Origin of the sequence: Chromobacterium haemolyticum (genome assembly GCF_009936155.1) — a bacterium.
Taxonomy (GTDB): Bacteria; Pseudomonadota; Gammaproteobacteria; order Burkholderiales; family Chromobacteriaceae; genus Chromobacterium; species Chromobacterium haemolyticum.
Map to the genome: position 1 here is coordinate 4,865,583 of NZ_AP019312.1, position 442,412 is coordinate 5,307,994.

The 442,412-nt window shown below is 63.3% G+C and carries 414 protein-coding genes, 1 tRNA gene, 3 rRNA genes, 1 pseudogene and 1 riboswitch (1 of these 420 only partly in view); of the genes and pseudogenes, 200 read left to right on the plus strand and 219 right to left on the minus strand.

Going from position 1 to position 442,412, the window contains the following annotated elements; genetic code table 11:
- The 10 genes from GYH29_RS22450 to GYH29_RS22495 form a co-directional block, all read right to left on the minus strand.
- Positions 1–1,102, minus strand: the beginning of a protein-coding gene (locus GYH29_RS22450) for a translocation/assembly module TamB domain-containing protein (RefSeq protein ID WP_161524421.1). 2,711 nt of this gene lie to the left of the window's left edge; the window shows 1,102 of its 3,813 coding nt (coding positions 1–1,102); it begins with the start codon at positions 1,100–1,102; the stop codon falls past the left edge of the window.
- A 13-nt stretch (positions 1,103–1,115) separates the two neighbouring features.
- Entirely contained in the window at positions 1,116–2,858 is a 1,743-nt protein-coding gene (locus GYH29_RS22455; RefSeq protein WP_039754324.1) for an autotransporter assembly complex protein TamA, read from the minus strand.
- Between the two features lie 333 nt (positions 2,859–3,191).
- Positions 3,192–4,991 carry a dihydrolipoyl dehydrogenase gene (gene lpdA / locus GYH29_RS22460; protein WP_081544961.1) on the minus strand — a complete coding sequence of 600 codons (1,800 nt, stop codon included), beginning with the start codon at positions 4,989–4,991 and terminating at the stop codon, positions 3,192–3,194.
- Positions 4,992–5,105: 114 nt separating this feature from the next.
- Positions 5,106–6,749, minus strand: a complete 1,644-nt coding sequence (aceF, locus tag GYH29_RS22465) for a dihydrolipoyllysine-residue acetyltransferase (RefSeq protein ID WP_043636764.1) — start codon at positions 6,747–6,749, stop codon at positions 5,106–5,108.
- Between the two features lie 120 nt (positions 6,750–6,869).
- Positions 6,870–9,533 (minus strand): pyruvate dehydrogenase (acetyl-transferring), homodimeric type, encoded by a 2,664-nt coding sequence (gene aceE / locus GYH29_RS22470; protein WP_043589451.1) that lies wholly within the window; start codon positions 9,531–9,533, stop codon positions 6,870–6,872.
- A 312-nt stretch (positions 9,534–9,845) separates the two neighbouring features.
- On the minus strand, positions 9,846–11,282 hold the full coding sequence (locus tag GYH29_RS22475) for a M48 family metalloprotease (protein ID WP_161524422.1): 1,437 nt from the start codon (positions 11,280–11,282) through the stop codon (positions 9,846–9,848).
- 57 nt (positions 11,283–11,339) lie between these two features.
- Positions 11,340–13,064, minus strand: coding sequence for a SulP family inorganic anion transporter (locus tag GYH29_RS22480; RefSeq protein ID WP_019101324.1), 1,725 nt, complete (start codon positions 13,062–13,064; stop codon positions 11,340–11,342).
- On the minus strand, positions 13,061–13,495 hold the full coding sequence (locus tag GYH29_RS22485) for a DUF6691 family protein (protein ID WP_232060448.1): 435 nt from the start codon (positions 13,493–13,495) through the stop codon (positions 13,061–13,063). The genes GYH29_RS22480 and GYH29_RS22485 overlap by 4 nt, the downstream gene beginning before the upstream one ends.
- On the minus strand, positions 13,492–13,923 hold the full coding sequence (locus GYH29_RS22490; RefSeq protein WP_107732102.1) for a YeeE/YedE family protein: 432 nt from the start codon (positions 13,921–13,923) through the stop codon (positions 13,492–13,494). The genes GYH29_RS22485 and GYH29_RS22490 overlap by 4 nt, the downstream gene beginning before the upstream one ends.
- Entirely contained in the window at positions 13,920–14,237 is a 318-nt protein-coding gene (locus tag GYH29_RS22495) for an ArsR/SmtB family transcription factor (RefSeq protein WP_043636749.1), read from the minus strand. The genes GYH29_RS22490 and GYH29_RS22495 overlap by 4 nt, the downstream gene beginning before the upstream one ends.
- 159 nt (positions 14,238–14,396) lie before the next feature.
- On the opposite strand from GYH29_RS22495, the gene GYH29_RS22500 reads away from it, so the two are divergent.
- The 5 genes from GYH29_RS22500 (at position 14,397) to rlmH (ending at position 18,148) form a co-directional block, all read left to right on the plus strand.
- Positions 14,397–15,434, plus strand: a complete 1,038-nt coding sequence (locus GYH29_RS22500; RefSeq protein ID WP_198001614.1) for a DUF2804 domain-containing protein — start codon at positions 14,397–14,399, stop codon at positions 15,432–15,434.
- A 261-nt stretch (positions 15,435–15,695) separates the two neighbouring features.
- A complete protein-coding gene (locus GYH29_RS22505; protein WP_039754719.1) occupies positions 15,696–16,274 on the plus strand; it encodes a beta-class carbonic anhydrase in 579 nt (192 codons plus the stop codon).
- A 4-nt stretch (positions 16,275–16,278) separates the two neighbouring features.
- Positions 16,279–16,917 (plus strand): nicotinate-nucleotide adenylyltransferase, encoded by a 639-nt coding sequence (gene nadD / locus GYH29_RS22510; protein ID WP_019101318.1) that lies wholly within the window; start codon positions 16,279–16,281, stop codon positions 16,915–16,917.
- 173 nt (positions 16,918–17,090) lie between these two features.
- Positions 17,091–17,459, plus strand: a complete 369-nt coding sequence (rsfS, locus tag GYH29_RS22515) for a ribosome silencing factor (protein WP_019101317.1) — start codon at positions 17,091–17,093, stop codon at positions 17,457–17,459.
- A 218-nt stretch (positions 17,460–17,677) separates the two neighbouring features.
- Positions 17,678–18,148: a 23S rRNA (pseudouridine(1915)-N(3))-methyltransferase RlmH gene (gene rlmH / locus GYH29_RS22520; protein ID WP_019101316.1), complete on the plus strand. Its 471-nt coding sequence runs from the start codon at positions 17,678–17,680 to the stop codon at positions 18,146–18,148.
- A gap of 19 nt (positions 18,149–18,167) precedes the next feature.
- Here the strand turns inward: rlmH and GYH29_RS22525 are convergent, their stop codons facing one another.
- Entirely contained in the window at positions 18,168–18,323 is a 156-nt protein-coding gene (locus GYH29_RS22525; protein ID WP_019101315.1) for a hypothetical protein, read from the minus strand.
- A complete protein-coding gene (locus tag GYH29_RS22530; protein WP_019101314.1) occupies positions 18,320–18,616 on the minus strand; it encodes a DUF2325 domain-containing protein in 297 nt (98 codons plus the stop codon). Before GYH29_RS22530 ends, GYH29_RS22525 begins: the two co-directional genes overlap by 4 nt.
- Before the next feature lie 333 nt (positions 18,617–18,949).
- On the opposite strand from GYH29_RS22530, the gene GYH29_RS22535 reads away from it, so the two are divergent.
- Together GYH29_RS22535 and GYH29_RS22540 are read left to right on the plus strand one after the other, a co-directional pair.
- Entirely contained in the window at positions 18,950–20,263 is a 1,314-nt protein-coding gene (locus tag GYH29_RS22535; protein WP_019101313.1) for a Na+/H+ antiporter family protein, read from the plus strand.
- A 10-nt stretch (positions 20,264–20,273) separates the two neighbouring features.
- Entirely contained in the window at positions 20,274–20,495 is a 222-nt protein-coding gene (locus tag GYH29_RS22540; protein ID WP_039754724.1) for a SlyX family protein, read from the plus strand.
- Positions 20,496–20,507: 12 nt separating this feature from the next.
- On the opposite strand, the gene GYH29_RS22545 is transcribed toward GYH29_RS22540, so the two are convergent.
- Together GYH29_RS22545 and GYH29_RS22550 are read right to left on the minus strand one after the other, a co-directional pair.
- Positions 20,508–21,080 (minus strand): GNAT family N-acetyltransferase, encoded by a 573-nt coding sequence (locus tag GYH29_RS22545; RefSeq protein WP_039754717.1) that lies wholly within the window; start codon positions 21,078–21,080, stop codon positions 20,508–20,510.
- On the minus strand, positions 21,077–21,991 hold the full coding sequence (locus GYH29_RS22550) for a DMT family transporter (protein ID WP_019101310.1): 915 nt from the start codon (positions 21,989–21,991) through the stop codon (positions 21,077–21,079). The genes GYH29_RS22545 and GYH29_RS22550 overlap by 4 nt, the downstream gene beginning before the upstream one ends.
- A gap of 58 nt (positions 21,992–22,049) precedes the next feature.
- Between GYH29_RS22550 and dapC the strand changes: the two genes are divergently transcribed.
- The 9 genes from dapC to GYH29_RS22595 all read left to right on the plus strand — a co-directional run bounded on the left by dapC (position 22,050) and on the right by GYH29_RS22595 (position 28,825).
- The gene (dapC, locus tag GYH29_RS22555; RefSeq protein ID WP_161524423.1) at positions 22,050–23,252 is read left to right on the plus strand and encodes a succinyldiaminopimelate transaminase; all 1,203 of its coding nucleotides are present in this window, start codon (positions 22,050–22,052) and stop codon (positions 23,250–23,252) included.
- 84 nt (positions 23,253–23,336) lie between these two features.
- Positions 23,337–24,158, plus strand: coding sequence for a 2,3,4,5-tetrahydropyridine-2,6-dicarboxylate N-succinyltransferase (dapD, locus tag GYH29_RS22560; protein WP_039754722.1), 822 nt, complete (start codon positions 23,337–23,339; stop codon positions 24,156–24,158).
- Positions 24,159–24,491: 333 nt separating this feature from the next.
- A complete protein-coding gene (locus GYH29_RS22565) occupies positions 24,492–25,310 on the plus strand; it encodes an ABC transporter ATP-binding protein (protein ID WP_019101307.1) in 819 nt (272 codons plus the stop codon).
- On the plus strand, positions 25,303–26,088 hold the full coding sequence (gene mlaE, locus GYH29_RS22570; protein ID WP_107732104.1) for a lipid asymmetry maintenance ABC transporter permease subunit MlaE: 786 nt from the start codon (positions 25,303–25,305) through the stop codon (positions 26,086–26,088). The genes GYH29_RS22565 and mlaE overlap by 8 nt, the downstream gene beginning before the upstream one ends.
- Positions 26,089–26,099: 11 nt before the next feature.
- Entirely contained in the window at positions 26,100–26,573 is a 474-nt protein-coding gene (mlaD, locus tag GYH29_RS22575; RefSeq protein ID WP_019103827.1) for an outer membrane lipid asymmetry maintenance protein MlaD, read from the plus strand.
- An 89-nt stretch (positions 26,574–26,662) separates the two neighbouring features.
- Positions 26,663–27,292 (plus strand): MlaC/ttg2D family ABC transporter substrate-binding protein, encoded by a 630-nt coding sequence (locus tag GYH29_RS22580; RefSeq protein WP_019103826.1) that lies wholly within the window; start codon positions 26,663–26,665, stop codon positions 27,290–27,292.
- Positions 27,292–27,591 (plus strand): STAS domain-containing protein, encoded by a 300-nt coding sequence (locus GYH29_RS22585; RefSeq protein ID WP_019103825.1) that lies wholly within the window; start codon positions 27,292–27,294, stop codon positions 27,589–27,591. Before GYH29_RS22580 ends, GYH29_RS22585 begins: the two co-directional genes overlap by 1 nt.
- Positions 27,592–27,607: 16 nt before the next feature.
- A complete protein-coding gene (locus GYH29_RS22590) occupies positions 27,608–28,417 on the plus strand; it encodes an MlaA family lipoprotein (protein WP_118268442.1) in 810 nt (269 codons plus the stop codon).
- A 72-nt stretch (positions 28,418–28,489) separates the two neighbouring features.
- Positions 28,490–28,825, plus strand: a complete 336-nt coding sequence (locus GYH29_RS22595; protein WP_043589429.1) for a zinc ribbon domain-containing protein YjdM — start codon at positions 28,490–28,492, stop codon at positions 28,823–28,825.
- Between the two features lie 71 nt (positions 28,826–28,896).
- On the opposite strand, the gene murA is transcribed toward GYH29_RS22595, so the two are convergent.
- The 5 genes from murA to GYH29_RS22620 form a co-directional block, all read right to left on the minus strand.
- Positions 28,897–30,150 (minus strand): UDP-N-acetylglucosamine 1-carboxyvinyltransferase, encoded by a 1,254-nt coding sequence (murA, locus tag GYH29_RS22600; protein WP_019103822.1) that lies wholly within the window; start codon positions 30,148–30,150, stop codon positions 28,897–28,899.
- 6 nt (positions 30,151–30,156) lie between these two features.
- On the minus strand, positions 30,157–30,405 hold the full coding sequence (locus GYH29_RS22605) for a BolA family protein (RefSeq protein ID WP_081574739.1): 249 nt from the start codon (positions 30,403–30,405) through the stop codon (positions 30,157–30,159).
- 21 nt (positions 30,406–30,426) lie between these two features.
- Positions 30,427–31,182 (minus strand): ABC transporter permease, encoded by a 756-nt coding sequence (locus tag GYH29_RS22610; protein WP_019103820.1) that lies wholly within the window; start codon positions 31,180–31,182, stop codon positions 30,427–30,429.
- Positions 31,179–32,084 carry an ABC transporter ATP-binding protein gene (locus GYH29_RS22615; RefSeq protein WP_161524424.1) on the minus strand — a complete coding sequence of 302 codons (906 nt, stop codon included), beginning with the start codon at positions 32,082–32,084 and terminating at the stop codon, positions 31,179–31,181. The genes GYH29_RS22610 and GYH29_RS22615 overlap by 4 nt, the downstream gene beginning before the upstream one ends.
- 86 nt (positions 32,085–32,170) lie before the next feature.
- Positions 32,171–32,818, minus strand: a complete 648-nt coding sequence (locus GYH29_RS22620; protein WP_039754261.1) for a TetR family transcriptional regulator — start codon at positions 32,816–32,818, stop codon at positions 32,171–32,173.
- A 196-nt stretch (positions 32,819–33,014) separates the two neighbouring features.
- On the opposite strand from GYH29_RS22620, the gene GYH29_RS22625 reads away from it, so the two are divergent.
- The 3 genes from GYH29_RS22625 to GYH29_RS22635 are packed head-to-tail and all read left to right on the plus strand — an operon-like array spanning position 33,015 to position 38,764.
- Positions 33,015–34,205, plus strand: a complete 1,191-nt coding sequence (locus GYH29_RS22625) for an efflux RND transporter periplasmic adaptor subunit (protein WP_232060449.1) — start codon at positions 33,015–33,017, stop codon at positions 34,203–34,205.
- Between the two features lie 19 nt (positions 34,206–34,224).
- Positions 34,225–37,371 (plus strand): efflux RND transporter permease subunit, encoded by a 3,147-nt coding sequence (locus GYH29_RS22630; RefSeq protein ID WP_043589423.1) that lies wholly within the window; start codon positions 34,225–34,227, stop codon positions 37,369–37,371.
- Positions 37,364–38,764: an efflux transporter outer membrane subunit gene (locus GYH29_RS22635; protein WP_161524425.1), complete on the plus strand. Its 1,401-nt coding sequence runs from the start codon at positions 37,364–37,366 to the stop codon at positions 38,762–38,764. Before GYH29_RS22630 ends, GYH29_RS22635 begins: the two co-directional genes overlap by 8 nt.
- Positions 38,765–38,828: 64 nt before the next feature.
- Here GYH29_RS22635 and GYH29_RS22640 read toward each other — a convergent pair whose 3' ends face one another.
- The 11 genes from GYH29_RS22640 to GYH29_RS22690 form a co-directional block, all read right to left on the minus strand.
- Positions 38,829–39,122, minus strand: coding sequence for a tail fiber assembly protein (locus GYH29_RS22640; RefSeq protein ID WP_161524426.1), 294 nt, complete (start codon positions 39,120–39,122; stop codon positions 38,829–38,831).
- 15 nt (positions 39,123–39,137) lie between these two features.
- Complete coding sequence (locus GYH29_RS22645; RefSeq protein ID WP_043589418.1) at positions 39,138–39,881, minus strand: hypothetical protein; 744 nt, start codon at positions 39,879–39,881, stop codon at positions 39,138–39,140.
- A gap of 254 nt (positions 39,882–40,135) precedes the next feature.
- Positions 40,136–40,456, minus strand: a complete 321-nt coding sequence (locus GYH29_RS22650) for a hypothetical protein (protein WP_196783823.1) — start codon at positions 40,454–40,456, stop codon at positions 40,136–40,138.
- A 10-nt stretch (positions 40,457–40,466) separates the two neighbouring features.
- The gene (locus GYH29_RS22655) at positions 40,467–41,156 is read right to left on the minus strand and encodes a hypothetical protein (RefSeq protein WP_161524427.1); all 690 of its coding nucleotides are present in this window, start codon (positions 41,154–41,156) and stop codon (positions 40,467–40,469) included.
- 194 nt (positions 41,157–41,350) lie between these two features.
- Positions 41,351–42,037, minus strand: a complete 687-nt coding sequence (locus GYH29_RS22660) for a phage tail-collar fiber domain-containing protein (protein WP_161524428.1) — start codon at positions 42,035–42,037, stop codon at positions 41,351–41,353.
- On the minus strand, positions 42,034–42,690 hold the full coding sequence (locus tag GYH29_RS22665) for a phage tail protein I (RefSeq protein WP_052051867.1): 657 nt from the start codon (positions 42,688–42,690) through the stop codon (positions 42,034–42,036). The genes GYH29_RS22660 and GYH29_RS22665 overlap by 4 nt, the downstream gene beginning before the upstream one ends.
- Complete coding sequence (locus GYH29_RS22670) at positions 42,683–43,828, minus strand: baseplate assembly protein (protein WP_161524429.1); 1,146 nt, start codon at positions 43,826–43,828, stop codon at positions 42,683–42,685. Before GYH29_RS22670 ends, GYH29_RS22665 begins: the two co-directional genes overlap by 8 nt.
- Positions 43,829–43,934: 106 nt before the next feature.
- Positions 43,935–44,522 carry a phage tail protein gene (locus GYH29_RS22675; RefSeq protein ID WP_161524430.1) on the minus strand — a complete coding sequence of 196 codons (588 nt, stop codon included), beginning with the start codon at positions 44,520–44,522 and terminating at the stop codon, positions 43,935–43,937.
- Positions 44,523–44,552: 30 nt separating this feature from the next.
- Positions 44,553–46,109, minus strand: a complete 1,557-nt coding sequence (locus GYH29_RS22680) for a phage tail protein (protein WP_052370664.1) — start codon at positions 46,107–46,109, stop codon at positions 44,553–44,555.
- A gap of 30 nt (positions 46,110–46,139) precedes the next feature.
- Positions 46,140–46,769 (minus strand): phage tail protein I, encoded by a 630-nt coding sequence (locus tag GYH29_RS22685; protein ID WP_161524431.1) that lies wholly within the window; start codon positions 46,767–46,769, stop codon positions 46,140–46,142.
- Positions 46,766–47,149 (minus strand): GPW/gp25 family protein, encoded by a 384-nt coding sequence (locus GYH29_RS22690; protein ID WP_043589406.1) that lies wholly within the window; start codon positions 47,147–47,149, stop codon positions 46,766–46,768. Before GYH29_RS22690 ends, GYH29_RS22685 begins: the two co-directional genes overlap by 4 nt.
- Positions 47,150–47,531: 382 nt before the next feature.
- Here GYH29_RS22690 and GYH29_RS22695 point away from each other — a divergent pair, with 382 nt between their 5' ends.
- On the plus strand, positions 47,532–47,981 hold the full coding sequence (locus tag GYH29_RS22695) for a hypothetical protein (RefSeq protein WP_118268450.1): 450 nt from the start codon (positions 47,532–47,534) through the stop codon (positions 47,979–47,981).
- 104 nt (positions 47,982–48,085) lie between these two features.
- On the opposite strand, the gene GYH29_RS22700 is transcribed toward GYH29_RS22695, so the two are convergent.
- On the minus strand, positions 48,086–48,889 hold the full coding sequence (locus GYH29_RS22700; RefSeq protein ID WP_081950238.1) for a nucleotidyltransferase domain-containing protein: 804 nt from the start codon (positions 48,887–48,889) through the stop codon (positions 48,086–48,088).
- A gap of 215 nt (positions 48,890–49,104) precedes the next feature.
- Here GYH29_RS22700 and GYH29_RS22705 point away from each other — a divergent pair, with 215 nt between their 5' ends.
- Positions 49,105–51,087, plus strand: a complete 1,983-nt coding sequence (locus GYH29_RS22705; RefSeq protein WP_019102774.1) for a methyl-accepting chemotaxis protein — start codon at positions 49,105–49,107, stop codon at positions 51,085–51,087.
- A gap of 148 nt (positions 51,088–51,235) precedes the next feature.
- Positions 51,236–51,613 (plus strand): DoxX family protein, encoded by a 378-nt coding sequence (locus GYH29_RS22710; protein WP_019102775.1) that lies wholly within the window; start codon positions 51,236–51,238, stop codon positions 51,611–51,613.
- A gap of 210 nt (positions 51,614–51,823) precedes the next feature.
- On the opposite strand, the gene GYH29_RS22715 is transcribed toward GYH29_RS22710, so the two are convergent.
- Positions 51,824–52,622 (minus strand): IS5 family transposase gene (locus tag GYH29_RS22715; protein ID WP_161523837.1). Its coding sequence is split into 2 segments (ribosomal slippage): positions 51,824–52,357 and positions 52,359–52,622, totalling 798 coding nucleotides; the frame shifts between segments, so codons are not numbered across the junction.
- A 50-nt stretch (positions 52,623–52,672) separates the two neighbouring features.
- Between GYH29_RS22715 and GYH29_RS22720 the strand changes: the two genes are divergently transcribed.
- From GYH29_RS22720 to GYH29_RS22760, 9 genes are all read left to right on the plus strand, one after another.
- Entirely contained in the window at positions 52,673–53,092 is a 420-nt protein-coding gene (locus GYH29_RS22720; protein ID WP_198001615.1) for a nuclear transport factor 2 family protein, read from the plus strand.
- A 96-nt stretch (positions 53,093–53,188) separates the two neighbouring features.
- Complete coding sequence (locus GYH29_RS22725; protein ID WP_161524432.1) at positions 53,189–53,839, plus strand: MBL fold metallo-hydrolase; 651 nt, start codon at positions 53,189–53,191, stop codon at positions 53,837–53,839.
- 6 nt (positions 53,840–53,845) lie between these two features.
- The gene (locus tag GYH29_RS22730; RefSeq protein WP_161524433.1) at positions 53,846–54,178 is read left to right on the plus strand and encodes an MGMT family protein; all 333 of its coding nucleotides are present in this window, start codon (positions 53,846–53,848) and stop codon (positions 54,176–54,178) included.
- Between the two features lie 193 nt (positions 54,179–54,371).
- Positions 54,372–55,124, plus strand: coding sequence for an outer membrane protein OmpK (locus GYH29_RS22735; RefSeq protein ID WP_081575455.1), 753 nt, complete (start codon positions 54,372–54,374; stop codon positions 55,122–55,124).
- A 236-nt stretch (positions 55,125–55,360) separates the two neighbouring features.
- Positions 55,361–57,382: an NADPH-dependent 2,4-dienoyl-CoA reductase gene (locus GYH29_RS22740; RefSeq protein ID WP_019100278.1), complete on the plus strand. Its 2,022-nt coding sequence runs from the start codon at positions 55,361–55,363 to the stop codon at positions 57,380–57,382.
- A 240-nt stretch (positions 57,383–57,622) separates the two neighbouring features.
- Positions 57,623–58,357, plus strand: coding sequence for a GntR family transcriptional regulator (locus GYH29_RS22745; RefSeq protein WP_198001616.1), 735 nt, complete (start codon positions 57,623–57,625; stop codon positions 58,355–58,357).
- A gap of 76 nt (positions 58,358–58,433) precedes the next feature.
- Positions 58,434–59,702 (plus strand): MFS transporter, encoded by a 1,269-nt coding sequence (locus GYH29_RS22750; RefSeq protein ID WP_081575453.1) that lies wholly within the window; start codon positions 58,434–58,436, stop codon positions 59,700–59,702.
- A 39-nt stretch (positions 59,703–59,741) separates the two neighbouring features.
- The gene (locus GYH29_RS22755; RefSeq protein WP_081575452.1) at positions 59,742–60,005 is read left to right on the plus strand and encodes a hypothetical protein; all 264 of its coding nucleotides are present in this window, start codon (positions 59,742–59,744) and stop codon (positions 60,003–60,005) included.
- An 11-nt stretch (positions 60,006–60,016) separates the two neighbouring features.
- Entirely contained in the window at positions 60,017–60,871 is an 855-nt protein-coding gene (locus GYH29_RS22760; protein ID WP_081575451.1) for an amidohydrolase family protein, read from the plus strand.
- Here the strand turns inward: GYH29_RS22760 and GYH29_RS22765 are convergent.
- Positions 60,825–61,196 carry a cupin domain-containing protein gene (locus GYH29_RS22765; protein ID WP_019103088.1) on the minus strand — a complete coding sequence of 124 codons (372 nt, stop codon included), beginning with the start codon at positions 61,194–61,196 and terminating at the stop codon, positions 60,825–60,827. The two genes, GYH29_RS22760 and GYH29_RS22765, sit on opposite strands and share 47 nt — an antisense overlap.
- A gap of 243 nt (positions 61,197–61,439) precedes the next feature.
- Here GYH29_RS22765 and GYH29_RS22770 point away from each other — a divergent pair, with 243 nt between their 5' ends.
- Both GYH29_RS22770 and GYH29_RS22775 read left to right on the plus strand, forming a co-directional pair.
- The gene (locus GYH29_RS22770; RefSeq protein ID WP_141113210.1) at positions 61,440–62,387 is read left to right on the plus strand and encodes a hypothetical protein; all 948 of its coding nucleotides are present in this window, start codon (positions 61,440–61,442) and stop codon (positions 62,385–62,387) included.
- A 385-nt stretch (positions 62,388–62,772) separates the two neighbouring features.
- Complete coding sequence (locus tag GYH29_RS22775; protein WP_141113209.1) at positions 62,773–63,057, plus strand: hypothetical protein; 285 nt, start codon at positions 62,773–62,775, stop codon at positions 63,055–63,057.
- Positions 63,058–63,109: 52 nt separating this feature from the next.
- Here GYH29_RS22775 and thiE read toward each other — a convergent pair whose 3' ends face one another.
- Both thiE and thiD read right to left on the minus strand, forming a co-directional pair.
- Complete coding sequence (gene thiE / locus GYH29_RS22780) at positions 63,110–63,736, minus strand: thiamine phosphate synthase (protein ID WP_161524435.1); 627 nt, start codon at positions 63,734–63,736, stop codon at positions 63,110–63,112.
- Entirely contained in the window at positions 63,720–64,562 is an 843-nt protein-coding gene (thiD, locus tag GYH29_RS22785) for a bifunctional hydroxymethylpyrimidine kinase/phosphomethylpyrimidine kinase (RefSeq protein WP_039756173.1), read from the minus strand. The genes thiE and thiD overlap by 17 nt, the downstream gene beginning before the upstream one ends.
- A 108-nt stretch (positions 64,563–64,670) precedes the next feature.
- On the opposite strand from thiD, the gene GYH29_RS22790 reads away from it, so the two are divergent.
- The 10 genes from GYH29_RS22790 to GYH29_RS22835 all read left to right on the plus strand — a co-directional run bounded on the left by GYH29_RS22790 (position 64,671) and on the right by GYH29_RS22835 (position 73,125).
- The gene (locus tag GYH29_RS22790) at positions 64,671–64,835 is read left to right on the plus strand and encodes a rubredoxin (RefSeq protein ID WP_039756174.1); all 165 of its coding nucleotides are present in this window, start codon (positions 64,671–64,673) and stop codon (positions 64,833–64,835) included.
- Positions 64,836–64,923: 88 nt separating this feature from the next.
- Positions 64,924–65,742, plus strand: coding sequence for a M48 family metallopeptidase (locus GYH29_RS22795; RefSeq protein WP_118268454.1), 819 nt, complete (start codon positions 64,924–64,926; stop codon positions 65,740–65,742).
- Between the two features lie 2 nt (positions 65,743–65,744).
- A complete protein-coding gene (locus GYH29_RS22800; protein ID WP_043589382.1) occupies positions 65,745–66,101 on the plus strand; it encodes an MmcQ/YjbR family DNA-binding protein in 357 nt (118 codons plus the stop codon).
- A gap of 73 nt (positions 66,102–66,174) precedes the next feature.
- Entirely contained in the window at positions 66,175–66,591 is a 417-nt protein-coding gene (locus tag GYH29_RS22805; protein WP_043589367.1) for a CopD family protein, read from the plus strand.
- Between the two features lie 13 nt (positions 66,592–66,604).
- On the plus strand, positions 66,605–67,075 hold the full coding sequence (locus GYH29_RS22810) for a hypothetical protein (RefSeq protein WP_043589366.1): 471 nt from the start codon (positions 66,605–66,607) through the stop codon (positions 67,073–67,075).
- A gap of 67 nt (positions 67,076–67,142) precedes the next feature.
- On the plus strand, positions 67,143–67,604 hold the full coding sequence (locus tag GYH29_RS22815) for a CYTH domain-containing protein (RefSeq protein ID WP_019103557.1): 462 nt from the start codon (positions 67,143–67,145) through the stop codon (positions 67,602–67,604).
- A gap of 157 nt (positions 67,605–67,761) precedes the next feature.
- Positions 67,762–69,039 (plus strand): glutamate-1-semialdehyde 2,1-aminomutase, encoded by a 1,278-nt coding sequence (gene hemL / locus GYH29_RS22820; protein WP_043589359.1) that lies wholly within the window; start codon positions 67,762–67,764, stop codon positions 69,037–69,039.
- Between the two features lie 40 nt (positions 69,040–69,079).
- A complete protein-coding gene (locus GYH29_RS22825) occupies positions 69,080–71,806 on the plus strand; it encodes a DEAD/DEAH box helicase (RefSeq protein ID WP_161524436.1) in 2,727 nt (908 codons plus the stop codon).
- Positions 71,807–71,867: 61 nt separating this feature from the next.
- Positions 71,868–72,326: a hypothetical protein gene (locus GYH29_RS22830; RefSeq protein WP_161524437.1), complete on the plus strand. Its 459-nt coding sequence runs from the start codon at positions 71,868–71,870 to the stop codon at positions 72,324–72,326.
- On the plus strand, positions 72,313–73,125 hold the full coding sequence (locus GYH29_RS22835; protein ID WP_232060454.1) for a DUF2145 domain-containing protein: 813 nt from the start codon (positions 72,313–72,315) through the stop codon (positions 73,123–73,125). Before GYH29_RS22830 ends, GYH29_RS22835 begins: the two co-directional genes overlap by 14 nt.
- A 7-nt stretch (positions 73,126–73,132) precedes the next feature.
- On the opposite strand, the gene GYH29_RS22840 is transcribed toward GYH29_RS22835, so the two are convergent.
- Entirely contained in the window at positions 73,133–74,041 is a 909-nt protein-coding gene (locus GYH29_RS22840) for a DMT family transporter (protein ID WP_161524438.1), read from the minus strand.
- A 97-nt stretch (positions 74,042–74,138) separates the two neighbouring features.
- On the opposite strand from GYH29_RS22840, the gene GYH29_RS22845 reads away from it, so the two are divergent.
- The gene (locus GYH29_RS22845; RefSeq protein WP_161524439.1) at positions 74,139–75,002 is read left to right on the plus strand and encodes a LysR family transcriptional regulator; all 864 of its coding nucleotides are present in this window, start codon (positions 74,139–74,141) and stop codon (positions 75,000–75,002) included.
- A gap of 31 nt (positions 75,003–75,033) precedes the next feature.
- Here GYH29_RS22845 and ppc read toward each other — a convergent pair whose 3' ends face one another.
- Entirely contained in the window at positions 75,034–77,733 is a 2,700-nt protein-coding gene (ppc, locus tag GYH29_RS22850; RefSeq protein ID WP_107732133.1) for a phosphoenolpyruvate carboxylase, read from the minus strand.
- Between the two features lie 303 nt (positions 77,734–78,036).
- Between ppc and hemC the strand changes: the two genes are divergently transcribed.
- Genes hemC through GYH29_RS22870 form a run of 4 tightly spaced genes read left to right on the plus strand, consistent with a single transcriptional unit; the run spans position 78,037 to position 81,942 of the window.
- Complete coding sequence (gene hemC / locus GYH29_RS22855) at positions 78,037–78,966, plus strand: hydroxymethylbilane synthase (RefSeq protein ID WP_043589357.1); 930 nt, start codon at positions 78,037–78,039, stop codon at positions 78,964–78,966.
- Positions 78,967–78,973: 7 nt separating this feature from the next.
- Positions 78,974–79,705 carry a uroporphyrinogen-III synthase gene (locus GYH29_RS22860; protein ID WP_161524440.1) on the plus strand — a complete coding sequence of 244 codons (732 nt, stop codon included), beginning with the start codon at positions 78,974–78,976 and terminating at the stop codon, positions 79,703–79,705.
- Positions 79,702–80,730 (plus strand): uroporphyrinogen-III C-methyltransferase, encoded by a 1,029-nt coding sequence (locus GYH29_RS22865; protein ID WP_019103563.1) that lies wholly within the window; start codon positions 79,702–79,704, stop codon positions 80,728–80,730. The genes GYH29_RS22860 and GYH29_RS22865 overlap by 4 nt, the downstream gene beginning before the upstream one ends.
- Before the next feature lie 3 nt (positions 80,731–80,733).
- Positions 80,734–81,942 carry a heme biosynthesis protein HemY gene (locus GYH29_RS22870; RefSeq protein ID WP_019103564.1) on the plus strand — a complete coding sequence of 403 codons (1,209 nt, stop codon included), beginning with the start codon at positions 80,734–80,736 and terminating at the stop codon, positions 81,940–81,942.
- A gap of 69 nt (positions 81,943–82,011) precedes the next feature.
- Here the strand turns inward: GYH29_RS22870 and GYH29_RS22875 are convergent, their stop codons facing one another.
- Both GYH29_RS22875 and cyaY read right to left on the minus strand, forming a co-directional pair.
- Positions 82,012–82,428: a YqaA family protein gene (locus tag GYH29_RS22875; RefSeq protein WP_019103565.1), complete on the minus strand. Its 417-nt coding sequence runs from the start codon at positions 82,426–82,428 to the stop codon at positions 82,012–82,014.
- Complete coding sequence (cyaY, locus tag GYH29_RS22880) at positions 82,425–82,742, minus strand: iron donor protein CyaY (protein WP_019103566.1); 318 nt, start codon at positions 82,740–82,742, stop codon at positions 82,425–82,427. Before cyaY ends, GYH29_RS22875 begins: the two co-directional genes overlap by 4 nt.
- A gap of 135 nt (positions 82,743–82,877) precedes the next feature.
- Here cyaY and lptM point away from each other — a divergent pair, with 135 nt between their 5' ends.
- Complete coding sequence (gene lptM, locus GYH29_RS22885; RefSeq protein ID WP_081575442.1) at positions 82,878–83,066, plus strand: LPS translocon maturation chaperone LptM; 189 nt, start codon at positions 82,878–82,880, stop codon at positions 83,064–83,066.
- 137 nt (positions 83,067–83,203) lie between these two features.
- On the plus strand, positions 83,204–84,298 hold the full coding sequence (locus tag GYH29_RS22890) for a pyridoxal phosphate-dependent aminotransferase (RefSeq protein ID WP_081575441.1): 1,095 nt from the start codon (positions 83,204–83,206) through the stop codon (positions 84,296–84,298).
- A 204-nt stretch (positions 84,299–84,502) separates the two neighbouring features.
- Here GYH29_RS22890 and GYH29_RS22895 read toward each other — a convergent pair whose 3' ends face one another.
- Positions 84,503–85,228, minus strand: a complete 726-nt coding sequence (locus GYH29_RS22895; protein ID WP_019103569.1) for an MgtC/SapB family protein — start codon at positions 85,226–85,228, stop codon at positions 84,503–84,505.
- A gap of 255 nt (positions 85,229–85,483) precedes the next feature.
- On the opposite strand from GYH29_RS22895, the gene GYH29_RS22900 reads away from it, so the two are divergent.
- The 4 genes from GYH29_RS22900 to GYH29_RS22915 are packed head-to-tail and all read left to right on the plus strand — an operon-like array spanning position 85,484 to position 87,364.
- Positions 85,484–85,804, plus strand: coding sequence for a hypothetical protein (locus tag GYH29_RS22900; RefSeq protein ID WP_019103570.1), 321 nt, complete (start codon positions 85,484–85,486; stop codon positions 85,802–85,804).
- A 26-nt stretch (positions 85,805–85,830) separates the two neighbouring features.
- Positions 85,831–86,199 (plus strand): VOC family protein, encoded by a 369-nt coding sequence (locus GYH29_RS22905; protein WP_161524441.1) that lies wholly within the window; start codon positions 85,831–85,833, stop codon positions 86,197–86,199.
- Positions 86,196–86,648 carry an EVE domain-containing protein gene (locus GYH29_RS22910; RefSeq protein WP_081575440.1) on the plus strand — a complete coding sequence of 151 codons (453 nt, stop codon included), beginning with the start codon at positions 86,196–86,198 and terminating at the stop codon, positions 86,646–86,648. The genes GYH29_RS22905 and GYH29_RS22910 overlap by 4 nt, the downstream gene beginning before the upstream one ends.
- Before the next feature lie 2 nt (positions 86,649–86,650).
- Entirely contained in the window at positions 86,651–87,364 is a 714-nt protein-coding gene (locus GYH29_RS22915) for a helix-turn-helix transcriptional regulator (RefSeq protein WP_161524442.1), read from the plus strand.
- Between the two features lie 28 nt (positions 87,365–87,392).
- Here the strand turns inward: GYH29_RS22915 and GYH29_RS22920 are convergent, their stop codons facing one another.
- Positions 87,393–88,367, minus strand: a complete 975-nt coding sequence (locus GYH29_RS22920; RefSeq protein ID WP_019103573.1) for a quinone oxidoreductase family protein — start codon at positions 88,365–88,367, stop codon at positions 87,393–87,395.
- An 86-nt stretch (positions 88,368–88,453) separates the two neighbouring features.
- Positions 88,454–89,029 carry a YqiA/YcfP family alpha/beta fold hydrolase gene (locus GYH29_RS22925; protein ID WP_081575437.1) on the minus strand — a complete coding sequence of 192 codons (576 nt, stop codon included), beginning with the start codon at positions 89,027–89,029 and terminating at the stop codon, positions 88,454–88,456.
- Positions 89,030–89,233: 204 nt separating this feature from the next.
- Between GYH29_RS22925 and GYH29_RS22930 the strand changes: the two genes are divergently transcribed.
- Entirely contained in the window at positions 89,234–89,653 is a 420-nt protein-coding gene (locus GYH29_RS22930; RefSeq protein ID WP_019102140.1) for a hypothetical protein, read from the plus strand.
- Positions 89,654–89,668: 15 nt separating this feature from the next.
- On the opposite strand, the gene GYH29_RS22935 is transcribed toward GYH29_RS22930, so the two are convergent.
- Together GYH29_RS22935 and GYH29_RS22940 are read right to left on the minus strand one after the other, a co-directional pair.
- Positions 89,669–90,295 carry a tetratricopeptide repeat protein gene (locus GYH29_RS22935; protein WP_161524443.1) on the minus strand — a complete coding sequence of 209 codons (627 nt, stop codon included), beginning with the start codon at positions 90,293–90,295 and terminating at the stop codon, positions 89,669–89,671.
- Between the two features lie 251 nt (positions 90,296–90,546).
- Positions 90,547–91,467, minus strand: a complete 921-nt coding sequence (locus GYH29_RS22940; protein ID WP_161524444.1) for an alpha/beta hydrolase — start codon at positions 91,465–91,467, stop codon at positions 90,547–90,549.
- A 65-nt stretch (positions 91,468–91,532) separates the two neighbouring features.
- Between GYH29_RS22940 and GYH29_RS22945 the strand changes: the two genes are divergently transcribed.
- Positions 91,533–92,084, plus strand: coding sequence for a helix-turn-helix transcriptional regulator (locus GYH29_RS22945; protein ID WP_161524445.1), 552 nt, complete (start codon positions 91,533–91,535; stop codon positions 92,082–92,084).
- Here GYH29_RS22945 and GYH29_RS22950 read toward each other — a convergent pair.
- The 4 genes from GYH29_RS22950 to GYH29_RS22960 all read right to left on the minus strand — a co-directional run bounded on the left by GYH29_RS22950 (position 92,073) and on the right by GYH29_RS22960 (position 96,388).
- Entirely contained in the window at positions 92,073–93,617 is a 1,545-nt protein-coding gene (locus GYH29_RS22950; protein WP_161524446.1) for a class I adenylate-forming enzyme family protein, read from the minus strand. The two genes, GYH29_RS22945 and GYH29_RS22950, sit on opposite strands and share 12 nt — an antisense overlap.
- Before the next feature lie 51 nt (positions 93,618–93,668).
- Positions 93,669–94,250, minus strand: coding sequence for an acyl-homoserine-lactone synthase (locus GYH29_RS22955; protein ID WP_161524447.1), 582 nt, complete (start codon positions 94,248–94,250; stop codon positions 93,669–93,671).
- Between the two features lie 411 nt (positions 94,251–94,661).
- A complete protein-coding gene (locus tag GYH29_RS25065) occupies positions 94,662–94,793 on the minus strand; it encodes a hypothetical protein (protein WP_269473793.1) in 132 nt (43 codons plus the stop codon).
- 236 nt (positions 94,794–95,029) lie between these two features.
- Complete coding sequence (locus GYH29_RS22960; RefSeq protein WP_161524448.1) at positions 95,030–96,388, minus strand: MFS transporter; 1,359 nt, start codon at positions 96,386–96,388, stop codon at positions 95,030–95,032.
- Between the two features lie 245 nt (positions 96,389–96,633).
- Between GYH29_RS22960 and GYH29_RS22965 the strand changes: the two genes are divergently transcribed.
- Positions 96,634–97,413, plus strand: a complete 780-nt coding sequence (locus GYH29_RS22965; protein ID WP_019102131.1) for an EAL domain-containing protein — start codon at positions 96,634–96,636, stop codon at positions 97,411–97,413.
- Here the strand turns inward: GYH29_RS22965 and GYH29_RS22970 are convergent.
- Positions 97,368–98,567 carry an MFS transporter gene (locus GYH29_RS22970; protein ID WP_232060456.1) on the minus strand — a complete coding sequence of 400 codons (1,200 nt, stop codon included), beginning with the start codon at positions 98,565–98,567 and terminating at the stop codon, positions 97,368–97,370. The genes GYH29_RS22965 and GYH29_RS22970 overlap by 46 nt on opposite strands.
- A gap of 118 nt (positions 98,568–98,685) precedes the next feature.
- Between GYH29_RS22970 and GYH29_RS22975 the strand changes: the two genes are divergently transcribed.
- Positions 98,686–99,573 carry a LysR family transcriptional regulator gene (locus GYH29_RS22975; RefSeq protein WP_161524449.1) on the plus strand — a complete coding sequence of 296 codons (888 nt, stop codon included), beginning with the start codon at positions 98,686–98,688 and terminating at the stop codon, positions 99,571–99,573.
- A gap of 18 nt (positions 99,574–99,591) precedes the next feature.
- Here GYH29_RS22975 and GYH29_RS22980 read toward each other — a convergent pair whose 3' ends face one another.
- Complete coding sequence (locus tag GYH29_RS22980) at positions 99,592–100,596, minus strand: extracellular catalytic domain type 2 short-chain-length polyhydroxyalkanoate depolymerase (RefSeq protein ID WP_081575427.1); 1,005 nt, start codon at positions 100,594–100,596, stop codon at positions 99,592–99,594.
- A gap of 346 nt (positions 100,597–100,942) precedes the next feature.
- Here GYH29_RS22980 and GYH29_RS22985 point away from each other — a divergent pair, with 346 nt between their 5' ends.
- Together GYH29_RS22985 and GYH29_RS22990 are read left to right on the plus strand one after the other, a co-directional pair.
- A complete protein-coding gene (locus GYH29_RS22985; protein WP_161524450.1) occupies positions 100,943–101,761 on the plus strand; it encodes a M949_RS01915 family surface polysaccharide biosynthesis protein in 819 nt (272 codons plus the stop codon).
- A 299-nt stretch (positions 101,762–102,060) separates the two neighbouring features.
- Entirely contained in the window at positions 102,061–102,243 is a 183-nt protein-coding gene (locus GYH29_RS22990; protein ID WP_161524451.1) for a hypothetical protein, read from the plus strand.
- 563 nt (positions 102,244–102,806) lie between these two features.
- Here the strand turns inward: GYH29_RS22990 and GYH29_RS22995 are convergent.
- The 3 genes from GYH29_RS22995 to GYH29_RS23005 form a co-directional block, all read right to left on the minus strand.
- The gene (locus GYH29_RS22995; protein ID WP_043589328.1) at positions 102,807–103,196 is read right to left on the minus strand and encodes a VOC family protein; all 390 of its coding nucleotides are present in this window, start codon (positions 103,194–103,196) and stop codon (positions 102,807–102,809) included.
- Between the two features lie 158 nt (positions 103,197–103,354).
- Positions 103,355–104,062, minus strand: a complete 708-nt coding sequence (locus GYH29_RS23000) for a pseudouridine synthase (protein ID WP_019100948.1) — start codon at positions 104,060–104,062, stop codon at positions 103,355–103,357.
- A gap of 41 nt (positions 104,063–104,103) precedes the next feature.
- Complete coding sequence (locus tag GYH29_RS23005) at positions 104,104–106,020, minus strand: sensor domain-containing diguanylate cyclase (RefSeq protein ID WP_161524452.1); 1,917 nt, start codon at positions 106,018–106,020, stop codon at positions 104,104–104,106.
- Positions 106,021–106,349: 329 nt separating this feature from the next.
- Here GYH29_RS23005 and GYH29_RS23010 point away from each other — a divergent pair, with 329 nt between their 5' ends.
- Positions 106,350–106,937, plus strand: a complete 588-nt coding sequence (locus GYH29_RS23010) for a TetR/AcrR family transcriptional regulator (protein WP_043589326.1) — start codon at positions 106,350–106,352, stop codon at positions 106,935–106,937.
- A 131-nt stretch (positions 106,938–107,068) separates the two neighbouring features.
- Here GYH29_RS23010 and GYH29_RS23015 read toward each other — a convergent pair whose 3' ends face one another.
- Positions 107,069–108,205 (minus strand): PilT/PilU family type 4a pilus ATPase, encoded by a 1,137-nt coding sequence (locus GYH29_RS23015; protein WP_043589323.1) that lies wholly within the window; start codon positions 108,203–108,205, stop codon positions 107,069–107,071.
- Positions 108,206–108,250: 45 nt separating this feature from the next.
- On the minus strand, positions 108,251–109,288 hold the full coding sequence (locus GYH29_RS23020) for a type IV pilus twitching motility protein PilT (protein WP_043589321.1): 1,038 nt from the start codon (positions 109,286–109,288) through the stop codon (positions 108,251–108,253).
- 275 nt (positions 109,289–109,563) lie between these two features.
- On the opposite strand from GYH29_RS23020, the gene GYH29_RS23025 reads away from it, so the two are divergent.
- The 6 genes from GYH29_RS23025 (at position 109,564) to aroG (ending at position 114,087) form a co-directional block, all read left to right on the plus strand.
- Positions 109,564–110,256, plus strand: a complete 693-nt coding sequence (locus GYH29_RS23025) for a YggS family pyridoxal phosphate-dependent enzyme (RefSeq protein WP_039755535.1) — start codon at positions 109,564–109,566, stop codon at positions 110,254–110,256.
- Between the two features lie 53 nt (positions 110,257–110,309).
- On the plus strand, positions 110,310–111,113 hold the full coding sequence (proC, locus tag GYH29_RS23030) for a pyrroline-5-carboxylate reductase (protein WP_019102523.1): 804 nt from the start codon (positions 110,310–110,312) through the stop codon (positions 111,111–111,113).
- An 8-nt stretch (positions 111,114–111,121) separates the two neighbouring features.
- Positions 111,122–111,703 (plus strand): YggT family protein, encoded by a 582-nt coding sequence (locus GYH29_RS23035; protein ID WP_019102524.1) that lies wholly within the window; start codon positions 111,122–111,124, stop codon positions 111,701–111,703.
- A 90-nt stretch (positions 111,704–111,793) separates the two neighbouring features.
- Complete coding sequence (locus GYH29_RS23040) at positions 111,794–112,099, plus strand: c-type cytochrome (protein WP_019102525.1); 306 nt, start codon at positions 111,794–111,796, stop codon at positions 112,097–112,099.
- A gap of 284 nt (positions 112,100–112,383) precedes the next feature.
- On the plus strand, positions 112,384–112,794 hold the full coding sequence (dksA, locus tag GYH29_RS23045) for an RNA polymerase-binding protein DksA (RefSeq protein ID WP_019102526.1): 411 nt from the start codon (positions 112,384–112,386) through the stop codon (positions 112,792–112,794).
- A gap of 231 nt (positions 112,795–113,025) precedes the next feature.
- Positions 113,026–114,087, plus strand: coding sequence for a 3-deoxy-7-phosphoheptulonate synthase AroG (gene aroG / locus GYH29_RS23050; protein ID WP_019102527.1), 1,062 nt, complete (start codon positions 113,026–113,028; stop codon positions 114,085–114,087).
- Positions 114,088–114,136: 49 nt separating this feature from the next.
- Here aroG and GYH29_RS23055 read toward each other — a convergent pair whose 3' ends face one another.
- The gene (locus GYH29_RS23055; RefSeq protein ID WP_039755536.1) at positions 114,137–115,564 is read right to left on the minus strand and encodes an aminotransferase-like domain-containing protein; all 1,428 of its coding nucleotides are present in this window, start codon (positions 115,562–115,564) and stop codon (positions 114,137–114,139) included.
- Between the two features lie 116 nt (positions 115,565–115,680).
- Between GYH29_RS23055 and GYH29_RS23060 the strand changes: the two genes are divergently transcribed.
- The 4 genes from GYH29_RS23060 to GYH29_RS23075 all read left to right on the plus strand — a co-directional run bounded on the left by GYH29_RS23060 (position 115,681) and on the right by GYH29_RS23075 (position 120,405).
- Positions 115,681–116,889: a benzoate/H(+) symporter BenE family transporter gene (locus tag GYH29_RS23060; protein ID WP_161524453.1), complete on the plus strand. Its 1,209-nt coding sequence runs from the start codon at positions 115,681–115,683 to the stop codon at positions 116,887–116,889.
- 103 nt (positions 116,890–116,992) lie between these two features.
- Positions 116,993–118,381, plus strand: coding sequence for an aminopeptidase P family protein (locus tag GYH29_RS23065; RefSeq protein ID WP_019102530.1), 1,389 nt, complete (start codon positions 116,993–116,995; stop codon positions 118,379–118,381).
- A gap of 49 nt (positions 118,382–118,430) precedes the next feature.
- On the plus strand, positions 118,431–119,582 hold the full coding sequence (locus GYH29_RS23070; protein ID WP_141113207.1) for an NAD(P)/FAD-dependent oxidoreductase: 1,152 nt from the start codon (positions 118,431–118,433) through the stop codon (positions 119,580–119,582).
- Positions 119,583–119,640: 58 nt separating this feature from the next.
- Positions 119,641–120,405: a DeoR/GlpR family DNA-binding transcription regulator gene (locus GYH29_RS23075; protein ID WP_081575420.1), complete on the plus strand. Its 765-nt coding sequence runs from the start codon at positions 119,641–119,643 to the stop codon at positions 120,403–120,405.
- Between the two features lie 150 nt (positions 120,406–120,555).
- On the opposite strand, the gene GYH29_RS23080 is transcribed toward GYH29_RS23075, so the two are convergent.
- Positions 120,556–121,278 (minus strand): SDR family oxidoreductase, encoded by a 723-nt coding sequence (locus tag GYH29_RS23080; RefSeq protein ID WP_081575419.1) that lies wholly within the window; start codon positions 121,276–121,278, stop codon positions 120,556–120,558.
- A 115-nt stretch (positions 121,279–121,393) separates the two neighbouring features.
- Between GYH29_RS23080 and GYH29_RS23085 the strand changes: the two genes are divergently transcribed.
- Positions 121,394–122,221, plus strand: coding sequence for a LysR family transcriptional regulator (locus tag GYH29_RS23085; RefSeq protein ID WP_081575418.1), 828 nt, complete (start codon positions 121,394–121,396; stop codon positions 122,219–122,221).
- Positions 122,222–122,346: 125 nt separating this feature from the next.
- On the opposite strand, the gene GYH29_RS23090 is transcribed toward GYH29_RS23085, so the two are convergent.
- Both GYH29_RS23090 and GYH29_RS23095 read right to left on the minus strand, forming a co-directional pair.
- Entirely contained in the window at positions 122,347–123,540 is a 1,194-nt protein-coding gene (locus GYH29_RS23090; protein ID WP_161524454.1) for an amino acid aminotransferase, read from the minus strand.
- A 137-nt stretch (positions 123,541–123,677) separates the two neighbouring features.
- A complete protein-coding gene (locus GYH29_RS23095; RefSeq protein ID WP_157222248.1) occupies positions 123,678–123,977 on the minus strand; it encodes a superinfection immunity protein in 300 nt (99 codons plus the stop codon).
- A gap of 294 nt (positions 123,978–124,271) precedes the next feature.
- Here GYH29_RS23095 and GYH29_RS23100 point away from each other — a divergent pair, with 294 nt between their 5' ends.
- From GYH29_RS23100 to GYH29_RS23110, 3 genes are all read left to right on the plus strand, one after another.
- Complete coding sequence (locus GYH29_RS23100; protein WP_161524455.1) at positions 124,272–125,756, plus strand: C69 family dipeptidase; 1,485 nt, start codon at positions 124,272–124,274, stop codon at positions 125,754–125,756.
- A 244-nt stretch (positions 125,757–126,000) separates the two neighbouring features.
- Positions 126,001–126,453: a GNAT family N-acetyltransferase gene (locus GYH29_RS23105; protein ID WP_161524456.1), complete on the plus strand. Its 453-nt coding sequence runs from the start codon at positions 126,001–126,003 to the stop codon at positions 126,451–126,453.
- Complete coding sequence (locus GYH29_RS23110) at positions 126,450–127,097, plus strand: alanyl-tRNA editing protein (RefSeq protein WP_161524457.1); 648 nt, start codon at positions 126,450–126,452, stop codon at positions 127,095–127,097. Before GYH29_RS23105 ends, GYH29_RS23110 begins: the two co-directional genes overlap by 4 nt.
- A gap of 209 nt (positions 127,098–127,306) precedes the next feature.
- Here the strand turns inward: GYH29_RS23110 and GYH29_RS23115 are convergent, their stop codons facing one another.
- The 25 genes from GYH29_RS23115 to GYH29_RS23235 all read right to left on the minus strand — a co-directional run bounded on the left by GYH29_RS23115 (position 127,307) and on the right by GYH29_RS23235 (position 148,119).
- Entirely contained in the window at positions 127,307–127,891 is a 585-nt protein-coding gene (locus GYH29_RS23115) for a tail fiber assembly protein (protein ID WP_161524458.1), read from the minus strand.
- Between the two features lie 10 nt (positions 127,892–127,901).
- The gene (locus tag GYH29_RS23120) at positions 127,902–128,933 is read right to left on the minus strand and encodes a phage tail protein (protein WP_161524459.1); all 1,032 of its coding nucleotides are present in this window, start codon (positions 128,931–128,933) and stop codon (positions 127,902–127,904) included.
- A 239-nt stretch (positions 128,934–129,172) separates the two neighbouring features.
- Entirely contained in the window at positions 129,173–129,757 is a 585-nt protein-coding gene (locus tag GYH29_RS23125; RefSeq protein ID WP_161524460.1) for a tail fiber assembly protein, read from the minus strand.
- 10 nt (positions 129,758–129,767) lie between these two features.
- On the minus strand, positions 129,768–130,607 hold the full coding sequence (locus tag GYH29_RS24700; protein WP_161524461.1) for a phage tail protein: 840 nt from the start codon (positions 130,605–130,607) through the stop codon (positions 129,768–129,770).
- Between the two features lie 228 nt (positions 130,608–130,835).
- A complete protein-coding gene (locus tag GYH29_RS23135) occupies positions 130,836–131,843 on the minus strand; it encodes a hypothetical protein (protein ID WP_161524462.1) in 1,008 nt (335 codons plus the stop codon).
- A gap of 163 nt (positions 131,844–132,006) precedes the next feature.
- Entirely contained in the window at positions 132,007–132,333 is a 327-nt protein-coding gene (locus GYH29_RS23140; protein WP_019100230.1) for a hypothetical protein, read from the minus strand.
- A gap of 456 nt (positions 132,334–132,789) precedes the next feature.
- Positions 132,790–134,196 carry a hypothetical protein gene (locus GYH29_RS23145; protein WP_161524463.1) on the minus strand — a complete coding sequence of 469 codons (1,407 nt, stop codon included), beginning with the start codon at positions 134,194–134,196 and terminating at the stop codon, positions 132,790–132,792.
- A 27-nt stretch (positions 134,197–134,223) separates the two neighbouring features.
- Positions 134,224–134,376, minus strand: a complete 153-nt coding sequence (locus tag GYH29_RS23150; protein ID WP_019102046.1) for a hypothetical protein — start codon at positions 134,374–134,376, stop codon at positions 134,224–134,226.
- 102 nt (positions 134,377–134,478) lie between these two features.
- Positions 134,479–135,057, minus strand: a complete 579-nt coding sequence (locus GYH29_RS23155) for a YmfQ family protein (RefSeq protein WP_161524464.1) — start codon at positions 135,055–135,057, stop codon at positions 134,479–134,481.
- A complete protein-coding gene (locus GYH29_RS23160; RefSeq protein WP_161524465.1) occupies positions 135,054–136,118 on the minus strand; it encodes a baseplate J/gp47 family protein in 1,065 nt (354 codons plus the stop codon). The genes GYH29_RS23155 and GYH29_RS23160 overlap by 4 nt, the downstream gene beginning before the upstream one ends.
- Positions 136,118–136,468, minus strand: a complete 351-nt coding sequence (locus tag GYH29_RS23165; protein ID WP_019102042.1) for a phage GP46 family protein — start codon at positions 136,466–136,468, stop codon at positions 136,118–136,120. Before GYH29_RS23165 ends, GYH29_RS23160 begins: the two co-directional genes overlap by 1 nt.
- Before the next feature lie 109 nt (positions 136,469–136,577).
- Entirely contained in the window at positions 136,578–137,201 is a 624-nt protein-coding gene (locus GYH29_RS23170; protein WP_081575098.1) for a phage baseplate assembly protein V, read from the minus strand.
- A 20-nt stretch (positions 137,202–137,221) separates the two neighbouring features.
- On the minus strand, positions 137,222–138,280 hold the full coding sequence (locus tag GYH29_RS23175) for a phage baseplate assembly protein (RefSeq protein WP_019102040.1): 1,059 nt from the start codon (positions 138,278–138,280) through the stop codon (positions 137,222–137,224).
- Positions 138,264–139,571 (minus strand): DNA circularization protein, encoded by a 1,308-nt coding sequence (locus GYH29_RS23180; RefSeq protein WP_019102039.1) that lies wholly within the window; start codon positions 139,569–139,571, stop codon positions 138,264–138,266. The genes GYH29_RS23175 and GYH29_RS23180 overlap by 17 nt, the downstream gene beginning before the upstream one ends.
- Positions 139,571–141,439, minus strand: a complete 1,869-nt coding sequence (locus tag GYH29_RS23185; protein ID WP_161524466.1) for a hypothetical protein — start codon at positions 141,437–141,439, stop codon at positions 139,571–139,573. Before GYH29_RS23185 ends, GYH29_RS23180 begins: the two co-directional genes overlap by 1 nt.
- 236 nt (positions 141,440–141,675) lie before the next feature.
- On the minus strand, positions 141,676–142,050 hold the full coding sequence (locus GYH29_RS23190) for a hypothetical protein (protein WP_019104097.1): 375 nt from the start codon (positions 142,048–142,050) through the stop codon (positions 141,676–141,678).
- A gap of 153 nt (positions 142,051–142,203) precedes the next feature.
- Positions 142,204–143,625 carry a phage tail sheath C-terminal domain-containing protein gene (locus tag GYH29_RS23195; protein WP_161524467.1) on the minus strand — a complete coding sequence of 474 codons (1,422 nt, stop codon included), beginning with the start codon at positions 143,623–143,625 and terminating at the stop codon, positions 142,204–142,206.
- A gap of 75 nt (positions 143,626–143,700) precedes the next feature.
- Positions 143,701–144,399, minus strand: coding sequence for a DUF1834 family protein (locus tag GYH29_RS23200; RefSeq protein WP_161524468.1), 699 nt, complete (start codon positions 144,397–144,399; stop codon positions 143,701–143,703).
- Positions 144,400–144,515: 116 nt separating this feature from the next.
- Complete coding sequence (locus GYH29_RS23205) at positions 144,516–145,763, minus strand: tail fiber protein (RefSeq protein ID WP_019102037.1); 1,248 nt, start codon at positions 145,761–145,763, stop codon at positions 144,516–144,518.
- A gap of 157 nt (positions 145,764–145,920) precedes the next feature.
- Complete coding sequence (locus GYH29_RS23210) at positions 145,921–146,136, minus strand: hypothetical protein (protein WP_019102036.1); 216 nt, start codon at positions 146,134–146,136, stop codon at positions 145,921–145,923.
- Positions 146,137–146,150: 14 nt separating this feature from the next.
- Positions 146,151–146,348 (minus strand): TraR/DksA family transcriptional regulator, encoded by a 198-nt coding sequence (locus GYH29_RS23215; protein WP_043589247.1) that lies wholly within the window; start codon positions 146,346–146,348, stop codon positions 146,151–146,153.
- Positions 146,345–146,923 carry a hypothetical protein gene (locus GYH29_RS23220; protein ID WP_052051851.1) on the minus strand — a complete coding sequence of 193 codons (579 nt, stop codon included), beginning with the start codon at positions 146,921–146,923 and terminating at the stop codon, positions 146,345–146,347. Before GYH29_RS23220 ends, GYH29_RS23215 begins: the two co-directional genes overlap by 4 nt.
- Positions 146,923–147,147 carry a hypothetical protein gene (locus tag GYH29_RS23225; protein WP_227105798.1) on the minus strand — a complete coding sequence of 75 codons (225 nt, stop codon included), beginning with the start codon at positions 147,145–147,147 and terminating at the stop codon, positions 146,923–146,925. Before GYH29_RS23225 ends, GYH29_RS23220 begins: the two co-directional genes overlap by 1 nt.
- Positions 147,144–147,566: a M15 family metallopeptidase gene (locus tag GYH29_RS23230; protein ID WP_019102032.1), complete on the minus strand. Its 423-nt coding sequence runs from the start codon at positions 147,564–147,566 to the stop codon at positions 147,144–147,146. Before GYH29_RS23230 ends, GYH29_RS23225 begins: the two co-directional genes overlap by 4 nt.
- Positions 147,567–147,705: 139 nt before the next feature.
- Positions 147,706–148,119, minus strand: coding sequence for a Mor transcription activator family protein (locus GYH29_RS23235; protein WP_019102031.1), 414 nt, complete (start codon positions 148,117–148,119; stop codon positions 147,706–147,708).
- 329 nt (positions 148,120–148,448) lie between these two features.
- On the opposite strand from GYH29_RS23235, the gene GYH29_RS23240 reads away from it, so the two are divergent.
- Both GYH29_RS23240 and GYH29_RS23245 read left to right on the plus strand, forming a co-directional pair.
- Positions 148,449–149,168 carry a S24 family peptidase gene (locus GYH29_RS23240; protein WP_043589245.1) on the plus strand — a complete coding sequence of 240 codons (720 nt, stop codon included), beginning with the start codon at positions 148,449–148,451 and terminating at the stop codon, positions 149,166–149,168.
- A gap of 193 nt (positions 149,169–149,361) precedes the next feature.
- Entirely contained in the window at positions 149,362–149,946 is a 585-nt protein-coding gene (locus GYH29_RS23245) for an SIS domain-containing protein (RefSeq protein WP_043589243.1), read from the plus strand.
- A 162-nt stretch (positions 149,947–150,108) separates the two neighbouring features.
- Here the strand turns inward: GYH29_RS23245 and GYH29_RS23250 are convergent, their stop codons facing one another.
- Together GYH29_RS23250 and GYH29_RS23255 are read right to left on the minus strand one after the other, a co-directional pair.
- The gene (locus GYH29_RS23250) at positions 150,109–151,044 is read right to left on the minus strand and encodes an alpha/beta hydrolase (RefSeq protein ID WP_043589241.1); all 936 of its coding nucleotides are present in this window, start codon (positions 151,042–151,044) and stop codon (positions 150,109–150,111) included.
- 207 nt (positions 151,045–151,251) lie between these two features.
- Complete coding sequence (locus GYH29_RS23255) at positions 151,252–152,127, minus strand: HD domain-containing phosphohydrolase (RefSeq protein ID WP_019101572.1); 876 nt, start codon at positions 152,125–152,127, stop codon at positions 151,252–151,254.
- A 283-nt stretch (positions 152,128–152,410) separates the two neighbouring features.
- Between GYH29_RS23255 and GYH29_RS23260 the strand changes: the two genes are divergently transcribed.
- The 5 genes from GYH29_RS23260 to GYH29_RS23280 all read left to right on the plus strand — a co-directional run bounded on the left by GYH29_RS23260 (position 152,411) and on the right by GYH29_RS23280 (position 157,210).
- Positions 152,411–153,775, plus strand: a complete 1,365-nt coding sequence (locus GYH29_RS23260; RefSeq protein WP_019101573.1) for an SGNH/GDSL hydrolase family protein — start codon at positions 152,411–152,413, stop codon at positions 153,773–153,775.
- A gap of 201 nt (positions 153,776–153,976) precedes the next feature.
- Complete coding sequence (locus GYH29_RS23265; protein ID WP_081549161.1) at positions 153,977–154,990, plus strand: class I SAM-dependent rRNA methyltransferase; 1,014 nt, start codon at positions 153,977–153,979, stop codon at positions 154,988–154,990.
- Positions 154,991–155,251: 261 nt separating this feature from the next.
- Positions 155,252–156,586: an SGNH/GDSL hydrolase family protein gene (locus GYH29_RS23270; protein WP_081549133.1), complete on the plus strand. Its 1,335-nt coding sequence runs from the start codon at positions 155,252–155,254 to the stop codon at positions 156,584–156,586.
- Between the two features lie 75 nt (positions 156,587–156,661).
- Complete coding sequence (locus tag GYH29_RS23275) at positions 156,662–156,853, plus strand: Lar family restriction alleviation protein (RefSeq protein ID WP_019101576.1); 192 nt, start codon at positions 156,662–156,664, stop codon at positions 156,851–156,853.
- A 9-nt stretch (positions 156,854–156,862) separates the two neighbouring features.
- The gene (locus tag GYH29_RS23280) at positions 156,863–157,210 is read left to right on the plus strand and encodes a DMT family protein (protein ID WP_019101577.1); all 348 of its coding nucleotides are present in this window, start codon (positions 156,863–156,865) and stop codon (positions 157,208–157,210) included.
- A gap of 7 nt (positions 157,211–157,217) precedes the next feature.
- On the opposite strand, the gene GYH29_RS23285 is transcribed toward GYH29_RS23280, so the two are convergent.
- Entirely contained in the window at positions 157,218–158,003 is a 786-nt protein-coding gene (locus tag GYH29_RS23285) for an inositol monophosphatase family protein (RefSeq protein ID WP_198001721.1), read from the minus strand.
- A 97-nt stretch (positions 158,004–158,100) separates the two neighbouring features.
- On the opposite strand from GYH29_RS23285, the gene GYH29_RS23290 reads away from it, so the two are divergent.
- Positions 158,101–158,826 (plus strand): 16S rRNA (uracil(1498)-N(3))-methyltransferase, encoded by a 726-nt coding sequence (locus tag GYH29_RS23290; RefSeq protein ID WP_043589927.1) that lies wholly within the window; start codon positions 158,101–158,103, stop codon positions 158,824–158,826.
- Between the two features lie 27 nt (positions 158,827–158,853).
- Here the strand turns inward: GYH29_RS23290 and GYH29_RS23295 are convergent, their stop codons facing one another.
- A complete protein-coding gene (locus GYH29_RS23295; RefSeq protein WP_043589926.1) occupies positions 158,854–160,068 on the minus strand; it encodes an HD-GYP domain-containing protein in 1,215 nt (404 codons plus the stop codon).
- 493 nt (positions 160,069–160,561) lie between these two features.
- Here GYH29_RS23295 and GYH29_RS23300 point away from each other — a divergent pair, with 493 nt between their 5' ends.
- The 4 genes from GYH29_RS23300 (at position 160,562) to pyrI (ending at position 164,988) form a co-directional block, all read left to right on the plus strand.
- Complete coding sequence (locus GYH29_RS23300; RefSeq protein ID WP_081575090.1) at positions 160,562–162,637, plus strand: methyl-accepting chemotaxis protein; 2,076 nt, start codon at positions 160,562–160,564, stop codon at positions 162,635–162,637.
- Positions 162,638–162,665: 28 nt separating this feature from the next.
- Positions 162,666–163,280, plus strand: coding sequence for a LysE family translocator (locus tag GYH29_RS23305; RefSeq protein ID WP_161524469.1), 615 nt, complete (start codon positions 162,666–162,668; stop codon positions 163,278–163,280).
- A gap of 308 nt (positions 163,281–163,588) precedes the next feature.
- On the plus strand, positions 163,589–164,509 hold the full coding sequence (gene pyrB / locus GYH29_RS23310) for an aspartate carbamoyltransferase (protein WP_043589230.1): 921 nt from the start codon (positions 163,589–163,591) through the stop codon (positions 164,507–164,509).
- A 20-nt stretch (positions 164,510–164,529) separates the two neighbouring features.
- Positions 164,530–164,988, plus strand: coding sequence for an aspartate carbamoyltransferase regulatory subunit (gene pyrI / locus GYH29_RS23315; protein ID WP_043589228.1), 459 nt, complete (start codon positions 164,530–164,532; stop codon positions 164,986–164,988).
- A gap of 105 nt (positions 164,989–165,093) precedes the next feature.
- On the opposite strand, the gene GYH29_RS23320 is transcribed toward pyrI, so the two are convergent.
- From GYH29_RS23320 to GYH29_RS23345, 6 genes are all read right to left on the minus strand, one after another.
- Positions 165,094–165,612 (minus strand): GNAT family N-acetyltransferase, encoded by a 519-nt coding sequence (locus GYH29_RS23320; RefSeq protein WP_019102489.1) that lies wholly within the window; start codon positions 165,610–165,612, stop codon positions 165,094–165,096.
- Positions 165,613–165,706: 94 nt separating this feature from the next.
- Positions 165,707–166,567, minus strand: a complete 861-nt coding sequence (locus GYH29_RS23325; protein WP_043589221.1) for an NYN domain-containing protein — start codon at positions 166,565–166,567, stop codon at positions 165,707–165,709.
- Positions 166,568–166,642: 75 nt separating this feature from the next.
- On the minus strand, positions 166,643–167,446 hold the full coding sequence (locus GYH29_RS23330; RefSeq protein WP_161524470.1) for a substrate-binding periplasmic protein: 804 nt from the start codon (positions 167,444–167,446) through the stop codon (positions 166,643–166,645).
- A 146-nt stretch (positions 167,447–167,592) separates the two neighbouring features.
- A complete protein-coding gene (locus tag GYH29_RS23335) occupies positions 167,593–168,135 on the minus strand; it encodes a DUF2059 domain-containing protein (protein WP_019103452.1) in 543 nt (180 codons plus the stop codon).
- Between the two features lie 113 nt (positions 168,136–168,248).
- The gene (locus GYH29_RS23340) at positions 168,249–169,199 is read right to left on the minus strand and encodes a substrate-binding domain-containing protein (protein ID WP_043589220.1); all 951 of its coding nucleotides are present in this window, start codon (positions 169,197–169,199) and stop codon (positions 168,249–168,251) included.
- Between the two features lie 174 nt (positions 169,200–169,373).
- Complete coding sequence (locus GYH29_RS23345; RefSeq protein WP_161524471.1) at positions 169,374–169,946, minus strand: RBBP9/YdeN family alpha/beta hydrolase; 573 nt, start codon at positions 169,944–169,946, stop codon at positions 169,374–169,376.
- A gap of 211 nt (positions 169,947–170,157) precedes the next feature.
- Here GYH29_RS23345 and GYH29_RS23350 point away from each other — a divergent pair, with 211 nt between their 5' ends.
- Positions 170,158–171,156, plus strand: a complete 999-nt coding sequence (locus GYH29_RS23350; RefSeq protein ID WP_043589214.1) for a sulfate ABC transporter substrate-binding protein — start codon at positions 170,158–170,160, stop codon at positions 171,154–171,156.
- Positions 171,157–171,365: 209 nt separating this feature from the next.
- Here GYH29_RS23350 and GYH29_RS23355 read toward each other — a convergent pair whose 3' ends face one another.
- Positions 171,366–171,863 carry a M48 metallopeptidase family protein gene (locus GYH29_RS23355; protein WP_043640245.1) on the minus strand — a complete coding sequence of 166 codons (498 nt, stop codon included), beginning with the start codon at positions 171,861–171,863 and terminating at the stop codon, positions 171,366–171,368.
- Between the two features lie 51 nt (positions 171,864–171,914).
- Complete coding sequence (locus GYH29_RS23360) at positions 171,915–172,445, minus strand: GNAT family N-acetyltransferase (RefSeq protein WP_161524472.1); 531 nt, start codon at positions 172,443–172,445, stop codon at positions 171,915–171,917.
- Positions 172,446–172,559: 114 nt separating this feature from the next.
- On the opposite strand from GYH29_RS23360, the gene GYH29_RS23365 reads away from it, so the two are divergent.
- From GYH29_RS23365 to GYH29_RS23380, 4 genes are all read left to right on the plus strand, one after another.
- Positions 172,560–172,859, plus strand: a complete 300-nt coding sequence (locus tag GYH29_RS23365; RefSeq protein WP_019103620.1) for an antibiotic biosynthesis monooxygenase family protein — start codon at positions 172,560–172,562, stop codon at positions 172,857–172,859.
- Positions 172,856–173,464: an FMN-binding negative transcriptional regulator gene (locus tag GYH29_RS23370; RefSeq protein WP_157222181.1), complete on the plus strand. Its 609-nt coding sequence runs from the start codon at positions 172,856–172,858 to the stop codon at positions 173,462–173,464. Before GYH29_RS23365 ends, GYH29_RS23370 begins: the two co-directional genes overlap by 4 nt.
- Positions 173,465–173,557: 93 nt before the next feature.
- Positions 173,558–173,761, plus strand: coding sequence for a hypothetical protein (locus tag GYH29_RS23375; RefSeq protein WP_019103622.1), 204 nt, complete (start codon positions 173,558–173,560; stop codon positions 173,759–173,761).
- Entirely contained in the window at positions 173,758–173,913 is a 156-nt protein-coding gene (locus GYH29_RS23380) for a hypothetical protein (protein WP_019103623.1), read from the plus strand. Before GYH29_RS23375 ends, GYH29_RS23380 begins: the two co-directional genes overlap by 4 nt.
- Positions 173,914–173,918: 5 nt before the next feature.
- Here GYH29_RS23380 and GYH29_RS23385 read toward each other — a convergent pair whose 3' ends face one another.
- Together GYH29_RS23385 and GYH29_RS23390 are read right to left on the minus strand one after the other, a co-directional pair.
- Complete coding sequence (locus GYH29_RS23385) at positions 173,919–174,455, minus strand: YaeQ family protein (protein ID WP_161524473.1); 537 nt, start codon at positions 174,453–174,455, stop codon at positions 173,919–173,921.
- Between the two features lie 179 nt (positions 174,456–174,634).
- Positions 174,635–175,321: an MliC family protein gene (locus GYH29_RS23390; RefSeq protein ID WP_019103625.1), complete on the minus strand. Its 687-nt coding sequence runs from the start codon at positions 175,319–175,321 to the stop codon at positions 174,635–174,637.
- A gap of 380 nt (positions 175,322–175,701) precedes the next feature.
- Here GYH29_RS23390 and GYH29_RS23395 point away from each other — a divergent pair, with 380 nt between their 5' ends.
- The gene (locus GYH29_RS23395) at positions 175,702–177,135 is read left to right on the plus strand and encodes a DEAD/DEAH box helicase (protein WP_081575082.1); all 1,434 of its coding nucleotides are present in this window, start codon (positions 175,702–175,704) and stop codon (positions 177,133–177,135) included.
- A 362-nt stretch (positions 177,136–177,497) separates the two neighbouring features.
- Complete coding sequence (locus tag GYH29_RS23400) at positions 177,498–178,298, plus strand: substrate-binding periplasmic protein (protein WP_198001617.1); 801 nt, start codon at positions 177,498–177,500, stop codon at positions 178,296–178,298.
- Between the two features lie 26 nt (positions 178,299–178,324).
- Here GYH29_RS23400 and GYH29_RS23405 read toward each other — a convergent pair whose 3' ends face one another.
- On the minus strand, positions 178,325–178,936 hold the full coding sequence (locus GYH29_RS23405) for an EAL and HDOD domain-containing protein (RefSeq protein WP_019103628.1): 612 nt from the start codon (positions 178,934–178,936) through the stop codon (positions 178,325–178,327).
- A gap of 138 nt (positions 178,937–179,074) precedes the next feature.
- On the opposite strand from GYH29_RS23405, the gene GYH29_RS23410 reads away from it, so the two are divergent.
- Complete coding sequence (locus GYH29_RS23410; protein WP_161524474.1) at positions 179,075–179,707, plus strand: 3'-5' exonuclease; 633 nt, start codon at positions 179,075–179,077, stop codon at positions 179,705–179,707.
- Here GYH29_RS23410 and GYH29_RS23415 read toward each other — a convergent pair.
- The 10 genes from GYH29_RS23415 to tkt form a co-directional block, all read right to left on the minus strand.
- Complete coding sequence (locus GYH29_RS23415) at positions 179,691–181,382, minus strand: bifunctional metallophosphatase/5'-nucleotidase (protein WP_198001618.1); 1,692 nt, start codon at positions 181,380–181,382, stop codon at positions 179,691–179,693. The genes GYH29_RS23410 and GYH29_RS23415 overlap by 17 nt on opposite strands.
- A gap of 180 nt (positions 181,383–181,562) precedes the next feature.
- Positions 181,563–182,147: a molybdenum cofactor guanylyltransferase MobA gene (gene mobA, locus GYH29_RS23420; protein ID WP_161524475.1), complete on the minus strand. Its 585-nt coding sequence runs from the start codon at positions 182,145–182,147 to the stop codon at positions 181,563–181,565.
- On the minus strand, positions 182,144–182,602 hold the full coding sequence (gene moaE, locus GYH29_RS23425; protein ID WP_043640338.1) for a molybdopterin synthase catalytic subunit MoaE: 459 nt from the start codon (positions 182,600–182,602) through the stop codon (positions 182,144–182,146). The genes mobA and moaE overlap by 4 nt, the downstream gene beginning before the upstream one ends.
- Positions 182,603–182,604: 2 nt before the next feature.
- Positions 182,605–182,856 carry a molybdopterin converting factor subunit 1 gene (moaD, locus tag GYH29_RS23430; protein WP_019103633.1) on the minus strand — a complete coding sequence of 84 codons (252 nt, stop codon included), beginning with the start codon at positions 182,854–182,856 and terminating at the stop codon, positions 182,605–182,607.
- A gap of 138 nt (positions 182,857–182,994) precedes the next feature.
- Positions 182,995–184,059, minus strand: a complete 1,065-nt coding sequence (gene fba / locus GYH29_RS23435; RefSeq protein WP_043640341.1) for a class II fructose-bisphosphate aldolase — start codon at positions 184,057–184,059, stop codon at positions 182,995–182,997.
- 86 nt (positions 184,060–184,145) lie between these two features.
- Positions 184,146–184,775 carry a LysE family translocator gene (locus GYH29_RS23440; protein WP_043589187.1) on the minus strand — a complete coding sequence of 210 codons (630 nt, stop codon included), beginning with the start codon at positions 184,773–184,775 and terminating at the stop codon, positions 184,146–184,148.
- A gap of 94 nt (positions 184,776–184,869) precedes the next feature.
- Positions 184,870–186,045, minus strand: a complete 1,176-nt coding sequence (locus GYH29_RS23445) for a phosphoglycerate kinase (protein ID WP_161524476.1) — start codon at positions 186,043–186,045, stop codon at positions 184,870–184,872.
- A complete protein-coding gene (locus GYH29_RS23450) occupies positions 186,032–187,147 on the minus strand; it encodes a zinc ribbon domain-containing protein (protein ID WP_019103021.1) in 1,116 nt (371 codons plus the stop codon). The genes GYH29_RS23445 and GYH29_RS23450 overlap by 14 nt, the downstream gene beginning before the upstream one ends.
- Positions 187,148–187,334: 187 nt before the next feature.
- Positions 187,335–188,345 (minus strand): type I glyceraldehyde-3-phosphate dehydrogenase, encoded by a 1,011-nt coding sequence (gene gap / locus GYH29_RS23455; protein ID WP_043589182.1) that lies wholly within the window; start codon positions 188,343–188,345, stop codon positions 187,335–187,337.
- A gap of 131 nt (positions 188,346–188,476) precedes the next feature.
- A complete protein-coding gene (gene tkt, locus GYH29_RS23460) occupies positions 188,477–190,462 on the minus strand; it encodes a transketolase (RefSeq protein ID WP_161524477.1) in 1,986 nt (661 codons plus the stop codon).
- A 439-nt stretch (positions 190,463–190,901) separates the two neighbouring features.
- Here tkt and GYH29_RS23465 point away from each other — a divergent pair, with 439 nt between their 5' ends.
- Positions 190,902–191,657, plus strand: a complete 756-nt coding sequence (locus tag GYH29_RS23465; RefSeq protein WP_161524478.1) for a BPSS1780 family membrane protein — start codon at positions 190,902–190,904, stop codon at positions 191,655–191,657.
- Positions 191,658–191,852: 195 nt separating this feature from the next.
- Here the strand turns inward: GYH29_RS23465 and GYH29_RS23470 are convergent, their stop codons facing one another.
- From GYH29_RS23470 to hutC, 8 genes are all read right to left on the minus strand, one after another.
- Positions 191,853–193,190, minus strand: a complete 1,338-nt coding sequence (locus GYH29_RS23470) for a Na+/H+ antiporter family protein (RefSeq protein ID WP_161524479.1) — start codon at positions 193,188–193,190, stop codon at positions 191,853–191,855.
- A 193-nt stretch (positions 193,191–193,383) separates the two neighbouring features.
- Positions 193,384–194,913 carry a histidine ammonia-lyase gene (gene hutH / locus GYH29_RS23475; RefSeq protein ID WP_019104158.1) on the minus strand — a complete coding sequence of 510 codons (1,530 nt, stop codon included), beginning with the start codon at positions 194,911–194,913 and terminating at the stop codon, positions 193,384–193,386.
- 141 nt (positions 194,914–195,054) lie between these two features.
- Positions 195,055–196,440: an amino acid permease gene (locus GYH29_RS23480; protein ID WP_019104159.1), complete on the minus strand. Its 1,386-nt coding sequence runs from the start codon at positions 196,438–196,440 to the stop codon at positions 195,055–195,057.
- A 118-nt stretch (positions 196,441–196,558) separates the two neighbouring features.
- Positions 196,559–197,887: a YjiH family protein gene (locus GYH29_RS23485; RefSeq protein WP_019104160.1), complete on the minus strand. Its 1,329-nt coding sequence runs from the start codon at positions 197,885–197,887 to the stop codon at positions 196,559–196,561.
- 142 nt (positions 197,888–198,029) lie between these two features.
- Positions 198,030–199,703 (minus strand): urocanate hydratase, encoded by a 1,674-nt coding sequence (gene hutU, locus GYH29_RS23490; protein WP_019104161.1) that lies wholly within the window; start codon positions 199,701–199,703, stop codon positions 198,030–198,032.
- Positions 199,704–199,778: 75 nt separating this feature from the next.
- Complete coding sequence (hutG, locus tag GYH29_RS23495; RefSeq protein ID WP_152596845.1) at positions 199,779–200,702, minus strand: formimidoylglutamase; 924 nt, start codon at positions 200,700–200,702, stop codon at positions 199,779–199,781.
- A gap of 15 nt (positions 200,703–200,717) precedes the next feature.
- Complete coding sequence (gene hutI / locus GYH29_RS23500) at positions 200,718–201,965, minus strand: imidazolonepropionase (protein WP_161524480.1); 1,248 nt, start codon at positions 201,963–201,965, stop codon at positions 200,718–200,720.
- A 241-nt stretch (positions 201,966–202,206) separates the two neighbouring features.
- Positions 202,207–202,923: a histidine utilization repressor gene (gene hutC / locus GYH29_RS23505; protein ID WP_019104164.1), complete on the minus strand. Its 717-nt coding sequence runs from the start codon at positions 202,921–202,923 to the stop codon at positions 202,207–202,209.
- A gap of 156 nt (positions 202,924–203,079) precedes the next feature.
- On the opposite strand from hutC, the gene GYH29_RS23510 reads away from it, so the two are divergent.
- From GYH29_RS23510 to GYH29_RS23520, 3 genes are all read left to right on the plus strand, one after another.
- Complete coding sequence (locus GYH29_RS23510) at positions 203,080–203,496, plus strand: Mpo1 family 2-hydroxy fatty acid dioxygenase (RefSeq protein WP_043589163.1); 417 nt, start codon at positions 203,080–203,082, stop codon at positions 203,494–203,496.
- Positions 203,497–203,530: 34 nt separating this feature from the next.
- Positions 203,531–204,400, plus strand: a complete 870-nt coding sequence (locus tag GYH29_RS23515) for a D-hexose-6-phosphate mutarotase (RefSeq protein ID WP_043589157.1) — start codon at positions 203,531–203,533, stop codon at positions 204,398–204,400.
- A 67-nt stretch (positions 204,401–204,467) separates the two neighbouring features.
- Positions 204,468–205,028, plus strand: coding sequence for a hypothetical protein (locus tag GYH29_RS23520; protein WP_161524481.1), 561 nt, complete (start codon positions 204,468–204,470; stop codon positions 205,026–205,028).
- A 311-nt stretch (positions 205,029–205,339) separates the two neighbouring features.
- Here the strand turns inward: GYH29_RS23520 and GYH29_RS23525 are convergent, their stop codons facing one another.
- The 5 genes from GYH29_RS23525 to rarD form a co-directional block, all read right to left on the minus strand.
- Positions 205,340–207,214, minus strand: a complete 1,875-nt coding sequence (locus GYH29_RS23525) for a M3 family metallopeptidase (protein WP_161524482.1) — start codon at positions 207,212–207,214, stop codon at positions 205,340–205,342.
- A 254-nt stretch (positions 207,215–207,468) separates the two neighbouring features.
- Entirely contained in the window at positions 207,469–208,029 is a 561-nt protein-coding gene (locus GYH29_RS23530; RefSeq protein WP_052051843.1) for a GNAT family N-acetyltransferase, read from the minus strand.
- Positions 208,023–208,214, minus strand: a complete 192-nt coding sequence (locus GYH29_RS23535; RefSeq protein WP_019100418.1) for a hypothetical protein — start codon at positions 208,212–208,214, stop codon at positions 208,023–208,025. Before GYH29_RS23535 ends, GYH29_RS23530 begins: the two co-directional genes overlap by 7 nt.
- Before the next feature lie 223 nt (positions 208,215–208,437).
- A complete protein-coding gene (locus tag GYH29_RS23540; protein WP_019100417.1) occupies positions 208,438–208,713 on the minus strand; it encodes a hypothetical protein in 276 nt (91 codons plus the stop codon).
- 301 nt (positions 208,714–209,014) lie between these two features.
- Entirely contained in the window at positions 209,015–209,929 is a 915-nt protein-coding gene (rarD, locus tag GYH29_RS23545) for an EamA family transporter RarD (RefSeq protein WP_043589155.1), read from the minus strand.
- A 589-nt stretch (positions 209,930–210,518) separates the two neighbouring features.
- On the opposite strand from rarD, the gene GYH29_RS23550 reads away from it, so the two are divergent.
- The 3 genes from GYH29_RS23550 (at position 210,519) to GYH29_RS23560 (ending at position 215,363) form a co-directional block, all read left to right on the plus strand.
- A complete protein-coding gene (locus tag GYH29_RS23550; protein WP_019100415.1) occupies positions 210,519–213,995 on the plus strand; it encodes an indolepyruvate ferredoxin oxidoreductase family protein in 3,477 nt (1,158 codons plus the stop codon).
- Between the two features lie 208 nt (positions 213,996–214,203).
- Entirely contained in the window at positions 214,204–214,755 is a 552-nt protein-coding gene (locus tag GYH29_RS23555) for a hypothetical protein (RefSeq protein WP_019100414.1), read from the plus strand.
- 74 nt (positions 214,756–214,829) lie between these two features.
- Complete coding sequence (locus GYH29_RS23560; RefSeq protein WP_019100413.1) at positions 214,830–215,363, plus strand: DUF2059 domain-containing protein; 534 nt, start codon at positions 214,830–214,832, stop codon at positions 215,361–215,363.
- 61 nt (positions 215,364–215,424) lie between these two features.
- Here the strand turns inward: GYH29_RS23560 and GYH29_RS23565 are convergent, their stop codons facing one another.
- From GYH29_RS23565 to GYH29_RS23585, 5 genes are all read right to left on the minus strand, one after another.
- Entirely contained in the window at positions 215,425–216,228 is an 804-nt protein-coding gene (locus GYH29_RS23565) for a mechanosensitive ion channel family protein (protein ID WP_043589154.1), read from the minus strand.
- Between the two features lie 263 nt (positions 216,229–216,491).
- Positions 216,492–217,220 carry an NAD-dependent protein deacylase gene (locus tag GYH29_RS23570; protein WP_019100646.1) on the minus strand — a complete coding sequence of 243 codons (729 nt, stop codon included), beginning with the start codon at positions 217,218–217,220 and terminating at the stop codon, positions 216,492–216,494.
- Between the two features lie 98 nt (positions 217,221–217,318).
- The gene (locus GYH29_RS23575; RefSeq protein WP_019100647.1) at positions 217,319–217,657 is read right to left on the minus strand and encodes a nucleotide pyrophosphohydrolase; all 339 of its coding nucleotides are present in this window, start codon (positions 217,655–217,657) and stop codon (positions 217,319–217,321) included.
- A gap of 196 nt (positions 217,658–217,853) precedes the next feature.
- Positions 217,854–219,761, minus strand: a complete 1,908-nt coding sequence (locus tag GYH29_RS23580; RefSeq protein WP_081575069.1) for a bifunctional 2',3'-cyclic-nucleotide 2'-phosphodiesterase/3'-nucleotidase — start codon at positions 219,759–219,761, stop codon at positions 217,854–217,856.
- A 34-nt stretch (positions 219,762–219,795) separates the two neighbouring features.
- Entirely contained in the window at positions 219,796–220,119 is a 324-nt protein-coding gene (locus GYH29_RS23585) for a winged helix-turn-helix transcriptional regulator (protein WP_039756238.1), read from the minus strand.
- A 103-nt stretch (positions 220,120–220,222) separates the two neighbouring features.
- Here GYH29_RS23585 and GYH29_RS23590 point away from each other — a divergent pair, with 103 nt between their 5' ends.
- On the plus strand, positions 220,223–220,777 hold the full coding sequence (locus GYH29_RS23590) for an NAD(P)H-dependent oxidoreductase (protein WP_043589148.1): 555 nt from the start codon (positions 220,223–220,225) through the stop codon (positions 220,775–220,777).
- A gap of 68 nt (positions 220,778–220,845) precedes the next feature.
- Here GYH29_RS23590 and gstA read toward each other — a convergent pair whose 3' ends face one another.
- The 3 genes from gstA to GYH29_RS23605 all read right to left on the minus strand — a co-directional run bounded on the left by gstA (position 220,846) and on the right by GYH29_RS23605 (position 224,200).
- Complete coding sequence (gstA, locus tag GYH29_RS23595; RefSeq protein ID WP_019102731.1) at positions 220,846–221,457, minus strand: glutathione transferase GstA; 612 nt, start codon at positions 221,455–221,457, stop codon at positions 220,846–220,848.
- Between the two features lie 123 nt (positions 221,458–221,580).
- Positions 221,581–221,865: a VF530 family protein gene (locus GYH29_RS23600; protein WP_019102730.1), complete on the minus strand. Its 285-nt coding sequence runs from the start codon at positions 221,863–221,865 to the stop codon at positions 221,581–221,583.
- A gap of 64 nt (positions 221,866–221,929) precedes the next feature.
- Complete coding sequence (locus GYH29_RS23605) at positions 221,930–224,200, minus strand: TerB family tellurite resistance protein (RefSeq protein ID WP_019102729.1); 2,271 nt, start codon at positions 224,198–224,200, stop codon at positions 221,930–221,932.
- A 229-nt stretch (positions 224,201–224,429) separates the two neighbouring features.
- Between GYH29_RS23605 and GYH29_RS23610 the strand changes: the two genes are divergently transcribed.
- On the plus strand, positions 224,430–224,909 hold the full coding sequence (locus GYH29_RS23610) for a Spy/CpxP family protein refolding chaperone (RefSeq protein WP_019102727.1): 480 nt from the start codon (positions 224,430–224,432) through the stop codon (positions 224,907–224,909).
- Between the two features lie 183 nt (positions 224,910–225,092).
- Positions 225,093–225,566 (plus strand): Spy/CpxP family protein refolding chaperone, encoded by a 474-nt coding sequence (locus GYH29_RS23615; protein WP_161524483.1) that lies wholly within the window; start codon positions 225,093–225,095, stop codon positions 225,564–225,566.
- Positions 225,567–225,639: 73 nt separating this feature from the next.
- On the opposite strand, the gene GYH29_RS23620 is transcribed toward GYH29_RS23615, so the two are convergent.
- The 3 genes from GYH29_RS23620 to GYH29_RS23630 form a co-directional block, all read right to left on the minus strand.
- Positions 225,640–226,107 (minus strand): DMT family transporter, encoded by a 468-nt coding sequence (locus GYH29_RS23620; RefSeq protein WP_019102725.1) that lies wholly within the window; start codon positions 226,105–226,107, stop codon positions 225,640–225,642.
- A 138-nt stretch (positions 226,108–226,245) separates the two neighbouring features.
- A complete protein-coding gene (locus tag GYH29_RS23625; RefSeq protein ID WP_019102724.1) occupies positions 226,246–226,653 on the minus strand; it encodes a YkgJ family cysteine cluster protein in 408 nt (135 codons plus the stop codon).
- A gap of 148 nt (positions 226,654–226,801) precedes the next feature.
- Positions 226,802–228,781: a peptidase U32 family protein gene (locus GYH29_RS23630; protein WP_161524484.1), complete on the minus strand. Its 1,980-nt coding sequence runs from the start codon at positions 228,779–228,781 to the stop codon at positions 226,802–226,804.
- 224 nt (positions 228,782–229,005) lie between these two features.
- Between GYH29_RS23630 and GYH29_RS23635 the strand changes: the two genes are divergently transcribed.
- The 7 genes from GYH29_RS23635 to GYH29_RS23665 all read left to right on the plus strand — a co-directional run bounded on the left by GYH29_RS23635 (position 229,006) and on the right by GYH29_RS23665 (position 238,442).
- Entirely contained in the window at positions 229,006–230,703 is a 1,698-nt protein-coding gene (locus GYH29_RS23635) for a methyl-accepting chemotaxis protein (RefSeq protein WP_043589133.1), read from the plus strand.
- Positions 230,704–231,149: 446 nt separating this feature from the next.
- Positions 231,150–232,532, plus strand: coding sequence for an OprD family outer membrane porin (locus GYH29_RS23640; protein ID WP_161524485.1), 1,383 nt, complete (start codon positions 231,150–231,152; stop codon positions 232,530–232,532).
- Positions 232,533–232,716: 184 nt separating this feature from the next.
- Positions 232,717–233,976 carry an extracellular solute-binding protein gene (locus GYH29_RS23645; protein WP_043589132.1) on the plus strand — a complete coding sequence of 420 codons (1,260 nt, stop codon included), beginning with the start codon at positions 232,717–232,719 and terminating at the stop codon, positions 233,974–233,976.
- A 103-nt stretch (positions 233,977–234,079) separates the two neighbouring features.
- A complete protein-coding gene (locus GYH29_RS23650) occupies positions 234,080–234,943 on the plus strand; it encodes a carbohydrate ABC transporter permease (RefSeq protein ID WP_043589131.1) in 864 nt (287 codons plus the stop codon).
- Positions 234,944–234,952: 9 nt separating this feature from the next.
- Positions 234,953–235,822 (plus strand): carbohydrate ABC transporter permease, encoded by an 870-nt coding sequence (locus tag GYH29_RS23655; protein ID WP_019102572.1) that lies wholly within the window; start codon positions 234,953–234,955, stop codon positions 235,820–235,822.
- A complete protein-coding gene (nagZ, locus tag GYH29_RS23660; RefSeq protein ID WP_161524486.1) occupies positions 235,819–237,318 on the plus strand; it encodes a beta-N-acetylhexosaminidase in 1,500 nt (499 codons plus the stop codon). The genes GYH29_RS23655 and nagZ overlap by 4 nt, the downstream gene beginning before the upstream one ends.
- A gap of 11 nt (positions 237,319–237,329) precedes the next feature.
- Positions 237,330–238,442: an ABC transporter ATP-binding protein gene (locus GYH29_RS23665; RefSeq protein ID WP_019101044.1), complete on the plus strand. Its 1,113-nt coding sequence runs from the start codon at positions 237,330–237,332 to the stop codon at positions 238,440–238,442.
- A 157-nt stretch (positions 238,443–238,599) separates the two neighbouring features.
- Here GYH29_RS23665 and GYH29_RS23670 read toward each other — a convergent pair whose 3' ends face one another.
- From GYH29_RS23670 to glpK, 7 genes are all read right to left on the minus strand, one after another.
- Positions 238,600–239,280 (minus strand): B3/B4 domain-containing protein, encoded by a 681-nt coding sequence (locus tag GYH29_RS23670; RefSeq protein ID WP_107732192.1) that lies wholly within the window; start codon positions 239,278–239,280, stop codon positions 238,600–238,602.
- A 156-nt stretch (positions 239,281–239,436) separates the two neighbouring features.
- Entirely contained in the window at positions 239,437–239,811 is a 375-nt protein-coding gene (locus tag GYH29_RS23675; RefSeq protein ID WP_043589121.1) for a hypothetical protein, read from the minus strand.
- Positions 239,812–240,139: 328 nt separating this feature from the next.
- Positions 240,140–241,516 carry a CitMHS family transporter gene (locus GYH29_RS23680; RefSeq protein ID WP_324606824.1) on the minus strand — a complete coding sequence of 459 codons (1,377 nt, stop codon included), beginning with the start codon at positions 241,514–241,516 and terminating at the stop codon, positions 240,140–240,142.
- 320 nt (positions 241,517–241,836) lie between these two features.
- Entirely contained in the window at positions 241,837–243,354 is a 1,518-nt protein-coding gene (gene glpD / locus GYH29_RS23685) for a glycerol-3-phosphate dehydrogenase (RefSeq protein WP_081575057.1), read from the minus strand.
- A 254-nt stretch (positions 243,355–243,608) separates the two neighbouring features.
- Positions 243,609–244,955, minus strand: a complete 1,347-nt coding sequence (glpT, locus tag GYH29_RS23690; protein WP_019100342.1) for a glycerol-3-phosphate transporter — start codon at positions 244,953–244,955, stop codon at positions 243,609–243,611.
- 124 nt (positions 244,956–245,079) lie between these two features.
- The gene (locus tag GYH29_RS23695) at positions 245,080–245,781 is read right to left on the minus strand and encodes an MIP/aquaporin family protein (protein ID WP_039753674.1); all 702 of its coding nucleotides are present in this window, start codon (positions 245,779–245,781) and stop codon (positions 245,080–245,082) included.
- 86 nt (positions 245,782–245,867) lie between these two features.
- Positions 245,868–247,373, minus strand: a complete 1,506-nt coding sequence (gene glpK, locus GYH29_RS23700) for a glycerol kinase GlpK (protein WP_161524487.1) — start codon at positions 247,371–247,373, stop codon at positions 245,868–245,870.
- A 731-nt stretch (positions 247,374–248,104) separates the two neighbouring features.
- Here glpK and pyk point away from each other — a divergent pair.
- The 3 genes from pyk to GYH29_RS23715 all read left to right on the plus strand — a co-directional run bounded on the left by pyk (position 248,105) and on the right by GYH29_RS23715 (position 251,670).
- Complete coding sequence (gene pyk, locus GYH29_RS23705; protein ID WP_161524488.1) at positions 248,105–249,511, plus strand: pyruvate kinase; 1,407 nt, start codon at positions 248,105–248,107, stop codon at positions 249,509–249,511.
- A 113-nt stretch (positions 249,512–249,624) separates the two neighbouring features.
- Positions 249,625–250,401 carry a substrate-binding periplasmic protein gene (locus GYH29_RS23710; protein ID WP_019104643.1) on the plus strand — a complete coding sequence of 259 codons (777 nt, stop codon included), beginning with the start codon at positions 249,625–249,627 and terminating at the stop codon, positions 250,399–250,401.
- 69 nt (positions 250,402–250,470) lie between these two features.
- The gene (locus tag GYH29_RS23715; RefSeq protein ID WP_161524489.1) at positions 250,471–251,670 is read left to right on the plus strand and encodes a winged helix-turn-helix domain-containing protein; all 1,200 of its coding nucleotides are present in this window, start codon (positions 250,471–250,473) and stop codon (positions 251,668–251,670) included.
- A 5-nt stretch (positions 251,671–251,675) separates the two neighbouring features.
- Here GYH29_RS23715 and GYH29_RS23720 read toward each other — a convergent pair whose 3' ends face one another.
- The gene (locus tag GYH29_RS23720; protein ID WP_161524490.1) at positions 251,676–252,134 is read right to left on the minus strand and encodes a GNAT family N-acetyltransferase; all 459 of its coding nucleotides are present in this window, start codon (positions 252,132–252,134) and stop codon (positions 251,676–251,678) included.
- Here GYH29_RS23720 and GYH29_RS23725 point away from each other — a divergent pair.
- Both GYH29_RS23725 and GYH29_RS23730 read left to right on the plus strand, forming a co-directional pair.
- A complete protein-coding gene (locus GYH29_RS23725; protein WP_232060458.1) occupies positions 252,133–252,624 on the plus strand; it encodes a hypothetical protein in 492 nt (163 codons plus the stop codon). The two genes, GYH29_RS23720 and GYH29_RS23725, sit on opposite strands and share 2 nt — an antisense overlap.
- 109 nt (positions 252,625–252,733) lie before the next feature.
- Entirely contained in the window at positions 252,734–253,303 is a 570-nt protein-coding gene (locus tag GYH29_RS23730; RefSeq protein ID WP_118268505.1) for a PTS sugar transporter subunit IIA, read from the plus strand.
- Positions 253,304–253,476: 173 nt separating this feature from the next.
- Here GYH29_RS23730 and GYH29_RS23735 read toward each other — a convergent pair whose 3' ends face one another.
- The 4 genes from GYH29_RS23735 to thiC form a co-directional block, all read right to left on the minus strand.
- A complete protein-coding gene (locus tag GYH29_RS23735) occupies positions 253,477–254,001 on the minus strand; it encodes a hypothetical protein (protein WP_152596969.1) in 525 nt (174 codons plus the stop codon).
- 466 nt (positions 254,002–254,467) lie between these two features.
- Positions 254,468–255,229 (minus strand): SDR family oxidoreductase, encoded by a 762-nt coding sequence (locus GYH29_RS23740; protein WP_161524491.1) that lies wholly within the window; start codon positions 255,227–255,229, stop codon positions 254,468–254,470.
- 213 nt (positions 255,230–255,442) lie between these two features.
- Positions 255,443–255,676, minus strand: a complete 234-nt coding sequence (locus tag GYH29_RS23745; RefSeq protein ID WP_043593490.1) for a DUF2789 domain-containing protein — start codon at positions 255,674–255,676, stop codon at positions 255,443–255,445.
- A 115-nt stretch (positions 255,677–255,791) separates the two neighbouring features.
- Complete coding sequence (gene thiC, locus GYH29_RS23750) at positions 255,792–257,672, minus strand: phosphomethylpyrimidine synthase ThiC (protein WP_408610199.1); 1,881 nt, start codon at positions 257,670–257,672, stop codon at positions 255,792–255,794.
- A gap of 113 nt (positions 257,673–257,785) precedes the next feature.
- Positions 257,786–257,936: riboswitch (TPP riboswitch) on the minus strand.
- 92 nt (positions 257,937–258,028) lie between these two features.
- On the opposite strand from thiC, the gene GYH29_RS23755 reads away from it, so the two are divergent.
- The 4 genes from GYH29_RS23755 (at position 258,029) to GYH29_RS23770 (ending at position 261,275) form a co-directional block, all read left to right on the plus strand.
- Positions 258,029–258,688: a protein-L-isoaspartate O-methyltransferase family protein gene (locus GYH29_RS23755; protein ID WP_118268507.1), complete on the plus strand. Its 660-nt coding sequence runs from the start codon at positions 258,029–258,031 to the stop codon at positions 258,686–258,688.
- A complete protein-coding gene (locus GYH29_RS23760) occupies positions 258,688–259,011 on the plus strand; it encodes a rhodanese-like domain-containing protein (protein WP_019103398.1) in 324 nt (107 codons plus the stop codon). Before GYH29_RS23755 ends, GYH29_RS23760 begins: the two co-directional genes overlap by 1 nt.
- A 116-nt stretch (positions 259,012–259,127) precedes the next feature.
- Positions 259,128–259,850, plus strand: a complete 723-nt coding sequence (locus GYH29_RS23765) for a uracil-DNA glycosylase (protein WP_019103397.1) — start codon at positions 259,128–259,130, stop codon at positions 259,848–259,850.
- 105 nt (positions 259,851–259,955) lie between these two features.
- Positions 259,956–261,275 carry a hemolysin family protein gene (locus tag GYH29_RS23770; RefSeq protein ID WP_161524493.1) on the plus strand — a complete coding sequence of 440 codons (1,320 nt, stop codon included), beginning with the start codon at positions 259,956–259,958 and terminating at the stop codon, positions 261,273–261,275.
- A 149-nt stretch (positions 261,276–261,424) separates the two neighbouring features.
- Here the strand turns inward: GYH29_RS23770 and GYH29_RS23775 are convergent, their stop codons facing one another.
- The 4 genes from GYH29_RS23775 to GYH29_RS23790 form a co-directional block, all read right to left on the minus strand.
- Positions 261,425–261,937: a GNAT family N-acetyltransferase gene (locus GYH29_RS23775; protein ID WP_081575104.1), complete on the minus strand. Its 513-nt coding sequence runs from the start codon at positions 261,935–261,937 to the stop codon at positions 261,425–261,427.
- Complete coding sequence (locus GYH29_RS23780) at positions 261,934–262,926, minus strand: S66 family peptidase (protein ID WP_161524494.1); 993 nt, start codon at positions 262,924–262,926, stop codon at positions 261,934–261,936. Before GYH29_RS23780 ends, GYH29_RS23775 begins: the two co-directional genes overlap by 4 nt.
- Positions 262,927–262,965: 39 nt before the next feature.
- Positions 262,966–263,388: a GNAT family N-acetyltransferase gene (locus tag GYH29_RS23785; RefSeq protein ID WP_052052225.1), complete on the minus strand. Its 423-nt coding sequence runs from the start codon at positions 263,386–263,388 to the stop codon at positions 262,966–262,968.
- A gap of 84 nt (positions 263,389–263,472) precedes the next feature.
- Positions 263,473–264,228: a glycosyltransferase family 2 protein gene (locus GYH29_RS23790; protein ID WP_081556401.1), complete on the minus strand. Its 756-nt coding sequence runs from the start codon at positions 264,226–264,228 to the stop codon at positions 263,473–263,475.
- A 499-nt stretch (positions 264,229–264,727) separates the two neighbouring features.
- Between GYH29_RS23790 and waaC the strand changes: the two genes are divergently transcribed.
- The 4 genes from waaC (at position 264,728) to GYH29_RS25070 (ending at position 268,781) form a co-directional block, all read left to right on the plus strand.
- Entirely contained in the window at positions 264,728–265,699 is a 972-nt protein-coding gene (waaC, locus tag GYH29_RS23795; RefSeq protein ID WP_232060459.1) for a lipopolysaccharide heptosyltransferase I, read from the plus strand.
- The gene (gene waaA / locus GYH29_RS23800; protein ID WP_043593474.1) at positions 265,696–266,958 is read left to right on the plus strand and encodes a lipid IV(A) 3-deoxy-D-manno-octulosonic acid transferase; all 1,263 of its coding nucleotides are present in this window, start codon (positions 265,696–265,698) and stop codon (positions 266,956–266,958) included. The genes waaC and waaA overlap by 4 nt, the downstream gene beginning before the upstream one ends.
- Positions 266,959–267,228: 270 nt before the next feature.
- On the plus strand, positions 267,229–267,831 hold the full coding sequence (locus GYH29_RS23805; RefSeq protein ID WP_019103771.1) for a CBS domain-containing protein: 603 nt from the start codon (positions 267,229–267,231) through the stop codon (positions 267,829–267,831).
- 89 nt (positions 267,832–267,920) lie between these two features.
- A complete protein-coding gene (locus tag GYH29_RS25070; protein ID WP_161524495.1) occupies positions 267,921–268,781 on the plus strand; it encodes a methylated-DNA--[protein]-cysteine S-methyltransferase in 861 nt (286 codons plus the stop codon).
- Positions 268,782–268,794: 13 nt separating this feature from the next.
- Here GYH29_RS25070 and GYH29_RS23815 read toward each other — a convergent pair whose 3' ends face one another.
- Complete coding sequence (locus GYH29_RS23815) at positions 268,795–269,658, minus strand: LysR family transcriptional regulator (RefSeq protein WP_161524496.1); 864 nt, start codon at positions 269,656–269,658, stop codon at positions 268,795–268,797.
- Between the two features lie 97 nt (positions 269,659–269,755).
- On the opposite strand from GYH29_RS23815, the gene GYH29_RS23820 reads away from it, so the two are divergent.
- On the plus strand, positions 269,756–270,175 hold the full coding sequence (locus GYH29_RS23820; RefSeq protein ID WP_019103774.1) for an EamA family transporter: 420 nt from the start codon (positions 269,756–269,758) through the stop codon (positions 270,173–270,175).
- Between the two features lie 37 nt (positions 270,176–270,212).
- On the opposite strand, the gene GYH29_RS23825 is transcribed toward GYH29_RS23820, so the two are convergent.
- Both GYH29_RS23825 and ompR read right to left on the minus strand, forming a co-directional pair.
- A complete protein-coding gene (locus GYH29_RS23825) occupies positions 270,213–271,517 on the minus strand; it encodes an ATP-binding protein (protein ID WP_161524497.1) in 1,305 nt (434 codons plus the stop codon).
- A gap of 3 nt (positions 271,518–271,520) precedes the next feature.
- Positions 271,521–272,246 carry an osmolarity response regulator transcription factor OmpR gene (gene ompR, locus GYH29_RS23830; protein WP_043593470.1) on the minus strand — a complete coding sequence of 242 codons (726 nt, stop codon included), beginning with the start codon at positions 272,244–272,246 and terminating at the stop codon, positions 271,521–271,523.
- Between the two features lie 384 nt (positions 272,247–272,630).
- Between ompR and GYH29_RS23835 the strand changes: the two genes are divergently transcribed.
- Together GYH29_RS23835 and GYH29_RS23840 are read left to right on the plus strand one after the other, a co-directional pair.
- Positions 272,631–272,885: a hypothetical protein gene (locus tag GYH29_RS23835; RefSeq protein WP_152596968.1), complete on the plus strand. Its 255-nt coding sequence runs from the start codon at positions 272,631–272,633 to the stop codon at positions 272,883–272,885.
- 323 nt (positions 272,886–273,208) lie between these two features.
- A complete protein-coding gene (locus tag GYH29_RS23840; protein ID WP_019103779.1) occupies positions 273,209–273,679 on the plus strand; it encodes a hypothetical protein in 471 nt (156 codons plus the stop codon).
- Positions 273,680–273,906: 227 nt separating this feature from the next.
- Here the strand turns inward: GYH29_RS23840 and GYH29_RS23845 are convergent, their stop codons facing one another.
- The gene (locus GYH29_RS23845) at positions 273,907–274,932 is read right to left on the minus strand and encodes an ABC transporter substrate-binding protein (protein WP_161524498.1); all 1,026 of its coding nucleotides are present in this window, start codon (positions 274,930–274,932) and stop codon (positions 273,907–273,909) included.
- Between the two features lie 126 nt (positions 274,933–275,058).
- Here GYH29_RS23845 and alr point away from each other — a divergent pair, with 126 nt between their 5' ends.
- Positions 275,059–276,288, plus strand: a complete 1,230-nt coding sequence (gene alr / locus GYH29_RS23850; RefSeq protein ID WP_161524499.1) for an alanine racemase — start codon at positions 275,059–275,061, stop codon at positions 276,286–276,288.
- Positions 276,289–276,405: 117 nt separating this feature from the next.
- Complete coding sequence (locus GYH29_RS23855) at positions 276,406–276,699, plus strand: hypothetical protein (protein WP_019102311.1); 294 nt, start codon at positions 276,406–276,408, stop codon at positions 276,697–276,699.
- A gap of 79 nt (positions 276,700–276,778) precedes the next feature.
- On the opposite strand, the gene GYH29_RS23860 is transcribed toward GYH29_RS23855, so the two are convergent.
- The 6 genes from GYH29_RS23860 to parC form a co-directional block, all read right to left on the minus strand.
- Positions 276,779–277,571, minus strand: a protein-coding gene (locus GYH29_RS23860; RefSeq protein WP_118268077.1) for an IS5 family transposase whose coding sequence is annotated in 2 segments (ribosomal slippage) — positions 276,779–277,313 and positions 277,312–277,571 — 795 coding nt in all. Because the reading frame shifts where the segments join, the coding sequence is not laid out codon by codon here.
- 186 nt (positions 277,572–277,757) lie between these two features.
- Positions 277,758–277,973: a YdcH family protein gene (locus GYH29_RS23865; protein WP_043593468.1), complete on the minus strand. Its 216-nt coding sequence runs from the start codon at positions 277,971–277,973 to the stop codon at positions 277,758–277,760.
- 332 nt (positions 277,974–278,305) lie between these two features.
- On the minus strand, positions 278,306–279,064 hold the full coding sequence (locus tag GYH29_RS23870) for a substrate-binding periplasmic protein (RefSeq protein ID WP_019103406.1): 759 nt from the start codon (positions 279,062–279,064) through the stop codon (positions 278,306–278,308).
- A 388-nt stretch (positions 279,065–279,452) separates the two neighbouring features.
- A complete protein-coding gene (locus GYH29_RS23875) occupies positions 279,453–280,784 on the minus strand; it encodes a sigma-54-dependent transcriptional regulator (RefSeq protein WP_019103405.1) in 1,332 nt (443 codons plus the stop codon).
- Positions 280,777–282,330 (minus strand): two-component system sensor histidine kinase NtrB, encoded by a 1,554-nt coding sequence (locus GYH29_RS23880; RefSeq protein ID WP_161524500.1) that lies wholly within the window; start codon positions 282,328–282,330, stop codon positions 280,777–280,779. The genes GYH29_RS23875 and GYH29_RS23880 overlap by 8 nt, the downstream gene beginning before the upstream one ends.
- A complete protein-coding gene (gene parC, locus GYH29_RS23885) occupies positions 282,327–284,696 on the minus strand; it encodes a DNA topoisomerase IV subunit A (RefSeq protein ID WP_043593464.1) in 2,370 nt (789 codons plus the stop codon). Before parC ends, GYH29_RS23880 begins: the two co-directional genes overlap by 4 nt.
- 166 nt (positions 284,697–284,862) lie before the next feature.
- Here parC and GYH29_RS23890 point away from each other — a divergent pair, with 166 nt between their 5' ends.
- Positions 284,863–285,330 carry a GNAT family N-acetyltransferase gene (locus GYH29_RS23890; protein ID WP_019101209.1) on the plus strand — a complete coding sequence of 156 codons (468 nt, stop codon included), beginning with the start codon at positions 284,863–284,865 and terminating at the stop codon, positions 285,328–285,330.
- A 75-nt stretch (positions 285,331–285,405) separates the two neighbouring features.
- On the opposite strand, the gene GYH29_RS23895 is transcribed toward GYH29_RS23890, so the two are convergent.
- The 3 genes from GYH29_RS23895 to pdxH all read right to left on the minus strand — a co-directional run bounded on the left by GYH29_RS23895 (position 285,406) and on the right by pdxH (position 289,467).
- On the minus strand, positions 285,406–286,659 hold the full coding sequence (locus tag GYH29_RS23895) for a M28 family metallopeptidase (RefSeq protein ID WP_081575041.1): 1,254 nt from the start codon (positions 286,657–286,659) through the stop codon (positions 285,406–285,408).
- Between the two features lie 95 nt (positions 286,660–286,754).
- Positions 286,755–288,245: a M4 family metallopeptidase gene (locus GYH29_RS23900; RefSeq protein ID WP_161524501.1), complete on the minus strand. Its 1,491-nt coding sequence runs from the start codon at positions 288,243–288,245 to the stop codon at positions 286,755–286,757.
- A gap of 580 nt (positions 288,246–288,825) precedes the next feature.
- Positions 288,826–289,467 carry a pyridoxamine 5'-phosphate oxidase gene (gene pdxH, locus GYH29_RS23905; protein ID WP_043636452.1) on the minus strand — a complete coding sequence of 214 codons (642 nt, stop codon included), beginning with the start codon at positions 289,465–289,467 and terminating at the stop codon, positions 288,826–288,828.
- A gap of 218 nt (positions 289,468–289,685) precedes the next feature.
- Here pdxH and hemA point away from each other — a divergent pair, with 218 nt between their 5' ends.
- The 5 genes from hemA to GYH29_RS23930 all read left to right on the plus strand — a co-directional run bounded on the left by hemA (position 289,686) and on the right by GYH29_RS23930 (position 295,706).
- On the plus strand, positions 289,686–290,939 hold the full coding sequence (gene hemA / locus GYH29_RS23910) for a glutamyl-tRNA reductase (RefSeq protein ID WP_019102442.1): 1,254 nt from the start codon (positions 289,686–289,688) through the stop codon (positions 290,937–290,939).
- The gene (gene prfA, locus GYH29_RS23915) at positions 290,939–292,015 is read left to right on the plus strand and encodes a peptide chain release factor 1 (RefSeq protein WP_107732206.1); all 1,077 of its coding nucleotides are present in this window, start codon (positions 290,939–290,941) and stop codon (positions 292,013–292,015) included. Before hemA ends, prfA begins: the two co-directional genes overlap by 1 nt.
- Before the next feature lie 633 nt (positions 292,016–292,648).
- A complete protein-coding gene (gene gcvA, locus GYH29_RS23920; protein WP_019102440.1) occupies positions 292,649–293,569 on the plus strand; it encodes a transcriptional regulator GcvA in 921 nt (306 codons plus the stop codon).
- 141 nt (positions 293,570–293,710) lie between these two features.
- Positions 293,711–295,291, plus strand: a complete 1,581-nt coding sequence (locus tag GYH29_RS23925) for an MFS transporter (protein ID WP_019102439.1) — start codon at positions 293,711–293,713, stop codon at positions 295,289–295,291.
- The gene (locus tag GYH29_RS23930) at positions 295,284–295,706 is read left to right on the plus strand and encodes a MarR family winged helix-turn-helix transcriptional regulator (RefSeq protein ID WP_019102438.1); all 423 of its coding nucleotides are present in this window, start codon (positions 295,284–295,286) and stop codon (positions 295,704–295,706) included. Before GYH29_RS23925 ends, GYH29_RS23930 begins: the two co-directional genes overlap by 8 nt.
- A gap of 24 nt (positions 295,707–295,730) precedes the next feature.
- Here the strand turns inward: GYH29_RS23930 and GYH29_RS23935 are convergent, their stop codons facing one another.
- Positions 295,731–296,498, minus strand: a complete 768-nt coding sequence (locus GYH29_RS23935) for a substrate-binding periplasmic protein (protein WP_118268516.1) — start codon at positions 296,496–296,498, stop codon at positions 295,731–295,733.
- Positions 296,499–296,615: 117 nt separating this feature from the next.
- On the opposite strand from GYH29_RS23935, the gene metH reads away from it, so the two are divergent.
- Positions 296,616–300,329, plus strand: coding sequence for a methionine synthase (gene metH / locus GYH29_RS23940; protein WP_019102436.1), 3,714 nt, complete (start codon positions 296,616–296,618; stop codon positions 300,327–300,329).
- Positions 300,319–300,837 carry a DUF2878 family protein gene (locus tag GYH29_RS23945; RefSeq protein WP_118268517.1) on the plus strand — a complete coding sequence of 173 codons (519 nt, stop codon included), beginning with the start codon at positions 300,319–300,321 and terminating at the stop codon, positions 300,835–300,837. The genes metH and GYH29_RS23945 overlap by 11 nt, the downstream gene beginning before the upstream one ends.
- A 110-nt stretch (positions 300,838–300,947) precedes the next feature.
- Here GYH29_RS23945 and GYH29_RS23950 read toward each other — a convergent pair whose 3' ends face one another.
- Both GYH29_RS23950 and GYH29_RS23955 read right to left on the minus strand, forming a co-directional pair.
- Complete coding sequence (locus tag GYH29_RS23950) at positions 300,948–301,136, minus strand: hypothetical protein (RefSeq protein ID WP_107732207.1); 189 nt, start codon at positions 301,134–301,136, stop codon at positions 300,948–300,950.
- Positions 301,108–301,323: a hypothetical protein gene (locus tag GYH29_RS23955; protein ID WP_161524502.1), complete on the minus strand. Its 216-nt coding sequence runs from the start codon at positions 301,321–301,323 to the stop codon at positions 301,108–301,110. Before GYH29_RS23955 ends, GYH29_RS23950 begins: the two co-directional genes overlap by 29 nt.
- Before the next feature lie 254 nt (positions 301,324–301,577).
- Here GYH29_RS23955 and GYH29_RS23960 point away from each other — a divergent pair, with 254 nt between their 5' ends.
- The 3 genes from GYH29_RS23960 (at position 301,578) to GYH29_RS23970 (ending at position 305,977) form a co-directional block, all read left to right on the plus strand.
- Positions 301,578–304,241, plus strand: coding sequence for a cytochrome c peroxidase (locus GYH29_RS23960; RefSeq protein ID WP_107732209.1), 2,664 nt, complete (start codon positions 301,578–301,580; stop codon positions 304,239–304,241).
- A 160-nt stretch (positions 304,242–304,401) separates the two neighbouring features.
- Positions 304,402–305,025, plus strand: coding sequence for a hypothetical protein (locus GYH29_RS23965; protein WP_161524503.1), 624 nt, complete (start codon positions 304,402–304,404; stop codon positions 305,023–305,025).
- Between the two features lie 523 nt (positions 305,026–305,548).
- Positions 305,549–305,977 carry a hypothetical protein gene (locus GYH29_RS23970; RefSeq protein WP_118268519.1) on the plus strand — a complete coding sequence of 143 codons (429 nt, stop codon included), beginning with the start codon at positions 305,549–305,551 and terminating at the stop codon, positions 305,975–305,977.
- A 66-nt stretch (positions 305,978–306,043) separates the two neighbouring features.
- On the opposite strand, the gene GYH29_RS23975 is transcribed toward GYH29_RS23970, so the two are convergent.
- Positions 306,044–306,457 (minus strand): DUF6979 family protein, encoded by a 414-nt coding sequence (locus tag GYH29_RS23975; RefSeq protein WP_152596966.1) that lies wholly within the window; start codon positions 306,455–306,457, stop codon positions 306,044–306,046.
- Positions 306,458–306,460: 3 nt separating this feature from the next.
- Complete coding sequence (locus GYH29_RS23980) at positions 306,461–307,087, minus strand: glutathione S-transferase family protein (RefSeq protein WP_118268520.1); 627 nt, start codon at positions 307,085–307,087, stop codon at positions 306,461–306,463.
- A 168-nt stretch (positions 307,088–307,255) separates the two neighbouring features.
- Between GYH29_RS23980 and GYH29_RS23985 the strand changes: the two genes are divergently transcribed.
- Positions 307,256–307,331: transfer RNA gene (locus GYH29_RS23985), tRNA-Ala, on the plus strand.
- Between the two features lie 150 nt (positions 307,332–307,481).
- Here GYH29_RS23985 and GYH29_RS23990 read toward each other — a convergent pair.
- Positions 307,482–308,408 (minus strand): LysR family transcriptional regulator, encoded by a 927-nt coding sequence (locus GYH29_RS23990; RefSeq protein WP_043593368.1) that lies wholly within the window; start codon positions 308,406–308,408, stop codon positions 307,482–307,484.
- Between the two features lie 100 nt (positions 308,409–308,508).
- On the opposite strand from GYH29_RS23990, the gene GYH29_RS23995 reads away from it, so the two are divergent.
- The 3 genes from GYH29_RS23995 to GYH29_RS24005 all read left to right on the plus strand — a co-directional run bounded on the left by GYH29_RS23995 (position 308,509) and on the right by GYH29_RS24005 (position 311,843).
- Positions 308,509–309,711, plus strand: coding sequence for an MFS transporter (locus GYH29_RS23995; protein ID WP_043593366.1), 1,203 nt, complete (start codon positions 308,509–308,511; stop codon positions 309,709–309,711).
- Between the two features lie 140 nt (positions 309,712–309,851).
- Positions 309,852–310,658, plus strand: coding sequence for a 2,5-didehydrogluconate reductase DkgB (gene dkgB, locus GYH29_RS24000; protein WP_043593364.1), 807 nt, complete (start codon positions 309,852–309,854; stop codon positions 310,656–310,658).
- A 69-nt stretch (positions 310,659–310,727) separates the two neighbouring features.
- Positions 310,728–311,843, plus strand: coding sequence for an alkene reductase (locus GYH29_RS24005; RefSeq protein ID WP_019103802.1), 1,116 nt, complete (start codon positions 310,728–310,730; stop codon positions 311,841–311,843).
- Between the two features lie 56 nt (positions 311,844–311,899).
- Here GYH29_RS24005 and GYH29_RS24010 read toward each other — a convergent pair whose 3' ends face one another.
- From GYH29_RS24010 to GYH29_RS24035, 6 genes are all read right to left on the minus strand, one after another.
- On the minus strand, positions 311,900–313,018 hold the full coding sequence (locus GYH29_RS24010; protein WP_043593359.1) for a fimbrial protein: 1,119 nt from the start codon (positions 313,016–313,018) through the stop codon (positions 311,900–311,902).
- A gap of 108 nt (positions 313,019–313,126) precedes the next feature.
- Positions 313,127–316,189 carry a two-partner secretion domain-containing protein gene (locus GYH29_RS24015; protein WP_161524504.1) on the minus strand — a complete coding sequence of 1,021 codons (3,063 nt, stop codon included), beginning with the start codon at positions 316,187–316,189 and terminating at the stop codon, positions 313,127–313,129.
- Positions 316,190–316,260: 71 nt separating this feature from the next.
- A complete protein-coding gene (locus GYH29_RS24020; protein ID WP_161524505.1) occupies positions 316,261–317,958 on the minus strand; it encodes a ShlB/FhaC/HecB family hemolysin secretion/activation protein in 1,698 nt (565 codons plus the stop codon).
- A 10-nt stretch (positions 317,959–317,968) separates the two neighbouring features.
- On the minus strand, positions 317,969–320,689 hold the full coding sequence (locus GYH29_RS24025; RefSeq protein ID WP_052052214.1) for a fimbria/pilus outer membrane usher protein: 2,721 nt from the start codon (positions 320,687–320,689) through the stop codon (positions 317,969–317,971).
- Between the two features lie 91 nt (positions 320,690–320,780).
- Complete coding sequence (locus GYH29_RS24030) at positions 320,781–321,521, minus strand: fimbria/pilus periplasmic chaperone (RefSeq protein WP_081576239.1); 741 nt, start codon at positions 321,519–321,521, stop codon at positions 320,781–320,783.
- A gap of 40 nt (positions 321,522–321,561) precedes the next feature.
- A complete protein-coding gene (locus GYH29_RS24035) occupies positions 321,562–322,149 on the minus strand; it encodes a fimbrial protein (protein ID WP_081576238.1) in 588 nt (195 codons plus the stop codon).
- 333 nt (positions 322,150–322,482) lie between these two features.
- Between GYH29_RS24035 and GYH29_RS24040 the strand changes: the two are divergent.
- From GYH29_RS24040 to GYH29_RS24065, 6 genes and pseudogenes are all read left to right on the plus strand, one after another.
- Positions 322,483–323,066, plus strand: a pseudogene (locus tag GYH29_RS24040) (IS5 family transposase); the annotation flags it as partial.
- A gap of 657 nt (positions 323,067–323,723) precedes the next feature.
- The gene (locus GYH29_RS24045) at positions 323,724–324,455 is read left to right on the plus strand and encodes a DUF1120 domain-containing protein (RefSeq protein WP_161524508.1); all 732 of its coding nucleotides are present in this window, start codon (positions 323,724–323,726) and stop codon (positions 324,453–324,455) included.
- 135 nt (positions 324,456–324,590) lie between these two features.
- Complete coding sequence (locus tag GYH29_RS24050; protein WP_198001620.1) at positions 324,591–325,319, plus strand: fimbria/pilus chaperone family protein; 729 nt, start codon at positions 324,591–324,593, stop codon at positions 325,317–325,319.
- A gap of 16 nt (positions 325,320–325,335) precedes the next feature.
- A complete protein-coding gene (locus GYH29_RS24055; RefSeq protein ID WP_161524509.1) occupies positions 325,336–326,028 on the plus strand; it encodes a DUF1120 domain-containing protein in 693 nt (230 codons plus the stop codon).
- Positions 326,029–326,063: 35 nt separating this feature from the next.
- Positions 326,064–328,532 (plus strand): fimbria/pilus outer membrane usher protein, encoded by a 2,469-nt coding sequence (locus GYH29_RS24060; RefSeq protein WP_161524510.1) that lies wholly within the window; start codon positions 326,064–326,066, stop codon positions 328,530–328,532.
- Positions 328,533–328,702: 170 nt separating this feature from the next.
- Positions 328,703–329,257, plus strand: coding sequence for a DUF1120 domain-containing protein (locus tag GYH29_RS24065; RefSeq protein ID WP_019099931.1), 555 nt, complete (start codon positions 328,703–328,705; stop codon positions 329,255–329,257).
- Positions 329,258–329,399: 142 nt separating this feature from the next.
- On the opposite strand, the gene GYH29_RS24070 is transcribed toward GYH29_RS24065, so the two are convergent.
- The 4 genes from GYH29_RS24070 to GYH29_RS24085 all read right to left on the minus strand — a co-directional run bounded on the left by GYH29_RS24070 (position 329,400) and on the right by GYH29_RS24085 (position 337,761).
- On the minus strand, positions 329,400–330,053 hold the full coding sequence (locus GYH29_RS24070; RefSeq protein ID WP_043593345.1) for a response regulator: 654 nt from the start codon (positions 330,051–330,053) through the stop codon (positions 329,400–329,402).
- A 74-nt stretch (positions 330,054–330,127) separates the two neighbouring features.
- On the minus strand, positions 330,128–333,355 hold the full coding sequence (locus tag GYH29_RS24075) for a hybrid sensor histidine kinase/response regulator (protein ID WP_161524511.1): 3,228 nt from the start codon (positions 333,353–333,355) through the stop codon (positions 330,128–330,130).
- A gap of 133 nt (positions 333,356–333,488) precedes the next feature.
- Complete coding sequence (locus tag GYH29_RS24080) at positions 333,489–336,299, minus strand: ATP-binding protein (RefSeq protein WP_161524512.1); 2,811 nt, start codon at positions 336,297–336,299, stop codon at positions 333,489–333,491.
- 670 nt (positions 336,300–336,969) lie between these two features.
- Complete coding sequence (locus GYH29_RS24085; protein ID WP_232060460.1) at positions 336,970–337,761, minus strand: AraC family transcriptional regulator; 792 nt, start codon at positions 337,759–337,761, stop codon at positions 336,970–336,972.
- A gap of 169 nt (positions 337,762–337,930) precedes the next feature.
- Here GYH29_RS24085 and GYH29_RS24090 point away from each other — a divergent pair, with 169 nt between their 5' ends.
- On the plus strand, positions 337,931–339,133 hold the full coding sequence (locus GYH29_RS24090; protein ID WP_161524513.1) for an FAD-dependent oxidoreductase: 1,203 nt from the start codon (positions 337,931–337,933) through the stop codon (positions 339,131–339,133).
- Between the two features lie 36 nt (positions 339,134–339,169).
- Here GYH29_RS24090 and GYH29_RS24095 read toward each other — a convergent pair whose 3' ends face one another.
- The 4 genes from GYH29_RS24095 to GYH29_RS24110 all read right to left on the minus strand — a co-directional run bounded on the left by GYH29_RS24095 (position 339,170) and on the right by GYH29_RS24110 (position 342,800).
- Positions 339,170–340,843, minus strand: coding sequence for a GMC oxidoreductase (locus tag GYH29_RS24095; protein ID WP_019099906.1), 1,674 nt, complete (start codon positions 340,841–340,843; stop codon positions 339,170–339,172).
- A 351-nt stretch (positions 340,844–341,194) separates the two neighbouring features.
- Positions 341,195–341,701, minus strand: coding sequence for a GNAT family N-acetyltransferase (locus GYH29_RS24100; protein ID WP_043593401.1), 507 nt, complete (start codon positions 341,699–341,701; stop codon positions 341,195–341,197).
- A 68-nt stretch (positions 341,702–341,769) separates the two neighbouring features.
- On the minus strand, positions 341,770–342,027 hold the full coding sequence (locus tag GYH29_RS24105) for a YjhX family toxin (protein WP_019099904.1): 258 nt from the start codon (positions 342,025–342,027) through the stop codon (positions 341,770–341,772).
- A 203-nt stretch (positions 342,028–342,230) separates the two neighbouring features.
- Positions 342,231–342,800 carry a GNAT family N-acetyltransferase gene (locus tag GYH29_RS24110; protein ID WP_043593337.1) on the minus strand — a complete coding sequence of 190 codons (570 nt, stop codon included), beginning with the start codon at positions 342,798–342,800 and terminating at the stop codon, positions 342,231–342,233.
- 632 nt (positions 342,801–343,432) lie between these two features.
- Here GYH29_RS24110 and GYH29_RS24115 point away from each other — a divergent pair.
- Both GYH29_RS24115 and GYH29_RS24120 read left to right on the plus strand, forming a co-directional pair.
- A complete protein-coding gene (locus tag GYH29_RS24115; RefSeq protein WP_019103120.1) occupies positions 343,433–345,049 on the plus strand; it encodes a YadA family autotransporter adhesin in 1,617 nt (538 codons plus the stop codon).
- Positions 345,050–345,092: 43 nt separating this feature from the next.
- The gene (locus GYH29_RS24120; protein WP_019103121.1) at positions 345,093–345,527 is read left to right on the plus strand and encodes an outer membrane protein assembly factor BamE; all 435 of its coding nucleotides are present in this window, start codon (positions 345,093–345,095) and stop codon (positions 345,525–345,527) included.
- Between the two features lie 147 nt (positions 345,528–345,674).
- On the opposite strand, the gene katG is transcribed toward GYH29_RS24120, so the two are convergent.
- The 4 genes from katG to GYH29_RS24140 form a co-directional block, all read right to left on the minus strand.
- A complete protein-coding gene (gene katG / locus GYH29_RS24125; protein WP_161524514.1) occupies positions 345,675–347,885 on the minus strand; it encodes a catalase/peroxidase HPI in 2,211 nt (736 codons plus the stop codon).
- Positions 347,886–348,227: 342 nt separating this feature from the next.
- On the minus strand, positions 348,228–348,461 hold the full coding sequence (locus tag GYH29_RS24130) for a helix-turn-helix domain-containing protein (RefSeq protein ID WP_043641048.1): 234 nt from the start codon (positions 348,459–348,461) through the stop codon (positions 348,228–348,230).
- A 9-nt stretch (positions 348,462–348,470) separates the two neighbouring features.
- A complete protein-coding gene (locus GYH29_RS24135; RefSeq protein ID WP_043593326.1) occupies positions 348,471–349,031 on the minus strand; it encodes a DUF2975 domain-containing protein in 561 nt (186 codons plus the stop codon).
- 599 nt (positions 349,032–349,630) lie between these two features.
- Positions 349,631–350,056 (minus strand): Lrp/AsnC family transcriptional regulator, encoded by a 426-nt coding sequence (locus GYH29_RS24140; protein WP_019103998.1) that lies wholly within the window; start codon positions 350,054–350,056, stop codon positions 349,631–349,633.
- 149 nt (positions 350,057–350,205) lie between these two features.
- Here GYH29_RS24140 and GYH29_RS24145 point away from each other — a divergent pair, with 149 nt between their 5' ends.
- Entirely contained in the window at positions 350,206–351,807 is a 1,602-nt protein-coding gene (locus GYH29_RS24145) for a phytoene desaturase family protein (protein WP_019103999.1), read from the plus strand.
- An 84-nt stretch (positions 351,808–351,891) separates the two neighbouring features.
- Here the strand turns inward: GYH29_RS24145 and GYH29_RS24150 are convergent, their stop codons facing one another.
- Positions 351,892–352,137 carry a hypothetical protein gene (locus tag GYH29_RS24150; protein ID WP_161524515.1) on the minus strand — a complete coding sequence of 82 codons (246 nt, stop codon included), beginning with the start codon at positions 352,135–352,137 and terminating at the stop codon, positions 351,892–351,894.
- Positions 352,138–352,270: 133 nt separating this feature from the next.
- On the opposite strand from GYH29_RS24150, the gene entS reads away from it, so the two are divergent.
- Entirely contained in the window at positions 352,271–353,551 is a 1,281-nt protein-coding gene (gene entS, locus GYH29_RS24155; RefSeq protein WP_019104001.1) for an enterobactin transporter EntS, read from the plus strand.
- 1,089 nt (positions 353,552–354,640) lie between these two features.
- Positions 354,641–355,090 (plus strand): hypothetical protein, encoded by a 450-nt coding sequence (locus tag GYH29_RS24160; RefSeq protein ID WP_161524516.1) that lies wholly within the window; start codon positions 354,641–354,643, stop codon positions 355,088–355,090.
- Between the two features lie 267 nt (positions 355,091–355,357).
- Here the strand turns inward: GYH29_RS24160 and GYH29_RS25075 are convergent, their stop codons facing one another.
- The 8 genes from GYH29_RS25075 to GYH29_RS24200 all read right to left on the minus strand — a co-directional run bounded on the left by GYH29_RS25075 (position 355,358) and on the right by GYH29_RS24200 (position 364,808).
- Positions 355,358–356,794 (minus strand): methyl-accepting chemotaxis protein, encoded by a 1,437-nt coding sequence (locus GYH29_RS25075; protein WP_161524517.1) that lies wholly within the window; start codon positions 356,792–356,794, stop codon positions 355,358–355,360.
- Positions 356,791–357,348, minus strand: coding sequence for a PAS domain-containing protein (locus tag GYH29_RS24170; protein ID WP_019102317.1), 558 nt, complete (start codon positions 357,346–357,348; stop codon positions 356,791–356,793). Before GYH29_RS24170 ends, GYH29_RS25075 begins: the two co-directional genes overlap by 4 nt.
- Positions 357,349–357,558: 210 nt before the next feature.
- Entirely contained in the window at positions 357,559–359,400 is a 1,842-nt protein-coding gene (locus tag GYH29_RS24175) for a DUF3857 domain-containing transglutaminase family protein (protein ID WP_161524518.1), read from the minus strand.
- A 212-nt stretch (positions 359,401–359,612) separates the two neighbouring features.
- The gene (locus tag GYH29_RS24180) at positions 359,613–360,293 is read right to left on the minus strand and encodes a Fe2+-dependent dioxygenase (protein WP_161524519.1); all 681 of its coding nucleotides are present in this window, start codon (positions 360,291–360,293) and stop codon (positions 359,613–359,615) included.
- A gap of 201 nt (positions 360,294–360,494) precedes the next feature.
- On the minus strand, positions 360,495–362,687 hold the full coding sequence (locus GYH29_RS24185) for a TonB-dependent receptor (RefSeq protein ID WP_161524520.1): 2,193 nt from the start codon (positions 362,685–362,687) through the stop codon (positions 360,495–360,497).
- A 342-nt stretch (positions 362,688–363,029) separates the two neighbouring features.
- A complete protein-coding gene (locus GYH29_RS24190; RefSeq protein WP_019101956.1) occupies positions 363,030–363,440 on the minus strand; it encodes an ExbD/TolR family protein in 411 nt (136 codons plus the stop codon).
- Positions 363,427–364,104 carry a MotA/TolQ/ExbB proton channel family protein gene (locus GYH29_RS24195; protein ID WP_039755192.1) on the minus strand — a complete coding sequence of 226 codons (678 nt, stop codon included), beginning with the start codon at positions 364,102–364,104 and terminating at the stop codon, positions 363,427–363,429. The genes GYH29_RS24190 and GYH29_RS24195 overlap by 14 nt, the downstream gene beginning before the upstream one ends.
- Positions 364,101–364,808: an energy transducer TonB gene (locus GYH29_RS24200; protein WP_161524521.1), complete on the minus strand. Its 708-nt coding sequence runs from the start codon at positions 364,806–364,808 to the stop codon at positions 364,101–364,103. Before GYH29_RS24200 ends, GYH29_RS24195 begins: the two co-directional genes overlap by 4 nt.
- Before the next feature lie 225 nt (positions 364,809–365,033).
- Here GYH29_RS24200 and hslV point away from each other — a divergent pair, with 225 nt between their 5' ends.
- Together hslV and hslU are read left to right on the plus strand one after the other, a co-directional pair.
- On the plus strand, positions 365,034–365,609 hold the full coding sequence (hslV, locus tag GYH29_RS24205) for an ATP-dependent protease subunit HslV (RefSeq protein WP_043593311.1): 576 nt from the start codon (positions 365,034–365,036) through the stop codon (positions 365,607–365,609).
- 53 nt (positions 365,610–365,662) lie between these two features.
- Positions 365,663–367,006, plus strand: coding sequence for an ATP-dependent protease ATPase subunit HslU (hslU, locus tag GYH29_RS24210; RefSeq protein ID WP_161524522.1), 1,344 nt, complete (start codon positions 365,663–365,665; stop codon positions 367,004–367,006).
- 60 nt (positions 367,007–367,066) lie between these two features.
- On the opposite strand, the gene GYH29_RS24215 is transcribed toward hslU, so the two are convergent.
- The gene (locus GYH29_RS24215; protein ID WP_161524523.1) at positions 367,067–368,389 is read right to left on the minus strand and encodes an MFS transporter; all 1,323 of its coding nucleotides are present in this window, start codon (positions 368,387–368,389) and stop codon (positions 367,067–367,069) included.
- Between the two features lie 484 nt (positions 368,390–368,873).
- On the opposite strand from GYH29_RS24215, the gene GYH29_RS24220 reads away from it, so the two are divergent.
- From GYH29_RS24220 to rrf, 3 genes are all read left to right on the plus strand, one after another.
- Positions 368,874–370,409, plus strand: a 16S ribosomal RNA gene (locus GYH29_RS24220).
- Positions 370,410–370,711: 302 nt separating this feature from the next.
- Positions 370,712–373,600 (plus strand): 23S ribosomal RNA (locus GYH29_RS24225).
- 122 nt (positions 373,601–373,722) lie between these two features.
- A 5S ribosomal RNA gene (rrf, locus tag GYH29_RS24230) occupies positions 373,723–373,837 on the plus strand.
- The 16S, 23S and 5S rRNA genes sit together here, the layout of an rRNA operon.
- 105 nt (positions 373,838–373,942) lie before the next feature.
- Here rrf and GYH29_RS24235 read toward each other — a convergent pair.
- Both GYH29_RS24235 and GYH29_RS24240 read right to left on the minus strand, forming a co-directional pair.
- On the minus strand, positions 373,943–374,311 hold the full coding sequence (locus GYH29_RS24235; protein ID WP_141113190.1) for a hypothetical protein: 369 nt from the start codon (positions 374,309–374,311) through the stop codon (positions 373,943–373,945).
- Between the two features lie 265 nt (positions 374,312–374,576).
- Entirely contained in the window at positions 374,577–374,924 is a 348-nt protein-coding gene (locus GYH29_RS24240; protein WP_019103893.1) for a Mor transcription activator family protein, read from the minus strand.
- Positions 374,925–375,164: 240 nt separating this feature from the next.
- Here GYH29_RS24240 and GYH29_RS24245 point away from each other — a divergent pair, with 240 nt between their 5' ends.
- From GYH29_RS24245 to GYH29_RS24290, 11 genes are all read left to right on the plus strand, one after another.
- Positions 375,165–375,626, plus strand: coding sequence for a Gp37 family protein (locus GYH29_RS24245; protein WP_161524524.1), 462 nt, complete (start codon positions 375,165–375,167; stop codon positions 375,624–375,626).
- Positions 375,623–375,820 (plus strand): hypothetical protein, encoded by a 198-nt coding sequence (locus GYH29_RS24250; protein ID WP_043639092.1) that lies wholly within the window; start codon positions 375,623–375,625, stop codon positions 375,818–375,820. The genes GYH29_RS24245 and GYH29_RS24250 overlap by 4 nt, the downstream gene beginning before the upstream one ends.
- A gap of 2 nt (positions 375,821–375,822) precedes the next feature.
- A complete protein-coding gene (locus GYH29_RS24255; RefSeq protein WP_043639095.1) occupies positions 375,823–377,259 on the plus strand; it encodes a phage tail sheath subtilisin-like domain-containing protein in 1,437 nt (478 codons plus the stop codon).
- 2 nt (positions 377,260–377,261) lie between these two features.
- Positions 377,262–377,786 carry a phage major tail tube protein gene (locus tag GYH29_RS24260; protein ID WP_043592621.1) on the plus strand — a complete coding sequence of 175 codons (525 nt, stop codon included), beginning with the start codon at positions 377,262–377,264 and terminating at the stop codon, positions 377,784–377,786.
- 214 nt (positions 377,787–378,000) lie between these two features.
- The gene (locus GYH29_RS24265; protein WP_019101636.1) at positions 378,001–378,255 is read left to right on the plus strand and encodes a phage tail assembly protein; all 255 of its coding nucleotides are present in this window, start codon (positions 378,001–378,003) and stop codon (positions 378,253–378,255) included.
- A 25-nt stretch (positions 378,256–378,280) separates the two neighbouring features.
- Entirely contained in the window at positions 378,281–378,409 is a 129-nt protein-coding gene (locus GYH29_RS25080) for a GpE family phage tail protein (RefSeq protein ID WP_191186169.1), read from the plus strand.
- A gap of 125 nt (positions 378,410–378,534) precedes the next feature.
- Complete coding sequence (locus GYH29_RS24270; protein ID WP_161524525.1) at positions 378,535–381,225, plus strand: hypothetical protein; 2,691 nt, start codon at positions 378,535–378,537, stop codon at positions 381,223–381,225.
- Between the two features lie 61 nt (positions 381,226–381,286).
- Complete coding sequence (locus GYH29_RS24275) at positions 381,287–382,198, plus strand: phage tail protein (RefSeq protein ID WP_043592618.1); 912 nt, start codon at positions 381,287–381,289, stop codon at positions 382,196–382,198.
- 4 nt (positions 382,199–382,202) lie between these two features.
- A complete protein-coding gene (locus GYH29_RS24280) occupies positions 382,203–382,418 on the plus strand; it encodes a tail protein X (RefSeq protein WP_019102548.1) in 216 nt (71 codons plus the stop codon).
- Positions 382,415–383,479: a phage late control D family protein gene (locus GYH29_RS24285; RefSeq protein WP_232060461.1), complete on the plus strand. Its 1,065-nt coding sequence runs from the start codon at positions 382,415–382,417 to the stop codon at positions 383,477–383,479. Before GYH29_RS24280 ends, GYH29_RS24285 begins: the two co-directional genes overlap by 4 nt.
- A complete protein-coding gene (locus tag GYH29_RS24290) occupies positions 383,476–384,129 on the plus strand; it encodes a phage baseplate assembly protein V (protein ID WP_019102546.1) in 654 nt (217 codons plus the stop codon). Before GYH29_RS24285 ends, GYH29_RS24290 begins: the two co-directional genes overlap by 4 nt.
- Before the next feature lie 235 nt (positions 384,130–384,364).
- On the opposite strand, the gene GYH29_RS24295 is transcribed toward GYH29_RS24290, so the two are convergent.
- Positions 384,365–384,703, minus strand: a complete 339-nt coding sequence (locus GYH29_RS24295) for a hypothetical protein (protein WP_019102545.1) — start codon at positions 384,701–384,703, stop codon at positions 384,365–384,367.
- Between the two features lie 579 nt (positions 384,704–385,282).
- Here GYH29_RS24295 and GYH29_RS24300 point away from each other — a divergent pair.
- The 10 genes from GYH29_RS24300 (at position 385,283) to GYH29_RS24345 (ending at position 397,499) form a co-directional block, all read left to right on the plus strand.
- On the plus strand, positions 385,283–386,308 hold the full coding sequence (locus GYH29_RS24300) for a hypothetical protein (RefSeq protein WP_107731422.1): 1,026 nt from the start codon (positions 385,283–385,285) through the stop codon (positions 386,306–386,308).
- 10 nt (positions 386,309–386,318) lie between these two features.
- Entirely contained in the window at positions 386,319–388,286 is a 1,968-nt protein-coding gene (locus GYH29_RS24305) for a hypothetical protein (RefSeq protein ID WP_161524526.1), read from the plus strand.
- Between the two features lie 13 nt (positions 388,287–388,299).
- Positions 388,300–389,361: a ferritin-like domain-containing protein gene (locus GYH29_RS24310; protein WP_043592613.1), complete on the plus strand. Its 1,062-nt coding sequence runs from the start codon at positions 388,300–388,302 to the stop codon at positions 389,359–389,361.
- Between the two features lie 228 nt (positions 389,362–389,589).
- Positions 389,590–390,822 (plus strand): 3-dehydroquinate synthase, encoded by a 1,233-nt coding sequence (locus GYH29_RS24315; protein WP_019100962.1) that lies wholly within the window; start codon positions 389,590–389,592, stop codon positions 390,820–390,822.
- Positions 390,809–392,044 (plus strand): metabolite traffic protein EboE, encoded by a 1,236-nt coding sequence (gene eboE, locus GYH29_RS24320; RefSeq protein WP_019100963.1) that lies wholly within the window; start codon positions 390,809–390,811, stop codon positions 392,042–392,044. Before GYH29_RS24315 ends, eboE begins: the two co-directional genes overlap by 14 nt.
- Positions 392,020–392,982: a UbiA family prenyltransferase gene (locus GYH29_RS24325; RefSeq protein WP_198001621.1), complete on the plus strand. Its 963-nt coding sequence runs from the start codon at positions 392,020–392,022 to the stop codon at positions 392,980–392,982. The genes eboE and GYH29_RS24325 overlap by 25 nt, the downstream gene beginning before the upstream one ends.
- A gap of 16 nt (positions 392,983–392,998) precedes the next feature.
- The gene (locus GYH29_RS24330) at positions 392,999–393,697 is read left to right on the plus strand and encodes an EboA domain-containing protein (protein ID WP_019100965.1); all 699 of its coding nucleotides are present in this window, start codon (positions 392,999–393,001) and stop codon (positions 393,695–393,697) included.
- Positions 393,684–394,574 carry a TatD family hydrolase gene (locus GYH29_RS24335; RefSeq protein WP_198001622.1) on the plus strand — a complete coding sequence of 297 codons (891 nt, stop codon included), beginning with the start codon at positions 393,684–393,686 and terminating at the stop codon, positions 394,572–394,574. The genes GYH29_RS24330 and GYH29_RS24335 overlap by 14 nt, the downstream gene beginning before the upstream one ends.
- Before the next feature lie 4 nt (positions 394,575–394,578).
- Complete coding sequence (locus GYH29_RS24340) at positions 394,579–395,994, plus strand: alkaline phosphatase family protein (protein WP_161524527.1); 1,416 nt, start codon at positions 394,579–394,581, stop codon at positions 395,992–395,994.
- Positions 395,995–397,049: 1,055 nt separating this feature from the next.
- A complete protein-coding gene (locus GYH29_RS24345) occupies positions 397,050–397,499 on the plus strand; it encodes a hypothetical protein (RefSeq protein ID WP_043592608.1) in 450 nt (149 codons plus the stop codon).
- 132 nt (positions 397,500–397,631) lie between these two features.
- Here the strand turns inward: GYH29_RS24345 and GYH29_RS24350 are convergent, their stop codons facing one another.
- The 3 genes from GYH29_RS24350 to GYH29_RS24360 form a co-directional block, all read right to left on the minus strand.
- Complete coding sequence (locus tag GYH29_RS24350) at positions 397,632–399,164, minus strand: catalase (RefSeq protein WP_161524528.1); 1,533 nt, start codon at positions 399,162–399,164, stop codon at positions 397,632–397,634.
- Between the two features lie 127 nt (positions 399,165–399,291).
- Entirely contained in the window at positions 399,292–399,870 is a 579-nt protein-coding gene (locus GYH29_RS24355) for a TMEM175 family protein (RefSeq protein ID WP_043592606.1), read from the minus strand.
- A gap of 72 nt (positions 399,871–399,942) precedes the next feature.
- The gene (locus tag GYH29_RS24360) at positions 399,943–400,974 is read right to left on the minus strand and encodes a sensor histidine kinase (protein ID WP_161524529.1); all 1,032 of its coding nucleotides are present in this window, start codon (positions 400,972–400,974) and stop codon (positions 399,943–399,945) included.
- A gap of 125 nt (positions 400,975–401,099) precedes the next feature.
- On the opposite strand from GYH29_RS24360, the gene argH reads away from it, so the two are divergent.
- The 3 genes from argH (at position 401,100) to GYH29_RS24375 (ending at position 405,360) form a co-directional block, all read left to right on the plus strand.
- Complete coding sequence (gene argH / locus GYH29_RS24365; RefSeq protein ID WP_019103970.1) at positions 401,100–402,488, plus strand: argininosuccinate lyase; 1,389 nt, start codon at positions 401,100–401,102, stop codon at positions 402,486–402,488.
- Between the two features lie 376 nt (positions 402,489–402,864).
- Entirely contained in the window at positions 402,865–404,472 is a 1,608-nt protein-coding gene (locus tag GYH29_RS24370; protein WP_043592601.1) for an EAL domain-containing protein, read from the plus strand.
- A 120-nt stretch (positions 404,473–404,592) separates the two neighbouring features.
- A complete protein-coding gene (locus GYH29_RS24375) occupies positions 404,593–405,360 on the plus strand; it encodes a DeoR/GlpR family DNA-binding transcription regulator (RefSeq protein ID WP_019103455.1) in 768 nt (255 codons plus the stop codon).
- 127 nt (positions 405,361–405,487) lie between these two features.
- On the opposite strand, the gene GYH29_RS24380 is transcribed toward GYH29_RS24375, so the two are convergent.
- Positions 405,488–407,077 carry a GGDEF domain-containing protein gene (locus GYH29_RS24380; protein ID WP_232060462.1) on the minus strand — a complete coding sequence of 530 codons (1,590 nt, stop codon included), beginning with the start codon at positions 407,075–407,077 and terminating at the stop codon, positions 405,488–405,490.
- A gap of 113 nt (positions 407,078–407,190) precedes the next feature.
- On the opposite strand from GYH29_RS24380, the gene GYH29_RS24385 reads away from it, so the two are divergent.
- Positions 407,191–409,110 (plus strand): ribonuclease catalytic domain-containing protein, encoded by a 1,920-nt coding sequence (locus tag GYH29_RS24385; protein WP_081575289.1) that lies wholly within the window; start codon positions 407,191–407,193, stop codon positions 409,108–409,110.
- 213 nt (positions 409,111–409,323) lie between these two features.
- On the opposite strand, the gene GYH29_RS24390 is transcribed toward GYH29_RS24385, so the two are convergent.
- From GYH29_RS24390 to edd, 3 genes are all read right to left on the minus strand, one after another.
- Positions 409,324–410,145: an HDOD domain-containing protein gene (locus GYH29_RS24390; RefSeq protein ID WP_043592597.1), complete on the minus strand. Its 822-nt coding sequence runs from the start codon at positions 410,143–410,145 to the stop codon at positions 409,324–409,326.
- 235 nt (positions 410,146–410,380) lie between these two features.
- A complete protein-coding gene (locus GYH29_RS24395; protein WP_039753845.1) occupies positions 410,381–411,007 on the minus strand; it encodes a bifunctional 4-hydroxy-2-oxoglutarate aldolase/2-dehydro-3-deoxy-phosphogluconate aldolase in 627 nt (208 codons plus the stop codon).
- 2 nt (positions 411,008–411,009) lie between these two features.
- Positions 411,010–412,860 carry a phosphogluconate dehydratase gene (edd, locus tag GYH29_RS24400; RefSeq protein ID WP_019100507.1) on the minus strand — a complete coding sequence of 617 codons (1,851 nt, stop codon included), beginning with the start codon at positions 412,858–412,860 and terminating at the stop codon, positions 411,010–411,012.
- A gap of 254 nt (positions 412,861–413,114) precedes the next feature.
- Here edd and zwf point away from each other — a divergent pair, with 254 nt between their 5' ends.
- The 5 genes from zwf (at position 413,115) to pgi (ending at position 419,230) form a co-directional block, all read left to right on the plus strand.
- On the plus strand, positions 413,115–414,593 hold the full coding sequence (gene zwf, locus GYH29_RS24405; RefSeq protein ID WP_043592594.1) for a glucose-6-phosphate dehydrogenase: 1,479 nt from the start codon (positions 413,115–413,117) through the stop codon (positions 414,591–414,593).
- Between the two features lie 433 nt (positions 414,594–415,026).
- Entirely contained in the window at positions 415,027–415,704 is a 678-nt protein-coding gene (gene pgl / locus GYH29_RS24410; RefSeq protein ID WP_161524530.1) for a 6-phosphogluconolactonase, read from the plus strand.
- The gene (locus GYH29_RS24415; RefSeq protein ID WP_161524531.1) at positions 415,685–416,710 is read left to right on the plus strand and encodes a glucokinase; all 1,026 of its coding nucleotides are present in this window, start codon (positions 415,685–415,687) and stop codon (positions 416,708–416,710) included. Before pgl ends, GYH29_RS24415 begins: the two co-directional genes overlap by 20 nt.
- A 4-nt stretch (positions 416,711–416,714) precedes the next feature.
- The gene (gene hexR, locus GYH29_RS24420) at positions 416,715–417,566 is read left to right on the plus strand and encodes a transcriptional regulator HexR (protein WP_019103156.1); all 852 of its coding nucleotides are present in this window, start codon (positions 416,715–416,717) and stop codon (positions 417,564–417,566) included.
- A 5-nt stretch (positions 417,567–417,571) separates the two neighbouring features.
- Positions 417,572–419,230, plus strand: a complete 1,659-nt coding sequence (gene pgi / locus GYH29_RS24425) for a glucose-6-phosphate isomerase (protein WP_043639165.1) — start codon at positions 417,572–417,574, stop codon at positions 419,228–419,230.
- A 67-nt stretch (positions 419,231–419,297) separates the two neighbouring features.
- Here pgi and GYH29_RS24430 read toward each other — a convergent pair whose 3' ends face one another.
- The 8 genes from GYH29_RS24430 to GYH29_RS24465 form a co-directional block, all read right to left on the minus strand.
- Positions 419,298–419,975 carry an META and DUF4377 domain-containing protein gene (locus tag GYH29_RS24430; protein ID WP_019101649.1) on the minus strand — a complete coding sequence of 226 codons (678 nt, stop codon included), beginning with the start codon at positions 419,973–419,975 and terminating at the stop codon, positions 419,298–419,300.
- 208 nt (positions 419,976–420,183) lie between these two features.
- Positions 420,184–420,855, minus strand: a complete 672-nt coding sequence (locus tag GYH29_RS24435) for an META and DUF4377 domain-containing protein (protein ID WP_161524532.1) — start codon at positions 420,853–420,855, stop codon at positions 420,184–420,186.
- Positions 420,856–421,029: 174 nt separating this feature from the next.
- A complete protein-coding gene (locus GYH29_RS24440) occupies positions 421,030–422,406 on the minus strand; it encodes an NAD(P)(+) transhydrogenase (Re/Si-specific) subunit beta (protein WP_019101646.1) in 1,377 nt (458 codons plus the stop codon).
- A 9-nt stretch (positions 422,407–422,415) separates the two neighbouring features.
- On the minus strand, positions 422,416–422,712 hold the full coding sequence (locus tag GYH29_RS24445) for a proton-translocating transhydrogenase family protein (RefSeq protein ID WP_019101645.1): 297 nt from the start codon (positions 422,710–422,712) through the stop codon (positions 422,416–422,418).
- 10 nt (positions 422,713–422,722) lie between these two features.
- Positions 422,723–423,844: a Re/Si-specific NAD(P)(+) transhydrogenase subunit alpha gene (locus tag GYH29_RS24450; RefSeq protein ID WP_019101644.1), complete on the minus strand. Its 1,122-nt coding sequence runs from the start codon at positions 423,842–423,844 to the stop codon at positions 422,723–422,725.
- Positions 423,845–424,307: 463 nt separating this feature from the next.
- On the minus strand, positions 424,308–425,015 hold the full coding sequence (locus GYH29_RS24455; RefSeq protein WP_141113191.1) for a substrate-binding periplasmic protein: 708 nt from the start codon (positions 425,013–425,015) through the stop codon (positions 424,308–424,310).
- A gap of 258 nt (positions 425,016–425,273) precedes the next feature.
- Entirely contained in the window at positions 425,274–427,352 is a 2,079-nt protein-coding gene (locus GYH29_RS24460; RefSeq protein WP_081950404.1) for a M60 family metallopeptidase, read from the minus strand.
- 462 nt (positions 427,353–427,814) lie between these two features.
- Entirely contained in the window at positions 427,815–428,300 is a 486-nt protein-coding gene (locus GYH29_RS24465; RefSeq protein WP_161524533.1) for an oxidoreductase, read from the minus strand.
- Between the two features lie 497 nt (positions 428,301–428,797).
- On the opposite strand from GYH29_RS24465, the gene GYH29_RS24470 reads away from it, so the two are divergent.
- The 8 genes from GYH29_RS24470 (at position 428,798) to GYH29_RS24505 (ending at position 438,195) form a co-directional block, all read left to right on the plus strand.
- Complete coding sequence (locus tag GYH29_RS24470; protein ID WP_198001624.1) at positions 428,798–430,054, plus strand: MFS transporter; 1,257 nt, start codon at positions 428,798–428,800, stop codon at positions 430,052–430,054.
- A 29-nt stretch (positions 430,055–430,083) separates the two neighbouring features.
- Positions 430,084–431,208: a LuxE/PaaK family acyltransferase gene (locus GYH29_RS24475; RefSeq protein ID WP_161524534.1), complete on the plus strand. Its 1,125-nt coding sequence runs from the start codon at positions 430,084–430,086 to the stop codon at positions 431,206–431,208.
- Between the two features lies 1 nt (position 431,209).
- Positions 431,210–433,633: an acyl-CoA reductase gene (locus GYH29_RS24480; RefSeq protein ID WP_161524535.1), complete on the plus strand. Its 2,424-nt coding sequence runs from the start codon at positions 431,210–431,212 to the stop codon at positions 433,631–433,633.
- Positions 433,630–434,904: a phenylacetate--CoA ligase family protein gene (locus GYH29_RS24485; RefSeq protein ID WP_232060464.1), complete on the plus strand. Its 1,275-nt coding sequence runs from the start codon at positions 433,630–433,632 to the stop codon at positions 434,902–434,904. The genes GYH29_RS24480 and GYH29_RS24485 overlap by 4 nt, the downstream gene beginning before the upstream one ends.
- A complete protein-coding gene (locus GYH29_RS24490; RefSeq protein WP_161524536.1) occupies positions 434,901–435,812 on the plus strand; it encodes a GNAT family N-acetyltransferase in 912 nt (303 codons plus the stop codon). Before GYH29_RS24485 ends, GYH29_RS24490 begins: the two co-directional genes overlap by 4 nt.
- Before the next feature lie 298 nt (positions 435,813–436,110).
- Entirely contained in the window at positions 436,111–436,491 is a 381-nt protein-coding gene (locus GYH29_RS24495) for a DUF1484 family protein (RefSeq protein WP_043592572.1), read from the plus strand.
- Positions 436,492–436,508: 17 nt separating this feature from the next.
- Positions 436,509–436,898 carry a hypothetical protein gene (locus GYH29_RS24500; protein WP_152596946.1) on the plus strand — a complete coding sequence of 130 codons (390 nt, stop codon included), beginning with the start codon at positions 436,509–436,511 and terminating at the stop codon, positions 436,896–436,898.
- 373 nt (positions 436,899–437,271) lie between these two features.
- Complete coding sequence (locus tag GYH29_RS24505; RefSeq protein WP_081575301.1) at positions 437,272–438,195, plus strand: LysR family transcriptional regulator; 924 nt, start codon at positions 437,272–437,274, stop codon at positions 438,193–438,195.
- A 19-nt stretch (positions 438,196–438,214) separates the two neighbouring features.
- Here the strand turns inward: GYH29_RS24505 and mnmE are convergent, their stop codons facing one another.
- From mnmE to rpmH, 5 genes are all read right to left on the minus strand, one after another.
- Entirely contained in the window at positions 438,215–439,567 is a 1,353-nt protein-coding gene (gene mnmE / locus GYH29_RS24510) for a tRNA uridine-5-carboxymethylaminomethyl(34) synthesis GTPase MnmE (protein WP_019102217.1), read from the minus strand.
- 124 nt (positions 439,568–439,691) lie between these two features.
- Complete coding sequence (yidC, locus tag GYH29_RS24515) at positions 439,692–441,344, minus strand: membrane protein insertase YidC (RefSeq protein WP_161524537.1); 1,653 nt, start codon at positions 441,342–441,344, stop codon at positions 439,692–439,694.
- Between the two features lie 21 nt (positions 441,345–441,365).
- Positions 441,366–441,575, minus strand: coding sequence for a membrane protein insertion efficiency factor YidD (gene yidD / locus GYH29_RS24520; protein WP_043639818.1), 210 nt, complete (start codon positions 441,573–441,575; stop codon positions 441,366–441,368).
- The gene (gene rnpA, locus GYH29_RS24525; protein WP_039753648.1) at positions 441,551–441,916 is read right to left on the minus strand and encodes a ribonuclease P protein component; all 366 of its coding nucleotides are present in this window, start codon (positions 441,914–441,916) and stop codon (positions 441,551–441,553) included. Before rnpA ends, yidD begins: the two co-directional genes overlap by 25 nt.
- Positions 441,917–441,920: 4 nt before the next feature.
- On the minus strand, positions 441,921–442,055 hold the full coding sequence (gene rpmH, locus GYH29_RS24530) for a 50S ribosomal protein L34 (RefSeq protein ID WP_019100333.1): 135 nt from the start codon (positions 442,053–442,055) through the stop codon (positions 441,921–441,923).
- Positions 442,056–442,412: the final 357 nt, after the last annotated feature.

A 442,412-nucleotide genomic window follows, 5' to 3' on the forward strand; every position in this document is an offset into this window, starting at 1 on the left:
GCTTGAGCCGGTCCGGCCGCACCTGGCCGGCCAGGCCGATTTCGCCGCCGGCGATCCGGGCGTGGGTGCTGAACAGCTCCAGCGCCTTGTCGTCGGCGCGGAACTCGCCTACCAGCAAGGATAGCGGCAAGCGCTGATCGGACAAGGGGCCGGCCTGCTCGTTGAGGAGGGTCAGCCCGCCTTTGACGCGCTGGCCGGCGTCCGGCTCCGCAAACACCGCCAAACTGAGTTTGGCGCGCGGCCATTCCGGCAGGATGGCTTGCGGATTGATGCCGGCCATGCGCGCGTCCAGCCGGGTAAAGCTGTTGAAGGGATTGCTGGCGAAGGGCAGCAGGCCGCCCTTGACGTCGGCCACCAAGTCTTTGCCGGATAACTCGCCGTCAAAGCTCAGGTGCAGCAGATTGCCGCCCAGCGCCAGCCGCGCCTGATAGGGAATCTTGTCCAGTTCGCCGTCGGCGCTGAGCTTGCCCTGCAGCGCGAAGGGCTTGGCGTCGGCCAATTGCAGCGCCGCCGCGGCCTCGCCCCAGGGCGAACCCAGGCGCTTGAGCTTGAGATCGTGGCGCCGGCCATCGTAGACGTAGCCGGCTTCCAGGCCGTAAAGCCGCAGCTTAGCCGGCTCCAGCGTCACGCTGGCCACGCTCAGCCGGTCCAGACGGATCTCCAGCGGCAAGGCTAGAGACTCCGGCGCACCGCTGGGCGGGGCGGCCGGCGTCGGTTTCACCGCCACCTTGACGTGGCCCACGGCCAATTGCCGCACCCACAATTGGCGCTGCCACAAGGCGCCAGGCCGCCAGTCCAGCTGCACGGACTCGATGTCCACGTCGCTGCCGGCGCTGCGCACGCGCACCTCGCTCAATTTGAAGCCGTCCCACAGCGTGCCTTCGGCGTGCTTGACGCTGACGGTGTTGCCGCTGAGGCCGCCCAGCGACTGCATCAGCCAGGCGAAACCGGTGCGGCTGCCGGTCAGCCAGGCGCTGGCGGCCAGCAGCAGCGCGACCAGCAACAAGGGCAGCCACAGCAGCCAGCGCCAACGACGGCGCTTGGGCTTGGCCGGCGGCGGCGGGGCGGTGTCGAGAGTGGGGGAGGTGTCGGTTTCGCTCATGAATGCATTCGGGTCAGAAGGCCAGGCCCAGGCTGAGGTTCCAGCGGATTTTGCCGTCGCGCTCCGCCTTGGCGAAGTCGAAGGCCAGCGGGGCCACCGGGCTCATCCAGCGCACGCCTACGCCGTTGGCGCGCTCCACCTGGAAGCCCTTCCAGCTCTGGCTGGCGTTGCCGGCGTCGGTGAACAACGCCAGATACCAGTCCGGCTTGATCGGGATTTGATACTCCAGGCTGCCGGTGGCCACCACGCGGCCGCCCAGCACCGAGCCGTTGGGGCCCGGCAGGCCCAAGCTCTGGTAATCGTAGCCACGCACGCTGTTGGCGCCGCCGGCGCGGAATAGGATGGAGGACGGCACCGCGTCCTTGTCGTTGGCCCACACTTGGCCCAGCTCCAGCCGGCCGACAAAGGTGCCGTACTTGGGAAACGGCGACCAGTATCCGACGGTGCGGGCGTAGCCGCGGACATAGGAGGTGGAGGACAGGGCGCTGCCGACCGTGCCGGAAAGCTGGAAGTCCAGCAAGACGCCGGAACGCGGCCGCATCAAATCGTCCACCGCGCGCTGGGTCCAGCCGTAGACCAGCTGCAAGGCGCGGGTGTCCTTGTTGGACACGCCGCCGGCCTCCTCGCTTTCCATCAGGTACTGCAGGCCGAGGCGCGCCTCGATATTGCCGCGAGTACGGGTGCGCCAGCCGCCCACATCGCTGCTGCGGGTTTTCAGGCCCTGCACGTCGTCGGTCTTGAAAGCGCTGGTGATGGAGTGGGAATAGCCGTCGGACTGGCGCGGAAAGCCCAGACCCAACGACAGCGATTGCTGGTTTTTCTTCCAGTTGGTCACCAGCGAGCCGGTGTAGCCGCGGCGGAAGATATTGTAATGGTCGTAACCGACGCGCACGCCAGGGCCGTCGCCGGAGTCGTAGATCAAGCCCAGCTCCAGCTTCTGGCGCGGCATTTCGGTGACGTCCACTTCCACCGGCACCCGGTGGGTCTCCGGGTCGATACGGGCCATGTCGGCGCTGACCACCACATTGGAGAAATGCGGCGCCTGCTCTAGCGCCGACTGGTAATCAAAAATTTTCTGCAGCCGGTAGGCGGTGCCGGGGGAGAAATCCGCCAAGCCGGTGGCGATCTTTTCCGGATAACGCTTCATGCCTTTGACGGTGATGTCGCCGAACAGGATCACCGGGCCGCTGTCGATGTCCACCACCAGTTGCGCGCGGCGGGTGGCCGGATCGATTTCCGCCACGCTTTTGCTGATCTGCGCTCTGGGGAAGCGGTCGGCGGTGATCAGACGCATCACCGCGCGCTTGCTGCCGTCCCAGTCGGATTGTCGATAAGGCGCGCCCATCGGCAGCGACCAGGCCTCCAGCACCGCGGCGAAGCGTTGCTGGAAATCGCCTTCGTCGCGTATCGGCCCGTTGAGGCGAATGGTGACGTCGTCGATCAGCGTGGGTTCGCCGGGCTTGACCTCGATCACGTACTGCCGGGCGCTTTCTTCGCGCACAGTGACGCGCGCGTCGAAGTAACCCTCGGTCTCCAGCAGCTTGCGCGCGTCCTCCGGGGTGCTCCGCACCAGTTCGGTCAGCAGCGTTTCGTCCATTTCTTCTTCCAGACGGCTGGTGACCAATTCCAGATTGTCTTGCAATAAGCCGGCCAGGCCGGAAGGCGCGTCGACGCGCACGCTGTAATCGAGCTTGGCCCAGGCGGGCGCAGCCGACAGCAATAAGATCAATGAAATAAGCAGGCGGGAGCTTGGCATGGTCCGATTCGTTTGGTGTCGAGGCCATGGTAACGAAACTTGCGGCGGCTGGCGAGAAGCGGCTGGGCGGCTTCAAAATCGCGGGGACAGGCCGGCGTTTTCTTAAACCAAAAGCTTAATTTATATTCAATGTAAATTTAGATAAACGGCGCGCAGGCATTCGCTTTGCTCATCGCAACCCGGCCACGCGCGCCAATCAGGCGCAAGGCGGTATGACTGGCCGCGCGGACAATAGTTTTGCCCTCAAGCGTTTTTTATAGCGCTCGCTCAAAATGGGCAGGCGTAAAAAAAGGGCAAACCCGGAGGTTCGCCCTTTTCCTTTCCGAGCCGCGCTTACTTCTTGCGCTGCGGCGGCAAATCAGTGCAAGTGCCGTGCGCCACTTCCGCCGCCATGCCGATGGACTCGCCCATGGTGGGATGCGGGTGGATGGTCTTGCCGATGTCGGTGGCGTCGCAGCCCATTTCGATGGCCAGGCAGACTTCGCCTATCATGTCGCCCGCATGCGGACCGACAATGCCGCCGCCGATGATCTGGTGGCTTTCGGCGTCGAAGATCAGCTTGGTGAAACCCTCGTCGCGGCCATTGGCGATGGCGCGGCCGGAGGCGGCCCATGGGAACACGCCCTTCTCGATCTTCAGGCCTTGCTTCTTGGCTTCGTCCTCGGTGACGCCGACCCAAGCCACTTCCGGATCGGTGTAGGCCACGCCCGGAATCACGCGCGCGTCGAAGTAGGACTTCTGGCCGGCGCAGTTTTCCGCCGCCACATGGCCTTCATGCACGCCCTTGTGCGCCAGCATCGGCTGGCCGACGATGTCGCCGATGGCGAAGATGTGCGGCACATTGGTGCGCTGCTGCTTGTCCACCGGGATGAAGCCGCGATCAGTCACCGCGATGCCGGCGTTCTCGGCGCCCAGCAGCTTGCCGTTGGGCGCGCGGCCGGTGGCGTACAGCACCAGGTCGTAGCGTTGCGGCTCTTTCGGGGCTTGATCGCCTTCGAAAGTCACCCACACGCCGTCGTCCTTGGGCTCCACGGCCACGGTCTTGGTGTTCAGCATGATGTTGTCGAAACGATGGGCGTTCCACTTCTGCCAAACCTTGACCAGGTCGCGGTCCGCGCCCTGCATCAGGCCGTCCATCATTTCCACCACGTCCAGGCGCGCGCCCAGCGTGGAGTAGACGGTGCCCATTTCCAGGCCGATGATGCCGCCGCCGATGATCAGCATGCGGTTGGCCACGCCCTTCAGCTCCAGCGCGCCGGTGGAGTCCACCACGCGCGGATCATCCGGAATGAACGGCAGCTTCACCACGCGGGAACCGGCGGCGATGATGGCGTTCTTGAATTTGACGATTTTCTTCTCGCCGCTCTCTTCGCGGCCCTTGCCGGTGGTGGCGGACACTTCGATGTGGTGCGGGTCGATGAAACGGCCGTTACCGCGCACGATCTCCACCTTGCGCGCCTTGGCCATGCCGGCGAGGCCGCCGGTCAGCTTGGCGATTACTTTTTCCTTGTAACCGCGCAGCATGTCGATATCCACTTCCGGCTTGCCGAACTTGATGCCGTTGGCGGCCAGATGGCTGACTTCGTCGATCACCGCCGCGTTGTGCAGCAGCGCCTTGGACGGGATGCAGCCCACGTTCAGGCACACGCCGCCCAGGGTGGAATAGCGCTCGACGATGACCACTTTCAGGCCCAGGTCGGCCGCGCGGAAGGCGGCGGAATAACCGCCGGGACCGCCGCCCAACACCATCACGTCGCATTCCACGTCGGCGCCGCCGCTATGGCTGGCGGCCACCGGAGCGGCCTGCGGCGCGAAGCCGGCTTGGGTGGTAGCGGACGCGACGCCGGTGGTTTCCACCGGCTTGGGCGCAGCCGGAGCCGCGGCGGCTGCGCCGGCGGCTTCTACGATCACGATCACATCGCCTTCGGAGACTTTGCCGCCCACGGCGACGCGCACTTCCTTGACGGTGCCGGCGGCTTCGGCCGGCACTTCCATCGTGGCCTTGTCGGTTTCCAGCGTGATCAGGCTGGCTTCTTTCGCGATCACGTCGCCCGGCTTGACAAAGACTTCGATCACGTCCACGTTGTTGTGGCCGCCGATGTCCGGGACTTTCAGTTCAATCAGATTGCTCATGGTTTTCCATCCGCAACGTAAGGCGGAAGCCCGGAGGCCTCCGCCGATATTCAGCAGAATCGTTCGCTTGAGCGGCGCGCTCCGGCTAGACCGGAGCGGCCGTTCTGCTGGCGATTACAGAATCAGGCGGCGCACGTCGGACAGCAGCTTGCCCAGATGCACGGTGAAGCGCGCGGCGGCGGCACCGTCGATCACGCGGTGATCGAAGGACAGCGACAGCGGGCACATCAGGCGCGGCGCGAATTCCTTACCGTTCCACACCGGCTTGATCTGCGATTTGCAGACGCCGAGGATGGCCACTTCCGGCGCGTTCACGATAGGCGTGAAGCTGGTGCCGCCAATGCCGCCCAGGCTGGAGATGGTGAAGGTCGCGCCCTGCATGTCGGTGGGCTTGAGCTTGCCTTCGCGGGCCAGCTTGGACAGGTCGGTCAGTTCCTGAGCGATCTGGCGCAGGCCCTTCTTATCCGCGTCCTTGATCACCGGCACCACCAGGCCGTTAGGCGTGTCGGCGGCGAAGCCGATGTGGTAATACTGCTTCAGCACCAGGTTGTCGCCGTCCAGCGAGCTGTTGAAGGTCGGGAAGGCCTTCAGCGCTTCGGCGGCCGCCTTGATGATGAAGGCCAGCGGGCTGATCTTCAGGCCGGACTTTTCCCACTCCTTGCCCACGGTCTTGCGGAAGTCTTCCAGCTCGGTGATGTCGCACTCATCGTTGAAGGTTACGTGCGGGATCATCACCCAGTTGCGCGACAGATTGGCGCCGGAAATCTTCTGGATGCGGGACAGCGGCTTGGTTTCGATCGGGCCGAACTTGGCGAAATCGACTTTCGGCCACGGCAACAGATCCAGACCCGCGCCGGAACCCGCCGGCGCGGCGGCAGGGGCCAGCGAGGCCGGGTTCTGCATCACGCCCTTGACGAAGGCTTTGACGTCGTCTTCCGTGATGCGGCCCTTGCGGCCATTGCCCTTGACCTTGCCCAGATCCACGCCCAGTTCGCGCGCCAGACGGCGCACGGACGGACCGGCGTGGGCCTTGGAGAAGGCGATTTCGTCGATGGCGGCGGCCACGGCCGCGGCGACCGGTGCCACGGCGGGTGCGGTGGCTGCCGGGGCCGGTGCGGCCGGAGCTGCTGCCGGAGCCGGCGCGGCGGCTGCCGGGGCGGAGGCGGCTGCGACAGCGCCTTCCACCACCACGATCAGATCGCCTTCGCTGACCTTGTCGCCCACTTTCACTTTGACTTCCACCACGCGGCCGGCGGCGGAGGCCGGCACTTCCATGGTGGCCTTGTCGGTTTCCAGCGTGATCAGGCTGTCGTCGACGGCGATGTCATCGCCGACCTTGACGGTGACTTCAATCACGTCGACGCCATTGTGACCGCCAATGTCCGGCACGCGGATTTCACTGCGGCCGGAGGCCGCGGGCGCTGCGGCCGGAGCGGCTGCCGCTGGAGCCGGAGCCGCTGCAGGCGCGGCTGCGGGAGCCGGGGCTGCGGCCGCCGGGGCCGGCGCGGACGCGGCGGCGCCCACTTCCAGGATGGCGATCACGTCGCCTTCGGAAATCTTGCCGCCGACGACGGCTTTGACTTCCTTGATCACGCCCGCGGTTTCCGCCGGCACTTCCATGGTGGCCTTGTCGGTTTCCAGCGTGATCAGGCTGTCGTCCACGGACACGGTCTGGCCCGGGACGATGAATACTTCGATGATGTCTACATTGCTGTGACCGCCGATGTCGGGCACTTTCAATTCGATCAGATTGCTCATGAGCTTTCCATTCGTAAGGCGGAAGCCCCTTTCGGGGCCTGCCGCCGGATATCCGCTACAGATTCGCTTGCCATGCAAAGGCGGAAGGCCCCGGCCTGAACCGGGGCTTCCGCTTTGCGATTACACTTTCCAGCTAGGCAGCTTGTCGGTCTTGATGCCGTACTTGGCGATCGCCTCGGCCACCTTGGACGCTTCGATCTTGCCGTCGCGCGCCAGAGCGGACAGCGCCGCCAGAGCCACGTGGTAGCGATCCACCTCGAAGAAGGAGCGCAGGTTGGCGCGGCTGTCGGAGCGGCCGAAGCCGTCGGTGCCCAGCACCACGTAACGGCCCGGAACGTATTCGCGGATCTGATCGGCGTAGTTGCGGATGTAGTCGGTTGCGGCCACGACAGGACCTTGACGGCCGGACAGTTGCTGCGCCACGTAGGAGGCGCGCGCTTCGGCAGTCGGGTTCAGCAGATTGTGACGCTCGGCTTCCATGCCGTCGCGGCGCAGCTGGTTGAAGGAGGTCACGCTCCAGATGTCGGCGCCGATGCCGAAGTCCGCCTTCAGCAAGTCGGCCGCGGCCATCACTTCGCGCAGGATGGTGCCGGAGCCCATCAGCTGCACTTTGACCTTGGCGTCGCCGCCGTCCTGCAGCAGGTACATGCCCTTCAGGATGCCCTCTTCCGCGCCCGCCGGCATGGCCGGATGAACGTAGTTTTCGTTCATCAGGGTCAGGTAGTAGAAGACGTCTTCCTGCTCGGCGTACATGCGGCGCAGGCCGTCCTGCACAATCACCGCCAGCTCATAAGCGAAGGTCGGGTCGTAGCTGATGCAGTTCGGAATCAAGCCGGCCTGGATGTGGCTGTGACCGTCTTCGTGCTGCAGGCCCTCGCCGTTCAACGTGGTGCGGCCGGCGGTGCCGCCCAGCAGGAAACCGCGGGCGCGCATGTCGCCGGCGGCCCAGGCCAGATCGCCGATGCGCTGGAAGCCGAACATCGAGTAGTAGATGTAGAACGGAATCATCGGCTGGCTGCTGTTGGCGTAGCTGGTCGCCGCGGCGATCCAGTCGGCCATCGCGCCCGGCTCGTTGATGCCTTCCTGCAGGATCTGGCCGTCCTTGGATTCCTTGTAGAACATCAACTGGTCATGATCCTGCGGCACATAGTTCTGACCCTGGGTGGACCAGATGCCGTACTGGCGGAACATGCCTTCCATGCCGAAGGTACGGGATTCGTCCGGCACGATCGGTACCACGCGCTGACCAATGTTCTTGTCCTTCATGATGGTGCCCAGCATGCGGACGAAGGCCATCGTGGTGGAGAACTCGCGGTCGCCGGACGCTTGCAGCTGCGCGTCGAACACGGACAGTTCCGGCGTTTGCAGCGGGGTGGTCACCGGCTTGCGCGCCGGCAGGTAGCCGCCCAGCGCTGCACGGCGTTCACGCATGTACTTCATTTCCGGGCTGTCTTCGGCCGGCAGATAGTACGGCACGTTCGGCAGTTCTTCGTCGGACACTGGGATGCCGAAACGGTCGCGGAATTTGCGCAGTGAATCCAGATCCATTTTCTTGGCCTGGTGCGCGATATTCTTGGCTTCGCCGGACGCGCCCATGCCGTAACCCTTGATGGTCTTGGCCAGGATCACGGTCGGACGGCCGTTGGCGTTGTTGGACGCCTCGTGGTAAGCGGCGTACACCTTGTGCGGATCATGGCCGCCCCGGTTCAGCGCCCAGATCTCGTCGTCGGACATATTGGCGACCATTTCGCGCAGCTCCGGGTATTTGCCGAAGAAGTGTTCGCGAACGTAAGCGCCGTCCTTGGATTTGAAGGTCTGGTAATCGCCGTCCACGCACTCGTCCATGCGCTTCTTCAGCAAGCCCTTGGTGTCCATTGCCAGCAGCGGATCCCAACGCGAGCCCCAGATCACTTTCAGGACGTTCCAGCCGGAACCGCGGAAATCGCCTTCCAGTTCCTGGATGATCTTGCCGTTGCCGCGCACCGGGCCGTCCAGACGCTGCAGGTTGCAGTTGATCACGAAGATCAGGTTGTCCAGGCCTTCGCGGGACGCCATCGAAATCGCGCCCAGGGATTCCGGCTCGTCCATCTCGCCGTCGCCGCAGAAACACCACACTTTGCGACCCGGAGTCTTGGCCAGACCGCGGCTTTCCAGATACTTGAGGAAGCGGGCCTGGTAGATGGCCATCAAGGGGCCCAGGCCCATCGAGACGGTCGGGAACTGCCAAAAGTCCTTCATCAGCCACGGGTGCGGGTAAGAGGACAGACCGTTGCCGTCCACTTCCTGACGGAAGCTGTCCAGCTGCTCCGCGGACAGGCGGCCTTCCATGAAGGCGCGTGCGTACACGCCCGGGGAAATATGGCCCTGGAAGTAAATCAGATCGCCGTCTTGCTCATCGTTCTGAGCGCGCCAGAAGTGGTTGAAACCCACATCGTACAGAGTGGCGGAGGATTGGAAGGAGGCGATGTGGCCGCCCAGCTCCAAGTCCTTCTTGCCGGCGCGCAGCACCAAAGCGGCGGCGTTCCAGCGATTGATCGAGCGAATGCGGTGCTCCAGCTCGTGGTTGCCCGGCGACTTGGCTTCTTTGCCGAGCGGAATGCTGTTCTGGTATGCGGTGGTGGCGTCAAACGGCAGATGGGCGCCGCGGCGGCGGGTGCGCTCGACCAGTTTCTCCAACAGGTAATGCGCGCGTTCCGGGCCTTCGGCGTCCAGCACCGACTCCAGCGCTTCAGTCCATTCCTGGGTTTCCAACGGATCGATATCGTCAGGGAAAGTTGCAGCCATCTCTGGTCCTCACAGCAAGGTGGATCGGGGGCCGTATGTAGCACTGCGCGGCCCCGCGTTATTGCAATTGGCTCGGATTCGAACCAATTTATTAGCTTCAGATTATAAACGAACGCAATCGCAAATAAAAATGTTCATTTACGAAAAGAGCGCCGTGTCTTGAGCAAGTGTACGTCTTCCCGCTTTCACAAAGGAATAGGTCAAGCGTACTAACGCTTGTTTAGGGGCGTAAAACAGCGGTTATTGCGCCGCACCATGTTGTTTTTTTGCGATTTGCTGTCGTAAATTGAAACATTCGTTTCAGTTGCGCGCTTACTTCTTCCTCTCGTCCCTGACCAGCCTATCCAGTTCGCGGATGCGCGCTTCGATTGAGGAGCGCAAGTAGAAGTCGTCTCCCTTGGCCTTGCTGGCCAGTTGGAATTGCTCCATCGCCGGCTGGTAACGCTGTTCATAATAGAAGGCGTTGCCCAGCGCCGCGTGGTAACGCAACGGATCGCGATCGGCGTACAAACTGGCCTGGCGCCGATACAGGCCCGCGCTGTCCGGATGGCGGCTCAACTGAGTCTTGATCAGACTCAGCGCCCCCTGGCTGTCCCCGCTGGCGACGGCGACGTCAATGTCCAGCAGTTGCAGCGACAAGCTCTGCGGGAAACGGGCCAAAGCGACGCGCACGGCGTTGCGGGCGGCGGGCCAGTCCTTGCGTTCGCGCTCTATCGCCACCTCCAGCCCCCTCAGCATCGGGTGATCCGGCAGCTTGGTCCGCGCCTTGGCCAGCGCCTGACGCGCGCCGGCGATATCGCGCTGGCGCAGCTTGACCTGAGCCAAGCCGTACCACTGCGCGCCCTCGTTCAGATACAGACCTCGGTCCAGCGCCGCCTCGTAATAGCGCTGCCCTACGTCCGGCGTCAGCGTCGCGGCGCGCAGTTTCTCGCGCACCAGCAGGTAGTCCACGCTGTCCGCGCGCATCTTCACCGGGTAGTCCAGCGCGCGGTTTTCCGCTTCGCTGATGCGCTCCAGCGTCACCGGGTGGGTGCGCAGGAAGGCCAGCGCCGCGTTGTCGCTGTAACGCTCGTTCTGCTGCAGCCGCTGGAAAAAGGCCGGCATGCTGCGCACATCGAAACCGGCCTGGCTCATATACTGCATGCCGACGCGGTCGGCTTCGCGTTCGAAATCGCGCGAAAACGCCAACTGATTGGAAATCGACAGGCCCATGCCGGCGGAAACCACGCCCATCGCGCCCTGGCCGCTGCCGGCCTTGGCCGCCAGCGCCGCGGCGATGATGGTGCCCAACAATAGCAAGGGGCTGGTGGCGCTGCTGGCCGCCTTCATCCGCGCAATGTGGCGCTGGGCGACGTGGGCGGTTTCATGCCCCAGCACCGAGGCGAGTTCGCCTTCGCTCTGGGTCGCCAGCAACAGGCCGATATTGATGCCGATATAGCCGCCGGGCATGGCGAAGGCGTTGATGCCGCTGTCGTTGACACAGAAATAGGTGAAACTGACGCCGGGCAGCTTGACGCCGCTGGAGAGCCGGCCGCCGATATCGTTGAGGTAATCGTTGACTTCCTGATCGTCGACGATGTCCCCCGCCTCCAACATCGCGCGCCAGGCCTGCCGGCCAATGCGGTTTTCATCCGCCAGCGTTAGCGAGGCATCCGACACCTCGCCCAGATCGGGCAAATCGGCATAACTGACGGACGGGTGCAACAAGCTCAGCGCCAGCACGCCGGCCAGCAAGGTCTGTTTGGTCATCCGGCTATGATAGCCATGATCCGCCCCAAGTTGCATGAGGCGACGCAACATCAACTGTCAAAGAGTATGAGCTTCCCCGCCTCCCCGCCGCGGCGCGGCCAGCGCTTCCCAGGCGGCTTGCGCGCTCAAATGCACGCGGCCGGCGAAGCCGGCCAACAGGCCGCCGCTCTCCATGCGCTGCGTCACCGGCCCCTTGATCTCGGCCAGATGCAGCGTCACGCCGCGCGCCGCCAGCTCGGCGTCCAGCCGCGCCAGCATCAGCAAAGCGCTGGTATCCACGCGATTGACCGCGCTCATGATCAACACCAGCCGTGTCGCCCCCGCCTGGGCGGCCAGCCGGCGCAACACCTCGCCCCGCACCTGGCGGGCGTTGCCGAAAAACAGGCTCTCGTCCACGCGCAAAAACAGCGCGCCGGGCAGGCTCTCGACGGCAAAGCGCAGCCGGTTGCGAAAATGATGGCTGCCCGGCAGCCGGCCCAACTCGGCGATATGCGGCCGGCTGCTGCGCCACAACATGGCGGCCAGGGACATCAGCACACCGGCGACAATGCCGGAGTCCACTCCCAGCCACAGCACCAGGATGAAAGTCAGCGCGAAGGCCGCCGCGTCGGCGCGGTCGATTCGCCAGGCCAGCCTCAGGCTGTCGAAACGTATCATGGCGCTGACCGATGCGATGATCATCGCCGCCAGCACCGCCAGCGGCAGCAAGGCCAGCGCGCCGGCGGCGAAGCTGGCCAAGAGCATGATGCCCAGGGCGGCCACCACCGAGGCCAGTTGAGTCTGGGCGCCGGCCTCCGCGTTGACCATGGAACGCGTGAGTCCGCCGGTGACCGGAAAACCGCCGGACAGCCCGGCGCCGATATTGCACAGCCCCAACGCCAGCAATTCCCGGTCCGGATCCACTTCATCTCCGCGGCGCTGCGCCAGCGCCTGAGCCACCGCCAGGCTCTGCACGTAATTGATCAAAGCGATGAAAAAGGCCGGCAGCGCCAACTGCGACCACTGATCCAAACTCAAGCCCGGCCAAGTCGGGGCCGGCAGACCCGGCGGAATCTCGCCCACCACCGGCAAGGCGGACCGCAGACCCAGGCCCGCCACCAGCGCCATGCCCAACAACACCGCCAGCAGCGGCGCCAAACGCAGCCAAAGCTGCCGCGCCGGCCCGCCCAGGCCGCAGCGGCGCAACAACGGCTCGCCCAACCAACGCGCCACCAACAGCATGGCCAGCGCCGTAGCGCCAAACAGCAGCGCCAACGGGTTAAGCCCGTCCACCGCCTTCCACAGCCCGGCCAACAGTTGCGGCAAGGATGCGCCGCCGGCCTGCACGCCCAGCAAGGGGCCCAATTGCGATAGCACAATCAGCAAGGCCGACGCCGAAGTGAAGGCCGCCAGCACCGGCTCGGACAATAGATCGGCGATGAAACCCAGCCGCAGCAGGCCAAGCGCCGCCAACATCGCCCCGGACAACAGCGCCAGACCGATGGCCAGCGCCAGATAATCGCCCGAGCCCGGTTCGGCCAACCGCGTCAGCGTGGCCGCCACCAATAAGGAAGTCATCGCCATCGGCCCCACCGACTGCGCGTGACTGCGCCCGGCCAATGCGTAAATCAGCAAGGGGGCGATGCTGGCGTACAGGCCCGCCTGCGCCGGCAAGCCGGCCACCAGCGCATAAGCCAGACCTTGCGGCGCCAGCAACAAGGTCACCACCAGTCCCGCGCCCAGGTCCCCCGGCAAATAGGCGCGCCGATAGCCGCGCAGCCAGCCCGGCAGCCCAAACCTCATCCGCGCCGCTCCCATCGTCCGGCCAGCCACAGGCCGGCCGCCATCGCCGGCAAAAACCAAGCGCTCTGCGGCAACGCCATGCCGCCCAACAGCAAGGCCGGTCCCGGACAGATGCCGGCCAATCCCCAACCAACGCCAAACAAGAGGCTGCCGCCGATTAAGCGGCGCGTCAGCGGCGTCTTGGCCGGCAATTGCGTCGGCTCGCCCAGCAAGGCGCGCGGGCGGCGCTCGGCCAGACGGAACGCCGGCCAGGCCATGGCGACGGCTCCGGCCATCACCAGCGCCAAGCTGGGATCCCAGGCGCCGCCCAGATCCAGAAAAGCCAATACCTTGGCTGGATTACCCATGCCGGACAACAACAAGCCCAGGCCGAACAACAGGCCCGCGCCCGCCATAGACAATAAGCGTTTCCACTCCGCCGTCATCTTCATGCACCCCAATGTCCGAGCACCGCCGCCGTAACGAAACCGGCAAACATAAAAGCCGCCGTCGCCGCCAGCGAACGAGGCGACTGCCGCGCCAGACCGCAAACGCCGTGGCCGCTGGTGCAGCCGGAGCCTAAGCGCGCGCCGATGCCCACCAACAAGCCGGCAACCAACAAGCGCGCGCCGCCGGCTTCCACGCTGACAGCGGGCCATTCCCCAACGCCCAGACGCCACAAGGCCGGCGCCGCCATCAAGCCCAAGAGAAAAACCAGCCGCGCGCGCCAGTCCGCACGCCCATCCAACAGGCCGGCCGCCATGCCGCTGATGCCGGCGATGCGGCCATGCAGCAAGACCAGCCAGCCCGCCGCAGCCCCGATCAATACTCCGCCCATTAAAGCAGGCCACGGCGTGAAGGCCGCCCAATCCACCGTCATCGCGCCTCTCCCTCGGGCCGGTCGGAGCAAAACAGCGCGTGCAAGGCGTTCAGCAAAGCCAAGGCGTCAGCGCTGGCCACGCTGTAATAAACCCATTTGCCTTCACGCCGGGTCGCCACTAGGCCTTCATTGCGCAACACACCCAACTGCTGCGACAAGGAGGGCTGTCGGATGCCGGTCAAACGCTCCAGTTCCGACACCGACTTTTCCCCGTCCACCAGTTGGCACAGCAATAGCAGCCTGTCCTCGTTGGCCAGGCCCTTCAACAACAAGGCGGCGCGGCCGGCATTGGCGCGCAGCATGTTCAAATCCATATTCGTTCTCCCGCCGCCGGCATCCGGCGTCGCAAACATTATGTTTTATAATATAATGTAAATCAACTAACTGTTACCGCCGCGCCACACGGTCCACGCGCCGCCACATGGCCTATCAGTCACCATCGCGCCGGGAAAAACTGTTGTAGACTCAAGGCCATGAACCTATTTCCAGCCGCGGCGCCGGCCCGGCCATCCAGCGCCATGCCCTCGACTCGACTCCCGCCCGCCCCCAGGCAACTGGTGCACGAACGCGGCATTCCCGCCTTCGGCGTATATCAGGGCATCATTGACCGGCTGGACTGGCACGCGCTGAAAACCACGCCCTATCAACGGCTGACACGCAGGCTGCATCACAAACGCTGGCAATACGCGGCTATCGCCCATCCGGCCTTTTTCATCGGCGTCGCCATCGTCGACGTCGGCTGGACCGGCACCGCCTTCGCCTATCTGTTCGACCGCAAGAGCGGCGCGATCATCGCCGCAGCCAGCGCCAATGGCCTGCCGGGTTTCTCCACGCAAATAGAAGACCGCGCCTTCGGCGACGCCGCCTTCCAGGCCGGCCGCTGCCGTCTGAGTTTTCGCCGCGACGGCGAACGGCTGGAACTGGCGGTGGACTCCCCTCAGTTGAAAGTGGCCGCGCATATCCAATTGGCCGACATGCCGCCGGTGCTGGCGGTGATTGCGCCGGCCAACTGGCTGGCCCATTCCACCCATAAAAGCGGCGGCCTCAGAATCAGCGGCTTCGCCGACTGCCAAGACCGGCGCTATTCCCTGGACGGCGCGGTAGCATCGCTGGACTACTCCAACGGCCTGCTGGCGCGGGAAACCCGCTGGCGCTGGGCCAGTGCGCATTCTCTGGAACTGGGTTTCAATCTGCAGCAAGGCTATATGGGCGACACCGAGAACGCCGCCTGGTTGCGAGGCAAACTGATCCGGCTGGGGCCGGTAAGCTTCGACTACCAACCGGACGACCCGCTGCAAGGCTGGCGCATACGCAGCGACAACGGCTTGCTGGACCTGAACTTCGCCCCGGAGGGCGCGCGGCGCGAAGACAAGAACCTGCTGATCGCCGCCAGCCGCTATGTGCAGCCCATCGGCCGCTTCAACGGCCAGATCCAGGATCCGGACGGCGGCGCCGTCCATGTGGTGAGCGACTTGCTAGGCGTGACCGAGGACCATCTGTCGCGTTGGTGAACGTAGCCCGCTCAATGCGGCACGCCTGCCACCTTTCGCCGGCATTAACTGGAGTTCATCGCAATTCCCTGCCGTAACTAGGGAAATTCCTAGTTCGCAAAAACACAAGACCGGCTTGAGCAACAGTGGTAGGATGCGCCCGCAACCGAGTATTCTCTCTAAACGACCAAACGAAACAAACCTTCAGAGCCTGTCCATGATCCTTTTTGCGCCCGTGCTCCAGAACGCTCATGAACAGACTCTCAGTAGGAGATTGCCATCATGGATAGATTAAGCGCTTTGCTCGAACACAATCGCCACTTTGTGGAAAACCGCGAATACGAGCAATTCAAGACCGACAAGTTTCCCGGCAAGGGTCTCGCCATCCTGGCCTGTATGGACGCGCGGATGGTGGAACTGCTGCCCAAGGCCATGGGCCTGAAGAACGGCGACGCCAAGCTGATCAAGAATGCCGGCGCGCTGATCACCCATCCATGGGGATCGGTGATGCGCAGCCTGATCATGGCAGTGTACGAACTGCGCGCCGACGAAATTTGCGTGGTCGCCCACCGTGACTGCGGCATGCGCGCGGTCGACCCGCAGCGCGTGCTGGACCACGCGATGGAGCGCGGCGTGTCGGAAGACACCATCACCACGCTACGCGCGGCCGGCATCGACCTGGACGGCTGGCTGAAAGGCTTCGACAACGTGTCCGATAGCGTGCGCCACACCGTGCAGACCATCCGCAACCATCCGTTGATGCCTAAAGACGTGCCGGTGCACGGCATGGTGATCCACCCGTCCACCGGCCGGCTGGAAGTCATCGTCGATGGTTACCAGAACGAAGACACGCAGGAATAAGCCTGTGCGCCTAGGCCTGTTCGGCGGCACCTTCGACCCCATCCACAACGCCCACCTGCGCATGGCCGACGCCTTCGCCGCCGAGCTGGCGCTGAACAGGGTCAGGCTGATTCCCGCCGGCCGGCCCTATCACCGCAGCCAGGGCCCGCACGCCGCGCCGGCACAACGGCTGGCCATGGCGAAGCTGGCGGTGGCGGATCGGCCGCTGCTGTCGGTGGACGAACGCGAAGTGCGCCGGCCCGGCGCCGCCTACACCATAGACACCCTGGAAGAGCTGCGCGCCGAACTGGGCGCGGATGCCGAACTATGGTTTTTGATTGGCGGCGACTCGCTTGCCACGCTGCACACCTGGAAGCGCTGGGACGAACTGTTGCGTTTCGCCAACCTGGCCGTGGCCTTGCGTCCCGGCTTCGATCCGGCCTCGCTGCCGGTGCCGGTGCAAGCCTTGTGGCGCGCCCGGCAAGTCTCTGATTTTTCAAATCGAACCGCATCCGGTACAATCCGCCCCTTGGCCTTGCCGCCGGTGGACATCGCGGCCACCGACATCCGCCAGCGCCTGGCGCGCGGCGACGCGGTGGACGATGTGCTGCCGCCCGCGGTGCTGGCCTATATCCGCCAACACCGGCTATACCAGACAGTGTAGCCGCCGTGTCCGGCCACTTTCCGCCAGGCCGCCCGCAGTCGGCCGGCAGCGATTCACTTTAAAGCAATACGGCAGGCCTGCCGCCGCGCTGCGTGCGCCGGCTCCGCCCGCCATTTTGCGGCAGCTTTGCGCCGGCCCCGGCCAGCGCGAACCCCGCACAGGAAAAGGACATTATGGAAGTGCAAGACATTGCCAAGCTGGCGATCGAAGCCCTGGAAGACGTCAAGGGCAAGGACATCATCGAACTGGACACCAGCAAGCTGACCTCGCTGTTCCAATGCATGATAGTGGCCACCGGCGACTCCAACCGCCAGGTCAAGGCGCTGGCCAACAGCGTGCACGTCAAGCTGAAGGAAGCCGGTGTGGACATCGTCGGCAGCGAAGGCCATGAAAGCGGCGAATGGGTGCTGGTGGACGCCGGCGACGTGGTCGTGCACGTGATGCTGCCCGCCGTGCGCGACTACTACGACATCGAAGCATTGTGGGGCGGCCAGAAGCCCAGCTTCCTGCCGGCCGGCGGCCGTCCGTGGTCGGCCACCTGATCCGGCTGCGCTAAGGGCGTGTTTACGATCTCGCGAGCAAGAGCGAGACAAGGCGAAAACAGCTGAGAAAGCGGAATGGTCAAGTGGTACATGAGCATTTCGAGGACGGTTTCAACGCCGTATCGCCAACGCGTGGCAGGTCGTAAACAGGTTCTAAGCCGCTCATCGAAACGGGGACGCAAGTCCCCGTTTGCGTTTACTCCCCTGGCTCACTCACGATGAAAATCACTATTCTCGCCGTCGGCACCAAGATGCCGCGTTGGGTCGACGAGGCCTACGGCGATTACGCCAAGCGCTTTGGCCGCGACATCACGCTGGAACTGAAGGAAATCAAACCGGAGAAACGGGGCGGCGGCGTCACCGCCGAAAAAGGCATTGCCGCCGAGCACGAACGCTTGCTCGCCGCCATTCCTCCGCGCGCAAGGCTGGTGGTGATGGACGAGCGCGGCAAGAACTGGACGTCGGTGCGGTTGGCCGAAGGCCTGAAGGAATGGATGGCCGGCGGCGACGACGTGGCCTTCATCATCGGCGGCGCCGACGGCCTGGCGGCGGAATTGAAGCAGCGCGCCGACGTGCTGCTGCAACTATCGGCGATGACGCTGCCGCACGGGATGGTGCGGGTAATGTTGGCCGAGCAGATCTATCGCGCCTACTCCATTCTCAACAACCACCCCTACCACCGCGAATAAGAACCGGCTCACAGTCGGATCAAGCCGGCTGCGACGGTTGCGCCGCCGTCGGCGGCAAGGGCGGCGGCGTTAGCCCGGCCCACTCCACCGTCACCGTATCGTCGCGCAAAGGCAGCGCAGAGTCCTCTGCGCGCGCCAAGCTGGCCAGCCAGTTTTCATTGCCTGAGAAAATCATGACAGCTTCCTCCAGCCCTCATGTTGCAAACGCCGCTCAACCGCGGTGGCGGAACGTCGGCAGGCCACCACAGGGATGCCCAGCGCGTAAGCGCTGTCCCGATAATTGCGCATCACATTGTGCCCCAGGAAATCGGTGAGCAGGATCAATAGATCCGGCTTGCCCGGCAACGGCGCCTTGCGCTGATGCGCGACGTTGCGCCCGCAAATGTGGCGGGTGATCCGGATATCGTAGCTTTGCAGAACCGCCGGAATGTTCCCCAGGCTATCCGCGCCTATCAACAGGGCGTTCATCGGCCACCTCCTCTCTGCGCGGCGCGGGACGCGCCTTGACATACCCCCACTCTAAGCCGATGAAATAGCACAGTAAAGATATATAAAATTAGTTTTTTATTTCAAATAAGTATATAAATGCCGCAACGCACCGCCCCGCCTCTTCCTTGGGCGATAAATCAGCAAGTATTTGAAATTTCGGCGTAAAGCAAGCCCCCTCATTACAGCGGCGGCCGGCGCCCAACCCTGTCCTCCCGTCCTTAGTTTCAAGCAAGACTATCGACAGAAAAACCGAAACCCGCTACGCTGCGCACCCCCGGCTTATTCGCCCAACCCATTGATCTGTATATACAAATGAACGCAGTTCTTCTGGCCGTCATCATCATGCTCGGGCTGGCGCTATTGCGCACCCACGTCGTCATCAGCCTGCTGCTCGGCGCCTTGATCGGCGGCCTCAGCGGGGGCCTGTCCCTATCCCGCACGCTGGAAGCCTTCAATAACGGCATCACCGGCGGCGCTTCGGTAGCCTTGTCCTACGCCCTGCTGGGCGCCTTCGCGCTGGCCATAGCCAAATCCGGTCTGCCGCACGCAATGGCGGACCTAGCTGTCAAGCGTCTGGAGCGCGATAGCGGCCAGAGCCGCTTGAAATGGGCGCTGATCCTGTTGCTCGCACTGGTCAGCGTCGCCAGCCAGAACCTGGTGCCCATCCACATCGCCTTCATTCCCTTGCTAGTGCCGCCGCTGCTCTATGTGATGGCGCGGCTGCATCTGGACCGCCGCCTGGTCGCCTGCGTGATCACCTTCGGCCTGGTCACGCCCTATATGGTGTTTCCCGTGGGCTTCGGCGACATCTTTCTGAAGCAGATCCTGCTCGGCAACATCGCCAAATCCGGCATGGACGTGCGCGGCCTCAATGTGATGCACGCGATGGCGATTCCGGCGCTGGGCATGGTGGCCGGCCTGCTGTGGGCGGTGCTGGTCAGCTACCGCAAGCCGCGCCAGTACGCCCTGGGCAAGATAGAAAACGTTGAACGCACCCGCGCCAAGGTCAGCCGCAAGTCGCTGGCCACCGCCTTGCTGGCGATCATGCTGGCCTTCGCGGTGCAGCTGTACACCGATTCAATGATCATGGGCGCGCTGGCGGGCTTTCTACTGTTCCTCGCCACCGGCGTGGTGAAATGGAAGGACGCTGATGGTCTGTTCAATGAAGGCATGAAGATGATGGCGATGATAGGTTTCACCATGATCACCGCCCAAGGCTTCGCCGAGGTGCTAAAGGCCACCGGCCAGGTGGGAGCTCTGGTGACCGCCAGCGCCGGTCTGTTCGCCGGCAATCAGGGCGTGGCCGCCTTCGCCATGCTGCTGGTTGGCCTAGTGGTGACCCTGGGCATAGGCTCTTCCTTTTCCACCGTGCCCATCCTCACCGCCATCTACGTTCCGCTGTGCATGCACTTGGGCTTCTCGCCGCTGGCCACGGTGGCCATCATCGGCACCGCCGGCGCGCTGGGCGACGCCGGCTCGCCGGCCTCGGACTCCACGCTGGGGCCGACTTCGGGCCTGAACGTGGATGGCCAGCACGACCATATCCGCGACACCGTGCTGCCCACCTTCCTGCACTACAACCTGCCGGTGCTGGCGGCCGGCTGGATTGCGGCGATGGTGTTGTAGAATGGCCGGCATGGATGATCAAATCGATGCCCGCCTGGCCGAAATGGAAGTGAAGCTCGCCTTCCAGGACGAACTATTGGACGCGCTGAACGCCACCGTGGCGCGTCAGCAAAAAGACCTGGAACTGCTGCAACAGCAAATGCGCCTGCTCTACCAGCAATTCCGCCAAGCTCAGCCGGACGATAGCGCGTCCGGCCTCAGTCTGCGCGACGAACTACCGCCGCATTATTGAGGAGCAGGCGGTTCAAGCGCCTCGACGCCGCGACACCGTCGCCTCGATGTTCTTACGGCCGATCAACGGCGCCGGTTCCGGCATGTCCGGCGCGACGTCTCCCAGCCACTTGTACATAACCAGACAGTCCACCAGCCCCAGCCGCGCGTGACGATAAGCGCGCGGCAAACGGCCCACCGGCTCAAAACCCAGCTTGCGCCACAGAGCCACCGCCACTTCGTTGCTGGCCACGACCGAATTGAACTGCATCGCCAAAAAGCCGCTGTCCCGCGCCAATTTCTGAGAATGCTCGCACATCAGCCGCGCCACGCCTTTGCCGCGCGCCTCCTCGGCCACCATATAACCGCAGTTGCAGACATGGCCGCCCGGGCCGGCGGCGTTGGGCTTGAGGAAATACGAGCCCAACAGCGCGCCGTCTTCCTCCGCCACCAGTGTGTGCAAGGGCAGCCGCAGCCAAAGGTCTCGCGCCTGCTCCCACGTCATTTCCGGATCGAAAGCATAGGTCTCCCTAGCCGCCACCACCGCGTGGAACACGGGCCAGAAACGCTCGAAATCACCGTCGTTCATCGGTCGAATCGTAATCATGCCGCCTCCTGTTTCAGTTGCGCCGTCCCCGGCTTTCTGGTCATGCGACCGGACAACAAGCTGGCGCTGGCGATCAAGGCGCCGCCCGCCCATTCGCGCGGCGTCATCGCCTCTCCGGCCAGCAGGTAGGCCGACGCCGCCGCGAACAACAGCTCCATCAGCATCAGCGTCATCGTCTGCGTTGCAGGCAGAATAGACACCCCGTGCTGCGATATCACGCTGGTGCACAACAGGGTCACGCCCAGAATGCCCAATACCAGCCAACTTTGCGGCGGTATCTGCAGAATGCCGCCCAACTGCCCGGCCAGCGCCAGTTTGATCGCGCCAATGGACGCCACGCCAAACCAGATCGACGCCGACTTGACCGGCACCGGGATGGACTGGGCGCCTCGGCTGATCACATTGCCCAGCGCAAAGGCCATGCCGCCGGACAGAGCCAGCCATTCATAGCGATGGCTGAGCGGCAGTTCGCCGGCGAACAAGCCGGGCCGATAAATGAAGATGAAGCAGCCAAGCAGCGACAAGGCCACCACCAGCCAGCCGCTGCGGGTCAAACGCTCCTTCAGGATCAGCCGCGACAGGAACACCGTCCACAAAGGCGACAGGTAGAACAAGAGCAAGACCCGCATCACCTGCCCCTCGGACACCGCCCAGGTATAGCTGTAGTTGCACCAGCCGAACACCGCGGTCAGCACCAGCAACACCGGCTGTAGCCGGAACTGGCGGCGATAGACGTCGAAAAAGGTGATCACACCCAGAGTGATCGCCACCAGATACACCACCAGCGAGGTCATCGCCACGCTGACGCCGCTTTGATTGAGGCTACGGAACGGATACCACATCAGCCCCCACACCAGCGCAGTGGTCAGAATGCCGGTGGTGGCCAGAAACTTTTGTTTTACAGGTGTCATTGCTGTTCTTAAGATGTTCGCTGTTCGTTTGCTTGCGCCCGCTTTTCTGGAGATACCCGTGAACCCTCGCCTGGCCCAATTGCAGCCCTACCCGTTTCAACGCCTGCGCGCGCTGCTCGCCGGCGCAACGCCGCCCGCGGACAAGGCGCACATCAACTTGTCGATAGGCGAGCCCAAGCACCCGACGCCGGCGCTGGTGGAACAGGCGCTGATCGACAATCTGGGCGGCTTGTCGCAATACCCGGCCACGCTGGGCAGCGAAGCGCTGCGCCAGGCCTGCGCGGCCTGGATGCGGCGACGTTACGATCTGAACCTGGATGCGCAAAGCGAGATACTGCCGGTCAACGGCAGCCGTGAAGCCTTGTTTGCTTTTGTGCAGACAGTGATCGACGCAAGCGTTGAGCCGGCGCCGGTAGTGATATCCCCGAATCCTTTTTACCAGATTTACGAAGGCGCGGCACTGTTGGCCGGGGCCGAACCCTACTATGTCAACTGCCTGGCCGAACAGCGCTTCCAGCCGGACTGGAGCCAGGTACCGGAAACAGTGTGGCGGCGTACCCAGCTGGTGGTCGTGTGCAGCCCGGGCAATCCCACCGGCGCGGTGATGTCGCTGGCCGATTGGGAAACCTTGTTCCAGTTGTCGGATTGCTACGGCTTCGTCATCGCCAGCGACGAGTGCTATTCCGAAATCCACTTTGGCCGCCCGCCGCTGGGAGGGCTGGAAGCGGCGCGCAAGCTGGGCCGCGGCTTTGAACGGCTGGTCATGTTCACCAGCCTGTCCAAGCGCTCCAACGTCCCCGGCATGCGCTCCGGCTTCGTCGCCGGCGACGCGGCGCTCCTGGCGAAATTCCTGCTCTACCGCACCTACCACGGCAGCGCGATGAGCCTGGCGATACAGGCGGCCAGCGTGGCGGCCTGGAACGACGAGGATCACGTGGAGTCCAACCGGGCTCAATACATCGCCAAGTTCGACGCGGTCACCCCGCGGCTGGCGATGGGGCTGGAGGTGCGCCGCCCAGACGCCAGCTTCTACCTGTGGGCCAAGGTGCCGGACGGGAATGATGTAGACTTCGCCAAGGCGCTGTTCGCCGAAGAACACGTCACCGTGCTGCCGGGCAGCTACCTGGCGCGCGAGGCTCACGGCGTCAACCCCGGCACCGGCTATGTCCGCGTCGCGCTGGTGGCCACGCTGGAAGAGTGCGTGGCCGGCGTCGAGCGCATCGTCGCCTTCGCCGAACGCAAACAGCGCCAGACCCCCTGAATCTACGCGGCCCGCCACCGGCGCGGCCGCTTGAAAGCGAATTGAATGACGACTTCCATCCACATTGCCAAAGGACTGAACACCATGCATCCGATCCAAACCCTGATCGAAGAAGCGTTTGAGAAGCGCGCCGAGATCACGCCCGCCACCGTCTCCGCCGAACTCAAGGCCGCCATCGGCCAGGTGATCGCCGAACTGGACGCGGGCCGCCTGCGCGTGGCGGAAAAACAGGGGGCCGACTGGGTGGTGAACCAGTGGGTGAAGAAGGCGGTGCTGCTGTCCTTCCGCATTCGCGACAATGAACTCTCCGACGACGGCGTCAACCGCTACTTCGACAAAGTCGACACCAAGTTCGCCGACTGGACGCCGGCCCGCTTCCAGGAAGCCGGTTTCCGCGTGGTGCCGGGCGCGGTGGCGCGCAAGGGCAGCTTCATCGCCAAGAACACCGTACTGATGCCCTCCTACGTCAACATCGGCGCCTACGTCGACGAAGGCGCGATGGTAGACACCTGGGCCACCGTCGGCTCCTGCGCCCAGATCGGCAAGAACGTGCACCTGTCCGGCGGCGTCGGCATCGGCGGCGTCTTGGAGCCGCTGCAGGCCAACCCCACCATCATCGAGGACAACTGCTTCATCGGCGCGCGTTCGGAAATCGTCGAAGGCGTGATCGTCGGCGAAGGCTCGGTGATCTCCATGGGCGTCTACATCGGCCAGTCCACCAAGATCTACGACCGCGAAACCGGCGAGATCAGCTACGGCCGCGTGCCGCCGGGCTCGGTGGTGGTGTCCGGCAACCTGCCCAGCAAGGATGGCAGCCACAGCCTGTACTGCGCGGTGATCGTTAAGAAAGTGGACGCGCAGACTCGCAGCAAGACCAGCATCAACGAACTGCTGCGCGGCGTGTAAGCCCCTTCCGTCCGCCGGCTCGGGCGGACAGTCGGCACGCCCGCTGTCCGCCTCTCCCCGCCTCCTCCGCGCCGCCGGCCGCATTGCAATGCAGCATATTTGCATCGCAAACACCGTTGAAATTTGGCTAGTTCACGACAAGTCTATAAAATCTCCAGTTCGAAAAGAATCGGCAAAAAAGCGGCCGCTCTCCAAGAACCGCTCATCCAAGGCAAAGCTTGGGTGACAGGCTTCAAGAGCCGCTTTGCCTGAACGGCCCGCCATCGCACCGCTCCGGGCCCGCCGTTTCAACCGAAGCCGTTCGCGGCTTCACGCATGCTATCTGGAAACTTTGTGTCTTCTGACAATTTCATTGAATTCAGAAACGTCAGCTTCGCCTATGGCGAGCGGCCCATTCTGAAAAACCTCAACCTCGCCATTCCGCGCGGAAAGCTGGTGGCCGTCATGGGCGGCAGCGGCAGTGGCAAGACCACGCTGCTGCGGCTGATCTCGGGCCAGAACCGTCCGCAAAGCGGCGAAGTGCTGGTTGACGGCAAGAGCGTCGCCAAGATGAGCTCCGCCGAACTTTATCAACACCGCCGCCGCATGGGCATGCTGTTCCAGTTCGGCGCGCTCTTCACCGATCTGTCGGTGTTCGACAACGTCGCTTTCCCCATTCGCGAGCACACCAAGCTGCCGGACAGCATGATCCGCGACCTGGTGACCATGAAACTGGAGGCCGTTGGCTTGCGCGGCACCCAGCAGCTGATGCCCGCCGAGCTGTCCGGCGGCATGGCGCGCCGGGTGGCGCTGGCGCGCGCCATCGCGCTGGACCCCCAACTGATGCTATACGACGAGCCTTTCACCGGCCTGGATCCGATCTCGCTGGGCGTGATCGCCCACCTGATCAAGAAGCTCAACAACGCGCTGGGCACCACCGCGGTGATGGTCACCCACGACGTGCACAAATCGCTGGAGATCGTGGACCACGTGCTCTTCGTCGCCGGTGGCGAGATCGTCGCCCAAGGCACGCCAGACCAAGTGCGCAACTCGGATTCGCCATGGGTTCACCAGTTCATCTGGGGCGAAGCCGACGGTCCGGTGCATTACGCCTACCCGGCGGAGCGCTCGCTCGCCGAGGATCTGGGACTCAACGGAGGCCCCCATGCTTGATTTGATCGCGGCGCCCCTGCGCAAGCTCGGCCACCTTACCATCAACGCTGTCTGGCGGTTGGGCTTCGCCTGCCGCTTCCTCGTGGCCATCCTGAGGGGCAGCGGCCAGAGCCTGCTGCGGCCGCAGTTGACCATACGCGAGGTCTATTTCGCCGGCGTGATGTCCTTGATCATCATCCTTGTGTCCGGCCTCTTCGTCGGCATGGTGCTGGGCCTGCAAGGCTACAGCACCCTCGCCAAGTTCGGCTCGGCCGACGCGCTGGGCGCGGTGGTGGCGCTGGCGCTGCTGCGCGAGCTGGGTCCGGTGCTGGCCGCGCTCTTGTTCGCCAGCCGCGCCGGCAGCGCGATGACGGCCGAAATCGGCCTGATGAAAACCACCGAGCAACTGGACGCGATGAGCGTGATGGCGGTCGATCCCATCGCTCGCGTGGTGGCGCCCCGCTTCTGGGCCGGCGTCATCTCCATGCCCATCCTGGCCGCGCTGTTCAACGTGGTCGGCATTTTTGGCGGCTACCTGGTGGGCGTGGTGATGATAGGCCTGGATGTCGGCACGTTCTGGTCGCAGATGCAGGCCAACGTCGACCTGCATTTCGACGTGGTCAACGGACTGATCAAGAGCCTGTGCTTCGGCGTCGCCGTCACCCTGATCGCCGTGTTCGAAGGCTACGACGCCACTCCGACGGCCAGCGGCGTGTCCGCCGCCACCACCCGGACTGTCGTCACCTCCGCATTGGTCATTCTGGCGCTGGATTTCATCCTGACCGCCTTCATGTTCTAGGAAAAACCCGAATGAAACGCTCTACTATTGACTTGTGGGTAGGCATTTTCGTGGCGCTGGGCATTGCCGCCGTCACCTTCCTGTCGCTGAAAGTGGCCAACCTGGTCCCGCAAAGCGCTAACCAGACCTATGTGCTGTACGCCGACTTCGACAATGTCGGCGGACTGAAGGTCAAAGCGCCGGTCAAGGAAGCCGGTGTGGTGATCGGACGCGTGGCCGACATCCGGCTCAACCCGAAAACTTATCGCGCCCGGGTGACTCTGAATATTGACAAGGCCTATCAGATCAGCGACGACGCCAGCGCGTCCATCCTGACCGCCGGCCTGCTGGGTGAACAATATATAGGCATGCTGCAAGGAGGCTCGGAGACCAATCTGGCCCCGGGAGGCACCATCACCATCACTTCCTCCGCCATGGTGCTGGAACAATTGATCGGTAAGTTCATGACGGGCTTTACCGATAGCAACAAGAGCGCTGACAAATAGCGCGGCACAAAGACGGGGCACCCCGCAACAAACTGCCGGCCGGCGAGCCGTCCGCGCCGCCGGCTTACTCGCAATTGATTGGAAAAACGATGAAAAAACTGCTCGCATTCTGCTGTCTGCTGTTCGGCCTGTCCGCTGTGGCCCAAGCCGCCGGCGACGCCCCCACCGATGTAATCAAAGACGCATCCCGGCAGGTGCTGGAAGTGCTGAAACAGGACAACGGCAAGAACACCAAGCAAATCCGCCAGCAGGCGGAAGCGGTGGCGGTGCCGATGTTCGACTTCCCGCGCATGACCGCGCTGGCCGTGGGCCTGGGCTGGCGTCAGGCCAGCGCCGAACAGCGCGCCCAACTGACTCAGCAGTTCCAGACCCTGCTGGTGCGCACCTATTCCGCCACCATGACCCGTTTCAAAACCGCTCAGGTCGACGTCAAGCCCAATCCGTTGATGAGCAACGGCGACCGCGACGCCACGGTGAAAACCACGGTCAGCCTGCCGGGCAACGCCAATCCAGTAGCGGTGGACTACTCACTGAACAAGGGCCCGCAAGGCTGGAAGATCTATAACGTGAGCGTGGAAGGCGCCAGCCTAGTCACCGTCTATCGCAATTCCTTCAATGAAGAAGTGCGCAAAAACGGCGTGGACGGTCTGATCAAGCTGCTGCAGAACAAGAACGCCGCTCCGGTGGCCGCGGCGCCCGCAAATAAGGGCAACGGCTGATGTTGGAGCGCACCGCCCCCGGTCAGGCGCGGCTCAGCGGCCGGCTGAACATGGATAGCTGCGGCCCGCTGGCCGCGCCGCTGGCCAAGCTCGCCGGTGAAGCGCCGTTGCGCCTGGACTTGTCCGGCATAGCCGGAGCCGATTCCGCCGCGTTGGCTCTGCTGCTCGGCGCGCGCCGCGCCGCCGACGCCGCCGGCCACGCCCTGTCCCTGGAAAACTGGCCTAGCGGGCTCAGCGCTCTGCTCGACCTTTACTCGCTGGCGGAATTGTTGTCCGCCCCAGCGGCGGAAGCGGAATGATATGCGGAGAGGATTTATGTCGTCCCTGAAACCCGCGCTGACCGGCCTGGCGCTATCGCTGCTGCTGGCCGGCTGCGCCAGCAATCCAACGGTGCCTTACGACCGCTTCGAGCCGTACAACCGCGCCATGTACCAGGTCAACGACACCGCTGACCGCTACGTGATCAAGCCCGTGGCCGAAGGCTACAAGGCCGTCACGCCGTCGCCGGTGCGCACCGGCGTCAGCAATTTCTTCGACAACCTCAAGGATGTCTACAGCGCGCTGTCCAACGCCTTGCGCGCCGAACCGGAAAAAGCGCTGAACGACGTGATGCGGGTGGCGATGAACACCGGCTTCGGCCTGTTCGGCCTGATCGACATCGCCAGCCAGGCCGGCCTGAAGAACAACAAGACCACCCTGGGCGACACCTTCGCCGCCTGGGGTTGGCATGACAGCAACTATCTGGTGCTGCCCTTCTTCGGCCCGTCCACCGTGCGCGACGGCACCGGCCTGACCGCCTCGCTGGCCGGCCCCGGCCCGGAGAAGATGTTTTACGACACTACCTGGCAAGCGGTGGGCTTTTACGGCCTGTACGGCGTGAACACCCGCGCCCGCTACCTGGGCGTGGAAGCCATGCTCAACACGGCGGCGCTGGACCCGTACACTTATACCCGCGACGCTTATATGCAGCTGCGCGCACAGCAGCTGGGCCTGCCCAACCCGACCCAGGCCACCGACAATTTCAACCTTGACGAGCTGGTGGACTCCCCGGCCGGCAAGCAGGACAGCTCGGCGCCGGCTATGGCCGCTCCCGACGCCAAGGCCGCGGCCTCCGCCGCGCAGTAAATCCGCACCCTCCGCTGCCGGCCGTCTCAACAAGCCGGCAGCGTTCTTTTTCATTTCTCAACAGGAAACGCCATGAGCAATCTGCCAGCCTGTCCGCAATGCAACTCCGAATACACCTATCAGGATGGCGCGATGTATGTCTGCCCGGAGTGCGCGCACGAATGGAACGAGCAAGCCGCCCCCGCCGAAGAAACCCGCGTGATCAAGGACGCCAACGGCAATGTGCTGCAAGACGGCGACAGCGTCACCGTGATCAAGGACCTGAAAGTCAAAGGCTCCTCGCTGGTGGTGAAAGTAGGCACCAAGGTGAAGAACATCCGCCTGGTCGACGGCGATCACGACATCGATTGCAAAATCGACGGCATCGGCGCGATGAGCCTCAAGTCCGAATTCGTCAAGAAAGCGTAAAACCCGCGCGCCAAAACAAAACGCCACAGCCTGAGCCGTGGCGTTTTTCATTGCCGGGGCAAAGCTTAAGCTTAACTGATCCGTTCGATCAGCGCGCCCACCGCACCCAGCTTCTTCTCGATATGCTCGTAGCCGCGGTCCAGGTGGTAGATGCGATCGACGATGGTCTCGCCCTCGGCCACCAGGCCGGCGATCACCAGGCTGGCCGACGCGCGCAGATCGGTGGCCATCACTGTGGCGCCGGACAGCTTCTCCACACCCTTGATGATGGCGGTGTTGCCTTCCACTTCGATGTTGGCGCCCATGCGGTTCAGTTCCGGCACGTGCATGAAGCGGTTCTCGAAAATAGTTTCGGTCACCACGCCGGCGCCCTCGGCCACACAATTCAGCGTCATCAACTGCGCCTGCATGTCGGTGGGGAAAGCCGGGTAAGGCAAGGTGCGGAAGTTCACCGCCTGCGGACGGCGCTTCATGTCCAGCGAGATCCAGTCGTCGCCGCACTCCACCACCGCGCCGGTTTCCGCCAGCTTGTCCAGCACCGCTTCCATGCTCTTAGGCGCGGCGTTGCGCAGCACAATGTGGCCGCGTGTCATCGCGCCGGCCACCAGGAAGGTGCCCGCCTCGATCCGGTCCGGCATCACCGCATAATCTGCGCCGTGCAAACGCTCCACGCCCTCGATTACCAGCCGGTCGGTGCCGATGCCGCTGATCTTGGCGCCCATCGCCACCAGACAGTTGGCCAGATCGGTCACTTCCGGCTCGCGCGCGGCGTTTTCCAGCACCGTGGTGCCTTCGGCCAGCGTCGCCGCCATCAGCAGGTTCTCGGTACCGCCCACGGTCACCATGTCCATGATGATGCGGGCGCCGCGCAGGCGGCGGGCCTTGGCCTTGACGTAGCCGTGCTCGATGCTGACCTCGGCGCCCATCGCCACCAGGCCCTTGATGTGCTGGTCCACCGGTCGGCTGCCAATGGCGCAGCCGCCCGGCAGGGACACCGTGGCCTCGCCGAAGCGCGCCAGCGTCGGACCCAGCACCAAAATGGACGCGCGCATGGTCTTCACCAGATCGTACGGCGCCACCAGGCTGTCCAGATGGCCAGCGGTGATTTCCATCTCGTGCACATTATCGGTCATCACCCGCACCCCCATGCCCTGCAACAGCTTCTGGGTGGTGGCGATATCGCGCAACATCGGCACATTGGTGAAACGCATGGTGTCGCCGGTCAGCAGGCTGGCGCACAGGATGGGCAGGGCGGCGTTCTTGGCGCCGGAAACGCGGATCTCGCCGTTAAGCGGACCGTTGCCGATGATTTTCAGTTTATCCATGATGGATCAGCCTTGCAGTTTTTGCCATTCGTCCGGCGTGACGGCCTTGACGATGGACAGAGCGTGAATTTCATTGCTGGCCAGGCGGGTGGCGATCACCTCCTTGACCAGGCGGTGGCGATCGATCAGGCGCTTGCCCTCGAAAGCCGCCGACACGATGGTGGCGTAGAAGTGGTGGCCATCGCCCTCCACTTCCAGGTGGGTACAGGCCAAACCGGCCTCGATGTATTCTTTGACTTGTTGCGGAGTAATCATGAGAAATCCCGTGGATACGCCTTAATGGCGCAGTTTATAGCCAGATTTGATCAGCCACAGCGTCAGGCCCGACAAGACGGCGAAGCTGCCGCCCACCACCCCGGCCGATAGCCAGGGGCTGACGTCGGCCTGGCCGAAGAAGCCGTAGCGGAAGCCGTCTATCATGTAGAACACCGGGTTCAGATGAGACGCGGCGTACCAGAACGGAGGCAGGCTGTTGATCGAATAGAACACGCCCGACAGGAAAGTCAGCGGCATGATCAGAAAGTTCTGGAAAGCGGCCAACTGATCGAACTTTTCCGCCCAGATGCCGGCCAGGATGCCCAGCGCGCCCAGCACGCCGCAGCCCAGCACAGCGAAGACCAAGGCCCACAACGGCTGCGCCGGCAGCGGCAGGCCGAACCAGCCGGTGATCAGCAAGACCCCGGCGCCCACGGCCAGGCCGCGCACGACGGAGGCCAGCAGATAGGCGCCGAAAAACTCCACCGCGGTCAGCGGCGGCAACAGCAGAAACACGATATTGCCGGTGATCTTGGACTGGATCAGGCTGCTGGAGCTGTTGGCGAAGGCGTTTTGCGCCATTGACATCATCGCCAGGCCTGGAATCAGAAAGGCGGTGTAGCTGATGCCAGGGTAAGCCTCGACATGGCGCGACAGCACATGGGCGAAGATCAACTGATACATCAGCGCGGTCAATACCGGCGCGGCCACGGTCTGAAACGCCACTTTCCAGAAGCGGACCAGCTCTTTCTTAAATAGGGTCATGAAGCCGGTCATGGCTGCGGCCCTCCATTCATCATCTTGACGAACACGCTTTCCAGATCCGTCTCCACCACGTTCAGTTCGCGTACTTCCACCGCCGCTGCGCGCAGCGCGGTCAGCACGGACTCCAGCTGGCCCAGATGCTCCAGCTGCAACACCACGCGGCGGTCTTCGTCGCGCAGCTTCAGAGGCAGCAGCGCCGTCGGCAACTCGCCGGACAATAGCAGCGCCACTTCGCGACGCGCGCTGTGCGCCAGCAGCTTGTCCTTGCTCTCCAGCGCCACCAGCCGGCCTTTCTTCAACATGGCGATGCGCGAGCACAAGGCCTCGGCTTCTTCCAAGTAATGGGTGGTCAGCACGATGGTGTGGCCGGCGCGGTTCAGTTCCTGCACAAACACCCACAGGCTCTGGCGCAGTTCAACGTCCACGCCGGCGGTGGGTTCGTCCAGCACAATGACCGGCGGGCGGTGCACCAAGGCCTGGGCCACCATCACCCGGCGCTTCATGCCGCCGGACAGCGCGCGCATATTGCTGTGCGCCTTGTCCGCCAGGCCCAGCTTGAACAGCAGTTCGTCTATCCAGTCGTCGTTGCGGCCCAAGCCGAAGTAGCCGGACTGAAAACGCAATGTTTCGCGCACCGACAAGAAGGGATCGAACACCAGTTCCTGCGGCACCACGCCCAGCGCCTTGCGCGCGGCGCGGAAATCGCCGACCACGTCGTGGCCCATGATGCGGATGGAACCGCTGTCCGGCCGCGACAAGCCGGCCATCGCGGAAATCAACGTGGTCTTGCCCGCGCCGTTGGGACCGAGCAGGGCGAAGAATTCGCCGGGGGCGACGGTGAAGCCCACCTGGTCCAGCGCCTGCAGCTGGCCATAGCGCTTGCTCACCGCCTGAATTTCAATAGCCTGGGGCATGAGAGAGGTAACACCGGCAACGCCGCGCGGCGCAAGCCGCCAACGACGCTAATGGTTTGACAAAAAAGGTCAATTATAGCGCTGGGCTACGTTTGAGGGGAGAGTTCTTCCATCACTTCCGGCAAGAAAATGCCGCGATAGACATACTGCAACAGTTGCGTGGCATTCTCGCCCAAATTGGTCTGGCTGCCGTCCGCCAGCCAACGGTTGATCAGGCCGTGGTGCATCGATTGCAACACCTCGGCCACCGTTTCCGGATTCACGTACGGCAAGGTCTGGCCGGCATCCACCGCCATTTGCACCACCAGGGTCAACTGCTCGCGGGTTTCTTGCATATGTGCAACACACTCGTCGTGAATGGGGGCCAGCTCGCCAACATGCTCGCTCCGCATAAACAGAATGAGTAAAATACGACGAACCTGTGGGTTATCCCCAATCATGGTCAGCAGCCGGTGGCTATGGTTCCACAAGGCCAGTGCCGGACTCGAGTGTGCCGTTCTCAACAATTGCTCACAGATGTCATCAAACTGTCCGCTCATCCTGTCCAGCATTGCCCGGTACAAGTCCAGCTTGTTCTGGAAATGCCAATACACAGCGCCGCGCGTCAATCCTGCCGCGCTGGCGATGTCGGCCAGTGTCGTTTTGGAGACACCCTTCTCGCTAAAGAGCTGCTCCGCCGTATCCAGCAGCAAATGCCGCGTTTGTTCGGCTTCTTCCCGGGTTTTGCGTGCCATGTTGAACGTATCGCTGATCAAGGAGTCTGTCGGAAGCCCGCACCATAACACAATGCGTCGCTGGAAGCATTTTACATACGTACACGCATGTATGTAAAATGTCGCGATCCGATATCGATCAATTTCCACTATCAAAGAAAAATTGCAGTACCTTTTACTTATAACACTCATATCTCCACATTCCTGAGGACATCCCATGAAGATGCAAGGAAACACCTTCGCCCAGAAAGGCGGGCAATGGCTGTTGCTCACTGCCTTGGCCGCCAGCCTGATGGCCTGCGGTCAAAAAGACGACAAGCATGCCGGCGCCATGCCGCCGATGCCGGTGGGCGTGCTCGAGATCGCGCCTAGCGATGTGCCCGTCTCTTTCGAATTCGTCGGCCAAGCCGCCGGTTCGCGCGAAGTGGAAGTACGCGCCCGTGTGGGCGGCATTCTGCTCAAGCGCGCCTACACCGAAGGCAAGCCGGTGAAACAAGGCGACTTGCTGTTCCAGATTGATCCGGAGCCGTTGAAGGCGACGCTGGACCAGGCCCAGGGCAATCTGCAAGTGCAACAGGCTCAGTTGGTGCGCACCAAACAGGATTACGACCGCATCACCCCGCTGTTCAAGGAGAACGCGGTCAGCCAAAAAGACCGCGATGACGCGGTCAGTGCTTACGAGGCCGCCAAGGCGTCCGTCGCAGCCGCCCAGGCTCAGGTGCAGCAGGCCAAGATCAATCTTGGCTACGCCCGCGTCACCGCGCCGATTTCCGGCATGACCAGCCAGGAAACCCGCTCCGAAGGCAGCCTGGTGTCCACCACAGCCGACGGCAGCCTGCTGACCAAGGTGTCCCAGCTGGACCCGATCTACGTCAACTTCAGCATGTCCGACAACGACATGATGAATCTGCGCAAGATGCAGGATTCCGGCCAATTGAAGCTGGCCGCCAACGGCCACTTCAACGTGCAGCTGAAGCTGACCGACGGCTCCACCTACGGCAAAAGCGGCCGCTTGAACTTTACCGACAGCTTGGTTGACGCCAGCACCGGCACCATCCGCTCGCGCGCCACTTTCGCCAATCCGGACGGCGGCATCCTGCCCGGCCAGTTCGTGCGCGTGATCCTGCAAGGCGCCAAGCGCAGCAACGCCATCGCCGTGCCGCAGCGCGCGGTGCTGACCTCGCAGCAGGGCAAGATGGTGTGGGTCGTCGGCGCCGACAACAAGGTGCAGCCGCGCCCCATCACCGTGTCTCAGGATGTGGGCCTCAACGTGCTGGTGGAAAGCGGCCTGAAAGCCGGCGACAAGGTGGTGGTGGACAACATCATCAAACTGCGCCCGGGCGCGGACGTGAAACCGCATCCGTTCAAGGCCGACGCCAGCGCGCCCGCCGCCGCGCCCAAACAATAAGGCAAAGGGGTAACCATCCATGTTTTCCGCCTTTTTCATCAGGCGGCCCATCTTCGCCAGCGTGATCTCCATCGTGATCACACTGGCCGGCTTGGCCGCCCTCAAGGCATTGCCCATTGAGCAGTACCCGGAAATCGTGCCGCCGATGATCTCGGTGAGCGCGAGCTACCCGGGCGCCTCCGCCGAGGTGATCGCCAACACCGTCGCTTCGCCGCTGGAACAGGCGATCAACGGCGTGGACGACATGCTCTACGTGCAGTCCACCAGTTCCTCCAGCGGCAAGCTGTCGTTGAGCGTGACCTTCAAGATCGGCACCGACGCCGACCAGGCCACCATCAACGTCAACAACCGCGTGCAGTCGGTACTGTCGCAACTGCCGGAAGAAGTGCGCCGGCAGGGCGTCAACGTGACCAAGAAATCCTCGGCCTTCCTGCAGGTGATTTCGCTGTTCTCTCCGGACAAGACCTACGACACCCTGTTCATCAGCAACTATGCGCTGTTGAACGTGGTGGACGAGCTGAAGCGGGTTCCGGGCGTGGGCGACGTGATCAACTTCGCCGGCCAGGACTACTCGATGCGCGTCTGGCTGAAACCCGATCGCCTGGCCCAGCTCAAGCTGACGCCCAGCGACGTGGCCGCCGCCATCCGCGAGCAGAACGCGCAGTTCGCCGCCGGCAAGGTGGGCGCAGAGCCGGTCAAGGGCAAGCAAGACTTCACCTACACCGTGACCACCCAGGGCCGCCTATCCGAGCCGGAAGAGTTCGAGAACATCATCCTGCGCTCCAACTCGGACGGTTCCGCCGTGCGGCTGAAGGACGTGGCGCGCGTGGAATTGGGCGCCTTGTCCTATGACTTCACCGGCACGCACAACGGCCGGCCCACCATCCCGATCGGCATCTTCCTGGCGCCGGGCGCCAACCAGTTGGCTACCGCGCAAGCCGTGGAACAGACCATGCAGAAGCTGGCTGTAAGCTTCCCCAAAGGTCTGAACTACGCCATCCCCTACGACACCACCAAGTTCGTGGAAGTGTCGATCAAGGAGGTGTACTCCACGCTGGCTGAAGCCATGGTGCTGGTATTCCTGGTGGTGTTCCTGTTCTTGCAGAACTGGCGCGCAACCTTGATTCCCTGCCTGGCTGTGCCCGTCTCCATCATCGGCACTTTCGCCGGCATGTACGCCTTCGGCTTCACCATCAATACCCTGACGCTGTTCGGCCTGGTACTGGCCATCGGCATCGTGGTGGACGACGCCATCGTGGTGCTGGAAAACGTCGAACGCCTGATGACGCAGGAAAAACTGTCGCCGCTGCAAGCCAGCTTCAAGGCGATGGATGAGGTATCCGGCGCGCTGGTGGCCATCGTATTGGTGCTGTGCTCGGTATTCATCCCGGTCGCCTTCCTCGGCGGCATCGCAGGCCAGATGTACAAACAGTTCGCCATCACCATCGCGGTGTCGGTGTCGATTTCCGGCCTGGTGGCCCTGACCCTGACCCCGGCGCTGTGCGCGCTGCTGTTGAAGGAAGGCCATCAGCATCCGGCCCGCTTCTTCGTCTGGTTCAACAACTGGTTCGACCGCCTGACCCAGGGTTATTCCCGCGGTGTGGTGTTCCTGATCAAGCGCAGCGCGGTGGGCATCCTGCTGTTCGCCGGCCTGATCGCCATCTGCGTTGGCCTGTTCCGCATGATCCCGTCCAGCCTGGCGCCGGACGAGGATCAGGGCTACATCATCGCCGCCGCCTTCCTCCCGGATGGCGCGTCGATGCAGCGCACCTCTGCCACCATGACCAAGCTGGACGCAATGACCAGCAAAAACCCGGCGGTCAAGGACGTGATGAGCTTCGCCGGCTTCGACATCCTCACCGGCGGCAACAAGACCAACGCCGGCGTGTCCTTCATCACCCTGAAACCGTGGGATGAGCGCAAAGCGCCCAACCTGTCGTCGCAGGCGGTGGTGGGCGACACCTTCGCCAAAGGCATGATGGGCATTACCGACGGTATCGTACTGGCCTTCAACCCGCCGCCGATCTCCGGCATGTCCAACACCGGCGGTTTCGAGGCCTATGTTCAAAGCCGCGGCGGCGCCAGTTCCGTGGAACTGGGCGAGGTCACCAAGAAACTGGTGGCAGCGGCCGCCAAACGTCCGGAACTGAAAGGGGTGCAAACCACCTTCTCCGCCAGCGTGCCGCAGATCTACGTCAAGCTGGACCGGGCCAAGGCCAAGTCTCTGGGCGTGCCGGTCAACACCGTGTTCGACACCATGCAGAGCACCTTTGGCGCGCTGTACGTCAACGACTTCAACAAATTCGGCCGCACCTTCCGCGTGCAGTTGCAATCGGAGGCGGATTTCCGCACCCGGGTTGAAGACCTGCGCAACATCTATGTGCGTTCGCAGGACGGCAATATGATCCCGCTGACGGCGCTGGTCACCATCAAGCAAACTACCGGTCCGGAAAGCTTGGAGCGCTTCAACATCTTCCCGGCGGCCAAGCTGGTGGGCGGCCCCGCGCCCGGCTTCAGCTCCGGCGAGGCGCTGAACGTGCTGGAAGCCGTGGCCAAGGAAACCCTGCCGGACGGCTACACCCTGGCGTGGACCGGCTCCGCCTTCCAGGAAAAATCCACCAGCGGCTCGTCCGCCGTGGTGTTCGGCTTCGGCATGATCATGGTGTTCCTGATCCTGGCGGCGCAGTATGAGCGCTGGAGCCTGCCCATCAGCGTGCTGATGGCGGTGCCCTTCGCCATGTTCGGCGCGCTGATGGCCAACTGGCTGCGCGGTCTCGCCAACGACGTCTACTTCCAAGTGGCGCTGGTGACGCTCATCGGCCTATCGGCCAAGAACGCGATCCTGATCGTGGAGTTCGCGGTGCAGCAAATGGAAGAAGAGGGCCTGAGCGTGGTAGACGCCGCCATCGCCGCCGCCAAGCTGCGTTTCCGTCCAATCGTGATGACTTCGCTGGCCTTCGTGCTGGGTTGTATGCCGCTGGCCATCTCCAGCGGCGCCGGCTCCGCCAGCCGCCACTCGATCGGCACCGGCGTGGTGGGCGGCATGTTGGCGGCCACCTTCATTGCCACCTTCTTCATCCCGATGTTCTTCATGCTCATCATGAAGTTCAGCAAACCGAAACAGCCTCAGCCCGCGGCCGAGGCAGGAGACAAGGCCGATGCTTAAACGCGCCCTGATTCCCTCATTGGTGGCGCTGGCGCTGACCGCTTGCGCGGTCGGCCCCGACTACAGCCGCCCCAAACTGGAGCTGCCGGACAGCGCCCAGGCCCAGAGTCCGGCCATCGCCATGGACTGGTGGAAACAGTTCAACGATCCGGTACTGGACCAGCTGATCGCAGAGGCCTTGGAGCATAACCAGGACCTGGCCGCCGCAGCCGCCCGCGTCGACGAAGCCGCGGCCCAGGCCGGCATCGCCCGCGCCCAGTTGCTGCCGGCGTTGAACGCCAACGCCGGCTATCAGCGCGGCCGCACCTCCACGGCGACAACCACGCCGGGCGCGCCGCTGGTCAGCGACGTGCGCAACGCCAACCTCACCGCGTCCTGGGAACTGGACCTGTGGGGCAAGCTGCGCCGCGGCAACGAGGCGGCGCGCGCGGACTTCGCCGCCAGCCGCTTCGCCCGCGACAGTTCGAAGCTAGCGATCGCCGCGCAAACCGCGCAGACCTATTTCCAGCTTCGCGCCTACGACGCCCAGCTGGACATTGCCAAGCGTACGCTGCAAAGCCGCGAGGAATCGCTGAAGCTGCAAACCAAGCGTTTCAAGGGCGGTTTGATCTCCGAGCTGGACCAGCAGCAGGCCGAGGCCGAAGCGGCTTCCGCCCGCGCCAAGGTGCCGCAGATCGCCAGCGCGCTGGCGCAGACCGAAAGCGCGCTGGGCGTGCTGCTCGGCTACTCGCCCAAGCAGCTGGTGGCCGGCGGCATCCAGCGCGGCCAAAGCCTGGACGCGCTGTCCGCGCCGCCGGAAGTGCCGGCGGGCCTGTCCTCCAGCTTGCTGGAGCGTCGGCCGGACATCGCCGCCAGCGAGCAGCAGCTCATCGCCGCCAACGCCCGCATCGGCGTGGCGCGCGCGGCTTACTTCCCCAGCATCAGCCTGAGCGGGGCGCTGGGTTCGCAAAGCCTGTCGCTGGACACGCTGTTCACCGGCCCGACGCGGACCTGGAGCTTCGTCGGCAACCTGGCGGCGCCGGTGTTCAACTTCGGCCAGACCGGCTACGCGGTGGACGCGGCCAATGCGCGGCAGAAGCAGGCGCTGGCGCAGTACCAAAAGACGGTGCAGAGCGCGTTCAAGGACGCGCTGGACGCCTTGTCCGGCTACAGCGCGGCGCGGGACATCCAGGCGGCGCAGACCACGCAGTTCCAGGCCTTGAACAAATCGCTGCGTCTGGCGAACCTGCGTTACGACAACGGCTACGCCAGCTATCTGGACGTGCTGGACGCGCAACGCAACAGCTTCCAGGCGGAACTGGGCCTGGTCAGCGCCAAGCTGGACCAACTCAACGCGGTGGTGGGCCTGTACAAGGCACTGGGCGGCGGCTGGGAAACACCGGACAAGTCTTGATCCGCGGCAGCAAACGACAAACCCCGCCTTGGCGGGGTTTTTTATTGGTTAACGACGGGTGGAATCAGGCCGGGAGGGCGGGCCACGACACATGGTCAAGGTCTGCCACCGACTCAGGCATATCCCGCAGTTGTTTGCGATAGGCCTGCCAGGCCGAGCGTTGCTCGGCGCTGTACGGCGCGTCCGGCAACTGGGTTTTGTCGGACGCCGCCAGCAGGCGGTCGCGCTCTGCGCGCAATAGCACCAGCTTAGCTTCGCGAATCAAACGACCCGCAGTAGTCGTGTCGATACCCAGTTCGGTCAGTTGGTCGGCGGGAACATTAATCATGCCGTTAGGCAGTTTGGCAATCATCAGCATCGGAGTCTCCTGGAGTTAAGCGGTCGGCACATCGACAAAGGCGTTCAGGGTCTGCGGCGGCGCGACGCGGTTGGTCAGTGCAATCGGGCTGGCCAACCAGAAGGTGTTGACATGCTCATAACGCCCCAATTCCCTCTCCTCCCCTTTCCCATCATGAAAACCGAAATCCAGCGGCAGATTGGAAATCACGCGATAATTCAAACCACCACCACGTAGATATGCACCACTGAGCACCATATTGCACCCAGCAAAAGTGCCATCGGCAATGCCGTTATACGGAGGCTTATTCACATCTATCCGATATTGCTTGCAATACATCGCATGGGAAACATGCGATACCGTCGGATTATACGTTTCGCTGAAGCGCTTGACTTCGAGGAACTTGGCATCCCCGCCCCAAGCTACATCGCTTCCTTCCATTTCCAGCAATAATCCAGCCTGATGCACGGTGCTCACGTTCAGTGGCCGCTCATTCTCCGCACCGTTCCACGCATAATTTCGGACAATGGACACTTGATGCGTACCATCCTCCCCTGCGGAGCGCAAGCGCCACCATACCGGGTAGAAGAAATCCTTGCTGCCGCCGATGGTGAAATCGATGACGATGCGGCGTTCCGGGGTGTTTTCCTTGCGCCAGTCCTCCATTTGCTGAATCTTGACGTCGACGCGTCGGTCGATATCGGCAATCTTTCCGTTTACTGTGCCGGTCAGCGCGTTCGACGCTTTTACCAGTTCCGCGATATTGCTTTCCAAGCTCATCATGCTCTCCAATGGTTCATCACAGAGTGGATTGAATTAAATTCAACCATGTGTTCGTTCACCGCCCTTCCGGCGTGAACGGCTTCAGCGCTGACATGGAGATATTGTGTCAGTTATGGAAAGCAAGGGCTTTTAAACCGCTTTAGCAAAAAAATCGAAAACCGCGCTCCATGATGTGGAAGCGCGGTTCATTCTGACTTAGCCAAGCCATTTACTTAGCTCGGCATGCCGTGCCAGGCACGCCTGGCTTAATATCATGGCTTGATTTTTTCCAACTCGGCGCGAGTACCAGATGCCTGATTGCTCCATGCTTGGCAGGCATTGATGAATGCACTCATCTGTTTTTTTTCTTCATCATCGCCATCACGCAGCAAATTCAACTGTTTGAAGATCGGATAATACTTCTCAATATGAGCCGCACACTGTACTCTGGCACACTCCGACCTGGCAGCATCCGATAGTTCGATCTCTATTGGCCCATCTTGGAATGAAGCCGCAAATGCTTCGACATTGGTTTGCGTGTAGCTGTCTGCATGCAGCTCCATTCCTGATTTCATTTCCGTTGCGATCAACATGGCTTGCTCCTTAGTTCGTTAAGTCTGTCAGATCACTTAAACCCAAGCTATAAAACCCAGCATCACCCAAATTGACAAAAATATTCCGCAGTTCAATCACTAGGCGAGAATTTATAGGTTTATTTAAAAAATATGCCGAAAACAGCACTGTGGTTTGCATACCTTTCGTGGTCAACCGCACTGGCGTCCAGTCTTTTTGAGTCAAATCAAGCTCCGTTCTGCCCGACTCCCAACCACAATATGCCTCCGCCCCACCGGCCAACGATACCACCCGATATTCGAAGCCTCTGGTCGCTTTGATAGGCTGTGCATTGCTCGGCATTGCCCCCCTCTCACCAGGCCAAAGACTGAAATAGGGGCGTGCTGCCTCGGGCTTGGGCTCACACACAATTCGTAATACCCGACCTGGCACCTGCCACCACACGCTTTTACTTTCCTCGATAACGGATAACTGGACCGTACACTCCGAGTTCCATATAGAAAACCCTTTAGGGGTTCCATCTTCATTCAGTTTATCCAAGCGGGCGTTATTAAGCAGATTGAATGCGGGATAGCCACCTTGGGCGCTGATACGCCATGTCTCCAATTCGTTTATTTTCTTAGTCACACTCTGGTCGATTTCACCGATCTTTCCATGAACGGCATCGGTCAAACCATTGGCAGACTTCACCAACTCGGCGATATTGCTCTCCAAACTCATAACACTCTCCTTAAGGTCTTACCGCGATACATGGCCTTGACGGCCATTCAAAGCAAGGCGTCCCCAGGCCTCAGCCTGGAAACGGAAACACATAGAAATGGGGAAGTGCCGGAAGCGGCGCGGGAAATACAGGAGTGACTGCGGGGACGGCCATGTCGGCCAGGGGAAATGGGGCTGCGACGCAGCCCCTGCGCTCAAGCGCCCAGACGTTGTTTGACGAACAAATGCTGCATGCTGACGATGGCCGCGGCATTGGCGGTGGCCAGCTCCAGGCCGGAGCGTTTATCGGCGGCATGCTCCTGTTCCAGCGCTTGGCTGCGGTTTTGCAAGGTGGCTACTTGCGGCTCCAGCGCCTGCAAACGCCCTTCCTGCGCGCGGATGCGCTCATCTCGCCCCAAGCCGCGGTTGGCTTCGCCGATCTGGGCCGCCGCCAGTTCCGCCAGTTCGCTGGCCAGGCTCAGATTGAGGCCGGCGCCGCTGGACTGGATGGTGACGCTGTCCGGCGGCAACGCGTTCAAGGCCAGGTCATAGGCCAGCAGCAGTTGCACATCGGCGGCCTTGTAGGCCAGCGCCGCCTTCGGGTCGGACCAGACCGCCAGCAAGGTGCCGTCCGCCAGGATGAAACCGATCTCGCGCACCCAGAACGCCTTGACGTCGTCGGCGATGGCGGTCAAGTGGATCTGGGTATTGCCCAGCTGTTCACCACCGGCGATGGGGTAGCGCGCCTGTTCGCTGCGCAAGGCGGTCTGGCCCTGCGTCGGCGCGTAAGCACCGTCGCCCAAGGCGATGTGGGTGATCTGCGCGGACACGCCGTCATTGCTGGCGCGCCAGATTGCGGCCAGGCCGGCCGCGGTGATAAGAGGTGCTAAGGGGGTGCTCACAACGATGCCTCCATGGTGACGTGAACCACGCTATAAATTTGCGCGGCGGATGAAAGAGCCAGCGGCTGCAACGGCGCCAGCCGCATCGGCGCGGCCTCGGCGCTACGGCGGATCAACGCACGCGCCTGAGCGGCCGATGCCAAGCCCAAGCGGCCGTTGAAACGCGCGCCCAATTTGAAGCGGTAGGTGCTCCGCGCCGGCTTGGCCAGTTCCACCATGCGCCGCAAGCGGCGATAGAGATCGGGGTTGAGCAAGGCCTGGCCGGGCAGCAAATTGTCGTTCGCCCAAGCGGTCAGCTCGAAGGTGTAGGGCGCGGCCGGCGGCTGACGCTGCCACCACTCCTCCAGTTCCACCGTCACGCCGAGGATGCGGAACACTTCGCGCAATGCCCAGGGCGTGCCCTTGTGGCGATGCAGTTCTATGCTCTGCTTGATCAGATCTCGGCGTTGCTGTTCGCTCTGGGTCAGCAGCCAACCTTCGTCGCCGTCGATATGGAATTGCTCGGCGAGCAGAGGCAGCAGCTCCGGCTTGGCCGCGTCCACTAGATAAACCAACAGGCCGCCTGGATCGATATCGCCCAGCCGTTCGCTCAGCCGGGCCAGTGGACCAAAACGCGCGTCGCGCGCCAGCAGATTAGGGGTCACGTCAGCCATCCTGGCCTCCCGTCATTTCCAGTTGGATGTCGGTACAGTGCGACCAGCCCTGTGGCGGCACCACTTGGGCGGCGGCCGGCTCCAGCAGGGTCACCTGGTAAACGCCGGGCACCGATAGGGTAGCGATCAGCTGCGACGGCACGATGTCGCGGCCCAGCCGCTCCGCCTGCGCCTGCACGAAGGCGCCGACAGCCGCCTGCGCCTGCTGCTGCACGGTTTTAGGATCGACATCGCGATACGGCGTCAGCCGCGCGCGTACCCGGTAGCCGTAATCCTCCGGCGCCAGCACCTCCACCAAATCCGTCAGCGGCCGCACCCGGTCTGCGCTGCACGCGGCGGCCACCACGCTGAGCATGCTGTCAGGCGGCATGCCGGTCTTGGTCAGCGGGTACAAGCGCACCACGCCGGGCGGCACTTGGTTGGCGCTTTTCAGTTCGCCGTTCTGCTGTTGCAGGCTGGCGCTGATCACCGCCACATCGGCGATGTCCTGATGCGCGCGCAACGCGTGGTGGCGATAGGAGGCGGCGCTGCCGGCCACGCTGAAGGACTCCGGCGCCAGTCGGATCCGCGCGCGCAGGCGCTCGTCGTCCTCCGCGTCGGCGCCGCCGGCGCTGGTGTCGATATTGACCACGCTGGCGTCCACCTCCAGTTCATCCACCAAAGTGTTGATCTGGCCCGGCACGAAGCCATTGCCCGCAGCCCCCGCCTCCGTCGCGCTGACAGGCAGGTCAATACTGGTGCTGCCGGCCGGCGCGATCTGGCTGGCCAGGGTCTGAAACTGCACGCCGCCGCCGGCCACCAGGGTCTGCGCCGGGATCACCTGCGCCAGCGCCAGCGGCTGGGCGAAAGCAATGCGCACCGTACAGCGCGCGTGCTGCGCCGCCAGCCGGCTGACGCCGACCAGCTCGCCCAGGTAGTCCAGCATCGGCGCGCGGGCGAAAGCCACCAGGTTTTGGCGGCCGGCATCGTTGAAGGCGGCTCGAACCACGCTTTCGCGATAGGCGATCAGATCGATCAGCAAACGCTCCACCTGGCCGGGGTAGAGCGTCTTGCCGCTCATTTTCTGGTAGGCGTCGATCAGCTCGGCGGTGACGAGATGCGGGTCGTCATCGATGAACTTGGGCAAGTCTGGGGTCATGGGAGAACGTCCTTGAATGGAGCGCGGCGGCCTGGCGCGGCCGTCGCGGGGCGCAGAAGAGAAAGCGGATGACGACATGATCCGCCATCATGCCGCCGGCCGGCTTTTAAAGCCGTTTGGAAAAGAACTTGAACAGACCGCCGGCGCGGCCGGCTTCGGCCTCCGGCGTAGCGGCGGCAAAGTCTCCCGCAGCCAGTTGCCGCAGTTGGGACACCGCCTCGTCGGCCGCCGTGCGCGCCGCCATCTCGTCCGAGGCCTGACGCACCGCTTCCTTGCCCTTCAGCCGAGCGTCGCGGATTGCGTACAACGCCTGTTCGCAGGCCGCCGCCTTGGCCAGAATGCTGTCCGCCGCCTGCTGGCCGTCCCAGCCCTTGGCCTCGGCCCAGGAACGCACCGCCGGCGGTGCCTCGCCCTTGTAGCCGGCGTCCTTGAACGCCTGCGCCTCGGCGGCGGCGCGCTGGTATTCGGCTAGGTTAGGCTCACTGCCCAAGGTTACGCTGCGGGTGGTATCTGCAGCGGCATCAATCTCTCGCAGCAACTGTTCTTGCAACTCCGCCAGTGAAAATTGCGGTGTCGGTTGATTGCCTTGCTGCAGCCAAAGTTCATACTCATCCCACCAGCGGTGACCTTTAGGGATATAGGCCCCATCGACAACTCGAATCACTCCATCCGACTGCTTGGTTAAACGATACATGGCATTCACTTTCACCCCCCTATCGATTAATTAAATCTCAGCATCCGCCACCCAATGACAGGCAATCCAATTAATACTTGGACTAACTGGGGGAATCACATTTACAAACCTGGTAGAACTGGACTTAACCGCTGGAATCACGCCATTTCCATTACTCGTAGTCATTCTATCAACCGCACCTAAACCGTCATAAATCACAATAGCCGGCTCAATCCGTTTCTCTACCATAAACGGGATAGTCATATTAATTTGCTTGTCACCCAAATTGCCGACATTCAAATGAAACATCTTGCTAAATATAGCCGGCGCGAAAGCGGAATCGGCCCCATAGTTTTTAGCGGGAAAGTCATTTAACGGATAGCTTTTCTCAAAATACCGCTGACACAAAGTCAACTCCTCGCCAAAGCCACGGTACTCGAACGGCGTCGCCACTGGGCTCTCCTCCAACTGCACCTGCGCAATATCGAAAATGCCGGTTTGCGCGCCGGTCATCGCATTCAGGGCCGGGTAGGCATCGCTGTACGACACCCCAAGAAAAACGGCCAGAGAGGCCTCGTTCCCCGGTTCGCGCCCCTGCAAGCTAGGAGAGGAAAAAGAGAAGACAAAGCGTTGCCAACGGGTCGTCAACTCCACCGGGCTTGCCTCCAGCGCCCTGATCTTGTCGGATGCGGCTGGCGGCCTCTTCAACCACTGTTCAACATAGGCCACCATCTTGCGCGGCTGATCCGCCTTGGCCCAGAAGCTCAGCGTCATACGCTTGCCGGTGAAACGCCGCAGGTTTTCCACCGGCTGACACACCTGGCAGTACTCGTTGGCCTTGCTGGCCGGCGGCTTGCTCAGCGTCAGACGCATGAAGTTCGTCGTCGCTCCCAAGGTTTCGGTCTCGGCGATACTGGCCGCCATCCGCGACAAGGTCGCGCCGCCAAGCGGGCCGCCGCCCAAATCCAGAAGCCAACGGTCCACCGAGCCATAACCGCCCACTGTCTGACTGGCGCCGCGCTGCCACACGTCGAAACCTCCATTGATCAGCACATTGCGTCGGTAGGCCTGAGCCGGAAAGGTTTGCAGAGGGTGGAAATCACGCGGCTTGGCATCCCGCTTCGCCAGCTCCTCTGCGATGCGCTGATCCACCGCGGAGCGCGTCGCCAATACCACGCTGGGGTCCACCAGCAGCGTCACCGCCGCGGTGTTGGACACTTCCAGAATCATCCGGACATAAAGCTGCTTGTTTGAACCGGCCGCCAGCAGCGGCTTGTAGCTCTCCGGGAATTTTCCGATGGCGATCAGATCGCCACGGCTATCGAACAGACCCACCTCGCGGATGTAAAAGCCGCCCACGGTATCCGGCAACACCGCTTCCGCCACCACCCAGTTGGGGTTGTTCGGATCCACCGCTAAGTGGTTGAGCGCGCCGCGCCAGGTTTCATGTTTGAGCGCGGTCTGGCTCTCGCTGGGCGTGTAATACCCGCCGTTGTCGCCGTCGCCAACCGCCATCTGGCTGATCTGCAGCGGCGCGCCGTTTGCTTGCGCCGCCGCCAGCTTGGCCTTGCCGCTGGCGGTGAGAAGCGTGAAAAACTCATTGGCCATCGATTGCTCCTGGGAAGGGTTCTAGGGATCTCATGCTGTGGGATAAAGCGTGACCGTCTCGACGCTGGCATACGCCAGCGCCACGTTCAAACTGGCGCGCTGTTGCAGTGATTCGGGCAGGAACGGGTAGACCGTGGCCAGCTCGCCCACTTGAGTGGCCAGCGCCAACATTGGCACAGCGCTGCGGTTGCTCAACACCAATGCCAGCCGTTCCAGCACCGAGCGGGCGTTCTTGTATTCGTTGATCATCGCCTCCAGCGCCGTCAGCGTGGCGGCGTCGATGCCGCGCGCGGCCAAGTCGATCCGGATCTTGAAGTGATAAGGTTTTCCGGCGTATTCGAACCATTCGCTGATCTGACCAGACAGCGCCAGCGTGGCCAGCACCTGCTGCAAAGACCAGCGCGTGCCCTTGCTGCGGTGCAGATGGATGGACTGCTTGATCAGCTCGCGCTGCTGGCGTTCGCCCTGGCTCAGCCGCCAGCCCTCGTCGCCGGCCACGTGGAACTGCTCGGCCAGCGCCGGCAGCCAGCCGGCGTCCACCTGGTCCACCAGATAGACCAGCAGGGAGCTCAGATCGGCGTCGCCCAAACGGGTGGTGAGCTGTGCCAGGTGGCCGAAACGCTCGTCGTTGGCCAGGATATTGGGCGCCGCCCCGCTCATAGCCGCAGCTCCGTTTCACGGATCACGCCGTCGGCCAGCCGCCACTGCACGGTGAGCCGCGCGTCGCCGTTGCCGCCTACGCTGTAGAGCACCCGCGCCACGGCGACGCGCGGCTCGCCGTACAAGGGGTGGCTAATCGCCTCCACCGCCTCGCGCACCACATGCGGCCGGGCTCGGTCCACCGGGTAGTCCAGATAACGGAACAAATCGCTGCCAAACTCCGGCCGCAGCGGATCGCTGCCCTTGGGCGTACCCAGGATGATGCGCAAGGCCTGATGGATGTCGTCGAGGTTCTCGACGATGTCAGCGGGGGATGCCTGATCGCGGGCCTGCAAGGCCGGCTGCCAGTGCAAGGAGGAGATGTCGGATATGCGGGTCATGGGCCTATGATGCCGCAAGGCCCGCCGCGGGGCTTTTAAAGCCGGTTAGGGAAACAGTTGAATTACAAGGAGAATTTCGCGTACAACGCCGCATGCGGCGCAAGCCTTGCCACCATGCCTTGACCCTCCGCACCCGGTCGGCAACAATCCCCCCGTTGCCGCCCACATGCGGCACACGGGATTGGCGTCCCGTTATCTACTTACCAATTCTGCTTGCGCGGCATGCCGCGCGGGCTGCTTTACCATGGCCGCGCCATTTGGCCGGCGCATGGTGGGTTATTAAGCCTGCACTATCAACGATTTGATTTATTTAGACGCCAATCCTGTTCCCTCTATATTTGGGATCAGGTGCTTCATCTTGTGTCATTACAGGAGAAACACCATGCAACATTCTCACAAATTCCCCCGTCGTCGCCGCTACAAACTGCACTCGCTGGAGCAGCAGGAAGCCTTGCTCCCCTTTGTTCGTTTGTGCCCCGGCCGCACCTATCGGCATTACTGGCAAATGCCCGCGCCCCGTAAGGATTACCCCGCCGACAGCGCGTATGGCCGCGAATGCGCGGCCCACCTGCTGCAATGGATGAAGGACAATCGGGAATATGTCGGCAAGGGCCTGCTCAGCCGCGTGGCGCGCGACATCGACTTTGACGATCGCGATGGTCGCGGTCAGTGGATGGGCTTTTTCAACTATCTGGAAATCATGATGCTGCTGGGCGCGGATCGGGTCCGGGTCTATCGCCATGTGGATAGCCAACATCAGCTCTATCTGGCGCTGGGACAACGGCTCAAGCTGGAAGCGCGCTTCCGCCGCATCCGCCTGCGCAATCGCTGACCTCGGCTGGGGATATCGCTATGCTCCACCCGCCCAACACCTACGGTTTGTCGGGCGGGTGGCGTCGCCAGCCACGAGGCATTGAAACCCAGGCCTCCGCCCATTCAAGCGCCGCAAGCCAGACGCACTTGCTCCAGCACAGCATCCGCCAGCGCCCAGTCGCTGTGGCGGTTCGGCCGCGCCGCGGCTTCGTAAGCCCTCATTTCCCGTTCAATATAATCGTGCAGACCCGGCGTGGCCGGGCCGTATTCGGGCGCGCCGCCGGCGGACTTCAAGGCCAACAGGCCGGCCAATTCGTCACGCAGCCGGATATCGTCTAAAGTCTGGTCGGCCAGTTCTCCCAACAGCAGCGGCGGCATGCTGCGCCGGCGCAGCAGCCATTGCGCCGCCAGCAAGGGCCGCAGCACATACAAGTATTTTTTCAGCCGTAGTTGCTGTTCGCGCTTGCGGCCGCGGTAGTTCTTGCGCGCCGCCGACAGATAATGCCAGTAGGCGGCATCGCCGGCGAAGTGCTCCTGACCTAGGTTTCGCAACAGCCGGCAAGCCGCCGGATGCTGGCGGTAAACCTGCGGCGAGGCCAGCCACTCCAGCAGCGCGGCGTTGCCGCCCAGAGTCAACCGCAACGCCTTGCGCAGCTCCCAGCCGCTGATGTCCAAACCGTCGGCCAGCGGCAGTTCGATCACATCGCGCTGGCCGCCGGCCTCGTACCACTCCGCCGCTTGCAGGTAGACGAAGCGCACATCGTAATCGCTGTCCGGCGCGGCGTAGCCCCAGCAGCGGCTGCCGCCTTCGGCCGCGTAAAGGATGCGCACGCCGTGCTGCGCCTCCACTTGTTCCAGCCGCGCCAGCGCTAGCCGCCTCGCTGCCTCCGCCGGTCGCTCCGCGCGGGCGTGTGCTTCCGTCGACACTCTTCAACTCCCCCTGTATCGTCGCGGCGCGCCCGGATACGGCCCGCCGATTGCAAAATTTCCCTTTACCCCGTTTAAGCTATTTAATACAAAGGCGGCATGCCGTTGGAAACCGACGTCGCCGGCAGGCCCACACCATAATAACCGGGCCGGGAACCGGCGTCCGCTCGCAACGGCTTTTGGGGGAGAACACATATGAAGCGATGGGGACAACCATGATCACCACCATCAAGGGCAAGATTCTGGCCAGTTCCGGCCTGCTGATCCTGATCGGTTTTTGCGTGCTGGCCGGCGTCAATATCTACGCGAGTTATCAGAGCGCGGAGAAGGCGGTGCTGGACAACGCCAAGCTGCTGGCCGAAAGCGAGGCCGGCCAGGTGCAGCGCTTGCTGGGCAAGACTTACGATTCGGCCCAGGTCGTGGCCGAGTCCGCAGTGGCGGTCAAACACAATCTGCCGCCCAACGCCCGCCAGCTACTATCCGACATCGTTAAGGGCCAATTGCCCAATAACCCGGACGCGGTCGGCTATTGGGCGATCTGGGAGCCCAACGCGCTGGACGGCCGCGACGCGGAGCTGGCCGGCAAGGAGCACAACGACAAGACCGGCCGCAGCGGCGTGTACTGGTATCGCAAGAGCGGCAAGATCGACGTGGTGTGGGGCGGCGAGGGGGTGGACGACAGCGCCTATTACACCGAGCCGCGCAAGACCGGCAAGCCGATGTTGACCGAGCCTTACGTGGATCCCGACATCAAGATCCTGATGGGCACCATTTCCTTTCCCCTTCTGGTCAACGGCAAGGTGCTGGGCGTGGCCGGTTGCGATATCGCGCTTGGCCATTTGCAGGAGCTGGCCGCCAAGGTCAAGCCTTACCAGAGCGGTTTCATGAGCTTGTATTCCAACAGCGGCGTTCAACTGGCCGGCCGCGATCCGGCGTTGAACGGCAAGGCGGACGCCGGCCTGCCGGCCACGGCCAAGACGGCGATCAAAAGCGGTCAGCCGGCGGAGTACGACAGCGACGATGGCTTCCGCCACTTCATCATGCCCATTACCGTGGGCGAGGCCGGCATGCCGTGGGCGGTGCGCATTTCCATTCCGCTGAGCGAAGCGTTCGCCCCAGTACGCGCCGCCAGCTGGCAGTCGGCCTTGATCAGCCTGGGCATTCTGGCGCTAATCCTGCTGCTGTTGGGCGCCACGCTCAATCAGTTGCTGCGCCCGCTGGGCCGGCTGCAGTCGGCGATGAGCGAACTGGCCTCCGGCAGCGGCGATCTGACCCGCGCGCTGCCCATCGCCAGCCGCGACGAGATCGGCCTGGCCGCCGGGGCCTTCAATACCTTCACCGGCTCGCTGCGCGCGATGATGCTGGACGTGCGCCGCCACGCCGGCGATGTGTTGGGTTCGGTGCGTCAGCTGTCCGGCGATGTGGATCAGATTCGCGGCAGCTCCGCGCGACAGTCCGAGGCGGCCAACGCCACCGCCGCCAGCGTGGAGCAGTTGTCGGTCAGCGTTAGCCACATCGCGGAATCGGCTCGCGTGGCGGAACAGCGCGCGCGCGAGGCGGACACGCTTTCCAGCGAGGCTTCGGCCAATGTCGACGCCACGGTGCGCGAGATCGGCCGCATTTCGCAGACGGTTCGCGAACTGGCCGAGGTGCTGGGCGGCATGCAGCAACGCTCGGACCAGATCAGCGGCATCGTGTCGGTGATCCGCGACATCGCCGACCAAACCAATCTCTTGGCCTTGAACGCGGCGATTGAGGCCGCGCGCGCCGGCGAGATGGGCCGTGGCTTCGCCGTGGTGGCCGATGAAGTGCGCAAGCTGGCCGAACGCACCTCCCAGGCCACGCTGGAAATCTCCGGCGTGATCCAGACCATGCAGCAGGACACCGCCAAGGCCTCCGACAGCATGGACGGCGCGCTGCGCCAAGTGGACCAGGGGGTAAAACTGGCCGAGGAGTCGGCGCAGTCGATCCAGCAGATCAGCGGCCACGCCCAACAAGTGGTGGAATCCGTGGGCGACATCGCCGCCTCCACCTCCGAACAATCCAGCGCCAGCCAGGAAATCGCCCGCCACATCGAAAACATTCACGGCATGTTGCTGCAAACCGACGAATCCATCAGTCAGGCGCAGCAGGCCACCACCTTGCTCGCGCGCTTGGGCGAGGAGCTGGATTCGCTGATCGGAAAATTCAAGCTATAGACGCGGCTTGGTCGGATTTTTTGATCGACTCTTGCGGTTTTTTGCGCTTTTTTCGCGCCGAGCCTATCCGTATAGTCCGTTCATGGCCGGCCGCCCTCCGCGGCCGGCGTCATCAACCAAAGCCGGCGCGCCGGCAGGAGAACGCAAGATGGATAAATGGATCACATTGCTTGCCCGCGTGCTGCTGGCGCAGGTTTTCTTTCTGGCCGGCATCGGCAAACTAGGCGCCGGCTACGCCGCCACTCAGGGTTATATGGCCGCGATGGGCGTGCCTGGCTTTTTGCTGCCGCTGGTGATCGCTTTGGAAATAGGCGGCGGCTTGGCCTTGGCGCTAGGCGTGAAAGCGCGCTGGGTAGCGCTGCTGCTGGCTGGTTTCTCCGTCGCCTCGGCGCTGCTCTTCCACTGGGAGCCGGGCAATAGCCAGCAAATGATCCAGCTGACCAAGAACCTGGCCATGGCCGGCGGCTTGCTGATGGTGTTCGCCCACGGCGCGGGCACACTGTCCTGGGACGGCCGCAAAGGCTAACCACGCTGGCTTGCCTGACGGCAAAGCCGCCGGTCATCATAACGAAGCGATGCAGTTTACCCTCTGCGTCGCCGCATTCCAAACCGTCCGGACGGCCATTCCATGTAATCCACGCCGATCTCCACCTTCGCCCAAGGGAAATCCATCTCGATGAAACCGCACTGGATGATAAGCGGCCTCGCCGCTCTGAGCTTCAGCCTAAGAGCCTGTTTACGATCTCCGGAGCAATAGAGCCAAGAAAGCCAAGTGGATGAACTGCAAGCTAGTATTCAGCTTCCGCTCGCAGTTCTTCCACAGCCTTCTGCTCTTTTCCAACCAAGCGAAGCTGCGCTCAACAATCCATCGTTTGGGCATCACCTTGAACGTATGCAGCTCGCTTCTCTTCGCGATCTGTACCGTCACATACCCACCCAGAATCTCCCGCACTCCCTGCGCAAAGGGCTGACCTATGTAGCCGCTGTCGCACAGCAGGCTTTGCACCCGCTTGAGCCCACTCTGGCAACGTGCCAGCGCTTTGAGGGCTCCTTTGCGATCCGTCACCTCCGCTGTAGTCACTGCTACCGCGTGCGGTAAGCCCTGGGTATCCACTACGATATGGCGTTTGATGCCTGATATTTTCTTACCCGCGTCGTAGCCTTTTAACCCCGCTGTATCAGTGTTCTTCACGCTCTGCGCGTCGACGATCAAGAGCGTGCTTGAGGCGTTCCGCCCCAGTTTCTCTCGGGCCACGCCAACCTGATTTTTTTAATGCCAGCTCCAACACGCTTACGCCGTACAAGTCAGGTTCGGTCCATTTGCGCCAATACGCATAGACGTTCTGCCACTTGGGAAAGTCAGGCGGTAGATAGCGCCACTGACAACCTGTGCGCAGAAGATAGAGCACTGCGCAGAACACTTCATACAGATCCAGCTGTACCGGTTTAGTGTTACGTCGGACGCCACGCAGCAGCGGCTCTATCTGAGCAAACTTTTCTCGACTAATGTCGCTTGGGTAGGATTTTCTCTTCACTCGCCCATTATCGCTCACAAAAAGATCGTAAACAGGTTCTAAGCGCCGCGTTGAGTTATTCCACGCCGCTCGTCGCCCCCGCCGTCGCAATGCAGCGGGCAAGCAGCAATAAGCAACTGGTGGTCGATTTCTACAACCAGTTTTTCAACCAGCACGACTTGAGCGCGGCGGACCGTTATATCGGCGACCGCTATATTCAACACAACCCCAGCGTCAAGGACGGAAAGCAGGCCTTTGTCGAGGCTTTCACCGAGCGCTTCAAACAAGCCCCCGAGCGCCGCAACACCATTATCCGCGCCGTTGCCGAAGACGACCTGGTGGTCTTGCATGTGCATAGCACCAGCGATGCCAAAGACCGTGGCCGAGCGTTGGTCGACATCTTCCGCGTGGAGAACAACAAGATTGTCGAGCACTGGGACGTGATCCAGCCGGTGCCGGACGTAAGCGCCAGCGGCAACAGCATGTTCTGACACCCGCCCGGAGGCCCGCGCCGTCATGGCCGGGCCTCTCCTCATCCGCGCCGACTCATGCCACAATCCAGACATCCCCATTGAACCGAGCGCGCCATGTCCCTGCACTTCCACGTGATTCCAGTCACGCCGTTTGCCCAGAACTGTTCCATCTTGTGGTGCGACGCCAGCGGTCGCGCCGCGGTGGTGGACGCCGGCGGCGACATCGAGCGCATCGTCGATTGGATTTCCCGCCAAAACCTGACGGTGGAAAAACTGCTGCTGACCCACGGCCACATCGACCACGCCGGCGGCGCCGCGCGGCTGGCGGAGCAACTGGGCGTAAAGATAGAAGGCCCGCAGCGCGCGGAAAGCTTCTGGCTGGATCAATTGCCGCAACAGGGCCATATGTTCGGCTTTCCGCGCAGCGAGGCGCTGACGCCGGATCGCTGGCTGGAGGAAGGCGACACCGTCAGCGTGGGCGAGGAAACGCTGAACGTGATCCACTGCCCCGGCCACACGCCGGGCCACGTGGTGTTCCACAGCGCCGGCGCGCGGCTGCTGATCGCCGGCGACGTGCTGTTCCAGGGGTCGATCGGCCGCACCGACTTTCCAATGGGCAATCACCAGCAGTTGATCGACGCCATCCAGCAAAAGCTGTTCCTGTTGCCGGACGACACCACGGTGGTGCCTGGCCACGGTCCCTTGACCACCATAGGCGAGGAAAAGCACAGCAACCCCTACGTCGCCAACCCGCGCTACCGCTGAGCCGAGATGCCGCCTGATTTTGACCGCAAGGTGATCGCGCTATTGCTAGCGCTGCCGCCGGGGCGGGTCGCCACCTACGGCGCGTTGGCGGAGCAGGCCGGATACCCGCGCCATTCGCGTCATGTCGGCCGCTTGCTCAGCCACCTGCCGGACGGCGTCAGCGTGCCCTGGTTCCGAGTGCTGGGCGCCGGCGGCCGCATCTCGCGTCCAGGCAGCGAGCAAGCCGACTGGCAGCGTTTGCTGCTGGAAGAGGACGGCGTGGAATTGAGCGCGGCCGGCAAGGTGGACTTGCGGCGTTACGGCTGGCCGGACGCGCATTTTTGTAGCAAAAAGTTGTAGTTCCGCAACATTTAATGTTTCAAACATAATATCTACGGCTCAAAGTACATCGCATTTACATAAAATGACAAAAATGCGACAAGCACATTGTAAATACTTTGCAAACGAATATTTCTGAGCTAGTCTGCGCCCGCGCCGACAGGTCTGTCCGCGCGCACTACACGCTACACGCACAAAATATTCTGGTGAAACAATGAAAACTCGCAATCTGCTGCTGGCCCTGGCTCTGGTGGGCGGCTGTACCCTGGCGCAAGCCGGTGATTACTCCTTCGGCAATGTCAGCGCAAACTGGCTGGACTGGTCTAACCGCACCACCGAGCAATCGGGCAAGCGTGATTTCGGCTACCTCGAAGCCGAAGGCGGCATGGGTGGCAACTGGGGCGAACTGTACGGCTTCTTCGACCTGGAAAACCCGGGCAAAGGCAACAACGGCACCGGCACCAAGGACCGTCGCTACACCACCAAGGTGGTTGCCCGCTACAACATGACCCAGATCGGCAATGTTCCGGTTCAACTGTACGGCCATGTTTACGACACCCGCGGCAACGAGTTCTTCACCCAAAACCGCGTCCTGGGCTTGGGCACCAGCCTGAGCTTCGGTAACCTGACCATCAAGCCGTTCATCGGCGTGCACAACGAGCTGGACTCCTTCGGCATCGGTTCCGGTTACAACGGTTACATGGCCGGCTACGTCATGATGTATCCGTTCCAAGCCTTCGGTCAGGACTTGATGATTACTCAATGGCATGAGACCGAGTTGAATCGTCAGGACAAGTTCACCAATCCGTACATCCGTAAAACCGGTCAGAACGGCGCGCTGGCGTTGTGGTGGACCCCGGTCAAAGCGATCACCACCGGCATCCAATACCGTTACGCCGATCAGAAACTGGGTTCCAAGGCTTACCAGAACGCGGTGATCTACTCGATCAAGTACAACTTCAAGTAAGCGTTACCGCTACTTGCAAGCAACGCCGTCCGGTCATCCAGGCGGCGTTTTTGTTTTGCGCTTCCAATGTAGTCCTCAACTGGCCATCGAGTCGATTGACACCTTACTTACTAGTAAGTATCTTCAACGCCAACACTGGCAAGTCCAAGCAATCAAACACTTGCCCGCCGCGCTGGCGCCGGACGGCGGCCGCGGCCACAATGATCTGCGCGAGAAATCCACACGAGGACGAAAACATGACGGCATACCCGCACCTGCTGGCTCCGCTGGACCTGGGCTTCACCACGCTGAAAAACCGCGTGCTGATGGGCTCGATGCACACCGGCCTGGAAGAAGCCCCGCAAGGTTTTGAGAAGATGGCGGCCTTTTACGCGGAGCGCGCCCGCGGCGGCGTGGGGCTGATCGTTACCGGCGGTGTCGGTCCGAACCCTGAAGGCTGTGTCGCCGAGGGCGCCTCGATGCTGGCCGACGAGGCCGAAGTGCCGCACCACAAGCTGGTTACCGACGCGGTGCACGCCGCCGGCGGCAAGATCGCGCTGCAGATCTTGCACTCCGGCCGCTACAGCTTCCAGGAAAAGTGCGTATCCGCCTCCCCGCTGATCGCGCCGATCAACTTCTACAAACCGCGCGAGTTGTCCGACACCGACATCTGGCAAACCATCGCCGACTTCGCCCGTTGCGCGCGGCTGGCGCAACAGGCCGGCTACGACGGCGTGGAAGTGATGGGCTCGGAAGGCTATCTGATCAACCAGTTCATCGCCCGCGCCACCAATAAGCGCGACGACGATTGGGGCGGCAGCTTTGAAAACCGCATCCGTTTCGCCATCGAAACCGTCAAAGCGGTACGCGCCGCGGTGGGCAGCGACTTCATCATCATCTACCGGCTGTCCATGCTGGATCTGGTGCAAGACGGCAGCTCCTGGGACGAGGTGGCGCAGTTGGCCGGCGAGATCGAAGAGGCCGGCGCCACGCTGATCAACACCGGCATCGGCTGGCACGAGGCGCGGGTGCCCACCATCGCCACTATGGTGCCACGCGGCGGCTTCGCCTGGGTCACCAAGAAGTTGATGGGCAAGGTGAAGATTCCGCTGATCACCACCAACCGCATCAACACGCCGGAAGTGGCCGAAGAGATCCTGGCCGACGGCTGCGCCGACATGGTGTCGATGGCGCGGCCCTTCCTGGCGGACCCGGACTTCGTCAACAAGGCCGCAGCCGGCCGCGGCGATGAAATCAACACCTGTATCGGTTGTAACCAGGCCTGTCTGGACCACATCTTCCAGGGTAAGTTGACCAGCTGCCTGGTCAATCCGCGCGCCTGCCGCGAAACCGAGCTGAACTACGAGAAAACCGCTCAGGCCAAAAAGCTGGCGGTCGTCGGCGCCGGACCGGCCGGCCTGGCCTTCGCCACAGTGGCGGCGGAACGCGGCCATCAGGTGACGCTGTTTGACGCCGCGGCGGAGATCGGCGGCCAGTTCAATGTGGCCAAGCGCATCCCCGGCAAGGAGGAGTTCTACGAAACCCTGCGTTACTTCAAGCGCAAGTTGGAGCAGACCGGAGTGGAACAGCGGCTGAACACACGCGTGGCGGCCGCGGATCTCGCGGGTTTCGACGAGGTGGTGCTGGCCACCGGCATCGCCCCGCGCACGCCGGAGATTCCCGGCGTGGACCACCCCAAAGTGCTCAACTACCTAGACGTGCTCAAGCACGGCAAACCGGTGGGCAAGCGCGTCGCCATCATCGGCGCCGGCGGCATTGGCTTCGACACCGCGGAATTCCTGACCCACGAGGGCAAGTCCAGCTCGCTGGACACCGCCGCCTTCATGCGCGAATGGGGCGTGGACATGACGGTGGAGCATCCGGGCGGCCTCAGCCCTCAAGGACCGCAGCCGCACCCTAGCCCGCGCGAGGTGTACCTGTTGCAGCGCAAAACCAGCAAGGTGGGCGAAGGCCTGGGCAAGACCACCGGCTGGATTCACCGCGCCAGCCTGCAGATGAAGCGGGTACGCATGCTGTCCGGCGTTAGCTACGACAAAATAGACGACGCCGGGCTGCACATCACGGTCAAAGGCGAAGCCCAACTGCTGCCGGTGGACAATGTCATCATCTGCGCCGGCCAGGACCCGCTGCGTGAACTGCAGGCGCCGTTGCAGGCCGCCGGCAAGAGCGTGCATCTGATAGGCGGCGCCGACGTGGCTGCAGAACTGGACGCCAAACGGGCCATCGATCAAGGCTCTCGCCTCGCCGCCAGCATCTGACTCCGCCCTCCCTCGCCCGGCCCAGCCATGCCATAAAGGCATGGCCGCCGGCGCGCGGTTTTCTTCTCGGACCCGGCATCACCGGGCCTGTTCGCTGTTTCCCCGCTCCCCCTCCTCATCTCCAAGCAGAAACACCGTCCTTTAGTACAGATTTACCCTGATAAAACGTTTTAGCTCTTGTTCAACGCTCATTAATTTGTCATCGTTGCGGCCATCAAATTAATTCATATATATGACCATATGACCGACATGCGTCAGGCGGACCTTCGCCTGCCCCTGTACCAGCAAGTGCGCGACGCTTTGGCGCGCGACATCGCCAACCGAGTGTGGAAGCCCGGCGAAGCCATCCCCACCGAAGCGGAGCTGGTGGGACGCTTCCACACGTCCATCGGCACCATCCGCAAAGCAGTGGATCAATTGGTGGCCGACGAGATGGTGGAACGCCGCCAGGGCAAAGGCACCTTCATCAAACCGGCCAACTTCCAATCCTCGCTGCTGCGCTTTTTCCGCTTTCACGACGCCGCGGGCAAGTACCGCATCCCTGAAGCGAAGATCCTGCACCGCGAGCAACTGACGCCGCCGCCGGCCATCGCCGACAGCCTGCAACTTTCGCCTGGCGGGCAGGCCATCCACTTGACCCGCTTGCGCTACCTGGACCGCGAGCCGCTGCTGGCCGAATCGATCTGGCTGCCGGCGACGCGATTCCAGGCTCTGCTGGCGATTCCTTTGCCCAGCTTCGGCGACCTGCTGTATCCGCTGTATGAGGATTGCTGTCACCAGGTGGTGGCCTCAGCGCGGGAAACTCTGACCGCGGAAGCCATCGCCTCGCCGCATGCCGAACTGCTACAACTCGCGCCCGGCACTCCGGCCATCGTGCTGGAGCGGCTGGCCAAGGCTTACGACGGCAGCCCGCTGGAATGGCGCAGCGTACGCGGCCGCGCCGACAAATTCCGCTACCAGGCGGACATCCGCTGATTCCGCGCCGCCCGCGCCATAGCAGCGGCGCGAGGCGGCGCATCGACAATAAGCAAGAACCATAAAGGGCAGCATCATGTTGCATTGGTATAAGCAGGTCTCGCCGGGCGAACGCAAAACCTTCTGGGGTTGTTTCGGAGGCTGGGCGCTGGATGCGCTGGACGTGCAAATGTTCAGCCTGGCCATTCCGGCGCTGATCGCCGCCTTCAGCCTGAGCAAAGCTGAAGCCGGGATGATAGGCAGCGTGACTCTGGTGGCGTCGGCGCTGGGCGGCTGGATCATGGGCGCGGTGTCGGACCGCATCGGCAGAGTGTTGGCGCTGCAAATCACCATTATCTGGTTCTCGCTGTTTACCCTGCTGTCCGGCTTCGCTCAAAGCTACGAACAGTTGCTGGTGTTCAAAGCGCTGCAGGGCTTCGGCTTCGGCGGCGAGTGGGCCGCCGGCGCGGTCTTGATGGCGGAGATCATCCGGCCGGAACATCGCGGCAAGGCGATGGCCTCGGTGCAAAGCGCCTGGGCGGTGGGCTGGGGCGCTTCGGTGCTACTGTACTCGACGATCTTCCTGCTGTTCCCGGCGGAGATCGCCTGGCGCGTGATGTTCGGCATCGGCATCCTGCCTGCCTTCTTCATCATCTATATCCGCCGCCATATCCCGGAGCCGCCGCGCAGCGAACGCAAGGCCGCGCCCACGGTGCCCCTGCTGGATATTTTCAAGCCAGGCGTGCTGCGCATGACTCTGATTGGAGCCTTGATCGGCGTCGGCGCGCACGGCGGTTACGCCGCGCTGATGACCTGGTTGCCGATGTTCCTCAAGACCGAGCGCCACTTGTCCGTTCTCGGCACCAGCGGCTATCTGGCGGTAATCATCGTCGCCTTCTGGTGCGGCTGCATGGCCAGCGCCTACCTGCTGGACCGCATCGGCCGCCGCCTCAACCTGTTGCTGTTCTCAGTCTGCTGCGTGGCCACGGTGCTGATCTACGTGTTCGCGTCGCTGAGCAATCCGCTGATGCTGTTTCTGGGCTTCCCGCTGGGTTTCTTCGCCGCCGGCATTCCCTCCAGCCTGGGCGCGCTATTCAACGAAATATACCCCACCGGCATGCGTGGCGCCGGCGTGGGCTTCTGCTACAACTTCGGCCGCATCCTGTCCGCCGGTTTTCCCTTGCTGGTCGGTTACCTGAGCGATGGCTGGACCTTGGGCGCCTCCATCGGCGTCAGCGCCGCGATAGCCTATTCCATCGTTGCGCTGGCCGTGTTCTGCCTGCCGGAAACCAAGGGCAAGCCGCTGAACGACGCGCAGCCGGACCCGCGCGGACCGGAACCCCGCAACGCCCGCGCTTCGGCCTGAACGGCAAACGCGCCATTTCATCGAAATTGTGAGGTCACCATGGCATTAGACGAAATCGCCAACCAGATCACCGATGACGAGTTCGCCCTGGACACCATCCAGGGGGAGCGAGTCATCATCACCTCGCCCATCATCCTGGGCACAGCCGGCAGCGAATGGGAGGGTTCGCCGATTTTCCGCCGCGATTACCTACTCGCCCTCTTGTCCCACAGCATCCGGCACAAAGTACTGAACGCCGCCGACATCGACGCGGCGCTGGACCTGGGCGCGGCGCGCAACGCCGCCTGTCAAGCCTGCGGCTGAACCCGGCGCCGATGATAGACGGGCACGCCCATATCTTCCTGCGCCGGCAGATCGGCGCCGCCCCGCTGCGCTACAAGCCGTACCGGGACGCGCCCTTGCAAGCCTATCTGGCTCAGCTGGACCAGTTCGGCATAGCCGGCGGCGTGCTGGTGCAACCTAGTTTTCTGGGCAATGACAACCGTTATCTGTTGCAGGGACTCCGCGAGAGCGAGGGCCGGCTTCGCGGCATCGCGGTGATAGCGCCGGACTGCCCGCTGCCGGCCATGCGCGCCATGGACGACGCCGGCGTCGTCGGCCTGCGGCTCAATCTGATCGGCCGCCCGCTGCCGGACCTGAATTCACCGGCGTGGCGCCGCTGTCTGGCGCATGCCGCCAGCCTGAACTGGCAAGTGGAGGTGCACCGCGCGGCGCAGGATTGGCCTCTCTTGCTGCCGCCGCTGCTGGACGCCGGGGTCAAGGTGGTCATCGATCACTTCGGCCGCCCGCATCCTGCACTGGGGGTGGACGATCCCGGCTTCCGGCGCATGCTGGACGCCGGCGCGGCCAGCGGCCGCATCTGGGTCAAAATCTCCGCGGCCTATCGCAACGGCCTGGCCGGACGCGGCGAGGACATCGCACGCGCCGCGCTGCCGCTGCTGGACAGCGCTCTGGGACCGGGGCGGCTGCTGTGGGGCAGCGATTGGCCTCATACCCAGTTCGGCTCCATCCGCTACGCCCGCACGTTGGAACTGCTGGAACAATGGCTACCCGATATGGAGCGCCGCCGGCGCATCACCCACGACACCCCCGCCGAGCTGTTCCGCTTTGATACACAGACCACTACAGAAAATGGCGGTCGTCCGCTAGGTGGCTGGCCGGACAGCTGAACATCAACACCAGCGGCGCGGCGCCGGTATTGCTGAGTTGATGCTGGGTATTGGCCGGCACCACGAAGGAACTCTGCTCCGCCACAGCGTGAGTCCTCGCCGCTCCGGTAGCCACATCCACCAGCCTCATCTCCCCGCGGCCGCTGACGATATGGTAATGCTCGTCCCCATGGCGATGATAATGTCCGTTGATCGCCACCCCAGGGGCGACTTCGGTTAAATAAGTGCTGAAGCCGGCATCGCCGGCCAATTTCAAGATCTTGATGCCCACGCTCTTATCGTAAACGCCATTTTCAAGCTCCAACTTCCAATCAATCACCTTCATGATATTCCTAATAAACAGTAAATTCAGACAAAATAATCATTAACCGCGATCAATTATTTCAAACCTGCCTGCCTTTCTCTCGATCTCGGTGAACTTTAATCCTTTAGTACAGTTAATCAAGTCCAAACAGCCATTCGCATTGACACTATCGAAACAAAAAATCTATAAGTGCCCAACTTAAGAAGCTGTTCAACGTTTAGAGAACAAGAGCGAGACAAAGCGTTGCGGCATGGAAACGCACGTTTGCATACAACGCGCCGCGTTGCAAAACCGGCTTCAACGCCATTCCAAGCATCTCGCCAGCGCGCAGCAAACATTGGACAGCGGCCGACGCGACAGCGAGGCCAAGACAGCGCACCCCGACATGACCAACCTCCGCACCAGGCGCACACTATGGACTATCAGCTCGTATCCCCTGAACGCTTCTCCGAAGAACAAAGCGAATTCGTGGCACAGTTCCGCCAATCCGTTTCCCAGCTCTCCAGCCAAACCGATATGATCGTCGGCGCTAAAGACGCCAATTCCCGTCATCTGGCATCCAGCGACGCCTACGCCAGGATCGTTGCGCTCAAACGTGGAGACGATGTGGTGGACCGTCTGGATAAGGAAATGCCCTGCGAAGGCACTGCCCAGTTCGCCGATTGCTATGTGCAGGAAGATTTGGCGCTGATGAGGACCTGCGACCCGACACGCAAAGTCTCCATTCTCAACGTGCATGAATACGGAGACGGCCTCAAGGCGCGGGTATTCTCCAAACACTTGCTCAAACACGAAGCGACGCGCTCCATCCTGGGCACCATTTACTACGCCCATGAAATTGAAATCGCCAACTTCATCAACCTGATGCCCAATTACATTTTGGAGTTCGGCGCCGGCTGCAGCATAGAGCAAGTGCAAGGCGAATTGAAACTGCTTGATGTGGAATTGACGGAGTACGAACAGGAAGTCTGCTTCCTGATGTTGCTGAACTGGGACTTCAAGCAAATAGCCGACTTCATGAACAAATATCGCCCCAAGCCTAAAACCCGTGTGGCGGATTCTATTATCAAGAGCAAGAACTATATTTGCGAAAAACTGGGCTTGCCCACTCAGCGGCGCGCTGAATTATGCGATGCGCTGATTGCCGCCGGCATGCACCGAAAGATGCCGACATCGCTTTTCAGCAGGCTGATCGGTTCCAAACAATTGTGATATCCGACTGGGCATTCTCCATTTTTCTGGAGTTACCCCATAGGCATAAAAACGCTATGCTCTGAGCCTGGAGCGGTAAACCGCGCGACCGGACTGCCATCCCAATGCCGGCATCGCCGCTCCAATCACGCGGCACACCTGAGCGGCTGACGCATCTCGCCGGCTCGCGCCCTCAAGCGCGGCGCTATATCAAGATGCCGACCGCTCGACAAAAAAATACTTGAAACGCCGCCAGGCCCCCCTGCGCAACCACAAACCGCGCTTTCCGCCATGCGCGCCGCCCAAGGCGGCCGGCGCCGGCAAGGCGACGCCAGGGAAACGGCGCGGCGGCCATTTCAAGATCAACGCGGGCCAAAGAGAAACCATGATGCGACAGGAGTCAGCAATGAGCATACGCGCCTTGAATTATGACAAGCATTCTGCAAGATCGTTATCGGGAATCGCCAGAAATGTGGAAGCCTTCGCGCTGGACACGATAGAAGGCGAACGCGTGATCATCACCCTGCCCGCAATCCAAGGCGAACAAGGCAGCGAATGGGAAGGGTCCTTGATTTTCCGCCACGACTACTTGCTTGAGCTGTTGGCTTACAGCGTGGAGCACGGCATCATCAAGCCCGGCGAGGTCAGCAAGGCCTTGATCGACGGCAGTTCGCGGCCCACCCAAATCTAAGCCCGAGTCAGAGCATCGCCCACCCGCCGCGCCATGCGCGGCGGTTTTGCGTTCAGCGCCCGTTCCGGCGGCAGATTTCCGCTAGCTCCTGGGCCGCTGCGGCCGGATCCGCCGCGCCGAACACACCCCCTATCACCGCGATCGCGTCCGCGCCGGCCGCCAGCGTCTGTCCGGCGTTGCCGGCGTCAATGCCGCCTATCGCCACCAAGGGCGCGCCCAAAATCCGCGCGGCGGCGAACAGGCTCAACTCCGCGCGCGCCGCATCCGGCTTGGTGCCGGACGGAAACACCGCGCCGAAGGCGACGTAACTGGCGCCGGCCGCCACCGCCCGCCGCGCCCTCTCCAGACTGTCGTAGCAAGACGCGCCTATCAACGCGCCTGCGCCCAACCGCCGCCGCGCCGCGCTTAACGCGCCGTCGTCTCGCCCCAAATGCACACCATCCGCGCCAACGCTCGCCGCCAGCCCCACATCGTCGTTGACGATGAAAACCACGCCGTAGCGCCGACACAGCTCGGCCAGCGCCCGCGCCTGCTCCAGACGCAAAGCCGCGTTAGGACTCTTGTTGCGGTATTGCAGAATATCGATGTGCGGCGCAGCCGCCTGCGCCAGGCTCAACAGCCGCGCGCTGTCCTCGGTGTCCGGCGTGATCGCGTACAGTCCCTTAAGCCTGGCCGGCATCGTCATCCTCGTCATCGCCGCGCGCCCAGAACATGCGGTCCGGCAAGAACTGCCCCATGCCGGGCCGGAAGCCGTTCAGCAAGGCTTGATAGGTGTACTCCTGCGCTTCCCTCACCGCTTCCGGCAGCAACAAACCGGTGGCCAGCATGCCGGCGATGGCCGAGGCCAGCGTGCAGCCGGAGCCATGGTAACTGCCCGGCAAGCGCTCCCAGGTATCGGAACGCACTAGGCCGCCGGGGCCGTAAAGCTGGTTGACCACTTCCTTAGTGTTTTCGTGAGTGCCGGTGATCAGCAGATGCGGGCAACCCAGCGCCAGGATGCGCTGCGCGCACTGCTCCAAGGTCAGGTCCTCGTCCTCGTCGGCGTCGTTGCTGGCGATGCGCCGCGCTTCAATGCTGTTGGGCGTCAGGATGGACACCTGGGGAATCAACATGTCGCGCATCGCCGCGATCAAGTCCTCGTCGGCCAACTCGTGGCCGCCGCCGCTGGCCAGCACCGGATCCAATACCACCGGGATGTCAGGGTAGTCGGCAATCAGCTGCGCCACTACCGCCACGTTCTCCACACTGCCCAGCATGCCTATCTTGAAAGCGGTGACCGGGATGTCTTCCATCAGAAAACGCGCTTGGTCATTGACCCAGTCCGCGTCCAACACCATAAAGTCATTGATGCCGACGGTATCCTGCACCGTAATCGCGGTGATCACCGACAAAGGATGGCATCCCAGGCTGGCTAGCGTCAGAATGTCGGCCTGAATGCCGGCGCCGCCGGAAGGGTCCGAGCCCGCCAGGGTAAGGACCACGGGAGGAGTGGGCTGAGTGGTCAAGACTGAAACCTCTTAGTTCTGTATAGGGTCGGAGCGGCCGGCGGGCGCATTGTCAGTCTCGCGGACCACTCTTAGAATAACTGTTTTACTCGATCACAAGGTGATGCGATGCGTACTTGGATGTGTCTGATCTGCGGCTTTATCTACGACGAGGAAGCCGGCCGTCCGGAGGATGGTATCCCGCCGGGCACCAAGTGGGAAGACATTCCGCCCAACTGGACTTGCCCCGATTGCGACGCGCGCAAGGACGATTTCGAAATGGTGGAAATCTGAGCCGGCTCAACCCGTGCCAGCCGCGATATCCCGCCGCGCCGCCGCTCGCCAGTGAAATGGAGCCGGGCGCTCAAGAGGCCATACCGCAATGAAAAGTTTCTGGAGTAAAACCCTGGCCGGCCTGCTGGCCGCTGCCGCCCTCGCCGGCTGTGCCCAGGTCAACACCACCCAGGGCGGCGCCGTCGGCGTCAGCCGCGGCCAGACCATGCTGCTGTCCAGCCAGGAAGTGGAGCAGATGTCGGCCAAGTCCTACGCCCAGCAGTTGGGCAAGGCGCGCGCCGCCAGCCAGCTCAACACCGACGCGGCGATGACGGCGCGGGTGCGCAAGATCTCCCAGCGCCTGATCGCCCAAGCGCCGGTATTCCGCCCCGACGCCGCCAAATGGCGCTGGGAAGTCAATGTGATGCGCAATGACGAACCCAACGCCTACGCGATGGCAGGCGGCAAGATCATGGTCTACTCCGGTCTGATCACCAAGCTCAAGCTGAGCGACGCCGAACTGGCCGCCGTCATCGGCCACGAAATCTCGCACGCGCTGCGCGAGCACTCGCGCGAGAGCATGAGCCAGGCCTATGCGCAGCAAGTGGGCCTGTCGCTGGTGGGCGCGGTGGCCGGGCTCAAGCAGAACCAGATGGACATGGCCGCGATGGCCGCCGACGTGGCGCTGTCAAAACCCAACAGCCGCACCATGGAGTCCGAAGCCGACATCATGGGCCTGGAATTGATGGCGCGCGCCGGCTACGACCCCAACGCCGCGGTGAATGTCTGGAACAAGATGATGGCGGCGGGCAGTAGCGGCGGCGCCGAATTCCTGTCCACCCACCCGTCCGGCCCCACCCGCATCCGCGACCTGCAACAGCGCATCCCGCAAGTCATGCCGCTGTACCAGGCGGCGAAGAAAGCTTGAGCATGGCCTTGCGCACAGAGGATGTGGACGCGCTGCTGGCCCGGGCCTGCGCCTTGCCGGGTGCCGAGTTCGACGTCAAATGGGAAACCCGGCGCGTGCTCAGCCTGGAACGCAAGATGTTCGCCCTGTTCCACGAGGATAACGTGATGTACAAAGTGGCCGCCGACGATTTTCTGGTCCTCAGCGGCCTGCCCGGCGTGCGGCCGGCGCCGTATCTGGCGCGGGCGCGCTGGATAGAAGTGTCGTCGCTGGAAGCACTGAGCCTGGAACAGTTGCACGCGGGCATCGCCGACGCGCGCCGGCTAGTGCTGGCCAAGCTGCCCAAGCCCGTCAGACAACGCTACGAGGCCTCGGCGTGAACGCGCCCGGCCAGGCCCGGCTCCGCGTCGTCCTTCGGTCCGCGAAAGCCCCCACTTCTGCGACAAAAACACCGTGAGCTACCTTTACCTGAAAGCCTTCCACATTTTCTTCGTGGTGTCCTGGTTCGCCGGGCTGTTTTACCTGCCGCGCCTCTATGTCAATCTGGCACTGGCGGAGCAGGATGCCGAATACCAGCGCCTGCTGCTGATGGCGCGCAAGCTCTATCGCTTCATGACCCCGCTGGGCGCGCTGGCGCTGGCCACCGGCCTTGGCCTGTGGCTGGGCTTCGGCATAGGCGGCGGCTGGCTGCACGCCAAGCTGACCCTGGTCTTGCTGCTGGTCGGCTATCACGGCTGGTGCGGCAAGCTCTACCGCGACTTCGCCGCCAGAACCAACCGCCGCAGCCATACCTGGTTCCGCGTGTTCAACGAACTGCCGGTGCTGGTATTGCTGGCGGTGGTGATTCTGGTGGTGGTCAAACCATTCTGAGGAGAGGGATCGCATGCGCAAATGGATTGCATTGTGGCTGGGCTGCCTGCCCGCTTGGGCCGCCACCCCGCTGCCGCCCAAACCGGCGCTGCCGCCGGAAGTGGTGGCCACGCTGCGCCGTGACGGCGCGGAGCTGCTGCGGCTGCCGATGTGCGTGGACGCCAAGGGCGCCTTCTCCGGGCAGCGCGAGGTGGGTGACGCCCTGCTCAGCGTCGGCGGCACCGTCGCCGCGGTGCGCGCCCAGCACAAGCCGCTGCTGAACGCCAGCGTCAGCTGGAGCGATCAGGAGGGCAAGCGCGTGGTCAGCGCCCAGACGCTGATCGGCTCTCAGCCGGAACTGGTGGGCAGTTGGCCGCAACGCGCCACACCTTACGGCCTGAGCAGCGGTGTGGTGCCCCAGCAAAGCAGCCTGTCGCTGTATCTGCAGATCTCGCCGCGGGCGGAGGCCTGCGGTAAACCCAAGGGCGAACAGATCGCCCATTAGAACCGGTTCAATGTCTGCCGCGCTTTGGCGATACGGCGTTGAACTGGCTCCTAGGAGTACGCATAAAATGGCAGTGGAAATCGAACGCCGCTTCATCGTCGTCGGCGACGACTGGCGCGGTCTGGCCCCCGGCGTGCAATACCGCCAGGGTTATCTATCGGTGGAAAAAGAGCGCACCGTGCGCGTGCGCGTGGTCGGCGATCAGGCCTGGCTGACGTTGAAAAGCAATATCAGCAACGTCAGCCGCCACGAATTCGAATACCCGGTGCCGCTGGCCGACGCGCAAACCATCATGGGGGCGATGTGTCCGATGGTGGTGGACAAGCTGCGCCACCGCATCGAACACGGCGGCTTCATCTGGGAAGTGGACGAGTTCTTCGGCGACAACGCCGGACTGGTGCTGGCGGAAATCGAGCTGCCGGATGAGAGCACTCCCTTCGACAAGCCCGCTTGGATAGGCGAGGAAGTTACCGAGGACGGCCGCTACACCAACGCCTATCTATCCAAGACCCCCTATAGCCGCTGGTAGCCTCCCCCAAGCTTATCCACAGCACTCAGGCCGAGGTTTGACTTATCCACACCCTCCCGCCATCGGCCTCGGTTAAAATGGCGGCTAAGCACGGGCTCCGCGCCCGTCCCAATCCGAACCTACATCCGCGGCCGCGGCCGCCCACAAGGAAACGCACATGTCCCGCAATCTGGAGCTGTTTGAACGTGGCAAGAAATCCATCCCCGGCGGCGTCAACTCGCCGGTGCGGGCCTTCGGCCAGGTCGGCGGCACGCCGCGCTTCGTCAAGCGCGCCGAAGGCGCCTATTTCTGGGACGCCGACGACAAACAGTATTTGGACTACGTCGGCTCCTGGGGTCCGGCCATCGTCGGCCACGCCCACCCGGACGTGGTGCGCGCGGTGCAGGAAGCGGCCGTCGGCGGCCTGTCCTTCGGCGCGCCCACCGAGGGCGAGGTGCTGATCGCCGAGGAAATCCGCAAGCTGCTGCCTTCAATCGAACAAGTGCGTCTGGTGTCCTCCGGCACCGAGGCCACCATGTCGGCGATCCGCCTGGCGCGCGGCTTCACCGGCCGCGACCTGATCGTTAAATTCGAAGGCTGCTACCACGGCCACTCCGACAGCCTGCTGGTCAAGGCCGGCTCCGGCCTGCTCACCTTCGGCAACCCGTCCTCCGGCGGCGTGCCGGCCGACTGCACCAAGCACACCCTGGTGCTGCAGTACAACGACGTCGAACAACTGGACAAGACCTTCCGCGAAATCGGCGACCAGATCGCCTGCGTGATCCTGGAACCGATCGCCGGCAATATGAATTTGATCCAGCCGTCGGTCGAGTTCGTCCAGGCGCTGCGCAGCCTGACCGAACAACACGGCGCGGTGCTGATCTACGACGAAGTGATGACCGGCTTCCGCGTGGCGCTGAACTGCGCTCAGGGCCTGCACGGCGTCAAGCCGGACCTGACCACGCTGGGCAAGGTGGTGGGCGGCGGCATGCCGCTGGCGGCCTTTGGCGGCCGCGCCGACATCATGGCCTGCATCGCGCCGCTGGGCAGCGTCTACCAGGCCGGCACCCTGTCCGGCAACCCGCTGTCGGTGGCCGCCGGCCTGGCCACCCTCAAGCTGATCCAACAACCCGGCTTCCATGAAACGCTGGGCCGCCGCACCGCGCGCCTTGCCCAGGGCCTGGCCGACGCCGCGCGCGCGGCCGGCGTGACCATGAGCAGCGACAGCGTGGGCGGCATGTTCGGCTTCTACTTCAGCGAGCAAGCGCCCAAGTCCTACGCCGAAGCCACCCGTTGCGACATCGAGCGCTTCAAGCGCTTCTTCCACGCGATGCTGGACGAGGGCGTCTACCTGGCGCCGTCCGCCTACGAGGCCGGCTTCGTCTCCAGCGCCCACAGCGACGAGATCATCGAGCAGACCATCGCCGCCGCCGGCCGCGCGCTGAGCCGCGTCTAAGCCTGAACGCCGCCGCCTTCGCGCGGCGGCGCCTTTCCGCATGCACACTCCTCCCATCCGCCTGGCCTGGCGGCTGCGCGTCGAAGCCTCCGGCGTCGAACTGCAGCCCTGCGAGCAAACGCGAGGCCCCGACGGCTACGGCCGCGGCCGGCGCTTGCCGCTGGCCAGGCTGCTGGCCGAACAGGACGGCCTGGACTGGCTCAGCGGCCAGGACCGACTGATCCTGCGCGCGCTGGCCGACTTGCAGGCCGACATCGCCGCCGACCACCACGCGGCGCTGGACGCGCTCGCCGCGCTGCCGCTGCTGGTCGGCCACCCGGCGCTGTACTGGGCCGACGCGCCGGAACAGCCGCTGCGGGTGGAAGCCGGCCAGGTGGCGCTGGAACTGGAGCGCCAGGGCGAGCAGATCGCGCTGCGGCTGAGCCCGCCCGGCATCGCCGCCTGCGCCGGCGTGTTGTGGCGCAAGCTGGCGCCGGACCGGCTCGCGGTTTACCGGCTGGACGAGGAAGTGCGCCAGATCGCCGCCCTGCTCGGCCATAGCCTGAGCCTGCCCTGGCATGCCCGCAAGAAAGTGCTGGACGCCATCCGCGACATCGCGCCGGAGTTGCCCCTGCACGATGTCAGCGCCAGCTTCGACGACAGCCTGCCCAGCCAGCCGGCCGACGCCGTTCTGCGCGCGTTGCTGCGGCTGGACGATACCGGCCTGCGGCTGCAGCTGAAAGTGCGCCCGCATCCGGCCAGCGCGCTGTACGCGCCCGGCCGCGGCGCGCCCGGCCTGGTGGTGAGCGTGGACGGCGCCGCCCTGCAACTCAAACGCGACCTTCCCGCCGAACGCGCCCGCCTGCGCCGGGTCCACGCCGCCTGCCCGACGCTCGCCGCCGCGCGCCGCGACGGCGACGAATGGGTGGTGGACGGCCAGCAGGCGGCGCTGGACCTGCTGGCCGCGCTGCAAGCGCTGGACGCGGACACCCTGCAGTGCGAATGGCCGGCCGGCCAGCGGCAGCGCATCCGCGCCGGCGTCAGCCTGCCGCAGCTGAAACTGAGCGCCAAACGCAAGGGCGGCTGGCTGGAAGTGGACGGCGAACTGGGGCTGGACGACGGCAACATCCTGGCGCTGCGCCACCTGCTGGAAGCGCTGGCCGGCCAACCCGGCCGTTACCTGCGCCTGTCCGACGGCGACTGGCTGGCGCTATCCGACTCGCTGGCCGCGCGCCTGCGCCAGCTGACGCTGCTGGCCGACCACGCCGCGCCCAGCGGCCTGCGCCTGTGCCCGCTGGCCGCGCCGCGGCTGGGCGAACTGGCGGCCGAGGCCGGCGCCTTCGACGGCGACGCCGGCTGGCAGGAGCAATGGCGACGGCTGCAGTCGCTGCAAGACTTCGAGCCCGAAGTGCCGGCCGCCTTGCGCGCCACGCTGCGGCCTTACCAACAACAAGGCTACAACTGGCTGGCGCGGCTGGCCCACTGGGGCGCCGGCGCCTGCCTGGCCGACGATATGGGCCTGGGCAAGACGGTGCAGACGCTGGCGCTCTTGCTCAGCCGCGCCGCGCTCGGTCCGCAGCTGGTGGTGGCGCCCACCTCGGTGGCGCTCAACTGGCTGGCCGAAGCCGCCCGCTTCGCGCCCGGCCTGCGGCTGCTCCCCTACCAACAGCACCGGCGGCTGGACACCGCCGGCCCCGGCGATCTGGTGGTGGCCAGCTACGGCCTGCTGCAACGCGACGCCGACGCCTTCGCCGAGGTGCGCTGGGCCAGCGTGGTGCTGGACGAGGCGCAGGCGATCAAGAACGCCGCCAGCCAGCGCGCCCAGGCCGCCCACGCGCTTTACGCCGATTTTCGCCTGGCCGCCAGCGGCACCCCGGTGGAAAACCACCTGGGCGAGTTGTGGAGCCTGTTCCGCTTCGTCGCGCCCGGCCTGCTGGGCAACGAAGACAAATTCCAGCAGCGCTTCGCCCAGCCCATCGCCGACGGCGACGAGGACGCCCGCGAAGCGCTGAAAGCGCTGATCCGCCCCTACCTGCTGCGCCGCACCAAGCAACAGGTGCTGACCGAACTGCCGCCGCGCACCGACATCACCCGCGCCATTCCGCTGAGCGAGGCGGAGATGGAGGTCTACGAGGCGATGCGCCAGCAAGCGTTGGACAAGCTGGCCCAGCCGGGCGAGGCCGAGGGCGGCGCGATGCAGGTGCTGGCCGAACTGACCCGGCTGCGCCGCTTCTGCTGCCACCCGACGCTGACCCAGCCGGACAGCGCCTTGCCCTCCGCCAAGCAGGCGCTGTTCCGCGAACTGATGCTGGAACTGCTGGACAACGGCCACAAGGCGCTGGTGTTCAGCCAATTCGTCGACCACCTCGCCATCGTCCGCCGGTGGCTGGACGAGCAGGGCATCCGCTACCAATACCTGGACGGCGCGGTGCCCGGCGCGCAACGCAAGGCGCGCATGGACGCGTTCCAGGCCGGCGACGGCGACGTATTCCTGATCAGCCTGAAAGCCGGCGGCACCGGTCTCAACCTGACCGCCGCCGACTACGTGATCCACCTCGATCCGTGGTGGAACCCGGCGGTGGAGGACCAGGCCAGCGACCGCGCCTACCGCATGGGCCAGCAGCGGCCGGTGACGGTGTACCGGCTGGTGGCCCAGCACACCATAGAAGAAAAAATCGTGGCGCTGCATGCCAGCAAGCGCGAGCTGGCCGACAGCCTGCTGGACGGCGGCGATCTCAGCGCGCGGCTGGACGGCGCGGCGCTGTTGGCACTATTGCGCCAAAGCTGAGCATTGCCCTTTCGTCATAAAATGGGCAAGCTGGCGTCATTTCCGTGATCCAGGATTATCCATGCTCAAAGCCCTCCTGCTATCCAGCCTGCTGCTGTCCGCGCTGCCCGCCTGGGCCGGCCTGTCCCAGACTGACACCGCCTCCGAGAAAATCTCCGTCGGCACCCTGTCCATCGTCACCGCCCCGGCAATCAGCGTGGCCGGCAGCGCCCAGGGCAAGGGCGAATCGCTGCTGGCTCCGGTGCTGGCGGTCACTGGCAGCGCCTATGTGATCACCGGCCTGGCCCAAGGCGCCGGCGACACCGTCAAGATGTCGCTGGACGCGGTACAGGGCGGCGCCAAGCTGGTGGTGGAATTATCCGGCAAGGCGCTGAAAGCCACCGGCGCGGCGATCGGCGCCTCGGTGCAAGTGAGCGCGGTGGCCAGCGGCACCATGCTGGTCACCTCCGGCAAAGTGCTGGCCTTCATCCCCAACAAGCTGGGCGAGGCCCTTCTGGAGCACAACCGTGTCCCGTCCTGACGCTCTGCCCGCCCGTCTCGCCGGCCTCGGCCTGGCGCTCTGCCTGCTGCTGCCGCAAGCCGCCCTGGCCGGCCGTAGCTGCGAGGAGCAAACCATCACCCCGGCCACCTTCGGCAAAGCGATGGCCGCCGCCGAACAACTGCGGCAAAAGCTGGACGCCAGCGGCGGCGACGTTGCGGTGATCGGCCGCGTCGGCCAGGACCTGTCGCGCTTCAAGCTGCGCTACACCCATGTCGGCATTGCTTACCGCCAAGCGGAAGGCCGCTGGCGCGTCGCCCACCTGCTCAACGACTGCGGCAGCGCCAGCTCCGACCTGTGGTACGAGGGCCTGGGCAACTTCTTCCTCGACGATATGCATTCCTTCGAGTCGGTGGCGCTGCTGCCGCCTCCGGCGCTGGCCGCTCGCCTGCGCGAACGGCTGCAAGCGCCGCCGCGGCTGCGCGAACTGCACACCCCGCAGTACAGCCTGCTGGCCTATCCCTTCGCCACCCGCTACGAAAACTCCAACACCTGGGTGCTGGAAACGCTGGCGGCCTCGGCCAGCCAGGAAGCCCGCATCGCCAACCGCGAACAGGCGCAGATGTGGCTGAAGCTCAACGGCTACGCGCCCTCGGAACTCAAGCTGGGGCCGCTGACACGGCTGGGGGGGCGCATGTTCAAGGCCAATGTCGCCTTCGACGACCACCCCAACGAGATGCGCTACGCCGACCGCATCCAGACCGTGACCGTGGATTCGGTGATGAACTTCCTGCAGGCCCGCAACGAAGGCTGGCAGGTGCGGGAAATCCCCGCGCCCTGAATGGAGCTCAGCGCGCGCCGCACGCCGCCGGCACCGCCTCCGCGACGGCGGCCGGCTGGCGCGCCGCCAGCCACGCGCCCAGGCTGACGCACACTAGGCCGGCGGCCAGATAGCCGGTCAGCGGCTCATTCAACAAGGGCGCCGCCAGCAAGCCGGCCAAGACCGGAATCAAGGCGAACAACATCCCCACCCGCACCGCCCCCAGCGCCGCGATCGCGCGCAGATACAGCAGCATCGCCACAATGGCCGCAGCCCCGCCCTGATAGGCGGCCTGGAACAGCAGCGTCGGCCAAGACGCCGCCGCCAGATGCTTGGGCAGCCACAGCAGATAGACGGGCAGATAAATCAGCGCCGCCATGATGGTGATCGCCCGCGTCAGCGGCCAGGCCGGATAAGCCCAGCGCCGCGCCAGCACCCCGAAAGCCGCCCAGCTCACAGAAGCCAGCAATAGCAGCAGATCGCCTTTCCAACTGTCGCCGCCGGCGCCGCTGAACAGGGGCAACGCGCTCAAGGCCAGGCCGGCGCCTATCAACGCGTAACCGGGCAGCTTGTGGCGCTGCAGGCGCTCCCCGGCCAACAACCAGGCGAACAAGGCCACCAGGAAGGGCTGCATGCCCGGCAGCAGCAGGCCGCCATGCGCCGCCGGCGCGTATTTGAAGCCGCTGTAGGCGAATAGGCTGACGCCCAGGCCGCCCAGCAGGGTCAGCAGCCACAGCCGTGCATCGCGCAAGGCGCCGCGTGGCAGACCGCCGCACAGCAGCAGGATCAGCGCGGCGACACCGACGCGCAGCGCCAGCATGTCGGTGCCGGCCAGCGCGCTCTTGCCGCCAAGGCGCGACACCAGGTTGAAGCCGGTCCAGATGGCGACGGCGCCGAAGGCGGCCAGATAGCCCTGGCGCAGGGAAAGGGTGGACATGTTCACGCTCCGGGAATGGGAATGCTTGCATGCTAGCCCGCGCACGTCATTCTAAAAAATGAATTATTATGATTCAGATAATCTCTTGGAGAGAACGATGGAATTGGACGAACTGCGCATTTTCCAGGCGGTGCTGCAAGAAGACGGCGTGACGCGCGCCGCCGCCCGGCTACACCGGGTGCAATCCAATGTCACCACCCGGCTTCGGCAGCTGGAGGACAAGCTGGGCGTGCCGCTGTTCCTGCGCGAAGGCAAGAAGCTGATCCCCACCGAGGCCGGCCGCCGGCTGGGCGACTACGCCGAGCGGCTGCTGAGCCTGGCCGAAGAAGCGCGCCAGGCGGTGGCCAGCGCGGAGCCGGCCGGCAGCCTGCGGCTGGGCGCGATGGAAAGCACCGCCGCCTCGCGGCTGGCGCCGGTGCTGGCCGCCTACCACCGCCGCTATCCGGCGGTGCAGCTGGAACTGCAGGCCGGCGTTTCCAACGACTTGCGGCGCGCGGTGCTGGAAGGCCGGCTGGACGCGGCGCTGATCAGCGGCCCGGCCGGCGACGAACGTCTGGACGAGGCGCTGGTATTCGAGGAAACCATCGTGCTGGTGGCCGCCGCCGGCCAGCGCGAGCTGTCGCTGCGCCTATTGGGCGAGACCACGCTGCTAACCTTCGGCCACGGCTGCGCCTATCGCCAGCGGCTGGAAGCCTGGATGCAGCGCCAGGGCGTACAGCCGCGCCGCCTGGTGGAGCTGGGCTCCTACCACACCATGCTCAGCTGCGTCGCCAGCGGCATGGGGCTGGCGCTGCTGCCGCAAAGCCTGCTGGACAGCATGCCGCTGATGGCGGCCCAGGTGTCCACCCATCCGCTGCCGGCGGACCTGGGCCAGGCCCAGACCACGCTGATCCGCCGCCGCGGACTGCGCCAGCCGGCGCTGGACGCCCTGCAACGGCTGCTGTTGAGCTTGGAAAGCTAGAGCGGCACGCTGCACGGCGACGGGCCTGGCCTCAGCCGCTGTTGCGCAGGCCGGCCGAAGTGCCGTTGATGGTCAGGTGGATTGCGTACAAGGCCTCGGCGTCGTCCGGCTGGCGGCGCAGCCGGCTCAGCAGCTCCGCCTGCAACAGGCCCAGCGCGTCCAGATACGGCAAGCGCGTTTCCAGGCTGCGATGCAGCGTCGGGTTCTTTTCCAGCAACGCGCTCTGGCCGGTAATGGCGTAGAAAGCGTCCAGCGTAGCCTGCCACTCCGCCTGGATGCGGCCGAACAGGGCCTCCGCCAATGCGCGGTCCTCCACTAGGCCGGCAAAGCGGCGAGCAATGCCCAGGTCGGCCTTGGCCAGCACCTGCTCCATATTGGACAGCACCACCTGAAAGAACGGCGAACTGCGGTACAGGCTTTGCAGACGGGCGCGTCCGGCTTCGCCGTGACGCTCGATAAAAGCGCGCACCGCCGAGCCGACACCGAACCAGCCGGGCAGCATTACCCGCGATTGCGACCAGGAGAACACCCAGGGAATGGCGCGCAGGTCCTTGATAGAGGCCAGGCTCTTTCGCGACGCCGGCCGGCTGCCGATGTTGAGCTTGGCGATGGCGTTGATCGGCGTCGCCTCCAGGAAGTACTGCATGAAGCCCGGCGCTTCCACCAGTTCGCGGTAGGCGCGATAGGCGGCGTCCGACAGCTCGTCGAACACGGTCTCGTCGGTCTCGCAGCTGGCGCAGCCGCTAAGGCTGGCTTCCAGCGTCGCCGCCACCAGGGCTTCCAGGTTGCGGCCGCCGATGGCCGGGTCCGAATACTTGGACGCGATTACCTCGCCCTGCTCGGTGATGCGGATGCGCCCGGCCACGCTGCCGGCCGGCTGCGCCATGATGGCCTCGAACGAGGGGCCGCCGCCGCGGCCCACCGAGCCGCCGCGGCCATGGAACAAGCGCAGCTTGACCCGGCCGTCGGCAAAGCAGCGCACCAAACGCTTCTCCGCCTGGTAGAGCTGCCATTGGCTGGTCAGATAGCCGCCGTCCTTGTTGCTGTCGGAATAGCCCAGCATCACTTCCTGCATGCGGCCCCGGCTATCCAGCAACTGTTGATACCACGGCAAGGCGAACAGCGCAGTCATCACCTGAGCGCTGCGGTCCAGGTCGGCGATGGTTTCGAACAACGGCACTAGGTTGACGCTGGAGCGCGGCTGCCCGTCCACCAGCCGGATCATGCCGGCTTCTTTTAACAGCAGCGCCAGCGCCAGCATGTCGCTGACCTGAGCGCAGTTGGAGATGATGCTCTGGCCGATGGCGTCGGCGCCGAACTGCCGCTGGATCAAGGCCGCCTCGCGGAAGATCGCCAGTTCCTTCTCGGTTTCGGCGCTGTAGTCCAGATAGGGCGAATACAGCAGCCGCGGCGTGGCCAGCTCGCGCAGCAACACGCGGCTTCGCGCCGCCTCATCCAGCGCGGCGAACTCCTCCAGCCCGGCGCGGGCGAACAGCTCGCCCACCACCGCCTCGTGGCTGCCGGCGAACTGGCGCAGGTCCAACGGCATCAGGAAGAAACCGAACACGTCCACCGCGCGAATCAGCTCCGCCAGCCGGCCGTCGGCCAGCGCCGCGCTGCCGTGTTCGCGCAGCGAGGCGTCCAGCACGGCGAGGTCAGCCTGGAACTCGGCCTGGTCGGCATAAGGCCTGTCAGCCGGCCAACGGCCGCTCAGGCTCACGCCCAGCTGCAGGCCGGTGGCCAACACCCGCGCCTCCATCGCCGCCAGCGCGCGCCGATACGGCTCTTCGCGGCGGCTCTCCTCCTGATCCGGGGTCAGCGCCGCCAAGGCGACCAAGGCCGGGCTGACGCCGACCAGACGTTGCGACAGCGACAGTTCGCGGTACAGCGCCGCCAGTTCGTACAGATAATGTTCAAACGCCACCTGCGCCTGGCGCGTCACCGCGTGGCGCAGCACCGCGGCGTCGACATTGGGGTTGCCGTCGCGGTCGCCGCCTATCCAACTACCGACGCGAATGAAGGACGGCAGCGGCGTTGTCTGGCCCCAGGTGGCTTCGATCTGCCGGTCCAAGCGCTGATACAGCGCCGGCAAGGCCTGGAAGAAGGTCAGCGGGTGATAGGCTACGCCGTTTTCGATCTCATCCTTGACAGCCAGCTTGAAGTGGCGGATTTCCGAGGTCTGCCACAGCGCCACGATCACGCGCTTGAGCTTGGCCTCCAATTCCCCCTCCTCTTCCGGCGTCAGGTCCGCCGCAGCCAGCTTGCCCAGAAAACGGCGCACCGCGCGGTGGCCGTCCAGCACGCTCTGGCGCTGCACCTCGGTGGGATGCGCGGTGAGGATGGCGCCGACATAGGCGTCGCGCAGGGTGTCGGCCAGCATGGCGATGCTGACGCCGTCGGCCTTCAACTTGCCCAGCGCTCGCGACAGGCTGCCCTGCTGCGGCGCGGAGCCGGCCTGCCGGTGGGCCCGGCGGCGGCGCACATGGTGCAGGTCCTCAGCGATGTTGAACAGCTGGGCGTACAGGCCGCAGGCGCGCACCAGCGCCATCGCCGCAGCCGGGCTCAACTCCGCCGCCAAGGGCTGGCTGCGTTCCTCGGCGCTGCGGCCGGCGATGGCGCGCACTTCGGCGTAGACCTCGGGGCCGGCTTGTTCGCTCAACACCTCGGCCAGCGCGCGGTCCAGGCGCGCCAAATCGGCGCGCAGCGGCAGGTCCTTGTCTAAATCGCTCATTCGGTATTCCTTGATGGTGACGGGCGGCTTGGCCGCTCCCGGTTTTTGAATCGGCTCAAGGCAGCGCGGCCGCTGGCGTCGCTGGCTTCAGGCGATTCGTTTCGCATGCAAAACATCATAGGCAGGCTTGCCGCTGTAGTGGCAACACTACTGTCATTTAACCCGTTAGATATTGACCTGAGTGCGCATTGCGCAACATCAAGCTTTGCGCCGCCATCCCGGCGACGCCGCGGCGCTGTGCGTCGGGCCAGCATGCTAGAATGCCCGCCATCCAAGCACATAGTCCGATCGGGAACCGGTTTCATGGACAAAATCGTCATCGCCAGCCGCGAGAGCCGGCTGGCCATGTGGCAGGCCGAACACATCAAGGCCCGGCTGCAAACGCTCTATCCCCACCTCAGCGTGGACATCCTGGGCATGACCACCCAGGGCGACCAGATTCTGGACAAGACCCTGTCCAAAATCGGCGGCAAAGGCCTGTTCGTCAAAGAATTGGAAGTGGCGCTGGCCGAAGGCCGCGCGGACCTCGCGGTGCATTCGATCAAGGATGTGCCGATGGTGCTGCCGGAAGGCTTCGCGCTGGCGGCGATATGCGAGCGCGAAGACCCGCGCGACGCGCTGGTGTCCGCCCGCTACGCGGACCTGTCGGAACTGCCGGACGGCGCGGTGGTGGGCACCTCCAGCCTGCGCCGCGAATCGCAGATCCGCGCCCGCTATCCGCGGCTGGTGGTCAAGCCCCTGCGCGGCAACGTGCAAACGCGGCTGCGCAAGTTGGACGACGGCGAATTCGACGCCATCATCCTGGCCGCCGCCGGACTCAAACGCCTGGGCCTCTCCGAGCGCATCCGCAAGGAACTGCCGCCGTCGGAAAGCCTGCCTGCCGCCGGACAAGGCGCGCTGGGCATCGAAATCCGCGCCGACCGCGCCGACCTGATGCAGCTGCTCGCGCCGCTGAACCACGCCGCCACTCACTCCTGTGTCAGCGCCGAACGCGCGCTGGCGCGCGAGCTGGGCGGCAGTTGCCAAGTGCCGCTGGGCGCCTTCGCCACCCTCAACGAGGGCACGCTGGCGCTGGGCGGCTTCGTCGCCAGCCCGGACGGTTCCGTGATGTTGACCGCCAACGCCAGCGCCCCGGCCGATTACGCCGACGCGCTGGGCCGCGCCGTGGCCAAAAAGCTGCTGGACGACGGCGCCGGCCCGCTGATTGAAGCGGTGCTGGCCGACCCGCGCTGAGACGACGATGCCGCGCGTCCTGATCGCCCGCCCGCAAGCGCAAAGCGCCGAGCTGCTGCGTCTTCTCGCCGCAGCGGGCTTCGACGCCGGCCATCTGCCGCTGATGGAAATCGCGCCGCAACCGGACGCGCTGGCCGTTTTGCCTGGGCAAGCAGCGGCGGCGAGTTGCCTGATTTTCGTCAGCCCCAGCGCCATAGACCAGGCCTGGCCGGCGCTGCAAACGCTGGACCTAGCCCACAAGCGGCTGGTCTGCGTCGGTCGCGCCAGCGCCGCCAAATTGGCCGCGCTCAGCGGCAGGCCGGTGCTGCACCCAACCGAGGGCAGCGACAGCGAAGCCCTGCTGGCCCTGCCTGAGCTGGCCGATATGCGCGGGCAGCGTACGCTCATCGTGCGCGGCGTCGGCGGCAGGCCCCTACTGGCGCAAAGCCTGGCCGCGCGGGGCGCGGCGGTGGAGTTCGCCGAGATCTACCGCCGACTGGACGGCGCACCGGACTGGGCGGCCTTCGACCGCGCGCCGCCGGACGCCGTGATCGTCACTTCCGGCGAAATCGTAGAGCAATTGTTCCGTCTCGCTGGCCCCAGTCGAATCAGGACGTTACAATGCTTGCTGTATTGCGTGCCGCATCCGCGCGTTGCCGACCGGCTCGCCGCGCAAGGCGCGACGCGCATCATGACAACCCGGGCCGAAGACAGCGCACTGGTCGCCGGCCTTAAAAAATGGTTCTGTCGTCACCCATGAGCGAATCCCAGATCACCGAAACCGCCAAACCCGAGTCCAAGAAATCGCTGAGTCCGGCCCTGCTGATCGCCATCGCCGCGCTGGGCGTGTCCGGCTGGCAGTACTTCAGCACCCAGCAGGAACTGACCGCCGCCCGCCAGGAACTGGCGCGCCGGCTGGCCGAAGGCAGCGGATCCGCCAAGGAACTGCGCGCGATGACCGAGCAGGCGATCAGCGCCAACCGCGCCACCGAAGGCCGTCTGGCGCTGATGGAGGCCCGCGTCAACGAATCCGCCGGCCAGTACGCGACCCTGAACGGCATGTACCAGGAGCTGACCAAGAACCGCACCGACTGGCTGCTGTCCGAGGTGGAACACACTCTGGCCATCGCCAGCCAGCAGCTGCAACTGGCCGGCAACGTCCCGGCCGCCGTGTCCGCGCTGGAGATGGTGGACGCGCGCCTGGCCAAATTCGACCGCCCGCAATTGATCGGCGTGAAAAAAGCGGTGGCCACCGACCTGGAAAAACTCAAGGCCCTGCCCTATCTGGACAGCGTCGGGCTCACCGTGAAGCTGGACCGGCTGATGCTGTCCTCCGACAGCCTGCCGCTGGCGGTGGACGCTCACCGGCTGGCCAGCCAGAAGCCGCAGGCCAAGGCGGCGACGGCGGCCAGCGCGCCGCTGTGGGAACGCTTGGTGGCCGACGTCAGCAAGAGCCTGGGCGAGTTGATCCACATCCGCCGTATGGACAAGCCGGAAGCGCTGTTGCTGTCGCCGGAGCAGGCTTTCTTCCTGCGGGAAAACTTGAAAATGCGTCTGCTGGACGCTCGTCTGGCGTTGATCCAGCGCGACGGCAAGACCTTCGCCGCCGACATCGTGGCCGCGCGCAGCTATGTGCAGCGCTACTTCGACCGCGATGCGCCGGCCGTCACCCAATGGCTGGGCACGCTGGGCGAACTGGAAAGCGCGCCGCTGGACGTGGCGCTGCCGGATATGAACGCCAGCCTCAAATCGGTGCGCGACGCCCAAGGCGCAGCAGGAGAATAAACCGTGAAATTCGCCTTGTGGATTACCGGGCTGTTTGCCCTCGCGGTGCTGGTCGGCCTGGCCGCCACCCTGAACACCGGCTACGCCATCCTGTTTCTGCCGCCATATCGGATGGAGGTGTCGTTCAACCTGCTGATCGTATCGGTGGTGGTGCTGATTTTCGTGGTGCATCTGGTGCTGCGCATGGTGGCGGTGGCCGCCAATCTGCCGGCGGAAGTGCGCCGCTTCCAGCGCCAGAAGAAGCTGAAAGCCTCCCGCCACGCGCTGCGTGAAGCCGGAATCTCCTACTTTGAAGGCCGCTTCCAGAAAGCCGAGCGCGAAGCCAGCAAGTCGCTGGACGACGAATACTCGCCGGAAAACAAGGCCCTGGCCCTGCTGATCGCCGCCCGCTCCGCCGGCGCCGCCGGCGACCTGGACAAACGTGACGGCTATCTGGCGCAGCTGGACGCCATGCCGCCGCGGCTGCAACTGGCGCGCCATATGCTGGACGCCGAGCTGAAGTTGGAAGCCAAGGACCCGCTGGGCGCCTTGGCCGCCATCGAACGCGCGCGCGCGCTGTCGCCCAATCTGACCAACGCCTTGCGGCTGGAATTGAAGGTCCGCTTGCTGCAGAAACAGCCGGAAGCGGTGCTGGCACTGACCGAGAAACTGCTCAAGGCCGACGCGCTGGAGCCGGAACAAGCGCGGCGTTATCGCTTGGCCGCCTATCAGCAACAGTTGGTCACCCTGCTGGGCGGCCAGGAAATCCGCGACTGGCTGCGGCGCATCCCGGAAGCCGAGCGCAGTAATCCGCAGCTGATGGACCAAGTGGTGGCGCGGCTGATCGTGTTGCAGGACTACGATTACGCCGCCACCCTGCTGGCCGGCGCGCTGGCCAACGACGATCACGACACCCCGGAGCTGTCCCGCGAGCTGGGCAAGCTGGCCGAGCACCTGAGCGAGGATAAACGCCTGGAGCTGCTGAAAACCGCGGAAAACTGGCTGAAGAAGCGGCCGCGCGACCACTGGCTGCTGATGGCCTTGGGCCGGCTGGCCTTGTGCCAGCAGCTGTGGGGCAAGGCGCAAAGCTATCTGGAGGCAAGCGCTTCGATCTCGCCGACGCTGTGCGCCCACGCCGAACTGGCGCGGCTGTTCGAAGCCACCGGCAAGGAAGAGCTGGCGGCTCAGCATTACAACAAGAGCCTGGAACTGGCGCTGAAGCAGGGCTGCTGATTCCGCTCGCTTTATACGAAAAAGGACATGCTCCCGCATGTCCTTTTTTTATTGCCTTGTTATGCCCTCTCAACTCGACAGCAGCAGCACGCCCCAGGCCAGCGCCAGATAGCGCGCCGCCTTGCCAAGGGTCAACCACAAAATGCTGGACCACCAGGGCAGACGCAGCCAACCCGCGGCCAGCGGAATCGCGTCGCCAACCACCGGCAGCCAGGACAAGACCAGCACCGCCGGGCCGAAGCGCTGGAACCAGCCGGCCAGCCTCGGCGGCAACTCCTTGCGCGGCGCCAACCTCCCCAGCCACAGGCTAGTGACGCTGCCGGCGGTATTGGCCACCGTGGCCACCAGCAGGGCCGGCCACAGCCAGTCCGGCCATTTGTACAGAAAAGCGGACAACGCCAGCTCGGAATTACCGGGCAAAATGGTGGACGAGGTGAAGGCAGACACCGCCAACCCGCCCAGCCCCAGCCACACCAAGTGGCTCATTCATCAAACTCTATGGTTTCGCCGCAGACAGCGGCGATGGCGGCACTGAGGGTGGAGAAGAATTCCGAGCCGTCGCGCGCGGCGATCCAGCGGCCGTCGCGGAAGGCGAAGTGGTAGCCGCCGCTCTTGGCCGCTATCCACAATTCCTGATTGGCGGTGTGGCGGTTGACGATGATCTTGGCGCCGTCGCTGAACTCGATATCCAGCACATTGCCGGACACCAGATAGTCGGCGTCCAGATCATTGTCGTCGATGGCGGCTTCGATGCGCGTGAAGATGGCGTCGGTGTGCCGCAGAAATTCGGTTTCGTTCATTGCGCTTTCCCGTTGAATGACGGCCTGGACGCCGTCTTGGCGCGGCTCAGGCCTTGATCGCCGGGCGCAACGTAATCACACGGCGCGCCGCAGCTTTGCTAGTATCGGGATTTTGCCACATTGGAACTCATTCGTATGCGCACCTTGCTGGCTTGTGCAAGCCTGACCCTGTTCTTGGCCGCCTGCGGCTTCAAAGGCCCGCTGTATTTGCCCGCCCCCGCAGCCAAGCCGCCCGCCGCCGCGCCCGCCGCCAAACCCGCGGTCAAGGCCGACGCCTCCTCCCCTCGCGCCGCGGCAGAATCCGCCTCTCCCGCCTCTCGCTGACGGTTCCCGCCGCGCTTCCGGGCGGTGCGGCGACGGCGAAAAATGCCAAAGACATATTGATATTCCCACGCGGTTTCCTGCACATCAGTCATATCCTTTACACTCAAAGGCTGTATCTGCAGATAAAGGAGCCGCCGATGTCTCACTTCGCCCGTCATCTGGAACATCACACCATCGTCAACCCCTTCCCCGGCATCGTGAAGCTGGAAGCGGCGTTGGGCCACCGCATCGGCGCGCGCATCGGTTCCAATGAAAGCATAGCCAAGCCGGCCTCTCCGCTAACGGCGGAGTTCGGCGAGATGATGACGGAACTGGCCCGGCTCTACCCTGACCCGTACGCGCACGGACTGCGTCAGCGCGCGGCGGCCCACAACCGCGTGGACGCGAGCCAGGTACTGTTCGACACCGGCGCCGACAGCCTGATCCTGTTGGCCTTGCGTCTGGCCTGTAATGTCGGCGACGCGGTGGTATGCACCGCCGGCACCTATCCCACCTTCCGTTATTTCGCCGAAGGCGTGGGCGCGCGCATTCTGGAAGTGCCCTACCAGCAACAAGGCGACCGGCTGCAGGCCGATCTGCCGCGGCTGGCGGAAGTGGCGCGCGCCGAGCGTGCCGCCGTGCTCTATCTCGCCAACCCGGATAATCCCAGCGGCCACTACTGGAGCGCGGACGATATCCTGGCGCTGCGCGAAACCCTGCCTTCGTCCACGCTGTTGATCCTGGACGAGGCCTATGTCGATTTCTGCGTGGACGCGCAGGACGCGCCGCCGCAGGGCGCGCTGCCCAACACGCTGCGTTTGCGCACGCTGTCCAAGGCCTATGCGCTGGCCGGTCTGCGGGTGGGCTACGCCATAGGTCCGCAACACATCGTCGCCAAGGCGGACCAGATTCGGCCGCAATTCGCGCTGTCCAGCTTCGCCCAAATGGCGGCGCAAATCGTGCTGGACGATCCCGACTATTCCCGTCAGCTAATCGCCGCCACCATCCATCTGCGCGACAAACTATCCGACGCCTTGCGCGCGCGCGACCTCGTGGTGATGCCCTCGCACACCAACTTCGTCTGCATCGCCTATCGCGACGCCGCCAGCAGCGAGGCCATCCATCGCCAGCTGCTGTCCGACGGCATCGCCGTGCACCGCCCGCCGCACCCGGCGGTACGCCACTTGCTGCGCGTCACCGCGCAACCGCAGGCGCTGTCGGCCAAAGTGATGGCGGCGCTGGCGGAAGGTTAAGAAGCGGTTCAAAGCCCGCTGCGCGTCAGCGGGATGGATAGATGGGTTGAAACCCGCTTTGAAACGCTCATGTACCACGCGTACATTCTGCTTTCTCAGCGGGTTTCGTCTTGTCTTGCTCTCAAGACTTTGAACAGGCTCTCCCGCCCATAAAAAAGCCCTGGACCGGCAAGCGGCCCAGGGCTTGATCTTTCCCCATCCTTCTCACTCCGAAGTACTGGGATTCCAATACGCCTGACTGATGAAAGGCTGGGCCACCAGCTTGGCGGCGATCTCCTCCAGTTCTTCCCACTCCACCGAGGTGGACAGCAAGGTGGCGGTCATCTCCACCTCGTCGTCGCCAAAGGGCTCCACGTCCAGATCTCCCACCGGATACTTGGACTCCTCAAGCAGGTCGCTGAGTAAGGCCATTGCGTGTTTCTGGCCGGAACGGCTAGAGATCACGCACAACTGGTAAGTGACTTCGCTGGTTTCGTCGTCGATAGGCTTGCGGTTGATCGAGTTCACCACCGGACGCAGCAAGGTGTTGCTGGCCAACACGAACAGCGTGATCAGAAAAGCCTGGGGAATCTGACCCGCGCCGGCGCTGGCGCCGACTGCCGCCGAGCCCCACAAGGTCGCCGCGGTGTTCAAACCGCGCACGTTCAAGCCCTCTTTCATGATGGTGCCGGCACCGAGAAAACCAACTCCGGACACCACGTAGGACGCCACTCGCGCCGCGCCGCCGGTGCCGTCCAGCTGCAGCGCCATGTCGACGAAGGCCGCCGCGCCCACCGCCACCAGGGTATTGGTGCGCAGGCCGGCGGTGCGCTGACGGAACTGGCGCTCATAGCCTATGGCCGAGCCCAGAATGAAAGCCGTCAACAGGCTGAGCAAGGTTTGCAGCAGACCAGACCCGTTGAAGCCCAGAAACTGCAGTAAGGTTTCCACTTGTTATTCCTCCTGCGGTCGATTGAAAAGTAGCCGTCCCGGCATGCCGGGAAACAGTCAGGCAGTTTGCCACATCCGCGTGAGCGGGTCGTGTCCGACCAGGCGATTTCTACGCGCCGAGCCATGCGCGCTCCCGCCCAAGCAACAAAATTGGCGGCGGCGGATTGCTACTGACAGCACGCTGTCAGCAGGGGAGCCGCACACTGGCGTCACGGCCCTGAGCCGACCCGCGTATCCACCACGGAGAGCCTCAACATGCGCACCCCTCTATTTCAGCTTCCCGCCGGACACGGCTTGGAAATCGCCAGTTTCGAACTAAAAGAAGGCGTATCCGAAGCCGAACTGCAACACGCCGCCCGGCAAATCGACGCCGACTGGCTCCGCCATGAAACCGGCTACCAAGGCTACGCGCTGCTGCGCGGAGAGGAACGGCGCTTCGTCCACCTTACCTTGGCCGACAGCCCGGAACGCGCGCGGCAATTGTGCGCGCAATGGCCGGCGGAGCCCGCCTGCCGCGATTTTCTCGCCGCCATTGCCGCCGATACCGGCCGCATGGACTTTTATCACTGCCTATAAGCCGTACCCCCTACAAGGAGTTAACCATGTCCCCTTTCCTACACTGGTTTGAAATTCCCGTGACCCAGTTCGAGCGCGCCGTCGCCTTCTATCAGCAGGTATTGCAGGTGGCGCTGCATGAGGAGAGCTTCGACAACGCCCGCATGGCGCTGTTTCCCAAAACCGACGACAGTTGCGGCGGCGCACTGCTGAGCTGCCCGCAAGCCCGCCCCCACGTAGACGGCGTGCGCGTCTATCTGGATGGCGGCGCCGATCTGGACGCCACGCTGGCACGGGTCAAAACCGCCGGCGGCATCGTGGTGCAGCCCAAGACCCGCTTGCCGGAAACCTGGGGGCACATCGCACTGTTTTCCGATCTGGAAGGCAATCTGATCGGCCTGCACAGCGCCACATGAGCCGACGCTACTGGATAGGCGTGGCCAGCCGCGACCATGTACTGCGCGGGCTGGCCGGCGGCTTCGCCCAGCTCTGCCACGGCAAAGCCGCGCCGCTCAGGCGGATGGCGGCCGGCGACGGCCTGATCTATTACTCGCCGGTGCTCAGCCTGGAAGGGCGCGAGCCCTGCCAGCGCTTCACCGCCATCGGCCAGGCGATGGACGACCGAGTCTACCCGTTCCGGGTCAGCGCCGATTTCGAGCCCTACCGGCGGAACATCGCGTTCTGGCCGGCAGAGGACGCCGAAATCCGGCCGCTGCTCGGCCAATTGACCTTCATCGCGGATCCGGCGCGCTGGGGCTACGCCTTTCGCTTCGGCCACCTGGAAATCGGCCGCGCCGATTTCCTGTTGATCGCGCGCGCGATGCGGGCGACACTGCCGCCATCCATGCTGCGGGAACCCGACTAAATATGCGCCGAGCCGACCGACTGGTTCAAATCCTCTTGCTGCTGCGCGGCCGCCGCCGCACCACTGCCCGGCAGTTGGCCGAATGGCTGGAAGTGACGCCGCGCACTGTCTACCGCGATATGGCGGATCTGATGGCCAGCGGCGCGCCGCTCAACAGCGAAGCCGGCGAGGGCTATTGGCTGGAAGCCGGCTTCACGCCGCCGGCGGTGGCGTTTTCCGCGCGCGAACTGGCGGCGCTGGAAGTGGGCGCGCGCATGCTGGCGGCCTGGGCGGACCGGGACACCGCCGCCGCGGCGCAATCGGCGCTGGGCCGCATCCACGCGGTGCTGGGGTCCTCCGGCCTGCCGCCGGAGCCGCTGTACGCGCCCACGGCGGGCAATTACCCGCGCGCGCGGCTGGCGCCGCTGCGCGACGCCATCGTCTCCCACCAAGCGCTTTGGGTGGATTACCGCGACGAAAACGGCCGCGACAGCCAACGTGCGCTGTTGCCGCTGGCTCTGTTTTTCTGGGGCGACCGCTGGCTGCTGGCCGCCTGGTGCGGCCTGCGCCTGGACTACCGCAGCTTCCGCGTGGACCGGCTGCAAAGCTGGCGCGACACCAACCTAAGCTGCCCGCCCGACGTCAGCCTGGCCGGCTATCTGGGCCATGTCGACAGCGACGGCCGGGCGTTGGCTTGGCTGGAGCGACACCAGCGCCAACCCTGGCACCAAGAATAAGCGACGCCTGACCGGCGTCGCTGCCCGTTCAAGGCAGCAGGATGATGGAGCCGCTGGTCTTGCGTCCTTCCAGATCGCGGTGCGCCTGCGCCGCCTCGGCCAGAGGATAGCGATGCGATGGCGCCACCTTGATCCTGCCGTCCGCCACCCGTTCGAACAGCGCCTGGGCCGAAGCCTCCAGCTCCGCGCGGCTGGCGATGTAATCGGCCAGCTTAGGCCGGGTAAAGAACAGCGAGCCGCGACTGGTCAGCTCCAAAGGCGCGAACGGCGGCACCGCGCCGGACGCGTTGCCAAAGCTGACCAACATGCCGCGCGGACTCAGGCAAGCCAGCGATATCTGGAAAGTATCCTTGCCCACCGAGTCATAGACCACCGGCACGCCCTGTCCGCCGGTGATCTCGCTGACTCGCGCCACCACGTCTTCGCTGCTGTAATTGATCACATGCTGGCAGCCCAGGCCGCGCACGATGTCGGCCTTGGCGTCGGAACCAACGGTGCCTATCACCGTCGCGCCCAGCGCCGTCAGCCACTGCACCGCGATCTGTCCCACTCCGCCGGCGGCCGCGTGCCACAAAACGGTTTGGCCCGGCCTCACCGGGTAGGTGCGTTGCACCAGATACTCCACAGTCATGCCCTGCAACATCATGCAGGCGGCGGATTCGTCGCTGATGCCGTCTGGAATCTTCACCAGCACCGCCGCCGGCAGCAAGCGTTCGGCGCTATAAGCGCCCAGCGGGCCTCCGGCGTACGCAACGCGGTCTCCCACCGCCAGACCGGACACCCCCGGCCCCAACGCTTCCACCACCCCGGCCGCCTCCTGGCCCAGGCCGGACGGCAGCGGCAACGGATACAGACCGCTGCGCTGATAGGTATCGATGAAGTTGACGCCGATGGCGGTATGACGCACCCGCGCCTGACCCGGTCCCGGAGCGGTCAGCTCCTGGCTTTGCAGACCGAGCACTTCCGGCCCGCCGGTGTGAGAGAAAACGATGGCTTGAGTCATGGCGGCCTCCTAGGCTCAAAAAATCCAGTGTGCGACGGCGCCGCCGTCCCAGGCAAGCCGCTGTCGCAGAACAGACTGTTTCTACATCAGACCAAGAATTGTCCGCGCCCCCAAGCCAGCACTTCCGGCAGGATGCGCGGCCAGGCTTCAAGCCTATGATCGTCGCCGTTGAACACTGTCTGGCGGCAGTCCAGATACAGCGCCGCCGCTTCGCGCCAATCAAGCACCTCGTCGCAACTGCCCAACAGCAGCCAGTAACGGCGCGCGGACGGCTGCGACACGCGCTGCGCCAGCAAGGCGTGCATATCGACGTCGCTCAAGGTGTAGACCACCCCGGTGTAAGGGTTGGTCTGCTCGCCGATGAAACGCGCCAAATCGTCGTAAGGCCGCACCGCCGGATTGATCAGCACCGCCGGGCGTTGATGGCGCTCGGCCAAAAAGGTAGCGTAATAACCGCCGAGCGAACTGCCGATCAGCAAGGTGTCGTCCGGCAAGGACGCCACCAGAGCGGACGCCTGCTCGATCGCCTCGGCTGGATGCGGCGACAACTGCGGGCAATGCAAGGTCGCATCGAACGCGTTCTGTTGCAAATAAGCGGCGGTTTCGTTCGCCTTCAACGATTGAGGACCGGAATTGAAGCCGTGCAGGTAGACAATGTGCATGCGGATGGGAACAAACAGTAAATAAAGGGTTCATTCTAAATGGCCATCGTCCCAAGAAAAACCCTGGCAGCCGCGGCTGGCAACCGTCCTTTTGACGGGCTTGCCAATACATTCGCATGAATGATACAAAAACGCGGAAAAAATAATAAAACCGACGATTTATGCCACTTAAGCGCGGTTTACAAAGATAACAGGAGAACATAAATGCTTGCCACCTTGCCGGACAACGCCCTCGTCGCCGACGCCACCACCACCAAACCCTACTCCGTAGCCAGCCTGATCATGGCGTGCGGCTTTCTGCACCACAGCGCGCAGGCTTTTCTCGACGACGTGCGCGCGGACCAGGCGCTGATCCGTTCCGGCTTCTGTCCGCGCCACCATGTCCACGTGGACCGCGACGGCCAGGCCACGGTGGACGGCTTCGTCCATGAACAGGTTGGCTTGCTGCTTCAGCACAATGCCTCCCTGCATTTCGCCTTGCATGAAATGCTGATGCAATTCGGCCCGGACGCCTGCAACGACACTCTGGCCGGCATCATCGTGCGCGGCCTGCGCGGCGTTCAGGATTGGCAGGCCGCCTGCCAGTGCCTGGCGTCGATGCGCCGCGGCCCGGCCCGCGCCTGAGCAGGTTTCAAGCCGTCATGCCGGCGGCTTGGCCCGCTTGGCCAGGTCCAAGGCCTTGAGCCTGGCGCCGACATCGCCCTGCGCGGCCGCCTTGGCGTACCAGCGGATCGCCGCCGGCAAGTCCCGCTCCACCCCGTCGCCATGCTCGTACATGCTGGCGATCAGATACTGCGCGCCCACGTCGCCCTGCCGGGCGGCCTTCTCGTACCAATACGCCGCCAGCCGGTAATCCTTGGCCACGCCGCGACCGAGGAAGTACTGAGTGCCCAGATCCAACTCTGCCGGCAGATAGCCTTGATCCGCGGCCGACCGGAACCAACGCGTCGCCTCGGCTTGCGACTTGGCCACCTGCTGGCCGTTTTCGTACAACACTCCCAAGGCGTGCTGGGCCTGCGGCAAACGTAGGTCCGCGGCGCGCCGCAGCCAGCGCAGGGCCCGCTTCTGGTCCACCGCTCCCGCCTCGCCGCGCCAGTCCATCATCGCCAGGTCGAAAGCCGCCACCCGATCGCCGGCCTCAGCCGCCTGCTCGAACTGCCGCCGCGCGGCGGCGTAGTCCCCATGCTGATAGCTGGCCCAGCCCGGCACCTCGGCCGCCGCCGTCATCGCCCAGCACACCACGATCCACCGTATTACGTTTCGCATCTTCGCCTCCGCTGGACACTGCCAAGCTGTTCCCCGCCTTGCGAGCGGGAATGCGCGCAGGCCTTGAACAGCTTCTTGCAGAATAAGTCGGCGCGCGCCGCCGCTTATATCGCCGGCTCAGGCTCCACCTCGACTAGCCAGGCCCGACGCAGCGCGGCCACGGCGTCGGCGAAGGCGGTGGCGGCTTCGTCGATGCCGCCGGCCATGTTGAAGAAGCCGTGGATCAGCCCCGCTTGCCGCTCGCAGCGGACCTACACGCCGGCGGCCGCCAGCTTGGCGGCGTAGGCCTCGCCCTCGTCGCGCAGCGGATCGAAGCCAGCGGTTTGAATATAGGCCGGCGGCGCGCCGTCCAGCTCGTCGAACAGCGGCGATACCTGCGGATGGCGCAGCTGGCCACCGCCGGTGTAGTGGCGCACGCACCAGTCCATGGCGGCCCGCTCCAGGTAGAAACCGTCGCCAAAACGCTGGATGGAAGGAAAGCCGGCGCTATTGTCCACCACCGGATACCACAGCAGTTGCAGGCGCGGCCGCGTGGCGTCCCCGCGCGTGGCCAGCGCCACCACGGCGGCGAGATTGCCTCCGGCGCTGTCGCCGCCCACCGCCAGCCGCTCCGGATCCATTCCCCAGGCGACGCAGTCCGCCGCCAGCGCGCGGAAAGCGTGGATGGCGTCCTCCACCCCGGCGGGGAAGGGATGTTCCGGCGCCAGCCGGTAATCCACCGAGATCACCTGGCAATGCACGTCGACGGCCAGCGCGCGGCAAGGCAGGTCGTGCGATTCGATCGAGCCCACCACGAAGCCGCCGCCGTGATAGAACACCAGCGTCGGCGCCGGCAATGCCAAGCCCGCTGGCCGGTAGCTGCGCACGCGGATCGCGCCGGCGGGCCCCGCCAGCGCCGCGTCCTCGACCAGCACGCGTTGTGGCGTCACTTGGGCCAGCAAGCCTCCTTCCCAGTCCAGCTCACGCCGCGCGGCAGCCACACCGAGACGATGCCAGCCGCGCTTGCGGCCCAAGCGCCGCAACCGCAGCACCAATTGCAACTGAGGGTTCAGTGTCAGCCCGTCGACTCGGCATGGCGTGCCGGCCAGCGCCTTGAGCAAGGGGCCGGGCAGCCGCAACGCGCGGCGCGCCAGCGCTCGCTCCAGTCTTTGTGCCAGCGTCGGCGTCCTCATCGAGCCAGCCCTGCGAATTGATATGCCAAAGGAATTGAAACTAGATACCAAGCACCGCTGAAGGTATGGAACGTTACGCGCGACTGGAATGGATGAAGCGCGATCCGGTGGTACGCCACTGCCGGCAGTCAGCGGTGCCGCTGATCTGGCACCGCGGCCGCTTTGAGGACGAAGCCGCCCAGCACCTGTTCGAAGAAGCGCCCGCCTACGGTGTTTCCGCCGGCGTGGCCGCCTCTTTGCGCGGAGTCGGCCGCAACCAGCAGATGATGATGACCGTGGCCTGCGACGCCCGCGCCGACGCGCGCACCGACCAATGGCTGCAAACGCTGACGCCGACAGTGCACTTGCTGTGCTCCTACGCTTACGAGGCCGTCTGCCGTATCGAAGAGGCCAGCCAGGCCACCGCGGTCAACCTGACCCAGCGCGAGCACGAATGCCTGCGCTGGGCCGCCGCCGGTAAAACCTCCTGGGAAACCTCGCGCATCCTGCGCTGCTCCGAGTCCACGGTAAATTTTCATATCCGCAACATCATCAACAAGTTGAAGGTATCCAACCGCAGCCAAGCCGTGGCCCGAGCCTTGGCCCAAGGCTTGATCCCCCCTGATTCAATCAGCTAGTACCACGCCGGCAATGGCCACAGAAGGGTTAACTAGACCTTGCAGTTCCTGACGCCTGAGCTTGCCACTGGGCGTGGTGGCGATGTCGGCCACCAGCTCAATGCGGCCTGGACGCAAAGCCTTGGGCCACAATTCGTGCTGAACACGCCTCAGCAGGTCCTCCACCAATGCGGCACCGCTGCAACCGCTGCCCGTGGTCACCACGTAAGCGCGCAGCCGGGTCAGCCCTTCAGCGGTGACCACCGGCAACGCCGCCGCCTTCAACACCCGCTTGTCGTCCAGCAGGAAAGCTTCCAGCTCCTGCGGGCTGACCCAGTAGCCGGCCACCTTGATGCGTTCGCTGTCGCGCGAGACAAAACTCAGGCCCTCGCTGGCGCGCACGAACAGATCGCGGGTGGGGAAACTGGCCGGCGCCGTTTCGATGGTGCCGGCTTCGCCGGGCCGCAAATAGCCCAGCATCATACAGCCGCCGGACAGGTCCAGGGTGAAGGCCTCGGACGGCGCGTCGGCGTCTCCGGCATGCGGCGTTTCCAGGTAACGGAAGCCTTCGACGCGACGCAGGCCGGCACCGCCGTCGACGGTTTCGGACAGATAGGGCGCGAAGGTTTCGGTGGTGCCGATGGAGTCCAGCATCCGCGAACCGGTCCAGGCTTCCCAGCGCTGACGGATCGCCGGCGGCAGGCGTTCGCCGGCGGAAAAGGACAGCCGCCGCGCGCTGAAGTCGTAAGCCCGCTCCGCCCGCGCCATCAGCAGGTGGTACAGGGTGGGCACCGCCAGGAAGGCGGTAACGGATTCGGCTTCGATGGCGTCGAGAAAATCGGCGTGACGCCCCCATTCCGGCAGCAGCACCGCGCTGGCGCCGACGCTGAGCGGCGCATGCAGCCCCTGTAGGCCGAAGGAGAAGAACGGCCCGGTGCTGGCCAGCACCCTGTCCTCGGCGCACAGTCCCCACATCGGCCGGGTCACGGTGCGCTCGAACTCCCAGAACGAGCGGTGAGAATGCGCGCACAACTTGGGCCGGCCGGTGGAGCCAGAGGTGGCGAGCACCAACGCCGGGCTCAGATCGAAACTGGCTTCGATGTCCCCGACCGCGTGCGCCGCCGTCGGCGCGCTCTTGCGCGCCGCCAGCGTCGCCAGGTCGGTCATCGCTTCGGCGCGCGGCTGGCGCGCGGTGCGGTCGGCCAGAATCAGGTCCGGGTCATAGCTTTGCCACAGGTCTTCATAGTGTTCGGCCGGCAGATCCGGGTGCACCATGAAGGCGAGCCGCTGCGAACGCATGGCCGCCAGCCAGTAGATCACCGTCTCCAGCGTCGCCGACCCCACCAGCGCCACGCGCTGCCCCGGGCGGCGGCCGGCAAGCAGGAGATCCAACTCGCGCGCCGCCGTCAGGCTCAAGGCCTGCAATTGGCGATAGCTGAGGACGCGGCGGCCTTCCGCGCCGCGTTCGATCAGGGCGACGCAATCGCCGCGCCCGGCGCGCACATGGCGGTCCACCATCAGGTCGACGCAACCGGGGCTGGAGTCAATAGACATGTCTTGAACCTCGCAAATTTGAAAATGCGGGCCGCCGTTGGCGGCGCGCGCTCAGCTTTCCAGCGCTTCGGCTTCCGGCTGCGCTAGGCGGCGGTAGTCCAACACCGGCACGCCGCAGCGGGTTGGCGCCGACAGGGCCTGCGCCCGAATGTCGAGCAGGGCAAACAAGCGCCGCACCGTCGGGGTGGTAACCATCACATAGCGATGGATCTCGCGTTCCCGGGCGAAACCGGCCAGTTGATGTAGCGCGGCGCGGATATGCTCCAGCCGCTGCGCGTGGTCACAACAGGAGCCGTCCAGGTTCAGCGCGAAACGGGAGATTTCCCAAGCCTGCGCGTCGGCTGGAATCGACCGGCCGGCCAGCAGCGACGAAAACACGTCGCGCAACATATTCGGCCCCAGCGTCGGCAGCAGCCGCATACAGCCCTGCACCCCGCCGCCGCGGCTTTTCATCAGCAGATAATGCGGATCGAGCTCATCGTAGACATCCCGCTCCATGCCGTTTTCCACCCGCACATCCCAACCCATGCGGTCGTAAAAAAACCGGGCGCGCAGCCGCAGCATGTTTTCAAGGTCAGCCACCGGCAGCAGCTCACGCCGGACAATCTGCACATTCAAAGCGGAACCATTCATTCGACACATCGCTTTCCACATCGCGGGACAGGCCGCGCCGGACTCCAAACCGCGGGCGCGGACCCGGATTCATAAAATATTCATTTTTTCTTTCATTAGCTTGCGGGTCGAATCGAACAGCAAACCGGGCTGTCCGACCTAGCTTGCATCGTAGGGATGCGGCAGGGGCGGGCGTAAGCTAGCAGAACTGTTAGGTTGGCCAAGGACGAACGGCGCGGTGGCGCTTAGCGCCGGCGGTGATGGTGGAAAGGCGAAAGGCCCGCGTAGCGGGCCTTTAACGCCGGTTTTACGGCACGGAAACGATGGAGCGGCGGTGGAAAACACCGGATGGCCGTCTTGACGCCCCAATCAGGGAGCCCAGCCGGCGACGGCGATAACTGACCCATGGGACAGTGTCTCAGCCAAGTCACCTCAGGAACTTGCCCGCTCCCACGACGGCGGTTCGCCTCCCAGCCGTCTATCGATGAACTCCAGAAAGGCGCTCACCTTGGCCGGCACGTGCTTGCGCTCGGGGAATACCGCATAGACCGCGTGCAAGGGCAAGGGATAGCGCTCCAGCGGTAGCAAGCGTTAGCTGACACACAGCCTAGGCGCACTGACAACGCTAAAGCGGAGGTGCGCGAGCGCCGGACGCGGCCATCCCGCCGCCACCGGCCAACCTCCGCGCTAGACCTACCTGGACGAACTGCCCGACGCTCTGCGCCGAGGCGCTGGCCGCGGCGGCAGTCAACAGCCCGCTGACGCAGGCCTGGCCTTGGCCAGTGGTGGCCAGCGACAGTTTAGTGGTTTTGATGGCTTGCGGCGGTTTCCTGGTCGACTTCATACAGGGATCGCCCACGGGTTTCGCGCGCGACAGCCATCGCCAGCGTTGATAGCACAGCAGCGATCAGCACATAGATGGCGATTGGCGTTGAGCTTTGATATTCCTTGAGCAGGCTGATAGCGATTAGCGGGGCTAGCGAGCCGGCGACGATGGGCGCACTTTGATAGCACAGCGATAGCGCGGTATAGCGCACATGGGTGGGGAAGATTTCGGACACCAGCGCCGCGTAGGGTGCATAGGTCATTGAGTGCACCAGCAGCCCCAGGATGATGGCCAGTATGATCAGGCTGTCCTGGCCGGTGTTCATCAGCGGGAAGGCGATAAAGCCCCACAGGCCTGCCAGCACCGAGCCGGCCAGATAGATCGGTTTGCGGCCAAGCCGGTCGGAGAGATAGCCCATCAGCGGGATGAAGAAGAAATGCAGCGCGTGGGCGCCGAACATCAGCAACAGTATCTGGCTGGTGTCCTTATTCAGCGTCAGCTTCAGATAGGTGATGGAGAAGGTAGTGATGATGTAGTACAGAATGTTTTCCACCAGCCGCGCGCCCAGGCCCACCAGCACGGCGCGCCAGTGATATTTCAGTACTTCGACCAGGCCGGGCTGGCGTTTGGCCTGCTGCTCAAACTTGGCTTGCGCTTGTTTGAAGATCGGCGCGTCGTCAACGCTGCTGCGCACCCAATAACCGATCAGCACCACCACGGCGGAAAACCAGAAGGCAATGCGCCAGCCCCAGGCTAGGAAGTCAGCCTCGGATAAGTTGCTCGACAGCAAGAGCAACACGATGGTAGCAATCAGGTTACCGGCGGGGACACCGGCTTGCGGCCAACTGGCCCAATAGCCGCGACGGTCGGCCGGGCTGTGTTCGGACACCAGCAAGATGGCGCCGCCCCATTCGCCGCCAAAGGCAAAGCCCTGTATCAGCCGCAGTATCACCAGCAGAATCGGCGCGGCATAGCCTATGTTGTCGAAGCCGGGCAGACAGCCCATTAAAAAGGTGGTGACACCCACCATGATCAGGCTGAGCTGTAGTAAATGCTTGCGACCATATTTGTCGCCCAGATGGCCAAACACCAGGCCGCCCAGCGGCCGGGCGAGAAAGCCCACGGCATACAGCGCAAAGGCGGCGATCAGGCCGTCGATCTGACTATTGCCTCGGGCGAAGAACAGCGGGCCGAACACCAGTGCGGAGGCGGTGCCGTACAAAAAGAATTCATACCACTCGGCAATGGTGCCTATCATCGCCGCCGCGACGACTTTGCGCAGGCCGCTGGGGAGGGCGGCGGGCGGCGGGGTGTCGCTGGTATTGGATGTCATGCTGTCTCTCCTCGGTGCTGGTTGTCGTGTTGCTACCTTGCTGTGATGTATTCAATCATCCTAACTGGACCGCCTGGCCGGCGTCGAGCGCACGGCGCTGACCCAGTTGCTGGGCGCTGCGCTGCTTCTGGCCGGGTTGTGGCTGGCCAGACGTCCGCGCACCGGCGCGCGCGCCTGAACCGACGCCGAGAATCGCCGTGCAATGCTTGCTATGCTGAAAGTCCACCCCGCGCGGCTAAAAAACCATGGTTCCACCCCAAGACCCTCATCCCGAGCGCCAGCTGTACCGCGACGCGGACGGCCGCTATTGCGCGCGGCTGGGCGGCTATCAATTCAGCAGCGTCTTCCAGCCTCTGTTCTACCGCAGCGGCGGCGTGTTCGGCTATGAAGCGCTGCTGCGCGTGCGCACGCAAGACGGCCAGACGCCGCCCCCCGACGCCTTTTTGTCCGGGTTGCAGCCGGAACTGGCGCTGGAAGCCGACCAACTGGCCCGGCTGATCCACATCCGCAACTTCGCGCAAAGCGGCCAGTCCGGCTGTCTGAGCCTAAACCTGTTGGCCCAGACAGCGGTGGTGGACAACCACGGCCGCAGTCACCTTCCCCTGCTGCAAGGCCTGCTGGACTCCTTGGAGCTGGACAGCGCCGGCGTAATTTTCGAGTTGCCGGAATACGAGGTGGAACACCACGGCCAACCGTTGATCAACAGCCTGCGCCTGACCGCCGAGGCGGGCTTCGGCCTGTCGGTGGACGACTTTGGCGCGGTGGCCGCGCGTCACGGCAAGGTCAAATCGTTGTGCCCGGACCTGATCAAGATCGACCGCAGCCTGCTGCTGGACTATATGTCCGGCGAACGCCACCGGCTGCCGGTGCTGCTGGAACTGGGCTGGCAGATAGGCTGCCGCATGGCGGTGGAAGGCATTGAGAGCCGGGAACAACATCTGGCCATGCAGGAGCTGGGCGTAGAGCTCTATCAGGGCTTCTATCTGGGCAAACCGGCCGAGTTGCCGGTGACCTGCCAGCTGTGACCGGCGCGGTCCAGCCCTAGGCTGGCCAACGCCAAAGCGGCCAGAGCCGCGCCCAGCCAAACCGGCGCGCGCAGGCTCCAGCCGGCGTCCAGCAGCGCGCCGCCGCCCCAGGATCCCAACATCAAGCCCAGGTTGACCACCGACATGTGCAGGCTGTTCACCATAGGTCCGCTGCCGCCGGTGCGCACTACCCGCGCTACCATCGCCGGATTCATCGGCAAACCAGCCAGGCCCAACAGCAGTACGCAAGCCGCCGCGGCAGCCCGCCATTGCGCCAACAACGCCAGCGCCACCAAAGCAGCCAACAGCGTCAGCAAACCAACGCGCAGCACCCTGCGGGTATGACGATCCGCCCACCTGCCGCTGCATAAATTGCCCGCCACTGTCGCCAGCCCATAACCGGCGAACAGCCACGGCAACGTCGTGGCGTCGAAGCCGCTGATCTGGGTAAACAAGGGCGCCAGGTAGGTGAAGGCGGCGAATACCGCGCCTATAATCAAGCCGCTGCTCAGATAAGCCGCCCACAAGCTGCCACGCGCCAGCCGTCGGCCTTCTTCGCCCAGGCTCAAGGCGCGCGGCGCGGAGCCGGACGGCGTCAGCGCGGCAATGCCCGCCGCGGCCAGCGCCACCATCATCGCCACGAGCCAAAAGCTCAAGCGCCAGCCCCAGTGCTGATCTACCCAGGCAGCCAGCGGCAAGCCGGCCACCGAAGCCAGCATCAAGCCGTTTAGCACCAGCGCGGCGGCGCGCGCCACCCGATGTTCGCCCACCAACTCCGCCGCCAAGGCCAGCGCCACGCCGAAAAAGGCCGATTGCGCCACGCCGCAGATCAGCCGCGACCACAGCATCTGTTGGTAATCTCCGGCCTGCGCCCCCAAAACCTGGCCAGCCAGGAACAAGAGCAACAGACCAATGAGGCTGTGCTTGCGCCGCGCCGCGCGCAGCAGCCAGGTCAGCGCCGGCCCGCCCAGCACGACACTGGCGGCGAAGGCCGACACCAGATTGCCCACCGCCGGCAAGCCGACGCCCAAGGCCGCCGCCAGCGACGGCATCATCCCCGCCACCATGAACTCCGACGTCGCCATCGCGAAAATGCATAAACCCAGCAGATACACCGTTGCCGGCATCGCCGCCTCGCCGCTCTTGCCTGTCATCCCGCTTCTCCCGTATCGCACATGAACGAGGGCTTATGCTAGATTCCTTGGCGACACGGAAAAATAGTCTTCAATTCCATACATAACGGAACTTGATTCCGTAATTTCGAGGCAAACCATGGAGAAAATGAGCGGCATCGAGTTGTTTGCCCACATCGCCCAGCAAGGCAGCCTGGTGGCCGCCGGGCGGCAATTGGGCATTTCCGCCTCCGCCGCCGGCAAAGGCCTGGCGCGGCTGGAGGCGCGCTTGGGCGCGCGTCTGGTTCAACGCAGCACCCGGCGGCTGACCTTGACCTCGGCCGGCGAGCAATACCTGCAACGTTGCCTGCGCATTCTGGACGAAGTGGAAACGGCGGAGCGCGAGTTGCAACAAGAGCAGGCCGCGCCGCGCGGCCAGCTGAAGGTAGGCCTGCCGCACGAATGCGGCGTGCTGGCCCCGCTGCTGGCCGTCTTCATGCAAGACTATCCGGAGATCGAACTGGATCTGGACTACAGCGACCGTCTGGTGGACGTGATAGGCGAAGGCTTCGATGTGGTGATTCGCGGCGGCGAACCGGGAGACTCGCGCTTGAGCGCGCGGCGGCTGGGCGCTTACCGCATGCGGCTGGTGGCCGCGCCGGCCTACTTCGCCCGCTGCGGCGAGCCGGCGTCGCCGATGGATCTGACGAAGCACCGCTGCCTGCATTACCGCTATCCGCGCAGCGGCAAACTGGCGCCGTGGCCGCTGGCCGGCCAGGATGAAGACGCGCCGGCGCTGCCGGTCCATGCCTGCGCCAATACCGGCGACGCGCTGATCCAGCTGGCAGAGCAAGGCGCCGGCATCGCCTGCCTGCCGGACTTCACCGTGCGCCGCCAACTGGCGGACGGACAGCTGCGGGCGCTGCCGGAAGCCTGGGCTGGGCGCAGCGGCGTCCTTTATCTGCTATGGCCCGGTTCGCCCTATCCGCCGCCACGGCTGCGCGCCTTCATCGACTTCTTCGCCAAACGCGGCTTCCCCGGCGGCTGAACCCCGCCGGACTCTGGCTCAGGGCGCCGACACCAGCCGGTCCGCCATCGCCTTGATCGCCCGCATCTGCACCCCGTTCTTCCAGGCGAAATTCACGCCGGTATAGCCGAACCAGTCCCAGCAGCCGTTCGGGTTGCCCGGCGGCATCGCCGTGGTCTGCGGATACAACACGATGATGCGATTGCTATCCGCCCATTCGTTGTAGCCGGCATGGCCGTAGAAAGCGTCACCGACCGCGCCCGCGTACTGGCGGCAACCGTGCAGCGCCACATGCACCTTGCAGGATTCGCCCTCGGCGCAGACGCGCGGCACATAGACATAGCCCTCGTCCGCCAAGCTGCTGCCTGGCGGCGCGTACGGCTTCTGGTCGAAAACCGTCACTTGGCTGCTCAATTGGGCAGCGCGCGGCTGCAAGGGGCCGTAAATCTGCTTCAGGATGGCGCCGGCCTGATCGTAGCCTTCGCCCTTCCAGTCGCAATGGTTGACGTAAGGCGACTTGGTCTCGCCGCAGTCATTGCCGTAAGTGGGCGTAATCTGGGCATGGCCGGCCGGCAGGCCGCGCAGATATTCAATGCGCGCCGCCGGCACCCCCAGCTTGCGGAAATAGCTCTCAGCGCTGTCCACCACCGCCGTCTTCACGGTGTTGTCCTGACTGCCGCTGAACAGATAGACGCGACGCTTGGCCAAATTGGACAAGGGATCGATCTGCCCGCTCAGTGCGAACTGCTGGGTCGCCAATACCAGGCCGCCCACCACCGGCGGCGGTCCGCTCATGCAGGCCGGCGCGCCCGCCAGCGTGCCCTTGGAACAATAATAGGGCCCGCCCGCCACCACGCCGACGCCGCGCACCGAGGCGGAAAACGCCACCTGATACTGCACCGCCATGAAGGCCCCGGATGACAGGCCGGATACCGACGACTGCCGAGCGTCGCCGCGATACGCCGGCAGCGGTTCCGCCGCCGCAACCATCTGCGCCAACGTCAACGCCAGCGCCCCTCCCCACCACCAGCCCAGTTTCAACATAAGCTCTCCTTTCGCGCGAAGCCCACGCTCCGCCTGGATTATGGCGCTGCCCGCCGGCAAAAATCACCCCAATGTCATGCTTGGTCGGCAAATCGGTCAGTCTTTTTCCAGCCCCCAAGCCCTCATAAGAGCCTGTTCAAAGTCTCGCGAGCTAGGGCGAGACAAAGCGAAAACGAGCGAAAAAGCGGAATGTACAAGTGGTACATGAGCATTTTGAACTTGTACTCACCGTACAAGGCCTCACGAAGCGCAGCAGACTTTGAACAGGTTCTTACAGCCACCGGCGCTGTCCCGCGCCGCCGCTATTCCGTACTATCCCAGTTCCATCAATGACAAGAAGAACGGCATGCTACCGCTTCCCGCGCCCCCCATCGCCGGTCTGCGCACCTCGCTGCTGATCGGCCTGACGCTGGCGCTCATCGCCTGCAAAGCCGAGCCGCCGCCGCCCGCCACGAGACTTGACACGGCCAGTTCACCGACCGCCGCCGGCCAGGTGCGCCGCTTGAGCGCCTTGCCGGCCGGCGTCGAACTGCGTGGCAAGTTAAGCGCCGCCTACGGCTGGACGGACAACGCCGGCGAAAACCTGTTGGTGCTGGCGGAGCAACAGGAAGCCCGCGGCGCCGACGGCACCCAAAACGCGACGCTCTACGCCGCGCAATATGTGCTGGGCCAAGACAGGCCGCGAAGGCTGTGGATGCTCAGCGACGGGGTAACGCGTTGCGAGTTCGACGCCAGCGCGGCCTTCGATCTAGACGCCATCGGCTTTCCGGACCTCAACCGCGACGGCGCCTTGGAAACCATTGTCGGCTATCGCAGCGCCTGCGCCAGCGACGTCAGCCCCAATGACTACAAGCTGATCCTTCACGTGGGCAAAACCAAGTACGGACTACGCGGTCTGGACCGCCAAGGCGTGCGCTGGCTGGACCCGGACAGCGGCCACTTGACCGGCCTTCCGCTACCCGACGACTGCAGCCCGCAGGGCCAACGGGCGCTGCAAGCCAAAGGTTGGGAAAAAGACTTCGAACCGCCCTACTTGCCCGGCTGCTACACCGACGAGAACGACTTCACCGCAGCGCCGCCGGTCTTTGCCCGTCACATGCGCCAACAGTGGTTCGCACTCATGCGCCAACAGGAAGAAAGCTGGCTCAAACAACAACATGAATGAGTTCAAGACAGGCTTTCATGCCGCTGACCGTTCGATATACATATCGATAATTCTTACTGAAATAAAATCGGAGCCATCACACACGCGTATCCTAAGGATTTTCATGGCCTCCGATTTTTCCCACCCGCGGCGCGGCGTCCTTCGCTTATGGCTGAGCCCTGCCCTTGCTCTGCCCTTGAGCGCCTGCGCCGCGCCTAAGCAAAATACCGACGCCTCCGTCGAACCCACAGACTAGCAATCTGCCCACTTTGCGCGCCCCCAAGGGGTCGTTAACACTTGTGGCCAGCGGAGGCTGCAACATGCTGTTCAAGGCCGACGCGCCCATGATGATCATGGTGTTGGCTAATCCCCTCCTGGCCAACAACGCCGCTGTACGCGACAAACAGGCCTACGCCGCCGGTTTCGACACCTTCCGCCTGGGCTACTTCAGCTCACTCCATCTGCCGGCTCGTCTGGCACAGCAGCATCCAGCACAACGCTAAGCCGCGCGCGGGGCGCTGGGCGCCAACCCGCAATCCCCTCCCCTATCATCGCAGCCTCCCCGGCGCCCGTGTCCCTGCATTCTCTTGACTCTCACTATGGCCCCCGGTGTCAGCACGCACTCGCACGAAACGTAATTTATTGCAGTAAATAATAAATGTTATTCATTTTAAAATTTACAATCATGGCAATCGATGCCTTTGTTTTGATAGTTTTGTAAATTTCCATACCCGCCAAAAAACCAGGCAAATCCACCTCACGCCACCCCGGTCCGAAACGCAAAAAACCCCAGGGGCGCCACCACGCCATCCTGGGGTTGAATTAAGAACCGCTAACAAAACCTCGCAGAAAAACTGCGCCAAGGCACGCCGACGCGCAGCAAATCGTAAACAGGTTCCAAGTCGCAGAGCGAACGGCTCAATTAAGACTCAGGCCAGTACCCAATTTTCGAGACACCGCGCCTCAATCCACACCCCCGCCTCCCACTCCCTCAACCATGACAAAAGCAAGTATTGGCTGACCTCACTCAACAGTGTTTGCCATGTTTATTCCGACAATTCGCGTTTCAACCAGCCTGATTAATGACGGCTTCAATGCGGTAGCCATCCGGGTCCACAACGAAGGCCGCGAAATAATGACTCCCATAATGGGGCCGTAAGCCCGGCACGCCGTTGCAGCGTCCGCCGTGCAGAAGGGCCGCCGCATGAAACGTACGGACCTGCTCGGGTGTGCCGGCGGCAAAAGCCAGATGAAATCCATCTCCGGGGAGCACGAGCTCCGGCACCCATTTAAGAGACAACTGGTCACCCCCGCCTGCTTTGCAGTACCCCACCGCCGTGTCGTGCTCAAACACCCGGCCGTAGTCCAGAGGGGCTAGTGCCGCATCGTAAAAAGCGCCGGAGCGACCCAAATCGTGAACGCCGAAAGAGATGTGGTGGAGCCTGTTTTTTTCCAATCGATGAGGTTCATATCAATGGCGAGGCAAGCTACCCAGATCGGCATACCGCGCGTCATATGGATTGTCATCCCTCTCCATACGACTCCAAGCCCCACCCACGGCCAAAGCAAAGGCCGCCCGAAGGCGGCCTGTTCTCATGCGGCATGGGTATAACGTCAAGACCACCCCAGCCCGGCCAATTCCTCCGCGCTCAGATGCCGCCATTCGCCCTGCGGCAGTTCACCCAGCTCAACGCTGCCCAAGCTGGTGCGATGCAGCTGTTCCACGCGGTTGCTGGCCGCCGCCACCATGCGTTTGACCTGATGGTACTTGCCCTGAGTGATGGTCAGCAGGATCACGTGGCTGTCCAGCTGTTCGATGCTGTCGGCGGCAAACTCCTCTCCTTCATCATTCAGGTAGACCCCGGTTTGCAGCTTGGCGATGAATTCCTCGCTGGCCGCGTGCTTCAACGTGACCTGGTAGCACTTGGGCACCTGCTTCTTCGGAGAGCTGAGCGCGTGCACGAACTGGCCGTCGTTGGTCAGCAAGATCAGGCCGGTGGTGTCCACGTCCAGCCGGCCCACCGCGGTGATGCCCAGATTGCCGAACTGATACGGCAGCAACCGGTAGATGCCGGGATTATGCTGCGGCTTGTGCGAGGTTTCGTAATTGGGCGGTTTGTGAAACAGCAGGTAGAGCGGGCCGCTGACCACGTCCCAGGGTTTGTCGTCCACCACCAATTGCCGGATGTCGGCCAATTCCACCTGCTGGCGGTAGTTGTCGACGATCTCGCCGTTGAGTTCGACCAGGCCATACTCAATCAGCTGCTTGCATTCCTTGCGGCCGCCAAAGCCTTGTTGTTGCAGTAGTCGGTAAAGTTCCATCACTGGATGGTAGCACACCGCCCCTGGCGCGCCCTCCGCCGTCAGGACACCAGCGGTTGCGCCGGATCCGCCACGCACACCCGGTCGCGCCCCTCTTTCTTGGCGCGATACAAGGCGGCGTCGGCAGCTGACACCACACTGCCGGCATCCGTGCCGTGCAAGGGACACAGGGCCAACCCCACCGACAAGGTGACGCGGATGTCGTGGCCGCCGGCGACGATGGGCAAGGCGCGCACATCGCGGCACAGCTGCTGCGCCTTGACGTGTGCGTCGTCCAGCGATGCGCCGGGCAGCAAGATGAAAAACTCTTCGCCGCCGTAGCGACAGACAATGTCGCCGCTGCGAAAAGCATCGCTCAGATGCGCCGCCAGCGCCGTCAACACCGTGTCCCCGCACTGATGGCCGTACTGGTCGTTGATATGCTTGAAATGATCCGCATCGACCATCAACACCGCAACATCCCGATGCACCGCCAGCATATGACTGAGGATGCGCGGCAAAATGTCGTCTAGGTGGCGGCGGTTGAACAGGCCGGTCAGGGGGTCGCGCAGCGTCTGTTCGCGCAAACCTTGTTGTAGCAGTTCGATTTCGCTCAGATTCTGGCGCAGCGCCTGATTGGCTTGCAGCAAATCCTGCTCCAGCCGTTTGCGCTCGCTAATGTCGTTGATGCCGTTGATCACGAACCAGCCATCGTCGGCGCGAACCACGGAACAGGAAATCAGCGCCCAGAACTCTCTGCCGTCCGCAGCGCGCAACCGCACTTCCCGATCGCGCACGCAGCCGCCTACGCGCAGCAACGAGGACACGCGCTCGCGCTCGGCAGGGTCCACGTAGAAGTCCTGCACCTTCAGCGGCTTCCCGGGCGCAAGACGTTCGCGGAACAACTCCTCGGCGCGGACATTGGCGTAAATCAGTTCACCTCCTTGCAAACGGTTCATCGCCAACGGAAACGGCGCGGCGTCCGCCATCAGCCGCAAGCGCGCCTCGCTGTCCGCCAAATCCCGGGTTCGGGCGCGGACCTTGCCCTCCAACTGGCGGTTAACAACTCGTAGCCGGGCCTCGGTACGGCGCAAATCCACCGCCAACGCTCCAAACACCAGCAGGGTGGATGTCTGGATCAGCATCAGCATGCTGAGGGTCAGCAAAGCCTGCTCTCCGTGACCGAAAGCACCGCGGCCGAACACTCCGCCAACCAAGGCCAGCAACAAAATGCCCAGCGACAAACCATGCGCCAGCCGCAAGCGCTGACGAAACGCGAACCATAGCAAGGGCAGGCTGAAGCAATAAGGCAGCGCGGCGTAGCGCCCGGTGCTGTCGTCTATGCCCAACATGGCCAATCCGGCGGCCAGCAAGGTCAGCCAAGCGATCAGGCCATCCAGCGAGTTGAGCCCGCCCTGGCCTTCTCCAGCCCCAGCGCGCCTCAACAGCAACAGACAAGGCGCCAGGCTGAAGATACCGGCCAGGTCCGCCAACCACCAAGCGATAAAGTGACGACCCAGCGGCAATAAGGGCTGCGGTTGGCCATGCAGCAGGGCCGCCGTGCCGCCCATGGCGGCGATGGCGGCGGCCAGCGCCGCGCCGGCGATGAAGGCCAACACATAGGACAGGCTGTGCAAGGGCAAACGCCGGCCGCAGCGGTAGCGCACCAGCAAGGCGCCCAGCAAGCTGCCCACCGTGTTGGCGCCGGCGATCAACAAGGCGTCCTCCAGCGGTAGCTGGCGCGACGACAGGCTGAACAGCAAGGAGCCCGCAGCCAGTCCCGCGCCGTAGCGCTGGCCGCCGCGCAAGGCGACCGCCATGGCCAGGCCGGCCGGAAACCAGGCTGGCGTCAACCAGGTTTCCGCGTCCATGAAGCCTGCCATCAATAGCCGCGCCAAACCCCAATAGGCCGCGGCGACGCCAAACTGACGCCACGCGGCCGCCAGGAAACCCGCGGCGAAACCCCTCCATCGCTGCATGCCTGTCTCCACCTTCTCTGCGCGCAGCCGCGGCGGCTGACGGACGCGGGAGGCTTTCTCCCGTCCACAAGCCGGATGTGAGCGCGGCCGGTGTTCCAGGCCGTCCCCGAAATGGGGCGCGGGGCGGGAAACGCCGCTTTTTAGTCAATATAGATATTGCGGCGCGATTCCGCCGTCATTTATGGCTTACTAATTTCGTGCGCGCGACAACCGGCTCGCTATCTTGCTGATTCACATCGCGATTGAAGAAATGATACTTATCATCTAAAACGGAATCACCGCTTCGTCATTGCGTTGCGCCACCCCGTAGTCAAACAGGAAGGTCAACGATGCGCTACAGCTCAACTCACAAGACCGAAACCCGTCAACGGATCCTGACCATGGCCTCGCTGCGCTTCCGCGCCGAAGGCGTGGCCAATGTCGGCATCGCCAATCTGATGGCGGATTTAGGAATGACCCATGGCGGCTTTTACGCCCACTTCCACAGCAAGGACGACCTAGTGGCGCAATCCTGTCGCCAGGCGTTGCTGGACATGAACGAGATTTGGCAGGCCCAACTGGAACAGGCGCCCAGCGGCGCCGGGCTGAAACGGCTGGCCAAGGATTATTTGAGCGCGGCGCACAGGGATTTCCCGGACTCCGGCTGCGCCGCGGCTGCGCTGGCCGGGGAGTTGGCTCGTCACGACAAAGCCACTCGCCAGGCGTTTTCCGAGGGATTGCAGGCCTTGCTGCACACCTTGCGCCAAGCGCAACAATGTGACACGGTGGCCGGCGCGCGACCGGCTCTGGCGCCAGAAGCCTGCCTGGCTCTGATGGTGGGCGCCTTGCTGCTGTCTCGCGCCATCTCGGACGAAACACTGTCCGACCGGCTGCTGAAAAGCGCGGCGGCGGCGTTGGCCTTGCAAACACGGGGCTAGCGTCTCGCGGGCAGGGACGAGACAAGGCGAAAACGAGCGAAAAAGCGGAATGCACGGGTGGTACATGAGCATTTTGAGCTTGTACTCTCCGTGCAACGCTCCACGAAGCGCAGCAGACTTTGAACAAGCTTTTAGACGATATCTAGGTGGTCTATGCCTTCCAGCGGGTCGCGCGACTTGGAACCCTCGCTGTAAAGCTTGATCTTCAGCCTCAGGTCGTTAATGGAGTCGGCGTTGCGCAGGGCGTCCTCGTAGCTGATCAGGTCCGCTTCGTACAACTCGAACAAGGACTGGTCGAAGGTCTGCATGCCGGTCTCGCGCGAGCGGCCCATCACCTCCTTCAGACTGGCGATTTCGCCTTTGAAGATCATGTCGGACACCAACGGGCTGTTGAGCAGAATTTCCACCGCCGCCACCCGGCCGCGGCCGCTTTTGATCGGCACCAGCCGCTGAGAGATGATGGAGCGCATATTCAGCGACAGATCCATCAACACCTGCTGATGGCGTTCTTCGGGGAAGAAGTTGAGAATGCGGTCCAGCGCCTGGTTGGCGTTGTTGGCATGCAGCGTGGCCAGGCACAAATGGCCGGTTTCGGCGAACTGCAGCCCATAACCCATGGTTTCGCGATCGCGAATCTCGCCCATCAGAATCACGTCCGGCGCTTGACGCAAGGTGTTCTTCAAGGCGATGTCCCAATCATCGGTGTCCACGCCCACCTCGCGCTGGGTGATGATGGACTTCTTGTGCTGATGCACGTATTCGATCGGATCTTCGATGGTGATGATGTGGTCGTGGTTGTGGCTATTGCGCCAGTCCACCAGCGCGGCCAGCGAGGTGGATTTGCCTGAACCGGTGCCTCCGACGAAGATCACCAGGCCGCGCTTGATCAGCGCGATGTCGCGCAGCACCAGCGGCAGGTTGAGCTGGTCGAAGGTGGGGATTTCAGTGTTTATCTTGCGCAACACCATGCCGGCATGGCCCTGCTGCACATAGGCGCTGACGCGGAAACGTCCCAGACCCGGCGGGTTGATCGCGAAGTTCGCCTCCTTCTTGGTTTCGAACTCCTCGGTCTGCCGGTCGTTCATCACCGCGCGCACCAGTTCCTTGGTGTGCTGGGCGGACAGGGGCTGCGGCGCCACCGGGGTGATCTTGCCGTCTATCTTCATCGCCGGCGGAAAATCGGCGGCGATGAAAACGTCGGAGGCGTTCTTGCCGGTGGCGTGCTTCAGCAGATCCAGTATGAACTTGGAAGCCTGGTCTTTTTCCATGATGAGGTCCCGCGGGTCGCCATTTAAGTGTAGAGCAGCGCCCGCTCAGAATTGATCCTTGTTGGCGGCCTTTTGCCTGGCGTCCGCCGGCGACACCATATTGCGCCGCACCAGCTCCTGCAGGCACTGGTCCAGCGTCTGCATCCCATGCTGCTGGCCGGTCTGGATCATGGAGTTGATTTGAGCAATCTTGTTCTCGCGGATCAAGTTGCGGATCGCCGGGGTGCCCAGCATGATTTCATGCGCCGCCACCCGACCGCTGCCGTCCTTGGTTTTGAGCAGGGTTTGGGCGATCACCGCGCGCACCGACTCGGACAGCATGGAACGGACCATCTCCTTTTCCCCGGCAGGGAATACGTCGACAATGCGGTCTATGGTCTTGGCCGCGGAACTGGTGTGCAGCGTGCCGAACACCAAGTGACCGGTTTCCGCCGCGGTCAGCGCCAAGCGTATGGTTTCCAGATCGCGCAGTTCGCCCACCAGGATCACATCCGGGTCTTCCCGCAAGGCGGACTTCAAGGCATTGGCGAAGCTGTGTGTCTGCAAACCCAGTTCACGCTGGTTGATCAGGCACTTCTTGCTGTCGTGGACGAACTCGATCGGATCCTCGACAGTCAGGATGTGGGAGAAGTGGTTGTCGTTGATGAAATCTATCATCGCCGCCAGCGTAGTGGACTTGCCGGAGCCGGTGGGGCCGGTCACCAGCACCAGCCCGCGCGGAAAAGCGGCGATTTCCTGGAATATCTTGGGCGCGCCCAACTGTTCCAGCGACAACACCTTGGACGGAATCACCCGAAACACCGCGCCCATGCCGCGGTTCTGCACGAAGGAGTTGACTCGGAAACGGGCGATGCCGGGCAGATCGAAAGAAAAGTCGCACTCGAAGGTGTCTTCGAAGATTTTGCGCTGGTAATCGTTCATGATGTCGTACACCATGTCGTGCACGTCATGGTGGTCCATCGGCGGCAGGTTGATGCGGCGGATGTCGCCGTTTACCCGGATCATCGGCGGCAGCCCGGCGGACAAGTGCAGGTCGGACGCCTTGTTCTTGACCGTAAAGGCCAAGAGCTCCGAAATTTCCATAATATAATCTCCACGATGACTGCGACGCCGCCATGGTTTCAGCCGCCAGGCGACTACTTAAAATGAAGTACCGCCGCGCGCCGGCAACGCGTCAAAACAAGACGCCGGCCCACTTCCGGCATTTCCGGCTCTGGCGCTGATTGTAAGCTCAACTCAGCCATTTGGGATATCGCCGTCACCCCATATTATTAACGATGCGCGGCCATGCTGCTTTGTAGAAACCCCAACCCCGGGCAACAAGCCGCATCGCCCGCAGCACACAATTTCACGACGCCATGACAGACTCCATTTCCCAACTCTTGCAGCAAGTCCGCCAGCGCCTGGCGGACGCGGAACACGCCGCCGGCCGGCCGGCGGGAACGGTGCGCCTGCTGGCCGTCAGCAAGACCTTCCCCGCAGCGGACATCGAGCAAGCCTATCTTGCCGGCCAGCGCGCCTTTGGTGAAAACTACGTACAAGAATTGCAGCAGAAGGCCGAGGCGCTGGCCGGCCTGGAGATCGAATGGCACTTCATCGGCCCGTTGCAATCCAATAAAACCCGCTCGGTGGCGGAGTTGGCCCACTGGGCCCACTCGGTTGAGCGGCTGAAAATCGCAGAACGGCTGTCGGCTCAGCGACCAGACACGCTGCCGCCGCTAAATGTGTGCATTCAGGTCAACGTGTCCGGCGAGGCCAGCAAAAGCGGCTGCGCGCCGGAACAGGCGCTGGAACTGGCGCGCGCGGTGGCCGCCTTGCCGCGCCTGGCCCTGCGCGGTCTGATGTGCATCCCTGAGCCCACGGAGGACACTGCGCGGCTTGCGTCTCAGTTTGCCCTGTTGCGCCAACTACGCGAGCGCTTGAACGCCGAAGGGCTGGCGCTGGACACCTTGTCCATGGGCATGTCCGCCGACATGGCCGTCGCCGTCGCCGAAGGCGCCACCATGGTGCGGGTGGGCACCGCCATTTTCGGCGCGCGCCATTATCATTGAATGACATCGGCTTGAAACAGCAAACGTTCAGGCCGGTTTATTAAGGAAAGATCATGCGGATTACCTTCATCGGCGGCGGCAATATGGCCAACGCCATCATTGCCGGCCTGATCAAGCAGGCGGCGCATCGCATCCATGTGGTGGACCCGGACGCGGGCAAGGTGGAGCGGCTGCGTCAGGAATACGACGTCAGCGGCGGCGCGGCGCTGCCGGACGCCTTCGACATTGGCGACATCGTGGTTCTGGCGGTCAAGCCGCAGCACCTTCGCGACTTGTGCCTGGAGCTGGAGCCCAGACTCAACGGCGCGCTGGTCATCTCCATCGCCGCCGGTATCCGCCTGGACGCGCTGTGCCGCTGGCTGGGCAGCAAGCGCGTGGTGCGGGTAATGCCCAACACCCCGGCGATGATAGGCAAGGGCGTGTCCGGCCTGTTCGCATCGGTGGGCGTCAGCGAAGACGACCGCCAGGACGCCAACACCGTCATGCAGGCGGCAGGCATCACGCTCTGGCTGCAAAACGAACAACGCATCGACGACGTCACCGCCGTTTCGGGCAGCGGCCCGGCCTATGTGTTCTACTTCATCGAAAGCATGATAGAAGCGGCCCAACAGACCGGCTTCTCCGAAGCCGAGGCCCGCCGATTGGTGCTGGCCACCTTTGAAGGCGCGGTGGAGCTGGCCAAGCAAAGCCCGCTGCCGGTCGGCGCCCTGCGCACCAATGTGATGTCCAAGGGCGGCACCACCGAGCGCGCCATCGCCCGCTTTGAGGCGGAAGGCGTCAAACAAGCCATCATCGCCGGCACGCTGGACTGCCGCGACCGCTCCATCGAAATGGGCCAACAACTCAGCCAGGACTAAGCCACATCATGTTCTTCGACACTTTGCGCTTTCTGATCCACACCCTTTCCGGCCTGTTCGTGCTGGTGCTGCTGCTGCGCTTCTACCTGCAAGTGGCGCGCGCGCCGTTCAAACACCCGCTGTGCCAGTTCGTGATGGCCGCCACCAATTTCGCGGTGCTGCCCATGCGCAAGCTGGTGCCGGCGATGCGCGGCTACGACAGCGCCACCATGCTGCTGGCCTGGCTGATTTCGCTGCTGTCCAACGTGCTGGTCACCCTGCTGAGCTCGGTGCCGGAGGTCTTTACCTTTCCGCAGGTCTGGGTGGCGCTGTCTTTGCTGTCGCTGCTGGAAGTGTTCAAACAGTCGCTGACCCTATTGATGGGCAGCGTCATCGTGCAGGCCGTGCTCAGCTGGGTCAGCCCCTACAACCCGCTGATGCCGGTGCTGGACGCGCTGACCCGGCCCTTCCTGCGCCCGTTCCGCAAGGCCAATATCGGCGGCGTGGACCTGTCGCCGCTCGTGCTGTTCCTGATCATCCAGGTGATTCTGATGCTGCCGGTGCGCATGCTTGAAACAAGCTTCTTGACCCAACTCAAGGTAGTACTGTAGCAATTCAGGTTATTTGTCATATTTTTTCGCGGCCGTGCTTTCGGCCGTTCATCTGACAACCGATTTGCATCACCACACAGGAGACTTCCAATGAAAAAAGCCTTGCTCGCCGCCGCCCTGATGAGCGCTGTCGCCGCACCCGCCTTCGCCAATATGCAGCTGGCGCAAAAATACAGCTGCACCGCCTGTCACGCGGTGGACAAGAAGATCGTCGGCCCGGCTTATAAGGACGTGGCCAAGAAATACGCCGGCCAGAAAGGCGCGGAAGCCATGCTGATGGCCAAGGTCAAGAACGGCGGCTCCGGCGTATGGGGCCCGGTGCCGATGACCCCGCATCCGAATATCCCGGACGCGGACCTGCGCGCGCTGGCCAAGTGGGTGTTGTCGCTGAAATAATTCATCCAGACATTGCAGATCCGGCACGCCGCGCGGCGCGCCGGCCCACGGAAAAAGGCGGCGGATTGCCGCCTTTGAACTGTCCGGGACATTTTATGTCCTAGCCTGTTGCGCCAATACCCTTTTAACGATGCCTCAGGCTTGTTACCGGAGTGAAACAACGCTATACCGATTGTCAGCAGCAGGGAGTTAATATCACCTAAGCGCCTAAGACAGTTGCAGAAATAGCGGGGCGCCGGTAATCTTCTCCGCCTGTTGCCAACTCTATGCTGGAAGCACCAAATATGGCCAAACTAACCGAACAGGATATCCTCAACTGGACCGGCGACGATTACATGAACGCCGACCATCTTGAGTTTTTCAAAGACCGGTTGTTGCAGATGCAGCAGGAGTTGCTCTCTAACGCAAATGCGACCGCCAACCACCTGCAAGAGCAGGAAGCCACACCGGATCCGGCCGACCGCGCCACGCTGGAAGAGGAATACGCGCTGGAACTGCGCACCCGCGACCGCGAGCGCAAGCTGCTGCAGAAGATCCAGGCCTCGCTGCGCCAGATCGAAGACGGCTCTTACGGCTTCTGCGAAGATACCGGCGAGCCGATCGGCCTGCGCCGCCTGATGGCCCGCCCCACCGCCACATTGTCGGTGGAAGCCCAGGAGCGCCGCGAGCGCATGAAGCGTCAGTACGCCGACTGATTGTTCCGGCTCTCGCCCGCAAAACGCCCTGGCCGCAACCAGGGCGTTTTTCATGCCCGCGGTTCCTCTGTTCAACAAAAACAAGCAGATAAATCAACAGACGATAGCTTGCCTCTAATGATCGTCTAGTATGAATTTAGAGCATTAAAGCAGGCCGGCCGCTTGTCTAGCGTCGTCGAATCCGGTTATCTTGCTGCTATGCAAAAACTGAAATAGCAAGGGACACGCTTTATGCAACGCCAGACCGACGACGTCAGAATCCGCGAAATCAAGGAACTGCTGCCGCCCATCGCCCACCTGTACGAACTGCCAATCACCGAAGCCGCCTCGGAAGTGATCTACGCCACCCGCCGCGATATCTCCGCGCTGCTGCGCGGCGAAGACGACCGCCTGCTGGTGGTGATCGGCCCCTGCTCCATTCACGACACCGAAGCCGCCATCGAGTACGCCAAGAAACTGGCGCCGCTGCGCGACAAGCTGGCGGAAGAGCTGGTGGTGGTGATGCGCGTCTACTTTGAAAAACCTCGCACCACCGTCGGCTGGAAAGGCCTGATCAACGACCCGCTGTTGAACGAATCCTTCGACATCAACAGCGGCCTGCGCATCGCGCGCCGCCTGCTGCTGACCCTGAACGACATGGGGATGCCGGCCGCCACCGAATTCCTGGACATGATCACCCCGCAGTACTTCGCCGACCTGATCAGTTGGGGCGCCATCGGCGCGCGCACCACTGAAAGCCAGGTGCACCGCGAACTGGCCTCCGGCCTGTCCTGCCCGGTGGGCTTCAAGAACGGCACCGACGGCAATCTGAAGATCGCCGTGGACGCCATCCGCTCCTCCAGCGTGCCCCACCATTTCCTGTCCGTGACCAAGACCGGCCACTCCGCCATTGTCTCCACCGGCGGCAACCCGGATTGCCACGTGATCCTGCGCGGCGGCAAGGAGCCCAACTACTCGGCCGAGCATGTCAGCGCCGCGGCGGCGGAACTGGTCTCCGTGGGCCTGCCGCAAAAACTGATGGTGGATTTCAGCCACGCCAACAGCCGCAAGGACTACCGTCGTCAGATGGAAGTAGCCGACGACATCGCCGGCCAGCTGGCCGCCGGCAACGCCAATATCTTCGGCGTGATGGTGGAAAGCCACTTGGTGGAAGGCCGCCAGGACCTGAAGCCGGGCTGCGAATTGACCTATGGCCAAAGCGTCACCGACGCCTGCATAGGCTGGGACGACACGGAAAAACTGCTGACCACGCTGGCCGACGCGGTGAAGGCGCGCCGCGCGCGTCAAGACTGAGCCGGCGCCAAGCCGACTGCCTCGCGGCGGAGCATGCGCTCCGCCGTTTTCATTGGCTTAGCTGCTCGCCGGCCAAGCGGCCCAAGGTGGCGATGGCTCTCTCCAACGACGGCGACCACGGCTGGCCGAAGTTCAGCCGCAGACAATGGCCAAAGCGCGGTTCGGCGGAAAACACCAGGCCCGGCGCGAAGCTGATGGATTCGGCCAACGCCCGCTCCAACAGGCGGCCCGTGTCCAGCCCTTCCGGGCACTCCACCCACAACAGCAGGCCGCCCTGCGGCCGCCGCAGCCGCGTGCCCTTGGGAAAAGCCGCCAGCACCGCGTCGGCCAGCTGACGCATCTGCCGCGCCAACCGCCGCCGTAAACGCTCGGCGAAACGCGTGTAATCGCCGTTGGCCAACACATCCGCCAACATGCCCTGATACAAGGCCGAGCTCACCAGGCTGCTGCTATTGCTTAGCCGCGCCAATGCCGCATGATGGCGGCCGCCGGACAGCCAGCCCAGACGGAAGGAAGGCGCGAAGCTTTTGGTGAAGGACGAGCAGTAAATCACTTCGCCGCGGCTGTCCCAGGCTTTCAGCGGCGTTGGATGCTGCTCGCCGAAGTAAAGCTCGCCGAACACATCGTCCTCGATAATGGTCAGGCCATGACGGTAAGCCAGCCGCAGCAATCGCTTCTTGGCTTCGTCCGGCATCAACGCGCCGGTGGGGTTCTGAAAATTGGTCACCGTTACCAGACAACGCGGCGCAGGTCCGTGGCGCAAAGCGAACTCCAGCGCCTCCAGCGACAGGCCGGCATCCGGCGTACACGGGATTTCCAACGCCTTCAACCCCAGTGCTTCCAAGGTTTGCAATAGACCGAAGTACACCGGCGTCTCCACCGCCACCGTATCGCTGGGCCGGGTCAGCAATCGCAGAGACAGACTGATCGCCTCCGTGATGCCGTGGGTGAACAGGATGGCGTCCGGCTCCAGCTCCAACTGCCACTGCGCCGCCAGTTCGCACACCAGCCGATGCAGCCGGGCCTGCTCGCCGCGCGGCAAGTAGGCGCTTATCAGTTCCGGGCGCTGGTTCAGCGTCTGCTGCAGCCGACGCGCCAACGCCGCCGACGGATACATGCTGCCATGCGCTTCCGCCATGTGCAGCTGGGTGCCGATGTCCAGGCCGGACCACTCGATCAATTGCGACATGCGGCTGTCCACCCGCACCAGGGTCGCGGCCGATGGCAGGCCGTCCACCTCGGCGCTCGCCTGCTGCGCGCGGCTGGGCAAGGCGGCGAAGAAGCCGGCGCGCGGGCGAGCGCTGACGCGTTGCCGACGCTCCAGATGACGGTAGGCCGCCAGCGCGGTCAAGACGTTGACCCCGTGTTCGGCGGCCAGGCGGCGCACCGAGGGCAAACGACTGCCGGGGGGATATTCACCGCTGTCCAATCCTTGCTCGACTTCGGCGGCGATGCGCAAATACAGGGAATCACTCATGGCTGTTATATAGAACAGATTGGGCGCAGCATAAACTGTTTACGCCGACTGTGGGAAGGCGCGGACCGGCGCTTGCGCTAGGCTGGGCGCTACTTTTCATTGCAAGAAAGCGCATCATGCCGTCATCATTCTGGCGCGACCTGTCGCCCTCCGCCGCGCTGGCCGCGGTGCTGGCCCTCTTGGTAGGCTACTCCGGCCCCTTCCTCATCATCGTCCACGCCGCCCAGTCCGCCGGCCTGTCCCCGGCCCAGCTCGGCTCCTGGATCTGGGCGGTCTCCATCGGTTCCGGCGTGGCCGGCCTGTGGCTGTCCTGGCGCTGGAAGGCGCCGGTGATCACCGCCTGGAGCACCCCCGGCGCGGCGCTATTGCTGGCCGCCCTGCCCGGAGTGCCCTACGGCGAAGCGGTGGGTGCCTTCCTGGCCGCCGCCGCCATCGTCACCCTGCTGGGCGTCAGCGGCCTGTTCGACCGGCTGATGAAGGTGTTCCCCGCCGCGCTGGCGGCGGCGATGCTGGCCGGCATCCTGTTCCGCTTCGTCGCCGAACTGGCCAGCGCCGCTGGCCACGACCCGCTGCTGGTGGTCAGCATGGCCTCGCTGTTCTTCGTCGGCCGCCGCTTCTTCCCGCTCTACGCCTTGCCGGCCGCCATCCTGCTGGGGCTTCTGCTGGCGGCGGGGCAAGGCCTGTTCCAGGCGCTGCCGGCTCATGGCGGCGGCGGCGGCCCGCTGTTCACCGCGCCGCAGTGGTCGTGGAGCGCCTTCTTCAACCTGGCCCTGCCGCTGGCGCTGGTGGCGCTGACCGGCCAGTTCCTGCCCGGCATGGCGGTGCTGTCCTCTTCCGGCTACTCCATTCCGGCGCGCTCGCCGGTATCGCTGCTGGGCGCGGTGTCGATGCTGACCGCGCCCTTTGGCGGCCACGGCGTGGTGCTGGCCGCGATCACCGCCGCCATCTGCACCGGGCCGGAAACCCACCCCGACCCCAAACGCCGCTATGTGGCCGGCGTGATCTGCGGCGCGCTCTATCTGGTGCTGGGCGTGGCCAGCGGCGCGCTGGCCAGCCTGATTCTGACCCTGCCCAAGGCGCTGGTGGCCACCGCCGCCGGCCTGGCGCTGTTCGGCACCCTGGCCTCCTCCCTGAGCGCGGCGCTGGCCAGCGAAAGCCACCGCGAGGCGGCGCTGATCACCTTCGTGGTGGCCGCCTCCGGCGTCAGCATTGCCGGCCTGGGCGCGCCGCTGTGGGCCTTGCTGGCCGGCGGCGCGGTGGCCTTGATCCTGCGCCCGGCCAAGCCCCGGACGGCGAGCCCCGACGCCGCCGGCCAGCGCGGCTGAGCCGGCACTGGCAGCGCGGCGGCCAGCATGATAAGTTAAGGGACTGGATACAATATTCCGCACGGCAAGCACCGGGCGGCCCCTTCCCACTCCCGAGGAAACCATGTTCGCTGCCACCGTATACGCGCAACGCCGCGCCCGTCTGCAAGCGGCCGGCCTGTCCGGCCTGCTACTGTTTGTCGGCAATGTCGATTCGCCGATGAACTACCACGACAACATCCTGCCCTTCGTGCAGGACTCCAGCTTCCGTTACTTCTTCGGCCTGAACGAACCGGGCCTGGCCGGCGTCATCGACGCCGACAGCGGCGAAGCGACGCTGTTCGGCAACGACCCCGACGTGGCCGACATCGTCTGGACCGGCCCGCTGCCCAGCTTGGCCGAACGCGCCGCGCTGGCCGGCCTGCAGCAGAGCCGCGCCTATGCAGACCTGGCCTCCGCGGTGGCCGCCGCGCGCGCCGCCGGCCGTGCCGTGCATTACCTGGCGCCGTACCGCGGCGAGACCCTGATCGAAATGGGCCGCCTGCTGGATGTACACCCGGCCCAGGTCAAGGAAGGTTTCTCCACGCCGCTGACCCATGCCGTGGTGGCGCTGCGCGAGATCAAGGGCGACGAGGAAATCGCCGAAATGGAAGCGGCGCTGTCGGTGACCCGCGACATGCACATCGCCGCGATGCGCCACGCCAAACCCGGTGTGATGGAATACGAGGTGGTGGGCGAGATGGAAGGCATCATGCGCCGCCGCGACTGGCAACTGGCCTATCCGTCCATCTTCTCGCGCCGCGGCGAAGTGCTGCACAACCATCACCACGACAATCGCCTGGAAAGCGGCGACTTGGCGCTGAACGACACCGGCTGTACCTCCGGCGGCGGCTACGCCAGCGACATCACCCGCACCTTCCCGGTGGGCGGCAAGTTCAGCCCGCGCCAGCGCGAGTTGTACAACATCGTGTTGGACATGCAGCTGGCCGCCATCGAGGCGATGAAGCCGGGCGTGCGCTATCTGGACGTGCACAAGCTGTCGGCGCGGCTGATGGTGGAAAGAATGAGCACGCTGGGCTTCTTCCGCGGCGACGCCAACGATATCGTCGAATCCGGCGCCTACGCCATCGCCTTCCCGCATGGCCTCGGTCATCAGATCGGCATGGATGTGCACGATATGGAAGGCCTGGGCGAGGATCTGGTGGGCTACGGCGAAGATACCGAGCGCAGCCCGCTGTTCGGCCTCGGCTACCTGCGCCTGGGCAAGCCGCTGAAACAAGGCATGGTGGTGACGGTGGAGCCCGGCATGTACTTCATCCCCGCACTGATCGAAGCCTGGGCCGCCGAAGGCCGCCACAGCCAGTACATCAACTACGACAAATTCCGCGAGTACCGCGACTTCGGCGGCATCCGCATCGAAGACAATGTGCTGGTCACCGCCAACGGCAGCCGCGTGCTAGGCGCGCCGATTCCCAAGACGGTGGAAGAAGTCGAAGCCGCGATGGCAGGCTGAGTCGGGCCGTCACGTCAGTCCAAAGCCGCCCACGGGCGGCTTTTTCCATATGGACGCCGCGCATGCCAAGGCGCACCATCTGAAGAACAACAAGCTGGGAGCAATGATGGAGCAAGTGGAATGCGTGGTGATAGGCGCCGGCGTAATCGGTTTGGCCGTGGCCCGACAGCTGGCGCTGGCCGGCCGCGAAGTCGTCGTCGTCGAAGCTGAAAGCGCCATCGGCCAGCATGCGTCCAGCCGCAACAGCGAAGTGATCCACGCCGGGCTCTACTACCCGCCCGGCAGCCTGAAAGCCCGGCTATGCGTGACCGGCCGCCAGCGGCTTTACGACTACTGCGCCCAGCGCGCCATCCCTCACCACCGCTGCGGCAAATTGATTGTCGCCGTCGACGAGGCCGAGCTGCCTCGTCTGCAAGCCTTGCAACAACGCGCCGCCGCCAACGGCGTGACCGACCTATGCTGGCTGGACGCGGAGCAACTGCAATCCCTGGAGCCGGCTTTGCAAGCCCACGCCGCACTGCTGTCGCCGTCTACCGGCATCCTGGACAGCCACCGCCTGATGCTGGCCCTGCTGGCTGACGCCGAGGCTCATGGCGCAACGCTGGCGCTGAACTCGCCGCTGCACGGCGGCCGTGTAGCGGGCGACGGGCTGGAGCTGGACATCGCCGGCATGCGGCTCCAGGCGCGCTTGACGGTCAACGCCGCCGGCCTCTGGGCGCCGCGGGTTGCGGCCAGTTTGGCCGGGGTTCCACGTGAAACCATCCCCACCCCCTATTACGCGCGCGGCGCCTATTTCGCGCTGCAGGGCCGTTCGCCGTTCCAGCACCTGATCTATCCGCTGCCCGAGGCCGGCGGCCTGGGCACGCATCTGACGCTGGACCTGGCCGGCCAGGCGCGTTTCGGCCCGGATATGGAATGGGTGGACCGCATAGACTACCAAGTGGATCCAGCCCGCGCCGACCGCTTCTACGCCGGCGTCCGCCGCTGGTGGCCGGCCCTGCCGGAACAGGCGCTGGCGCCGGCCTATGCCGGCATCCGTCCCAAAATCGTCGGTCCCGGGGCGGCGGACGCGGATTTCCTGATCCAGGGCCCGGCTCAACACGGCGTGCCTGGCCTGCTCCAACTCTACGGCATCGAATCCCCCGGCCTCACCGCCAGCCTGGCGCTGGCCGAATACGCGGCGGCAACGCTGACGGCATAGCGCCGGGACGAGTTGTCCGCTTACAATCGGACGGTCTCAACCCGCCGCCTTGCCGCTTATGCTCATTCTGAATCAACGCCAGCAGGAACTGCTGGCCATGGTCAAACGCGACAGCTATGTCAGCGTGGAAAAGCTGGCCGAACATTTCTCCGTCACCCGGCAAACCATACGCCGCGACATCGCGCTGCTGGCCGAGCACCAGTTGCTGCAACGCTACCACGGCGGCGCCAGCGTGCTGTCCAGCGTGGAAAACGTGGCCTACCAGGCGCGGCAGGTGCTGTGCATAGACGAAAAGCGCCGCATCGCCGAATGCCTGGCGCGTCAGATCCCGGACAACGCCTCGCTGTTCATCAACTTGGGCACCACCACCGAGGAAGTGGCCAAGGCGCTGCACAAGCACCGCGGCCTGCGGGTGATCACCAATAATCTGCACGTGGCGGACACCATGTGCGATTACCCGGACTGTGAAGTCATCGTGCTGGGCGGCATGCTGCGCAAGCGCGACCGCGGCATCACCGGCGAAGCCACGGTGCAGCTGATCCGCCAGTTCCGAGTCGATTACGGCATCATCGGCATTTCCAGCATCGAGCTTGACGGCACGCTGCGCGATTACGACTACCGCGAAGTACGCAGCGCCGAAGCCATCATTCAGCAATCACGCCATGTGTTCCTGGCCGCCGACCACAGCAAGTTCGACCGTCCGGCGCTGGTGGAGCTGGGCCATCTGTCGCAGATAGACGCGCTGTTCACCGACCAGCCGCCGCCGCCCGCCGTCGTTGAATTGATGCGGGAGGCGGAGACTCAGTTATACGTGGCGGACTGACAATCCCTTAGAACCTGTTTACGATCTGCTGCGCGTCGGCGATACAGCGTTGAAACCGAGCTCAAAATGCTCATGTACCACGAGTACATTCCGCTTTTTCGCTCGTTTTAGCCTTGTCTCGCCTTAGCTCGCGAGATCGTAAACACGTTCTTAAGGCTGCTGCCGCGTCGCCGCCAGCACAATCTCGCGGATGCACACGTTCTGGGGCTGCTGATAAGCGTAGACGATGGCGCGAGCCACGTCTTCCGCCGCCAGCACGCCGCCCATCTCCTGTTTCCAGGCTTCATAGCCAGCCTTGATCGCCTCGCTGCTGGTATGCGACAGCAGTTCGGTGTCCACCGCGCCCGGCGCAATCGTCACCACCCGCACGCCGTGGTCCGCCACCTCCTCGCGCAAGTTCTCCGACATCGCGTGCACCGCGAACTTGGTGCCGCAGTACGCCACATGATTGGGGAAGGTCTTGCGTCCGGCCACCGAGCTGATATTGATCACCGTGCCGCGCTTGCGCTCCACCATGCCCCCCAGCACCGCATGGATGCCATTGAGCAGGCCGTGCACATTAACGTCGAACATGGTTTTCCACTCTTCCGGCGCTTGTTCGGCCATCTGTCCCAGCAGCATCACGCCGGCGTTGTTGATAATGGCGTCCACCGGCCCGAAACGGCCCTCCGCCTCCGCCACCGCGGCGGCCAGCTGGGCGCGGTCGGTCACGTCCACCGCGCGGCACAAGGTATTGGGCAAGGCCAGCGCTTCCAGACGTTCGACCCGGCGCGCCAGCAGCAGCAGCGGATGGCCTTGCCGCGACAGCAGGCGGGCGGTGGCGGCGCCGATGCCGGAACTGGCGCCGGTGATGACGATCAAGGCTTTACTCATGACAACACTCCTTTAGCAATAGAAATAACTGATAACAAACTCATGGACATCACTATAATCCGCTGACGATTCGACGAAAAATCGTTTATTTCACTTGCTGTCATCGGTTTAACTTATGGATATCCGCTCGCTCAAAGCCTTCATCGCCGTATTCGAAGAGCGCAACATCACCCAGGCCTCGGCGCGTCTCTACCTGAGCCAGCCTGCGCTGTCCGCTACCATCCGGCAACTGGAAGAACAGCTGGGGGCGGCGCTGTTTCAGCGCCAGCCGCGCGGCGTGGAAGTGACCGACGCCGCCCGGCTGCTGTATCCGGCGGCGCGGCGGCTGGTGGAGGAAGCCGACGGCCTGGCGCAGCTGTTTCGCGGCCGGCAGGACTGCCTGCCGCTGACGCTGGGGGTGGCGGCGGACCTGGGCCAGGCCGACGTGGCGCGCGTGCTGGCGGCGGCCTACCGTGCGGTGGACGGCTTGCTGCTGGAACTGGCGGCGGGCTGCGCCGGCGACGCGCGGCTGGACGAGGAAGCCAACCGTTGCGAGGACGAGCTGTTCCTGCCGCTGTGGGAAGAGGAGTATGTGCTGGCGATGCGCGCGGACGCGCCGCTGGCGGGACAGCCGCTGCTGCGGCCGGGACAATTGCTGGGCCAGGATCTGATCGCCTGTCCGGACCACCCTTCGCACCAGCGCTTCGCCAGCCTGCTGGGCGAGGCGGCGCGGGAGCTGGCGGTGGCGGCGCGCTGCGCCACCCTGCAACAGGCGGCAACGCTGGCCGCGGCCGGCGCCGGCATCGCCTTTGTCCCGCAGGGGCTGGCCCAGGACCAGCCTGGCCTGTGGAGCTGCCGGCTGGATCAGGCGGCGCTCAGCCGCCGCGTCGGCCTGTGCTACGCGCCGGACGCCTTGGCCAAGCCGGCGCTGGCCCGTTTGAAACAAGGCCTAGCCGCCGGCTGAGGAGCTGTTTCAAGAGCGGCTGACAAAACTCGGTTTTACGGCTGAGGTAAGACGCGCCGACGTAGCCAGTACCTTGAGTACGGCAAGCCGGCGCAACGCAGCATCAGGGGTTTTGTTAGCGGGTCTTACTGCACCGCGGCGAAAGCCTTGGCCACATAAGGCGCATTGGCGCGGGTCAAGCCGGCCACGCACATGCGGCCGGTACCCACCAGGTAAACGCCGAAACGCTCGCGCAGAGCGTCCACCTGCGCCTGGCTGAATCCGGTGTAACTGAACATGCCGCGCTGATGGACCAGATAGGCGAAGTCCTGCTCCGGCAGCGCCTGCTTCATCACTTCCACCAGAATGCCGCGCATTTCCAGAATGCGGCCGCGCATCTCGTTCACCTCGGATACCCACAGCGCTTTCAGCTCGGTATCGCCCAATACCGTGGCGATCAAGCGCGCGCCGGTGGTGGGCGGGTTGGAGTAGTTGCGGCGCACCGTGGCCTTTAGCTGGCCCAACACCAGCTCCGCCTCGGCTTGGTTCGGACACACCACCGACAAGCCGCCGCAGCGCTCGCCGTACAGCGAGAAGATCTTGGAGAAGGAGTTGCTGACCAGGAAGGACACGCCGGCGTCGGCCATCGCGCGGATGGCGTAGGCGTCCTCATCCAAGTCGGCGCCAAAGCCCTGGTAGGCAATGTCCATGAAGGGAATCAGCTGCTTGCGCTTGGCCAGCGCCACCACCTGATCCCACTGCGCATTGTCCAGGTCCGAGCCGGTGGGGTTATGGCAACACGGATGCAGCAGCAGGATGCTCCCGGCCGGCAGGGTTTCCAGCGTGTCCAGCATCGCGGCGAAGTTCACGCCGCGGGTTTGCGCGTCGAAATAGGGATAGCGGTTCACCGCGATGCCGGCGCCTTCGAAGATGGCCACGTGGTTATCCCAGGTGGGGTCGCTAACCCACACTTGGGCGTCGGGAAAATACCGTTTGAGGAAGTCCGCGCCCACTTTTAGCGCGCCGGAGCCGCCCAGGGTCTGGATGGTGGCGACGCGGCCGGCGGCCAGCGCCGGGTGTCCCTCGCCGAACAACAATTCCTGCACCGCCTTGCGGTAGGCCGGCAGACCATCCATCGGCAGATAAGTGCAAGGCGGCGCCGGCTGAGCCGCCAGTTTGGCCTCGGCCTGCTGCACCGCGTTCAGACGCGGAATGCGGCCCTGCTCATCGTAATACAGGCCGATGCTGAGATTGACCTTGTCGCCGCGCGGGTCCTTGCCGAAAGCGTCGACCAGCGACAGGATGGGATCGCCGGCGTAGGCGTCGACGTGCTGGAACATGCGTTTCTCCTTGAGTAGTGTGGTATCGCCTCGTGCAATCATTCAGAACCGGTTCATAGTCTGCTGCGCTTCGTGAACAGGTTCTTACGCCGCCCTCTGAACGGGGCGGTAATAACACGCTATTGTGCCAGACGGATTCAGGATCCGGCCGCCAGATCGTCCCGCTTAAGCGCCAGCATCATCGCCGCGATCCAGGGCAGGATCAGCCAACCGCCCAGCACGTTAAGCGCCGCCACCAGCTTCAGCCTTGGGCTGCCCACCAGCGCCGCGGTCAGGGTAGGCACCAGGTAGGCGCCGCCCAGGGCCAGCGCATTGCCCAGATACATCGCCCATTGCTGCCATTGCGGCTCGCCGCTGTAAGCGCCGTAAGCCCACAGCGCCAAGGCCGCGGCCAGCACCGTGAAGAACAGCTTGCGCGCCATCGTCAGTATTTTCATATTCCTTCCGTTCCCGCCGCGGCGGAACACGCCGCCACAACGAAATGCCAAGCTTAATAAGACTTCCGTCCGGATGGCAAAATCAATTGCATAAATAAGACACTTTGCGCCACATTTTAATGAAACGGCGCAAGATTGATATGCATCAGGCAAGCATGGGATTCTCATTTCAACTAACGCGAACCATCTGCCTACAATCTGCTTGCCCTCACCGCCAAACCGCCGCACGCAAAGCGCGCGGCCACCACGAGCCGTCACCCCCCGCGACTGACCGCTCCATAAGAGGAATGCATCATGACGCCGCGCCCTACCCTGCTTGCCCTGGCCACCGCCCTTGCGCTGGCTGCTCCGCTCGCCGACGCCTGCTCATCGCTGATCGTCGGCAAACAGGCCTCCGCCGATGGCTCCATCATCATCGCCCGCAACGAGGATTATTACATCAATAACTGGAACAAGCGCCTGGTGCTTCACCCGGCACGCGCGGCGGCCAAGGAGGAAACGCTGAGCTTCAAAAACGGCCTGAAAGTGCCGGCTCCGGCACAGTTCTACCGCTACAGCGGACTGATGGACTGGAACGGCGACACTGCCGGCGGCGACGGGCTGTACGAGGAACGCGGCGTCAATGAATTCAATGTGGCGGTATCCGCCACCAATAGCGCGGAAATCAACGCCCGCGCCAAAAAAGCGGACCCCTTGCTGGACAACGGCGTGGTGGAAGCGGTGATTCCCTCGCTGATCCTGCCGCAGGCCAAGACCGCGCACGAAGGCGTGGAGCTGCTGGGCCGCTATCTCAACCAATACGGCGCAGGGGAAGGCAACGGCGTGCTGATCGCCGATCCGAACGAAGCCTGGTATATGGAGATCGGCTCCGGCCACCACTGGCTGGCCTTCCGCGTGCCTCAGGATAGTTACTTGATGGTGGCCAACGGCCTGCGCCTGCACGACATCGACCTCGCCGACCACGCCAATGTGATCGCCAGCCCCGGCCTGGCCGAGTTCACCGCCAAACACCAGCTGCTGGCCAAAGTAGACGCCAAGCGCTTCAACTTCGCCCAGGCCTTCGGCGTCGTCGGCGACAAATACAATGTGGACCGCGAATGGCTGGGCCAGCACCTGCTGAACCCGGGGCTGCGCCAAGCCACGCGGCAGACTCAATACCCGCTGACGCTGAAGCCTGAGCGCAAAATCGCGGTGGCCGACGTGGCCAAGGTGCTGCGCGCCACCTTCCACGGCACCGCGCTGGCCAAACTGAAGGACGCGGACCGGCCGATGGGCGTGGACCGCACCATAGAAACCCACGTCATCCAGCTGCGCGCCGGCCTGCCCAAGGAGCTGGCGGCGCTGACCTGGCAATCCTTCGGCAGCCCGGCCGGCGCGGTGCTGGTGCCAATGTACGAAAACGCGATGAAGGACATCCCCGCGCCGCTGCGCGCCGGCGCGGCCACTTACGAAAGCGGCTCCGCCTACTGGGCCTTCCGCGCCAACGCCACGCTGGCACAGGCCAAGCCGGACAAGTATCTGCCGGTGCTGGCGCAATGGCAGACGCGGCTGGAACAGCAGTTCCAGGGCCAGCAGCCGGCGGTGGACGCGATGCTGACCAGCCTCTACGCCAGCCAGCCGCAAACCGCCATCGGCTTCGCCGGCCAATGGAGCGGCAGCAATATGCTGAGCGCGGTGCAATCGGCGCGCGACGTGCACGCCGGCCTGCTCACCGACCTGACCAAGGCCAGCGAGAAGAAGTACAGCCCGGAGGAGCTGGAAAAAATCAAAAATCTATAAGAGCCTGTTCAAAATCTAGCGAGCAAGGGCGAGACAAGGCGAAAACCGCTGAGAAAGCGGAATGGTCAAGTGGTACATGAGCATTTCGAAGCGGCACTCACCGTGTCACGCCTCACGAAGCGCAGCAGATGATGAACAGACTCTAAGCGACTAACAGCAGGGAGCGGCGCCGGCAAGCCGGTCCGCTCCCGCCAGCCCGAGCGTGTTATCTTTATGGCATTCCCCTCGCCTAGCTGGCTGCGCCATGATCCTTCACATCGACACCGACCCCGCGCGGCTGGACCGCGAGCGTATCTACCGCTACCTGTCTGAACAGTCCTACTGGGCGCGCCAACTGCCCCGCGACATCTTCGAGCGCTCGCTCGCCCATTCGCTGTGCTTCGGCGCCTACGCCGCTGATGGCGAACAGATAGGCTTCGCCCGCGTGATCACCGACTACGCTACCTTCGGCTATCTGGCCGACGTGTTCGTGGTCGAAGCCTGGCGCGGCCAGGGTGTGTCCAAGCAATTGATGGCGGCGGTCAATGCCCATCCCGGCCTGCAGAACCTGCGCCGTATGCTGCTGGCCACCGCCGACGCCCACGGCCTGTACGCTCAGTTCGGTTTTGGCGCACTGTCGCGGCCGGAGCGGCTAATGGAGCGGCTGGACGCCGAGGTTTACCAGCGGCTGGCGGCGGACGCCGGACGCCCGGCATGAACGTGCGCAAACAGTTCTGGGCCGATCCCTACCAGACCGAGCTGCACACCACGGTGGCGCGGGTGGACGGCCCTCAGGTCTGGCTGGACGCCACCATCTTCTACGCCTTCTCCGGCGGCCAGGAAAGCGACGCCGGCAGCATAGGCGGCCGCCCGGTACTGCGCGCGGAAAAACAGGATCAGGACATCGCCTACACCCTGCCGGACGGCCATGGCCTGAGCGCCGGCGACGCGGTGACGGTGGCAATAGACTGGCCGCGCCGCTACCGGCTGATGCGGCTGCACTTCGCCGCCGAACTGGTACTGGAAACCATTTGCCGCGAGCTGCCCGACGCCGAGAAGATTGGCGCCCACATCGCCGAGGATAAGGCGCGCATCGATTTTGCGCTGGCGCAGCCCATCACTCCGCTGTTGCCCGCTATCGCCGCCAAGGTGCAGGTGTTGATAGACGCCGATCTCGCCATCGTCAGCGCCTATTCCAACGAAGCCGAGCAGCGCCGCTACTGGGAACTGCACGGCCTTTACCGCGTGCCCTGCGGCGGCACCCATTTGCGCCGCAGCGGCGAAGTGGGAGAACTGCGGCTCAAGCGCAAGAACGTGGGCCAGGGTAAGGAAAGAGTGGAAATCACGCTGGCGCGGCCATAAGAACCTGTTCAAAGTCTGCTGCGCTTCGGCGATACGGCGTTGAAAACAAGCTCAAAATGCTCATGTACCACTTGTACATTCCGCTTTTTCGCTGGTTTTCGCCTTGTCTCGCCCTTGCTCGCGAGACTTTGAACAGGCTCTAAGAAAAACCCGCGCGGGATAGCCCGGCGCGGGTGGTTTCACGTGGAACGGCGCTTTACTTCAAATCCTCAGGCCGGCAGCTTCGGCCAGTCTGCCTCGCTCAACCGCGGCCAAGCGGCCTGCTGCGGCAGGCGCGACAGCTCAACGCAGTAACGCTTCCATGCGCTCAGCAAGCCTTGCTCCTGCGCCGTCGCCAGCCCCAGCTCCTGCGCGTCCTCCAAGGGCCGGCGCTGCGCGTAAGCAGTAGCCAAGCGCTGCTGCAGCTCCTGCTGCGCCTGCGCCGTCAGCGCCGCGCGCTCTGCGTCGGTATCCACTTTCCAGGCTTTCTTGTTCCATACCGCGAAGGCCGGCGGCTCCAGTTCAGTAGCTTGCAGACTATCCGGCGTATCGCCGATTTGCGCCGTCACCGGCAGTGCGCTGGCCTTGCTCCACAGCTTGAGGGCGCGGAAATCCACCGCCAGCTGCCAGCCGCCATCGCGGTAGACCGCTACCTGCCGCTCCCCCGCCTGTGGCGGCTCCTGCTCGGTGGCGTTGGCCGGAATCAACCAGGTTTCCTCAACATCCAGCGGCGACAAGTCCGCCGTGGTGGTGCCCAGATACTCGCCGGTTTCCGGATGGTAGGCGTAGACGGTTTTCTGTTTGCGTTCTTGCATGGCGGTCTCCTTAGTATTTGATGCAGGCGAGCAGGGCGACGTTGCGGGGGCGGGTGGAGCCATAACCCCCTCCCCAACCATTACTGTCCAAGTCATCCGCAACCCCTAGAGCATTCATTTGCGCACGCCGCATTTCATAAAACTCCTTCTTGACCTTATCTGCGCCTAAATCCACATAACCCATGGATATATTGTTATTTGCATGAATCAGGCTCGCGACGCCGACCGAGTCAAGACTTGGGTCAGAAATCGTTAACGTCCCCTTTTGCCATGAGCCAAAAACACGCCCGCTATCCGCTCCGTTGCCATAATCCCAACCCCGAATAAACTCCCCGCGCAAATCCGGAAGATTGAACGTCGTCACACCATCCCCCGCGCCATACGTTGTCCCAATCGCGGCAAACAAGCCGGGATAAGTACTGCGGCTGGCCGGCGAACCATCACACTTCAACCAACCAGGCGGCGCGTAAGGCATCGCAAAGTGACCCACCAGGCCCGGCGCGCCGGACATGGTCAGTAGATTGGTGGTCGGGCCATGCTCGCATTGAGTCAGGTCCACATAAAAACCACGCGATTGTGTTTTACCATTGTCAAACACGCGAAATGCATTGCTGCTGATATCAACGATGACGTCGCCGAGTTGACTGTTCACTTGCGGCGCTTGCAGCATGAACTGCCCGCCTTCCGCCCCGCCTTCCGCCAGAAAACGGGAATTGGGCTGAAAATCCACCCGCCCGTTCATCTTGCCGCCGCTCAGCGGCAAGGCGTCGGTGATGCCGTAGCCGGCCAACGTGGTCGGCTTGCTGTTGCCGCCCCAGGCCAGCTTCTTCAACGCCTGCAGCAACTGGTCCTTGCGCGCCGGGTCGGCGCTCTGGCCGCTGTCGCGTATCACCGTCAGCAACTCGTCCTGGCAGGACTGGGCGGCGGACTGGACATTGTTCAGCCACTCCGAGGTCACCACCGTGCCCAGTTCGCCGGTGTAAGGGTTGCCGTCGTGGAACAGACCGTCCGGGCTGTTGATCGGCTTCATGGTGTTTTGCATTGCGCTCTCGCTCCATTCAAGGGTGGGCCCGCTGGCCGAGCTGGCGGCGTGGGGCGGACTCCGGGCCGGGCGGGTGGTCCGGAAACCACCCTCTGACCTGCTTCGCTAGTGAATCAATACAGTGATTTTGCCGGGAAGCGACGCGCGTCAGCAGTGGACGGATGTCAGTAGCCTGGAGGCCTGCCCCAATGCAAAACGGCAGCCGAAGCCGCCGTTTTGCAGACACATAACACTCTGTTTTAGGCCGGCGCCGCAGGCCAATCCGTTTCGGCCAGTTGCGGCCATGCCGTCAACTGCTGCAGCCGCGACAGCTCAACGCAGTAGCGCTTCCACACTGTCAGCAAGCCCTGCTCCTGCGCCGTAGCCAGCCCCAGTTCCTGCGCATCCTCCAAAGGCCGGCGCTGAGCATAAGCCGCTGCCAAGCGCTGCTGCAGCTCCTGCTGCGCCTGCGCTGTCAGCGCCGCGCGCTGCGCGTCGGCGTCCACTTTCCAGGCTTTCTTGTTCCACACCGCGAAGATCGGCGGCTCCAGCTCGGTGGCCTGCAGGCTGTCCGGCGTGTCGCCGATTTGCGCCGTCACCGGCTGCGCGCTGGCCTTGCTCCACAGCTTGAGTGCGCGAAAATCCTCCGCCAGCTGCCAGCCGCCGTCGCGATATACCACCGCTTGCCTGTTCCCCGCCTTCGGCGGTTGCTGCTCGGTGGCGTAGGCCGGAATCAGCCAGGTTTCCTCAAGGTCCAGCGGCGACAGATCCGCCATGGTGGTGCCCAAATACTCGCTGGTTTCCGGATGGTAGGCGTAGACGGTTTTCTGCGTGCGTTCTTGCATGGTGGTCTCCTTAGTGCTTGATGCAGGCAAGCAGGGCTACGTTGCGGGGGCGAATAGAACGTATAAAATCAGCCCCGTAGGAGGCACTACCAACTGATTTCGCATAGTGAAGATGCGCAACATTAACACTCGCCGGTTCATACCCTAGATTCACTAAGTTATTATTTGTCCAATCAGGCGCCCCGACAGCTTCGTTCGCATCATCATCAACCCAAACTTGGGTGGATATTTGGGCACTGCCAAACACACGTCCAGCATCAACCAATGGGCGGTCACTGCTCCAGCCGCGAATAAACTCCCCGCGCAAATCAGGCAAGTTAAACGTTGTTGTTCCATCTCCTGCACCGTATCGGGTCCCAATTGCCTCAAACAACGCGGGATAAGCATTGCGGTTAGCCGAAGAGCCATCACATTTCAACCAACCAGGCGGTGCAGATGGCATTGCAAAGTAGGCCACCTCGCCGGCAGGTGCCGCGGCACGCAATTGACTAGTCGTCGCGCCATCGGCAATGCCATAACCCGCCAGCGTACCCGCCTTGTCCGCCTTGATGGAAACCTCGGCCTTAGTGGCCCCATCGGTAATTCCGTACCCCGCCAAGGTGGTCGGCTTGCTATTTCCGCCCCAGGCCATTTTCTTCACTGCTTGCAGCAATTGATCCTTGCGGCTGGCATCCAATTCCTGGCCGCTGTCCTTGATCAAGGCGATCAACTCGTCCTGAGTGGCGGCAGTCGCCTGCTGCAGGCTGTTCAGCCAATCGGCGCTGACGATGGTGCCCAGTTCGCCGGTGGTGGGATTGCCGTCATGAAACAGGCCGTCCGGGCTGTTGATCGGCTTCAAGGTGTTTTGCATCGCGCTCTCGCTCCTTAATTGAGTCTGCCCATGAGCCGGGCAGGCGACATAGGCGGGGCACGGACCACATCAGCCGTCGTCAGACCGCCAGTTGACCCGCTTCGCTGGTGAATTAATGCCCTCATTGTGCCGGGAAGCGACGCGCGTCAGCAGCGGACGGATGTCAGTGGCAAGCAGGCAAAAAAAGGGCAACCCCGCAGGATTGCCATGCTTGGAAACCAAGATTGTTTACGGCGCGATCGGCGCTTTGTGTACGTAACCGAGATGATTACCGGACAAGGCCGCCGGCAAAGCCAGCTGGAAGATCGAGTTATTCTCGGCATAAATATGGCTGTTGCTATAGCCTCGCCCCCAATCAGTCACCCCAGCCATATGCACCCAACCATCGCTTGGCGTGATGCGCTTATTCTCCATGGGCTTGCCATTGCGATACTGTCCGCAGTCGTAGTAAATAGAGCCACTGATACAACGCAGCCAGCTCATAAACGTGATCGGTCCTTCAGTGCCGACCCCGTAGGCCATCGCTATCGCCATATTCTTGCCATCGAACACTCCCGGCGAATAAGTCAATGCCCCGCAACGCAGTTCCGCGATATGAAACTCAAAACCATAACGTTTTTGCTCACGCTCACGCCCTAAGCGGTCCAATAAATCCAGCACCGGTTGCACCAACTTCGGGCCGGGACCTTCAAACGAGCCATTATCGTGAATGAAGCGCCCCACCGAGTTGGCACTTTGACTATATGACGCCATGTGCATGGTCATAGCAAACGGAACCGTGATCGGATTGGTTCTCGCCTGCACAATACCCTCCGGCGTGAACGGATCAAAGAAACGGCCACCATCCGCCAGCAGGTTGCGGCGCGGCAACATGCCCACGGTAATGCCATCCTGAATACCGTAACCCGCCAGGGTGCTGGCCTTGTCGGCCTTGACCGACACTTCCGCCTTGGTGGCGCCATCGCCAATACCATAGCCCGCCAGCGTGGTGGGCTTGCTATTGCCGCCCCAGGCCAGTTGCTTCACCGCCTGCAGCAGTTGATCCCTGCGGTTGGCGTCCAAGGTCTGCCCACTGTCCTTGATCAACGAGATCAGCTCCTCTTGGGCTGAGCGCGTCGCCTGCTGCAGATTGTTCAACCAATCGGCGCTGACAATGGTGCCCAGTTCGCCAGTGGTGGGGTTGCCGTCGTGAAACAAAGTGTCCGGCGTGTTGATGGGCTTGAGTGCTTCTTGCATGGAATCGCCTCCCGCGGAAATAAAGAATCGGCCATGGCCGATGACAGGTGTCGTTACTGAAAGGATTGGAGGGGATTTTGCGGGAAGCGCGGCGGTCGCGGCAGCGGACGGGTGTCAGTGCGCCGGAGGCGAAGCGCCGCGCTTGTCGCCGCGGCGCGGCGCCTTATATCACATCAGAAATCTGCTCGAAGCCGGCTTGCAACTCCTGGCGGATGGGCTCCAGCAGCGCCGCCATTTGCTGGCAGTTGACGTGCTTGTCCTCCTGGCTGTCCTGCAGCAACGCCATCAATGCATGCAGACTCTGGTTGGCGGCGTGGACGTGGACGATGCCCTGGGTCAGGCTTTCATCGGCCTGCAGATAGCGCTGCTCCATGAGCTTGACCAGAGCGTAAGTCTCGTCCTGACCGGCGGTAACGATGCGCAGCTGCTTGATCTGCTCATGCAGGCGCTGCAACGGTGACAACTCCGGCTTGGCGATGGGCGCGTTCATGGCTGGCCCTCCGGTGTCTCGGGCCGGGTATGGCAAGGGTGCGGCTGGCAGAAACTCAATATATTCATTATGGCCTCCACAAACATCTGCTTAAGGATGCCTGCGCGGCACGCGCGGAAGGCGTGGGCAGGCTCATGACAAAGTGGGAGGACCGCAGTGCGCACGGCAGCCCCCTTGCGGGGACTCAGTGCCATGGCCTGCCCTGTTTGCGGCAGACGCATGGACGTAGCGAACCGCTGGCCATCGGTTGCTACCACACTAAAGTAGGACCTCCCAGTCCCGCGGCTGTGGATTGTCACAGCGCAAGGGCGAGAGTAAGGGGGGATGGCTGGAGCGTCAAGGCGGCGGCGGACCGGGGGGCGGAGATTAGCGCAAAAGCCGGCATTTGGCAGCACCGGTGCTGACCGTAAAAAAGCCGCATCCGGAAAGGATGCGGCTGGCGTGCGCTTGGCTGATTTAACTGAAGCTGAGCACGCTGTTGGCATTGCCCGCCACGCCGCTGGTAGCCGGCGAATATACCGTCGGGCAACCGGTCGATGCGGCCTTGGTGTCGTAGGCCTCCAAATAACTGGTGCTGTAGGTCTCAAACCCGACCTGGCAGTTCTTTGCCCAACCGCCATTAATTACCATGGTCGTTCCGCAAAGCGCTCTGAACCCATTGTTGCAGTTTTCCGCAATGGCCATCGGCGCGTAAATCACCCCAGCCCAAACCGCTTGAAAGCCGGTATCGCAAGTGAGCGCCTTGCCGCGCCGCCCCTGCGGCAAAGCCGGCACCGGTCCGGAACCATGATTCCATATCACAGCACCGGAATGCGCCTCGAAGCCAACCCCGGATTGCTCCACCACACTGCCATCACACCAGAGATACGCGTTGCGAGCGGTGGCAAAGCCAAATCGTACCCCGGTTACCCGCCCCTCGGTGACCCACGCACGGCTGGTATCCGCACACAGCATCCCATGCGGGTAGGCACTGCGCTCATTGGCATCGAGTCGAACAGGTACTTTGGTAAGAAAGTTTTTGCCCTCGCCGACGATGTTCACGTAATGCAGCTCGCAGTGAGACCCTCCGCCAACGACAACGCCCCATTCCTTAACCTTGTTGACCCTCAACTTGCTGTTGCTGAAGCGGGAGTTCTGCTCCACTTGCAGACCGCTGCCCGCCCCCTCCAGGATCAAAGAATTTTCCGCCCCCCACACCCATGAACCTTCGCCGATATGCAGGCAGCGGTGAGTCCAATTGCCTTCGGTGGCCTCGCCGATCAGGTGAAAGCCGGAGAACTCGACACCACGGGCATTGGTAAACACCACGCCATGGCTATTCTTATCCGCACCCGCCACAAAGCGGATCTGGCAGGCCGAGGGGTTGGCGATATTGCCGCGAATGCGAATGCGGCTGGCGAAGGGCTGGTTGCCCAAGCCAATGCCTGTCGAGATGTATTGGCCGTCGTCCACCTTGATCAGCACGTCGGTCTTCAGGGTTTTGCCGTTGAGGCTGTTCCAGGCGCTGGCGATGTCGGCGAACTCGCGGCCGGGGCCCACCTGCAGCTCCTTGTAACCGTTTACCCCCCAGTCGTCGATTTTCATCGCGTCGGTGATGCCGTAACCGGCCAGCGTGGTCGGCTTGCTGGCGCCGCCCCAGGCGATCTGCTTCACCGCCTGCAACAACTGATCCTTGCGCGCCGGGTCCGCGCTCTGGCCGCTGCTTTTGACCACGGTCAACAGCTCCTCCTGGCTGGCGATGACCGCGGACTGAACATTGTTCAGCCAGTCGGCGCCGACAATGGTGCCCAGCTCGCCGCTGCTGGGGTTGCCGTCGTGAAACAGGGTGTCCGGCGTGGGAACCGGCTTGATGACATCTTTCATCAGTCTCTCCAAAAAACAGTGAATGAATCAGGACAGGGTCGGGGTTTGCTGGGATTGGCTGCCTAGGCGCGCCCAAACCTCCTGCTGCGTATCGAAGGTCGAAGACGCCGGAACCGGCGCGGGGTCGGCCGCAAGGTCTTTGTTTTGATCGGGGTTTGCCGTGGATTGGGGGTCTTGCATGGAGCGCTCCTGAAGGAAGAGAAAGAGCACAGGCTCCCGCCCGCCGGGGCGGGGCTGTGAGGGGAAGGGAGAAAGGACGGGAAGGTCCGCGTGAGGCGCGGTTTAAGGCTGGTAGGCGAAGTAGACGTAGGTATGGGCCGGCTTCAGATCCTTGAACAGATCTTCCAGCCGCGGGTCGCCGAAGGTGGTGAGGCGTTCCCCGGCCAACGATTGACCTGCACGGAAAAAGTATGGCCGGGTCTTGGCGCCGAACACGGTGACTTGCCACACCCAGGGGATGTCCGCCGTCCACAGTTGCTGGCCGGCGCGGTTGAGGCCGGCGCGGAAGGGCTGCGGCTCGCTGATGGCGATGCGGTAGCCCATGCCGGCCGCCAGCCGGGTGAAGTATGGAATGGACAGACCGCCGGTTTCCGCCAGCTTGGCCAGCACCGCCTGTTGACGCTGCTGGTAGGGCGCGTCCGTCGGCGGGGTCAGGCCGCAGACGCGCTCCCAGTCCGGCAGCAGGCCTTCGGCCAGCAGCGGCGTGGTGGCGCCCACCAACTGCCGGGCGCTGTTCTGCACCCGGTCCAGCGCCGCGCCTTCGCTGCCCAGCTCGGCCTGCAGTCGCGGCCCGTCCGGACTGTAGCTGACCGGCGGCAGCAAACGCGTCAGCAATTCGCTATGCGGGGTTTGCGGGCTCATTGCATCCCCCTCACCGTGAGTTTGCCCAGACGCAGCCATTCCACGGTTTTCTCATTCACCGCCGGCGCGATATTGTCGGCGGGCGACAGCAGTTGGCGGTCCACCACGCCGGGCAGGTCGGAGATCAACGCTTCCAGCCGGCTCTTGTACAGTTTGCTGCCGGGGGCGAGGCTGGAGAAATGGGCGGCCAGCACTTGGCGCAGCGGTTCGGTGACGGCTTGCACGGTGGTGCCGTCCACCATCAGCGCCACTTCGATGTCCACCGGCCGCGGCGTGGGCGCCAACACCAGGCAGTTCTTGGCGGTGACCGGGCGCAGGTCTTCGATATGGGCTTGCACCGCGGCCAGGGTGTCGGCCGAAGGCAGGCTATCCTGAGCGGTGATCACCACGTCCACGGTGCCCAGGCCGCGGCGCAACGGGTAGACGTAGGCGGCGGACACGCCCGGCACTTCCAGCGCCCAGCGCCGGTAATCGTGACGGTTGCCGCCGGCCGGCGGACGGCGGATCAGTTCCAGCAGCCGCGCCAGCAAGGCGGCGTCGTCCTCTTCGTCCACGCCGCCGTCCATGTTGACGAAGCTGACGCGGCTGGCCAGGCCGCTGGGCGCGGCCATCAGTTCGGCCACCGTGCCGGCCGCCACATTGCCGGCCAGGCCGGGCAGATCGGCGGCCACCGCCGCGCGGGCCCGGCCGTCCACGTCCAGCTGGCCGCCGGCCTGGGTGGTGTAGAGTTGTTCGCCCAGCCGCACTTTCAGGCCGGCGGCGAAACTGGCTCCTGGGTTGCCGCCCAATTGCAGCAAGCCCTTGGCCGCCACCGGCGGCTTGCGGCTGAGGCCGCGCACCCGGGCGTGCTGTTCCAGATAGTCGCGGTCGGCGCTGTCGGGAAAGATCTGGCGGGCAATCCAGCTTTGATGCTGGTACAAGCCTTCCACCGCGCTGGCGACCGAGCTGGCGCGCACGTAGAAGTCGCTGTCGGGGCCGACGTCGGCGTCGGCGCGCAGGTTTTGCAGATCGCGCAGCAGCGCGCCGCGTATGGTTTCAAAATCCGGGGTGGACAGGGGCATCAGGCTATCCTCACGTGGTGTTGGAAATGTCGGGTCTGGCCGCCGGCCTCTTCCACTTCGACCAGCAGCAGCAAACGGCCGCTGCCGGGACGCTGCGCCTCAACGCCGACACGGCGGGCGCGGCCGTCGCGCAATAGCGGTTGCAGGGCTTGTTCGGCGTACTGGCAGGCCAGCAGATCGATCTGGCTGCTGTCCTTGCTGCGCGACAACAGATGCAGGCGGGAGCCGAGTTCGGGATCGGCCCACCAGCCGCCCAGCGGGGTCATCAGCCTCAGGTAGACGGCGTTGGCCAGGGTATCAGTGGTGGAGCCGGCGTAATCGCCGGTAATGGGGTCCAATAGAGGGTCCATGGCGTTATTTTCCGGGTTTGAAAGGGTTGGGGATAAGGGAAGCGGGTCAGTGCCGGCAGGCGTGCGCCAGGGCAAGATCAACGGCACTCCTGGCGGCGAAAACGTCGCGTTACAACGGCGGGCTGGTCGTACCGTGCACACCGTTATGCTGGTGGCCCACCAGGCTCTTGCCCCCGGCCACCACGTCGCCGCTGACGGTGACGCTGCCCTTGACGCTGGCGCCGCTGCCGCCCTGAATGGCCATGCCGCCGTTGCCGTTGATCTGGCCCTGGGCCACGAGTTGCGCGCTGGTGCTGAGCGTGGGCGTGGTGAAGCTGGCTTGTTCGCTGGCGTTGACCTGCCAGTTCTTGCAGCGCAGGCTGAAGGTGTCGCACTCCACCTCAATCAAGCGGCCGCGCTTGAGCACGATCTTGCTGCCTTCGTCGCTGTACAGCGCCACTTCGCCGGGTTTGAGCTGTTTCAGCCGGTAGCTGCCGTGTTCGGTGGCGATCACCACACCGTGGCTGCTGCGCCCGCCCAGGGGAAGCACCACCGCCATGCTGCCCGGCGGCGGATTGGCGCTGTAACCGTAGTGCTGGAACAGTTCGGCGTCCTGCAGCTGCTCGCCGGCCAGCGCGTCGGCCTGAACGGTTTGCACGTCGCCGGCGCTGTCCACGCGGGTCAGCACCGCGCGGAAGCCCTGCCGCACATTGCTGAAGGCGCGGCGGATTCTCTGGTCTACGTCATTCCACATCGTTTCAACCTTTCTTTGTTTCAGCGTTTGCGCATCGCCGGCAGCCAGCGGCCGTCCTCTTTCAGCGTCAGCCGGGTGGTGCAGCCCTGCCCGCGTCCGCCGCTGAAGGTGCGCGCCATCAGGAAATAAGTGCCGCCCTTGATGCCGTGCGGCTCGCTTTCCACCTGGATGCGCTGGCCGGGAGTCCACAGTTCGCCGGCGCTGTTGCGATGGCCGGCCACGGTGGCGCTGAGGGTGTAGCCGGCCAGCCGGGCGTCGGCCAGCATCTTGTCCGCGCGCGCCGCCAGTTCCGCCGGATTGGCGGCATCCGGCTCCACCACGATGCGCGGTTTGTGATACCGGACGTCCGGGTCCGCGGACTGATGCTTGAGATCGTGCCTGCCCGGGGTCAAGGCCTGACGGTGGCCTTGGCCCAGCAGGGTCAGTTGCGAGTAGCGCGGCGCGTGGGAGCGGGTTTCCGCCAGGCTGAGCACATTGTTGCCCTTGCCGTCGCGGCGCAGGATCAGCTTGGCCTTGGCCGGGGCGCTGTAATCCGGGCCGCCCACCACCAGGGTGCCGTCCGGATCGAACCAGGCGGCGAGGCCGTTGGCCGCCGCGGCGCGGGTGAGCACGTCCCAGGCGCTGTTGCCCGGGTCCACGCTGATTTTCTCGATCTGGCCCTTGCCTTTGGCGTCCACGCGCAAACGGCTGACGCCCAAGGGCTTGATCACGTTCTCCAACACATCGCTCAGCGTCATGCCCTTGCCGGTGAGCAGCGGCGCGCTGCAATCCAGCAACATGCCGGCCAGATCCCGGCCCGACAGCGTCAGCTGGTGACTGCCGGCGCCTATGCTGTGGCTGATGTCGTCCACCCGACCCTGCAGCACCACGTCCGCGCCCACCAGCACTTTGACCTCGGCGCCCGGCTCCACCGCCGGCGGCACCTCGCCGCCGGGCAGGCCCAACGACACCTGCCAGGCGTCGGCGGCCACGGTCAGATCGGAGTCGATGCTGTACTGGGTCCAGTAGCGATGCGCCTTGCCGGCGATTTCCAGGCTGACTTCGTTATTGGCCGAGACGGTCTTAGCGGGCGTAGCCATGGATCAGCTCTCCTGCTTGCAGATGGTTGGGGTGCGCCAGCTGCGGGTTCAGCCGCAGCAGCTCGGCGGCGCGGCCGCTGTCGCCGTACCACAGGTGGGCCAGCTGGCGCAGATTGGCGGCGGATTCCACCTTGCGGGTGATCAAGGGCGGCTTGGCGGCCACCAGGCCGGCGGCGCTGCGTTGCACCTGCAGGCCCAGATCGCGCAGACTTTCAATCACCTGGCGCGCGTCCTCGCCCGGCAGCGCCTTGCGCCATTGCTCTATGGTCTGCTGCAAGGTGGCGCGCACGTCACCGGCCACTTGCTCCAGCGCCGGCGGCGTCAACGTGGGCTGCGCGGCTTCCGAGCGGAACAGATCGGCGGCGGCGTTCGCCATCGAGGTGGACACGGTCAGCTTGAGCAGCGCGTCGATGCGGAGCTCGTCCTCGGTCCAGACCTCCAGCGCCTTGCCGGCCTGGCTCAAGCTGTCCGACGCGCGGCCGATTTTCTTGGACACGCCGTTGAGCCTGTCCTTCATCGCGTTCCAGTCGGCCAGAGTGGCCTGCGGCAGCTTGGCCTCCGCCTCCCACTTCAGGCCCGGCCAGATTTCCAGCTTGACGCCGAAGCGCCAGTTGGCGACCTCGTCCACCAGGGACGTCACCTGGCCGATGAAGGCCTGCGGATAGGCCAGCAAGTCCACCACCTGGGCAATGCCTTGCTGCGCCATGCCGGCGAGCTGCCGCACGGTATCGCTCAAACGCACGCGCAGCGCGCCCAGCCGGGTCAGCGCGGTATTGGCGTTTTGCAGCAGGCCCTGAGCCTTGGCGAAGGCCTCGCCGCCCAGGCTGCGCGCCTTGGCCGCCAAAGCGCTGATGGCCTCCACCTGCTGCAAAGGCTGCTGGCTAGCGAAAAAGGGATTGCCCGGCGTGGCCTCCACCCAGTTCACTTCCACGGTGCAGGAGTCCGGCGCGTCGGCTTCGTGGCTGATCTGGTAATCCAGCAGCTGCGCCTTGGGCATGCTGCCGAATACCGGGTGAATCAGTTCGCCCGGACCGGCCTGGTCCAGCGCGGCGACGAAGTCGCGCAGCCGCTGCTGATAATCGCGGCCCCAGAAGAAGACGCTGAGCGACACCTTGCGCGCCTTGCGGCCCAGGTCCTCGACGTCTGCGCCGTCCAGATAGGGGTATTCGTGCATCGCCTGGTCGCGCTGGGCGCTGTCCACGCTGCGCAGGCATTCAAAGCGCACCCCGCGGAAACTGGCGTCCACCAGCGCGCCGGCGGCGGAGCCGGCAAACAGACTGAGATTGAACATCAGCTTCTCCTTTGTTGTTGGCTATTGGCTGCGTTGACGGCGGCGACGATATTGCCGTTTTGGACGTCTACGGTGATATTGGTGGGCTGGGCTAGATGGCTGACCAACTGGCTCAAACTGGCCTGGATTTGCGACATGACCATCAGCAACTGCTCGTTCGAAGCATTGGCGCTTGGACCGCCGGGCATGCTGGTATTGGATAGTGCGGGGGATGCCGAAGCCAATGCATCCATCGCGACGGGACTAGACTGGGCATCCTCGCCCCCAGACAGAACTGCGCCAGCCGCAGCCGTCGTTTTCTTTGTTGGCTTTTGCGCTGGCTGCGCACTTTTAGATGTGGTACGCGGCTTATCCGTCGCCGTTTTTTTCGCAGCCTCTTTAGGCGTGGTCTGCGCGCTGGTTTTGGGAGTCAAATTGGCAGCCTTTCGCTGTTCCTGCTTTTCCTTTTCCTGCTTTGCCCTTGCCGCATATTCTTTTTCAACGGACTTAATATAATCTCTGTTCAGCTCGGCTATTTTCTCTCCGACCATGACTTCCGTATATCTCGCGCCCATCAAGTCGCTACGATCATTATGCGCAAACCAAGAGAATACCCCCGTGCCATCGACATCCACCGCGGAATAGGCTTGGCCGTTCTTATCCTCCAAGGTTTTTTTCAAATCGACATCATTAGGCAAGGTGCGAGGAGGACCCCATTTATTAACGTAATCTCCACCGGTCAAGCCTTGGGCAATTAATTTGACACTATCCCCCGCAGCCTTGCCCACAATGGCTTCCGCGGCCCTTTGCGCAACAGCGCCTTGCATCAGTTTTCCAGCTTTACCCCCAACACTCATTGAAGCCGCAACGCCAAGACCCTCGGTCATTGCCTCGTGGAATCGGCCATTAATGACATGATCGCCAAACGCGATAACATCGTTTGTCGCGCTCAAGGCCATTGCCGTGCCAGGCATCATGGCGGGAAGCTTGGGAATCAGTTTTGCCAATGAGCCCGGCACCGCCTCTTTCCCCAGAATCGATGCCGCCAATGTCGCGGCATCGGGAATCGCCTGCTTGCTGGCCACCTTCTTTCTTAATTGTTCCAGCTTGATTTTCTTCTGCCCTGCGGGCAGGTTCTCAAGAGTCTTGGTTGGGGTGGGAAGTTTTTGGGGCGCTGGTTTTTTCGGACGTGCAGGCTCCTGACTTTTCTTGTCGCCAAAGAATTTGTCGTATAACCCCAGTCCCGTGCCCGCCAGCGATTCTGTGACTTTCTTTTCGAGCGGATCGGTCATTTCGCTGACTTTGCCGCCAACCACATCCATCGAGCTTTCCGCAGCATTCAACAGCGTGCTGGCAAGGCCGATCTTGCCATCCTTGGGCAGAGACACATGGTCTCCACCCAAAGCAAATGTATCGAAAGCGGTTCCAGGCCAGCTGCCCTCCGGCAAGTCAAAAGCCTCGGTAAAATTTTTGGCGTCCGCCTGCACTATTTTTTTGACATCCATTCCCTGATCCTTGAGGATCTGGGGGATCATTTCTTTGGCGAGCTTATTTGAGGCCTGATTGTAAATCGCATCGGAATATGGCTTTTTCCCATGCTTCTTCATTAAATTCTTGGTTGATGCACGGAGAAAAGAGTCATAAACATCGCCAGTCCCGCCATTGGTCGACTCCGCCACGGACAGCCATAGATACAGCCCATCCAGCTCCTGCGAACGCTTGATTGCCTTGGCTTTCTCATGCGGCAGCACTGCGCTTTGATGCGCTTCTTGCTTCATCTTTTCTGCAACCGCACCCTTCAGAAAAGAGTATATATCCGCATAATTCCCTCTTTTCCTGGCGGCCATTTCTTCTAGCTTCTTCAACTGCTCCGGGCTTAATTTAAGCATAACTGCTCCAGGTCAATGCTTCACCGCCCCGTGAAATCAACTACTCATCAGATAAGACTCTATACCTGTCAAAATACACTGATGTTTTACCGCAGCTTAAAACTGCGCATTCGCTCATATGATTTTCTGAGGCGACAAGGCGGGAATATATGAGAAGACGGCCAGATGCTTCCTGTTAACCAACGCTCCACATCCAGCCGTTCATTATTTAATCAACCGATTAAATAAGCTTGAACTCACTCCTGAACTTTACGCAGCGACAGCAGTTTGATATCGCGGCGCGCTTCGCTTTCCACGCCGTATTTCTCGCCCACTTCCAACGTGAAGCAATCCAGGTAGCTGGTGCGCTTGCCGCCCGGCGCCACCGGGAATTCGGTCAACTTGGCGCCTTCGATCGCTTCCCAGTCCAGTTCGCCGGACAGCGGGATGGAGACGGTGACGGACAGCTCGTATTCCGAGATGCCGCGCGCGAAGCCGCGAGCGCGGCCGCTGCTGTTCATGGTTTTCACCAGCTTGCGGCCGGTCTTGCTGCTGACGTTCAGATCGATGACGTCGATTTCCTGGCCGTTGACTTCCAGTACGATCGAACCTGCGTATTCTTTCAAAGCCATGTGAATGTCCTTTTCGGTTTCATGTGGACGGCCCTGCCGATTTGGCGGCGGGCCGCCGGGTCAAGCGTTAACGGGGAAAACTAGGCCCGCTCGGGTAAGCACGCAGGGGCAAGACGGCGCGCCGCGGCACCCCGCGTGTTTACCCAGCGCCGCTTACAGCAGCAGATCGATGCGGCCGGCGAACACATGCAGGCCGTTGACCACGTCCACCGGGATCTTGGCGTCCAGACGGTTCACGTCTTGCGCGTCGCGCTCGACGATCAGGCCGTCCTTGTTGGCTTCCACCGCCTCGATGATTTCCAACTCTTCCAGCTTGTAGAGCACGTCCAGCAGTTCAGAACGGACCTTGGACGGGGTGCGGTCGGACAGCTTCTCGCGCGGGAAGCGCAGCGCCACGCGTTCGCGGCAGGCGCGGCGCACGTAGTCCAGGGTGCGGATGGTGGTCAGATCCAGCAGCGACACGTCGTCCACGCCCTGCGCGTCCTTGGTGTAGGTGCTGATGGAGCGCACGATCTGCACGCGCTCGCCCGGGCCCACTTCCAGCGGGGTCACGCCGTTGTAGAGGGCGTTTTCCTGCTCGGTGCGGCTGGTGCGGGCGGCCAGTTCCACCACGTCCAGACCCTTGAGTTCCAAGGTGTTCAGCGGACGGGCCGGATCTTCCTCGCTGGCGATCACCGCGGCGTAGGCGGCGGCCAGTTCGCCCGGCAGTTTGGCGGAACCGCGATACCAGGCGGCGCTGACGCGGCCGCTGGCCAGCTTGGAGGCGATGGCGCTGACTTCCGCCAGCGCGCCGACGGCGCCGACCACGCCGATGGCGCCGCGTTGCTCCATCGGGCCGGACACGAAGTCCAGGTGGGTGCGCAGCGCGGTGAAGGCGGCGTCGTTGTTGAACGGGTTCACCACGATGTGGTGGCCGCCGCTGACCACGGCAGCCAGCGCCGGAGCGATGTCCGGATCGGCTGCGCCGCCCTTCATCGCGGCCACAGTGATGCCGAGGCCGGCGATCTGCTCCTGCGCTTTCAGCGCGATGGCGTTGCCGGCCGCGCCCTTGTGGCGGGCGGTCAGGGTCAGCACTTCCTTGGCGACGGCGGCGGTTACCGGCAGATCCGCCAGCTTGTCGACGGCGGCCTTGGCGGCGGCGGCGATTTTGGTAGCGTCGTCGCCTGCGGCCACGGCCACGTCGATGCGGCGGCCGCCGATGAACAGGCTGGCCACGCCGGCGCCGGTGGCCGGGCCGGTGAAGGTGAAGGTGCCGACGGCGGCGGCGGCGCTGTCCGCGTCGTCAACCGCGATCACGCTGAGTTGCAGATAGGGGTTGGCGTTGATGGCGGCGCGGGCCAACAGATGGGCGTAGGAGCCGCGGCCGAAAGCCTGGGCGGCCTGCTCGTCGCTGAACACGTCCAGCGCGGCCAGAGCCGGCTGAGCGGCGTCGGCGAAACGCTGGCCGATCACCAGCACGCGCTGCGGATTGCCCGGCAGGGTGCGCACCGCCAGCTTGGTGTTGAACTCGAAGTATTTGCCCGGCTTGCGGATGGACGCCGGAATCTGGTCGAAGCTGATGTTGGGGCTGGCCATAGAGTATGGGCTCCTGATTGATGCGGTTGGGGGAAAGTCGTCGCGCCGGACGGCGCGGCGGGATACTGCGAAAAATCAAATGCGGGGCGGCTTGGGCTGCAGCACGACATCCTGGGCCTTGACGCCCGGCTGGCCGTCCAGGCTGTAGTCCAGCCGGGTGCTGCGCCATTCGGCGGCGGGGCCCTCCAGTCGGCCGCCGAAGCGGGCGAACACCTGGTCCGGATCGGCCTCGCCCTGCGGCGACGGCCAGTGGCCGTTGTCCAGCGCCTCGTCCAGCCAGTGGGTGGAGAAATCGCAGGCCACCAGGCTCCACGGCTCGCCGTCCCGCTGAGCCTGGCCCAGCGGGCGCACTTGCTCGGGAATCAGCGGCGACACCGCCAGGCCGAAATCCTGGGCCGCCAGCAAACGACGCACCGCGTAAACCAGCTGCCAGACGCCGGCGCCGGCGTAGCCGCGATCCGCCTGGAGGCGGTCGCCGACGATGACGGTGAAGCGGGCCTGCACCTTGTAGCGCTGGCGTTGGCTGGCCGAAGGCTGGCAGGCGGTCACGCCGCCGGCCACGGTCCACAAGGCCGGCAAACGCGCCAGCGCCTGCGGATTCAGGCCCGGGCTGCCCGCCGCCGGCGTCAGCCGGCTTTGGTGACGGCCTTGCGCCAGATCCAGCCCGCAGAGGCCGGTTTCGTCCAGGTCGGCCGCCACTTCGCGCACCATGCGGCCCAGGCCCTGGCGCAGGCGGTCGGCGATGGCGTCTTGCAGTTGGATCAGCTGGGACATGATTTCCTCAATGATTCAGCGGTTTATCGATACGGCTATTGTCTCGCGCCCGCGGTTTTGGGCTTAGCTGAGCGATGTCAGTGGGAGTTTGCGGCCGCGGGCGCGGCCGAGGTGGATCAGGCCTTGATGCAGGCCAGCAGGGCGAGGTTGCGAGGACGGATGGATCGGAGCGATTGGGCATCGCCCACCGCTTGGCCACTAGGAGTGAGCTTGTGAACTTGAACGGATGAGGAAGTGGCCGGCTCATACCCCAACTCAAGCAAGTTATTGCTCTTGCGATCGATGACTCCAACCGCCAGAGCAACATCGTCGTCCACTAGTGCTTGCGTCGATGCTTGCGCCGAACCTAATACCCGACCTGCATCAACCTTACGTCCATCGTCCCAACCACGGATGAATTCGCCCCGCAGATCGGGCAATTGAAACAGCTCGGTGTTTTCCGGACGGGACGAGCCGGTTTGTTCACCCGGCGGAGTGAACTCGGCCTGGTAGCGGCACTTCTTGGAAATCATCCAATCCTGGAAGTAGCCGCCGGCGGAGTCGGCGTAAATCGGGTCGTGGCCATCCACCGAGAACACGATGGTATTGTCCGGAATATTGACTTTCAGCTCAGTCTTCAGGCTCCACGCCAGCTTGCCGTCGACAAACAGGCGATAGGTCGCGCCGTCGTAACACAGCGCGATGTGATACCAGCGGGCCTCAGAAAACGCATTGGCCTGGCCCTGTACGCCTTCGCAGATAAAACCGGAACCGGGACCGGCTAACCAAACCATCGGCGCCTTGGTCTGCGAATGGATTCCGAGACCGATCTCGCCCCAGGGCGCCGAGGCGTTCATGCCGAAAATCCAGTTGGGATGACCGGTGAACATCGGGTAATGCCAGCCTTCAATCGTGAACGCGTCCGGATTGAACTTGCTTTGCACGGTGAAGCGGGCGTAATGGCCCTTGGCCTTGGTCTGCAAACTGGTTTTGCCGAATTTGCTTTGCTCGGAACTCAGGTTCGCGGCGCCTACCAGCACCGCCTCTTTGCCGCTGATCAGATCAATCAATTTGTTGCGATCGTCAAACTTGAGCAGCGCCTGGATGTCCGTGTCCATTTCCTTGTTGGCGAACATATCGCCAATAGCCTGATACAAAGAGGCATATTGCTGCTTGGACACCAGCGAGCCATCCGCCTTGATCCAGCCCGCCGGCGCTTCCTTGCGGGCGAAATACTGGATGGCGCCGCTCGGAACCGAAGCGCCCGAGTTTGCGCCGTCGTCGCAGCAGCACTGATTCATTTCGATACGTACGGGATTGGTCTCCGCTTGCCCCAGGACATTGACCTGGAATTGCGGCTTGATGCAGACAGTCGTGTTCGACATCTGGCTATCCTTCTCTGGGTTGATTGAATACGAGGAAGAATCGGCGTCGCGCCTTGGACGCTGTTACCGATCCGCAGCGCGTGGGCGGGGGAGGAAAATAACTTGGAACCGGCGTAGAAATGCACGCGCGGCTTTTGCGCCAAAGCTGTTTGCGCTCTCAGTGGATCAAGCGCTTGAGGAACTCGCCCAGCAGCGTCACCGCCAGCGCGGACACCGCGCCGGACAAGGCGCCGCTGCGCGCGGCCTGGACTTCGACGTCGCGCAGGCGGCTGTCCAGCTCTTCCAGTTTTTTGTCTTGTTTGGCGAGGTGGGCCACGATCATGTCCAGCTTGCCTTCTATGCGGCCCAGGGCCATCAGATTGTCATGTTCCACGTGAAACCCGCCTTTCAGCCTTCGGCCAGTTGTTGGCAAATCACGCAGCGGGTGCAGCTGGGCATGATCGCCCGTCGCGCGGACGGAATGGGGTCGCCGCAATCCTCGCAGTGGCTGTAGCCTGTCTGGTCGAACTGCTGGTAATGGCGGGCAATCGCTTGCTCGCGGAACTCGGTTTCCAGTTCGCTGGCCCGATCGAAAAAATCGCTCATGGTTGTGGTCCTTCGGAAGTAAACAGCCCGCCGAGCGCCGTCAGCCTTTGTTCCAGCTGCTGGCACCAGGCGCCGTAATCGGCGGCGTGGGCCAGGAGGTCTGCTGCCGGTAGCCCGGCGCCGGCGGAGGCGGCTTGATGGGGATTTGCAATAGATACGGGGTCGGTTGCGGGCACTGCGGCGGCGGTGTAGCCGAGGACTTGCCGGTAGAGGCGCAGGCTGTCAGGGCCAAGGCCGCCGTAGCGGCCGCCATCCTGTTGCACGACATATTCGATCCTTTGTTTCTGGTCTTGCAGCCGCTGCTGCAGATCCTGTTGTTGACTCAGCAAGCGCGCTTCTTGCCGGCCCAGCAGTTCGCTCAAACGTTGCTGCTGCTGCAAAGCGGCCTGCAATTGCCGTTGGGCGCGCTCGGCCTCGGCGGCCTGACGGCCTTGATCCGCCGCCCGCTGTTCGGCCAAGCGCGCGCGCCAGCCCTCCGCGCCGTGGCGCAGCCCCAGCGGATAGGCCAGGCCCGCCGCCAACAAGGGCGGCAGCAGCCAGCCCCCCAATTTCAGCCATGCGAAGCCCGGCCCCATCAGCGGCCCCCTCGATCCCGCCAGGCGGCGATCAGACGCAAGCCGGCGGAGTAGCCGCCGACGATACCTAGATAAATCAACCAGATATCCGCGCCCAAGGTACCGCGCAGCCCTTCCACCACGAACAAGAGCGTGGCGGCCGCGCAAGCGATGTTCGCCCACAGCCGGGAATGGCTCAGCCGGCGGCCACCGGGCCGGGTCAGCAAATCGGACAGACGCATCATTTCTTCTCCTTGTCGAGGCTGGTCGAATTCAACTCAAAGTGGGGAAACTCGCGGAACGGCGCGTCGGCCCTGCCGTACCAGTTCAGGCCCAAGGCAGCGCCGATCTCACCCATCACCTGCCAGTGCGGATGGTGGGCGTCCCAGACCGGCTTGCCGCCGATCAGCGGCACTACGTCGAAAGCTCGCGCCGCCGGACTGCCGTGCAACATGGCGTTGTGCGCGGACTGGCCCGCACGGGCGTTGGTCACCTTCGGCCCAGGCCGGGAACGGCCCTGAGCGAACAAGGCGTCCTGTTCCGCGCCGGAACGCCAGGTGCAGGTGATCAAGGCTTCCACGCCGGCGTCGCGACAGCGCCGTACAAACGCCTCGGCCAAGGGTTGCAACTGCGGATGCAGGTCGGAAATAGCTCTGCTGGCCATGAAGACTCCTTGTTGTTGACGAAACGTGGCACATTGGCCGGCCGTCATGCGCGGCGCGCGCGCAGCCCTGCCAAGCGTGGACGGAACCGGCTAGAAACAAACAGGAGAGATCGGAAGAGAGGGGAAGCGGCGTATAGCCTTAATGCAGATCTTGACTAGGCGTTTTCAGCACGCGCCACACCATGCGGTCGCTCAGTTGGAAGCGGATGGCCAGCACGCTGACCGCCTCGTTGGCGCCCAGACCTTGCTCCAGCAGTTGGTCGAAGTCATTCAACAACTGCTGATTGCGCGCCAGGCGCAAGGCCTGGCTGCAGCGCGGCACGTACAGGATGTCGCCGCCAAAGTGATGGGTCAGGCTGGCGGCGGCGTCTTCGCCTATCACTTCCACTAACGCGGCGAAGCGCAACTGGCCCGCCTTGCTTTGGTTTTTGGAAATGGGCAAGGTAGTGCCGCCCAAGGCCTGCACCAGTTGCAAGGTGCGCGGCAAGCCGATCAGCTCAGCCACCAGGCGCATGGTTTCGGGCAGGGCCGGGGCGATATTGGCTACGGTCATCGCGGAAATCTCCTTGAAATCACGGGACAAAGACGATAAGTTCTAAATGAGTTATAATTAATCAAGACTAGGCAAGCCATTCGCATTTAGAACTGCCGTTCTAAACACTGGCAAGCCCATGAATTCTATTGAAATCGAGCACGTCAGCAGGTACTTGGGCAGATGCCTTGCTTGGGGCTGACTTTTTTTGAACTTTCCTTGAGTTCATAAGTGCTATTTTAGTTCAAAACATAAAACTGATCAATTAGTACGATGTCACTACCTGTCCTTTTGTACAGGGCATTTGACCGGGCCGTGGCGCCGGCCTCGCACGCCAAATGGAGTTCTACATGGAAAAAAACTTGGAACAGAGTGACTTCAAGCAGCGGCTGGAACTGCTGATTGGGGCGGAGAAGCCCTACGCCTGGGCAACCCGCATTGGAATCAACAAAGGTTCATTCACCAATATGTGGTATCACGGCGGCGTGCCGCGCGCGGCAACCGCCAGCAAGATCGCGGAGGCTAGCGGCTGCAGGCTGGAATGGCTTTTGCACGGCAGCGGCCCGCAGTACGACGCAGCCCCTCCGCCCGGCGCGTCCATCCGACTAGAACGAGATCCGGATTGTTTTGTACCGGACAATGTTCATGAGGAGTTCTGTTTTATCCCGCGCTATAACCTGAAAGCCTCGGCCGGTTTCGGTTCCAATGCCAGTGAAGAAGCGCCGATGTTCTATATGGCGTTCCGAAAATACTGGATCAAGAACCACCTGAATGCCTCCGCACGGGATCTGGCTGTAATCAGCGTCAAGGGCGACAGCATGAGCGGCGTGCTGGAGGACCGCGACACCATCTTGGTCAACACCGCCGAACATTCTCCCGGCGAAGGGCTTTACGTGATCCGCATGGGCGACGACATCTTCGTCAAGCAGCTACAACGTTTGCCTGGCGGCGCGGTGCAGGTTCGCAGCGCCAACCCCTTGTACGAGACCTTTACCGTGGACTTGCAGCGCAATACCGGCGAGTTCGAAGTCATCGGCCGCGTGGTCTGGTTTGGACGGCAGATTGGCTAAGAACCGGTTTGCGATCCGCAGCGCAGCGCGTAGCGTCACACGGTGAGTGCCGCTCCGAAATGCGCGAGCGTTCCGCTTTCTTAATCGTTTTCGCCTAGTCCCGCTCTTGCTCGCGAGAGCGTAAACAGGTTCTGAGCCCGACGTTGCGGGTGTAAACTGCGGTTTTGCCGCACCGCATGAAACGGACACCACCATGATTCAACACATCGAAGCCAGCCTGGTCGAAGCGCAAACCGCCTTGGCCGATCTTCTGGCCAACCCGGAAGCGCTGGCCAGCATCGACGCGGCGGCGCAAACCCTCATCTCCAGCCTTGCCGCGGGCGGACGCATTTTTTCCTGCGGCAACGGCGGTTCTATGTGCGACGCCATGCATTTCGCCGAGGAGTTGACCGGCCGCTACCGCAAGAACCGCCGCGGCATGGCCGCCGTCGCTATTTCCGATCCCAGCCACATGACTTGCGTGGCCAACGACTACGGCTACGAGTTCGTGTTTTCGCGCTATCTGGAAAGCCACGCTCGCGCCGGCGACGTGCTGATCGGCATCAGCACCAGCGGCAACAGCCAGACCATCGTCAACGCCGCGCAGGTGGCGCGCGAAATGGGCGTCAAGGTGATTATCCTCACCGGTCGCGCCGGCACGCGGCTGGAGCCGCTGGCCGATGTCTACGTCAACACGCCCGGCGGCCAGTTTGCGGACCGGGTGCAGGAGTTGCACATCAAGGTGTTGCATATTCTGATCGAACTGGTGGAACGCCACTTCTGCCCGGAAAACTATTGAATTTCCCCGCTCCGTCACGCTTGCCATTATGCTGACGACGCGCACCCCGCCATAAGCGACGCCTGTCAGTACAACGGCATGTTTCGGCCGCAAAAAAACCGCCGCTCGGGCTCTCCGGCGGCGGTTCTGCGTTCCGCAAAGCGCGGCAAGCATTGAATAGCGTCAACGGTTGAGGAAGACGCCGATGCGCTGATACACCTCTCGGCAAACGTCCGGCACGATGGCCTCCAGATTGAGAAAGGCGTGCACCATGCCTTCCAAGTGCAGGTGCTCCGCCTCCACCTCCGCCGCGCGCAGCTTATCCGCGTAGAGAAACGCCTCATCGCGCAGCGGGTCGAAGCCGGCCGACACCAGCAAGGTCGGCGGCAGCTTGCGGCTAAACTCTCCATGCAGCGGCGAGGCCAGCAAGCGGTTCTCCGCGTGCTGGAAGTAGTTATCGAAATACCAGGCCACCCGCGCCTTGGTCAGCAAATAGCCTTCGCCGTTCTCATCCACCGACGGCTGGCTCAAGGTGTAGTCGACGCTGGGATAGATCAGCACTTGGCGCTTGATCCGCAACGATGCGTCGTACTGGCCCAAAGCGCTGAGGCTGGACGTCAGCGCGCCGCCGGCGGAGTCCCCGGCCAGCGACAGCTGGCGCGCATAGGGCAGACCGCGCGCGTCAAGCGCCTGCCACAAGCCCTTGGCCACGACGGCCGCGTCCTGCAAACCGGCCGGGTAGGGGCTTTCCGGCGCCAAACGGTAGTCTGCGGCCACCACGACGTGCTGGCTGGCGGCGGCGAGCCGCCGGCAAATCGGATCGTAAACGCTGACGCTGCCCACCATGTGTCCGCCGCCATGGAAAAACGCCAGCACCGGCAGCGCGCGCTGCGGGTTCGGGTGGTAGATGCGCACCGGCACGGTGAAATCGCGCCCAGGCACCAGGTCGTCGTTGACCCAAGCGATGTCCGGTCCCGGCGTCACCATCTGTCTCGTCAGATTGGCTAACGCTTCGCGCGCGCCGATCGACGTCGCCTTGTAGCCTTTGGCCACCAGTTCGGCCAATTCGCGGTTGTACTCCTCCAGCCAAACGGCCAGAGCGGGATCGAGCTGATGCATGCAAGCTCCTATAGGCCCAGGCGTGACGGACGGCGCGCGGGCGCAAGCGAGAGGAAGAGGGATGCCCGGCATAGACCGCTGCCGCGCCCAGCGTCGGCGGGTGGTCCGTCTGGGGACTTAAGCAGCTTATACCATTGGTATTGCCGCGCAAGTGCGCGAGCACGCTTGTCATGTCCCTTGCGCCGGCTGGATCGCGCCGACGCCCCTTTAGCCGAACAAACGCTCCAGCAGGCTGGGTTTGCGCGTTTGCAACAACTGCTCGGCGCCCAACAGCAAATCGTCTATCAGCCCTGGGTCGCTACGCGGCTGGCGCGCCAACACCGGGTTGGAATGGCCTGACGGGGCCAGTTCCAGCAGCGGGCCGCGCCGCGTCAGCCTGTAGCCGCCGGCGCAGCTGGGACAGAAGATCTCCTCGCCGTCGGCCGTCCCTCGCGGCACGGCGATGATAGGGCCGCAGCCCGCGCAGCATTGCAAGGGAATGCCCGGCTCGCTATGGCCGATGACGTGATCGAACCGGCCAGCCTCGCCCAACTGGATGAAACGTTCGCCCAGTTCGCGGTCGAATTGGGTGCCCAGATTCTCCCGTATGATGGCCAGCGCGCGCTCCTTGGGCATGCCCCGCCGATACGGCCGGGTGCTGGTCATCGCGTCGAAGGCGTCGGCGATGCCGACGATGCGCGCCGCCAGCGGTATCTCCTTGTCTCTCAATCCCTGCGGGTAGCCGCGGCCGTCCGGCATTTCATGGTGGCTCAGCACCGCGTCCAGCGCCAACTCAGCCAAAGGATGATCGCTCAGCAAGTCGGCGCCCACTCGCGGATGGGTCTTGATGACCTCGTACTCGGCGTCGCTCAACTTGTCCGGCTTGTTCAACACCGCGTCAGGCACGCCTACCTTGCCCAGGTCGTGCAAAAAGCCGCCCAGCGCAATGCGCTCCACCTCGGACTGCGGCAGGCCCAGCTTATCGGCCAGCGCATAGCACAAGCGCGACACCCGCCATAAATGCCCGCCGGTATAAGCATCGCGCGCCTCCACCATCATCGCCATCGTGTACAGCGTTTTCAGAAGCTCCCGCGCTTGTCGCATCTTTCATCCCCGCATGCCGATGGGGCCCGGCCGCTAGAGCGATATCTGCAAGCGCTCCCGCGGCGACTCAGGCCGAATGATTTCAATATGGCATATCAATGCGGCTTTGCTGCGCTGGCAGCAATACGACAGTCGAGCGCCCAGAAATAGAGCAATCATTCCATTTGCATGAAATTTTCATTTTTCTTGGCTAGCCTAGACGGCACGCGGATCGCGCGCCGCCAACGGCGCGGTCCATGCGTTCGCGCCGTCGCCTGACGGCGCCCCACACGAGGAGACAACAATGAAATCGCTGCTATTGCTGGGCCTTGCCCTGATCCCGCTGAGCCACTCCGCCACCGCCGAACCGGTTCAGCCCGACCCTCGCTACAGCCACGTGCTGTCTTCGTCCGGCCCGCTCAGCCGCGAACAGCTGCTGAAGACGGCCCCGCCGGCGCCCATGAGCCGTGCCGCGCGCGGCGACGCCAATATCGAGCTGATGTCGGTGCCCGGCCCCGCCACCTATACCTATCTGCGCTGCTATTACCGCACCGGCGACGCCGCCAGACCCACCACCGACTACGTGTGGGGCCTGGACCCCAGCAGCGGCGACTACTACCGCCTGAACGGCTATTGGTGGTCCAGCAGCGCGCTGGACTGGAAGAACATGTACTACACCGACGTGGCGCAAAGCACGCTGCAATCGGTTTGCCGCGGCACCTTGCAGAAAAAGGGCATTCAGCAGAACCCGGCGATGGTTTTCGCCGCCGACAACCAGCTGTCGTTCAACTACACGGTATGGACCAACGACAAGGCCGGCCAGGGTTCCAGCATCAACAAGATCGTCGCCTTCGGCGATAGCCTGTCGGACAACCAAAACGTCTACAACGCCTCCATGTGGACGCTGCCCAACCGCAACAGTTGGTTCCTCGGCCACTTCAGCAACGGCCAGGTGTGGGTGGAATATCTGGCCGGCCGCCTGCAGCTGCCGGTGTACAACTGGGCGATAGGCGGCGCCGGCGTGGACACGCAAAAGCTGGTGATCCCCGGCGTGCTGCAACAGGTGCAGTCGTGGAAGGACTACATGAAGCAGGCCCGCGACTACGATCCGGCCACCACGCTGTTCACCATGCTGATCGGCGGCAACGATTTCGTGAACTACAACAACTCGGTGGACAAGGTGATCAGCGGCCAGAGCCAGGCGCTGACCAGCCTGATAGACGCCGGCGCGCGCAACATCCTGGTGCTCAATCTGCCCGACGTGTCGCGGGCGCCGGTGTTCCAGTTCAAGTCCGGCGCGGCCCAGGTGGCCGTCCAGGTGCGCGACTACAACCAGCGCCTGAACGCGCTGGCCGCCCAGCTGCGCCTCAAATACGGCAGCGGCCTCAAGCTGAACGTGTTCGACAGCTACGCGCTGTTCAACAAGGTGCTGGGCAACCCCGCCGCCTACCAGTTCAACAACGTCACCCAGTCCTGCCTCAACATCAACGCGGACTCCAGCACCAACTACCTGAGCGCCCAGAGCCCTCGCGCCAACTGCGTGAATCCGGATAGCTTCGTGTTCTGGGACACCTTGCACCCCACCACCCGCACCCACAAAGTGCTGGCGGACGAGGTGTACGGCTTCCTGAACAGCTCCGCCGGCCTGGCCGCCCTGCCGCGACGCTGAGGACCGGTTCTAAAATCGATTGAATCAAGCAAGCGACCCAGCCCTTCCCCAGCAGGCCGCCCACCGGCGGCCTGTTGTTTTGCAAGGGCTTTTCCGGACACGCATTTGAGCGCGACGACGGCAGCGCATACAATGAAGGATTTTCCGGCGCGCCCGCCTCCGCGCAGCGAGCCGGCCCGGAACCGCAAGCGAAGGCCCCCGATGTCCTCCCTGACCCCATTGCTGCAAAGCGCCGAAGCCGCGCGCGCAGAACTGATCGCCCGGCTGCAAGCCGAAGACACCAATTGTTACCGTCTATTCCACGGCAGCGTGGAAGGCATGCCCGGCCTGACCGTGGACCGCTACGGCGAACAGTTGCTGGCCCAGACTTTCCACCAGCCGCTGAGCGACGACGAGCTGGCGGCGATCCACGCCCATTACCAGGCCAGCCACCCCGGCTTGCCGCTGGTCTACAACGACCGCAGCGCCGGCAACTCCCGCATCGGCAACGCGCTGACGCTGGAACAGCAAGCCGAGGCCGAAGCCGACCACACCATTCGCGAACTAAGCGTCAACTACCACTACCGCGCTCGCCATAAAGGCCAGGACCCGTGGCTGTTCCTGGATTTGCGCGCCGCGCGCCGGCGCGTGATGGAGCTGGCGGCCGGCAAAAGCGTGCTGAATCTGTTCGCCTACACCTGCGGCGTCGGCGTAGCCGCGGCCAAGGCCGGCGCCAGCTTCGTGATGAACGTGGACTTCGCCGAATCCAGCCTCAGCGTGGGCCGCGCCAACGCTAAGCTCAATCTGCTGACCACCCGCCCGCGCTGCGTGCAGAGCGATGTGTTCGCCGCCATCCGCCAGCTGTCCGGCATCGGCCAGCCCGAGCGCGTGCGCGGCAAGAAAATGCCGCCCTTCCCCAAACTGGAAGCGCGTCAGTTCGATCTGGTGTTTCTGGACCCGCCGCGCTATTCCAAGAGCCCCTTCGGCGTGGTGGACCTGATCAACGATTACCAGGCGCTGTTCAAGCCGGCGCTGCTGGCCACCGCGCCGGGCGGCACGCTGATTTGCTGCAACAACGTTGCGCAGGTGGACGGCGACGCCTGGCTGGATTCGCTCAAGCGCAGCGCGGCCAAGGCCGGCCGCGAAGTGCGCGCGGCGGAATGGATCGTCCCAGACGCGGACTTTCCCAGCCCGGACGGCAAGCATCCCTTGAAGATTGTCGCGCTCAGCGTCTGATCTGTGCTCTTGACGGCAGCGGGCCCCGGCCGGATTGCCGCGGCCAGATCCAATCTCGCCAAACGCCCGCCTTGCGCGGGCGTTTTCGCATAAAAAGCCACAGCATTTAAGCCATATGGCATTTTTACGCATCGCTTAAAATTACCGTATATTTTCATCTGCAAATACTTAAATATCCCGATACGGCACCACGCCGAAACAGCCGCGCTAGACGGCATACAACAGACAGCTTGACTCAAATCACGTATCGGGAAAGTCTCTATGAAACCTCAACTGCTATGGGGCCTGCTGGCCGCCGCCGGCCTGTTCGCCGCCAGCCTGGCTCACGCCCAGCTGGACCCGCAATTGGACTATTTGTCTCCAGGCGGGCCGCTCAGCGAAGCCCAGGTCAAGGCCGCTGCGGCCAAACCGGCCGTGGCGATGGGAGCCGCCACCTACACCTATCTGCGCTGCTATTACCGGCTGGACATGGGCCCCGCCAAACCGCAAACCAGCTACCACTGGGCGCTGGACCCCAGCAGCGGCGACTACTACCGCGTCAACGGTTACTGGTGGTCCGGCAGCATCGTCGCGCTGAAGAATATGTTCTATAGCGATGTGGCTCAGGACACCCTGGCCGGGGTCTGCCAGAAAACGCTGGCGGCCAAGGGAATCAACCGTCCGGTGGCGCTCTACGCCGCCGCCAACAACCAGATGTCCTACAACCACACTATCTGGAGCCAGGACAGCGCCAGCCAGCCGGCGCGCGTCAACAAGCTGATCGTGTTCGGCGACAGCCTGTCCGACACTCAGAACATGTACGGTGCGTCCCAATGGCGGCTGCCCAACGCCAAAAGCTGGTTCATCGGCCGCTTCAGCAATGATCGGGTATGGGTGGAATATCTGGCCGAGCAGTTAAAGCTGCCGATCTACAACTGGGCGATCGGCGGCTCCGCCGGCGATCAGCACCTGGTGGTGCCTGGCCTGCTGCAGCAGGTGGAATCGTGGTCGCAATACATGCAGAAAGCCGCCAATTACCGGCCGGAGAACACCCTGTTCACCATGTTGATCGGCGGCAACGACCTGCTCAACTACGGCCGCACCGTGGACCAAGTGATTGCAGACCAAGGCAAGGCGCTGGAACGCATCATCAGCGCCGGCGCGCGCCACATCGTGGTGCTGAACCTGCCCAACCTGGCCCGCACTCCGGCGGCCCAGGCCAGCGGCAAGGCCGCCGCGCTGGCGCCGCAGGTGCGCGACTACAACGCCAAACTGGCGCTGCTGGTGGCGCAATTGCAACAGAAATACGGCAGCACGCTGAAGCTGAACCTGTTCGACAGCAACGCCCTGTTCGACGACCTGCTCGACAACCCGGCCAAGTATCAGGTCAGCAATACCACTCAGTCCTGCCTGGACATCGCCGGCAACGCCAGCCTGCCCTATATCTGGGAACAGAAACCGCGCGCGGAATGCGGCAATCCGGACGCCTTCGTGTTTTGGGACGTGCTGCACCCCACCACTCACACCCATAAGCTGTTGGGCGCCTACATCGCCAACTTCGTCAAGGCGGCGGATCCGGCGGTCTCCGCCACGGCGGCGCTGAAGACGCGGCGCTAGGCGAATGTGCCCCCAGGCTGCCGCCATCGCGCGGCGGCTTGGGGTAAGATGCCGGTTTTAGCCGGACATCCCGCCATGAACCAAGCTCCGCAAACTGTCCTCAAACCCTGCCCCAAATGCGGCGCGTCCGCACTGCTGGTCAAGGCGGGCTCCCGTCGCTTCTGGGTACAATGCAGCCGCTACCCGGACAACGGCAATTGCAGCGCCATCGGCGCTCAGGCCGACAACAAAAAAGAAGCCGTCGCCAACTGGAACGCCTCCCGCTGAGCACGCATCATGAATCTCTCGCCCTATCTTCTGACGCCGCTGCTGCTGGTGTTGTCCAATGTGTTCATGACCTTCGCCTGGTACGCCCACTTGAAGGACATGTCGTCCAAACCCTGGTGGCTGGCGGCGCTGGCAAGTTGGGGCATCGCCTTGTTCGAGTATTTGCTGCAGGTGCCGGCCAACCGCGCCGGCTACGGCGTGATGACGCTGTCGCAGCTGAAGATCATTCAGGAAGTGATATCGCTGTCGGTATTCATACCGTTCGCGGTCTTTTACATGAACCAGCCTTTCCGCTGGGACTACGTATGGGCTGGGCTGTGCCTGGTGGGCGCGGTCTACTTCATGTTCCGCGGCTGAAGCCGGGCTATTGGTTGGCGCGCACCCAGCGGTGCCATTGAGAAAACAGCTCCGGATTCAGCGCGGCGATGGCGGAGCGCTTCCAGATCACATCGCTCCAGTAGTCGTCGCTGTTGAGGCTGGCGATCTGGCCGCCGGCCTCCTCCAGAATCACCGCTCCGGCGGCGTAATCCCACAAGCGCTGGCCGCCGTGCAGGTAAAGATCGTAGCGGCCGGCCGCCAGATAACACCAGTCCAGCGTGCTGGAGCCCAGATTGCGCAAGCTGCCGCATGGGCAGGTGCTGCCGATGCGCGCGGCCAGCTTGCCGGAGCGCAGATATTTGACCTCCACGCTGGCAATGGCGTCGCACATGGTGTTGACCACGGTTTTCAAGGGCAGCCGCTGGCCGTTCAGAAAGGCGCCCTCGCCGCGGCTGGCGTAAAACATTTCCTGGGACACCGGGTTGTAGATCACGCCCAGCCGGCTTTTGCCGCCCACCATCAGGCCGACGGAAATAGCGAAATACGGCAGTCCGTTGACGAAGTTGGTGGTGCCGTCTATCGGGTCCACCACCCACAAGCCGTCCTGATTCTCCGCCCACAACCGGTCTTGCTCGGCCAGTTCCATCTCCTCGCCCAACACCGGGTGGGGCAGAATGCGGGGCAAAGCGGCCTGCAGCGCCTGCTGGCAAGCCATATCGGCTTCGGTGAACAGCGTGCCGTCGTCCTTGCGGCTTTTGCCCACGCGCAAAAAGCGCGGCATCACCTCGTCGCGCGCCACTTCCCTGAGCACCTGCATCACCTTTTCCAGCACCTGCATTCGTTTTCCCCCAAGGCCGCTGCAATCCCATTTGCTGCAATCGCAGCAAACAAAGCAAAATACCGGTATCAACAGCGACTTTCAATACGTCATGCCCAGGTTTTACATTGACGCCGACCTCAGCGTCGGCCAAACGCTTGCCTTGCCGGACACCGTGGTGCGCCATGTCCAGGTGCTGAGGCTAAATGCCGGCGACGCCGTCACCCTGTTCAACGGCCGCGGCGGCGAGTACTCCGCCGTGCTGGACGCGGTGATGAAACGCGACGCCCACTGCCGCATCGAAGGCTTCGACGAGGTTTCACGTGAAACGCCTATCTGGCTGGGCCTGGCCCAAGCCATTTCCGGCGGCGACAAAATGGAGTTTACCTTGCAAAAGGGCGTGGAAATGGGCGTGTCCGCGTTTCAACCCATCGCCGCGGAGCGCTCCATCGTCAAACTGTCCGGCGAGCGCGCCGACAAGCGCGTGGCGCGCTGGCAGGAAATCGTGATTTCCGCCTGCGAGCAAAGCGGTCGCAACGCCATTCCTGAAGTATTGCCCATTCTGTCGCTGGAGCAATGGCTGAAACAGGCGCCAAACGCCGACGCGCGGCTGATCCTGTCGCCGGTGGGCACTCAGCGCCTAGCCGACATCGCCGCCGCGCCTAAGCGCGCCTGGCTGATGGCCGGCCCGGAGGGCGGCTACTCAGCGCGCGAAGAGGCCGCGGCGCTGAGCGCCGGCTGGACGCCGCTAAAGCTGGGGCCGCGCATTCTGCGCACCGAAACCGCGGCGCTGGCCGCGGTGGCGGCGATGCAAACGGTGTGGGGGGATTACCGCTAGCCAGAGCGGCGCTAGGGCTCGGTCCCACTATAGGAAACGCAGCGGATCAATCTTCCACTTATCCGGCGACTCGTGTTTGACGATGCGGTCGCCGCCGCCGAACCCCATGCCGCGCGACAGATCCACCATCTCCGGCGGAATGTAGACATTGCTCTTGGTGCTGAAAAACACCTTCACCTTGGGCGAGATCAGATTGCTTTCGTTCTGTTCCACCACCACGCCCAGACGGCCGCTCTCCAGCCGCACCAAGGTGCCGATCGGATAAATGCCTATGCTGCGCATGAACGCCTGCACCAGTTGCGGATTGAAGTGGAATTTGGACCACTCGTAGATCTTGCGCAAGGCGTCGGTGGGCGCCATGCCCTTGTGGTAACAGCGGTCCGAAGTCAACGCGTCGTACACGTCGACGATGGCCGCCATCTGCCCCAACTGCGAAATCTCCTCGCCCTTGAGGCCCGCCGGATAACCACTACCGTCGTGACGCTCATGGTGCTGCGCCGCCACCAGCACCGCGGTTTCAGAAATACCGGTGGTTTGCAGCAGGATCTGCTTGCTCTCCACCACATGGCACTTCATTACCGTGAACTCCTGCTCGGTCAATTTGCCCGGCTTGTTGAGAATGCGGTCCGGAATCTTCATCTTGCCGATATCGTGCAGCATGCCGCCGATGCCGGCGTGATGAATCACCTCCTTGCTCATCCCCATCGCGTTGCAGAAGCTGACCATCAACGCGCCGACGCTGACTGAATGCTGGAAGGTGTAGTTGTCCTTGTCCTTGATTCGGCACAGCGACAGCAACGCGCCGCCGTTGCGCAGGATGGAAGAAGTCATCTTGCTCACCGACGGTTCCACCATCTCCAGTTCCACCTGTTTGCCCAGACGCACGTCCTTGAGAATGCCCTGGATGATCTGATTGGCTTCGCTGTGGATCAGTTGAGCGCGGCCAAACTCGGAGCCCGCCTCCACCTGCGGCTCCAGAATGGTCTCGTTGCTGCCGAACTCGCGGATCTGCTCCTCCAACAGCTTTTTCACTTCGGTGGCGCTGGGCGCGGAGGGCAAGTCCATTCCCTTGCGCGTGTCGATATACACCTCGTGAATGCCGGAATCGGCAATCTTGCGGATCTCTTCCTCGTGCTTGATCAAAAAACGCTTAAGCAAAAAGGGGTGCGACATCCAATCGCAGTTCAGATCATGGATGTACATGCCCACCTTGAGATCGGCCACTTCTATGCACTTGATCATTCTGTGCTCTTTATCCCGCCGCGCGTCTGTGCCGCCCGCCGCGCGCATGCGTCTCCGCCACCCTGTCACCAGGACCCCACCGGCCGCTATCACCGACGCAAATGGACCTGCACGCCCGGTTCCCCCCAGGCGCGCCTTCTTTCAGCATCAACTCCGCTATCGGCATTTGCAAGGTATTCCATTAGCCCGACGGCTAAATAAGCGGCGCCGCATGACATGCGAATTCTCCGTCAAGCTCGCGCAAAGCCTGCTAGATAACGCAGTGCGCCGCCACTTGTCACGCGGCTGTAAATATTGCCGCCGCGGCCATTGTGGCGCGCTCCCCACGTTCCGCCGCGCCGCGGCCGGCTTTTAGCGCATCGGCATGGACCGGTACGGGCCTCTGGCTTTAATGTCTATAAATAAGGGCAAGAGGCCGGACCTCGCCTCCGCTCGCGCGCTACCGCGGCAAGCCGCCCTATAACAAGCTTCGCAAGGTACTGGGGAAAGAAGAATGAAACAGCAGAAATGGGGCCGCCTGAGCACCCGCATCATTCTGGTGGCCGCCGCCGCCATCGCCATCGGCTTCGCCGTCATGATCGGCCTGATCGCCTGGCAGAGCTACAGCTCGGCGGTGGACCAAGGCTACAAGCTGGCCTCTGAACAGGCCAGCAGCTACGCCAAGGACGCGGAAAGCGACTTTGCCCGCAACTTCACCCTGCCGCGCCACCTAGCCGACGCGGTATTGGGCATACAACGCGTCGCGCATCCGGACCGTAAACACACCGACAACACCATCCAGCAGATGCTGGACAACGCGCCTCAGTCGGTGGGCCTGTGGATGCTATGGGAACCAAACGCCTTCGACGGCAACGACAACGGCTTCCGCATGGATTGGCCTCGCCACGACCCCACCGGCCGCTATCAGCCCTACATCACCAAGAACGACAAGGGCAAAGCACAAATGGACGTGATGATGTCGGCGGACCGCGTCAAGGAATTCCCCAAGTTCAAGGATCACCCGGAAAGCTATCAGCCCGACTACGAAAAACCGGGCTGGGGCGATTTCTACTACGTGCCCAAGCAACGCGGCCGCGACACCATCACCGAGCCCTACCCCTACGAGGTGCAGAACCGCAAGATCCTGGAAAGCTCGCTGGCCGTGGTGATCAAAGACGCCGCGGGCAAAATGCTGGGGGTCTCCGCCACCGACATCGCGCTGGACGACCTGCAAAAGAAATTCGGCCAGATCCGGTTATATGAAACCGGCTATGTCAGCATGCTGTCCGAAGGCGGCCTCTACGTGGTCAATCCAGAGGCCAGCCTGCTAGGCAAACCCGCGCCCAAGGACAGCCCGCTGACGCCCTATCTGGGCAAGATCAAGCAAGGCGAAGACTTCGTTTACGAGGCCGGCGGCTTCACCCACTTCTTTCACCCTGTGAAAGTGGCCAATACCGGCCAGTTCTGGACGCTGGGCGTCAGCATACCCACCGCGGCCATCACCGCCGACGCGCGGCGGCAAAGCCTGACCGCGGTGCTGATAGGCGCGGTGGCGCTGGCGCTGATTCTGCTGGTGCTCGCCGGCGTGGTGCGCGCGCTGACCCGGCCGCTGAACCATCTGGCCGCCACCATGGAACAATTGGCCTCCGGCAAGGGCGACCTGACCATCCGCATCCCGATCAGCAACCGCGACGAAATCGGCCGCACCGCGGACGCCTTCAACCGTTTCATCGCCAGCCTGCGCGACATGTTCGTGGAGGTGCGCGAACAGAGCCAGGCGGTCACCGCGGCGGCGGTGTCCTTGCAGGAGTCCGCGCGCCAGGTGGAAAGCGCCTCCGCGTCGCAATCGGACGCCGCCAGCGCCACCGCAGCCGGCGTCGAGGAAGTGACCGTCAGCGTGCAGCACATCGCCAACACCGCGCAGCTGGCGGAAAGCACCGCGAGGGAAACCGGCCGCCTGACCGAGCAGAGCGTCTCCACCGTCAACCAGGTCACCGCCGAAATCCGCCGCATGACCGACAATATGCACGCGCTGGCGGATCGGGTGAATGTCCTGGGCGCGCGCTCAACCGAGGTCAGCACCATCGTCAACGTGATCAAGGACATCGCGGACCAAACCAATCTACTGGCGCTGAACGCGGCAATCGAAGCCGCGCGCGCCGGCGAGATGGGCCGCGGTTTCGCCGTGGTGGCGGACGAAGTGCGCAATCTGGCCGGCCGGACCGCCGAGGCCACGGTGGAGATCAGCCGCATCGTCAACGCCATCGGCCAGGAAACCCGCGACGCCGTCAGCGACGTGCAAAAGAGCAGCCAATTGGTGGGCAACAGCGTCGCCATCGCCGAAGACGCCAACCAGGCGATGCAAACCGTACTGGATCGCAGCCACGGCCTGGTGGGCAGCATCGTCGACATCGCCTCCTCCACTCGCGAGCAGTCCGCGGCCAGCCTGGAGATCGCTCAGAACGTGGAGCGCATCAGCAGCATGGCGCAGAGCAATAGCGACGTGGTGCGCCAAGTGGCCGCCTCGGTCAGCCATCTGCGCGAACTGTCGGCGCGACTGGAAGCACTGGTAGGCGACTTCCGTACCTGAACCGCCAAACGATGAAAGGAAAGCCCTGATGACGGCAATTGACTGGTGGCCGTTTGTCGCCGCCTCGCTGCTGCTGGTGGTCACGCCGGGCGCCGGCACCCTGTCTATCCTCAGCGCGCTCAGCGGCGGCGGGCTGCGCGCCGGCTACGCGGCCCAGGCCGGTCTGCTGGCCGGCGATCTAATTCTGATCACGCTTGCCGGCGGCGGCGTGGCGGCGCTGCTGGCCGCCCACCCCGGCTGGTTTGAACTGCTGCGCTACGCCGGCGCGTTCTATCTGGCTTGGCTGGGCGCGAGATTGCTGTTCCACCGCGACGGCGGAGCCGCGGCCATGACCGCACCGGCGCGACACAGCGCCGGCGCCTGCTTCCGCCGCTCGCTGTTGATCACCCTGGCCAACCCCAAAGCCATCCTGTTCTTCATGGCCTTCTTCCCGCAATTCCTGGAAGCCGGCCGCGCCGGCCCGGCCGGCTTCGCGCAGCTGGCCACGGTATTCTGCCTGATCAATATGCTCTACCTGGCGCTGCTGGTATGGCTTGCGGGCCACCTGCGCCGCCGCGCGTTCGCCCCCGGCGCCCGCCTGCAGCTCAACCGTCTGCTGGGCGTCTGCTTTCTCAGCCTGGGAATCAAATACGCGCTGCGCTAAGAACCTGTTCATAGTCTGCTGCGCAGGTGGAAGTGTCCTTTTTCTGCCATCAATTTTGATAAATGCGACACGGGTCTTACCGTCGTGCAGGAATTGGGATTACAATCCCGCAATTTTGTTCGGACCACAGGCAATGACCCACGCAAAAACGCTTCCCGCACGACGCACCGCCCGCCACGGCGGCGACTTGGCGTTGGCGCGAGCCGTTGCCGTTCCCGAACCCCGACGCAGTAATAAAACAAGCTCCTGATTCCAGGGGCTTTTTTTTTACCCGCGACTCATAAAGCCAATATTGAAAGGACGCGACCATGGCCAACCCCCTCTACCGCAAACACATCATTTCCATACCGGACTTCAGCCGCGAGGAACTGGAGCTGGTGGTGGCCACGGCAGCCCGCCTGAAACAACAGCCTCGCAACGACCTGCTGAAAGACAAGCTGGTGGGGAGCTGTTTCTTCGAGCCCTCTACCCGCACCCGTCTGTCCTTCGAGACCGCGGTGCAGCGGCTGGGCGGCAGCATCATCGGCTTCGCCGACGGGGGCAACACCAGCGCCAAGAAAGGCGAAACCCTGGCGGACTCCATCAAGATCATCGGCTCCTACACCGACGCGGTGGTGATGCGTCATCCCAAGGAAGGCGCGGCGCGCCTGGCCAGCGAGTTCTCCGCCGTGCCCATCATCAACGGCGGCGACGGCTCCAACCAGCACCCAACCCAGACCCTGCTGGACCTGTTCACCATTAGGGAAACCCAGGGCACGCTGGAAAACCTGACCGTCGCCTTCGTCGGCGACCTCAAATACGGCCGCACCGTGCATTCGTTGACCCAGGCGCTGTCGCTGTTCGGCGCGCGCTTCTACTTTGTGGCGCCGGAGCAGCTGGCAATGCCGGACTACATCTGCGAAGAACTGGATGAAAAGGGCATTCAGTACACCGTGGTGGGCAGCCTGGACGACGTGATCCCGCAAGTGGACGTGCTGTACATGACCCGAGTGCAACGCGAGCGCTTCGACGAGGCCGAGTTCAAGAAGATTCAGGGCAAGTTCGTGCTGCGCGCCGACATGCTGCACAGCGCCCGCACCAATATGAAGATTCTGCACCCGCTGCCGCGCGTCGACGAGATCGAAACCAGCGTGGACGCCACGCCGCACGCTTATTACTTCGAACAGGCCAAGAACGGGGTCTACGCGCGCCAGGCGCTGCTGTCTCTGGTGCTGAACGAGACCGTCTGATTCAGGAAAAGGAAACCATCATGCAATACACCCGCACCGTAGAAGCGCTTAAGCAAGGCACCGTCATCGACCACATCCCGGCCGGCCAGGGCCTGGTCATCCTGCGTCTGTTCAAACTCAGCGAAACCGGAGAGCGCGTCACCGTGGGGCTGAACCTTTCCAGCCGTCACATGGGCGCCAAGGACATCATCAAGGTGGAGAACATCGCGCTGTCGGAGGAACAGGCCAACGAGCTGGCGCTGTTCGCGCCGCAGGCCACCGTTAACGTGATCGACAACTTCGAGGTGGTCAAAAAACACAAGCTGGCGCTGCCGGACACCATCGAAGGCATCTTCTCCTGCCCCAACTCCAACTGCATCTCGCACAACGAGCCGGTGACCAGCTTTTTCTACGTCAAACCTCAGGCGCGCGACACAAAAATGAAATGCAAGTATTGCGAAAAGGTGTTCAGTAGGGATATCGTTGCAGAGGTGCGCTAAGTCGTACAAGGGTGAATAGAGAAATATCAAGAAAACACTGCGTTCGACAGTGGTAAAAAGCACGAGCAAGCGCCGCAGTCATCTGCGGCGCTTCTCATTTCAGGCTCACGACGCAGACGGCCCCTCGCTGGCGCCGTCGATAAAGCGCTGCAGAAACACCAGGTCCAGCCAGCGGCCAAACTTGAATCCCACCTGCGGCAGCATGCCCACCTGCTGGAAACCCAATTTCTCATGGAAGCGGATAGAACCCGCGTTGGCGGCGTCCACCGCGCCTATCATGGTGTGCTTGCCCAGCGCCTTGGCGCGCGGAAACAAGGCTTGCACCAAGGCGGTGCCAATGCCCTTGCCGCGCGCGTCGGCGGACAGGTGCACGCTGTGCTCCACGGTGAAGCGGTAGCCCGGCTTGACGCGGAAATCGCCAAAGCTGGAGAAACCCAGGATCTTGCCGTCCTCCTCCGCCAGCAGCACCGGATAACCGGCCGCGGCACGGTCCTGGAACCAGACGGCAAACTCGCCGGCGGACAGGGGATCGTCGTTATAGATGGCGGTGGTGGTGGCGATAACCTCGTTGTAGATGTCGAGTATCGCCGCCAGGTCTTCCAGCGTGGCGTCGCGGATAATCATGTTCTGTCCCTTGATGATGTGGCTTGTTGTGTGGATCGCGGCCGCATGCGCCGGCCCGGATCCTTGGAATGCAAACAGTGTACCAACAGCCGCTTCAAGCGGCAGCCGCCGGCTTTTTGCGCGGGCTGCGCTTCTTGCGCACTGGGGCTTCCGGCGGTGGATCGGCCTCTGGCGGCGTGGACGCGGCGGCCGGAACCGGCTCGCCATCGTGCTTGAGCCGGATTTCGCAATGCAGCTTGGAGCCGTTGCGGCTTTCCTGCACTGTCAGGAAGTCCAGCTTTTTCACCATCTGCGACAGCCGGGAATGGCCGTAGACGCGTGGGTCGAACGAGGGATCGTTCTTGGCCAGATAGGTGCCCACCACCGACAGCTCGGCCCAGCCGCTGTCGCGCGCCACCGCCTCGATCGCATTGGTGAACACGTCCTGCAACGGATGGCGCTCCTTCTCCGGCTGCGGCTTGGCGCGGCTGCGCGTGCTGCGCGCCTTGGGCTTGTCGGCCACGCTTTTGGCCACCGGCTCCGGCCGCAAAATCTCGGTGAACACGAACTTGTCGCAAGCGGCGATGAAGGGCCGCGGCGTCTTTGACTGCTCGCCCAGGCCGATCACCATCAACCCAGACTCGCGCAGTCGAGTAGCTAGGCGGGTGAAATCGCTGTCGGAGGACACCAGGCAGAAACCGTCGAAATTGCCGGTATAGAGCAGGTCCATCGCGTCGATGATCAGCGCGGAGTCGGTGGAATTCTTGCCCTTGGTGTAGGCGAACTGCTGAATCGGCGAAATCGCGTACTGGTGCAGCACTTCCTTCCAGCCCTTCAATTGGCTGGTGGTCCAGTCGCCGTAAGCGCGCTTGACCACGGCGGTGCCGTACTTGGCCACCTCGGCCAGCAACTCGGCGATCAGCGCCGACTGCGCGTTGTCCGCATCGATCAATACCGCCAATTTGCGATTTTCCATGCTTGGTTTCCGTAAAACGATTGAGTCATGCTAAAACCGGCCGCCGCGGCTGTCAAAACCGGCGGCCGGACGCCGCTACGGCGGCGGGGCGCGCAATGTCTGCTCCACGATGGCGGCAATCCGCCCCTCGCGCTTCATCTGCTCCAGGACGGCGTTCAGTTGCCGGATGAAATCGTCCAGATAGGGAAAACGCCGCTGGCCGCGCTTGGCGAAGCCGACGTAAGCCCACTCGCCGTTCAGGCTGGCCGCCGCCGCCAGTCCGCCGCGTTGCTCCGCGCTGATCGCGCCGCGCCGCTGCAGCCGCTCCAGCACATAGAGAATGGACAGCTTGTCGTTCAAATAACAATCAATGCGGCCATTGACCAGCTTCAGCAGATTACCCTGAGTGTCCGGCGCTTCGTCCAGTTGAATCTCGCCGCGCTGCACCGCCAGCCAGAATGCCTTGCCGCCGGGGCGGAAACCCGCGTTGTTGCCAAAACGCAGGCCCAGGAAATCCGCTGGCCAATGCGGTCGCGGCGCGCGCATGATGTCCGCCCGGCAATACACCGTCAGCTGCTCCTGCCAGAACGGCGCCGAATACCCCATGTAGTCGCGCTCCGGACGGTAGTACGGCGGAGACAACGCCGGCGCGCGGCCGGCCTCCAGTTCGGAGAGGCCGCGCTTCCACGGCACAGGCCTCAGCTCGATGCGATAGCCGGACAAGCGCTGCGACGCCTCGCGCAACACTTCGTTGTAAACGCCCTCTGCCCGTCCGTCCTTCTCATAGGAATACGGCGGATAACCATTGTCGACCAAAACCACCACCTGGCGCGGCGGCGCTGCCGCGATGTCCTGCGCCAGCCCGGCCAACAGCAGCCACAACAAGCCCGATCTGATCATTTGAATGACATAATTCGTGTCGATAAACACGTTATAGCCGCTACGCGCGCCAAGGAGATGGACTGGCCGCTAAACGAACCCGGAACCGCGCGCGGCAAACAAAAAGCCGCCCAGCGGGCGGCTTTGACGGCGAAGCGCGGATGCGCTTACTTTTTGGCGATGCTCTTACCGAAGCTTTCCGCGGCGGCGCGCATCTTGGGCAGCAGCACCGGCTCGGCGGCTTTCAAGGTGTCGCCGGCAATGGTGTTGATGATCTGCGGCTGCTGTTTCAGCAGTTTCTGACCCGCTGCGGTCTTGTAGAAAGCATTGATCTGCTTGAGCTCGTCGGCGCTGAACTGGGCGCTGTAAGCCTTGGCCACAGTCTGCTCGAACTGCTGCTTGGCCGTGCTGGAGCCAAAGTAATCGCTGGCCAGCTTGTGCACGTTCTCGCCGTAGGTCTTGAAGCCTTCCTGCGCCTTCTTCTGCTGAGCTTCGCTCAGCTTGATCTTGTTCTTGACGAAGTATTCCTGCAGCAGCGGCATCGCGCTGGCGGTGGTGCGCTGCGCCAGTTCCGGCAGCATATTGTTCAGGTTCAGCGTGGCGGACAACTCTTTGACGGCGGCGTCCTGGGCGGCGTCGGCGTGCGCCAGCAGCGGCAAAGTCAGCGCCAGGGCGGCCAGGCCGGCTTTGAGCGGGCGTGATGCGAACATGTGGAATCCTTTGGCTTTGAGTTGAAAACAGCTGGCGTCGGCCAGGCCGACGCGAAAACACCGGCAGTGTGACACCGCCGCCGCCGCAGGTCAAAAAAGACGGGGGCCTTCGCCTAGCGCGCCGCGGCGGGCGCCGGCGGCAACTGGCTTTGCCAGCCCTGGTAGGTGCCGATATTGGCGCGAGTGATCAGCTGCACCGGCACTAACACCAAGCTTGGCTTGGCATTGGGCTTATCCAGCAATTGGCGCCCTAGCTTCACCGCCGCCACGCCGATGGCGTACGGCGCTTGGCTGACGGAGGCCACAATCTGATTCCGCCCTCGCAACGCCTTTTCGATATCCGGCGAGCCATCCACCCCGGCCACCATCACCTCCTTGCGGCCGGCTTCCCGCGCGGCCTGTTCCGCCCCCAGCGCCTGGCGATCGTTGCAGGAGAACACGCCGTTGATCATAGGGTAGCGCCGCAGATGCCGTTCCATCAGCCGCTTGCCGCCCCAGCTGGACGCCATGCCGCTCTCTTGATGGCTGAGCAGGCGAATTTTGGGGAATGCGGCCAAGCTGCGGCGACAGCCGGCCACCCGGTCCCAGACAGAAGACACCGGCGGACCGCTCTGAATCACCATCGTACCGCTGCCATGCATCTGCTCCGCCAGATAACGGCAAGCTAGCGCGCCGGCCTGAACATTGTCCGATTTGACCGTGCCGTCGACGCCGGGCGCGTCCACATCCACCGCCACCACTCGTACCCCGGCTTGGTGCGCCAGGCGTACCAGCGGCGCCACCGCCTTGCTGTCAGCGGCCACCAACAGAATCAGCTCCACCTGCTGACGCAGCAGTTGTCGCACCTGTTCTTCCTGTCGCTCCAGGCTGAAATTGGCGGAAAGGGTGGTGACTTGCGCATTGGGATTGGCCGCGCGCGCCTCGTTCAGCGCGCCGCGCGCCACGATCTGATAGAAGGGGTTGTCCAGCGCTCCCACGGATACGCCGATGCGGCTCAAGGGGGCGGCGTAAACAGCGCCGGCCAGGGACAGCCAACAACAGGCGAAGAATCGGCTCGGCATCATGGCCACTCAAGAGAGGGTTGAAATACATGCCATCCCAGTTTAGACCACCTGGCTTGAAGCGAAACTACGCCGAACAATGGCTTGGGAGCCGCAATGCTCCCGGCGACGCCAGCGGCCTGCGGGCCTGCTCAAGACCCGGCGCGCCGCGTGCCGCAACGCGCGGCAGATGGAGACTCAGGCCGCCTGGCTCAAGCTGGCCCGCACCCTTTGCGCCAGCAGCTCCAGTTGCAGCCAGCCCTCTTCCCATTGGCAGTGGCCGGACTCCACATTGATGTGGCCGGCCTGCCGCAGCCAGGCGATGGGCGTGCGCCAGTAGCCCGCCAGCCGAGCCGCGCGCGGCGTCTTGCAGAACGGATCGTTGCTGCTCGCCACCATCCTGGCCGGAAACGGCAAGGGCTGCCGCGGCGTCGGCGCGAACCCCATGAGCTCGCGCGGCACAAAGGGCCGCTCCACATCCGCCGGCGCCACCAATAAAGCGCCAGCGATTCGCCGCGGATGGCGCTGCGCGTAATGCGCCACCGCTACGCAGCCCAGGCTGTGGGCAACGACGATGGCTGGCTTTCGCGTCCTCTCAAGCGCCTGATCCAGGCCATGCAGCCAGTCGTCCAGCCGCGGCGCGTCCCAATCGCTTACCTCCACCCGCTCGGCTTTCAAACGCCGCTGCCAGTGGCTTTGCCAATGCCGCGGGCCGGAGTTGTGCCAGCCAGGCTGAATGATCAAGTCGAAATCCGCCAGCGAAGGTTCCATCGCTCAGCTCCTCAAAGGTTGATCTCGCACTGTAGAATGACTTTTATATTCTTGGAAATGATATTGAACGAAAAACTTATTCCCCATACCTCTAAAGCAGCGCTGTCACCGCATAGATTTATTTGGAATTTAAAGATAAAAAACAATCACTTCTAGCTCTAAAACATTTCTGATTAGATGCAATCATCGCTTGCACTCTCAGGAAATCGCCATGCCACGACTCGCCCTCCGCCACGCCCTGCTGTCCCTAGCCTTGTTCAGCGGCGCCGCGCCGCTGCTGGCCTCGGAGCTGCTCAACGTCTCGTACGACCCTACCCGCGAGCTATACCAAGACGTCAACAAGGCCTTTGCCGAGCAATGGAAGAAACAGGGCGGCGACGTCGCCATCAAGCAGTCGCACGGCGGCTCGGGCAAACAATCGCTGGCCATCCAGCACGGCCTGGAGGCCGATGTAGCCACCCTGGCGCTGGCCTACGACATCGACGTGCTGGCGGATCAGGGCCTGCTGCCCAAGAACTGGCAAAGCCGCTTGCCGGACAATAGCTCGCCCTATACCTCCACCATCGTGTTCCTGGTGCGCAAGGGCAACCCCAAGGGCATCCGCGATTGGGGCGACCTGATCAAGCCCGGCGTCCAGGTCATCACTCCCAACCCCAAAACCTCCGGCGGCGCGCGCTGGAACTATCTGGCGGCCTGGGGTTACGCGCTGAAACAGCCCGGCGGCAACGAGGCCAAGGCCCGCGCCTACGTCGGCGAACTATACAAGCACGTGCCGGTGCTCGACACTGGAGCGCGCGGCGCGACGCTGACCTTCGCACAACGCGGACAGGGCGATGTGCTGCTGGCTTGGGAGAACGAGGCGGTGCTGGCGGTGAAAGAGCTGGGACCGGATAAGTTCGACATTGTCACCCCCTCCTTGTCCATCCTGGCGGAACCGCCGGTGGCGGTGGTGGATAAGGTGGCCGACAAGAAAGGCAACCGCAAGCTGGCCGAGGCTTATCTGAAGTTCCTGTATACCCCTCAGGGCCAGACCATCGCGGCGCAGAACTACTACCGCCCGCGTGACGCCAAGATTGCGGCGCAATACGCCGGCCAATTCCCCAAGGTCAAGCTGTTCACGCTGCAAGAGACTTTCGGCGACTGGCGCAGCACCCAGCGCAAGCACTTCGCCGACGGCGGCGTGTTCGATCAACTAGTGGCCAAGAAATAAACACCGCCCCGTAGAACCCGCTCAAGGTCTCGCGCGTCAGATCGAGACAAGGCGAAAACGGCTGATGAAGCGAAATGTGCATTCGGTACATGAGCATTTCGAAGCCGTACTCACCGTGTAACGTCCCACAACGCGCAGTAGATCGTAAACAGGTTATGACATGCGAACAGCCCGGCTAGCCGGGCTGTTGTTCATGCCGCGACAAGAACTCAGGCCTGCTGACTTTCGCGCCAGGTCAACCACACCCGCATGTCGAACTCCAACTGGTGATAGTCCGGCTCCATATGACAACACAGCTGATAGAAAGCCTTGTTGTGATCCTTCTCCTTCAGATGGGCCAGCTCGTGCACCACAATCATGCGCAGGAACGGCAAGGGCGCGTCGCGAAACAGCGCGGCGATGCGGATCTCGTTCTTGGTCTTCAGCTTGCCGCCCTGCACCCGCGACACGAAGGTATTGGTGCCCAGCGTGCCCTTGACCGGGTGCTGCTGACTGTCGTAGCTCACCTTGGCCGGCAAGGCGGCGTTTTTCAGATAACGCTGCTTGATCTCGGACACATACTGGTACAACGCCTTGTCCGTCTGCACATCGTGGCTGTCCGGGTACTTGCGCGCCAACCAGACGCCAAGCTGCCCGGCGTCCAGCAGCGCCTGAACCTGGCCTAGCAAGGCGGAGGGATAGTGTTGCAAATAGTTGAGAGTAGACATCGCCACATTGTAAAACGACTGCGCGGCCCGGTGTTGTCGCGACGCAAACCGTTACAGCAACAGACAGGACGGATCATCCCACTGATAGCTGAGCGCCAGCGCGCGCCGGCCCCCGGCGGTGTCCACCTCGCAGGGCTCGGACTCCACGCCGCCCAGTGCCCGGTAAAAGGCGCGGCCGTCCCGATTTGCTTGGTAAGCCCACAAGAACAAGGGCCGGCCCGGCGCAACGCGCAAGGCTTCCGTCGCCGCCGCCGCCATCAAGGCGCGGCCAATGCCGCGCCCCTGCTGCCCGGCCTGCACATGCAGATTATCCAGATAAACGCCCCGCTCCGGCGCCTCGTCCGGCAATAGGCAAACAAAGCCCACCGGCTCTCCCTGCCACAGCGCCAGCCGTACCCAGGGCGGCCGCTCGGCGGCGAAACGCTGTCTCCACACCAGCAGGCGCTCGTCCCAAGCGCGCAAGTCCAGATACTCATCCGGCAGGATGCCGCGGTAATGCTGCCGCCAACTGGCGACATGCAGCGCGGTGATCCGCTCTACATCCCCAGCATCGGCCGCGCGCAGCAATAGGTTCTTGGTCATCTTCGCTCCTCCTAGGCGCGGTGGTTCCACGCCAGCGGCCAAACTGGCTCTGGCCAAGACCGCCGGCAATCGAGACAATGCCGATTCCCCCACCTTACTCCAGGAAGGCCCTGCATGCATGTCGTGATTTTCCGCGCGGCTACGCGGCAACTGGATGACGAGTACTTCGCCGTGGCGCGGCAAATGCGCCAGCTGGCGCTGGAACGCTTCGGCTGTCTTGCCTTTGTTTCCGCCTGTGAGGACGGCCAAGAGATCGCACTATCCTACTGGCCCGACGCCGACAGCATCCGCGCGTGGAAGGCCCATGCCGACCATGTGCTGGCGCAGCAGCTGGGACGCGAACGTTGGTATCGCCAGTATCGGGTGGAAGTGGCGCGCATCGAACGCAGCTATGAATGGGAGCCGGCGCCATGATGTATACGCCAGATGCTTTCTCGGGCCGCCCGGCCGCGCTGACGGAACTGCTGGCCGCCCACCCCTTCGCCACCCTGATCACGCCTCAGGCCGACGGCGAGCCCTGGATCAGTCATCTGGTGCTGTTGGCCGATCCTGAACAGCCGGACTGCCTGCTCGGCCATCTGGCGCGCGCCAACCCGCACAGTCAAGCGTTGCTGCGCGGCGGCAGCGTGGCATTGTTTCACGGGGAACATGGTTATGTGTCGCCGGCCTGGTACGCTGCCGGCGGCGCCCAGGTGCCTACCTGGAACTATCGGGTGGCGCATGCACACGGCGTGGCGGAGGAAATGGAAGGCGCGGCCCTGTTGAGCCAGCTAGAGCGGCAGGTGCGCTGTTTCGAAGGCGAATCCGGCTGGCGGCTACCCAGCGAAAACCCGGCCATCCAGGCCATGCAGCGCGCAGTCGTCGGCTTCCGGCTACGGGTGAAGCGTTGGGATATCAAGGAAAAGCTGAGCCAGAACCGCAGTGCGGTGGACCGGAACGGCGTGAGCGCGGCGCTGGAGCGCATGGGAGGCGAAAACGACGCCTTGGCGCGCGCGGTGCGCGACGCGCGGCGCGACTAGCTGCTTTTTATCGGAGACCGCAGCTTCTTTAGCCTCTTTTTACGCGTCGGAGCCTAGCATTCAGCCAAGTGTTCCACCTGGAAACCTTTGGCCATGACATCAAACAAACCTGTCCGTCGCGCCTTGCCGACGCGCGGCATTCCGGACTACCTGCCGGACGAGGACCCGACGCCGCTGGCGCTGCGCCGCTACATACTCGAAGCCCGTTTTCCGGCAACGCGCTGCCGAGCCGAACCGAAACTCGGCTGGCGCGCGTCCTTGCTCGCCTGGTGGCGGCTGGTGAGCGCGCGGCGATGAAGCGCGGCGATCTGGCGCTGCGCCACCGCCGGCTATTGAATGCCTACGCGGCCCGTCATCAACGCATGCCCTGGCTCAAACGCAAAGCGCGGCTGCCGCGCACGGCACACTCAGGCTGGCTGGCGCGGCTAAGCGCCTGGCTGCGCGGCTGAGCGCCTTATTTGAGCCGCAGCGGCTCCACCAGCACATTGCTTGATTCGTCGGCCAGCCACAGCTGGCCATCCTGGATGGTGGCGCTCAACTGCATGCTGCGCTGACAGATGGCGACCAACTCCGCCAGCGTGGCCGGCTCAACGCGGAACACGCTGAGCTTGTCCAGCCGGGACAGCTTGTTCTCGATCTGCAGCCACCACACCTCGCTGGCGCGGCCGCCATAGCTGTACAGCACCACTTGCTCGGCGCGACTGCACGCTTTCTTCAGCCGTTTTTCATCCGGTTCGCCCAGCTCCACCCACAGCTCGATATCGTCGGCATAGCTTTTCTGCCACAACTCCGGCTCGTCGTCTGCGCTCAGACCCCTGCTGAATTGCAGGGTTTCGCTGGCGTTGAGCGCGAAGGCGACCAGGCGCAACATCATGCGCTCGACGGTTTCGGACGGGTGCTGGGCCAGCGTCAGCTGATGACTGGCGTAATAACCGCGATCCATGTCGGACACGGCAAGATTGGCTTTGTAAATGGTGGCGGACAGGGCCATGGGCAGTGTGCGGCTTTGCGGAATTAAAGACGCTATTGTACGGGGCCGCCGCCGGTTGCGCCCGCTCAAAGTTGCGCGGGCAAAGGAAAGATCGGGCGGAAACGGCAGAAGAAGCGGCTTTGCTCGCACAGTGCGCAGCACGCGGAGGATGTTCACCGCGGCGCGATTTGAACGGCTTATTAGGGCGAAGGCTGGCTGGAACAATCCAAGGGTTCCCCCCGCCAGGTGATGCTGGCCTCGCGGCCCTTGATCCACAGTTCCAGTCCCGGCGCCGTGTAGCGCGCACCGCTGCCGCTCAGGCCCTGGTGCAAGATGGCGGTGGAACCGTTGTACTCCAGCTTCACCGTGGGGGGATGGGTACGGTAAAAGGTGGCCAGCACAGTGCGGGTGGAGTTCCCCTTGCAGACATAGCGCAAGGGCGTCAGCGACGGCGCCAATCCCCAAGCCGCCTGCAACTGGGTGATGCGCATGATGTAGACATCGCCCAGACACATATGCATATCCTCGGTCTTGACGCAGTCTTTCAGGCTTTTCACCCAGCGGCGCTGCTCGGCGATCAGTTTAGCCTCGGCTCCCGGCCGCCCTTGCTGCGCCTGCTCCAGCGCCTGGGCGTAGACCTTCTCCAGCCGATTGTCCTGTCGGGTCAGGCTTTCGTCCTGACACACCATGGCCTCCACCGGATTACCCGGCTTTTCGCAGTTAAAATCGGTCGCCACCGGCGTGTTGGCTTCCGCCGCTTCCTCGGCGGCCTTGCCGCTCTCCGCCGCCCGGCCATGGCCGCCCTCCGAGCCGCCCTTGCCGGCGGCTAACGCCAACACCGGACACAAAATGATCAAGCCGACCAGCCTACGGGCGGATCCAGGCATACCGATTTCCTCTGAACTGCGTTATTCGCCGCCCATCCCGGGCGGACACATCAAAACAGGGCATCTTGCCGCCTCGGCCGCAGCGCTCCGCTGCACTGGCGACGTGACAACATGATACCAGTTCGCCCATTCGCATTTATTAATAATATCAGCCGTCAAAACGGCTTTGCGCGGGTTTGGATTCCGCTGAAATGGATATGACAATGCGGCGACAAGTTCCCAAACCGCCGATTTGAAGGTAAACTCCGGCCTCCCGCGTGCAATTCCAATCTTTGCGCGCCGCGCGCGCTTCATCCCGAAGCGCCCATCGCATCCCTAACTTTTTCCCGTCAGCCTGGATTGGTTCGCACATACTGCGATAGGCCGTCGCAGGAGCAAACATGTCCACACTCACCTTTGCCGACCTCGGTCTGGCCGAACCCCTGTTGCGCGCCGTCAGCGAAACCGGCTATACCACCCCCACCCCGATTCAAGCCCAGGCCATCCCGCAAGTGCTGCAAGGCGGCGACCTGTTGGCCGCGGCCCAGACCGGCACCGGCAAGACCGCCGGCTTCACCCTCCCGCTGCTGCACATCCTGATGGGCAAGCCGGCCACCCAGCCGGGCCGCCCGCGCGCGCTGGTGCTGACCCCCACTCGCGAACTGGCCGCCCAGGTGGAAGAATCGGTACAGACCTACGGCAAACACCTGCCGCTCACCTCCATGGTGATGTTCGGCGGCGTCAACATCAATCCGCAAACCCGCGCGCTGCGCAAGCCGCTGGACATTCTGGTGGCCACGCCGGGCCGTCTGCTGGACCATGCCGGTCAACGCAATATCGACCTGTCCGGCGTTGAAATTCTGGTGTTGGACGAAGCCGACCGCATGCTGGACATGGGCTTCATTCACGACATCCGCAAAGTGCTGGCCCTGCTGCCGGCCAAACGTCAGAACCTGCTGTTCTCCGCCACCTTCTCCGACGAGATCAAGAGCCTGGCCGACCGCCTGTTGGACAATCCCAAGCTGGTGGAAGTGGCGCGCCGCAATACCACCAACGAACTGGTGGACCAAAAGATCCACCTGGTGGACCGCGACCGCAAAACCGACCTGCTGATCCACCTGATCAAGGAGCGCAACTGGTTCCAGGCGCTGGTGTTCACCCGCACCAAGCACGGCGCCAACCGCCTGGCGGAAAAGCTGGAGAAAACCGGCATTCCCGCCGCCGCGATTCACGGCAACAAGAGCCAGAACGCGCGCACCCGCGCGCTGGCCGACTTCAAGAGCGGCGAATTGCAAGTGCTGGTCGCCACCGACATCGCCGCGCGCGGCCTGGACATCGACCAACTGCCGCAAGTGGTCAACTTCGAATTGCCCAATGTGCCGGAAGACTACGTGCACCGCATCGGCCGCACCGGCCGCGCCGGCAGCAAGGGCGAGGCTGTGTCGCTGGTCTGCGTCGATGAGTTCAACTTCCTGAAGGATATCGAGAAGCTTACCAAGCAATCGATCGAGCGCTTCTCGGTACCGGGTTTCGAGGCCGATCTGTCGGTGAAACCCGAACCCATTCCGATGGGCGGCGGCAATCGCCGCGGTCAGCCGCAGCGCCAGGGCGGCGGCGGCAAGCCGCGCCACCAGCCGGACAGCAAACCCACCGGCCACGGCCATCGCTCGCCGGCGTCCAAGCCGCGTCAGAGCCAAGGACAGAGTCAGGCCAGAAACGCCACAAACGGCCAGACGGGTCAGCGCTCGTCGCAAGGCCAGGGTCAGGGCCAGCGCGGCAAGCCCTCCGCCTCGCGTTCGAGCTCGGCCTTGTTCAGCCCGCCGAAGGGCCGCTAAGAACCTGTTCATAGTCTGCTGTGCTTCGGCGATACAGCGTTGAAAACATCCTCAAAATGCTCATGTACCACTTGACCATTCCGATTTTTCGCTTGTTTTCGCCTTGTCTCGCCCTTGCTCGCGAGACTTTGAACAGGCTTTAAGCCCGCGCAAGCGGCGCCGCGCCCTTGCGGTGCGGCCGCCTCAACGCTTCTTTGCCGACCCCGCGGCAATGGAAGCGCTTTACGCCGGACGCCAAACCTGCCTACGATTCAGCAACAGGCCCTGGGGCCGACAACAATATCGAGCGGAGACGGCGCACGCCGCGCTCCGCACGGGCAGCACGCATGCCGCGCGCACAGATCGAGCAAGGATTCGGGGAAATGATGAGACTTCGCAGCTGGCTGCTGGGCAGCCTGGCTGTAGTCCTGCTGGCGGCAACTCAGCCGCAGGCCGCGCCACGTCTAAAAATCACCCTGTCCAATCAGGAGTGGCCGCCCTATATGGGCAAGGAACTGCCGTACGACGGCATTTTGTCGCGTCTGGTCAAAGAGGCGTTCGCCCGCGCCAACGTCGACGTCGCCTTCCGTTACTATCCCAACAACCGCACGCTGCAATCGGCGCGCAACGGCACCGTGGACGGGAGCTTCGGCTGGGCGCCGACGTCGGAACGCAAGCAGGATCTACTGTTTACTCAACCAGTGCTGCATGCGCGCATGGTGTTTTTCCAGCGCCGCAACGCCAACTTCCCCTGGAACGACTTGTCCAATCTGCGCCACGCGCGGGTGGGGGTCACAGTCGGCAATTTCTATTCAGACGAATTCAATCAGCAGGTCAAGGCCGGCCACCTGATCCCCGACATGGCGCCGGACGACGTCACCAATTTGCGCAAGTTGCTGGCCGGCCGCATCGACCTGTTCCCCATCGACATGGAAGTGGGCCAATACCTGATCGCGCGCAACTTCCAGCCTCGGCTGGCCCAGCAGCTGGAGCCGCAAAACAAGTCGTTCTGGGTGGCGCCGCTGCACGTGGTGATCTGGCGCAAGCACCGCCAGGGCCCGGAATTGGTGGAGCGTTTCAATCGCGGCTTGAAGGCCTTGCAGGACAGCGGGGAGTTCGATCGCATCGTGGCGGAGACCCGAGCCGCCAGCCTGGCCTACCACAAACCGATCAAGACCCAGTGAAAAGGCCCGGTACAGAGGATGCGACGCTACGACGCGTCCGTGCTGCTCAACACCACCGGCCGGCCGTGGAAATAGCCCTGGAACCAGTGGAAACCCAAATCTCGACAACGTTCGAACTGCTCGCGGCTGTCCACCTTCTCCGCCAGCAAGGTCCCGTCGAAATCGCTCAACTGCGCCATCAGCGCCGGCAGGCGCTCCGTTTCCACCGCAGCCACGTCCACTTTGACAATGTCCACCAGCGGCAACATCGCCGTCTGGTCCGGCCCCAAGTGGATCACATCGTCCAAGGCCAGGCGGAAGCCGCGTTGGCGCAACAGCGCCATCCGTTGCAGCAAAGCCTCGGTGACGGTCACCGTTTCCAGAATTTCCAGCACCAGCCGTTCCGCCGGCAATTGGTCCAGGATGGCGTCTTGCAATAAATCGGCGCTGGCGTTGATGAAGCCGGGAAACTGGCCCAACACATCCGCGCTGCCCAGTTCTCCGAAGGCGTTGCGCAACACCTCGGCGCTGGCGAGCAGGTCGTCTCGCACCAAGGCGAAATTGGCCGGGCTGGAACGGAACAATAGTTCATAGGCCACCAGTTGCTGCTGGCGATCGACGATTGCCTGCCGGCCAAGATAACGTGAAGAATTAGGCATGCCGACGATACTACAGGATATTTCCACCGCTGTTGGGCATCTCCTGCTGGGACCGTCAAAAAATATGACAGCTTATGCCTGACCATCGCCGTTAAATGCGGTAAGGTTGCAAATTACCCTCAAGTCAGCGAGACCTCCATGTTGCCAACACGACAAATTCCTCGCGAGGAGATCAAATCGCTGCCGCTGTTCGCCGGCCTGACGCCGGAACAGGCGCGGCTGGCCGCCACGCCGGAGTTGGCCGCCGCCGCGTTGCGAGAACTGGGCGGTTGCGCGGTGCTGGGCTTCGACACCGAATCCCGCCCCACTTTCCACAAAGGCGAAAAACCGACCGGGCCGCATCTGATCCAGCTGGCCTGCGACGACGGCGCCTGGCTGTTCCCGGTGCAGGACGGCCAGTGCGCGCCGGAGCTGAAAATCCTGTTGGAAGACCCGCAACGGCTATTGGTGGGCTTCGAGCTCAGTTCGGATCAGTCGCTGCTGAAACAGCGCTTGGGCATCCGCTGCGGCCGAGTGCTGGACTTGGTGTCCTGCTTCGACAGCGACGATGCGCGCATCACCGTCGGCGCGGTGCAGGCGGTAGCGCGGCTGTTCGGCCAGTACTTCCGCAAATCCAAAAAACTGTCCACCACCAACTGGTCCAAACTGCCGCTGACGCCTGCGCAACAGGCTTACGCCGGCAACGACGCCTGGGTGGCGCTGCGGGTGTTCCGCGCGCTGGAAGCGCGCGGACGGCTGCCCCCAACGCCCAAACTCAAGGCAGACGCGTGATCCGGTTCAGCGCCGGCACCGCCACCGGCGACGCCCCGGCGAAATAACTCTCCAACACGTCCACGTCCACGCCGCCGCCCACCCGGTTGCCGCCCTGCGTCAACACCGTGAAGCCGTCGCCGCCGCCGGCGATGAAGTTGTTGACCTGCACCCGGTAGCTAGCCGAAGGATCAATAGCTATGCCGTTGATCTTGATGCTGGCGATGTCCACTTTGTTGCCCGCCGGCGCCGCCTGACTCCAGCTATAACTGAAGCCCTTGGATACTTGCAGAATCTTGACCTTGGACGGATCGCTCCATTGCTGTTCCAGCAGCTGGTCGATCTGCGCGCCGGTCAGGGTCAGCGTGGTCATCACATTGCCGAATGGCTGGGTGGTGAACAATTGGTTGTACGTCACATTGCCGCCGGCGCCGGGAATGATGTCGGCGCGCACTCCGCCCGGGTTCATGAAAGCCACTACCGCGCCCTGAGCCGCGCCCGCCGCCAATTGCGCGTCGGCCACCACGTCGCCCAACGCGGTTTCGCCGGCCGCGGACGGGGTGCGATCCAAAGTGCCCGCGGCCTGGCCCACTACTCGATTGGCCACAGGGGCCACCAGATCCTTGTACAGCTTGACCAGATTGCTGACTGAGGCCAGCGGCGCGATGTCGCGCGCCACTACCCGGTTCTGCGCTTGAATGGAGCCGGGCTTGACGTCGCGGGTGACCGGATCCAGTACAAAGTCGATTTCGGTGAACAACTGCCCGTAATTCTTGGCGCTGGTCACTCGGCGGCCGTCAATCACGCAGTTGTAGGCCTGATGGGTGTGGCCGGTGACTACTAGCTTCACGGCCGGATCCAGTTTTTTGACGATGTCGACGATGGGGCCGGACACGCCGTTGCACTCGTTGAAATTACCGCTTTGGTAGCCGCCCTCGTGCACCACCACCACCACGGCGGATACGCCCTGCCGCTTCAGTTGCGGAATCAGTTGGTTCACCGTGGCCGCCTCGTCCTGAAAGCTCAGGCCCTTGATGCCGTCCGGCGACACGATTTCCGGCGTGCCTTTCAAAGTCATGCCGATGAAAGCCACCGGGATGCCGCCGAACTTCTTGATTTCATAAGCGGGGAACAAGGTGCCGCCGTCGCTTTTCTTGACGTTGGCCGCCAGGAATTTGAATTTGGCGCCGACGAATTTGCCGTTCTGGCAGGAAGTGGTGGGCGCGCCCGTCTTGCAGCCGCCATTCTGCATGCGCAGCAGTTCCTGCTGGCCGTCGTCGAACTCGTGGTTGCCCACGGCATTGAGGTCCAGGCCCAGCAAATTCATCGCCTCGATGGTGGGCTCGTCGTGGAACAAGCCGGATACCAGCGGGCTGGCGCCGATCAGATCGCCGGCCGACACCACCACGGTATTGGGCGATTTGGCGCGCAGCGACTGCACCCAGGCCGCCAGATAGTCGACGCCGCCGGCGTTGATCTTGACAGTCTTGCTTGGGTCGGCCGGATCCGGCACCGTCAGTTGGCCCGGCATCTCCAGATTGCCGTGGAAATCGTTGAAGGCGATCATCTTCACCACCACCGGCTGGCGCGAAACGCCGGAGGTCTGATCGCCCGGCCCCCAGCCGCCGGAACCGGCGGAACAGCCGAACAGCGCCAGGCTCGCCGCCAGACACAGGCTCATGGTTTTCAGTTTCACGAAACGCATCCTTGTCTTGTTTGTTGTCGCTCACGCCGACGCCGCCGGCCGCGACCGAAATGAGGAGACGCCCGTCCACTGCCATGGACCGCGATAGACGCTCCGATCGCGCGCACTATAGCAAAACAAAATGACAAAGAGTTAAAACTTTCGTGATGCGAAACAAATCGCCATGCGGCCTCAGTTTTCGCCCGGCTTGGCCTCAAGCGCCGCCAGCGCGTCCGCGGTGTTGAGATTGGGGAAGAGATGGTCGAACGCGACTTCGACATGGTCCAGTCCGGCCAGCCAGCCGCGGATGGAACGGCCTCCGCCGGCCAGATAGGCGGCTAGACCGGCGCGCAGACCAGGCCCCAGGGCCAGCAGGCTGGGATGCCAGCCTTCGCGGTCCCTCGCGCTGGCCGCTTGGCGGCCAGCCGCCACTTCCGCCAGCAAACGACGCGAGAAATCCGCCGGCAGCCGCACCGCGTCGCAAGGCATCACCAACCAGACCGTCCCGTCGTCGCGCTCCAAGGCCGCCAGCACTCCGGCCAACGGTCCCGGGTAGTCCGGCAGGCTATCCGGCAGCAGCGGACAGCCGAAACCTGCGTACGCGTCCAGATTGCGGTTGGCCGAGATCCACACCCGTTGCGCCAGCGGCGTCTGCGCGGCCAGCGCCGCCAAGGCGTGCGCCAGCAGCGGCCGCCCGGACAACATCGCCAGGCCCTTGTCGACGCCGCCCATGCGCGTGGCGCGGCCGCCGGCCAGAATCAGCGCCTGGTGGCTCATTGCCAGCGTTCCGCCGCTTGAGCGTCGCTGTGTTTGGCTTCTACCCAGCGCGCGCTGCCATCGGCCAGAATTTCCTTTTTCCAGAACGGCGCGTCCTGCTTCAGGTAGTCCATCAGGAATTCCGCGGCGGCGAAAGCGTCGCGGCGGTGGCTGCTGGCCACCACCACCAGCACGATGGGCTCGCCCAGACTCAGCCGCCCAACGCGGTGGATGACGGTGGCCGCCTGCAACGGCCAGCGCCGGCGCGCCTCCGCCACAATGGCTTCCAACGCTTTTTCGGTCATGCCCGGATAGTGTTCCAGTTCCAGCGCTGTCACATCGCGACTGTCGCCGTAATCCCGCACCAGCCCGCTGAAGCTCACCACCGCGCCGCAAGCCGGGTTGCCGGACAGCGCGTCGATTTCCGCGCCGGCGCTGAAACGCTGCGGCTGCACCCGCACCGTGAACGGCCCCATGCTCATCCCCCGGTCACCGGCGGAAACACCGCCACCTCGTCGCCGTCGCTCAAAGCGGAGTCCAAGCGCGCCATCTGCTGGTTCACCGCCACGCGGAACACCCGGTCAGCGGCCAGCTCCCGCGCCCAGACCTCGCCGCGCAGCCGCAACTCCACCAGCAGCTCCTCCACCGTGGCCGCGTCGCTGTCCAAGTGTTCGCTCTCCAGACCGAACTCGTCCCGCAAGCGGGCAAAATACAAAAGATTCAGTTTCATCGCCTGCCTCTGTGCGCATTAAGCGGATACCGCAGTGTAAGCAATCCGGGCCGGGCCTCCAATACGTCAAGGTGGCTAGACGCCCGCCCGCAAAAAAGCCCGCTCGCGGCGGGCTGGTCCGGGCAAAAAGGCAGATCCTTACTTGACGATCTGCGCCAGTTCGCCCTTCAGGTATTTATTGGCCATGGTGTCCAGGTTGATCGCCTTGATCTTGCTGGCCTGGCCGGCGGAGCCGAAGGCCTCGTAGCGGGCGATACAGATGTCGCGCATCGCATCGGTGGACACTTTCAGGTATTTGCGCGGATCGAACTCGGCCGGGTGCTGGGCCAGGAAGCGACGGATGGCGCCGGTGGAGGCCAGGCGCAGGTCGGTGTCGATGTTGACCTTGCGCACGCCGTGCTTGATGCCTTCCACAATCTCTTCCACCGGCACGCCGTAGGTTTCGCCCAAATCGCCGCCAAACTCGTTGATGATCTGCAGCCATTCCTGCGGCACGCTGGAGGAACCGTGCATCACCAGGTGAGTGTTGGGGATGCGGGCGTGGATTTCCTTGATGCGGTCGATGCGCAGCACGTCGCCGGTGGGCTTCTTGCTGAATTTGTAAGCGCCGTGGCTGGTGCCGATGGCGATGGCCAATGCGTCCACGCCGGTATCCTTGACGAACTGGGCCGCTTCTTCCGGATCGGTCAGCAACTGGCTGTGATCCAGCACGCCCTCGGCGCCCACGCCGTCCTCTTCGCCGGCCATGCCGGTTTCCAGGCTGCCCAGGCAGCCGATCTCGCCCTCCACCGATACGCCGCAAGCGTGGGCGAAGTTGACCACGGTGCGGGTGACGTCGACGTTGTAGTCATAGTCGGCCGGGGTCTTGCCGTCGCTCTTCAGCGAACCGTCCATCATCACCGAGGAGAAACCAAGCTGGATCGAGCGTTGGCACACGTCCGGGCTGGTGCCGTGATCCTGATGCATCACCACCGGGATATGCGGGAATTCTTCCACCGCGGCCAGGATCATGTGGCGCAGGAAGGGCGCGCCGGCGTATTTGCGCGCGCCGGCGGAGGCCTGCACGATCACCGGAGCGTTCACCTTGTCGGCGGCCTCCATGATGGCGCGCATCTGCTCCAGGTTGTTGACGTTGAAGGCCGGCAGGCCGTAGCCGAATTCCGCTGCGTGGTCCAGCAGCTGACGCATGGAAACGAGAGCCATGGTGTTCAATCTCCGCAAACTGCTCCGACTGAGCGGAGCATGGTTGGCGCCCGGACCGCGCCGCGGCCCGAGGCGAATTCATCAATTCAGTGTCTGGACACGCTGGACAACAATACGCCGGCGCCGACGAAAGCACCGCCGGACACCTTGTTGACCAGCTTGAGACGCCGCGCGCTATTCAGCCAGCCGGCCAAACGCGCGCCGCCGCCGGCGTAAGCCAGCTGCCAGGACGCCTCGATCACGTAAAACGTCGCCGCCAGGATCGCCAGCTGCGGCCCCTGCGGCTGTTGCGCGTTCATAAACTGGGGGAACAACGCGGTAAAGAAAATAAAGGCCTTGGGATTGCTCATCGCCACCAGGAAGCCCGTGCGGAACATGCCCCAGGGCGTGTGCTTCCCGGTCGCCGCCTCGCGGATTTCCTCCACCGGCTGCGGCTGGCTGCGCCAAGTCTTGATTCCCAGATAGATCAGATAGGCGGCGCCGGCGTATTTTACCAAGGAAAACAGCAGTTCGGAGGTGGCCAGCACCGCGCCCAGGCCAGCGGCGGAGCCGAACATGATCAAACCCAGCGCCGTCATCAGGCCAAAACACGTCATCAGCGTGCGCCGCACCCCGTAGTGGATGCCGTGGGTCATCGCCAGCAGCATATTGGGGCCGGGCGTGGCCGAGACGAAAAACACGGTGGTGACGAACAGCAACCAAGTATTGAGCGACATGAGTATCTCCGGCGGGTGGGCCATCAGCATGAAACGGCGAGGAATAAAACAGTGTAACGCAAGCCATTCATCCTGATAGCCTTTTTCCCTGGCCTCAGCTAGCGCGCTCGGCCAGAATGGCCACCGCCGGCAGTTCCTTGCCTTCCAGAAACTCCAGGAAAGCGCCGCCGCCAGTGGAGATATAACTGATGTCGTCGGTGATACCGTACTTCGCGATCGCCGCCAGCGTATCGCCACCGCCGGCGATGGAGAAGGCCGGCGAGGCCGCGATGGCCTGGGCCAGGGTCTTGGTGCCGCCGCCAAACTGTTCGAACTCGAACACGCCCACCGGGCCGTTCCACACCACGGTGCCGGCCTTGGCGATGATGGCGGCCAGTTCGCCCGCCGAATCCGGGCCGATGTCCAGAATCATGTCGTCGGCGCTCACCTCGGCCGCGCTCTTGGTCACGGCGGCGGCGGTTTCGGCGAACTCCTTGGCGCAGACCACGTCGGCCGGCAGCGGCACGTCGCCGCCGCGGGCGCGGATCTTGGCGATCACCTTTTTGGCTTCCTCCACCAGCTCGGCCTCGGCCAGCGATTTGCCGATGGCCTTGCCTTCGGCCAGCAAGAAGGTGTTGGCGATGCCGCCCCCCACGATCAGCTGGTCAACCTTGTCGGCCAGCGATTCCAGAATAGTCAGCTTGGTGGACACCTTGGAGCCGGCGACGATGGCCACCAGCGGCCGCGCCGGCGCTTGCAGCGCCTTGCCCAGCGCTTCCAGTTCAGCGGAGAGCAGCACGCCGGCGCAGGCGGCCGGCGCGAACTGGGCCACCGCGTGGGTGGAAGCTTCGGCGCGATGGGCGGTGCCGAAGGCGTCGTTGACGAAAACGTCGCACAAGGCGGCGTAGGCGCGGCCCAGGTCGGCGTTGTTCTTTTTCTCGCCCTTGTTCAGGCGCACATTCTCCAGCATCGCCACTTCGCCGGGCGCCACGCTGAAGCCGGACTGCCAGTCCGCCACCAGGCGCACCGGCTTGCCCAAGAGGCCGGATAAACGCTCCACCACCGGCGCCAGGCTGTCTTCCGGCTTGGGCTCGCCTTCAGTGGGGCGGCCCAGATGGGTCATCAGGATCACACCGGCGCCGGCCTTCAGGCATAGCTCGATGGACGGCAGGCTGGCGCGGATACGGGTATCGTCGCCGATGACGCCGTTTTTCACCGGCACGTTCATGTCCACGCGGATTAGCACGCGCTTGCCAGCCAGGACCTGTTCGGAAAGTTTATTGAATTTCATCGTTCGCTCGCTCGGGTTTGGATTCGCTTGTCGATTGATTCATCGGCGCAGGCTCCGGCTTAGCGCCGGGGCGGCCGCATTTTTTGCAGTACGGAAAAAAGGCGAAATTGCGCGCGCCGCAGTCGCAGCCGCGGAACAGCTGCAGGCCGCAATGCACGCAGTAGTCGGCATCGTCGCCGGCAATATTGTATTGATGGTCGCAGGACGGGCAAGTTTTCTTCTGGTAGGCGCCCAGGGCCTGGGCGTAGGCCACGTGGCGAGCGCGCTCGCTCTGGCTTTGCTGCAACTCGGCGCGTTTTTTCTCGGCGTAGCGCTGGAAAGCCTGGATCATGCGCAGGCCGGCGAACACCGTCAGCGCGATGCCCACCGCCAGCCGCACATAGCCGCCGAAATTGGGCAGATAGGGCAGCAGTTCAATGAAAAAGGCGAACAAGGCGAACAGACCGAAGCCGTAAACGAAGAACCAGTAGCGATGGGTCCGGTAACGGCTGAACAGCCATACCGCCAACAATAGCAGCGGCAGAATAACCGCCAGCCGCAGCAGGAACACTTTCAACTCAAAACGCTGGTAGGCCTGCTGATAACGATCCTGGGCGACGGCCTCCGCCTTGTCGATCTGGGCCTGCAGAGCTTGCCGGCTCTGTTCCAGCGCGCGCAGGCCATTACCGGCCTGGTCTTCCTTCTGCTGCCATTGCAGTATCTGCGCCTGCAAGGCGTCCAGCTCGCGGGTGCGGCGGCTGACCTCGGCGCTTTGCCGCGGATCGGCGCTGGTGGCGCGGCTGGCCAGCCAATTGGCCAGGCCCTTGCGTTGGGTCTGGTAGTTGCGCTCCAGCTGCTCGCGGGTGGCGCTGAGGTTTTCCAGCTGGACGCGCTGCGCGTCGTTCTGACGCTGCAGCGCTTGCTGCTGTTGCCGCAACGGCGCGACGCCGGCTTGCTGTTGCAAGGCCTCCAACTGCGGCGGGCCGCCGTCCGGCACGTAGAACAGGTCGCGGATCACCAACTCGCCCAGATTGGACAGGAAGCCGGCAAATACCAAAGCCACCAGCCAGGAGGCCAGCCGGACCCATTTTTCCGGGCGGGACAATGCTTGGTTCTGTCGCATGCTGCTCTCCTGTGACGGCGGGTTCAGCGGGAGCGATATCCGTGATCGCCCGGTCAGTGTATGCCAAAAAAACGGCCCTACCTTAACACCAATCAAATGCCGGTGGATGTAGCGCCCGCGCTAGCGGACGCAAAAAAATCCGGGCCGGCATGGCGCGCCGGCCCGGATTTTCCGAATCACATCGTCGTCAGCAAGCGAACATCGCGCGCGCGGTGCGCAGCATCTGGCAGCTGAAACCCCATTCATTGTCGTACCAGGCCAGCACTTTCACCATATTGCCGCCGGTGACTTTGGTCAGCGTGGAATCGAAAGTGGAGGCTTCCTCGGTGTGGTTGAAGTCCCCGGACACCAGCGGCAGGGTGTTGTAGCCAAGGATGCCCTTCATCGCGCCGTTGGACGCTTCCTTCAAAATGTCGTTGACCTCGTCCTTGGTGGTGTCGCGCGCGGCGCTGAAGGTCAGGTCCACCAGCGACACGTTGATGGTGGGCACGCGCACCGAGAAGCCGTCCAGCTTGCCTTTCAGCTCCGGCAGCACCAGGCCCACGGCCTTGGCCGCGCCGGTCTTGGTCGGGATCATATTGTCTGTGGCGGAACGGGCGCGGCGAAGGTCCTTGTGCTTGACGTCGGTCAGCACCTGGTCGTTGGTGAAGGCGTGGATGGTGGTCATCAGGCCTTTCTTGATGCCGATGGCCTGGTGCAGCGCCTTGGCCACCGGGGCCAGGCAGTTGGTGGTGCAGCTGGCGTTGGACACCACGGTCATTTCCGGTTTCAACACGTCGTGGTTGACGCCATAAACGATGGTGGCGTCGACATCGTCGCCACCCGGCGCGGAGATCAGCACCTTCTTGGCGCCGGCGTCCAGGTGGGCCTGGCATTTGTCTTTGCTGGTGAAGGCGCCGGTACATTCCAGCACCAGGTCCACATCCAGTTCCTTCCAAGGCAGTTCCGCCGGGTTGCGGGTGCTGAAGAACGGGATCTTGTCGCCGTTCAGGATCAGGTGCGCGTCGTCTTGCTCGACCTCGCCGGGGAAGCGGCCGTGCACGGTGTCGAACTTGGTCAGATGAGCATTGATGTTGAGATCGCCGGTGGCGTTGACGGCCACTACTTTGAAATCGTCGTGCAGCTGGTTTTCGTAGATGGCGCGCAGTACCTGGCGGCCGATGCGGCCGTAACCATTGATGGCGATGCGGATAGTCATGCTTCTAAATCTCCTGGGGGACGATCCGGAGCGCCCGGCTTCCCGGCCGGCGCTCCGCGTGTTGTGTAGTGCGTCCACTACATGAAACGGCGAACAAAAGGCCATTGCTTTCGCAATGGCCTGTCTTTACATCACAGCAGGGCTTTGGTCTTGGCCACTACATTGTCGACGGTGAAACCGAAGGCCTGGAACAACTGCGGGGCCGGAGCGGATTCGCCGAAGTGGTCAATGCCGACCACATCGCCTTCCAGACCCACGTATTTGCGCCAGAAGTCCGGATGACCGGCTTCGATCGCCAGTCGCGGCAAACCGGCCGGTAGCACGCTATCGCGCCAGGCCTTGTCTTGCCGGTCGAACACATTGGTGCAGGGCATGGACACCACGCGCACGGGGATGCCTTCGGCCGCCAGCGCGTCCTGCGCTTTCAGCGCCAGTTCCACTTCGGAACCGGTGGCGATCAGCACCGCGCGGGCGCCGGCGGCGTCGCGCAGCACGTAGCCGCCCTTCTGGATGGCGGCCAGTTGCGCCGCGTCGCGGGCGACGAAGGGCAGGTTCTGACGGCTCAGCACCATGCTGCTCGGCGTGGTCTTCTGCTCGACGGCGTGGGCCCAAGCCGCCGCGGTTTCGACGGTGTCGCACGGACGCCAAGTGTGGTGGTTGGGGATGTAGCGCAGCGTGGCCACTTGCTCCACCGGCTGGTGGGTGGGGCCGTCTTCGCCAAGGCCGATGGAATCGTGGGTGAACACGAAGATCGGGTTGATCTTCATCAGCGAAGCCATGCGCAGGGCATTGCGGGCGTATTCGCTGAACATCAGGAAGGTACCGCCGTACGGGCGCAGCCCGCCGTGCAGGGTCATGCCGTTCATGATGGCGGCCATGCCGAACTCGCGCACGCCGTAGCTGATGTAGTTGCCCTGGCCGTCGTGGTCTATCCACTTGGAGCCGGACCAGTTGGTCAGGTTGGAACCCGTCAGGTCGGCGGAGCCGCCGACGAATTCCGGCAACGCCGGAGACAGCGCTTCCAGCGTGATCTGGCTGGCCTTGCGGGTGGCCACGGTCTGCGCGGCGTCGGCGATCTTGGCCAAGGCGGCGGCCTTGGTCTCTTCCCAACCGGCCGGCAGCTCGCCCTGCATGCGGCGGCTGAATTCGGCGGCCAGTTCAGGATAAGCGGCGCGGTAGGCGTCGAAGCGCTTGTTCCATTCGATCTCGGCCAGCGCGCCCTTGTCGCGCGCGCTCCACTCGGCGTAGACCTCGGCCGGGATTTCGAACGGCGCGTGCGGCCAGTTCAGGCCTTCGCGCGCGGCGGCGATTTCGGCCGCGCCCAACGGCGCGCCGTGGCAATCGTGGCTGCCCTGCTTGGTGGGCGCGCCAAAACCGATGGTGGTCTTGCAGCAGATCAGCGTCGGACGCGCGCTTTCCTTTTGCGCGGTGGCGATGGCGGTAGCCACTTCCACCGGGTCGTGACCGTTGACGTTCTTGATCACCTGCCAGCCGTAGGCTTCAAAGCGGGCCGGGGTGTTGTCGGTGAACCAGCCTTCCACATGACCGTCGATGGAGATGCCGTTGTCGTCCCAGAAGGCGATCAGCTTGTTGAGACCCCAGGTGCCAGCCAGCGAGCAGGCTTCGTGGCTGATGCCTTCCATCAGGCAGCCATCGCCCAGGAAAGCGTAAGTGTGGTGGTCGACGATCTGGTGGCCGTCGCGGTTGAACTGCGCCGCCAGCATTTTCTCGGCCAGCGCCATGCCCACCGCGTTGGTGATGCCCTGGCCCAGCGGGCCGGTGGTGGTTTCAATGCCGGGAGCGTAGCCGTATTCGGGATGGCCGGGAGTTTTGGAGTGGAGCTGACGGAACTGCTTGAGGTCTTCGATGGAGAGGTCGTAACCGGAGAGGTGCAACAGGCTGTAGATCAACATGGAACCGTGACCGTTGGACAGCACAAAGCGGTCGCGGTCTGGCCAGTTGGGGTTGGCCGGGTTGTGTTTCAGGTGATCGCGCCACAATACTTCCGCGATGTCTGCCATCCCCATCGGGGCGCCGGGGTGACCGGATTTGGCTTTTTCAACGGCATCCATGGACAGGAAGCGGATGGCGTTGGCAAGCTCGGTACGGGTGACCATTTCGGGAAAACCTCAAGACTTGTGTGGAAACCAGGACGACGGCCGCGCCACCCGAACATGCCTCCGGCATGGACCAACCGTCGCAAAATCATGGAATTATCGCTGATTTTCACCATGGGCGGCAACCGCTGCGCCATGTGGAATACCGCGGCGGCATGAAGGGGCGCGAAAAATAGCCGGATGCGGCCGTTTTGCAAGATAATGCCTATGTAGCCGCAAAATGCATTTTGAATCAAAAGCCTGCGAATGATTCCGCTCCCGATTTCATTGATGACGAATGGGCATAATGCGGATAAAAGGCTCAAGCGGGGAAACCCGCGTCGCAAATCGCGGTCAGTCTGGCTCTGTCTTTTTGCCGCGCAAACGACGCAACGACGCGAGCAGGCAGGCGCCGCCAAGCGCCGCCGGCTTGTTTGGCACAACCTTTTTGGAGATTTAGATGCAATCATTCGATGCCCTACCCGCTCCGCGCAAAGTCGCTTTCGGGCGCGGCTGGCGCTGGATCGTGGAGGCCTTCTACATTGTCCGCCAGCAGCCGCTGACCTGGATTCTGCTGGCGCTGGCCTATTTGGTGATCAATTTCATCGTCAGCATGATTCCCTTGCTGGGCGGCCCGCTGTCCTTCTTCCTGGCGCCGGTGTTCGCCGCCGGCTTCATCCTGGCGGCGAAGAAATGCGAGCAGGGATCGGAGCTGGAGTTGGGTGATTTGTTCGCCGGCTTCAAGACCGCGCTGCGGCCGCTGATCAATGTGGGCATGCTGTACCTGGCCATCCTGATCGTCATCGGCATTGCGCTGGGCCTGTTGATGGGCGCGATGGGGGTGAGCGTGGCCAAGAGCGACCCCAACGCGATCCCGGTGATCGCCGGCCCCATCGCGCTGTTCGCCTTCATCGGCGGGGTGGCCATCTTTCTGGTCAGTCTGGCTTACTGGTTCGCGCCGGCGCTGGTGACGCTGAACCAAGCCGGCCCGTGGCAGGCGATCCGCGCCAGCCTGCAAGCCGGCCTCGCCAACTGGGGCTCGGTGCTGGTCAGCGGCCTGATGCTTGCGGTGCTGGCCTTCATCGCGATGATACCGCTGGGCCTGGGCCTCTTGCTGTGGTTCCCGGTGCTATACGTGACCGCCTACACCGGCTGGAAGGATATTTTCGGCCAATCCGCGGCGCCGGTGCGTCCGGACGAGCCGGTGGTGTTTTAAGAACCTGTTCAAAGCCTGTTGCGCGTCGGCGATACTGCGTTAAAAACCGCTTCGAAATGCTCATGTACCATCTGTACATTCCGCTTCCTCAGCTGTTTTCGCCTTATCTCGCTTTAACTCGCGAGACTTTGAGCTGGCTCTAAGCCCGGCTCGCCTCTTCAATCAAGCCCCGCTCAACGGGGCTTTTTCATGCCCTCACAGCAGCATCGCGGCGATCCAGCCAAAGCCCAGCAAGGGCAGGTTGAAATGCAGGAAGGTGGGCACCACCGTCCCCCACATATGGTCATGCTGGCCGTCTGCGTTCAAACCAGCGGTCGGCCCCAAAGTGGAATCCGACGCCGGCGAGCCGGCGTCGCCCAGGGCCGCGGCGGTGCCGACCAGCGAGACGATGGCCAGTTCGGAAAACCCGAAGCCCAGGGCCAACGGCACATAGATGGAGGCGATGATGGGGACGGTGGAGAAGGACGAGCCTATCCCCATGGTGATCAGCAAGCCCACCAACAACATCATGAAAGCGGCCAGCCCGCGGTTGTCTCCAATCAGCGCCACCGACGAGCGCACCAGCGACTGAACATCGCCGCTGGCGTTCATCACGCTGGCGAAGCCCGCCGCGGCGATCATGATGAAGCCAACCTGAGCCATCAGGCGCATGCCCTGGGTGAAGTGGCTGTCCAGTTCGGTCCAGCGCATCACTCCGGACCCGGAGATCAAGGCAAAACCCACCAGGCCGCCAAACACCATGGAACCGGTCCACAGCTGCGCCAGCAAGGACAGCAGCAAGGCCGCGCCGATGGACACCCGCTGCCAAGGACCCAACTTGACGCTGCCGCGCTCGCCGCCGGTCACGGCGACGTCCAGGTAAGTGCGCCGCCGCCGATAGCTGAACAACAAGGCCAGCGCCAGACCAAACACCATGCCCGATGCCGGAATCAGCATGGCCAAAGGCGCCGCGCTCAAACCCACCTGAAAACCGCTGACCGCACCGGCCTTGTTGATATTTCCCACCAGGATGTCGTTGAGGAAGATGGCGCCGAAGCCGATCGGCATCGTCATATACATCACGGTAATGGAAAAGGTGATGGCGCAGGCCACCGCGCGCCGGTCCAGTTGCAGCCGGTTCATCACCAGCAACAAGGGCGGCACCAGAATGGGGATGAAGGCGATATGCACCGGAATGACGGTGCCCGAGGCGAAGCCGGCCAACACCAGGCAAACCAGCAAACTCCACTTGACCACCAGCAGCATGCGCTCCGAGTGCCCTCCGTACTGGATGTAGCCGACAATCCGGCCCGACAGCCCCTGCACAATGCCGGTGCGCGACAGCGCAATGGCGAAAGCGCCCAAGGTCGCATAGGCCAGCGCCACCGGCGCGCCGGCGCCCAAGCCCCCGTTGAACGCCTGCACCACCGCCTCTGGCGACATGCCCGCGTAAATGCCGCCAATGGCGGCGGAAAGAATCAGGGCCAAAACCACCGGCACCCGCGACAGGCTCAAGGCCATCATGACCAATACGGCTAATACCACGGCGTTCATGGGAATCTCCTCGTCGGCGCTCGTCAATGGCGAGCGCATCGATAGTCTGGCGTCCCGGCATCGCCGGGCTCCACTCCCCGAACTCCACAGGTCATTGCCTGCTGATTCTTCATTCTGGTCCGCGCGTCCAAACCAACTCGCGGATGCCAAAACGCCAGCCGCCCCCATGCGAAGACGGCTGGCGATCTCGCGATTACAGCGACGGCAGCAGACCGGCCTCGACGAAGCGGTTGTAGGAACCGCTAGCCACCAGCGCGGCGGCTTTCTCGATGTCAGGCGCGAAGTAGCGGTCCTTGTCGTAGAAGCTCACTTGCTCGCGCAACTCCGCCTTGGCCGCTTCCAACTTGGCCGAGGTCTTGTGCGGCGCGCGGAAGTCCACGCCCTGGCAGGCGGCCAGCAACTCCACCGCCAGGATGCCGGCGGTGTTGCCCGCCATGTCGCGCAGGCGGCGGCCGGCGAAAGTGGCCATCGACACATGGTCTTCCTGGTTGGCAGAGGTAGGCAGGCTATCCACCGAGGCCGGATGCGCCAGCGATTTGTTTTCCGAGGCCAAGGCCGCGCCGGTGACCTGGGCGATCATGAAACCGGAGTTGACCCCGCCGTTGTTGACGAGGAAGGGCGGCAGCTTGGACAGATTGCTGTCGATCAGCAGCGCCATCCGGCGTTCGGACAGCGAGCCGATCTCAGCCAGCGCCAAGGCCAGATTGTCGGCGGCGAAGGCCACCGGCTCGGCGTGGAAGTTGCCGCCGGACAGTATCTCGTTGTCCGCGGCGAACACCAACGGGTTGTCGGACACCGAGTTGGCCTCCACCACCAGCACCGCGGCCGCTTGGCGGATCTGGGTCAGGCAGGCGCCCATCACTTGCGGCTGGCACCGCAGCGAATAAGGATCCTGCACCTTGCCGCAATTCTCGTGCGAACGCTCGATCTCGCTATGCTCCAGCAGGCTGCGGTAGATGCGGGCGGCGTCGATCTGGCCGGCGTGGCCGCGCACCGCGTGGATGCGCTCGTCAAACGGCGTGCGGCTGCCCAGCGCGGCTTCCACTGACAGCGCGCCGGCCACCGAGGCCGAGGCGTACAGGTCTTCCGCGGCGAACAAGCCTTCCAGCGCGAAAGCGGTGGATGCCTGAGTACCATTCAGCAAAGCCAGGCCTTCCTTGGGCGCCAGGGTGATCGGCTCCAGACCGGCGGAACGCATCGCCACCGCGCCCGGCACGCGGGTGCCGTTGACGAAGGCTTCGCCCTCTCCGATCAGCACCGCGCTCATATGCGACAGCGGCGCCAGATCACCGGACGCGCCCACCGAGCCCTTTTGTGGAATCACCGGGTAGATGCGCTGGTTAAACAGGGTGATCAAGGCCTCAATCACCAACCGGCGGATGCCGGAAAAACCGCGTGCCAACGAGTTGATCTTCAAAGCCATTACCAGGCGCACGGTGGATTCGTCCATCGGCGCGCCGATGCCGGCGGCGTGGGACAGCACGATGGAGCGCTGCAGCAATTCCAGCTCTTCCGGCGCGATGCGAGTATTGGCCAGCAAGCCGAAACCAGTGTTGATGCCGTAAGCGGTGCGGCCTTCGGACAGCACCCGCGCCACGGTGGCGGCGGAGGCGTCGATGGCTGCGTGGCTGGACGGATCCAGTTTCAGTTGCAAACCGGTTTCACGTGAAACGCGACGCAGCTCGGCCAGGCTGAGTGTGCCGGGAACAATGTTCAATACCATCTGAGATTCTCCTTCATAAAGCGTTTGCAGCGCCGCTCGCCGCGGTGAGCGCTGGTTTTGTGTTATCGCGCCCTGCCGGCAAGCGGCTTGAATGTTCCGGCGAGCACGCGCCCACCGGATAAAAAACCTTGCGCCGCGCTTTTACGCGGCGTCGCGCTGAGCCTGGGCCTCCACGCCGGGCGCCAACACCCGGCTCCACAGGAAATGTCCAGCCACCACCAACGCCACCCACACCATGCCCACCAGCAACGCAGAGCGGGTATCCTCGAAGTAACCAAGCACGCCGATCACAAACAACATGAAGCCTATCGCCGCCAGCGGCGCGTACGGCCAGAACGGCACTGGGAATTTCAGCTCCGCGGCTTGTACCTTGCTCATCTGGCGACGCATCGCCACCTGAGACAGCAAGATCATCAGCCACACCCACACCGTGGCGAAGGTGGCGATGGAGGCGATCAGCAAGAACACGTCCTTGGGCATCAGGTAATTGAGCACCACGCCCAACAACAAGGCGGCGGCCATGACCAACACCGTCATCCACGGCACGCCGTTGGCCGACAGCTTGGCGAAACTCTGCGGCGCCTGGCCCTGACGCGCCATGCCGTACAACATGCGGCCGGCGCCGAAGATGTCGCTGTTGATCGCCGAAATCGCCGCCGAGATCACCACCGCGTTGAGAATGTGAGCGGCGGCGGGAATGCCCAGGCTTTCGAAAATCTGCACGAAGGGGCTGCCCTGGCTGCCGATCTTCGGCCACGGGAAGATCGACATCAGCACGGTCAGCGTCAGCACGTAGAACAACAGGATACGCACCGGAACCGCGTTGATCGCGCGCGGGATGGTGCGCTGCGGGTCCTGCGCCTCGCCGGCGGAAATACCGATGATCTCGATGCCGCCGAAGGCGAACATCACCACCGCCAACGAGGCGACCACCCCGCCCCAGCCATTGGGCATGAAACCGCCGTGCGACCACAGATTGTGCAGGCCGCTGGCCTCGGCGCTGCCAAAACCGAACAGGATGATGGCCACGCCGCCGATGATCATCGCGACGATAGCCCCCACCTTGACGATGGACAGCCAGAACTCCATTTCGCCAAACACCTTGACGCTGCATAGATTCAAGGCGCCGATGAAGAAGATGATGCTCAGCACCCAGACCCAGCGGTCCACTTCCGGAAACCACAAACTCATATAGATGCCGAAGGCGGTCACATCGGCCAGGCAGACGATGATCATCTCAAAGGCGTAGGTCCAGCCGGTGATCACCCCAGCCAAGGGGCCCAGATAGCTGGTGGCGTAATGGCCGAAGGAACCGGCCACCGGGTTGTGCACCGCCATCTCGCCCAGCGCGCGCATCACCATGTAGACGGCGGCGCCGCCAATCAGATAGGCCAGCAATACCGCCGGGCCGGCCATTTGTATCGCCGCCGCCGAACCGTAGAACAAGCCGGTGCCGATGGCCGAGCCCAGCGCCATGAAACGGATGTGACGGGCGGACAGACCGCGCGTCAACGTTTGTTGCTCCATTTAGTGTCTCCTCAATTCCGATCTTCAGGTGCAATCCTGAAATTGTCGCTTATTATCCGTGTTTGGCCGGCCCCCGCATTGCCGAGCCTCCCCGACGGTAGATTCCAGCCTTCCCATCTCAGCCCAACCAGCCCTGCCACAGCGCTAGATGACCGATGCCGGCGGCCAGCAATATTCCCAACACCGTGCGCAGCAGCCAGATCAACACCAGATGCCGTACCGATAGCGGAATTCTGGTCGCCAGGATGCAGGGAATGGAAGCCGAGAAAAACAGCACGGAACTGACCGACACCACCGCGGCGACAAACCTCACCAGCAAATCAGCGTCCTTCAGCAGGATCGCCGGCAAGAACATTTCCGCCAGCCCTGCGGCCAGGGCCTTGCCTGTCAACATCGGCTCGCTCAAACCAGCCAACCATGCCACCGGCGCCAGCAACAGGCCCAGCACATCGAACAAGGGCGTATACCGTGCCAGCAATAAGCCGATCAGCCCTACCGAAAGGATGGAAGGGACCACGGCGCCCGCCATGGCCAGGCCATCGCGCAGATTCACGATCAAGACCCGCGTCAGACTCGGCGCAGCCTTGGCCTGCCGCAAACCGGCGGCCAAGGCCGCCTGCCAGCGCGTCATGCCGGCCGGCAGTTCATCGCGCACGCCGCCCTGATTATCCATGCGCGAGATTGGCGGCAGCCAGGCGGTGATAGCGGTCACGGTAAACGCCACCACCAGAGTGGACCAGAAGTAGAAATTCCAGATCGGCATCAAGCCCAGCGTCTTGGCCACAATCACCATGAAGGCCGCCGACACGGTGGAAAACCCGGTGGCGATGATGGCGGCCTCGCGTATGGTGTACTTGCCTTCCAGAAACACTCGGTTCGTAATCAGCAAACCCACCGAATAACTGCCGACAAAAGAAGCCACCGCGTCAATGGCGGAATGGCCTGGCGTGCGCCATATCGGCCGCATCACTGGCTGCATCAGTACGCCCACCAACTCCAGCAGGCCGAAACCGATCAGAAACGCCAGGGCGGCGGCGCCCAGCGGCACGATCAGGCCCACCGTCAAAGCCAGCTTGTCGAACAAGAAGGGCAACATATCCTTTTCGAACAACAGCGACGGCCCCAGGCGGGTAAGATACAGAATCGCCAGCGCCAAACCGGCCAACTTTAGCAAGCTGAACACTATGTTGACGGCGCTAACGCGCCAGCGTCCGGAAACAAACGGCGCGATGCTGCCATAGGCGATCAGCAACATCACCAACGTCACCGCCAGCTCACGCTGCGCATTGGCCAGATAACTGGCGGCGTGGTCCAAGGGAATCGTGGAGTTGCCTGCAATCTCCAGGGGCAGGAAAAACAGCAGGATTCCAATCAGGCTATAAGTGAGCAAACGCAGCAAGGCGCTGACGTTATTCGGGGAAAACGGCAGGGAATGCTCGACACTCATCAGCGATGTCTCCTTTGTAGCGGCATTCGACAGTTCGGCTTGGAATAGTTATGGCGCCAAATCTGTTGCTTGAGCGTAACGGCCAAACCGCCCGATGACGCCGAAACTCGGCGCCATCGTCCATGACCGCTGTCCGCGATGCTCAGCGCTTCAGCATCGGCAGATCCAAGCCCTGCTCTCTCGCGCAGTTCTCAGCGATCTCGTAGCCGGCGTCGGCGTGACGCATCACGCCGGTACCCGGGTCGTTGCGCAGCACGCGGCCCACCCGCTTGGCGGCGGCGTCGCTGCCGTCGCAGACGATGACCACGCCGGAGTGCTGGGAGAAGCCCATGCCCACGCCGCCGCCGTGATGTAGCGACACCCAGGTGGCGCCGCCGGCGGTGTTGAGCAAGGCGTTCAGCAAAGGCCAATCGGACACGGCGTCGGAACCGTCCTTCATGCTTTCTGTCTCGCGGTTGGGCGAGGCCACCGAACCGGAGTCAAGGTGGTCGCGGCCAATCACGATGGGCGCTTTCAACTCGCCGTTCTTGACCATCTCGTTGAAGGCCAGGCCCAGGCGGGCTCGGTCCTTCAGGCCCACCCAGCAAATGCGCGCCGGCAAGCCCTGGAAGCTGATGCGCTCCTTGGCCATATCCAGCCAGTTATGCAGGTGCGGATCGTCCGGAATCAATTCCTTGACCTTCTGGTCGGTCTTGTAGATGTCTTCCGGGTCGCCGGACAGCGCCACCCAGCGGAAGGGGCCGATGCCTTCGCAGAATAGCGGGCGCACATAGGCCGGCACGAAGCCGGGGAAGTCGAACGCATTGGCCACGCCTTCTTCCAGCGCCATCTGGCGGATGTTATTGCCGTAGTCCAGCGTGGCGGCGCCGCGTTGCTGTAGAGTCAGCATCGCGCGCACCTGCACCGCCATCGACTGCTTGGCGGCGGCGGTGATTTCGGCGGCGGACGTTTTCTGCTTGGCGCGCCATTGCTCCACGGTCCAGCCCTGCGGCAGATAGCCGTGCACCGGGTCGTGGGCCGAGGTCTGGTCGGTGACCACATCCGGAGTAATACCGCGTTCAACCAGTTCCGTGAACACGTCGGCGGCGTTGCCCAACAGGCCCACCGACACCGCCTTGCCGCTGTGCTTGGCCTCATCCAGGATGGCCAGCGCCTCGTCCAAGGTCTTGGCCTTACGGTCCACATAACGGGTTTTCAGACGGAAATCGATGCGGGTCTCGTCGCATTCGACGGCGATCATGCTGAAGCCGGCCATGGTGGCGGCCAGCGGCTGGGCGCCGCCCATGCCGCCCAGGCCGCCGGTCAGAATCCAGCGACCTTGCGGCTTGCCGTCGAAGTGTTGGTTAGCCACGGAGAAGAAGGTTTCGTAGGTCCCCTGCACAATGCCTTGCGAGCCAATGTAGATCCAGGAGCCGGCCGTCATCTGGCCGTACATCATCAGGCCCTTCTTATCCAGCTCGTTGAAGTGTTCCCAGTTGGCCCAGTGCGGCACCAGATTGGAGTTGGCGATCAAAACGCGCGGCGCGTCGGCGTGGGTCTTGAACACGCCCACCGGCTTGCCGGATTGCACCAGCAGGGTTTCGTCGTCCTCCAGACGCTTGAGCACGTCCAGGATGGTGTCGTAGCACTTCCAGTCGCGGGCGGCGCGGCCGATGCCGCCGTACACCACCAGGCTTTGCGGGTGCTCGGCCACTTCCGCGTCCAGATTGTTCTGAATCATGCGGTAGGCGGCTTCGGTCAGCCAGCTCTTGCAAGTCAATTCGGCTCCGCGCGGCGCGCGGATGTGGCGGGTCGGATCAAAACGCGGGTCGGACATCGGTATTCTCCTTTGTAAGCCCGCCGCCGGTTGTGACCCGGCGGGCGGGGAATGACGCTATCGCTACTATCGGGTTCAGGCTTGTTTCAGGTGCCGGCCTATGCTCCATACCAACCGGGCGGCGGTCTTGGCGCCGTGGCTGTCGATGTCGAAGGCCGGGTTCAATTCCACCAGGTCGGCGGCCGCCAATTTGCCGCTTTCGGCCAGGCGCCGGACCAGGGCCTCAACCACTGGCAGCGCCACCCCCATGGCGGCGGGGGCGGAAACCGCCGGCATCACGCTGGCGGGCAATACATCCAGATCTATGGTCAGGTAGACGATGTCCACCTGATCGACGAAGGCCATCATCGCGCCGCGCACCGTGGACAAGGTATCCAGCGTCATGTCGCTGTCCAACGTCCATTGCACGCCCAGCGCGCGGGCCCGGGCGAACAGCGCTTGGGTGTTGGACGGCTCGGCCACGCCCAGGCACAGATAGTGGAAAGGCCGGCCGGCTTGCGCGCAGTCGGCGGCGATTTGGGCGAACGGCGTGCCGGAAGTGGCTTCGGCCGCTTCGCGGAGGTCAAAATGGGCATCGAAATTGACAATGCCGATCACCTTGCCCGGATGCGCCGCCGCCAGGCCGCGCCAAGTGCCGTAGGCGGTTTCGTGACCGCCGCCCAGCACCAGCGGAAAGTGGCCGTCGGCGCGCAGCCGGCGTACCTGTTCGCCCAGCCGCACCTGCGCGGCGTCCAGGTCGCCGTCGGCGCAGGCCACGTCGCCGGCGTCGCACAAAGGCAGCGCTTGGTGCCAGGCCAGATTGGCCAGCGCCTTGCGGATCGCCGTCGGCCCGGCGGCCGCGCCAACGCGGCCCTGGTTGCGCCGCACGCCCTCGTCGCAGGCAAAGCCGACAATACCGACGCCCGGCTCCAGGCCGGCGGCGTAGGGGCGCGCCAGCTGATGCCAGCGCCGCGCCAGATCGCCCTCGCCGGCGTCAACCCGGCCGCTCCAAACACTCATGTCCACGCTCATGCTTCAACAGCCTTTCATATGCTGCGCCACGCCGCGGAATACGCGTTGGCGCAAAGGATTGTCGCCCAGGCCGTAGACGATCTCGGCCGGCGAATCGATGTCCCATACCAACAAGTCGGCGACATGACCGGCGGCCAGCCGGCCGTGGCTGCCGCCGCGGCCCAGCGCTTGCGCCGCATGGCGGGTGACGCCGGCCAGCGCCTCTTCCGGCGTCAGGCCGAACAAGACGCAGGCCTGGTTCATCGCCAGCCGGATGGAGGCGAACGGGCTGGTGCCGGGATTGAGGTCGGTGGACACCGCCATCGGCACGCCGGCGGCGCGCAGCAGTTCCACCGGCGGTTTCTGGGTCTCGCGCAGGAAATAGAAGGCGCCCGGCAGCAGCACCGCCACGGTGCCGGCGGCCTTCAACGCGGCCACGCCGGCGGCGTCCAGGTATTCAACGTGATCGGCGGACCAGCCGCCGAACTCGGCCACCAGTTCGGCGCCGTGCAGATTGGAAAGCTGCTCGACATGACCTTTGATCTTGAGGCCGTGGGCGCGCGCCGCCTCGAACACGCGGCGGGTCTGCGCCGGGCTGAATCCCACGCTTTCGCAGAAAGCGTCCACCGCCTCGGCCAAGCCGGCGCTGGCTGCGGCAGGCAGGATGGCGTCGACGATATGGTCGATGTAGGCGTCGGCGCGGCCGGCGAACTCCGGCGGCAATGCGTGGGCGGCCAGCAGGGTGGCGGACACCTCCACCGGCAGTTCGTCCCGCAAGCGCCGCGCCGCGCGCAATTGCTTGAGTTCGTCCTCCAGACTCAGGCCGTAGCCGGACTTGATTTCCACCGTGGTCACGCCCTCGGCCATCAGCGCGCGCATCCGCGGCTTGGCGGCGGCGGCCAGGCCGGCCTCGTCCAGCGCCCGAGTGGCGCGCACGGTGGATACGATGCCGCCGCCCTCGGCGGCGATCTGCTGATAAGGCACGCCGTTGAGGCGCTTTTCCCATTCGGCGGCGCGGTTGCCGCCGTAAACCAAGTGGGTGTGGCAATCGATGAAGCCTGGGGTGATCCAAGCGCCCTTGGCGTCGATCACCGCGCCGTCGAAGCCCTCGGGGTCAATGCCCGCGGCCGGCGGCAACGCGAGGATGCGGCCGGCTTCCAGCAAAAGCGCATGGCCTTCCAACGCGCCGTAAGGCGCCGGGAGGCTCGGGTCCATCGTCGCCAGCCTGGCGTTGATCCACAGGCTGCGGCGATCCGTTTCGGCTTGACTCATGGTGGGCTCGCTGCGGGTTATTTGTATATACAATTAATCCTATCCAAACTGCCTGTCAAGTTTGGAGCCGTGATTTTTGTAAATAGGCCGAATTGGCAGATTTTACTTATAGGACAATCATTTGATGTTGCATGGCAACAAAAAAGCCGCCCGAGGGCGGCTTGCACGAACGCGAAAATTCAACGCCAATTTGTATATACATTAAAACGCCGCGAACCATCAGGCGCCACGGCGCGGGCGCTCAACGCTTGACCCGGGTTTGCGAACGCAGCTTATAGCGCGAGCCCGGATGGGTCAGCCGCGCAAAGCTGACCAGCTTCTTGTGCGACCAGGTGCGGCGTAAAACCAACAGGCAGGGTTCGCGCGCCGTCATGTCCAGCATTGCCTGCTCCGCCGCGCTGGGCAGCACCGCTTCCACGCTGTGCTCGATATCGGTCAGCGGACAATTTTTCATCAGGTAGTCGTTGGGCGTGCGGCTGCTGAAATCCTGTTCCAGGTAATCCGGCGCGAAGGCCGGGTTGACGTAGCGGTCTTCCAACTGGATGGCGACGTCGTCCTCACGGTGCACGATCAAGGAGCGGAATACCGTGCTGCCTTCCTTCACCCCCAGGCGCAAAGCCACGTCCTCGGTGGCGAGCACGGCCTTGAGTTCGTAAACGTCGGCGCTGTGGCGGTGGCCGCGCGCCTCGATTTCCTCGGAGATATTGTTGATGTCCAGCAAAGGCGATTCGGCCTTGCGCTCGGCCACATAAGTGCCGTCGCCGGCGAAGCGCAGCAGAATGCCGGCCTCGGCCAGATCGCGCACCGCCTTGTTGACGGTCATGCGCGACACTTGGAACTGGCGCGCCAACTCCAGCTCGGGCGGAATCTTGCCGCCGGGCAGAAACTGGCGGGAACGGATGCCTTCAAGGATGTATTCCTTGATGCGCAGATAACGCGGTTGTGCTGTGGATGACACCTTGGGACCTAGAAGATTGAACGGTTGGCAAAAGGATTGTAGCCCAAGGCGGCTCGCAAGCCCCTGATCCAGCGCAGACAAAACCGGCCGCGGGCATTGCCGCCGTCCCGCGTCTGCGCCAAGATGGAAACCCGTCGCCCGTTTGCGAGGCCTGACATGACGCTTGAGCAATGGTTGCAAGAGTATGATCTCAGTCACCGCCATCCCGTCAATATCCGCATCCACAAAATCTGCGTGCCCGCCATCGTGTTCGCTCTGTTGGGTTTGCTCTCCAGCGTGCCGGCGCCGCTGAATCCGGCCTGGCTGGCGGTAGCCGCCGGCCTGGCCTTCTATTGGCGGCTGGGCCGAACCCCGGCGCTGGCCATGGCGGCGATGTGCCTGCCCATGCTGCTGGCGCTGGAGGGGGCGACGCGCGCCGGACTACCGCTGGCGCTCTTCTCTCTGGGGCTGTTCGTCGTCGCCTGGATCGGCCAGTTCGTCGGCCACGCGATCGAGGGCAAAAAGCCCTCCTTCTTGCGCGACCTGCAATTCCTGCTGATCGGTCCGCTATGGACGCTGCGCCGCTGGCTATAGCGCGCTATCATCGGTTTTTTGCCAGGAAGCCCGTATGTCCGTCGCCCTGCCTCCCGCCGCCTCGCTGTCCAACCGCGCGCCCGGCGTCGATATTCTCGTGATCGCCGCGGCGGATTTCCACGCGGAAATATCCTTGCTGGGCGGTCAACTGCTCAGCTTTCGCCCCGCCGGCGAGCAGCCCTTGCTGTATTTGTCGCCGCAGGCGCGCTACCAGCCGGGCAAGGCCATACGCGGCGGCGTGCCACTGTGCTGGCCCTGGTTCGGCCCGCATCCCTGCGACCCGGCTCAGCCGGCCCACGGCGTGGCGCGCACGCAAGCCTGGCGTCTGGACGAGGTCCGGGAAGACGCCGGTACGTTCCACGTGAAACTCTCCGGCCCCGAACACGACGGCCTGACGGCGGAAATGGAATACCGGCTGGGCGCGGCGGTGGAGGCGGCGCTAACCACTCGCAACCACGGGGATCGTCCCCTGCGGCTGGGCGCCGCGCTGCACAGCTATCTAGCCGTGGGCGATGCGCGTCTGGCCACGCTGTCCGGCCTGGACGGCGCACGCTGTCACGACAAGGTGGCGGGCCGCGAAAGCCGCTGGCCGGACGGCGAATTCCGCTTTCACGGCGAAGTGGACAGCATTGTTTACAGCGAGCGGCCCGCCTTGCTCCGCGACCCGGTCTGGCAACGTTGCATTCGCGTCACAGCGGAAGGCGCCGGCAGCGTGGTGGTATGGAACCCGGGGGCTGAAAAGACGGCCTTGCTGGGCGACTTGCCGACAACCGCCTGGCTTGATTTCGTCTGCGTGGAAACCGCCAACGCCGGCGACGATGTCCGAGAGCTTGCTCCCGGCGCCAACCATCGCATGGCTTGCCGCTTGACGCTGGAGCCCTTCCACGCCGAGGCCGGGGTATAATGAGGGCCGAAATCGCCGCGGCCCTCAGCCCGGCGGACCGCGTTTTTCAGTTCCGGAACCCCTAGCGATGGCCAGACCCGACAAGATTTCCCGTTTCCTGCCGATTTCCTTTGCCAACGGCAACAGCGTGCGCCGCTTCGGCAAACACTGCCCCAGCTGCCGCGCAATGGTGGGCTCGGAGCATATGGAAGGCATAGCCAGCAAGCAGCAGGACAAGATCTTCCTCGCGGCCCAGGCGCGCTGCCCGTCCTGCGGCGTCGGCTTTCCGGTGCGTTGCGTGATTACCGACGACAAACGTGTTCACCGCGTACTGCTCCCCCACTGGGCCTTTCGCATGTGGCTGCAAATGGCCACCCGCAACGATCCACAACCGCCCGGCGACGACAACTGGACGCTGGAGGACGCCCCGGCGGAAACCGCGCAGCAAGGCTTCGTGCTGCCCGACAACGCCTTCGTCACCCGTTCAGAGGAAGTGCTGGGTCGTTTCCAGGGCGAGCCTATCAACGCCTGGATCGAATATCAGGGCCAGCGCTTCGTGTTCGAGCGCGCCGCGCCGCCCAGCGGCGACGCCCGGCTGGACGCCAGCGAATTGCTGTTCGAGGGCCGGCTGATCTACCGCCAGGCCTGAGCGTCGACAAAGAAAACGGCAGCCCGTGGGCTGCCGTTTTTGCGTTCTTAAGATCCTGTTTACGATCCCGCGAGCTAGAGCGAGACAAGGCGAAAACTTGCGAAAAAGCGGAATGTACCAAGGGTACATGAGCATTTCGAAGACGGCACTCATCGCACAATCTCTCTACCGACGCGCAGCAGATCGTAAACAGGTTCTTAGAGCGGCTAACAAAAGTCAGTTTCACGTCTGAGGCAAGGCGCGCCGACGCAGGCAGTACTTGAGTACGGCAAGTCGGCGCAACGCAGCATCAGGAGTTTTGTTAGCCGCTCTTAGTGCGCGGCGGCCGGATAACGCTCCCTCACCCAGGCTTCGAAACGGCGGCACATTTCCGCCTCCCCCGCGGCGTTGTCGGCGATCAGTTCGGCGCCGTGCACCAGCCGTATCGTCGCGTCCAGCCGCTCCGGGTAATCCCGCGCGTAGTTCCGTTCCACGGCGGCGGCGATCAGCCGCTTCGCTTCACGCCAGGCCTCGTCCACGCGGAGGTCGCAGGCCTCCGCCAGGTATCGAGCGTTGAAATGCTCGCCGGTCAGGCTCAGCAAAGTGGCGTCGTGATCCAGGCTGTTGCCCGGGGCCCAGTAATGTTCGGCTAGCAGCGGGCCGATCGCCGGGTTGTCGGTCAGGTAGCCGTATTCGCGCAGGAAGTAGGCTCGGGTCTGATACACCGCCATATGCGCCAGCAAATAGCCGTGATAAGACGCCGCCGACTCCTGGTTCAACAAATGCGGAATCGCCAACAGCGGCCGCGGGCCGCATTCGACGCCCAGGATCTCGCGCTCGCAGCGGCGCGCCAGCGCCAACACCGTCTCCGGCGTCAGTTCCGCTTCCGGCAGCCGGTACAGCTCGCGCTCGAAGTAAGCGACCACGGCGATGGACCGCTCGGAGAAAGCGAAGAAAGGCTGGGTCGCCTCGATGCGCGCGCGGATCAGCGCGTCCGGCATCGCCTCGCCCGCGGCGTTGCGGGCGTAGCGCTTCAGCCAATCGGCGTCGTTCAGCAGGCTGTCGCAGAACATGCTCTGAGTTTCGGCGTACGCCATCGAAGTGGGCGCGAACTCCTGGGAGAAGCACGGCGCGTTCTGGATCACATTGGCGAAATGAGCGGCGTGACCGCCTTCGTGGAACAAGGTATTGATCGCCCGCGCGCCGCTGCCCACCTGATCCGGCGTGGCATCGGCGGTGAAATTGATCCGGCCCGGCACCCAGCGGCCGCCGTCGTAGAAGCTCGGCACCGGCCCGTGGCAGAAGCCGTTCTGATACTTGCCCTTGCGCTCCACCAGGTCCAGCTGCATGGTGGCCTGCCGATACTGCACGCCCAGCCGGCGAAAACTCAGCACCCAGCGTTCCACCGCTTTGGAGAACGGCAGATAGGGATCCATCTGCCGAGTCACGTCGCCGCTCATATGGAAGCGCAAATTGTACGGCAGCAGCGCGTCCGCGCCTTTGTCGTCGGCCAAGCGCCGCAGCGCCCGCTGATTGGCGTCGCGGGTGCGCGCTTCGAAATCGTCGAGCACGGCGAACAATTCATCCGACGTCATCTGCTCGTTCTTGCGCACCTTGTGCTCAAAATAATCGGCGCTGCCCAGGCTGCGCGCCAGCGCATTGCGCTGTTTGACGATGTCGAGAAAGCCGTTGTCCAGCACCCAGCGCTCCAGGTCGAGCAAGGCGTCGTGCGAGCTTTTACGCGCGGCGAGATCCGGGTTGGTGGCCATATTGATGGCCAGCGTGGTGAGCGTCGCCTCTTCGCGCTCGCCGCGCTCGTTGATGTGGCTGAGCGCGAGGTCGCGGCGCTTGGCGAACAACTCGGCCTCCATCTCGATCAGCCGGCGCATCTGCTCCTGCGCCGCCGCGCTGTCTATGATGTTGCTTTCAAACAGGGCCAACCAACCCTGATAGCCGTGCAGCAAGTCGTCGCGCTCCGCGCCGGCCGGCTGCGCCTGCAAACGCTCCAACGCCGCGCGCACCGCCGCCAGCCGTTCCGGGCTGGAGATAAAGGCCTTGTAGTCGGCTTCGGCGCGGGCGAAACCGTCGTGATCGTCGGACACCGCCATATAGGTGTCCCAGAACAGGTCTTCCTTGGTTTTATGCACCACCAGGTAATCGCGGTTGAGCTGGTCGAACTCCGCGCGCAGTTCGGCAATCGCTGTCATCTTGCTACTCTCCTTTGCGCTGTCCATCAGCCGCTTTTGGCAGGCCTGGACAGTCTGTTTATGAAATTTGCATTGAGTGTGCGCGCGCGTTCCACACGGGTCAAGTGCGAGCCGCTCCCATCGCTAAGAACCTGTTCAATGTCCGCTGAGCGTCGGCGAGACGGCGTTGAAAGCCCCTTCGAAATGCTCATGTACTCTATTTTCTCAGCCGCAACGCCTTGTCTCGCCTTAGCTCGCGAGATCGTGAACTGGCTCTAACAACTGGCGGCGGCCCATTGCAGCACTTCGCGCCGAGGGCCGGGGAACGGAGGCGGCACCGCGGACAACAGCAGGCTCAGCCGCGGCTCCGCGCCCAGCGGCTGAACCACGAAACCCAGCCGTCGCGCCAATTGCAACATGGCGATGTTGCCCGGCGCGCAATCGGCCCAGATCCGGTGCCAGCCCAGCTGGCGGTAGCCGAAGTCCAGCATCATCCGCGCCGCTTCCAGCGCGTAGCCCTGGCCCCAGGCCGATTCCGCCAGCTCGATGCCGAAGCCGGCTTCGCCGCCGCGCTCCAGCCCGCGCAAGCCCACCGAGCCCAGCAGCGCCTTGTCTTCGCCGCGCACAATGGCCAGCTGCCAGCCACGGCGGGGGGAGTCGCGCTGCTGTTCCAAAAAGCGCAGCAACAATTGCCCGCTGCGCGCCGGCGTCACTTCTTCAGGCGGGTAATGACGAGCGAACTCGCGGCCGCTGCGCGCCATCGTGTAGGCCGAGTGATCATCCGGGCGGAAATCGCGCAGCATCAGGCGCCGACTGTAGAGCAAGGGGCTCAACATAAGCCGCCCTTCTCCAGCCGCAGCCGGTGAATGCGCTGTTCCAGTTCCTGGCGCTGGTATTGCCTTTGTTGATCTTGGTGCTGAGCCTGGCTTTCTTGCCATGCCTTATCGGCCGACGCCGCGTGGTCGTCGCCGAGGATGTCGCGCAGCAAGTGACGCGACAGGGGAATAAAGAACAATGCCATGATGGCGTAACCTGTAAAGAACGATAAAGATCATGGACGGCTGGCCCGCGGGGAGCGGAAAGACGTCCGGCATGCGCCGTCAAGCTTGTGGGGCCTGGCGACGCTGCGCAGTCTGCTACCGGGCCGGCATGACGTCAAGCATAATCTGCGTGAAACATTCTAATGGCATGACAAAAAAACAGCAGCGGCCACGCCCTCCGACGCGGCCGTCCAGCCTAGTCGCTCAGCGCCACCAGCCCAGATAACGGGCAAGGCTCGTGGAAATGGCCGCGTCGGTCAGCCCCAGTTGCAGGCCCACCAGCGCCGCGTAAATCTGCATGCCGTGCTCGTCCGGCATATAGGGCAAGGCCCAATCGCTCAGCATCGGATACAGCATGCAAGCCAGCAACAAACCCGCCGCCAAGGCCGCGCCCACCCAGGCGCGGGAACGCGCGCGCAGGGCCAAGCGGATCAAAAGGTCCGAACCAAAGAAAACCACGCTAACCAGATAGAGCGCCATGACGCGCCTCCTTGCAAAATATTGACCATGTCACTCCGCCGCCGGCAGCACGAAGGCAGCTCGGTGCGAATGCTTGTTTTTGGGGCAATCAGGGCGGCAACGGCATCATAACGATGCATGGGCGGCGCGGTGCGGCCGCGCTCGGTGCTATGGAACTGCGGACACGGGCCGGATTCGGCTCGGCAATGGGCCGGAACCGGAAGTGCCCGGCGACGGCCCATTGAGTGGTTTATAGCAAACTCTCCTAATGAAAACAGCCCGCGTTTCTTGCGAAACGCGGGCTGCTCTGGCGGGGGAAAACTCAGGCCGCTGCGGCGCGCCGCCCCTGCCACATTTGCAGTAATCCGGCGATGGAGTACAACAGCAATGCCGCCCAGATCAGGCCGAAGCCGATGGCACGACCGCTATCGAACGCTTCACCGAACAACAACACGCCCAACGCCAATTGGATGCTGGGGCCGATGTACTGAATCACTCCCACCGTAGCCAGCTTGAGCCGGCGCGCGCCGGCGGCGAACAGCAACAAAGGCACCGCGGTCACCACGCCTGCGCCGATCAGCAAGCTGGTCTGCATGGCGGAACCATGACCGAAAGTCCCCTGTCCCTGCCATTCGAACCAGACCAAGGCTCCTGCCGCCAGCGGCGTCATCAGGAAGGTTTCCAACGCCAGCCCCTCCAGCGAAGCCAGCGGCGCTTTCTTACGCAATAGACCGTACAGGCCGAAGGTGGCCGCCAACGACAGCGCGATCCACGGCAAGGCGCCGGCGCTGTAGGTGATCCAGGCCACGCCGCCCGCCGCCAGCAGCAAGGCGGCGTTCTGCAAACCGCTCAGACGCTCGGACAGAAAGAGCCTGCCCAGCAGCACGTTGAACAACGGGTTGATGAAGTAGCCCAGGCTGCCCTCCACCACGTGGCCGGCGTTCACCGCCCAGATGTAGATCAGCCAGTTCAACGACAGCAACAAGGAAGACAGGCCGAAAATGCCCAGCTTGCGGGGTTCGCGCACCGCCGCCGGCAGCCAGCCCCAATGATTGCGCACGGTCAGCACCACAGCGACGAACACCGCCGACCAAACAATGCGGTGGCACAGAATTTGCAAAGCCGGGACTTCGTGCAGCGGCTTCCAGTACAGCGGAAACAGACCCCAACAGATGAAGGCGGCAACGGTGAAAGCGACGCCGCGGCCGCTTTCGGAAGTAGAAGAATTTGAACTCATGGAATTTCACACAGCAAGGGAGGGGGTCAGGATGACAGCTTAACCAAATTGCCACAGCGGAAAAACCGCTATTCAATCAACAGATTGTTCATTATTCAAAACAATGACTTTCCAGATGGCAAGCATGCTGCGCTGGCACAATCGCCGCAGTCGACGTCCACATCAGTCAATCTCTTTGACGTTGACGTAAACGTAACTTATAGTCCGATCAAATAGAGAAAAGACTCTAGAATCCAGCCCCGGACCAGGGACCGCGCCGACATGCCAAGCAGCCGGCGATCAAAAACAACACCGGCTGGAGATGGAGCTCAACCGCTGACAACAAAGGAGAAGCCGTCGGCGCCGCACAGACCGCAACCATGCGGCGGGCGCAGACACACCGAGCCGCCGCCCAGGGTAGAAGCTGTTTACGATCGTAAATATGTTCTTAGGGGCGGTGGCGTCGGGCCAGCGGGTCTAAAACTTAAGGAGAAGGCCGGCCGCACGCGCCCACAAGGCGCAGGCCGGCCCATCGCCACAAGCGATGGGACGTCCACAGCGCGGCGCTGGCGCCCGCGGGACGCGCCCGAGAATGACAGGAGGAGAAATCATGTCGATCCGCCACGCAGACCTGGAAGAAAAATACACGGCCCCCACCGGCCAGGTGCTGATGACCGGGATTCAGGCGCTGGTGCGCCTGCCCATGCTGCAACAACAGCTGGACCGCGCCGCCGGGCTGAATACCGCCGGCTACGTCACCGGCTACCGCGGCTCGCCGCTGGGCAACGTAGACCAAACCATGCAGAAGGCCGGCAAATACCTGCAGGAACACAATGTCGTGTTCCATCCCGGCCTTAACGAGGACCTGGCCGCCACCGCGGTCTGGGGTACTCAGCAAGTGAATATGTTCGATGGCGCCAAATACGACGGCGTCTACGCGCTGTGGTACGGCAAGGGCCCGGGCGTGGACCGCTCCGGCGATGTGCTCAAGCACGGCAACGCTGCCGGCACCAGCCGCCACGGCGGCGTGCTGCTGGTGGCCGGCGACGACCACGCCGCCAAATCCTCCACCTTCCCGCACCAGTCCGATCACATCCTGGCCGCCAGCATGATTCCGGTGCTGAGCCCGTCCGGGGTGCAGGAAATCATAGATTACGGCCTGCACGGCTGGGCGATGAGCCGCTATTCCGGCTGCTGGGTGTCCATCAAGGCGATATCCGACACGATTGAAAGCTCGGCCATCGTCGACATCTCGCCGGAACGGTTGCAGTTCAAGATTCCGCAAGACTTCCCCTTGCCCGAGGACGGCCTCAACATCCGCTGGCCGGACGCGCCGCTGGCGCAGGAAAAACGCGTGCTGCACCACCGTCTGTACGCGGCGCTGGCCTATGCCCGCGAAAACAAGCTGAACCACATCACTCTGGACTCTCCCAAGCCGCGGCTGGGCATCATCACCTGTGGCAAGAGTTATCTCGACGTGATGCAGGCGCTGGACGATCTGGGCATAGACGAGGCGCTGGCCGCCGACATCGGCCTGCGCATCTTCAAGGTGGGCATGGTGTGGCCGCTGGAGCCGGAAGGCGTGCGCCAGTTCGCCGAAGGGCTGGAAGAAATCCTGGTGGTGGAGGAAAAACGCCAGATCATCGAATACCAGCTGAAAGAGCAGCTGTACAACTGGCGTGACGACGTGCGGCCGCGCGTGGTGGGCAAATTCGCCGAAAAAGGCGAATGGGCGCTGCCCCACGGCGACTGGCTGCTGCCGGCCGCCGGCGAACTGACCCCGGCGATGATAGCGCGCGCCATCGCCGGCCGGCTGGCCTTGATCTTCGACAGCCCCATCATCCACGACCGGCTGAAGTTCTACGACGACAAGGAAGCCCAGTTGGTCAAACCGCGCGAATCCATCGCCCGCGTGCCGCACTACTGCTCCGGCTGTCCGCACAACACCAGCACCAAGGTGCCGGAAGGCAGCCGCGCCGTCGCCGGCATCGGCTGCCACTACATGGCGCACTGGATTCAGGCCGACAGCACCAAGACCTTCACCCAGATGGGGGGCGAAGGCATCACTTGGGTGGGCCAGGCGCCGTTCACTCACACCAAACACATCTTCACCAATCTGGGCGACGGCACCTATTTCCACTCCGGTCTGCTGGCCATACGCGCCGCCGTGGCCGCCAAGGTCAACATAACTTACAAGATTCTGTACAACGACGCGGTGGCGATGACCGGCGGCCAGCATGTGGACGGTTATCTGGACGTGCCGATGATCACCCGCCAACTGGCGGCGGAAGGCATCAAGCGCATCGTGATCACCAGCGACGACCCGGACAAATACCAGAACGTCCAGGGCTTGGCGGCCGGCGTGGAAGTATTCCACCGCCGCGAGCTGGACCGGCTGCAAAAAGAACTGCGCGAAGTCGAGGGCACCAGCATCCTGATCCACGATCAGACCTGCGCCGCCGAGAAACGCCGCCGCCGCAAACGCGGCGACTTCCCCGACCCCGCCAAGCGCGCCTTCATCAACCAGCAGGTATGCGAAGGCTGCGGCGACTGCGGCCAGAAATCCGGCTGTCTGTCGGTGCTGCCGGTGGAAACCCCGCTGGGCCGCAAGCGCAAGATCGACCAGTCCAGCTGCAATAAGGACTACTCCTGCGTAGAAGGCTTCTGTCCCAGCTTCGTCACCGTGGAAGGCGGCCAGCTGAAGAAATCCGCCGGCAGCAGCGCCAGCCTGAGCGCGATGCCCACACTGCCGGAACCGACGATCCCGCAACTCCACGAACCGTTCAGCATCATGGTCACCGGCGTGGGCGGCACCGGCGTGGTCACCATAGGCCAGGTGCTGGGCATGGCGGCCTATCTGGACCGCAAAGGCGTCACCGTGCTGGACATGGCCGGCCTGGCGCAAAAAGGCGGCTCGGTGTGGTCGCATGTGCGCATCGCCGACAGTCAGGACAAGCTGCACGCCGTGCGCATCGCCGCCGGCGACGCCAACCTGGTGCTGGGCTGCGACCTGGTGGTGACCGCCGCCGAGGAGGCGCTGGCCAAAATGCGCGACGGCTTCAGCCACGCCATCGTCAACAACTACGAATCGCCAACCAGCGCTTTCCTGAAGAACCCGGATGTGCGCTTCCCCAGCAAGGCGATGAAGGACGCCATCGTCGAATCTGTCGGCGCCGGCCGCTACAGCGAGGTCAACGCCACCCGGCTGGCCACCTCCCTACTGGGCGACGCCATCGCCAGCAATATGTTCATGCTTGGCTACGCTTGGCAAAAGGGCTTGGTGCCGGTGACGCTGGAAGCAATCATGGAAGCGGTGCGTCTGAACGGCGCCGCGGTCAAGTTCAACCAGGACGCCTTCAGCTGGGGCCGTCACGCCGCCCACGATCCGGCGCGCATCGAAGCGCTGGTCAGCCCGTCGGCGGTGGTGGCCTTCGTTCCACGTGAAACCCCTGACGCCGTGCTGCACCATCGCGCCACCGCGCTGACCGCCTATCAGAACGCGGCGCTGGCCGAACGCTACAAGGCGCTGGTGGCGCGGGTGCGTCAGACCGAGGAAGCGTTGAACCCGGCAAGCAGCGCGCTGACGCTGGCGGTGGCCAAAAATTACTACCATGTGCTGGCGTACAAGGACGAGTACGAAGTGGCCCGGCTCTACACAGACGGCGGCTTCCAGCGCGAGCTGGCGCAGCAGTTTGACGGCGATTACCAGCTACGCTTCCACATCGGCGCCGGCTGGATCACCGGCGGGCAGCCGCGCAAAGTGGCCTTCGGCCCCTGGCTGCTGACCGGCATGAAGTGGCTGGCCAAACTGCGCTTCCTGCGCGGCACCCTGCTGGACCCGTTCGCCCGGCAGGCCGACCGCAAGCTGGAGCGTCGGCTGATCGGCGAGTTTGAGCGGCAGGTGGAAGACTTGCTGAGCGGACTGACGCTGGACGCGCTGCCGCGCGTGGTGGAGCTGGTGAAAACCTGGGAAGGCGTGCGCGGCTTCGGCCACATCAAGGAGCGCAACTACCAGCAGGCCAAGAGCAAACAAACGCAGCTGCTGAGCGAGTTGAAGCCGGGCGGCAAGAACCGCCAGGTCGCCTAAGTCAAAGCAATGAAGTTGCTGTAAACGTAGTACCCGAGTGTTCCTACAGCTTGCGGGCGTCGACCATGTCGACGCCCTCTTTTTTCGCCTGTCCTTTCTGCCAGCCGCCCCTTTCTCCAATTGAAAATGCCAAAGGCATTTTCTAGCTTCAAGACTGGCGCGCTCCCGCGCCGCCCCATCCCAAGCTTGTCCGCATAGGAGATTCCGTATGTCCCTGAACTGTCGCCATGGCTTGCTCGCCTTCGTCTGCGCCCTCTTGCTGGGCTGCGCGTCCACGCCCGGCAGCGACCGCTGCGCCGGCCAGACCCAGCCGCCGATGCCGGGCATGAGCACGGTCGACAATCCCGCTTTGCTGAACAGCGCGCTGGGCCAGCCCGGCAAAGGCGGCCTGTGCACCGGCCAGGTGCGGCGCCAGGACGCCGCGGATCAAACCGTGACGGTCTACCGGGTGTACGACAGCGGCAAGGCCAATTCGCGGCTGGGCCGCTGGTGGTCGTTCAGCGCGCCGCAAGGGCCGGTGGCCGCCTACCGCGCCGCCAACGCCATCTGCCCGAGCTGGAGCCAGCTCAACCGCGTGGTGCGCTGCCAATTGAAAGTGGGCGCCCAGGTGGCGGTGGGACCGGGCCAGAGCGCCGATTGCGCGCCGGACCCCAACTACCCGCCGTCGCCGGTCAACCAGGTCTACGTTCCCAACGCCAGCCCGGACAGCTTGCTAGTGGAGCGCTGTGAGGATCTGGGAGATTTCCCGCCGGCCTCTTGAGCAAGACTCCACTCAATTGACGCCAATCATCAGAGCCATCAGCATGGTCGTTTATTCCAACAAGAGAAACGACCATGCGCCTTAAGCCTCTTCTCGCCGCCGGCCTGTGCGCCGCGCTGTTCCACGCCGGCCCGGCGCTCGCCGCCGAAGACAGCGCCGCCGCCGCCAAAGCGTTGCTGCAGGCGATGCGTTACGACGAGATGATCGTGCAGACGATGCAGCAGATGGAAGCCACCATGCAGCAGCAAATGGAGCAGCAGCTGTGGCAAAGCCAGCCGAACTGCGCGCAGACGCCGGCTTGCAAAGACAAGGTCGGCGCTTTTCTGCAACAGCTGCGGAAAACCCAACAAGCCTATTTCCAGTCCGCCGAAACCCGCAAGTTGTTGCAAGAGGTGCAGGTCCAGGCGCTGAGCAAGCACTTCAGCGTCGCCGAGATCCGCGAGATGAGCGCTTTCTATCAAACCCCCACCGGCAGCAAGATGTTGCGGCTGATGCCCAAGATCGTGGCGGAAACCGGTCCGGCGGTGATGCAGGACCTCAACCAGCGCTTGCTGCCCAAGCTCAAGCGGCAGATGGACGAGTTCGCGCGTCAGAACGGCGTCCGCTGAACCGGGAAGCGGACAACAAAACGGGGCCGTCGGCCCCGTTGTCGTCTGGCGTCCGCGGCGCTCAGCTCTGACGCACCACCATCGCCTGCTCCGGCGCCGGGAAGCCGCCGGCAGCCAGGGTTTCGCGAATCACGCGGTTGCTGTCGAAATACACCTGCCAGTAGTCCTGCGGCTTGCAATACGGCCGTACCGCCAACACCGGCCCCAAGGGCGTGAACTCTAGCAGGCCCACGTCCGGCGCCGGGCTGGCCAGCACATTGGGCACCTTGGCCACCGTCTCCCGCAGCAAGCTCATCGCCGCCGCGTGATCGGCGCTGGCGGCCAACTGGGCTTTCAGGTCCACCCGTCTCTGCTCGGTGGCGCTGAAGTTCTGGATGGTGTCGGAAAATATCTTGTTGTTGCCGACCAGGGTCAGCACCCCGTCCGGCGTGTCCACCGCGGTGGCGAACAGGCCGATGTGCTTGACCGTGCCGACGACGCCGGCCACGCCCACCAGATCGCCCACTTTGAACGGCCGCAGCACCACCAAGAAGATGCCGGCGGCGAAGTTGGCCAACAAGCCGCTCCAGGCCATGCCCACCGCCACGCCGGCGGCGGCGATCACCGCGGCGAAGGTGGTGGTCTGCACCCCGAAGAAGCCTAGGATGCCGATCACCAGCACGATGGTCAGCGTCACGTCCAGGAAAGACTTCACGTACTGGCGGATGGTGTGGTCCAGAGATTTGCTGGCCAGCTTGGCGTCCAGCAGGCGGGTGGCGAAATTGATCAGCCAGCGGCCCACCAGCCACAGCAAGATGGCCGACACGATGTTGAGGCCGATTTTCACCGCCAGATCGGACCAGTGACTCCAGTTGATGGCATCCATTTGTAAATTCCCCTTTTCAACGGTTTTGCAACATGTTTAAAGATAGGAGCTTGCCACAGAAATACCAAATGAATTTTTACGCGAAGCTTCGCCGCCCTGCTTCTGCCGCCCGCGCGCTCAGCGCCTAGTCAAAGTCTCGCGAGCAAGGGCGAGACAAGGCGAAAACTGGCGAAAAAGCGGAATGTACACGTGGTATATGAGCATTTTGAGCTCGTACTCGCCGTGCAACGCTTCACGACGCGCAGCAGACTATGAACAGGTTCTCAGGCCCCGGACAAGGCGCGGCAGGTCTCCCCTATGCCGCCCAGGATGCGCAGATCGAAGGCGTGGTCCATGCGCGTAGGCGTGTAATTGATCAAGGCGGTGGCCACGCCGGCCTGCGCCGCTTCCAGCGGAATCAGGTTGACCGGCGACACCTCCAGCGACGAGCCCATCACCAAGAGCAGATCCGCCTGCAAGGCGGCGTCGAAGGCCAGCTCAATCAAGGGCACCGCCTCGCCGTACAGCACCACGTCCGGCTTGAGCACGTCGTGGCACAACCGGCAGACCGGCAGCGGATGGTGCAGCACGTAATCCAGCGCGTGGGTGGTGTCGCAGCTGGGGCAGCTGGCGGTCAGCAAGCTGCCGTGCAGCTCCAGCACCCGGCCGCTGCCGGCGCGCGCGTGCAGGCCGTCGATGTTCTGGGTCAGCACCGTCACCCGCTTGCCTTGCTGCTCCAGTTCCGCCAGAAACTGGTGCCCTTCGTTGGGCCGGTAGTCGCCGATCAGCTTGATGCGGAATATTTCGCGGAACGCCTGCCAGAACGCCTCCGGATCGCGGCGGAAATAATCGATGGACACCACCTCGGCCAGGCTCATGCCGCGCGACCATAGGCCGTTGGCGGAACGGAAGTCCGGGATGCCGGACTCGGTGCTCATGCCGGCGCCTGTCAGCGCCACAATGGTTTCCGCCTGCTCCAGCATCTGGCGCAGGCGGTTGATTTGCTCGGACATCTATGCATTCCAGCTATTGATTGAATCCACTATAGAAGCTGGCCGCGTCGTGCACTCGCGTACCGTGGCTTCAGCTTAGCCGTTTTCATGACATACGCTCAGCCGGCCGTTGGCACAGGGTATTTGACGGCGTTCTTGGCCATCTTGTCGCGTACCGCCGCGTCAAGATCCACGCCCGTCACCATCGCCAGCCGCGTCAGGTAAAGCAACACGTCGGCGATTTCTTCCTGCAGATGGGTGAAACGCGCCGGGTCCTCGCGCAGCGAGGCGGCCTCCTCGTCGCTCAGCCACTGGAAGATTTCCGCCAGTTCGCCCACCTCTCCCACCAAGGCCAGCATCAGGCCGCGCGGCGTATGGTGGCGATTCCAATCGCGTTCATCGGCGAAACGCTGCAATGCGGCGGAGAGTTTTTCAGTAGAGATCAGGGTTTCGCTCATCGTTCTATCCGGGTTTCACGTGGAACATCAGGCGCTTGCCGCCTCAGAGCTTATGGAAAGTCTCGCGAGCACGAGCAAGACAAAGCATTGCTGCTGAGAAAGCGGAATGTACACCTGGTATATAAGTATTTCGAAGTTGTTTTCAACGCTATCGCCGCAGCGCAGCAGACTATGAACAGGTTCTTAAACCTTTCTCTTATTCCACCAGCTCCAGGCTTACCGAACCATCGCCATGCTCCGCCGCCAGGCGGAACTGGGGCTGGCGCGCCAGATAGCGGAGCGCGCCGGCGCCGGTGTCGAAGCGCATGGCGACGCCGGCCACCGGCTGAATGCGCCAGGCTGGCTTGGCCGCCGGGTCCACCACCTTGCGCTCGGCCAGATAGCCCGCCACCGCCGCGCGGTTTTCGTCCGGCGAATCCACCACCACGCGGCTGGCGTCGATGCCGGGGAAATGGCCGCCGCCGGAGGCGCGGTAGTTGTTGGTGGCCACCAGAAAGCTGGCGTTCTCGTCTATCGGCTTGCCCTGGTAGCTCAGCTTGACGATACGATGGCTGGCCGGCGCCGCCAGCTTGCCGTCGGCGTCGTAGCGCGCCGGCTGGCTGACGTCGATCTCATAGCTGACGCCGACGATGCTGTCGAAGTTGTAGGAGCGGAATTCCGGGTTCAGCAGCGGCTGGGTCTTGGGCCCCTTGGGATCGATGCGCAGAAACTGCCCGGCCGACATTTCCAGCCATTCGCGCACTTCGCGGCCGCTGACCTTCACCGCCTTCAGCGTATTGGGATAGATGTAGAGATCAGCCAGATTGCGGATCGCCAACGGACCGGCCGGGATATCGGTGTAGTAATTCCAGCCCTGGCGGCCGCCGGCCTTGAACGGCGCGGCGGCGGACAGTACCGGCAGGCCTTCGTACTCGGTGCCCTTGACCGCGTTCTTCACATACCAGGCCTGAGCTTCGGCCACGATCTGCACCGAGGGATCGTCCGCCGCCTGGGCGAAGTAGCTGTAAATCGGCGCGCGGGTTTCCGCCACTTTGCCGCGCACATAGTCCAGCGTCCGGCGGTGTTCGGCGGCGATCAACTCGGCCACCTTGGGCTCGGCGGCCGCCAGCGGCCGCTTGGCTTTCCTGTCGTAGATAGCGCGCAGACCGGCCTGCTTGCCGCTCACCTTCCAGCCGGCGTCCCCGCGCTCCAGCACCAGGTCCACCACGCCGATATGGTCGCCCCAGCGGCCCGGCATCACCGCCGGCACGCCGTTGATGGTGCCGGCGGCCAGATCCACCTTGGGATAGCCGGCGAAGGCGGCGGACGGGAATTCGGCGTGGGCGTGGCCGAACAGGATGGCGTCGATGCCGGCCACCTCGGCCAGCCCGGCCACCGAGTTCTCGGCGAAACGCGCGCTCTCCCCTTTTTCGAAACCGGAATGCGGCACCGCGATCACGATGTCGGCGCCCTTCTGCTTGAGCTCGGGCAGATAGCGGCGCGCGGCGTCGACAATGTCCAGCACTTCCACCTTGCCCTGTAGATTGGCCTTGTCCCACTGCATGATCTGCGGCGGCACAAAGCCGATCACGCCGATGTTCAGCGTCTGCGGCTGGCCGTCCTCGTCCTTGAACTCCCGCTTGAGCAGTACATAGGGCTGGAAATACGGCTGGCCGGTCTTGGCGTCCACCACATTGGCGTTGACGTAGGGGAAGGCGGCTGTCTTCAGCGCCTGGTCAAGGAAGGGCAGCCCGTAATTGAATTCGTGGTTGCCGATATTGCCGGCGTCGTAGCGCAGCCAGTTGAGCACCTTGTAGGCCGGATGCGTGTCGCCGGCGCGCAGCGGCTGGATCTTGGCCACCAGATCGCCCAGCGGATTGCCCTGCAACAAGTCGCCGTTGTCTATCAGCAGGCTGTTGGGCGCCTCTTGCCGCGCCGCGCGGATCAGCGTCGCCGCGCGCGCCAGGCCGAAGTCCTGCGTCGGCTTGTCCTGGTAGTAGTCATAGTCCAGCAGGTTCATGTGCACGTCTGAGGTTTCCAGCACCCGCAGCTTCAGCGGGGCGGCCCAGCCGTTGACGGCCGTCGCGGCCAGCAGGGAGGAGACGAGGAGAGGCGCAAGTTTCACGGAACAGCCCTTTTCTGGTTTTATCGCGCCCGCATTATACGCCCGCCGTCGGCTGCTCCAGATAGAAAGCGCCCCAGGCGCACATCGCGTCTATCACCGGCCGCAGCGTGTCGCCCAGCTCGGTCAGCCGGTAGTCCACCCGCGGCGGCACCTCGGCGTACACCGTGCGCGCGATCAGGCCGTCGCGCTCCAGTTCGCGCAGCTGCTCGGTCAGCACCTTCTGCGACACCCCGCCCAGCAAGCGGCGCAACTCGCCGGTGCGCCGGCTGTCCTCGGACAAGTGGCACAGGATCGCGCACTTCCATTTGCCGCCCACCAGCCGCATGGTGGCGTCGATGGGAAAATTCAGTTCGCTCATGCGGGCACAGTTACCTTTTGGTGCTTATGAAACAAAAAAGTGCATACTTATCAACGACTTGATTCATTGATAGCATGGCCGTACCCATTTTACAGGAAGCGCCATGAAAACCCTGATCATCGTTGCTCACCCCGATCTCGAGCAATCCCGAATCAACCGCCGCTGGATGGCCGCGTTGAGCCGGCATCCGGAGCGCTATACCGTGCACGCGCTGTACCAGGCCTACCCTGACGGAAACATCGACGTGGCGCGAGAACAGGCGCTATTGAACCGCCACCAGCGCATCGTGCTGCAGTTTCCGCTGTACTGGTTCAGTTCGCCGCCCTTGTTGAAAACCTGGCAGGACCAGGTGCTGGACGAGGGCTTCGCCATCGGCGCGTGGCCGGAAGACTGGCGCATGCGGGACAAGCGCATCAGCGTGGCGGTGTCCACCGGCATCCGCGAGCGGGACTTCGCGCCCGACGGCCGCTATCTGTACCGGATGGAGGAAGTGCTGCGGCCGTTCGAGCTGACCTGCCGCTACCTCCGCGCCGAGTGGCTGCCCGGCTTCGCGCTGCACGGCGCCGAGCACGATCTGAGCGACGCCGAGATCGAGGCCAGCGCGGATGCTTATCTGCGGCACCTGCAGGCCGAGGCAGTAAAAATCCACTTGCCATGAAAAATGCCCGGCCGGTGCCGGGCATGATCTTGTCTGGAACGGAGAATGTATTCCCGTTCCAATTGGAATTACTCCAGCAAGCCTTCCGCCTTCAGCGCCTGCTGCACGAAGGGCAAGGCCGCCACGCGTTTCTGGAAGTCGATCAACGCCGGGAAATCACCCAGCGAACGCTGTACGAACTGCGCCCAGTTCAGGCAGGTGAACAGGTAGGCGTCGGCCACGCTGAAACGCTCGCCCAGCAGATAGGGCGTTTTCGCCAGTTGCTCTTCCGCCAGCGCCAGCCGACGGGTCAGCTTGTCCCAGGTCTGCTGCTTGAGTTCGTCGCTATTGGGATAGAACAGCGGCGAGAAACCCTTGTGCACCTCGGTGGCGATATAGTTCAGCCACTCTTGCAGCCGGTAGCGCTCCAGCGTGCCGTTAGCCGGCGCCAGCTGTTTGGCCGGCGCCTGATCCGCCAGGTATTGCACAATGGCCACGCCCTCGGTCAGCAGCTCGCCGTTATCCAGCTGCAAGGCCGGCACATAGCCGCGCGGATTGATGGTGGAGAAATCCACCCCGCCCGCGGTCAGATGCGGCTGGACCTTGAGATTCACCTTCTCGGTGTCGAACGGCAGGCCGCTGGCGAACAACACGATATGCGGGGACAGCGAGCAGGCGCCGGGGGAAAAATACAGTTTCATCGCTTTTCTCCAGTTCAGGATGTCTCGGGACAAAACACAGGAATGCGGAAAACCCGGACAGCCTGAGCCAAATCGATGACAGTTGCAACCCTGCGCTCAGCAGGGCCGTTGGCCGGCGGGCGCTCAGGGCGACTTCTTGGCGAACAAGCGCGGCCGCTTGTCCGGACCGGCACCGGCGGGCGCCTGCGGCCGAGTCTTCAGCGCCACGAACAAGTCCTCCACCTGCTGGCGCGCCCACGGAGTGCGGCGCAGGAAAGCCAGGCTGGATTTGACGCTGGGATCGTGATTGAAGCAGCGGATCTGGATGCGCCGACCCAGTTCCGGCCAGCCGTAATGGCCGACCAGCTGAGTCAGCATCTGCTCCAGCGTGACGCCGTGGGTGGGGTTGTTGGGTTGCGGTGCGCTCATGGTCGTGTTTTCTGGCTTGGGCGGGCGCAGTGTACCTTGCGCCCGCCGCGCCGCAAAGCCGTCCTCACGCGGCCGGCTTGGGCTTGCGTTGCCGCGGTGCGCGCTTGGGCGCGGGCTTGACCGGCGCCGGAGCCTCCGGAGGCGAGCTGTTCCGCTGGGCCAAGCCCATCGCCAGCGCCAGCCGGCCCAGGCGCTGCTGCTTCTCGCCGCTGATGGGCCCCGCCGCTTGCAGCAGCAGAATCGCCAGCTCCAACGCGAACTGTCGCTGTTGCTCGGTGGGCAACAAATGTTCCAGCGTCGCCAGCGCGCGCTTCTCGTCGTTGCGCACCAGCCAAGTCTGGCGCCGCACCGCCTGCTTGAACTGCTCCAGCGTCAAATCCTCGCCCAAGGCGGTTTCCTGCATCACCCGGCGAATAGCGTTGAACGGCCTCACGTCCACCACGCCGTTGCCGATGGCGACATAGATCAACAAGCGCAAAAAACCGTCCACCGGCCCGCCTTCGGCGTAATGGGCCTCCAGCTCCTGGCGCTTGAGCCGCAGCATCTCGCTGCGCTCCCAGCTGCCGTCCGCCTTGCGCACTCCGTATTCGCGCTGCGGTTTCAAACCGGTCAGCGCCGCGCTCCACGGCGATTCGAACAAGGTTCGGAAACTCAACTCCTGCCAGGCGTCGCGACCGTCGCGCCAACCGTTCAGCGCCGTCTCCATCCACTGCGCGTAGCTTTGCTGCCATTGCCAGAACGGATTGTCCTCCGCCGCCGGCCGCCGTTGGTCGCGCACTTTCTCCGCCCATTGCCGCAGCCCGGCCAGCCAGGGGTTGCGGCTGGAAAACCAGCGTCGCTCCAATCGCGACGGATGCATTTCGCGCCACCAGCGCGCGGTATGCTCGTTGCCGTATAAGCGCAGCCAGGGAGAGACGAAGGTATCGTACAGCTGCTGGTTGACCTCTCCCACCCGGCGCACCACTTCGAAGGCGGCCTCACCCTGGCGGCCGTCGCCCAAAGCCAGAATATCGTCGATGTCGCGCGGCTCGAAGCGGATCACGTAGCGGCCTTGCAGATATTCCAGCCCGGCCATTTCCGGGTGGGTATCGGTGATGATGGCTTCGTACAAGCCGGGCGGCAGCACATCTATCAAATCCAGCGCGCTGGCCAGCTCGCTGTGTTCCTTGTTGGCCACGCCGGCGGATACGAAAATACCCAGGTGGCCCACCTGTTCGTGCAGGCAATAGACGATGGTCTGCTCGTTAACGCGGATGTCCTCCACGCTGTGGTACAGGTCCGCGATCCAGAACAAGGCCTGCTGCGGCGGAGTGATGTTGTCGCCCCAGGAGGCGAACACCACGATGGGCGAGCGGATGTTGCGCAAATCCACCACCTGCCGTCCCTGCTCCAGCGTCACCTCGCCATGGCTCAGCCGGTTGCCGACGAACAGGTTTTGGGTAATCCATTCCATCTCGGCCTTGTTGAGCAGATAGTGGCCGCCCCACCAGCGCTCGAACTCCAGGAAGCGCTCACGCTCGGTATCCACCTTGGCGTACAGTGAGTAAGGCTTTTTCCAGTAGGTGTTGGCAGGGTCCAGCTGTTCGAAATTGCTGACCAGATGAGCCCCGTCGAACTGGCCGTGGCCCAGATCGCCCACTAGCGAGGCCATCCAGGTGCCGCCGTACAAACCGCCGGAATAACGCATCGGATTCTTGCCGGCCACGCCGGCCCAGTAAGACAACGGCGAGCCGGCCAGCAGGATGGGGCCCACCAGCTCCGGCGCGGTGGCCGCCAGCATCGCCAGCGCCCAGCCGCCCTGGCAATTACCGATGACGAAGGGTTTGCCGGCGCTGTGCGGATGCAGCTGGTTCACCTTTTGCAGGAAGATCTTCTCGGCGCGCCACACGCACTCAATCGTCTGCTTGGGCTCCGGCACCGGGAAAAACATCACGAAATAACAAGGATGGCCTTGGCGCAGCGCGATGCCGATCTCGCTGTCCATCTTGAAGCCGCCGATGCCTGGGCCGTGGCCGGCGCGAGGGTCTATCACCACGAAGGGCCGCTTGGCCGGGTCCGGTTTCGGACAGCCGTCCGGCGGGCGAATCGCCGACAGCGCGTAATTGACCGGCTGCTCCAGTTCGCGACCGTCGACGATGATGTCGTAATCGAACACCAACACCGGGGGGTGGCCGGAGGCAGCGTGCTCCAGATAGGTGTCCCCGCGCTGGCGCAGAATGTCGCAGTACAGCACAGAACGCTGCCAGGCGTCGATCCAATACTCTACCAAGGCGCCGTTCAAACCGCCGGCGCTCAGCGCGGAGAACCAAGGAAAGGAAGAATCAGGCTGGCTCATGCGAAAACGCTCCGGCGACGATAAGGGAATGCCGCAATTCACTCTAGTCCAAATCCCCGCCCCGGTCGGGAAAAAACCCATCGGCAAAACGCTTGCCGGCGAGCTTTACATTTGGTAACAATTGATCCCGACCAACTCATACTTAATTGACAGTCGCCATCCAGAATAATGGAGTGATCCTGCCGATGTCGCCCGCCCGCATCACCGCCATCAATGGAATGGCCTCCCTATGAAACCGCAGATACCCTTTATATTCGCCAGCCTCGCCGCCGGTGCCGCTCTGGCCGCGCCGCCGGAACCCGCTTGCCCGCCAATGGGCAATTTCGCCGGCCGTCCGTGGAAGATAGACCCGGCCAAACGTGACGCTTTCATCGCCCAGCACCAGAAAGCGCTGCACGACAAGCTCAAGATCCAGCCGGCCCAGGAAGCCGCGTGGCTGGCCTTCGCCAGCGCCACCCGCCCCGGTCCGATGCCGCCTTGCGAGAACGCGTCCACCGCGCCGGAACGCATGGAACAGCGCGTGCTGATGGCGCAGCGTCACCTGCTGAATCTGCAAAAGCGTTTGGAAGCGCTCAAATCCTTCTACGGCCAGCTCACGCCCGATCAGCAAAAAATCATGGACCAGGACAGCCCGCCGCTGATGGGCGGCCGGGGCCAGGGTCCAATGCGCAAACTGCAGGCAGGCCAAGGCAACGAGCCTCACAACTAAAACCCGTTACGATCTGCGACGATTCGTGAGCCGCGGCACGGCGAGCCCCGCGCATTGTTGCAAACTGCTAAGCGGGCCGGCCCGGTTAACACTCGATAACAAGCCCCGCCCTAGCCGCAACACTTGCCAGACATCCGTGGTCAATACTGGCTGCATGATCAACCTCCGCAGGAGTCTTCAATCATGACCAAGCTGTTCAAGCCCATGCTGATCGCCACGCTGCTGGCCGCCGGCGTTGCCGGTTCCGCGCTGGCCGCCGGCGACGCCCCGACGCAAAGCCCGATGCCGATGATGGAAAAAGGCCGCCACATGGACCCGGCCCAGCGCGAAGCCATGGCCGCGCGCCACCTGCAAGGGCTGCACGATCAACTGAAGCTGCAGGCGAACCAGGAAGCCGCCTGGAAAACCTTCGCCGCCTCGATGAAGCCGGGCGAACGGATGATGCCGCCCAAGCCCCAGGCCGGCGACACCGCGCCGCAGCGCATGGAGCGCATGCTGGACATGATGAAACAACATCAGGACGCGATGCAGAAGCGCCTGGACGCGCTGAAAACCTTCTACGCCCAACTGACGCAGGAGCAACAGAAGGTGATGGACCAATGGCATGGCCAGATGGGCCGCCGCATGAGTCCGATGGCCAAGCCGCAACCCAAGTAAGCGCCACGCGCCGGCCAAGAAAAACGGCAGCCTGAGGCTGCCGTTTTTAGCATGTTGACTCCGCACCCATCATTCAAGCGCGTCCAAACCACTTGTCGCCGAAGTTGACCAACAACACCCCGCCCACCACCAGCGCCGCGCCCAGCAGCCGAGGCAGATTCACCTCTCGCAGCGGCATCGCCAGCCAGCCGAAACGGTCGAACAGCAGCGACACGCACACCTGGCCGGCGATCACCAGGGACAGCATGGCCGCCACGCCCAGCCGCGGCGCCAGCAAGGTGGTGCCGAACACGAACATCGCCCCCATCGCGCCGCCCAACAGCATCCACCACTCCACCCGGCCGAGAGCCGCCAGATCCTGCCATTTCTGGCCGGTGGCGACGGCCAGCCCGGCCAGACACGCGCTGCCCACGGAGAACGACACCAGCGCCGCCAGCAGCGTGCTGTTGCCCAGCACGCCCTTTAGCTGGTTGTTGATGGCGGCTTGCAAGGGCACCACCACGCCGATGGCGAAGGCGAACAAGGGGTAGATTGGGTTCATCACTATCCTGTCGAATCAATTAAGAGCGTGTTTACGGTCTCGCGAGCTAGAGCGAGACAAGGCGTACTCGCCGTGTCACGTCTCACGACGCGTAGCAGATCGTAAACGGCTTCTAGGGCGTTTCACGTGAAACCGCGTTCACGCCGCGGTGTTGCGGAGGAAGGCGATCTTCTGCGGATTTCGGGTATACGCGCAGAAGCCCGGCTTGGGTCCTACCTTGGGGTGGTTGCGGCAAGTATTGGGACGCCGCTCGTAAATGGTGCACAAGCGGGTCTTCTGATCCAGATGCATGCAATCGCCGTTGGCGCGCCGCGCCAGCGTGAACAGCTCGCGCTTGAAATTGAAGTGCTGGATCAGCCGCTGCTTTTCCAGGCGCTTGGCGATGTTCTTGATCGGCTCTTCCAACTCGAACTCATCCACCACGCCCATGCGCACCAGATCCGGCAGCCGCACCTCCACCGGCATGGAACAGCAGCTGCCCATGCAGTCCTCGCACAAACCGTTCTTGTATTTGACCCAGGTGTCCAGGCGCTCGATGTCGGCCACGTTTGATTCCCCGTGATGCCGGCGTGGCCGGCGATAACGTATTAAAGGATTGTTCCGGATAGGAAAAAAGGAAAGAGGCGCATTTTACGCGCCTCTCCGCCGCCGCCGCAATCGACTCGCCGGCCGTTTCAGATCGGCAATCTAGCGCTCAAGACTGCGGACGCTGCTTGAAGAAGGTCAAGGGCGCGGTGTACGGCACCTCGCTTGGCGGCGGGGCCTTCAGGATGTGCTTTTTCATCTTGCCCATCACATGCATCTCGCAAGGCCGGCATTCGAACTTCAATGTGTAGGTTTCGTTGCCGGACTTCAGCGTCATCGGATCGGCGCGCACCTGGCCCATCACGCCCTTCACCCCCTTGGCCTGCTTCGGGCACAGGTTGAAGGAGAAGCGCAGGCAGTGCTTGGTGATCATCAAGCTGACCTCGCCCTCTTCCTGATGCGCCTCGTAGGCGGCGTCGATGACCTCCACCCCGTGCTTGCGGTAGAACTGCCAGGCCAGATTGTTGTAGACGTTGGCCAGATAGCTCAGCGTCTTTTCCGGATACGGCGCCGGCGGCTCCAGCGCCGCCTTGCGCGGCTGGCGCGGCCAGGCCTGCAAGCGCGCGGCCTCCAGCCGGGCGATGGCGTCTCGGCGCAAGGCGTTGATCGCCGAGGCCGGCGCGAACCACGGCTGAGAGAGTTGCAGCGTTACATCGTGGGCAACGAACATGGTATTGCCCAGCTTCGCCAGATTGTCTCGCAAACCTGCAAGCGCCTTCTCCGCGTCCTTGGCCGGCTCCAGCGCCAGCGGGCTGCGGGCGACGGCGCTGACGCCGTCCTCGTCGGTGATGCTCAGTTCCAGGCCGTCGGCGTTTTCGGCCAGCGTCATCCACACGCCCACCTTGCGCTCGGCGGACTTTTTCAGCAGCGCCAGTTCCCAGGCGTGGTCGCGGTTGCGGCTGATGTCCACGCCCGGCTTGAGGCCGACCAGCACCGAAACATCGTTGGGGAACACCCTCCACAACAACTCGCCGTCCGCGGTCTTGCCCACTTGCTGCACGGTATTGGCCTGAACGCCCACGACTTCCCGCTTCTTCATGAAGTTGATGCCGTCGCCGTTGCTCATAGTTTCTCGGGTGGCGATCTCCAGCCAGTCCGGCCCCACTTTGCTGACCACGCCCAGGCCGACACCGACGAATTTGGGCGAATCGAAAGCGCCGATGTCGATCTTGCGGCCAGTGGCGAAGTAATCGGTGCCGCCGCGGTGGAAGGTCTTGTCCGGGTCCGGCGCGAAGAAGATTTCGCTGTCGCCGCTGGAGGCGCGCGCCAGCTCCGGCCTACGTTCGATGATCTCGTCCAGCAGCAGCCGGTAATGGGCGGTGATGTTCTTCACATAGGACACGTCTTTGTAACGGCCCTCGATCTTCAGCGAACGCACGCCGGCGTCCAGCAGCGCCTCCAGATTGGCGCTCTGATTATTGTCCTTCATCGATAGCAAATGCTTGTCGAAAGCCACCACGCCGCCGTCCTTGTCGGTCAGCGTGTACGGCAGTCTACAGGCTTGCGAGCAGTCGCCGCGGTTGGCGCTGCGTCCGTTGTCGGCGTGGCTGATATAGCACTGGCCGGAGAAGGCCACGCACAGCGCGCCGTGAATGAAGTATTCAATGGTGGCGGCGTCGCCCACCGCGTCGGCCGCCTGGCGGATTTGCGGAATCGTCAGCTCGCGCGCCAGCACCACTTGGGAGAAACCGGCATCGGACAGGAAACGCGCTTTTTCCGGCGTGCGGATGTCGCACTGAGTGGAGGCATGCAGCTGGATAGGCGGCAGGTCCAGTTCCAGGATGCCCATATCCTGAATGATCAGCGCGTCCACGCCTGCGTCGTACAACTGCCAGATCAGCTTGCGCGCCGGCTCCAGTTCGGCATCGTGCAAGATGGTGTTGAGCGTGGCGAAGATGCGTGCGTGGTAGCGGTGCGCAAACGCGGTCAGGCCGGCGATATCCTCCACGCTGTTGCAGGCGTTGTGGCGCGCGCCGAAGCTGGGCCCGCCGATGTACACCGCGTCGGCGCCGTGCAAGATAGCCTCGCGGCCGATTTCGGCGGTCTTGGCGGGCGATAGCAACTCGATCTGGTGCGACAACAGGCTCATGGCGTTTCCTGACATTTAGTATAGGTGGCCGCGTTGGGCGATGGCGGCCGCAAAGGGGCGGAATTATAACGGAATCATGGAGTTATAGGTAGTAATTTACAGCAGCGGCTTTTAAGTTCAACCTCGGGATCACGGCTTTGCCATGCCACCGTCACATGCCGCGACTACACCTCCAAATAGTCAAAATCGGTTTTATGCACGTAAAAAACAATTCGGAGAGCGTCATGTTCAACCGCCTGACCATCGCCCAGCGCTTAAGCGCGCTCGTCGCGGCCCTGTTGGCCATTACCATCTTGATCAGCCTGTTTGGCCAACATGCGCAAAAAGGCATACTCGACGACTTCGCCACCACTTACAACGATAGAGTGGTGTGCCTGAAGCAGCTGAAAACCGTGGCCGACAGCTACGCGGTTGGCATAGTAGATGGCGCGCACAAACTGCATGCCGGCGCCCTCGACGCCGCCGGTTTTCTAGGCGGCATCGACACCGCGCAGGCCGCGCTGAAAAAACAATGGGGCGACTACCGCTCCACCTATCTGACCGCCGAGGAAAAAACCCTGGCCGACCAGGCCGAGGCGGCTATGCGCCACGCCGACGCCAGCGTGGCCCGGCTCAAAAGCCTGGCCCAGTCCGGGGACCGCGCCGCGATGCAACTCTTCCTGGACAAGGAAATGTACCCGGCCATCGATCCCATCGCCAACCGCATCGCCGCGCTGATCGACTTGCAGTTGCGAGTGGCGGCGGAAGAGTTCGCCAAGGCGCAAGAACGCGCCGCCGCCAGCCGCGCCGTCGCGATAGCGCTCTTGATCTGCGGCGTGGCCCTGGGCGCCGTGCTGTCGCTGATCATCATTCGCTCGCTGATGGCCGAGCTGGGCGGCGAGCCGCGCGACGTGGTAGCGCTGACCGAGCGCATCGCCAACGGCGACCTCAGCCAGAAACTACAGGCCAAGGCCGGCGACCAACACAGCATCGTCGCCTCGATGGCGCGGATGCAGAGCGGACTCATCCAGATGGTGCGCGCCATGCAGCAGATCATCAGTCAGCTAAGCGCCAATGCCACCGAGCTGGCGGCGGCGGCGGAACAGGTGGCCGCCAGCGCCGAGGAACAGACCCGGGCCGCCTCGTCGATGTCGGCCTCGGTGGAACAGCTGTCGGTCAGCATCTGCTCGGTGGACGATAACACCACCGATGTGGCCACCGAATCCGTCTCCACCGGCGACCTGGCCACCCGCGGTGAATCCATCATTGACCAAACCCTGCACACCATAGAGTCGGTGGCCGACATGGCGCGCGCCTCGCAGGCGCAAGCCGACCTGATGAGCAGCCGCTCACAGCAGATCTCCAATGTGATTCAGGTAATACGCGACGTGGCCGACCAAACCAACCTGCTGGCGCTGAACGCCGCAATCGAAGCGGCGCGCGCCGGCGAACAGGGCCGCGGCTTCGCCGTGGTGGCCGACGAAGTGCGCAAGCTGTCCGAGCGTACCGCCCAGTCCACCTCCGAAATCGGCGCCAGCATTCGCGAAATGCTGGATAGCAGCGCCCACGTGGTGCAGAACATCCACCACACCGTGGACCACATGGAAGTGGGACTGCGGCAGGCCAGCGACGCGCGCGCAGCCATCACCGGCATCAACGACAAGGTGGCCAGAGTCAAACAATCGTTGAGCGCGATCTCGGTATCGCTGCACGAGCAGCAGGCCGCCGGCACCGGCATCGCCGCCAATGTGGAGAAAGTGGCGCAAATGTCCGAGGAAACCAGCGCCGCCGCCAGTCAGACAGCGGACTCCGCCAGTCAGATGGAACAGATGTCGCATGAGCTGCAATCCAGCATCAATTACTTCACCCTGCCGCAGGCCGGCCAAAGCCAGAACGAAGAAACGCCGCTGCAAACCGGCCGTTCGTTGGCAGCCGCCAGCTGAAACCCGTTTACCCCCTCTCCGCACTTGGCCTGGCGCTTGCCAGGCTTTTTTTTAGTCTGGCAATGCCCCATGGCCTATGGGTCAGCCGGCGCTTACCTTCGCTGCAACACCATGCTGCAATGCAGCAATGTCGATAAGCGAAAATATCGCGCACACGCGGCCGCTGTCTCGATTGAAAACGCGTGTTCATCCCGGCCAATCCTTCGTTGGCACTCCACATTCTGTTCGGAAAAACAAAAAGTAGATGCCTTTCATTCGCATTCTGCAGCGATCTGGCGTCATGACGCACTTATTTCCGACAAAACCATGTGCATGGCAGCATTGCAACAATATGACGAATTATTTTGCAATACCAATGAGATACCAATTGAGAACCAGTAAAAGACCAGATAGTTTTAGCGCAGGACATCCAACAGAGGTGTCGCCACGTGATTGGAGTGACTGAAATGCCTAAGCCGACCAAGCTTGCCCTACTACTGTTGACCGCCCTGCCCTGTGTCGTCATGGCGGCGGAAGACTCGATTCCGGCCAACGACACCTCGCCCACCCAGGGCGCGCCGGCCACTTTCGAACCGGTGGACGTCTACGACTTGATCACCAAGTCCGAAACCACCGTCAGCGCCATCTACTACGGCCGCAACCGCCAGGCGGACTGGCCCGCTCCGCCCAACGGCAAAAACCGCGACGACATCACCGTCAACGCGCTCAACCTGGGCCTGAACTTCCGTTCCGGCTACGCCTGGAACAAGCTGGGCTTCGACGCCGCCGCCCACGCCGCCATCCGCCTGGACAGCGGCAAAGGCTGGTCGGAAGTGCTGAACCACGACGTCAACGACAGCTCCCAGCCCGGCGGAGTGGACAAGAGCGCCGCGGTGCTGAGCCAGGCGGCGCTGAAATTCCGCCAGCACGAAGACGGCCAGGGCTTCTCCGCCCGCGCCGGTTACACCCCGATAGGCATCGGCACCCTGGGCACCTCCGGCGGCCTGCAATCCCACGCCTACCGCGGCGTGGAAATGAAATACAAATTCGGCGACTTCGAAGTGGGCTACGGCTGGGCCGACCAGTTCCGCAACGAATGGGACACCCGCTTCCGCGACATGACCAACTCCTGGGAACAGGGCCGCAGCAACGGCAGCGCCGCCAAACGCGTCGATTACGTCAACAGCCTGGGCTTCCGCTACGCGCCCAAGAACGGCTTCGTCGACGTGGGCGTGGGCGAAGGCAAGGACTACCGCCGCAACGCCCAGATCGCCGGCTCCTATTCCTGGCAGCTCAACGGCGACGACAAGCTGACCGCCACCGGCTACTACTTCACCGGCAAATACCAGACCCAGCTCTCCGGTATCCAGAACCCCAAGAGCGAATACCACGCCAGCGGCAGCGTCAGCTACGCCACCAACGGCTGGACGCTGATGGGCGGCCTGGGCTACACCAAGGCCCCGGACTCCGGCGAACTGAACTTCCGCATGACGCCGTGGGGCAACAGCGACAACCGCAACTTCATCCAGACCTGGGGCCAGCTGGACGACTTCGTCTGGGACGGCACCACCGTCTACAAGCTGGGCGTCAACTACGACCTGGCCAAGGTGGGCGTGCCCGGCCTGACCGTGGGCCTGTCCGGCAACTACGCCACCGGGATGAAAAACCCGGGCAAGGCCGACACCAAGGCGCACGAGGTGGATTTCAGCATCGGCTACAGCGTGCAAAGCGGCATGTTCAAGGGCGCCAGCATCGGCGTCTACCCGGCCTGGCTGCGCACCGACGGCTTCTACGGCAAATCCGACCGCAACGACGTCAAGGTGATCGCCTCCTACAGCAAGACCTTCTGATCCGCGCGGCCGGCCGGGGCACTCCCTCCCCCGTCCGGCCGCCGGCTCACTGGCATTGAACTGGTCTCGCTTTCATTGACACCACTTCAATGCCACAATGCGGCAACAAGACATTCAAATAGCATAACATTGCACCCCGGCCGCCACGGTTGACGCCGACGTCGGCCCCCATGGAGAAACCATCATGAAACTCAACGCCTTCGCTCGCGCCGCCCTGCTCGCCGCCGGCTGCGCCGTCGCCCTGCCGGCTCTGGCCGCCGACAAACCCGTGCTGGAAGTGTGGACCATGAGCCTGTCGCCCAAATTCGACGGCTACTTCAAGGATCTAGTCGGCAAATACAACGCCCAGAACCCCAATGTCGAAGTTAAATGGACCGATTACCCCTGGGACGTGATCCAGTCCAAGTTCACCGCCGCCGTCGGCGCAGGCAAGCCGCCGGCTCTGGTCAACCTGAACGTGCCGTGGGCTTACGACTACAAGCAAAGCGGCCTGCTGCAGCCGCTGGACGGCGTAATCAACAAGGGCCAGTACGTGGACGGCGCGATCAAGGACGTCACTTTCGACGGCAAGGTTTACGCCTTCCCTCACTACAACGGCGCCAACGTCATCGCCTACAACGCCGAGCTGTTCAAGAAAGCCGGCCTCAATCCGGCCAAGCCGCCCAAATCGCTGGACGAGCAGCTGGCTTACGCCAAAACCATCAAGGCCAAAACCGGCGTCGCCGGCTTCGCCCCGGCGCTGGGCCCCACCAAGATCGAGGGCTTCCTGATCCAGAACGGCCTGCCCTTGCTCAAGGACGGCAAACCGGTGTTCAACAGCCCGGCCCATGTGGCCATGCTGAAAAAACTGGGCGACGCCTACAAGTCCGGCGCGCTGCTGAAGGACAATCTGTTCGCCCAGGACAACTTCCAGGTCTCCATCGCCGCCTACAACAGCGGCCGCATGGCCATGCTGGTCACCACCCCGGCCTCGCTGACCCGGGTGCGCGACGAAGCCCCCAAACTTTACCAAGCCACCCAAGTGGCTCCGGCGCCCATCGGCCCCACCGGCATCGCCGCCGGCGGCTGGATGTTCAACTTCGGCGTGGCGCGCAACGTCAACAAGGCGCTGCTGCCGGAAATCGGCAAGTTCGGCAACTACCTGACCAACGCCGACAACCAGCTTGCCTTCGCCAAGCTGGCCGGCACCCTGCCCACCGCGCGCAAGGCGGCGCAAGACCCCTACTTCCAGAAAGTGGCCAATGACGCCGGCGCGGCGGAAAAAGCCGTAGGCGTAGCCGCCGCCAGCCTGGACAAGACCCGCACCATCTATCTGGCCGGCGTCAAGGACCCGGACGTGCTCTCCGCCCGCCTGGCCGCCGCGGTGGAAAAAGCCGTCACCGGCCGCCAGGACCCCAAGGCCGCGCTGGACGAGGCGGCGGCGTTCTGGAGCGGCAAACTGTAAAACGCGCTTGACTGCGGCGGCATCTCAGACGCCGCCTCCCGCAACCCGCAGGCCGTCGCCGCATTCCGGCGTCGGCCTGCCGCTACGTCACAAGGTTCTGCCCATGCGCACCAAGACCACGCTGCAAGCCTATCTGTTCCTGGCCCCGGCGCTGTTGCTGATGCTGGCGTTTTCCTTCTGGCCGGTGGGCTTCGGCAGCTTCATCGCCTTCACCCAGTACAATCTGATCGACAGCCCGCGCTGGGTGGGCCTGGACAATTTCCGCGAGCTGTTCGCAGACGACTTGTTCCTGGCCTCGCTGAAGAACTCCGCCATCTACCTGTTGGTGGTGCCGGTAATCCAGATCGTCGCCATGCTGCTGGCGGTGCTGGTCAACAACCAGCTTCCCGCTATCAAGTGGTTCCGCGCCGCCTACTACCTGCCGGTGGTCACTTCCGTATCGGTGATCGGCATCATCTGGAACTTCATGTACACCGAAGACGGCGTGATTAACGCCGCGCTGCACTGGCTGCGGGTGGTCAACGAACCGGTGGGCTGGCTCAACGACGACCGCATCGCGCTGTTCGCGGTGATGTTCATCACCATCTGGCGCGGCCTGGGCTGGTATATGGTGCTCTACCTGGCCGGTCTGCAGGCGGTGCCGGCCGACATCTACGAAGCGGCGCAGCTGGACGGCGCCAACGCCTGGCAGCGTTTCTGGCGCATCACCGTGCCGCTGCTGGCCCCCACCATCCTGCTGTGCTCGATGATGTCGGTGCTGGCCGCGGTCAAGGCCTTCGAGGAGGTGCAGATCATGACCAAGGGCGGGCCGATGCAATCCACCTACACCGCGCTGTTCTACGCCTACGAGTTCGGCATCAAGTCGCTGAACTTCGGCCGCGCGCTGGCCGCCAGCCTGGTGATGTCGGTGTTCTGCGTGGCGCTGGCCTGGTTGAACTTCCGCTATCTGCAGCCGCGCGAACCATAAGGAAACGCCATGCAAAACACCGCCACCCTCGCCGCGCCCGCCGCCCGCCGCCACAGCGCCCGGCTAAGCAAGCTGGCCGGCCGCGGCCTGCACTATCTGGTGCTGAGCCTGATCGCCGTGGTCACCGTCTACCCGTTCTGGTGGACGCTGGTCACCGCGCTGTCCACCGAGGGCGACGTGTTCGCCTTTCCGCCGCCCTTATTGCCCAGCGCCCCCGGCCTGGACAACTTCAAGGAGGCGGTGTCCAGCATCGACCTGCTGGCCTTCTACAAGAACTCCGTCGTCATCGCGCTGGCCACCGTGGCCGGCACCCTGCTGGTCAGCGCGCTGGCCGCCTACCCGCTGGCGCGGATGCGCTTTCCTGGCCGCAAGCTGGTGTTCGGCGCCATTCTCGCCACCATGATCCTGCCCAGCGAAGTCAACTTCCTGGTCAACTTCATCACCGTGTCCAAACTGCAGCTCACCGACAGCTACAGCGGCGTGGTGCTGCCCACGCTGGCCGGCGCGGTGGGCATCTTCCTGATGAAGCAGGCCTTTGAGGCCGTACCGCAGGACTTGATAGACGCCGCCCGCGTCGACGGCGCCGGCGACTGGCAGATCTTCTGGAAAATCATGTTGCCGCTATCTCGTCCGGCGCTGGCGGCGCTGACCATACTCACCATGGTGTCGGCGTGGAACCAATACATCTGGCCGTCCATCGTGATGTCCAGCCCGGACAAATTCCCGCTGTCGGTGGGCGTGCTCTACCTGTCCGGCGCCTTCAGTTTCAAAACCCGGGTGGTGGCCGCCGGCGCGGTGCTGACCGTGCTGCCCATCCTGCTGGTCTTCCTGTTCACCCAGCGCTACTTCCTGCGCGGATTCGATGGAGCCGTCAAATGAGCGATACCCTGCAACAACTGGCCGGCCAGGCGCTGATGGTGGATGTGGCCGGCCCGCGTCTGGGCGAAGACGAAGCCGCCTTCCTGCAACAACTGGGCACGCGCGCCATCTGCCTGTTCCGCCGCAATGTGCCGGACGAGGCCAGCATCCGCCGGCTGATCGCCGATCTGCAATGCGCGCTGGGCGAGGACATCCTGATAGGCATGGATCAGGAAGGCGGCGCGGTGATGCGCACCCTGTTCCTGCCGACGGCGCCGTCGGCGATGGCGCTGGGCGCGGTGGACGACGCCGAACTGGCCGAGCAAGTGGGCGCCGCAGTGGCGCGCGGCCTGGCCAGCCTGGGCGTTAACTGGAATTTCGCCCCGGTGCTGGACCTCAACAACAACCCCGCCAATCCGGTGATCTCGGAACGATCCTTCGGCGAGGACCCTCTCAAGGCGACGCGGCTGGCGCGCGCCTGGATCAGCGGCCATCTGTCCGAGGGCGTGGCCTGCTGCGTCAAGCACTTCCCCGGCCACGGCGACACTCACACCGACTCCCACCTGGACCTGCCGGTGGTGGACAAGCCCAAGGCCGAGCTACGCGATTACGAACTGTCGCCGTTCGCCGCGCTGGCTAGCCTCACCCCCGGCATGATGAGCGCCCACATCCGCTTTCCGACGCTGGACGCGGACTGGCCGGCCACGCTGTCGTCGGCCATCCTGCAGCAACTGCTGCGCGAGCAGCTGGGCTATCAGGGCGTGATGATCACCGACGGCATGAATATGAAAGCCATCCGAGAACGCTGGGGCCAGGCCCAGGGCAGCGCGCAGGCGCTGGCCGCCGGTGCCGACCTCAGCCTGGTGCTCCAATTCCAGGACGAAATGACGGAAAGCAAGCAGGCCTTGATAGCCGCCGTCGCCGCCGGGCGGCTGAGCGAGGCGCGGCTGCGGGAAGCGGCCGCGCGCGTGGACACGCTGATCCGGCGCTACCCCAGCCGTCAGCGCGATTACGACCCGGCGCAGCGCGCCGCCGACGCCGAATTGTTCGCCGACGCCTGGCGCCGCGCGCTGACCGCCCACGGCCAGCCGCAACGGCCGCCTGCCGGCGCCACGCTGCGCCTGGTGGTGCAGGACCAGGCGCCGTCCGATGGCGTGTCCGAGGCCGGCCTGTCCGCCGACGCGCTGGTCACTCGGCTGATCGCCCAGCTGTCGCGCCGCTTCAGCCTGGAAGTGATCCGCTATCAGCGGCGCGAAGAACTGGACTGGCGCCGGCTGCCTCAGGACGGCCGCTACACCGTGGTCGCCTCCACCACCCGCGGACGCTACGGCGCGCGCGAGCGCGCCGAATGGCGGCCAGACCTGCACCTGGCCTTGTGGAACCCCTACGCCGCCGCCGATCTCGACGCGCCGGCGCTGATCAGCTACGGCTTCGCCGACGCGGCGCTGGACGCCGTCGCCCAATGGCTGTCCGGCGAGATAGAAGCCACGGGCACGCTGCCGGCGCGCTTGCAATAAAAGGACTCGATATGGCCCACCTCAAGCTCAGCAATATTAAAAAAGTCTACGACGACGGCAACGCGGTCATCCACGGCGTGGACCTCGCCGTCCGCGACGGCGAATTCATGGTCTTCGTCGGCCCGTCCGGCTGCGGCAAATCCACGATGATGCGCATGATCGCCGGCCTGGAAGACATCAGCGCCGGCGAACTGTGGATAGGCGGCCAGCTGGCCAACGACATCCAGCCGTCCAAGCGCGGCGTGGCCATGGTGTTCCAGAGCTATGCGCTCTACCCCCACATGACGGTGCGGGAAAACATGGCTTTCGGCCTCAAGCTGGCCGGCAAGAACAAGTCCGAAATCGCCGCCGCCGTGCACCGCGCCGCGCTGACGCTGCAGATCGAACACCTGCTGGACCGCAAGCCCAAGGCCCTGTCCGGCGGCCAGCGCCAACGCGTGGCCATCGGCCGCGCCATCGTGCGCAAGCCGGAAGTGTTTCTATTCGACGAACCGCTGTCCAATCTGGACGCCGCGCTCAGGGTGCAGATGCGCATCGAACTGGCGCGGCTGCACAAGGAATTGGGCAGCACCATGATCTACGTCACCCACGACCAGGTGGAAGCGATGACCATGGGCGACCGCATCGCCGTGTTCAACGCCGGCCGCATCGAGCAGGTGGGCACGCCGCTGGAGCTGTACCAACGCCCGGCCAACCGCTTCGTCGCCGGCTTCATCGGCTCGCCCAAGATGAACTTCCTGCCGGCGGCCATCGTCGCGGACGGCCCGGCCGGCCTGACGCTGGAGCTGCCCAGCGTCCACCGCTTGAGCCTGCCGTTTCAAGGCCGTGCCGGCGACGCCGCCACCCTGGGCGTGCGCGCCGAGCACCTGCGCTTCGCCGACGCCGGCGTGCCGGCGACGGTACAGCTAGTCGAACATCTGGGCGATGTGCAAATCGTCTACGTCCAGGCAGATGGCGTGGCGGAGCCCATCGCCGTCAAACTGGGCGGCCAGGACAGCGCGCCGCCGGCCGGCAGCGGCTGCCGCCTGGCGCTGGACACCGAGCACTGTCATCTGTTCGACGCCCGTGACCAGGCCTTGCCCCGGCTGGCGGCGCAGCCGCAGCTCCAAACCGAGACCGTGTGAGCGGCGGCAAGGCATAAGCAAAAAGGACGCGATCGCGTCCTTTTTTATTTATCCACAGGATAATCTTACCCTGACGTTTTATCCACAAGCCGCCATTGCCACGCGACGATGTTCGGCTAAAAGCAGGCCTGCGCGACTTACCCACAAGCCGGCGTCTTCACGCCACTTTATCCACAGCAGCCAGCTCAAAGCTAGTCCGCGCCGCGTCCAGCTCGAAACGAACCAGCCGCCCGGCATGCGGCCGCAGCTGTTCGGCCAGCCAGTCCATGCCCGCCGCACCGGAAGGAAACCCCTTATCCGGCCGCTCGCTGACGAAAACCACGTCACGGCTGCCGGCGTCCAGCTTGAACAAGTCCGACTCCAACCAGTTCAGGCAACGGCACACCACCTGCCGTTCCCCGTTCAGCCATACCGCCTCGCCCGGCTGCGGCGTTTCCGTCTGGTCCCGCCCCAAGGGCAGAAAAGGCTCGCCGCCGGCGGCCAGGTCCAATTGCAATACGCCGCCCAGTTTGGCGATGTCCTCGCCTCCAAATGGGCTCAGGCTGAGCAAGGACGCCTGGTTGTACAAATCCACCAGCGGCAGGATGCTGCGCAGCTTGTCCTTCTGCGCCGCCTTGACCAGGTATTCCAACGAACAGCGCGCCTTCTTGTCGCCGGGCAAATCCTTGTACAACTGTTTCCAGGCTTGCAACAACTCGTCCAGATCGCGTTCCGGCTCCGGCAAGGTCGGCAGCCGCGCCGGCAAAGCGGCGGCGTTTATGTCCAACGCGATCAGGCCGCTCACCTGGATCTGAGGCAGGCGGGACAATAAGGCGGGGCTCAGGGCAATCTGCATCATCGGGCTTTCCTCGGTTGAATCCGTGTCAGCATAGGCCCGCCGCGAACAAAGGGGAAACGCGTTTTTTTGCTGGGGTATTAGCGCGACTGAATCGCCTCGCGGCAATGCGCGAGGCCCCGCGAACGGGGCCTTGCTCAAGCCGGCATCGGCGCGGGCTCAATGGATGTAGCCGCCCGCCTTGCCATCCGCGTCCAGGCACTCGGCGGCGCTGAGCACCGCTTCTTCCAGCAGCGAGAAGAAACCGGCCCAATACTCGCCCTCCAGACCTTCCGCGGTGAAATCGGCATGCTCCGCCATGCGCGCCAGCAGGGAATCCTCCGCAGCGCAGGGATGGTTCGCCACATGTGCAATGTAGTGGCCGGCAAATTCGCGGCCCATCCGGTAAGCCTCTTGATCGCTCGCGTTGGCCGGCACCGCCATACAGTACAGACGCAAGCGCGGCGGCAGGCAGACGGCGAAGGAAGGTTCTTGGACCGACTCCGCCTGGCCGGCGGCGTCGTCATGGCGACGAAATGGACGTTTTACGGACATAAGGCCTCCCATTGTCATAGCGCCTGTTCAATGCCTTGGCACAAGCTCAAGAGCGTAAACAGGCTTTTGCAACGCGCCTTGCCTTCAGGCGTGGAGCGGATAAGGTAACAGCTTTTGCGGACCAAGGCCCGCGCAAGACTAGATCGGCGGCTCCGCCGCCGGATAAAGCGGGCGCCGCGCGCCTTTCTTCGAATCTGTTTACGATCTGCTGCGCGTCGGCGACACCGCGTTGAAACCGCCCTCGAAATGCTCATGTTCCATGAGCATCCCAAAGTGTTTTCAAGGCCGCATCGTCCTTGCTCGCGGGACTATGAACAGGCTCTGAGGATCAGCCTATCTTGATCAGCCCAAGCCCAACGGCCACCCCAAGCAAAACCAGCGAGAAGGCCCACATCGGAAGCAGGGAATAGCGAATGTGCCTCCCCATGTCCAAGCCGGCCAAACCCAGTCCCAACCACAACGCAGGGGAAAAGGGACTGACGAAAGTGCCAATCACATTGCCGATTTGCAGCGCGTAAATGGCCGATGTGGTTTCCACTCCATAAGCGGACACAATTTCCAGGATCACCGGCAGCAAAGCAAAGTAATAAGCGTCCGTGCTCAACACCAGATCCAGAGGCAGACCAAACACGCCCAGGATCAAGTGCAGGTAGGGCGTCGCCTCGCTTGGCAAAACCCGCACCAGATCCGCCGCGATCGCCTTGAGCATGCCGCTGCCGTTGAGAACGCCCAGAAATGAGCCGGCGGCCAGAATGATGGCTCCCATCAGCAGGGCGTTTGGAGCATGCGCGCGGATGCGCTCCAACTGTTCATCCACGTCCGGATAATTAATGACCAAGGCGATTCCCAGGCCAATCATGAAGATATAACCGGACGGCAGAATGCCGGAAATCAGAGTGCCTATCACCCCCAAAAACAGAGCCATATTGACGAAAAACAGTTTGGGCAGCGGCTGCGTGTCATTGAGATCCTCCAGCGGCTCCGCCTCGTCCGCCGCCTGCAAAGGGCCTTGCTTGCGCAAACGTCTGGCCTCGAACACGCCCAGCACCGCCGCAAGCACCACCAGCAAACCCGCGCCGATCAACTGCAAGGGAATCAAAGGCTGCCATAGCGCGGCCGGATCCAGATCGGTCACCGCCGCCGCGCGGCCCAGCGGGCCGGCCCACGGCATCATGTTGAGGATGCCCGCGCCCAACGCCAACAGCAGCATCATCAAATAGGGATTCATGCCCAAGCGCCGATACAGGGGCAGCAGCGTGGGCACCGTCAGCAAAAAGGTGGTGGCGCCCACGCCGTCCAGATGCGCCAGCATGCCCACCACCGCCGTGCACACCGCCACGGTAACGACATTGCCTCTGGAAATCCCCACCATGCCGTTGACAATGGGACGAAACACTCCTGTGTCCTGCATCACGCCAAAGAAGGTAATGGCAAAGATGAACATGGTCGCCACTTGGATGACGGAGTTCAGGCCGGCGCTATAGAACTTGCCGATATCGGCGAATCCGAAACCGGCCAGCAGCGCGCCGATAAAGGGAATCAAGGTGAGACAGACAACAGGCGCAAGCTTGCGCAGGATCAACAGGGACACCACCATGACGATGATGGCAAGGCCAGCAAAAGTAAGCATGTGCTTCTCCGGGAGGCTGAATCGGATGATTCCGGAATTCAGTCGCCAACTGGACTGGCTATCGCCGTATTCCATCAGACGCTGAACAGACCGGGTGCAATGAGGTTTTTTTTATGGTTCGACTTTTGGCCAAACTTGCTTGCACAGCGAGCGGAGCTTTTGTGGGAGCCCTTCCGCTTGTTGAAAGCCAAACAAAGGGACTGGGCGGAAAAGCCTACACGGACAGCGGGATTATTGTCTATACATTTGCGATTGGGATACGAAGCTCCCTGATACCGTCTTGCCCGGCGCAAGACGCGGAAACGACAAAGCCCGGCATCGCCGGGCTTCTACTTCAGAACCTGTTCACGTCGCGGAACCTTACACGGCGAGTGCCGCTTCGGTTTCATTGTCGCTCAGGCGGTCAGCCGTTGTTCCCGCGTGGCGCTCTGGCCCTGCAACCAGGCGTCGATCACCTCGGCGGCGTGCGCCGGCAGGTGCAGCTTGAGCTTGGAACGGCGCCACAGGATGTCCTCGCTGCGCGTCGCCCATTCTTCGTCCGCCAGGTAGCGCAGCTCGGCTTCGTACAAACCGGGCAGCAGCTCCTCGCCCAGTTGCTCCAGGCCGGCGGCCTCGCCGATCAGCCTGACCACGCGAGTGCCGTAGGCGCGCGCCCAACGCCGCGCCAGCGCTTCCGGCAGCCACGGGTACTGCTGACTCAGGCTTAGCAGAAAACGCTCGAAATCCGCGCCAGGCATGTCGCCGCCCGGCAGCGGCGCGTCGGCAGTCCAGGTGGTCTTGCTGTTGCCCAGCAGCGGCGCCAGTTTGTCCACCGCTTCTTCCGCCAGTTTGCGGAAGGTGGTGATCTTGCCGCCGAACACCGATAACAGCGGCGCACCGTTCAGGTCCATTTCCAGCGAGTAGTCGCGGGTGACGCTGGCGGCGTTGCTGGCCTCGTCGTCCAGCAGCGGGCGCACGCCGGAGTAGGTGGACAGCACGTCGGCCGGGCTGATCTGGGTCTGGAAGTAACGGTTGCTCATCTGGCACAGATAGGCCACTTCTTGATCGTCTATCGCCACCTTGGCCGGGTCGCCGCGGTATTCCACGTCGGTGGTGCCGATCAGGGTGAAATCCTGCTCGTAGGGGATCGCGAAGATGATGCGCTTGTCTGGATTCTGGAAGATATAGGCATAGGGGTGGTCGAACAATTTCTTGACCACGATGTGACTGCCCTTGACCAGACGGATGGACTTGCTGGACGGCAGCGCCAGCGTGTCCTTGATCAGGCTTTCCACCCATGGACCGGCGGCGTTGACCAGGGCGCGGGCGCGCACCTGGCTGCGGCTGCCGTCTTCGGCCTGCAGCTCGCACAGCCAGTGTTCGCCGTCGCGGCGAGCACCAACGCAGGCGGTGCGGGTCAACACCCGCGCGCCGCGCTCGGCGGCGTCCTTGGCGTTGAGCACCACCAGGCGCGCGTCCTGCACCCAGCCGTCGGAATAGACGAAGCCGCGCTTGAACGCCGGCTTGATCGGCTGGCCGGCCGGATGGCTGGCGAAGCTGACGGTTTCGGAGCCGGGCAGCACTTCGCGGCGCGCCAGGTGATCGTAGAGGAACAGGCCGCAGCGTATCATCCATTCCGGACGCTGGTTCTTGTCGTGCGGCATCACGAAGCGCAGCGGCCAGATGATGTGCGGCGCGGCCTTGAGCAGTACTTCGCGCTCTTGCAGCGCTTTGCGCACCAGGCCGAACTCGTAGTACTCGAGATAGCGCAGGCCGCCGTGGATCAGCTTGGTGCTGGCGGAGGAGGTGTGCGCGGCCAGGTCGTCCTTTTCGCACAGCATCACCGATAGGCCGCGTCCGGCCGCGTCGCGCGCGATGCCGGCGCCGTTGATGCCGCCGCCGATCACCATCAGGTCGTAAATCTCCACTGCCATCTTTCGCCTCTTCCTTCCAGGGGACCCAGTTCGAGTCGTTATTCCCTCGCCTGCGCGCATCCGTGCGCCTGCGATGCCATCCTACCCAGAATAATTATAAACGAACAAAAATACAACATTTTGCTTTCGTTTTAATGTGATTAGAACGCGTTTTTGTCTATTCATCCGTTTAAACGCGGAAATACGCAAAAAAATAGGCGGCAACCAGAGTCGCCGCCTCGTAAAGCGCCCGGCAGCGCCGGGCCCTGCGGGAACTATGCCCGGTTCAAGGCGGCGTCCTGCCCCCGCCCGTGCCAAGTGGTCAGCGCCAACAGCACAATGGCGACGATGCAAGAACCCACCATCAGCATGAAGCCGCCGTCCCAACCGAAATGATCGACGGTATAGCCCACCACCGCGTTGGCGGCCACCGAGCCGCCCAGGTAGCCGAACAGACCGGTGAAGCCGGCGGCGGTGCCGGCGGCTTTCTTCGGCGCCAGTTCCAGCGCATGCAGACCCACCAGCATCACCGGGCCGTAGATCAGGAAGCCGATGGCGATCAGCGCCAGCATGTCCACGGTGGGGTTGCCGGCCGGGTTCAGCCAGTACACCACGGTGGCCACGGTCACCAGTGCCATGAACAGCATGCCGGTGGCGCCGCGATTGCCCTTGAACAGCTTATCGGACATCCAGCCGCACAACAGGGTGCCAGGAATGCCGGCCCACTCGTACAAGAAGTAAGCCCACGACGATTTATCCACCGAGAAGTGCTTGACCTCTTTCAGATAGGTGGGGGCCCAATCCAGCACGCCGTAGCGCAGCAGGTAGATGAAGACGTTGGCGAAGGCGATGTACCACAACAGCTTGTTGGGCAGGATGTATTTCTTGAAGATGTCGCGAGCGCTCAGTTCCTGCTCATGGCTGGCGTTGTAGTCTTCCGGGTAGTCGTTTTTATAGGCCTCTACCGGCGGCAGGCCGCAAGACTGCGGGGTGTCGCGCATGGTCAGGAAGGCAAAGATAGCCACGCCGATGGCGGCGGCGGCCGGCACGTAGAAAGCCGCGCGCCAGTCGTTGAACCAGCCCATGCCCAGGATGAACAAGGGGCCGATCAGGCCGCCGCCCACGTTATGAGCGCAGTTCCAGATCGACACAATGCCGCCGCGCTCCTTCTGCGACCACCAATGCACCATGGTGCGGCCGCTGGCCGGCCAGCCCATGCCCTGGAACCAGCCGTTGAGGAACAGCAACACGAACATGATGCCGACGCTGGAGGTGGCCCAAGGCACAAAGCCCATCAGCAAGAAGACCGCGGCGGACAGGATCAAGCCGACGCTGAGAAAGACGCGGGGATTGGAACGGTCCGACACCGCGCCCATCAGGAATTTGGAAATGCCGTAGGCGATGGCGACGCCGGACATGGCAAAGCCCAGATCGCCGCGCGAATAGCCTTGCTCCACCAGGTAGGGCATGGCCAGCGAGAAGTTCTTGCGAACAAGGTAATAACCGGCGTAGCCGATGAAAATGCCGAGGAAGATCTGCCAGCGCAGTCTTCGATACAAACTATCTTGCTCAGAGGAGGGCAATAGCGGCTGATGCGCCGCCGGACGGAACATGCTGATCATGGGAACACCTCATTTTTTAGTGTGGCAACTACGGTCCGATCTGCGCCGGCTCCGGATTACAAGCGCGGCGGCCAAAACGCCGCCGCGCGAAAACTGCGGCCGGTCTCATAGAACCGGCCAGGTATCACAAGGTATAAGCCAAGGCCGCCAGCGCGCCGCCGATCAGGGAGCCGACCACCGGCACCCAGGCATAGCCCCAGTCGCTGTCGCGCTTGCCGGGGATCGGCAAGATGGCGTGCATGATGCGCGGCGCCAAATCGCGGGCCGGGCTCATCGCGTAGCCGGTGGTGCCGCCCAGCGACACGCCGATGCCCAACACCAGCAGGGCCACCGGCAGCGCGTCGATGGCGCCCAGCGACATCTTGGGCGCCACCATGCTGAGAATGGCGAACACCAGCACAAAGGTGGCGACAATCTCGGACACCAGGTTGCCCGGCAGGCTGCGGATGGCGGGGCCGGTGCAGAAAGTGGCCAGCTTGGTGTCGGCGCAATCGGTGCTGTCAAAGTGCTTGCGGTAGATCAGCCACATCAGGCCGGCGCCAGTCATGCCGCCCAGCATCTGCGCCAGCACATAGCCCGGCACCTTGGCCCACGAGAACTTGCCCGCCACCGCCAGCGCCACCGATACCGCCGGATTCAGGTGGGCGCCGCTGATCGCCGCTACGCTGAACACGCCGACGAAGACCGCCATCGCCCAACCAAAGGCGATGACGATGAGGCCGCTATTGTGGCCCTTGGTGTTTTTCAGCAGCACATTGGCCACCACACCGTTGCCCAGCAGCACCAGCAAGGCGGTGCCGATGAATTCGCCCATTAAAGGATTCATGATTGTTTCTTCCGGATTAAGGAGTGCGTCCACCCACCGCTCTTTGGCGGCGGGCTTGCCCAGTCAGCGCGCGAAACCCGCGCCGCTTACGCTTGTTCGTCGTCGGCCCAGACCTTGGCGGCGTTCACCGCGCGCTGCCAGCCCTTGACCTTGCCGGCCACTTTCGCGGCTTCCAGCTGCGGCTTGAAGCGGTGGTCCAGCTGCCACTGCCCCTGCACGTCGTCGATGTTCTTCCAGTAGCCGACGGCGAGGCCGGCCAGGTAGGCCGCGCCCAGCGCGGTGGTTTCGGTGATCTTGGGGCGCACCACATCCACGCTCAGGATGTCGGACTGGAACTGCATCAGCAGTTCGTTGACGGTGGCGCCGCCGTCCACGCGTAGTTCGGCAATATCGAGGCCAGCATCGGCTTCCATTGCCTTGAGCACGTCCATGGTCTGGTAGGCGATGCTGTCCAGCGCCGCGCGGGCGATGTGGGCCGCCTTGGTGCCCAGGGTGGCGCCGACGATAGTGCCGCGCGCGTTGGGGTTCCAATGCGGCGCGCCCAGTCCGGCGAAGGCCGGCACCAGATAGACGCCATCGCTGTCGGCCACTTCCTGGGCCAGCGGGCCCACGTCGGCGGAATGACGAATGATGCCCAGGCCGTCGCGCAGCCATTTGACCACCGCGCCGCCGATGAAGATGGAGCCTTCCAGCGCGTACTGCACCTTGCCATCCACCTGCCAGGCAATGGTCGTCAGCAAATTGTTCTTGGATTCGATCGGCGCGTCGCCGGTGTTCAGCATCATGAAGCAGCCGGTGCCGTAGGTGTTTTTCACCATGCCGGGGCGGGTGCACTGCTGGCCGAACAAGGCCGCCTGTTGGTCGCCGGCCACACCGGCGATGGGAATTTCCACGCCCAAGTGCGCGGCGTGGGTGTGGCCGTAAACTTCGCTGGAGCTTTTCACTTCCGGCAGCATGCTGGCCGGAACGCCCATGATGTCCAGCAGTTCGGCGTCCCATTCCAGGGTGTGAATGTTGTACAGCATGGTGCGCGAGGCGTTGGACACGTCGGTGACATGCACTTTGCCGTGGGTGAAGTTCCAGATCAGCCAGCTGTCCACCGTGCCGAAGGCCAGCTTGCCGTCGCGGGCGCGTTCGCGCGCGCCCGGCACATTGTCCAGAATCCACTTGATCTTGCTGCCGGAGAAATAGGCGTCCACCAACAGGCCGGTCTTGGAACGGATCAACTCGCCCAAGCCCCGCGCCTTCAGCTCGTCGCAGAACTCCGCGGTGCGGCGGTCCTGCCAAACGATGGCGTTGTAGACCGGGTGGCCGGTCTCTCGGTCCCACACAATGGTGGTTTCGCGCTGATTGGTGATGCCAATGGCGGCGATGCTACGGCCGTCGATGCCGGCCTTGGCCACCGCCTCGGCCGCCACGCCCACCTGGCCGCCCCAGATTTCCTGCGGATCGTGCTCCACCCAACCCGGCTGCGGGTAGATCTGGCGGAACTCCTTTTGCGCCAACGACACGATGTCGCCGCTGCGATTGAACAAAATGGCGCGAGAACTGGTGGTGCCTTGATCCAAGGCCAACACGAATTGATCCTGCATGGGGTTTCTCCTGTTCAGCCGGTGGGCGGCCTAATGTCTGAATGTTCGTTCGTTGCATGCGGCGGCGGATGCCGGTTGCGGACCGTGCTCCATCGCTCAAGTTATTGATAATGTTTCTTTTTGTACTTATGACGTTCGTTTTATTTTCGAGCCATTCTAGGCCCCGGCAAAAGCTTGTCAATCGTTCTTCGTAAAAAAATCTTAATATTGCGACTTTCCATGCCATCCCAATTCATGCTGCAGGGCAATAAAGACAAGGGTTTAGCGGCTGTAGCGTCTCACTACAAATATTGCTGTTTCAGTAAGTTATCGAGTAAAAGCCCTATGCTGCAGCGCATTGACCCGCGTCATTCTCCACTGACTCTGTGTTGCAACAAAGTTTTTGTCTTTATCTGGAGATAAAATAACCATGCTCTGGTCCCAGGATCCACCCGGGGCCAGCTTTTCGTTGGCTTGTCTTGATTGCCGCCGAGGAGGGAAAAACGCGCAAAAACGAACATTTTTCCCAGCTAAGTGGCGAGATTCGCACAAAGGCCGCTCATTTTCCGGCCCTCCGCCCCGCCGGCTTTACGTAGTCAAGCCGCTACAGCCTGACTGTGGCAGCATGACAGACAGTTCCATCAAGCGCGGCGCAGCCTAGATGGAAAGACACACGGATGTGATTGGCAAAACAACACCGCCATGTCCGGCCGCGCGCAACGCCGCGGCTGGATCGGGCATAAAGGACTGTCATGCTTCGCAACACAAAAATCCTCGCCACGCTGGGCCCGGCTTCCAGCACACCCGAAATCATCTTGGAACTGGCCCGCTCCGGCGTTAACGTGTTCCGCCTCAATATGAGCCACGGCAATCACGACGACCACCGCGCGCGCCTGGCTTCCATCCGCGCCGCCGAAGCCGTGGTCGGCCGCCCGCTGGGCGTGCTGGTGGATCTGCAGGGACCCAAGCTGCGCATAGGCCAGTTCTCCTCGCCGGTTACCGTGAACACCGGCGACAAGTTCGACTTCGTGCTGGACGAGGTGGACGGCGACGCGCAACGCGCCAGCTTGCCTCACCCGGAAGCCTTCAGCGCGCTCAAGCCCGGCCACCGTATTCTGGTCAACGACGGCAAACTGGCGTTTCACGTGGAACAGGTGGAAGAACGCCGCATCGCCACCCGGGTGGAAGTGGGCGGAGAGTTGTCCAGCCGCAAAGGCTTCAACCTGCCGCAAACCATACTGCCGCTGTCCGCCATAACAGACAAAGACCGGGTAGACGCCGAGTTCGCTCTGAAGGAAGGCGCGGACTGGCTGGCGCTGTCCTTTGTGCAAACCGCCAACGACGTGCGCGAACTACGCGAACTGGTAGGCCGGAAGCTGGGCATCGTGGTCAAGATCGAAAAACCGTCGGCGGTGGACGAACTGGATGCCATCACCGAACTGGCCGACGCGGTCATGGTGGCGCGCGGCGACTTGGGCGTGGAGTTGCCGCCGGAAGACGTGCCGGTGGTGCAACGCCGCATCGTTCACCAATGCCGTCACCTGGGTCGTCCGGTCATCGTCGCCACTCAAATGCTGGAATCGATGATCACCGCGCCCACGCCCACCCGCGCCGAGGCCAACGATGTGGCCACCGCGGTTTACGAAGGCGCCGACGCGGTGATGCTGTCCGCGGAAACCGCGGCCGGCCAGTTCCCGCTGGAAGCGGTGCGCATCATGGACCGGGTGATCCGCCGCGTGGAAAGCGCGCCGGACTATCGCCGAGTCATGGCGTTGGATTATAGCGCCGCCGACGCGCCGGACCGCGCCGACGCCATCGCCGCCTGTGTTCGCAAAGTGGGCTCCTTGCTGCCGGTCACCGTATCCGCCGCCTTCACCACCAGCGGCTCCACTTGCCTGCGGCTGGCGCGCGAGCGCCCGCATACGCCCATTCTCGGCATTTCGCCGCGGCTGGACACCGCTCGCCGGCTGACCCTTGTCTGGGGCGTAGTGGCCTATAACGGCCCGGACGCGGAAAACCTGGAAGACATGGTGGTGAAAACCACCTTCGCCGCCACCAAACTGGGCCTGGCGGAGCAAGGCAAACCCATGGTGATCATCGCCGGGGTGCCGTTCGGCACGCCGGGCACCACCAATTTGTTGCGCATCGTCTACCCTTGAACACGAGCTGAGCGTCAAAGCAAACGGAACCCACGGGTTCCGTTTTTGTTTGCCCGTCGCCGGCCGCGACAGCGGCTATGCTTAGCTGATCAGCACGCACCGGATTCGCCTCGATGACCGCTAGCATCCGCCGCCTCGGCCTGACTTTGCTGCTGCTCTGCGCTAGCCTGGCCGCGCCCTGCCGCGGGCAGGACGCGGAAACCCTGACCGTGGCGGTGGACGCCAACGCGCCGCCGTTCATGTACGAGGAGAACGAGCGGGTCGGCGGCCTCTACCCGCGGCTGGTCAGCGCCGTTTGCGACAAAGCCGGCATTCCCCACGTATTTCGGGCTTTGACGTGGCGCCGCGCGCTGTTCGAACTGGACCGCAGCGCGATGGCGGCCGCCGGCATCTACAAAACCGTTAACCGAGAGCAACGCTACGACTTCAGTCTGCCTCTTTATCAGGAGCGCATCGTGGTGGTCTATCTCCGCCAACACCCGATCGAGTTCCGAGGCCTGCCGGACCTCGACAATAAGCGCGTCGGCGTGATGGCGGGCTGGAGCTACGGCGACGAGTTCGACCGCGCGCGCGCCGACAAGCGTTTCATTGCCTATGAGGGCGATTCGGACCGCCAAAACCTTCTGCTGCTGCAACGCGGCAATCTGGACGCAGTGCTGGCGATACAGGAGGCGATGGACGCCAGGCTGCAAAACGGCGCCTATTCCAACCTAGCGGTGGCGCCGGCCATCCTGGCCAGCAAAGCCACTTATCTGGCCATCAACAAAACCTCGCCGCAACTGCCGCTGCTGCAGCGCTTCAATCAGGCCCTGGAGAAAATGCGCCAGGACGGCAGTTATCAACAATTGGTGAAGCAGTTCTTCGCCGGCCACGCCTCCTCCAAACCCTAAGCGGATCGCCCCCCCTGAGCAAAACGGTTTTTGTTATAGTCATCCACTTGTCCTACCGATGACTATGCCATGTCCCTTTTGCACCTGTCGCCGCAGCAAGCCCGCCATCTGCAACTGGCCGCCCAAGGCCTGCTGAACCCGCCTCGCCGCAAAGCCGGCAAGGCCGACGTGCTGGCCGCCATCCGCCGCATGGCGCTATTGCAGATCGACACCATCCACGTAGTGGCGCGCAGCCCCTATCTAGTGCTGCACAGCCGGCTGGGATCTTACGACCCCGCCTGGCTGGACGAATTGCTCGCCGAAGGCCGTTTATTTGAATACTGGGCGCACGAAGCCTGCTTCGTCCCCATCGAGGACTACGGCCTGCTGCGCCACCGCATGCTGAATCCGGAAGCGATGGGCTGGAAATTCTCGCTGCGCTGGCTAGAGCAACACCGCGCCGACATCGACGCGCTGGTCGAAGGCATCCACGCCAACGGCCCAGTGCGTTCGGCGGACTTTGAACGCAAGGGCGGCAAGGGCAACGGCTGGTGGGACTGGAAACCGGAGAAGCGCCACCTGGAAGTCCTGTTCACGCTGGGGCGGCTGATGGTCAAGGAAAGACGCAATTTTCAGCGCGTTTATGATCTGGCGGAACGGGTGAAACCCGGCTGGGACGACGCGCGCGACCTGCCCACGGAGGAACAGGCGCAATGGAGGATGCTGCGCAACAGCTGCCGCGCGCTGGGCGTGGTCAAGGCCGGCTGGGTAGCCGATTACTACCGGCTCAAGCGCGGCCGCTACGACGCCATGCTGCACCAGATGGCCGACGCCGGCGAACTGATTCCAGCCCGCATCGACGGTTGGCAACACGACGTCTTCGTCGACGGCGATCTGGCGGAAGCCGCCTCCGGCGAACTCAAAGCCGGCGCCACCGCCATTCTGTCGCCGTTCGACCCTCTGGTCTGGGACCGCAAGCGCGCCTCGGAACTGTTCGACTTCGACTACCGCATCGAATGCTATACCCCGGCGCCCAAACGCCAATACGGCTACTTCGTGCTGCCCATTCTCAACCGCGGCAAACTGGTCGGCCGGCTGGACGCCAAGGCCCACCGCGCCCAGGGCGTATTCGAAGTCAAGGCGCTGTACCTGGAACCCGGCGTCCGCCACAGCGCGCGGTTGACCGCCGATCTCAAGACCGCGCTGCAAAAACTGGCCAACTGGCACGGCGCGCCGCGGCTGCGCGTGGAACGCGCGCCGGGAGCGCTTGCGGCTGCGCTGATGGCCTGACGCTCCTAGATGGGCGTCAGTTGCTTGCGGTACTGGATATAGCCCAGGTTCTCCGCCAACTGGTCGTAGAGCCGCCTTGCCGTGGCGTTGGTCTCATGGGTCAGCCAATACACTCGCGAGCATTCCCGCTTGCTCGCCCACTCGTACACCCATTCGATCAACTGCCGCCCGGCGCCCAGGCCGCGGCAATCCTCAGCCACGAACAAATCCTGCAAATAGCAATAATCGCCCAGGGTCCAGCTGCTGGGGTGCAATACGATGTGCACCAGCCCCACCGCCCGCTCGCCGTCCCAGGCCAGCCAGCCGCGCATCGCGTGATCCGGCAGCAGATAGCGCCGCCAGGTCCCCTCGACCGTGGCCTCGTCCATCGTCACTTGGTAAAAACGCTGATAGCCGCGCCATAGCGGCAACCAGGCCTCGTAATCTTCAGCCCGCAACGGGCGGATGGAAAGCGTATCGCTCATGCAGATCTCCAGTGGCGGCGCGTACGCGCCCAATGCGCGCATTGTGGCTCAGCCAAGACAGAGTCATAAGAACCACTTGTCCTTGATGCCAGGAACCACCGCTGGAACTTCGGCCTTCGCCGGCGCTCAATACAGCATTTTCCCCAACGAGGACGTTTACATGCGCGCCACGCTTTTGATCGCCGCCGCTTCCGCCCTGGCTCTGGCCGCTTGCAGCGAGAAGCAAACCAACCAATTGCAGGAATCCGCCTCCAGCGCCATCGGCACGGTGCACAACTCGCTGCAGGACAGCAGCGCGCCGCTGGGCCAGCTCAAGGAACAAGCCAGCGCCGCCATCGGCGCGGCCAAACAAGCCGGCGCCGCCGCCGCCGCGCTAAGCCCGGAACTGAAAGAACAAGTGGACAAGCTTAAAGAGCAAGCCTCCGCCGTGAAGGGCGCGTTGCAGGCCCAGGAGAAAAAGGCCGAACAGCCGCAATCCGAGCAAAAATAAGCCCGGCCGCGTTGGCGGCATTTTTATGCCGCCGCGCGTTTTCTTTAGCGGATCTTTAGCTCCCTCTAACTAGGATGAGGTCGCACCCTAGCCAAAGGAGAAATCCGCCATGCTGACCCTGCCCGACCTCTGCGGCCCGCAAGACATCCTGCTCAATCAAACCCTGGCCGACAAGGCCGCCCTGCTGGAGCACGCCGCCTCCCAGCTGGCCCAGCGCCACGCGCTGCACCGCCCAACGCTGGCCGCGGCGCTGCATGAGCGCGAACAGGCCGGCAGCACCGCGCTTGGCCATGGCCTGGCGCTGCCGCACGCCCGCATAGAGGGCCTGACGGAGGCCCGCGCGCTGCTGCTGCGGCTGCAAACCCCCATCGCCTTCGACGCCCCCGACCAGCAGCCGGTGCATACAGCGTTGGTGCTCCTTTTGCCGCGGCAAAGCCGCGAAGCCCATCTGCATCTGCTGGCCAGCTGCGCGCGCATGTTCGCGGAACGCCCGTTCCGCCAGGCGCTGGACCGCTGCCACAGCGCGCAGGCGCTCTATCACCTGCTGTGCGACTGGGCCGATCCGGAAGAGCTGAACGACCCGCACTTCCTGCTGGACAGCAACCGCTACTTCATGGACAGCGAAGCCAGCTTGCGGCCGGATTACACAGTGAAGCGCAAGATGGTGGCGCGTTTCTGAAGAACGTGTTTACGATCTCGCGAGCTATGGCCTTGCGGCTGAGAAAGCGGAATGTACGAGTGGTACATAAGCATTTTGAGGATGCACTCACCGTGTAATGTTTCACAACGCGCAGCAGATCGTAAACCGGTTCCAACAGCCAGCCTCACCGGGCTGGCTGTCCCCTCCCCGGCTTAGCTCTTCCTCTTCTTCCGCCCCAACTTACGCGGCAAGGCTTCCAGCTCATCCAGGCTGAGATGGAGGCGGTTCACCGCCTCCACATGCCTCGGCAAGTCCACCTGCTCCACCCCCAGGTTCAACAACAACTCCAGATAGTTGAAGAAGCTCTTGCACATGCGGCGGCGGAGGCCGCGTTGGCTGAAATCCATATCGCTGGCGATGCGGAACAGCAGCCCGCGCGCGGAGTGCTGGCGGTTGAGCTTCAGCATCTGCGCCAGATGGGCGGCGTACTGATGGCCCAAGGCGCGGGCTTCAAACTCATCCTTGGCTTCGGCAGGCTGCCAGTAATGCGGATAGGTACGGCCTTTGATGCGGCGGATGAAGGGCAGGCTGAGGTCTTTGGCGTGGGGGCCGGCAAAGCGGTAACGGGAGCGCGGGCCTAGCGACGGGAGTGGAGAGGCGTCTTGATGGACGTCTTGGGTTTCAGTAGCGGACGAAGTGAGTTCGATGCCTAGCATCGGACGGACTAGCTTTACCATTTGCAACCTCCTGAGCAGAAGGGCCCGGCCGCAAAGCGGCAGGGCGGGCACATGACAAGAGTTAGCCTACCGGTGAGTTCTTACGAAAGCCGGCGCGCCCGCGAGGGCGCCACTTGCCATGGCCCGCCCGAATAGGCAAAGCAATGGCAGCGGATACGCTGTGGAAACAGCGCATCCGCGGTAAGAACTCATAAGCGGGAGGCTAATCCCGAGCGCCGCGATTGCTGCGGCGCGGGGGCTATTGTTGGGGAGGCGCGGGAGGGCGTCAAGCCGGCGGCATCCGGGCGGGATGGAAATAGCCGCGCCTAGGGTGCTGCGCGCCGCGGATGGGCCGGCTCTAAATGATCATGCGTATAGCGGACTCAATGTCCTTGGCAATAAACCTCTCCAAAAACATCGCAAAAAGCGCCAAAAAGCGGTTAAACATTGACTGCGCGTCGTTAAGCGAGGCTTGAAGCGACGCGAATCACAGCTTGCTGATCGACACCCCGCCATCAACCATCAACGCCGCGCCGGTGACGAAGCTGGACGCGTCCGACGCCAGAAACAAGGCCGCGCGCGCAATCTCCTCCGGCGCCGCCATGCGCTTGAGCGCGTGCAGGCCGGCCACCATCTCGCGCTGTTCCGCCGTCGCCGCCGCGGCGCGGCCCATCTCGGTGTCGGTGCCGCCCGGCAGCAAAGCGTTGACGCGCAATCCTCTGGCGCCGTATTCCGCCGCCAGCGTGCGCGCCAGGCCCACCAGCCCCGCTTTGCTGGCCGCGTATGCGGCCATCCCGGGAAAGCCGATGGCGTGGCCGACGAAGGACGAGGTGAAAATCATCGAGCCGCCGCCTTGCAGCAAGGCCGGCAACTGGTGCTTGGCGCACAAAAAAGCGCTGCTGAGATTGCCGTCCAGCGTCGCGCGCCAGTCGTCCAGGGAAATCTGATCCAGGCTGCCCAAGGCGCCCAGGCTGCCGGCGTTGTTGAAAGCGATGTCCAAGCCGCCGAATCTATCCAGCGCCAGCTCCACCGCCGCACGCGCGCAATCCTCCGAGGTGAGATCCCCGGCCAAGGCCGCCGCCTGACCGCCGTCGGCGACGATTTCCGACACCAGCCTATCCAGCTTGGCCGCGCGCCGCGCCACCAACACCACGCGCGCGCCTTCTCGCGCGAACAGCTTGGCCGCCGCCATGCCGATGCCGGAACTGGCGCCGGTGACAATAGCGGTTTTATTAATCAATGCGCTCATGGGGTTTCCTCCTGAAAAGTGAATGAAGTCCGCGCCAATCTTCAGTGCGGTTACAACTTCAGTTTCAGGCCGATCAACCCGTTTGGCATTCCGATTCTTGCTGACTTGATGCGCGGTTTCTGAGAAAGCGGAATGTGCGAGTGGTACATGAGCATTTTGAAGCAGTACTCACCGTGCCACGTCTCACGACGCGCAGCTGATCGTGAACAGGCTCTAAGCCACCTGCAACAACACCGCCAGCTCATCCACCTCCTCGCTCCAGTCCGCGTCCTCGGCCAGGGCCTGGCGCAGGAAATCCGCCTGCGCCGGCGTCCAGAACGGCGCGTCGGCCAGCACGGCGTTGCGCGGCAAGGGATGGCTGGCGATGAAGGCGCGAATGGCGGTGGGATCGTCGGCCAGGCCCAACTGGCGGAACAGGCCGGACAAAGAGTGCTCGCTGGTGTCCATGACGCTTCTCCTGTGAAGGGATGTCTGATGATAGACCCGAATCGACGACGCCGCCGCCGACCCTTGCGCCATGAAAAACGGCGGCCGCGGCCGCCGTTTGCTCATAAGCTCAAACTCACACCTTGTCGTAGAGTTTGGAACCGCCCTTCAGAAATTCCACCGACTTGGTCTGCATTCCCCGCGTCAACGCGTCCTGATCGCTGATGCCCTGCTTGGCCGCGTACTCGCGCACGTCCTGAGTGATCTTCATGCTGCAGAAGTGCGGCCCGCACATGCTGCAGAAATGCGCGACCTTGGCGCTGTCCTTGGGCAGGGTTTCATCGTGGAAGGCCCGCGCCTTGTCCGGATCCAAGCCCAGATTGAACTGGTCTTCCCAACGGAACTCGAAACGCGCCTTGGACAAGGCGTTGTCGCGAATCTGCGCGCCGGGATGCCCCTTGGCCAAGTCCGCCGCGTGCGCGGCCAGCTTGTAGGTGATGATGCCTTCCTTGACGTCGTTCTTGTCCGGCAGGCCCAGGTGCTCTTTCTGGGTGACGTAACACAGCATGGCGGTGCCGTACCAGCCTATCTGCGCCGCGCCTATCGCCGAGGTGATGTGGTCGTAGCCGGGCGCGATGTCGGTGGTCAGCGGCCCCAGGGTGTAGAACGGCGCCTCGCGGCACCACTCCAGCTCCTTGTCCATGTTTTCCTTGATCAACTGCATCGGCACATGGCCGGGGCCTTCTATCATCACCTGCACATCGTGTCGCCAGGCGATCTCGGTCAGTTCGCCCAGGGTCTTCAACTCCGACAACTGCGCCTCGTCGTTGGCGTCCCAGACGCTGCCCGGCCGCAGGCCGTCGCCCAGACTGAAAGCCACGTCGTAAGCCTTCATGATCTCGCAGATGTCCTCAAAATGCGTGTAGAGGAAATTTTCGCGATGGTGGGCCAAACACCATTTGGCCATGATGGAGCCGCCGCGCGACACGATGCCGGTCATGCGGCCGGCGGTCATCGGCACATAGCGCAGCAATACGCCGGCGTGGATGGTGAAGTAATCGACGCCCTGTTCCGCCTGTTCTATCAGGGTGTCTCTGAAGATTTCCCAGTTCAGGTCTTCAGCCTTGCCGCCCACTTTCTCCAGCGCCTGATAGATGGGCACCGTGCCGATGGGCACTGGGGAATTGCGGATGATCCATTCGCGGGTTTCATGGATGTTCTTGCCGGTGGACAGGTCCATGATGGTATCCGCGCCCCAGCGGATGCCCCAGGTCATCTTATCCACTTCTTCACTGATCGAAGACGTTACCGCGCTATTGCCGATATTGCCGTTGATTTTGACCAGGAAATTGCGCCCTATGATCATGGGCTCGGATTCGGGGTGATTGATGTTGGCCGGCAGAATGGCGCGGCCGGCGGCGATCTCCGCGCGCACGAATTCCGGCGTGATCTCCTCCGGCAGCGCCGCGCCGTAAGCCTGGCCCGGATGCTGACGCGTCATCAGTTCCGCCAACCGGCTATTCTTGCCGCCGGCTTCGCGCAACGAGTCCAGATATTCCCGACGCCGCATATTTTCGCGAATGGCGACGAATTCCATTTCCGGCGTGATAATACCGCGGCGCGCGTAATGCATCTGACTGACATTACGGCCCGGCAACGCCCGGCGCGGCTTACGCGTCAGGTTGAAGCGCAGTTCGGCGAGTTTGGGGTCGGCCTCTCGGACGCGGCCGTATTCGCTGGACAAGCCGGCAAGCTGCTCGCAATCGCCGCGCTCGGCGATCCAGCCGGCGCGCAGCGGCGCCAGCCCGCTCTGGATATCGATGCGCGCGTCCGGGTCGGTATACGGGCCGCTGGTGTCGTAGACGGTGATGGGCGGATTGGCCTCGCCGCCAAACTGGGTGGGCGTGTCGCTCTGGCTGATCTCGCGCATCGGCACGCGAATGTCCGGCCGGCTGCCGGCGACGTGGATCTTGCGGGAATTGGGCAAGGGCTGAATGGCGGCGGTATCCACCACCATGGAAGGCTTCTGTGTTGCGGGCGCGTTCATCGGGCGGTTCTCCTGGTCGATGAATGGCGCAAGGAGCGGGCCGCCACTTGGGCGGGCTGCGAGCCAGTCCGACAAGGCCGGGCCGAAAGCAGCTTACGCTTCCCTACGCCGGTATTATCCGGGTCAGGTTCCAAGGGTGTTTCTCACCCGCGCAACAATCTTTAACGATTATCCTATCCTTTCAAGGATATGGATCATCTTGCCGACCGTCGCGCAGGACCCCTAGCGATGCTGTGAAGGTACGGCAAATGTGGGATAATCGCAAGTTATCGCATGACACGCCGCCGCGTTTTTCTTGCGGCGACAAGCCCCTCCGGAGTGAGCTGATGGATTTTGAGAATGCCCGTTTCAACATGGTCGAGCAGCAGATTCGTCCGTGGGACGTACTTGACACTAACGTGCTGGACCTGCTGTTTCACGTGAAACGCGAACAGTTCGTCGCCGCGGACAAACGCAGCCTGGCCTTTGTCGATACCGAGTTGCCGCTGCCCAACGGCAGCTTCATGCTGCAGCCGAAAATGGAAGCGCGCCTGGTTCAAGACGCCGCCATCCAAGCCAAGGACAAGATACTGGAAATCGGCACCGGCAGCGGCTATCTGACCGCCTTGCTGGCCAAGCTGGGCCAACACGTATACAGCGTGGAAATCGACTCCGCCCAACGTGAAACCGCAGCGGCCAACCTGAAGCAAGCCGGCATCTCCAATGTGACTCTGGTGGAAGGCGACGGCGTGCTGGGCCTGCCGCAACAAGCGCCGTTCGACGTGATCGTCGTTGGCGGTTCGCTGCCGGTGGTGCCGCAGGAACTGAAAGACCAGCTGGCCGTGGGCGGCCGCCTGATCATGGTCGCGGGTGATCTGCCCGTGATGACCTGCAAGCTGATCAAGCGCGAAACCGAAGCCAGCTTCAGCGAAACCGGCCTGTTCGAAACCTGTATCGCCCGCCTGGCCAAGGCGGAAGCGGTGGAACCGGAACGCTTCGCGTTTTGATGGTCCAGGAAATCCGCGCCCGCGATCTGGCGGCTGCGCTGGCCGACACCGCCGCGGAGCCCCCGGTGCTGCTGGATGTGCGCGAAGCGTGGGAAGTGCAGCTGTGCATGATTCCCGGCTCGCTGCACATTCCGATGAACCTGATCCCGCTGCGCATGAGCGAACTGCCGGACGCGCCCATTGTGGTGATCTGCCACCATGGCGTGCGCAGCGCGCACGTGGCGCGCTTCCTGCTGGACGCCGGTTTCGAACAAGTGCTGAGCCTGGCCGGCGGCGTGGAGGCCTGGGCAGCGGAAGTGGACCCGCAAATGGCGCGCTACTGACACACCCGCCATCAGCCCACATCGCCAGCCGTTCCCGAGGGAACGGCTTTTTCATGGAACGAAACCGGTTTGCCGGATTCCAATTCCCCTCACGATAGCAAGAGCCGTAATTTTCTATGCAAGCATTGTCTTACCTGTCTCCCGCCCTGGCCCGCGTTCATCCGGCTTGGGAACAAGTGCTGTCAACACCGGACATTCAACAGCAACTGGCCGGCATCGACAGGGAACTACAAGCTCAGCAAGCGCAGGGCAAAGTCCTCTTCCCGCCTGCGCCGTTGACCTTCAACGCGCTGACCTTCACCGCGCCGGCCGATGTCCGCGTGGTGATACTGGGGCAAGATCCCTACCATGGCGACGGCGAGGCGATGGGCTTGTCGTTTTCCGTGCCGCCAGGCGTGCGGGTGCCGCCCAGCTTGCGCAATCTGTACAAGGAACTGGCGGCGGATCTAGGCTGCGGCGTGCCCAATAGCGGCGACCTGACCCACTGGGCGCAGCAAGGCGTGCTGCTACTCAACAGCGTGTTCACCGTAGAGCGGGACAAGGCCGGCAGCCACGCCAAACTGGGCTGGCAAATGGTCAGCGACGCGCTGATAGACGCCGTCAACGCGCAAAGCGCCGGCTGCGTGTTCCTGCTGTGGGGCAATTGGGCTAAAACAAAGGCCGAGCGCATCGACGCCAGCCGCCACCTGGTGCTGGACGCCGCTCATCCATCGCCGCTGTCCGCCAGCCGCGGCTTCCACGGTTGCCGCCATTTTTCGCAAGTCAACGCCTGGTTGCTGTCCCGCGGCCGAGGCGCCATCGAATGGGGCGTCCCGACACCGCAGAACAACTTGTTCTGACCCAGGACACGGGCAGACACATCCCCATTCCTGCCCGTTTGACTCTTTTCCGCCGCGCCGGCATGGCCTAAGCTAGGGCTCCCGCCTCTATCCCGTGTTAGCGCCGTGGAAATTCTCGTCCTGCTGTGCCTGATTCTGCTCAATGGCCTGTTCGCCATGGCGGAAATCGCCATCGTCTCCTCCCGCAAGGTCCGCCTGCTGCAACGCGCGGATGATGGCCAACGCGGCGCGCAAGCCGCGCTGAAACTGGCCAACGACCCCAGCCGCTTCCTGTCCACGGTGCAGATAGGCATCACTTCGATCAGCATTCTGTCCGGGGTCTACGGCGAGGCGGCGCTGTCCGAACAGCTGCGCCGGACGATGCAGGACTATCCCCTGCTGGAACCCTACAGCAAGCCGCTGTCGGTGGCGCTGATGGTTTTCATCATCACCCTGCTGTCGCTGATCTTCGGCGAACTGGTGCCCAAGCGGCTGGCTTTGCTAAACCCCGAGGCGGTGGCCACCACCCTGGCAAGGCCCATGCTGCTACTGTCGCGGCTCAGCGCGCCGCTGGTCCAGGCCCTGAGCCGCTGCACAGACGGTCTGCTGCGCCTGCTGGGCGCCAAGAAGAGCAGCGACCCGTCCATCACCGAGGAGGAAATCCGAGTGCTGATGGAACAAGGCGCGGACGAAGGGGTGTTCGACCGCGCCGAACAGGAGCTGGTGACCAATATTTTCCGCCTGGACAACCGCAAGGTGGCGGCGGTCATGACGCCGCGCAAAGACATCGTGGCGCTGGATCTGGACGATGCGCCCGAACTGAACCACCGCCTGCTGCAAAACCACCACTTCAACCATTTCCCGGTGTGTCGCGGCGGCGTAGAGCAAATCGTCGGCGTGCTGCACGCCAAACGCGTGCTGGACCGCATGTTGACCGGGCAGCAGCCCGATGTTGCCGCCGAACTGTCCCAGCCGCTGTACGTGCCGGCCAAGATCACCTTGATGCAGCTGCTGGAGCAGTTCAAGCAAACCCGTCATCACATGGCGCTGGTGGTGGACGAATACGGCGAGCTGGAAGGCCTGGTGACAATGAACGACGTGCTTGAAGCCATCGTCGGCGACATGCCGGCGATCAGCGCGGAAAACGACGACATCGCCCAACGCGAGGACGGTAGCTGGCTGATAGACGGCATGCTGTCGCTGGACCGCTTCAAGGAGTTTTTCGACATCGACGAAGCGCTGCCGGGCGAAGCCGGCGGCAATATCCACACCCTGGGCGGCATGATGATGTTCCAGTTGGGCCGGGTGCCCAGCGTCACCGACCGTTTAGACTGGAACGGCTTCGGCTTCGAAGTGGTGGATATGGACAAGACCCGGGTCGACAAAATCCTGGTGACCCGTCTGCCAGCGCCGCCGACGGCGCTGCCGGCCGACGACGGCATTTAGAGCCGCTAAGAGCCTCAAAGTCTCGCGAGCAAGGACGAGACAAGGCGAAAACCAGCGAAAAAGCGGAATGGTCGAGCGGCACATGAGCATTTTGAGCTTGTACTCACCGTGCAACGCTTCACAAAGCGCAGCAGACTTTGAACAGCTTCTTAGCGGGTCGTAAGCGCTCGTCCACACACCGTGCTGCGACGGCTGCCGTCGGCGCGGCGTTCCCAATCGTCGAAACTGGCTAGCTCGGCGAAACCCGCCTTGCGCATCATGCCGCCGGACGCGGCGTTTTCCTCATGCCTGTCCGCCGCCACCCAGCGCGCGCCTCTCTCGGCCAAATCGTCGCAAGCCTGTTGCAGCAACAGGCTGCCCAGACCCTGTCCGGCCTGATCTCGCCGCACCACCGCCTCCATGATGTAGCCGGCGGCTTCCGCCGCGATCCCGTCCGGACGATATTGCGGAAAACGGTCCTGCATCCGATACAAAATGGCCGCGCCCAGCAGGCCGTCGCGCTCGAACAGCGCCGCCCAGGCTTCCCCGGCCGCTACCTGGCGCAAACTCTCCTCCACGCCGTCCGCCGGCAGCCAGTTCCACGGATTGGGCCCATGCTCCATGATCAGTTGCCGCAGCGCGTCCACATCCCCTGCGGCGGCCAAGCGATATTGCCAACTCATGCGCATCCTTTCTCAAAACGCAGCGTGGCCTGGCCCGCGTCTACTTCCAGTTCGGCCCAGGCGCCGTTCATCAACGTCCATTGCGGCGGCACGTGGCCGATATCGACATCCACGATCACCGGGTATGGCAGTCCATCCAAAGCGGCCTCCAGAGCCCCGCTATAGCTCAAGGCCTTGGCGTCGGCGGCGTCCGGTCCGCTGCTGCGGCCCAACACCAGCCCGCTCAAGCCATCCAGCGCGCCGGACAGCCTCAGGCCCAGCAAGGCGCGCATCAACTCGCAAGGCCTCAACTCGCAGTTTTCCAGGTAAAGCAGCGCGGGTTCCCGTTTAAACGCGCGCAAATCAAAGTAAGGGCTGCCCTGCAGCCGGCTCAGCGTATCCAGACAGCCGCCGATCAGTCTGCCGGCGATGCGGGCCTTTTGCGCGCCCAACACGCGCAGCGTGGACGGATAACGCTCTCCGGGAGCGTCCCAACGCCAAAACGCCTTGTAATGGCCTTGCTGCGGCGGCAAACCGTAGTGCAAGGCATGCAAGAGCGCCGAATTCTCCTCCGCCCGCTGCGGATTGCCTAGATCGAACAGATTCGGCCCATGTAACGTCGCCCACCCGGCCAGCAGGGTCAGCGGCGTCAGCAAGGTGGAAATATCGGAAAACCCGGCCACCCATTTGGGCGGCAGCCGCGCCAAGGCGGCAAAATCGATGCCGGGCAGCAGTTCCATCGCCCGTTCGCCGCCCCAGGGCGGCAGGATGGCGCGAATGTCCGGATCAAAAAGAAAGCGTTTCAGCTCAGCCAGCCGTTCAACAGCCGGCGCGCTGGCGTCTTGGGACTCGCCGCGCAGGCAAGCGCCCTCCTCCACCTGCCAGCCCTGATCTCGCAGGCACTGCAAAGCTCGATCCAACTGTCCGTGCAAGACAGGGGGCACGCCGGAGGAAAAGGCGGTGACGGCGATGCGATCCCCCGTCTGCAACGGCGCGGGAAAAACCATCATGTAAAGCGTCTCCGGTGGATAAGCATCATGGGCAGTCAATCATTGTCCATCCCTCAGATCCAGGGCGAAGCTGTGGCTGGTTTTCTGTTGCTGATAGCCGAGATGGCGATAGAAGGCGTGGGCTTCAACTCGCTTGATGTTGGAACGCAAGCGGATGACCTGATAGCCGCGCTGTAGCGCCCAGGCTTCACAAGCGCTAAGCAAACTCTGTCCCAGCCCTTGCCTCTGACAAGCCGGACTCACCACGATGCCGACGATCTCGATCGCTGGCGGCGCTTGTAATGAATGCACGCTGCGACAGTGAGCCCAGCCGAACACGGCACCGTCGCGTTCGGCCACCCAAATCTGGTTGTCCGGCAGCGCTGCCAGCCGTACAAAGCGCTCGCTGATCTCTGTCTCCGTCGCCTCGTAGCCCAGATCCAGGCATAGCCGCGCCACCGCGAGCGCATCCTCTGCCCGCATTGTTCTGATCTCCGCCATCTATCTTCGTCCAGTTGCTCAAGGAAATGACATTGTCAGCACAAGGCGAGACTGCCGGCAAGCCGGCTATTTGCTTTTCAACCGTCGTAGTTCGATCAATTTGGCGTATTTGATGTAGCTGTTGAAGCAGCCGATGCTGATGTGGACCAAACCGGGCACGCCATCGAGAAAACCACGGCGGAAAAAGTAGAACTTGATGAAGCGCAGCAAGGGGCTGAGGATAAGTTTCGCGATACCCACACGTTTTCCCCGTTGAAAAAGCCGTTCAGCCTGCAAACTGGTGTAGCGGTTCTGCTTGTTCAGATATAGCGCGATGTCTTCGCCGGACTCGTGCATCAGTTCGTGCCGCAGCTTATGCACAGGGCCGTTGGAGATCACGTACTCATGCACCAGATCATCCGACCAGCGCGCATGTCCGCGATGGAACAAGCGTAAAGACCAGTCCGGATAACCTTCGCCGTGTTTCAGAAAACGGCCCATGAAACGGTTGCAACGCGGAAACTGAAAGGCCTTGGCCTGTGGATTGTCCAGCATGGCTTTGATTTCATTGATCAAATCAGGGGAAAGCCACTCGTCGGCATCCAGACACAACACCCAGTCGTGGCTGGCGGCTTCTACCGCCAATTGCTTCTGAGGACCGAATCCCAGCCAGTCTTGGTGGATAACTTTTGCCTTATAGGCGGAAGCTATCGCCAATGTCCTGTCCGTGCTGCCTGAATCCACAAGCACGATTTCATCGGCGAAGCCCACGCTGTCCAAACATTTTTCCAACGAAGTTTCCGCATTCTTGGTGATTAGCACCACGCTTATTCGCGCACGCATCTTGTTATATGTTTTCCCATATGTAATTTGAAGAAACTGGTAGAAGTCGTCTCTTTGTTGTGGATAACTATGTTTTTCACATTGTTTTCATGGTGTTGGATTAGCTGGAATCTTGTTGTTCATCCATCTTTTTGCAGACTGAAGACTTGTGGATAAATCTGATTGTTCCTTGAAGTCACCACTTGTCCACAGGCCCGATCCCATTTGTTCCCACTTGCTTGTGCATGGCGTAAATTTGCCTGCGAACCTTCTTACGCCATCGATAACTCTTTAACGCAATTTTATATTGATGAAACTGATATAGTTGGCCATTGCTGTGGATAAGCGACAAAAACTTCAAAGGGTTCAGTTACTTGTCCTGTTGATGGGCTTTGGATAGTTTGGGTGCGCTGCGGCATCGCAAATTGTGGATAAATCCGAACCTAGTTGTCCACAGCGGTTTATCCACAATTGAACTGCAGGGATTTTACTTGGTTAACCACAGGCATGCTCGGGTACAATGCGCGCCATGATGAATGTGCTGATTGTGCGCACCTCGTCGATGGGCGACCTTATCCACACTTGGCCCGCCATTTCCGAGCTGAAAGCGCATTACCCCAATTTCCGCATCAGTTGGCTGGCCGAAGAGGCTTTCGCCGACATTGCCCGTTTGCATCCGGCGGTGGACAGGGTGATTGCCTTGAATTGGCGGCGCTGGAGCAAGCGCTGGTGGCTGCCGTCCACCTGGCGAGAGATCCGGGCCTTGCGGCGGCAACTGCGCGACACGCCTTGGGAATTGGTGGTGGACAGCCAGGGCTTGTTGAAAAGCGCCTTGCCGGCCAGCTGGGCCAAGGCGCCGCTGACCGGCTACGGATGGGGCAGCGCGAGGGAATCGTTGGCCAGCTGTTTTTACGATAAGCGTCACAAGGTGGACTGGAGCTTGTCGGCGATAGAACGCAACCGTCTGTTGTTCGCGCGGGTGTTTGGTTATCAGCCGCAGGGCGCCCCCCGTTTTGGCGTGCCGGCCGGCGAGCGGCCCAGCTGGGTGCTGTCCGGCCGTTACGCGGTATTGCTGCACGCCACCAGCAAAACGTCCAAAGAGTGGCCGGAAGGCCATTGGGTGGAACTGGGCAAACGCTTGTCCATGCAGCATGATCTGGTGATGGTGCTGCCTTGGGGTAATGATCGCGAGCGCCAGCGCGCCGAAAGGCTGGCCGCGCAGATGCCGGCCGCGGTGGTGGCGCCTAAGATGAATCTGATCGAGGCCGCCGGCCTGCTGGGCCACGCCAACGCGGTGGTGGGCGTGGACACAGGGCTGACTCACCTGGCCAATGCGTTGAACGTGCCCTTGGCGGCGATTTACACTGATACGGACCCGGCCGCCACGGGCGTGGTGGAAACGCCGTGGGCCACCAATTTGGGCGGAATCGGGCTGTGCCCGTCTGTGGACGAGGCGCTGCAAGCCTTGTTCACGCGCAAGGACTGGACATGAATTGGCAACGCAGACTGTATTCCTGGGCCTGGCTGCTGGCCACCCCGCTGGTGCGGCACTACCTGAAAAAGCGGGCGCGCAAGGCGCCGGCCTATCTGGAGCATTGGGACGAGCGTTTCGGCAGTCAATTGCAGCCGCGCGCACAGGGAGCGATCTGGATTCACGCGGTATCGGTGGGCGAAACCCGCGCCGCGCAGCCCTTGGTGGCGGCGTTGCGAGAAGTCTGGCCGGACGCGCCCTTGCTGATGACGCAGATGACCCCCACCGGACGCGCCACCGCCTTGCAGCTGTATCCCGATGCCGAAGTGCGCTATCTGCCCTACGATTATCCCCAAGCCGCACAGGCTTTTCTCGCCGCCTACCGGCCGCGCTTGGGCGTGTTGATGGAGACCGAGCTGTGGCCCAATCTGATTCATGCCGCCGCCGAGCAGAAGGTGCCCTTGTTTCTGGCCAATGCGCGCTTGTCTGAAAAATCCCTGAACGGTTATCTCAAAATCAGTGGGCTGATTTCACCCGCGGTGGCGGCGTTGAGCGCTGTTGCCGCGCAAACGCCGGAAGATGGCGAACGTTTGCGGAAATTGGGCGCAAGCGAAGTCGAAGTCTGCGGCAACACCAAGTACGATATTCAGCCGCCGCCGGCGCAGCTGACGCTGGCCGGCGAGTTCAAATCCAGGATAGGCCGCCGCCGGGTTATGGTCTGCGCCAGCACCCGCGACGGTGAAGAGGCCTTGATTCTTGATGCGTGGCGGGCGGCGGCCCAAGAGTTGGGCGACGCGCTACTGGTGCTGGTGCCGCGTCATCCGGAGCGGTTCGACGATGTGGCCGCGCTGGCCGAGAGCCGCGGCCTGAGAGTGCAGCGCCGCAGCGACGGCGCGGTGGTGGACTCCGCCACCCAAGTATGGCTGGGCGACAGCATGGGCGAAGCGTTCGCTTACTTCGCTTGCGGGGATCTGGCCTTTGTCGGCGGCAGTTTGCTGCCGTTGGGCTGTCATAATCTGATCGAGCCGGCCAGCGTGGGCGTGCCGGTATTGTTTGGCCCGTCCATTTTCAATTTCAAACAGGCGGCGGCGCTGGCGTTGGCCGCCGACGCCGCGCGCCAGGTGGCCAACGCCGCGGAGTTGATCGGCGCTGTGATAGAGCTGTTGGGCGATGAAGATCGCCGCCAGTCGATGCGCGAGTCGGCGTTGGCCTTCAGCGGCGCCCATAGCGGGGCCAGCCAGCGCATGAGCGCTCTGTTTCGCCGCAAGCTGGAGGCCTGATCCGCGAGGGCGCGAGCCCCGCGCCGTCGTTTGCGAAAAAATTAATGATTCGCCGGCTGATCTGCGCTGTGCCTTCTTCTACTCTTCAAGCAAGAGCCGCGTCGGCGACGCTGCTCTCCCGAGGCCGCCGGCCCGGGACGGACGTGCAAAACCCAGTCATGCCCCAGGCCGGTCCCCGCCATCGGAAAACTTCCGAGCGGACAGATCGAACATGACTGGCGCAACGCGCCGCCGCATCGACTCCGCTGTCTAACAAGACAAGGAGCTACCATGTTAGCCAATTACAGCGTGTTGCCCACGATGAGCCTGCCGTCCACCACCGACCTGGTGCGTCTGGATCAGCGACCGCACCCGCCCATCACCCTGAACAGCTCGGCCCTGGAGGTCATGACCGATTTGCGATTGATCAACCCGGTGGGTATTCATCAGAGCGCCAGCTTGCGCGAAGCCCACGACCGGATGATCAGCCACGGCATACGGCTGCTGTTCGTCCACGATGGTGACGGGCAATTCACTGGCCTGATCACGGCCACCGATTTGCTGGGCGAGCGGCCTATCCAGTGCATGAAGGAGCATGGCAAACATTACGTCGATATCGGCGTTGGCGACGTGATGACGCCGCGCAAGCAACTAGAAGCCTTGAACCTGCTTGATATCGAGCACGCCAGCGTGGGCCACATGGTGGCGACGATGAAGCAAATGGGGCGTCAGCACGCGCTGGTGGTGGAGCTTAATCCGAGCAGCCGCCATCACGAGTTGTGCGGCCTATTCTCCACCTCCCATATGGCCAGGCTGTTGGGCATGCCGCTTTCCTTCATCCGCGTGCCGCAGGCGCTGTCGGAAATTCAATATTCCCTGCTGCATGCGATATGAGGGGCATAGCGCGCAAGTCGACAAGAATCGGGTCGCTGCTGCGGCCCGATCTGCTTATGCTGGCGCTGTGATCGAATGGAGAGCAGACCATGAACGGCGAAATTCTCGAAGAAGACCGCGACTACGGTCGTATCCGCGACGCCATCCGCTATCTGGTGGCGAATGCCGAGCGCCAGCCGGAACTGGCCGAGCTGGCCGACGCGCTGCATCTGTCGGAATCGCGCTTGCAGCGCTTGTTCACCCGTTGGGCCGGGGTCAGCCCCAAGCGTTTTTTGCAGCATCTGACCTGCGAGGCGGCCAAGGCGAGGCTGGGCGAACAGGCCTTGTTGCCGTTGTCGCATGAGCTGGGCTTGTCCGGCGGCGGACGCCTGCACGATTTGTTCGTGACGCTGGAAGCGATGACGCCGGGCGAATACCGCAACGGCGGCGCCGGGCTGGCGATCGAATGGAGCGTGGAGGCCAGCCGTTTCGGCTTGGTGCTGGTGGCGCGCACCGCGCGCGGCGTGTGCGCGGCGCAATTCGTGGTGGACGAGATGGAGGCCATGGCCTGGCTGAGCCGGCGCTGGCCCAAAGCCGCGTTGCGGCATGTTCCGGGCGGCGGCGCGGCGGTGGCCGCCGCCATGTTCGAGCCGCTTCGCGCGGAAGGCCAGGCTCCGTTGGCGCTGCGGGTGCAGGGCAGCAATTTCCAGATCCAGGTCTGGCGCGCGCTGTTGTCGATTCCCTACGGAGGTTTCGCCAGCTACGGCCAGATCGCCGCCGCGGTGGGACGACCGCGGGCGGCGCGGGCGGTGGGCAGCGCGGTGGGCGCCAATCCGGTGGCCTGGTTGATTCCCTGCCACCGGGTGATCCGCGCCGAGGGCGCTTTGGGCGAATACCGCTGGGGGGCGGAGCGTAAAGTGGAACTGATAGGCTGGGAGGGCGCGGTGATGGCTGGCCTGCAACCGGCTTGATGCGGCTTCATCGTTATCCCATCCGTTGGCTGAGTTGTAGAAAGAACAGCCGCGCCAATTGATCCAGAGCGGGGTCGCCCAGGCTCTCCGGCCGCCGGTACAACGCCATTGGCACTGCGGGCAGCGGCGGCAGCGATTCTCGCGGCAACGGGGCGACGCCGGGCAGTTCGTCGTCCGACAGCAAGGCGCCGATGCCCAGGCCGGCTTGCAAGGCGGCCTGCACCGCCAGCAGGCTGGAGCTTTCCAGGACCACGCGGTAGGGGCGGCCAGCTGTCTCAAGCGCTTGCAGCATGGCGTCGCGCCAACTGCAGGGCGCGGCGAACAGAATCAACGGTATGAGATCTGCGGCCGGCATCGTGCCGTGCTGGGCCAGCCAGGGCAGCGAGCATTCCACCACCCAGCTGGGTGTGGCATCCAGCTGCGTCACCCGCGGGCTGGCGATCAGCAAATCCAGTTCTTCGTGCTGGAAGGCCGCGCTCAATTCCCGCCCCGGCGCCACTCGGATGTCCAGTTGCAGCTGCGGCCGAGCCGCGGCGAAGTCCGCCAATACCCGCGGCAGATTGCGGCTGACCAGATCCTCGATCAAACCGATGCGGCAGCGGCTGGCCGGCGCGACTGGCGTGGATGGACGCATTTGTTCAGTCAGGCTGACGATGCGTTCGGCGTAGGGCAGCAATTGCTGCCCCGCCGCGGTGAGGCTGACGCCGCGCGGCGAACGCCGCAGCAGGGTTTGGCCGCAGTGCTGTTCCAGTTTACGCAATTGCAGGCTCAAAGCCGGTTGAGTGCGTCCCAAGTCCGTTGCCGCGCGATTGATGCTGCCGCGGCGGGCCACGGCGATCAGCGCGCGCAGCAAGCCGGTGTCCAAGTCTCTAGTCATGATTTTTTCTTATAACAATGCCTTGAATTTTCAGTCTACCTATAACTGGCGGGAAGGTTTAGCCTGTAGGCGAATATTTCTGATGAGGCGCGCAAACATGTTTATCGCGGCGTTACTACTGGCGGTCGCCGGCTCCGTCGTCTATCACTTGTCGATCAAGCAGGTGCCGGAAGCGGCGAATCCCTTCTTTTCATTGGCGGTCAGTTATGGCGTGGCCATGCTGGTGTGCGTGTTGGGAATGTGGTGGTTGCCCGGAGGCGGCCAGCGCGGATTGGCCGCGCTGAATTGGAGCAGCCTGGGGGTGGCGGCGGGCATTGTCGGCATCGAGCTGGGTTTTTTGCTGGCTTATCGCGCCGGCTGGCATGTCGGCTACGCGGCGCTCAGTTCCAATGTGCTGACCGCGCTGGTGTTGCTGCCGCTAGGCTATTTACTGTTTCGTGAACAACCGTCGCTGGGCAAGCTCGGCGGGATGGCCTTGAGCATGGCCGGCTTGTGGATGATGCTGCGTTTCCGTTGAGCGCCGCCCGGCAGGCGGGCGGCGCGCAAAGCGCTTGTCAGCCGGCGTGCAGCGGTAGGTAAACGGCCAGTTTGAAGCCATCGGACTGATCGCAAAACTCCAACCGGCCTCTATGCTGTTTGACCACGCGGCTGACGATGGCCAAACCAAGGCCGCTGCCGCCGTCTGTGCCGCGGTGTTCGGCCAGCCGTTCAAACGGAGCCAGCGCGGTTTCTCGCAGCTCGGCCGGGATGCCCTTACCGTGGTCCAGCACGCTGAGCACGGCAAAGCCGTCGACTTGCTCGACGCAGACTTCCACCGGCGGCGCGCCGTAGCGGCGCGCGTTTTCCAGCAGATTGGACAATAAGCGCTCCAGCGCCAGCCCGTCGCCTTGCAACTCCGGCTCGGCCCGCCGTTCCAGGCGCGCGTCCATGCCTTCGCGGGCGAAGCGGGATACTACGCTGGCGGCGAGGTCGGCCAATGCCACCGGCTCCAGCCGGGTGGTTTCCTCGGCGCGGGCGAAGTCGATGAATTGGCGCACGATCTGCGACAGCTCGTCGATGTCGGCCAGCATATCGTGCTGGTCCGGGCTGTCCTGCTGTAGCTCCAGCGTCAGCTTGAGCCGGGTCAGCGGCGTGCGCAGATCATGGGACAGGCCGGCCAGCATCAACCTGCGCTCGCGCGCGGCGCTGTCCAGCGCCTGCGCCATCAGGTTGAAGTTATGGGCCAGTACCTTCACCTCGCGTGGGCCGTCCTCCGGCACCGCCGCCGGCATGCTGCCGGCGGCCAGTTCTCGGCTGGCCAGCACCACGCGGCTGATTGGCCGCGTTACCCGCCAGGCGACGACGAAGGCCAGTAGGCTGGCGACGATGGAGGCCAACAACGCCGCCTGCATGATGGTGTTGATCGGGCGGTCGCTATAACGGCCGAAGGGCAGCACCAGCCAGTAGGCTTGGTCCAGCACATGCACATTGACCCAGAGTTCGCTGCGATCCTCAATCTGGGCGTGTCGCACTTCGATGGGTTCGTTGAGGCCATGAGACAGCCGCTGTGCCAGGGTTTCGCCCAAGCGCGGCACGTAGTCGGTGAAGTTGACGCCTTGATCGGCATTGATCGGCAGAAGCCGCGGCAGGCCGGGTCGGTTGTAGCCGGCCAGGAATTCGGCGCGCTCGGTGTTGGTCATCGCCTCCATCGTGCCTTCCAGGAAGGCCAGGGTGTCCACCGTTTGCGAATACAGCTGCTTGTCCAAGAGCTTGTGGCGCTCGCCCGCGGCCATCCACAGAGTGACGAACTGAGTGGTCAGCACCACCAGCACCACCAGCACGGCCAGCCGAAAAAACAGCGAGCCGGTCAGCTTGCGCACGGTTTACTCCCGCGGCGTGCCGTCCGGCACGAACACATAGCCGTAGCCCCATACCGTCTGGATGAAGCGCAACTGGGTGTCGCCGCTTTCCAGTGCCTTGCGCAGCCGGGAGATATGCACGTCTATGCTGCGGTCCAGCGATTCGCCGTTGCCCTTGCCCAGAGCCATTTCCATTAGTTGTTCACGGGTCAGCGGCCGGCGCGGGTGGCTGACCAGCACCGACAACACTGCGAATTCCGCGCTGGTCAGCGTGACCGGTTGGCCGGCCTTGCGCAGTTCGCGCTGGCCTAGGTTGAGCACGAATTCGCCGAAGCTCACTTCCTCGTCGGCGTCGTGGCGCGCGCCCAGCGCCGGCGTGGCGTGATGACGGCGCAGCACCGATTGGATGCGGGCGGTGAGTTCGCGCGGATTGAACGGTTTGGGCAGGTAGTCGTCGGCGCCCATTTCCAGGCCGAGGATGCGGTCGATGTCTTCGCCACGCGCGGTGAGCATGATCACCGGAATGGTTTCGCCCTGGGCGCGCAGCCGGCGCACCACCGCCAGGCCGTCCTCGCCGGGCATCATCACGTCCAGCACCATCAGGTCCGGGCGATTGCGCGCCAGCTTGCGGTCCAGGTCCTTGGAGTCCGGCAGCGCTTCCACCGCGTAGCCCTGTTGGCTTAGATAGCGGGTCAGCAGCTCGCGCAGCTTGGAGTCGTCGTCGACGACCAGTATCTTATTGTGTTCCATGCGTTTTTTCCTCGGAGCGGAGTGTCAGCTTAGCGGCTGGCCCCGGGATGCGGCAGCGCGCCTGATGAAGATATGTTAAGCCGGTTCTCGCGGTCACACACCTTAACAAATCAGCGATTGTCGCTCATGTCTGCCTCATGCCGCGAGTCTAGGCTGCGTAATGGGGCCTTCCTGCGCTTTGGGCGCCTTTTGATGCCTTTGGCATCCACGGCGCATGGTGTATGCTGTCCGCCCTCGCCGGACTTGGGTCCGGAGTTCCTTTTCCAGCCTATTCGACAGGATAAAACAGGTTTCATGACGCGGTTGCCGATTCTTCTCATATTTGCCTTGCTGCAAGCGCTTGCCGGCGCGCCGGCCCTGGCGCGAGGGAAGGAGCGCGGCCCCATGCCGCCGGATATGGAACCGGCGCAGGGCCGCCGCTGCCAGGCGCAGCCCGATCCGGATTGTAAGGAATTGCGTCGTCTGCGCAATTTGCGTCTGCGCGAGGCGGTGCAGGACGGCGATTTGCCGAAGGAACAGATGCACCGTCCGCCGCCGCCGTATTGGCGGATGAGCCCGGACGGCGCCGCGCCGCCGCCGCCGCCGGATCGTATCAAGCCTCATTTCTGGCGGGACCGCCGCAAACATGGTTCGGACTGAGCCTTCTCCGTATCAAGCCTGGCTGGCGAAGCGGGATTTCTATTGATAAGCTTTGAATAGAGTACGCCAGCCTTTTCATTCCAATTCAAACTCACATTGCCGGAACGGTTTGCGAAGCAAGCTGATTTCGCGGGCATGTGCTTGGCTGGCCGTCCGCCGCGCCGATAGCGCGCAGCGTCGTTTTCGCCCAATAGAATTTGTTCATGATCCCGCGAGTCGGGTGTTGCTGCGTGCGGACACGGCGCATCGGCGTCTCAATGCCATATTGCTGAGGCGCAGCAAACATTGAACAGATTCATAGGCGGGCGCGGAGATAACTGGTCATGCGCAAGGGGCATGCCTTGAAAAACGATAGGGGATACGGCGCGTTGCGGCGCGCCTGGGGGCTGGGACTGGCTTTGTGCTGGCTGGCGGAAGCGGCAGCGGCGCAATGGGATTGCAGCCGCGCCACCGCGCCGCAGCGTTGCGAGCTGCACCGTCAGGGCACGATGGCCTGCAATGATTTGCCGGTCAACGGGCGGCACGCCTGCCTGGAGTTTTACACGCCGGCCTTGAGTTGCCTGCGTGAGCGCGATGCCAAGCGTTGCGAAGCTTTGCGGGCGGCGCATAGTTCTTGCGACGGGTTGGAAGGCAAGGCGCGACGCGTCTGCGTCAACGAGCGGCTACCGCCGCCGGATTGCGCACGCTCCGCCAATCCCGCGCGTTGCCGCGCCCGCGCGGAGGCCGAACTCAAATGCGCGGACCGCGAGATCGCCCAGCGGCTTTGCGTGCGCCAGGCTTTGCAGCCGGACTAAGAACCTGTTCAAAGTCTGTTGCGCTTCGTGAAGCGTTGCACGGTGAGTACGGCATTCGAAATGCTCATGTACCACGTGTACATTCCGCTTTCTCAGCCGTTTTCGCCTTGTCTCGTCCTTGCTCGAGAGGTTTTGAACAGGTTCTTAAGCAAACCACTGATCTCCACAGGTACTGCCTGCGTCGGCGCGCCTTGGCTCAGGTTTTCTGCGAGGTTTTGTTAGCGCTGTCATTTGGCCGTGGTGGGATCAAACCACAGGCTGCGGTCGGCGAAAGGCGTGTTGGGCGGCAGGAAGGGATTGTCGATGCGGATCAGCCGCCGGTGCTTCAGGTCCAGCCGCTGGATCAGGCCGGCGTGGTATTTCTGGAACAGCCGCTGGAACTCGCCGTTGCGCAGCATTTGTTTCATGCCCTGATCCACGCGTTGCGCCAGCCGTTGCCCTTCCGCGTCGCGGCCAAACCAAAAATACGTGGGCAGCGGGTAGTACAGCAATAAGGACCGCTCCAGCGCCATGTGCCGGTATTGTGGCTGGTATACGCGGATTTCCTCCTCCACTTCCGCCACGCCGCGTGAGAACGCGTCGCCCAGGCCGCGCTCCAACATGCGGAACAGGCCGTCGTAATTAGGGTCGGTCACCACGGTCAGCCCGGCCTGTTTCAGGATGGCGTTGTCGCCCCAGCCATCGCCTTGGATGATGCTGAAACGGCGCAAGTCCGCCAAGCTGGCCACCGTGTTGAAATCCGTTTGCCGCGTGTCCCGGATCAGCAGTACGCGATAGCCGAGCAAGCCGCGGTCTATCGGAATCCGCACCGGATGATAGCGACGTTCGTAGTCGCGGTTGGTTTCACGGATCACCACGTTGAGCCGGCCGCGCGGATGACTCAGCTCCTGCAATTGACGCGCTTCGTTCATGCGAGGCGCGAAGCGCAGGCTGTAATCACCCCAGCTTGCGCGGGTGGCGTCCAACGCGGCGCGCAGAATCGCCCAATGGTAGTCGTAGCGCTCGTCGACGGAAGTTTCCGGCGCGTGGCCGATGTAGATCATGCCGGCAGCCAGGGAGGCTGCCGGCGATCCACAGCCGAAGGCGACGAGGGCGGCGAGCCAACAGCCGGCCAGCCGGCGAAGAAACAGGGATTGCCGCATCGGAAGAGCCTCGAAAAAGCGCGCAGACGCAGCACGCCGCTTCTTCATGATGGATAGCGGCGTCGCGCCGCGCAAGGGCTGCTCGCCGTTGCTGTGTTTGCGCGCGGTCAAGCGGCTATGCAAAACAAAGACTAGCAGTGAATATTCATATCGACATGAATATATCTGCCTCCTATCATCTCCCGGATGCCGGAACCGCCTTGTCGGCAAGCGGCATTCACACTCGGGGGACGATTTATGCAATTCAAGAAAACACTGCTGGCCTTGTCGCTGGGCCTGGCCTTGGCGCCCGCGCTGACCATGGCTGCGCCGCCGCTGATGGCCGCCAACAGCGGTTCCACCGCGGAAGCCGCGCGCGGCAACGCTTGGCTGGAAATCGATAAGGCGGCGCTGAATCACAACCTGGCCGAGCTCAAGCGCTTGGTGGGCGCAGACACCAAGGTGTGCGCCATCTTGAAGGCGGACGCTTATGGCCACGGTATCGCCAACGTGATGCCGTCCATCATCGCCCAGGGTATTCCCTGCGTGGGCATCGCCAGCAATGAAGAGGCCCGCGTGGCCCGCGCCAGCGGCTACAAAGGCGTGGTTGCGCGCGTGCGCAGCGCCACGCAGGAAGAGATAGCCGACGGCCTGCAATACGATATGCAAGAGCTGGTGGGCAATCTGGAGTTGGCGCGTCAGGCGTCCGCGCTGGCTAAGCGCCAGGGCAAGACGCTGCAAATCCATCTGGCCATCAACTCCGCCGGCATCAGCCGCAACGGAGTGGAGCTGGCCAGCAAGCAAGGCCGCCGCGATGCCCTGGCCATGCTCAAGCTGCCTAATCTGCAAGTGGTGGGCATCATGACCCACTTCCCGGTGGAGGATAAGGCCGACGTGCAAAAAGGCCTGGCGGCGTTCAATAAGGAAAGCGCTTGGCTGATCAAGGCCGGCGGGCTGGACCGCAGCAAAATCACCCTGCACTGCGCTAATAGCTTCGCCACGCTGGAAGTGCCGGAAGCCCGACTGGACATGGTGCGCCCGGGCGGCGCCATCTTCGGCGACACCGTGCCCAGCCACACCGAGTATCTGCGCGTGATGGCGTTTAAATCGCGAGTGGCGGCGGTCAACCGTTATCCGGCCGGCAATACCGTGGGCTATGACCGTACTTACACCCTGAAGCGCGAGTCCTTGCTGGCCAACATCCCGGTCGGGTATTCCGACGGTTATCGTCGCGCTTTCACCAATAAGGCGCATGTGTTGGTCAATGGTCAGCGCGCGCCGGTGGTGGGCAAGGTGTCTATGAACACCTTGATGGTGGATGTGACCGAGATTCCGGGAGCCAAGATAGGCGACGAGGTGGTGTTGTTCGGCAAGCAGGGCCAGGCCGAAATCAGCGCCGGCGAGCTGGAGGACATCAACGGCGCCTTGCTGGCGGACCTCTACACCGTGTGGGGCAATTCCAATCCCAAACTGCTGGTGAACCGCTAAATCGGGCCGCGTCGCCGCCGCCGAGAGCGGCGGCGGCAGTGTGAGTCTTCACAGTCTGCTGGCGAATTGCCTCGGTTTGGACTTAGATGAATCATGTCCCCGCATCAGGAGTAAGCCATGCAGTTCGACGAAGTTCGCCCCGAGCATTTCACCACGCTGTCCCGCAACCCGTTTCCGCATATTCTAATTGACCGGGCCTTGCAGCAGATCGCCGGCGGCAGCGCCGACGGCTCGCAGTTCCGCAAGGACGTGCTGGCCGCCGCGGGCTGGAGCCATGGCGGGCTGACGCCGTTCGGCAAGTATCCGGCCGATGCCTGCGAGGCGTTCAATCGCATCCGCAAAGTGTTGGAAGTCACCCAGGAGCCGGACGCGATCCTGGCGGAGCTGGAAAAAGACGCGCCCAAGGTCTGATTCCGTGCACGGCTCATGCAAAAGCCCGCCAGATGGCGGGCTTTGTCATTGCGCGGAGGCGCCGGGCCTAAGAACCTGTTCAAAGTCTTTTGAGTAAGAGCCCCAAGAAGGCCAGATGGATGAACTGCAAGCTGGTATTGAGTTTCCGCTCGCAGTTCTTCCACAGCCTTCTGCTCTTTTCCAACCAAGCGAAGCTGCGCTCAACAACCCAGCGTTTGGGCATCACCTTGAAGGTGTGCAGCTCGCTCCGTTTGGCAATCTGCACCGTCACGTCCGCCCCCAGAATCTCGCTCACGCCTTGAGCAAAGGGTTTGCCAACATAGCCACTATCCGCCAGCAGGCTCTGAGCCCCAATCAATCTGGATTTACATTGCCGTAGCGCCTGTAGCGCCCCTTTGCGGTCTGTAACCTCCGCAGTGGTGACCGCCACCGCATGTGGCAGGCCCTGCGTGTCCACCACAATATGGCGCTTGATACCCGAGACCTTCTTACCTGCGTCGTAGCCTTTTAATCCTGCGGTATCAGTGTTCTTCACGCTCTGCGCGTCCACGATCAAGAACCTGCTGCAAGCGCTCCGCCCCAGTTTCTCTCGGGCCGCGCCAACCTGATTTTTTTAGCGCCTGCTCCAGCAGGCTGCCCCCTTCACGCGGCTCACTCCACATGGTGAAGTACGAATGGACGGTACGCCATTTGGGAAACGCTTCAGGAAGCATTCGCCATTGGCAGCCGCTTCGGAGCAGGTACAGCACGGCACAAAATACTTCATACAAGTCCACTCGACGGGGGCTTGTTCTTTTACGCGCACTTTCCAGAAGTGGTCTGATCACTTCAAATTGTTCGCGACTGATATCACTTGGGTAGCTTTTTCTCACCTCTGGATTTTCTCACACTACGCTACTACTCAGAGACTTTGAACAGGTTCTAAGAACCTGTTTACGATCTGCTGCGCTGCGGCGATACGGTGTTGGAAAAGATCTCAGAATGCTCCGTATGTACATTCCGCTTTTTCGCTCGTTTCCGCCTTGTTTCGCCTTAGCTCGCGAGATCGTAAACACGTTCTAATCGGCCGCTTTCCTCAGGATGGCGTACAACTCATCCTTGAGCCGTAGTTTTTCCTTCTTCAGATTTTCGATTTCGAAGTCGGCGGAAGGCTCGATGCGCGCTTCCATATTCTTGATCTTCTGGTCCAAATCGTTGTGTTTGTTGAACAGGCGGGTAAAGTGATCGTCTTCGGTTTTCAGCTTGCTGATCAATTCGCGGTATTCGGGAAACATGGGCGACTCCTTGGGCGGGTGGATACATGGAGCGGCTAACGACATGGGCCTGAGCGAAGCGTAAGGGCAAAATCCTGTGGTCGTCAGCGATCGGATACTGCCAAACCATGCTAACACCGCGCGGTGGCGAAGGTTATTGATCCAGAGCAGATACCCACCCTTAGGCCAGCCGGGCGCAGCAACAGGTTCCCAGGGTGTGTTCAAAGTGTCGCGAGCAAGAACGAGACAAGGCGAAAACGAGCGAAAAAGCGGAATGTACATGGGGTACATGAGCATTTCGAAGTCGGTTTCAACGCGGTATTGCCGATGCGTAGCGGACTATGAACAGGTTCTCAGGGCTTGAACCAGGGGCGCCCCTGCTGGGTGGGAAGCTGATAGCGTTTGGCCAGTTTCTCGTAGCCGCCAGCGGCGGCGAAGCGGCGCAGGCCCAGATTGAAACGGTCGCGATCGCGGACATTCCGAAAGGCCAGCCGGTAATGAGTGGGCGTGAACAGTGCGTACGGACAGAGCTTGGCTTTGATGTCGATCTCGCGGCGGAGATCGTGGCTAAACTGCTGGAAGATGTTGACGTCTGAAATCGCCACGTCGGCGCGTTCGCTGTACAACAGGCGGTTGAGAGTGACCTGCGGCGATTCCTCGCGGTAGGACGGAATCTGCGGCGTCAGCGCGGCGAAGGCGGGGCCCAGATATAGGTGGGCGCCCTGAAAGGCCGCCACCCGGAAGCGAACCAGGTCGTCCAGCCGCTGCAGGTGGATGCGGCGTTTGCACAGCGTGATCGCCATGTTCTGGTAAACGATGTAGGGCTCGGACACATGGCCGCCGCTGTTGGCGATGGCGGCGTCCACCTGGCCGTTTGCCAGCCAGGTGTGCGCGCGCAGATTGGGGCCGAAGCGGATTTGCGGCTGATAACCCGCCTGGCTCAGGGCTTGGCTGACGATGTCGTATTCCACGCCCTTGCCGCGCTCGGCGTCGATATAGGGTTGTTTGGTTTCGCCCAGCGCCACCCGTAGTGACGGCAGCGCCGCAATCTGGGCGCTGAGAAGCAGGGCCGGCAAGGCGAGAAGGACGAGATGGAGCGGCGTGAAAGCCATGGGCCGGTAGCGAATATCGATATGGTTGCAATGGCGCGCCCTTGGGCGGGGCCGTCGAATAGATTCTTTATAGCCGCTGGCCTGGGTCCAGCCTTGCCTAATGCGTGGACGCGGGCCGCGGCTGCCGCATTGTAGCGATTGCGCGGGCGTGCTTCCCCGGTTTCCGGCGGGGAACCGGCAAAAAGCGAGAATATGGCTTATCCACAGGGTTTGGCGCAATGCCGTGCTTATCCACAGCGTGCTTAGAGTCTGTTCAAAGTCTCGCGAGCAAGGGCGAGACAAGGCGAAAACCGTCGAGAAAGCGGAAAGCACAAGCGGTACATGAGCATTTCGAAACAGTCCTCTCCGCGTCACGTCTCACGAAGCGTAGCAGATCGTAAACAGATTCTTACTTGATGCCCAGTCTTTCCATCCGATAGCGCATCGATCTGAAGGTGACGCCTAGCATCTTGGCGGCCTGGGTGCGATTGAAGCGAGTGCTCTCCAGCGCCTTGAGGATGGCTTCGCGTTCCACGCGGTCTAGAAAGTCCTGCAGCGCTTCGCCGTCGGCGCAGGTCGGCGCCTCGCCATCGCCCTGGCCGGCGTGATCGCTCGGCAGCAGTTGCAGATCCTGCAATTCAATACGGGCGTCGTTGGCCAGGGCCACCGCGCGTTCCAGGATGTTTTCCAGTTCGCGGAAATTACCCGGATAGTTGTATTCCAGCAAGGCTTTGAGCGCCGCGGGCGCCAGCCGCGGCTTTTCGTCGGGGGAAAAGCGTTCCAGCAGGCTGGCGATGTAGCGCGGCAGATCCTCGCGCAGTTCGCGCAGCGGCGGCATGCGCAGCGGCAGCACATTTAGCCGGTAGTACAGGTCCTGGCGAAAGTTGCCGGCGTCTACCCGCGCCGCCAGGTCCTTGTGGGTGGCGCAGATGATGCGCACGTCCACCGCTTCTTCCTGGGCGTTGCCCAGGCGGCGCACTTTCTTTTCCTGAATCGCGCGCAGCAGTTTGACCTGCATCGCCAGCGGCAGGTCGGCCACTTCGTCCAGAAACAGCGTGCCGCCGTTGGCTTGCTGGAAGAAACCGTCGCGGTCGTTGTCGGCGCCGGTGAACGCGCCTTTGCGGTAGCCGAAGAATTCGCTTTCCATCAGCGTTTCCGGGATGGCGCCGCAGTTGACCGGGATGAACGGCCGTTCGGAGCGCGCGCTGTGCTCGTGTATCATCCGCGCCGCCTGTTCCTTGCCGGTGCCGGATTCGCCGCTGACGTAAACCGCGGCCTGACTGCGCGCCAGCTTGCCGATCAAGCGCAGCGCTTCCTGGATCGCCGGCGATTCGCCGTCGAGCCGCACCGCGGCCTCGGTTTTGCCGTTGTCCACACGCAGCACGGATTTCACCAGACTGCGCAATTGCGCCAGACTGACCGGTTTTTGCAGGTAGTCGAAGGCGCCGGCCTTCATCGCCAGCACCGCGTTGTCGGTGTTGCCGTAGGCGGTGATCACCGCGATGGGCACGTCCAGGCCCTGTTCGGCGATATGACGCACCACTTCGATGCCCTCGCCGTCCGGCAGGCGCATATCGGTCAGCGCCAGGTCGAAGGGCTGGCTGTTCAGGCTGAGTTTGGCGGCGCCGACGCTGGCGGCGGTGGCCACGTCCAGACCCATCTTGATCAGGGTCAGTTCCAGCAGTTCGCGGATGTCCGGTTCGTCGTCGATCACCAGCACGCGCAGGGAAGATTTAGCCATAAGCCTTGTGACAGATCAGACGGAACACGCCGCCGGGCGGGCAGTAGTCCAAGCGCGCGTCGTTGGCTTCCGCCAGTTCGCGAGCGATGTACAGGCCCAGTCCGGTGCCGGCGCTTTCCGTGGTGAAAAAGGGTTCGAACAAGCGGGCCTGGGCATCTTCGCTCATGCCTGGGCCATCGTCCATGACCTTGATGGTCAGGTGGTTTTCCACCTCGCCCACTTCGATGCGCACCGCGCCCGGCTGTTTGCTGGAGTAGCGCCAGGCGTTGGCCAGTAGATTGTTGAGAATCTGGCCAAAGTGGCCGCGGTCGAACTGGACCGCGGCGGTCTGCGCCTGGTAGACGCAGCAGATCGCGCCGGCGGCGGCGGCTTCCACTACGCCGAAGTGGTCCAGCAGCTCGTCCAGGAAGGGTTGCAGCCGTATCGGCTCCGGTTTGATCCGGTCGCGGCGGTTTAAGGCCAGCACTTCTTGCACCATGTGATTGATGCGTTTGCTGTTGCCCTGCACGATGCGGATCAGCCGTTGGCGCGCGGGGTCGGTTTCGTCTTCGGCCAGCAGGTCGGCCGCGTGGTTGATCGCCGACAGCGGGTTGCGGATTTCATGGGCGATATTGGCGGTGAGCCGCCCCAGCGCCGCCAGTTTGACGCGTTTGCCCTCCTCCGCCATGTCCGCCATGTCGCGCATGAACAGCAGGAGAGCGTGGTCGTCGCCCACCAGCACCGGCACCATGCGGCCCACCAATTGACGGCCGCGGATGTTGCGGTCGATGAAGCTGGGATTGGGCGGGCAGCCGTTGTGCCGCCAGCGTTCCACCAGCGGCAGCAGTTCGGGAACGGGGTGGCCGCGGCGCATGGCGCCGAAGTAGCGCGCCGCTTGATTGTTGAACTGACGCAGAAGGCCGGAGGGGGCCAGCACCACCACCGCGTCGCGCTGGCTTTGCAACACCAGCTCGTTCAGGCGGTTGAGGTTGGCGATCTCGCCGCCGCGGCGGGTGGCCAGCGCTTCGGAGTCGCGTGCCACCCGGCCCAGTTTCCAGGTAACGATGGAGGTGATGAAGCCGGCGGTGGCCAGCAGCGCGGAGTAGTAGAAATCCGAGCCGCGGCCTATGCCCAGGTATTGCTCGACGCCGACGAAGGACAGCAGGATCAGCGTTGCGATGGAGGCGTAGAACAGCGCGTAGCGGCCGGATGACAGCAAGCCGGCCACCGCCAGATAGGGCAAGAGCAGGATGCCGTAGCCGCTGCGCACGCCGTCGTTGATGCCCATCAGCAGCACAATCATCGCGATGTCGGCGGCGATGGCCAGCGTCAGCTGCAGGGTGTGGGCCAGCCGGCCGTTGCGCAGCAGGAACCATGCCCCGATCAGCGCGGCGTAGACGCCGCTCCACAGATAGAAGGCCTTGCCGCCGGCCACCAGCGATTCGCCTTCGCGGTTGGCGAACAGGGACATCGTCAGCAGCACCAGCAGCAGCGCCGCCCGGAAGCTGTTGATGAAGACCAGCCCGCTGCGAGGGGTCAACGGCGTCGGCGGGCGGTCCCGGTTCATGTCGTCGGCAGCTCGCTGATGGCGCTGACGCTCCATTTCTTCGGCATCAGCTTGCCCTTCTTGCCGCGCTTGCCGGCGAACTCCGCCAGCGCCAGTTTTTCATCGGAGGCCTTGCCGCGTACCGATAGCGTGGACAGCAGCGCTTTTTCGCCGTTGACCAGGCCGACGGCGGTGACGGCTTCGCCGTCTTCCACCGCCATCAGCATCAGGCCGCGGCCCTTGGCCAGCTCCTTGAGTTCGGCGGCCGGGAAGGCCAGCAGGCGGCCGTTGTCTGCGGCGGCCACCAGTTGGGTGGCTTCAACGATGCCGGAGGCCGGCAGCGGCGCGGGGGCCAGCACGGCTTCTTCCGGGTTCAGCGTCAGGAAGGCTTTGCCGGCCTTGACCCGTCCGGCCATGTCGCCCAGCTTGGCGATGAAGCCGTAGCCGCCGGAACCGGCGACCACGAAGCGGGCCTCGTCCTTTCCGGACAGCATCTGGGCCGGCTTGGCGCCGTCCTGCAGGTCCACCAGCGAAGCCACCGGCACGCCGTCGCCGCGGCCGGTCGGCACGTCGGCCGGGTCCACGGTGTAGGCGCGGCCCTTGCTGTCCAGCACGATCACCGACCACACAGTGCGGGTTTCCACCACGGTGTGCAGCGCGTCGCCGTCCTTGAAGGCCAGCGCGGCGAGGTCCACGTTGTGGCCGACGCGGGCGCGGATCCAGCCCTTCTGCGACAGGATGATGGTGACCGGTTCGTCGGCTATGGTCTGGGTCAGCACCGCGCGCTCGGCGGTCTTGATCTCGCTGCGGCGCTTGTCGCCGTACTTGGCTGCGTCGGCCTGGATTTCCTCGCGCATCATGCTGCGCAGCGCGTCCGGCGTGTCCAGCACGTGGCGCAGGCCTTCGCGCTCCTCGCGCAGATCGGACAGCTCTTTCTCCAGCTTGAAGCCTTCCAGCCGCGCCAGTTGACGCAGGCGGATTTCCAGGATGTCCTCCGCCTGGATCTCGGTCAGGCCGAAGGCCTTGATCAGGTCCGGCTTGGGCTCGTCGGATTCGCGTATCACGCGAATCACTTCATCAATGTGGATGAAGGCGATCATCCGGCCTTCCAGGATGTGGATGCGTTTTTCCACCTGGGCCAGCCTGTGCTGCAGGCGGCGGGTGACGGTAACGCGGCGGAAGTCCAGCCACTCGCTGAGAATGGGCTTTAGGCCTTTCTGACCCGGCCGTCCGTCCAGGCCTATCATCACCAGGTTCATCGAGGCATTGCCTTCCAGGCTGGTCTGCGCCAGAAGGATATTGATGAATTCGTCTGGATCCTGGCGGCTGGACTTGGGTTCGAACACCAGGCGCACAGGGCACTCGCTGTCGGATTCGTCACGCACGCGGTCCAGCAGCGACAACATCAGGCTCTTCAGGTTTTGCTGATCCTGAGTCAGCGTCTTCTTGCCGGTTTTGACCTTGGGATTGGTGGCTTCTTCGATTTCCGCCAGCACTTTTTGCGCGCTGGAGCCGGGTGGCAGTTCGGACACGATCACGCGCCACTGGCCGCGCGCCAGTTTTTCCACTTCCCATTTGGCGCGCACGCGCACGCTGCCGCGGCCACTTTCATAGGCGGCGAGGATGTCTTCGGCCGGGGTGATGATCTGGCCGCCGCCGGGGAAGTCCGGCCCGGGCACGTATTGCATCAGCGCCGCGGTGTCCAGCTCCGGGTTGTCCAGCAAGGCGATGCAGGCGCTGGCCACTTCGGTCAGATTGTGCGGCGGGATTTCGGTGGCGAGACCCACGGCGATGCCGGAGGCGCCGTTGAGCAGCACCATGGGCAGGCGCGCCGGCAGCAAGCGCGGCTCCTCGAAGGCGCCGTCGTAATTGGGTACGAAGTCCACCGTGCCCATGTCGATTTCCGACAGCAGCAGATCTGCGATCGGCGTCAGCCGCGCCTCGGTGTAACGCATCGCCGCCGCGCCGTCGCCGTCGCGGCTGCCGAAGTTGCCCTGGCCGTCGATCAGCGGGTAGCGCAGCGTGAAGTCCTGCGCCATGCGCACCAGCGCTTCGTAGGCGGAGCTGTCGCCGTGCGGGTGGTATTTACCCAGGATTTCACCAACCACGCGCGCCGATTTCACCGGCTTGGCGCCGTGGGCCAAGCCCATGTCGCGCATCGCGTACAGGATGCGGCGCTGCACCGGCTTCTGGCCGTCGGCCACTTCCGGCAGCGCGCGGCCCTTGACCACGCTCATGGCGTATTCCAGATAGGCGCGCTCAGCGTAGAGGTCCAGTGGAATCCACTCGCCATTGTCGGCGTCCGCCGCGGGCGGAGTGGGCGGCGGCGGGGTCAGGGCGGCGGCGCCGTCCGGCGTATTCTCGGCAAACAGATCGTTATCGTTCATATGGGCAAGGCAGGAGGTGAATCGGTTAGCGTTCATCGGCCGGCGTTTGCGCCACGGCAAAGCCTGTCCTCACGGTTATAGCTGGCGAGGACGCGTTGTCGTAAGCTTGGCCCGGACGCGCCGCAAGCCGGCCGATGATAATGAATCAGTTCAGGGGAATTCTACTATGGCAAACCGAGTTGCGTGGCACTGCCACCGTTTCGATGGTTTTACGCCGCTGGCGTTGTATCGGGCCTTGCAGCTGCGCGACCAGGTGTTCGTGGTGGAGCAGCAGTCGATTTACGGCGATGTGGACGGCGTGGATGTGCACTGTCTGCACCTGTCCGGACACGACGACGGCGGCCGGCTGCTGGCTTACGCGCGCTTGATTGCGCCGGGGGAGAAATACCCGGACGCGGCGGCGATAGGCCGGGTCGTGGTGGCGCCGGAGGCGCGTGGCCAGGGCTTGGGCAAGGCGCTGCTGGCGCAGGCGGTGGCGCAGTGCCGCGCGCATTTTCCCCAGGCGGCCATCATGTTGTCGGCGCAGACCGACGCGCAGGCCTTGTACGAGAGCTTTGGTTTCCGCGCGGTGTCCGAGCCTTACGACGACGGGGGGATTCCGCATGTGGATATGCGGCGCGAGGCCAGCGCATAAAACAATGATATTGTACTGCTCGCAATGAAAAACCCACCCCGCGAAGGGGTGGGCGCATTAAGCGGGAGGACGGGCTCAGCGTTTGACCGCCGGGCCGTCGCTGCCCAATTCCACCGCGTAAGCCAGCGCCAGTTGAGAGAACTTCAGCGCGTGGCGAGCCTGGTTGCCGGCGCTGGCGAGGGTGTCGCGCACGGTGTGGATGTTGGGGTTGGATTGGTTGAAGGCGGATTCGAACGGGAAGGACGCCGGATAGCCGTTCTTGTGCCAAGAGGCGTGGTCGGAGCACGCGTAGCCGCACGAGCTGTAGCCCACTTTCAGACTAGGCAGGTAGACCTTGGCCAGGTTGGCTAGGAAGGTGTTCTGCGACGCGTTGGTGTAGTCGGTGAACAGGAAGATGTCCTCCGCGCTGCCCTGGTAGTTGGTCATGTCCAGCTGCAAGGCCCCCACTACGTTGACCTTCTGCTGCTTGTAGCGGTTGGCGATGTCGGAGGAGCCGCGCAGGCCGACTTCTTCCGCCGCGTAGGCCATGAACTTGATAGTGCGGCGCGGCTGGTAGTTGTTGGCCATCAGCACGCGAATCACCTCGGTCAGGCTGGCGATGCCGGAGGCGTCGTCGTCGGCGCCCGGCGCGCGGCTGGTTTCGCCGGTGCCGTTGCCCACGGTGGAGTCCAGATGCCCGCCCAGCACCAGGGTTTCGGCTGCATTGTCCTTGCCCTTGATGGTGAGGATTACCGATTTTTGCGGCCAGGCGCTGTGGGCGAACTGTTCCACGCTCACGTCGCCGCGGCCGGCGGCCAGCTGCCGCCATTGGCTGGCGATCCAGTTGGAGGCGTTGACGCCGTGGCTGGTGGTGTAGAAGCGGTTCTGGTAGTTGGACAGGGACTGGATGGTGCCGAGGATGTTGCTGTCCTGCAGCTGCGGCAACAGCTTGTTGACGACGGCCTGGTCATTGATCTGGTAGCTGGGCAGCAGCGTGCTGGCCACAGGGGCCTTCAGCGCTGTGCGCGCGTCCTGCAGATCCTTGTGCACGATGAAGCCACCGCAATGGCGCAGGCTGTGGTGGATGGCATCCGACAATTGCGGCAGCACGCTGTCGTCCACTTGCACCAGGTGGACTTTCTCGGTGGTCACGCCCTTGGCGGACACGCCGGCCGGCAGCGCGCTCACCGCCAGTTGGCGGCTTTCCTGACTGCGGCTTTTCGGGCTGACCTGTTGCAATAGCTGGTAGGCGTCGTCGCCGATGGAAATCCACACCGGGGCGGCCTGGGCGGCGCCGGCCAGGCTGGTGGCGGCCAAGAGCGCGACGAGACTCGGTTTGAGAGTGAGCATTCCGGAATTCCTGAGCGATGCCGGCCATGAACGAGCCATGGCCGGCGGATGGGAGAAACGGCGCGGACCGTCACGGCCGCGCCGTTAGGCGGTCATCAGCTGCCGCAAGCCACGCCCACGGCGGAGAAGGCCTTGGTCACGTCGGCCTTGCTGTAGCCGCGCGCTTCGGCCGCTTTTTCAACCCCGCAAGCGGCGCTGTTGTAAGTGGCGTTGGCGGTCCAGTACAGGCGGTTGGCGTCCACGAACACTTCAAAGGCCTTGCGGGTGTTCCAGCCGGCGCTGGTGGCGATCAGGTAGAAGGCCTTGTTGTACACGCCGCTGGAGTAGTGCACGTCCAGGCCGCTGGTGTAGTCCTTGGCGTGGCCGATGGAGCGGCCGTCCTTGGTCGGGTCGGCGAAGTAGCGCAGCGCGCCGGTCTGCTTGAAGATCTCCGCGCCCACCAGGAAGTCGTTCTTGCCCTTCATGTAGTACTCGGCGGCTTCGCCTGCCATGTCGGAGAACGCTTCGTTGATGCCGCCGGACTGGCCGCTGTAGACCAGGCCGGAGTTCTGCTCGGTGAAGCCGTGGCTGACTTCGTGAGCGGACACATCCAGCGACACCAGCGGATAGAAGCGGGTGGCGCCATCGCCGAAGGTCATCGCGCTGCCGTCCCAGAACGCGTTTTCATAGTTGCGGCTGTAGTGCACCTTCATCAGCAGCTTCTGGTTGATCGGACGCAGGTTGAACCAGTCCTTGTACAGATTGAACACTACGTTGCCGAAGTAGTGGGCGTCGTTCAGCGGCGAGTAGGCTCCGTTGATCTGCTTGTAGGTGTTGGTGGGGCAAGCGAACTTGTACGGGGTGGTGCCGCTGGTGCCGCCGTTCAGGTTGATGGTGGCCACGTTGCCGCTATCCATCTTGCAATCGCTGGTGACGATCAGCGGACCGTAGTTGGTGCCGTACAGGTATTTGCCGGTCTTGGCGTTGCCGCCGGGGCCGTTGGCTTCGGCGTGGTTCAGGCCTTCCCACTGCTTCAGCACCTGGCCGCTGTTGGCGTCGATGATGAAGTGCGGGCGGCTGGGTTCCTTGCCGCCTTCCACCAGGAAGGACACCAGATAGACCAGTTGGGCGGTGTTGTTGTCCAGACGCACCACCAGTTCGGTCTTCTCGTTGCGGGTTTCATAGCCGTTGGCCTTCAGCGCCTTGGCGCTGGAGAGCGCCTGGGAGGCGCTGAGGGCCGGCTTGACCGTGGCCAGGTCGGAGGCGATGTCACGCACATAGTAACCGGACAGCTTGCTCGCCGACGCCGTGGACGAGCCTTTGGCGAACTGTTTTTCCTCCACCACGGCCTCGCCCCACACTGGCACGCCCTGATAGTACTGCTGGTAGCGGGTGACGACTTTGCCGTTGGGGAACTGGGCGCTGCGTTGCGCTTTCAGTTCGCTCTGGTTGATGCCGGCTGCGCTGAACACGCTGGCGCCGTCGACGAGTTTGCTGGATTTGGCCAGCGCTTCCAGGTTGACGCGCTCGGCGGCGTGGGCGGAGCCGTAAGCCAGGGCGAGAGCGGACAGCACCAGTACGCGAACCATCGCAGTTTGGGTTTTCATCACGACTTTTTCTCCAATGTAGATCAGCAGGACACGGTAATGCCCCGCGTCAAGCCGGCTGGTCTTGCATAAAGGCCGCCGGCGCCAGACAGGCTTGCGCCTGCCCTTTCGGACGCTTGGAAATCGCTCCCTCTAGATGGCTGCCGCCATCTGGCGAAGAGGTTTTCGCCGCGTCCCTTATGCGTTCCCGACATGGGACGTCGCTCTGAACATGGGAAAGGAGTTGCTGAAATCAGAGGACGTTGGCTTGGTTTGTTCTGACGACCACTTGCCAAATGCATAAATTATGTATTGGTTTTTCCGTCTTGATATGCATCTGTTCTAAGTGCCAGTTGCCTGGATGCTTGCGGCGGCGGGCATGACCGAAATCAAAGCAGGGCGTCGAATCCTTGGTAGACAAGGAGAAGAGAGGGAAACATCAAGAAAATGAAAAGCCGCATCATCCGGATGCGGCTTGTTGCTATGCGGCAACATCCAAATCGCTATAAAAGCGGACAAACTGTCTAATTATGGATGGTTGCAATTTTTTGCTCATGCGTAAAGTGCATGATATCAATGAGTTGTTCTCACCCGGGTAGGGTCAAGGCGCCAGCCGCGCAATCTTCCAGGCGCCGTCTTCCAGCAAGGAATACTGCACTCGGTCATGTAGCCGGCTGGGGCGGCCTTGCCAGAATTCCAGCCGGTCCGGCGTCACCGCGTAACCGCCCCAGTGCGGCGGCCGGGGCACGTTCAAGGGGTGTTTGACCCCAAACATCGCCGCACGCGACACCAGCACGCTCTTGGAGCTGATCTCGCTGCTCTGTTCGCTGGCCCAGGCTCCCACGCGGCTGGTGTAAGGCCGGCTGGCGAAATAGGCGTCCGAGATTTCCGGCGCCACCTGGGCCGCGCGGCCCTCGATGCGGATCTGCCGCTCCAGCTCCGGCCAGAAGAAGGTCAGCGCCACATAAGGGTTGTCGTTCAACTGGCGGCCTTTTCGGCTTAGATAATTGGTGTAGAACAGCAGTTGGCCGTCCTCCACGCCCTTGAGCAGCACGATGCGCGAAGTGGGACGTCCGTCCGCTCCGGTCGTGGCCAGGTTCATCGCCGTAGGCTCTGGCACTTGCGCGGAGATGGCCTGGTTCAGCCAGTTCTCCAGCTGGGCCAACGGGTCCGGCAGGCACTCCTCCGGCGATAGTTCTTGCTTGGAAAAATCCTTGCGGATGTCTGCGAGGTTCAGCGACATTTCGTCCTCCTTGAAGGGGCTATCTTATGCCAGCTCCGCTTGGACCATATAGGGGTTTGCGCAAGAAGGGCGCGCTATTTTAGACGGCGCGCGGCGCTGGATTCTGCTATGTCATATAAGGCGCTGACGACGGACCGGCGGGGCTTGCCCCCGCAGCGCAGGACGTGCGGTTCAAGTTAGGCTAAAATACCCCATTTCTTTCCGCGGCTTATCCGCCCATGCATCTGTTCGCCCTTGGTTTGAACCACCATACCGCACCGCTCTCCATCCGGGAAAAGCTGGCTTTTCCTGCGGAGGTGTTGCCCAAGGCGCTGGACAGCCTGGTCAGCTCGCACGCGGCGCGCGAGGCGGCCATCGTCTCCACCTGTAATCGCACCGAGATCTATTGCACCGGCAGCGATCCGCAGGCGGCGCTCAGCTGGCTGGCCAAATTCCACGGCCTGGCGCTGGCGGAGATGCAACCCTATCTTTATCAACTGGACGAGGCCAACGCCGCGCGCCACGCTTTCCGCGTCGCTTCCGGCCTGGACTCCATGGTGCTGGGCGAGACCCAGATTCTGGGCCAGTTGAAGGACGCGGTACGTAGCGCCGAACACGCCGGCACCATGGGCACCCTGCTCAACGGTCTGTTTCAACGTACCTTCGCCGTGGCAAAGGAAGTGCGTTCCAATACCGCGGTGGGCGCCAGTTCGGTGTCGATGTCGGCGGCGGCGGTCAAGCTGGCCGAGCAGATCTTCCCCACCATAGGCGAACTGAACATCCTGTTCGTCGGCGCCGGGGAAATGATAGAGCTGGTGGCCACCCACTTCGCCGCGCGCAATCCTTCCTGTATCACCGTGGCCAACCGCACGCTGGAGCGCGGCCAGCGGTTGGCGGAGCAGTTTGGCGGCAACGCCGTCACCCTCGCCGAGCTGCCTGACATCCTGCCGCGCTACGATGTGCTGGTCACCTCCACCGCCAGCCAGTTGCCCATCATCGGCAAGGGCATGGTGGAGCGCGCGATCAAGGCCCGTCGCCACCGGCCCATTTTCATGCTGGACCTGGCTGTGCCGCGCGACATTGAAGTGGAAGTGGGCAAGCTGGCCGACGTGTTCCTGTACAGCGTCGACGATATCGCCAGCGTGGTGGAAGTGGGCAAGGAAGCGCGCCAGAGCGCGGCCGCGGAAGCCGAAACCATCATCCAGGCGCGGGTCTGCGAATTTAGCGACTGGCTGAAAAAGCGCGAGACCGTGCCGCTGATCCGCGCGCTGCGCGACGACGCCGACCGGCTGCGCCGCGCCGCGCTCGACGCCGCGCTCAAGCAGCTGGCGCGCGGCGAAGCGCCGGAGCGGGTGCTGGAAACCCTGTCGGTGCAACTGACCAATAAATTGATGCATCCCCCCACCCGGGCCTTGTCGTCCGGGCGCGGCGCGGAGCACGACGCGCAAGTGGAAGCCGTGGCGCGTCTTTATCGTTTACACCCGGAGTCGTAATGAAAGCGTCAATTGCGGCCAAACTGGCGCAACTGGCCGACCGTCTGGAAGAGGTGACCCACCTCCTGGCCAGCGAAGCGGCCACTCAAGATATGGATGCGTTCCGCAAGCTCACCCGCGAGCACGCCGAACTCAGCCCGGTGGTGGAAACCTACCAGAGCTATCGCCAGTGCGAGAGCGACATCGCCGCGGCGGAAGACATGTTGTCGGACCCGGAGATGAAGGAGTTCGCCCAGGCGGAAATCGCCGAGGGCAAGGACAAGCTGGCGGCGCTGGAGCTGGAGTTGCAGAAGCTGCTCTTGCCCAAGGACCCCAACGACGAGAAAAACATCTTTCTGGAAATCCGCGCGGGCACCGGCGGCGACGAGGCCGCGCTGTTCGCCGGCGACCTGTTGCGCATGTATACCCGCTACGCGGAACGCAACCGCTGGCAAGCGGAGATCGTATCCGCCAGTGAGTCCGACCTGGGGGGTTATAAGGAAGTGATCGTGCGCCTGATAGGTTTCGGCGCTTTTTCCCGGCTCAAGTTCGAGTCCGGCGGCCACCGCGTGCAGCGGGTGCCGGTGACCGAGACCCAGGGCCGCATTCATACGTCCGCCTGCACCGTGGCGGTGATGGCCGAAGCCGATGAGCTGGCCGACGTGGTGCTGAACCCGTCGGACCTGCGGATCGACACCTTCAGGGCCAGCGGCGCCGGCGGCCAGCACATCAACAAGACCGACTCCGCGGTGCGCATCACCCATATTCCGACGGGGATTGTGGCGGAGTGTCAGGACGGCCGTTCCCAGCACGCCAACAAGGCCAGCGCGATGCAAGTGCTGGCGGCGCGCATCATGGACATCCAGCGCCGCGAGCAGCAGCAGAAGGAGGCGGCCGAGCGCAAGAGCCTGATTGGCTCCGGAGACCGCTCCGAGCGCATCCGCACCTATAATTTTCCGCAGGGCCGCATCACCGACCATCGAATCAACCTGACCTTGTACAAGTTGGATTACGTGATGGACGGCGACCTGAGCGAACTGACCGACGCTTTGATCGCCGAACAGCAGGCGGAATTGTTGGCGGAATTGGGAGAATGACAGCGGGGCGGTACTAGCAAGGATTATTGCGTTGCCGCTGTCGGCGCAACGCGCTACACTCGCAAACTCAAGAACGGGCGGTTTGCCGCCCGCGCCCGCAGGCAGGATTGCCGCGCGGGCTTATTCTCCGAACTTTGGGCCACTTGCGTGGCCTTTTTTCTTGCCCGTTCGCCGGATAGCGGGCAAAAAAAAAGCCGGGCCCTGTCTGAACCCGGCAATGCCCAACGTGGATTGGCAGTCAATCTGGCGACGCCGCCGCATCTTGCGGCGACTCGCGGTAAGCAGTGGAAAATTCTCCGTTGCAAGCGGATGTCATCCTGTAATATTTATAATCCGTTACTATTTCAGTACGGATAAAGCCTTAGGCTCGGGAATGACGGTTCCATTTCCGGGCAAGCCAAGGCCAGGCTTGACTCCGGCTACAGGCGCCGCGCTGGAAATCGGGGAGCGCGGCATAGACGGCTCGCTCGGCGGGGAGAGCGGATCTCCATGCCATTGTTGCATGGCGGCGGCCTGCATGCCGCGGAGCGCCATTCAAAGCCCAGCCGTGCCCAGGATGCCTAGCATACGATGTTGCGCCTGGCATGACAAAGCAGTTAATTTCATGATAACCATGATAAAAAGGCATGTAAGATGAAGCTGCCACCGCTGAATGCATTACGCGTATTTGTCGTTGCCGCCGAGCATTTGTCCTTTACCCGCGCCGCCGCCGCGCTCAGCCTGACTCAGGGGGCGGTCAGCCGCCATGTGCAAACGCTGGAGGAATACTACGGCGCCACGCTGTTCACCCGGCAGGCGCGCGGGCTGTCCCTGACCGCCGAAGGCGAGGCGCTGATCAAGCCCGCGCGCGAAGCCTTCCAATTACTGAACGAAGCCAGCGAAGCGCTGCGGCTGCGGCAAAGTGATCTGCGCGTGCGCATGCCCCCCACCCCGGCAATGCGCTGGGTGCTGCCTAATCTGCCGGATTTCCAGACCCGCTATCCGGAATACACGCTGCATCTGGTGACCCAGCTGATTCACGACAAGCCGTTCAACCGGGCGGAATACGATCTGGCGGTGGTGGGCATGGCGCGCGCCGAAGTGGCGCCGGATCTGCGCACCGAGTGCATCTGCCGCGAGAAGCTGATTCCGGTCTGCTCGCCGGCCCTGCTTAACGGCAAGCATCCGCTGAACACCCCGGACGATTTGCGCCACCACACCCTGCTGCACCCGTGGCGTGATCAGGACACCTGGAAGCGCTGGCTGAAACTGGCCGGCGTCAATGGCGTGAATCCGGAAAGCGGCGTCACCTTCGACGCTTCCGAATACGCGCTGCACGCCGCCGTCGCCGGCATGGGCGTGACCCTGGCCCAGGTGTCCATGGTGACCCAGGACCTGGATTCCGGCCGGCTGGTGATGCCTTTCGACACCGTGCTGGAAACCGAGTGGAGCTATTACTTGGTCTATCCGCACGAGCTGGCGGAACTGCCCAAGGTCAAGGTGTTCCGCGACTGGCTGGTGGCCATCCTGGCCAAGAGCGAGGCCAGCAGCTGGCTGGCGCGGCGCGGCTATTGAAGCGCGTGCGGCGGCGCGTCCGCGCCGCCGCCTAAGAACCTGTTTTAAGCCTGCTTTGTAAATCTTTGTGTCCGGCACTGGATTCCGGCGGCTTATCGGCGCAAAATAATTGACTAGTCAATTATTGTCAGGTCAACAAAAATGAACACCTTAGCCGCAACCGCTGGAGCGGCCGGCGCGCTGGACTTCCGCCAGAAAGTGCTGGCCATGCTTGGCCTCTGCTTTGTGCTGCTGATGGTGGCGCTCGACCAGACCGTGGTCGGCACCGCCATGCCCACCGTGGTGGCGGAGCTGCATGGCTTCGATCTCTACGCCTGGGTAGGAACCGCCTATCTGCTGACCTCGGTCATCACCGTGCCCATCTTCGGCAAGCTGGGCGACGACCACGGCCGTAAGCCCTTCGTCTTGACCGCCATCATCCTGTTCACCGTCGCCTCCATGTTGTGCGGCCTGGCTCAGAACATGTTGGAACTGGTGCTGGCGCGCGCGCTACAAGGCGTGGGCGGCGGCATGCTGGTGGCCACCACCTTCGCCTGTGTGCCGGACATGTTTCCAGAAACCGCGCAGCGCCTGCGTTGGCAAGTGATGTTGACCGCCGCTTTCGGCCTGGCCAACGCGGTGGGCCCGACCCTAGGCGGTTTTCTCACCGAATATTTGGGATGGCGTTGGGTCTTCTTCGTCAATCTGCCGGTGGGCCTGGCCAGCCTGTGGTTTGTGTGGAGCTATTTGCCGGCGATGCGCCGAGCCGGAACCGCGTCCAAGCTGGATTGGCAGGGCGGGTTGCTGATCGCGACGCTGCTGGGCTCGATGCAATTGCTGGTGGAATGGCTGCCGCTGCACAAGCCGCTGTGGTTGATGGCCTGCCTGGGGCTGAGCAGCCTCGCCGCCTTGGCCGGCCTGTTGTGGTGGGAGCGGCGTTGTTCCAATCCGCTGCTGCCGCTGGACATGTTGAGCCACCGCAGCCTGGCGCCCTTGTTCGGCCTGTCTTTACTACTGGGCGGCGGCATGTTCGCGGTGATGTATTACGCGCCGTTGATGTTTCAGGGCGGTTTTGGCTTGTCCCCGAACCAGGCAGGCCTGCTGGTGACGCCGCTGGTGGTGTGCATCACTCTGGGCAGCATCCTGAACGGCCGCATCGTCACCCGGGTGCGCCGCCCCACCCTGTTGCTGGGTTTGGGCTTGCTGCTGTTCGCTTTCACCGCCGGCTCGCTGGGCTGGGTGAACGACGCCACCGGGCACGGGCTGGTGGCTATGCTGATGGCGGTGGGCGGCCTGGGTTTGGGCCTGCTGCTGCCTAATCTGACCATCTTCGTTCAACAGAGCGCGCCGCGAGAACAGCTGGGCGTGGCCACCGCCATGATCCAGTCCACGCGGATGATAGGCGGCATGCTAGGCACAGCGCTGGTGGGCGTGTTCGTCACCCACCGTTACGTCGCCGGCGTCAACGCTCTGTCGACCGAACCGCAATGGCTGGCCTGGCTACGCGATCCGCAAATCCTGCTCAGCCCGGACACCGCCGCCCGCTTCGAACAACTGACGACGGCGGCCGGGATCAACGGCGGTGCGCTGCTTGGCGCCTCCCGGTTGGCGCTGGTGGACGCCATTCATCTCAGCCAGTGGCTGGTGGCGGCGCTGGCGGTGTTCGGCTTATTGCTCGTGCGCCGAGTCCCGCATGTAGAATTGCGCGATGTCAAAACCAAGACGGCGGTAATCCATGACTGAACGCGCACCCAATCTGCTGCAGCAAATTGGCCGTACCGGCCGCGCCATGTACGCGGCGTTTGAGCAACAGGTGGGCTACCCCTTGCCGCGCTGGCGCATCCTCGCCGCGCTGACCGATCTGGAGCAGGCGACGCAGAAACAGCTGGCCACCCGGCTGATGATGGATCCGGGCGCGCTGACGCGGCAGTTGAAGGCGATGGAGGAGGAGGAATTGGTGCGGCGCATCACCGACCCGGCCGACAACCGCCAGACCTTGGTGACGTTGGCGCCGGCGGGCCAGGCGCTGATAGAGGCGGTGCAACCCAAGCGCGAAGCTTTTTTCCGGCACGCGCTGGCGGACGTACCCGTCAGCCAGATGGAAACCACGCTGGAAGTGCTGCACCGGCTGGAACAGCGCTTCCGCGGCCAGGATTAGAGCGGCGGCGCCGGCCGCCGGCTTTTATTCCTGCGGCTGCCACTGATAGGTTTTCAACACCGCCTTGATGCGGCCGCTTTTCTGCAGGCGGTCTATGACCTGATTCAGCTGCGCCACCTTGATATCGGAATGCGGCGCCACCGCGCACATGGTGGGCATGAAGGTTACTACCAGAGGGTGCAGCTTGAATTGCGCCGCATCTCGCGGCCAGGCGCGCGCCCAGGCGGCGAACTCCAGTTCAGACACGATGGCGACATCGCTCAGCCGTTTTTGCACCGATTTGATCAGCAGCTCCATCCGCGCCTCCTCGTTGTGCAAAGCCGGGTTGCCGCGCCAGAAGCGTTCCAGCGTGGGATAGTTGTAACCGCGGATGGTGACGATGCGCTTGCCGGCGAGGTCGCCCACCTGGCGCAGCTCCGTCGGCAGCTTCAATGTCAACGGCCGCTCCAATTGCGGGTAGATTTCATGGGTCCAGCCCAGACGCGCCGCGTTGCCGAACCAGTCCGGATTGGCGTTGCAGATAATGTCTACCCGGCCGGATTCGATGGAGGGTTCTACTCGTTTGCGGGCGATCAGGATGAACTCCGGACGTAGGCCCAATTCCGCCGCCAGCATCTCGCCGAGATCCTTGGACAAGCCGCCGCGCAGATGCTCGCCGTCCGGGGACAGCATCACGACCGGCGCCGCGTCGGTATCCGCCACGCCTATACGCAAACTACCCGCCGCCCAAGCCTCCCCGCACCAAGCCGCCGCCAGCCCCGCGAGCAGCCACAGCTTATTCGTAATGGCCATATGGATGTTCTCTCTTTATTCTTAAGCAAGCGCCCGGACAGTTGATTGCGAGTGTTAAGATGACCTTTTGAGTCCGTTGCGCTTGTTATCGTTGTAGACAAAAAAAGTTCAGCCGCCATGACAAAAACATTCTCGCATCCCCTCCGGCAACACCTGTCCCAACGCATTCTGATTCTGGATGGTGGCATGGGCACCATGATCCAACGCCATCAGTTGGAGGAAGCCGATTATCGGGGCGAGCGCTTTGCCGACTGGCCTTGCGACGTCAAGGGCAACAATGACTTGCTGGCGCTAACGCGCCCGGACGTGATCGGCGGCATTCACCAGGCTTATCTGGACGCCGGCGCCGACATCATCGAAACCAACACCTTCAACGCCACTTCCATCGCCATGGCGGATTACGCCATGGAAAGCCTAGTCTGGGAAATCAATCATGCCGCGGCCAGGCTGGTCAAGGAACTGTGCGAGAAGGCCAGCGCCGCCAATCCGGCCAAGCCGCGCTACTGCGCCGGCGTGCTTGGTCCCACCAACCGCACCTGTAGCATCAGCCCGGATGTCAACGACCCGGGCTACCGCAATGTCAGCTTCGATGAACTGGTGACGTCCTATACCGAGGCGATAGACGGCCTGGTGCGGGGCGGCGCGGACCTGCTGTTGGTGGAAACCATTTTCGACACCCTGAACGCCAAGGCGGCGGTGTTCGCCATTCACCGATACTTTGATGAGCGTCCGGGCACGCCGCGTTTGCCTATCATGATTTCGGGCACCATCACAGACCAATCCGGCCGTACCCTGACCGGGCAGACCACCGAGGCCTTCTACAACTCGCTGTCCCACGCCGACGCGGTTAGCTACGGCCTCAACTGCGCGTTGGGTCCGGACCTGCTGCGGCCCTATGTCGAGGAAATGGCGAGAGTGTCCGCCGGCTATGTATCGGTGCACGCCAACGCCGGCCTGCCCAATGCCTTTGGCGGCTACGACCTGGAGCCGGAAGCGATGGGCGTCTACGTCCGTGAGTGGGCGGAGTCCGGCCTGATCAACATCGTAGGCGGCTGTTGCGGCACCACGCCGGAACACATCGCCGCCATCGCCCGCGCGGTGGACGGCGTCGCGCCGCGGCCGTTGCCGCAGATCGAGGCCAAGTGCCGCTTGTCCGGCCTGGAGCCGTTCAACATCGGCGACGGCGATTTGTTCGTCAACGTCGGCGAGCGCACCAACGTCACCGGCAGCCGCGCCTTCGCCAAGCTCATTCTCAACGGCGACTACGCCACCGCGCTGGACGTGGCGCGTCAGCAAGTGGAAAACGGCGCCCAGGTCATCGACATCAATATGGACGAGGGCATGCTGGACGCCCATGCCGCCATGGTGCGCTTCCTCAACCTGATCGCCTCCGAGCCGGACATCGCCCGCGTGCCCATCATGATCGACAGCTCCAAATGGGACGTGATCGAGGCCGGCCTCAAATGCATACAGGGCAAGGGCATCGTCAACTCGATCTCGATGAAGGAAGGCAAGGACAAATTCGTTGAGCAGGCGCGGCTGATTCGCCGCTACGGCGCCGCGGTGATCGTGATGGCTTTCGACGAAGCCGGCCAGGCCGACACCTACGCCCGCAAGATAGAAATCTGTGAGAACAGTTACCGCATTCTGGTGGACGAAGTGGGCTTCCCGCCGGAAGACATTATCTTCGATCCCAATATCTTCGCCGTGGCCACCGGCATTGAGGAACACGCGCGTTACGGCCTGGACTTCATCGAAGCCACCGGCTGGATCAAGCAGCAGCTGCCGCACGCCAAGATTTCCGGCGGCGTGTCCAACGTCTCCTTCTCCTTCCGCGGCAACAACAAGGTGCGGGAGGCCATCCACGCCGTCTTCCTCTACCACGCCATCCAGCGCGGCATGACCATGGGCATCGTCAATGCCGGCGCGCTGGAAGTCTACGACGAGGTAGATCCGGAACTGCGCGAACGCATTGAAGACGTGGTGCTGATGCGCGCGCCCAAGGACGGCGGCGACGCCACCGAACACCTGATCGCGCTGGCGGAAAAATACAAAGGGGAAGCCGCCGGCGAGAAAAAGGGCGAAGACCTGGCCTGGCGCGCGCTGCCGGTGGAAAAGCGGCTGGAGCACGCGCTGGTCAAGGGCATTACCACCTTCATCGTCGAAGACACCGAGGAAGTGCGGCAGAAATCCGCGCGGCCCATCCACGTGATCGAAGGTCCGCTGATGGACGGCATGAACGTGGTGGGAGACTTGTTTGGCGCCGGCAAGATGTTCCTGCCGCAGGTGGTCAAATCCGCGCGGGTGATGAAGGCCGCCGTCGCTCATCTCGAGCCCTTCATCGAGGAGGAAAAAATCCGGCTTGGCTTGGCCGACGCGCCGGCCAAGGGCGTGATCATCATGGCCACGGTCAAGGGCGACGTCCACGATATCGGCAAGAACATCGTCGGCGTGGTGCTGCGCTGCAATAACTATCAGGTGATCGACCTGGGCGTGATGGTGCCCTGCCAGAAAATCCTGGACGCCGCCATTGAGCACAAGGCCGACATCATCGGCCTGTCCGGCCTCATCACGCCCAGCCTGGAAGAAATGAGCCATGTGGCAAAGGAAATGCAGCGCCAGGGCTTCACCATCCCATTGTTGATCGGCGGCGCCACCACATCCAAGGTCCACACCGCTGTCAAGATCGCTCCGCACTATCAACATCCGGTGATCTACGTGCCGGACGCCAGCCGAGCCGTCGGCGTCTGCTCAAACCTGTTGTCAGATACGCTGCGCGACGCCTTCGTTTTGGAAAACCAGGCCGAGCAAGACCGCGCCCGCGAAGGCCACGCCAACAAGGCGAGCCGCAAGGTGGTCGGCCTGGAGCAGGCGCGCGCCAACAAGGAAGCGATAGACTGGACGGCCTACCAGCCGCCCAAGCCGAAATGGCTGGGCGTGCGCCGCTTCGAGCGCTATCCGCTGGCCGAGATCGCCGCCTACATCGACTGGACCCCGTTCTTCCAGAGCTGGGAACTGGCCGGCCGCTTCCCGCGCATCCTGAACGACGAGATCGTCGGCGAATCCGCGCGCGCCTTGTACGAGGACGCGCAAGTGATGCTCAAGCAGATCATCGCCGAGAACTGGCTGGGGGCTAACGCGGTGATCGGTCTGTTCCCGGCTTCCAGCGTCAACCACGACGACATCGAAATCCGCGATCCGGACAACCGCGCCAGCCTGATGAGCTGGGTGGGGCTGCGTCAGCAACTGCCCAAGATGGACGGCAAGGCCAACTGGGCGCTGGCCGACTACATCGCGCCGCGGGACAGCGGCGTGCAGGATTACATCGGCGCCTTCGCCGTTACCGCCGGCATTGGCATCGAGCCGCACGTCAAACGCTTCGAAGACGCCGGCGACGACTATTCCTCCATCCTGCTCAAGGCGCTGGCGGACCGGCTGGCCGAAGCCTTCGCGGAACTGATGCACGCCCGAGTGCGCCGGGAGTTCTGGGGCTACGCCGCCGCCGAGCAACTGGACAACGAAGCGCTGATCGACGAAAAGTACCAGGGCATCCGCCCAGCGCCCGGCTACCCGGCCTGCCCGGACCACACCGTCAAGACCGCGCTGTTCGAACTTCTGGACGCGCCGGCCATCGGCATGACGCTGACCGAAGGCTACGCGATGCTGCCCACCGCCGCCGTGTCCGGTTTTTATCTCAGTCACCCTGCCGCGCGCTACTTTGGCGTGGGCAAGATAGAGCGCGACCAGGTGGCCAGCTACGCCGAACGCCGCGGCGTCAGCGTGGAACAAGCCGAACGCGATCTGGCCCCCAATCTGGGCTATGACGCCTGAGGCGGGCAAGCGCTGGCCCAGGCTGCTGCTGGGCGGCCTGCTGTTCTGCGCCGGGGCCTGGCTGTTGCTCAGTTTCCGCGACCGCTACGTGGTGCTGTTGCTGGCCGGCGCGCTGTTGGCCTGGCAAGGATTGCCGGCCGGGCTCAAAGCCCGCGCGCTGCTGTTGACCGCGACGGGCTGCCTGCTGGACTTCGCCATCGCCGGCCTGGGGCTGTACCGCTTCGTCGGCGTCGGCACCCTGCCCTTGTGGAGAGTCACCTTGTGGCTGAGCTTCAGCTGTTGGTGGCTGCGCCTGCTGGACGCCTGGCGGCCGTCGCCGCGCTTGCTGGCGCTCATCGGCGCGCTGGCGGGGCCGTTGGCTTATTGGGGCGGCGCGCAACTGCGCGGTCTGCAAGCCGGCGCGCCGTTGTGGCTGACGCTGCTGGTCTTGGGCCTGCTATGGGCGGCCTTGCTGGCCTGGACGCCGCGCCTGTTGCCGGCGGACGAACGGGCGGCGACGCAGGCGTGATTGTGGATAAGATGAAAATTTTTGCCGGTCTGTGGATAAGTTGAAACCGCGCGCCCCAAAACAAGAAAGCAGCCGATGGGCTGCTTTTTTTACGTCGGAGCCGTAGCCGCTCAGAGCACTTCGATATCGGACAAATGGTAGCTGCCGGTGCGATTTTCCTGGCAGAACACCTTGGCGCGCACCTGGATGCGCTTGCCCTGGTAGCGCGCCATATCGCCCTGGTTCAGCGCCAGGCTGCGCAGTTCCTGTTCACCGCAAGAGCCGCCGTCGTCAAAGCGCAGCGCTTGTGCCAGTTTCAAATGGAAGGCCTTGAAAAAAAGTGCCGTCGGCCTTGTTGCCGGACTGCACCGGCCCCACCACCGTGCCGCTCAGCACGATGCGGGTTTCGCCGTCTTCGCCAACCTCTATCGGTTTGGCGGCCCAGGCGGCGTGGCAGAACGCGAACATCGCGATGGCCAGCAGGCTGGCCTGCTTCAAGTGTTTCATGGGATGCCTCATTCATCACAAAAAATTGTCCCGACGACATCGGCCGGGCTCGGGCATTTTATGCGATTGCACCAATAGAAGCCGATTCTGCTAATCGATATCGATCAAACGACGCGAGGCATCGTCGCTGCTTGAGTACAGCGGCTGAACGGCCAAGTCGCGACTCCGGCTTCCCTATCCCCGACATGCTTCTTGTACGAACAACTCTACAAACGCATAATCTGCCGTTTTGAAAATGATTCTTAATAACAGTGATGCACTCGCGCTTAGCATTCCCCTTCATCCTGGCGGGCAGCCTGGCAGTGGCCGCCTGCTCCGGCGGCCCCGCTGCCCAGCCGGTTCGCACCGGCGTCTTTGTCGATAGCCCGGTAGCGGGCCTGGACTACGACAGCGGCAGCCATGCCGGCAAAACCACCGCCAACGGCGAATTCCACTACCTGGACGGCGAAATCGTCGTCTTCCGCATCGGTCAGCTGGAACTGGGCCGTAGCCTGGGTGCGGCCCAGCTTACCCCGCTGCAACTGGTTGGCAGCCAGAACCCGGCGGATCCCAAAGTGCTGCGTCAGGTACAGCTGCTGCTGACGCTGGACGAAGATGACAACCCCAACAACGGCATCCAGATCAGCGCTGACACCGCCGCCCGTTTCCGGCGCAGCATGCGCTTGGAACAGGCCGGCGATTTGCAAACCCTGCTGGACAGCGCCGGTATTGCCCGCAGCGTAGTGGCCGCCGACTACGCGGCCAGCCACTTTCGCCTGAGCCTGGCCGCGCTGCGCGAACAGCCGCCCGGTCCGCGCTTTACCCCGCTGGCCGAAACCGACGGCGCGCCCCTGACCGACGCCGGCGAACGCGCCGGTTGCGTGAAAGACAAGCAGACCGGCTTGATCTGGGAAGTGAAGTCCGTGCAGGGCCTGCGCAGCCAGTTCCACAGCTATTACGCCAGCGCCAGCCGCAATCCGGAACGCCCGGCCCAATGCGAACCCGGCCAGGAAGACTGCCTGGCCGTCACCTACACCGAAGCCGTGAACAAGCAAAAACTCTGCGGCTTCGAAGACAGCGAAGAAGACATCGCCGCGGAACGCGGCTGGCGGCTGCCCACCGAGCGCGAACTGAAAACCCTGCTGGACTGGAGCCAGTACGACCGCTCGCGCGGCCTGCCGGCGATGGACCGCCATGTCTTCCCGGACGCCGAAGCCGCCTTTTACTGGACCGCCACCAGCCGCCGCGGCGAAGGCGCGGTGGCGGTGGCTTTCGACGACACCCACCGCACTCTGCCCAGCGTCAGCCTCAGCCTGGGCCAGCCGGCGCGGCTGCGCCTGGTGCGCGGCCCCAAGCTGGCGGACGATCCCAACCCGGAACAGAATCCGCCGAAGCCGCCGGCCTACATCCCGGTCAGCGCCGACGGCCAACTGACCACGCCGGCCCAGGCCGCCTGCGTCGACGACAACCAGCACCCGGACAGCTGGCGCGACGTCATCCTGTGGCAGGCCCGGCCGCGGCCGGCCGGCGCGGCCAGCCTTAATCCGGCGTTGGCCGCGTTGCAACAGCAGCGGCTGTGCCAGCAGGACAATTGGCGGTTGCCCAGCGTGGCCGAGGCCATCCGCTGGCTGCAATTGCAACAGGATCAGGACTATCCCGCCGCCAACGCCGCCGCCGCCGCCCGAGTATGGGCGCGCGACGCGAGCGGCGAGCTCTACGGCTTGGACCGAAACGGCGGAAAACAGAGCGCGGCCCATCTCGCCGGCCAGGCCGAGCAACCGCTGCTGGTCGCCCTCTCCATCCGGCCGGCCAAGCCGCCGCTGCCGGACAGCGACGGCGAGGAGCCGGACGCCGCCCAGCTGGCGCAATGGCGGACCCGCTACAGCCAATACCAGCCCGGCGCGGACCGCCAAGCGGCCTGGCCCGCTCCCTCGCTGGACGCGGCGGCGCAAGCCGGTTTCCGCGACCTGGGCCTGCTGCCGGCGGTGCCGTTTCCGGCCGACAACCCCTATAGCGCCGCCAAGGCGGCGCTGGGCGACAAACTGTTCCGCGACCCCCGGCTGTCCCGCAACAACCGCATCGCCTGTATCAGCTGCCACGCGCCGGAACACGGCTGGAGCGATCCGCGCCCGGTGTCCCAAGGCCACATTGGCCAATTGGGCGGCCGCAACGCCATGACCCTGCTCAACACCGCCTATGTCGGCGCGCTGTTCTGGGACGGCCGCGCCGCCAGCCTGGAAGAGCAAGCCAAGGGCCCGGTGGTCAACCCGCTGGAAATGCACCAGCCGCTGGGCCAGGCCGTGGCCAAGATCGCCGCCGCACCGGAATACGCGCCGCTGTTCACCGCCGCCTATGGCGACAGCCGCGTGGATCTGGAGCGCATGGCCAAGGCCATCGCCACCTTCGAGCGCACCCTGATCAGCCAGGACAGCGCCTTCGACCGCTTCCTCAAGGGCGAGCGCGCCGCGCTGAACGACCAAGCGCTGTGGGGCCTGCATCTGTTCCGAACCAAGGCGCGCTGCATCAACTGCCACAACAGCCCGCTGCTGTCCGACAACCAGTTCCACAACACCGGCCTCAACTACATCGGCCGCGACAAGGAAGACCTGGGCCGCGGCGGCGTCACCGGCCTGCGCGCCGATCTGGGCAAATTCCGCACCCCCACCCTGCGCGATCTGCTCTACACCGGCGACTACATGCACACCGGCGACCTCCCGCTGGATGAGAACGGCGCCGGCGTGATCGAGTTCTACAACAGCGGCGGCAATCTGGTGGAAGCGGTGGGCGTGGAAAAATACACGCTGCCCAAGCCCTCGCCGCTGCTCAAGCCGTTGGGCCTCAGCGCCGCGGAAAAACAGGCGTTGCACGCCTTCCTGCAAGCCTTGTCCGGCCCGCCGCGGCTGCAGCCGGCCAGCGAGGCCGAGCTGTTCCGGCGCTGAGAAACACTCATGATCAGCCACGGCCCGGCATCGCCGCCGGGCCGTGGTCACGCTTGAATCCACTGGCGCAAACACCGTTTACGGTTTATTTCGAAATATCGCGCCATGACAGGCGCGTGTCTTGAAAATCTGAAACCAGTAAGCAACAAGGGGGGACGCGATGGCGTGGTCGTTGCAAAGGGCTTTCAATAATGCCGGGAACGGTGCCAACGCCGCCGGGGTGTGCGAGGCCGCGGTCTGCCTGTGGCTCAAGCACATCCAGGACCGCGTGGGCAAATTCAATATGGGCAGCAGCGCCGGCGACTACCTGCCCACCACCGCGCAGGCGGACGCGCTCTACCAGCAATTCGACAACGGGACTTACCTGTTCCGCTTCGCCTCCTATCTGGAACAGCAGGTCTACCCCTCGGTGGCCGCCCACAACCGGGTGGGCGACGCCAATCATGCGGAAACCTTCGGCCTCGTCTTCTGCCACTACAGCAACAACGCCCACGGCGTCAGCGCTCAAGCCTGGCAAGACATCATCGAAAATCGGATGGTGCTCGGCGACGCGCTATTCCTCAACCTGATGCATAACGGCGGCGCTTCCGGCCACGCCGTCGGCGTCTACAAGGGCAGCGACTATATCTGGGTGTTCGATCCCAATAGCGGGCTCTACCGTGGCAATGTCAGCGCCGGTTGCTGCAGCGCGGCGGATTTGTTCCGCGCGGCGCAATATCTGGCTGGCCTCACCGGTGGCTACTGGGACCAGACCATGTACTACGGGCTGCATATGCGGGAGTGATGTTGGTCGTTTACGCTTTTCCAGAGTCTGAATCCGCTGCGCGGATGATGATTTTCATTGCCGGGACTGCCCGGCGAGCAGGGAAAGGATATTTGCTTGGCCAAATATCCTCTCCACTTTCTTAGCGGTTTCTGCCTTGTCTCGCTCTTGCTCGCAAGATCGTAAACACGTTCTTAACGTCACATTCGCTTGTGCAAGCTTGAACCAGTCGCCGCTCCCTTGACCCCACCCGCCACAGCGGCAACAATCCGCCTTGTGCCGCGCAATGGTGGCACCGGGAGTGCAAACCTGAATAGTAAGGAACACGTGTTGCTAACCGCGCGCGTGCCAACCATCGCGCCGCGTTGCGCGGCCACGATGGTGACGGCTGTACGCCAATCCCTTACGTTCTGGTTTGTTCCCATCACGATGGGTTCAGAGAACTACATGGGTAAATGAAATCAGATTCGCATTTTTCATTTTCATGTGGTCTTGGCGCTGAACTGCGCAAGTTCAGCGACAGGCTTTGCTCAGGAGCTTGTGTATGAATCCATTTTTCCCCCCGCGCCGCCGCTACAAAGGCGTATCAAGAGAAGCTGTCGAAACCCTGTTGCCCTTCGTCAGTTTCATCCCCGGTCGCACTTATCCCCATTACTGGCAAATCGAGCCCAGCTACGATTCTTATCCACAGGCCTGCGCCGACGGCCGCGAATACGCCGCCCATCTGCTGCAATGGCTGAAGGACAATCCGCTGCTGGTCGGTTCCGGCCTGCTCGGCCGCATCGCCCGAGACATCGACTTCGCCAACGAGCAACAGCGTGGCGTTTGGGTGGCCTTCTTCAACCATCTGGAACGCGTGCTGGCGCTGGGCTTGCGTCGCCTGGACGTGTTCGCCCATGTCGATGGCCAGCACGACTATCACCGGGCGGTGGAGGCGAGTTTTGACCTGGAGGGCAAGGTGAGGAAGGCTTAAGTCAGTCTGAGAAGTGAAAGCCCGGCGTTGCCGGGCTTCTTTAGTTTTTACGCTCAATTTCCTGACTTATTGGTGAGAGAACTTTTTAGCGTTCCACAGAGTGATAACGACATCCATCTGTTGGTTATGACTTTTTTCTACTCCATTCATGACAAGTTTCCATAGAAGCTTCGCATCGGAAGCTAGTAATGGATTATTTGTTATGATTTCTAATGCGGTTAATGCGTAATTTTTATTATCTTCTGATTTTGTATAGTTCCCTTTGGGAATCCCCTTAATTTTTCCGGCAGAAGCAAGTCCCAAGAATGCCGATTTAGGACACCCCTTTTCAATGCTTGCCTGCTGCTTCTGGCTAAATATTTTGATAGCGGCTAGATGCCAAGCCTCTGGCAATGGAGTACCAGTCTTATAAAGCTCAATGGCTTCTAAACTTACTTGGCCATATTTGTTTTGGGTGGTATGTAAAATATCCGCAGCCATTTTTTACGCCACTCCGATACTGCCATGCGTCACAAACCCCGGCCGTTGAATCAGGCGCTGATAATAGGCGTTCGCATGCGGCAGTTCCGGCTTGTCGAAAGGCGTTAGCTGCCAGCGGTGGATGGACAGACCGAGCACGATGTCGGCCAGGGTGAAATCGTCGCCGCAGATGTAGGGCGTATCCTGCGAAGCCAGTTGCCGGTCCAGGATGGACATATAGTGGCCCCACTGTTGAATGCTGGCCTGGATCAGCGCCGGGTCCTGATGTTCCGGGCTGTGCCGGCTGAGGCCGTGGAAGGCGTAGCCCCAGGAGCCGTTCAGCTCGGTGGCCTGCCAGTCCATCCATTTTTCCACCTGGGCGCGGCTGCGCGGATCGGTGGGCAGCAGGTGGCTGGCCCGGCGCGAGTCGGCCAGGTAGCGGCAGATGGTGTTGGATTCCCACAGCACCAGGCCGTCGTCCACCACTGTCGGAATCAGCGCATTGGGGTTGAGCGCCAGGAATTCCGGGCTGCTGGCGGACTGGAAGCCGCGGCCCCAGTCTTCGCGTTGGTAGTCGATGCCGATTTCATGACAGGTCCACAGCACTTTGCGGACGTTGATGGAACTGGTGCGGCCCAGGATGCGCAGCATGGAAATCTCCGGCGATGATGTTGAGATGAGCCGGAGCAGTGTAGTCTCGCCGGGGGCGGGCATGCCATTGAAATGGCGAGTTGTGGCGGGGATGCGCCAGCTTGGCCGGATGCTGTGGGGCCGGGCTTGGCAAGCGCAAGGCCCTTGTCATATCATGGCTGTCGATTTGGGCCGATAGCTCAGCTGGGAGAGCGCTGCGTTCGCAATGCAGAGGTCGGGAGTTCGATCCTCCTTCGGTCCACCATCTTCCCCTCCCTTGTTTCCCCATGTGACCGTAAGCCTGTCTTGGCCAAACTGCCTGCTTATCCTCCGCTTTCATCTTGCTCGCCGTATCCGTTCCGCCGTCGTCACGCTTTGAACCGCTTCAGCTGCGCTAAAGTCTCTTGAGCGGGAGTTATTTATCGGCCCATCGCCTCGCCCGCTCTGCGGGCGTCTTGCTGTTGAGCGACTGGATCAGGTGGTCGATGAAGGAGGCGATCCGCGACGACACCGCGGTGTTGCGGTAATAGACGGCCTGGACCGGCTGGCGCATGTCCAGGGTGTCCGGTATGAGGATTTGGACCAGACGGCCGGATTCGCGGTCTTGCTCGGTCATGAAATCCGACAGGCAGACGATGCCGGCGCCGTTCAGCGCAAGCTGACGCAGCGTCTCTCCGCTGGAGGTCCGCACCGCCGGTTCAATCCGGTAGGCCTCGCCGTCGGCGCCGAGCAGCGGCCAGCTGTTCAGCGTTTCGGGTTGATTGAAGCCCAGCAGCGCGTGCCGGCTCAGCGCTTGGACATCGTGCGGCTGACCGTGGGCTTCCAGATAAGCCGGGCTGGCGAGAATGCGCAGCCGGCTATGGCCGATCAGGCGGCTGTGCAGCGTCGAGTCCTTCAGCCGGCCGATGCGGATCGCCACGTCGGTGCGGCGCTCCAGCAGGTCGATGATGCCTTCATTGCTGTTCAATTCCAGCTCCACCTGCGGGTAGCGCTCGCGGTAGGCGCGGACCAGCGGCACGATCACGTGCAGCATGAAGGGGGTGGCGGCGTCGACCCGCAGCCGCCCGGACGGCTGTTCGCGCCGCGCCAGCATTTGCTCCTCGGCGTTGTCCACCGATTCGATGATGGCGCGGGCATTGTGCAGGAAGGCGCGGCCTTCCTCGGTCAGTTCCAGGCGGCGCGTGGTCCGGCGCAGCAGCGTGGTCTTCAGCTTATCTTCCAGCCGCGCCAGCGAGCGGCTGGTGGCCGATACGGTGAGCTCCAGTTGCTGGGCCGCGGCGGTGATGGAGCCGGTGTCGACCACGGCGACGAAGGCCTGAAGTTCGTCTAGCGTGACTTTCATTGTTGAATTTAATTCAAGATAATTTCGTTTATAAGCTGGTTTTTGCGCAAAAGTAAAGCGGGCACACTGCATCCATTCCTTAAGGACCATGGATTCAAACATGCCACTTGCTCTACTCGCGCTGACCATTAGCGCCTTCGCTATCGGGACGACCGAATTCGTCATTGTCGGGCTGATCCCGTCCATTGCGTCCAATCTCCAGGTGACCCTGCCCTCCGCCGGCTTGCTGGTCAGTCTCTACGCGCTCAGCGTCGCCATCGGCGCGCCGCTGTTGACCGCGCTGACCGGCCGCATGCCGCGCAAGACGCTGTTGGCCGCGCTGATGGCGTTGTTTACCGTTGGCAATCTGGTCGCCTGGCGCTCGCCCGGCTATGAGTCGCTGATCGTCGCGCGCATTCTCACCGGCCTCGCCCACGGTGTGTTCTTCTCGGTCGGCTCCGTCATCGCCACCACGCTGGTGCCCAAGGACAAGGCCGCCAGCGCGATTGCAACCATGTTCAGCGGCATGACCGTGGCCTTTGTCGCCGGCATCCCGCTCGGCACCTTCATCGGCCAACACTTTGGCTGGCGGGCTACTTTCCTGGTCGTCGCGCTGTTCGGCCTCGTCGCCTTGGTTGGCTCCCTGATCTTCATGCCGCGCCGTCTCGCGCAGATGGAGCCGGCGCCGCTGGCGCGGCAGTTGCGCGTGCTGACCCAGCCGCGGCTGTTGTTGGTCTACGCAATGACGGCGGTGGGCTACGGCGGCTCGCTGATCGCCTTCACCTATATGGCGCCGCTGCTGGAGCAGATTGCCGGCTTCACCCCGGCTCAGATCAGCTTGGTGCTGGTTGGCTACGGCGTATCGGTCGCCTTCGGCAATGTCTGGGGCGGCAAGCTGGCGGACCGCGCCGGTCCGGTCAAGGCGTTGAAGCGGATCTTCCTGCTGCTGGCGCTGGTGTTGCTGGCCTTGACCTTCACCGTTCACTTCGCCGGGTTGGCGGTGCTGACGATGCTGGCCTGGGGCGCCGTCGCCTTCGGCAATGTGCCCGGCCTGCAAGTCTACGTCGTCAAGCAGGCGCGGCATTTCGCGCCGGAGGCCGCGGACATCGCGTCGGGCTTCAATATCGCCGCCTTTAATCTCGGCGTTGCCGGCGGTTCCTCGCTGGGCGGGCTGATTGTGGAACGCATCGGCCTGGCTCATACGCCGTGGATTGCGGCGGCTGTGACGCTGGGCGCTTTCGCGCTGACCGCTTGGAGCGGCGCGCTGGACCAGCGCGACGGCCTGCCCGCGCGCACCGCCGAAGCCGCTGAACCGGCGTATTGAGCGTTGCCCGCCGCCCGCATGACGACACCTGCTCCGCTGCTTTGCCGGCAAGCGCTTATTGCTGTTTTTCGCATGGGTCGGGATGGGCACAACCCTGCCATCGACTTAGTCGCCCACTACTTTTTTATGGAGAACGCATCATGAACACCATTCCCGCTTTTGGCCTCGGCACGTTCCGCTTGCAAGATCAGCTTGTCATCGACTCGGTTAGCAATGGCTTGGAGTTAGGCTACCGCGCCATAGACACCGCGCAGATTTACGGTAACGAGGCGGAAGTCGGCGCCGCGATCGCTGCTTCCGGCGTGCGCCGCGACGAGCTGTTTTTGACCACCAAGATCTGGGTCGACTACTACGCCAAGGACAAGCTGTTGCCCAGCCTGGAGGAGAGTCTGGCCAAACTGCGCACCGATTATGTCGACCTGACGCTGATCCACTGGCCGGCGCCGGGCAACGGCGTGTCGGTCGAGGAGTTCATGACCGCGCTGGCCGAGGCCAAGGCCAGGGGCCTGACCCGCCGGATCGGCGTGTCCAACTTCAATATCGAGCTGACCCGTCAGGCGATCGCCGTGGTGGGCAAGGAGGAGGTCGCGACCAACCAGATCGAGTTGAGCCCCTATCTGCAAAACCGCAAGCTGGTGGATTTCCTGCAGGGCCAAGGCATTCACGTCACGTCCTACATGACGCTCGCCTACGGCAAGGTGCTGGCCGATCCGGTCATCGCCGCCATCGCGCAGCGCCGCCAGGCCACGCCGGCCCAAGTGGCGCTGGCATGGGCGCTGCAACGGGGTTATTCGGTGATTCCGTCGTCCACCAAGCGAGAGAACCTGGCCAGCAACCTGCTGGCGCAGACCCTGCGCCTGAGCGACGAGGACATGGCGCGGATCGCGGCGCTGGAACGCAATGGCCGCGAAGTGAACCCTGACGGCCTGGCGCCGCAGTGGGACTGAGCGCGCCGCGTCGCATTTGAATCAATGCCGCCGCGGCCGGCAGGCAGCGACGGAAACCGGAGATACCGCATGAACCATGATCCTTTGTTTCAAACACTGCGGCTTGGCGCGCTGACTCTGCCCAACCGCATCGTGATGCCGCCGATGACGCGTTCGCGCGCCAGCCAGCCAGGCGACGAGGCCAATGAGCTGATGGCCGCATATTACGCCCAGCGCGCCGGCGCCGGCCTGATCGTGGGCGAGGGCACCCATATCGCGCCGCTGGCCAAGGGCTATGCGTGGACACCCGGCATCCATACGCCGGCGCAAGTGGCTGGATGGCGCAAGACGACCGAGGCGGTGCACGCCGCCGGCGGCCGCATTTTCGCTCAGCTTTGGCATGTTGGCCGGCTCAGCCACAGCAGCTTGCTTGGCGGCGAGCAGCCGGTGTCGTCGTCGGCGATTCAGGCCGTCGGGGTCAAGGTGTTCATCGCCGGCGAAGACGGCCGCACGCCGGGCTTCGTCCAGGCCTCGGCGCCGCGCGCCTTGAGCGTGGCCGAGATTGGCGAGGTGGTGGAGCAATATCGCGCCGCCGCCCGCAACGCGATGGCGGCGGGTTTTGACGGCGTGGAACTGCACGGCGCCAACGGCTATCTGGTGAATCAGTTCATCGATTCGAACGCCAATACCCGCACCGACGAATACGGCGGCTCGTTGCCGAAGCGCCTGCGTTTTCTCGGTGAAGTCGCTCGGGCCTTGATAGACGGCAGCGGCGACGCGTCGCGCGTCGGCGTACGCCTGGCGCCGCTGACCACCTTGAACGGCTGCGTCGACGACGATCCGGAAACTACCTACTTAGCCGCGGCCAAGCTGCTGGGCGAGTTGGGCGTCGGCTATCTGCATATCGCGGAAGCGGACTGGGACGACGCGCCGCTGATGCCGCTGGCTTTCAAGCAAGAGCTGCGCGCGGCTTTTCCCGGCGTGCTGATCTACGCGGGCAAGTACACCGCGGAGCGGGCGCGCGAGGCGATTGCCGCCGGCTGGGCCGATCTGATCGCCTTCGGCCGGCCCTTCGTCGCCAACCCGGATCTGCCTGAGCGCTTGCGCACCGGCGCGCCGTTGGCGACGCATGACCGCGCAACCTTGTTTGGCGGCGGCGCGCATGGGCTGACAGACTACCCGGCGCTGGCCGAGTCGTTGGCTTGAGCCCGCCGTCCGCGAGGACGGCGCTGACTGGCTGTTCCGTGCTCCATGGGGCGGGCTCAGGGGTAGGTGATGATGAAGACGGCCTTGGCATTGGCGTGGCCGGCGGTGACATTGCCGGTGCGCACATAGTGGGCGAACAGCGGCATGCTGACCATTCCGTCCAGGGGTGAATCCATGTCGAAGCTGGGCGTGCCGGCATCGTTTTCCGGCCCAAACGTGATGATGTCGCTTTCCGCGCCGGCCAGACGCCGGCTCAGTTGCAGCCCCAGGCCTTGGGCCGCGGCGACGCCTCCTTCGGGGTTGGCGTTGATGCTGAGTAGCCGGCTGATATTGCCGGGCTGGTTGGCGTCGCTGAATTGAATCTTGGGCCGGGCTTGCGCCGCGCATTTGCTGAGCTGCAGCGAGAATTGCTGGGGCGCTTGGGTGGATGGCTGGCCCAAGGCGGGGAAGTCCGCCGGGGTGTACTGGCCCATTGGGACGGTGATGTTGGCGGTCTGCAGTTCGCAGGTGTTGGCTACGGACACGTTGATGTCCAACAGCTCGCCAAAAGAGGCCTGCTGGTGACAGTCTCTTGTTACATTGCCGTTGCGGGTGGCGTCAATGTAGAAGGAGGCGCCGGCGCCGGGCACGTTCCCCACGGTGCCGCCGGGCGTGGGACCGGTCAAGATCAGTTCCTGATACAGCTGCAAGATTAGGGTGTCGGATGCTCCGCCATTCGTGCGTTCGGCGGGCTTCGAGGTCAACACGCGTTCTATAGTGGGGTCGTACGGCAGAGAGGGCTCCCCGTTCCCTGCCTGGTAGCTCCAGCGCAAACCGATGCCGGCGATATTGGTGGGAATGGTTTCATGTGGCCCAAGCTGGCCGCCGTTGCCGTGGGTCCAGGCGCCGTGGATGCGCACGATGTCCGGGCCGCCAACCTGACCTTGATATTCGCCGCGCACGGCAATGCCGCGCTTGACCAGCACGGTGCCGGGCTTGGTGTTGGCGGTAATGGTGATGGTGTTGCTGCTCAGGTCAACCCAGGGGCCGGGCTTGGTGTTGGCGAGAGTGCAGTTGCGCGCCGCCGCCGCCGCGTGGGCTGTGACGCCATGGCTAAGCAAAAGGGCGGTCAGGCAGGCCGCGCATGCGCGCCGGATAAGCCGCGCTTGTGGAGTGGAGCGGATTGCGTGGGCCATTTTTCCTTCCTTGGGAACCGATGACGGTCCGCGCCGCTCCAGCGGAGGCGGCGCGAACCGGATTACAGCCTGGTCAGGCCGCCGGATAGACCGACGGCCGGGCGGGGCTTAGAAGTAGTAGTAAGACGAGATGGTGCCCTGGTTGACGCCGTACAGCGGCACCAGCAGCGCATTGCCCATCACTTCATTGGCGCGCATCAGGCCGTAGTTCCAACCCACCAGGCCGCCATAGGTCTGGCGCCAGCCATTGACGAAGTTGACCTTGCTGCTGGCGGTGGAGTAGTCGACGGTGCCGCCGTCTTCGTTCATGCCCACCAGGCCGCCCAGGATGCTTTCCACGCCGCCGCTGACCGCGGCGCTGGCCACGGAGCTCTGGATTTCGCTCTGATTGAGCCCTACCAGGCCGCCGACGATGCTGCGGTATTCCCCGCGCACATTGCCGGTGGCTTGGGCGGTGGTGATGCGGCCGGCGTTTTCGCTATTGCTGTTGACGCCCACCAGGCCGCCGACGCGGCTGGTGTTGCCGCCGGAAACGTCGCCGGAAGCGTCCACGGATTCCAGGTTGCCGCCGTTATAGCCCACCAGGCCGCCTACTTGGCTATTGGTCCAGCCGCTGACTTTGCCGCTGGCGCGCGCATAGCTGACATTGCCGCTGTTGTTGCTGCCTATCAGGCCGCCCACGCGGCTGTTATGGCCGCCGGTCACCGCGCCGTGCGCTGCCGCCGTATGGATATTGCCGCCGTTGTTGGTGCCGATCAGGCCGCCCAGGCTGGCGCCGGAGGTATCGTACACCGCGCCGGTGGCGCTGACTTTTTTCAATTCTCCGCGCTGGTTGAGGCCCACCAGGCCGCCAATGGCGGAGCTGCCCACGCCGGTGATCTTGCCGCTGGCGCTGGACTCTTCGATCTGGCCGCCTTCGTTGTGGCCCACCAGGCCGCCGATGCGGCTGTCGTAGGTGGCGTATACGCTGTTGCTGGCTTGGGAGCCGCTAATCAGGCCGCCTTTGGCGTAGCCCACCAGGCCGCCGACATTGACACCGGCACGGGCGTCGATAGCCCCGGCGGCGCTGGAGCCGGTGATTGTGCCGCCGTTGTTGAGGCCCACCAGGCCGCCCACGCCGCCGCTGCCGATTTCATTGCGCGGCATGTAGTAGGCGTACACGCGGGCATCGGTGCGGGAGGCATGGATGATGCCGCGGTTTTCACCCACCAGGCCGCCCAGCACTTGGGTGTAGCCGTTGCCGTAGACACTGCCGGTATAGGCGGAGTGGGACACGTTGCCGGTATTGGCGCCGATCAGGCCGCCGACGATGTTCATCGGGCTGCCGTAAGCGTTGACGGTGGCGTTGCTGGTGGCGTTGTGGACGGTGCCGGTGTTGCGACCCACCAGGCTGCCGATTTCGACGCGGCCGGTGTAGTTGGCGTAGCCGGTTACGGAGCTGTTGATCAGGTTGACGTTGCCGATGACGCCGGCGTTGTTGGCGAACAAGCCCAGCGCCGGGCCGGCGTTCTGGATGTTCAGGCGGGTGATGTTGTTGCCCAGGCCGTCGAACACGCCGGAGAACGCCGCGCCGCCGTTGCCGCCTATGGAGTTGAACACGCGCCCGTAGCCGTCGATGGCGTTGCCCAGCACATAGAGGCCGTTCAGATTGGTGTTGACGGCTTGTAGTTGGGCCACGTCCTGGATCACGGTGTAACGCTTGCCGTTGGATTCGAAGCCGGCGCCCTTGCCGGACAGGGTGACGCGCTTGCCGGCGGCGACCACGCGGCCTTGGCCGGTGGTGTCTTCGTGGTTGAGCGCCAGCGAGGCGCCGGCTCCGCTCAGGCTGAGGTTGGCGTTGAGCATGACCTGCTTTTGGGCGGTCAACTCCGCCGCGGCGCCTGCGCCGCTGGCGTTGAGATCGGCATTCAGGTTGACGTTTTGCCGGTCTGCGCGCAGCGTCAGTTTGTTGCCGCTGGACCAATTGATCTTGCCGTTGGCGTTGAGGTCGCCCTGAGTGCTGACCAGCTCGATATTGGTGTTGGCCAGGTTGCGCGAGACGGTGTCGCTGTAGAGGCCGCTGGACACCGGAGTAGAGGCGGAGGGGCTGAGGTCCAGTTGCTCGGCGCTGACTTTCCATGTGCCGGTGCGGCCGTTGCTGGCCGCGGTGGTCACGTTGGTGGCCAGCGCAACGGTCACGGCCTTGCCTTTGACTTCGATCTGGCCGCCGTCGCCCAGGAAGCTGCCTTGAGCGCTGGCGTTAAGCGTGCCGGCCACGTTGACGCGCTGATTGTCGCCGGCGTCCAGCACGATCTTGCCGGCGCGGTTTTGCAGGGTGCGGGCTTCGATCACGCCGGTGTTGTTGACGACGTCGCGCAGAAGGTTGTTGCTGGCGCGGGCGGTCATCAGCACCTCTCCGCCGTCGGCGCGCAACAGGTTGCCGTTGCGCACTTCGGCGTTGATCGCCGCTTCATCCACTTGCAGGTTCACGAGGCCGGAGCCGTCGAAGTTCAAGGTGAAGGCCTTGCCGCCGGCCAGGGCCACTTTGCCCAGGTTGGCCTGGATCACGCCGGTATTGCTGACGCGCGCCCCTAGCAGCGCCACGGCGCCGCCATTTTGGGCTATGAGGGTGCCCTGGTTGGAGACTTCCGCCGCGGAGTTGCCTTCAAAACGGTAGTTGCCGGCCATGAAGCGTTCAACAGAGAGGTCCTGAGTGGAGGCGACCAGGCCGCCCACGTTGACTTGCGCGGTTTTGCCGAACAGCACGCCGTTGGGGTTGACCAGGAACACGCGGCCGTTGGCGTTTAACTGCCCCATGATGTTGCTGCCGTCCACGCCCACCACGCGGTTGAGGGCGATGGAGGCGCTGTTGGGCTGGTTGAAGGTGACTTTATGGCCGTTGCCGATATTGAAGCTGTTCCAGTCGATCGCCAGTTTGTCGCTGGATTGATTGATGGACATTTGCTTGCCGTTGTCGAACACCAGGATGTTGCCGTTGCCGGCCTTGATGTTGCCGCCGTCCGGCAAGTTGGCCGCCTGGACGTGAGCGGTCAGCAGCAGGGCCAGGGCCGGCAGACTGCGCGCCAGCAGGCGGCTGCCGCTGCCCGGTTTGCCGCGAGCGCGGCTGAGTTCGCTGCCAACGCTCCAGCACTGGCGCAGGGAATTCCAAATCAGAGCGTAATTCTTATTCATGACAACTCCATCTTGTTGATAAGCGAAATGCAGGCTCCCGTGTGAGGGAGGCGGTATCCAGCGCGGCGACGTCACAGTTGCCAGGTCGCCTGCGCCCAGATAGCGGGGTTGCGCGTGTTCTGGCCGCCGTCGTTGCCGACGCGCCAGGCCGCGCTCACATTCAGTCTCAGGCTGTCGCGCAGCCAGTTCAGGCCCAGCCCCGCCGCGGCGCGGCTCAGGACGGGGTTGCTACCGCCCCAATCGCGCTTGTTGGCGCGGGTTAGGCCATAGTCGTAAAACAAGCTGGTTTCCACGCCGGGCCAGGCGGCGTAGCGCAGCTCCAGGTTGCCTATCCAGCCTTGGTCGCCGCTGGCGTCGCCAGCCGGATAAGCGCGCACCGCGTACGGGCCGCCCAAGCTGATTTTTTCCGAGGAATCCAGGTTGCGGTCCGTCCACTGGCCGTTGAATTGGGCGTAGAGGCTGAAGCGTTGGCTGAGCCGTTGCAGGCGGACGGCGCTGAGGCTGAGCTTGCCGAAATGACCTTGGGTATCGGCGGTCCGCCGGTCGGCCCTCCGCGCTATCGGGTCGTCGATGCCGAGCTGGCCGTAACCGTAGGCCAGCGAAGCCTGGCTGATGCCGCCGCCGCCCCAGCCGTCCTGACCGTTGGCGCTGAGCATGGCGGTCCATAGGCGCACGCGTTTGACGCCGCGGCTGTCAATCACGTCGATATCGTCTTTGAGCCGCTTGTCGTCATACATCAGTTGGGCGTAGACGCTGGCGTTCCGGCCGCGCCACAGCGGCTGGGAGAGAAATCCGCTTTGGATGCGGGCGTTGCCGTGGGCTTCCAGATCGGTGAAGTCCCGTCCCAGCCGGTATTCCATATTGGAGTAAGCGGCGCCCACCCGCGTCAGCCAGGGGCCGACCGGCAGTTGATAGGACAGGCGCTGGTATTGCTGGCGGCCGTCGCTGCCCATTGCCCGCAGGCTGAGCTGATCGCCTAGCGCCAGAGGGTTGTTGAAGTTGAGGTTGCCGCCTAGCCGGTATTCGCCGGTGTATTTGCTGCCGTAGTTGTCGAGTTCGACACCGCCGCTCAACCGGTCTCCAGGCAGGGCCTGCACCAGCAGATCGGAGCTGCCGGCCTGGCTGCCGGGCCGCAGAGTGGAGCGCACTTTGACGCCGGGCAGGTCGTTCAAGCGCAACAGGGCGCTGTCCAGCGTGTCGCGCTCCACCAGCTGGCCCGCCAAAGGGCGCAGCGGCGCCTGCAACACCTCGTTGCGCACGGCGGAGGCGTTGTCCAGCGTCACCTGGTCGTAACGGCCTTCCTGGATGTCGATGCGCACCCAGCCGTCTTCGATGTCCTGAGGCGGCAGATAGGCTTGGGCCAGCAGATAGCCATGTTGCTGATAGAAGCGCGTGATGCCGTTGGCCGCTGCGTGTAGTTCGGCCAGGCTGAGTTCCTGACCGGCCAAGGCTTGCAGTTGCCGGGCCAGCGTGTCTTGAGCGAATACGCTGTTGCCGCTGAAGCGGAAACCGGTCACCAGCAGGCGCGGGCCGGCGTCCTCGGCGGCTGGGGATTCGGCGGCCGGCGGCGTCAGCTCCAGCTGCGGCGCCGGGGTAGGCAGCAACTGCGGCCGCGCCGACTCAATGTCTCGCAAGGACTGGCCGGCGTCCGGCCGTTGCGCCAGGCCGGGCGCGCTCCAAACCAGGGCCAGGCCGGCCGCAAACAGCAGGCTATGGGCGCGGCGGTTCAAGATGGGCGCGCGGGACGGGAGGTGGGATCGGTTCTTCATTGGTTTATCGTTATGGCGAAGGCTGAGGTGTGGGCGCCGCCGCCTGCGCCTGCGGCAGGCAGGGGGCGACGAGCATGTCGTAGCGTTGTTGGCGACCGGCGCGTTTTTCCGGCAATTGATAGTCGATGCGGCATTGCTGCTCCGGCGCGCCGCCCCATTCGACGATGAGCCAGCCGTTGGGCTCCAAGCCTTTGGCGAAGAGACGGCCGCCTTGTCCGACCACGCCGACGTTGTCGCCCCGGACGTTGCGCGCGGCGGCGCCGAAGGGCAGCGGCTTGTCGTCCGGCATCCGGCTGTCGATCAGGGTGGCGCGCGCCACTTCGGTGGCGTAGGACAGCATCACCACGGAACCCGCGCGCGGGGCCAGGCCTTTGCCGGCGGACTGTTTCAGCTCCACGTCCAGCGGCATGCCCTTGGGATTCACTTCTATGGTGTTGAGGTGATAAGGCGTCAGGCTGGGCACCACGGCGTAGCCGCGGGCGTCCACCCGGGCCCGGGTGGCTCCGACCAAGGCGCCTTCCGCGTCCGGCACTCGCACCACGGCCAGGGTTTCCCCCAGTGTCTGCGCCAGGGTCACGCCGCCGGGGTGCGCCACCAGGGCGCCGGCGGCGCTGGCGGAATACTGGTTGTAGCCTCGGCCCGCGCTGACGCTGGCGTTCAACTGCGTGTAAGGCAGCTGATACCCCAGGCCGGCGCTGCCGCCTCCGCCGCCGCGTTCGGAATGGCTGGCGGAGACGGAGTAACTGCCGCGGTTGTCGTCGCCCAGCGTGCCGGCCAGGCTGGTGGTGGTTTGCAAGCCGCTTTCGGAGTCATGGGAAAGGAATCCGCTGAGCGTGGGCAAACGCCGGCTGTCGCCCAGGGGAAGGCTCAAATTGAGCGCATAGGTGGTCCGGCTGCGTTCCTGGGTGGTCGGGCCTTGAGCCAGATTGCGCGAACGTTGGGCGGAGAGGGTGTAGCTGACGGAGCCCACGCTGCCGCCGTAACCCACCGAGAAGTTGACCTCCTTGCTGTCGCTGCCCCAAAACTGTTGCATGGAGCCATTGGCGTACAAGGAGCCGCCGCCCAGTTGCTGGCTGATGTTGACGTCGAAGCGGTGACGCTGGCGCACGATCGCGTCCAGCGTCCGCCGGCGCTGGTATTGATCTTCCGCGACGATGCGCTCGATCAGGCTCAGATAGCCGGAGGTGGAGTAGCGATAGGCCAGCAGAGAGAAGTTGGTGCCGGTGCGGCTCAGCTTCTTGCTGTACGACAACCGCAGGCTGTTGCCCTGGATGCGGCGGTCGCCGGACAAGCGGCTTTCGGCTCGGGTCAGGTCAGCGGCGAAAGCGCCGACGCTGGTATTGGCCGCCACGCCAAACAGCCCCGAGGCGTACCCCTGGGAGGCCACCGCGCCGGCGTAAGCCGTCCACATGCCGTCCAGGCCGCGTTGGTAAATGGCTTGGGCGAACAGCGGGTCGTCTGTCAGGCCTGGCTGTTTGACCTGGCCGGCGATCAGGCTGTAACGCTGGACTCCGCCGCGCAAGAGCTGCGGCGTCGCCGCATAAGGCACCACGCTGGTGTATTCCTGGCCGTCGGCCTCGGTGACTTTGACTAGCAGGTCGCCGCCTTCGCCGCTGGCCTGCAGGTCGCTGATGGTGAAGGCGCCGGGCGCCACGGTGGTTTCATAGATCAGATAGCCGCGCTGGCTTACGCTGACTTTGGCGTTGGTCCGGGCCGTGCCGTGAATCGCCGGCGCGTAATTGCGCTGGGTGTCCGGCATCATGCGTTCGTCGCTGCTGAGCTGGACGCCGCGGAAGGACAGGCTGTCGAACAGCTCGCCGTTGCTGGCGGTTTCGCCCAGCACCAGCTGCGAACGCCAAGCCGGCACATCGGTTTGCAGATAGACCGAGCCGCTTTGATAGCGGGCGGCGCGCCCTGTCCCCCAAGACAAGGCACCGTTGTGACGCAGCCGCCACGCGCCCAGGTTCAGGCCGCCGTTGAGGCCCAGGTAGCCGCTGTTGGAGCGCTTGCCCAGGCTTTCGCTGCTGTACAGGTTGGCGTTGTAGTTGAGCAGGCCGGCGGTGACGCCGCTTTCCCATTTTTCCGGACCAACATAGGTGCTGGCGGAGGCGAAATGCACGAAGATGGCCGGCACTTGCAAGGACAGTTTTTGCTCGGCCATGTCGGCATTGACGCTGGCGCCTGGAACGTACTGCCCCAGATCGCCGCAGAACAAGGCATCCGGCATGGGGTTGAGCTCGTCTGACCCGCTTTGGCCTCGCGCGGCCTTGTCCATATCGATGCCCAGCCGCTCCAACTGCTCCCTGCGGAAGCAGGGGCGCGCCCCCGTCCCGGATGTCGTTTCAGCGAAGTCGATGTCTTCCATGCCCTGCCAGCGGCCATTGACGCTGATTTCCAGACGGTAGGTCCCCGGCGGGGTTTTTCCTTCCTGTTCAAAACGGCTGAGGTCCAGCGGCGGCCCGCCCGCCCCGGTAAACAGATAGGCGGAGTCGAACACCAGGCCTCGCGCATTGCCCGAGGCGGGGGTTGCGGGCGGCCGGATAGCGGTCAGCGCGGCGCCGTGGGCTTCCGCGGAGTCGGGCAAATCGGCCGTACCCGTATTGCCGGACGCGCCAACGGCGGGCGCCGCGCCGGCCAGCACGCCGCCAAACACACCCACTGCCCACCAAGCCAGAGGCTTGGTTTTGGGCGCACGCGCCCGGGCTTTGTCGCTTACGCTCAAGCCGATCATGAATTGCCTCGTATTGCGCTGTGCCGCCGCGGCAGGGGCAAGCCCTTGTCGGCGGTTGGGGATGGAAATCTTGGGAACGGGCGCGTCGGACTTATTGCAGCCGTGCCTCCGCGTCTATGGTTCCGCCAAAGTCGCTGACGGCCTGAAATTGCAACAAGGCCCCGGTCTTGAAGGCCTGAGCTTGCCGCTTGATCAAAAACCGCTCGGAGGAGAAAGGCTTCACCATGTCAACCGCCACCTCGACCGGTTTGGCGCCGTCAGCGGCCAGCTTGGCCTGGAACAGAGAGACGAAGAACGGCGTGGGATTCCGGGCCTCCAGATAACGCTGCCCGTTTTCCGTCACCACTCGCCATTGCATTTTTTTCGGCGCCAGCGCGGGCTCGCCCGTCAAGGCCTGGGGCCGGAAAAACACTTTCAGCCGAGTGCGGTAGGTAAATTGCAGGTAGTTGTCCCCCGCCGCCTTGGGCGGAACTTCCAGAAAGTTGATCCAGAACACCGATTCGCGGTCTGGCGGCAAAACGTCCCCGCTGTACACCATGCGCACCACTTGTCGTTTGTCGCCGTCCAGGCGGACAATCGGCGGCGATAGGGTGAAGGGCACTTGAATATCGCTGGGCGCGACGGTAGCGTCGCCCAAATCCAGCCAGGACTGAACCAGGATCGGGTCCTTGCCCTTGTTCTCAAGCTGGATGCTCACTTCCCGTTCCTGCGCGGGATAAATAATCCGCGTCCCCCGGATCACGAGCGCCGCTTCCGCGACGCTCGTCCAGCAAAAAGCCGCCACAGCACACACAGCCGCCATTCCCGCATACTTGCGCGCCATCCATGCCATGGCCGCTCCTCCCTAGCTGACAGTCAGATAAATGCGCCGATTATTGGTAAGCCAGCACATAGTCGATCTGGCTGAATACCGCGCCGCTGCCCGGCACGGTGCCGGAGTTGACGCGCTGGAGCTTGGCCGACAGCGGGATGTTGGCGGAGCGCGGCACCACGGGGTCGCCCACTCCTGGCACGGCCGGCGCCAGGTCGGCGATCGGCATGTCCGCGCTATTGGTGGAGCCCAGCGGAATCTTGACCGCGCTGCCGCCGGAGCCTTTGTACAGTTCGATTTCCAGGTTGGACGCTGCGCTCGGTCCGCTCAGCTTCAGGCGGCCGGTTTCTTTGTTCACGTTCTGGTTGTTGGGGTTGAAGGCGATCTGCACGCGGGAGGCGTTGCACACATCGGATTGGCCGGAAACGGTCAGGCTGAACGGGACTTCAGCGCTGCCGGCGGTAGGGATTTGATCAGGCGTCAGGTTGTTGAAGTCTACCACTTTGTAGCCGTCTTCCTGACCATCGATCAGGCAAGTGCTGGTGGCTACGCTACCCTTGAATACGATCTCGCCGCGGTTGGCGGCAAACGTCTGGGAGGCCATGCCCACGCCCAAGGCCAGCGAAACAATGATTGCCAGTTTATTCATAAAACACTCCACACTTAATTAAGTTGAACCGCAGCCGTGACCATGTTTCCTGACCACCGCCCGCTAGGCAGGCTGTCGCCTGAAATTGCCACAGTCTGCCGCCAATGACCGACATAGTCGTCAATCGGCAGGCACATTATCAGTAGCTGTTCTTAATAATTGAATAAGGCATTTCTTAAAACCCGGTCTTGGGCCGCAGATTAAGGAATTACTTAATGGAATAAATAATTGCGTGATTAAGCGAGGTCGTCACTGTGGATGCTGTGTAATACCCCGCACTCTTACTGAGGCGTGCTGCAGGTGCGCATCCTGATACGGAAAAAGCAGGGCTGTCAGCATCTTCTGGTGGATAGCACCGGCATCAAGATGATGGGCGAAGGTGAGTGGAAGGTGAAAAAGCATGGTGCTGACTACCTCCGGCAATGGCGCAAGCTGCATCTGGGAATGGATGCACACACGCTGGAAATCCGGGTAATGAAAGTGACCGACAATCTCACCGGCGAGGCCACGACGCTACCTGAGCTGCTATCGCAAATTCGGGCGGCACAGGGACTGGTGACGGTGACAACGGATGAGGTGTACGACACTCGTCTATGTCACGCAGTAATTGCGGAGCGCGGAGCTGCCATTATTCCCCCGCGACGAAATGGCCAATTCTGGAAAGGGAATTCACAAAGTAACCAGGCGCGCAATGAGTCGCTGCGCTCAGTGAAGTATCTGGGGCGAATGCTCTGTAAAAAGTGGAGTGGCTACCATCGCCGCAACTTGGTTGAAACGAGGATGCACTGCTTCAAATTACTGGCAGACCGGGTCAAGTCGGGGGACTTTGACCGGCAGGTGGCGAGCTTCAAATTTGTGCAGCGATTCTGAATCGCTTCACAGTGCTAGGTACGCCGCAAACGGTACGTGCGGGATAAGTCCGTTTGTTGATAGCCCAACCTTTAACTGATTTGTGTAACAAAGCCTGTCAAATCGCCACGCTCCACTACCAATGGCAGAAAAATATGTCAACCCGAGCCGATATTATCGAAGGGCATTTCGGTTGCTTGAATAAGGGGCTTCTTAAAACAAGATGTTCAATCTTAAAGCGATATATTTCACAATAAATAAAATGGCGATTGTGGTGCATTAATTGTTCTATTTTTCGACTTGGCTGCTGGTGGCAATAGGTATCAGCGTTTTACTCGTTGAGTATGGCCGGTAAGAAGATGCTGTAGTTTGCTTCTGACGTTGATTCTAGTGATCAATAGAAGTCTCATGGAAATATTATGTCAATTGTTTTTTTTGATGTCTAATGTAAGTCATTTGTATTAAATTTCAGTGATCGGAATAAGTAGACTACTTAACTTGCACGGGATAGATAGGTAATAGCGAGTGGAGAGTGATATTTGGGCAATAAAGTTATCGATTTAAGGAAATCCTTATAGGCCTGGTTGTTGTTAGATATGTATTCTCTGCACAGCTTGCTGCCGTAGTGACACGGGTCTTGCTGCTGGTGACAGCAAGCTTTTGCAATAACAAAGCATCACCTGAGGTGGGCTGGATATTGCCAATTTTTCATGTGGAGGTTTTTTGTGAAATATAAAAGTTTGCTTTTGGTGTTGGGGGTTGCGTTTTCTGGGGTATCGCAATTGGCTTTGGCAAATAGCGCGGATTTGCTGATTACCGGCAAATTGGTGCCGCCTTCGTGCACGCCGACCTTGAGCGGCGGTGCGGTCATCGATTATGGCGATATTCAGGTATCCGAACTGGGCACTAACGCCGCTACCACGCTGGAGGATCGCAAAGTCAGCCTGACGGTAACCTGCCTGGAGGAGACCGCTCTGGGCATTCGCATCACCGATGCACGCTCGGAGAGCAAGCCCGTGTTGGGAGTCGAAATTCCTATGCCAACTAAACCTAACGGTAGCCATGCGGTTGCTACCGCTAATACTCAAACCATGGGTTTGGGGAACGATGTGGCAATGGGTAAGCTGGGCGTATGGTGGCTGAGCATGGAGTTCGACAAGCTGAAGGCGACCAATAAAGCTAATGAGGAGGTGGGCGAGACCGGAAAACTATTGTACTCAGTTGATAATGGCATTTCTTGGGGACAGACGACTACCACCCCACTTGACCCGCATTACGGCGGCGTCAATGTCACCACTTTTGCCATTAAAGGAAGAACGACTAGTACCCCTGCGGTAGCCGTCGTGCATGAATTCCCCATGGTGGTGGCAGCGGCATTGAACATAAAGGGACGCTTGAATGTGAAGGATGACACCAAACTGGATGGCAAGGGTACTTTCACTATTTATTACCAGTGATTTTGTTGAGCGAATCAGCGCTGAATAAGTCTTGAGTCAGCGAGCTTGAATACGGGCCGGCGGCATGCTTGCCGGCCCGGTTGACACGGTTTGGCGCGGTGAATAAACGCCGTCCTTGATGGAAAAGAGTTTCATATGATGCATGCGCAGAATGTGTTCGCCGTCGCGGTCCGCGGCGGCGCTATGGCCGGCGCCTTGGCGCTGGCCCTGCTGCCCGCGGCGGCCTGGTCCGCCGGCGTGGTGCCGGAAACCTCGCTGGTGGTGGTGGAGGAAGGCGACGGCGAGGGCGTGATCAACGTCAAGAATACCGACGCCCACGTTAGCCTGATGTATGTCCGGTTGGAAAACCTGCCCGAGGACCCAGAGCAGCTATTGCTGGCGACGCCGCCAATTTCCAGGGTGGAAGGCGGGGAGAAACAACTGGTTCGCTTTTTGTTGAAATCGCCGCAGCCGCTGCGGACGGAACGGCTGATGCGGGCGTCTTTCGAGGGGATTCCCGCAGTGTCCGCCGATAAGGGACATCGCATTCAGATGACCTTCAATCAGAACCTGCCCGTGCTGATCCGCCCCAAGGGGCTGCCACGTGAAAGAGAGCCATGGACCAAGTTGCGATGGAGCCTGGCGGAAGACGGCCGGGTGGAAGTCAAAAACGACAGTCCTTACGTGGTGCGCCTGTCCACACACAAGGTGGAGTTACAGCCTGGCAAGCAAGCGCTGGAGCTGCCCAAAGCCTATATCTTGCCCGGCGAGCGCTTGCAGCTGGCGTCGGCCGGCCAGACGCCCTTGGACGGCACTCACGTCAAGCTGTGGCCGGCGACCAGTTACGGCTATGCGGTGGACTCATTCACGGCGTCCTTGAACTGAACGGTGAAGCCCGGTCATGAACATTAGCCAAGTGATTGCCGCGGCGATGTGCGTTTCCATGCTGGCCGGGCTGCCGTGCGCACCGGCCCTGGCGGTGAGCGCGCCGTTCGCGGTGACGGCCGAAGTGGTGCCACCCAGCTGCACGCCCAGTTTTTCCCATAACGGCGTGGTCGATTACGGCCTCATCCCCTGGTCGGCCTTGAATCCAGGCGCGACGCTGCTGGGCGAGCGGGAGATCAGCTTGCATGTGCAGTGCGATCAGCCGGCGCTGGTGGGTTTGAGCATACGGGACAACCGCGGCGACAGCCGCGCCGGCATCGCCGTCATGGCCGGGCTTCAGACGACGGGGGCCGCATCGCCGTCGCTGCCGGCGGAGGAGGAACAGACTCTGGGCCTGGGCCGGGACAGCCGCAAGCAAGCGCTGGGCTATTGGTGGCTGAGTCCGATCGAGGTCCGAACAGACGAGCGTCCAGCAACGCTGATGCGCAGTGCCGACCGGCAGGAAGGCTGGTCGCCGGCCGGCGCCGAACCGCTAAATCTGCGTTACGGCTATGCATTGGGCTCGCCGCAGCGTCAGGCGCTGCAGCCGGCCAGCACCCATGCGTTCAAGCTGCGCGTCGGCGCGGCGCTCAGGGGGCGGCAGGCGCTCAGCGCGCGCGAACCGGTACACTTCGACGGCCACGCCACCGTCACGGTCTTCTATCCCTGATTTCCCTATCCATCCAAATTCTTTGGTCCTGCTAGATGACGTGTTCAATTGAATGGCTGCTCCGGCCCATTCCGCTATTGCTGTGGTTGGTCGGGCTGGCTCCGGTGTTTTCCGTTGAAGCGGCGGCGCGCGACGCGTCCGGCGAGGGCGTGCAGTTTGACCTGGGCGTGTTGACGGCGAGCGGCATCGATCCCGGCGTGGCGGATTACTTCAGCCTGGGCGCGCGCTTTGCGCCGGGCAGGAATCGGGTGTCTTTATTCGTCAACGGCGTCGGTCGCGGCGGCGCCGAGGTGAGCATAGACGAGGGCGGCCGCCTGTGCGTCGACGATGGATTCTTGACGGCGGCCGGCTTGCTGCCCACGGACGGCCAACCGCCGGCAGAGGCCGGCTGCCGGGAGTTGACGGCCTTTTATCCGCAGGCGGTGGTCAAGCTGCGGCCAGAGCTGGCACGGGTGGACATCCTTGTGCCCAGCGGCGCCTTGCGGCGCAAGCAGGAGCAACTGGGCGCTCACGATAGCGGCGGCACGGCCGGCCTGTTCAATTATGAGGTGTTGGCCATGCGCAGCAGCGGAGGCGGGCGGAGCCAGCAGTATCTGCAAGGTTTTACCGAAATCGGCTTCAACTGGCGGGACTGGATGGTGCGCAGCCGGCAAAGCTTCGCGCGCAACGGGGCGAGCAATCGTTTCCAGTATCTCTACAGCTATGCGCAGAAGACCCTAGTGAATAGCAAGGCTATCCTGCAAGTGGGCGAGTTATCGCTGAACAACCCCTTGTTTGCCGGCGTGAACTTCTCCGGCGCGCAGTGGCTGCCGCAAGGGGCCTTGCTGCCGCGCGGCAATCTGCCGCAGGTCAGGGGCATCGCCCAGAGCGAGGCCCGGGTGGAGGTGAGGCAGGCCGGTGCTTTGGTGTACAGCACGCTGGTACCGCCCGGCGCTTTCGAACTGAATGATGTGCCCATCCTGTCGGCGGGCTTCGACCTGAATGTCACCGTTACCGAAAGTGATGGCGGCCAGCACGCCTTCACTGTGCCGGCGGCGGCGTTTTTTGCCAGCCCGGGCGGCGATGTCGAGGGCTTCAATATGGCGGCGGGCAAAATGCGTCAGTTCAGCGGCCAGGGTGGAGATACGCCCTGGTTGTTCTCCGGCAGCCGCAGCTGGCGACTGGGCCGGGAACTGGATCTCAGTTTGGGGGGCATGTGGTCCGAACGCTTTCATTCCGTCGGCGGAGCCTTGTCTTATTTGTTGAGCCCCGGGCTTGTGGCCGGCATGCGCGCGGTGGCTTCCCACGACGGCGAGGCGGGGCGGAGCGGCGCGCAATACAGCGCGTCCTTGAGCGCGAGCTGGGGCGAGCGCCTGTCCGGCGCGCTGAACCTGAGCCGGCAGAGTGTCCACTTTCGCACGCTGTCGGATTACGCGGCTCGTCAACAAGAGGCGTCGACCGCGCTGACGCAGTACGGCCTGTCCCTGTCCTACCACCATGAACTCATGGGCGCGTTCAGCCTGGGCGCGACCCGCTCGCATAACGGCGGCGACGCCTCGCAGCGCTTGAACGGCGGCTGGTCGCGGCGGATGTGGGGCGCCAATGTCTCTTTGAACGTGGGCCGAGATCTGAGTCGGGGCGCGGGCGCGCATCGCAATCAGTTTTACTTGAACGTGGATCTGCCGCTGGAGCGCGCCAGCTTGAGCGCGTATCTGCAACGCTATGGCCAAAGCCAAACCTTGGGGACTAGCTACCGCGAAATCGTCAGCGACAGCTTGAATTACGGCGTGGCGGTGGATCGCGACGCCGACCAGAACAGCACCGGCTTCAGCGGCAATTTGCACTGGATTCCGCGTTACGCCCAGTTGGGCCTGGGCGTGAGCCAGCGCGGGGGCGCCCAGTCGTACAACGCCAGCCTGCGTGGCGGCGCGCTGCTGCATGAGCGCGGACTGACCTTCTCGCCCTATCCGCTGCGCGACAGCGTCGGGGTGCTGTCGGTGGGCGGCTTGCCCGGTGTGAAGTTCAGCACACCCAGCGGCCCGGTATGGAGCGATGGCGATGGCCACGCGGTATTGGCCAATCTGAACGCTTACGCCGATACCCGAGTGGAGTTGCAGACGCCTAGCCTGCCGCGCAATGCGGACGTGGCGAATGGCTTGAAAGTGGTGCGCGCCGGGCATGGCTCGGTCAGCCGGGTGGACTTCTCGGTGCTCAAGACCCAGCGTTTACTGATCCAGATCGTGACAGAGGACGGCGAGGCCTTGGCATCCGGCCTGAGCGTGGTGGATGAGGCCGGGCGCTTCATCACGATAACCGGGAATGGGGGCGAGGTGTTCCTGGATCAGGCGATGGCGCAGGGTGGATTGTATGTCGAGTATCTGCCAAGGCAGCGCTGCCGCTTGGACTACGTCTTGCCGGACGAGGATGCCGCCGCTTTGTACCAGACGGTTAAGGCGAGCTGCACGCAGGGGTTCCCGGGCGCTCAGTTGAAAGCGGATGCGTCGGAGCGCCGGCCCGCCGGCTGAGCCGCTGTTCAGTGTTTGCGATACGTTGCTGGTCTCGACACGGCGGGCACGCATTTCCGAATGCTCATGTAGCGCATGAGCGTTCTGTTTTTCCGCGGTTCCCGGCTGGCCCCGCCTTTGCGCGCGAGATTTTGAGCCGACTCAGGGCGATGAGGAGTGAGGAAATGAGAATGAGCAAGTGGAGTGTGATTGCGCTGGCGTTGCTGAGCGCCGGCGCCGCGGCCGAAGAGGCACCGTGCTCCTTGACCTTGAGCGCGTCGAATCTGGATTACGGCGTGGTGCCGCTGGCCGCCTTGCGCGAAGATGTCAACAGGAGCGTGTCGGGGGCTGGCCTGGAAGCGCGGGTATTGCGTTTGCAGGCCATGTGCGAGCAGCCCCGAGCGCTGGCCCTGCGTTTCAACGGCCCGGCGGCGGATGCGGCAGCGTTCCGTTTCGGGCCCCTGGGCCTGGTGCGGCTGGTATTGCGTTCGGCCACGCTGGATGGTCGCGACGCCTACTTCCGCGTGGAGGGGGAGAACGACGGCGAGCGGCGACGCTCGACCCCGCTGCGTCCTGGCCAGTTGGTATGGGTGTACCTGGACGGCGGCGTCGGGGCGGGCCAGGCATTGCAGGTGGAATTGGAGGTCCAGCCGGCATTGCCGGCCGGTGCCGCACATTCCCGGGAGCGGGAGCGCTGGCGGATGGACGGGGTCTTCGAGTTGCAGGCCACTGTCCCCGGCGTTTGACGCGTCAGATTTCGTCCTCCGTTTGGCGGCCGGAACCGTAGGTGCATGACGGCATGCTTGGCGGCGCCCATTGGGCAGAGTCCGGCTCAAAGGCTCGCGAGATGGTGCGAGACTTTGAACCGGTGCGCGGACCATAGCGATTTCAGCGGAATAATCCAGTCTCCAGGCAGAGAGTTATCAACTCCTGATCACTGCGTGCCCCCAGTTTGCGCATGCCGGAAACTTTTTGAGCGCTGATGGTTTTTTCGCTTCGGCTTAGCATTTTTGCTATTTGGTTTAGCGTCATGCCTGCCACGAAGTGACGTAAAACCTCAAACTCCCTGGCGGATAATTTTTCCACCTTGTTGCCTATTGTATCCTCGGCGATATTTCCCCTATTGGGAGGGGGAATAGCCGACCCTCTATTCACCACTTGCTCCAGCGTGCGTCGTAGCTCAGACAGGGGTTGGCTTTTCAGAACCACCGCCGTCACGCCCAGATTCTGCAGACTTGAAACGATCAAGTGGTTGGAAACCATTGTATAAATGATAAGCCGTACATTGGAGAAATGGCGCAGTAGATATTCTATCAGCTTCATGCCGTCCCCATAGTTGGTGTCGCCGGGCATGCTGTAATCGGCGATGACGATATGAGGCAGTTCATTTTGTTGCCGCAAGTTAATCAGTGTTTCAACTAATTCAGTGGAGTTGTGCGCCTCTCCCACCACTTCCAACAGTGTATTGCGCTCCACTTCTTCACGAATGCCCATCAGAACGATAGGATGATCATCGGCTATCAATACTTTTATTTTGCTCATGGTGTTTCCAGTGAATTTGATTCCAATGCCTATCTCTTAATCAATAAGCTGGGCCTTCAAATCATCTCTGTTGTTTAAGAGGCCGCAAGTCGTTGCAAAGCAGCCTCCAAACGGTTTTGAAACTGCTCCAGATTAGCGATGTTCTCGTCATTTAATTCATACAACTCCGTGAGTTGTGCTTCCAATGCTTGGCCTGCGCTCATTAGCGTTTGCGCGTTGACTACCGCCAGAGCGCCATTAATACGATGCAAAATGGAGGCTACTTTATGTGGTTTTCTGGCCATCGAAACCGTGTATAGCACGTCTAGGTCCGTGCGCATGGTGCGCAAAAATAGCTCGCGCATGGCCATTGGCACTATCAAACCATCTGGGATGGGGATGGCTTGCGCAGAGTGGGTGGCTGACTTGTCTAAAGCTTTTTGGCTTAGCCGCGTTAATGCGGTGCGCAAGCCGTGCAAATTGATGGGCTTAACCAACCAGGCATCCATGCCCGCGCGCAGACAGGCTTCCTCCTCAACCCGCATGGCATTCGCGGTGACGCCGACTATGGGAATGTCCACGCCTTGGCCCCGGAGGGCTATGGCTAGCTCGTACCCATTCATCAGCGGCATGTTGACATCGGTCATCACTAGATCATACGGACGCATATTCCAGTGTTTCAAGGCTTCCTGGCCATTGCCTACTACATAGGCGCGGCAACCCAGCAACTCCAGCTGTTCTTTCAAGATGTGTTGATTGATTGGGTTGTCCTCGGCGACCAAGACGTTCAATCCTAGAGCGGCAGTATCGCTGACCGATTCCGGCAGGGCCTCGCCGGGCAGGCCGTGTTTTGCCAGCCATACCGCTTGTAGGATGCCTTTGAGGTGATGAATGTTCACCAACCAACTATCACTTTGCAGTTGCGCCTGAAGCGGTCCTTCCGGAGTGGCGATGACGCGCGTGCTCAGTGGGTTGCGAGGCCATTCATCCGCGGGGTCCAGATCCAATAAAATCAATCCGGAATCTTCCGGCACAGGCTCCATCGGATCCAACCAGCGAGTGTTGGCGCCCTGCCGGGTCAGCCAGCGTATCAGGCTTTCTCCCTGCTCTTTCAGATGAGCGCGCAGCAACACGGTTGTTTGGCTCAGGGGGTAGTCCGTTAGCGTGGGGGCCGCCGCTTGTTGCTCCAGCTCCAAGGACAGGGTGAAGCTACTGCCCAGCCCAAGATCGCTGACGACTCGAAGAGAGCCTCCCATCAATTGACTGAGTTGTCGGCAGATCGATAAGCCTAGTCCTGTTCCCGCAATCAAACCAGGCAGGGCTTGAGCCTGATAGAAGGGTTCAAACAGCCGGGTTTGCTGTTCCTGAGTGATGCCTATGCCGGTGTCGGTCACTTGCCAGGCTAAATTGACGCGGCCGCTTGGCAAGGCGGTGGCTTTCAGGCGCAATACAATCCAGCCGGATTCGGTGAACTTGATGCTGTTGCTGAGCAGGTTATTTAAAATCTGGCGAATGCGTGTGGCGTCTCCCAATACTAGCTCCGGGGCATTCTCATCAAGATTGGCGTACAAGCGTAGTCTTTTGTTTTTAGCCATGGCGGAAAAAGCGCGCACAACTTCCTCGGAAAGGCTAAGCGGGGAGAATGATTGCGACTCCAGCGCCATTTGCCCGGACTCAATCTTGGAAACATCCAATACATTGCTGATCAATTGCAACAACAGAGAAGACGAGTCTTGCATGGTGCTCAAATAAGCGCGCTGACGCGGGCTTAGCGGGGTCATGTCAAGGATTTCTATCGTGCCCAGCAGGCCGTAAAGCGGGGTGCGAATTTCATGACTGATGGTAGTCAGAAAATGGGTTTTGGCTTCATTCGCACTATCCGACGCCCGCTTTGCCGCCTCTAGCGCCATTGAGCTTGCTTTGTAATGAGAAATATCGCTAAAGGAGCATAATATGGCGTTCTTGCCGCGGTGACGGGCTGGAGCAAAGCTGGCCTGCAGATAGCGTTCTCCAATGCGCAGACAAGCTGTGCGGTTGGAGATATCTTTCCCGTCTATTATTTCGCCCCAGAATGCTATTAGCTGCGGGTAGTCTCGTTCTCGGTCGAACCACTCCAACGCTAGTGGATTGACCACCAAGGGTTGGAGGAGAGGCAATTCCAGAACAAACAAGGCGGTTGGCGCGGTTTGCGTTATCACGCGATTGAAGGCTTCGCTTTCCAGCACGGCTTGGTGCGAGGCTTGTGCCGGCGCCAATACTCGAAGCCGATACCAGCGTACCGCCAGAACGCCGCTCAAAGCCAGCAATAGCACGCTGATCATAAAGACTTGGGCATGCCAGTTTGCCAGAGCGAGCAAACGGTTGTATTGCACTCGATAGACCGCAGCCCAATTCGTCTTGGCTTTGGCGGGCAAATAAAGCAGCAGGCCATCTTGGCTAAAATTCAGTCCCGCTTTTAACGTCGACAATGAGTAGGTTTCGCCCAGTAGTACCCGTCCATCCGGCGTTATCAGACTGATGTCGTCAAAAACCCGGCGCTTGCTGGTGCCGGCCCAGCAAACATTTCGGATCTCCAGCATTGAAACCGCCATAATTTGGGAGCGGCTGCCTTTTTTCCAAAACTTTTCGCTGATATAGGCCGGGATATAGGCAAGAAGAGTATTTGGCTCAAGGCCTTGGGCGCTTTTCCCGCTTGCCCACTTGACCTTGGTGGTGTCATGCCGCTGTTGCAGTAAAAACTGGCGGATGGCGGAGGTGATTGTTGGAAAATTGGTGTGCGTCAGTTCCATTTCGGTTGCGGTATTGTCCACCGTCGGCACCGCCAGGCTGGTTGCTTCATCCAAGGCCAATAGAAAGCTTTGGGGAGCGTCGGTTTTGGCCAGAGACCAGTAAGTGCTGTAGTAATCCGCGCTTAAGGCTCCTAAGGCGTACAGGCCCTCTGGAGGCTCTGGCCACTGATCTACACGGTAGCCCAGAGTAAACGGCATTGAATACGGGGAGCTGCGCCCCTCCACCATCAGGTAATCGCCAGCCTGCGCAATAGGAGTGCGTGTTGTATCCAGCAGTTTACCCAGCCGTTTGCCCATGATGTCGGAGTTGCGCCGCGCGCCGCGGCTAAGAAAGGCTTCATGCTCTCGAATGCCGTTGGCAACGCATGCGAAGTGCACCTGGGCCATATTCTGTTTTTCATCTAGCAGTAAGGTGGCGGCCCAGTAGCTGGCGGTTAAAGCGAGTAGAACCAAGGATAGGACCAAAATCAGGCTCACATTGAGCCGTAAGGATGTTCTGATCAACTTACCGATGGATTGCGTATTATTTTCCATGACTCCGTTTCATTGACACATCTTGCGCGGGTCTATGCTTGAATTGGCTTGCAAGTGCTGGCGGCGTCGTTTCGTAAAACAGCCTATGGCCGCTTTATGGTTTGAAGCGTTATCGCGCTGGTGGAGCCGGTGCTCAGACAACGCCATTGGAAGAGAGATAGCCTGGGGAGGAAAGTTCGCGGTACTCCCTTCTTTGCTTCAATGAGTTTAAGCATCGAAACAGATTGGACAGACTGACTGGCTTGATGATCACCGCGGCCATCCCAGCCTCGCGCGCAAGTTGGGCCTCTTCTTTTAAGGTGCTGGCCGTCGTTCCCACGACCAAAAAGCCCGGAGCTTGCAGGTGGATTCTGCGCGCCAACTCCCGGCCGTCCATCCGCGGCATGCTGATGTCCGTCAGTACCAGGTCAAATTCGTGGACATTCCATCGCTGTAGCGCTTCCTGGCCATTGGCGGCCAACTGCACGCGACAGCCCAAGGTTTCCAGTTGTTCCTTTAAAACCATGCGATTAATGTCGTTGTCTTCCACCGCCAATACTCTGAGATTCAAGTTGCCCGGTGTTGAGGCGCCTGCCCCTGCCGCAGTGACGGGGGCGAGGCCCTGCGTGGAAAGCATGGTGTCCAGGATCACCGTCGGAGCGTATAAGGAGACCCATTCGGCGCTAGAGCGCGCCGATTCGTCGCCATGCCATATACGCACGCCGGGCCAGTTGGCTCGCCGGTGCGGATCGATGTCCAAGCGCACTTCCAAGCACAGTTTGTCACGCGGCAAGTTTTCCCTGGCGCAGGCCAGCGCTCTGCCGCCGAGGAAGTTCAGCCAGTCGCACAGGCTATCGGCGAGTTCTCGCACCGGCGCGCTGACGTAGATGGCTTGCTGAGTCAGAGGCCGTTGTCGTGAAGGGCTGTCCGCTAGCGCTTTCAGCGGCAGCCACAGAGTGAAACTGCTGCCCAGGCCCGGTTCGCTCACTACGGTGATGTCCCCTCCCATCAGGGTGGCGAGTTGCTGGCAGATCGGCAGGCCCAGACCGGTGCCGCTTGCCCTGCGGCGACCCTCGCCTACCTGGAAAAACAGCTTGAACAAAGAAGCCTGATCCTCGGCGGCAATGCCGATGCCGGTATCCGCGATCTGGATGGAGGCCCGGATACTGCCGTTGTTTCCATTGACCAAGCCGCAGCGCATGACGATACGGCCATTGTCGGTGAACTTCACCGCATTGCTGAGGAGATTGCTCAGAATCTGTCGTACTTTGCCCGGGTCGCCCCGCAGGGGCAGGCTCAAGCGCGGGTCGATGCAAGCGTAGATCAATACGCCCTTGTTCAGGGCGGAGGCGGCGTAGCCGTGCACCACCTCATGCGCCAGCTCAAACAGATTGAATGTTTCCATCTCCAGCCGCAATTGACCCGCTTCTATCCTGGAAAGGTCCAGAACGTCATTGATGAGTCCCAGCAGCATGGTGGAGGAGCTTTGGATCGCCTGCACATAGCCTTGCTGTTGCGGATCCAGGCGGGTGTGTTTGAAGAGCTCCAGGTTGCCGAACACGCCGTATAGAGGGGTGCGGATTTCGTGACTCATGGTGGCGATGAACGCGGTCTTGGCTGCATTGGCGGCATCGGCTAATTGCTTGGCGTGCTCTAGCGCCAGTTCGGCCTGCTTGCGCAAGCTGATATCGCTCAGCGCGCACAGCAGCACTTCTTCTCCTCGGTAGCGAGTGGGCACGAGGCTGGCGAACAAATGGCGGCCATCGAGAGTGGCCAGCTCTTCGCTGACAACGCCGACTTGCTGCAAGCGAGCCCGCAGAAAGACGCGCTCCACCCACTCCGTCGACCTCCAATCCGGATCAATCGCGGGCAGCCAGTCGCGAGCTAACTGGTTTTCCAGGACGGCCTGACCATTGCGCCTTCTCAGCGCGCAAAGCGCCACAGGAGCCGCGTTGAATACCGAACGCAGAAAAGCCTCCGCTTCCGCATGCTGTTGCAGCCGCTGCAACGCGGGCCGCACAAACCTGTTCAGCACGCATAGGCTGCCCAGGGCAAGCCCGGCGATAACGCAGCTTAAGATGGCCAGGCACTTTAAGAAGGCATGGCGCATATCGTTGAGGAGAGCCGATTCCGGATAGCGATAGGCCAACATCCAGTCTGGCCCAAGCGGGAAACGGGTTTGAACGCTGGGCACAATAGGCAATGCGTTGGACAGCCGTTGCCACATGTCCTGCGTCCGCCCTGAAGAGGCGGCGGCCGTAGCGGCCACCTCATGTTCATTGGCATCCAGCAAGGCGAACTCATAGCCAGCAAAGGGCTGCTGGCTGGCTAGCACGTCTCGTCCCAGGAACTCCAAAACAAGCCAGGCTTGCTCTCCGCCGTCCAGCGAAGAGGGAGAGATGAAAGGCCGCGCCATGTAAATGCGGCGCTGAGGATCTTTGGGATCGAACAGCCACACCGTCGCGCTTTGGTACAGCGGCGTTGGATTATCGCTCAACTGTCGAAGCACGTTGTCCGGCGTTTCTTCCGCGATCGGAAAGCCGCTTTCCAGCCTGCGCACGGTCAATTGATCCTTGCCTTGCAATAACAATAAGAGGTTGACGCCCAAGTTGGCCGCTTGGAGCTGATCGTTTAAGGGCAAGGTCAAGCCGGTTGGAGGCAGTGGTTCGCCTATCCGGTTGAGGTGACTCAATGAACCTGAACGCCGGTCTGAGCCAGCTGCGACGGGTTTGTCCAGGTTTTTTAGGAACTCCACGCGGCGATTGAAAAAAGCCTTTGCGGCGTAAGCCGCTTCATTCATGGATAGACGTTGGACCGCGACATGGCTATTCAGTTGTATATTCAAGTAAATAACCAAAATGCATACAGCGCATAAAAGCAGCGCCCCAGCCAATAGCCACACAATACTGGCGGCCGCAGATAGCCGCAATGGCCAGGGTTTAAGCACTAAGCACTTGATATCCATCGGAATATCGTAATTGCGTATGCTGCCGGGGAATATAAGTCATTTCTGAAAGCAATAATGTTTTTCAAGCACGAAACTTCAATAGTCTGGCCTACAAGGCGGATGTCATTTTTTGCATGGTTTCATAATGAAATTTATATTGCCTTGCCAGTGAGCTCATTTGTCGGCTCCCTAGTGGAAAATTGTTGTCCAGTTGGGTTGGCCTGATTGTTACGCCCCGACTTTCCTATATAAGCTAGGTTTTGATTGCTTCTGGATTTCGCCTGTTGACTTAGAGGGCTTGTTTTAAGCGATTAGCGCGCGATATCGGGGTGAAAATAGATAGGGAGTTTCGATAGAAGCGGGTCAAGGCTGGCCGAGTATGTGCTCTTGCTTAATCAAAAAGGACTTAGAGCTTGTTCAAAGTCTGCTGCGCTTCGGCGATACGGCGTTAAAAACAAGCTCAAAATGCTCATGTACCACTCGACCATTCCGTTTTTCGCTCGTTTTCGCCTTGTCTCGCCCTTGCTCGCGAGACTTTGAACAGGCTCTTAACGCCAGCGCGTCTGGATAAATTTAAACTATAAAGCAATGTGGCAAGCGGCGACAGGATCGCCATGGCGCAAAAGCGGGCGAGAGATTGAATGGGTTCTCACCGGCCCTCGGCCCGCTAATCTTCGCCGACACTCCGTCAGGCTGGCTCTTGCCGCGCGAAAAAGCGCGCCGGTGAATCGCCCAAGGCGCGCCGGAACATCGCGATGAAGTTGCTGGGGGAGGCGTAACCCAACTCGTCCGACACCGCTGCCACGGCAACGCCGCGCGCCAACATTTCCATGCCGCGGATCAGCAGCGCTTGTTGCCGCCACTGTCCAAAGCTCATGCCGGTATGCGCCAGGATGTGGCGGCGCAGGGTGCGCGGCGACATCGCCGCCGCGTCCGCGCAGTCGGCCAGCGCGTGTTTGCCGGGCGGCTCGGTTAGCAGACGGAGGGCCAGCTCCGCGATGCGCGGATGCTCCGGTATCGGCAGGCAGAGCGCCTGCTGTGGCGCTTGCCGCAATTCGTCCAGCAGCACCGCGGCGATGCGCTCCTGCTCCGGCCGCCATGACGAATAATCCGTCCACGTCACCGCGCGGCGCACCGCGGCGCGCATCAGTTCGGTGATCGCCAGCACCTGTGGCTGCGGGCTCAGCGTCCGGCTCCAGTCCGGGCTTAGCAGCAGGCTCCAGCCGGTCAGCGCGCCGCTGACGCGCACCTGGTGCGGCACGCCGGGCGGAATCCAGCCGGCGCGGTGCGGCGGCAGGACCCAGGCGCCGCGTGGGGTCCGGATCTGGATCAGGCCGGTTTCCACGCATAGCAGTTGCCCGCGCGCATGGCTGTGCCATGCGTATTCGCGGCTGCCCAGCCGGTAGTCGCTGCCTTCTCTATCGTTGCCGGGCACGGCGATCAGCGGGGGACCGCCTATCCATTCGCTAAGGTCCGGCATGTCCGTTCGTGGGCTGGTGTCGATATTGGCCATTTTTCACCATTTATTGGCAAAAAAGCGTTATAGCAGCTTTGGCGGCGGCGCGCACAATCGTCGGCAAGGGCTTGGGCGACCGCCATTGCGGTGGCGCCACAGGCCGGATTTCCCCATGATGAACCAAGGACAAGTTATGCCATCTCTACGCATTGGCATCGTCGGCGCTGGCCTGGGCGGGTTGTGCCTGGCCCAGGGCCTGGCGCGCGCCGGCATCGCCGCCACACTGTTTGAACGCGACCATGCGGCCGACAGCCGCTGGCAGGGTTATCGGCTGCGCATCGACGGCGACGGCCAGCAGGCACTGCGGCAGGCCTTGACGCCGCGGCAGTTCGAGCTGTTCCGGCAAAGCTGCTCGCTGGGCGGCGACGATTGTTTCGTCGATCCGCAGCTGCGCGCCTGGTCGGAACGCAAACCGGCGCATTGGCGGCCATCGGCGCAGGACGGCGACGCGGCGGAGCGCGACCTCAGCGCCAACCGCCAGACGTTGCGGGAAATCCTGGCCAGCGGTTTGAAAGACCAGATCCGCTGGGGCCATGCGCTGCGCGGCGTCAGGGAAACGCCCAGCGGTGTGTTGCTGGACTTCGAGGGTCAGCCCGAGTGGGAGGTGGATGTGCTGATCGCCGCGGACGGGGTGGCCTCCACGGTGCGCCGGCAATTGGTTCCGGGTGGGGAGCCGGAGGACGAGGGCGCCGTGGTGCTCTACGGCGTCACGCCTCGGGACGCCTTGCCGGCCGAGGCGTCGACGCCGGAGCTGGGCCAGGGCGTTTGCGTGGTGTTCGGCGACGGACTGACGGCGGTGATCGAGGCGATGCGCTTCCGCGCGCCCTTGCCGGAACTGGCTCGGCGGATGGCGCCGGAAGTGAAGCTGAGCGCGATGCCGGATTACTGGTATTGGGCCTGCGTGGCGAGGGCCGAGGACTTGGGCGGGGCCTTGCCGGATGAGCGCCTGAGCGGCGCGGCGTTGCGGGCGCGGATCCAACAGGCGACGCGCGGCTGGCATCCACGTTTGCAGGCTGTTTTCGCGCATGGCGATCCACAGTGTCTGGGCGCGCGTCCGATCCGGATGGCCGCTGAAGTGCCGGCCTGGCGCTGCGAGCGGGTGGCCCTGTTGGGTGACGCGGCGCATGCGATGAGCCCGGCCGGCGGACTGGGCGCCAATACCGCGCTCTGGGACGGCGCGGAACTGGCGCGGGTTTTGGCGCCGGCGGGCACAACGGCCGAGGCGGTGGCGGCGCTGCGCGTCTGGGAACGGGACATGCGGCGGCGCGCCGAGCACGCCTTGCGGCTATCGCGCGCGGGCAGCGCCCGCTTGCTGCAACGGTCTGGCTTAGCGTGAGGCTCGGCCGCCGCCATGGCTTGGCGGCGGCGGGCCTTACTTTCCGTTTTTGATGATGTGCTCGATGTTGCGCTCGGCTAGCGCGGTGATGGTCAACGAGGGGTTGGCCGCGCCGGCGCTGCCGGGAAGCAAGGCGCCGTCCATCACGTACAGGCCGGGATGGCCGATGACGCGGCCCCAGGCATCGGTGGCCTTGCCTATCACCGCGCCGCCCAGCGGATGCGCGGTCCAGTTCAGTCCGGTGACGCCGGCTATGATCCCCGGGAAACCCGGGACGGTGCCTGTGGCCGCGGCTATTTTGTCGTTCACCGTCTTGGCGGCGGCAACGCTGTCGCGGTTGCCGTTCTGCGGCCAGTTCAGCACCACGCGGTCCGTGGCCGGGTTATAGCTGAAATGCCCGCGATTGCTTTGATCGAAGGCCATGCCCAGCGAACCGATCACCGTGCTCAGGTCCAGCGGCAGGCCCGGTACGTACCAGTTTTCCAGGGTGAGCGGCTGCCCGCTGTTTGGATCGTGGATGCGGGAGGCGCTGGGGGTGCCCTGGGTGGCCAGCGACAGCGTGCTGAAGCTGCGCGTGACGATGGTGTCGCCGTTGCTGCCCCAGCCTTGGCCGATGTGCTCGTTGAGATTGCGCAACGTACCTTGCGCCCGAGCCTTGACCAGCAGTTCCGAGCTGCCGATGGAGCCGGCGGCGAGAAAGAGCCGGTCGCAGTTGAGGCGGTAGCGGTCCAGTTGCCGGCCGTCGGGCGCGCGTTTGACGACGTCAACCTCGTAGCGGCTGCCGTCCCAGGCGATGCTGAGCACCTCATGACCGGGGTAGATGGCGGCGCGGCCTGTGGCTTGCGCCTGGGCCAGGTAGTTCTGGTTGAGGTCGAACTTGGCGCCGTTGGAGTTGCCGTGGTTGGACAAGCCCGCGGTGGCGGAGGGCGTGGATTGCCAGCGCAGCTCCTGGCGAATCACGTCCCAGTTGAAAATGGAATCATTAGCTGTGGTGGCGTAGCCAGCCTTGCGCACCTGGGCGTCCCAGACGCGGGAATGGTGGAAGGGCTTGCTGTTGTAGATGTCCGTCGGCATGGTGTCCAGGCGCAGCATTTGCCGAACCCTGGGGTAGTAGGTCTTGTTCATTTCCTCATAGCCGACCCAGTTGCCGAACAGGGCTTCGAAATAGCGTTGTTCCGGCTGAATCATCACCCCGGTGAACACCACCGAGCCGCCGCCGACGCAGGCGCCGCGCCAGACATTCATATTTGGGTAGTCGGTTGAGTCCAGCACGCCGCCGAAGGAGTCGAAATGCGTGGTCACGCCTATCAGCATCTTGGCCTGGCGTCGGTGCCAGAACGCGCGTCCGTCCGGCAGGGTGTCGTTGGAGAAGATGTCGCGCCGAGGCCCATTGGGCCAGCGATGGCCGCGTTCCAGCACCGTGACCTGCTGGCCGGCCTGTGCCAGGCGCAGCGCGGAGACGGCGCCGCCAAAGCCGGAGCCTATCACCAGATTAGGGGTGTAGGCGGGCGGACGCGGCACGGCTTGGAATAGTTCGGGAATCAGACGCTGGTACTTGGCCAGCTGGAGCGCGTCCGTACCGATGAAGGCTGATGAGGACGCCGGCAGCATCAGGCCGGCGGCGCCGGCACCCGCGCCCAGCAAGAGCTGACGGCGGTTCAGCTGCGCGGTGAGCGGAGAAGCTTGGTCATTGTCAGGGGGGTAAGCCATGGGATCGCCCTTTCATGTTTAAGAGCCCGTGCAAGGTCTGCGGCGTTGAAATCCCCCTTCGAAATGCTCATGTGGCACTTGGCCATTCCGCTTTCTCTGGGGGGCCTTGTCTCTCCCTTGCTCGCGAGGTTTTGGACAGACTCAAGGAGGCCATTGCGGCCAAAAAGTTTGCTTATTAAGTAAGCGGGTAGATTCTTGTCTGGTTGCTCGGAGGGGCGATACTGTCATTTGTGACAGATATTTAATTGACATTAAATTATTATTTGAAATGATTTGGCTGTTAATATTGTGGTGGTTGCCGTTCAAGCCAGCCCGGCCGCCGCGGCGGCGCGGGCCGGCTCGCTCAACCGCTTAGGCGGTGGCTTCGAACGCCGGGTGGTAGCTGACGCTGCCGGCGGGCAGCGGCGCGCCGAAGCTTTGCGCCATGAAGTATTCAGCTGGCACGCCCGGCAAAATCAGACCCGGACGCGCTTGGAAGCCGAAGCGCGTGTAGTAGCCGGGGTCGCCCAGCACCACGCAGCCTTGCGCGCCCAGTTCACGCAGCGCGGCCAGCGCCTGGCGCATCAACAGGCTGCCTATGCCCTGGCCCTGTCGTTCCGGATGCACGGACACCGGGCCGATGCCGTGCCAGCCGGCGGCGCCGGAGGTGATCAGCACCGGCGAGGCGGCGATGTGGCCCAATAGCCGTTCGCCGTCCAGCGCCACGATGGACAGCGTGAGCTGGCCGCCGCGGCGCAGCGCGTTGACGATGAATTGCTCGGTATGGCTGGAGTGCTCTTCGGCGAGGAAAGCGGCCCGGGTTAGTTCGAAGATGGCGTCGATGTCGCGGTCTTGTTCGTTTCTCAGCATGAGTGTCATAGCGTTTTCCTTGGAATGGAACGCGCCAGCGCCGCCGCCTTGCGCGTTCGGCAGCGCGGCGGCGGTGGTCATTGGTTGTCGAGTTGGCCGCGCACGGCGCGCAGGCCGGCCTTATTGATTTGGTATGGCTGGCCGTTCTTGGAGCTGATCAGGCGCTTGGCCCTGAGCTTCTGGAACACGAGCAGGCTGCAATCGGACAGCAGATACCCTTCTCGGGTATAGCATTCAACAGTGGAGATACGGCCCGCGTCGTCGCGCAGGTGCGCGATGCGGCCGCCTTTGGCTAGGACGTGCAAAGTCCTTTGCTCCGGCTTGGAGATATTCATATTGGATGATCGTTCGGCAATCAAATGCGAAAACGGGCAGCCGCCGCGATGCGAGCGCTACCAGCTAAGGGGCATTTTGATAACGGCCAGCCGGAAAAACGGGCGGCGTTATCGGATTGCTGCAATCTCCAACATGCAAAGCCTTTTGCGAGGAAAAGAAGGACGCTCAATCAAATGAGCAAGCCCAAATTCTATGCGGATAGCTAAATAAAATCAACAGACTGCGCGAACAGAGCCAGTTCCAGCTGGCAGTCGAAAGGCTCCAGCGCCAGTTGCGGCGCGTGCAGCCAGCGGGCGGGCGCGCAGCCGCAGGCCTCGTAGAAGGCGACGGTTTCAACGGCGGAGTGCGAGGAGATGTAGAGCGTGTCCGCGCCCAGTTCGCGGCCGGCTGCGGCGCTGGCGGCCAGCAGCGCGCGCCCCAGGCCCCGGCCTCGCCAGCGGCGGTCCACTTGCAGCTCTTTCAGTTGCCGGTAGCCGCCGTCCGGGCCCAAGGCCTGCGCGTCTACGGCGGCGAAACCAGCGAGATCCCCTTCGATTTCCAGCGCCAGCACCGCGCCGTCGGCGGCGATGCGCGCCATCTCCCGCGCCAGTTCGCGCCGTTCCGCCGGCGACCAGTCGTCGATGAAGGGCTCAGCCACGCATTGCCGGCCAGCGGGGCCGGCGCGATAGACCAGGCGGACCTCCTGACGGCGCTGAAAGGCATCCAGCCAATTGGCGGGGATGTCGTGTGGGCTCAGCCGGCGAATAGACAAGGGGGATAGTTTGTGGGACATGGCGTGGATGACGGAAGCAAGAACGACATTATCTCAGAACCTGTTGACGACCTGCTACGCGGCGGCGATACGGCGTTGAAACCCACTTCGACATGCTCATGTACCGTCTGTACATTCCGCTTTCTCAGCAGTTTTTGTCTTGTCTCGCTCTTGCTCGCGAGATCGTAAACACGTTTTCAGGAGGGAACGGCGCGCGGCCGTCGGATATTCTGTTTGAATTTTATTATTGATCAAGAAGATTGATAGCTAAAACGAATTAATTGATTCAATTATTTCAATTTTCACAGATATTAACAAAATGTTAGGATTCTTAAAAATCAAAGGCATAGCGTGATTCTGGCCGCGCCGAAGAGGGAGTTTCAAGTACTCGTCCTTCTCGAGCGCGGTTTGTTGTGAACGGAGTGCCTGGATGCAGAGACAAGTCAGCGCCGCCGGCGGAGCCGCGCCGCGCCCCTGGACCGAACCGCGGTCGGCCATGGGTTTCAGGCTGGGATGCGCGTATTGGCGCCTATCCCGCCGGAAACCTGGAGCTGGCGGCGCGCTTGCCTGCAAAGACTTGCCTTAGGTGAATTCCATCAATCTTGAAGAATGTGGTCTGTGAAATGAGTAACAAAGTATCTGCAGCAAAAAGTTTGTCCTTGCCTTCCCTGGCGTTGAGCGCGATTGGCTTGGCCGTGGCCTGTTCCTGGTCCGCCTTGGCGAGCGCCGACACGATCTCCGGCGTGGGCAGCAATAATGTCTACGGCGCGGGTTCGGTGGATCCGGGAGTGGCGACCAATAGCAATAACTCGATTTATGGCGTGGGCGCCGGCAGTAATATGACCGGCACCAACAACTCGGCGTTCGGCGCCGCCGCTGGCGTGAATGTGAACGGCGGCTACAACACCTCGATCGGCCAGAACGCGGGTACCAATGTGCAGGGCAACAATAACGCCTTCATGGGCAACGACTCCGGCTACAACGTGACCGGCGACGCCAACGTCGGCGCCGGCATCAACACCATCCGCAACGTGACCGGCACCGGCAACACCGGCAGCGGGGCCAATTCGGCTCAGGATATTCAGGGCGATTTCAACTCCGGCTTGGGCAACAACTCCAATCGCAATGTGACCGGCAGCTACAACACCAGCAGCGGCACTTTCTCCGGCTGGGATATCAAGGGCAGCAACAATACCGCCAACGGCGCGAACGCCGGCAGAAATGTCACGGGCGACAACAATACCGCGGTGGGCACCTACGCCGGCCAGAACGTGTCCGGCAGCAATAATGTGGCCATCGGCAATAATGCGGGCGCCAACATCAACGCCAGCAATGCGGTGGCGGTGGGCAACAACGCCGCGGCCACCGCCAACAATGCGTTGGCGATAGGCAGCAACGCTCAGGCCAGCAACGCCAACGACGTAGCCTTGGGCGCCAATAGCCGTACCGCGGCGGCCAACCCCACCGCCAGCGGCGTGGTGAACGGCGTGACCTACAACTATGCCGGCGCGGCCCCTTCCAGCGTGGTGAGCGTGGGCAGCGCGGGCAATGAGCGTCAAATCAGCAATGTCGCCGCCGGCAGGGTGAGCGGAACCAGCACGGACGCGGTGAACGGCAGCCAGCTGAACGCGACCAATCAGGCGGTGCAGCGCGTGAGCGACAAGGTGGACAATGTCGGCGCCGGCACCGCGGCGGCCTTGGGCGGCGGCGCGTCCTACAACGCTCAGACCGGCGCGGTGAACCGTCCGAACTACACCGTTTACGGCAATACCGTGAACAATGTCGGCGATGCGATTGACCGGCTCCAGAAAAGCGGGCCGGTGCAGTATTCCGATCCCAGCGGCCGGACGACGACGACAAACGCCGGCAACGACGTCACCCTGGTGGGTGGGGACGGCGGCAGGCCGGTGACCATCCACAATGTGGCGGCGGGCGCGCAGGGCACGGACGCGGTGAACGTGGACCAGCTGAATGCGGCCAACTTCAACAATCAGCAGCAATTCAAGCAGCTCAGGTCCGATCTGTCCGATACGCGCCGCGACGCGTTCGGCGCCGCCGCCGGCGCGATGGCCATGGCCGGTCTGCCGCAGGCTTTCCTGCCCGGCAAGAACATGTTGGCCGTGGCCACGGCAACCACCGGCGGCGAGTCCGCCATCGCGGTGGGGCTGTCCTCGCTGTCGGACAACGGCCGCTGGGTGGTGAAGTTCTCCGGTTCCACCAATACCCGTGGTCAAGGCGGCGCCAGCCTGGGCGCGGGCTTCCAGTGGTAAGCGGCAAACAAGATCAATCAGCTGATATTGAATGAGATAGATGATGAAAAAACCGGTATTCGGCGGCTCTCTCCGCTACCTGTTGCTGGCGGCCGCCGGCGCGGCCTTGATGGGCTGCGGCACTAGCCGCCTGAGCAAGATCACTGACGACGGCCATCTGGCCGAGCAGGCTAGCCCGACATGGCCCAGCATTGAACACAATGGTTGGCAGCCGGAAGGCAGCGTGCCCAATCTCGAAAATTTGGCCAAGGTTCAGCCGGGCCTAAGCAAGGAACAGGTTTACGGCCTGATTGGCCGCCCGCACTTCGCGGAGGGCATGGTTGGCGTGCGCGAGTGGGATTACGTATTGAATCTGAGCCCCAAGGGGGGTGAGCAAGCCCGGGTTTGCCAGTACAAGTTGTTGTTCGACAAGCGGATGAAGGTGGCATCGGTGATCTGGCGGCAGGAGTCCTGCGCCGAGATCGCCGCCGCGGTCTGAATCTAGCGCGAGGCCCGGAGCCGAGCGAAATGAAACGAACCGCCTTGACCGGCGGTTCGTTTTTTCATGCGCGCAGCAGCGGGGCCAGGCCCCCAAAAAAGCGCGGTCCAGATGGACCGCGCTTTGTTTGCCGACTGTGAACCGCGCTTATTTCAGATCGAAACGGTCCAGGTTCATCACCTTGTTCCAAGCGGCGACAAAGTCGCGGACAAACTTGGGCTGTGCGTCGTTTTGCGCATAGACCTCGGCCAGCGCCCGCAACTGCGAGTTGGAGCCGAACACCAAGTCAACGCGGCTGCCGGTCCACTTGAGCTGGCCGGTTTTGCGATCACGGCCTTCGTACAACTCGCCGGCGCTGGAGGTGGGCTGCCAGGCCACGCCCATATCCAGCAGGTTGACGAAGAAGTCGTTGCTCAATACACCCGGACGGGTAGTAAACACGCCGTGAGGCGCATTGTCGACGTTGGCGCCCAGCACGCGCAGGCCGCCCACCAGCACCGTCATTTCCGGCGCGCTCAGCGTCAGCAGCTGCGCCTTATCCACCAGCAGCGCTTCCGCCGGCAAAGAGTAGGCTTGCTTCTGGTAGTTGCGGAAACCGTCCGCCTGTGGCTCCAGCACGCTGAAGGATTCCACATCGGTCTGTTCCTGGCTGGCGTCGGTGCGGCCCGGCGCAAACGGCACGCTGATGTTGTGGCCGCCGGCCTTGGCGGCGGCTTCCACCGCTGCGCCGCCGGCCAGCACGATCAGGTCGGCCAGCGACACTTGCTTGCCGTCGCTCTGAGCGGCGTTGAAGTCCTGACGAATGGCCTCCAGCGTTTTTAGCACGCGGGCCAGTTGCGCCGGCTGGTTGACCGCCCAGTCTTTTTGCGGGGCCAGACGGATGCGGGCGCCGTTGGCGCCGCCGCGCTTGTCCGATCCACGGAAGCTGGAGGCGGAGGCCCAGGCGGTGGACACCAGTTCGCTGACGGATAGGTCGGAGGCCAACACTTTGGCCTTGAGCGCGGCGATGTCGGCGTCGTTGATCTGCGGTTGACAGGCCGCCGGCACCGGGTCTTGCCAGATCAGATCCTCGGCCGGCACTTCCGGGCCCAGGTAACGGGTCTTGGGGCCCATGTCGCGGTGAGTCAGCTTGAACCAGGCGCGGGCGAAGGCGTCGGCGAAAGCGGCCGGGTTTTGATGGAAGCGGCGGGCGATCGGCTCGTAGATCGGGTCGAAGCGTAGCGACAGATCGGCGGTGGTCATCATCGGCGGGTGTTTTTTCGCCGGGTTGTGAGCGTCCGGGATCAGGTGTTCCGGCTTGACGTTCTTGGCCACCCACTGGTGGGCGCCGGCCGGGCTCTTGGTCAGTTCCCAGTCGTAGCCGAACAGCATGTCGAAATAGCCGTTGTCCCATTGCGTCGGGTTGGGTTTCCACGCGCCCTCGATGCCGCTGGTGGTAGTGTATTCGCCCTTGCCGTCGCCAAAGCGGTTGATCCAGCCCAGGCCTTGCGCTTCCAGCGGCGCGGCTTCCGGTTCCGGGCCCACCAGCGCCGGGTCGCCTGCGCCGTGGGCCTTGCCGAAGGTATGGCCGCCGGCCACCAGAGCCACGGTTTCCTCGTCGTTCATCGCCATGCGGGCGAAGGTTTCGCGCACGTCGCGGCCGGACGCCAGCGGGTCCGGATTGCCGTCCGGGCCTTCCGGGTTCACGTAGATCAGGCCCATCTGCACCGCGGCCAGCGGATTCTCCAGCTGGCGGTCGCCGGAGTAGCGGCTGTTGGCCTCGTTGCTGGTGGCCAGCCATTTGGTTTCCGCGCCCCAATAGACGTCTTCTTCCGGCTGCCAGATGTCCTGACGGCCTCCGCCGAAACCAAAGGTTTTAAAGCCCATGGACTCCAGCGCCACGTTGCCGGCCAGGATCATCAGATCGGCCCAGGAGATCTGGTTGCCGTACTTTTGCTTGATCGGCCACAGCAGACGGCGCGCCTTATCCAGGTTGCCGTTGTCAGGCCAGCTGTTGAGCGGAGCGAAGCGCTGGTTGCCGGTGCTCGCGCCGCCGCGGCCATCGGCGGTACGGTAGGTGCCGGCGTCGTGCCAGGCCATGCGGATGAACAGGCCGCCGTAATGGCCCCAGTCAGCCGGCCACCAGTCCTGGGAGGTGGTCATCAGCGCTTTAAGATCGCTTTTCAGCGCGGCGTAGTCCAGCTGTTGGAAGGCGGCGGGGTAATCGAAGTCCGGCTCCAGCGGATTGGAGGCCGGCGCGTGTTGATGCAGGATGTTGAGATTGAGCTGGTTGGGCCACCAGTCGCGGTTGGATTGGGCGTTCACGACAGCCGGATTGCCGACGGTTTGGTGGAATGGGCACTTGGACGCGCTACTCATGACAGACTCCTTAGGTCAAGGTGTTCAATGACTTGCTGGGATCAGCTTAGTGAAGCTTGGAGTCGGAAGCCATTGAGCAATTTCAATCAGCCCTATGGCTTCCGTCAATCAATCATGCTTTGGTGATAGTTAGTTCATTAGGCGCGCCACATAGTTCCTGGGCTGGAGAGTTAACTGCCTGCTCAAGTCGCGTTCAGGGTTTAGAACCTGTTTACGATCCGCTGCGTATTGGCGATACGGCGCTGAACACCTCGTCAAATGCTCATGCGCCACGCGTACATTCCGTTTTCTAGTCGTTTTCGCCTTGTCTCGCCTTAGGCTCGCGAGATCGTAAACAGGTTCTTATACGCTGTCGTTGTCGGCGTCCGGCTCAGCCGGCACCAGTTGCAGCAAGTCGCCCGGCTGGCAGTCCAGATACAGGCAGATCGCCTCCAGGGTGGAGAGTCGGAAGCCCTTGACCTTGCCTTGTTTCAACAGCGACAGGTTTTGTTCTGTGATGCCGATGGCCTGGGCCAGATCCTTGGATTTGACCTTGCGCTGGACGAGCAGCATGTCCAGATGGATTTTGATGGGCATGTGTCGCTTTCAGATGAATTGCTTATTCTCGCACGCCAGCGTAATGCCTTCTCGCTGAATGCGCGCAATGATCATGACCACGGCGGCGATGAACAGGCTTTCCAGGTTTTCAGTGTGGAAGCTGACGGCGATCAGCCGCTGCCCCTCCGGCCGCATCATGGTCAGCCAGGCGCTGATCAGCGGCTGGGAGACGAGGTCCGCCAACACCCAAAGCGCGACTCTGGAACCCACTTTGGACAACAGCGCGGCGGAGCGCTCCGTGAAATATTCCGCTTGAGCATAAAGCTTGAACAGGCGGCGCAGGGCGTTCAGGCCTTGGGCCAGGATCAGCAGGGAGACGCAGGAAAGGACCGCGCCGCCGGCGCGTTGCCACAGCGGCAGGTTCGGGAGATCAAATTCGCTTGAGCCGTAAAACCCTCTGACGGTGTCCACGGAGATGGTCAAGCCGGCGTCGATAATGGACTTGGGAAAGAGCCAGAACAGGATGTTGAGCAGCAGCATGGCGCCTATGCCCAAGACGGTGATGTAGGCCATGGCGGCGCAATAGCGGCTCAATCGTGTGGAGTTCATGGGAGATCCTTAGCGGTTGGTTGGAAAGGCGATGAGAAATGGCGTTGGCGAAGTATCGCTAAACAATTATTTGTTATTGTAAAACGATAATTTTTTACTGTGCAAGTTTGATTTTCTCTGCGTTGCGGCTAGCACACACCTTGGGCATGTCGCTGCGTGGGGGCTTCGTGAGCCGTCGGCCCTGGCTGGGCGCGGCTTTTAGACGGATTGGAGACGCGTTGCGCAATGACTACATGATCAACAACAATTTATTATCGTTTAACAGTAATTAATTTATGTAATACAGTCATCAACTTTCACGTGAAGGCGGGATTACCTTCGCGTGCTCTCCGCGATGCCCGGCGTGTTTGCGCGCCGGATGAACGAAAGAGGTTTGATGATGAGCGATGCAAATCAAACAAGCGGCAGGCTGGCGCCTCAGCCTGGACCGGCGGCCGAATGTCCGGCGCCGGCGCATGCTTAAGACTCTGGGTTACAGCCGGCGCGCGCGCTTGCTGTGCGTTTTGCTGGCATGGGGATTGGCGGCGTGCAGGGGAGACGGCGCTGGATTGAGAACGGCGATGTCGAGGCCGTTTCACGCCTTGACCGCGCTGGTCGGTTCAGCGGTCTATGCGCGTGGTCATCAGGATGGCGGTGCTGGTGCGCTCCACGCCGTCCAGCGCGCCGATGCGGTCTATCAAGCCGTCCAGCTCGGCCACGCCGGCGGCTTCCACACCGGCGATGAAATCGTGGACGCCGCTGACCGAATGCAAGGTGCGGACCTGGGGCAGCCGGCGCAAGGCGCTTTCTATCGACGGGCTCAACCGCGGCGCGGCGCTGATCATCACCAGCGCGCGTACTTGGGCGGCGTCGTGGGCGGCGCTGGTGCGCACGCTGTAGCCCAAAATCACGCCGCCGCGTTCCAGCCGTTCTATGCGGCTTTGCACCGTGGTGCGGGACAGGCCCAGCCGGCGCGCCAGTTCCGCTGTGGGGGCGCGGGCGTTTTCGCGCAGCAGCGCGAGCAATTGCTGATCGGTGGCGTCCATGGCGGCTCTCTGCGTGGGTGGCGGTGTGGCGCTGTGCCGGACTTTTCGTCAATACGATCAATAATATCCGACAGTTCGTCGCTCTGCGCACTGCAATTTGCCGAACTTGACCCGAGAATGAGGCTTCCCCTGAGACAAGGAGCGAAGCGATGCGGGATGCGATCATCGTGGGCGGCGGCCACAACGGCCTGGTGTGCGCCCACTACCTGGCGCGGGCCGGGCTGAAGGTGACGGTGCTGGAACGGCGCGGCGTGGTGGGCGGCGCGGCGGTGACCGAGGAGTTCCACCCCGGCTTCCGCAACTCGGTGGCCGCCTATACCGTGTCGCTGCTCAACCCCAAGGTGAGCCGCGACATGGAGCTGGCGCGTCACGGCCTGAAAGTGGTGGAGCGGCCCTTGTCCAACTTTCTGCCGCTGGACGACGGCGGCTATCTGAAAGTGGGGCCGGGCCGCACCGCCGCCGAAGTGGCGCGCTTCTCGCGCCGCGACGCCGACAGGCTGGACGATTACGCGCGGCACCTGGACGCCGCCGCCGAACTGCTGCGCGAGCTGGTGTTGCAAACGCCGCCCAACGCGGTGGCGGGCGGCTGGCTGAACGCCTTGCCGGAGCTGCTCAAGGCCGGCCGACTGGGGCGGAGGCTGGGCAAGCTGGAACTGGCGCAGCAACGCGAGTTGCTGGACCTGTTCACCAAGTCCGCCGGCGATTATCTGGACGGCTGGTTCGATAGCGATCCAATCAAGGCGGTTTACGGCTTCGACAGCGTGGTGGGCAACTACGCCAGCCCGTACGCGCCGGGCTCGGCCTATGTCTTGCTGCACCATGTGTTCGGCGAGGTCAACGGCCGCAAGGGCGCCTGGGGCCACGCGCTGGGCGGCATGGGCGCCATCACCCAGGCCATGGCGCGCTCGGCGCGCGAGCGCGGCGCGGAGATCCTCACCGACAGCGCGGTGGGCGAGGTGTTGCTGGAGAAGGGCAGGGCGGTGGGCGTGGTGACGGAGCGCGGCGAGCGGCTGGATGCGCGGGTGGTGGTGTCCAATCTCAATCCGCGGCTGCTTTACACCCAGTTGCTGGACCCGGCGGCGCTGCCGGCGGACTTTCTGCGCCGGATGCAAAGCTGGCGCTGCGGCTCCGGCACTTTCCGCATGAACGTGGCCCTATCCGAGCTGCCGGATTTCAGCTGTCTGCCGGGCAAGACGCAGGCGGAACATCACGGCAGCGGCATCATTATCGCGCCCAGCCTGGCTTATATGGAGCGCGCTTATCACGACGCGCGCGAGCGCGGCTGGTCCGGCCGGCCCATAGTGGAAGTGCTGATTCCGTCGACGCTGGACCCGTCGCTGGCGCCGCCGGGCCAGCATGTGGCCAGCCTGTTTTGCCAGCACGTGGCGCCGCAATTGCCGGACGGCGCCAGCTGGGACGATCACCGCGAGGAAGTGGCGGACCTGATGATAGACACCGTCAACCGCTACGCGCCCAACTTCAAGGCCGCGGTGCTGGGGCGGCAGATCATGAGCCCGCTGGACCTGGAGCGCACCTTCGGCCTGGTGGGCGGCGATATCTTCCACGGCGCGCTGGGCCTGGACCAATTGTTCTCGGCGCGGCCGATGCTGGGCCACGCCGATTACCGCGGCCCCATTCCCGGCCTGTACACCTGCGGCGCCGGCGCACACCCCGGCGGCGGCGTCACCGGCGCGCCGGGCCACAACGCAGCGCGCGAGGTGCTGCGCGACCTGGGGCGCCGCATGGTTTGAGCCGCCCGTGCAAGATCTTGCGGGAACGGCCCCGCGCGCCAGGCGAAAAAAGCCCGCGTCGGGGCCGACGGGCGAAAAGGGCAATCAAGAGGGAATCAGTAGGCGGTAATCCACGGTCAGGCCGACGGTGCGCGGCAAACGGCCTTGCTGCACGATCACGCTGTCCGGGTCGCCGCCTTCATGCGGCAGGTTGCCCCTGACGACGGCGGCGGGAATCGATTTGGTAAGCATGACGATGAGGGCCAGCGCGGCCAGGCAGCACAGCAGCAGGGTCAGGCGACGGCCGGCCGCAGAGGGCGCGGGCTGGACCGGGGCGAGGCTGATTGACATGATCAAATGCAAATGATTCCTAATACAGACTGCTGATGTTACCATGCGGCATCCATAACGGCACACCCTCTTGCCGGCCGCGCCAGCGCATGCTGCGCGGCCTCCACCCCTGTCGAGATCAAAAAAACCTGTCATGAAAAAGTCGCCCATCTTCGTCGATTTCAGCCTGCTCAGGCTCAACCCGCATTTCCGCTCCATCTTCATCGCCCGCATGATCTCGGTGTTCGCCTTCGGCATCCTGATGGTGGCGGTGCCGGTGCAAATCCATCAACTCACCGGCTCCACTCTGCAAGTGGGCGCGGCGATGGCGCTGGACGGCGTCGGCATGTTCGCCGGCCTGATGTGCGGCGGCGTGCTGGCGGACCGCATGGACCGCCGCCGGCTGATTCTGCTGGGCCGCTCGCTGTGCGGCCTGGGCTTCCTGGCGCTGGCGCTCAACGGCTTCATGACCCATCCCTCGGTGCTGGCGCTCTACGTGGTGTCGGCCTGGGACGGTTTTTTCAGCGGCATCGGCATCACCTCGCTGATGGCGTCCATCCCGGTGCTGGTTGGCCGTGAAAACCTGCCGGCCGCCGGTGCGCTGAGCATGTTGACCATGCGCATCGGCGGCGTGCTGTCGCCCTTGCTGGGCGGCCTGATCATCGCCGCCGTCGGGGTCAACTGGAACTACCTGCTGGCCGGCGTCGGCACCCTGGCCACCTTGATTCCGCTGACGCGTTTGCCGTCCTTGAAACCGCAGGGCGGGGAGCCGGCGCATCCGCTGCGTTCCTTGCTGGAGGGCTTCGAATTCCTGTGGCAGAACAAGGTGGTGGGCGCGGTGGTGGCGGTGGGCACGCTGCAGACCCTGCTCAGCGCGGTGCGGGTGCTGTATCCCTCGCTGGCGGAGGACGGCTACGGCGGCGGCGCTTTCGAGGTGGGGCTGATGTATTCGGCGGTGCCGCTGGGCGCGATGATAGGCGCGTTCACCAGTGGCTGGGTGGGCGGTTTGAGCCGCCCCGGCGCGGTGATGTTGAGTTGCGTGCTGGCTTCGTCGCTGAGCATCGCGTCCTTGGGCCTGGTCCATCACCTGGCTTACGGCCTGTTGGCCTTGGCCTTGTTGGGTTATTTCGGTTCCATCGCGTCCTTGTTGCAGTTCACGCTGGTGCAGGGCAATACGCCGGACCATTTGTTGGGCCGGGTGAACAGCCTGTGGAACGCGCAGGACGTGGTGGGCGACGGCCTGGGCGCTTTGGGGCTGGGCGCGTTGGCACGGGCCTTGGCGCCGTTGACGGCTGTGGCTTGGTTCGGCGCGGCGGCCGCGGCGGCCAGTCTGGCGATGTGCGGAGCTTTTGGATCTTTGCGGCGTTTGGCCGGCGGCGCGGCCGCCGAGGCGGAGGCGGCCGGGGAGCCGGCGCGGCAGGGGGCGGGCTCCTAGCGCCAAGGTTTGTTGGCGCGGATCTTGTTGCAGGGCGGAAACCTTCGTTGGGGCTTCCGCCCTTTTTGCATTTGTTGTGGGGGCGGGGGCTTCCTTCCGGAACCTGTTAGGAGAGGTAAGCCATTTGTAGGTGAAATGAGGGTTTTGAATCCGCTGCGCGGATGATGGTTTTGATTGCCGGGGCTGCCCGGCAGGCAGGAAGGGGAACAACTCGGCCAAATTCCCTATCACTGAGCGAATCAAAGATTCGCACGTAGACACCCCAAAGGCCGCCCTGCAAGCCTGGCCTACGGCTTCCCGCCGGGCCCCGTCAGGCCCGAGGCGCGGCTGAACTCTCTACGTGCGAATCTTTGATTCGCTCAGTGATGGCGCGCTAACGTCGCGCTGCTCGAACAGGCAGCCGCTTAAGACCTCGGGCCTGCCACCCGTCGGCAGGCTTGAAGGGACCAGGGGCGCATCGGATACATGCTTTCTTTTAGGAAACAAAGCTTATCCACAGACAAGAGCAATGAAACCAAGTTACCCACAGAGCAACCCAGGCGGCAAATCAACCATCCCCTATCTAGAAAATTGACCACCTCGTGTAGCGACCAAGTGTCCCCTCGGGGCGCGCTCCGGGTTTCGCGTCCTGGGGGACGAGGGGGGCTGGAAGGGGGCGGCGGCCCGCCCCCTCCCCGTCTTATTCCCTCGCGACGCTACGCTTGCCTCGCTCGGTCAGCGCGGAAAGCGGCACCTAAATCAATATCCGCGCAGCGGATTCAAAACCAGATCACACAACCAATAAGCCACGCTCAATCAAAGCAACCGCCCCACCTTGACCTCAACCGTCCCCTCGGCAACAATTCCCCCGTTGCCGCCCACATGCGGCACACGGGATTGGCGTCCCGTTCGTGTGTACCACCAGCCTACGCAGCATACTGCGCGGGCTGTTTCACCATGGCAGTGCCGTTTGGCAGGCGCGTGGTGGGAGAGTGCCATGCACTCACCGGTCTGGTACACACCCGGTACGCCAATCCTGCCACGCGCCTGCCCAATACCTCAGCCTTACCCGGCAGGTGGTTTATCTTGTGTCACAGCAGGAGAAACACCATGCAACATCCTCACAAATTCCCCCGTCGTCGTCGCTACAAACTGCACTCGCTGGAGCAGCAGGAAGCCTTGCTTCCCTTTGTTCGCCTCTGCCCCGGCCGCACCTATCGGCATTACTGGCAAATGCCCACGCCCCGTAAGGATTACCCCGCGGACAGCGCCTACGGCCGCGAATGCGCGGCGCATTTGCTGCAATGGCTGAAGGACAACCGAGAATACGTCGGTAAGGGCCTGCTCAGCCGCGTGGCGCGGGACATCGACTTTGACGACCGCGACGGACGCGGTCAGTGGATGGGCTTTTTCAACTATCTGGAAATCATGATGCTGCTGGGCGCGGACCGGGTCCGGGTCTACCGCCATGTCGATAGCCAACACCAACTCTATCTGGCGCTGGGACAACGGCTCAAGCTGGAAGCGCGCTTCCGCCGCATCCGCCTGCGCAAGCGCTGACCTTGGTTGGTGGGTATCGCTGCGCTCCACCCACCCTACGGCGGATGGTTTGTCGGGGTATTTGTAGGGTGGGTGGAGCCGAGAGGCGATACCCACCAAACCTCGCCATCGGAATCCAAGGACGCATCCCGGCACCGTTTGCCGCCTGGCCGGCGCACGCAAAAAAGCGGGGCAGCCAAAAGCGGCCCCGCTTGATTCCTGCCAGCTTAAACGTCAGTCGAGGCTCCAATGCCGTATCGCCGATGCGAGGCGGCATTGAAGCGTTGCTTACTGGCCGTGCTTCTCCTCGCCCAGCTTGTCCAGATAGCGCAGGATGCGGCCGCTGTCCTGCTCCAGCTTCTGCATCCGGTTGACGATCTCCTGCTCGTCCAGCGGCCCTTCCTGGCCAAACACCGCCAGCGCGGCGTCGATGTGCTGGCTGGCTTGCTGCTCGGTGGCCGCCAGCTCGCTCCAGGAACGGGTCTGGCCAAAGGACTGCTGGCCTTGCAGTTGCAACCAGCCTTGCAACTCGCTGCCCTGCTCCAGCGGCTTGGCCTCCTCTATCGAGTGATAGGCGGTCTGCTTGAAGATCACGTGGCCCACCTTTTGCAGGCTGAGCTGGGATTTGTCATGCACGCGGTTCACCTGCGCCATCACTTGCTGTGATTGCTCCACCTGGGAGTTGAAGCGCAGACGGAAGGTTTCCACCGATTCCTTGACCTGACTGGCCACATTGCCGGCGGCGCTGGCCTGGGTCTGCATATTGCCGATGCGCAGCGACAAGTTTTCAAGCACGTCCTGCACATTGTTGGCGGTGCTCTTGCTGCGCTCCGCCAGTTTGCGCACTTCGTCGGCCACCACGGCGAAGCCACGGCCGGTTTCGCCGGCGCGGGCGGCTTCGATGGCGGCGTTCAGCGCCAGCAGGTTGGTTTGGTCGGCGATGGCGGAGATGTCGGCCAGCGAGGTTTCTATACCCTGCCATTCCTGGGCCAGCGCGGTGCTGGCGGTGTCCATGCTGCTGACGCTGTCGGCGATGGTGTCCAGGTGGCCGGACAACTGTTGGGCGGTCTCCAGGCTGACGCGCGCGCCGTCCGCGGTGTCCTGGGTGATGGCGGCCACGTCGGCCATGGCCTGGCTGATGTCTTCCAGATCGCTCTGGTTGCTGGCCAGATCCTTGCGCAAGTGTGGGTTGTTGAGCGCGGCCAGCTGCGAGGAGAGGCGGTTGCGGCGGATGTAGCCGTCGTTGTCGGCCATGGTCTGGATAGCGCGGTTGACGCTGCCCAGCGAGCTGGCCAGGATGCCCGGCAGGCCTTGGCTCAGCGGGCGGCGGCTGTAGTCGCCGGCGCTGATGGCCTTGAAGCAGGTGTTGATTTCTTTGAAATAGGTTTCGATCAGGTCGAGGAAGTCGTTGAGCTGCCAGGCCAGCTTGCCCACTTCGCCCAGATTGCGGGTGCCGGTGGCGCGGTGGTGCAGTTCGCCGGAGCTGGCGTAGCCCAGTTGCTCGTGCAGGGTGTTGAGCAGGCCGAAGATGCGGCCGCTGTGGCGCCACAGCAGCAGGGATAGGGCGATGGAGGCGGCCAGCAGCAAGGCGTCCACGACGTGGCCGACGATTTCCGGGAACAGATAGCTGTCCAGCAAGGAGAAGGCGACCAGCAGGTTGAAGCCTATGATGCACCAGCCCATCTGGGTGCGCAGGAAGGGCGGCTTGTGTTGGAACTGGTTCATGCGGCGACTCCCGGCGCTTGCAGCACCTGGGCGTTGAGGGAAAGAATGAAGTCTTGGTAGCTGACGCCTTTGTCCGCCAGCACTTGCTGCAGCCAGGCCACGGAGGCGTCCGGCGCGGTGGCCTTGTTGTGGCTGGCTTCGATCTGGCGCATCTGGGCGTAGACCGGTTCGATGGCGTTGATGGCTTCCTGGCTGGGCGGGCGGCGCACGGAGTAATAGCCTTGTAGCTGGCCGCGCAGGTCGTAGTCCGGGGTGACGTTGGCCAGTACCCAGTAGTAGTCGCCGTTTTTGCTGTGGTTTTTCACCACGGCGAAGAATTCCTGGCCTTGTTGCAGGGTTTTCCACATCAGACGGTAGGCGCCGCGCGGCATGTCGGGGTGGCGAATCAGGTTGTGCGGCTTGCCCAGCAGTTCGTGCTCGGCGTAGCCGGCGATGCGCATGAACACGCGGTTGGCGTAGGTGATGTGGCCGGTGGGGTCGGTCTTGGTGATGATCAGTTCATGAGGAGCGAGCCGGATTTCCTTGCTGGCCGTGCCGGCGGCGGGATGCGTCATGGTCTGTTTCTCTCTTATTTGTCGATTGCATAACCTCAAATGTTCATTTTCGGACACTGGCCCAGCAGGGGCAAGCGTTTATTTATTTGTACTGCCCATGCTTGACAGGAGTCTGCTTAAATTACTTCTTAATAATCCAGTTCTTACAAAAACAAAAAGGATGCCTGTGGCATCCTTTCGCGTTTTGGCCGGGACTGGCGTAACTGGCTCTCAGAGTTTGACGATCTGGCGGACCTGAGACACGCAAGCGCGGGCGTCTTCTATCAGTTTGGCGAATTCCGGGCTATTGATCTCGGCGTGGCTGAGCCAGCGCACTTTGTTGCTGATCCGGTACTGGACGCGGATGCCGGCCGGGGTCTGCTGCTGCTTGGCGTTCACCTCGTACCAGGGGGAGCTGACCTTGCACTCGAAGGCCGGCTGGATGGCCTTGGCGCCCTTGAGCAGCACATCGGATTGCATGGCGCTGGCATCGCCCAGGTAGACGTCGGCCAGGTTGCCGTTGCGCTTGTAGTTGTCGAAGCTGTCCCACACGCCTTTGAAGTGGGAGTCGTAGAGAAACAGGCCGGAAATCTTCTCCAGCATGCGCGGGTCGCGCACGCTCATGCGCAGCGGGTAGACCGACGGCACCATGAAGGAGGTTTTGTCGCGCTGGACCTTGCAGCCTTCCGGTTGATTGCTCAGCCGGTTGCACAGGCTTTGGTCGGTGGCGCTGATGCCTTGATAACGGTCTTGCAGAATGGTGTCGATCAGGGCGGAGTTGGCCAGTTCGATGTCGGCGCTGACATCGGCGGCGCCGTCGGCTTGCAGCGCGTTTTCGCGCTTGATGTTCAGATCGGTGCGCGCCGGCTCCATCGGCACCTGGGTTTGGCTGACCACGCCGTCCTTGCCGATGATGAAGGCCCAGCGGTCTTGCAGGTCCGACATGATGCGGCCGGGCTGGAAGAAGGGGTTGGTGGGGTCCAGCCACCAGGTCTGGCCGGCGATGTCGGCGCGGACGATCATGTGGTTGGGCGCGCCCACGCCGGGCAGGAGCAGCGGAGGGGCGAACTTGCCGCGGTAGATCAGCGCCGGTTCGGCGGCGATGCCGGTGCGGCGCAGCATGGCGGTCAGCAGAGTGGAAAGGTCTTTGCAGTCGCCGTAGCCGTGTTTTTCGATTTCCGCCAGCGTGAACGGCACCAGGCCGCGTTCCGCCAGCCGGGTGTCGTTGAGGTAGCGGTAGTTGCGGTTGATATGCTGCATGAAGGCGGCCGTCTGCTCCGCAGCCGGCTTGCCCTGATTGGCGGCCACCACGGCGGCGGCGGCCGGCGGCAGCGGCGCGGCCAGAATTTCGTTGTAGCGGCGGGCGTGGGCGCCGAAGTGGTCTTGCGGCTGGTCCGAGGTGGCGATCACCAGTTGCGGCCATTCGCGCAGCGCGCTGTTGTTCCACTCGTTGATGTAGTTGAGGTAGCGCGGCCGGCGCAGCGACACCTTGACGCGCTTGCGGTCCGCGCTGGCGTCCACCGCGTAATCGTCCAGCATCATGCCGCGCCAGATCAGCGGGCGAGTGGACCGGAGGTCGAAGCTGAAGCTGTCTTCGCGGGCTTTTTGCGGGCCCAGGTCCAACTGGTAGCGCAACTGGCGCACCAAGGGCTGCGCCACGCTGTGGGTCTTGATGCGGTAGGACACGGTGCTGCCCACGGATAGTTCCGGGAAGGCCATCCAGGTTTGCATGTCGCGGCTGACGCCGGCGTCCGGATTGGGCGCGGCGCGGGTTTCAATCTGGGATTTGCCCAGTTTGATCACTTTGCCGTTGGGTTGGATCACTTCGGCCCGTTCCACTTGCATGCGGTCTTCGGCCGGGTAGGTGAAGTCGATGCGGGACAGTTGTTCGCGGCCGGAGGGGTGCAGAATGGTGAATTGCTTGCTGGTGACGCAGTCCAGGCTGTTGTCTTTGTTGTGTTGGCAGCTGACGGCGGTTTTGACCGCCAGCGGCGCTTCGCTGACCGGTTGCAGCGCGGCGGCGCTGAAGCTGCTGTAGAGGCCGGCGGCCAGCCCGAGAGTGAGTGTACGCATATTGGAATCGAAAAGTGTGATGTTGCTGTGATGATTATACGGCGCGAGGGCGGTGAAAACGCGCATCCGGCGTCCGCGCCGCCGGATGAGGTCAAGCGTTCCATGTTCGCATATTAGCGCTTGCGAATGTGTGTGCTTTTTGTGTCGCTGTCGAGCCTGCCCACGATCCCGCGAATACGAGCGGGACAAGACGGGGGATGGTCAACGGGCGCTCACGGCGAGGCCCACATCCGCAGCAGGTTATGGTAGTTCGCGGTCAGCGCCACCAGGGCTTCGTTATCGCCCAACTGCAGGCGCAAGCTGGAGATCGCCGCGTCCATGTCGAACAGCAGCCGGCGCTTGCCGTCGTCGCTGATCATGCTTTGCACCCAGAAGAACGAGGCCAGCCGCGCGCCGGCGGTGACCGGTTCCACCCGGTGCAAGCTGGTGGACGGGTAGAGCACCATGTCGCCGGCGTCCAGCTTGACGCTGTGGCTGCCATAGGTGTCCTCGATCACCAGCTCGCCGCCTTCGTATTCGTCCGGGCGGCTGAAGAACAAGGTGCAGGACACGTCGGTGCGCACCCAGCCGCCGTCGAAAGGGTGGCGGCGCACGGCGTTGTCCACGTGGTTGCCGAAATCCATGCCGGCCTGGTAGCAATTGAACAGCGGCGGGAAGATTTTGGCCGGCAGCGCGGCGGAGAAGAACAGGCCGTTGCGTTGCAGCGCGCCTTCCACCATGGCCTGCAGTTGTTGGGCTTCCGGCAGCTGCTGCGGCAGTTGCAGATTGCGTTTGACCTGGACGGACTGGCTGCCGGCGGTGATGCGGCCGTCGGCCCAGTCGGCGCGGGCCAGCAGTTCGCGGCCCAGCGCCAGTTCTTCGGCGCTCAGCACCGCGGGGATGTGCAATAACATGGTGTCTCCGTATAAGGCCAAGCCCCCGGCGAACCGGGGGCCGGAGCCGGCTTGCAAGCGGTTTACGATCTGCTGCGCGTCGGTAGAGACATCGTGCGATGAGCGCCGGCATTCGAAATGTTGCCGCACCATCCGGGCATTCCGCTTTCTAGGCCGGTTTCGCCTTGTCTTGCCCTTGCTTGCGAGATCATGAACAGGTGCTTAGTACTTGAAGCTGACTGTCAGTTGCGCTTCGCGCGGCGTACCCAGCGTGGCGTGAGCCGGGTAGCCGCCGTCGAAGTAGGTCTTGTTGGCCAGGTTGTTCACATTCAGCTGCACCTTGTACTTGCGGGTCTCGTAAGCCAGCATCGCGTTGGCCACGGTGTAGGCCGGCAGGTAGTTGGTGTTGGCTTCATGCGCGTAACGCTTGCCCACATGGGTTAGGCCGAAACCGCCGATCACTTCTTCCGTGAACTTGTAGGTGGTCCACAGGTTGGCGGTGACCTTGGGCGTGTAGCGCGGCATATTGCCTTCGGTGCCGGCGGCGCCCAAGGCCGGCGGCGCGGCCTTGTCGATGCGGGACTTCATCAGGGTGAGGCCGGCGAAGACGTCCCAACGCTCGGTCAGCCGCCCGGCGCCTTCCACTTCCACGCCGTCGGTGTGGCGCTTGCCGGACAGCAGCACGGTGTTCTGGTCCAGCGGGTCGGTGTTGCGTTCGTTGGTCTTCTCGATGCGGAACAGCGCCGCGCGTAGGCTGGCGTCGCCGTCGAACAGATCCCACTTGGCGCCCAGTTCAATGTTGCGGTTCTTTTCCGGGTCCACTTTGGCGGTGGCCTTGTCCAGCGCGTAGGCTTCTCCCGACGGGTTGAACGAGGTGCCGTAGCTCAGATAGTAGGACTGGGCGGTGCTGGGCTGCCAGATCAGGCCGCTGCGCCAGCTCCACACATTGTCGGTGCGGCTGACATCGTAGCTGCGGCTGGGGTCCTGGTTGACGGATCCGTCGCGGTTGCCGGCGCGGATCTTGTAGTCGCCGCTGAAACGGTCGAAACGAGCGCCCACCACGGCCTTCCACTGCGGAGTCAGCTCCAGCGTATCCATTGCGTACAGGCCGATATTGCTGGCGTCGAACTGAGTGTTGCTGCTGCGGTAGCGGCTGAGGTCGACGGGCACGCCAGGATCCGGCACGCCCACGGTGGTGCTAGGCGGAGTGTTGAGCAGAGCGTAGCGGCTGGTGTCGGACTTCTCCTTGCTCAGCTCCACGCCGGTCAGCAGGGTATGGCGCACGCTGCCGGTATCGAACTTGCTGACCAAGTCGGTCTGGTTGTTCCACGACCAGTCGGTGCCGTCGCGCATGGGTTTGCTGCGATTGATGCGAGAGCTGTCCATCACTGGATTGCTGGGGGTGATGCCTGGGATGCGCGGTGCCGTCGGCGACACATCGCGCCAAAAGCGGTTGAAGCGCAATTGATTGCTCAGCACCAGGCCGTCGCTGAAGCGGTGAGTGAGCTTGGCGGTGACGATGTCGGTCTGGGTTTTCTCGAAGTCGCTGTTCAGGCCGTAGAAGCGGCCGCGCGGCACGTCGATGGGCTGCTGGGTGTTGGCGTTGAACGGGATGCCGTAGTCCGGAACATTGTCTTCCTTCTGGTGGAAGTAGGACAGCACCAAGGTGGTGGGCTCGCCCAGGCCGAAGGCCAGCGACGGAGCGATGCCGAAGCGTTGGCTTTTCGCCGGGCCGCGGTCGCTGCCGTCGTTAGTGGTCATCAGGTTGACGCGCATTGCGGCGGTGTCGCTGAAAGCCTGGTTGATGTCGAAGGTGGAGCGGGCGAAGCGATTGCTGCCGACGCCGATTTCACCCGCCACCAGGGAGCCGGCGAACGGGGTTTTGCTGGCCTGGTTGACCACGCCGCCGGTGGAGCCGCGGCCAAACAGCATGGAGCTGGCGCCTTTCAACACTTCCACTTTTTCCAGGTTGAAGGTGTCGCGGTTGTACTGGCCGATGTCGCGCATGCCGTCCAGATAGGTGTCGGTGAAGGCGGAGAAGCCGCGGATCACGACTTGGTCGCCGGTGCGGCCGCCTTCGCCGGCGGCGAAAGTGATGCCGGGCACATTGCGCAGTGCGTCCTTCAAGTTGGAAACGGCCTGGTCTTCCAGCAATTGCTTGCTGACCACCGTGACCGATTGCGGAATATCCTTCAGCTTCTGGTTCAACTTGCCTATGGCGCTGGACTCGGTCTTCAGGCTGCCGCGTACCGGCGTTTCGCCTTCCACGCGGACGGTTTCCAGCTTGGTGGGGGCGTCTGCGGCCAGAGCCAGACCGGGGGAGAGGGCGGCGGCGAGCATGCCGGCGCCGATTTTCGCCGGCAGCTTGCGCGCGACGATGCCGCTGCCGCGGCTTGGGGTGGGTCGATGTTCCATCAGGGTTCTCATTTCGTGTCGTCGTTATAATCGCCGGCCGGCTGAGGCCGGCTCTGCTTTGCCTTACTGCGCGCCTCTCCGGCCTTGTCCGGGCAAAGAGCGGACAAAGACCCTCCCTGGTCTGCGCGGTGGCAGTCCATGGAATAGAAGAAGAGGAATGAGGGGCCGGCGCGAAATAGCGGCTGGATAAGCGGCTGCGCGCTGGCGGGTACGGGACGCGGATCTCGCGTCTACTGTGGCTCAGGGGCCGGCAGAGTCCTCACGCAAACCAATGGCGTGGGCTTGCGTGACGGCTCTGCGGCGAGCGGCCGGCAGGCGCCGGCCATGCTCGCACGGCTGTCGTTAAGGCGCCTCGGTGGCGAAGCCTATCTTGCTGATGCCCCCTTGCTGGGCGCTGGCCAGGGTTTTGGCCACGGTTTCATAGCGCACGCTCTTGTCCGCGAACAAGTGCAGCTCCACTTGCGGGTTGTCGCGGGCGGCGGCGGCGAAACGCGCGTCCAGCTCGCCTTCCGGCACTTTGACGTCGTTCCAGAACACCGCGCCGGCGGCGTCTATGGCCAGGCGGATTTCCTTGGGCTGGCTCTGCTGCGCGGCGGCGCTGGCCTGCGGCAGATCCAGCTTGACGGTATTGGTCAGCAAAGGGGTGGTGATGATGAACACCACCAGCAGCACCAGCATCACATCCACCAGCGGGGTGGTGTTGATGTCGGCCATCGGGGCGGAAGCGCCCTTGTCGAAACTACCGAACGCCATCGATCTCTCCGGACTGTGTCAGCAGCTGGGCGTGCAGATCGTGGGCGAAGTAGTCCATGTCTTGCGCCATGATGCGCTGCATGCGAGTCAGGGCGTTGTAGGCCAGCACTGCGGGGATGGCAGCGGCCAGGCCGGCGGCGGTGGCCACCAGGGCCTCGCCGATGGGGCCGGCCACCGCGGCGATGGTGACCTGGCCGGCCGCGCCGATGTTCACCAGCGCGTGGTAAATGCCCCATACAGTACCGAACAAGCCGATGAAGGGCGCGGTGGAGCCCACCGAGGCCAGCACGGTCATCCCGGTTTCCTGCTTGCCGTTCTCCTGGGCCAGGCCCTTGCGGATGGCGCGGGTCAGGAATTCGTCCAGATCGCAGCTCTGGCCCAGCGGGCGCTCAGCCTGGCTGCGGTAGTGGCGCAGCGCGGCCAGGCCCTGACGGGTGAGGTTGGCGAAGGGCGCGCGCGAATCCTGCAGCTGGGTTTCCGCCTGTTTCCAGTTGGGGGCGTCCCACAGCGCGGCCTCGGCCTGCTTGTTGGCGCGGCGGATATGCCAGGTGCTGACGCCGCGAACCAGGATCAGGTACCAGGTCAGCACCGACATCAGGACCAGGATCATGAACACCGTGACCAGCACGGCGTCCCCTTGATGGAATACAGTCATTAGATTCATGATTTTGCAGACTTCAAAGAAAATTCAACGGGAACGATAAAGGTGTAGGCGATGGCTTCATTGCCGCGCTTGGCCGGGGTGAAGGTCCACTTTTTCACCGCCGCCACCGCTGCGCGGTCCAGCCGCGGGAAGCCGCTGCTGTTGGACAGCGTCACCTCCAGCGGCTGGCCTTGGGCGGACACGTGCACCCGCAACTGCACGGTGCCGGTTTCGCCTTCCTCGATGGACAGCGCCGGATAGGCCGGCTTGGGGTTGTTCAGATAGCCGCCTCGGTACATCGGCTCGGTGATCGAAGGTTTGGCGTCGGCGGATTGGCCGCGGGAACTGCCGCCCTCTGCGGAGCTGGCTGCTGGGCTGGGCTTGCTGTCCGCCGCCGGGGCGGCCGTGGGCACGCTGATGGCCTTGGCGCTGGGCGCGGCCGGAGTGGGCGTGGCCATCACCTTGGGTTTGACTGGAGTCGGTTTCGGCGTCGGAGTGGGCTTGACCTGCGGAGTCGGCTTTTTCTCAGGCTTGGGCTGCTGCTTGGGCGCAGCCGGCGCGGCGGCCTTGCTAGGCGCGGCCAGGCTGATCATTTCCATGCTGGCGACGCGGGGCAGCGTGATTGGCGCCTGCATCGCCACTGCGCCGCCCATCAGCGCGAAGGCCAGGGCATGCAGGCCCACGGTGCTGGAGAGCGCCGAGTATTGAAGAATTCGCTGGTTCATGACGGTGATGATAATACAAACTATTCTCATTATCCAAGCTGGAAAACGCGTATACCCTCATGTCATTGATATGGGTAAATAAATGACGGGAAAAGGATTTTGCCAAGCGCCGCGCCAGCCGGCGCGCCGGAGCGTTCCGACGCTTGCAATCCATGGTTTTGCCTGCATATCTTGCAGCATTGGCCACGGCGGAGTGCCGGTGGCGACATTATTGGAATACAAAACATGCAACAGTTCGACGGAACCACCATCGTGTCCATTCGCCGCGGCAATCGCGTGGCGCTGGGCGGGGATGGCCAGGTCACTCTGGGCAATATCGTGATCAAGGCCTCGGCGCGCAAAGTGCGCAAGCTGCATGGCGGCAAGGTGCTGGCGGGCTTTGCCGGCGGCACCGCCGACGCCTTCACCCTGATTGAGCGTTTTGAAGCCAAGCTGCAAAAGCATCAGGGAAACTTGCTGGTGTCGGCGGTGGAGCTGGCCAAGGATTGGCGCACAGACCGCATGCTGCGCCGGCTGGAGGCGATGCTGATCGTCGCCGATAAGAACAGCACTCTGATCATCACCGGCAACGGCGACGTGCTGGAGCCGGAACAGGGCATCGCCGCCATCGGTTCCGGCGGCGCCTACGCTCAGTCCGCCGCGCGCGCGCTGTTTGAAAACACCGATCTGGCGCCGGAAGTGGTGGTGAAGAAATCGCTGGAGATCGCCGGCGACATCTGCATCTACACCAACCACAACCATGTGATCGAGCTGTTGGACGAAGCCGAAGAGCCGGAAGGCAAAGCATCGGAAGCCAACTAAGCCGCATTCAAGAATCAAATCGCCGGGAGCGTCGCTTCCGGCTGGAGAACGTCATGACGCAAATGACCCCGCAGGAAATCGTCCACGAGCTGGACCAACACATCATCGGCCAGAACGCGGCCAAGCGCGCGGTGGCGGTGGCTCTGCGCAATCGCTGGCGCCGTCAGCAGGTGGCCGAGCCGCTGCGCAGCGAAATCACCCCCAAGAACATCTTGATGATAGGCCCCACCGGCGTGGGCAAGACCGAGATCGCTCGCCGTCTGGCTAAACTGTCCGGCGCGCCCTTCATCAAGATAGAAGCCACCAAGTTCACCGAGGTGGGCTATGTCGGCCGCGATGTGGACACCATCATTCGCGATCTGGTGGAAGTGGCGATCAAAGAGACCCGCGACGCCGCCATCAAGCGCAACCGCCCGCGCGCGGAAGACGCGGCCGAAGACCGCATCCTGGACGTGCTGTTGCCGCGTCCGCGCCAGCAAGCCGGATTCTTCGGCGGCGAACCGGAAGCGGAAGCCAAGCCGGAAGACGGCGCCACCCGTCAGAAATTCCGCAAGATGCTGCGCGAAGGCGCGTTGGACGATAAAGAGATCGAAATCGAAATCGCCGCGCCGGCAGCGCAAATGAACGTGATGGCCCCGCCGGGAATGGAGGATTTCGCCAGCCAGCTGCAAGGCATGTTCCAGGGCCTGGGTTCCGGCAAGAAGCAGGCGGCCAAGATGAAGGTGACGGAAGCGCGCAAGCAACTGATCGACGAGGAAGCCGCCAAACTGGTCAATGACGAGGAACTGCGCGCCGAGGCGCTGAAGAACGTCGAGCAGAACGGCATTGTGTTTCTGGACGAGATCGACAAGGTCACCAGCCGCAGTGAAGGCCAGGGCGGCGCGGACGTTTCGCGCGCCGGCGTGCAGCGCGACCTGCTGCCGCTGGTGGAAGGCACCACCGTGTCCACCAAGTACGGCATGGTCAAGACCGACCACATCCTGTTCATCGCCTCGGGCGCCTTCCAGCTGTCCAAGCCGTCGGACCTGATCCCGGAACTGCAAGGCCGTCTGCCCATCCGCGTCGAGTTGTCCTCGCTGACCGTGGACGACTTCAAAGCCATTCTCACCAGCACCAATGCCTGTCTGACTCGTCAGTACCAGGCGCTGATGGCGACCGAGGGCGTGGAGCTGGAGTTTATCGACAGCGGCATCCAGCGCCTGGCCGAGATCGCCTGGCAGGTCAACGAGAAAACCGAGAACATCGGCGCGCGCCGCCTCTACACGGTGATGGAAAAGCTGCTGGAAGAAGTGGCCTTCGACGCCAAGGCCGGCCGTTGCGAGATCGACGCCGCCTATGTCGACAGCAAGCTGGAGCAGGTGGCCGAGCGCGAAGATCTGGCGCGTTACGTGCTCTGATCCACTCCTTATATATAGAAACGCGAACGGCGGCCGATGGCCGCCGTTTTTGCATCCGTCTCAGCGCGTCTCACAGGCCGGCTTGGCGGCGGCTGACATGGCTGCCAAATCGCGGAACGCCTCCGGGTGATGCCGCCAATACCAATCCTTCACCTCCTCGTGGTCCAGCTCCAGGAAAGCCTTCAAGCCCGGCAACAGCAGCATGGGCAGCACGGTGGCCAAATGCAGCAACGCGAAGATCAGATAAACCCGGTCCAGCGGCAGCACATGCAGCAGCGCTCCGGCCAGCGCCGGCCCCAGCATCGAGCCTATCTTCACCAGCATCACATTGATGGCGGAAAAGCGCGCGCGGTAATTCTCCGGCACCGCCAGCGTGCGGTGAGTTTGGCCTATCAGCTGGTTCAGCGCGAACATCAGCCCCATCACCGCGAAACAGGTCAGGATCACCCAAGGGTTGTCGCTGATCGCCACTACCAGCATCAATACGCCGCAGACCACCATGCCGATGGTGCGCGCCTGGTAGCGGCTGAAGCGGCGCAGCAAGACATGAGTGAACCAGAGCGAGCCCAGCAACATGCCGGCGCTGATCGCTGCCTCGCAACCGCCCAGCCAGGCGGCGGACAAGCCCAGCGCATGCAGCTTGACCGGCAGCAGAGTCGTCACCAGCGGCATGAAGGCCACCAGGGTGACGAAGACCGCCAAGGTCCAATAGCGTTCTAGCGGAATGCGCCAGCGCGCGTACAGGCCGCTGCGGATATCCTCCAGCCAAGGCTGGCGCACGGCGTCCGCGGCGCGCGGCGGCACGCGCACATATAAGGAGGCCGCTGCGGCCACCACCAGCAGACAGGCGTAGGCCAGCAGAGTCAGGGTGGGGCTGGTCGCCGCCATCAAACCGCCGCCCAGCACCGGGCCGATCAGATTGCCCGCCGACTGCGAGCTTTTCTGCAAGGACAGCGCATCGCCCAGTCTGGCCGCCGGCACCATCTCGGCGGCGATGCTCAGCATGGACGGCAGCACGATGGACCAGGCCAGCATGGCCAGCGACTCCACCGCAATCACCCAACCGATGCGATACCAGCCCATGGCCGCCATCAGCGCCAACAGCAGGGCGCTCAACATCGCCAGCAGCATGCCGCCGCCTATCAGCCGGTTCTTGGGCAGACGGTCGCCCAAGGGCGCGGTCAGCGGCAGCGACAGCAACATCACCAGCGCTGTGATCGAGCCGAACCAAGCCATATCGCGCGCGCCGCCGGATTGCACCACCCACCAGCTGATGGCGACGTAACCGGCGCCCATCGCCAGCCCGCTCAACACATCACTCAGCATCAAGGCGTAAAACGGCGTGGGCAGTCCCTCTAATCTTTGACGCAAAGTTTGCTGCATGGACGTTTCCTGAGCGAAGGGATGCGCTCAGCTTAACAATTAATGCCTAAAGCATAAAGTCTGCTTCGAATAATTTGCCGGAAAGCGGGATTTTCAGAAAAAACCGAGAAAATCCGGCCGCTTTCGCAGCTTATCATCGGGCGACAACCAGCCGGGAAGCCTTGTTTTCTTGCTTGCCTAAAAGTTCTTGTAAAATTCTATCGGTATGATTCTTATTGAAATCATTGACTTATGTTTTGATATCTTAAAAACCCAATCTTTTTCCAAAATAGGTGTTGACGGAGCAAGGCCAGTAACGTATATTTCACCTCCTCAGCAGACAACGCAGCGCCGGAAACGAAACGCAGCGATCTGCACTGATCTTTAACAGAACGAATAACCGATAGGTGTAAGTGCTCGGTCGATGACCAAACACTTGCACTGCAAGACGAGAAATGTCTCGATGTTTCTTTGATCTTGCGTGCCAGAAAATTTGCTTGGAATTGAACTGAAGAGTTTGATCCTGGCTCAGATTGAACGCTGGCGGCATGCTTTACACATGCAAGTCGAACGGTAACAGGGTGCTTGCACCGCTGACGAGTGGCGAACGGGTGAGTAATGCATCGGAATGTACCGTGTAATGGGGGATAGCTCGGCGAAAGCCGGATTAATACCGCATACGCCCTGAGGGGGAAAGTGGGGGACCGTAAGGCCTCACGTTATACGAGCAGCCGATGTCTGATTAGCTAGTTGGTGGGGTAAAGGCTCACCAAGGCTTCGATCAGTAGCGGGTCTGAGAGGATGATCCGCCACACTGGGACTGAGACACGGCCCAGACTCCTACGGGAGGCAGCAGTGGGGAATTTTGGACAATGGGCGCAAGCCTGATCCAGCCATGCCGCGTGTCTGAAGAAGGCCTTCGGGTTGTAAAGGACTTTTGTCCGGGAGCAAATCCCAGTGGTTAATACCTACTGGGGCTGAGAGTACCGGAAGAATAAGCACCGGCTAACTACGTGCCAGCAGCCGCGGTAATACGTAGGGTGCAAGCGTTAATCGGAATTACTGGGCGTAAAGCGTGCGCAGGCGGTTGTGCAAGTCTGATGTGAAAGCCCCGGGCTTAACCTGGGAACGGCATTGGAGACTGCACGACTAGAGTGCGTCAGAGGGGGGTAGAATTCCGCGTGTAGCAGTGAAATGCGTAGAGATGCGGAGGAATACCGATGGCGAAGGCAGCCCCCTGGGATGACACTGACGCTCATGCACGAAAGCGTGGGGAGCAAACAGGATTAGATACCCTGGTAGTCCACGCCCTAAACGATGTCAACTAGCTGTTGGGGGTTTGAATCCTTGGTAGCGAAGCTAACGCGAGAAGTTGACCGCCTGGGGAGTACGGCCGCAAGGTTAAAACTCAAAGGAATTGACGGGGACCCGCACAAGCGGTGGATGATGTGGATTAATTCGATGCAACGCGAAAAACCTTACCTGGTCTTGACATGTAACGAACGCCGCAGAGATGTGGTGGTGCCCGAAAGGGAGCGTTAACACAGGTGCTGCATGGCTGTCGTCAGCTCGTGTCGTGAGATGTTGGGTTAAGTCCCGCAACGAGCGCAACCCTTGCCATTAGTTGCCATCATTAAGTTGGGCACTCTAATGGGACTGCCGGTGACAAACCGGAGGAAGGTGGGGATGACGTCAAGTCCTCATGGCCCTTATGACCAGGGCTTCACACGTCATACAATGGTCGGTACAGAGGGTCGCGAAGCCGCGAGGTGGAGCCAATCTCATAAAACCGATCGTAGTCCGGATCGCACTCTGCAACTCGAGTGCGTGAAGTCGGAATCGCTAGTAATCGCAGATCAGCATGCTGCGGTGAATACGTTCCCGGGTCTTGTACACACCGCCCGTCACACCATGGGAGTGAGTTTCACCAGAAGTGGGTAGGCTAACCGTAAGGAGGCCGCTTACCACGGTGGGATTCATGACTGGGGTGAAGTCGTAACAAGGTAGCCGTAGGGGAACCTGCGGCTGGATCACCTCCTTTCTAGAGAAGGTTGTTGATCGAGTACTTACAGCCTATCGGTTATTCGCGAGTTTGAGTGTCGCGATCAGAGTGCTTAATGAGTACTGTGATCGCGTTGTTTAAACGCACTGATCTTTAACAAACTGAAGAAGCCGAATATATAAAGACGGCGAGAAGGACGATGGAGTTAACTCTTCATTGGCTGGATCGTCATCTTGGGTATTTGATTGTATCTAGGCTACGTCGCCATATCAAAAGGGGCGGTGTAGTCGTCGCACAAACACAACTTGTTGTTTTAGTGATCCAGGTTACTGAAATGATAGGGTCAAGCGACTAAGTGCATCTGGTGGATGCCTTGGCGATCATAGGCGAAGAAGGACGTGTAAGCCTGCGAAAAGCGCGGGGGAGCTGGCAATAGAGCTTTGATCCCGCGATGTCCGAATGGGGAAACCCCTCCGCAAGGAGATCCCGTGCTGAATACATAGGCACGAGGAGGCGAACGCAGCGAACTGAAACATCTAAGTAGCTGCAGGAAAAGAAATCAACCGAGATTCCGTTAGTAGTGGCGAGCGAACGCGGAAGAGCCTGTACGTGTTATGGATTGTGTTAGTGGAAGGTTCATGGAAAGGACCGCCATAGTGGGTGATAGCCCCGTACACGAAAACACATTCCAAGGACTAGGCGTACGATAAGTAGGGCGGGACACGAGAAATCCTGTCTGAAGATGGGGGGACCATCCTCCAAGGCTAAATACTCATGATCGACCGATAGTGAACCAGTACCGTGAGGGAAAGGCGAAAAGAACCCCGGGAGGGGAGTGAAATAGAACCTGAAACCGGATGCATACAAACAGTGGGAGCGGACTTGTTCCGTGACTGCGTACCTTTTGTATAATGGGTCAGCGACTTACGTTCAGTAGCGAGCTTAACCGAATAGGGGAGGCGTAGGGAAACCGAGTCCGAATAGGGCGTTTTAGTTGCTGGGCGTAGACCCGAAACCGAGTGATCTATCCATGGCCAGGATGAAGGTGCGGTAACACGCACTGGAGGTCCGAACCCACTAGTGTTGCAAAACTAGGGGATGAGCTGTGGATAGGGGTGAAAGGCTAAACAAACTCGGAGATAGCTGGTTCTCCCCGAAAACTATTTAGGTAGTGCCTCATGTATCACTTCCGGGGGTAAAGCACTGTTATGGCTAGGGGGTCATTGCGATTTACCAAACCATGGCAAACTCTGAATACCGGAAAGTGCGAGCATGGGAGACAGACGGTGGGTGCTAACGTCCATCGTCAAGAGGGAAACAACCCAGACCGCCAGCTAAGGTCCCAAATGATCAGTTAAGTGGTAAACGAAGTGGGAAGGCCTAGACAGCCAGGATGTTGGCTTAGAAGCAGCCATCATTTAAAGAAAGCGTAATAGCTCACTGGTCGAGTCGTCCTGCGCGGAAGATGTAACGGGGCTCAAACTGATAACCGAAGCTGCGGATTTGCACGTAAGTGCAGATGGTAGGGGAGCGTTCTGTAGGTCTGAGAAGGTGTCTCGTAAGGGATGCTGGAGATATCAGAAGTGCGAATGCTGACATGAGTAGCGATAAAGCGGGTGAAAAGCCCGCTCGCCGAAAGCCCAAGGTTTCCTACGCAACGTTCATCGGCGTAGGGTGAGTCGGCCCCTAAGGCGAGGCTGAAAAGCGTAGTCGATGGGAAACGGGTTAAAATTCCCGTACTTTTATGCAGTGCGATGTGGGGACGGAGAAGGTTAGGTCATCAGACTGTTGGAATAGTCTGTTTAAGCCGGTAGGCTGGGGAGGTAGGCAAATCCGCCTTCCCTTAAGGCCGAGACGTGATGACGAGGGTCTACGGACCTGAAGTGACTGATACCACGCTTCCAGGAAAAGCCACTAAGCTTCAGCTGCATAAGAACCGTACCGCAAACCGACACAGGTGGGCAGGATGAGAATTCTAAGGCGCTTGAGAGAACTCAGGAGAAGGAACTCGGCAAATTGATACCGTAACTTCGGGAGAAGGTATGCCTCTTAGAGTGAATCCCCCGCGGGAGGAGCTTTGAGAGGTCGCAGAGAATCGGTGGCTGCGACTGTTTAACAAAAACACAGCACTGTGCCAACACGAAAGTGGACGTATACGGTGTGACGCCTGCCCGGTGCTGGAAGGTTAAGTGATGGGGTGCAAGCTCTTGATCGAAGCCCCAGTAAACGGCGGCCGTAACTATAACGGTCCTAAGGTAGCGAAATTCCTTGTCGGGTAAGTTCCGACCCGCACGAATGGCGTAACGATGGCCACACTGTCTCCTCCTGAGACTCAGCGAAGTTGAAGTGTTTGTGAAGATGCAATCTCCCCGCTGCTAGACGGAAAGACCCCGTGAACCTTTACTGTAGCTTTGCATTGGACTTTGAACAGACTTGTGTAGGATAGGTGGGAGGCTATGAAGTGGGAACGCTAGTTCTCATGGAGCCGTCCTTGAAATACCACCCTGGTGTGTTTGAGGTTCTAACCTTGGTCCGTGATCCGGATTGGGGACAGTGCATGGTAGGCAGTTTGACTGGGGCGGTCTCCTCCCAAAGTGTAACGGAGGAGTTCGAAGGTTACCTAGGTACGGTCGGAAATCGTGCTGATAGTGCAATGGCAAAAGGTAGCTTAACTGCGAGACCGACAAGTCGAGCAGGTGCGAAAGCAGGACATAGTGATCCGGTGGTTCTGAATGGAAGGGCCATCGCTCAACGGATAAAAGGTACTCCGGGGATAACAGGCTGATACCGCCCAAGAGTTCACATCGACGGCGGTGTTTGGCACCTCGATGTCGGCTCATCACATCCTGGGGCTGTAGCCGGTCCCAAGGGTATGGCTGTTCGCCATTTAAAGTGGTACGTGAGCTGGGTTCAAAACGTCGTGAGACAGTTTGGTCCCTATCTGCAGTGGGCGTTGGAAGTTTGACGGGGGCTGCTCCTAGTACGAGAGGACCGGAGTGGACGCACCTCTGGTGTACCGGTTGTGACGCCAGTCGCATTGCCGGGTAGCTAAGTGCGGAAGAGATAACCGCTGAAAGCATCTAAGCGGGAAACTCGCCTGAAGATGAGACTTCCCTGAGGGCTTGACCCTCCTGAAGAGTCGTTCGAGACCAGGACGTTGATAGGTCGGGTGTGGAAGCGCTGTGAGGCGTTAAGCTAACCGATACTAATTGCTCGTGAGGCTTGATCCTATCATTTGAGTGGCTTGGGAGACTGAGCGACGAGGTGTGGGTGTGCGACACAATTGAATACCGAATATATGTGGGTTGATAGAGTATCAACCTAGGCTTCTTCCAGTTTGTACCAGTTTATGTCTGGTGGCCATAGCGAGGTGGTCCCACGCCTTCCCATCCCGAACAGGACCGTGAAACGCCTTAGCGCCGATGATAGTGTGGCATTCGCCATGTGAAAGTAGGACACCGCCAGACGCCCGATTGCGAAGCCCAGCTCAGACGAGCTGGGCTTTTGCGTTGGTGCTGCTGAGACGGCGCTACAACAAGCCTCCCATTGGGAGGCTTTGGCGTTTGCAGGGCTCAGTAGTAACTGACGACCAACTGGCCGCGCTGGCTATTTTTGGGCGTGGCGATGCTGAAGCTGCGTTGGCTGTCGCTGCGATCCAGGTCGTAACCGTTGGCGGTGGCCTGACTGCTGGATTTCGCGTCGGCGTTGGCGCGTACCAGAAGGTTCTCGCCGTTGGCCGCGAGGGCCTGGATGTGAACCGGTGCTTTGCATTTGCCGACTTCCAGCCGGCTGGGGCCATTGAGCCGGCTGGGCGCATCGAGCGCCAGCGGGCATTGAGCCTCGACGATGCGGCCGCTGAAGATGATGACGCCGCCGTCGGCCAGTGCGACCGACGACAGCAACAGGCAAGCCATGGTGGCAAGCGACGCTGCTTGTTTCATATGAATACCCCGTTTGATCGAATAAGCTTGTTCCCAACGGCTCTGGCGGCCGCTGTGGCGGTGTGGCCTTCTAGGTATAGGCGGTATCCAGTTTGATTCCAGCAAAAAATTAATATGTTAAAGCTGAGTTTAATAGTAAATATCTATAAAAGTTACAAATCAGCCGTTTATTAATTCAATATTATTTAAAATTTGCACGACAAAAGCCGCTCTCCGGTTTCGGATGAGCGGCTTTTTGCATTGGCGCGACCAGAAGGGCGGGTGCTCAGCAGGCCAGGCTGGCGCGTTGTTCCTGCTCCCGTTGGCGTTCTGTTTTGATGATTTTGTAGATCCATTGCAGCGAGACGCCGTAACGACGCGCCAGCTCGGCGTGGTTGCCGCCGGTGAATTCGCTGTAGATCTGCTGGTCGCGCTGGGAGGATTTATAGGACAGGCCGATGGGGAAATAGATGTTCTGTCCGCCCCAGTGCTTGGCCATGCGCTCGGCGATTTCCTGGCCCAATTGCTCCGCTTGTTGCTGCTCGGTGTTGGCGAGCTGCTTCAGCGTCATGGCAACGTGTTGGGCCAGATCTACGAGCAGTTCCGGTCCTTTGCTGCGAAAGCGTGCTTGCATGGCGTTGTCCTTTGGCGCGGTGTCGATGAAGGAGATTATCGTCGCCTTCGCGCGCGGGGCCCGGATGACGCGTGTCAGCGCCGGCCGGGGACGTCGGCGGCCGCTTTTCTGTAAAGCGCGTTAAAAGACCGCCAGGACCCTGGTGGCGCATCCTTGCCCTCGTTCGATGGCCAGGCGCCGTCGGCAACCGTTATTGCGAGTGATCTCGCCTGTCTTCCCTCGATGTCCAGGAGCCCGCCCGTGGCCAGCACTTCCCAAATTGTTGACGCGCTGTTGGCGCGTTTGCGCGGCGCTTTGCCGTCATTGAGCGTCGAGCATTGCGCCGCTCCGGCCGATTACCGGCTTGAACATCCGCAAGGCGCGCTCTTGTTGAGCTACCGCGGCAGCCAATTCGCCTTGCCTCGCGATGTAGCCGGAGTTTGCCAGCAGCGCACGCTGCAGCTGGAGCTGACGCTGCTGCTGCGGCGCGCCAGCGCGCAACTCAACGATACGGAAGCGCTGGACGCGGCGCGGAGTGCCTGTCTGGGATTCCCCGCGCCGGATTGCCGACCCGCCTGCCTGTTGAGCGAAACCTTTTTGGGCTTCAGCGACGGTATCGCCCGTTACGCCATTTCGCTGGCCGCCGACACCTTGCAGGTGGCGGAGGCGGCCCCGGGGCATGAGCCTGTGTTAACCGCAGTCACTAAGGAGGAGCAGTCATGAAGTACTTGTATTCCGGGCCGATCAGCGGCGTCACTCTGGCCGACGGCCAGGAAATCATGTTGTTTCCCGGCGCTGAGGTGGAGATGCCGGAACAGCACGATTACACCCGCATGCTGTTGGCCTTGCAGCATCTGAGCCCGTTGCCGCAAGCGGCGACGGCATCGACGTCCCCTAGCGCTGAACAAGGAGCTTGAGCATGGCAGCCAATTATCTGCATGGCGTGGAAACCATTGAAGTCGAACGCGGCGCGCGCCCGGTGCGCACCGTCAAATCGGCGGTGATCGGCCTGATCGGCACCGCGCCGACGGCGCCGGAGGCAGCCCATACCCCGGTGTTGTGCCTGTCGGAAAAAGACGCGGCGGCTTTTGGCCCGCAACTGGCCGGCTTCACCATCCCGCAAGCGCTGAACGCGATCTACGATCACGGCGCCGGCACCGTGGTGGTGATCAACGTGCTGGACCCTGCCGTGCATAAAACCGCGGTGGCCGGCGAGGCGGTGACGCTGGACGCGGCCACCGGCCAGGGCAAAACCGCCAAGGCGGCGCTGTTGAACGTGGCGGTGAAGAGCGCCGACGGCGCCACCGCTTACGCGCTTGGGACCGACTACCTGCTGGACGCGGTCAACGGCAAGATTACGCGTGTGAAAGACGGCGCCATCGCCGCGGGCGCGGTGCTGAAGGTCAGCTACGATTACGCCGACCCGAGCAAGATCACCGCCGCCGACATCATCGGCGCGGTCAACGCCGCCGGCAACCGCACCGGTCTGAAGGCCTTGCAGGACACTTACAACCGCTTTGGCTTCTTCGCCAAGCTGCTGATCGCTCCAGGCTTCTGCACCCAGAACTCGGTGGCCAGCGCCATGGCCGCCATGGCAGACAAGCTGGACGCCATCGCCTATGTCGACGCGCCGATCGGCACCAGCTTCGCCCAGGCGCAAGCCGGCCGCGGCCCGGCCGGCGGTATCAACTTCAACACGTCCAGCGACCGCGTGCGCCTGTGCTATCCGCACGTCAAGGTATATGACCCGGCCACCAACGACACTCGCCTGGAGCCGCTGTCGGCCCGCGCCGCCGGCCTGCGCGCCAAGGTGGACAACGACAAGGGCTTCTGGTGGTCCAGTTCCAACCAGGAACTGGCCGGCGTCATCGGCGTGGAGCGTCAGCTGACCGCGATGATCGACGATCCTCAGTCCGAGGTGAACCTGTTGAACGAGCAGGGCATCACCACGGTGTTCTCCAGCTTTGGCTCCGGCTTCCGTCTGTGGGGCAACCGCACCGCCGCCTGGCCCACCGTCAGCCATATGCGCAACTTCGAGAACGTGCGCCGCACCGGCGACGTGATCAATGAGTCGATTCGCTATTTCAGCCAGCAGTTCATCGATATGCCGCTGAACCAGGCCACCATCGACGCGCTGGTGGAATCGGTGAACGGCTACGGCCGCAAGCTGATTGGCGACGGCGCGCTGCTGGGCTTCAAAGCCTGGTTCGACACGGCGCGCAATCCGGAAACCGAGCTGGCCGCCGGCCACCTGCTGATCAGCTACAAGTACACGGTGCCGCCGCCGCTGGAACGTCTGACCTTTGAAACCGAGATCACCTCGGAATACCTGTTGAGCCTGAAGGGAGGCAATTGATCATGGCAGGCAAGATTGAAATCAACCGCATCACCAACGCCAACATCTATATCAACGGCAACTCGCTGCTGGGTCGCGCCGAGGAGATCAAGCTGCCGGACGTGTCCGCCATCATGCAGGAGCATAAGGCGCTGGGCATGGTGGGCAAGATCGAGCTGCCGGCCGGTTTTGACAAGCTGGAGGGCGAGATCAAGTGGAACTCGCTGTACAAGGACGTAGCCAAGATCATCGCCAATCCGTTCCAGGCGGTGCAGCTGCAGGCCCGTTCCAGCATCGAGACCTACGGCGCGCAGGGTCGCCTGCAGCAGGTCAGCCTGGTGACCTTCCTGACCGTGATGTTCAAGAAGAACCCGTTGGGTACTTACAAACAGCATGAAAACGCCGATTTCAGCTCCTCCTTCTCCGCCACCTACATCAAGCAGGTAGTGGACGGCGAGGATGTGCTGGAGCTGGACTACCTGGCCAATATCTTCCGGGTGGGCGGCAACGACATGCTGGAACTGTACCGCCGCAACATCGGCGGCTGATGAAGGGCCGGCCGCCGGCCGGCTTGTCGGCACGCTCCCGTTTCCGTGAAGGTGGACCCGGATTGGCCGGGTCCGCCGGAGCCACGGCGATTCAGTTTGCAGGCAAGCCGGCTGGCGCTTTCAAGCCTTTCCCTAAAGGGCTTTAACAGACCGGCCGGACCGTAAACCGGACAATGAAGCTCATCAACCACGCAGTCCGCGACAAGGAGCTCCCATGAAGATCAAACTCAAATACCCGTTCACCAACGCCGCCGGCGAACGCCTGGACAGCCTGGAAATCAGCCGCCTGAAGCGCGCCGACCTCAAGGCCGCCAGCCATCACAGCCAGGACGACGCCGACCAGGAGGATTTTCTGTTCGCGCGCATGACCGGCCTGACCCTGGAAGACATCGACCAGCTCGACATCGCCGACAGCCGCGCGCTGGCGGACTGCTTTCGCGACATGGTGGGCGTCTCCGACGACGCTTAAAGATTTCGACGAAGCGCTGCTGACCGTGCTTGGGCTGCCTCCGTCGGAAATCGACGCGCTGGCGATGGACGATTACTGGTTCTGGTGCGAGGTGGCGGAGCGTGAAATCCAGCGCCGTCACGAGCGCGAACAGCAGTGGCTGGATCGTGACTGATTTTTCCTGCGCCGCGCGTCCGTGCGGCCCGGGGCCGGCCCGTCCGTCAGGACGGCCGCCGGCCCCACCCTGAGCCGCCGGAGTAGGTGTGGCGGCCCTTCCCCTCATACACACAGGCTAACACCATGGTAAGCGAGTTTTTCATCGGTCTTAAGGTGGGAGCGACGCTGTCCGGGGTCTTCGACAACGCCTTCCGCTCCGCGCGCGCCTCCTTGGACGAACTGGGCAAGACCAGCTTGCGCCTGCGCGATCGCCAGCGCGAGCTGAGCGACAGCGTGGAGCGTTCCCGCAAGGCTTTCGCCGCGCTGGATCTGCCGCAGCTGGAGCGCGACCACCACAAGCTGGAGCTGACGCTGGACCGTTTGCGTCAGCGGCACGACGCCTGGCTGGGCAGCGTCAAACGCGGCCAGGGCGTCAAGCTCGCCCTGCCTGGCGTGTCCCAGGTCAGCGAACTGGTGGCCAAGTGCCGCGTAGAGCTGCAGGCCTCGGTGAAGGTCAAGGCGGTGATCGAAGTGGAACAGCGGGTGCTGGAAAGCCAGGAGCGGCAAAAAGACGCCACCTGCAATCCTCGCCCGCCAACCTGCCCAAAACGGCCGACACCCCGCGGCGACGGCGACGACAAAGCCAAAGACGCGCCCCCCGATCTCGAATCCACTCTCAAGCGTCTGCGCACGCCCGGCATCCAGCGATGGATAGGCGTGGCCGACGCTGTTCAGCTGTCCTCGCGCTGGTTGTCCGACGCCGCCGGCAAAACCCACGAAGTCCTGTCCAAAGGCCTGGGCAATAAGGCGCTGCGTTATGTGCACGGCAAGCTCAATCCTTTGCTGGGCGGCAAGCTGCCCAGCGTGGACACCATGCTGGGCGCGCTGGAAAGCACCCGCGACGGCGGCGCCGCCGTCGCCAAGGGCGCCGCCAGGGTGGGTCAGGCGCTGCGCCGTTACGCCGATACCCCGGGCAATGTGTTGGCCAAGATCGCCGCCGCCAGCGAGGCGCTGTTGAAAGAAGACGGCGCCAAGGCGGCCGCGTCGGGCAAGCCGGGCGGTACGGCGGCCAAGGGCAAGGCCGGCGGCGGCGGCAAGATACGCTCCGCCATCCGCCTATTGCAAGGCCTGCCGGCGCCGGACGCCACGCCCTTGATCGAATTCAACGACAAGGTGGGCGGCATCAGCCGCGATGTGGCCAAGGCGGCCGGCACCGTGCACAAGACCTTGTCGCAAGGCCTGGGCAACAAGGCGCTGCGCTATGTGCACGGCAAGCTCAATCCGCTGTTGCGCGGCAAGCTGCCCAGCGTGGAAAGCCTGCTCGGTTCGGTGAAGGCCTTGGAGGACGGCGCGACCAAGGCCGGCGAGATCAGCGACAAGGTGGGCAAATCGCTGCGCAGCTATCAGGACACCAAGGGCGGCTTGCTGACCAAGCTGTGGGCCGCCGGCAGCGAATGGTTCAAGGAAGACAAGCCGGGCGCCACCCAGAGCCAGGCCGACAAGCCGGGCGACTGCATGGAGGCCAAGCCCGAGAACTGCTGCTGTTGCTGCCAGCCGGTCACGCGCGACATCGACAAGCCCGGCGACAGCATGGACCCGGACCGGGACGAGCGCAAAAAGGAAGACAAGCGCGATAAGGAGAAAAAGAACGAGCAGCGGGAGCGGGGCCGCAAGGAGCGGCGGCCCAGGCCCAAGCTACGGCCGAAGCCACAGCCCAGACCCAAACAGGGACCGCGTCCGCGGCGTTTGCCCAAGGGGCGAGGCTTGCCGGGCGGGATCGGCGACCTGTTCCGCCGCGGCGCGGCCTTGGCCAAGGCCGGAATCAAAGGCTTGGGCAATGCGCTGAAGCAGGTGCCGGGCATGCTGCGCGGCGGCGTGCAGAAAACCGGGGATTGGCTCAAGAGCTTGCCGGGCAAGGCCAAGGCCGGCGCGCAGAGCGCGGCCAAGGCGGCGGGTTCGGCGGCGAGCCGCATCGGCGCCGGGATGAAGCGCCTGCCTGGATTGGCGCGCGGCGGCATCAGCGGCGCGGCCAAGCTGGCCAGGGCGGCGGCCCAGCGGGCGGCTCCGTTGTTGAAGGCGGGGGTTGGCGTGGCCAAGGCCGGCCTCGGCATCGGCAAGGAAGTGTTCAAGCGCACCGGCGGCCTGCTCAAGGCCGGCATCGCCGGCTCGGTGATCACGGTGATGGAGGCCGGCCAGGAAGCCTGGAACGTCGGCAAGTCCAACCGCAGCCAGACAGAGAAGAACAAGGAGTACTGGAAGATAGGCGGCAAGGCCGGCGGCTCCATAGGCGGCGCGGCGATGGGAGCGGCCATCGGCAGCATGATCCTGCCCGGCGTCGGCACTTTGGTGGGTGGGGTCATCGGCCACTTCGCCGGCAAATACGCTGGGGAATGGGCCGGCGGCAAGGTGGGCAACGCCATCCACGGCGCGCCCATGCCCGGCAAGGCCAAGCAGCCGCCCGCCGCGCCTCCGCCTGCGGCTACCCAGCCGCCGTCGCGGCCGCCCAAGGTGGATTTCAACAAGCCGGCGGGCAAGCGCGGCGGGGTCAGCGCGGAAGTGACGGCCAGCGTCTCGGTGTCTGCCCAGGCGGAAGTGCGCGCCCGGCAGCTGCAACGCCTGCAACAGGGCGGCGCGGCGGCCAAGGCGCCGGCCAAGAACGCCGGCGGCGGGATGAACGTCACCTTTGCGCCGCACATCACCGTTACCGCCGGCGCGGCGGCCACGGTGAAGCAGCAGGTGCAGCAGGCGGTGCAGTTGTCCTACGCCGAGTTCGAACGCCTGATGCGGCGTTACGAGGCGGACAGGCAACGGCGTAGCTATAGCGCCCGCGCTTGAGCCGCGGAGCCCGGCGCGCTAGCGCGCCGGGTCCTCTTTCCACCCATTCGGAGGGCAACCCATGTACGCGGTACTGGGCAATATCGAGTTTGATCTGATCAGTTATTTCGACGGCCTGGAACAGCGCAGCGGCAGCGACTTCGCCGAACACGGCCGCATCGGCGGCAAGCCGGTGCTGCAATTCGTCGGCGACAAGCTGGACGAAATCCGCATCGACCTGGTGCTGCACGCCGCCTACTGCCAGCCGGACGAGGAGTTGCAAAAGCTGCAGGCGGCGAGGCAGCAGCACCAGGCCTTGGCGTTTGTGCTGGGCAACGGCGACTACAAAGGCCGCTTCGTCATCGCCGAACTGCAAAGCACTGGCCGTCAGACCGACCGCAGCGGCAGCCTGCTGGCGGTGGAGGCCCAGCTCAGCCTGCGCGAGTACGGCGGCGACGCCCCGCCCAAACCCAAGCCGGCGTTGGCCAAGGCCGCGGCCAGCCTGCCCGCGGGCAAGCTCAAATTGCCGGCCGGGCTGGAGCGCTTCAAGGCCGATATCGCCGGCCTGGCCAAGACCGTGGCTCAAGTGAAAAGCGTGGTGGGCAAGGTCAAGACCGTGATCAACACCGCGCGCGAGCTGCGTCAGCTGGCTGGCCGCGACCCGGCCGCGGCTTTGGAAAAGCTGCCCGGCCTGCTCAAGGAGGTGCAGGCGGCGGCGCCCGGATTGCAAGTCAGCGCCGAGCAGATGGCCAAGTTCGAGCAATACAGCAAGCTGGCCGGCGACGCGGTGCGCGTGGGCCAGAGCCTGCAGCAGGCCAAGCTCAATATGACGGCGATGGGCCGGCTGCTGACAGGCACCCCTGCCGGCCAGGTGCTGGACAAGCTGGCCGCCTGCGAAGAAATCAACGGCCGCTCCGAAGTGGCCTTGCGCGAACTGGCTGAGCCGCTGGCCGGCTTGGCCGCCAAGGCCGCGGTGCGGCGCATCCTGAGGTGACGTCATGTTCCTGAACCATGTGACCCAAGAAAACGAACGCTGGGACCAGATCGCCTGGCGCTATTACGGCGATGTCGGCCAAATGGCGCAGCTGATCGCCAACAACGCCCACATCCCCATAGGCGAAAGCCTGCCCGCCGGCCTGACCCTGGCCATCCCGGTGCTGGAGGCCGCGGACAGCGAGGCGCTGGAGCAATTGCCGCCGTGGAGGCGCTCATGAGCGACAGCCGCGCGCAGGAGGTGCCGACTCCGGCCTTCGAACTCAGCTACAACGGCAAATCCATCACCGCGGACATCGCCCGCCACGCGCTCAGCGTCAGCTATACCGACCACCTGAGCGGCGAGTCCGACGAACTGGACGTGGAGTTGGAGGACGTGGACGGGCGCTGGCTGGACGGCTGGTATCCGGACAAAGGCGCCACGCTGGCGCTCAAACTGGGCTATCGCGGCGCGGCGCTGGTGGCGGCGGGCAGCTTCGACATCGACGAAGTGGAATACCGCTCGCCGCCGTCCACCGTGCGCATTCGCGCGCTGGCCACCGGCGTGCAGCATCCGCTGCGCACCAAGAACGGCCGCGCCTATGAACAGATCACCTTGCAAGCGCTGGCCCAGCGCGTCGCCAAGCGCCACCGAATGAAGCTGCAGGGCAAGATCGAGACGGTGAACATCGACCGGCTGACCCAGTACCACGAAACCGATCTGCAATTCCTGCAGCGGGTGGCGGACCAGCACGGCTATGTCTGCAAGGTGATGGACAACAACCGCAAGCTGGTGTTTTGGAAACGCAGCGATCTGATGCAGAGCCCCAGCGTGCGTCGTTACACCCCGGCCCAGCTGATGGCCTGGCAGGCGCAGGACCAGCTTAGCAAGGTGCCGGCCCAGGTGGACGTCAGCTATCACGATCCGGCCAAGCGCGCGCTGCGCACCGCCAGCGTGCGCGCCGACGCCAAGGCGCCGGGCGGCAAGGCCAGCAGCGCGGATATCGTCAAGCTCACTCGCAAGGCCGCCGGCAAGCGCCAGGCGGAGCAGATGGCGGCGGCGGAACTGGAACGTCGCCAGTTGGAGCGCACCCGCATGTCCATCACCGTGGATGGTTCGCCGCAGTTGGCCGCCGGCAGCAATATCGATCTGGACGGGTTCGGCACACTGTCCGGCCGTTACCAGATCCAGCGCGCCAGCCACCGCATCAGCCGTCAGGACGGCTATGTCTGCGAACTGGAACTGAAACGGGTGAGCGCCGGCTCCGCCCAAAACACAGCAAACGAGAGGAACAAGCCATGATGGACGTACCCCTGCCGGAAGCGCTGGCCACCCTCAAGTTCGGCAGCGTTTCCGCCGTGGATGCCAATACCCAGCGCGTGCGCGTACGGCTGCCGGAACTGGGGCGGCTGCGCACCGCCTGGCTGCCGGTGCTCAGCCGCAAGAGCGGCCGCGACAAGGACTACTGGCTGCCGGACATTGGCGAACAAGTGGCGGTGCTGTTGGACGCTCGCGGCGAGGACGGCGTGGTGTTGGGCGCCATCTTCTCCGCCGCCGATGCGGTGCCGGTGGCCAGTGTCGATAAATGGCATCGGCGCTTCGCCGACGGCGCGACGCTGGAGTACGACCGCGCGGCCCATCAGCTCACCGTCAGCGGCGGGGTGCAAAAAGTGGTGGTGGAAGCGGGGGCGGAAATTGTCCTCAAGGCGGGCGCCAAGGTCAGCATAGACGCGCCGGCCACGGAAATCAGCGGCACCTTGCTGGTCAAGGGCCTGCTCACCTACCAGGGCGGCTTGAGCGGTTCCGGCGGCAGCGGCGCCAGCTTCTCCGGCAATATCAGCCAGAGCGGCGGCAGCTTCAACAACGCTGGCGGCGACGTGGTGGCCAGCGGCAAGAGCCTGGCCGGCCACGTGCATCCGGCGCCGGGCGGCATGACCGGCGGCCCAGTGTAGGCGTCGCGTTTAGTCTAACCGCAGCGTCAAGCGCCCAGCCCCGATGGCGAGAGCCGTCGGGGCTGGGTTGTTTCATGGGGCAAGAGAATCCGCATCGGCGCACAGTCTGCAGCGCCGGGGGAGCCGCAGTACCGCGGGCATTGCTATGACTTTGCTCGTGCGCCACTCGCGCATGCTGACTTCTCGGTCGTTGCCGCCTTGCCTCGTTCTTGGTCATGAGACCGTGAACACGTTTTTACAGCAAGCGGTTCAACTCGCTGGCCGCGTTCACCTGCATCGCGTGCAGCGGCTCCAGCATGAAGGCGAGGTGGCTGCCGTAAGCCCCTGCGTCCTCGCCTTGCCACAGCAACTGCAGGGCCGCGCTGAGGCTGTTGTTGGCGGCGTCCAGCTCTATCAGGTGGCGGCTGGCTATCTGGCGGATGGATTGATGACAACGGCTCAATTCGTCTATCACCGCATCCAGCATGCCCAGCTCCGCGTGTTGCTGGCGCAGCGCCTGCAATTGGGCGATGGCCTGTCCCAGCTGATGAGTGGGCTTGCCTTCGGCGGCGGAGGGGATGGGGGGGAGGGCCATGATGAAAGTTTCCAATTGATGTCGGCGCAGCCTGTCCGGTACCGATCGGAAGCGGGCAAGTCCATGGCGGGGCGGCCTGCCGGCCTGCGTGGGCCGCGTTCCCGGCGCCGGGGAACTCCGGCGCGTCGTGGATTGTCGTCCAGCGCCGCGCTTGGGGTCAAGGCCGGGCGGGAGCCGCCGCGCCCAAACCGCTTTAGAACCTGTTCAAAGTCTGCCGCGCTGCGGCGATACGGCGTTAAAAACAAGCTCAAAATGCTCATGTACCACTCGACCATTCCGTTTTTTCGCTCGTTTTCGCCTTGTCTCGCTCTGGCTCGCGAGCCTTTGAACCAGCACTTAGTTCGCATCTCACATTTTCCTTTGCGGCTGATCTGGCCGGCAGCTATAACCACACTTGCATGTAATGATAAAAGCATGATTGTTGGCGTGTATTAATACTATGTGACTATACGTAGTGCGCTGCATCAGGGAGGGCGGGTCCGCCGCCTGCGAAGCGGCGCCGTCCGCAGTCAGCCGGGAAGGGAACGGCCGCCAAGGGGGCGGATGGCACCGGGGTTCCAATACGAAGGAGCACAATCGATGTCATTGCAACAGTCTGTCTCCGCCAGCGTGCGCTGGGGGTGGCTGGTTCTGGCCTGCGCCGCCGCCGGCGTCCAGGCCGCCGACATGCCGGAGGCTTCCGCCGCCGCCGCGCTCAAGGCTTTGAAGAGCACGCCGGCGGGGCGTCACAGCTATTACACCGGCGGCGTGCACAACACCGTCGGCTGTCTGTTGCCGGGCAGCTGCGTCTATCCGCGCAAGCCCGGCGAACCCAGCGACCCGCTGTTCCCCGAATGGTGGGTCAGCGACTGGACCATGTATCGCATCTTCAATCAGGCGGCGATCAAGGAATATCCGCCGCCGTACGCCTCGCCGCCTGCCGGGATGAGCGAGGGCCAGGATTACGAAACGTCCTACGGCGCCAGCTATTACGATTCCAGCTACGTGCCGGCGGATGGCGATGGCCGCGGCGCGATGATGGAGCATTATGAAAAACGCTGCCTGCCCATCTTCCCCGGCAGCAATCATTACAGCTGCTCCTTCGTGTCGCTGGGCAACAAGGCTTATTTCCTGCGCTACGCGGACCGGCCCAAGGGCACGCCGCAGTGCTGTCAGTTCTCCTTGGACAACCACCCGCCGCGTCGAGACTTCATCAAGCATCTGCCGTACAACGCCGCGCAGAGCACCCACTTGAACGGCACGATACAGGCGTACTCGCGCGTGGTGCAGCCGGGCAGCATCCTGTTTGGCTACGCCTTCTACAAACAGCCAACGCGCGACGGCGGCAAGGGTGCGCCGTACCGGCACCCGCAGTCCTTCTTCTTCTCCGGCGATCCCGGCTCGCCGCCGGACGCGCCCATGGTCAGCCAGAACTACAGCCACTTCCGTGCGCAGAAACCGGACCCGAAACAGACCTGGATGAAGGTGGCCGAGATGTGCCCGGCCAAGCCGGAATGGTGCTGCCTGTTCGCCACCGATTGCCCGGACAAGGGCAAGGCCGACGCGCCGGCGGCCGACAAGGCCAACGCCCAACCCGACCCGAGCTGGGCCACCCTGCAGCCGTAAAGGAATCGCCATGAGTTATCTCGACTCCCCCCGCATCCATTTTTCCGGCTACTTCCAGTCGGATGTGTCCACCGTCAACAACAATGTCTGTTATTACGATTCCGACGCTTTCAAGGAGCAATACCAGGAGTACGGCGACGGCGGCTGGAACCCGCAGGGCACCGCCATCTTCCGTTTCGTCAGCTGCAGCGTCACCGGCGCCAGCCTCAACGGCAAACCCATCACCAGCAGCGCGCAGGACCCCATCATCGGCATGGCGATGGAGAACGCCGACCAGCGCGCGCCGGGCAAGATGGCGGACTTGGACCCGCAACAGCAGATGGTGTCGCAGATCTGGGCGCTGCAAGTGCGGCTCACCGACAATGTCGAGCGCGCGCTGTTCATCGGCGACATGCTGCCGGTGGGCTTCATGAATTTATGGAAGCGTCAGCAAATCGAGGCGTTCAACGACCAAACGCTGGGTGCCAACTACCAGTCCATCCTGGAAAATGTGCAATGGCACGGGCATAGCCGCTCGCCGGTGCTGGAGGCGATGCGCAAGGCCAGTCAACACGGGCTGCTGGCCATCGAGTTCAATCTGTTCGGCTACGGCCGCGACCCCTCGATCCCGCGCTACACCCAGGGCCATATCGTCGGCACCATCGGCCCCTACCATGAGCGGGAGCCCAAGCATTTCATCCTGGGCCGGCAAATGACGGCGCAGGTGGACAGCAACAATACGACGAAGCCGACGGAAGGGGTTTACAGCTTCCAGTGCAAGAACCATCCGGACCGTCAGACCCTGACCGCGGACTTCGGCAACGCGCTGCCCATCATTGACGCCAGCGGCGCCTTCGTTGATCTGGGGCCGTTGACCATGGCGGTGTTGAAACAGCCGGCGCACGCGCCCATCAGCGGCAGTCTGAGCCAGGACCAGGTCATCGTGCTGGGCCAGGTGGCCTACGACCCGCCGCAGCCGGGCGCGGCGCCCAGCGACGAGCCGTCCGAGTGGTTTCGTCAGACCGCGGCGATCCAGGACTTCGAGTACGCCGCCATTCCCGGCGCCAGGCAGGCGCTGGAAGCCTGTCCGCTGTTGTTGCTGAGCCCATCCGACGACGGCTACCAAGTGCTGGTGCAAGAATCCATCGACGGCCTCTACGTGCGTTCCGACGATCATGTGCTGCGGCTGAACGCCGGTCAGCAACTGCCGGTCAGCTTTTTCGCCAGCCGTTACGGCCAGCCGCTGTCCGCCGAAGTCGACGTAGGTTTGTTGCCCAAGAGCAAGAACCCAATGGGCGGCGGCAAGCCGCTGCCGCCTTCGCCTCCGGACAACAAGCCGGTGCTGCCGCCCAAGATCAGCGTGCCGGCGGACGCGGTGCGCTACCCGGCCAGCTTCCACACCAACGACAGCGGTCATGGTCGAGCGGTGGTCAGCGCGATTCCGGCCGGGCCGGGCAATCCGCGCGGCTATATCGACGGCCAGCTCTACGGCATCGGCTACCAGTTGCGGCAGCAACCTAAGGACTACATCAGCAACCCGTGGAATTTTGTCAGCGTGCTGGCCTTCGACCGCGTGCCGGTGCCGGATCATCCCACTTGGTACCACGATATCCGCCCCATCTTCGTCCAGTACGGCAACCTCTATCCCATCATGAGCAAATACGTGGTGGACCTGGGCGATTACGACTCTGTGGTGCGCCATGTCGACATCCTTAAATTGGCGTTTTCCCTGCCGATGAGCGATCCCAACCACATGCCGGTGACTCGCGACCTGTCCGACGACAAGCGCGCCATCATCCTCAAGTGGCTGAACCAGACCGACGCTCAGGGCAAGCCGCTCAAGGGCGCGCCGCTGCTCAAGGCCGCCGTCGTGCCCGCGCCGCGGGAGGTGGACACCGATGCGGTGGCGGTGCCATTGGACGATCTGCAAATCGCCGGCAAGAGCGCGGTGGTGTTGCAACTCCAGGCGCGACGCAAAGCCGCGCCGTCGCAGGATTGAGGGAGAACAGGCCATGATTCGCTTGCAACGCAGCATCATCCACGGCATCCGCGCCGCCAAGACCGCGGCCGAACTGCATTACTACCTGCAAAACGCGGTGGAACTGGAGCACGCCACCATTCCGCCCTATCTGACCGCGATGTTTTCGCTGAAGCCGGGCTACAACGTGGAAATCCGCCAGCTGATCCACAGCATCGTGATGCAGGAAATGCTGCACATGTGTATCGCCGGCAACATCCTGATCGCCATCGGCGGCCATCCGCAGATCAACAAGCCGCCGTTCATCCCCAAATATCCGGGGCCGCTGCCGATGTCCATAGGCGGCGAGGACTTCATCGTCGGCATCGAACCGTTCTCCAAGGAGCTGGTGTTCAACACCTTCATGGTGATCGAGGAACCGGAAGATCCGGTGCCGGTGGAAACGCCCAAGCTCGCCGCTGAGGACGAGCCGGACTACGCCACCATCGGCGAGTTTTACGACGCGATCAAAAAGAAGATCAAGGAGCTGGGCGACGGCATCTTCATTCCGGCCACCGTGCCCAAGCAAGTGCTGGGCTGGTTCTCCCCGGAACGCTTGTTCCCGATCACCGACGTGGCCAGCGCCCTGCACGCCATCAACATCATCATCGTTGAAGGCGAGGGCACCAGCACCAACCCGAACCAATCTCCGGGCAACCCGGCGCACTACTACAAGTTCGGCGAAATCTACTACGGCCGCCGCATCGTCAGCACCCCGGACGGCGGCTACGCCTACGCCGGCGCGGAAGTGCCCTACGACCCGGCCGGGGTCTACCCGATGGTGTCCAACCCGCAGGACTACGACTATCAGGACAACACCCAGGCCAAGGTGAGGGTGGAAGCCTTCGCCTACAGCTACAGCAGCCTGCTCAACGCCCTGCACCAGGCGTTCAACGGCGATCCCAAGCGCATCGACACCGCCATCGGCCTGATGTACGACCTCAAGGTGCAAGCGGTGAGCCTGATGGAAACGCCGGTGGCGCCGGGCAGCGAGAAGACGGCTGGACCCAGCTATCGCTACGTGAATACGCAAGGAGGGATGGACACCAGCGATTAAACGCCGTCCGCCATTGCGCAAGGCCAAAGCGGTCCGGCGGATGCCGGGCCGCGTTTGCCGTCTCATCGACGCGCAGCAGATTTAAGAACCGCTAACAAAACCTCGCAGAGAACCTGAGCCAAGGCGCGCCGACGCAGGCAGTACAAAGTGGTACGACAAGGAGGCGCAACGCGGGGTCAGGGGTTTTGTTAGCGGGTCTAAGAACCGGTTTTATTTAGGAGCAGAGCCATGCCACTGCCAGTCAGCAAGCCAGACCTCGGAGACGCCGCAAGCGGCCGCAGCGCCGGGGCCATGACCATGCAGCGCTTCAGCGTGCCGTTCGAATACCCGGTGTATTTTGGCCGCGGCTTGCTGAGCGACCCTGGCAACCCGCTGTTGCGGCAAGCCATCTGCCGGCGCGAGCCGGAACGGCGCCATCGATTCGTGGTTCTGATTGACCAGGACGTGGCCGCCGCCCACCCGCGGCTGCCCGCCGCCTTCGAGCGCTACGCCCGGCGTCACCGCGACGCGCTGGAACTGGCCGCGCCGCCGCGGCTGACCATGGGCGGCGAAGCTTGCAAGAACGATCCGGAGCAGCTGTTCGCGCTGCAAGGCTGGTTGCAGCAATGCCATGTAGACCGTCACAGCTGCGTGGTCATCGTCGGCGGCGGCGCGCTGCTGGACATGGCCGGCTTTGCCGCGGCCACCACCCACCGCGGCGTGCGCGTGGTGCGCATGCCCACCACCGTGCTGGCGCAGAACGATTCCGGCGTGGGCGTCAAAACCGCGATCAACGCCTTTGGGGCCAAGAACTTCCTCGGTGCCTTCGCGCCGCCGTTCGCCGTGCTCAACGACTACGACTTCATCGCCAGCCTGCCGCGCCGAGACCGCATCGCCGGCATCGCCGAAGCGGTGAAAGTGGCGGCGATACGCGACCGCGCCTTCTTCGACTGGCTGGACGCCAACGCCGAAGCGCTGACCGACGGCGACGACGAAGCGATGCAATGGATGATACGGCGTTGCGCCGAACTGCATCTGAACCACATCGGCCAGGGCGGCGACCCCTTCGAGTTCGGCAGCGCCCGGCCGCTGGATTTTGGCCATTGGGCCGCGCACAAGCTGGAAGCGCTGAGCGGCTACGCGCTGCGCCACGGCGAAGCGGTGGCGATAGGCCTGGCGCTGGACTGCCGCTACGCGGTGTTGGCCGGCTTGCTGCGCGAACCGGCGCAACTGAGTTTGCACCGGCTGCTGCTGCGGCTGGGCTTTTCGTTATGGCACCCGGCGTTGGACTGGCGCGACGGCGAGCGTCGCCAGGTGCTGGCCGGGCTGGATGAGTTCCGCGAACACCTAGGCGGCGAACTGACCATCACCCTGTTGCAGCGTTTGGGGCAGGGTGTGGAAGTGCACGCCATCGATGCGGATCGGATGAACGCGGCCATAGACTGGCTGCGCGACAGGAGCGATGACCATGTTGCTGCTTGACCCCCAACAACGGCCGGACAGTCTGCCGGCCACCACTCTGCCCGCGGTCCACATGAGCTACTGCACCAATATCCACCCCGGCGAAAGCTGGCAGGAAATGCGCGCTCAACTGGGCTTCCACCTGCCGCGCATCAAGGCGCGAGTGGCGCCGGACCGGCCGTTCGGCATTGGGCTGCGGCTGTCCGCGCTGGCCGCGCGCCAGTTGGAGGAGGAACCGGCGCAGGCGGAATTTCGCGATTTTCTGACCGAGCACCAATGCTATGTGTTCACTCTCAACGGCTTTCCCTTCGGCGCCTTCCACCGGCAAGTGGTTAAGGATGGGGTTTACCTGCCGGACTGGCGGGACCCGCAGCGGCTGATCTACAGCAACCGGCTAGCCCAGCTGCTGTCCGCGCTGCTGCCGCCGGAACTGGAATACGGCAGCGTCAGCACCGTGCCCGGCGGTTATCGCCAACACCTGAGCGGCGACGGCAGCGGCGCGCTGTGGATCGCCACCCATCTGCTGGAGCACGCCGCCTTTCTCCACCGGCTGCGACAGGACAGCGGCCGCCGCATCGTGCTGGCGCTGGAACCGGAGCCGGACTGCCTGCTGGCCACCAGCGAAGACGCGGTCGCCTTCTTCGAGCTGCATCTATTGAGCCGGGCCGCGCTCAACCAAGTGGCCAAATGGTGCAATGTCAAACGCGAAGAAGCCGAAGCCATCGTGCGGCGGCACCTGGGCGTGTGCCTGGACGCCTGCCACGCCGCGGTGGAGTACGAACAGCCGGAAGACGCGGTGGCGCGGCTGGATCAGGCCGGCATCGCCATCGCCAAGCTCCAGCTCAGCGCCGGCCTGCGCGTGACCCGGCCGGACCGGATGGCGGCGGAAGCGCTGCGCGCCTTCGCCGAAGACACCTATCTGCACCAAGTGGTGGCGCGGCGCGGCGACGACCTGTGGCGCTACCCGGACCTGCCGGCGGCGCTGACGGCCCTGCCGCGACAGCCGGCCGACGAATGGCGCATCCACTTCCACGTGCCCATCTGCCACGCCGCGCTGGGGCCGTTCGCCAGCACCCAAGACTTCCTGTCTCGGCTGCTGGCCCTGCAACGCCAGCGGCCGCTGAGCAGCCACCTGGAAGTGGAAACCTATAGCTGGGGCGTGCTGCCCCCGGCACACCGTCAGGGCGACCTGGGCGAAGCCATCTGCCGGGAGCTGCAATGGGCGGAGGGCCAGCTGCGATGAGCGGCCAGCGCGCCCTGCCCATTCCCAAGACCAGCGCCCGGCGGAGGCTGTCGCGGCGGCACGCGCGCCAGACTCGCCGGCGCGTGGCCGGGGTCTGGTCGCTGGCGCTGCGGCTGGGTCGGGTATCCAACCTGCCCACGGTGTGGAGCAACGTCCTCGCCGGCGCGGTATTGTCCGGCCACGCCGTGACTGGCGGGCCGCTGGCCTTGCTGCTGCTGTCGCTGTCCTTGATCTACGTGGCCGGCATGTATCTGAACGATGTCTGCGACCGCCACATCGACGCGCGCGAACGGCCGGAACGGCCGATTCCCTCCGGGCTGGCGTCGGCGCGGCTGGTGTTGCTGGCCGGCGCCGCCCAGCTCGCGGTCGGCGTCGCCCTGTTGGCGGCGCTGGGCCTCCCCGCCTTGTTGGCCGGCCTGTGCCTGGCCGCCACCGTGGTGCTCTACGACCTCTGGCACAAACACAATCCGCTCAGCCCGCTGCTGATGGGCTTGTGCCGGATGCAGGTTTATCTGATCAGCGGCCTGGCGCTGGGCGCTGGAGCTTTATCCGGCCCGCTGTTGCTGGCGGCGCTGGCGCTGCTGGCTTATCTGATCGCACTGACTTACGTGGCCAAGCAGGAAGGCCGCGCCGGGCTGGGGCGGCTGGCGCCGCTGCTGGGCCTGGCCGCGCCGCCGCTCTACCTGCTCAGCCAACCGTTCCAGCCCTGGGCGCTGCCCTTTTTGCTGCTCAGCCTGGGGTGGAGCGCGCATTGTCTGCGGCTGGCCTGGCCCGGACCCGGCCGCGACATGCCGCGCGCCGTCGGCGGTCTGATCGCTGGCATCGCGCTGGCGGACGCTTTGTTCATCGCCGCCGCGGGCCAGCCGCAGTGGGCGGCGTTGGCGGTTTTGGCCGCCTGGCTGACCCGGACATGGCAACGCCGGGTGCCGGGCACTTGAACGGAGAATCTGCGCGATGGAAACGCAAACCATGCTGGCGGATCAATTGCACGCCAGCCTGCTGGACGCGGCGGACCGCCACAACGCCGCCCAGGCGCTGGTGTGGTTGGAGGCCTGTCGTCGGCTGACCGCCGATGCGCCGGAGCCCGCCGCCTGTCGCCGCTTGTTTAGCGTGGCCAACCGGCAACTGGCGGCGCTGACCCTGCTGCCCAAGGCCGCGATCAAGGCCTTGCAAGCCCAACGCGTGCTGGCGGCGGAAGCGTGGTCGCCCGGCGACGCCGGCCGCGCCCTGCTGCTGTTGAGGGCCTTGGCAGCCGGCGCGGATCCGGCGCTGGCGTTCGATCTGTATCGCGGCGGCGATAGCCTGGAACAGCAGGCGGTGGTCAAGACGCTGATCCTGCTGCCCAAGCCGGAAGACTGGCTGGCGCTGGCCACCGACGCCAGCCGCAGCCACGTGGCCGGCGTGTTCCAGGCGCTGGCTTGTGACAACGCCTACCCGGCGCAACAGTTTCCCGATCTCAATTTCAACCAGCTGGTGCTCAAGGCCTTGTTCACCGGCGCGCCGGCGCGGCGTATCGCCGGCCTGGAACGGCGCTGGAGCCCAGAGCTGGAACACATGGTGGCCGCCTACGCCAGCGAGCGACGCGCCGCCGGCCGCAGCGTGTCCGACGACGTCGTTTTCCTACTGCAAGGACTGCATCATGAAAATGTTTGATCCGCACATCCACATGACCTCCCGCACCACCGACGACTACCAGGCGATGAGCCGGGCCGGCATCAGCGTGGTGGTGGAGCCGGCGTTCTGGATGGGCCAGCCGCGACGGCACGTCGGCAGCTTCGACGACTACTTCCTGTCGCTGCTGGGCTGGGAGCGCTTCCGCGCCGCGCAATTCGGCATCCGCCACTTTTGCACCCTGGGCCTCAACCCCAAGGAAACCAACAACCCGGACGTGGCCGACGGCGTGATGGCGCTGCTGGAGCGCTACTTGGACAAGGACGGCGTGGTGGCGGTGGGGGAAATCGGCTTCGACGACGAAACCCCGGCCGAGGAGCGCTACTTCGCTCGCCAGCTGGAACTGGCGATGGAGTTCGACCTGCCGGCGCTGGTCCACACCCCGCATCGAGACAAAAAGGCCGGCACCCTGCGCAGCCTGGCGCTGGTGCGCGACAGCGGCATTGCGCCGGGGCGGGTGCTGATCGATCACAACACCGAAGAAACCCTGCCGCTGGTGCTGGACTCCGGCTGTTGGGCCGGCCACTCCATCTACCCCAACACCAAGATGGACGAACCGCGGATGGTGGCGCTGGTGCGCCAGTACGGCAGCGAACGCATCATCATCAACAGCGCCGCCGACTGGGGCGTCAGCGATCCGCTGAAAGTGCCCAAAACCGTGGAGGCGATGCGCGCCGCCGGCATCGCGGAGCGCGACATCGAAACCATCGTCTGGCGCAACCCGCTGGACTTCTTCGCCCAGAGCGGCCGTCTGGACATCGAAGAAGCCAACAGCCCGCTGGCGGTGGACCAGCGCCGGCTGTATCAGGGCAATTCCGTGCTGCGCGGCCAAAATCCGCAGGTGGATATCGTGGAGTGACATCATGCAACGCACACTCGTTCTGAACGTGGTGGGCCTGACGCCGCAGCTGCTGCGGCACGCGCCGCACTTGATCCGGCTGGCGGAACGCGGCGCGCAGCGCCCGCTCATGGCGGTGACGCCGGCGCTGACCTGCCCGGCGCAAGCCACCTATCTGACCGGCCAGCTGCCGCAGGCGCACGGTTGCGTCGCCAACGGCTGGTATTCGCGAGAGTTGGCCGAGCCGTTGTTCTGGAGACAGAACAACGCCTTGATTCAGGGCGAGAAACTTTGGCACGAAGCCCGGCGTCTACACGCTGGCTTCAGCTGTGCGCAGTTGTTCTGGTGGTACAACATGTACGCCGACGTGGACTGGAGCGTGACGCCGCGCCCGATCTACAAGGCCGACGGCCGCAAGATTCCCGACTTCTACTGCAACCCGCCGGAGCTGCACGCGGAATTGCGTCAAAAGCTGGGCGATTTTCCCCTGTTTCACTTTTGGGGGCCGGCGGCGGATATCCGCTCCAGCCGCTGGATCACGGATTGCGCCTTGCATCTGTACCGCTCGCGCCAGCCCACGCTGACCCTGGTCTACCTGCCGCATCTGGATTACTGCCTGCAGCGTTTGGGGCCGGATCATCCGGACGTGGCGGTGGAGGTGGCGGCGGTGGATCAGTTGTGCGGGGAGTTGATCGAGGAGGCTGACCGGGACGGCAGCCGCGTGATCGTCTTGTCCGAGTACGGCGTCACGCCGGTCAGCAACGACATCGCCATAAACCGCGTTCTGCGCATGGCCGGTTGGCTCAAGGTGCGGGAGGAACAGGGCGAGGACAAGCTGGACTGCGGCGCGTCGGCGGCTTTCGCGCTGGCGGATCATCAGATCGCTCATGTCTATGTGCGCCAGCCGGCGTTGGTGCCGGAGGTGAAGGCTTTGTTGCTGGAGCTGGAGGGGGTGGAAATGGTGTTGGACCAGGCCGGCAAGCGTTTGCTGGGGCTGGATCATCCGCGTTCCGGCGAGCTGGTGGCGGTGAGCCGGCCGGATCGCTGGTTCAGTTATTACTATTGGCTGGACGATGCGCACGCGCCGGATTTCGCCCGCACGGTGGATATTCACCGCAAGCCGGGTTACGACCCGGTGGAGTTGTTTTTGGACCCGGCTTTAAGTTGGCCGAAGTTGGACATTGCCTGGACGTTGTTGAAGCGCAAGTTGGGGATGCGGAGTTTGTTGGAGGTGATTCCGCTGGATCCGTCTTTGGTGCGGGGGTCGCATGGACGTCCCACGCTGAATCCGGAGCATGGTCCGTTGATGATTAGTTCTTTGCCGGACAGTTTGCCGTCGGGGGCGGTCCCGGCGACGGCGGTGCGGGACATCATCATGGATCATATGTTTGGGGAGGTGGAGACGCGGCTGGCGTATCGGGCGCATGGGGTGATGGAGTAGGGCGGAGGCCCCGCGTGGGCTTTTTTATGGGGTTTTCGCTCTTTGATCGCGCTTTGATTGGAGAGGTTTTTTTGTTGAATCCGCTTCCATGGGCTTCCTTTGATAGCGTGGAGCTGAGTGGTGATGGTTCTGTTGAATCCGCTGTGCGGATGATGTTTTGGGTGCCGCTTTCCGCGCGGCGAACGGGGAGGGGGCGGGCCGCCGCCCCCTTCCATCCCCCCTCGTCCCCCAGGACGCGAAACCCCGAAGAAAAAGGGGGCTGCAAGGCGCGGCTGAACTCGCGATTTGCTAGCGTCAAATCGCTCAAACAAAGCAGCCGCTTAAAACCTTGCAGACCCCTTTTTCTCCGGCGCGCCCCGAGGGGACACTTGGGCGCTACACGAGGTGGTCTTTTTTGAATTAAGAGAGGTGGTTTAGCAAAGTGGGCCATTTCCGTGGATAACTTGGCCCCATTGCTCTTGTCTGTGGATAAGTCTGACTCCCTAAAAGAGAGCATGTATCCGACGCGCCCTGGGTCCCTTCAAGCCTGCCGTCGGGTGGCAGGTCCGAGGTCTTAAGCGGCTGCCCTGTTTGAGCGATTTGACGTTAGCAAATCGCGAGTTCAGCCGCGCCTCGGACCTGACGGGAAGCCGTAGGCCAGGCTTGCAGGGTGGCCTTTAGGAGTGGAGAGGATATTTGGCCAAGCAAATATCCTCTCCCTGCTCGCCGGGCAGTCCCGGCAATGAAAATCATCTTCCGCGTAGCGGATACAAAACCCACACACCTCGCCACACCAACCACCCCACCTTGACCCCAACCGCCCCCTCGGCAACAATCCCCCCGTTGCCGCCAAAACAAGCGGCACACGGGATTGGCGTCCCGTTGCTATGAAATTCTGCGTACTTGTTACGCAGGCAGCACACCCACAGCCATGCCAACTTGGCAGGCGTGTGGTGGGAGAGTGCTATGCACTCGCCGGTTTCATAGCTCGGTACGCCAATCCTGCCACGCGCCTGCCCAATACCTCAGCCTTCCCCGGCAGGTGGTTTATCTTGTGTCACAGCAGGAGAAACACCATGCAACATCCTCACAAATTCCCCCGTCGTCGCCGCTACAAACTGCACTCGCTGGAACAGCAGGAAGCCTTGCTCCCCTTCGTCCGCCTCTGTCCCGGTCGCACCTATCGGCATTACTGGCAAATGCCCACGCCCCGTAAGGATTACCCCGCGGACAGCGCCTACGGCCGCGAATGCGCGGCCCACCTATTGCAATGGATGAAGGACAACCGCGAATATGTCGGCAAAGGCCTGCTCAGCCGTGTCGCCCGCGACATCGACTTTGACGACCGCGGCGGGCGCTACCAGTGGATGGGTTTCTTCAACTATCTGGAAATCATGATGTTGCTGGGCGCGGACCGGGTCAGGGTCTACCGCCATGTCGATAGCCAACATCAGTTCTATCTGGCGCTGGGACAACGGCTCAAGCTGGAGGCGCGTTTCCGCCGCATCCGCCTACGCAATCGCTGACCTAAGCAGGTGGGTGGAGCCGTAGGCGATATCCACCAAACCCCGCTGCCGCCGCTTGCCACTGCGCGGAGCGGGCGCAAAAAAAAAAACGGGGTGGCCATGGGCCGCCCCGCTTCATTCAAGCGGCTACGCTTATTCCTGCAACAGCGCCGCCCTGCGCTCAATCCCCTTCACCTCCACCTTCAAGGCCTTGGCCAGACGCTCGCCGTACTGGCGGTCCGCCTTGTAGAAGTGCGACAACATCACATCGCGGGTCTCGGCATTGCGTACCTTGGCCAGGTCGCCGGACAGATTGCGGATCAGGTCCGCCTGGTCCTGCGCGCTCAGCGAGCGGTAGAACTCGCCGGCCTGCTGGAAGTTCAGCGTTTTGGCGATGGCCTCTTGCTGGGTGTTGCCCTGTAAGGGCAGGCGGCTGTGCTTGAACTGCGGGTCTTGCGGCTTGGGAGCCTGCCGGCTGGGCTCGTAATTGACGCTGCCCTGGCGGCCGGAGGCGTTGTGCGCGCCGTCCTGATTGTTGTTCACCACCTCAACCCGCGGGCGGTTTACCGGCAGCGCCTGGAAATTGGTGCCCACGCGGTGCATCTGGGTATCCAGATAGGAGAACAGCCGGCCTTGCAGTAGTCGGTCTTCCGAGGCCTCGATGCCCGGCACCAAGTTGGCCGGCGACATCGCCACTTGCTCGGTGGCTTCGAAGAAGTTGGCCGGAATCCGGTTCAGCGTCATGGTGCCCACCTTGCGTTCCGCCACGCCGGTCCACACTTTGGTGGGGTCCAGCGGGTTGAAGGCGAAGCGGTTCATGTCCTCTGGCTGGATCAGCTGCACGTACAAGTCCCAGGACGGGTAACGTTTCTGTTCGATGCTTTGCAGCAGGTCCGCGGTGGCGTGGCTGACCGATTGGCCCTGCACCTTGGGCAGTTCGTCCGGGCGCAGGTTGCGCTCGCCCTGGCGCGATTTCCAGGTGAACTTGGCGTATTGGTAGCGGCCGTCGGCGGCCACCAGTTTCAGCGCGTGCACGCTGCTGCCGTTCATTTCGCGGTAATTGGCCGGGGTGCCGTAGTTGGAGTACACCCGGGTCAGCATGTGGGTGGATTCCGGCAGGTGGGAGAAGAAGTCGAAGATACGGTTGGGGTCTTGCTCATTGCTCACCGGGTCCGGCTTCAGCGAGTGCACCATGTCCGGAAACTTGATCGCGTCGCGGATGAAGAACACCGGCAGGTTGTTGCCCACCAGGTCCCAGTTGCCTTGCGCGGTGTAGAACTTGGTGGCGAAGCCGCGTGGGTCGCGGTCGGTTTCCGGCGCGCCGCGGCTGCCTATCACGGTGGAGAAACGCACGAACACCGGGGTTTGCTCGCCCTTGCGGAACACCAGGGCGCGGCTGACGTCCTGCAAGCCCTCGCTGGCGACGAAGACGCCGCCGGCGCCCACGCCGCGCGCGTGCACCACGCGTTCCGGGATCCGTTCGCGGTCGAAGCGTTGCAGCTTTTGCAGCAGTTGGATGTCTTGCAGCAGGGGGGGGCCGTTGGGGCCGGCGGTCTGGCTGTTCTGGTTGTCGCCCACCGGCGCGCCGTTGTCCTGGGTCAGGTTGGCGGCCTGGGTCAAAGCGGCGCTACAAGCCAGCGCCACGGTGAAAAGCTTGCGGTTCACGGAAAAGGTCAGAGCAGACATTGGCACTCCCATAAATTATTAGAACATTTACTAAGGGAGTGGCCATTATCGGAACTGGCAATAGTTTTGTTAAATCTTAAATTACAATTTGTTTGATAGTGTTTATTAATGGGCGACGACGACGGCGTTACTTTTCCGCCAACAGCCGCTCAATGCGCCGGTCCGGCACGAGCCAGATCAGGGCCATCAGCACGTACATCGCCGCGGACAGCCATTCCCAGTAAAAGGCAGCGGCGATGCCGATCAGGTAGCACAGCGGGGATATCTTGCCCTTGATGTCCCTGCCCAGCGCCTCGGACAGCCGGGTGCGGTTGCCGGGCAGGCACAGCAGGGATTGTTGCATCAGCCACCAGGCCAGTGCGCACATCAGCAGCACCACGCCGTACAGGGCCAGCGGCAGCGGAGCGAAGTGGTTTTCTCCCATCCAGCCCGTGACAAAGGGAATGAGGGACAGCCAGAACAGCAGGTGCAGATTGGCCCACAGCACGCGGCCGTCCACGCGCTGGATGGCGTGATAGAAATGGTGGTGGTTGTTCCAGTACAGGCCCACATAGATGAAACTCAGCACGTAGCTGAGGAAGACCGGCCAGCGGTCTTGCAGCGCCGTCCAAGTGGTGTCGTGCGGCACTTTCAGCTCCAGCACCATGATGGTGATGATGATGGCGAGCACGCCGTCGCTGAAGGCTTCCAGCCGGTTCTTTCCCATGATATCCCTATCAACTGTTTCAATCGGATGACAGGGGGAGTATAGACGGCTTTGCAGATCGTAAATAGGCTCTCAGCCTGGCTGCTGGGGTGGCGCCGGGCGGTAAGGCAGGCGGATGCGGGTGATGAAACGATCACCGTCCAGCCGGGCGCTGAGCGAGGCTTCGGCGTCGAAATACAGCTCCAGCCGCTCGGCCAGGTTGTCCAGCGCCATGTGGTGTCCGGGCGTGGCCGCCGCCGGTTCCAGGTTGACCGGATTGCTCAGCGTCAGCTCCAGCAGTTTTTCATGCTGGCGCGCCTGGATGCGGATCTCGCCGCCGTCGGCCAACCGTTCTATGCCGTGGAACACCGCGTTTTCCGCCAGCGGCTGCAGGATCAGCGGCGGCAGCGCGGCGTCCAGCGGCGCTTGCACGTCCCAGCTCACTTGCAGGCGCGCGCCCAGCCGTTCGGCCTCGATCGCCAGATACATGGCCGCCAGTTCGATTTCACGGCCCAGCGTGGATTGTCGCGCCGGGTCGCCCAGCTGGGCGCGGAACAGGTCGGCCAGGTTTTCCAGCACCATTTCCGCCTTGTCCGGCTGCTTGCCGATCAGGGCGATGGCGGCGTTGAGGCTGTTGAACAGGAAATGAGGGCGGATGCGGGCCTGCAACGCGATCAGTCGCGCCTCGGACAAGGCCGGGGACAGCGCGCGCGCGCGCAGATTGAGGTAGTGCTGCATCAGCCCGCCCACCGCGCCGGCCAGCAGCACCTGGCCCCAGGGCATGGGCGCCAGCGGGTTGAGCAGGCGGCCGCAGAAGGCGAAGGACAACAAGCAGATGGCGGCGGCGGCCAGCGCGGCGCGCCGCCCGTGGTGGAGGCGGCGGCCCAGCAAGGCCAGCAGGCCCAGGCTTAGCAAGGCGCCGGGCACCAGCAGGCTGGACAGGCGCAGCAAGCGCCAGGGCAGCGGTTCTCCGCCCTCGTCCAGCAGCAGGCCGCCCAGCAGGAACAGGCCCAGCAGCAGCAGCGCGCGCAGCAGCACGCCCAGGTTGCGGTAGTCGGGCAGGTCGGGCGAGGGCGGTAGCGGCATGGCGGCGCGGGGAGGGGCGAAATAGGATAGCAGCATCATAGCAAGGAAAACCCGCACTGGCCGAAGGCGCTCGCCGCTGGCATAGTAAGAGGTTCCCGGCGGCATTGCGCGTGTCCGGGGTTTCGCCAAGTTTTTCGTCCGCAGCCATCGTAGAAAGCATTGCCATGCAAGATCAACACGCCTGGTCCGGCCGTTTCTCGGAGCCGGTATCCGAACTCGTCAAGAAATACACCGCCTCGGTGGATTTCGACCGACGACTGGCCGAATTCGACATCGAGGGCTCGCTGGCCCACGCCGCCATGTTGCAGCGCGCCGGCGTCTTGTCCGCCGAAGACCTGGAAGCGATCCGACGAGGCATGGGCGAAGTGCTGGACGATATCCGCGCCGGCCGCTTTGAGTGGAGCGTGGATCTGGAAGACGTGCACATGAACGTGGAGCGCCGGCTGACCGACAAGATCGGCGACGCCGGCAAGCGCTTGCATACCGGCCGCAGCCGCAACGACCAGGTGGCCACCGATATCCGCCTGTGGCTGCGCGCGCAGATCGACGCCATCGTCGGCCTGATCGGCGAGTTGCAGCACAGCCTGCTGGACCTGGCCGAGCAGCACGCCGAAACCGTGTTGCCGGGCTTCACCCATTTGCAGGTGGCGCAGCCGGTGACTTTCGGCCACCACATGCTGGCCTATGTGGAAATGCTGGCGCGCGACGCCGAGCGCATGAGCGACTGCCGCAAGCGCGTCAACCGCCTGCCCTTGGGCGCGGCGGCGCTGGCCGGCACCACTTTCCCGATAGACCGCCATTACACCGCCCAGCTGCTGGGCTTCGACGATGTCTGCCACAACTCGCTGGACGCGGTGTCCGACCGCGACTTCGCGATCGAATTCACCGCCGCCGCCAGCCTGGTGATGGTGCACCTGTCGCGCTTGTCCGAGGAGCTGATCCTGTGGATGAGCCCGCGCGTCGGCTTCATCGACATCGCCGACCGCTTCTGCACCGGCAGCTCCATCATGCCGCAGAAGAAGAACCCGGACGTGCCGGAGCTGGTGCGCGGCAAGTCCGGCCGCGTGGTGGGCCACCTGATCGCGCTGGTGACGCTGATGAAGGCGCAGCCGTTGGCTTACAACAAGGACAACCAGGAGGACAAGGAGCCGCTGTTCGACACCGCGGACACCTTGATCGACACCTTGCGCATTTACGCCGACATGATGCGCGGCGTCACCGTCAAGCCGGAGGCGATGCGCGCGGCGGTGCTGCAAGGCTTCGCCACCGCCACGGATCTGGCCGACTATCTGGTGAAGAAGGGCGTGCCCTTCCGCGATAGCCACGAGGTGGTGGCGCTGACGGTGCGTCACGCGGAACAGCAGGGCGTGGACATTGCCGACCTGTCTCTGGCCAAGCTGCGCGAGTTCTCGCCGCTGATCGAAGACGACGTGTTCGCCGTGCTGAGCCCGGAAGGCAGTCTGGCGCAGCGCGACCACGTGGGCGGCACCGCGCCGCGCCAGGTGCGCTTGCAGATCGAGCGCCATCGCCAACGCTTGCCGCCGCCGCGCTAAGCGCCCCGCATGGCTGTCAGGCCGCGCCCCGCCCACCCCGGCGGCTCGCGGCCTGATTGCGTTTTGGTCGGCGTCGACTGCGGCGATTTATATCAAATACAAGTCAATCAAAGACATTTTATTAAATAAATCTTTCTAATTAGCTTTTCTGTCTTCGGCTAAACCGTTATCTTTAGCGCCAGACTTGCGGGAGCTTCGAAAAATCGCGATGGCGGCCGGGCACGCGCCGCGCGGCAATGCCCGCTCATCCCTCATCCTGGCAGTCCCCGTCCATCCATGCTGTTCTCGCCAGCGCCAGCCGTGTCGCGGATTGGCGCGCGTCCTCATGGCCGGACGCCGGGCTGCTTCTTGTCATTTAGTCACGCCGGGGAACAATGTGTTTTGTCGCCATCGCTTCCGTCACCTGATCAGCCGAGGCAATCAGTTTCGCGGCAGCCTCAACGCCGCGGAATGGGCCTTGGTCTTGCTGGTGGCCGTGTTGCCGGCGGCAATAGGCCTGCCCTTGACCTGGAACCGCTACCAGCTGGATGTGCAGGCGCAGCTGCAAAGCGCCGCGGGGCGCGCGGTCAATTCCGTGGACCGGGTGTTTGGTCAGGTGGATCGCTCGCTGCGCGAAGCCGCGCCGCTGGCTGGCCTGCCCTGCGCGCAGGCGCGCGGCAAGCTGGTGTCGCTGGCGGCTTTCGACCCCTATATCCGCTCGCTGGGGCTGCTGGACGGGCGCCGCCTGTATTGCACCTCGGTGCTGGGCGCGCAGGACACGGTGCTGCCCTTCACTCCATCGGCGCCGCAACAGCTGATCCATCGCCAGGGTTCCGGCCCCCTGTATCCCAAGCGCCCCTTCCTGATGCGTTCTTTGCTGAGGGAGCGGGGGCAGGGCATTGTCGCCAGCGTGGAGCTGGCCTATTTCAGCCCCTTGCTGCCCTGGCAGGCCGATGACGGCCACAGCGGCTCGCTGCTGGTGTTGAACCATAAGGAAGCGGTGCAATCCACCTTGCCGGGCGTTGCCGAAGTGCCGGGCAGCGCGGTGCTGCGCGTGATCGCGGCGTCTCGGCACTATCCGCTGGCGGTGCACAGCTGGGTGGACTCCGAGTACCTGTGGCGCGGCGCGTCGGCGCGTCTGCTGCGCGCCTTGCTGCTGTTGCTGCCGGTGGGCGTGGTGGGGGCGGCCCTGCTGCTGGGCTATTTGCGCAAGCGCGGCTCGGTCAGCGGGGAGATACTGCTGGCTTTGCGCAATCAGGAGTTCCTGCCTTACTACCAGCCGGTGTTCGACGCTTGCGGCCATCGCTGCATGGGGGTGGAAGTGTTGCTGCGCTGGCAGCATCCGCGCCAGGGCCTGGCGCCGCCGGATCTGTTCATCCCGGTGGCGGAAGCTTCCGGCATGATCATCCAGATTACCCGCTACCTGATGCGGCGGGTGGCCGCGGACATGGAGTCGCTATCCTTGCCCGACTGTTTCTTTGTCGCGCTCAATCTGTCGCCCAGCCATTTGCAACATGCGCAGCTGGTGGAAGATTGCCAGGCGTTTTTGCAACACTTCTCGAAGACGCCGCCGCGCTTGGTGCTGGAAGTGACCGAGCGCGAGCCTATCCGGGTGACGCCGCAAAGCCAGCAGGTGATGGCCGAGCTGCGGCGGATGCGGGTGCAGATCGCCATCGACGACTTCGGCACCGGTCATAGCAGCTTGGCGGAACTCAACCGCATTCACGCCGACCATTTGAAGATAGACCGCGTGTTCGTGGCGGCGATAGGCAGTGATTCCATTGCCAACCGCATTCTGGAAATGATTATCGACCTGGCCAAGCAATTGCGTATCTCCATGGTGGCCGAGGGGGTGGAAACCGAACAACAACGCGCCTATCTACAGCAAAGCGGCGTGCATTACCTGCAGGGCTATCTGCTGGCGCGGCCGATGCCGCTGGAGCAGTTGCGCGATTTTCTGTGGGGACGGCGTGCGTCCTTGGCGGAGGGCCAGGCGGCTCCCTGAGTAAAAAATGCGCAATAAACGAACACTATTGGCCGATATCAAGCCGGAATAGTGGTTCTGTTTGCCGCTGACCCGCAAAATATGTTACTAAAGTGACGTGATTTTCGATTCCGAATAGTTATGAGCCGCTCACCCCGTCACGACAAGATTCTGCAGCTGGTCCGCGAAAACGGCTTCATGCCGATCGAAGAGCTGGCCAGACTGCTCGATGTCACCCCGCAAACCATTCGCCGCGATATCAACCAGCTGTGCGAGGCCAATTTGTTGCGCCGTTACCACGGCGGCGCCGCCTTGGGCAGCAGTGTGGAGAATGAGGACTATTTCGCGCGCAAAGGAAAATTCCAGAGCGAAAAAGCGCATATCGCGGACATGATCGCCAGCAGCATTCCCGATCATGCCTCGCTGTTCATGAGCATAGGCACCACCATAGAGGCGGTGGCCCAGGCGCTGACCAGCACGCACAAAGGCTTGCGGGTGATCACCAACAACATTCACGTCGCCTCCATCATGTCCACCAATCCGGATTTCACGGTGATGATCACCTCCGGCACGGTGCGCGCGTCCGACGGCGGCATCACCGGCGTGGCCACGCTGGATTTCATCAATCAGTTCAAGGTGGACTACGCCATCATCGGCGTATCCGGCATTGAACCGGACGGCTCGCTGCTGGACTTCGATTACCGCGAAGTGCGGGTGGCGCAGGCGATGATGTCCAACGCCCGTCACCGCTATCTGGCGGCGGACCACAGCAAGTTTGGCCGCAACGCCTTGGTGCGCATGGGCCACATCAGCGAATTCCACACCGTGTTCACCGACGCGCTGCCGCCGGAACCGGTGACCAAGCTGCTGGAAGAGCAGGGGGTGCGCCTGGTGCTGACCGAGGCCTGATGACCCGCGTGTAAGAGCCTGTTTACGATCTCGCTCTTGCTCGCGAGACTTTGAACAGGCTCTAAGCGTGCGAGAAAAAAGCCGGAGCGTCCTTGACGCCCCGGCTTTTTCATTGTCCGCGCCAGGCTCAATTCGGCATGGTTTCCACCCGGTTGCGGCCGTTGGCCTTGGCCCGGTACAGCATTTCGTCGGCCTGCTGCACCAGCTCCGTGCTGCTGCCGGCGGTGTCCATCGAGCTGATGCCCACGCTGAAGGTTTGACGGAAATCACCGTCAGGCGCGCGTTGCTGGATCTGGCTGAAGTCCTGACGCAATTGGTCCATCAGTTCACGCGCCTGCGTCTGATTCGTGCCCGGCAGAACGATGGCGAATTCCTCTCCGCCGTAGCGGCCCACCAGGTCGCTGCTGCGCAGCCGTTCCTTGAGAAAGCGCGCCAGATTGATCAGCAGCTCGTCGCCGGCCGGGTGCCCATGGCTGTCGTTGATGGTTTTGAAAAAGTCCAGATCCAGCATGGCCAGCGACAGCGGCCGTTGATCGCGGCGCGCGCGCTGGATGCTGTACTCCAGCTGACCGTGCAGATGGGAGTGATTGAGCAGGCCGGTGAGGCTGTCGTTGATGATGTAGGAGCGCAGCTTGCGGTAACGGCGCGCGCGGTTGATTACGGTGACGATCAGCTCCTCCGGCGCCACCGGCTTGGTCAGAAAGCCGTCTATGCCCAGGGTCAGCGCGTCCAGTTGTACCGCCTGGCGCTTTTCCACCGACAGGAACACCACGGGGATGCCGTCCAGCAGCCGTTGCTGGCGGATCACCTTGGCCAGCTCCATGCCGCTGCATTGCGGCATGTACATGTCCATCAGGATCAGATCCGGGCGGAACTGCTCTATCATGTCCAGCACCCGTTCCGGCTGAGTTTCCTCGCGGGTTTCCACTCCCTGAGCATTGAGCACGCTGGAGTAGAGCCCGGCCAGCGACTCCATGTCCTCCACGATCAGCACGCGCAGGGGCTCGCGCTTCTCGCCCAGATCCCCGAAGCTCAGTTGGTCTATCAGCTGATGCGCCTGCAAAGGCCAGTCCAGCAGGCTGCCGGCGCCGGCGCGCACCGCGGCCAGCCTAGCCTGGAAATCGTGCCGCGGGGAGGTCAGGATCAGCGGACAGATACTGCTGATGGTGGGCGCCAGCAAGAGGATGGGGTCGTTGGCGGCGAACTCGGTGAAGGCCACCACCGCCTCCGGCGCCTTGTCCTGCAATGCCTGGGCCAGCTTGGCCGCCTGCTGGATCACCTTGGCGTGGATGCCGTAGCAGGACAGCTGCTGGATCAGCGGCGTGGCGTCCGCATCCTGCGGCAGCCATAGATAAAGGGTGACCAGGTCGCCGCCCAGCAGTTTGTCGTAGTCGATCTCCGGCAGGCCGTCCTTGCGCTCCATCATGCCCAGTTGGCTGACCAGGCCCAGGTGGTGGCGCAGGCGGTTGTAGCGCTCGCTTTCCGACGGAGCGGTCTGCGGTTGCTGGATCCAGCCCTGCAGCAAGCGCGACAGGGTTTGGATTTCTCCCGTGATTTCGTTGAGGTCCTGCTCGCGCACCATATCTTCCAGCCGCAGGATCAGCGACAGCAGGTGGGCGGCCAGCGGCCGTTCCCAGCGAGTGACCAGCAGGTGGCCGATGCGATCGATTTCCTGTGCCAGATGCACGCGTTGTTTGAAAGCCTGATGTTGCGACATGGTCAAGTGTTCCCCGGTGGACCCGGTTGTCCGATATTCAAGTTCTGAAGCCGCGCCTTGGGCGCGCTGTTATAATTCGCCGTTGGATTGCAACGGCCTGGCAAAAATTTTTAATGAACGTTTTTTACGAAGAGAGCGGCGGCTTTAAGGTCGGCAGCATCGTTTCGCGCAATGACGCTAGTCTGCAAGTGGATACCCAGCATGGCAAGCGCGCCAAGATTAAGGCCGCGAATGTTTTTCTGGAGTTTAGTTCCGCATTGGGCGATTTTCTGCCCATGGTAGAGCAACTTGCCGCGGATATTGACCTGGATTTCCTGTGGGAATGCTGCCCGGACGACGAGTTCGGCTATGAGGCGTTGGCCGCCGATTATTGGGGCCGCGCGCCGTCGGCGGCGGAGGCCGCCGCCATCGTGTCGCGTCTGTACGGCGCGCCGATGTATTTCTACAAAAAGGGCAAGGGCCGCTACAAGAAGGCGCCGGAAGACGCGCTGAAGGCGGCGCTGGCCGGGCTGGAACGCAAAAAGCGCGAGCAGGAGCAGATCGACCAGTGGGTGGCGGAACTGAAAGCCGGCCAATTGCCGGAGGCGATCCACGGCCAGTTGATGACGTTGTTGTGGAAACCCGACAAGAACACGCTGGAGTTCAAGGCCTTCGACCAGGCCGCGCGCGAACTGAGCCTGCCGCCGCTGCGGCTGGCGGACAAGGTGGGCGGCATCTCTTCGGTGCCGGACTACCTGATGGCCGGCTTCATGCTGGAATTCTTCCCCAAGGGCCGCGGTTTCGGCAAGTACGAGCTGCCGGCGTTGCCGGAGGACTTGCCCTTGTCGCCGGTGCGCGCCTTCTCCATAGACGACGCCAACACCACCGAGATCGACGATGCGCTGTCGGTGCAGGATTTGCCCAACGGCAATAAGCGCGTGGGCATCCACATCGCCGCGCCATCGCTGGGGATAGAGATCGGCTCTCCTCTGGAGAAGCTGGTGCTGTCCCGTCTGTCCACCGTGTATTTCCCCGGCGACAAGATCACCATGCTGCCGGACGATCTGGTGGACATGTTCACCCTGAAGGAAGGGCACGACTGTCCGGCGCTGAGCCTCTATGTGGAGGTGACGCCGGAGTTTGAGCCGGTGGCCTACGAAAACCGCATCGAAAAAGTGCATATCGCCGCCAACCTGCGCCACGCCGCGCTGGAGCAGTTCTTCAACGAAGAGACGCTGGCTTGCGATCCGGGCGTGGACTATCCGTTCAAGCAGGAGCTGATCTGGTTCTGGCAGTTCGCCGAGGCCTTGGAGAAGCGCCGCGGCAAATACGATCCGACCCGGCCGGTGCAGATGGACTACAACTTCGACGTGGTCGACGGCAAGGTGTTGATCACCCTGCGCAAACGCGGCGCGCCGATGGACAAGCTGGTGTCCGAGCTGATGATTCTGGCCAACAGCGAGTGGGGCCGGATGCTGGCCGAGGCCGACATCCCCGGCATGTACCGCGCGCAGAGCATGGGCAAGGTGAGGATGACCACGCGGCCCGAGCCGCACACCGGCTTGGGCGTGGCCCAGTACGCGTGGGCCACGTCGCCGTTGCGCCGCGCCACCGACTTCATCAACCAGCGCCAGCTGATGTCGATGATCCGCGAGGAGAAGCCGCAGTTCGAGCAGGGCGACGCGATGTTGTTCGCCATCCTGCGCGATTTCGACACTACTTACTCCGCCTACCTCGGCTTCCAGGACCGGATGGAGCATTTCTGGTGCCTGCGCTGGTTCAGCCAGGAAGGGGTGTCCGATCCCACCGCCACCTTCATCAAGGAGGACTTGGTGCGCATCGACGGCTTGCCGATGCGGGTGCGCATCCCGGGCCTGCCGGAACTGGCGCGCGGCGACCGCATTCAGCTGTCGGTGATCCGCATCGACGAACTGATGCAGGAGATCGAGCTGCGCTGCGTCGGAGTGCTCGGCCATGTCGATGCCGCCGAGGACGAGGAGACCGAAGCGGAGACGACGGGCGCAGTGGGCGAGGCGGGCGGCCAGGCCGGTTGAGTCCGCAATGCGAGACGTGCGAAAAGGCGGCCTGGGCCGCCTTTTTTGCGTCTGGTCGGATGATTCTTAGAAGCTTGTTCAAAGTCTCGCGAGCAAGGGCGAGACAAGGCGAAAACCGCTGAAAACGCGGAATGTACAAGCGGTACATGAGCATTTCGAAGCGGTACTCACCGTGTCACGTCTCACGAAGCGGAGCAGATCGTAAACAGGTTCTTAGAACATTTCGTCCAGCGCGGTGCAGGCCTCGCGCAACTCCGGCAGCGCTTCCGCGAGCCCCTCGCGGTGCAGGCCGGCGCGCTCCATCACGCTGACCGGCAAGGTGGCCAGCATGTCTTCCTCGCTCATATCGTGATTGAAGCCGGAAGTCATGAAGGAAGCCAGGCCAATTAACAGCGCGAACGGAGACACTTCCTCATTCAGCAGGTCGTGCTGGTTGAAGATGGCCTCCTGGATTTCGTCCGGAAAATTCCAGCGCCGCGCCAGCTCGGCTCCCACCTCGGTCAAATCCATGCCCAGCAGCATGCGCTCGGTGGCCACCCGGTCGGCGCCGCCGGCGACGATGCGGTCTATTTGCAGCGCCTGTTCCGGCACCGCCACATAGAGCACCAGTTCGCCGATATTGGACAGCAGGCCGCAGGTATAGCCCAGTTGCGGGTCCAGCTTGGCCAGCCTGGCCAGCCGCTTGGCGGCGTTGGCCATCGCGAAGCTGCGCTGCCAGAACGCCTTCATGTCGAAGCCCTGGATGCCCAGCGTGGCGCCGGTGACGCCGGAAGCGATGACCAGCACCCTGAGATTGTCGAAGCCGAGCAGGATGATGGCGTCCTCCAGCGAACCCACGCGCCGGCTGCCGCCAAAGCGCGCGGTATTGGCCAAGCGCAGCACGCGCGCGGTCAACACCTGGTCATGTCCCACCTTGTCGGTAATTTCATCGATGTTCACGTCGGTGCGGTGAAAACTGGCCACTAGCTCCTGGACCACTTTGGGCACCATGGGCAGCTTGCCCGACGCTTTTTCAAATATTTCCGCCACTTGCATATGGGTCTCCAATATGAGGGTCGGTTGACGTCTGTTTTCCAGCGGAAAAACAGACGTCAACAAACCCAACGGTGCCGTCGCCGGCGCGGGCGTGGGCCGGCGGCGATGAAGTCCTGCACCTTGAGCTTAGGCAATTGGCGGGGGAAAGGAAGGACAAAACCGGACAGGGACGCGCCAGCGGCGGGCCGCCCCAAAAAAAACAGGGCCGGGAGGCCCTGTAAAGAAGCAACGTCGTTTAATTCCTGTGCAACTGGCTGGCTTCCAGCGCCAGCTGGGTGATGCGGTCCCAGTCGCGGTTGGCGATGGCGTCGTCCGGCGTCAGCCAGCTGCCGCCCACGGCCAGTACATTGGGCAGCGCCAGGTATTCCGGCGCTTTCTTGATGTCGATGCCGCCGGTGGGGCAGAAGCGCAGATCGGAAAACGGGCTGGCCAGCGATTTAAGCAGCTTGACGCCGCCCACGGCTTCGGCCGGGAACAGTTTCTGGATGGTGAAGCCTTCGTCTTGGGCGCGCATGGCCTCGGACGGGGTGGCCACGCCGGGAATCAGGGTCAGATTGGCGGCGCGCGCGGCGGCGCCCAGCTCCGGGGTGAATCCGGGGCTGACGCCGAACTGAGCGCCGGCGTCGATGGCGGCTTCCACATGAGCGCGGGTGCGCAGCGTGCCGGCGCCCACGATGGCGCCCGGCACTTCGTCGCGCATGCGGCGCATCGCCGCCAGCGCGGCCTTGGTGCGCAGCGTCACTTCCAGCACGCGCACGCCGCCGGCCACCAGCGCCTGGGCCAGCTCCACGGCCACGGCCGCGTCGTTGACGATGATCACCGGAACAACTGGGCCTTGGCGCAGCAGGGTCAATGCGTCCATATTCATTTTCTCCAAGAAGCGGGGTGGAAGTCGGGATGGCGGAAGCTGGTGGCGCCGGCTTCGGCGTGGTCTGCCACCGAGCGGAACACCGCGAACAAGTCCCGGCCCATGCCAAAATCATTGTGCGTCAGGTCGGCCTGCGCCTGTTCGCGCGCGGCCCATTCTGCGTCGTCCACCAGCACGGTCAGCGCGCCGCTATTGGCGTCCAGCCGTATCAGGTCGCCGTTGCGCACTTTGCCGATCGGCCCGCCGGACAAGGCTTCCGGCGAGACGTGGATGGCGGCCGGCACTTTGCCGGAAGCGCCGGACATGCGGCCGTCGGTGACCAGGGCCACCTTGAAACCGCGTTCCTGCAAAATGCTCAGCGCCGGGGTCAGCTTGTGCAGTTCCGGCATGCCGTTGGCGCGCGGGCCCTGGAAGCGGATCACCGCAATGAAGTCTTTTTCCAGCTCGCCGCGCTTGAACGCGGCCAGCATATCGTTTTGGTCGTGGAAAATCACCGCCGGCGCTTCCACTACCCGGTGTTCCGGTTTGACCGCGGACACCTTGATCACCGCGCGGCCCAGTTTGCCGGACAGCAGCTTGAGGCCGCCGTCGGCGGAGAACGGGTCGGCGGCGGTGCGCAGCACGCTATCGTCTCCGCTGTCGGTGGGCGCGTCGCGCCATTTGAGCTCGCCGTTGTCCAGCCATGGCTCCTGCGCATAGCGCGACAGGCCGCGGCCCACCACGGTGCCCACGTCCTCGTGCAGCAGGCCGGCGGACAGCAGCTCGCGGATCACAAAGCCCATGCCGCCGGCGGCGTGGAAGTGGTTCACGTCGGCCTTGCCGTTGGGGTAGGCGCGGACCAAGAGCGGCACCACGGCGGAGAGTTCGTCGAAATCGTCCCAGTTCACGGCTATGCCGGCGGCGCGGGCAATGGCGACGATGTGCATGGTGTGGTTGGTGGAGCCGCCGGTGGCCAGCAGCCCTACGATGGCGTTGACGATGGACTTCTCGTCTATCATCTCGCCCACCGGGGTGAAGGCCTTGCCCTGCGCGGCGATACGGGCCGCTTGCTGAGCGGCGGCGCGGGTCAGCGCCTCGCGCAGCGGGGTGCCCGGATTGACGAAGGCGGCGCCGGGGAGGTGCAGACCCATGATCTCCATCAGCATCTGATTGGAGTTGGCGGTGCCGTAGAAAGTACAGGTGCCGGGGCCGTGGTAGGACTGGCACTCGGATTCCAGCAGCGCGTCGCGGCCCACCTTGCCTTCGGCGTACAACTGGCGCACCTTGGCTTTTTCATCGTTGGCGATGCCGGTGGTCATCGGGCCGGCGGGAACGAATACCGCGGGCAGGTGGCCGAAGGAGAGCGCGCCTATCAACAGGCCGGGCACGATCTTGTCGCACACGCCCAAGTAAAGCGCGGCGTCGAACATCTGGTGGGACAGCGCCACCGCGGTGCTCATCGCGATGATGTCGCGGGAGAACAGGGACAGCTCCATGCCCGGCTGGCCCTGGGTCACGCCGTCGCACATCGCCGGCACGCCGCCTGCGAACTGAGCGGTGGCGCCGGCCGCCAGCGCCGCTTCCTTCAGCTGCGCCGGATAGGTTTCCAGCGGCTGGTGGGCGGACAGCATGTCGTTGTAGGAAGAGACGATGGCCAGATTGGGGCGGTGTTCTTCCTTAAGATGTATCTTGATGCCGTCGGGCATGGCGGCGAAGGCGTGGGCCAGGTTGGTACACGACAATTGCGAGCGCTCCACCCTTCCCTGATGGGCTGCGGCGCGCAAGCGGTCCAGGTAGGCGGCGCGCGTTGCCCGGCTCCGGTTGACGATGCGCTCGGTAACGGCGGACAGGGTGGAATGCAAGGCCATGATGACGTTCCGTGTTGAAGTGGGTTGATAGTAGTTTTACTACACTCAAATTGCAAGACGCGCTCCAGCGCCGTTCCGCCATGATACGCCCGGCGGCGCGAGGCAACACCCGCCGTTGCAGCGATTGAGGGAATTGTTTGCTTTGGGGCAAAAGGTGTTGCAAAAGCGGCCTGCGTCAGCGCGATGACATGGACAAGGCAAAAGCTGGTGGTAATATAACTACATCTACAAACGTCTCGAGATGGAAGATCAGGATGGATACCCGTACTACGCCAACCCCGGCCTTCGATATGGTGTTGTTCGGCGGCGCCGGCGATCTGGTGATGCGCAAGCTGCTGCCCTCCTTGTATCAGGCGCACGCCGCCGGCCTGCTCAATCAGCAGGGCCGCATCCTGGCGCTGGGCCGCAAGGAACTGAGCCGCGACGACTACCTGGCCTTTGTCGAGAAGAACTCGCGCCAGCACGTCAAGGCCCATTTCGACGCCGCCGCCTGGGACAGCTTCTGTGCGCGGATCGAATACCTGAAAGTGGACGCCTCCCAGCCGCGGGATTTCCCGGCGCTGGCGGACAAGCTCAAGGGCGACGACGACCGCGTGGTGGTCTGTTATCTGGCCACCGCGCCCAATCTGTTCGCCGGCATCTGCGAGAACCTGGCGGCGGTGGGTCTCAATAGCGGCAATGTGCGCGTGGTATTGGAAAAGCCGCTGGGTACCGACCTGGATTCCTCCAACGAGATCAACGACGACGTGGCGCGCTTCTTCAAGGAAGAGCAGCTGTACCGGATCGACCACTACCTGGGCAAGGAATCGGTGCAGAACCTGATGGCGATCCGCTTCGCCAACGCGCTGTTCGAACCGCTGTGGCGGCGCGAATGGATACACGACGTGCAGATCACCATCTCCGAAGACCTGGGCGTGGGCAGCCGCGGCGACTTCTACGACGGCACCGGCGCGCTGCGCGACATGGTGCAGAACCACCTGCTGCAACTGCTGTGCATTGTGGCGATGGAGCCGCCGGCCAATATGGAAGCCGACGCGGTGCGCGATGAGAAGCTCAAGGTGCTGAAGGCGCTGCGCCCGTTCAGCGAGCAGGACGTGGCGGCCAAGACCGTGCGCGGCCAGTACAAGGCCGGCGCCGTGGGCGGCCAGCCTGTGGTGGGCTATTTGAGCGAGCAGGGCATCCCCGCGGACAGCCAGACCGAAACCTTCGTCGCGCTCAAGGCCGAGATCGACAACTGGCGCTGGGCCGGCGTGCCCTTCTTCCTGCGCACCGGCAAACGGATGCAGGAGCGGCTGGCCGAAATCGTCATCAACTTCCGCGACGTGCCGCACCAGCTGTTCAACGGCCCGATGAGCGGCAGCCACACCGCCAACCGGCTGGTGATCCGCTTGCAACCGGAAGAAAGCATCCGCCTCTACTTCCTGGCCAAGGAGCCCGGCGACACCATGCGCCTGCAACCGGCCTACCTCGACCTGGACTTCTACAAAGCCTTCAAGGTGCGCCGCGCCGACGCCTACGAGCGCCTGCTGCTGGACGTGATCCGCGGCAAGCTGGCGCTGTTCATGCGCCGCGACGAGCTGATAGAGGCCTGGCGCTGGGTGGAGCCTATCATGGACAGTTGGAGCCGTAGCAGCAATCTGCCGCCAAAGCAGTACACCGCGGGCACCTGGGGGCCGGCGGCGTCCAGTGCTTTGTTATCGCGCGATGGGATAGGCTGGCACGAGGAATGCTGAGCCGCTTGGAGGCATCCATCTGCTGCGCGCCCCGATCTCGAATGCTGCGGTGCTCGCCGTACTACTTGTACGGCTGCGCGTCTCGCTTCGACCTCGAGGCGCTCGCGACGATGGCTGTCCCATGCTGACCGTTTGCTGCGCGTCTCGATCTCGAATGCTGCGGTGCTCGCCGTACTACTTGTACGGCTGCGCGTCTCGCTTCGACCTCGAGGCGCTCGCGACGATGGCTGTCCCATGCTGACCGTTTGTTGCGCGTCTCGATCTCGAATGCTGCGGTGCTCGCCGTACTACTGTACGGCTGCTCGTCTCGCTTCGACCTTGAGGCGCTCGCGACGATGGACGATGGCTGCGCCATGCTGACTGTTTTGCAGCGCGTTTCGAACTCGAACGCTGCGATGTTTGATCTTAATTTTTTACCCGCGGAGCGCCGCTGATGAACTGCGTAGAATTTTCCGATAGCGAGCAACAGTCCACCGCGCTGGCCAATAGCGTGGCCGCCAGGCTGGGCGCCGCCATCGCCAGTCAGGGCGCCGCCGTGCTGGCGGTGTCCGGCGGCAAATCGCCGATTCCCTTTTTCCACATGCTCAGCACCATGGCGATAGACTGGTCCAAGGTGACTGTCACCCTGGTGGACGAGCGTTTCGTGCCGGACAGCCATCCGGACAGCAACGCCGCGCTGGTGCGCGCCCACTTGCTGCGCGACCGCGCCGTGGAGGCGCGTTTCCTGCCCCTGGTGGAAGACGCTGTGGACATCGACGCCGAAGTGGCGCGCGCCAACGCCGGATTTGCGCCGCCCACCGTCGCCATCCTGGGCATGGGCGAGGACGGCCACACCGCCTCGCTATTCCCCGGCGCCGACGAGCTGGCGGCCGGGCTGGACCCGGCCTCCGCCGCGGCCTTCCTGGCGGTGACGCCCAAGACCGCGCCGCACCGCCGGATCTCGATGAGCTACGCCGCGTTGCTGCGCGCCGGTTGTCTGATTCTGTCCATCCAGGGAGACAAGAAGCGCCAGGTGCTGGACGCCGCCGCCAAGGGCGTCAGCGACGTGTTGCCCATCAGCCATTTCCTGGCCCAGAACAAGGTGGAGCTGGATGTCTACTGGTCTGCCTGAGCAATGGCCGCGGCTGCTGGCCGATATCGGCGGCAGCAACGCCCGCTTTGCGCTGGAAACCGCGCCCGGCGTGATCGAGGACATCGAGGTGCTGCCCTGCGGCGGTTACCCCACGCTGTTGGACGCGATCCGCGCTTATCTGGACCTGGCCGGCGCGCGCGCGGTCGCCCATGCCGCTTTCGGCATCGCCAACCCGGTGTTGGGCGACTGGGTGCAGATGACCAATCACTATTGGGCGTTCTCCATCGAGGCCACGCGCCGGGCGCTGGGCCTGACCACGCTGCGAGTGATCAACGATTTCACCGCGCTGGCGCTGGCCTTGCCGCATTTGCCGGCGAGCGAACTGCTGCGCATCGGCGGCGGCGAGGCGGAGGCCGGCGCGCCGATGGCGCTGATCGGTCCCGGCACCGGCCTGGGCGTGTCGGCGCTGATTCCCTACCCGGGCGGCTACGCGCCCTTGTCCGGCGAGGGCGGTCACGTCGGTTTCGCTCCGTTTGACGAGCGGGAGGCCGACATCTGGCGGCACGCGATGCGGCGCTTTGGCCATGTATCCGCCGAACGGCTGCTGTCTGGATCCGGTATCCCGTTGATTTACCAAGCCTTGTGCGAACGCGCAGGCGAAACGGCCGCGGTGTTGGACCCGGCCGAGGTCACCGCGCGCGGCCTGTCCGGAGCTTGTCCGCGCTGCCGCGAAACCCTGGAAGTGTTCTGCGGCATGCTGGGTGGCGCGGCGGCAAATCTGGCCCTGAATCTCGGCGCCCGTGGCGGCGTGTATCTAGGTGGTGGTATCGTGCCGCGTCTACGCGGTTTTTTTGAACAATCACCATTCCGCCGCCGCTTCGAGGATAAGGGACGGATGTCCGGCTATCTGGCCGCGATTCCGGTCTATCTGATCGTCAGCTCCTACCCGGCTTTGCCGGGCGTGGCCGCCCATCTGGCGGCCGAACTGGCGAGCGCCCGCGCCCGACCCCGGGCGCATCCTGACGACGGCGCGGCAGGAGAGTAAATACATGCTTGAACGTATCAGGAGCCAATTGGAGATCCTGTCCTCGGCCGAGCGCAAAGTGGCCGAGCTGGTGCTGGAGCAGCCTTACACCGTGATCCAGGCGGCGGTGGCCGACATCGCCAAGAACGCCGGCGTCAGCCAGCCCACCGTGATCCGCTTTTGCCGCACCGTGGGCTGTTCCGGCCTGCCGGACTTCAAACTGAAGCTGGCCGGCAGCCTGGTCACCGGCGTGCCCTATGTGCACTCCAGCGTGCGCCCTGAAGATCCCACCTCGGAAATCGTCGCCAAGGTATTCGACAACACCGTGTCCGCGCTGCTCAAGTGCCGCAACGACGTCAATCCGCAGTCGATAGAATCCGCGGTGAGGCTGCTGACCGACGCGCGCCGCATCGAGTTCTACGGCCTGGGCAACTCCGGCATCATCGCCGCGGACGCCCAGCACAAATTCTTCCGCTTCGGCATTCCCACCGTCGCCTATTCCGACACCCACATTCAGATGATGGCGGCGTCGGTGCTGGGGCCGGGCGATGTGCTGGTGGCGATCTCCAGCTCCGGCCGCACGCTGGAGTTGCTGGAAGCCGTGGACGTGGCCTTGTCCGCCGGCGCCAGCGTGGTGGCGCTGACCACCAGCGGTTCGCCGCTGGCGCGCCGCGCCACCGTGGCCTTGATCGCCGACACATTGGAAGACAATGAAACCTACAGCCCGATGATTTCGCGCATCGTGCATCTGGTGCAGATCGACATCCTGGCGGTGAGCGTGGCGCTCAAGCGCGGGCCGGGCCTGATCAGCCAGTTGGAAAAAACCAAGCACAGCCTGAAGAACCGAAGGCTGGACAACAAAACCGAAGAGGATTGACCATCATGAGCGAACTGACCGAACTGCCGGCCTGGCAGGCACTATGGGACCATTTTGCCGAGGCCAAGCACCAGCACATGCGCGATTTGTTCGCCGCCGATCCGGAGCGGGCGGAGCGCTATGCGCTGGAGGTGGGCGGCCTGTTCCTCGACTATTCCAAGAACCGCATCACCGATGAGACCCTGAAGGGCTTGATGCAGCTGGCGCGCGAGTCCGGGCTGCCGGCCAAGATCAAGGCTATGTTCAAGGGCGAGAAGCTCAACAGCACCGAAAACCGCGCAGTGCTGCACGTGGCGCTGCGCAACCGCACCAACTCGCCCATCCATGTGGACGGCGAGGACGTGATGCCCAAGGTCAACTCGGTGCTGGAGCGCATGGGCAAGTTTGCTCACGCGGTGCGTTCCGGCGAATGGCTGGGCTATACCAACCAGCCCATCACCGACATCGTCAACATCGGCATCGGCGGCTCGGATCTGGGCCCGTTGATGGTCTGTAGCGCGCTCAAGCCTTTCGGCCACCCGCGGCTGAACATGCACTTCGTCTCCAATGTGGACGGCGCCCAGCTCAAGGAAACGCTGAAAAAGGTCCATTCCGAGACCACGCTGTTCGTGGTGGAGTCCAAGACCTTCACCACTCAAGAGACGCTGACCAACGCGCTGACCGCGCGCGACTGGTTCTTGCAGCGCTCGCGCGATGAAAGCGCGGTGGCCAAGCACTTCGTGGCGGTGTCCACCAACCAGAAGGCGGTGGCGGATTTCGGCATCGACCCGTCGAATATGTTCGAATTCTGGGACTGGGTGGGCGGCCGCTACAGCCTGTGGTCGGCCATCGGCCTGCCCATCATGCTCTACCTGGGCGAGGAGAACTTCACCGAACTCCTCAACGGCGCCCACATCATGGACCAGCATTTCAGAAACGCGCCGTTCGAACAGAACATGCCGGTGCTGCTGGCCATGATTGGGGTCTGGTACATCAATTTCTACGGCGGCGGCAGCCATGTGATCGCGCCTTACGATCAATACCTGCACCGCCTGCCGGCCTTCATCCAGCAACTGGACATGGAGTCCAACGGCAAGCAGGTGATGCTGGACGGCCAGCCGGTGAACTTCGAAACCGCTCCCATTATCTGGGGCGAGACCGGCATCAACGGCCAGCACGCCTTCTTCCAGCTCTTGCATCAAGGCACCCATATTTCGCCGATCGACCTGATTGCCTCGGTGCAAAACTGTTCCAGCCTGCCCGGCCACCATGAAATCCTGCTGGCCAACGTGTTTGCCCAGGCCGAGGCCTTCATGCGCGGCAAGACCGCGGACGAGGTGCGCGCAGAGCTGAAGGAGCAGGGCCTCAAGGGCGAGGCGCTGGAAGCGCTGGTGCCGCACAAGGTGTTCGGCGGCAACCGGCCCACCAACACCTTGCTGATGAGCCGCTTGAACCCGCGCAATCTGGGCTCCTTGATTGCGCTGTACGAGCACAAGATCTTCGTGCAGGGCGTGATCTGGCACATCAACAGCTTCGACCAGTGGGGCGTGGAGCTGGGCAAGCAGCTGGCCAAGACCATACACGCCGAGCTGACCGGCAAGCTCCAGCACGCCGAGCACGACAGTTCCACCCGGCGGTTGATCGAGCTGTACCGTCAGGTCAACGCCGACGACTGCAAGTGCTGAGCCGGACGCCGGACCAAACAAAACGCGAGGCCTCGGCCTCGCGTTTTCATTGGGGTCACACCGCCGCTTATTTCTTGACGACTTCCTGTTCCACCACCATGTCCAGCACCCAGCGGATGGACGAAGCGTCGGCCGGCGGGTTCTCCACCTTGAATTCCTTCAGGCGCAAACGGTAGGCGATGCCCGGCTCCGGCTTGAAGCCCTCGATCTCGCCGTAGTGCAGCTGCCATGGCTGATCCTTGCTTTCGCGGATCTGCAGGCATTGCATCGGCGCCACGCCGGTGCAGGGCTTGCGCTCGGCCGCCACGTAGACGAAGCGGGTGACGCCGCCTTCCAGCGAAGGCTGGCGCTCAAAGCTCAGCGTCTTGTCGCCGGCCTGCAGCGTCAGCTTGTCGCCGTCCAGCTTGACCGCGGGCTTGGCGCCCAGGAAGGCGGCCAGCGCGCGGTCGCGCTCCATCGCCTCCGGCGGACACATCATCAGGGTGCTGGCCAGCTGCTTGCTGACCAGTTGGCCGCCTTCCAGCGACACCGGGCCGAACATGCCGTTGCAGCCGGCGCGGGCGGACACGCCGCCGTCCTTGAAGCTCAAGGTAATCGGGTGCTCGGCGGCGGCTTGTTTCCATTGGCCGGCCAGCGCGTCCAGTTTGATCTCCGCTTGAGCGTCCATTTTGGCTCCGGTTTGCGGGGTGGCACAGGCGCTCAGGGCGGCTGCGGTCAGTGCGGCGAGCAAAAGCGATTTTTTCATTATGGGGTTTCCGTGTTAAAGAGCGTGTTTATGATCTCGCGAGCAAGAGCGAGACAAGGCGAAAACGGCTGAGGAAGCGGAATGTACGAGTGGTACATGAGCATTTCGAAGTCGTTTTCAACGCCGTATCGCCGCAGCGCAGCAGATCGTAAACAGGCTCTAAGGTCAGAGGCGGGATGCTGTTGGAGCGCCCCCCGTCCTCAAGAGTTCAGCGCAGCTTGCTGACTTCCTCGCTGTAGACGATGCGCTCCAGCGACCAGCGCGCGCCGGCGTCGGCCTGCGCTGCCGGTTTCAGCTTGATGTAGTAGCTGACGCCGGGCTTGGGATGGAAGCCGGTGATTTCGCCTTGCAGCGGCCGCCAGTCCTGGTCGGTGCGTTCGCGCACCTGCAGGCAGTCGCGCGCGGCTTCGCCGTTGTGGCAGGCCTGGCGTTCGGGCGCCACGTACAGGTATTGCAGCTTGGCCGGCAGCGCCGCCGGGTCGGCGTTGGGCGACAAGCGCACGAAGCGGTACTCGGCGCGTTCCGATTTCAGCACCAGCGTCTGCGCGCGGCCGTCCGGCAGCACGCGGAAAGGGCTGGAGAGGAAGGCGATGAAGTGTTGCTCCATCTCCATCAGCGGCGGCCGGCAGGCCATGCGGGTGGTGGCCACCTGCGCCTTGCCCTTGGCGTCAACGGTGCGGATGAAGCGGTTGCAGCCGGCGAAGCCGGTCATCTTGCCCGGCTGGAAGGCGACGGTGGGCGGCTGGCCCGCGGGCGCGGGTTCCACCATCCGCCATTCGGTTCCCTGCAGATTGGGCATGGCCAGCGCCGGCAGCGGCAAGGCCAGCGCGCCCAGCCACAGCGCCGCCAGGCGCCGGGCGGAGAAGCCAGTATTTTGCATTGCCATACTCCATGTATAAACAAAAACTAATATTTGTTTACAATACACCTGATAACCGCCGCTTGTGAAGCGCGGCGGCGCGGAAAAGCGGAGCTCGAAATAGACGGAAACAAAAAACCGCCCAAGCTTAAAACATTGGGCGGTTTTGAAATGCCGAAGGCATGGGGCTGCGCGCTACAGCTGCTCCACTCCCCTGAGCAACTCCTCCACCACCTTCTTGGCGTCGCCAAACACCATCATGGTCTTGTCCATATAGAACAGCTCGTTGTCCAGACCGGCGTAGCCGGCGTTCATCGAGCGTTTGACCACGATCACGCTGCGCGACTTATGAGCGTCCAGGATGGGCATGCCGTAGATCGGGCTGGTTTTGTCCTTCTGCGCGGCCGGGTTGACCACGTCATTGGCGCCTATCACCAGCACCACGTCGGTGTTTGAGAAATCGGAGTTGATCTCCTCCATCTCCTGCACCTGCTCGTAGGGCACCTCGGCCTCGGCCAGCAGCACGTTCATATGGCCCGGCATCCGGCCCGCCACCGGGTGGATGGCGTAGCGCACGTTGACGCCCTTTTGGTGCAGGATTTCAGCGAACTCCTGCAAGGCGTGCTGAGCGCGCGACACCGCCAGGCCGTAGCCGGGGACGATGATCACGCTGTCGGCGTTGGCCATCAGGAAGGCGGCGTCCTCTGGGGAGCCGGATTTGTGGTTCTTGGGCCCGCTGTCGCCGGCGCCGCCCCCCGTGGCCGCCTCGGCGCCGAAGCCGCCCAGCAGCACCGCGATGATGGAGCGGTTCATCGCCTTGCACATGATGTAGGACAGAATAGCGCCGGAAGCGCCGACGCAAGCGCCGGCGATGATCAGCACCGGGTTGTTCAGCGTGAAGCCGATGCCGGCGGCCGCCCAGCCGGAGTAGGAGTTGAGCATGGACACCACCACCGGCATGTCGGCGCCGCCGATCGGAATGATCAGCGTCACCCCCAGCGCCAGCGCGATGGCCAGCATGGTCAGGAAGGCGGCCTGGCTGTCGCTGAGGAAATAAACCACGCCAAAGCCAACCATGGCGACGGCCAGCAGCAGATTAAGCAGATGCTGGCCCTTGAAGTTCACGGCCTTGGAGCCGAACTTGCCGGACAGCTTGCCGTAGGCGATCACCGAGGCGGTGAAGGTGATCGCGCCGATGAAGGCGCCGATGAACAGCTCCACCTTTTGCACCTGGGTGTGCTCCACGCCGCTGTGGAAGATGGCCGCCACCGCGATCAGCACCGCGGACAGGCCCACCAGCGAGTGCATCGCCGCCACCAGCTCCGGCATGCCGGTCATCTGCACGGTCTTGGCTTTCCACGCGCCGATGGCGCCGCCGGCGACGATGGCGGACGCGATCAGCGCCAGCACCGGTTTGTCCATGATCAGCAAGGTGGTGGCCACGGCGATGAGCATGCCTATCATGCCGTAGAGGTTGCCGCGCAAGGCGGAGGCCGGACTGGACAGCCCCTTGAGCGCCAGGATGAACAACACCGCGGCGATGAGATAAAGAATTGCGGACAGGTTTTCCATCTTGGTCCCTTATTTCTTCTTTTTCTTGAACATGTCCAGCATCCTCTGAGTGACCAGGAAGCCACCGAAGATGTTGATGCTGGCGAGGAAGATGCCGATGGTGCCCAACACCGAGGTGAGGGTGATTTCGGAACCGTTGATGTCCACCACCTGCAGCATGGCGCCGACGATGATGATGCCGGAAATGGCGTTGGTCACCGCCATCAGCGGGGTGTGCAGCGCGGGGGTGACGTTCCAGACCACGTGGTAGCCGACGAAGACGGCCAGCACGAAGACGGTGAGGCTGGTGATGAAGGGATCTACCATCTTGTTCTCCTTAATCGGCGGCGGGGAAGCGGACCTGGCCGGCGTGGGTCACCAGCGTGGCGGACAGGATCTCGTCTTCCAGATTGAGGTTCAGGCCTTCCGGCGTCAGCAGCAGGCCGAGGAAGGTCAGCAGGTTCTTGGCGTACAGGCTGGAGGCGTCCGCCGCCAGCAGGCCGGGCAGATTGGTCTGGCCGACCACGGTGACGCCGTTGTCCAGGCGCACGGTTTCGCCGGGGCGGGTCAGCGCGCAGTTGCCGCCGGTTTCCGCCGCCAGGTCCACGATCACCGAGCCCGGCTTCATCGCCTCCACCACCTCGGCCGATAGCAGCTTGGGCGCCGGTTTTCCTGGAATCAAGGCGGTGGTGATCACGATGTCCGCCGCCTTGGCGTGTTTGGCCACCAGTTCGCCCTGGCGCTGACGATAGCTCTCGGACATTTCCTTGGCGTAAACGCCGCTATTGGCCATTTTTTCTTCTTCGCTCATCGGCACTTCGATGAACTTGGCGCCCAGCGATTCCACCTGTTCCTTGGTGGCCGGACGCACGTCGAAGGCCTCCACCACCGCGCCCAGGCGCTTGCCGGTGGCAATGGCCTGCAGGCCGGCCACGCCCACGCCCAGAATCAGCAGCCGGGCCGGTTTCACCGTGCCGGCCGCGGTCATCAACATGGGCATGAAGCGCGGATAGTGCTGGGTGGCCAGCAGCACCGCGCGGTAGCCGGCGATGTTGTTCTGGCTGGAGAGCACATCCATGCTCTGCGCGCGGGTGCTGCGCGGCAGCAACTCCAGCGCGAAGGCGGAGACGCGTTTGGCGGCCAGCGCCGGTAGGTTGTGGTTGTGATAGGGGTTGAGCTGGCCGATCAGCGTCGCGCCGTCCTTCAGCGCGGCAATGCCGTCCTCGTCCAGCGGGCGCACCGTCAGCACTATGTCGGCCTGGGCCAGCGCCGCGGCGCGGTCCGCCGCGATGACGGCTCCGGCTTCCTGATAGGCCGCGTCCGGCTGCGCGGCCGCGAGGCCTGCGCCGCTTTCCACCGTGACGGCGTGGCCGCCGGCCACGAGTTTCTTCACCGTGTCCGGCGTTGCGGCCACGCGGTGTTCACCGGCCAGCCTCTCGGCTGGGATAGCGATATGCATGGTCTTCCTTTCCTGCGATTAGATAACAAAGATTCCAGATAGCGAACGCCCGTGCGGGGCTAAATCGAACGAGCGTTTGAATTCAATTAAAGGCATGCGGGATTTTCCCGCGCAACACTTATATTGCCGACCGTATACCGTCAGACAATTTCGACGGTGAAAGGGCCGGATGCTAGCAAAACCCTACAGCAGCGATGTGACGTGAATCAGACAGAGGCCAGTCAACGGCTGTTGGAGCGGAAATGCGGAAGAAAGACGGCGAAGCGGCCGTGGGCGGGCAGGCGGAACAAGGCGCGGAGGCGTATGAGGCCGGTCGACGCGCATATGCTGCCGGCAAGGCTTATGCACGACACTAGCGTTGATGGCGCGGCTTGTAAAGCTGCGCCATGCGCCAGTTGCCAGCCCGGGAGCGCGGCCGCGCCGGGCGGCTTGGGCTGTTGCGCGCGCGCGACGGCGGGGCCGGCTAGAAAGCCGGACGCGGCGCTTCCGCCAACAAGCGCGCCACGGTGCCGTCTTGCAGCATGGAACGCATCGCCAGCGCGATGCGGCGCTTGTGCGGGGAGCGCGGGGACAGGCCGATGCGGCGCGGTTCCGGAGAATACAGCAGCAGCGGCGCGCGCCTTACGTATTGGCGGAATTCGGCGTCGGCGGCCAGCTCGGCGGTTTGGCGTTCGTCGGCGATCAAAGCATCGATGCGGCCGGCCTTGAGCTTGCGGAAGTTGGAATCCAGAGACGGGGCCGGCTCGCGCCGCACGCGCAGGTCGCTGTCGAACTCGTCCTGGTAGCGCACGCCCTCCACCACGCCGATCAGAAAGGGGTAGAGCTGACGATAGCTGCGCAGCGGCCGCGGGTCGTCGGCGCGCTGGTACAAGGCCAGCCGGCTGCCGGAGGCGAAGGCGGGTTCGATGAAGTCGATGAACTCCCGGCGGGCCGCGGTGTTCTTCACCCCGATCACCACATCGGCCTTGCCCTGGCGCAGGTATTGCAGACAGCGAGTCAGCGGGCAGGGGAGGAAGACCAGCCGCAGCTTGGCGCGCCTGGCCATCTCGCGCATCAGCTCGGTGTACGGTCCTTGCGGCGCGCCGTGCGCGTCCATGGTCTTCCAGGGCGGGAACAGATTGTAGGCGAAGACCAGTGCCGGCTCCGCCGCCGCGCACTGCATGCCTGCCATCAGGCAGATCAGAGCCAAAAGGGACTTGAGTTTCACAATGATGAACAGGTGCGAACGGGCGTCGGCGGCCCCACGCCGCCGACTGCAGCCAGAAAGCCATTATCGGACGGCTGGGCGCGGCGCGGGCGTAAAAATTCACCGTTCCGAAAAAAACCATGAAAACAATATGGTATTGGAAATGTCCGTATCCGCCACCTGGCCGCTTTGGCGGGCCGGCCTTGACGAAGGCCAAGGCCGGCCCGCTAGCCGGACCCGAGTTTACGGAGTCAGGTACTGGCTGCCGTCATAAGCGCCGATGAAGGTCCAATTGCCGTTGCTGACGCCGGTGGTGGGAAAGTAGCCGTAGTTCGCGTTCTTCAGCACGAAGTAGTCGCGGGAGGAGCGATAGGGGTTGTCGTAGACATAGACGTCCCCCACCGTGCCGGTTCGGCTCTCGCTCCAGCTGTTCAAACGGCTCTTGCGTTGCGAGGTCAGCATCGCCAGGTCGTAGGACTGGGTGGCGGACAGCGGGGCGCCGTTGTAGCTGTCCAGGAACTGCCAGCCGGCGTTGTTGCCGCCGTCGGTCGGGAAGTAGCCATAGCGCGCGGTTTTCAGCTGGAAATAGTCGCGGGTGTTGCGGTAGGGGTTGTCGTAGACGTAAACATCCCCCGGCGCGCCCGTGCGGCTCTCGCTCCATTTTTGCAGCGATCCCTTGTTGTACGCGGCCAGAATCATCGCATCGTAGCTTTGCGCGCCGGGGCGGCGCAGCTGGATGGCGCTGCCCAGCGTCATCTGGGTGACGCCGTCGCTGACGGTGACGCGAATCGGCGCGTACGCGCCTTGCAGCGCCTGCGAGGGCGCGGTCAGCGTCGCCGTCGCGCTGTTGCCGGGCGAACCGCCGAAACCGGGCGGCAACTGCCACTGGTAGCGCAGCGTCTTGCCGCCGGCGTTGCTGACCCGCGCTTCCACGCTGAAAGCGCGGCCGGCGTCGACGGCGGCCGGCAGCGACACGCGGCCGGCCAGGCCCTGCTGCTCAAGCGGGTAGCGATAGAGCAGGCTTTCATCGCGGTTCAGCCAGATCGGCTGGGACAGGGCGGGCAGGGCCAGGCTGCTCAGGGTCTGTCGGGTGGCCGTGCTGGCCTTCAAGCCCCATTTGTCGAAAAACGGGGTCAGGTTGTGACCGGCGACGCGGCTGGTTTCGATGATGAAGCGCTGGCGTTTGTCCTCGTCGCCGGCGGGCAGCTCGGCAAAGGGCATGCTGCGGTAGCGCTGCCCCAGCCGGCTGTAGAAATCCTTGCCGAAGGCCAGGTCCAGTTGCCAGAACATCGCCGCGCGCACGAACAAGTCCGCTTGCGCGTCGTAAGACGGCTGCGCCTGGTTCAGGTGCTGGCGCACCAGGTCCCATTTGCCGCCGGTTTCCAGCCGCGAACGCTGGCCCAAGGCCCGCTGCACATAGAGCGAGGTCAGGTTCACCGTTACCTCGGTCTGGTCGTTCCAAGTCATCGCCGGCATCTGGTAGTGATGGCCCAGCTCATGCCAGGGGCCCCAACCGTCCTGCTGCAGCAATTTGGAGTTGGCCACCGAGCCGGCGCCGCCGACATTGGTGCCCAGCCAGTAATTGCTGGCCGACATATAGCCGCCGCTGCTGTCCGGTTTGGTGACGAACTGGTACTGGAACGGCGTCGCCGCGTGCGGGTAAGGATTGCCGGCGGCCAGGCCGTATTGTTCCTCGGCCAGGGTGACGATGCGGTCCCACAGCGTCATGGCGGCGCTTGGGTCGTCCACCTGCTGGCGCAGGACAGGCAGCGGCATGGTCACGATCATGCGTTTGCCCACCAGCTCCGCGTAAGGCTCGGCCGCCAGGCGGCTCAGCATGGCGCTCCAGTCCGCCTTGCTGTGCTGCCCCAGGACGAAGCGCGGTATTTCGCGGCCGCCGCTTTGCAGCGTCGCCACGATCTTGCCGCTGCCGGGCTGGCTGCGCGGCGCGAAATAGATCACGCCGTCGTTCTGCGCGGTGATCTGATTGAGGCCGGGGCGTAGCTGGACCACCTGGTTGGACGGCATAGCGCTGTTGGCGTTGGCGATAGGCACCAGCCACAGCTCCGGAGGAAGGTTGGGCGGCGTGCCCTGGTAGGCGATATTGACGCTCAGCGCTTCGCCTTTGCGCGCCCAGTAGCCGGTGGACTGGGTGGGATGAGTGAGAAAACCGCGGCGGTGCGCCAGCAGCCACTCGCTGGGATCGCCGCGTTGTTCCAGCGTCAACTGGCGGGGAGCGTCCGCGAAGGCGGGCAGAGAGGACAGACTGGCGACCATCGCGGCGCCTAGCCACAGACAGGAACTGAGCTTAGATGCGTGCATATTTCTCTTATTCCATCAGGCCATGCCGGACTGCTGCGGGCGCTGGGCACGGCCTGTCCAGTTGCGGGTTGCGCCCTGGTCCCCGCTGGCTTGATGGGGGGGGGACCTACCCACTGGAGTCCGCTTCTTATTCCAAAGTTCTTATTTTATTCAGGTAAATATTTACTTTGGACTAACTGTATTTATTCGGCGCATTGACATTTTTAGTCGCGAATTAGGCTAAAAGCGGCTAACAAAAATCGCTCTAAGAGCCTGTTCAAAAGTCTCGCGAGCAAGAGCGAGACAAGGCGAAAACGGCTGAGAAAGCGGAATGCACACGTGGTACATGAGCATTTCGAAGGTGTACTCACCGTGTAACGCGTTCACGACGTGCGGCAGACTTTGAACAGGCTCTCGCGGCTGAGGCAAATCGGCGTAGATCGGCCGCAGCGCTTGGCTAGCGGCTTAAGCGCCGCGCCGCGCTCAGCGCACCACCAGCGCTTTCACCCGCCAGGCCAGCTTGGCGTCGATGTCGGCGGTTTGCAGTTCGCGGAAGTCGTTGAGCGGATACATCATCCATTGGCTGAAGCCCATCTCCTCCAGCGGCCGGCCGTTGATGCGCAGCGCCAGGATGGGCTGATAGCGGCTTTGGTCGCCCGGCGGAATCACCACCTTGTACTGGTCCTCGGTGACCACTTCCACCGGCCGGCCGGCCGCGCCCACGGCGCGCAGGATGGCGGAGAGCGTGGGGCCGGAGAAGGCCGACTTCGGCGTCCAGGTGGTCTTGGTCTGGATGGTGCGCTGTTGCAAGCGTTCCAGCTCGGCCTTGCTGAAGTGGTACTCGCCGGCGCGAGCCTGGTTGGACACCTTGATCTGGCCGGTGACGACCAGGGCCGGAGGCGCGCCGGCCCAGGAAGGCGCGGCGCAGAACAAAGACAGGAGGGTGGCAAAGGACAGGATGGATCTCATGGGGATGGGCTCCTGGAAGCGGAATGTCGATGGAGATGACATTCTAACCTTGAGAATCCATTGTCATTCTTGCCGTTGCGCAATAAAACAAGTCCGTTCCGCATTTTGGATCTTACATTGCCCAGCAGTATTTAGGTACTAATCAGAAAAGTCTTCTTTGAATCAATTAATGGTTGCAACTGGGATCGTTTTGTTTTGCATTAACCGTATTGCCATTTGCATATTATTTTGGGGTGTGGTTTATTTATATAAATATCCGTCGCCAAAATTGGATATTAATATATTTACTCTAGAATAACTGTCCAATAGGGCAGTCAATTCAAACAAAAAGCCTGTCTATAATCTCGCCCCTTCTGAGTAGCCCGACGTCATGTTTCGGGCCTATTCAGTTGCCGAAACAAATGCCGCGCCGTCCATCTCTCCGCGTTGCTTTTCATTGTCGGTTTTAAATTGCCCATGGTTTTTATAGGGCTGCCATTTAATTACCTTGATATTTTATGAGTCAAAACGCAATTCAATCTTTGCTGCCTATTTCCCGAGGCCGCGCGCTGGGCTTTTGCCTATTGCTGGCCGCTTTCGAACTACTGACTTATATCGGCAGCGATATGGTGATGCCAGCCATGCTGCAAGTCGTCGCGGATTTGAACGCCGACGCCCGTCACGTGCCGACGGCGCTCAACGCCTACCTGCTGGGCGGAGTGGCCTTGCAATGGCTGATTGGTCCATTGTCCGACCGTTACGGCCGCAAACCGTTATTGGTGGCCGGCGCCGTCGGCTTCGCCCTGGCTTGTCTCGCCGCCGTCGGCAGCCGCGATATAGAGCTGTTCAATCTGCTGCGCTTCATCCAGGGCCTGTCTCTGGGCTTTGTGATGGTGGTCAGCTACCCGGCGCTGCAAGAAGCGTTTCCGGAAAAAGACGCGGTGCGGCTGATGGCCCTGCTGGCCAATATCGCGTTGCTGTCGCCGCTGGTCGGCCCCTTGTTGGGCAGCTTGTTGTTGGGCCTGTTGCCGTGGCGCGGCTTGTTCGCGCTGATCGGCGCGCTGGCGGCCTTGGTGGCCGTCGGCCTGTGGCGCTGGATGCCGGAAACCCTGGGTGTGGAGCGGCGCGACGGCAGCCGGCTGGCGGCGAGCCCGCTGCGCCTGGGCCGCAGTGCGCGCCAGTACGCGGCGCTGCTGCGCAACGCCCCCTTCATGCACGGCAGCGTGGCGTTGGGCCTGCTATCCATCCCGCTGGTGGGCTGGATCGGCCTGTCCCCCTTGCTGCTGATGCGCGGCCTGGGCCTGTCCGGCATTGAATACGGCCTGTGGCAGCTGCCGGTGTTCGGCGGGCTGATCGCCGGCAACCTGACCTTGAACCGGCTGGCGGCCAATCTGGAGCTGGAACGGGTGCTGCGGCTGGCGTTGTGGCCCTTGTTCGGCGGCCTGGCGGCGATGCTGGCGTTGACCTGGTCCAGCGGCGCGCTGCCGGCGCTGGCGGCGGGCCTGACGCTGTACGCCTTCGGCCTGGGCCTGGGCCACGCCACCCTGTACCGCTTCACCCTCTACGCCAGCGAAAGCGGCAAGGGCGCGGTGGCGGCGATGCTGGGCATGATTTCCACCGCTTTGCTCGGCCTGGGTTGCAGCGCGCTGGCCTGGCTGGGCGCAGGCGCCGGCCTGCAAGCCTTCGCCGGCTGGGCCGCGCTGGGCGCCGGCCTGGCGGCCTGGCCGCTGTGGCGCTTGCTCAAGCAGCGCGCTTACGCCTTGCAAGCGGCTTGAATCCCCATTCTCACTCCCGGAGCCTCACCATGCTGAACCACGTCGACGCGCTGTGCGCGCTGGAACACCCTTATCGCGCCGATGCCGACTGCGGCCGGCTGTTCGACGCCGCCATGCGCGAACTGAGCCATTACCACTGCGAACACACGCCCGGCTATCGCCATTGGCTGCAGGCCAACGGCCTGGACGCCGCGGCGCTGGAGACGCTGGACGATTGGTCGCGGCTGCCGCCGCTGTTCGCCAACTACTTCAAACGCCAACTGGTGGTAAGCGCCGCCGGTCAGGACGCGCTGGAGCTGACCTCCTCCGGCACCACCGGCCAGAAAAGCCGAATGCGTTACGACGCGCGCAGCCTGGGCGCGGCGCAAAGCATGGTGGACCGCATCTTCCGGCATTACGGCTGGGACACGCCGCAACAGCCGTGCAACTACCTGCTGCTCAGCTACGAACCGGCCGGCACCATCACCCTGGGCACCGCCTACACCGACCAATTCCTGTGCAAGTACGCGCCGGTGAACCAGGCCTGTTACGCCTTGCGCCACAACGGCCATGGCAACGAGTTCGATCCCTTCGGCGTGATCCGCGCCTTGCAGGACTTCGCCGAACAAGGCCTGCCGGTGCGCATGCTGGGTTTCCCCGCCTTCCTGTGGTTCGCGCTGGAGCGCATGCGGGAACTGGGCCTGCCGCCGCTGCAACTGCACCCGGAATCGCTGGTGTTCCTGGGCGGCGGCTGGAAAACCCACGCGGACCGCGCCATTCCCAAGGCCGAGCTGTACCGGCGGCTGGGCGAGCAACTGGGTATCCCGGACGCGCGTTGCCGCGACGGCTACGGCGCGGTGGAGCACCCGGTGCCTTACGTGGAATGCGAACGCCATCGCTTCCACCTGCCCAGCTACGCCCGCGCCGTGATCCGCGACACCGCCAGCCTGCGGCCGCAACCCTACGGCGCCGCCGGCTTCCTCAACCTGCTGTCGCCCTACATCACCTCCAGCCCGGCCCACAGCATCGTGATGGGCGATCTGGCCGTGCTGCATCCGGCCGAGAGCTGCGGCTGCGGCCTGGCCACCGACTGGTTCGAACTGCTGGGCCGCGCCGGCACCAGCAAGAGCCGCAGCTGCGCGGTGGCCGCCTCCGAATTGATCAAGGAATCCTGATATGTATCTATTGAACGGAACACTGAACGCCGCCGTGGACGCCGCCGCCGCGCTGGCGCAATTGCGCGCGGGGCTGCCCGCCGCGCTGGCCCGGCCGCCGGCCTTGGACGCGGTGCTGGCATGCGCCGAACGCTTCGCCGCCGCCCTGCCGCAACGGGCGCAGGCGCTAGGCCTGGACGCCGCCGCCGTCGACGCGCTGCAAGGCTTTTGCCGGCGCGAGGCGCTGCAAGCCAAGGTCCGCCGCGAGCTGGGCGAACAAGCCTTCTCGCTGCGCCGCTTCGACTACCGCCAGCCGCGTTTTGAAAGCTGGCGGCCGCTGGGCCTGGTGGCCCACATCACCCCGGCCAACGCGCCGCTGCTGCCCTTCATGGCGGTGCTGGAAAGCCTGCTGGCCGGCAACGTCAACTGGCTGCGGCCCAGCGGCAGCGACCAAGGCCGCAGCGCGCGTCTGCTGGCTGATTTCCTGAGCCACGACGCCGCCGACGTTCTGGCCACCCACGTGGCGGTGCTGCCGCTGGCCACAAATCAACTGAGCGGCCTGCTGGCCCGCGCCGACGCCGTGTCCGCCTGGGGCGGCGACGCCGCGCTGGAGGCCATCCGCCGCCAGGCGCCGGCCGGCTGCCGCTGGATACCCTGGGGCCACCGCATCAGCTTCGCCTACCTGGACCCGGCCGCGGCGACGGAGGCCGATTACGACGCGCTGGCCGACGACGTCTGCCGTTTTGATCAGCAAGCCTGCTCCAGCCCGCAATGCCTGCTGGTGGACAGCGAGGACGAAGCCGCGCTGCACAGTGCGGCCCAGGCCATGGCCGCCGCGCTGGCGCGGCGCGCGCCGGCCTGGCCCGCCCTGCAGCCGGACGTGCAGGAAGCCGCGGAAATCTCCAGCCAGCTGGCCATGCTGCGGCTGGACCAGTCGTTTGCCGGCGTGGCCGGCGCGGTGGAGCAGGGCGAGGGTTGGCGCGTGGCCTGGGCGCAGCGCCAAGAGCTGGCGGCCTCTCCGCTGTTCCGCACCCTGCAACTGCGGCCGGCGCCGCGCGCGCGGCTGGTGGAACTGCTGCTGCCCTGGCGCACCCATTTGCAAAGCTGCGGCCTGATCGCCGCGCCGGAGCAAGTGCCGGCGCTCAGCCGCCTGCTGCTGGACGCCGGCGTCAGCCGGCTGTGTCCTGTGGGAGCGATGCACGACGGCTACGCCGGCGAGCCGCACGACGGCGTTTACGCGCTGAGCCGGCTGACGCGGCGGGTGTCCGTGAGCCTGAGCGACGGCCAACTGCCCGGCCATGCGACGCTGGACGCCTTGCCGCCGCCGCCGGCCGGCCTGGACGCGCTGCCGGTGATGGACAAGGCGGCCTTCCAACAAGCCGAGATGGGACCGGCCGCCCAGCTGTTCTTCCGCAGCGGCGGCAGCAGCGGCGAGCCTAAGCTGGCCGGCTTCAGCTACCGCGACTACCACCGCCAGATGCAAGCGGCGGCGGACGGCCTGCTCGCCGCGGGTCTGGATCCGGCGCAAGACCGGGTGATGAATCTGCTCTACGGCGGCAACCTTTACGGCGGCATGCTCAGTTTCTTTACCATCCTGGACAAGTTGGGCGTGCCGCAATACCCGATGGGCGGCCCGGTGGACGACGACTTCAGCCAGATCGCCCACTTCATCGTGTCCCGCGGCGTTAACACCCTGGTGGGGATGCCGGGCACCTTGCAGCGCTTGTTCGAGTGCGAGGAAGCCGCGCTGCGCGCCTACGGCGGTGTGCGCAAACTGTTCTGCGGCGGCGAACACATCAGCGAAGGTCAACGCCGGTTCCTGACCGGCTTCGGCGTGGAGCTGATCCGCTCCGCGATGTACGGATCGGTGGACGCCGGCCCGCTGGGCCATGCCTGCGGCCACGGCCGCGACGGCGAATTCCACCTGCTGGCCGATATCCAGTGGCTGGAAATCCTGGAACAGGACAGCGACCGTCCGGCCGCGCCCGGCGCCGTCGGCCGCCTGGCCTTCACCTCGCTGGCGCGCGAAGGCCAGCCGGTGCGGCGCTACGACCTGGGCGATCTGGGCTGCTGGCTGCCCGGCCGCTGCGGCTGCGGCCTGCCGTCGCCGCGCTTCCAGCTCACCGGCCGCCACGGCGCGCTGCTGCGCGCGGGCACCATCTTCGTCAATCCAATCGAGCTGTCCGCGCCGCTGGGCCTGGCTTTGCAATGGCTGGTGGACCACGCCGCCAACGGCTGCGACCGCATCCGGGTGCTGGCCGACGGCGACGCCGCGCAGGTGCGCGCCCGCCTGCTGCAACACCCGATGCTGAACGAAGTGGTCAGCGGCGGCCTGCTGCAACTGGAAGTCATCGCCGCCCCGGCCAGCCAGTTCCAGCGTCATCCGCAAAGCGGCAAGACCCCGCTGGTGTTGGACCTGCGCCGCAACACGGAGCCGGCGCGATGAAGGCCGCCATGGATGCCAGGCTGCGCCGGCTGGTGGAACACGCCCGCGCCCACTCGCCGTTTTTCGCTGAGTTGTACCGCGCCCTACCGGCGGACTGGACGTTGAGCGATCTGCCGCTGATCGAGCCGGCGGACTACTGGAGCCGATGCCAGCCGCTGGCGGACTGGCCGGTGCTGAGCGGCCCGCTGGCGGACGGCCATGTGTTCAAGACCGGCGGCTCCACCAGCGAGGGCAAGCTGTCGGTGTTCCGCCGCGACGAATGGCAGGCCTTCGTGCGCGCCTTCGGCCAGGGCCTGGGCCGGCAACTGCTGCCCGGCGACCGCGTCGCCAACCTGTTCTTCGCCGGCGATCTCTACACCAGCCTGCTGTTCATCCACGGCGCGCTGTCGCACTCGCCGGTGCCGGTGGTGGAGTTTCCCTTTACCTGCAATGTCGAGGACGCCGCGCTGGCCGACGCCATCGCCGCGCTGGACATCAATGTGCTGGCCGGCGTGCCGGTGCAACTGGTGCGCTTCGCCAACTGGCTGCAACAAGCCGGCCGCACGCTGCCCGGCGTGCGCTGCCTGCTCTACGGCGGCGAAAGCCTGTTCGCCGAACAGCTGGCCCTGCTGAGTCGGGTCTTCCCCAAGGCACGCATCGGCTCCATAGGCTGCGCCAGCGTGGACGCCGGTCTGATCGGCGCCGCCGGGCCGGATTGCGCCCAGGGCGAACACCGCGTGTTCGACGCGGACACCCTGGTTGAAATCATCGACGAAGCCAGCGGCCTGCCGATCACGGAGCCGGACCGCAAGGGCCTGCTGGTGGTCAGCAATCTGCAACGGCGGCTGATGCCGGTGATCCGCTACCCCACAGGCGACCTGGCCTGCTGGCGCGAACCGGCCGGGCGGCCAGAACGCAAGTTTGCGTTGCAAGGGCGCGCCAGCCGCGGCCACCGCGTGCGCGTCTGCACGCTGTCCTTGTTTCCCGACGAACTAGATCCGCTGCTGAGGGAGCAGGATGGCGTGCTGGCCTGGCAACTGCTGGTGGGCCGCCGCGACGGCGTCGACACCCTCAGCCTGCGAGTGGCCAGCGAATACGCGCCGGCCCCGGCGGCGGAGCCGCTGCGCCAACTGCTGCTGGCGGCGCAACCGGCCCTGGCCGAACTCTGCAGCCAAGGCCTGCTGCGCCTGGACGCCGCCTATTGCGCGCCGGAGGCCATGCTCACCCATCCGCGCTCCGGCAAGCTGATGCGGGTGGTGGACCAGCGCGCTTACGACGAGGAGGCGGCATGAGCATCGCCATTCGCGCTTTCCAGGCGGACGACGCCGCCGGCGTCAGCGCCTTGTTCCGCGCCATCTACGGCGAACACTACGTCTACCCGGACGTCTATCTGCCGTCGATGATCCGCCGCCACAACGCCGCCGGCCGCTGGCATTCCGCCGTGGCCGTGCGCGATGGCCGGGTGCTGGGCCACGCCGCGCTGTGGCGCGATCCGCATTGCCCGGGCAGCGCCGAGCTGGCGCTCAACGTGGTGCACCCGGACGCGCGCGGCCAGGGCCTGGCCACCGCGCTGGGCCGCCACCTCAGCGCCCAAGGCGTGGCCCTGGGCCTGAGCATGCTCACCATCAAGCAAGTGTCGTCCCACGGCCAGAGCCAGCGCCTGGCCAAGACCCTGGGCTTCCACACCACCGGCCTGCTGCTGGACTATGTGGCCTCGCCGTTTGGCCAGCCGCAGCCGGAAAGCATCGTGTTGGGCTGCCTGCCGCTGCAAAGCCGGCCGATTCCGGCGCTGAACTGGCCGGCGGCGTGGCGGGAATGGCTGACGCCGCTGAGCCGCGCCTTCGGCAGCGCGCCGCCGCCGGAGCAGGCGCCGGCCGGCGGCCTCAGCATCGCCAGCCACGGCCGGCGGCTGGAAGTGGTGCTGGAGGACATCAGCGGCGGCCGGCTGCGGGAAGTGGCGGCGCTGCCGGCCGGGCGGCTGGTCTACGTCAGGCTGGCGCTGGGGCCGGACGCCCCGCGCGCGGCGGACGCCTTGCAACAGGCCGGCTTCGTCTGCGGCGGCCTGGTGCCCGGCCCGGACGGCAGCTGGCAGGCGTTGCTGCTGCGTGGACACGGCCGGCAGGAACTGGCGCTGAGCTGCCCTTTGGCCAATCGTCTGCATCAGTTGAGCCGTCAGGTGGCGGCGGCGGTTGCCGCCTGAGGCCCGTGCCTCCCCTGCGCCTTGACGGCCTCTGCCAGCCTGTTTAGGCTTGGTCCCGCGTCGTGCTCAATCACACGGCGCCGGGCTGGCAAGCCTATAAATTACTAGACCGCAGACAAGTCGTGTCCGCCTTTGGCACTGCTACGTCTGCTGCCACGCCGTACCCATTCGGGACGGGCCGTGGCAGGGAGTCCTCTGGACTGCCGGTCGTTGGTCTAGTAAGCCGGTCTTGCCACCTTGTCACGTGCCTGTCCTAGCCTCGCCTGGGCAGGTTTCCAAAGATGACATGGAGACCGTAATGACCTTTTCCACCTTTCCCCCCGCTATGCCGCCGCCCGCCTGTCCCCTCTGCGCAGGCCAACACTCCACGCCCGCCGCTGTGCCGGTGATGGAGCAGCTGCACCACTGTTCCCAGCGCTTGCCCGCCGCCGCCGGCGATGTGACGCTGCTGGGCGAACTGGGCCAGCAACTCAACCATTGCTATATCGAACTGGACACCGCGCTGCTGCGCGGCGTGATGGACATGCGCGCCGCCCACACCGGGCTTTTAGCCTTGCTGACTTTGCTGGAACGACGCGACGAGCCGCTGCTGTTCAGCAGCGAAGAAGCCTTGGCCTTGCTGGAGCCGATACAGCAGCGCTTGAAACAAGGCTTGGATCACTTCAACCACCTGCTGTGATTCCGGGGAGCATTGCCATGATGAAACTGCTGATCCAGCACAACCAGGCCCTTAAGCGAGCCGCCCGTTTGATCATTGCTTATGAGATGCGCCTGGGGGTGATTTCTCTGGCGGACAAGAACCCACTCCACCCGGCCAACACCGAAGACATCCATCAGGAAATCAAGCAGGCGTTGACGGCTTTCCATTATTGGCGCAAATGGCGGGGCGAGAATGAGCCTGCCCGCGCCGTCCTGTTGCAGATGTGGGCGTCCGGGAAATGGACCAACCGCGACACCTGTGTGCGGCAGTGTTATCGCCTGGCGGGGTTCAAGAATATGGTCACCGCCCGCCAGGCGCTGGTGGGCGCGCCGCCGCCGGAACCTTTAGCCATCCAGAGGCAACGCGCCATGTGGGCGAAGCCTTAGAACCTAATACGATCTGCTGCGCTTCGTGAGACGTGACACGGTGAGTACCGCTTCGAAATGCTCATGCACCACGTGTACATTCCGCTTTCTCAGCCGTTCTCAACGCCGTATCGCCGAAGCGCAGCAGACTTTGAACAAGCTCTTAGGGCTGGAGGTCCGGTACGGCGTTGGGATCATGTCGCGGCTTGCGGGGGGAGACGGTGTATGAAGGATGTGATGGCGACCAAAACCCGGTCTCAGAGGCTTGCGTTTGAGTTTTATCGGCAAAGCCGGAGCCGCCGTTCCATGATGAAGAGCGTGGATGTTAAGCGCGCAAGTATTGAAAGTTATTTGTGTAAAATGAATTAATAAATCCAATCAGTTCCAATCCTTCATGAATATCTCTCTCCGCCACCTGCGCGCCTTCTCGGCCGTTGCCGAAGCCGAAAGCTTCACCGCCGCCGCCCGCCAGCTGTTTTTGACGCAATCCACGCTGACCAAGACCATACGCGAACTGGAGCAGGAGATTGGGCTGGCTCTGTTTGAGCGCACCACCCGCAAAGTGGCGCTCACCACTCAGGGCAACGCCTTTCTGCCGGTGGCCCGCCGGCTGCTGAACGACTTTGAACTGCTGCTGTCCGATCTGCGCGAAAAATCCGCCGGCAGCAGCGGCAGCGTCTACTTGGCCAGCGGCATGGCCTTTGCGTCCAGCGTGCTGCCGGAGGTGCTCAAACGGCTGAGAAGAGACTACCCGTGCATCCATGTGCGCCTGCTGGACGATACCAGCGGCGGCGTGGTGCGCCGCATCGAATCAGGGGAAGTGGACATCGGCATCGGCTCCTATGTGGGCGCGGCCGGAGACAAGCTGGACAAGCGCAAGCTGCTGTCCGCCCGGTTGGGGGTGATGTTTCCGCCGGGCTTCGAGCCCCCGGCGGGGCCGCTCAACTGCCAATCCTTGCGGCAATGGCCCCTGCTGCAGGACGAGAGCGACACCAGCATCATGTCCGCGTTGGAGCGCAGCCATCCCGAGCTCTGGCAGCAGGTGGCCAGCAAGATCACCGTCACCAATCTGGACATGCAGTTCTGCCTGATTCGCGCGGGGGTGGGCGCTTGCGTGCTGTCGGCACTGGCCGCCTCTCATCCATCGGCGCGGGATCTGCCCTACCGCTTGTTTGAGTCGGCCGAGCTGCAGCGCGACGTCCACGTGTTCACCCGGCGCGGCGTGCCGCTATCGCCGGCCGCTTTCACCTTTTTGCAGGTGCTGGATGAAACCTTGCCGGCTATCGACTTTCATCCCGGAGTGACATTGGCGGCGTAGCGGCGCGGGAGGGGAGGGCTTACTTGCCGATGCAGAAGCGGCTGAAAATCACCCCCAGCAGATCGTCTGCGCTGAATTCGCCGGTGATCTCGGACAGCGCGTTCTGCGCCATGCGCAACTCCTCGGCGAAGATTTCCACTTGCTCCCAGTCCGCGTGCGCCAGCTCCAGATGTTCGGCGGCGCGGCGGATGGCGTCCAGGTGGCGCTGGCGCGCCAGGAACACGCCTTCGCCGCCGCCGCTGTAGCCTATCATTTCCAGCAGCTTGGCCTTGAGCAGCTCCACGCCGGCGTGGGTGCGCGCGGACAGGCGCACCAGCGGGTGGCCGTCTTCATCGGCCAGGCCAGGCGCTTCGCCGGACAGGTCCACCTTGTTGAACACGTGCACGCGCGGCAGCGCCGCCGGCAGCCGTTGCAGGATGGCCTGTACCTCGCCGGTCAGGCCGTCGCGGCTGTCCGCCAGCACCAGGGCCAGGTCCGCGCGCTCCACCGCCTGCCAGGTGCGTTCTATGCCTATCTTTTCCACCACGTCGTCGGTGTCGCGCAGGCCGGCGGTGTCGATGATGTGCACCGGCACGCCGTCGATGACGATTTCCTCGCGCACGGTGTCGCGGGTGGTGCCGGCGATGTCCGTCACGATGGCGATGTCGTCGCCGGCCAGCGCGTTCATCAGGCTGGATTTGCCGACATTGGGCTGGCCCACCAGCACCACGTGCATGCCCTCGCGCAGGATGGCGCCCTGTTTGGCGGTGGCCTGCACCTGCACCAGCCGGCCGCGCAGCCGTTCCAGCTTGCCTAGCGCGTCCGCCTGTTTGAGGAAGTCGATTTCCTCTTCCGGGAAGTCCAGCGTCGCCTCCACCAGCATGCGCAGGGTGATCAGCTCGTCCACCAGCACGTGGATTTCCTTGGAGAAGGCGCCTTTCAGCGATTTAAGCGCGCTCTTGGCCGCGGTTTCGCTGCTGGCGTCGATCAAGTCCGCCACGCTTTCCGCCTGGGCCAGGTCCAGCTTGTCGTTGAGGAAGGCGCGCTTGGTGAATTCGCCCGGTTCCGCCAGCCGCGCGCCCAGCTCCACGCAGCGCGCCAGCAGCATTTTCAGCACCACCGGCCCGCCGTGGCCTTGCAGTTCGATCACGTCCTCGCCGGTAAAGCTGTTGGGGCCGGGGAAGTAGAGCAGCAGCCCGTTGTCCAGCGGCTGGCCGTGGGCGTCGACGAAGTCGGTGTACAGCGCGTAGCGCGGCTTGGGCGTTTTGCCGCCGCTGACGGCGGCGGCGAAGGGCAGCAAATCCTTGCCGGACACGCGGATTACGCCAACGCCGCCGCGGCCGGGAGCGGTGGCGATGGCGCAGATGGTGGCGGGGGTGTAGCTGAGGCTCATGGGCATTCCTTGGAATCTGGGCCGCGGCCCCCGCGCGGCGGGGCGTCGTGGCGAATACGCTTCAATTATCCAGCAAAAAACCCGGCCATGCGGCCGGGTTTGGGGTTCAGAGCGCGCGGGGCAATCAGGATTGCAGCGCGGCCTTGTTTTTCTTCTCGATGCTCTTGTTGATCTGCCACTGCTGGGCCATCGACAAGATGTTGTTGACCACGTAGTACAGCACCAGGCCGGACGGGAAGAAGAAGAACATCACCGAGAAGGCCACCGGCATGATCTTCATCATCTTGGCCTGCATCGGGTCCGCCGGCGGCGGGTTCAGGAAGGTTTGCAGGAACATGGTGGCCGCCATGATCACCGGCAGCACATAGTACGGGTCCGGGCGTGCCAAGTCGGTGTACCACAGAATCCACGGCGCCTGGCGCAGCTCAACCGAAGCCAGCAGCGCCCAGTACAGGCCGATGAACACCGGGATCTGGATCAGCATGGGCAGGCAGCCGCCCAGCGGATTCACCTTCTCGGACTTGTACATCTCCATCACCGCCTGCTGGAACTTCATGCGGTCGTCGCCGTACTGCTCCTTCATGCGCTCAAGACGCGGCGCCAGCGCCTTCATCTTGGCCATGGAGCGGTAGGACGCGGCGGTCAGCGGGTAGAAGATGGCCTTGACGGTCAGGGTCAGCAGCACGATGGCCCAGCCCCAGTTCTGCACCAGCAGGTGCAGCTTGGTCAGCAGCCAGAACAGCGGGGAGGCGAAGATGTGGAAGATGCCGAAGTCCTTGGCGTATTCCATGCCGTCGGCCAGCTTGCTGATCACATCGTACTCTTCCGGGCCGGCGAACAGCGGCACGGACACGCTCAGGCTCTGGCCCGGGGCGATGGTGGCGTAATCCACCAGCGCGGCGGCGGAGTTCAGGCCGTTGCTCTGCTTCAGCTCAAAGCGGCAGGACTTGTCGTCCTTGCACACGCTGGCGCCGTCCAGCGGCTTCAGGATCCACGCGGACATGAAGTAGTGCTGGATCATCGCCACCCAGCCGTCGCTGCCGGTCTTGGCGTAATCGCCCTTGCCCTTGGCCAGGTCGTCGAAGCTCACCTTCTGGAATTTGTTTTCCGAGGTATAAACAGCCGGGCCGGTGAAGGTGTGGGCCAGGCGGCCTTCGCCTTCCGGGGTCTGGCTGTCGCGCAGCAGGCGGTAGTAAGCGGTGGCGGCCAGCGGCGCGGCGCCGCCGTTGGCGATGTCGTAACGCACGCCAATCTTGTAGCTGCCCTTGGTGAAGGTGTAGATCTTGCTTACCTTCACGCCGTTGGCTTCCGGCGCGGTCAGCTTCACTTCCAGCTTGTCGCCGGAGAGTTCGTAGCTGGTTTTTTCCGCGGCGAATACGGTTTTGTGGGTGGGCAGCGCCGGGTTGCTGGCGGCCACCAGGCCGGTTTGCGCCACATAGACGCGGCCGTTCCGGTCCGTCAGCAGATCAAGCGGCTTTTTGCTGTCCACGGCGGAATCGTGCTTCAACAGCGTCAGCTGGCGCAGATCGCCGCCCACGGTGTCGATCTCCGCCTTCAGCACATCGGTGTTCACCGTGATGCGCTGGCCGGAAGTCAGCTTGTTGGAATCCACCGGCTGGGCGTTGTGGGACGCGCTGTTGGCGGCCTGCTGCTGCGTGGCGGCTTGTTTTTGCGCGGCCACCTGCTGCGGCGTCGGCTTGGGCGCGAAAAACTCCTGCCAACCTAGCAGGATGCCCAGGGACAGCATGATGAAGATTATGAGGCGCTTGGAATCCATCTCTCGATACCGGATTTAAGTTCAGGGAACTGGGTCGTAGCCGCTGCCGCCCCAGGGGTGGCAACGTCCGATGCGTCTGGCGGCCAGCCAGCCGCCCTTGAGTGCGCCGTGCTTTTTCACCGCTTCGATCGCGTAGCTGGAACAGGTGGGCTGGAAGCGGCAACGCGGTGCCAGCCACGGGCTGATAGCCAGCTGGTAAAAACGGATCAGGAGGATGAAGAGGCGCGACATCGTGCCAGTTTAGCAAACAGAGAAGACAAAGCCGTGATCACTTCAGTTCGCTCGGCGCGCGTAAAAGGCACCTTGGCGCGGACCACGAAGTCCATGTCCGGCAGCGTTTGCCGGTTCAGGCGGAACCATTCGCGCACCGTGCGCTTGATGTAGTTGCGACGCACGGCCCGCTTGTGGACCTTGCGGCCCACCACCAGGCCCAGCCGCGCGTGCCCCAATTCATTGGGTCGGGCCGATACCTGAAACGTGGCGTTGCTGCGCGACATCCGCAAACTAAAAACGGATGAGAACTCATCCGTTTTTAATAGCCGGTGCGCACGGCGAAAGCGGTAAGCCGACAAAGGCTTATACGGCCAGACGCTTGCGGCCTTTGGAACGACGAGCTGCGATCACAGCGCGGCCGCCGCGGGACTTCATGCGGACCAGAAAGCCGTGAGTGCGTTTACGACGGGTATTGGAGGGCTGGTAAGTACGCTTCATGATTGGAATTCCTGTTTCGAAACGGAAATAAACGCGTGATTTGACAGGATAAACGCCGGTTTGTCAATGAGGAATTTTCTAAGCACCTGTGGATAACTTTGAGAAAAACCGTTAGAATGCCAAGGCTTACCGTTCCGAGTTCGCTGCGCAATTATTGAACGCGCGCCGGGGCGGAACGCCAACCCTAGAGAAGCACTGCCAAAATTCAGCCCCACCCACTGGAGCAACGCGCGCCCGCGCAAGCGCGGCGCGGGCCGGTCCAGGAATTTTGCCAGCGGTTCTCGGGGGCCGCCCCATCCATGCATCGCCCGCCTTGCGGCCCGGCGATGCGCGGCCCGCGGCCCTTGAATCATGCCG

Excerpts from the sequence above, each read along its gene's own strand:
- GYH29_RS23980 (WP_118268520.1), bottom strand. The coding sequence starts at position 307,087 with ATGCTGCGCATCCTGGGCCGCACCAGTTCCATCAACGTCCGCAAAGTG.
- GYH29_RS22635 (WP_161524425.1), top strand. The coding sequence starts at position 37,364 with ATGCTTAAACGCGCCCTGATTCCCTCATTGGTGGCGCTGGCGCTGACC.
- GYH29_RS24135 (WP_043593326.1), bottom strand. The coding sequence starts at position 349,031 with ATGAACTCCACACGATTGAGCCGCTATTGCGCCGCCATGGCCTACATC.
- GYH29_RS22765 (WP_019103088.1), bottom strand. The coding sequence starts at position 61,196 with ATGAAGGTGATTGATTGGAAGTTGGAGCTTGAAAATGGCGTTTACGAT.
- dapD (WP_039754722.1), top strand. The coding sequence starts at position 23,337 with ATGCATCCGATCCAAACCCTGATCGAAGAAGCGTTTGAGAAGCGCGCC.
- GYH29_RS23710 (WP_019104643.1), top strand. The coding sequence starts at position 249,625 with ATGACCGCTAGCATCCGCCGCCTCGGCCTGACTTTGCTGCTGCTCTGC.
- GYH29_RS23555 (WP_019100414.1), top strand. The coding sequence starts at position 214,204 with ATGTCCCTGAACTGTCGCCATGGCTTGCTCGCCTTCGTCTGCGCCCTC.
- GYH29_RS23230 (WP_019102032.1), bottom strand. The coding sequence starts at position 147,566 with ATGGCCAGCAGAGCTATTTCCGACCTGCATCCGCAGTTGCAACCCTTG.
- eboE (WP_019100963.1), top strand. The coding sequence starts at position 390,809 with ATGTTGCTGCTTGACCCCCAACAACGGCCGGACAGTCTGCCGGCCACC.
- thiC (WP_408610199.1), bottom strand. The coding sequence starts at position 257,672 with ATGGTGGTGGATACCGCCGCCATTCAGCCCTTGCCCAATTCCCGCAAG.
- GYH29_RS23290 (WP_043589927.1), top strand. The coding sequence starts at position 158,101 with ATGCCCAGGTTTTACATTGACGCCGACCTCAGCGTCGGCCAAACGCTT.
- GYH29_RS23695 (WP_039753674.1), bottom strand. The coding sequence starts at position 245,781 with ATGAATCCTTTAATGGGCGAATTCATCGGCACCGCCTTGCTGGTGCTG.
- pdxH (WP_043636452.1), bottom strand. The coding sequence starts at position 289,467 with ATGTCGCTGAACCTCGCAGACATCCGCAAGGATTTTTCCAAGCAAGAA.
- zwf (WP_043592594.1), top strand. The coding sequence starts at position 413,115 with ATGGATACCCGTACTACGCCAACCCCGGCCTTCGATATGGTGTTGTTC.
- GYH29_RS22825 (WP_161524436.1), top strand. The coding sequence starts at position 69,080 with ATGCACACTCCTCCCATCCGCCTGGCCTGGCGGCTGCGCGTCGAAGCC.
- GYH29_RS22935 (WP_161524443.1), bottom strand. The coding sequence starts at position 90,295 with ATGCGAAACGTAATACGGTGGATCGTGGTGTGCTGGGCGATGACGGCG.
- GYH29_RS23650 (WP_043589131.1), top strand. The coding sequence starts at position 234,080 with ATGCGCACCAAGACCACGCTGCAAGCCTATCTGTTCCTGGCCCCGGCG.
- lptM (WP_081575442.1), top strand. The coding sequence starts at position 82,878 with ATGCGCACCTTGCTGGCTTGTGCAAGCCTGACCCTGTTCTTGGCCGCC.
- GYH29_RS23900 (WP_161524501.1), bottom strand. The coding sequence starts at position 288,245 with ATGAAAACCCAAACTGCGATGGTTCGCGTACTGGTGCTGTCCGCTCTC.
- GYH29_RS22580 (WP_019103826.1), top strand. The coding sequence starts at position 26,663 with ATGAAAAAACTGCTCGCATTCTGCTGTCTGCTGTTCGGCCTGTCCGCT.
- GYH29_RS23805 (WP_019103771.1), top strand. The coding sequence starts at position 267,229 with ATGTTAGCCAATTACAGCGTGTTGCCCACGATGAGCCTGCCGTCCACC.
- GYH29_RS23340 (WP_043589220.1), bottom strand. The coding sequence starts at position 169,199 with ATGATGCCGAGCCGATTCTTCGCCTGTTGTTGGCTGTCCCTGGCCGGC.
- GYH29_RS22790 (WP_039756174.1), top strand. The coding sequence starts at position 64,671 with ATGCGTACTTGGATGTGTCTGATCTGCGGCTTTATCTACGACGAGGAA.
- GYH29_RS24385 (WP_081575289.1), top strand. The coding sequence starts at position 407,191 with ATGAACGTTTTTTACGAAGAGAGCGGCGGCTTTAAGGTCGGCAGCATC.
- GYH29_RS22875 (WP_019103565.1), bottom strand. The coding sequence starts at position 82,428 with ATGAGCCACTTGGTGTGGCTGGGGCTGGGCGGGTTGGCGGTGTCTGCC.
- GYH29_RS22810 (WP_043589366.1), top strand. The coding sequence starts at position 66,605 with ATGCGCAAATGGATTGCATTGTGGCTGGGCTGCCTGCCCGCTTGGGCC.
- GYH29_RS23735 (WP_152596969.1), bottom strand. The coding sequence starts at position 254,001 with ATGGTAAAGCTAGTCCGTCCGATGCTAGGCATCGAACTCACTTCGTCC.
- GYH29_RS22980 (WP_081575427.1), bottom strand. The coding sequence starts at position 100,596 with ATGTTGAAACTGGGCTGGTGGTGGGGAGGGGCGCTGGCGTTGACGTTG.
- GYH29_RS23760 (WP_019103398.1), top strand. The coding sequence starts at position 258,688 with ATGGTCCAGGAAATCCGCGCCCGCGATCTGGCGGCTGCGCTGGCCGAC.
- GYH29_RS22940 (WP_161524444.1), bottom strand. The coding sequence starts at position 91,467 with ATGAGGACGCCGACGCTGGCACAAAGACTGGAGCGAGCGCTGGCGCGC.
- GYH29_RS23035 (WP_019102524.1), top strand. The coding sequence starts at position 111,122 with ATGTTCTTCGACACTTTGCGCTTTCTGATCCACACCCTTTCCGGCCTG.
- GYH29_RS22550 (WP_019101310.1), bottom strand. The coding sequence starts at position 21,991 with ATGACACCTGTAAAACAAAAGTTTCTGGCCACCACCGGCATTCTGACC.
- GYH29_RS23170 (WP_081575098.1), bottom strand. The coding sequence starts at position 137,201 with ATGTGGAATGACGTAGACCAGAGAATCCGCCGCGCCTTCAGCAATGTG.
- GYH29_RS23815 (WP_161524496.1), bottom strand. The coding sequence starts at position 269,658 with ATGACTAGAGACTTGGACACCGGCTTGCTGCGCGCGCTGATCGCCGTG.
- GYH29_RS22495 (WP_043636749.1), bottom strand. The coding sequence starts at position 14,237 with ATGGATTTGAACATGCTGCGCGCCAATGCCGGCCGCGCCGCCTTGTTG.
- GYH29_RS23960 (WP_107732209.1), top strand. The coding sequence starts at position 301,578 with ATGCACTCGCGCTTAGCATTCCCCTTCATCCTGGCGGGCAGCCTGGCA.
- GYH29_RS23485 (WP_019104160.1), bottom strand. The coding sequence starts at position 197,887 with ATGAGTGTCGAGCATTCCCTGCCGTTTTCCCCGAATAACGTCAGCGCC.
- GYH29_RS23135 (WP_161524462.1), bottom strand. The coding sequence starts at position 131,843 with ATGCAAGAAGCACTCAAGCCCATCAACACGCCGGACACTTTGTTTCAC.
- GYH29_RS23955 (WP_161524502.1), bottom strand. The coding sequence starts at position 301,323 with ATGAAACACTTGAAGCAGGCCAGCCTGCTGGCCATCGCGATGTTCGCG.
- GYH29_RS24470 (WP_198001624.1), top strand. The coding sequence starts at position 428,798 with ATGAGTCAAAACGCAATTCAATCTTTGCTGCCTATTTCCCGAGGCCGC.
- entS (WP_019104001.1), top strand. The coding sequence starts at position 352,271 with ATGAAAAAGTCGCCCATCTTCGTCGATTTCAGCCTGCTCAGGCTCAAC.
- hexR (WP_019103156.1), top strand. The coding sequence starts at position 416,715 with ATGCTTGAACGTATCAGGAGCCAATTGGAGATCCTGTCCTCGGCCGAG.
- GYH29_RS24215 (WP_161524523.1), bottom strand. The coding sequence starts at position 368,389 with ATGCAGCAAACTTTGCGTCAAAGATTAGAGGGACTGCCCACGCCGTTT.
- GYH29_RS22525 (WP_019101315.1), bottom strand. The coding sequence starts at position 18,323 with ATGATTTTCTCAGGCAATGAAAACTGGCTGGCCAGCTTGGCGCGCGCA.
- GYH29_RS23195 (WP_161524467.1), bottom strand. The coding sequence starts at position 143,625 with ATGGCCAGCCCCAACATCAGCTTCGACCAGATTCCGGCGTCCATCCGC.
- GYH29_RS22865 (WP_019103563.1), top strand. The coding sequence starts at position 79,702 with ATGAGCGAATCCCAGATCACCGAAACCGCCAAACCCGAGTCCAAGAAA.
- GYH29_RS23090 (WP_161524454.1), bottom strand. The coding sequence starts at position 123,540 with ATGTTCCAGCACGTCGACGCCTACGCCGGCGATCCCATCCTGTCGCTG.
- GYH29_RS23235 (WP_019102031.1), bottom strand. The coding sequence starts at position 148,119 with ATGACCGTAGCCAATATCGCCCCGGCCCTGCCCGAAACCATGCGCCTG.
- hutG (WP_152596845.1), bottom strand. The coding sequence starts at position 200,702 with ATGAGTGTTTGGAGCGGCCGGGTTGACGCCGGCGAGGGCGATCTGGCG.
- GYH29_RS22750 (WP_081575453.1), top strand. The coding sequence starts at position 58,434 with ATGTTGCATTGGTATAAGCAGGTCTCGCCGGGCGAACGCAAAACCTTC.
- GYH29_RS23875 (WP_019103405.1), bottom strand. The coding sequence starts at position 280,784 with ATGGCTAAATCTTCCCTGCGCGTGCTGGTGATCGACGACGAACCGGAC.
- GYH29_RS23300 (WP_081575090.1), top strand. The coding sequence starts at position 160,562 with ATGAAACAGCAGAAATGGGGCCGCCTGAGCACCCGCATCATTCTGGTG.
- GYH29_RS23635 (WP_043589133.1), top strand. The coding sequence starts at position 229,006 with ATGTTCAACCGCCTGACCATCGCCCAGCGCTTAAGCGCGCTCGTCGCG.
- GYH29_RS22610 (WP_019103820.1), bottom strand. The coding sequence starts at position 31,182 with ATGACCGGCTTCATGACCCTATTTAAGAAAGAGCTGGTCCGCTTCTGG.
- GYH29_RS22710 (WP_019102775.1), top strand. The coding sequence starts at position 51,236 with ATGGATAAATGGATCACATTGCTTGCCCGCGTGCTGCTGGCGCAGGTT.
- GYH29_RS23265 (WP_081549161.1), top strand. The coding sequence starts at position 153,977 with ATGTCCTCCCTGACCCCATTGCTGCAAAGCGCCGAAGCCGCGCGCGCA.
- GYH29_RS23335 (WP_019103452.1), bottom strand. The coding sequence starts at position 168,135 with ATGTTCGCATCACGCCCGCTCAAAGCCGGCCTGGCCGCCCTGGCGCTG.
- GYH29_RS24185 (WP_161524520.1), bottom strand. The coding sequence starts at position 362,687 with ATGGAACATCGACCCACCCCAAGCCGCGGCAGCGGCATCGTCGCGCGC.
- GYH29_RS23295 (WP_043589926.1), bottom strand. The coding sequence starts at position 160,068 with ATGATCAAGTGCATAGAAGTGGCCGATCTCAAGGTGGGCATGTACATC.
- GYH29_RS24300 (WP_107731422.1), top strand. The coding sequence starts at position 385,283 with ATGTCATTGCAACAGTCTGTCTCCGCCAGCGTGCGCTGGGGGTGGCTG.
- GYH29_RS24700 (WP_161524461.1), bottom strand. The coding sequence starts at position 130,607 with ATGCAAAACACCTTGAAGCCGATCAACAGCCCGGACGGCCTGTTTCAT.
- GYH29_RS24355 (WP_043592606.1), bottom strand. The coding sequence starts at position 399,870 with ATGGGAAAGAACCGGCTGGAAGCCTTCAGCGACGGCGTGCTCGCCATC.
- GYH29_RS23160 (WP_161524465.1), bottom strand. The coding sequence starts at position 136,118 with ATGCCCCTGTCCACCCCGGATTTTGAAACCATACGCGGCGCGCTGCTG.
- GYH29_RS24465 (WP_161524533.1), bottom strand. The coding sequence starts at position 428,300 with ATGAGATCCATCCTGTCCTTTGCCACCCTCCTGTCTTTGTTCTGCGCC.
- glpK (WP_161524487.1), bottom strand. The coding sequence starts at position 247,373 with ATGCAGGATCAATTCGTGTTGGCCTTGGATCAAGGCACCACCAGTTCT.
- GYH29_RS24450 (WP_019101644.1), bottom strand. The coding sequence starts at position 423,844 with ATGCATATCGCTATCCCAGCCGAGAGGCTGGCCGGTGAACACCGCGTG.
- prfA (WP_107732206.1), top strand. The coding sequence starts at position 290,939 with ATGAAAGCGTCAATTGCGGCCAAACTGGCGCAACTGGCCGACCGTCTG.
- GYH29_RS23115 (WP_161524458.1), bottom strand. The coding sequence starts at position 127,891 with ATGCAAGAACGCAAACAGAAAACCGTCTACGCCTACCATCCGGAAACC.
- GYH29_RS22595 (WP_043589429.1), top strand. The coding sequence starts at position 28,490 with ATGAGCAATCTGCCAGCCTGTCCGCAATGCAACTCCGAATACACCTAT.
- GYH29_RS23445 (WP_161524476.1), bottom strand. The coding sequence starts at position 186,045 with ATGAAATTCAATAAACTTTCCGAACAGGTCCTGGCTGGCAAGCGCGTG.
- GYH29_RS23000 (WP_019100948.1), bottom strand. The coding sequence starts at position 104,062 with ATGGAACTTTACCGACTACTGCAACAACAAGGCTTTGGCGGCCGCAAG.
- GYH29_RS24240 (WP_019103893.1), bottom strand. The coding sequence starts at position 374,924 with ATGCAAGCACGCTTTCGCAGCAAAGGACCGGAACTGCTCGTAGATCTG.
- yidD (WP_043639818.1), bottom strand. The coding sequence starts at position 441,575 with ATGTCGCGCCTCTTCATCCTCCTGATCCGTTTTTACCAGCTGGCTATC.
- gap (WP_043589182.1), bottom strand. The coding sequence starts at position 188,345 with ATGACTATCCGCATCGCCATCAATGGTTACGGCCGCATCGGCCGCCAG.
- GYH29_RS22650 (WP_196783823.1), bottom strand. The coding sequence starts at position 40,456 with ATGTTGATCGCAACGGAAATGAAATCAGGAATGGAGCTGCATGCAGAC.
- GYH29_RS22845 (WP_161524439.1), top strand. The coding sequence starts at position 74,139 with ATGGAATTGGACGAACTGCGCATTTTCCAGGCGGTGCTGCAAGAAGAC.
- GYH29_RS22480 (WP_019101324.1), bottom strand. The coding sequence starts at position 13,064 with ATGAGGTTTGGGCTGCCGGGCTGGCTGCGCGGCTATCGGCGCGCCTAT.
- GYH29_RS22800 (WP_043589382.1), top strand. The coding sequence starts at position 65,745 with ATGGCCTTGCGCACAGAGGATGTGGACGCGCTGCTGGCCCGGGCCTGC.
- pyrB (WP_043589230.1), top strand. The coding sequence starts at position 163,589 with ATGGCCAACCCCCTCTACCGCAAACACATCATTTCCATACCGGACTTC.
- GYH29_RS22890 (WP_081575441.1), top strand. The coding sequence starts at position 83,204 with ATGTCTCACTTCGCCCGTCATCTGGAACATCACACCATCGTCAACCCC.
- GYH29_RS23620 (WP_019102725.1), bottom strand. The coding sequence starts at position 226,107 with ATGAACCCAATCTACCCCTTGTTCGCCTTCGCCATCGGCGTGGTGGTG.
- GYH29_RS24035 (WP_081576238.1), bottom strand. The coding sequence starts at position 322,149 with ATGAATAAACTGGCAATCATTGTTTCGCTGGCCTTGGGCGTGGGCATG.
- katG (WP_161524514.1), bottom strand. The coding sequence starts at position 347,885 with ATGAGTAGCGCGTCCAAGTGCCCATTCCACCAAACCGTCGGCAATCCG.
- GYH29_RS23755 (WP_118268507.1), top strand. The coding sequence starts at position 258,029 with ATGGATTTTGAGAATGCCCGTTTCAACATGGTCGAGCAGCAGATTCGT.
- cyaY (WP_019103566.1), bottom strand. The coding sequence starts at position 82,742 with ATGAACGAAACCGAATTTCTGCGGCACACCGACGCCATCTTCACGCGC.
- GYH29_RS22675 (WP_161524430.1), bottom strand. The coding sequence starts at position 44,522 with ATGTATCGTTTAACCAAGCAGTCGGATGGAGTGATTCGAGTTGTCGAT.
- GYH29_RS23930 (WP_019102438.1), top strand. The coding sequence starts at position 295,284 with ATGACTGAACGCGCACCCAATCTGCTGCAGCAAATTGGCCGTACCGGC.
- GYH29_RS22585 (WP_019103825.1), top strand. The coding sequence starts at position 27,292 with ATGTTGGAGCGCACCGCCCCCGGTCAGGCGCGGCTCAGCGGCCGGCTG.
- GYH29_RS22725 (WP_161524432.1), top strand. The coding sequence starts at position 53,189 with ATGTCCCTGCACTTCCACGTGATTCCAGTCACGCCGTTTGCCCAGAAC.
- GYH29_RS23870 (WP_019103406.1), bottom strand. The coding sequence starts at position 279,064 with ATGGCTTTCACGCCGCTCCATCTCGTCCTTCTCGCCTTGCCGGCCCTG.
- GYH29_RS23835 (WP_152596968.1), top strand. The coding sequence starts at position 272,631 with ATGCCGCCGGATATGGAACCGGCGCAGGGCCGCCGCTGCCAGGCGCAG.
- GYH29_RS23560 (WP_019100413.1), top strand. The coding sequence starts at position 214,830 with ATGCGCCTTAAGCCTCTTCTCGCCGCCGGCCTGTGCGCCGCGCTGTTC.
- GYH29_RS24415 (WP_161524531.1), top strand. The coding sequence starts at position 415,685 with ATGTCTACTGGTCTGCCTGAGCAATGGCCGCGGCTGCTGGCCGATATC.
- GYH29_RS23105 (WP_161524456.1), top strand. The coding sequence starts at position 126,001 with ATGATCCTTCACATCGACACCGACCCCGCGCGGCTGGACCGCGAGCGT.
- GYH29_RS24330 (WP_019100965.1), top strand. The coding sequence starts at position 392,999 with ATGGAAACGCAAACCATGCTGGCGGATCAATTGCACGCCAGCCTGCTG.
- GYH29_RS22670 (WP_161524429.1), bottom strand. The coding sequence starts at position 43,828 with ATGACCCCAGACTTGCCCAAGTTCATCGATGACGACCCGCATCTCGTC.
- GYH29_RS23065 (WP_019102530.1), top strand. The coding sequence starts at position 116,993 with ATGTTCGCTGCCACCGTATACGCGCAACGCCGCGCCCGTCTGCAAGCG.
- GYH29_RS24070 (WP_043593345.1), bottom strand. The coding sequence starts at position 330,053 with ATGAGCAAAATAAAAGTATTGATAGCCGATGATCATCCTATCGTTCTG.
- GYH29_RS22735 (WP_081575455.1), top strand. The coding sequence starts at position 54,372 with ATGAAAACTCGCAATCTGCTGCTGGCCCTGGCTCTGGTGGGCGGCTGT.
- GYH29_RS23590 (WP_043589148.1), top strand. The coding sequence starts at position 220,223 with ATGAAAACCCTGATCATCGTTGCTCACCCCGATCTCGAGCAATCCCGA.
- GYH29_RS24350 (WP_161524528.1), bottom strand. The coding sequence starts at position 399,164 with ATGTCTGCTCTGACCTTTTCCGTGAACCGCAAGCTTTTCACCGTGGCG.
- rlmH (WP_019101316.1), top strand. The coding sequence starts at position 17,678 with ATGAAAATCACTATTCTCGCCGTCGGCACCAAGATGCCGCGTTGGGTC.
- GYH29_RS25075 (WP_161524517.1), bottom strand. The coding sequence starts at position 356,794 with ATGAACCAGTTCCAACACAAGCCGCCCTTCCTGCGCACCCAGATGGGC.
- GYH29_RS24015 (WP_161524504.1), bottom strand. The coding sequence starts at position 316,189 with ATGAATAAGAATTACGCTCTGATTTGGAATTCCCTGCGCCAGTGCTGG.
- moaD (WP_019103633.1), bottom strand. The coding sequence starts at position 182,856 with ATGAAACTGAATCTTTTGTATTTTGCCCGCTTGCGGGACGAGTTCGGT.
- GYH29_RS22730 (WP_161524433.1), top strand. The coding sequence starts at position 53,846 with ATGCCGCCTGATTTTGACCGCAAGGTGATCGCGCTATTGCTAGCGCTG.
- GYH29_RS23465 (WP_161524478.1), top strand. The coding sequence starts at position 190,902 with ATGCAATCATTCGATGCCCTACCCGCTCCGCGCAAAGTCGCTTTCGGG.
- GYH29_RS22485 (WP_232060448.1), bottom strand. The coding sequence starts at position 13,495 with ATGAAGATGACGGCGGAGTGGAAACGCTTATTGTCTATGGCGGGCGCG.
- GYH29_RS25070 (WP_161524495.1), top strand. The coding sequence starts at position 267,921 with ATGAACGGCGAAATTCTCGAAGAAGACCGCGACTACGGTCGTATCCGC.
- GYH29_RS23100 (WP_161524455.1), top strand. The coding sequence starts at position 124,272 with ATGACGCCGCGCCCTACCCTGCTTGCCCTGGCCACCGCCCTTGCGCTG.
- GYH29_RS22645 (WP_043589418.1), bottom strand. The coding sequence starts at position 39,881 with ATGAGCTTGGAAAGCAATATCGCGGAACTGGTAAAAGCGTCGAACGCG.
- GYH29_RS23780 (WP_161524494.1), bottom strand. The coding sequence starts at position 262,926 with ATGATGGTTTTTCCCGCGCCGTTGCAGACGGGGGATCGCATCGCCGTC.
- GYH29_RS23345 (WP_161524471.1), bottom strand. The coding sequence starts at position 169,946 with ATGGAACCTTCGCTGGCGGATTTCGACTTGATCATTCAGCCTGGCTGG.
- GYH29_RS22930 (WP_019102140.1), top strand. The coding sequence starts at position 89,234 with ATGCTTGCCACCTTGCCGGACAACGCCCTCGTCGCCGACGCCACCACC.
- GYH29_RS23605 (WP_019102729.1), bottom strand. The coding sequence starts at position 224,200 with ATGAGCCAGCCTGATTCTTCCTTTCCTTGGTTCTCCGCGCTGAGCGCC.
- GYH29_RS22545 (WP_039754717.1), bottom strand. The coding sequence starts at position 21,080 with ATGATTACGATTCGACCGATGAACGACGGTGATTTCGAGCGTTTCTGG.
- GYH29_RS23330 (WP_161524470.1), bottom strand. The coding sequence starts at position 167,446 with ATGATCAGATCGGGCTTGTTGTGGCTGCTGTTGGCCGGGCTGGCGCAG.
- GYH29_RS22705 (WP_019102774.1), top strand. The coding sequence starts at position 49,105 with ATGATCACCACCATCAAGGGCAAGATTCTGGCCAGTTCCGGCCTGCTG.
- dksA (WP_019102526.1), top strand. The coding sequence starts at position 112,384 with ATGGCCAAACTAACCGAACAGGATATCCTCAACTGGACCGGCGACGAT.
- GYH29_RS23510 (WP_043589163.1), top strand. The coding sequence starts at position 203,080 with ATGACGCTTGAGCAATGGTTGCAAGAGTATGATCTCAGTCACCGCCAT.
- GYH29_RS24175 (WP_161524518.1), bottom strand. The coding sequence starts at position 359,400 with ATGCGTACACTCACTCTCGGGCTGGCCGCCGGCCTCTACAGCAGCTTC.
- rsfS (WP_019101317.1), top strand. The coding sequence starts at position 17,091 with ATGGAAGTGCAAGACATTGCCAAGCTGGCGATCGAAGCCCTGGAAGAC.
- GYH29_RS23380 (WP_019103623.1), top strand. The coding sequence starts at position 173,758 with ATGAAGCGCGGCGATCTGGCGCTGCGCCACCGCCGGCTATTGAATGCC.
- GYH29_RS24435 (WP_161524532.1), bottom strand. The coding sequence starts at position 420,855 with ATGCAAAATACTGGCTTCTCCGCCCGGCGCCTGGCGGCGCTGTGGCTG.
- GYH29_RS23855 (WP_019102311.1), top strand. The coding sequence starts at position 276,406 with ATGCAGTTCGACGAAGTTCGCCCCGAGCATTTCACCACGCTGTCCCGC.
- GYH29_RS23350 (WP_043589214.1), top strand. The coding sequence starts at position 170,158 with ATGCCACGACTCGCCCTCCGCCACGCCCTGCTGTCCCTAGCCTTGTTC.
- GYH29_RS22965 (WP_019102131.1), top strand. The coding sequence starts at position 96,634 with ATGGTTCCACCCCAAGACCCTCATCCCGAGCGCCAGCTGTACCGCGAC.
- GYH29_RS23995 (WP_043593366.1), top strand. The coding sequence starts at position 308,509 with ATGCCACTTGCTCTACTCGCGCTGACCATTAGCGCCTTCGCTATCGGG.
- GYH29_RS24395 (WP_039753845.1), bottom strand. The coding sequence starts at position 411,007 with ATGGACGCATTGACCCTGCTGCGCCAAGGCCCAGTTGTTCCGGTGATC.
- GYH29_RS24490 (WP_161524536.1), top strand. The coding sequence starts at position 434,901 with ATGAGCATCGCCATTCGCGCTTTCCAGGCGGACGACGCCGCCGGCGTC.
- GYH29_RS23730 (WP_118268505.1), top strand. The coding sequence starts at position 252,734 with ATGCTGACCCTGCCCGACCTCTGCGGCCCGCAAGACATCCTGCTCAAT.
- GYH29_RS23615 (WP_161524483.1), top strand. The coding sequence starts at position 225,093 with ATGACCAAGCTGTTCAAGCCCATGCTGATCGCCACGCTGCTGGCCGCC.
- GYH29_RS23405 (WP_019103628.1), bottom strand. The coding sequence starts at position 178,936 with ATGCCTAATTCTTCACGTTATCTTGGCCGGCAGGCAATCGTCGATCGC.
- GYH29_RS22530 (WP_019101314.1), bottom strand. The coding sequence starts at position 18,616 with ATGAACGCCCTGTTGATAGGCGCGGATAGCCTGGGGAACATTCCGGCG.
- GYH29_RS24195 (WP_039755192.1), bottom strand. The coding sequence starts at position 364,104 with ATGAATCTAATGACTGTATTCCATCAAGGGGACGCCGTGCTGGTCACG.
- GYH29_RS23370 (WP_157222181.1), top strand. The coding sequence starts at position 172,856 with ATGATGTATACGCCAGATGCTTTCTCGGGCCGCCCGGCCGCGCTGACG.
- GYH29_RS23440 (WP_043589187.1), bottom strand. The coding sequence starts at position 184,775 with ATGTCGCTCAATACTTGGTTGCTGTTCGTCACCACCGTGTTTTTCGTC.
- GYH29_RS23740 (WP_161524491.1), bottom strand. The coding sequence starts at position 255,229 with ATGAGCGCATTGATTAATAAAACCGCTATTGTCACCGGCGCCAGTTCC.
- GYH29_RS23935 (WP_118268516.1), bottom strand. The coding sequence starts at position 296,498 with ATGGCCATTACGAATAAGCTGTGGCTGCTCGCGGGGCTGGCGGCGGCT.
- GYH29_RS24280 (WP_019102548.1), top strand. The coding sequence starts at position 382,203 with ATGTTCCTGAACCATGTGACCCAAGAAAACGAACGCTGGGACCAGATC.
- GYH29_RS24290 (WP_019102546.1), top strand. The coding sequence starts at position 383,476 with ATGATGGACGTACCCCTGCCGGAAGCGCTGGCCACCCTCAAGTTCGGC.
- gstA (WP_019102731.1), bottom strand. The coding sequence starts at position 221,457 with ATGAAACTGTATTTTTCCCCCGGCGCCTGCTCGCTGTCCCCGCATATC.
- GYH29_RS23480 (WP_019104159.1), bottom strand. The coding sequence starts at position 196,440 with ATGGAGCAACAAACGTTGACGCGCGGTCTGTCCGCCCGTCACATCCGT.
- GYH29_RS22925 (WP_081575437.1), bottom strand. The coding sequence starts at position 89,029 with ATGCACATTGTCTACCTGCACGGCTTCAATTCCGGTCCTCAATCGTTG.
- GYH29_RS23395 (WP_081575082.1), top strand. The coding sequence starts at position 175,702 with ATGTCCACACTCACCTTTGCCGACCTCGGTCTGGCCGAACCCCTGTTG.
- GYH29_RS22830 (WP_161524437.1), top strand. The coding sequence starts at position 71,868 with ATGCTCAAAGCCCTCCTGCTATCCAGCCTGCTGCTGTCCGCGCTGCCC.
- GYH29_RS23865 (WP_043593468.1), bottom strand. The coding sequence starts at position 277,973 with ATGTTTCCCGAATACCGCGAATTGATCAGCAAGCTGAAAACCGAAGAC.
- GYH29_RS23040 (WP_019102525.1), top strand. The coding sequence starts at position 111,794 with ATGAAAAAAGCCTTGCTCGCCGCCGCCCTGATGAGCGCTGTCGCCGCA.
- GYH29_RS23180 (WP_019102039.1), bottom strand. The coding sequence starts at position 139,571 with ATGTTCAATCTCAGTCTGTTTGCCGGCTCCGCCGCCGGCGCGCTGGTG.
- aroG (WP_019102527.1), top strand. The coding sequence starts at position 113,026 with ATGCAACGCCAGACCGACGACGTCAGAATCCGCGAAATCAAGGAACTG.
- GYH29_RS23085 (WP_081575418.1), top strand. The coding sequence starts at position 121,394 with ATGGATATCCGCTCGCTCAAAGCCTTCATCGCCGTATTCGAAGAGCGC.
- aceF (WP_043636764.1), bottom strand. The coding sequence starts at position 6,749 with ATGAGCAATCTGATCGAATTGAAAGTGCCCGACATCGGCGGTCACAGC.
- GYH29_RS23215 (WP_043589247.1), bottom strand. The coding sequence starts at position 146,348 with ATGAGCGATTTTTTCGATCGGGCCAGCGAACTGGAAACCGAGTTCCGC.
- GYH29_RS23320 (WP_019102489.1), bottom strand. The coding sequence starts at position 165,612 with ATGATTATCCGCGACGCCACGCTGGAAGACCTGGCGGCGATACTCGAC.
- GYH29_RS24160 (WP_161524516.1), top strand. The coding sequence starts at position 354,641 with ATGCAACATCCTCACAAATTCCCCCGTCGTCGTCGCTACAAACTGCAC.
- GYH29_RS24390 (WP_043592597.1), bottom strand. The coding sequence starts at position 410,145 with ATGCAAGTGGCGGAAATATTTGAAAAAGCGTCGGGCAAGCTGCCCATG.
- GYH29_RS23470 (WP_161524479.1), bottom strand. The coding sequence starts at position 193,190 with ATGAACGCCGTGGTATTAGCCGTATTGGTCATGATGGCCTTGAGCCTG.
- GYH29_RS23645 (WP_043589132.1), top strand. The coding sequence starts at position 232,717 with ATGAAACTCAACGCCTTCGCTCGCGCCGCCCTGCTCGCCGCCGGCTGC.
- GYH29_RS22945 (WP_161524445.1), top strand. The coding sequence starts at position 91,533 with ATGGAACGTTACGCGCGACTGGAATGGATGAAGCGCGATCCGGTGGTA.
- GYH29_RS22990 (WP_161524451.1), top strand. The coding sequence starts at position 102,061 with ATGCTGTTCAAGGCCGACGCGCCCATGATGATCATGGTGTTGGCTAAT.
- GYH29_RS22505 (WP_039754719.1), top strand. The coding sequence starts at position 15,696 with ATGGATAGATTAAGCGCTTTGCTCGAACACAATCGCCACTTTGTGGAA.
- GYH29_RS24340 (WP_161524527.1), top strand. The coding sequence starts at position 394,579 with ATGCAACGCACACTCGTTCTGAACGTGGTGGGCCTGACGCCGCAGCTG.
- gcvA (WP_019102440.1), top strand. The coding sequence starts at position 292,649 with ATGAAGCTGCCACCGCTGAATGCATTACGCGTATTTGTCGTTGCCGCC.
- tkt (WP_161524477.1), bottom strand. The coding sequence starts at position 190,462 with ATGGTCACCCGTACCGAGCTTGCCAACGCCATCCGCTTCCTGTCCATG.
- mlaE (WP_107732104.1), top strand. The coding sequence starts at position 25,303 with ATGCTTGATTTGATCGCGGCGCCCCTGCGCAAGCTCGGCCACCTTACC.
- GYH29_RS22655 (WP_161524427.1), bottom strand. The coding sequence starts at position 41,156 with ATGAGTTTGGAGAGCAATATCGCCGAGTTGGTGAAGTCTGCCAATGGT.
- GYH29_RS24440 (WP_019101646.1), bottom strand. The coding sequence starts at position 422,406 with ATGGAAAACCTGTCCGCAATTCTTTATCTCATCGCCGCGGTGTTGTTC.
- GYH29_RS24105 (WP_019099904.1), bottom strand. The coding sequence starts at position 342,027 with ATGAATATCTCCAAGCCGGAGCAAAGGACTTTGCACGTCCTAGCCAAA.
- GYH29_RS23525 (WP_161524482.1), bottom strand. The coding sequence starts at position 207,214 with ATGACAGCGATTGCCGAACTGCGCGCGGAGTTCGACCAGCTCAACCGC.
- GYH29_RS23205 (WP_019102037.1), bottom strand. The coding sequence starts at position 145,763 with ATGTCGAACACGACTGTCTGCATCAAGCCGCAATTCCAGGTCAATGTC.
- GYH29_RS23640 (WP_161524485.1), top strand. The coding sequence starts at position 231,150 with ATGCCTAAGCCGACCAAGCTTGCCCTACTACTGTTGACCGCCCTGCCC.
- GYH29_RS23520 (WP_161524481.1), top strand. The coding sequence starts at position 204,468 with ATGGCCAGACCCGACAAGATTTCCCGTTTCCTGCCGATTTCCTTTGCC.
- GYH29_RS24190 (WP_019101956.1), bottom strand. The coding sequence starts at position 363,440 with ATGGCGTTCGGTAGTTTCGACAAGGGCGCTTCCGCCCCGATGGCCGAC.
- GYH29_RS23280 (WP_019101577.1), top strand. The coding sequence starts at position 156,863 with ATGAATCTCTCGCCCTATCTTCTGACGCCGCTGCTGCTGGTGTTGTCC.
- GYH29_RS23055 (WP_039755536.1), bottom strand. The coding sequence starts at position 115,564 with ATGAGTGATTCCCTGTATTTGCGCATCGCCGCCGAAGTCGAGCAAGGA.
- GYH29_RS24050 (WP_198001620.1), top strand. The coding sequence starts at position 324,591 with ATGATGCATGCGCAGAATGTGTTCGCCGTCGCGGTCCGCGGCGGCGCT.
- GYH29_RS22615 (WP_161524424.1), bottom strand. The coding sequence starts at position 32,084 with ATGCCCCAGGCTATTGAAATTCAGGCGGTGAGCAAGCGCTATGGCCAG.
- GYH29_RS22795 (WP_118268454.1), top strand. The coding sequence starts at position 64,924 with ATGAAAAGTTTCTGGAGTAAAACCCTGGCCGGCCTGCTGGCCGCTGCC.
- pyk (WP_161524488.1), top strand. The coding sequence starts at position 248,105 with ATGCTTCGCAACACAAAAATCCTCGCCACGCTGGGCCCGGCTTCCAGC.
- GYH29_RS23530 (WP_052051843.1), bottom strand. The coding sequence starts at position 208,029 with ATGTTGAGCCCCTTGCTCTACAGTCGGCGCCTGATGCTGCGCGATTTC.
- GYH29_RS23025 (WP_039755535.1), top strand. The coding sequence starts at position 109,564 with ATGACAGACTCCATTTCCCAACTCTTGCAGCAAGTCCGCCAGCGCCTG.
- GYH29_RS24235 (WP_141113190.1), bottom strand. The coding sequence starts at position 374,311 with ATGAAACAAGCAGCGTCGCTTGCCACCATGGCTTGCCTGTTGCTGTCG.
- GYH29_RS23355 (WP_043640245.1), bottom strand. The coding sequence starts at position 171,863 with ATGTCTACTCTCAACTATTTGCAACACTATCCCTCCGCCTTGCTAGGC.
- GYH29_RS22915 (WP_161524442.1), top strand. The coding sequence starts at position 86,651 with ATGCGCCGAGCCGACCGACTGGTTCAAATCCTCTTGCTGCTGCGCGGC.
- thiE (WP_161524435.1), bottom strand. The coding sequence starts at position 63,736 with ATGCCGGCCAGGCTTAAGGGACTGTACGCGATCACGCCGGACACCGAG.
- GYH29_RS24500 (WP_152596946.1), top strand. The coding sequence starts at position 436,509 with ATGATGAAACTGCTGATCCAGCACAACCAGGCCCTTAAGCGAGCCGCC.
- GYH29_RS23270 (WP_081549133.1), top strand. The coding sequence starts at position 155,252 with ATGAAACCTCAACTGCTATGGGGCCTGCTGGCCGCCGCCGGCCTGTTC.
- GYH29_RS24260 (WP_043592621.1), top strand. The coding sequence starts at position 377,262 with ATGGCAGGCAAGATTGAAATCAACCGCATCACCAACGCCAACATCTAT.
- GYH29_RS23255 (WP_019101572.1), bottom strand. The coding sequence starts at position 152,127 with ATGCGACAAGCGCGGGAGCTTCTGAAAACGCTGTACACGATGGCGATG.
- GYH29_RS24375 (WP_019103455.1), top strand. The coding sequence starts at position 404,593 with ATGAGCCGCTCACCCCGTCACGACAAGATTCTGCAGCTGGTCCGCGAA.
- GYH29_RS23120 (WP_161524459.1), bottom strand. The coding sequence starts at position 128,933 with ATGCAAAACACCATGAAGCCGATCAACAGCCCGGACGGTCTGTTCCAC.
- GYH29_RS23165 (WP_019102042.1), bottom strand. The coding sequence starts at position 136,468 with ATGGACCCTCTATTGGACCCCATTACCGGCGATTACGCCGGCTCCACC.
- GYH29_RS23675 (WP_043589121.1), bottom strand. The coding sequence starts at position 239,811 with ATGTCCGTAAAACGTCCATTTCGTCGCCATGACGACGCCGCCGGCCAG.
- GYH29_RS22620 (WP_039754261.1), bottom strand. The coding sequence starts at position 32,818 with ATGGCACGCAAAACCCGGGAAGAAGCCGAACAAACGCGGCATTTGCTG.
- nagZ (WP_161524486.1), top strand. The coding sequence starts at position 235,819 with ATGAGCGATACCCTGCAACAACTGGCCGGCCAGGCGCTGATGGTGGAT.
- dkgB (WP_043593364.1), top strand. The coding sequence starts at position 309,852 with ATGAACACCATTCCCGCTTTTGGCCTCGGCACGTTCCGCTTGCAAGAT.
- moaE (WP_043640338.1), bottom strand. The coding sequence starts at position 182,602 with ATGGGGCCGTTCACGGTGCGGGTGCAGCCGCAGCGTTTCAGCGCCGGC.
- ppc (WP_107732133.1), bottom strand. The coding sequence starts at position 77,733 with ATGAGCGATTTAGACAAGGACCTGCCGCTGCGCGCCGATTTGGCGCGC.
- GYH29_RS24430 (WP_019101649.1), bottom strand. The coding sequence starts at position 419,975 with ATGAAAAAATCGCTTTTGCTCGCCGCACTGACCGCAGCCGCCCTGAGC.
- GYH29_RS23965 (WP_161524503.1), top strand. The coding sequence starts at position 304,402 with ATGGCGTGGTCGTTGCAAAGGGCTTTCAATAATGCCGGGAACGGTGCC.
- GYH29_RS23745 (WP_043593490.1), bottom strand. The coding sequence starts at position 255,676 with ATGGACACCAGCGAGCACTCTTTGTCCGGCCTGTTCCGCCAGTTGGGC.
- GYH29_RS23400 (WP_198001617.1), top strand. The coding sequence starts at position 177,498 with ATGATGAGACTTCGCAGCTGGCTGCTGGGCAGCCTGGCTGTAGTCCTG.
- GYH29_RS23410 (WP_161524474.1), top strand. The coding sequence starts at position 179,075 with ATGTTGCCAACACGACAAATTCCTCGCGAGGAGATCAAATCGCTGCCG.
- GYH29_RS23785 (WP_052052225.1), bottom strand. The coding sequence starts at position 263,388 with ATGCGGGCAGAGGATGCGCTCGCGGTGGCGCGGCTATGCCTGGATCTG.
- GYH29_RS23360 (WP_161524472.1), bottom strand. The coding sequence starts at position 172,445 with ATGACCAAGAACCTATTGCTGCGCGCGGCCGATGCTGGGGATGTAGAG.
- GYH29_RS24095 (WP_019099906.1), bottom strand. The coding sequence starts at position 340,843 with ATGGCTTACCCCCCTGACAATGACCAAGCTTCTCCGCTCACCGCGCAG.
- GYH29_RS23140 (WP_019100230.1), bottom strand. The coding sequence starts at position 132,333 with ATGAACGCGCCCATCGCCAAGCCGGAGTTGTCACCGTTGCAGCGCCTG.
- GYH29_RS23225 (WP_227105798.1), bottom strand. The coding sequence starts at position 147,147 with ATGATGCGTCTGTCCGATTTGCTGACCCGGCCCGGTGGCCGCCGGCTG.
- GYH29_RS22955 (WP_161524447.1), bottom strand. The coding sequence starts at position 94,250 with ATGAATGGTTCCGCTTTGAATGTGCAGATTGTCCGGCGTGAGCTGCTG.
- GYH29_RS24295 (WP_019102545.1), bottom strand. The coding sequence starts at position 384,703 with ATGGCCCTCCCCCCCATCCCCTCCGCCGCCGAAGGCAAGCCCACTCAT.
- GYH29_RS23515 (WP_043589157.1), top strand. The coding sequence starts at position 203,531 with ATGTCCGTCGCCCTGCCTCCCGCCGCCTCGCTGTCCAACCGCGCGCCC.
- GYH29_RS24080 (WP_161524512.1), bottom strand. The coding sequence starts at position 336,299 with ATGGATATCAAGTGCTTAGTGCTTAAACCCTGGCCATTGCGGCTATCT.
- GYH29_RS22815 (WP_019103557.1), top strand. The coding sequence starts at position 67,143 with ATGGCAGTGGAAATCGAACGCCGCTTCATCGTCGTCGGCGACGACTGG.
- GYH29_RS24445 (WP_019101645.1), bottom strand. The coding sequence starts at position 422,712 with ATGGTAGATCCCTTCATCACCAGCCTCACCGTCTTCGTGCTGGCCGTC.
- GYH29_RS24460 (WP_081950404.1), bottom strand. The coding sequence starts at position 427,352 with ATGCACGCATCTAAGCTCAGTTCCTGTCTGTGGCTAGGCGCCGCGATG.
- GYH29_RS23145 (WP_161524463.1), bottom strand. The coding sequence starts at position 134,196 with ATGAAAGATGTCATCAAGCCGGTTCCCACGCCGGACACCCTGTTTCAC.
- pgl (WP_161524530.1), top strand. The coding sequence starts at position 415,027 with ATGAACTGCGTAGAATTTTCCGATAGCGAGCAACAGTCCACCGCGCTG.
- GYH29_RS23820 (WP_019103774.1), top strand. The coding sequence starts at position 269,756 with ATGTTTATCGCGGCGTTACTACTGGCGGTCGCCGGCTCCGTCGTCTAT.
- rpmH (WP_019100333.1), bottom strand. The coding sequence starts at position 442,055 with ATGAAGCGTACTTACCAGCCCTCCAATACCCGTCGTAAACGCACTCAC.
- GYH29_RS23945 (WP_118268517.1), top strand. The coding sequence starts at position 300,319 with ATGACGCCTGAGGCGGGCAAGCGCTGGCCCAGGCTGCTGCTGGGCGGC.
- GYH29_RS23155 (WP_161524464.1), bottom strand. The coding sequence starts at position 135,057 with ATGAGCCCGCAAACCCCGCATAGCGAATTGCTGACGCGTTTGCTGCCG.
- GYH29_RS24270 (WP_161524525.1), top strand. The coding sequence starts at position 378,535 with ATGGTAAGCGAGTTTTTCATCGGTCTTAAGGTGGGAGCGACGCTGTCC.
- GYH29_RS24315 (WP_019100962.1), top strand. The coding sequence starts at position 389,590 with ATGCCACTGCCAGTCAGCAAGCCAGACCTCGGAGACGCCGCAAGCGGC.
- GYH29_RS24285 (WP_232060461.1), top strand. The coding sequence starts at position 382,415 with ATGAGCGACAGCCGCGCGCAGGAGGTGCCGACTCCGGCCTTCGAACTC.
- GYH29_RS22760 (WP_081575451.1), top strand. The coding sequence starts at position 60,017 with ATGATAGACGGGCACGCCCATATCTTCCTGCGCCGGCAGATCGGCGCC.
- GYH29_RS23880 (WP_161524500.1), bottom strand. The coding sequence starts at position 282,330 with ATGAACCGGGACCGCCCGCCGACGCCGTTGACCCCTCGCAGCGGGCTG.
- hutI (WP_161524480.1), bottom strand. The coding sequence starts at position 201,965 with ATGAGTCAAGCCGAAACGGATCGCCGCAGCCTGTGGATCAACGCCAGG.
- GYH29_RS24060 (WP_161524510.1), top strand. The coding sequence starts at position 326,064 with ATGACGTGTTCAATTGAATGGCTGCTCCGGCCCATTCCGCTATTGCTG.
- GYH29_RS24455 (WP_141113191.1), bottom strand. The coding sequence starts at position 425,015 with ATGGCAGGCATGCAGTGCGCGGCGGCGGAGCCGGCACTGGTCTTCGCC.
- hutU (WP_019104161.1), bottom strand. The coding sequence starts at position 199,703 with ATGTCCGACCCGCGTTTTGATCCGACCCGCCACATCCGCGCGCCGCGC.
- GYH29_RS24065 (WP_019099931.1), top strand. The coding sequence starts at position 328,703 with ATGAGCAAGTGGAGTGTGATTGCGCTGGCGTTGCTGAGCGCCGGCGCC.
- GYH29_RS23655 (WP_019102572.1), top strand. The coding sequence starts at position 234,953 with ATGCAAAACACCGCCACCCTCGCCGCGCCCGCCGCCCGCCGCCACAGC.
- GYH29_RS23015 (WP_043589323.1), bottom strand. The coding sequence starts at position 108,205 with ATGGAAAAAGACCAGGCTTCCAAGTTCATACTGGATCTGCTGAAGCAC.
- GYH29_RS22605 (WP_081574739.1), bottom strand. The coding sequence starts at position 30,405 with ATGATTACTCCGCAACAAGTCAAAGAATACATCGAGGCCGGTTTGGCC.
- GYH29_RS24085 (WP_232060460.1), bottom strand. The coding sequence starts at position 337,761 with ATGCCGGACCTTAGCGAATGGATAGGCGGTCCCCCGCTGATCGCCGTG.
- GYH29_RS23390 (WP_019103625.1), bottom strand. The coding sequence starts at position 175,321 with ATGCCTGGATCCGCCCGTAGGCTGGTCGGCTTGATCATTTTGTGTCCG.
- GYH29_RS22755 (WP_081575452.1), top strand. The coding sequence starts at position 59,742 with ATGGCATTAGACGAAATCGCCAACCAGATCACCGATGACGAGTTCGCC.
- GYH29_RS22625 (WP_232060449.1), top strand. The coding sequence starts at position 33,015 with ATGAAGATGCAAGGAAACACCTTCGCCCAGAAAGGCGGGCAATGGCTG.
- hutH (WP_019104158.1), bottom strand. The coding sequence starts at position 194,913 with ATGGTATTGAACATTGTTCCCGGCACACTCAGCCTGGCCGAGCTGCGT.
- GYH29_RS23720 (WP_161524490.1), bottom strand. The coding sequence starts at position 252,134 with ATGAGCGATACGCTTTCCATCCGCCCGTTGCGGGCTGAAGATTACGAG.
- GYH29_RS22950 (WP_161524446.1), bottom strand. The coding sequence starts at position 93,617 with ATGTCTATTGACTCCAGCCCCGGTTGCGTCGACCTGATGGTGGACCGC.
- GYH29_RS23325 (WP_043589221.1), bottom strand. The coding sequence starts at position 166,567 with ATGGAAAATCGCAAATTGGCGGTATTGATCGATGCGGACAACGCGCAG.
- GYH29_RS23150 (WP_019102046.1), bottom strand. The coding sequence starts at position 134,376 with ATGCAAGACCCCCAATCCACGGCAAACCCCGATCAAAACAAAGACCTT.
- GYH29_RS23790 (WP_081556401.1), bottom strand. The coding sequence starts at position 264,228 with ATGCGTGCGCGAATAAGCGTGGTGCTAATCACCAAGAATGCGGAAACT.
- aceE (WP_043589451.1), bottom strand. The coding sequence starts at position 9,533 with ATGGCTGCAACTTTCCCTGACGATATCGATCCGTTGGAAACCCAGGAA.
- GYH29_RS23990 (WP_043593368.1), bottom strand. The coding sequence starts at position 308,408 with ATGAAAGTCACGCTAGACGAACTTCAGGCCTTCGTCGCCGTGGTCGAC.
- hemL (WP_043589359.1), top strand. The coding sequence starts at position 67,762 with ATGTCCCGCAATCTGGAGCTGTTTGAACGTGGCAAGAAATCCATCCCC.
- GYH29_RS22745 (WP_198001616.1), top strand. The coding sequence starts at position 57,623 with ATGACCGACATGCGTCAGGCGGACCTTCGCCTGCCCCTGTACCAGCAA.
- GYH29_RS24305 (WP_161524526.1), top strand. The coding sequence starts at position 386,319 with ATGAGTTATCTCGACTCCCCCCGCATCCATTTTTCCGGCTACTTCCAG.
- GYH29_RS22640 (WP_161524426.1), bottom strand. The coding sequence starts at position 39,122 with ATGCTGATGATTGCCAAACTGCCTAACGGCATGATTAATGTTCCCGCC.
- GYH29_RS24250 (WP_043639092.1), top strand. The coding sequence starts at position 375,623 with ATGAAGTACTTGTATTCCGGGCCGATCAGCGGCGTCACTCTGGCCGAC.
- GYH29_RS23610 (WP_019102727.1), top strand. The coding sequence starts at position 224,430 with ATGAAACCGCAGATACCCTTTATATTCGCCAGCCTCGCCGCCGGTGCC.
- GYH29_RS22985 (WP_161524450.1), top strand. The coding sequence starts at position 100,943 with ATGCTACCGCTTCCCGCGCCCCCCATCGCCGGTCTGCGCACCTCGCTG.
- GYH29_RS24005 (WP_019103802.1), top strand. The coding sequence starts at position 310,728 with ATGAACCATGATCCTTTGTTTCAAACACTGCGGCTTGGCGCGCTGACT.
- GYH29_RS22475 (WP_161524422.1), bottom strand. The coding sequence starts at position 11,282 with ATGACCAAACAGACCTTGCTGGCCGGCGTGCTGGCGCTGAGCTTGTTG.
- GYH29_RS23630 (WP_161524484.1), bottom strand. The coding sequence starts at position 228,781 with ATGAGCCTGTTGTCGCACCAGATCGAGTTGCTATCGCCCGCCAAGACC.
- fba (WP_043640341.1), bottom strand. The coding sequence starts at position 184,059 with ATGGCTCTCGTTTCCATGCGTCAGCTGCTGGACCACGCAGCGGAATTC.
- GYH29_RS23275 (WP_019101576.1), top strand. The coding sequence starts at position 156,662 with ATGAACCAAGCTCCGCAAACTGTCCTCAAACCCTGCCCCAAATGCGGC.
- GYH29_RS24325 (WP_198001621.1), top strand. The coding sequence starts at position 392,020 with ATGGGCGGAGGGCCAGCTGCGATGAGCGGCCAGCGCGCCCTGCCCATT.
- GYH29_RS23095 (WP_157222248.1), bottom strand. The coding sequence starts at position 123,977 with ATGAAAATACTGACGATGGCGCGCAAGCTGTTCTTCACGGTGCTGGCC.
- murA (WP_019103822.1), bottom strand. The coding sequence starts at position 30,150 with ATGGATAAACTGAAAATCATCGGCAACGGTCCGCTTAACGGCGAGATC.
- GYH29_RS24480 (WP_161524535.1), top strand. The coding sequence starts at position 431,210 with ATGTATCTATTGAACGGAACACTGAACGCCGCCGTGGACGCCGCCGCC.
- lpdA (WP_081544961.1), bottom strand. The coding sequence starts at position 4,991 with ATGAGCAATCTGATTGAACTGAAAGTCCCGGACATCGGCGGCCACAAC.
- GYH29_RS22920 (WP_019103573.1), bottom strand. The coding sequence starts at position 88,367 with ATGACTCAAGCCATCGTTTTCTCTCACACCGGCGGGCCGGAAGTGCTC.
- GYH29_RS24120 (WP_019103121.1), top strand. The coding sequence starts at position 345,093 with ATGAAAAAACCGGTATTCGGCGGCTCTCTCCGCTACCTGTTGCTGGCG.
- GYH29_RS23600 (WP_019102730.1), bottom strand. The coding sequence starts at position 221,865 with ATGAGCGCACCGCAACCCAACAACCCCACCCACGGCGTCACGCTGGAG.
- GYH29_RS23550 (WP_019100415.1), top strand. The coding sequence starts at position 210,519 with ATGTCGATCCGCCACGCAGACCTGGAAGAAAAATACACGGCCCCCACC.
- GYH29_RS23670 (WP_107732192.1), bottom strand. The coding sequence starts at position 239,280 with ATGATGCAGATTGCCCTGAGCCCCGCCTTATTGTCCCGCCTGCCTCAG.
- hemC (WP_043589357.1), top strand. The coding sequence starts at position 78,037 with ATGGACAAAATCGTCATCGCCAGCCGCGAGAGCCGGCTGGCCATGTGG.
- GYH29_RS24075 (WP_161524511.1), bottom strand. The coding sequence starts at position 333,355 with ATGGAAAATAATACGCAATCCATCGGTAAGTTGATCAGAACATCCTTA.
- mlaD (WP_019103827.1), top strand. The coding sequence starts at position 26,100 with ATGAAACGCTCTACTATTGACTTGTGGGTAGGCATTTTCGTGGCGCTG.
- pgi (WP_043639165.1), top strand. The coding sequence starts at position 417,572 with ATGAGCGAACTGACCGAACTGCCGGCCTGGCAGGCACTATGGGACCAT.
- GYH29_RS24140 (WP_019103998.1), bottom strand. The coding sequence starts at position 350,056 with ATGGACGCCACCGATCAGCAATTGCTCGCGCTGCTGCGCGAAAACGCC.
- GYH29_RS23080 (WP_081575419.1), bottom strand. The coding sequence starts at position 121,278 with ATGAGTAAAGCCTTGATCGTCATCACCGGCGCCAGTTCCGGCATCGGC.
- GYH29_RS22680 (WP_052370664.1), bottom strand. The coding sequence starts at position 46,109 with ATGGCCAATGAGTTTTTCACGCTTCTCACCGCCAGCGGCAAGGCCAAG.
- proC (WP_019102523.1), top strand. The coding sequence starts at position 110,310 with ATGCGGATTACCTTCATCGGCGGCGGCAATATGGCCAACGCCATCATT.
- GYH29_RS24200 (WP_161524521.1), bottom strand. The coding sequence starts at position 364,808 with ATGAACCAGCGAATTCTTCAATACTCGGCGCTCTCCAGCACCGTGGGC.
- GYH29_RS23305 (WP_161524469.1), top strand. The coding sequence starts at position 162,666 with ATGACGGCAATTGACTGGTGGCCGTTTGTCGCCGCCTCGCTGCTGCTG.
- mobA (WP_161524475.1), bottom strand. The coding sequence starts at position 182,147 with ATGAGCCACCAGGCGCTGATTCTGGCCGGCGGCCGCGCCACGCGCATG.
- GYH29_RS23200 (WP_161524468.1), bottom strand. The coding sequence starts at position 144,399 with ATGTCCCAGCTGATCCAACTGCAAGACGCCATCGCCGACCGCCTGCGC.
- GYH29_RS22690 (WP_043589406.1), bottom strand. The coding sequence starts at position 47,149 with ATGACCCGCATATCCGACATCTCCTCCTTGCACTGGCAGCCGGCCTTG.
- GYH29_RS24010 (WP_043593359.1), bottom strand. The coding sequence starts at position 313,018 with ATGGCCCACGCAATCCGCTCCACTCCACAAGCGCGGCTTATCCGGCGC.
- GYH29_RS24145 (WP_019103999.1), top strand. The coding sequence starts at position 350,206 with ATGCGGGATGCGATCATCGTGGGCGGCGGCCACAACGGCCTGGTGTGC.
- GYH29_RS23260 (WP_019101573.1), top strand. The coding sequence starts at position 152,411 with ATGAAATCGCTGCTATTGCTGGGCCTTGCCCTGATCCCGCTGAGCCAC.
- mnmE (WP_019102217.1), bottom strand. The coding sequence starts at position 439,567 with ATGAGCCTCAGCTACACCCCCGCCACCATCTGCGCCATCGCCACCGCT.
- GYH29_RS24475 (WP_161524534.1), top strand. The coding sequence starts at position 430,084 with ATGCTGAACCACGTCGACGCGCTGTGCGCGCTGGAACACCCTTATCGC.
- glpT (WP_019100342.1), bottom strand. The coding sequence starts at position 244,955 with ATGATCAGCATGTTCCGTCCGGCGGCGCATCAGCCGCTATTGCCCTCC.
- GYH29_RS23565 (WP_043589154.1), bottom strand. The coding sequence starts at position 216,228 with ATGGATGCCATCAACTGGAGTCACTGGTCCGATCTGGCGGTGAAAATC.
- GYH29_RS24090 (WP_161524513.1), top strand. The coding sequence starts at position 337,931 with ATGCCATCTCTACGCATTGGCATCGTCGGCGCTGGCCTGGGCGGGTTG.
- GYH29_RS23175 (WP_019102040.1), bottom strand. The coding sequence starts at position 138,280 with ATGGCTACGCCCGCTAAGACCGTCTCGGCCAATAACGAAGTCAGCCTG.
- yidC (WP_161524537.1), bottom strand. The coding sequence starts at position 441,344 with ATGGATTCCAAGCGCCTCATAATCTTCATCATGCTGTCCCTGGGCATC.
- GYH29_RS22840 (WP_161524438.1), bottom strand. The coding sequence starts at position 74,041 with ATGTCCACCCTTTCCCTGCGCCAGGGCTATCTGGCCGCCTTCGGCGCC.
- GYH29_RS22540 (WP_039754724.1), top strand. The coding sequence starts at position 20,274 with ATGGATGATCAAATCGATGCCCGCCTGGCCGAAATGGAAGTGAAGCTC.
- GYH29_RS23665 (WP_019101044.1), top strand. The coding sequence starts at position 237,330 with ATGGCCCACCTCAAGCTCAGCAATATTAAAAAAGTCTACGACGACGGC.
- GYH29_RS23110 (WP_161524457.1), top strand. The coding sequence starts at position 126,450 with ATGAACGTGCGCAAACAGTTCTGGGCCGATCCCTACCAGACCGAGCTG.
- GYH29_RS23535 (WP_019100418.1), bottom strand. The coding sequence starts at position 208,214 with ATGGCATTGTTCTTTATTCCCCTGTCGCGTCACTTGCTGCGCGACATC.
- GYH29_RS23715 (WP_161524489.1), top strand. The coding sequence starts at position 250,471 with ATGTCCCTTTTGCACCTGTCGCCGCAGCAAGCCCGCCATCTGCAACTG.
- GYH29_RS24150 (WP_161524515.1), bottom strand. The coding sequence starts at position 352,137 with ATGTCAATCAGCCTCGCCCCGGTCCAGCCCGCGCCCTCTGCGGCCGGC.
- glpD (WP_081575057.1), bottom strand. The coding sequence starts at position 243,354 with ATGGCAGTGGAGATTTACGACCTGATGGTGATCGGCGGCGGCATCAAC.
- GYH29_RS24345 (WP_043592608.1), top strand. The coding sequence starts at position 397,050 with ATGCAACATCCTCACAAATTCCCCCGTCGTCGCCGCTACAAACTGCAC.
- GYH29_RS23010 (WP_043589326.1), top strand. The coding sequence starts at position 106,350 with ATGCGCTACAGCTCAACTCACAAGACCGAAACCCGTCAACGGATCCTG.
- GYH29_RS23250 (WP_043589241.1), bottom strand. The coding sequence starts at position 151,044 with ATGCATCAGCTCGATCCCGCTCTGGCCGTTTGGCTGGAGGAGTACAAC.
- GYH29_RS24180 (WP_161524519.1), bottom strand. The coding sequence starts at position 360,293 with ATGTTATTGCACATCCCCGCGGTGCTGAGCGCCGAAGAACTGGCGCTG.
- GYH29_RS24055 (WP_161524509.1), top strand. The coding sequence starts at position 325,336 with ATGAACATTAGCCAAGTGATTGCCGCGGCGATGTGCGTTTCCATGCTG.
- GYH29_RS24170 (WP_019102317.1), bottom strand. The coding sequence starts at position 357,348 with ATGACGCATCCCGCCGCCGGCACGGCCAGCAAGGAAATCCGGCTCGCT.
- GYH29_RS23975 (WP_152596966.1), bottom strand. The coding sequence starts at position 306,457 with ATGGCTGCGGATATTTTACATACCACCCAAAACAAATATGGCCAAGTA.
- edd (WP_019100507.1), bottom strand. The coding sequence starts at position 412,860 with ATGGCCTTGCATTCCACCCTGTCCGCCGTTACCGAGCGCATCGTCAAC.
- hslV (WP_043593311.1), top strand. The coding sequence starts at position 365,034 with ATGCAACAGTTCGACGGAACCACCATCGTGTCCATTCGCCGCGGCAAT.
- rarD (WP_043589155.1), bottom strand. The coding sequence starts at position 209,929 with ATGAGTTCAAATTCTTCTACTTCCGAAAGCGGCCGCGGCGTCGCTTTC.
- GYH29_RS22905 (WP_161524441.1), top strand. The coding sequence starts at position 85,831 with ATGTCCCCTTTCCTACACTGGTTTGAAATTCCCGTGACCCAGTTCGAG.
- GYH29_RS24130 (WP_043641048.1), bottom strand. The coding sequence starts at position 348,461 with ATGCCCATCAAAATCCATCTGGACATGCTGCTCGTCCAGCGCAAGGTC.
- GYH29_RS23725 (WP_232060458.1), top strand. The coding sequence starts at position 252,133 with ATGCAGATCTCCAGTGGCGGCGCGTACGCGCCCAATGCGCGCATTGTG.
- GYH29_RS24495 (WP_043592572.1), top strand. The coding sequence starts at position 436,111 with ATGACCTTTTCCACCTTTCCCCCCGCTATGCCGCCGCCCGCCTGTCCC.
- GYH29_RS24275 (WP_043592618.1), top strand. The coding sequence starts at position 381,287 with ATGTACGCGGTACTGGGCAATATCGAGTTTGATCTGATCAGTTATTTC.
- GYH29_RS22860 (WP_161524440.1), top strand. The coding sequence starts at position 78,974 with ATGCCGCGCGTCCTGATCGCCCGCCCGCAAGCGCAAAGCGCCGAGCTG.
- GYH29_RS23020 (WP_043589321.1), bottom strand. The coding sequence starts at position 109,288 with ATGGAAATTTCGGAGCTCTTGGCCTTTACGGTCAAGAACAAGGCGTCC.
- GYH29_RS23970 (WP_118268519.1), top strand. The coding sequence starts at position 305,549 with ATGAATCCATTTTTCCCCCCGCGCCGCCGCTACAAAGGCGTATCAAGA.
- GYH29_RS22740 (WP_019100278.1), top strand. The coding sequence starts at position 55,361 with ATGACGGCATACCCGCACCTGCTGGCTCCGCTGGACCTGGGCTTCACC.
- hemA (WP_019102442.1), top strand. The coding sequence starts at position 289,686 with ATGCATCTGTTCGCCCTTGGTTTGAACCACCATACCGCACCGCTCTCC.
- GYH29_RS23245 (WP_043589243.1), top strand. The coding sequence starts at position 149,362 with ATGATTCAACACATCGAAGCCAGCCTGGTCGAAGCGCAAACCGCCTTG.
- GYH29_RS22455 (WP_039754324.1), bottom strand. The coding sequence starts at position 2,858 with ATGCCAAGCTCCCGCCTGCTTATTTCATTGATCTTATTGCTGTCGGCT.
- GYH29_RS24265 (WP_019101636.1), top strand. The coding sequence starts at position 378,001 with ATGAAGATCAAACTCAAATACCCGTTCACCAACGCCGCCGGCGAACGC.
- GYH29_RS22900 (WP_019103570.1), top strand. The coding sequence starts at position 85,484 with ATGCGCACCCCTCTATTTCAGCTTCCCGCCGGACACGGCTTGGAAATC.
- GYH29_RS23570 (WP_019100646.1), bottom strand. The coding sequence starts at position 217,220 with ATGTCCGAGCAAATCAACCGCCTGCGCCAGATGCTGGAGCAGGCGGAA.
- GYH29_RS22685 (WP_161524431.1), bottom strand. The coding sequence starts at position 46,769 with ATGAGCGGGGCGGCGCCCAATATCCTGGCCAACGACGAGCGTTTCGGC.
- GYH29_RS23385 (WP_161524473.1), bottom strand. The coding sequence starts at position 174,455 with ATGGCCCTGTCCGCCACCATTTACAAAGCCAATCTTGCCGTGTCCGAC.
- GYH29_RS24255 (WP_043639095.1), top strand. The coding sequence starts at position 375,823 with ATGGCAGCCAATTATCTGCATGGCGTGGAAACCATTGAAGTCGAACGC.
- GYH29_RS24485 (WP_232060464.1), top strand. The coding sequence starts at position 433,630 with ATGAAGGCCGCCATGGATGCCAGGCTGCGCCGGCTGGTGGAACACGCC.
- GYH29_RS23070 (WP_141113207.1), top strand. The coding sequence starts at position 118,431 with ATGGACGCCGCGCATGCCAAGGCGCACCATCTGAAGAACAACAAGCTG.
- GYH29_RS24360 (WP_161524529.1), bottom strand. The coding sequence starts at position 400,974 with ATGATGCTGCTATCCTATTTCGCCCCTCCCCGCGCCGCCATGCCGCTA.
- hslU (WP_161524522.1), top strand. The coding sequence starts at position 365,663 with ATGACGCAAATGACCCCGCAGGAAATCGTCCACGAGCTGGACCAACAC.
- GYH29_RS24100 (WP_043593401.1), bottom strand. The coding sequence starts at position 341,701 with ATGACACTCATGCTGAGAAACGAACAAGACCGCGACATCGACGCCATC.
- GYH29_RS23005 (WP_161524452.1), bottom strand. The coding sequence starts at position 106,020 with ATGCAGCGATGGAGGGGTTTCGCCGCGGGTTTCCTGGCGGCCGCGTGG.
- GYH29_RS23240 (WP_043589245.1), top strand. The coding sequence starts at position 148,449 with ATGGAAAAAAACTTGGAACAGAGTGACTTCAAGCAGCGGCTGGAACTG.
- GYH29_RS23185 (WP_161524466.1), bottom strand. The coding sequence starts at position 141,439 with ATGCTTAAATTAAGCCCGGAGCAGTTGAAGAAGCTAGAAGAAATGGCC.
- GYH29_RS24505 (WP_081575301.1), top strand. The coding sequence starts at position 437,272 with ATGAATATCTCTCTCCGCCACCTGCGCGCCTTCTCGGCCGTTGCCGAA.
- GYH29_RS23765 (WP_019103397.1), top strand. The coding sequence starts at position 259,128 with ATGCAAGCATTGTCTTACCTGTCTCCCGCCCTGGCCCGCGTTCATCCG.
- GYH29_RS23125 (WP_161524460.1), bottom strand. The coding sequence starts at position 129,757 with ATGCAAGAACGCACGCAGAAAACCGTCTACGCCTACCATCCGGAAACC.
- GYH29_RS23375 (WP_019103622.1), top strand. The coding sequence starts at position 173,558 with ATGACATCAAACAAACCTGTCCGTCGCGCCTTGCCGACGCGCGGCATT.
- GYH29_RS22910 (WP_081575440.1), top strand. The coding sequence starts at position 86,196 with ATGAGCCGACGCTACTGGATAGGCGTGGCCAGCCGCGACCATGTACTG.
- GYH29_RS23075 (WP_081575420.1), top strand. The coding sequence starts at position 119,641 with ATGCTCATTCTGAATCAACGCCAGCAGGAACTGCTGGCCATGGTCAAA.
- GYH29_RS23585 (WP_039756238.1), bottom strand. The coding sequence starts at position 220,119 with ATGAGCGAACTGAATTTTCCCATCGACGCCACCATGCGGCTGGTGGGC.
- GYH29_RS23575 (WP_019100647.1), bottom strand. The coding sequence starts at position 217,657 with ATGAGCGAAACCCTGATCTCTACTGAAAAACTCTCCGCCGCATTGCAG.
- GYH29_RS24020 (WP_161524505.1), bottom strand. The coding sequence starts at position 317,958 with ATGAAGAACCGATCCCACCTCCCGTCCCGCGCGCCCATCTTGAACCGC.
- GYH29_RS22975 (WP_161524449.1), top strand. The coding sequence starts at position 98,686 with ATGGAGAAAATGAGCGGCATCGAGTTGTTTGCCCACATCGCCCAGCAA.
- pyrI (WP_043589228.1), top strand. The coding sequence starts at position 164,530 with ATGCAATACACCCGCACCGTAGAAGCGCTTAAGCAAGGCACCGTCATC.
- waaA (WP_043593474.1), top strand. The coding sequence starts at position 265,696 with ATGAATTGGCAACGCAGACTGTATTCCTGGGCCTGGCTGCTGGCCACC.
- GYH29_RS24025 (WP_052052214.1), bottom strand. The coding sequence starts at position 320,689 with ATGATCGGCTTGAGCGTAAGCGACAAAGCCCGGGCGCGTGCGCCCAAA.
- GYH29_RS24310 (WP_043592613.1), top strand. The coding sequence starts at position 388,300 with ATGATTCGCTTGCAACGCAGCATCATCCACGGCATCCGCGCCGCCAAG.
- GYH29_RS22695 (WP_118268450.1), top strand. The coding sequence starts at position 47,532 with ATGCAACATTCTCACAAATTCCCCCGTCGTCGCCGCTACAAACTGCAC.
- ompR (WP_043593470.1), bottom strand. The coding sequence starts at position 272,246 with ATGGAACACAATAAGATACTGGTCGTCGACGACGACTCCAAGCTGCGC.
- GYH29_RS23220 (WP_052051851.1), bottom strand. The coding sequence starts at position 146,923 with ATGGGGCCGGGCTTCGCATGGCTGAAATTGGGGGGCTGGCTGCTGCCG.
- GYH29_RS23190 (WP_019104097.1), bottom strand. The coding sequence starts at position 142,050 with ATGGCTTTGAAAGAATACGCAGGTTCGATCGTACTGGAAGTCAACGGC.
- GYH29_RS22535 (WP_019101313.1), top strand. The coding sequence starts at position 18,950 with ATGAACGCAGTTCTTCTGGCCGTCATCATCATGCTCGGGCTGGCGCTA.
- GYH29_RS23450 (WP_019103021.1), bottom strand. The coding sequence starts at position 187,147 with ATGCGACAGAACCAAGCATTGTCCCGCCCGGAAAAATGGGTCCGGCTG.
- GYH29_RS22665 (WP_052051867.1), bottom strand. The coding sequence starts at position 42,690 with ATGGCTGACGTGACCCCTAATCTGCTGGCGCGCGACGCGCGTTTTGGT.
- GYH29_RS22970 (WP_232060456.1), bottom strand. The coding sequence starts at position 98,567 with ATGACAGGCAAGAGCGGCGAGGCGGCGATGCCGGCAACGGTGTATCTG.
- waaC (WP_232060459.1), top strand. The coding sequence starts at position 264,728 with ATGCGCGCCATGATGAATGTGCTGATTGTGCGCACCTCGTCGATGGGC.
- GYH29_RS24335 (WP_198001622.1), top strand. The coding sequence starts at position 393,684 with ATGAAAATGTTTGATCCGCACATCCACATGACCTCCCGCACCACCGAC.
- GYH29_RS22960 (WP_161524448.1), bottom strand. The coding sequence starts at position 96,388 with ATGACATCCAATACCAGCGACACCCCGCCGCCCGCCGCCCTCCCCAGC.
- GYH29_RS23540 (WP_019100417.1), bottom strand. The coding sequence starts at position 208,713 with ATGGCGCTCTATCTGGTTAGCGTGGTTTTCTTTGGTTCGGACCTTTTG.
- GYH29_RS23890 (WP_019101209.1), top strand. The coding sequence starts at position 284,863 with ATGGCAAACCGAGTTGCGTGGCACTGCCACCGTTTCGATGGTTTTACG.
- GYH29_RS23680 (WP_324606824.1), bottom strand. The coding sequence starts at position 241,516 with ATGGAATACGGCGATAGCCAGTCCAGTTGGCGACTGAATTCCGGAATC.
- GYH29_RS23925 (WP_019102439.1), top strand. The coding sequence starts at position 293,711 with ATGAACACCTTAGCCGCAACCGCTGGAGCGGCCGGCGCGCTGGACTTC.
- alr (WP_161524499.1), top strand. The coding sequence starts at position 275,059 with ATGCAATTCAAGAAAACACTGCTGGCCTTGTCGCTGGGCCTGGCCTTG.
- GYH29_RS23775 (WP_081575104.1), bottom strand. The coding sequence starts at position 261,937 with ATGAGTTGGCAATATCGCTTGGCCGCCGCAGGGGATGTGGACGCGCTG.
- argH (WP_019103970.1), top strand. The coding sequence starts at position 401,100 with ATGCAAGATCAACACGCCTGGTCCGGCCGTTTCTCGGAGCCGGTATCC.
- parC (WP_043593464.1), bottom strand. The coding sequence starts at position 284,696 with ATGAACGATAACGATCTGTTTGCCGAGAATACGCCGGACGGCGCCGCC.
- metH (WP_019102436.1), top strand. The coding sequence starts at position 296,616 with ATGACAAAAACATTCTCGCATCCCCTCCGGCAACACCTGTCCCAACGC.
- GYH29_RS23365 (WP_019103620.1), top strand. The coding sequence starts at position 172,560 with ATGCATGTCGTGATTTTCCGCGCGGCTACGCGGCAACTGGATGACGAG.
- GYH29_RS22500 (WP_198001614.1), top strand. The coding sequence starts at position 14,397 with ATGAACCTATTTCCAGCCGCGGCGCCGGCCCGGCCATCCAGCGCCATG.
- GYH29_RS23060 (WP_161524453.1), top strand. The coding sequence starts at position 115,681 with ATGCCGTCATCATTCTGGCGCGACCTGTCGCCCTCCGCCGCGCTGGCC.
- GYH29_RS22590 (WP_118268442.1), top strand. The coding sequence starts at position 27,608 with ATGTCGTCCCTGAAACCCGCGCTGACCGGCCTGGCGCTATCGCTGCTG.
- GYH29_RS22630 (WP_043589423.1), top strand. The coding sequence starts at position 34,225 with ATGTTTTCCGCCTTTTTCATCAGGCGGCCCATCTTCGCCAGCGTGATC.
- GYH29_RS24380 (WP_232060462.1), bottom strand. The coding sequence starts at position 407,077 with ATGTCGCAACATCAGGCTTTCAAACAACGCGTGCATCTGGCACAGGAA.
- GYH29_RS23840 (WP_019103779.1), top strand. The coding sequence starts at position 273,209 with ATGCGCAAGGGGCATGCCTTGAAAAACGATAGGGGATACGGCGCGTTG.
- GYH29_RS24030 (WP_081576239.1), bottom strand. The coding sequence starts at position 321,521 with ATGGCATGGATGGCGCGCAAGTATGCGGGAATGGCGGCTGTGTGTGCT.
- GYH29_RS23895 (WP_081575041.1), bottom strand. The coding sequence starts at position 286,659 with ATGCTCACTCTCAAACCGAGTCTCGTCGCGCTCTTGGCCGCCACCAGC.
- GYH29_RS22490 (WP_107732102.1), bottom strand. The coding sequence starts at position 13,923 with ATGACGGTGGATTGGGCGGCCTTCACGCCGTGGCCTGCTTTAATGGGC.
- GYH29_RS22775 (WP_141113209.1), top strand. The coding sequence starts at position 62,773 with ATGAGCATACGCGCCTTGAATTATGACAAGCATTCTGCAAGATCGTTA.
- GYH29_RS24110 (WP_043593337.1), bottom strand. The coding sequence starts at position 342,800 with ATGTCCCACAAACTATCCCCCTTGTCTATTCGCCGGCTGAGCCCACAC.